Below are 461,373 nucleotides of genomic sequence, written 5' to 3'. Positions count from 1 at the left end.
CTTTTTCAAAAGCCGCAGAATTGTACCAACCAGCGGTACCCGGCTTACCTTCTGCCGCAGGTTTTTCAAAAAATACACCGATTGTAGCAGCTCCAGAACCAAACGCTGCAGAAATCCGGGATGCAATACCAAATCCTGTTGAAGCACCGATCACCAACACTTTCTTTGGACCATTCGCGATCTCACCCTTCGATTTCACGTATTCAATTTGATTTTTAATGTTTTGCGCAGCCCCTTGTGGATGCGAGGTTAAACAAATAAAACCTCTAGTTCTTGGTTGTATAATCATCTTGATGAATTTTCTTACTACTTGTTTTATTGATTAGGCAAAATAAGGAATTTTAAATGAGAAAATCGCCATAAAAATCAATTACTTTTTGTTTCATTTCCAATTAAACGCGCATTTGCTTACTTTCACTGTATTAAATTGACAGTACATTCTTTTTATTTATGCCATTCCAATTTACAATAAAAAACAATAAAAATACGGCACTTTTTTTAGGAATAGTTGCCGCATTATTTTTCGCCAGCACCTTCGTCTTAAACCGCGTTATGGCAGTTTCGGGTGGAAGCTGGCAATGGACAGCATCCTTACGTTTCATCTGGATGCTTCCCATCTTGTTTGTTATCGTATTCATTAGAGGTAATTTAGCGCCTCTCTTTGATGCCATCAAATCCAATCTGCCACAGTGGTTGCTATGGAGTACAATAGGTTTTGGTGTATTTTATGCCACCCTTACCTTTGGTGCTAGTTTTGGCCCTTCATGGTTGGTCGCCAGTACCTTTGAATTCACCATTATCGCAGGTATGTTTATCGGGCCCTTACTGGAAAAGAAAGAGAATCGAAGCGGAATTTCCAAAGCCTCACTCCTGTTCTCGATTATTATTTTTTTGGGAATTGTCCTCATGCAAATCTCAGAAGCACGTGCAAGCTCCATAAAATCCATGTTATTGGGAACCATCCCTGTATTGATCGGGGCCATTGCCTACCCTTTGGGAAACCGCAAGATGATGCAAATAGCGGAAAATAAATTGGATGCCTTCCAACGAACACTGGGCATGACATTATGCAGCATGCCCTTTTGGATTGTGCTCAGCATCTTTGGCTATATGGACAGTGGGCTCCCAGCCGAGAGTCAGTTGCTGCAGACCTTCATGGTTGCCATTTTTTCTGGAGTAATCGCCACCCTCCTATTCTTTACGGCAACAGATCTGGTTCGCACCGACCACAAAGCCCTCGCGGCGATTGAAGCAACGCAAGCCATGGAAGTAATCTTTACACTATTGGGCGAAATAATACTATTACAAGCTGCCTTTCCAAATAGTTATTCCTGTGTGGGAATTGCCCTCGTTGTCATTGGAATGATACTCCATAGTCGTGCAAATTAAGGTCCGAAAGCGTAAGATATCAATTTTCATCAGCCTGTAAGGTCTTGCTGATCTTGCTTAAATTAAGGCTATTGGCCATAGCTGAAAAAATTTCGTAGTAGGTTCCTTTCTGCATATAAAGTTCCTCATGTTGTCCCTGCTCAACAACATGGCCTTTCTCCATCACGACAATCGCATTTGAATCAATAATCTGGGAGATGCTGTGCGATACAATAATTACCGTACGATCTTTCTTGATCGCATCAAGGCTATTTTTAATCTGCTCCGTAGCAATGGCATCCAGATTCGCTGTGGGCTCATCCAGAAAAATAATAGGCGGATTTTTCAGAAACAACCGTGCAATCGCGATACGCTGTTGCTGTCCACCAGAAAGCAATTGCGCATCAGAATCGTAGCCTTTTGGCAACTCCATAATCTGTTGATGGATATAGGCTTTTTTAGCTGCTTCCACGATTTCTTCCCGTGAACTCCCCATCTTGCCATATTCAATATTTTCAAATATTGTCCCTTTAAAAATATGGTTACGCTGCAACACCATACCGATATGCTGCCGGAGGAATGCAGTATCATAATCTGCCAAATCTACACCATCCAATAAGATCTGCCCACCTGTCGGTTCATAGAATTTATCCAACAAGTTGATAATTGTACTTTTCCCCGCACCACTTAGTCCGACTAAAGCTGTAATTTCATTGGGTTTAATAGCAAAGCTGACATCTTTTAGTGCCTGTGTCCCATTGGGATACTCAAAGAAAACCTGACGCAATTCCAAATGACCGTGGATTTTCTCCGGCCGATACGTTCCTTTTGATTCAATCTGATCATCCGATTCCAGGATCTCAAAAAAAGACTCCGAATAGATCAGGGCATCGTTGACCTCATCATAAATGCGATGCAATTGGCGAATCGGTGCCGAGACGTTGTTGAACAGCATGATATGGAACATAATGGCTCCAATTGTAATTTGTCCAGATAGCACCAAATAGGCTGTCAATACAATAATGATAACGACTGCAATCTGTTCCACAAAATTCTTTATACTATCGTAAAAGAAGCTCGTCTTTCGAGTTTCCATTTGATTTTCGGTCATCTCAAATTGAATCTTCTCATGTCGTTTTGCTTCTTCGGGCTCCCGTACAAAAGATTTGATCACGAGTATTGATTCAATAAGACTAATAATTCGATTATTTTTAGACTCACGATAATTACGCATTTGTCGCCTAAATCCTGTCAGTTTTGAGGCTTGGGTCTGACTAATGTAAAGGTATAATGGAATGACTGCGACCCCCACCAGGCCTACATATACATTGGCATAGAACATACAGGCCAATGCGATGATTGCATTGGCAAATAAAGGCAAAATATCAATAAAGAAGTTTTGCACCAAACGTGTAAGTGAGCTGATTCCAGCATCTATACGGGTGGCTAACTTTCCACTTTCATTATCTGCAGAAGTATAAAAGGCAAGTTTATAAGTCAAAATACGGCTCACAATAGACTGTGAAAAATCACGTGCAATATAAATCCGGAGTTTTTCCCCATAGAATTTTTGACCAAACTGCACCAGCGCATAGATAATTTCCTTCAGCAACAATACCGCACTGATGATCCCGACGATATACAGCCCCTTAGACAATGGTTCCTTGGCCACCATCATTGCATTAATGGTATCTACTGTATACCGTAAAATAAATGCGTTAATTTGAGCAGCAAATGACCCTACCACGGTCAAAAGTAAAGTATAAACAATCAGCTTGCGATAAGGGCGGGCAAAGGGAACAATTTTTTTAAACAGCTGTGGAATAGTCATGGAGAAAGATCATAATAAGCATGGAACAAGTAAACAGTACGCTTTGTTTAAAAGTAAATAGAAAATCATATAAATCCTATACAGCAAAACTGAAATACTAAGGCAAAAAAAAGTCGTACCATAAACAATGATACGACTTCAATATACTGTGCTTTAAATGAGCTTATCCAAAAATCCGGTTCAGCACCTTAGCCAGACGTAGACCACCTTTGAGTAAACATTGCTCCATGGTATCTTTATTTTGATAAACGTAGGAATAAGACAGGTTGGCATTGTTGGCTACATCAGCATAAATCTTTTCCGCAAGCTGATTTGACTCATACAACCAATTGGACAATTCACCAGCGGCCAATTGTTCGTTTTCCCTTTTATCATTGACATCCAATACTGTTGCATATTCCGTATAACTATATTTCTCATTATCCACCAAATCGCTGTCCCAAACGCGGTGAATATTCGATTTTTTTCCAAACCAGCTTACTTCGATCTTATTTCCACCCTGATCTTCTGCACGGCTGACATGCATAGGTTGATGTGCATCCCCCAAGATATGAATCAAGAAATAAAGATTCTGTTTCTGTTGATCAAGCGAAATGTTTTTATCTGCAAAAGATTGCTCGATACGGATCGCTGTTTTGTATAAATTTTCATCGGCCGAATTTTCAAGTCCCAGTTGAAACTCGGCCCAAGGTAAATTTGAATTTAAATTTATAAAATGCGAATTACCTAATTTCTTAAATTCTGGGTTAGGATCCGACTTGATAAAGTCACCCCAATTTGCCCAATATGCCAACTTTTGCTGTCCAATGATTTTTCCAATATTCTTTTTTGCTTTCTTGTTCAAATGATGCTCAGCGATCTCAGCGACGACACGATGCCCAATGGTTCCCCAGGCAAATACCGATGAAAGTTGAAAACACAAAGCCACAGCCAGCAAACCCTTAATCATTTTTTTCATTGTTGTATTTATTTAATTGTAATTATTTAAAAATATCGAACGCATATTTCGCCGAAGACCAAAACTCGTCGAGTGCGATCATCCGTGGTTTAAAGAACGTGATCAGCTCCCCCCACTCCGTTTCCTTAAAAATACTATGGCCTTCCAGTGTCTTGTAGATCTGACAGATCGGCTTGCCATATTCGTCATAACCATCCATATCCCATTCCCATTCTTCTCCCAGAATATCATGAAGCAGATTTTTGTACTGCAGAAAATGCTCGGCCATCAACGCACGGATTCCGGCATCAGTATGTGACCAAGTTATCGCAATTTTGGCAGCTTTCTTGTCGGCATCCATTTTAAAATACAGCTGTTTGATCCCTGTTTTATAGTTAACCCAATTTACTTTTTCACCGTCAGCGGATGCATGCAGGGACATGAATTGCCCAAACTTGGTCCAGAACAGCTGTTTTAATTGTTTTACCTCTTCTCTAGAATACACAAATACAATTTTTAAGTCAACAAAATTAAGAAAATAGCTCAGTATGCCTAAACCTTATTGGTATTAAAATTGTTGTTTTATCAACAAACAAATTCAAAAGATGAATATAGACAAGAAAAAATCGCTCTTACTGCTGGCCGCTGTGGCTTTGGGAACTGTCGCATACAATGCATTAAAGCCGGTGATATCGCGCCCCGATGTAGTGGACCCTTTTGACTTAGATAAATACCTTGGAAAATGGTTTGAAATCGCTCGACTCGATTTCCGTTGGGAAAGAGGACTGAGTCAGGTTTCAGCAGAATACAGCAAAAATAAAAATGGAACGATCCGGGTAAACAACCAAGGCTATTCGGAGGAAAAAGAACAATGGAAACAATCCATCGGAAGAGCCAAATTTGTCAATGGCCCTCATGAAGGCGCATTGAAAGTCTCTTTCTTCGGTCCATTCTACAATGGCTATAATATTGTAAAAATAACCCCAGATTATAAATATGCACTCATATTTGGAGACAATCTCGATTACATGTGGATTTTGGGCAGAGATACAGCGATTCCAGAAAAGATCCGAAATGAGTTTCTAACCTATGCATTACAATGTGGATATGAAACCGGCAATCTGGTCTGGACAAAACATTAGTCGAAAATCGGTGCTAATACTTGATAATTGAGGGTGGGATCCTGCGCTAGAACATCAGCAATCTCCTGAAGATCCTGCTGGTCGATGGCATTTTTGATCCCAGCATTGTATAGATTCGCAAGAAATAGTGCGGCATCACGCTTTTCAGCTAACGCTAAAATAGAACTTCCAACATAGAAATTGAGAACAGATGTGGCATAATCGCCAAATATATTAAAACCAAAATCGCCATTTTTCTGTAAGGAATAGCGCATCATTTTCTCAAAATCCGAACGTAAAGTATCTTTTGTAGTATCTTTCATAGCATAAACTCAAATATTCCAGCCTATTCAACCTTTGGCAAAGGTGCAAAAAAAATCCCAAACAATGCTGTAAGGAAAAGCATTGTTTGGGATGATCAATTACTCCGATCAAGGGGCTTAAAGAGCCTCAGCGTGTTGAGAAACGTCCAGGCCAAGTTCTTCATCTGTTTCCTCCACACGTAAAGGAGAAATCAGATCCGTTACTTTTAATAGAACCAGCGAGCCCACAAAGGCGAAGAAAGATACTGCGAACAAGGCAACGGTATGCACAAAAAATAACTTCGTTTCACCAAAGAACAAGCCATTATCAACCACCAAAGGATTGACATTATGGTGGGCAAATACGCCAGTCAGCACCATCCCTACCATACCACCTACACCATGACAAGGAAATACATCCAAGGTGTCATCAATACTTGTTTTACTTCTCAGATAGACAACCAGATTGCTGATCAATGCAGCGACTAACCCGATGACCATGGCGTGTGGAATACTGACAAAGCCCGCTGCTGGTGTAATCGCAACCAAGCCCACGACAGCACCAATACATGCACCCATCGCTGATGGTTTTTTACCTCGGATAATATCGACAAATATCCATGCCATCGCTGCCATCGCCGAAGCCGTCGTTGTTGTTGCAAACGCATAGGCCGCTATTGTATTAGCCCCGCCAGCCGAACCGGCATTAAATCCAAACCAACCGAACCACAGTAAGGCTGTTCCCAGGATTACATAGCTTATACGGGCTGGATTGTGTGTCTGTGATTTACGGCCTTTTAAATAAATGGCTGCAGCCAACGCTGCCCAACCTGCCGACATGTGTACGACAGTACCACCGGCAAAATCAAGAACACCAAGTTTCGCCAAAATGCCTTCAGGATGCCAGGTCGCATGCGCCAATGGCATATAAATAAAAATACCGAATAAGATAATAAACAACATATAAGAGTTGAATCGGATACGCTCGGCAAATGCACCCGTAATAAGTGCAGGCGTAATAATCGCAAATTTCAGTTGAAACATCGCGAATAAAACCAATGGAATAGTTGGCAATGCACCCCAAGCGATATTTCCTAAGGTCCCCTTCATCATAAAGAATGTGCGCGGATCACCTATAATCCCACCGATATCTTCGCCAAAGGCTAAACTAAATCCGACGATCACCCAGAGGATTGTCATCAGACACATACAGATAAAACTCTGCATCATCGTTGAGATCACATTCTTTTTACTGACCATTCCGCCGTAAAAAAATGCCAGACCGGGCGTCATAATCAACACCAGCGCTGAGGAAGTCAATAACCAGGCCGTATCCCCTGTATCGAATTCCGCTTTGTCTAGTGCAGACAAATCTATAGATGGAAATACAAGTCCCAATACGCCCAAAAGTACCAGAACTAAAAGTGGAATAATTTTTTTCATTTGTTTAAACTGATTAGTCTTTATTAATACATCAATAAATTGTTATTTAAAATACAAAAACAAAACAAAAACCCATTTTTACTTATTGTTTTGACAAATATAAAGTGTTTTTATTGAAAAATTACTATCAAATATTATTTTTTGTAATATTTTTTCCATATTTTCACATCAACAAACACAAAAACAACAAAAACCTATAAAAAATCAATTAAAAATCAACCAAAAACCCAAAACAAATCAAACTTAAAACCTCTTAGACATGAAAAAAATCTTAACATTCATTATTTTTTCAATAATTTTCATCAAAACATCAAAATCACAAGAAGAAAACAAGGAAAAATCAGTAGAAATATCAGGATCAGTAGACACCTATTGGAAATATGACTTCCAAAACAAACCAAACATAAACACTTACTTTACTGAAGACAATAATTCAGTCTCCATTGGTATGGTTGATCTGGCCTTAAAGAAGAATTTTAAAAAAGCATCTTTTGTAGGAGAACTATCTTTTGGACCCCGCGGACAATATCGATCTATCGTAAATGGAGACGGCCAACCTGGAGACGACAAAAACAGCTTCCACATTCAAAATCTCTATGTAGGTTATAATCTAACAGACAAGCTCAATCTGACCGCCGGATTTATGGGAACATTTGTCGGATTTGAAGTCATCTCACCCACCTACAATTTTCATTACTCCACCTCTTATTTATTCGGCGCCGGTCCTTTTCAAGATGCCGGACTGAAAGCAACCTATAGTTTCTCAGACAAGTTTGCACTAATGGTCGGTATATTTAACGATTGGAATGTATACCAGGATCTAAATGGCGTATCGCACGTCGGTTCGCAATTAACTTACAGACCTAACGATAAAGGCAGCTTCTACCTCAACTTCCTAACAGGCTCCTCCGTTGGTGGTAAATCAAACTACAGCTCAGGCACGCTCGTGGATTTTGTGGGTAATTATGATTTCACACCCAAATTCTTCCTCGGCGTAAATGCTACACATTATAAGAGAAGAGCCGAAGGTGGTTATACCGGGATAGCACTCTACCCACGGGTTCACCTCTCCGAGCATTTTGGAATAGGATTACGTGAGGAGTTCTTCCAGACTCACAAAGAGGAAAGCAATGGCATCCCAAGTTCAAATATGCTAGCAACTACCTTGACAGCCGAATACAACTACCACGGCTTCAAATTCATTCCCGAAATTAGATTTGACAAAAGCAATACCGAAAAATTCATCAAGAATGACCTATCCCCAACAAAATCGGCCGGACAATTTTTGTTAGCATGTGTATATAGCTTCTAAATGAAGTATTATCCACACACTTCTTTACCTATAAATGCTTGCAAGAATGATTTCATATCCTCACGAAATCAATTAGATATCCATTAAATACAATCTCTGCAAATAGAAAAAGCGGATCTTTTGGATCCGCTTTTTTATCTCTCCTCTCTAGAATCTCAAGTCTAGAATATCACATCTCAAATCTCCCATCACCTCACACTAACCGCAACATGTCGGTCTAAAATCCGGTCCGTCTCCGGTGCATCTGCAGGGTATTTTGCAAATTGCGAGCCATAGCCCTCCGCTCCGGTCACCTGTTTAGACAATCCCGCCTTGTCCAGGTAATCCTTGACCGCATTTGCCCGATCCAACGATAATTTTTTATTATACTCTTCATTTCCGGTTTTATCTGTATATCCACCAATTTTCACATTGGCAGCAGGGAAAACTTTGAGAATCTCGGCCAGATTACTGAGCTGAGCCTGGCTTTCAGGTAATACTTTCGCAGTACCCGTTTCAAAATTCAGGTTATCAAAATCAAACCAAGTATTTTTCAATGAATCTTCTCCCAAAGATTTATAGTCGGATTTTAAAAATTGTACCAACCGATCTTCTATACCACTTTTAAATGCCCCCAGCTTCCCTCCATTCGGCAACATCACATCCAAATGCTCACGATCAATCTGACTGGCCGTACCATTTCCCATTGTATTACCCGAGTCCACCTGCCCCTGATTGACACTGGTATCTGTAACACCACCATTTTTATTACCACTACAGCCTTTTCCAAACAAAAACCAGAGCAATGCGATAACGATCAAAGCAATCAAAATTTTCCACCAGCCTCCGCCTGAGGAACCCGTTGATGCGGCGGCTGTTCTGGCTCCATCTGCTCTAGGCAATGCCAACGGCTCCTTATGTGCCTCCAACTCTGTAGCTGGATTAATGACTGTTGCTCCTGGATGACTTTCGATATGTTTAACTGGCTCTTCCACTGGAGGTTCTGGTATGACCTCTTCAGGCACGATCTCCTCAGGTTTTACTTCCTCAGGTACAGAAAAATGCCCACCATCAAATAATTTCCCAAAAGCGCCCAAACCTAATCCTGCAGGTATGGCGGCCGCAAAAGCTGTTTTATTATCCTGCAAAGTCTGATTTATCGTATTCGCATCCCATTGTTGACCTTTATTGGTCAAACTAGAAAATATAGCTGGCAGGGACAAGCCCATCAATTTTTGCACCGACTCAGCGCTAAATCCCAGATAACCAGCAACTGTACCCAATACGGTCTCTAGACCACCACCAAATATTGAAGTCAGTATATTGCTACCTCCGGATTCTCCCAGCAGCCCTTCAGCATCTTCACTAGCTTCCTGCCCGCCCAGAAGTTGATTCAGATCAAAATTCGAAAAACGCTGTTTCGCCTGCTCCAGAATTGTAGAAATCCCACCACCGCCTTCCGCCTGCTGACTCAATCCCAAAAACAAAGAGGGAACAACAACATTTAAGCCCTGTTTTACCTGTTCATTATCCTGGTTTAGACTTTGCCCGATCCGAGTAAGAACCTCATCATCAAAAAAGTCTTTCGCTGATTTTAAAAGCTGATTTTCCATAATCTTTGTTTATTAATTGTTTATATATAAAACATTAACAAGCAAAGTCTTAAATTGTTCACATCAAGCTATCCAACATCAAAACTCTCCGGACAGCCACTTTGGAATGACGAACTCTTCGGCCAGATGTGCCAACTGATAATCTTGCCAGTTGGCCTTATTGATCCATTGCACTTCTTCCAGTTCGGCCTGTGGTGGAAAATTAAATTTCATAGCGAGTTTGATCAAATAAATATGCCCTTCTACCAGGGTATTAGGCTCATTCACCGCCTGCGTCACATGCCGACCAATAAACTGCAATGTCCCAGGGTCTGTATCAAATTGCAACTCCTCCAGGAGTTCCCGAACCAAGGCTTCCGACTCGCTTTCTCCCGCAGCAATCTTACCTCCGGGCAATTGAAAATATTTTGATCCCTTTTTCCTAACCAACAACAGCTCCCCTTCAGGGTTCAGCATCATAGCCGAACAAATTACAATCCTATGCATACTTTTACTTGAAATTACAAAACTAACTTTTTGTCAATCATTTAAAAAATGTGTTTTATTCTTATATTTAAAGAACAAAACAATAATTTACATAATCCATATATGCATCAAGGATTAACATGTCTCGTATTTAGCCTATTATTTCTATCGTTGGGCTGCCAGCAGGAAAAGAAAAGTACAGCAGAAAAAGAGCAACCAATTAGACATCAAGACACTGTCACTGCCAAAAAACAGGAAGTAAAGCCTAAAGTAGTTACAGCAGCAGATATTATGATCAAAAAAGATCTGCTTTACAAAAAATACACACTTGAAGATACCTATCCCTATAAGGATACCACGCGTAGCTTTCAATGGGACAAAATAAAGGAACGTCTAGCTTATGTTGAAAATTTTCAGCAGACGCCCTCATTGTACGCCGTCCTTCAAAATTATCAAAATGAAAAAGGTGAAGCTCCTACGATTAAAGATTTCAAACGGGATTCTTACAAACGTGTGTCAGACAGTTTCAATGTCGAGCGTTATCAGGCAGCACCATTATATGACCCAACAACAGATAAACCGGTGCGTTATGGACGTGATGGTTGGCTGGTCCGTGTAAAGGGTTCAGACACTTTGGCGCGGGTACCTATTGCCGGTGTATCATTTGAGGGGGAATATACCGTCCCCAAGCGCTACCTGCGACTGATAAGCGATAGCGTACAATTTAATAGTATTAATGTTGTTGATGTCAAGAACCAAAATATCTGCACATTGGAAAAAGTGGGCAAAGAGTGGCTCGTGCGCAGCATGAACCCTGTTACCAGTGGCCGACACAAACCGCCGCATGCACAAGAAACACCCACCGGACTTTTTGTCGTCCAGGAACACAAATCAAAAATGTTCTATTTTGAAGATGGCACGCGAACCTATGGCGGATTTGCTCCCTATGCGACCCGGTTCACCGCTGGAGCATATATTCATGGTGTACCAGTCAATAATCCAAACGGTAGCATCATCGAATACAGTGAAAGTTTGGGCACAACCCCTAAGTCACATATGTGTGTCAGAAATGCGTCATCTCACGCTCAATTTGTCTATAAACGGTCAAAAGACCTTTCCTCCTTGGTCATTGTTATTGATTAACAATATTTAACATTCTGTAAATCAAATATGTATTAACTTTAATAATTATTTTTGTAAACATCTACACAGAAAAGGGAGGAGAATGGGAAATACGATTATGTTTCTTTTAATGGCACTTAATACAGCATTGTCATCAAAAGAAGAATTAAAAACAACAGATCAACAAACCAATACCCATCATATAAATGTAGAACGTCAACGGACAGCCGTTGATTCTTTATATGATGAAATGAATCTAGGCCCAGTATTAAAATACGAGGCATTTCGACAAGCAATGGAAGGTAGAAAAGAGCTTTCCATCCACAACAAAGATATTATGACAGTCATCGACTTTTCCATGGCATCCACGGAAAAAAGACTTGTTGTACTTGATCTGGAACACAAAAAGGTACTTTTTAACACCTTGGTATCACACGGAAAAAATAGTGGTGAAAATTATGCTACAAATTTTTCGAATCAGCAGGAGTCTTTAAAAAGCTCATTGGGATTTTTTGTTACCGAAAACACCTATAACGGTGAAAATGGCTACTCTTTGGTACTGGATGGCCTCGAAGAAGGTATAAATGACAATGCCAAAGCACGATATGTGGTGATGCATGGCGCAGATTACTGCAGCACAGGTACGATATCAAGCTTGGGAAGGTTAGGCAAAAGCTACGGATGCCCTGCGGTTCCCCGGGAATATGCTGGACCGATCATCAACACAATAAAGGATGGAACACTCCTCTTTATCTATGCGGACAATCCGGACTACCTTGCCAAAACGCACCTGATCCATCAACCAAATGTATTGATGGCGCAATTCAATCGAAAACAACGACTTGAAAACACGGATGAAGGTTAATATAAAGAAAATTTAAAATGTAAAAACGAAACCCGAGAATTGGCTATTTAAAATTAGATTCGAAAGGGTTACAAACAAAATTCATAAAAATGGGATGTCCAGATTATTACTGGACATCCCATTTTTATTATATTTTTAATGAACCAAAAGGCCACACATAAAATAGCTATGCCATACAGCCTAGGATTTATGCTTTTTCTTAAATTTTAACATCCAGTCATAGATTGCATCATCGTGGAATAAGCGTTCCACACTACCATGTGTCCCTCCTTTTATCACATTTAAGCTCACATCAGCTTCAGGGTCCACCTTTTTTATGGCTTTCATAATTTTTCTGGATTCTGAAATGGGTACGGCACGATCAGCTGTTCCATGATGTAGCCAAATTGGAACTTGCGTCAGGTTGGAGGCATATTGGCTCGATCCACCACCACAAATCGCCACTGCTGCAGCTATCCTCTCCGGATATTTTCCGGCAACATCCATGGTTCCATAACCGCCCATACTCATACCACATACGTAGATGCGATCAGGATCAGCATTGTAATGCGCGATAACATAATCAACGATCTCTATCACTTTATCCGGATCCCAGCCACCGCGGGATTGGGGAGCAACAATAATCCCGGGGACCTCCTGCCCTTTATTGATCGCATACAATACACCATAACGTTTTACCCGATCCAAATTCGTACCTGATAGACTTCTGCCATGCAGAAACACAAAGACAGGTTGTTTTTCCGAGGCTTCATCATCGGCATCAGCTTCTTTTAATAGAAAAGGATAAGCAGTCTCCCCTTTGATCGCTTCTATTTCCTGTGCATTTATCTTCATCAAAAAAAGAAAGAAAACACACAAAGACAGGTAAATTTTACGCATAAATTTATTTTATCTACGATTACTTAGCTTAATTTTGGAGGACTAAAAATACAATTAAACTATTTTTACCTACCGCATTTAACAACTTTTAACATTTTCAATACGTCAAACTAGACGCTTCAAACCTACGTTCCTACAAATTTGGTCTGATATGCAATTATAATTGCATATCAGACCAAATTTATCTTAGTTTGTACTATTACGTAAAAAAATAAGGGCTCATCATGAAAATACTGCATACTGCCGATTGGCATTTAGGGAAACGACTGGATAGCTTCTCTCGGATGGACGAACAGCTTTTGGTCATGGAGGAGATTATTCAGCTAGCAGACCAGCAAGAGGTCGACCTGGTTCTTATCGCAGGAGATCTTTTTGATACGTTCAATCCCGGTGTAGAGGCTATCGAGTTATTTTACAAAACGATCAAACGATTGGCAAAAAATGGTACCCGACCTGTTATCGCTATCGCTGGAAACCACGATTCACCCAATTTGATTGATGCACCAGACCCTTTAGCCCGGGCATCTGGCATTATTCTCATCGGTCACCCAAATGCAGTTGTAACGCCATTTACGGCCGAAGGTTTTTCGGTCCTACGCTCAGACAATGGTTTTATCGAGTTGAGCCTAGAAGGCTATAACTATCCGATCCGGATACTCCATACCGCCTATGCCAATGAAATTCGGCTTAAACAATATCTTGGTGAAGACAAAGAAGTTCAATTAAATAAAGCATTGGCCGAAAATTGGCAAAAATTAGCAGAGACCTACTGTGACGAAAAGGGTGTCAATATACTAACAGCACACCTTTATATGAATAAAATTGGATCCCCATTAATCGACGAGCCTGATGGGGAAAAGCCAATTAAAATTGGAAATGCTGATCTGATCTATTCAGAATCCATCCCGGCTCAGATTCAATACACGGCACTCGGCCATATTCATGGATTCAAAAATATCGGCTCTCCGGAAAAACCTGTTGTATACGCCTCATCTCCCCTTTGCTATAGTTTCGCCGAAGCTGGCCAGACCAAATACATAAGCATTGTCAATGCTCTACCCGGTGCACATGTCACATTTGATCGCATTGCACTCCAACAAGGAAAACCTTTAGTCCGAAAATCCTTTGACGATATCGACCAATGTATTACTTGGCTCTCCGAGCATCCAGAAACATTAGTGGAATTAACGCTCAAATCCGAAACCTTCCTCAAAGCCGAAGACCGTAAACTGATTTATCAGACACATCCGGGTATCGTCTATTTAATTCCGGTTGTGCAACACGACAAACAAAACCCATTTGATGCAAAAGAAATTAATCTGACCCAAGATATATCTGCACTTTTTCAGGATTATTTCAAATCCAAAAATGCCAATCAGGCACCCAATGACGATATCCTCAACCTTTTTCGCGAAATACTAAATTCTTAAGCCCATGATCCCTTTAAAGTTAACTGTAGAAGGTATATATTCCTATCAAGAACGTCAGACAATAGATTTCACAGCATTGACAGATGCCGGTCTTTTTGGAATATTTGGTGCTGTTGGATCTGGTAAGTCATCTATTTTAGAAGCAATCACCTATGCCCTATATGGTGAAACGGAACGGTTAAATGCGCGGGACAAACGCGCTTACAATATGATGAATCTGAAATCAAACCGTTCCTATATCGAATTGGATTTCATTAACTTCGAAAACCGCACATTCAAAGTAACAAGGGAATTTAAACGCAATTCCAAAAATTTTGAGGATGTCAAATCTCCCACGGTTGTATTATATGAAGAAATCAATGAACAATGGGTTCCATTGGAAAGTAGTAACACACAATTGATCATTGGATTAAGTTACGAGAATTTCAAAAGAACAATCATCATTCCCCAGGGGCAATTTAAGGAGTTCATTGAGCTGGGTGCAAAGGAACGAACTGATATGATGAAAGAAATCTTTCAGCTCCATCGTTTCGATTTGCAGGACAAAGTTGCTGCCCTTTATAAAAAAAATCAATCCGAACTGGATCAGCTCAATGGTCAGTTGATGGGATTCGAAGAGATCAGCAGCGAGCGTATCATCGCGACACGTGACAAGCTGAATGAAGAGCGAGAATCTTTCAGCAAGGCGCAGCATACAAACAAGCTACTTCAGGAGAAATTTCAGGCATTGAAAAATGTGAAAGAAGATTTCCTCGAATTGAGCAAAATGAAGACTCTATTTCAACAGCTGACTGATCAGCAAGCTGAAAAGGAAACTTTGCGCCAACGTATGATACGCTTTGAAGAAGCGCATACAAACTTTTTTCATATCCTCCAGACACAGGAGAAATTGAATCAGGAAAATACCCAGGAACAAAGCAAGTTACAGTTAGAGGAAGCAAAATCTGTAGAAATTCAACAAGCTACCCAACAGATATCACAGCAACTACAAAGGCTTAAACCACAGTATGAGCGATTGCCTGAACGAAGGATCAGTGAATTAGATCTCGAACTCATTCTACAGCTGATCAATTTTTCAACAGAGATAAAAGGTTTAAAAGAAAGCGCACAGAAAGGACGGGATTTTGTCCAGAAGGCTAAGGAGCAACAGGTGCACTGTAAAAACAACATTCAGGAAACCGAAACCCTACTCGTTCGACTAAAACAATCGAAACCGTCGGCAAATGAGCTGATGGAGCTGGGACAATGGTACATCAAACAGCAGGCCATCCAACAACAGGAGAGCGAACTCAACCATCAACTCCTGGAGCTAACAGTTGCCATAACCGATCTACAAGGTGATTTGCAAAGTAAAAACTTCGACCCTGCCGGGTTTGATTCAGCGTATACAGCAGAATTACAGGAACTTGAAACCCGACTCAATGTGCTAAACGACGAGAAAGCACATCTTCTATTGCAGCAGAAGCTCACGCAATTCGCGGAGAACCTAAGCGCGGGATCTCCCTGCCCCTTATGTGGAGCCCTGGAACACCCCGCTATCGCGGAAGGAATGGATATCACACAAGAGCTGACAGAAAACCAACGGGCGACAGTAGAAATCAATGCGCGCATAAAATCCAAGGTTGATCAAAAGTTCGAGATTGAAAAGCTCCTAATCCGTCTACAATCCCTACAAGTACAACAAAATGATCTCACAAGCAAGATCCAGGCAAGCAAATCTCAGAAGGCCACTCACCTACTTCAATTTACCTGGCCAGCGTACAGCAGCACGGATGAGTCAATTTATACACAAAAAAAACAGGAGCTTTCTAACATCGAAGCGCAGATCGTAGCTACAGAACAGATTGCTACGACCCATCAGACCACCTTGGCAGATATAGAGAGCAAGCTGGAAAGAGCGAATGTAAAATTAAGTGGTCTTGAGATTGAGGAAGCGCAAAAGCAAACCCAGATCAATCAAAATATAGGCCATCTAAAACACTTGAACTGGGCTGATTATCAATTCCGGGAGAAAGCTACAGTCGAAAACGAATATCATACATTAAAAGCCGAAAATCTTCATATAGAACAGGACTATAATACCTTGACAGATCGCTTAAACAAGCTAAACAGTCAATTTGCTGCACAAAATAGCCTGGTTCAATCCATTCAGGAACGGATTATCAACATAAAGTCTGAAATCCTACATATGGACACGACTATCGAACAACTCCTCCAGGCTTCTGTGTTCAAGGCGATAGATCAGGTAAAAGAGACATTAGCGGAGAATCTACCTGTACAGAAAATCCGCGCCGAACTGGAACAGTTTCAAATCCAATTTGAAACCCTGAAAGCACAGGTCCTGCAATTAGACAAAAAGTTAGCAGATAAAGTCTACGATGAGGCAGTCTTTATACAGGAAGAAGCTGCTTTGGACGAAAGCTCCCATCACCTTAAAATCCTGACCGAGAACGTTGCTAAATACGAACAGGAATTGAATCAGTTGGAGACGGCCTACGAAAAAAAGGAAACTTTACTGCAACAACAAGCACAATTAAACCTTCGTAATGATAATCTGAAACAGCTATTTAACCTATTTAAGGGGGCGGGGTTTGTCCAGTATGTTTCATCAATCTATCTGCGACAGCTTTGTGACCATGCCAATATCCGTTTTCACCGGATGACACGCAACCAGTTAAGTTTACAGATTAATGAAAACAATGAATTTGAAATCATTGACTATTTGAATGAAGGCAAAAGTCGGAGCGTAAAAACACTGTCCGGTGGTCAAGCATTTCAGGTGTCCCTGAGTCTTGCGCTGGCCCTAGCTGAAAGTGTACAGTCCAATACTAAAGCCGCTAAAAACTTCTTTTTTATCGATGAAGGCTTTGGCACACAGGATATGGCTTCTGTCAATATTGTCTTTGAAACCTTACTTGACCTACACAAAGAAAATCGAATAGTCGGTATTATCTCGCATGTTGAAGAATTGAAAGAACGGATTCCAATATCACTTTCCATTGAAAAGGATGAAGAACGTGGCAGTCAAATTTTCATTAATTAATTGTAAATCTCAAAGTAATTTTGTAGATTGGTTATAGCGACAGTAGCCAAAAAACGGTCGCTATAACCAAAAAATAAAAGATTATGGGCTTATTTTCAAATAACAGAAAAGGAAAAGGGTCTCATCCTTTTTTTCATAAACCGGCTAAATCGACAATTTATTTAGCGGCAGAAAACAACAATCAATCCGCCGAACATCGGACGACGTCATCTGTGCTTTTTGTCAAGCAATATGATATCATGGGCATCTTAAAGGAGATCTTAATGCCGCAGAACCAGAATTAGTTTTTGGCGAAAAATTTATATGATTCAGGATGCAAGGAAATTTCTTGCCCTACCCCTGCCATGACCTGTATCTGCTCAATGCTGTTACACTTAATCTATCGCTATTCTTGCAACTAAAACATTAATCTATCCTTATAGGCCCTACTCTCTCGCTTTACTGCCCTGAAAAAGAAATTAAAAAAATCATTGAAATTCTAAAAAAGTAAGTTTAATTTAACAATATAAAACATTTATAAAAAAATATTGTCATACGTAAAATAGAAATTAAAGCGGTACTTATTCCAGACACATGAAATACAAACAGATAAACAACAACTCCATTAACCAGATTATGCTTATCATCATTATTTTGCTGATATGCATTTTGATATTTACGAGTCTATTCTACTATCTTCCGGGCTTTTTGGGCGCTATAACATTATATGTCCTCTTCCGAAAAATCAATTTCAAATTGACAGAAGAGAAAAAATGGAACAAATCCGTTGCGAGTATATTGTTAATCCTGCTTACGATTATATTTCTAGTTGGACCATTGTATCTCTTGATCAACTATATGGTTCCGCAAGTGACTGATGCGATCAGCAATAAAAATGAGATTATGGAAAAATTTGATTCCGTTAAAACCTATTTCAAAGATAGCCCATATCTCAGCAACATCGATCTATCCGACACAGCATTGATGGGTGCTCTTCAACGGGCAGCCAAGTTTATCCCCAACATCCTAAATTCCGTAGCTGAGGTAGGCGTAAATGTTTTAGTCGCATTATTTGTACTTTACTTTATGTTGGTCAGTAGCAAAAAATTAGAACAGGGTATATACAACGCTATTCCATTTTCCGAAGCGAGTAAGGCTGAATTGTGGAAAGAATTTGATATGATGGTTAAATCAAATGCCATTGGTATTCCAATCCTCGCGATGTGCCAAGGTATTGTTGCGGGCTTAGGCTATTGGTTTTTCGGCTTGGAAAGCCCCATTTTCTTAGGTATTCTGACCGCTGTTGCCACCATAATCCCTATTTTAGGTACTATGGTCGTTTATCTTCCAGCAGCGGTATTTCTCTTAGCAAATGGACAATCCGGCAACGCGATAGGGCTAGCACTTTATGGTATCATTATCATTGGAAGTATTGATAATATTCTTCGCTTTACAATTTTGAAAAAACTTGGCGATGTCCATCCCTTAATAACCGTTTTTGGGGTATTATTGGGATTAAATCTCTTTGGTATGTTAGGATTGATATTTGGTCCACTTATTCTATCCTGTGTAGGAGTCTTACTCAAGGTTTATAGCAATGAATTTGGTCGTAGTACACCGGAAATTATACAATCTACGGCTTTGATAGAACCCAATAGCCCCAGCAACACCACAGATACAACGGAATAGCTTAAAATTGGAAAACATATTGCAGTGGAAAGCATCGAAGATGATAACCAGTAAACTGTCATAACTTGAGTTTGGACACTGCATAATCCCATTTTTTTTATAGTTTTGGTTCTTCAATGGCATCGTTGCGGAATGACCTATGTACAGTTCAAGCTGAATGGTATAAATGCATTCTGTTAGCGCGCCTGAAAAAGAATAACAAATCACTAAAACTGGTTTAAAATCAAAGGTAGTCTATGAACAAAAAAATAATCTTAGGAGTAACTGCTGTACTCACGGCAGGCATGCTTTATTCATGTAACAACAAGGGCAATCAAAAGACAGCTGGTACGGAAAATAGTACGGCAGAAAATCATGACCATGCGGGTCATGACCACGCCGGTCATGATCATGCGCAAGCTGCCCCTACCCAGTCTTCTGGTCCGGCTGCAATTCTTCCTAATTTCACTTTTTACCAACTTCGATCCGGCATACGTGTCAGCAATGAGAATCTAGCTAAGGATAAGAACACAGTCTTCATCTTATTTGATCCGGGATGTAGCCATTGTCAGCATGAAGCAACTGAACTCGAAAAAAATATTGATCGCATAAAAGACGTCAATATTTTCTATATTTCCATGAATGATCCAGCATTGGTATTAGGATTCTTTGATAGCTTCGCACCAAAGCTATCTAAATCTTCCAATGTGGAAGTCTTGATTGACAAAGATCAAACCTTTATCCAAAACATACATGTTCCTTCACAGTTCCCAGCAAATTATGTTTACGGTGCTGATGGAAAACTAAAAGCACATTGGGAAGGTGAGAAAAATATCAATGAGGCGATAAGCCAATTTCATAAATAAGCTGAAATGCTCAATATAGCGATAAACGGATTTGGACGTATCGGGAGAAATACATTACGTAATATTTTTCTTCGCGATGCTTTTGATCAATTGCAGGTGGTCGCCATCAATGATTTGGCTGATACCAAGACTTTGGCCCACTTATTCAAGTATGATTCGGTGCATGGCCCCTTCGCTGGCACGGTCACACACGATGAACATCATATTATCGTGAATGGCCATTCCATTTTGGTGACCAATGAAAGAGATCCGGCCCTACTCCCCTGGAAATCCTTGCATATTGATGTTGTTGTCGAATCTACGGGGCATTTTACGAACCGTGAAAAAGCAACACTTCATCTAACAGCAGGTGCGAAAAAAGTTATTATCTCAGCTCCGCCAACAGACAAGGATATTGCAACAGTCGTATTGGGGATCAACGATAATGCTGTCGATCTCTCGGCTTCGATCCTGTCTAATGCTTCCTGCACAACCAACAACGTCGCTCCCTTGGTCAAAATATTAGATGACAATTGGGGGATAAAAGACGGATATATCACTACGGTGCACTCCATGACAGGAGATCAAAACCTGCATGATGCACCACACAAAGATCTGCGACGGGCACGTGCCGCCTCTTCGGCGATCATACCGACAACGACAGGTGCCGCCAAAGCAATTACTAATGTCTTTCCACATCTACAGAATAAGTTGGGTGGAGCAGGTATACGTGTTCCTGTGCTGAATGGTTCGTTAACAGATTTTACCTGTACATTAGAAAAAGAAACAACAGTTGAAGAAATCAACAAAGCTTTTAAAGCTGCAGCGGAAAACGAATTAAAGCAGGTATTGTTTTACACAGAAGACCCAATCGTGTCTGTTGATATTATCAACAACCCCTATTCTTGTGTTTTCGATGCACAATTGACTTCGGTTGTGGGTGGATTAGTGAAAGTTGTGGGTTGGTATGACAATGAATTTGGTTATTCCAATCGTTTGGTGGACCTCCTGATTAAGATTGACCAGCTAGTTTAAGCTAAGCAGCTGAAAATAAAGAAAGCCCGTATCCTAAAAATACGGGCTTTTTCTTTCAAACTTTTACAGGCCTATTTGCAACGTATCAGCACTATAGACCAGGCACAGACAAAGTACGAGAAAAGCACCTTTCGCTTTGTCTAATATCAGTCAATAGCCACTACTCCACGCGTGATTATTTCGAGTGATCAGTACCCCTAGGTGTACCGTTTGTCACCTTGAGTACCCGTTGATTAAATGCCCTGTTGCTGGGATGATACTGTTACATTCGTACAATATCTGTGTAATATCTGTGCCGGAGTAAGGTAGTTGAAGGGACTTAAGCGGACTTGAAGGGAGTTGAGGCGACTTTACAGTTCCCGTTCTACCCCCAAGCCGAAAAGCGCAAAATCATATTTTACTGGATCATTGGGATCCAATAAACGAAGGTTGCCTGTTAACTCTTGTGCGGTCTTCCAGTTGACCTTTTCCAAGGTAATCAGTCCAAATTTTCGCGCGACACGTTCGACATGGACATCACAAGGGCAGATCAGGTCTTTTGGTGACAAGCGGCTCCAAATTCCAAAATCTACCCCTTTATTGTCCTTTCGGACCATCCAGCGTAAAAACATATTGATACGCTTGACAGTAGATTTTTGGGCCGGGCTACTGATATGTTTACGTGTCCGCTGCGGATAGTCCGGCAGCGAAAAGAAATAGGTTTTAAATGCATTCAGCGCCTGCTCCAAATCCACCTCTTTTACTGTTTCCTGCCCTACAAAAAAAGCATCTTCTAGAGACGGAAAGTGGCTATAGTGGTACCGAAAAAAAGCAACGAAATAAAGAATATCCGTATCATTGAATGTACGGTGCTTAAAACCAAGCAGGCTTTTGAGGTCCTGGTCGCTATGGTTCATGATATAATCATAAGGCACGCCGTCCATTCTTGCGATCAATTCATTACATTTATTGATAATGGTTTTACGTTGTCCCCAAGCCATTATAGACGCTAGGAACCCAGTAATCTCGATATCATTCTTCCTTGAAAATTGATGTGGAATGGATATGGGATCATTGGGAATAAAATTAGGTTGATTATATTCATCAACCTTTTTATCCAAAAAATCTTTTAAATTAAAATCTACTGCCATGGTCTTTGATTATCGTCCTGTCTGTAGTATACCTTTACAGATATTTGCGATCAATCCCGGACCTTCATATATAAATCCGGTATAGACCTGAATAAGACTGGCGCCGGCATCAAGTTTTTCAATAGCATCTTTGGCAGAATGAATACCACCAACACCAATAATCGGAAATGCTTTATTGGATTTTTCGCTGAGGTAGCGGATCACTTCGGTTGAACGCTTGGTTAACGGGCGTCCACTTACTCCTCCGGCCTCTTGTGTCAAATCCTGTTGGCTCTTTAAGCCTTCTCTTGAGATCGTAGTATTGGTCGCTATAACTCCTGCTATCTGTGTCTCCATAACGATCTCAACGATATCATCCAGTTGACTATCTGTTAAATCGGGTGCGATCTTAAGAAGAATTGGCTTGGGAGCTGCTTTTGCTTTATTCAGATCCTGTAGTGTGTTTAATATATTTTTTAACGGTTCCTTTTCCTGCAAATCCCTTAAGCCAGGTGTATTTGGCGAACTGACATTAACAACAAAGTAATCTACATAATCAAAGAGTGAATTGAAGCAATAAATATAGTCGTTTACCGCTTCTTCGTTTGGTGTCACTTTATTTTTTCCAATGTTACCACCAATCAGAAGCCCTTTTCGATCTTTTAGGTTCTTCAATCGGGTTGCAGCGACATCCGCCCCCTGATTATTGAACCCCATGCGGTTGATCAGCGCTTCATCTGGTACAAGACGAAACATACGTGGTTTATCATTCCCCGGTTGTGGTTTTGGAGTGACGGTTCCGATTTCAATAAAACCAAAACCTAAATTAGTCATGTCAGAGATATATTCGGCATTTTTATCAAAGCCTGCCGCCAGGCCTACAGGATTTTTAAATTTCAGTCCAAATACCTCACGTTCCAAGCGAGGATCTTCTACCGTAAAAATAGCATTCAATAATTGCTTGGCACCCCAAATTTTTGAGAAGACATTCAATCCGTTGGTCACTTTATGGTGAGCCATCTCCGGATTCATTGTAAAGAATATAGGTTTGACTAATTTATACATAATCGCAAAGTTAGTCAAACAAGAAGAAATATTCATTACTTTTGTACTTTTGCATTTGAAATGATATCAATAAATAATTTAACATTTGAAATAGGATCCCGAGCGTTGTATGATGAGGCAAACTGGCACATCAAACCAGGTGATAAAGTAGGTTTAATTGGCGCTAATGGAGCCGGAAAATCGACCTTATTGCGTTTGATCGTTGGACAATACGCCCCAACTTCGGGAACAATTTCCATGGCAAAAGATTTAAAGATCGGTTACCTAAACCAGGACTTATTATCTTACCATTCGGACAAGAGCATTCTATATGTCGCTATGGAAGCGTTCGAACGCCAAAATCAACTACATGCCGAAATCGAAGATTTACTTGCGAAATTAGAAACAGATTATTCGGACGATATTCTCAATAGACTAAGTGATAGACAACTGGAATTTGAAGCGCTGGATGGCTATAATCTTGAATTCAAAGCGCATGAAATCCTTGCGGGGCTAGGTTTTTCGGAAGAAGAACAAAAAAGGCCACTGGCTACATTCTCCGGGGGCTGGCGTATGCGTGTGATGCTTGCAAAAATTTTGTTGCAGACACCAGATATTCTATTATTGGATGAGCCGACCAACCACATGGACTTACCTTCCATCAAGTGGCTCGAAAACTATCTACAGGCATTTGATGGGGCTATTGTCATTGTATCACACGATAGGTACTTTCTGGACCGCATAATCAAAAAGACGGTGGAGTCGCGTAAAGGAAAATTAACACTTTATGCAGGTAACTACAGCTTTTACCTGGAAGAAAAGGAACTGAGAAACGAACTACAGGCCAACCAATTCAAAAATCAACAGGCTAAGATCAAACAGGAAGAACGACTTATCGAGCGTTTCCGCGCCAAAGCATCCAAAGCCAAAATGGCACAATCGCGGATTAAAGCTTTGGATAGAATGGAGAGAGTTGAAGATGTGGATGACGATAATCCAACGGTCAACTTTAGCTTTAAGTTTTCAAAACCTTCTGGCCGTCATGTGGTGACATTAGACAATATTTCTAAATCCTATCCGAACCTGGAGATATTACAAAACACTTCTGCGATTATTGAAAAAGGTGATAAGATCGCTTTGATCGGTGCAAACGGAAAAGGTAAGTCTACCCTACTGCGTATTGTCGCTGGCACAGATAATCAGTTTGAGGGAAAAGCAGAACATGGGCACAATGTGTCGCAAACGTTCTTTGCACAGCATCAGCTGGAGGCGCTCCATCTCGAGAACTCAATCTTGGCCGAACTACAGGCCTTTGCGCCAAAACATACAGAGACTGAATTACGTTCGATATTGGGTTGTTTCCTATTTACGGGCGATGATGCATTCAAGAAAATCAAAGTGTTGTCTGGAGGTGAAAAATCCCGTGTAGCCCTTGCTAAGGCCTTGACTGCGGACGCCAATTTCTTGGCGCTCGATGAGCCTACCAATCACTTGGATATGCAATCGGTCAATATTTTGATCCAGGCCCTACAACAATTCGAGGGAACATGTATTGTTGTATCCCACGACCGTTATTTCTTGGATCACGTGGCCAACAAAATTTGGTATATCGAGGACAAGGAGATCAAAGAATATCCGGGCACCTATCAGGAATATGAAGAATGGGCAGCTAAGCGTGTTGTAAAAACAGATGCGAAACCGGAGAAAAAAGTCAAAGAAGAGCCGAAGGTTAAAAAAGAGAAACAAGCGCCATCTGAAGACCGAACACGATTACTGAGCAAAAAGAATAAAGAGCTTGCTGCATTGGAGAAAAAAGTCGAAGAACAGGAAATATTGGTCAAAGATTTAGAATTGAAACTGGCTGATGAAGCAGTATATTCGGATGCGACTAAGTTACAGGAAACTACGCGTGCGTACAATTCAGCTAAGGCCCAATTAACCCAGTACCAAGAGCAATGGGAGCAATTGGCCGAGGAAATTATGGAATTGGAAAATGATTAATTTTTTTGGCTTAAAATCAGCTTTTTAAGCAAACAGCTACGATTTTAAGCCAAAAAAATTTGCAGGAATAGGATTAAAGCCCTATTTTTGCATCACTTCAAACAAGGAACGGTAGTTCGAAAAAGAAGTACGATTCCGTAGCTCAGCTGGTAGAGCAATACACTTTTAATGTATGGGTCCTGGGTTCGAATCCCAGCGGGATCACAAGAGAAAAGCCAATCGCAAGATTGGCTTTTTTTGTTGAACAGCATCAGGATTCGAAAGAAGAAGGGTTGGCCGGGTTCGATCCTATGGAGGCTCAGGAAGGCGCGCGGGAACCATGGGACTGACCCACAGCCTGATCCCCTTTTTTCTTTTTAAATCGTGCGTATACTAAAACGACCACCAACGTAACGATCAGCGCAAAACCAAAATCCTGCAAAAAATCCAATATGCGAAATGATATTGCATACCCTGTTTGTCCGGTAATGAGACTCATGCCATATATTTTTGAATAAAAGGTCTCAGGGAATCCAAACCTTATATCGTCGATGTCTTTATCATAAGAGGCCAGTACTCTTTGCTAAAGATATAATCTGCTGCATTGGGTTCAGGAACATTTTCCAGGAATAGGTCTAACATATCGTCGTCTTCCTGTTCCGTCTTACCTTGTGCACTGCTGATTTTTTCTACCAAATCAATCAATTCTTGTCTGCTTAGGTTTTTCATATAAAAATCTATTTAAAAGGTCAAAACTCCCATCCTATTTGTGCTGCCATTTGCTGAAAGGCGTTATCCTCCGCTTCGGTCAGAAAGACCGCGTACACCTTTTTTAAAGATCTTATGTCTTTCAATTTTATAAATTCCGAAAGCTCCATGCGTGTCGGTTCGGTAATCTTCAGCTCCTCCAGTTGTTTGAATTGCAATATGCTTTCCAGGTCGTCAAACTGTTTGACAGCTACCAGATGAAGCGATCTGAGCCTCAAGGGATCGTCCATTTTTGGCAGGTTGATTAATTTGCTGGTGTGTCCTATTTGCAAGGACTGCAAGCCTTTTAGTGAAGCAATAAAATCAAAGGAATCTATACCTTTAGCTTTACTTATTGTTAGCATTTTTAGCCGGGGAAAGATCGAGGCAAGAAGTTCAGGCCGCTTTAACGTATTCGTTATTATTAGTTCTTCCAAACCGTAATTTAAAGGCACCGCCTTAAGATCAAGCGCAGATACCCTTATGCGCCGCAGATGGGCGAGATCATTTACAAATGCAACCTGCTTTGCTCCTGACAACCCAAATTCCAATTCCAGCTCCTCTATCCCAGTCGCATTTTTTAACGGTCCTAAATCTATATCTTTTTTATAATTCCCATCCAGACGAAAGGAAACGAGCTTTGTCAAACCCTCCAATAAATTTAAATCTTGTAAGGCAACGGAACCAAAGGCAAGAATGGTTAAATGATTAATTTCGCCTAAAGTTCTTATGATCTCCAGATTACTGTATTTTCCTTCTTTTGCACTTGTCGCAGAATCAACGATTAATACAATTCGTATCTCACTGTTTGCCTGCAAGAGCTTTTTGATAGCCTGTAATTTTTCATTCTCGATAGACGCCTCTATGGAAATTACAGAAACTTTTACCGCTTGGACTCTAAGCAAGTCTTCAGTACTATAGCGTTCCGCTTTTATAACCATTGTTTCCAGGATAAAATATTATATTTTCATTCTAATGCCAATTCAGGAATGCGTTCTCAAAAGATAAGCCTTCAGTTTATAATTCCTCCCAAAAAGGCTATCCATCTGCATATGGATATATAAATTCCTCTTTTTTACAGCACCTATATTCTGCAAATTCAGTGCCACGGAGCCTGGTATTACGGCTGTCCTTTCTATTCGTGGCAAAACAAGTATAACTCATTAAAAAAATGATCTCATCGGCATTGTTTTAAATGCTACTTCGTTATAAAGTTCTTTTAAAAGTTGCTTCTTTCTTTTCCCAAGTGCAAAAAGCATCGCAACTTGAAATACAGCACGGAGTTTACTAGGCATAATAATTGCATAAAAACTAAAAAAACCAAACGACAATTATGAGCATTAAATTACAGACGAGCTTCAAAATCTGCCTCCTATTTCTATCTTACATTGTTGCTACTCCGGTTTTATCTCAGGTAAAAGTACCCGGCGTTATTGCTCCTGAGGAAAATATAAAAAGATTACCTTCCCGGTTAATCATAGACCCAATTATGATGGAGTATTTTGAGGCTCCCATAAATACAAAGCAAATAGAATCTAATGTCATAGAATACCTGCCGGGCAAAGTAATTAAGGACAATTATACCATTTCCGTCCTTGCCGATAAGGATTCGCATACCATAATTGAAATTTCTAAACCTGCTAACGGAAAAGGCAATAAGGCGAGTAAGAAAATATACCAATACAATGAACCAAAAAGATTATCGGGCCTGAAATATTATAAGGACAATAATGGGAACTGGGAACTGCAACAGGAAGACATTTACACTTACCCCGGCATGGGTGGGAACAGGGCCTTGCCAATGCGCAAAACTCAGAAGATAACCGGAAATGATACGATTGTAATATCGCAGCCACAAGAGGAAACCTATGTATATGATAGCCACATGAACCTGATTCAGTATACAACAGATGGACAAACCTATAAGAACCAATACAACGAACAGCACAACCTTGATTCAAGTAAAATAACTTCAAACGATGGCAAGTGGAAGCTTTTGGAGTATAAATATCACTATGAAAATGGCCTTTGGATTAAAAAGGAAGAATATGAAACCACCGCCAATCAGTCCCGCTTTCTAAAAAAGCGCATTGAACGAAAACTCACTTTTTAATATTAAGCTGGCCTGATCATTCAAATGGCATTGAAATAAAACTCCTTGCCCGCAATGTCTATTCATCAATATTTTCAAAAGCGCTTTTTAGAATCTGTCGATTTACCAATACTTGCTTATTTATCGGGTTGCAATTTGCCAGCATATTGCCCCATAATACTCCATATTTTTTCAAATCCTGTCATCATATTTTTATTGATTCCATTGAGCCCTTCCATTTCCGTATTGGCAATGAACAGCATGCCATAGCCTTTGGCAGGATTAAAGAACAAGAACGCAGTAACACCACCGTCACTACCGCTATGGCCAATGATGCCACTTTTTTTTATGGCATAAAATACGCCGATGTTTGGCTCTGCAGGGTTTAAATTTTCTGGCTTATAGGAATCTGAAAAAGCCGGCTGCAGCAGCTTGGCATAACTTTCAGGTTTAAGGATTTTCCCTTTCCCCTGCTGCCCGGCAATTACCTCTTTCAGAAAAAGACTGAGCTCATGACATGAAGTTGTAAGTCCACCATCGGGATAGGTTACGGAACTATATTTGGGATAGCTTTTTTTGTCACCTGTATATAAGGTGGATAGATTAGCCTGGTCTGCATTAGCAGTAGACCAGGTGGCATGTGTCATCTGTAGTGGAAGCAGAATATGCTTTTGGGTGTATTCCGCAAAGGGCATACCCGATTTGAGCTCAATCAGCCAGGCAGCTAAATCCGACCCGATATTTGAATATTCGTACCTTTTACCTGGTGCCTGCTTATTAAAGTTTTTATTGGAATAGTAAGAACCAGCAGTGCTTAAATAATCCTGTAGGAAAGCAGCCAAAGTAGTGTCTTTTCCTTCGGCGCCATATCCCTTCGATTTGAGCAGCCTGTAAATTGGATTATCCTCATTAACCGGTGTATTATACAGGTATGTCTTTTTGTATGTATCAGCATGATCAGTAATTCCGGAAGTATGTGTAACCAGATGTCTTAAAGTAAGTGATACTTCGGGAGTGTAAGGATGTTGTAATTTAAAAGGTAATATACTGTTGATCTCCGTATCAAGAGTAAACAAGCCCTGTTCTATGGCTTTCATCACCGACATTCCGATAAACAGCTTACTTACGGATGCAATAGGCTGTACGGTGGTGGTTGTATAAGGAGTTTTCTTTTCCAGGTCAGCGAAGCCAAAGGCATTTTCATATAAAATACTATCGCTGTTTACAATGGCAACACTGAAGCCCGGAAAGTCATTTTGTTTATATGCTGTAGTGAGCGCAACTGTCAGGGATTCTGCAGCCGTTTGCGCTTTAATTTGACTAGCGCAGAAGATAAACAACAAAAGGAGGACATTTCTAAAGACGCTTTGCACTTTGTTTGAGCACTCCGCTCCATTGTGAAAAATAATCTTTGCTGACATAATATGAAATTATAAAACAATGTACATATATTGATTTATATTTCAATGTATTATAATTATTTATCCAAAGAATTTTGCGTGGCAATTTTAGATTTCCATTGTAGCAATCACCCTACGCCTCTCCGATCAGGCTTTATCGGTATCCTTCCACATTTGATGATATCTTATAAAGGATTTATATTTTCAGTATATTTATCTTTGGGTTCGGTAAAATAATAATTCATGTATAACTCTTTAATCGAATATATCAATTCGCGGGTCTCCAGACCGTTGGCAGCAAATGAAATTAACATTCTCAAAAATAATTTTGTACCACATAAACTCAAAAAACGACAGATCTTTTTACAGGAAGGTGATGTAAGTAACCATATAGGATTTCTTGTCAAAGGCTCCATGAAAAAATACAGTACAGATACCAAAGGTACCGAACATATAATGAGCCTCTATATTGAAGGCTGGTGGGTCGTCGATCGCGAGAGTTTTGCAAAACTCACTCCTTCTTCCTTCAATATTGAGGCTTGTGAAGCTACTGATTTACTCATCTTAACAAAGAAAGCCGCAGAAGAAGTATTCTCCCTTCCTATAATGAGTGAACTCATACGCCAGTTGGATGAAAATTATTCTTTTGCCAGCCAAAAAAGAATCAATGCCGCCATAAGTATGACAGCTGAAGAACGATATAATATGCTTATTGATAACTATCCTGAATTTGTGCAGCGATTTCCACAACGCATGATTGCATCGTATTTAGGTATTACGCAAGAAACCATTAGCAGAATCCGTTCTAGAGCAGTCAAAAAATAATCAGGATTGATTTACCATAGGAATTACCTTTGTCCCGATTAATTCAATGGCTTTGAATATATCTTCTTTACTAAGTCCTGGATTGTCCATCTGAAACGTAAATCTTGATATACCACCCAATGCCTCACTATGTCGTAAAATCTTTTCGGCGACTTCTTCGGGATTACCAATAACGTACGCACCTGTGGGGTCGGCCTGGGCCTCAAACATTTCTCGTGTAGGAGTAGACCATCCTCTCTCTTTGCCGATCTTACCCATCATTTCCTGGTATCCTGGAAAGTAAATATTCTTCGCTTTCATTGTTGTATCCGCTACAAAGCCTAATGAATGTAGTCCTACGTTAAGTTTCTCCTTAGCATGTCCAGCTTTTTCTCCGGCCTCGTAATATAAGTCTATCAGCGGACGGAAACGGTGGGTTTCACCTCCAATAACGGCCACCATCAATGGAAGCCCCAATACTCCGGCGCGTATAAAAGATTGCGGAGTTCCTCCTACCCCTATCCAAACGGGCAGCTGTTCCTGCACTGGTCTTGGATAAATGGCTTGTTGCTTTAGCTCTGGGCGGAATTTCCCCTTCCAGGTTATAGTTTCATTATCACGGATTTCAAGAAGCAATTTAATCTTCTCTTCGAAAAGTGCATCATAATCTTGGGTATTGAACCCAAATAAAGGAAATGAATCAATAAATGACCCTCTTCCGGCTACAATCTCAGCCCGGCCTTTGGAAATAATATCCAATGTTGCATATTCCTGAAATACCCTAACAGGATCTGCCGCACTTAGTACGGTGACCGCACTCGTTAGGCGAATATGCTGAGTTCTAGCTGCCGCTGCCGCCAATATTACTGCTGGAGACTCATCCAAAAATTCTTTTCGATGATGCTCTCCCAGCCCAAAAACATGTAATCCGGCCTGATCCGCAAACGCTATCTTTGACAATAAAGCTTCCATAGCCATCATATTTTCCTCAGGACGCAACCCGTCATCATATGCGCCAGTGGCAATAAAACTATCTATTCCTATTTCCATGATTATTAATTTAGTCTTGTAGAATTTCCATTATTGAAAAGCTAACCAAATTTCTATTTTTTTGATGGTTCATAACGATGATCTATGTCAAAAAGAATGCCGACAAATCTTAAAAAAATCTTCTATCGCAGTAAAAGAGACATAGACTCATAATCCACATCCTATTCCTAGTTTAGCATTCAACTAAAACAATGACCTCAGGCGGCTTCGATTCCTATTGGATTAACCCGTAAAGTGTTTTTATAGTCTTGCTGCCTCCGTGTACACGAAGGGTCGTCAATTTGGGTAGTAGGGCGCAAAAGAAGATTTGACGGAACTCGATCCAATTATTTCATTTTTGTATATTTAGAAGTAATTTAAAAAGCAATCATCATTTGGAAAATATAATAAACCATTTTGAAAAGTATCTTCCTCTTAATGATGAGGAGCAGCAGGCTTTGATGAGTCGTGTTACGGAAAGGAAAATAAAACGCAGACAGTTCCTGTTGCAAGAAGGAGACGTATGTAAGTACTTTACTTATGTGCAAAGTGGCTGTTTTAAAATGTATGGTGTGGATGATAAGGGTGTGGAACACAATCTTGTTTTTGCAGCAGAAGATGACTGGATTTCAGATATTGGTAGCCTTCACAAGGAACTTCCTTCTAAATTGTTCATAGAAGCAATCGAACCGTCTATCGTATTACAAATATCTAAAGGAGATCTGTGGTACTTATACAGTAACCATCCAAAGTTTGACCGCAACTTCCGTGTCATCATGGAAGATAAATATATCGAACTTCAAAATCGATTATTGCAGGCATTTAGCTCCACCGCACTCGATAGGTATGATCGTTTCATTACCCAATATCCACATTTAGCCAATAGGTTACCTAATACCCAAATTGCCTCTTATCTAGGCGTAACCCCTGAATTTCTGAGTAAAATAAAGAATGACAGATTTAAAAAATAGCTTTACCCTTAAACTATATTAAGGGTATTTCTTAACTTATCTTATAAGCTTAGCTGAAATGTTTACCACAACTTTGTATTGTCAATAAAGGCAAATAACATTTAGAACATACAGCAATGAACACAACAAGTCAAAAAACAAAAGTCGCCATTATCGGTTTGGGAAACATTGGTAGAGCAATTGCCTATAATCTTGTAAAAGGCAACCATCCCGTTATTATTTCATCCCGCGAAATCAGTAAAGCGCAAAGTTTTGCTTCTGAGTTAGGCATTCTAGCAACAGCCGAAGAAACAGCTAAAGCAATAGAAGATGCCGATGTAATCATTCCTGCCATCTACTTTGACAAAATCAAGGATTTTTTAAGTCAATACGCATCAAAATTAAGAGGAAAAATAATTATTGATGTTTCCAATCCCATTGCTCCTGACGGTAATGGAGGTTTCAAAAAAATTATTGACAAAGACATCTCTGCCGGCCAAGTCTTGTTGGATCTGACCCCAAAAGAAGCACATTTTGTAAAAGCATTTGGTACATTGGGAGCTAGTTCTTTGTCAGAATCAGCGTTTACGGAGCCTAATAGAAAGGTCCTTTTCTATGCATCAGACAGCACAAACAGCAATCAACAAATAGAGGAACTTATTACCGATAGTGGTTTTGAACCATTACACATTGGTGGTATCAATCAGTCTATCCGTATCGAAGTATTCGGCGATCTACATGAATTTGGTGCATTGGGTAAAACCGTAACACTTGAAGAAGCCAAGAAGGCCCTCAACACACAAAATAGCTAAAACAGCTCCTTTATCCGCCTAAAAACGTTTCGTCACCGGTATCAATAACCGCTACATGAGAAAAGCTAATCTTACGATTAGCTTTTCTTTACGGGTAATTCACCCGCTTTCTTTTGCACGTTATAGTCAATGGGTGGTTCGCTGTGTAGAGCGATACTGCAACAGATCTATATACAGGATTATTTTAAACTACATTCCAATTTTTATTTACAGTTATCTGGGGATTGCTTTGCAGGGCTTCGTCTACTAAATTTAGTACTTTAAGAACATTTCCGCTCAAACGAAAATGATATGTTTCTTGTGCTGTTTGAATTTTCACTGTAGCATTATACCCTTTGTAATGTGTTTGTGATACATGAATGCTTATTATACTCTTGAAAGCAATGGTCGTTTGCTGCAGGTTTGTAAAAAAACGAACCGCATCTTCTTTTACAATATAAGGTGGCATAAATTTCTCATAAAAAGGAGCTTTGTCGTTGTTTTTTACTAGCTTTTCCATGTCTTTTTCAGAAAGTGTAATGATAAACTGCCGATAATTATCAGTATATCTTCTAATGAAAAGAATAGCTGGAATTACCAGTAAGAGCAAACAGACAAAAAATCCCAGGGCGTAAAGATAACTGTCGATTACCCTTGCATTATAACGATCTTCACCCAAAACTGCTCTGCCGTAAGATTCCGTTTCCATCATAGTTATACTAAAAAAAATAATAGGAAGTAGTATACCTACCGACAACATAATGCCGATAATTATCCAACTTCGCCGTTGTAGCTCGTTTATGAAAAAATTATTCATTGCCTTTTTTTATATTTCAACGTTTCATTATCCCCCAAGAGTAGTCTCTATTTGAATATTTACTATTTTTTTAACTAAGTGTCCAACCCAAAAATATCCATACGGGCTTCCTCCCGGCCTATCGACAATCAAATTCAGCTTAAATGTATGCTATTTATTATTACATATAATTAAAATTTAATATTCGAATGCCTCAGTTTACGATTCGCTTTAATGGAATATTTATTTGCACTGTTTACATCTATTTGAAGCCAACAATAAGAGTACCACAGAAATAGTTGAGAAAAAACGAGAAAACTGGTGATCATATTTTATAAAATCCATTTTATTTTATAAATTAAAAACCACCAAATAGCTAATTTGTAACAGAATAAATATTTTCATATGGATTTTTTATCACTTGAACCCTTTATCCCTTCTGGCAAGGATTTTCAAAAATCAAAGCTATTGTTCCAAGAGCTTGGTTTTTCAATAGTATGGGAAGATGACAATCTTATCGGTTTTCAAAATGGAAATTGCAAATTCATATTACAACAATATGATAATGAAACATTCGCTCAAAATTTAATGCTAGTGGTTAAGATTGAAAATATGAATAACTTTTGGAGCGATATAACCCAAAAAAAACTTTCAGAAAAGTTTGGCATCCCAGAGATTGGACAACCAAAAAAACAACCATATGGCATAGAGGTTAACATTATTGACATTGCTGGAGTTTGTTGGCATTTTATTGAAGAGCAAATTTAAAATAAAGAAGAAAGATCGACTCGAAAAGTAAAAAAGATCGGGCATAAGACAGATACGAGTTAAAGTTTCATTGAATTGCATAAGCCATTTTTTAGTAAAATGAAAGCGATTTTTATTAAATTTGAACTTATACGTTAACGATGATGTTGAGCCAGTCGGAAATATTAAAACATTTGGAATCCCTTCAGCAGCTGAATGATGAAGAACGCCTCGAATTGTCCAAAATATGCAAACCGTTATTTTTATCCAAGAAGACCAAACTTGTGGAAACGGATGATCGATTTGATTCCGTCTTTGTGCTGACAACGGGCTTGTTACGTTGGTATTTCTATTCGGATGACGGCACCGAAAATAATGTTTTTTTTTCCTCGGAAGCAGATCATGCCTTTATCGCCAGTATCCCTGAGTATTATGCTGACCAACGGGAAACAAAATATACCATCGAAGCGGTGGTGGATACCCAGTTATTACTATTTCCGAAAGAGCTATTTGAAGATTTGGCCTTTCAACATAAAGGGATTTTCCAGTTCTATGTCAAATCCTTAAAAATTATTATTGATACCTTACGCATCCGTACAGAGCAGCTATGCAGTGATTCTCCAAGTGCCCGCTATGAGGTTTTCCTAGAAAATCGATCGTACATCAGCAGAAACACAAATCGTAAGCATATCGCTAATTTCTTGGGCATTACACCAAATTCTTTATCCAGATTAACAGCCCGCATACAAAAAAAACGGCCACCAAAAAACTAACTTAAGAATACTTTTTTAGCCTGTATTCGTTCTAATTTTGCTTCGTCAAAAAAGCTGTAAAACAGCTATTTGTACAAATAGTATGATTTAAAACGAAAACAAAATGAACAAATTTATTGTAAGAATAGGTGTCTTAAGCTTATTCGCACTTTTAGAAATTAATGCGGCACATGCCCAATCTCAGGAAGCAGAAAAGGTTGGCCTGTACATCACCCAAGAAATGTCATTTTTAAATATGACAACAACGCAAGCCGAACAGGTTTATCAAATAAACCTTCAGGCAGCCAATGCTGTAGAAGACTTACGCCAAAATAGCAATGCTCAACAAATAGGCGCTGCGGAGAACATCGAAGGTTTTACAGGTATCCTAAAACAAAGAAACCTAGCTGTACAGGAAATTCTATCACCGGTACAATTTCAACTCTTTAAGGAAAACAAAATAATAAGAGCTGCTACTTTTAGAACTATTGTCATGGCTAAAATGTTGGATTTAACCCAAGATCAACTTGATCCGATTTTTGACATCAATCAAACAGTAGTAAAAAATGTAAGAGAAGACCTAGACACATACTTTTCTGCGGATAATAATAGCGGTAAAAAAAATGCACAACGTAGACTGCATAAAGCATTAAAGAAAACGGACAAAGCATTTGACAAAGCCCTAAGCCCGCAGCAAACTACGATTTACAATGAAAATGTTGATCTTTTGCGAAATGTACTTCGCGAAGAATATGGAACTAAAGACTCGTTTTAAATCATGTTTTCATGATGCTCGGCTTTATCTTAATTGATATTGCCGAGATTTTTATCACCAAATTTATTTTATCATGCAAAAATTATTCGCAACAATTTGCTTATTGCTGTTGTGCCACGTTTCGCATGCCGCTACTGGCGGTGCCGAAGACACGATCGCAGATATCGCATCATGGCTTATCATATTTATCTTACCTATCGCTGGAATTTTTCTGTTTTGGAAAGTACACATTTATCCCGAAAAAATAGCGGAGAAGAAAAATCATCCACAGCTAAGTGCCATAAAAAGTATGTGTTTACTTTCATTAATATTTGGCGGTCTTCTTTGGCCAGTTGCTTTGATATGGGCAAACTACGACTATAAAAAAGATAAAGTGCCGGCTCCGGATTTAGGCGAATCGGACTCCTCTTCAGGTGAAGAAAGCTTACCTATTGAAGAAAAGAAATAAATTCTATAAGAAATACAGAATCATCTAGAACAAAAAATTATGTTAGAATTACTAATAGGAATATATGCTGGTATTTGCTGGCTGCTCATCAAAAAACTAAAACTAATCCCTTGGAATTTCAATACACAAGTTGTTGTATACTCATTACCCATTTTTGAGTCTATTGCCCTGATATTGAGTCTCAACTATTTTTGCCCCATTACATCAGATGTAAAAGTAGGTAACCGCAGTGTCGATATTACAACTCAAACCTTAGGAAAGGTCAAAAAAGTATATGTAAAAACAAATCAGGAGGTAAAAAAAGGAGATACACTATTTACGATAGATCCGGTACCATACGAGCAAGAGATAAAATCGTTGGAGGCCCAGCTTAGCAATATGAAATCTACCGTTTCGTCCTATACTTCTGATATCGATGCTTCCCGCAAAAATATACTGAGTTTACAATCTCAGCTTGATTTGAGCAATAAAAGAATAAAGCAGTATCAGGAACTCGTAGCTGCTGGTGCTGCCAACAGATTCGACCTAGAACAAGCTGTCGCTACATCGCAGGATCTGCAATCGCGGATTAGTGCAGCTCAGGCACAAAAATCGTCGTTGGAAGCCAAATATCATTCAACTCATAATGGCGAAAATGCGTCTATTGCGGAACTAAGAGCTAAATTGGATCAGGCAAAATGGAATCTTTCCCAAACAGTAGTTTTAGCGCCTACCGATGGTCTGATTCCGAATGTACAGCTGAATGAAGGAGCCATGATGGCGCCTTTTAAATCTGCTTTTGTACTGATTCAAAAACAACAATCTATTATCGCCTTCTTCTCTCAAAATGAGTTGGAAACGGTAAAAAATGGTAATGAAGTAGAGCTTGCTTTAAAAACAGCTCCAGGGAAAGTGGTCAAAGCCAAATTGGAATACGTGGTTGATGCAACCAGTCAAGGTATTATGAACAATGCCGGTGGGATGCTTGGTGGTAATGCCACAACTTCAGGAATTCCTGAAACAGCGCGACAAGCGCCCGAAACGGACGGAAAGCTCATTGCAAAATTTGTATTGGACGAAAACGAGCAACCTTTAACGGTCGGTGCAAGAGGAACGGCTGTCATTTATTCCGACCATATCAAACCTTTGCATCTTATCCGGAAAGTAATGGTGCGTGTGAGCAGCAAAATCAATTACTTAATCCCAAAACTACATTAACATGATAAAGAAAATAAGTATGGGGGCTCTCCTCCTATTCAACTTGACTTCTTGTATCGGTTATAAAAATGCAACACCTGAGAAGATTGAAGAATTAAAAAACACAAGCGCGATAAAAGCGAATGTTGAAATATCTGATAAATGGATGCAGGAAAGAAGTGAAAATCAACCTGATTTTTCCTATGCGTGGATGAACGAACTACTCACTCCGGAACTGGAAGCATTAATCAAAGAAGGGCTTGCCCATAATGCGGATATCATCATCTCCAAAGAAAAACTGAATCAAGTTGAGTTAGCGATGGATATTGCCGGAAGTAGCCTTTATCCAAGTGTTAATGCATTAGCAAATACAGGTAACAATCTTGTCAGTGGAAGCCACATCGGAAAGTTGCAATTAAAAGCCAACTGGGAACTTGATCTCTGGGGAAAAAACAAATCTGCGGAAATGGCGAGTGTAAGCCAATACTTTTCGGCGACGTTTCAGCAAAAAATGTTGGAACAGTCTGTTGCGGGGATGATTGCTAAGGCATATTACCTGAATATTGCAGGCCAGTACCAAGAACAAAAAATCAGTGAGTATATTACGAAAACCGAAGACTTAAAAAGGATTTTAACTGTTCAGAATAAAGTTGGAACGGCAAACGTGCTCGATTTGTCCAATATAGAAAGCGAGTCTATTCTCCTAAGCTCTTACCTTGAGAAAATCAAAAATGCGAATTCGCAATCAAGAAGAAGTTTAGAAACGCTGTGTGGAAAGTACCCGGAGGGTTTGATAAAAGTCAGTGCGAAATTTTCGGCCTTACAACAGCATATCCCGACAAATTTTCCCCTAAATGTTTTGGAAAAGAGAGCCGATATTATGGCCCAGCAATTTCAAATAGAATCCAGTTTCTATGAAATTCGGGAAGCAAAAGCCGCACGACTACCTGCTATTAACATCAGTGCTGCTTTTGGCGCTGCGGAAACAAATGTTGAGGGGATCAGCAATCTGTTTTCCAATCCATTGATAAAAGTCGGTGGTGGCTTAACAACCCCTATTTTCAACGGTGGGAAACTAAAAAAGAACGTGGAAGTAAAAACCTCACAACAAAAACAAGCTGTTGAGCAGTATGCAAAATCAGTGCTATTAGCTTTCAACGAGGTGGAATCTGCCTTAGCAAATTTAGGTTCAATCGAGAAACAAGAGGTTTTCCAGCAACAGGCAATTTCTTCGTTGGAGAAAAATATAGATTTAACAAGAAAACAGATTAAAATCGGCAGCAGCAACAGTTTCACGCTACTCCAAAAACAAAGAGATCTGGTAAAAAGGGAAATGAACAATATCGATCTCCATCTCCAACAGCGCATTGAAAGGATCAACCTTTACATGGCACTGGGAGCAAATGGACTTGCTAATTTTTAGATACAACAGCGCATAAACAAAAAAAGCTAATCTTTTGATTGGCTTTTTTTGTTTAAATCATTGATTTAATAATTTTAATAACTTTTTTAATGATCTGCATCATTTAAGTCTGTTATCTCATGTTATCTTCGAGCTATTACTCCTCATTTGGCCGCTCACGTTTCAACGCTTTATGCTAAAAGATTAGTCACGTAAAAAATTTACTGTTTTGGGGTCTGTCCCTATTCGAGATTCCGGTATGTACCGTTGTTATAGTCATCATTTATCTGTTGTTTTTGACATTCTTCAGAAAGAAACCAGAATAGTTCTTTATTGAAGTTCATTTTAAGACAGCATATTTTTTAAAAAGGATATAGATGAATAGGAAAATAACGAAAGATCATTATTCTTATCTAATATTATTAATGAATCGTATGTGTAGTCATTTTTATTGTCTGTAACCATCGTTCCACTAATTTTTCCCAATCGGCAATAGGCAATTTTTCCCAATCAGGAATTTTTTGTGCCGATTCACGCAATCCAAATGCATGTCCACCCTCGGCATAAATATGATATTCTGTAGGAACCCCAGCCTTTTTTAAGGCTATATAATAGACTAATGAGTGTTGTATTGAATCTATGTTATCATTCCCGGCTTGTAATAAAAACATTGGCGGCGTATGACTATCAACAGGAAGCGTCCGGTTAAGTTCGTAAAGCCTACTCGTGTGAAAAGTCATGTGCCCAGGATACATGACAATTCCGAAATTTGGTTTACAACTTACCCGATCAATTTCATCCATTATGGCATAAGCACGTTCTCGATAATTCGTACTAACTTCGGCAACTAAATGTCCTCCAGCAGAGAATCCCATGACGCCAATTTTATTTGGGTCTATATGCCATTCTTTTGCTCGGGACCGTACCAATCCCACTGTCCGTTGCGCGTCTTGTAGCGCAAGAGGTTTGACCGGATCTTTTTCACAATCGCAATCTTTATCATAATGAGGACCCGAGGCAGGAACCCGATATTTCAAAAGTATGCCTGTTACACCTATTGACGCTAACCATTCACAGATCTCTGAACCTTCAAGGTTAATAGCGAGCTTATTATATCCCCCACCTGGAAATACAATCGCTGCCGCCCCTGTATTTTTCACTTTAGGTGGATAAATCGTTATCGTCGGGTTGGAAACATTTTTTACCATTCCATCATTGTAGGTTTCTGTCCCGGTTACAAGTCCAGCATCAGGAATATTATTCGACCAAATAGGTATCTGTGAAGGTGTAGATGAGAATTTGGAAGTATTTTCCTTCGGTCTTTGCTCCAATTGACCCTGATTTTGTTGTTTGTTATCACGACAAGAAATTAGGCAAATCCCCAATAATGACATGACAACTATTTGTCTACTTGATATTATGCCTTTCAATATTTTCATTTGCCACTTATCAGTATATTAAACTAATCATCAACCAGTTCGTATGGGATTGATCCAATTATTCACCTATTAAATTTAACAAAAAAAGATTAAAGCGGCGGTAGCAATAGTGTATTGAAAGAACCATTATTTTACAAGACCAAAACAATTATGGATGTCACAAAAACCGATAATTTTATACCTAAGCATATATTTTTTATATAATTTAGGGGCTTAACCCATTCGTACATGAAGAAAAATGAAATAACGTTATCTACCTTCCATAGTAAATATACTTTTGGAGCATCGCTAATTACCATATTCATTTTATTTCCGATTTCAATCATATTCATTAAAGCTATAGATATTAAATATACAGTAAATCAAACCCAGCTAATTATCGCAATACTGAGTTTAGTTTTTGGTTTTTTAATCGTTGTAATGAAAAGTACCATGCAAAAAATTTTATTCGTAAAATCTGAAGATCAATTTTATTTGAAAGATGAAAAAGGAAATGAAGTTCATTTGCCTGATAACACAACCTATAATATTTACAACTATAATTCGAGAAAAGCGTTTATGTTAAGAATCACAACACAAGCTGGCACAAAATATTTTTTGTCTCCTGATATGAACATGAAATCCGATATTGAAGATTTTTTTGCCAAGTTCCCGCAAAAACCGAACAGAAAGGACTTTTATATTAAGGCTTATCCTTACCTGATTTGTTGCGCTTATGTTATAATAAGTATTGTGCTCGTATTATTTATTTAATGATTGAACATTAGCATCATCTCGCAATCCAGGTTCAAAATAGACGCGAATACCGCTTGAGTACGTTACCCCTATTTCTTGTCGTGATATACATATTCAACAATGCTCTTCCATATCTTATTATTATAAGCATTCATCTTTGAGATGGTATCGGCATCGCTTACGAGAATAATTTGGGTATCAATACCATCCACGGGCTGAACACTTTTACCTTCCTCCGAAGACCGAAATTCTGCTAAATTGATTTTAGCTGTCAGGTCTTCCCAATCCTGAGAAACTGTTTTCTTATGATATTCTGAATTATTAGCCCGATTAGCCGCAACTGTTTGATGATAGTGCGTGGAGTCTTTATCGATAAACATACTGGAGTGAAATCCTAGCTGCCCTCCTGTATTGATGACTTCAATAGATTTTATTACAACATCTTTCATAACTCCAGGCGAATTTGAGGTCTTGTTCTTTGTTTCAGTGCAGCCGATCAAAAACAAGGATAAAATAACTAATTTATACATTCTTCAAAATTTAAACTTTTATACAAGGTCAAATTGTTTATGAATAAAGATAGGACATTTTATTTCCTGTCTAATTACAAACTTATATCTGCCAGCGATCAGTTACAATTCGTTGCATAAGGATCATTATTGTCTATTACGGTAAATACACATAATTAGAACCATAAATCATAATCAGATAATAAAGTCTTCTTATCAACTTTTTTACTGAGCTAACAATACTTATAAGAGATAAGATCTTTATCTGAACTGATGAGTATTCTTACTGTTAAAAGGGTTTCTGAAATAACGAAATCTGGTACTTGTCAAACAAGAAAATGAGACTAATCAGTGGGAATTTGATATGATTTAGCGGGATTCTGATCGGTTATTTTTCTAATTTCATCAACTTCATGAAATAGCAAGTTACTGACGATAATCGAACTTAAATCCTATATCCAACAAGCAATGAACCAAAGTCGTCTTTCTACAAAATCCCATTACCCTATCCTGGATGGATTGCGTGGTGTCGCGGCCATCATCGTTGTCACTTTCCACCTTACTGAACCTTTAGGAACCGGACATCTGGACATCCTAGTCAACCATGGTTATCTCGCCGTTGACTTTTTCTTTCTCTTGTCCGGATTTGTCATTGGCTATGCCTATGATGACCGTTGGCAGAAGATGAGTCTCGGTACCTTTTTTAAACGCCGAATCGAGCGGCTTCAGCCGATGGTCATATTAGGGATGACCCTTGGCGCTATTGGGTTCTACTTTACGGACTCGACTATCTGGCCACTTATTCATACGGTTCCCTTATGGAAAATGTTGCTGGTGATGCTTATTGGTTATACCATATTACCCATTCCGCTCTCTTTAGATATTCGTGGCTGGCAAGAAATGCATCCTCTTAATAGTGTGGGCTGGTCGCTATTCTTTGAATATATTGCCAATATCCTTTATGCGATCGGCATTCGAAAGCTGTCAAAAACCGCCCTCGCTATTTTGGTGCTGATCTCGGCCGTCGCTCTCGCCCATCTGGCCATTACAAGCCCCAATGGTGATGTCAGTGGTGGTTGGACACTCAATATGGAACAACTACGTATCGGCCTTACCCGGACCATGTATCCATTCTTTGCCGGTTTATTACTTTCTAGGGTAAGCAAACCTTCTCAAATAAAGTATGCCTTTTTGTACTGTAGCCTCTTGCTCGCCATTACCCTGTATATGCCTCGCATCGGTGGTGCCGAACATCTTTGGATGAATGGAGTTTACGAATCAATCTGTATAATCATTATTTTCCCACTTATTGTTTACCTGGGAACCAGTGGAACAATACAGACACAAAGAGAGTACAGTGTTTGTAAATTCCTTGGCGATATCTCCTATCCACTCTACCTCGTCCACTACCCAATTGTTTATTTTTACGTCGCCTGGATCAGTAATCATCAAGGGATGACCTTCGCTCAGGCCTGGCCGTATGCACTGATCATCTTAATTTCCAGTATATTATTAGCCTATATAAGTTTAAAATGGTATGATGAACCCATTCGCACATGGTTAAAAAATCGTAGATCTTCGAGGGCTCAGTAATCAAGATTCCAAACATAACTTCTAGTATAAAACGGAGGATATTTTTTAGAAAGATTTTAGTTGAAATTTTAATATTAAATTTAATAAACAATACAATATCAAAACTGGGAATACGTTTATGGCCTGTTTACTTTACCCTCCTATAAATAGGAGGATAAATTTCACGATTTATCTGTATTGTAATAATTGAAAATACTTAATACGTTTGTTAACGTGTTAAAATCAGTCTTTTTAAATCACTGAAAAGCATACAATTAAAACACCTCAGATGAAGAAACTGCTTTTCCAATTTATCTTAACAATACTACTGCTATCCCCAGTGTATGGCCAGGATACCAATGCTATAGATAGTTTAAGAAATGAATTTACGGCCGCAAAATCCGATACTGCCAAGCTATCGCTCTCCAATAAGCTTGCTCGGGAATATTTTATCCGGGGGGACAGCATTACAGCATTCAAATATGGATACACATCGCTCGCTCTTGCCCGAAAAACTAAGGTTCGACTTCATCAAGCAAAGGGCAACCAGATCATGGGTTATCTGCATACCATATTGATCCATATGGATAGCGCAAAATATTACAATAATCAGGTTATCCAAATCCTAAAAGATGCAAAATCCACGGAAGAAATACGGGTTGTTGCTTATGCCAAAAATAACCTGGCTGCTAACTACCAAGTCACTGGACAGCTCAAAAAAACGGCAGAACTTCTCATCGAAAATTTGCCAAGATTCGAAAAGATCAAAGACAATAAACTCTACCATGTCACTTTGGAAAATATCGCTGTCACATTTAACGAATTGGAGGATTTTGAGAAGGCTACATTTTATCTTAAAAAAACAATCGCGTTTCTAAAGAAAAATAATTTTGATGCCGAGCATAAAATTGGTACTTACCTTATAGGCGCGTTAATTACGTACGGACAAAATGATCTTGTGCTGATGAAAACCTACCTCGACCAAGTAAAGTATTACCTCGATGAGGTGGGCGTTACCTCATTATACTCAGGTCGATATTATGCCTATTTGACCTGGTACTACGTCAAAAAAAAGGATTTAAAAAAATCAAGGGAAGCACTCGCACAAGCAGAAAAGTCACTCAAGCATCTGGAGAGCCGCACCAATTATTATGATTTTTACAATTCACAATATGAGGTTGCCAAATTGGCCGGGAACCATCAGGCAGCTTTGAAAGCTTCGCATATTTTATATGAGATGGCAAGCGAAGATAACCGAGCTTCGATTGCGGCAAGACACGCAAAGGACATTGCCCTTCTGGCCAGCAAACTCGGTGATTATAAGACGGCGTATGCCTTTCAGCAACGATACTCCACTATTTCGGATAGCACGAAATTTGAAAATATGGAGGTGGAAATCCATGATCTAGAAATCAATTATCAAACTGCAGACAAAGAGAAACGTATTGCGCTATTGGAAAATGAACAACGGGAAGCTGCATTAAAAAGCAAAAATCAAGTGCTAATGAATCTGGTTTTGGGTATTGGCGCCCTTACCTTCTTATTGGTGATGTTATTTCTTTTTTATGTATTAAAGACAAATAAAAAGAATAATAAAAAACGTTTGGAGGAAATCGGTCGGGATCAAGAGCTTAAGATATCCCAGGCGTTACTAGAGGGTGAAGATCGTGAACGTATACGGATCGCGCGTGATTTACATGATGGTATCGGTGGAACATTGAGTGGAATAAAACTAAAACTTTCGGATCCAACCGCAGATAAAGAATTGATGGTCCAAAGGGCAAATGAGCAACTTGGCACCGCCATTGGGGAGCTCAGAAGAACCGCACGGGGAATGATGCCCGAAAGTCTACTGAAAAATGGGCTAGAAACAGCAGTACATAACCTATGTACAGATCTGATAAGCTCCGAGGTACAGATTGAATTTCAATCCAGTAGTTTGCCAGCTGATCTTTCCAGGAATAATACTGTTCATATCTACCGTATTGTGCAGGAATTATTGACCAATGCGATCAAGCACGGTAAGGCAAAAAATATTCTCGTGCAACTTATCCAGGAACAAGATACTATCTTGCTCACCGTTGATGACAATGGCAAGGGATTTGACACAGGAAAAATGTCAAACCTAACTGGTATAGGTCTTAAAAATATCCAAAATCGCGTTGACTTTCTCAAAGGGAACTTGTCAATTGATAGTACCCCAGGAAATGGTACCTCTGTAAATATTGAGATTTATGTATGATAGAGAATTGGTTATAGCTATACTGGATGATCACCCAATGGTATTGGATGGCATTCAAGAAATTATCAGGAGGAATATCACCAATGCAACAGTCATCGGTTTTCCGAGTATTATGCTATTTAACAACTTTATCAGAGTTAAGCCTGTGGATCTGCTTTTGGTAGACATGTTTCTTAGTGATGGACGTGGAATTGATGTCTGTAAGGAGGTTAAAGAAAAGTTCCCTGCTGTTCGTGTATTGGGAATGAGCAGTGCACTTGAGCGTAGTACGATCGTTGAACTTTTGCAACAAGGAGGATCGGGTTTTATTATTAAAAACACCGAAGCTACCGAGATCTTGGAGGCTATTGAAAAAGTGATGCGCGGAGAGATTGTCTTGAGTCCCGAAGCAGACAACTTGTTAAATAGATCTGTAGACAATCCAAGTCCATTACCTACCCTAACCAGACGTGAACGAGAGCTATTGCGCTACCTAGTTCAAGGAAAAACAATAGCCGAAATTGCTGCCATCTTACTTTTAAGCAACTCAACGATAGACACATATTGTAAATACCTGCTGCAGAAATTTAATGTGAGCAATACGCCGGAGTTGTTAACCCTCGTTTCCAGAGAAAACATATTGTAAAAAGTCTTAGAGATTATTATTACTATACTTTCCTATCTATTCGTTGTCGTATAATTTAAATCAAAAATTATAGTAATCTTTTTAACTCAATCTAGATTGACAAAGCTTATTGGATATTAAATCTAGCCTAACCATTATCCAGCCAATAGAAATTGAATCAATCATAAAATACCAAAAGGCTGACAAAGAACTTCCTGCAAGCAACCCAATAATTTTATAAAAAATTGAATGTAAATTAACAAATAACGGTTATCTTCATATAGCATACCTTGCTTTCCTTAATCCATTTCAGAAGTCATGGCATTAACGAGAGGAATTGGACTGTATTTGTTTGAAAGACATTACACTACATTACTAGGAGCTATCTTTTAGATGTTAACATATATTCGGCATAGGAAAATCCTAAGTTTAATGAAAGCAATATGATGAAAAAATCTGTATTAACCATTACATTAAACCCTTCGGTAGACAAAAGTACAAGTGTTCAAAACATTGTTCCCGAAAAGAAACTGCGCTGCGATACGCCAAAGTATGAAGCCGGTGGTGGCGGTATTAATGTAAGCCGTGCGCTCAAACGACTTGGTATATCCTCAAACGCACTTTTTACCTCTGGGGGAAAAACGGGCAATATGTTGGAAGTATTATTAAAACAAGAAGAACTCGATATTACACCAATCCTTATCAGCAGTGAAACAAGGGAAAACTTTATTGTGGTAGATACGACCACGAATCAACAATACCGATTTGGATTTCCGGGGGAAGCCTTTACAGCGGAAGAGAAGGAAAACATTTTGGCTATTGTTGACCAATTAAATCCAATACCTGATTTTGTTGTCATCAGTGGTAGCCTCCCAAACGGCGTTCCCGCGGACTTTATCGGATTACTTATCAATAAATATAAAGCTAAAGGAAGCAAAGTAGTCGTAGATACTTCCGGAGATGCACTTAAAGTTGCTTTGGAGGAAGGCGTATATTTACTGAAACCAAATGCAGGTGAATTGGCCGCTCTTGTTGGAAAAGAGGAACTTGCTAGCGCAGATCTGGATCATGCCGCCCAGCAAATAATTGCACAGGGCCAAGCTGTCCTTGTTGTCGTATCTCTGGGCGCTCAGGGAGCCGTATTGTATACCGCAGCAGAAAAAATTCAGCTAGTTCCACCACTTGTAAAAATACGTAGTACAGTTGGCGCTGGAGACAGTATGGTTGCAGGCATGGTATCCGTTCTGGCTAGAGAGGGCACAACCGAAGAACTACTTCGCATGGGAATAGCTTGCGGATCGGCAACCACCATGGCCGAGGGAACCGCCCTCTTTCAAAAGAAAGATGTGGACAGACTATATGACGAAGTCAGAAAGCAATAAGCGTCTAGATAAAATACACGCGATTTAATTTTTAGAATAGTTGTTCAGTTGTAATAAGCCTGTCTTCGGCAATTGGGGACATGCCACGCTATACGAAACTTTTTAACCTAATCTTTATTGTATTTATGCATATCAAAAACATTCAGAACCATAACCTTTTTGCATATCGAAGATTACGACGGGCGATCGGTTATTTGGGTATCTTTCTACCCTTTATCTTGGTTTTGTTGTCCCTATTTAAGTTTTTCGGCACCAGCATTCAACCATCCATCAGTCATTACTATTTTTCAAATCTGAGAGAAATTTTTACTGGCACTTTATGTGCAGTTGGATTATTTCTAATCTGCTATAAAGGCAATGGAAATAAAGTCATTTGGAAAAATGATAATCTCCTCACAAATCTTGCCGGATTTATGGCGATTGGTGTTGCATTTATACCCACCGATCCAATCGGTAGCAGCTGCACACAATGCACACTCGTTGCAGTTGGTTTAAAGGAACTGCACTACGGTTTTGCAGCCATACTTTTTCTAACGTTTGCATTCCTTTCCATCAATGTATTTACTATTGGCCAGGAACCAAACCAAGAGATTCCGGTTAGCATCATGAATGAAAATAATATCTACCGTTTTTGTGGCTATGGCATAATCGTTTGTATCGCTTTGATTCCCTTTAAGCTCTTTGGACATGCAACACTTGTCTTTGAGGCCATTGCGCTTTTTTTATTTGGCAGTTCATGGCTTATTAAGGGACGGGCTTTGGGTGATAAAGGTGCAATCGGCGAAAAATTATACCGTGAACATAATACCACAGAAACTGAAGATACAGGGGCTGGATAGGAAACAGTCTATTTATTTTAAAATAATTGTTATTTCAAATATAATTCAGCAATAAAAAAACCAGCTCCGACAACCAATAAAGGTAAAGCGATGGATAACAAGATAAGCGGCCAGGCGAAAACACGAAAGTAGGTATATAATTGCGCAGTAGCCGGGTCAGCTGGATCATAAATAATTGTTTCTGTTTCACCAACAGACCAACTTGGTGGATTACTCGCCTCGGCTAGTTCGTACTCATATTCATTCTGATCCATTGTACGGAAACGGAAAATTGGGGAATAAACCTCGCCATCAGATTCTATTGTCCGAAGTCTAGTAACCGTTGCTGTCGTCTTTTCCGCCTTTTTCAAGAATAAAAGGACATTTCTAAAAGTAAGAAATGCGAAAAAAAGCAGTACCAATCCAAGGCCGACCATTAGGTAATATTGCCACATATTCTTTCTATTAATGTCAAACATACAACGCCAAATAGCTAGGCTTTACAAACCATAAGTTACACTATACGAATATAGTATAAATTCCAATACTACTAACTAGTGTTTAAGAAGCTGCAGAAATCTATTTGAGCTCCATATGCATGTATATCATGAACCTTAGGTCTTGGGGTCATCTACCGGATCGGCCTCGACCCGCTTCTCCTCCTGCGTCAACGGAGCCGGAGGAATCTCACCACCGGCACGTTCGATTTCCTGGGTCTCCACATGTACGGCAAATTGAGCGGGTTCGATCGGAATCCCCATCACTGTTGCGTATTCTCTTGTGTAAATCGCTCCAAAATATAAGATAGCAGCAGTATAATACACCCAAAGTAAAATTAAGACAAATGATCCCGCAGCGCCATAGGTGTCCTGCGTCGCTGAATGTTCCAGATATATTCCGATCAGATAACGACCCAAAATAAACAAAACCGCTGTAAATAGCGCTCCTGCTCGAACTGTCCGCCATTGAATATTGACATCAGGAAGTACTTTAAAAATAATACTAAAGAGTAAGAATATAATACCAAATGATAGTGCAAAGTTGATCCCGTCAAGCAGCACCACTGTCATGTCTGGAAAATAACGTTGCAATTGTCCAGTAAGGGCCAAGATTACACCATTGATAATCAGCGTGACAACCAGTAAAAATCCCAGACCAATCACTAAGGAAGAGGACAACAAGCGATCCTGAATCAGCTTTAACCAGCCTTTCTTTGGCTTGGCCCGTACATGCCAGATTTTATTGATTGAATTTTGGATATCACCAAATACGCTGGTCGCTCCCAATATCAAAGTGATACTACTGATTAACAGTGCCATGTTGGATTTGCCCGAGAGTTCGAGATTTTGAATAACTTCCTGGATCTGTCTGGCGGCACTGTTCCCTACTAAGCCACGCAGTTCCATAAAGACCTTCCCTTCGATGGCATCTTCACCATAAAATATACCTGCCAGTGCAATTATTAAAACCAGTATTGGGCCAATCGAAAAAACAGTGTAGTATGATAATGAAGCACTATATTTCATTGAATCTTCATTCAAAAACCCGGCAACTGAGCTCTTCAAAATTCGCCAGTAGGTCTTTATCTTACTTCTACTTTTAGTCCTTATATCCATATTGATCATTCTTGTCAATAAGAATAAACCACCTTCCGGTAAAGAATGTTTTTGGATTTACAAAGAAACAGTGACAGCCTAGTGTGTTGTACCCCTATTATTCATGCGAATAGTCCCGAATAGTACCCTGAAAAACCAGCTGTTTGGTACCCGCGACTTTTAAGGTGAGATCCATATCCGAAGCGATCGCCTTCAACATTAAAATCGGAGTGACTTTTAAGGCATTCGGCCAATCCACAAGATGAATTGCGACATGTGAAAGACTATTGGTTTTCGTATATTTCGCCTGCATCTTGTCTATCGTTGAATCCGTCGATAATATACTAAATTGTCCATCATTTTGCTGAAACCACTGGTAAAACAGCTTATTGGGAAGAAATTTAGGTAAACGCTCATCCCCCCGAATACCAAACCTAACATTTGGCACTTTACTTTCATAGGCTGTTTTTTCCTCTACTGTTTCAAACTTGTCATTCACAGCATAATTAATAATGGTATCTGTCTGTACGACCTGATTTTTTAAAACTTCGATATCAACATAATTCCCATTCGCATGGACCATAATCGAATCTGCCGAAATCGGAAGATCAACAAGCATGTCTTTTAAAGCTGTCTTTAACCGTTCGTTTGGAAAATTGATCCAGCCTTTACTGATGTAATTTTCGGTTACCAACTCGCGTACGAGATATTCCTGTGGAAAATTCCAAGTATCAGATTGGAGTTCACCTGCGATCTCAATACAGCTACCTTTCAGGTCAAATTCAATAAAATTTTTGGAAGAAATATCGCTATAACGCAATGATTTGCGAGTTAGTTCGCTCGGATGATTGATGAAACTCTCAATAGAAACCCGCTCAGTATCCGACTGGATCAACTGGATCATTTCACTTTTCTTTTTATCGAGATTAAAACCCAGTCCCACCAACAAGGTATTACCCTTCCAAACAAATGCAATTTTATTTGTATCCTGATAAGCATAATTTACTCCCGGAGCAACATTGTTTTCAATGGAATCAACTGCAAGGCCCTCTTTTAAGAAGGTCAGGAATTGCTTTTCGTCTTTCAAATCAAAAAAAGCATAAAAGTTATTTGTCCTGTCTTCCAGAGAAAAAAGGAATACATTGGCTTTGATATCTATTCCATTGTCTTTTAGCTTAGTCAATTTTTTTGCAAAGTCCTGCCCTCCTTTCGGTGCAGTTTGCCATTTATCGAAAAATTGATTCAATAGGATATCATCCAGGGAAATTGTCAATAAAGCCTTACTCTTTTTATGGACCACAGACTTATACGACTGTTGTTGTCGAATGATATAAATTCCCCATCCTATTATCACTAATCCTATGATAATACCTAAAGTCCAAATTATTCCTTTTTTAATCATTGTCAGTTATATCAATTGGGTTGTCCAGTTCGGGTTGTTCATCCGGCACAATGCCATCGAGCAGTTGGCTTATCATAAACTGTAAGCCATTGTTTTCGTTTGCTGGCAGTTCAAGTTGCAAATCAGTTTCCAGTCTATCGCCCACAATTCCTTTAGAACTCAAGGTAAAATTACCATAATTATTCAATTCTGCTAGTGTAGATCGCCAGCTATTGCCCAATACGAGGTTCAGATCTTTTGCCAGTGCTGGTATTTTCTTTGTTTGGAAAGCCGCAGAAAATTTACTTCCTTTCATAAGCTTAGCAAAAGATTTATTGGGTTTGGTCGGATAGTTATCCTTGTGCAAAATTTTATTTAACTGTAGGCTATCGTTACTGATCATCACTAGATCTTCATTGAACATTAGGTATAAAGGAAAATCTTTGCCATTACCTTGTTTGATTTTATAGATCCCGCCTGCAAAACTTGCATCGGACTTTGACACCGCGACATCCAATGCCTTTTTGATAATTCTTTGATCTTCGGATGTAAACATCCAAATAAAAGACACCACTTTCTCTTCCTTTGTCTTATTAACTTCCTTTACGTCATAATTATCATCATAGTCGTAATCAACATAGTCGATCTTCAAATTAGTAATTCCATTGACAACGACCAAATTGTCCCCGGGCATTATTTTGGCAACAGCTTTTTCATCCAGTGCAATTTCAAGTCCAAGGGCCATCAGCTCAAGTACCTCATTCTCCTTTCCAAAATATTTTTTCAGGTTTTTTGTGAAAAATGCTGGTATTTCCTTTAGGTAAGCCTCGGAATTCACATTGACATTAAAATATCCCAATGTTTCCTCTGTCAAATACTTTGCGAACTTCGGATTAGGCTTCCTTGCATACAATTGTTTAGTCAGGTTCACTAAATCTTTGCCTAAGGTTACACCTGTTTTTAGCGTAATTTTATTTCCCTGTTGTGTCAGGTCAAAAAACATGTCCTTATAGTCATTTTCCAAAGAAAAACTGCTTGTATGATAATACGCATCTACCATGGAACGCACGGAACGAAGTCCGTCATAGAGACCTTCAACTTTGGATAGCCATACACGTGCAATATCCACATTCTTTAGAAAACGTGCCTGCTCTTGTGCAGGTATATTCGGATAGTTGCCGCTCAATAGCTGCTCCTGCTCACGCAGTAACCATTTTTCCAATAATATATTCTTGATAGAATCATTTCGTCTATTCACTTCCTCAAAAGCCGTATCAAGTGAATCGTAGTCGATATGATCTTCATAGACACTTGTATCAGCATCGGTTGCACTGGCATAGACTTGCAAAGGTTCCCCCTCCTCTTGCTGTACCTCAGCTTGCAATGTATCAAAATCAAATGCATCCCATTCCATCGTTGTAGAATCCATTAGTACAGAATCCGCACAGTCAGCTGCTGCTTCGGCCTCATCTGCAGCCGCAGTGGCAGCAGATACTGCTGCCGCGGCATAATCTATATTTTCGATGCCATACAATGCAGCAATAGAATCGTTGGCAAAATAGGTCGTGCCAACCTCTCCTTTTAAAACTCTAAACTCCTTCGCATTCCAAGCGAGCAATTGACCATCCGTGGTTCTAAATCGGCTATAACCGTTCAAGGCCGGAAGCGGAGTCCCCTGCATATTCAGCAACTTTTCAAAACGGCTGACAGCATTGATCGGGACAATCATCTCTCCATATAACAAGCTATCCCTATCATTTCTGTAGTATATAGCCATTCCCTTCGAATCAATTCCTGTCTGCTGGAAATCCTTTTGCAGGTCAATACTCTTCTTTTCAAAATATTTGAAAAAACCAACCCGATCCAGTAACTTATTCAATGTGGAAGCTTCTGCGTATTCCACGACTTTAGCCAGATTAATAGCCACTACTGTATTTGACCCATCGGGTATTTTGGTATCAAAGCCCTGCGCTTGCACCGAGCCAAAACCCAAAGACAACATAACGCCAAAACAATAGGGAAGCAATTTTCTTCCCCGACGGCCTAATAAACTAGCTGATATAACCATATACATTTGATACTTTCTCTTATTTATCTATAACATCAAAAGTATCAAATGCAATAGGCTATTCTCATCCCTGAATTCAGGTAATTCAGAAATTTCTACTAAGCTTCGCGTATCAAACCATATTCTATAGCGGATTTGACTGCCGCGGTCACACTTTTCGTCTGAAATTTTTCCATTAAGTTTTTACGATGGCTCTCCACGGTATGGGAACTAATAAACAGCGATTCGGCAATCTGATTGGTCGTCATTCCTTTGGCTACAAAGGTCAGTATCTCCTTTTCACGGCGTGTAAGTTTAGGAACTTGTTTCAATCCGGCATCTGTTTTCTTGTTGAGTATAACCTGGGTTTTCTCACAGATGTACCGCTTGCCCACTAAAACATCGGATATGGCGGTAATGATTTCATTGCCAGTGGCATTTTTTTGAAGATAAGCATCTGCACCCTCATTCAAAATACTATTGATAACCGCCAATTCATTATGCACACTAAAGGCTACTATTTTCAGCTCTTGATGTGCTTCTTTCAATCCCTTGACCAAATCAATTCCATTTGCATCGGGAAGATTGATATCCAATAACAATACAAGCGGTGCATCTGCTACAATGTTTTTAAATAGTTCTGCTGCACTTGCATACATACCCACAACTTCAAAATCTTCGTGGGAATTGATAATATTTTTTAATCCCTCCAACAACAGCGGGTGATCGTCTGTAATCGCTATTTTTATCATCTTAAATTATTAATTAAACAACAGGCATTTCAATTTCTATGGTAGTTCCTTCGCCAATGGCGGATATAACCTTCATGTCGCCATGTAGAAAAGAAAGTCTTGACTGTATATTGTGCATGCCTGCAGAATGTTGTAAATCTATCTTTTCGGTATCAAATCCCTTGCCATCATCTTCAATAGTAATATGTAAACGCTCATTATATACAGAAAGTTGTATAAAGATATTGCTTGCTGCAGCATGCTTCAAGGCATTGTTTACCAGTTCTTGGATTATTCTGTATAAGGAAATCTGATGTTCTACACTTAATTTTGATTCAAATTGGATAAATTCACATTCCACTTGACAATTCGATTGACTCATCCGTGTGGCATAATCCTTTAAGGCTTCCTCTAGACCATATTTGACAATTAGATCCGGCATCAGGTTATGTGCAAGTCGACGCAATTCGTCGACAGCATCATCCAGCAGTTCGATACTCCGTGTAATACCATCCTTAACTGAAGGCTGTTTGGTGGCGTCATCGCTGATCGAGGATAAGCCTAATTTTGTACTTGACAGCAATCCCCCTAAGCCATCGTGCAGGTCTCTAGCCAGACGTGTCCGCTCCTTCTCTTCCCCCGCCAACATCGCCGTCAGATTTTTAATGGCATGTTGCTGATTATTTTTTTCGATTTCAAGCCCGTGCAGGTGTTCCTTTTGCTTTAATGTTTTGGAACGTTGCCAGTAGGCATAAAATAATAAGATGACAGCGATTAAACAGCTAATAAATAACCAGATATAAATCGAATTCATACGTGACTTAAAGGCAATCTCCTGCTTGGAAACATCCAGTTCCTGTAATCGTTGTTCATTCTCCAAGCGGCTCAATTGTAAATCCTGTTCCTTTTTGTCACGCTCAAGCTGGAGCACTTTCAACTGTTGGGTACGGTTTAGTTCGTTCAATTTTAAATTTTCAACCAATTGATTCTGTCGGTCATTTAGTGCTTTCATCAGCTTGATCTGTTGTTCCTTTTTCTCCCCTTCTAAACGAAGACGCATTAATTTTTGGTTTTGTAGTTCCCGTTCATATTTTATTTCAAGTTGTTTGGTTTTATCCAATTTATCCGAATTGAATGCCTCCTCGAAAACATTGATATAACTTTTTTGATATTGAAATGCCTCTTCGTATTTTCCCTCTTCGACACTCACTTCAGCCAGTCTACTAAAAAGACTTAACCCCATCTGATAATCATAATGTGGCTCTCGCTGCAGGTTGTAAAGCGCTTGTTGCAGATACTTTTTCCCCTGATCCCGATGGCCACTTTTAAATGCCTCGTCAGCCAATACACCATAGGCTGGAACAGAGATGGCATATTGTCCTGTTTCCTGTGCAATTTCTAAAGCCTGTTGAGCAAATGAAATCGCCTTTTTAGCACCATTTTCAGGATAAAATTCATGATACAGATTGGCTAGATTCACGGAGACATAGGCCATATCTGTCGGGTTAATAAGATTTTTCTGATTAGTTTTTGCTATTCGGTAAGCTTCCAGATAATGTTCTTCGGCTTTCTTCAAAAGTTGCTGATCTGTTCGGTTTGACCGATATTCCTCCTCAAATAGGTAACCGGCTTGCATATAGGCATCAAATAAACTATTCGTATTCTGACCTGCTTTCGCTGTCTCCAATAAAAGGTTCGTGTACTTCTCCTGAAATTCATAATTCCGCTGATTGGCATAAATAGCCGTCAATTCTTTATATACCGCCAATTTACGGGCTATATTCGCATCTGTCTGGGGGGCTTTTTCCAAAAAAGAAATTGCTTTATGAAACTGGGAAACAGCCTGATCCTCCTTGTTCTGCCTTGTCATAATCCAGCCATCACAATAATGAATATATCCCTTGATACCATTATCATTGATTATGGGAAGAACAGATTTTGCATGTTCCAGGTAAAAGCGCGATTTCTCAAAAAGGCGATCGTTATAACTATTCATTGCTGCGATGCAATTTAAATAGGCATAGTATTGTTTGTCGGGGTAATTTTTGGCCAATTGAATATTATCATTGAGCAACTGACTTGCCAATGCTTTCTCATTGTTGAAATATAGGGCCTGCGCATATTTTCCGGTCAACAGAAACCGTTCCTTACTCCCTAACGGAAGATTATAGTATGATTTCTGTAGCTCCTGCAACTGATCTTGGGCATACAGCTGACAGCAAGAGAATAGAAAAACTAAGCATATAATAAAGGTTTTAAAAAAAACACGAATATACCTCATAAAGTCTATTAATTCCCATTAGTGGATTGGCCAAACTTAGATAAATTTAACCTTATAAACAATTATAATTACCGTCAAAATTAGCCTGATCGCTGTAGATGCGCTGTATTTGTACCAACTCAATAGCTGCAATTTCCTAAATATAATACCATTGAGGCGAAGTGAATAGCAAAAAGTGTAGCTTTGCATACAGTACTTCACTTGATCAGAAAAGAATCTGTAATGATAAAATATTTATACTTGTTTCTTGCTATTGCGGCAGAAATTTTCGCCACGACTTTCCTAAAGAAATCTGAGGGATTTACCTTATGGAAACCTACCTCCATCTGTATCATTGGTTACATTATCGCTTTTTATTTCCTGAGCATCACATTGAAATATCTTCCTGTCGGAATATCCTATGCAATCTGGTCGGGGGTTGGTATCGTTGCCATTACATTGATAGGGATGATTTTGTTTAAACAGATTCCTGATACACCAGCAGTAATCGGAATGATATTGATCGTCGCTGGGGTAATTATTATCAATGTCTTTTCAAAAATGGGCGCACATTAGCTGATCTAAAAACTAAATGTGTATTTTTGCAACTTACATAAACTAAAGGATACGTGTCGTTAGAGAAACTAAAACTAAGCAAAAGATTGACTGCTACGATGACCGAGCTCGGTTATTTGGCTCCAAAGGAAGTTCAGAGTAAATGTATTTCCAGAATTCTTGGCGGACAGGATGTTATTGCGATTGCTCCTGAAGGAGCGGGCAAGACCACTACTTATGTATTATCAACCTTGATGAAATTAAAATTCACGGATGATGAAGCACCTAAGTTTTTAATCTTGGCTCCCAATGAAGAACGCATCGACGAGATCGTTGAAAAATTTTACCAACTAAGCAAAAATAGAGATCTTCGAATTATTGGATTGCGTGCAGGAGGAAGTATGGAAGAAGAAATAGAAGAATTAGTTGCTGGAAAGGACATTGTAGTCGCGACACCGAACCGTGCACGGGCAATCTATCTCAAATTAGCCCTCAATCTAAACCGTATCCAAACGTTAATTATTGATGATGCAGAAGAAATCATCAAACAGGGCATGCAAAATCCTGTAAGAGAACTAGCAGAAAGTTGTGGTAAAGTACAGCACCTGGTCTTCAGTACTGTTGAACATCAGAAGCTGTATGACATGATTGATAAGCATCTAAATGAGGATTATGCTTTGATTGAAGTGGATGAATTAGAGAATGAAACTATTGACACTTTAGATCTTTTATTGTACCATCTTCCCAATTTCACCACAAAAATCAATCTACTGAATTACCTTCTACAAGATAAAGAGGTTTTTCAAAAAGTGATTGTTTTTGTAAATTCAAAGCTTACAGCACAAAAACTTGCCACTAGCCTATTTCAACAAGGGAAAGAGGAAATCGCTATTCTAAATCCACTATTTTATGATGATTTTGGCTTTGAAACAATAGCAGACTTTATAGAAAGTGAGCAAACTCGCGTTTTGATCATTGCTCGGGAAAACACCAATGCAGTTGATCTCGCAAATATTCCTTTTATTTTTCAATTTGAATTGCCAAATGAAAAAGAGGAATTTTTAAACCATTTAGTCAAAAATGACGAAAATGAGGACTCCGTGGTATTGACATTTACGACCGATCTGGAACTTCCGATGGTCAGAAAAATAGAACAGGCTGTGGGTAAACGAATGGATGTACTGGATCTTCCGGAGGATCTACAGATTTACAATCCCACAAGTGATAAAAAGAAAAAATCAACCAAGGAGGAACAAGAAGATAGTTCCCGTGGTGGGGCTTTTCACCAAAAGAAGGAAAGTAATTCGAAAACTTTCAATTATGGAGGTGGTGAAAAAGCAAAAATGACGATGAAATTGAAAAAGAAATAATAAAAAAAGGGAAGTTTAAACTTCCCTTTTTTTATTAAAATGTCTGCTTTTCATTGGTTCGTATTTTTTTATTAAGTCATCAATGAGCTCGTTACGCTCAGTTTATTGGCATAAAAAAGCTCCGACCGATTTTCAAAGCTTTTAGCTTTACTCCTTCTCCTTGGAAAGTATGAAGATTTTATTTCAGCACCTTTTTTAGCAACCTAATATACGCATTTGCGATATGTTCCATCCCCTGATCATTGGGGTGCGCATAATCTACCGTTGAGTTTAAGTCCAGCCCCAGTTCCCCACTTGACAGCATAAAAATCTGCCGAACCCCCTGTGACTGTAATTTCTCATAAGTCGCTTTCAATACACGGCTACTTTGTTGATATTCTTTATTTTTGTCTTCGTTAAACACGGTATTGATATTTCCAGAACTATGCTGTGTCAATATGATCGGTGTTGTCGGATGTTCCTTTCTTAAAAATGTAACCGCATTGACCAATAGCGAGTCCAATTGTTTTTCGCTAAGTGATTTAGTAATCGCAAGATTCGGAATACAATCCAAAATATAGCATGCTGCGTCCACCTGATTCATTATGTTTAGGATAGGCTGTTCAAGACGACCGTTACCCGAAAAACATAAATTCAACATCTCGTTATTAACAGCTCTGCCTACCTGACTTATCCAGGCAAGTCCCGGACGGCTAGTACATGCCCCCTGTCCTATAGAAGTGCCATAGACCACAATAGGTTTCAAGGTAGCGGTATGTGTATATGTTAACTTCGCATCAGCAGGCACACCAATCTTCAACCATTTAACCGTATTATACAAAGGCAAATACAAACGATAGTTAAAGCTACTATTCTTTCCTATATTCTTCCAAACATAAGAAATCGTGTCTGAAAAATCATAATTACCGTAAGCCCATTTCCAGGCTTTATTCGTTGTATCATAGGCATAAAGATCCAGTCCACTCACACCGGTAGTAGGCATATGAGGCATATTCAATCCGCCGGCAACTTGATATTGAACTGTAATTTCCGAAGCTGATGTCTGAAAATCAATATAGAGTCCAGCAGAATTTTGTCCCAGTTCCCAGACGGGTTTGCGCACCTGCTTTTCCAGCTCATCCGGCAGTCGACCAAAAGCTGTAAGCTTCTGATTGTCGAGCCGGCCTTCAACATGTTTATCGTCAAGAGGCGAAAACCAGGTATAATTTTGCTGTCCTTTGACAATCGAAAGCGAGAACAGCATCAGAGCCATGAGAGAAACTTTTGAAAACATACGATAGTTTAGATTTGAATTTGAATTGATTAAAAAAAGGAGCCTATTGGCTCCTTTCTATTACGATTTATTTATTATACTATAAAATAGCTTGTCTTACACGTACTAGTTTTTCCATCAACCCTTCAAGCAGATCGAGGTGCAACATATTTGCACCATCAGATTTTGCATTTGCCGGATCAGGATGGGTTTCGATAAATAGACCATCGGCCCCAACAGCAATCGCCGCTTTGGCAATTGTTTCGATCAGCGCAGGCTTTCCACCTGTTACTCCTGAATTCTGATTTGGCTGCTGAAGTGAATGTGTACAATCCATTATAGTTGGCACATTAAAGGAACGCATTTCAGGAATTCCTCTATAGTCAACGATCAGATCCTGGTAGCCAAATGTATTACCACGATCGGTCAAAAAGACCTTTTCATTACCAGACTCCACAATCTTGTCTACGGCAAACTTCATGGATCCCGCACTTAAAAACTGTCCTTTTTTTACGTTAACGACTTTATTTGTTTTTGCTGCAGCGACCAATAAATCCGTTTGTCTACATAAAAATGCCGGAATTTGAAGAACATCTACATAAGCTGCGGCCATTTCCGCTTCATGGCTTTCATGGATATCCGTTACCGTAGGAACGCCGAAGGTCTTCCCCACTTTCTCCAAAATTTTCAGCGCTTTTTCATCTCCTATACCCATAAAAGAATCCAAACGAGACCGGTTGGCCTTACGGTAAGAGCCTTTAAAAATATAAGGGATATTGAGTTTATCTGTAATAGTAACAATCTTTTCAGCAATCCGCAAAGCGATTTCTTCTCCCTCAATTGCACATGGCCCTGCCATTAAAAAGAAATTCTGCGAAGTTCCATTCTTTATTTCAGGAATGTATTTGTTGATCATATGAATTATATAAAAATTTTAATTACCCAATTCCGATAAAAACTTGATACGCATCAATTGAAGGTCTTCAAAACTATAATCGTCACCTCCTAATTCCTTAAGCGCATCATTGATCGAATCAGTTTCAGCTGTTTTAAAGTAATCGTACACTTCGTCCTGACGGTCTTCATCAATAATTTCGTCAATAAAATAATTGATATTTATCTTGGTCCCGGCATTAACGATTGTTTCAATTTCCTTCAGGATTTCCTCGTAGGTAATCCCCTTTGCTGCTGCAATATCGTCCAGTGCAAGCTTGCGGTCGATATTTTGGATGATCGCCACTTTCAACGCAGATTTATTTGCTGTACTTTTGATGACCAGGTCTACAGGTCGGTCTATTTCATTTTCCTCCACATAGTCCTTGATCAACGCGATAAAGGAAGCACCAAATTTAATCGCCTTACCATTCCCTACCCCTTGAATCTGTTTTAGCTCGTCGATATTGACCGGATAATGTGTACACATTTCCTCTAAGGAAGGATCTTGGAAGATCACAAATGGTGGCAAAGATTTACTCTTAGCGATCTTTTTACGCAGATCTTTGAGCATACCCAGTAAGGTCGTGTCGAGTGCACCAGTTCCATGACCAGCCTCGTCTCCAGCAGTGCTTTCGGCACTCTCGATAGGACGGTTTAAAACAAACTTTAACTGGTAAGGATTGTCTATATAATTCCGACCGATATCCGTTAATTTCAGCAAACCATAGTGATCAATATCCTTCTCAACGAAGTTGTCAAGTACGGCTTGACGTAACAGTGATTTCCAATAGATAGTACCTTTTTCTTTTCCTGAGCCAAATAGACGGTGCTCGTCATGTTTGTAGGAAGATACAGGTTGATTGTTCTGCCCGATCATCACGTTAATGACATGGTGATCGTCAAATTTCTCACCCTGCTCTTTAATAAAGCCCAATACATCTTTTAGGGATTCCTCGGCTTCAAAATATTCTTTTTCCGAACGGCAATTATCGCACATGTTACTACAGCCTTGTTCGTCAAAGTTTTCTCCAAAATAATGAAGAATCTGTTTACGACGACAAACAGCAGATTCGGAATAATCGATGACTTCTTTCAGTATCTGCGTACCGATCTCGCGTTCGGCCACAGGTTTATCTTTCATGAATTTTGTCAGTTTCTCAACATCTTTCTCCGAATAGAAAGCCAAACAATAACCATCGCCCCCATCACGGCCAGCACGTCCAGTTTCCTGGTAGTAGCCTTCCATAGATTTTGGAATATCATGGTGGATAACATAACGGACATCCGGTTTGTCAATCCCCATACCAAACGCGATTGTAGCGACAATCACTTCCACATCCTCCATCAAGAATTTATCTTGCGTATCAGCTCTTGTTTTAGCATCAAGGCCTGCGTGATATGGCAGTGCTTTAATACCGTTTAGGTTCAATACCTCGCTTATTTCTTCAACTTTCTTTCTGCTCAAGCAATAAACAATACCAGTTTTGCCCGGTTTTGTCTTGATAAAACGTACAATTTCTTTGACCACGTCTTTTTTAGGACGTACCTCATAGTATAAATTGCTCCGATTGAATGATGATTTAAATAGCACGGCATCATTCATCTGTAAGTTTTTACGGATATCAGATTGCACTTTTGGAGTCGCTGTTGCAGTCAACGCAATAATTGGAATATTAGCGCCTATCTCATTGATAACTTGACGTATTTTGCGGTATTCCGGTCTAAAATCATGTCCCCATTCTGAAATACAATGTGCTTCATCTACGGCAACAAAAGACACGGTAATCTGATGCAAGAACTCCACATTATCTTGCTTAGCAAGTGATTCTGGAGCTACATAGAGTAACTTGGTCTTTCCTGCAAGCACATCCTCCTTTACACGGGTGATTTCACTCTTGTTCAGTGAGGAGTTTAAAAAATGAGCGATACTGTCTTCGCCGCCGAACGCGCGAAGTTGATCTACTTGATTTTTCATTAAAGCAATCAACGGGGAAATTACAATTGCAGTTCCCTCACTCATGAGTGCTGGCAGTTGATAACAAATTGATTTCCCTCCCCCGGTTGGCATAATAACAAACGTATCCTTCTTTTGAAGAATGCTGGTTATAATAGCCTCTTGATCTCCTTTAAAAGTATCAAAACCAAAAAAATCCTGTAAATTGTCGAAAAGTGATTTTTCTATTTCCATTGCGCCTTGGGCAAAAATAAGATAGATAAATGAAGAAATAATCCTGAAAAATAATCTATTTTTGCAATCTATTCTAATACATAAAAGTAAGAGTATTTTTTGTGAAAAACAACTACGAAATAAAAAATATAGCTATTCAAGCTATTCAAGAAGAAGCCAAAGCAGTAGCTGCTCTGGCTCAATATATTGACGATGATTTTGTTACCGTTATAAATAAAATCCTGCATCTTCAGGGGCGGGTAATCGTCACAGGTATCGGAAAAAGTGCCATTATTGCACAAAAGATTGTTGCAACATTAAATTCGACAGGAACACCTTCTATCTTTATGCATGCAGCTGATGCCATCCATGGGGATCTGGGTATTATCCAACAGTATGATTTAATTATTGCCATATCCAAAAGCGGCAATACCCCAGAAATAAAGGTCTTGGTCCCATTTCTAAAACAGACGAAAAACACGTTGGTAGCTTTGGTTGGCAACACAGCGTCCTACCTGGCAAAAAATGCAGACTACATACTGAACACCACTGTTGAGAAAGAAGCTTGTCCAAATAATTTAGCGCCAACGTCAAGCACGACGGCACAATTAGCCATGGGCGATGCGCTAGCTGTTGTGCTACAGGAATGTCGTGATTTTACGGACCAGGATTTTGCGAAGTACCATCCCGGTGGTGCCCTGGGCAAAAAGCTCTACTTAAAAGTGGCAGACTTATCCGATCAAAATGGTAAACCTAGCGTACAACTGGATGCCAACGTCAGAGATATCATCATCACCATTACGCATTTCAGACTGGGCGCAGTAGCAGTCTTAAACGGAGCACAGATCCAGGGTATTATTACCGATGGCGATATCCGTCGCATGCTCGAAAGACATACTGACCTCGCAATGATCAGCGCAGCAGATATTATGGGCAAATCACCAAAGGTGATCGATAAAAATGAACTGGCGGCCAATGCGCTTCATATCATGCGGGAAAACAACATCACGCAGTTGTTAGTATCCGATCAAGGGAACTATGATGGGGTTATCCATATACAAGATCTGCTTAAAGAGGGTATAATCTAACTGTAATAAAGTTGTTAGATGTGTAATAAATTGACAATAAATATTACATTTGGCATATCAGTTGTACTAGTTTAATCACAAAGTAATATCTTAGAAGCATGAAAAAGTATATAACAATCTTAGCAGTGATCATTTCCTTTATCGGTTTTTCATCTATGCAAGCTGGACAAGGGGAATTTAAATTTGAAAAAGAAACACATGATTTCGGCAAGATTCCGGCCGGAACACCTGTATCATATAATTTTAAATTTTCAAACACAGGCAGTGAGCCTATTATTATTTCGAATGTAGTTCCTACTTGTGGTTGTTCGGTAGCCGAGTTTACTAAAACTCCAATCAAACCAGGAGAAACAGGAACAATCAAGGTAACATATAACGCCGCGGCAAAGGCGCCATTTACCAAAAGTTTTACGGTACAATCGAATACGAAAACACCTGTAAAGACACTTTATATTAAAGGGATTGTGGAATAAAAATCCAACAGATAAAACGAAAAAAGCCACATCCTGATGTGGCTTTTTTCGTTTTATTTTGGTTAGCTTTGCACAACTAATTTTAAAAAAACTATAATGCCAGTAATATCAGAAAAAGGGCTAAATATGCCTGCGTCACCCATCAGAAAACTGACGCCTTATGCTGATCAAGCAAAAAAAGAAGGTAAAAAAATATACCACTTAAATATCGGGCAACCAGATATCCAAACACCTGAAATTATGCTTAATGCTTTGAAAAATATTGATTTCAAAGTATGGGCTTATACACCTTCTGAAGGTACCGCCTCCTACCGAAAAAAATTAGCCGAGTATTATAATAAGCTAAATTACAATATTGAACCTACTGACATCCTGGTAACCAATGGTGGCTCAGAAGCGATTACAATTACAATGCAAGCCTGCTTAAATGAAGGTGAGGAAGTGATTATCCCAGAACCGTTTTATGCAAACTACAATGGTTTTGCCTGTTCTTCGGACATTGTGATCAAACCGATCATGTCTTATATTGAAAGTGGATTTGCATTACCTTCCATTGCTGAATTTGAGAAAGTAATTACCGAGAAAACCAAAGCAATCTGCATCTGTAATCCCAACAATCCGACAGGTTATCTTTATTCGAGAGAAGAGCTGGAAGCATTAAGGGAGCTTTGTCTGAAATATGATCTCTATCTGTTCTCTGATGAGGCTTATCGCGAATTCTGCTACGATGGCAGAGAGTTTATATCTCCAATGCACCTGGAAGGCCTCGAGAATAATGTTGTTATCTTTGATACGGTTTCAAAACGTTATTCAGCATGTGGTGCCCGTATAGGTTGTATTATCACCAAAAATAAAGAATTATATCAGACGGCATTGAAGTTTGCTCAGGCGCGTTTAAGTCCATCTTTGGAGGGACAAATTGCTGGCGAAGCTGCTGTGGATACACCGGATAGCTACTTTGAAGCAGTATCTAAAGAATATACGGCCAGAAGAGATGTATTGGTCAGCGGATTAAATGCAATTGATGGTGTATACTCTCCTAATCCCGGAGGTGCATTTTATGTAGTTGCTAAGTTACCGATCGATAACGCGGATAAATTCTGCCAATGGATATTGGAGGAGTTTTCCTACAATAACGAAACGGTCATGATGGCGCCAGCAACTGGCTTCTATAGTACTGAAGGTGCCGGAACAAATGAGGTCCGCCTAGCTTATGTACTGAATCAAAATGATCTTAAAAACGCATTGATCTGTTTGGAGAAAGCGCTAGAAGTATATCCCGGAAGAACGAATTAAAAAAAACAACGATTATACGTTATCAAAGCCGGCCCCAAAAAGGGGCTGGCTTTTTTGTGCCCCAATGATGTCATTAGGCCTATTTTTTTACCAATTTTAAAAAAAACAAAACAAACTTTCGAGCGACATTGTTCTTATTACAGTATAACTAAAGATATTGCATATGGATAAATTGAAGAAATTCCAATTGATGGAAAAAATAGCGAGAGAATTAGAAGATGTCAGAAATAGCCAACAGGCTGTTTTAGAAAAGATAGGCAAAATCGAAGTTGATAACATCGAACTCGGTGATAAGAATATTGAACAGACAATTCCCGAAATCTATCAACGTACAGCGGATAATTCAGACGCTATCAAAGCGCTTCTGGAATCTTTTCAAGAACAGACAGCAGAGTTTGGTGAGAAAAACAATGTAGACAAATTATTGGAGCAACAACAAATTAATAGTATAAAATAGTTGTCTTCAAAATACAAAAAATGCCGATTGAAAAATCGGCATTTTTTGTTATATCGCGTTTATGCTTGTATTCTTGAGGCTTTGACTTTCAGATATTCCTCCTCAACAAAATGTAGTTGCTGCTCTGGAGTCAAATTTGAGTTATCCAATACGATAGCATCTTCGGCTTGTCTCAGCGGACTCTCAGCACGGGTGCTATCAATACGATCCCGATTGGCAAGATTGTCAACAACCTCTTCGAGTGTGACATCCTCCCCTTTCTCCGTCAATTCCAGATATCTTCTGGCTGCCCTAACTTTCGGATCTGCGGTCATAAAGATTTTCAGATCGGCATCAGGGAAAACGGTGGTACCAATATCCCGCCCATCCATAATAATATTTCTCCGGCCACCCAATTTTTGTTGTTGCGCCACCATTGCGGTTCGTACCGCTTTAATTGCACTTACATCACTGACTTTATCAGAAATGTACATTTGACGGATTTCTTCCGAAATATCTTCATCATTGAGGTGGATCTCCGTTTTGACAGCATTCGGAATAAAGTCAATATGGATCTCATTTAATGCCTGATCAATCGCTTCCTGATCATCCAAAGCAATATTATGACGAATAAAATAAAGCGTTACCGCCCTATACATCGCGCCGCTGTCAATAAAGGCAAATTTCAGTTTTTTAGCTAAAGCTTTGGCAAGTGTACTCTTTCCACAAGAGGAAAAGCCATCTATGGCAATAATAAAATTGTGTCTTCCACTCATTATTCATTTCCTCCTATGATGACACCGGGCTTATTCACTAAAGGGACTTTAGTTAAATTACCATCCACGATGCTTTCTGGTAAAAAGATATATTTTTTATCGTAAATAATATTGTCAATATAAAAGCTCAACCAATACTCGTTGGTCAGCCCAAATACCTGCTCATCGATCGCTTCAACCCGATCAAAGGATTTGGGCTCTATATTTCCGATGAAATGCCGTAATGTTGTTGTGGTAACCTGTCTCCCATCCTTTTCACCATACCCTTTTGAACTAATCAGCACATTCTGTATCGCGATATTCTTATCGTTGATAACGTACACGGTCCAGTTTTTAGTCTCCACGGTCTCGCCCTCCAAAACCACGGCAATCATGATATCTTTTACTATATTTTCGGGAAAATCTGCTTTCATCCTTATTTAGACTTTGTCGTTTTCTTAGCTGGAGCCTTCTTTGCTGTTGCTTTTTTAGCAACTGTTTTCTTTTCGGCAGTTTTTGCTTTAACGGCTTTACCCTTCGGAGCATCCGCTTCGGCCCACTTCAACACATCTTCGTAGCTAATCTTTTCGATTTCCGTTCCTTTCGGAATTTTTAAATTCTGCTTGCCAAAACGAATAAATGGTCCCCAACGGCCTTGTTCAATCTGCGCATCCGGATTTTCATCGAATACACGGATCACTTTTTCAATATCTTTCTGACGTTTTTCCTGAATGATCTGAATACATTCCTCCTCGGTTACATCCAAAGGATCTACTCCTTTTGGCAAGGAATAGAAAGCCGAGTTATGACGGATATAAGGTCCGAATCGACCGATAGCAACTGTCATTTCCTTATCTTCAAATACACCAACTTTTTTTGGCAATTTGAATAACTCCATCGCATCTTCAAAGGTGATTGTTTCAATCATCTGTCCTTTGCGCAAAGATGCAAATCGAGGTTTTTCTTCGTCATCAGGGGAACCGATCTGAACCAAAGGTCCAAATTTTCCGATACGTACAGAGACGGGTTTACCCGAAACTGGATCTACACCTAGCTCACGCTCATTGTTGGCACGATCAGCATTCTCCAATGTATCTTCAACTTCAGAGTGAAAAGGCCCATAGAAATCGTGCAACATCTTTGTCCATTCGGTCAGTCCATGTGCAATATCGTCAAACTCTTTCTCGACATTCGCTGTAAAGTGAAAATCTACAATACCATTGAAATGCTCTACAAGGAAATCATTCACGACAATACCGATATCCGTTGGGAACATTTTCCCTTTTTCTGCTCCTGTTATTTCCGTCTTAGTGACAGCTTTCAATTCCGTGTTCTCAAGCGTCAACACACGATAGTCACGTGATCTCCCCTCTCTTTCTTCTTTCACAACATAGCCACGATTTTGGATCGTAGAGATTGTTGGTGCATAAGTAGAAGGTCGTCCGATACCCAGCTCCTCTAATTTCTTCACCAATGCGGCCTCAGTATAACGTGCCGGAGGTCTTGTAAAACGTTCCGTCGCAGACATACTTTTTAAGGTCAGTTGTAAACCAACTGTCAATGGCGGAAGGATTGCATTATCACTGTCCTCATCAAGGGTTGCCTCCTGATCATCGTCTACAGATTCCATATAGACTTTCAGAAAACCATCAAATTTCATCACCTCACCAGAAGCGTTTAGATCTTCGGTACGTGTGGAAATAGAAATTTTCGCTAGTGTCCGCTCAAATTCTGCTTCACTCATCTGGGAAGCAATTGCTCTCTTCCAGATCAGTTCATACAATCGCTTTTCAGCAGAATCGCCTTCAATGGTATGTTCAGAAAAATAAGTAGGACGTATAGCCTCGTGCGCTTCTTGTGCGCCCGAAGTTTTTGTTTTATATCTTCTTACTTTATGGTATTGGTTACCATATGCCGATTTAATTTCTTTTTCAGCTGCGTCTATCGCAGTATCACTCAAATTGACAGAGTCGGTACGCATATAGGTGATACGTCCGGACTCATATAAACGCTGGGCAACTTGCATTGTACGTGCCACAGAGAATCCAAGTTTTCTACTCGCCTCCTGTTGTAAAGTAGAAGTTGTAAATGGAGCTGCCGGTGAACGTTTCGATGGTTTTGTCTCCAGATTTTTAACGGAGAACAAAGCCGCCTTACAGTCCTCCAAAAATTGAGTAGCCTCAGCTTCTGTTGCAAATCGTTGGGGAAGCTCAGCTTTAAAACTATCTTTAACCTTGCCTGTATGAAAGAAAGCTACGATCTTAAACGCTGCCTCAGGTTCAAACTTGTTAATCTCACGCTCCCTGTCAACGATCAATCTCACGGCAACTGATTGTACACGACCCGCAGATAAAGATGGTTTCACCTTTTTCCATAAAACGGGTGACAACTCAAAGCCCACCAGTCGATCTAATACACGTCTCGCCTGTTGTGCGTTAACGAGGTTATAATCTATTTTACGGGGATTGTCGATAGCTTTTAGTATTGCTGGTTTCGTGATCTCATGAAACACAATACGTTTAGTACTTTCATCTTTCAGTCCCAATGTCTCAAATAAATGCCAAGAGATAGCTTCCCCCTCACGGTCCTCATCGGATGCGAGCCATACAGTTTCTGCTGCCTTAGCTAATTTTTTCAGCTCGCTTACGACTGCCTTTTTATCAGAGGGAACTTCGTACTTCTGTTCGAAATTATTCTCTGTATTAATTGCATCATCGGTTTTCACCAGGTCACGGATATGTCCATAACTTGACTTTACCAAAAAATCACTCCCTAAATATCCTTCTATCGTTTTTGCTTTCGCTGGAGACTCAACTATCAATAAATTTTTCGCCATCTAATTTGAGATTTGTGCAAATAAAGGGAATTCTAAAAGGAATGACAATAATTTCTTGCAAAAAAGACAAAAAAAATAGATTTCGCCTTAACATATAAGTGTATTGTCCTATTTTCAATCCCGCCGTAATCGTTCCGAAAAGGCTTTCTTCTTGTAAAGAATGATATTTAACAGACCTTTAAAACTTCGTTTTTCTTCACTTCAATAATATCTATAGTTCATTTTAGTTTGTTCTGTTTCGAAAACACATTCAAAAACAGGAAAAATCAAGGATCTGAAACCTTCAAAGTAAAAAAAGTAAAATAGGTTATGTATATTCGCCTATTCATAGCGGGGTAATTCTCCCTTATTTTGTTTAAATATAATAATTAATGAAAAGAAGTCTTCTTAGAATAGCCTTTTTTGGTCTGATATTATCATCTGTGTCTTGTTCAGTTATGAAAGATTCCGCAAAAACAACCAATAGCTTCCCTAAGCTCAGTTTAGAAGCACATCGTGGCGGACGTGGCCTGTACCCCGAAGAATCCATTGCAGCAATGAAAAATGCAATTGACCTGCCCCAAGTAACAACACTGGAAATGGATTGTCACATTACAAAAGATCGGAAAGTCGTTGTTTTCCACGACGATTATTTAAATCCCAAATTTGTGTTAAAACCAGATGGCACTGAGATTCCCGAAAAAGATAGATCATTGAAAATATATGCAATGAACTATAAAGAGCTGATCAAGTACGATATTGGTTCCAAATTTTATAAGGAGTTTCCAGAACAGAAAAAACAAGTTACACGTATTGCAAAACTAGCCGACCTCATCGATAGTACAGAAGCCTATTCCCTCCAAAAGAGAACTGCGCCTATGTTTTATAATATTGAGGTAAAAAGTAAAGAGGATAAAGACGGCATCTATCATCCCAGGGTAGAAGAATTCGTTGATTTACTGGTACAGGTTATCACAGAGAAAAAAATTGCAGCTCGTACCATCATTCAATCCTTTGATATCCGGGCAGTCAAGTATCTAAACAAAGCCTACCCACAATTAAAAGTTTCTTACCTTATTGATGGCAACTATACAAAAAATGCACAGGAGACAATCGCAGCATTAGGTTTTACTCCTTTCATCATTAGCCCACACTATAAGCTAGTGACCAGTGAATTTGTCAAACAATACCATAAAGCAAATGTTAAGGTAATTCCGTGGACAGTAAATAGTAAAACAGAGATTGCACAATTGAAGGCACTGAAAGTAGATGGAATTATCAGTGACTATCCCAATCTGTTTTAATCCTTGATTTCTTGACAATGAGCAAAGATCAGCTTGTTCAATTCCTGGTGATCTAAATCTGAAAGACCAAAATAAAGTAGCTAGCGCTGTGCACTACTCTATTTTGGTCTTACTTTTAAGGGCCTTATCAATATACTCCCTACCTTTTTGAACTAAAAACTCTGCACGGTGGTAGTCCCACAAATTACAGATGTTATAAGGGATGTTGACAACAACATCCGGACGATAGAGATCAATAATCATACGGCTCATTTTTCTGCGCATCACATAATAAGACGCTTGTAGAATATCCAGAGAATTTGAGGTTTTTGTATCCAATTTTTTAATAACAGAATACTGTTTATCCGGTTTTGATTCCAGATTGACCGCTATAATTAAATTTTCTTTTCGTGTGACATGGTTGATGGGTAATGGATTGAGGACACCGCCATCCACATAGACATGGGTATCCTCCTCTACTGCTGTAAAAACAGCCGGTATCGCGATAGAAGCCCGTATAGCGTCATACATACTTCCAAAATCGAGTACAACTTCTTTTTCATAATTCAGATCAGTGGCAACAGCCTTGAATAAAATAGGAAACGTTTCGATATTCGCATCGGGAATAACCGATTTCAAGGCATTGAAGACTTTGATTCCCTTCATCATTCCTAGACCCTTCCAGCTGAAATCCATCATATTGAAAACCGATTTCTTGGTTAGATTATGCATCCAGTCTTCCAGCACATCCATCTTTCCCTGGGCATAAATTCCGCCGACCAATGCGCCAATGGAACAACCCACAATTTCATCGATCTCAAAGCCCATTTCCTCTAGTTTGCGGATAATACCGATATGTACCAATCCTCTCGCTCCCCCGCCCCCGAGGACGAGTGTTACTTTACGATTTAAAAAATCTTTCTCTGACATATACTTAGACCTGCAATATAATGATGTTGACATTGACCCAACAATGTAATCCGATAATCACCGTTATTATATGTATTTTTGATTACAATATACGGAGTAAAATAAGAAATATGAAAATAGAAATTTGGTCGGACATCATTTGTCCATTTTGTTATATTGGTTTGACAAAGCTTGAGTCGGCCCTACAGGAAGTTGAGCAGGAAGTACAAGCAGAGATTACCTGGAAATCCTATCAGCTCAATCCAGAATTTCCCGAAGACGCTCCGGGAATGCCAACGTACGATTACCTTGTCCGTACAAAAGGGATGAGCATGGATGATGTCGTGGCAATGACGGCACAGCTCAGTGCGCAAGGTAAGGAACTTGGTATCGCATTAAACTTTGATAAAGCAATTGTCGTAAATACCAAAAAAGCACATCGTCTCCTTCATTTTGCGCAGACCCATCAAAAAGGAACTGCTTTGAAAAAATCATTATTCAAAGCCCATTTTACAGACGGTTTAGATGTCAACGATAATGCAACCCTTGTTGAACTAGCGAAACAAGTAGGCCTCCCAGTTCAAACGGTACAGGAACTTTTAGACTCCGACAACTATGCTTACGATGTCAGCCAGGACATTCAGGAAGGTGTCAACCTTGGCCTTCGTGGCGTACCATTTTTTGTCTTTGACCGGAAGTACGCAATTCCCGGTGCGCAACCCATGGAAGTTTTTCACAATACGATCAAAGAATGTTTGGCAAGCCAATCCGCCCCATTACAACAAAGAGGTGAAGAAGGCCCTTCTTGCGATCCTGAAACAGGAAAATGTGAGTAAAGAAAGAAAAAAGTTTTATTTTAATTTACTATTTTCGCAAGCTTATAACGACAAACAAATTTGGTATAAATGCAGTTAACCAAACTAGAAATAAAGGGATTTAAGAGTTTCGGAGACAAGATCACGATCAACTTCAATGACGGTGTTACCGCGATTGTTGGACCAAATGGATGTGGAAAATCCAATGTGGTGGACGCAATACGCTGGGTACTTGGTGAACAAAGTACAAAGATGCTACGTTCTGATAAAATGGAAAACATTATTTTTAACGGAACAAAGAACAGAAAACCAGCTAATCTTGCGGAAGTTTCCCTGACCTTCAATAATAACAATAATATCCTCCCAACAGAATTCTCTACTGTTACGGTAACACGTAAACTATTCCGAAATGGGGATAGTGAGTATCGTTTGAATGATGTAAAGTGCCGTTTAAAAGATATCACGGATTTATTTTTGGATACCGGAGTCGGTGCCGATAGTTATTCCATCATCGAGTTGAAAATGATCGATGAGATCATCAATAACAAAGACAATTCGCGTAGAAATCTTTTTGAGGAAGCATCCGGTATTTCAAAATATAAGGTGCGCAAAAAACAGACGCTAACAAAATTAAAAGATACGGAAGCCGACCTCAGCCGGGTAGACGATTTACTCTATGAGATCACAAAAAATCTTAAATCGCTAGAAAATCAAGCTAAGAAAGCCGAGAAATATACCCTCCTCAAGCAGGAATATCGCCAAAGCAGCATTGACCTCGCTTATTATAGAATTGCGGATTTCTCGACTGAGCTTGATCGACTTCAAACACAGGAGTCTAAAGTTCAAAAAGACGCCGCTAATTCCCAGCAATTGATTCTCAATGCGGAGACTGAACTACAATCACTGCGTCAGGTAAATTTAGAGCAGGAGAAGAACCTTTCTGTACAACAAAAATCCACACAGGAATTTGTCAACAAAATCCGTGGCTATGAGTCTGAAAAGAAGATCAAAAATGAGAAAGTAAAAAATCTTCAGGATAAAGAAAATCGATTAAATCTTGATGTCAATAGCGACAAGCAACAACTTAATCACGTCCTTTATACCATTAAAAGACTGAATGAGGAGCTATTTGATGAACAGAATAAACTTGATTCACTCAAAGACAACCTGGAATCCAATAAATCTGAGGTAGATGCCCTGAGGGGTCAACAACAATCTGCCAAGGGGAAATTGGATATCTTCAACAAAAGCAATGCTGAACTACAGGCTAAAATTTATAAACTTGAGAAGGATCTCGCCGTTTTTAATATCCAAAAAGAAGCCCTTCTTCAGGAAGCTGTCCGCAATAGTGTGGATACCGAATCGAAAGAAGCAGAATTACTGCAATTTAACAGTGCTGTGGCGGAATTGGAAGGTCGTGTCGAAGCGCAGCAGTTGCAGTATGATTCGGCCAATCAACTGGAGGAGGAACTGCAAACGCAGATCCTTCAATGCCAGACAAATTTAGAGGAGTTTAAAGCACAACTTGCGAAAGACCTTAGATTGGTCGATGCCAAACAGAATGAATATAATCTGACAAAATCCCTTATTGACAATTTAGAGGGTTTCCCAGATTCCATTCGATTCTTGAAGAAAAATGCAGGTTGGAAAAAACAGCCACCTCTCTTCTCCGATGTGTTATTTTGCCAGGAAGACTATCGTGTTGCGATTGAAAACTATTTGGAACCGATCATGAACCATTATGTTGTCGAGACGCAACAAGATGCCGTTCAGGCCATCCAGTTATTGAGCGACGCCGCAAAAGGCCGTGCCAATTTCTTTGTTCTGGATGCCATAGATACAGCCGTTAAACAGCCCCTTCCTCCACATGACAATCTCATGTCCGCCTTGGATGTGATCACTGTGGATGAAAAATATAAAGCGCTTTGTACCCTACTCCTTCAGCATGTATATATTTTAAAGCAGGAAGGCGAAAAGGAAATGGAGCAGAAGCTTCCCGAAGCAGGACAGGTTATCCTACAGAAGAATGGCCGTTACGCCAAACATCATCTGGGCCTTTCAGGCGGATCGGTTGGATTATTCGAAGGAAAACGTATCGGTAGAGCGAAAAACCTAGAGGTTCTCTCACAGGAAATTAAAGCGCTTAATCTGGAGATTGCAAAGCTTGAAGACAAAATAACGGCTGAAACAGCGCGTGTGGAGACTTTGCGTAGCAACTCACAAAAAGAACTTATTGATGAACTACGTTTTCAACTGAACAGGCTCAACAATGAGTTGATTACAGTAAAAACCAAACAGGAGCAATATCAAGCTTTCATCAACAATTCGCAAATACGGAAAAAAGATATCCAGGAAAAAATAGCGACTATCGAGTCGGATCTTACGGTTGCCGAACCTCAGCTTCAGGAATTACGTGTAGAAAAAGATCAAAGTGTAACTGAACTTTCCGAATTACAGGATCAATTCCATGAAATTTCAGAAATATTAAACGAAAAATCCATCTCCTATAATCAGGAAAATATCAGTTATCATCAACAACTGAATAAAGTCGCTAATATTAGCAAGGATCTCGAATTCAGAGAGAGCCAAAAAGATGATCATGAAATCCGTATCGAGCGAAATAGTATTGAACTCGTTGAAGTACAGGAAGCATTGCGAACTACGATTCCATTTGAGGACGAAGAAGATGCAGATCTTATTGCTATGTATGAGCAGAAGATTTCATTGGAAGACGGACTAAAAGAGCTAGAGGAAACGTATTATGCGGACAAGCAACAGATCAATAATCTGGAAGATTCACTGACTCAGCAACGCCGTTCAAAAGAACAGAGTGACTTTCTTGTCGGTGAGATTAAGGATAAGAAAACTGCCTTACAAATTGATCTCAATGCGCTAAAAGAACGCCTTTCGGTCGAATTTAATATCGAATTGAAAGATCTGATCGAACGTGAGGATGTACCGGAAATAGCCGAAGATCAGTCCAGTTTAGCGACAAAATGTAGCAAACTCAAAAAGCAGCTCGATGAGTTTGGCACAATCAATTTAATGGCCAAAGAGGCCTTTGATGAGATGAATGAGCGTTATGACTTTATCAATAAGGAAAAAGCAGATCTGATTGAAGCAAAAGGCTCATTAATGGCAACAATCAAGGAAATAGATGATACGGCGAAGGTGCAGTTTATGTTTACCTTCAATGCTGTACGGGACAATTTTGTTAAAGTATTCCGTTCGTTATTCAATGAAGAAGACAGCTGTGACCTGATTTTGACTGATCCAAGCAATCCATTGGATTCGGATATTGATATCATAGCTCAGCCAAAGGGAAAACGCCCATTGTCAATCAACCAGCTTTCAGGTGGTGAGAAAACCTTGACCTCAACGGCATTGTTATTTTCATTGTATCTGTCAAAGCCGGCACCTTTCTGTATTTTTGATGAGGTGGATGCTCCACTGGATGATACCAATATTGATAAATTCAACAATATCATTCGTGATTTTTCCAAAAACTCACAGTTTATTGTTGTATCCCACAATAAGAAAACAATCGCAAGTACAGATATTATCTATGGCGTGACCATGGTCGAACAAGGTGTATCGCGTGTAGTTGCAGTAGATTTAAGGGAAGTAGCTTAGCATTATTTTATTTAAAAGAATAGGAAAGCCCTGCAAGCAAATTGTAGGGCTTTTCTTATACCTAATCATATTCCCACCTTTAAATTAGACTTTTTGAGTAACCTGAATAAGTAAATATTAGGATAAATGAACTTTATTTTTTAATTTCTAGCCATTATCAACGATTAAATTATGAAATTATTAGCTGCGCTATTGACCTGCGCAATATTACAGTCCTGCCAGGTAAACAACCTAGGCAAAAAAGATAAACACACATTGTATATAAATACGGTGGTCCCAGCACATAAATTCTTAAAGATTTCAACAGAGAACGCGAGCACATTTTCTATCGATGCCGCCAATAAATCGAGTAATACGATAGCGTTAGCGACTGATACCAGTGAAATCATCATGAAAAAAGGCAAAAAATATTCCCTGAACATCGGTCAGAAAGGAAGCGTGTCCATCAAAAATCCATCCGGGCAGGAAGTTGGCGTAAAGCTAAAAGTCTATAATCACTCTTCGAAAATTATCCAACATATGGATAACCTATAAACGGATAATCTATAATAGGCCTGACTTTATATTTTTAATTATTAGGGGGCATTTATCCTTCACTAAAAAACCATTCTGATTAATCAAAAAGTAAAAAGCCCAGAGTGGGGAACTCTGAGCTTTCGTTAGCCATATATTAACCTATTTTATGAAAAGTATTTGAAATTAAAACGACACATATTTCAATTAATTATATGATTACCATTCCTTTAACATTTTTTAACATTTATACAATATACGATCCTACCCTATCGTATATTCATGTATAATTACGAGTCAAGGCTGTTCACCAGAGAGCTAATCGAATATCTGAAAACGATTCAACACAGTATATGATCTTACCTTATGGAATGTTCATAGCCAGTTCAAAGTCTTTACCTGGAGAACTAATTTGGATGCCTGAAAAACTTTGCTGCATAAAAACAAAAAAGCCCGAAGTTGAGAACTCCGGGCTAACCTAACCAATTATTAACCTAAATTTATGAAAAGTCCAATTCTTAATCAAAGCATCCTTTTGCATTGCTTTTCCTTATAACGTTGGCTTCTGGATCAATATTACATGTGCTGGTCTGATTTATTTCAATTTTGACATTTTTTAACAATTCAATAAGTAACTTTAGGTGAACGAACTTGAAAAACCAATTAATATGGCAGAATACGATTTAAAAGAGCTTGAAAAAATCCGTCAAAACAAAGATGTTCTTGACTATTTAGAGCAACATGGGATTTTGGAAATCAAAAAATTTAACGATGTCTATGACTATGAAAAAGAGCTCTATGATCTACAGGTTACCTTGCTCAAATTACAATATGATATCATTGAAAAAGGGAAACGTGTTGTCATTATATTCGAGGGAAGAGATGCCGCTGGAAAGGGAGGTACAATTGGTCGGGTGACCGAACATTTAAATCCCAAAAAGGTACGTGTTGTGGCATTACCGAAGCCAACTGTTGAGGAGAATGGTCAGTGGTACTTTCAACGGCATATCAAGCATCTACCCAATGCGGGTGAAATGGTCATCTTCGACCGTAGTTATTATAACCGTGCTGTGGTAGAGCCTGTATTTGATTTTTGTACAAAGGAGCAGCATGAATTATTCATGCAACAGGTACCGGAATTTGAAAAGCAATTGATTGATGATGGTATTATCCTAATTAAGCTGTTTCTGAGCATCAGTAAAGAAGAGCAGGCGGAGCGCTTAAAGGAGCGACAAGAAGATATTCTAAAACGCTGGAAGGTTGGGGTTTTGGATCAGCAGGCACAAGAAAAATGGGATGTTTATACGGGTTATATTGAAAAACTCTTTAAAACGACCGCCACCAAAAAGTCGCCTTGGTTTGAAATCGACAAAGACAATAAAAAGAAAGCCCGCTTAGCAGCTTTTCGAATAATTATCAATGTAATTGCCGGAAACGAACAGGAAAAATTGGATTCTTTTGTGAACAAACACAATTAAAATGCATCTATAACAAAGCCTTCAAAAAGACAATGTCTTTTTGAAGGCTTTGCTCGCTAATTAATGCGGTACTTTTAAACGAGTATTATCGTAGCGATCCGAGGACCAGCCATCTGTACCGACGCTGGCATTGAATGATCAAATTTTTCGAAATTTTCGATAAACAATTTTGCCAATCGTTTGGCTTGCATGTCATAGGCTTCATTATTGTTCCATAATCCCCTAGCATCCAGAATCTGTTCGGGAACATATTCGCCACAGCTGGTCGGATAATCCAATCCAAAAATCTCATGCTTATTAAATTGAGCCTCCAATAGTGATCCATCCATTGCAGCACGAATTAGCGCTCTTGTATAGTTTAGTTTAATACGACGTCCGATACCATAAGGCCCTGCAATCCAACCTGTATTAACCAACCATACTTTGATCTTGGGATTTTGCTCCAGTTTGGCCCGTAGTAACGCAGCATACTTCGCTGGGTGTAAAGGTAAGAATGCTTGCCCAAAACATGTTGAGAAGGCTGCAGTAGGTTCCTTCACCCCTACTTCGGTACCTGCTACTTTTGCGGTATAACCACTCACAAAATGATAGACTGCCTGATCTACTGTTAACAATGAAATCGGGGGCAATACACCAAAGGCATCCGCAGTCAGAAAGAAAATATTTTCAGGTGCATGACCTATTCCCGTCATCTCAGCGTTTTCCATGAAATCGATCGGATAGGAAACCCGCGTATTCTCCGTTTTACTGATATTGTCATAATCTGGCCGATCAAACTCATCTAGGACAACATTCTCAAGCAAGGAACCAAAACGGATAGCATGATAAATCTCTGGTTCTTTTTCTTCTGTAAGTCCTACGCATTTTGCATAACAACCACCTTCAAAGTTGAAAATCCCCTTCTCGCTCCAACCATGCTCGTCATCACCGATCAATTTCCTGTTTTTATCCGCCGATAATGTGGTCTTACCCGTTCCGGAAAGTCCGAAGAATAAGGCTGTTTTACCATCTTTGGAGGTATTCGCCGAACAGTGCATAGATAGTACATTATGTTCATGCGGTAAAATAAAATTCAAGATGGAAAAGATACTTTTCTTGATTTCACCTGTATATCCCGTCCCCGCAATCAACACCATTTTTTTTGTAAAATCAATGGCTACAAAATTTTCGTTACGAATACCGTAGTGTTGCGGATCCTCGATAAGTAATGTCGGCGCAGCTAGTATTGACCATTGCGGCTGAACATCGATATCACCCACAGATCTCAAAAACAAGTTGTTGGCAAAAATACTTTGATAAGCTGTTTCCGTGATAACACGAATGGATAATTGATATGCTGGGTCCGCCCCTGCCGCACAATCCCGAACGTAAATTGTTCTGTTACTCAAATGTGCAGCAACCTTTGAAAATAATGCATCAAAATTGGCCGGGGTCATCGGCTGATTGATTTCACCCCACCATACTGCATCCTTAGTCCAGGAATCCTCAACCAAAAAGCGGTCTTTGGGGGATCTTCCAGTAAATTTTCCTGTATCAGCGGCTAATGCTCCAGTGTCAGACAGTCTTCCTTCTTGATTCGCCAAAGCATGTTCGACCAACTCTGAAACAGGTAATTGATAAAATACATTTCCTGTATAATCAATTTTCAAATATTTCAAATCAGGCGCGTTTCCAATGTTACCCTTTTTCATATTTTTTGTTTGTTTTAAAATGTGCCCAAAGTTAAAGGCAAATTTCGCTAAAAACAAAACTTAATTATCTAAAAATCAGGCTTATTGTATAAAAAACACAAAACCAATAAGCTAACTATCAGTTACTTATAAAGGTAAAATAAATTAAACTTTTTAGCATATTTTTTTAGCACAATCCGTTCGTGTACCGTCCATATAATTTATATTTTTCGTAAATTGTTCCAAGCTTTACAAATATTAATAAGATGAAATTACATGCGATAGAAACAGGCTTCTTTAAATTGGACGGCGGTGCCATGTTTGGAGTGGTTCCCAAAAGTATCTGGAATAAAACAAATCCTGCTGATTCCAACAATATGTGCACATGGGGCAATCGTTTACTCCTCATTGAGGAAGGTAACAGATTAATGCTGGTGGACACAGGCCTTGGCGATAAACAAAACGAAAAGTTCTTCAGTTATTACTATTTGCACGGTGATGCGACATTAGATAAATCGCTTAAAGCTATTGGCTTTGACAGAAACGATATAACCGATGTTATCCTGACGCATTTGCATTTTGACCATTGTGGTGGTGCGATTATCCGTGAAGGGGAAAAATTATCTCCTGCTTTTAAAAATGCAGACTTTTGGAGCAATAGTGACCATTGGGCCTGGGCTACAGACCCCAATCCGAGAGAGAAAGCATCGTTTCTAAAAGAGAATATCCTTCCTATTCAAGAAAGCGGCCGATTGAAATTCGTTGAAGATAGCGAGGATCCATTTGGCAAGGACATCGGTATTCGTTATGCCAACGGTCACACCGAAGCGATGATGTTGCCACAGATTCAATATAAGGGAAAGACGGTGCTTTATATGGCAGATCTCTTGCCCTCTGTTGGTCATATCCCGATCCCTTATGTCATGGGTTATGATGTAAGACCGCTAATCACCATGGAAGAGCGCAACAGCTATTGGAATGAAATCGTCGAAAATGAATACATTCTCTTCTTTGAGCATGATCCGATTAATGAATGCTGTACCTTACAACATACGGAGAAAGGAATCCGCGTAAAAGACATCTTTAAATTAAGCGATATTTAGGAAGACATCGATTAGCTATAAAATGATCCTGTCCGCCGACTGACCTATCATAAGAAAGGGGATGTTTTGACATCCCCTTTCTTATGATAGTATAAATTGAAATCGTTAGAATCTAAAGCCCAAAGCCCAATAGTTTTCAAAAAACCAGATCTGTTGTGTTGCTTTGTCAACACCTCTTCTACCTGTTGTGCGAATATTGTACAAATCCGTCCAGCCTGTTTTAAAATTTCCCTGCAAGTAAAGTCCTTTATAAAAACGGTAGTGTAAGCCTACTTTTGCCGAAGCACCATATCCTGCGATATTCCAGAAGTGGTTACCACCTTCACCAAAAAGATGTACATCCGAACGCGGAATCAAAAGTCCTACATCAACACCAGACTCCATGGTGAGTACCTGTTGACCTTTACGGTTGTTGATGATATCATCGTATCGCTCCAACCCTACCGAGGCAAAATTGTAGCCATCTGTATGTTCAAAAGTTAACATTGCAGAATCCACGGTGATCATGTCACCCTTATATTGTCCCGCACGATTTCCGGTCGGTATGCCAGGCTTTGAGATTTCATCACCAATATAACCTGTGATCTTAACCTGTTGTGGAATATCCACAACATATTTCATATGATCCCAGCCTAAGGAAATGGAGTAATTGTCCTTGATATAATAACCGAAATGCAGATTAAATTGTGGAATAGTCAAACGACTGGGGTCAAAATAAGTCGATCCAAATTTCGTCGGGCGATCCCCCGCTTTTACATCATGGAGGATGAAATCATAATTTGGACCTGTAAAATGTATATCAGATTTTGCGTAAGAAGAAAAGTTATACCCCCAAAAAAAGAAAAACTTCCCTTTATTACTTTCTGTCCTTAAATTCCTTGGTTTAAAAATGCTTTTTCCTATTTCTGGATTTTCCTGTGCAAATAAACTCGAAACACTTAATGCAAGTGCTCCAATCGTCAAAAATATTTTTCTCATATCGGCGCTAAAAACGTTGGGCAAAAGTACCCTCATTCTATTTTATAACCAAATAAATTATATGGAAATTAGGAAAATATGACGAAGATCACAGAAATGTTTTCCAGCTAGGAGCTTGCATAAAAAAAGCTGCTTTCGAATGAAAGCAGCTTTTAACTAAATTTTTATGGAATCAATTTATTTCGCTTGATTCTTACGGATGATATTCAAAGCACCACCGGCTTTAAACCATTCGATCTGTTGTGCATTATAGGTGTGGTTTGCCAAGATCTCCTCTTGCGTTCCATCTGCATGGTGCAAGACAAGGGTCAATGGTTTACCAGGAGCAAACTCAGTCAAGCCTAGGATATCAATCGTATCATTTTCTTGAATTTTGTTATAGTCATCCTTATTCGCAAAAGTTAAGCCCAACATACCTTGTTTTTTCAGGTTCGTCTCGTGGATACGGGCAAAAGATTTAACCAATACTGCGCGGACACCCAAATGACGAGGTTCCATCGCAGCATGCTCACGGGAAGACCCTTCACCATAGTTCTCATCCCCTACCACAATTGACCCGATGTTATGTGCTTTATAGTCACGTTGCGTTGCCGGAACAGGACCATATTCACCTGTCAATTGATTCTTCACGTTATCGGTTTTCTCATTGAAAAAGTTAACCGCACCGATCAGCATATTATTGGAGATATTATCTAAGTGACCACGGTATTTCAACCAAGGACCAGCCATAGAAATATGGTCCGTCGTACATTTACCTTTTGCTTTGATCAATAATTTCAAACCTTTTAAGTCTGTACCTTCCCAAGCTGCAAAAGGTTCCAACAATTGGAGACGATCTGACGTCGGTGCTACATCGACAACGATAGCACTACCATCCGCTGCAGGAGCCTGATATCCCGGATCATCAACAGCAAATCCTTTTGTTGGTAATTCATCTCCCACAGGAGGATCCAACTTCACCTGCTCACCTTTATTGTTCGTTAATGTATCCGTAACAGGGTTAAAGCCCAAATCACCGGAAATTGCAATTGCAGCAACCAATTCTGGCGAAGCAACAAATGCATAGGTATTTGGATTCCCATCCGCGCGTTTTGCAAAGTTACGGTTGAACGAGTGAACAATCGTGTTCTTCTCTTGTTTGTCCGCACCCACACGATCCCACATACCGATACATGGACCACAAGCGTTGGTGAATATCGTTGCGTTAAGATCTTCGAATGTTTTTAATAATCCATCACGATCCGCTGTAAAACGAACCTGCTCAGAACCCGGGTTGATACCAAATTCAGCTTTGGTGATCAATCCTTTGTCAACAGCTTGTTTCGCAATAGAAGCGGCACGCGACAAATCCTCATACGAAGAGTTTGTACAAGATCCGATCAATCCCCACTCCACTTTCAATGGCCAGCCATTCTTATCAGCCTCTTCGCGCATGCGTGAAACTGGTGTATATAAATCTGGCGTAAATGGACCGTTCAAGGAAGGTTCCAGCTCCGAAAGATTAATTTCGATCAATTGATCAAAATATTGCTCCGGATTAGCATAAACTTCAGCATCGGCGGTCAAGTGTTGTTTGATGGTATTGGCCGCATCCGCAACTTCAGCACGACCTGTCGCACGAAGGTAACGCTCCATGGACTCATCGTAACCAAATGTTGAGGTCGTGGCACCAATTTCAGCACCCATATTACAGATTGTACCTTTACCTGTACAAGATAAGGACTCAGCACCTTCGCCAAAATATTCAACGATTGCACCAGTTCCTCCTTTTACAGTTAAGATACCAGCAACTTTTAGGATCACGTCTTTTGCAGCAGCCCAACCACTCAATTTACCAGTTAATTTAACACCGATCAATTTGGGGAATTTAAGCTCCCAAGGTAAACCCGCCATCACATCACAGGCATCAGCACCACCTACACCGATGGCAACCATACCTAGACCGCCGGCATTTACAGTATGCGAATCCGTACCGATCATCATACCACCTGGGAATGCATAGTTTTCCAATACAACCTGGTGGATAATACCTGCTCCCGGTTTCCAGAAACCTATACCATATTTATTTGAAACAGAGCTCAAGAAGTTAAATACTTCCGAACTTTCGTTTTTAGCACGAGCTAAATCTTTATCTGCACCTTCTTTCGCCTGGATCAAGTGATCACAGTGAACGGTAGAAGGAACTGCTACCTTTGGACGTCCAGCCTGCATAAATTGCAATAAAGCCATTTGTGCAGTTGCGTCTTGCATCGCTACACGATCAGGAGCAAAATCAACGTAAGAAACGCCGCGCTTGTAATCCTCTATCGCATTACTATCCCAAAGGTGGGCATATAAAATTTTCTCAGATAAAGTCAAAGGTTTGTTCACCACCTGACGAGCCGCAGCAATGCGCTCATCATAACGGCTGTACACCTTTTTAATCATATCTACATCAAAAGCCATATCTCTCTTATTTATGTTATTTAATTAAGTTACTGAAACCCTGATAGCTTTTTATTTTGTCGGAATAGGCGCAAATTTAGTTAAGTTAATGCCTTCGACAGCAGCTTTGTATTCTTCAATATTAGGAATACGGCCTAAAATAGCTGAAAGTACAACGACAGGTGTAGATGCCAATAAGGATTCTCCTTTTTTACCATCTCTATCCTCTACGACACGGCCTTGAAACAAACGTGTTGACGTCGCCATCACCGTATCACCTTTAGCAGCTTTCTCTTGGTTACCCATACAAAGGTTACAACCAGGACGCTCCAGGTACATGATATTTTCGTATTCTGTACGGGCAGTGCTTTTCGGCAATGCATCACTGAACTCAAATCCAGAGTATTTTTGCAAAAATTCCCAATCGCCTTCAGCCTTCAACTCATCAATGATATTATACGTCGGAGCTGCAACAACCAATGGTGCCTCAAAAGTAACAACACCTTTTTGCTGTTCGATATTCCGCAACATTTTCGAAACGATTTTCAAATCGTCCTTGTGCACCATACATGAACCTACGAAACCTAAATCTACCTTTTTGTTTCCACCATAGTAAGAAAGATCACGAATGGTGTCGTGTGTATAACGCTTAGAAACGTCTGCGTTATTTACATCTGGATCCGCAATCATTGGTTCTTCGATAAGATCCAAGTCAACGACAACCTCAGCATAGTATTTCGCATTGTTATCTGGTGTCAACGCTGGTTTAGCGCCAGATCTGATTTCTTCGATACGCTTGTTCGCTTTATCGATCAAACCTTGCAAAACGTTATTTTTATTTTCCATACCCTTATCAATCATGATTTGGATACGGTTTTTAGCGATTTCTAAAGATTCAATTAATGTATCATCCTGCGAAATACAGATGGATGCTTTTGCTTTCATCTCCGCTGTCCAGTCCGTAAAAGTAAAGGCCTGATCGGCAAGTAATGTACCGATATGAACCTCAATGATTCTACCTTGAAAAACGTTTTCTCCAGCGAATTGTTGCAACATCTGCGCTTGTGTGGCATGTACAACATCACGGAAATCCATGTGTTCCTTCATGCTACCTTTGAAAGTAACTTTTACAGATTCAGGAATCGGCATCGAAGCTTCACCTGTAGCCAATGCCAATGCAACAGTACCCGAGTCAGCTCCAAAAGCAACACCTTTAGACATACGAGTATGAGAGTCGCCACCAATGATGATTGCCCATTCGTCAATCGTAATATCATTTAATACTTTGTGGATCACATCTGTCATGGAGTGATAAACGCCTTTTGGATCGCGTGCTGTAATCAAACCAAAATCGTTCATAAATTTCATCAATTTTGGAATGTTCGCTTGCGCTTTCTTATCCCAAACAGATGCTGTATGACAACCTGATTGATAAGCACCGTCAACCGTAGGAGCAATTACTGTAGCAGCCATTGCTTCCAACTCCTGTGCAGTCATTAAACCTGTCGTATCTTGAGAACCGACAATATTCACTTTCACGCGAACATCGGAACTAGCATGCAATACTTTGCCTGGTGTTACACCTACCGCGTTTTTGTTGAAGATTTTTTCTACAGCAGTTAAGCCTTGACCTTCAATGGTGATTTCTTTCGAAGGAGCAAATACCGCAGGTGCTTGGATACCTAAAGTTTGTGCTGCGAAAGTTTGGATTTTTTTACCAAATACGATAGCATAAGAACCACCAGCTTTGATAAACTCCATTTTTTGTGGTGTCAATGCCTTTGAAATATCAATTAGCTCCTGCTCACCATTATATAATTTTTTTGTTTTTGTATTGATGGTTAATACAGTACCTGTAGCTACAGAATAAACCTCCTCTAAAATAGGCTCATTTTTATCATTGCGAACAACGTTTCCGTTTTCATCAACTTTCTTCACCCAGTTTTTAAGATCGATACCGATACCACCTGTAACATCTACTGTCGTCAAGAAAATTGGCGAAATGCCATTCGTACCACCTACAATTGGCGCGATGTTTACAAAAGGAACATAAGGACTAGCTTGTTTACCGGTCCATAAGGCCACATTATTTACACCTGACATCCGTGAGGATCCTACACCCATTGTACCTCTTTCGGCGATCAACATCACACTTTTACCTGGATGTTGTGCTTGTAGGTCCTGGATTTGTTGTTGTGCTTCTGGTGTAATCATACATTTACCGTGCAATTCACGATCAGAACGCGAGTGCGCCTGGTTACCTGGAGATAGTAAATCTGTAGAGATATCACCTTCACCTGCGATAAAAGTAACTACCTGAATTTCTTCAGTTACTTCAGGAAGTTTCGTGAAAAATTCAGCTTTTGCGTAGCTTTCCAAGATATCTTTTGCGATAGCATTGCCTTGTTCATAAGCGTCCTTCAAACGAGCAGTATCTGCATCATATAAGAAAACCTGTGTTTTAAGTACTTCCGCAGCTTGACTTGCGATCGCAGCATCAGCACCTAAAGCAAGATCCAATAATACGTTGATAGAAGGTCCACCCTTCATATGAGACAATAGCTCAAAAGCAAAATCAGGTGTAATTTCAGCAAGGACTGATTCACCCAGAATAATTTCTTTTAAGAACTGTGCTTTAACACCAGCTGCAGGGGTTGTGCCCGGCAAGGTATTATAGATAAACAATCTTAAAGATTCTGCTCTATTTTCATTGTTTAAATCTTTAATCTGAGCTATTACTTCACTTAGTAATTCTGCTCCGTCAATAGGCTTAGGATGTAATCCTTGGCCTTCTCGTTCTACAACCTCTTGTACGTAATCGTTGTAAATACTCATAGATATCAATCTTTCTATTTTAAGGGTAGTTCAGCAGATATACTCCTATCTTCCTACACTACCGTGTCTGTAATATAATTAAGCGAATATATAACGTCTGTAGCCTTCCTACATTAAATTATAAATTGCCCGTTCAGTTCGCATTTTTAAGTTGATTCATTTACCGTAAATCAACTATATTGACTAAATACAAAAATAGTGAAAATCCAACTTTAAACGCATGCATTCCATTTATTTAAATCAATTTGGAATTGTTCTAAACAGAACTTATGCAATCCAGCCATTTTTTTTTGAAACTATTTTTTTGCCTTATCCATCCAAAAAAAAAGAGGTGATTTATTTTACTAAATCACCTCTTCCTATCTTTATATATTTTCTATATTTATATCTATATCTTTCAGCGATTTAATGGTATCCAAAGGCGCAGCAGCATTGAATACAAAAGAACCTGCAACCAATACATCTGCACCAGCTTTTAACAGTTGAGCAGCGTTAGCAGTGGTAACTCCCCCATCAATTTCGATCAGCAATCCATCATTGACACCATTAGCCATTGCACGGAGTTCCTGCACTTTGGCATACGTATTTACAATAAACTTCTGCCCGCCAAATCCAGGATTGACAGACATCAGACACACAAGGTCCAGATCAGCCAAAACATCTTTCAAAAGCGCTACAGGTGTATGCGGGTTCAATGCAACCCCAGCTTTACAGCCTAACTCCTTGATAGCCGCTAATGTGCGGTGCAGATGTGTACAAGCCTCATAATGTACAGTAATTATTTCTGCTCCTGAATCCTTACATACCTGTAAATAACGATCAGGATCAACAATCATCAAATGTACATCCAATGGTTTGGTGGCATGTTTCGCAATAGCTTGCATAACGGGAAATCCAAACGAGATATTCGGCACAAAAACGCCGTCCATAATATCGATGTGAAACCAATCAGCCTCACTATTGTTTACCATGATGATATCATCGTATAATTTCGCGAAGTCTGCAGCAAGAACGGATGGTGCAATTAGATGTGATTTTGTTGACATGTTGTGTTTTTTCTGCAAAGATAACAAGTATTTTCCGTTCAACACAGCATTCCCCACATTTAACATGATTCAAATCGCATCCGGCAGAATCCACAAAAAATAAATTATAACTACATTTGTATATTAACTTTATATAAAAAACATCGTTCACTGTGGGAAGATTAAAAATAAAATATAAAAGAGAATTAAACACGACAGAAAATCTCATCCGAAAAATTGGACTAATATTGATCACCATCGTTCTGATCTGTATTTTTCTTCCCAAACAACCGCGATTCCGTTATGAATTCCAAAAAGGGAAAGTATGGAACCATGAAAATTTAATATCACCTTACAATTTTGCGATCCTGAAGACGCAGGAGGAGCTCAATGCGGACAAAAAAGGTATATTAAATACAATCCAGCCAATTTATAACGCCAATACGACAACGAGCAAAGAACAGATTGATCAGTTCAATACCGATTTGTCCGAAAAATGGCAAAGCAGCAAACTCGACACGACACACGAAAATATAAACGATTACCGCAGTGCCGGAAATGCAATATTAAATCACCTTTATGGAAAAGGGATACTCTCCTTGAATAACCGGTTTCAAAACCGTAACAACGAAAAATCACCGGCTTCAAAACATTATAATTTTACGTTAATACAAGATAAAGTTGCCTCACAAAAAAACACGGCTGATTGCTATACCATCGAGAGCTCCTATGGCTATATGGACGAATTAATGCCTAAGCTGACCAAAATAAAACAAAAAGGCTGGCTAGAGGAAACATTAAAAAACTATATCACGATTAATTATATTTATAACGACCAGCAGACCGAAGCATTGGAACAAAATGCCATCACCAATATATCCGCTACCCGAGGTGTTGTCCAAAAAGGTGAACTGATCGCTGAAAAAGAAAAGATTATATCCAATGAGACTTACCAAAAACTAGAGTCATTACGTAAGGTATACGAAGACGAGGGAAAAATAAGTGGAAATCAAAACTATGTAACCCTAGGGCAATTTCTCATTATATCCCTTGCTCTCTCCATACTCATGGTATTTCTGTTTCTTTTCCGTAAAGACATCTATTTCAACAACCGGTTATTGATGATTATCATGATCGTCATCATCGGTATGCTTGCTGTACTTTCCTGGGCTATCAAGATCAAAATACCTAATCTATACTATATTCCATTTTGTGCGGTCCCCATTATCATCCGTATCCTATTTGACACAAGGGTCGCACTGAATATCCATCTATTGATGGTTCTTTTGGCTGGACTATTTGTACCGAACAGTTTTGAGTTTGTATTTTTACAATTTATGGCGGGCATCGTCGCGATATACAGTATCAAGACATTGGTCAAGCGGGAACAGTTGTTCGTTTCATCAGCGATCATCCTCGGGACATACTGGGTCGCTTACATTGGATTAGTAGTCACAAGAAATGGCTCTATTGACACCATTTACTGGACAGATCTCCTTCCCTTCCTGGTTAGTGTCATGATCACTTTGCTCGCCTATCCGATGATCTATGCCTTCGAGAAACTTTTTGGCATTGTTTCTGATTTAACCTTGATGGAGCTTACCAATAGTAACTCCAAATTATTGCGGGAACTTTCCTTTAAAGCTCCGGGTACTTTTCAGCACTCCTTACAGGTAGCTAATCTGGCGGAGGCCGCAATTTATAAAATTGGAGGCAACCCCCTATTGGTTCGCGCCGGCGCCCTGTACCATGACATCGGTAAATTGACCAATCCGCAATTTTTCATTGAGAATCAAAAAACAGAGAAAAATCCACATGATGAACTCTCTCCGGAGCAAAGTGCACAGATCATCATCTCCCATGTCATCAAAGGTGTCGATGTCGCCAAGAAACATCAGCTTCCCGAGGTTATCCTTGACTTTATCCGAACACACCACGGTACCACCCGTGTGGACTATTTTTACAATTTATTTGTTAAAAACAATCCAGACAAACTCGTGGACGAATCTTTATTCACCTACCCCGGTCCCATCCCTTTCTCTAAAGAAACGGCAGTACTAATGATGGCCGACTCTGTTGAAGCTGCATCCAGAGCTTTAAAAGAACCCTCGGAGGAGTCCATAAATAATCTGGTTGATAAAATAATTGAGCACAAATTGATGCGCGGACAGTTCAACAATAGTAATATCACATTGAAAGATATCACCGAATCGGCCGTTATTTTCAAGGCTATGCTCAAAAGTATCTACCATGTTCGGGTGGATTATGATTTGAGTAAAAAAACAATGTAATTTTAATTGCTAAACAACAAATTGAAATTCAAATGCTTATTGTAACGTTACGTTTTTTTTGCATTTTTTTTGATATTTAGGCTTTGCAGATTCAAATAATTGCCTTATGTTTGCAATGTCAAAACACGGAAGGGTGCCTGAGTGGCCGAAAGGAACAGTTTGCTAAACTGTCGTACTGGAAACGGTACCGCGGGTTCGAATCCCGCCTCTTCCGCCAAGACTACAAAAAGCTCAACATTAGTTGAGCTTTTTTTTGTTTCTGCTGTAAGAAACAAATGATCCGCTAAACCTCCTCTTCCAGCAACCTTTTTACAGCACCTGATTCATGTTCAATCAGCGGTGCCAGTTCGGCTTTCGATAAGGATGAGATAGCGGGGATAAATACAACTTTAGGATAACCGATATATCGTTTGTAAAGAATTTGAGCCCTTTCAATATGAAAGTCAGACGTTATTATAATTAAGATGTCCGGGTTTTCCTCTACAATCAATTTCTTCGATAATTGAAAATCCGTTATGGTATTGGTCGAAGGAACACCTGCAGCGAAAACATGCTCAGGAATCCCTTTTTCGATAAGGAATTTTTGTGCATAAAAATAATGTGGTTTTTCCGTGGGATTAAAATGCGCTCCAAAACCTCCGGTGCATACAATCCGAAAACTACGATTTGCCTGATATAAATTGTAGGCACAATCCAGCCTGTCCTGAGCGATCTGAGATAAATTGCCCCTAGCATCGTTTGGAGCACCAAGCACTATAATTATATTATTCATACCAGTAATCTACAGAAATTACTTAATTTTTGCAATGCCTTACCAAATCTGACATCGCCTGTGCAGTGGGAGTACCCAAAGACTTAACAACTTTATTCTTTAGATTTAGGTGGAAAAAAGAACGACTTGGGATTCATCTTAAAATAAATCCATACCGCTTTCGCCATTTTCGTCAGCTCTTTAGAAGACAGGTTTCTCGAACGGAACGCCAGAACCAACGACAGCCCAAAGCTCACCAAAAAATTAAAAAGTCCGATAATTCCTATACCCAGAATTCCCCATATCCAGATATCTGTGGATAATTCCATCTGATGCCCAAAAAGACCAAGCGCCAAATTACCGCTTGCAAAAGTGATATGCCGAATATCCAAATTTAAACCGAGAAACATGCCTATGGAAGCTGTTGACCCCATAAAAACACCAAACCAAAGATTTGATACAATTCCGGCCCATTTCTTTTCATAAAAGGCGGCGATCTTATCGGTCTTTGTTTTTCCAAACAACTTCTTCAACCAGGGATGCTCCTGAATCCTATAGTAAACCGAATTATGTTTATCGCGATTTGAAATACTGCCGGCGATAATCCCCGACAGAAACAGAAATACACCAGCAATGGAAGCATGCAAGATGACAGGTGTCTTGGTGGGATTTAAATCATCGACCAAATGCAACCATTTGGCACTTGCAATATTCACACCTGTGAGTTGCTGTATCCCCCATACTAACAGCAGGCTGACGGGAAATGCCATAATCACGTTCCCTACAAAAGCGATAAACTGCGAGCGAAATAAACGTGCGAAAAATTGCGCAAAGACCCAATACCGGTGCCTGTCGACACCTTGATCTGCCGCCCCTTGTTCGATAGCGCTCACCAGCGATGAGGCCGTCATCGCCGGCTGCTTGGTCGCTAAGGTAGCTCCAAAAAGATAAATAACCGTGAAGCCAATCGCGTAATTCAGGCTATACAAAAATGCATATCCGAATTCACTCGTCCCGACTTTTCCCAATAATAATTTCACAATACACATCCCACCAACAATTACGCCCCCTCCACAGGCAGAGCGAAACATCTTCCAATATTCCTGATTGGTTGACGTAATATAATGTTCACCTGTCTGTGCGGTATGATGCGTAATTTCGTAAGCCAGCAATTGAGTACTCTGCCCTATTAATTTACGTATATTGCTTTTTCTCGAATTATAACCAATAACCGTTTTCGCCAGATGAATCGTCTTCTCTACTTTTTGGGATTCCATATCAATCACCAAAAAAGAGATCATCTCTTTGATACGCTCAAGTTGCTGACGGATCCGCAATAAGGACTGATTCACCTTAATAGAAATACCAAAACGGTGCGAATTACCAAATGCGGTTTCTATATAGGCCTCACATTGTCGATGAAGCACGAGCAACTGTTTATACGAAAGATCTTCTGAGTTGATGTATTTCCTCTCCGATTGCAAAATACGGTCATTTAACTCCGTAAACTCTCGCATAATTGCGATAAATGGGCTATCGAAATTCTGAAACTCTGGCACCATTTTATTGACGTCAGTTTCCATTGCCCGGCCAGTAATACGTTGTACCAACAGCTCGATCCCATACAAGATCTCAATCATTTCAAAACCCGTTTCATCATCATAAATGGAATAAAACTCACATAGCTGAAATAGTTCATACAATTGCTCGGCAGAAATAGTGGATATCCAATCCGCATCTTTGGGGGAGTAAAATACCTGATTCAGCAAATATTGTAAGGTTGATTTTGCTGGTTGATAAGGCAAATAACGTTCTGTTATCCGCTTCCTGAGCTCATAGATAAAATCTGCATAACTGATAATGCCCGTATCGGACACCAGTTGATCAAGATCTCTTTGCCTGAAAACCCGTTTAAGGTAGTAAATAAATTGATTCCTGCAATCCGCTGACTCCTGTAGAAAATCAAGAAAAAACTGGATATCAACCTGATAGAATAACTGAACTTTTTTTGGTCGAATTATCGCGACAATTAAAACCAAAAGTTCAATTTCTACATATTCGGGATTATCTAATTGATTCCTATAACGATCAAATAGCGCACTTACTTGCTGTTTTTGACCTTTTTTTTCTTTCATAAATTCCTATTATTCGCCTAAAATAGCATTTATTAGCTGTATAAACTTTCACGTCTTAAGATACCACATTTAAGACAAAATTGTTTTGAAAATCATAAAATCTATTTCCGCTGACCTGCTATCGTATAAGGCTTGCTAGGCGTTATATCACTGGCAAGAAAATACCTGAAACCAGTGATAAGCATGCCCCGAAATTCTTCTATTTTTGCAATAGTGAACAGGAGAAAAATGAAGACAATAAATTTTGCGATAGTATGTCTAGGTCTATTTCCCATGCTTCTAAAAGCACAGGACGGCATCACATTTGAAGATGATTTTAACTTATGGAACATCGAAAAAGGACAAACAGCCTCCGTTTTTGTTGAAAAGGCCTATATACGCTCCGGGCCGGGGCTCAACATGAAAGTGGTGGACTCACTGACACTTGGAGAAAATGTCACCATTGCCAGTGCTCCATTTAAAGGCAATACCATCAAAAATTTTTATGCTCCATGGTATCAGATCAGCTATCATAGCGATGGTCAGCTTAAACAGGGCTTCATCTGGTTAGGCTTATTGGCCCTCGGTAAACAGACCGACAAGGAGGGCCTCCAGTTTTTATTCGGATTTGAACGTTTCATCAAACAACAAAATGAGGAACAACAGGATCACTATTTAACCACAGTAAAATTATTGGATGCACAAGATTCATTAATCACCAGTCAATCTTACCCATTTGTATTCTCTGGTCAGCTGAGCTCGCAAAGTAAATTGCTGCCAGCTATGGGACTAAATAATGTAAAGCAAATCTTACGCATGGAATTTTTATCAGGTGCCTGCGCAGTTCCAACGGAGTATAATTACATGGCCTGGACTGGTCAGAAATTGATCAATCTCCCCAGTAGATACTCCGTTAGTGATGCCGGTGTCTTTTATTACGATGAAAAAATCCTATTCCCCTCCGAACACAAAAGAAACAACCAGTTGATCTATAAATACATCGAAGAAGGTGAAGCGAAAGATGATAGTACCCTAGACCCCGACTATCGCATTTCGAAAAGAGAAGAATATTTTCAATGGGATGGTGATAAGTTCGTAAAACTTACGCTACCGAAATAACTTTTCAATAAAATTTAACATATTAGTAAAAATAATAAAAGAAAGAAGCAAAGAATGGAAGAGAGAAATATATACGATTTATTCTACAGTGGACAACTAGATCTATTTATCATTGAAGGCGAAAATCAATTGAAGCAGAACGACCAGGATGTCCCACTTTGGACACATCTCGCTGTTGCCTATCACGATCAAGTATTCTACGATGGACACGAAGCTATTTTTGATATCATACAGGAGAAGATGATCCCCTACCTCCAAAAAGCACTACTAGTAGAGCCAGAAAATGAAACAACGCTCTATCACATGCTCAATTACGTCTTAGGCAACCAGGCAAGCTTGGGGCAGATCAATCGTCCGAGAAAACATATCAACGAGAACAACAAAGACCAATTTATAGGTTATGCAAAAAAGTTGATCGAAATACCTAAAATGGCTCCCTATGGCTACGGCTTCCTGGCAGATATTTATGAGAGTCTCCAGGATTATACCGCCCTATTAGCTTTATTGGATGAGGGGATCAGTTATTTCAATGAAACTTTTAAAGACGATCGCGAAGCTGCTGATCAAAATTTCTCCATATTCTGGATAAAAAAAATCTATCTTCTAGACCGTACTAAACAGGTTTTGGGGACAGCGCTAAGCGCTCTAATAGGAGAGCAATTTGATCGCTTTGTCAGCGGCAGTGAAATGCAATATGTGGATCTTGCCGAGATCGCTTATGAAAACAAAGAGATAGATCTGGCCCTAAAAGTATTATTAAAACTTATTAAAGGTGAAAATTCAGCTGCCCATATCCATGAAGAGCTGGTCAAATGGCATGGTCGCTTTGAAGAGCTTATCGCTGACGGTTATGAAAACCCTGAGGTATTCTATTACCAGCTTATCATTGAACGCAATTATTCCGAAGATATCGGGATACCGCTAGACTATTATTATCTACACGCACTAAAACTAATTGACGAATACCCTGAGATATACGCCGGCTATCATTTTGCAGCAGCATACCTTTATGACGATGGACAACATGAAGCGGCCTTACCTTACCTTCAACAATTGGGCGAAAGACAGTGGAATGCAACATCTTGGCGCCGTCTTGTTGAATGCACGTACTTAACAACAGGTGAAGTATATACACGGATTCCGACATTCGATGACTTACCACGCGATCTCTATAATGAAGCAATTAACTTATCTGACTTTGTTGATGCATTAGATACGCTTTCAGCTGAAGATACATTGGCTCTGAGACAGCTTTATCTTGCTGTTTATCGCCAAGCCTATGATGGCTTTGCGGCTTATTTCGAACAGGGAAAATATGAAAGTGATTATTTCGGTGGAAGCCACAATCGTGCAATGAATTGTAATAACCTGGCAATTGCATTAAAGAATGTGGATCTCCTCGAAGATAGTTATCAAATCGCAACTGAGGGGCTAAACTACTCAGATTTTGAAGAACTACATCAGACGCGAACAGACGCATTGTCGAAATTGGAGGATTATGAACGTTTAAAAGACGCCCTCATACTATATTTCGACACATACCAAGTCACTTTGAGCGACCTTGATGAAATGCGCGATGAGGTAATGGAAGAACAATCTGCTGAAGATGAATCAGACCTAGTGTTTCCAAGTTGCTATCAAATGTTTGTGTACCAGCTTGAAGTAAATTATCATCTGGGCATTTCTTCCGATATACAAAGGGAAGCACAATATCTTCTGGAGCACATATATCAGTTCTACATCAATCACCCTACGCTAAACGACTATCATTACAGGGATTTTGAGGCCGCTAAAAATGGTGTGGAAGGTATTATTTATGATATCCTTGAGCCTAACGATCGTGACCACCGTATCGACTATTATACGGATATGGCACAGCAATATCCGCATGAAGCACAACCACAATATATCCTTATGCAGCTATACAATGAGATATCTGACTATAGCGCCATTGTTGCTGCAGCACAAACCTACCTCAAAAATAAAAAGGAATTTATCATCGATGACTTTGATAAAGCAAAGACTTTATATCTGATTATCAAAGGGCATTACTTCCTCTCCGAATTTAGATCGGGCGCAGAAGTATTTCAACGTCATGATGCCTGGGTTGCCACAGTCATGGATCCCGAAGATTATGTACTTTGGTTAAAATTCGGAATCATGTTGCTTGCTGAACAGGAAAACCTAGCCGAAGTAAACCGCAATGTAATGGTCTTTAACGGCATCTATGCACAAAATGAATGGGGCTATGATGACGACTGTGAATCTGTAAAGTTGGCTGAAGCACTTGTTACTTACAAAACGGGAAACCTAAAAAAAGCACACAGTTTACTCAATGAAGTACTGGCTTATTCAGACCATAGTGCACTGGCAGACCAATATAAAAGAACTTGGAAGAAACCGGGTTTCTTATCAAACTTTAAGTTCTAGCGAGCTACTCGCCCAACTTAAATAATAATAGAAGCGTAGTAAAACATTTGATCTGTTTACTACGCTTCTATGTAATATACCCTCCGTTTAATACCTAAGATTCTTCTTCCATAACACACGCTTTCCATACTACAGCCACGAGCGCTACAAAGTCCGCACCTGGAATAGGAAACATCCATCTCGATGGTGGGTTTAATACTTATTCAAAAAAAGCTATATTTGAACTGTGGTGGTACTAAAATATCTAATCGGACTAATTCTTTTTCTTGGCTTATGGGCCAGGCCGACTGCAGTATTTCCCTGCCATCAAAGCAAGGCAAAAACCTGTCCTATAGACAGTCTAAATCATGCTAACAAAAAACAGGATTGCTGCCAAAAAGCGAAGAAGAAACCGCTATGTCAGCACCGCAAGCAATGTCGGGACTGTAGTTGTCATTGTGCTTCGGCGACAAGTATACTGGCTGTCTCTACCCTTCCCGTTCAGCTTCCAAAAATTTCCTTTTCAATCTTTAAAAAATTATATAGCGGTCTATTGTCCGTCTATCTTTCAGATGGTTATTTTTACCCTTGGGTTCCCCCTAAAATAGCCTAGGTAACACAGAGAAAACTTTTTTGAAAAAGTAAATCTCCTTATTAATTTAAAGAACCTGCCCTATCCCGATCAACAAAAACAGATCGCATTCCGCAGGGATCCATACACGTATTACAACATTTAGAACACATGAGACTTCTCAATAACATCATAACAGCCTGCCTTTTAGCCACCAGTATAAACAGCTATGCACAGGATAATACCATGACAACCCAAACAGTCAAAATCAGCGGCAATTGTGGGATGTGTAAAAAAACAATAGAAAAAGCCGCAAACTCCGTGGACTCCAAAGTAGATTGGAACGAGGATAACCAGACAGCAAAGGTCTCTTTTAATGCCGAAAAGACCTCCCTGGATGCTGTTTTGAAAAAGGTCGCATTGGCCGGTTATGACAATGAAAAATACCTGGCTCCGGCAACGACTTATGCTGACCTGCATGGCTGTTGTCAATACGATAGAACCTTAAGTGCCCCACCGGCCAATCCTGAAAATACTCCTGAAAGCAAAGAAGAAAGCACAGGATCGTCATCTGTCGCCAAGGCAGGTAACTTCCAGCCGATTTATGATCAGTATTTCCAATTGAAAGATGCACTGGTTGCCTCCGATCATAAGACTGTAGCAACAGGTGCAGCAAAACTTTCAAGTCTGCTGACGACGTTAAAATCAACTGACTTAACTTCTGCGGAGCAACAGGCGTGGAAAGCACAGGCAAATGCGATAACACAGCACACCAAGGCGCTCCAAGAGGCAAAAGATCTCGCAAAACAACGTGTGGCATTTGTATCGCTCTCCGAAGAGGTCTATAAGCTGGCAAAAAGTTCCAAGCCTGCACTTCCTGTTTATCAACAAAAATGCCCCATGTTTAACGGTGGCAAAGGAGCAACCTGGTTGAGCCTCAATAAGGACGTCAAAAATCCATACTATGGCGCCCAGATGCTAACTTGCGGAAGTACAATCCAAACGATACAATAAAAGAGACCAGCATCTCAAAGAGATCTGTTTCCATACCAAAAGGTTCGTCCGCAACGCAGACGAACCTTTTTTATGACATCTCCCATTTGGTCGCTCCATCTTGACAAAGAAATATAAATTACCAAGCGAAATCCTTAAAAACTGATTATTTCGAAGGATAAACCTTAAATTATCCCTTCATTTATAGATTCAAAATAGTATATTAGGAGGAGCATCAAGCTAACCAGACAAAAAATAATTAGGGAGAATAATAAAGATATCGAGATCAAATAAGTTGAGATTTAACCCATGGAAAAAGTAATCATTACAGGAGGAACAGGTGCTATTGGCCTTCATTTGACCAAATTACTGGTCGCCAACTTCTATGAAGTAATCATCTTCACACGGGATCCGAAGGCTTATCCTCCACAAGCTAACGTTCGATATGTTCATTGGAACCCAAAAAAACAAGTTATTGATATAAAGTCGATCCAGGAAGCGGATTATATCATCAATTTAGCTGGTGCCAACCTCAATGGATCACATTGGACCAAGGCTTATCAACAAGAAATTATATCCAGCCGGGTGGAAAGTGGACAACTGCTTTATCAGACGCTGAAACAAGTCCCAAACCAGATAAAAGCTGTTATATCAGCATCCGCAACTGGCTGGTATGGCGCCGATGACAGCTATCAGAAAAAACCCTTCGAAGAGGGAGATCCCCAGGGTGGTGATTTTTTATCCTGGGTCTGCAATCTTTGGGAAGACAGTGTAAAACCCATTGAAACCTTAGGAAAGAGGCTCGTTGTCTTCAGATTCGGTGTTGTGATCAGTAAAGACCAAGGATTATTGAAAGAACTCAACCAACTGTTAAGTTTTCGGTTCAACCCTATTCTGGGTTCAGGCAAACAGATGTTAAGTTGGATCCACATGGAAGATCTCAGCCGAATGCTACTATTTGCTATACAAAACAATGCTCTCGCCGGTGTATACAATGCCTGTTCCTCCGATCCGATGCCGCTTGGTCAATTCACCAAACGTATTGCAAGGCGGCGATACGGAATATTCTACATACCGTTTCCCGTCCCCGCATTCTTGATTAAGCTGTTTCTTGGAAAAAAAGGACAGGAGATGGTACTCAACGGTACATGGGTGAGTAATAAAAAGATACTTCAGGAAAAATTTCCCTTTAAGTACCCGACTTTGGACAATAATTGTATAGATAATTTACACATCGGTTAATTGTTAATTCGCGTTAATTTAAGCCCTTTTCGGGACAAAATCCGTATATTTGCGGCTTATGAAGATTTTTAGATATGGCGCAAAGGGCTCCGAAAAGGCGGGAGTCATTTTAAATGAAAAGAAATATGATGTTTCTGAAGGAAATTTTCAATATAACCGTGATTTCTTTGCAAATACGGCAAATTTGGAGAAACTTCAAGTATATGTAGAACAGAATCGTGAAAGTCTAAAAGAGATCGCTGCGGATGAACGTATCGGCACTCCATTGGAAGCTCCTTCCAAAATTCTTTGTGTTGGACTCAACTTCGACGATCACGTTAAAGAGACCAAATTGCAGCAAGCAGCAGAACCTATTGTTTTCATGAAATCTGTTTCGGCATTTAATGGTCCTTTCGATGGTATTACACTACCTAAAAACTCCGTGAAATCTGATTGGGAAACCGAACTTGCTATCGTTATAGGTAAGAAAGCTTCCTATGTTAGTGAAGAAGAGGCCTTGGATTATGTTTTTGGCTATGTACTACATAACGACGTAACTGAACGGGAGTTTCAGATCGAAAGAGGTGGTACCTGGGACAAAGGGAAAGGTTGCGATACATTCGCTCCTATTGGTCCGTTTATCGCTACAAAAGATGAAATCCAAGATGTCAATAATATGAGAATTTGGCTTAAATTAAATGGCGACCTGATGCAAGATGGCAACACAAGCGATTTTATCTATCGTGTTCCAAAGCTTATATCGTACTTAAGCCAGTTCATGTCCCTACTTCCAGGTGACATCATCTCAACAGGCTCACCAGCCGGTTCGGGCATGGGAAAATCCCCGCAACGCTTCCTGCGCGATGGCGATATTATTGAATACGGCATCGAAGGACTTGGATCTGGGAAACAAGTGATATCTGCTCACTCCCTATCCTAACATCCTGTCGATATAGGCCGATCTTTCCTGTCTTTATTTTTTGTCCGGAAAGATCGGTTCAATGGCTTTTTTTTCGTCATTTCATTGTAATTTATCAACCGCATTTGTGTACATTTATATCGACATCCACTTTGTTAACATAAATGCATAAATCCCTATAGGGTCAATGATTCAACTAAACAACATATCTAAATCATTCGAGGTTAAATCCAAACGAATAGATGCATTGAAGAGTCTCTCCCTATCCATTGCCAAGGGCGAAATATTTGGCGTGATAGGGGCTTCAGGTGCCGGTAAAAGCACACTGATTCGTTGTGTCAATCTGTTGGAAAGACCGGACACAGGTCAAGTCATTATTGAGAATGAGGATCTGATGTCGATGTCTTCCAAAGATTTAATGATGAAACGAAGAAATATCGGAATGATCTTCCAACATTTCAATCTCTTGTCATCCCTAACAGTCTCTGAGAACATATCTTTTCCATTGCAACTAGAAGGTAAATCAAAGGCATTTATCCGGCAAAAAGTTTCGGAGCTGCTAAGCCTGGTTGGGCTAGAAGATAAAGCAGAGAGTTATCCGGCAAACCTATCCGGAGGACAGAAACAACGGGTCGCTATAGCTCGTGCACTGGCAAATGACCCCCATATCCTACTCTGTGATGAGGCCACCAGTGCCCTGGATCCAGCAACGACAAAATCCATTCTCACCTTATTAAAAAAAATCAATAAGCAACTTGGACTGACAATCTTATTGATCACCCATGAAATGGATGTGATCAAAAGGATATGTGATCAAGTAGCAGTACTGGATCAGGGAATTTTAATTGAAAGCGGTTCTGTTGAAACCATTTTCGCAAACCCACAGCAGGAAACTACTAAAAACTTTATCCAATCTTCTTTACAGGTCGATATCCCCTTAGGTTTTCAGGAAAGGTTAAAAGACAATGGCAATCCACTTGTCGAGATTTACATGACCTCCAGTGAAGATTCTATTCCATTTATACAACAATTGGAACGCCAATATCAAGTCAAAACAAATATTATTACCGCACAGATCGATTACATTGGCGAAATGAAGTTTGGTGTTATATTAGCTGAATTGTCAGGTGATAACGACAACATAACAGCGAGTCTCTCCTATTTAAAAGAACAGCATCCGCAAACTAAAATATTAGGTTATGTCTGATCAAGTACTAGATTTACTATTATCAGGAACACTCGAAACATTAATGATGACTTTCCTGTCAGGTTTCTTTGGTTTTGTGATCGGACTTCCGCTTGGAATCTACCTATTCTTGACCAGAAAACATCAGCTGTTGGAAAACAAAACCATGCACCAGATTGTTTCCTTGCTAGTGAACGTGTTCAGATCTATTCCATTCATTATTCTCATTGTATGGATGATTCCATTTACACGTCAGCTCGTAGGAACATCCATCGGTATGTCAGCAGCATTGGTCCCTTTAAGCATTGGCGCAGCCCCTTTTATTGCACGATTGGTAGAAAACAGCTTATTGGAGATCCCCCATGGATTAATTGAAGCTGCCAGAGCCATGGGCGCGAGTACACAGCAGGTGATCTTTAAAGTGTTGCTTCCGGAGGCATTACCCTCACTGGTAAACAATGCGACGATAACGTTAATTACACTTGTAGGTTATTCAGCTATGGGTGGCGCTGTTGGGGCCGGCGGACTGGGACAGATTGGCTACCAATACGGCTATGTTGGTTATGACACCTTCATCATGAATGCTGTCCTTATTTTATTAATTTTAATTGTATTCCTGTTGCAATATACAGGCGACTACATATCGAAAAAAGTAAACCATCGTTAACATTAATTGTATCATATGAAAAAATTGAACTATGCATTTGCAATTCTAGCCTTTAGTCTGACGACTATTGTAGCTTGTAACAACAGGGAAAAGAAAGAAAACACCCTTAAAGTTGGTGTGGTGACGGGTCCTGAAAAGGAACTTGCGGAGACGGCTAAGAAAGTTGCAAAAGAAAAGTTCAATCTGGATGTGGAACTGGTTGCCTTCAATGATTACGTCGTTCCCAATGAGGCCCTGAATCAAGGTGATATTGATGTCAATGTATTCCAGCATCAACCCTATCTTCAGGAACAATCCAAACAACGTGGTTTCACCAAACTGACCATTGTCGGAAATACATTTGTATTCCCGATTGTCGCCTATTCCAAAAAGATCAAAACCATCACCGAACTTCAGCCCGGTGCGACTATCGCTATCCCAAATGACCCAACAAACGGTGGGCGTTCGCTATTACTTCTTCAGCGTGAGGGAATCATTGGTTTAAAGGAAAATGTTGGCATACAACCAAAAGTAACAGACATTGTAAGCAACCCAAAACAGGTTAAAATTATCGAAATGGAAGCCCCTCAGCTACCCCGCGTACTTGACGATCCTCAGGTTGTTGTTGCGATCATCAATAATAGCTTTGCCTCACAGGCCGGATTAGACCCCGAAAAACAAGGTTTATTTACAGAGGATAAAGAATCTCCTTATGTCAATTTAATTGTTGCTCGGGCAGATAACAAAAATGATGAAAAAGTACAGCAGTTTATACAATCTTATCAGTCACCTGAAGTAGAAGCAACAGCAAAGAAAGTATTTAAAAACGGTGCCATAAAAGGCTGGTAACCAAAAAAAGCATGATAGCAGTAACTCATTCATGCCCATGTGGCTCAGGTGCAACTTTTGGCAAATGTTGCCTACAAATTCACGGTATCCATGCCAAGGCAACTACAGCAGAAGCGCTTATGCGAGCTCGTTACAGCGCTTTTGTCGTGGGAAACATTGACTTTTTGTACAACACATTCCACCCTACAACAAGAAGATTCCAAAATAAGAATGCTATTGAGCAATCGGCTAAGGAAAATAAATGGATGCAGTTAAGTATCCTGAAAGCCACCTTTTCAACGGTGGAATTTGAAGCCCATTATCTGGATGCAACAATGGAAGTACAGATCCATCATGAAAAATCTACATTTAAACAGCAAGGTAACCTTTGGTATTATGTAGATGGCCGATAAATTTCTGGCTTCAATCCAAAAAAAAGCTGCTCCAATACCTAATGTATTGGAGCAGCTTTTTTTATAAGGTGATTGGCTTTATTAAACCAATTCTTCCGTATCTTCTCGGTAAGGTGCTTCTTCATCAAACTCACCCTCCCATTTGGCGACAACGACCGTTGCAAGACAGTTACCAACAACGTTAACAGAGGTACGCGCCATGTCCATCAATTCGTCAATACCCAAAATAGCGGCGATAACAAAGGTTGGCAGACCGAACTGATCAGCTGTTGCTATTAGGATAATTAATGAAGCACGGGGCACTGCTGCTACCCCCTTAGAGGTAATCATTAATGTGAAAGCAATCATGAGCTGTTGTCCAAACGTCAAGTGAATACCAGCTGCCTGCGCAACAAAAATTGCGGCCAATGATAAATAAAGAGATGTTCCATCCAGATTGAAACTATAACCAGTTGGAATAACAAATGAAACGATCTTACGCGGCACGCCAAATTTCTCCATTGCACTCATGGCTTTAGGTAAAGCAGCATCCGAACTTGTCGTTGCAAAAGCAATAGATACTGGCTCTTTAATAGCATTGATAAAACGTTTGACAGGAATCTTTAAATAAAGTGCAACAGGAAGCAACACCAACGTTAAAAAGCAAAACAACGCAAAATACAAGGTTGCCAACAGCATAAATAAGTTTTTCAAAATATCAACACCGAGATGTCCCACGGTGTATGCCATTGCTGCTCCCACCCCAACCGGAGCAAAATACATGATGATGTTCGTAAACTTAAACATCGTCTCAGACATACTTTCGGTAAAATCCACCAGTGGCTTCCGCTTCTTCTCATCGACCATCGCCAGGCCGATTCCGAACAACACCGAAAATACAACAATTTGTAATACCTGATTGTCAGCAACTGACTTTACGATATTCTCAGGAAAAAGATCACGGACGAATGCAGTGAATTTATAAACTGGATGTACATTATCCGGAAGGGATTTCAATACATGCTCGTCCATACTTTCTTTAGGCACTGGCAGCTCTTCATGTGGCATATGAGCAACGTCTACACCTACCCCTGCTTTAGTTAGGTTGATTGCACCTAAACCAATAAAAATAGCACAGGTAGTCGCACAGAAGAAATACAGCATAGACTTCCAGGCCATACGTCCTACTTGTTTCAAGTCAGAGTGGCCTGCGATACCATAGACAAGCGTTGCAAAAAGAATAGGTCCAACAATGGTCTTTACCAATTTGATGAAACCCTTGCTCAACGGTTGCAGGGAAATTGCCAGATTGGGAAAATCCAGTCCAACAAAAATGCCCAGGATCATACAGGTTAAAATCCATGTGGTCAAATTTTTCTTATAAAGCGCATTTACAACCAAAACGGTGGCAACTATCCAACGGACAGCCATTAGAAATTCATGCGAAAAGCCCACAACTTTAAATTCGTACAATACTGCAATGATACAAGCTAATGTAACTGTGATGAGGGTGATTAACCCTATTTTGGTTTTTAACATTTAAAAGATTTTAATGGTCAAAAGAACAAAAATAAAAAAATACTATGCTTTTGCAAATATTATTATTTAAATAGCCCAACTTTCGCAACAAAATACCGATTTTAACAAAAGCTATCGTGCAAAAAAAAAGCAGGATAATTTCTTACCCTGCTCTATATTTTAACGGAATGAAAAAATTATTCCGCGTGTAACCAAGCTTTTTTCGCTAATAACTCATCGTTAGACTCACGTACGTCTTCGTCATCCACACAACAATCTACCGGACAAACAGCAGCACATTGTGGTTCATCATGAAAACCTACACATTCTGTACATTTATCCGAAACAATATAATAAACTTCATTTGAGATCGCTTCCTGTGATTCATTCGCATCAAGCGTAACGCCATCACCAAAATCTATAACCCCATCCAAAGCAGTCCCATCTGAGAATTTCCAAGTTACACCAGCATCGTATATTGCATTATTTGGGCATTCCGGTTCGCAAGCACCACAGTTAATGCATTCGTCTGTAATTTTAATCGCCATTTATAACCTCACAATTATGATAAATAAACTATTTTTGCATTATCAATATGAAAACAAAGTCTGATTGAACAATAAGGCTAGTTGATTCACGTTGATTAATGTTAACAGCACAAATATAACACAAATTTGTGTATTCATCTTTTAAAAATTTAATATTTTGACAAAGCAACAACGAATAAATGCGTTTGTAAAACTGGGTGAACTGTTGAAAAAGCAGCCTGAAGATCTTACTCAGATCATCCAACTGGCGCAACATAAAAACCCTTGGTATACCGTAAAAAATGTCGAAAGTGCCCTTCAAGCGATTTCATCCAACTTAACAGAAGAGAAGCTCAATCATTGGCTATACAACTACCCGGATCTCGAATCTACTAAAACCGTAGGTTTGATTCTCGCTGGAAATATTCCGCTGGTCGGTTTTCATGATATCCTTTGTGTATTAATCAGCGGATTTAAAGCAAAAATTAAAGTATCCTCGGATGACGCCGGTTTAACAACTTATGTACTCAATAGTTTAAAACAAATCGAACCCGTTTTTGGAGCAGCTTTTGAAATTGTTGATAAGCTCAAAGACTTCGACTTGGTCATTGCCACTGGCTCAAACAATACAGCCCGTTATTTTGACTATTATTTTGGCACAAAACCCCACATTATCCGACGGAATAGAAATAGTGTTGCTGTCATTACAGGACAGGAATCCCCAGCACAAATGAAGGCCTTAGGTCACGATATCTTTGATTACTTTGGTCTTGGCTGCCGCTCAGTTTCCAAACTTTTTATTCCAAAAGATTATGCAGTAGCACATTTTTTTGAAGGAATAGCAGATTTTAAAGATGTATCCGAACACTATAAATACAATAATAATTACGACTATAATAAATCCATCTATCTGATCAATGGAGACAAGCATTTTGATAATGGGTTTCTGTTACTCAAACAGGATGAACGCATGGCCTCTCCACTATCCGTGGTTTATTACGAGGAATACAACCGTCTTGAAGATGTCGAAAACGAGCTGAATCAACAAGCTGAAAATATTCAGTGTGTTGTCTCCGAAGTCCAATTGAACATACAGTCACCAGTCTTTCATTTTGGTGAAAGCCAATGTCCGGCCCTGGATGATTATGCAGATGGCATAAATACGCTGGACTTTTTATTTGCAAACCAGTAAGCTTCCGTTAAATTCATAGTAAAGAAATTGCATTAAAAATACTAACTTTGAAATCATGTATATCATTAAAGTAAAAGGTGTCGCCAAAATTCCCGACTATGTTCAGCTGCGAGATGATGCCTTCACCTTGTTGGCATATTTTAGAGTAGATCGACCTGACAAATCCCTTGATAAGATCGGATTGGGAGAAAAGGCGGAATATATCATGCAATTGGTAAGAGAAATGCCTTTTGGTCAAATTAAAAAATTAGAGTTTTAACGCCCATGATTGAAAATAAAGTAATTACATTAAAGAACGTTGATATCTTTCAACAGAAACATTTAGTATTATCCAATGTCAATTTAAACATCGGGAAGGGAGAATTTCTCTACCTTATCGGACAGTCTGGCAGCGGAAAAAGTAGTTTATTAAAAATCATCTATGGCGATCTATATATCGGTAATGGTGAGGGAATGATCGCGGGGTTTGACCTCAAGAAACTTCACGAAAATGATGTTCCTTACTTACGCCGGAAATTAGGGATTGTTTTTCAGGACTTTCATTTGCTATCCGACAGAACGATCGAGAAGAACCTTGAGTTTGCGTTAAAGGCGACGGGCTGGAAAGATAAAAAAATGATTGATGGACGTATCTTGGACGTATTGGAAAAAGTTGGACTTCGTTCCAAATTAAAGAAAATGCCCCATGAGCTTTCCGGTGGTGAGCAACAGCGGATTGTAATTGCCCGTGCCCTACTGAATAACCCAGAGATTATCCTTGCGGATGAGCCTACCGGAAACTTGGATCCGGCCACATCCGAGGAAATTGTCCTATTGTTGCGCGATATCGCCAATTCTGGAACAGCAATTTTAATGGCTACCCACGATTATACAATTATTCGTAATATGCCTTCGCGTATTATCAAAACTGGAGACGGTATTCTACAGGATGATGTCAGCATCTAAACGAAAAACTGACAACTAAAAAGACATTTTTGCAAATTCCGACAAATTGTTAGGCTTTTTTAATAAAATCTGACAAGCTGTCGGAATTTTATTGTTTGGCAAAAACTTTGAGAAAAGAAGATATAGTAAATTTTTGAATCTATTTTAGCATTGAAGATATGAATGAGCAAGATAATTATTATGATGAGAGTCAAGATCAAGTAGAAACTAATTCTTCTGATCAACAAGAGCAGCCTTCGGATAATCAGGTAGAATTGTCTACTGAAGAGAAGTTGGCAGCAGAATTGGCAGAGGCGAAGGATAAATACATTCGTCTTTCTGCTGAATTTGACAATTATAGAAAACGTACAAGCAAAGAACGTGTTGAATTGATTCAATCAGCAGGAAAAGATGTGATCAGTAAATTATTACCTACGTTAGATGATTTTGACCGTGCATTAAATGCTATGGAAACAGCTGCAGACGTAGAATCCGTTAAAACAGGGATGGATATTGTCAACAACAAATTAAGACAGACCCTGTCTCAATTGGGATTAAAAGAAATGGAAACTGCTGGCCAGGCATTTGACCCTGAATTACAGGAAGCTATTACATCTATTCCAGCACCTACAGCAGATTTAAAAAACAAAGTAGTAGACGTAATCGAAAAGGGATACTATTTGGGTGACAAAGTGATTCGTCACGCTAAAGTAGTTATAGGTCAATAATATTAAGACGATGTCAAAAAGAGATTATTACGATATACTTGGTGTCGCGCGTTCAGCGGACGAGAAGGAGATTAAATCATCCTATCGCAAATTAGCGATTAAATATCACCCGGATAAAAACCCCGGTGATCATGAAGCGGAGGAAAAATTTAAGGAGGCTGCTGAGGCATACGATATCTTGAGCAATCCACAAAAACGTCAACGCTACGACCAATTTGGCCATGCTGGTAATTCAGCTAGTGGTGGCTACGGCGGCGGTGGTGGCATGAATATGGATGACATATTTAGCCAGTTTGGTGATATCTTTGGTGGTGGACACCCCTTCGAAAGTTTCTTCGGTGGCGGTGGCGGAGGTCAACGTGGTGGCCGCCGTGTAGCACGCGGAAGCAACTTGCGTATTAAAGTTAAATTAACTCTTGAAGAAATCGCTAAAGGTGTTGAGAAAAAAGTAAAGGTCAACAAACAAGTTTCCTGTCATAGCTGTGATGGCTCAGGAGCGAAAGACAAATCTTCTTTCCATACCTGTAAGACCTGTGGTGGATCAGGATCAGTACGCAGAGTAACAAATACCATCCTGGGCCAAATGCAAACCACCAGCACCTGCCCTACCTGTAATGGTGAAGGTGTTGAAATTACCGCAAAATGTACAACCTGTAGAGGTGAAGGATTAGAGCGTGGTGAAGAAACAATCGCAATCAATATCCCTGCCGGAGTAAGCGAAGGAATGCAACTCTCTATGAGCGGTAAAGGAAACGCTGCCCCACGAGGTGGTATCCCAGGGGATCTTATCATATTAATCGAGGAAGTACCACACGAAAGCTTAAAACGTGACGGCCTTAATGTGATCTATGATCTGTATATTAATTTTGTCGATGCTACATTAGGCACCAGCGTAGAAGTTCCGACAATTGATGGAAAAGCTAAAATAAAAATCGAACCTGGGACACAAGGTGGTAAAATATTACGTCTGAAAGGAAAAGGTATTCCTGAAGTCAATTCTTACCATAAAGGAGATCAGCTTGTCTACGTTAATATCTGGACACCAAAAGCTGTATCCAACGAAGAAAAAGAACTATTGAATAAACTCAAAGAATCACCAAACTTTAAACCACAACCTGGTAAAAGTGAAAAATCATTCTTTGAACGGATAAAAGAATATTTCGAATAAAAGTCGGATTAACCCGATGTCAAAAAGAGCCATTGATCGAACTGATCAATGGCTCTTTCTTTTGCTTTCTTACATCAAACTGACAAATAATAACAAAAAGTCAATACAATATATAAATTCAAAAAAAGAATGGCGTATCGATCAAAAAATAGCAAAATTTAAATAATTGAACCACTATCATTTACAAGTTTGACAAAATATCTAGACAATCCAGTGACAATAAAATAAAATAACTTTACGATATTTGACTAACAAATTAAAAAAGTCAGAAAGTAATTACTGACTTATTAGAACAAACTATTAAAATAAAAACACATGAAAAAAGTTTTACTTACATTAGCAGCCGTAGCTGGTTTGACAGTCGCTTCACAAGCACAGGAATTTGGTTTCAAAAAAACTGACTTCATTGTTGAAGGTAATCTTTCTGCAAATACTTCAAATGACAAAACGAACCACGTAAAAACAAACTCCTTTAACTTCAACCCTTCTGTTGGTTACTTCGTAACTGATAAGATCGCTGTAGGTTTAGATTTCAACGTTGGTAACAATAAAAAAACAACAAATGTTGATCAAACAAACGAAGCATATGTAAAAGCCAATAGCTTTGGAGTAGGTGCTTATGGACGTTACTACTTCCTTGAATTAGGCTCACGTTTCAAAACTTACGCTCAATTAGGTGCTGGTTATGCGCAAGCTGATGGAAAAATCAATGATGGTACAAATACAATTGATGTTCCTAAAACAAAAGGATTTGGTGCAAACGCTGGTTTGGGTATCAACTACTTTGTAACGCCTAAAATTGCGATCAACTTTGGTTTGACTGATTTATTGTCATTCAAAACTTCAAAACTTGACGTTGACGGAGCAAAATCATCTAACGAATTTAACGCAAACATCAATAGCTTCAATAACTTCTTTGATACCGCTAAATTTGGTTTGACATTCAAATTCTAGTCTGCGAAGCTAGAGAATTCAATAATGGAAAAGGCGATAAGATATCTTATCGCCTTTTCTCTTGTTTAAATATCGACTAAATATAACGCTTTACAATACGTAGTTTGTGTGAATATTTATTCAATTCCCGATTAAAGATCCCTTCATTATCCATTCGATCAATACGCACTTTAGCTGATGCATGAATAATAGTATCCCGATCCAACATAATACCTACATGTGTAATGCGTCCGTCCGCGTTGTCAAAATAAGCTAAATCTCCCATCTTAATTTCCGAAATAAAATCAACAGTCTCCCCGACTTCCGCCTGCTGGTATGCATCTCTTGGTAGGTTAATCCCAAAGCAACTATAAATCAATTGAGAAAAACCTGAGCAGTCTATTCCCCATTGAGAGCGTCCACCCCACAAATAGGGAGTATTCTTATAGCTCATGGCGAGTTCAGCAACCTCAGTCTCAAAATCAGACTTGGAAAAGGGATTCACATGGCCTTGGTAAGCCAGATCTAGCTCAGCTAAAGTAAACCTATTGGCCTCATTTAAATAAAGTTTTGTGCCGTGGCATAGATGAAGTTTATTCTCATCATTAAAAAGCAATCCGCCTTCCCTTCCGACCAAACTTGGCGTTCCATCAAAATAGTGCTCAATTTCTACTGGATCAGCTACTATAAACTGACCATTCTGGATCCAGCCCAGATAATCGGTTTCCAACATCCTTATCGCTGTCCAGTCAGTCTCAACGTTCAGAATTTCAAATAATTCCCCAAATAACACTTGGGAAACCATCTCACTTCGATGTGCCTGCTCCGAACGCAAAGGAACCAAAGCAAGTGTACAAATACCATATTTCATTGGCCAAACAAAACAAAACTGTCAAATCTATGATTATATATTATAAAAACGAAGATAAATTAATTATAGTAGATATGGAGAATACAAATTTAAAATTCAAAAGAATACTCGTTGCAGTCGATGATGCTCCATGTTCAGAGAAAGCCATTCTATATGCTAGAGAAATGGCTCAGGTATTAAGTGCTTCTGTCGCCCTTGTCACTGTTATCCCCCCGACCTCACCAACAAACTTCGGAGCGGATCCACTATTGGATCAGCAGCCCATTATCGTACCGGAAGTATCCGAAATGGAACAGGAAAATGCGCAAAAATATCTTGAAAAATTAAGCCGGGAATTTACCGGTTCAGGAGAAGTATATCTTTTCAATCGAATTGGATCAATCAAAGAAGAAATTCTTGCGGCTTCACATGAGTGGTCGGCAGATCTGATTATTATGGGATCTAATGGGAGAAGCGGATTTGATCATTTTATTTCGGGTTCTGTATCTGAATCCGTGATTCGCAAAGCAACCTGTCCAGTATTGGTCATACCAAGCAAATGTGATTAATGGTTATGCAATGATGAAATAGTCGGAGCTAAAATAAAGCGCCTATTCTTTTTCCAAGAATAGGCGCTTCTATATTTTTAGGCCAATTTGCTTATTTTTTGATCAACCGGGCAACAAACATGCTATCTGCTCTTTCTGTATAACCATCCAGACAACGCATACTTTCCAGTTCAAATCCCAAATTGTTTAAGATATAGTCAACAACATCCTCATTCTCTGCTTTAAATACAGAGCAGGTTATATAAACAAGCGGCTTACCTGCTTTCACATATCCCGCAACATGGCTAGCGATAGTTTTCTGCAATGCACTAAATTCCTCAATCTTAGCCGTTTCAAATTCCCGGATCATTTCCGGTGTACGTCCCCAGGTACCCGAGCCTGTACAAGGTGCATCTAATAATACCCCATCAAATTTCTCGTTCCCCAATATCGGATAAGGGTCTTTTGTCAGATCCAATATTTTCTTACGGTAATGTTTAATACCAGCATGATCAAATCGCTCATCCAGGTTACGAAGGATACTCATCCGAAGATCAGATACCAATAAATCAACAGAAGGGCATGCATCCATTAATAAAAGAGATTTACCCCCTGATGCAGCACATGCATCCCACCAGGATTCTCTGTCCTCGGGCTTCATAAATTCAAGCGTACGCTGTGAGGATAAATCCTGTACTTCAATCAGTCCCTCCAAGTTTGAAAAGCGTTGTAAAGAGGTGCCATTGACCAAAGAGATGGTCTGATCGCTCAATTCACTATAGGGAATCTGATTTTCGTCCAAAATCGCACGAACGATCTTATTCTTACCTCGTTTTACCCGAATATACAGATGAGGCTGAACCAGTTGGCTCTTCAAAAATAGCTTGATATCAATCTGAGGTGAGAAATAGGCTGTGAAAGGAAATAGGTCCTCCCTTTTTAGCAGTCCTTCTGATTCAAGAAAAGCAATCTTCTCATCTAAAGATAAGCCCAGCTTATCACCATAAGTAGGTTCAAGCAGATTGACCAAAAGGCTCTCGTTTTCACATAAAAACTCCGCAAGCACCAATCGTCTTTGCTGTGACAATTGAGAAGCTGCTAGCCCCAAGCGGAAATAGTTGTAGCACAGACGGGAAGTGGACCGACGATCCGAAGAGCCCATCTGTTTATTCACCTTAAAAAAAGTCGTTAAATACCGCGAAAATGGTTGATCTCCTTCGAAACTATCCATCGCTCGCTCAAAATTACGTATTTGTTGGTAAACACGTTTTTCACTGAATTCAGCCATTCAAAGATTATTTTCTTTCAAATTTCTTGTTGTGATAGACCATGATTCCCAAAGCCCTATTGGCATACCCCCACTTCGGATAGAATTCAAACCTATAATCGCTATTGAGTCCGGAGAATTTCTCCTGGGTCATATGGCTTACATAGTCAACACCGTATTTATGAAGCAGACGGCCAAAATAAACCGCGGCATCATAACCCTTATAAGAAAACTCAGAAGGATCTACTTTATACAGTGATTTGTAATTTGATACAAACTTTTTCGTATCACCATCGGAATCACTGGCTAAGCTCGAAGAAGTAACCGTCAAGCTATAAAAATCCATGTTTTCAAAATTTTCAAAAGAAAGTTTTGAAAGATTTGGATGACCATACAACTTGAATTGGTTGCCAGGATTCAAAAAACGCTCATCCATAGCATCCAACAATCCTTTTACCAAGTTCTTATTAGCGGTTCCGGATACAACATGATTTGTTCCTGTCAGCACCAGGCTATTATTGAGCTCATTTAGGCTCATAACCGTTTTTACTTTTGCCTGTGCATTCGCTTTTGTGACCTCGCTGGCAAAATTGACCAGGAATTGTTTGCTTTCATCGTCTCCGGCATCATAGATCAAAATCTGATCTCCATTATAATACTGATCGGCAACATATTTCGCCATTGTTTCGGAATGCGTCCGTATCGATGGCGTCATCGACACCAAGTTAGGGACACTAAATTCCGAAGCCATCGTAGCCGCCAATGGGGACACCTGGAGGACATTTTTATTCGCAAAGGTCTGTGCAAAACTTCTGATTTCCCGTGGGTAAACAGGACCTACAACAAGTGCAGCATCCTTTACCGTAGCTGCTGTTCCCAAAGACGCATTGTAAGCTACATTATCGCGCGAGTCGATGACCTGCAAATCAAACAGCATTCCATCCTTAGCGATCTTGTCTAGACCTGCTTGAAAACCTTGGTAAAAGTCCAATGCCAAAGCAGATCGCTCGACATCTTCAGTAGTCACCGCTCTAGCAATGCTATTTAGTTCAAACGGTAAAAGAAGTGCAATTTTATTGTTTTTAACCGAATGGCCATTTACATTTTGCACATCGCCTACTTTTACAGCAGGCTTATCTTTCTCACTGTTTGGTTTGGTGACAGCAGTTTGCTGTTCGCCCCGACTAGAAGAGGGCGAACGCAATACGGTGCTTTTTTTGGTTGTACAGCTGGCGAGGCATAATGCCACGAGTGCTGCAACCCATATTTTATTCCCACTCAATCGTAGCGGGTGGTTTTGAACTGATATCATATACAACTCTGTTTATTCCTTTCACATGGTTGATAATTTCATTTGAAATTTTTGCCAACAGGTCATATGGTAGATGTATCCAATCTGCAGTCATTCCATCAAGAGACCCTACAGCTCTTAAGCTCACAACATGCTCGTAAGTACGTTCGTCACCCATTACCCCTACCGAACGCACAGGTAAAAAGATTGTACCAGCTTGCCATACTTTATCATACCATCCTGATTCCTTCAAGTTACTGATAAAGATTGCATCTGCTTCCTGAACAATTCTTACTCTTTCGGCTGTAATATCACCTAAAATACGAATGGCCAAACCAGGACCTGGAAATGGATGTCTACCTAAAATCGCCTGATCTACCTCTAATGCCTTCCCAACTCTTCTGACTTCGTCTTTAAATAAAGTCTTTAATGGTTCAACAACTTTCAGTTTCATAAAATCCGGCAAACCGCCGACATTATGGTGTGATTTTATTGTTGCTGAAGGTCCTTTAACCGAAACTGATTCAATGATATCGGGATAGATTGTACCTTGTCCCAACCATTTCGCTTCGATTCCTTCTGGTAATTCTTTTTGAATTTCCTTCGCGGCTTCGTCAAACACATCAATAAAAGAATTACCAATGATCTTACGTTTTTCCTCAGGTTCAGAAACTCCTGCCAAACGACCATAAAACAGGTCTTTCGCATTAATTCCCTTAATATTTAAACCCATATTTTTGTAAGAATCCAATACCTGCTCATATTCATCTTTACGAAGTAAGCCATGATCCACAAAAATACAATGTAATTTCTGTCCGATTGCATGGTGTAACAATACTGCGGCAACAGTAGAATCTACACCTCCAGATAAAGCCATGATCACATGGTCATTGCCCAATTGCTCTTTCAGTGATGCTACGGTAGTCTCCACAAATGCATCTGGAGTCCAGTCCTGCGCACAACCACAGATACCAACAACGAAATTTTTCAACAAAATAGCACCATCTGTACTATGTGTTACCTCTGGGTGAAACTGTATACCAAAAGTACGTGTCCCTTTAACCTGGTATGCTGCAACACGCACTTTGTCTGTGCTTGCAATGATATCAAAATTTGCCGGTACCTCTTTGATCGTATCGCCATGCGACATCCATACCTGAGACTGCACAGGTACACCTGCCAATAATTCATTTTCACTATTGACAAATTGCAGATTTGCACGACCATACTCACGGATTTCAGATGGTAATACATCTCCGCCCGATTGTTGAGCAATGTATTGTGCACCATAACACACACCTAAAAGTGGAAAACGCTCCTGAATAGCGACAAAATCAATTTGAGGTGCATCCTCTTGTCGAACGGAAAAGGGACTTCCTGAGAATATAACACCTTTCACAGATTCGTCAAAATCTGGCAATTTATTAAACGGGTGTATCTCACAATACACATTTAGTTCTCTGACACGTCTTGCGATTAATTGCGTGTACTGAGACCCGAAGTCTAGAATGATAATTTTTTCTGGCATGCTGCAAAGGTAAGTATTACGAATGAATTATTAAATGTCAAATCAGGAAATAATACCTGCTTTTAACAGTTCAATTTCCATTTCTTTTTGTAGTTTTAGGGCCTCTTCACGTGCGCGTTCCGCAAAATCACGTCCTTTTGAAGCGTATATAATCCCTCTTGTGCTATTGACCAAGAGTCCACAGTCTTTATTCATACCATATTTGCACACATCTTTCAATGAACCACCCTGTGCACCGACTCCTGGTACCAATAGAAAATGTTCTGGAGCATGCTCACGAATTTTAATAAAGCCTTCCCCTCTCGTTGCACCGACCACATACATTAAATTGTCTGTACTGCCCCAGGTATTTACTTTATCGATGACTTGTTCAAATAACTGAAGACCTTCCTTGTTTTCAAAATTCTGAAAATCTAAACTTCCCTCATTAGAGGTCAATGCTAACACAATAGCCCATTTATCTTTGAACTCCAAAAATGGAGTAACTGAATCTTTTCCCATGTAAGGGGCGATGGTTATGCTATCGAATCCTAAACCGGAGTTTAACTCATCAAAAAAAGCCATGGCATAACGACCTGAGGTATTTCCGATATCACCACGTTTGGCATCAGCAATACTAAAACAATCTTTCGGTAATGCTGCCCAAGTTTTTTGAAGCGACTGCCATCCTTTTAATCCGTAACATTCATAAAAGGCAATATTGGGCTTATAAGCAACACATAGATCAGCTGTAGCATCGATAATTGCTTTATTGAAACTATAGATCGGATCCTCATCATCCAAAAGATGCTCAGGAATCTTAGTAAGGTCTGTGTCCAGTCCGACACATAAAAACGAACGTTTCTCTTTAATTTGATGAATAAGTTCTGCTCTGGTCATGCTAATGTATAGATCGTAATTATTTATTGATTAAATCTTGAATAAAGGTTGTCACATCGGGTGTAGAATAATCGGCCATACCTTCGTGTCGTGTAGCAAGGTTACCTTCCTTGTCCAAAATAACGGTACTTGGAATAGACTCTGAAAGCCATTCTTTGGGAATATCACTGTTCGGATAGCTAATCGGCAGGGTTAATTTCTCATTCTTGACAAAAGCAGCAGCCTTCTCTTTATCACCCTCGATCTCCACAATCAGAAATACAATATTCGGTTTGTCCTTAAATTTATCGTAAAGCACATTAATGGAAGGCATCTCAGCTCGGCATGGCCCACACCAGGTTGCCCAGAAGTTGATAAAAACCACCTTGCCTTTTAGGTATGCTACCTGAACGGTTTCGCCCAGATGGTTAACAAAAGAAACAGTGTTTCTGACAGGTTTTGCTACAGCATCAATCGGCTCGGTGACCTTTTTTGGTGCTTCCAATGTCGGTTTAAATAAACCAATTTTCATCAGCATCTGTTGAAAATAGCTCCTACTCGTTGGCCATATTAATAAACCAATAAGTACTACAAATACAACATTCCCGATTATCTTTTTTGTTTTCGGATTCATAAAGAATAATTACGGCAGGCTAAGCGTCAAATTTGTCCAACAATTTGAGCAAAGTCGCGAAGTCTTTCGGATAAGGTGCCTCGAACACCATCTTCTCTCCATTCAATTCAAACTCCACATGTTTGGCATGTAGGGCAAAACGTTTCATGATCGGTTGTTCTTCCTCGTCCTTGGATAAGGTATAGCCCCTTTTCTTTATTTGTGACAAATAAACAGGCTTCCCGCGGTACATGCTATCCCCTACGATGGCAGCGTGCTGCGTTGCCAGGTGGATACGGATCTGGTGCATACGTCCGGTGATCGGTTTACACTCCACTAAGGTGTAATTCTTATAGTATTTAAGCGAATTAAAGATAGTTTCGGCCGGTTTACCATTGGCGCGGTCAATAGAAACACTTTTGTTACCCTGATTCAAAATCGGCAAATCAACAACAAGGTCCTGGAAAGTGTGTGTACCACCAATGACCGCATGGTAGATCTTGTTGACTCTCCTCCTTTCGAATGCGATGGAAATCGAGCGATAAGTTTCCGGATTTTTCGCAATCAACAAAATACCAGAAGTCTCCTTATCCAAACGATGGCAGACTTGAGCGTCAGCATGATATTTCTTTGCCAAACGGAGAATGTTAATCTCTCCCCCCTCTCTTTCATCCAAAGAAGCAACAAAAGGTGGTTTATTTATAACAATCAAATTTTCATCCTCATGGATTATTAATTCTGAAAATTTGGGAAATTTAAATAGACGGGTTTCATTCTGTATCATTTTACAAAAATACAAAACACAAGGCAGAATATTGGCCAATGTATGATAAAAACCTTACTTTTGGGCATATAATATAAGTTAAGATGTCTGTAAACAAAGAAATAAAACGAGTAAGCACAGCGATGCTACAAGCAATGAAAGACCGTAAAGAGAAGATTTCTATGCTGACAAGCTATGATTACTCCATGGCCAAAATGGTGGATAGCGCTGGTGTGGATGTCATTCTGATCGGAGATTCTGCAGCCAATGTATTCGCTGGTTATGAAACTACCCTGCCAATTACCCTTGACAATATGATCTATCACGCAGCAGCAGTGACCCGGGGTACCGAGCGCGCCATGGTCTTAGCAGACTTACCTTTTGGCAGCTATCAAGGCTCAGCCAACGAGGCTTATAATGCTGCTGTTCGCATGATGAAAGAATCCGGTGCCCATGCCTTGAAATTAGAAGGTGGCCTGGAGATCATCGAAAATATCAGAAAAATTATTTCCGGCGGAATCCCTGTTTGTGGACATTTGGGCTTAACGCCACAATCCATTAATAAGTTTGGAAATTTTGGTGTACGTGCCAAAGAAGAACAAGAAGCCGCTAAACTTATTGAAGATGCCCTAGCTTTGCAAGAAGCAGGTTGTTTTGCCATTGTATTGGAGAAAATCCCAGCTGCTCTGGCAAAGACAGTAACCGAAAAATTGGCCATTCCAACCATTGGAATCGGTGCTGGCGCCGATTGTGATGGACAAGTGCTTGTGATCAATGACATGCTAGGCATGAATGCCGACTTTAAACCGAAGTTTATGCGGCATTTCGCCAATCTACATGAGCAGATCACTACGGCAGTAAGTAATTATGTAGCTGAAGTCAAGGCAGTGCAATATCCAAACTCTGAAGAACAATACTAAGTAAAGCGCTATGAGATTGTTGATCATAGGACTAATTCTCCTTGTCGCCTATCTGATGCTTCGAAAAAAGTTTAATTTTTTCGAAGCATCAGATACGAATTCCAAAAACTTAAAATCGGGTTTTCAATTGATAGAAGCACCAGCTGCTCTTATTCAATCCACCTTAAAGAAAACAATCTCCAATGTCATTATGGGCCTGGTGCTGATCCTCATCACGGTATTACTCTTTGTCAAAATTAAAATCGTGTTGCTTCTCCTCCCAATTGCCTTCTTTTTAATTGGATACCTCTTTCTTTTCAACAATCACTTCAGCAAGATCAAAAGCCAGCAGATCTGGTTTAACGCCAAAACAAATGAAGTTTTTGTTGAACAGCTTAAAGCAGAAAACTATGCTTTTAACATTTTCCAAGATGTACAAGCTGTGCAAAAGATCGAATCTGTTCAAACAACAAGAGGTTTGCTCTATGGCTATTATCGGATAAAACTAAAAGATCAACTCTTGGAAATCCCCTATTTGCTGGCTGAAAATAAACCAACCAACAAGCTGTTTTTTGATACCCTTACCCAAAACTTTAAAATTGAAACACAGAAAAGAATTTTCCCAATCATTTAACACTTAGTAGATTGCAAATACAAAAGAAAAATGGTACATTTAGGTTAATCAAGAATACATTGTTAAAACCAAAATATTTTATACTATGGGAAAAGGTGATATCAAAACCAGAAGAGGAAAAATATCAAATGGTTCTTTTGGAAAAAGAAGGCCACATTTATCGAAAGCTTCCATCAAGCCAAAAGTAGGTGCTGCAGCGCCAAAAGAAGTTGAACAGAAAGCAACTAAAACGAAAAAATAGTACGCATAAAGCTAGAACAGGTTTCTAGCTTTTTTTATAGTATGTAGTCACATTAGTGGATATACGGGCAAATTCATTGTTATCTTGCAGTCTGTATTGTAAAATCCTTTTGACAACCGGTATCATCATCAGAATAAACCTATCTTTATCCGTCAAATCAAAAAACCACATAAGGACTATACCGCATGAATAAAAAAACGACCCTCTACATCATTTTAGCCTGTGCTGTCATTGGAGGGGGATATTTCCTCTTAAATCCAAAAAAAGACAAGAAAGAAAGCGATAAATCTGCTGTTAAAAAGGATGCTCCTATCCCTGCACAGGCGATTATTGCAAAGTCATCTGTAGCGGATCGTTCCATCAATTTGTCTGGAAGTATTGATGCCGAAGAAAAAGTGGAGATCAGAAGCGAAGTCAGTGGTCGAATTACAAAAATCTACTTTTCTGAGGGGCAGCGGATCCAACAGGGACAGCCCTTGATCAAGATTGATGATATCGAGTTACAGGCGCAGCTTAAACAGGGGCAAACAACAAATCAGCTAAATGCCGAAAACGAGCGTCGCGCAAAACTTTTGCTCCAAAAGGGCGCGATCAGCCAGGAAGAATTTGATATCGCCAGTGCAGCACTTAAAACTTCACAGGCCCAGATCCAACTGATTCAGGCGCAGATTTCCAAAACAACCGTACGTGCACCATTTAGTGGGATGATTGGCTTAAGAAATATTTCCGTTGGTGCTATCGTCTCATCCAATACGTTGATCGCAAATTTGGTCAAGGACAATTCAGTTAAGATTACCTTCGCTATTCCGGAGAAATACAGCAACGTAATCAAACTAAACACTCCCATCGAATTTAGTGTTGCCAATGACCCTACTGTTATCAAAGCGAATATCTATGCGATAGAGCCTGAGGTATCGCTGAGTACGCGTACCTTAACTGTTCGTGCGCGGGCAGCAAACGAACAAGGACGCCTTCGCGTAGGCTCTTTTGTCAATGTCATCCTTCCGATCGAAGTGGAAAATGACGCCATTGCTATCCCAACAGAAGCGATCGTTCCAGTTCAAGACGGCAAAAAAGTCTTTATATTACAGAATGGGCTGGCTAAAGAAACCAAAGTTGAAACTGGCGCCCGCACCGATAAGGAGATTGTTATCCTATCGGGTATAAGTGCTGGAGATACTGTATTGACAACAGGTGTTCTCGCATTAAAAGATGGAGTGAAAGTTAAAGTATCATTAGCTAACTAACTGTACATGAATTTATCTGCCGTTTTTATTAAGCGCCCTGTGCTAACCATTGTCGTCAATATTACGATTATTCTATTCGGCTACATTGGCTTTAGCTTTCTGGGTGTGCGTGAATACCCTTCCATTGATCCGGCGATCGTATCGGTGCGCACCAACTATGCTGGTGCCAATCCTGATATTATCGAATCCCAGATCACCGAACCTTTAGAGAAAGCGATCAACTCCATCGATGGTATCCGCAACATATCATCCTCCAGCAATCAGGGATCCAGCAATATCACCATAGAGTTCGATTTAAAGAAAAATCTGGAAGAGGCCGCCAATGACGTCCGCGACAAGGTGTCCCAAGCAGTGAGAAGTTTGCCTCAAGATATCGATGCTCCTCCTGTTGTGTCAAAAGCCGATGCGGATTCCGACCCCATCATCACGCTCACCTTGCAAAGCGAAACGAGAGATAAACTTTCGTTGAGCGACTATGCCGAAAATGTTATCTCCGAAAGATTACAGACCATCCCCGGCGTCAGTAGCACCCAAATCTATGGTCAAAAACGATATGCCATGCGGCTATGGCTCAACCCCGACCGGATGGCGGCCTACGGCATTACCGCCTCCGATATCCGTACCGCACTAAATAACCAAAATGTTGAATTGCCTTCTGGTAAAATTGTGGGCAATACCACCGAATTAACTGTAAAAACAGTAGGAAATCTCTCCACACCGGAGCAATTTAACAATATCGTCCTAAAAGCAGATAGCACACGCTTGGTTAAGTTTATCGACATTGGCCGTGCCGAAATTGACGCCGAAAATCTAGAGACCAAAATGGTCAGTAATGGCAAACAACTGGTCGGCGTTGCCATTATTCCACAGCCAGGTACAAATTACCTTGATATAGCCGACAACTTTTACAAGATGCTCGATCAGATGAAAGAGGATATCCCACAGGATATCAGTATCAATATCGCATCCGACAACACCAAATTCATCAAAAAATCCGTTGTAGAGGTTGCTGAGACTTTACTGATTTCCATCATCCTGGTTACACTGATCATCTATTTCTTCTTTCGCGATTGGGGAATAGCCTTGCGACCTCTATTGGATATCCCGGTTTCATTGATCGCAACTTTTTTTATCATGTACATTTTTGGCTTTTCGATAAATGTACTTACCCTGCTTGCAATTGTATTAGCGACAGGGCTCGTAGTCGATGATGGGATTGTCGTTACCGAAAACATTTTTAAGAAAGTTGAGGAAGGCATGTCCCCTATCGAAGCTGCGCTAAAGGGCTCAAAGGAGATTTTCTTTGCTGTTATTTCCATTTCCATCACACTCGCTTCTGTTTTCTTACCTGTCATATTTTTGGAGGGATTCGTCGGGCGACTGTTTCGGGAATTCGGTGTGGTCATTGCCTCCGCGGTGCTGGTATCGGCCTTTGTTTCACTGACGTTGACACCTATGCTGAATGCTTACCTGATTAAGGGCGGAGGCCACAAAAAGACCCGCTTTTATGAATGGACTGAGCCGATGTTTGTGAAAATGAACAAAGGTTACGCCAATTCCCTGGATAAATTCATGAAATTCAAATGGATAAGCTTCCCGATCTTATTGATCTGTTTTGTCATCATTGCGGTGATTTTCTCTTCGATTAAAAAAGAAACAGCTCCTTATGACGACCGGAGTGCCATAATGGTCAATGTTACTGGCCCCGAGGGCGCAACCTATGAATACATGGATCGCTATATGCAGGAACTGGATAAACTGGTTTACGATTCGATTCCCGAAAATAAGATCAGTTTGAATATCACCTCTCCGGGTTTCGGGGCGAGTTCGGTCAACTCCGGACGTATTCGGATGACCCTGGTCGATCCTGAAGAACGCACAAGGTCACAAGATGACGTCGCGAAAGAGCTGACCAAATGGACAAAAAAATACGATGGTGTACGTGTCAATGTATCACAGACACCAACCATCTCGATGAACCGTCGAGGCGGCTTACCCGTTCAATATATTATCCAGGCACAAAATTTTGAAAAGCTTCAGGAAAAAATACCGGAATTCATGAATGAGGTGAATAATGATCCAACATTCTCAACAACAGATATCAATCTGAAGTTTAACAAACCCGAACTTCATGTTGAGATCGATCGCTTAAAAGCCTTGAGTATGGGTGTATCTGTGCTCGATGTATCCCAATCCCTTCAATTACTATTAAGTGGTCAGCGTTTTGCTTATTTTATGCGCGATGGCAAGCAATATCAGGTGATTGGACAGGTTGATAACAATAGACGGGCAACACCAACAGATCTGACCTCAATTTATGTTCGCAATAATATCGGACAACTCATACAACTCGATAACGTTGTCAATGTCAAAGAAGAAAGTAGTCCACCACAACTTTACCACAATAATCGGTATATGTCAGCGACAGTTTCTGCTGGCTTGGCTCCGGGCATGAGTATGAGTGACGGTATTGCAGCAATGGACCGTATCAAGGAGAAAGTATTGGATCAAAGTTTTACCACTGACCTCAGTGGCGAATCCCGCGATTTTGTCGAAAGTAGTTCCAATACCCTATTTGCTTTTGGATTGGCCCTACTGTTGATCTATTTGATATTAGCAGCTCAGTTTGAAAGCTTCCTAGATCCTTTTATCATCATCCTTACTGTCCCAATGGCCGTCGCCGGTGCACTGATCAGTCTATGGTTATTTGATCAGACTTGGAATATATTCAGCCAGATCGGAACCATCATGCTGATAGGTCTGGTGACGAAAAACGGGATCTTGATTGTTGAATTTGCCAACCAGATGCGGGAAGAAGGTATGGAAAAATTTGAAGCGATCATGCACTCGGCCGAATCACGCCTACGACCGATCTTAATGACCAGTCTGGCCATTGCGCTTGGCGCATTACCCATTGCGATGTCCCTGGGTGCAGCCTCTACGAGCCGTATTGGTATGGGGGTTGTCATTGTCGGTGGTACTATATTCTCGTTGATACTGACTTTGTTTATTATCCCTGCAATTTATTACATGTGGTCAAGACCAAAGAAACACAGACCTGAATTTGATAACATTAAAAGCTACGAATAGATCAGACATGAAGAGAAATGTAATCATAACACTGCTGCTTAGTTTCATCCTAATTCAAGCCCGTGCACAACAAATGTTGACGCTGGAGGAAGCGTTGACGACCACTTTGAGCAACAACTTTAATATCCTTTTGGCCAAAAATGACAACAAAATAGACATTGAAAACACAAGCCTCGGTAGTGCTGGCATGCTGCCAGCGGTTACAGGTAGTTTCAGTCGGAGCAACTCAATCCAAAACTCCCGTCAAGTAAGGGCTGATGGTCAGGTACAACAGATTTCCAATGCGAAAAACGACAATATGTCCTATGGTGTTAATCTTAACTGGACGGTTTTTGACGGGTTCGGTATGTTTGCCCGTCGTGATAGATTCAAAGAAATACAGCGTCAAGGTGAAGCCGAAATCAAATTTGAGGTAATCAGCCAATTGAGTGAAGTTATCGCGACCTATTACAGCTTAGTGCAACAAAAGCGTTTATTGAATGCTTTAGATACCACCATCACCCTGTCTCAATATCGCGTTACCCTAGCCGAGAACCGTTTGGAGATCGGGAAGGGATCCAAATTAGATTTACTGAATGCAAAAGTAGACCTAAATACCGATCAGACCAATTTACTACGCCAACGGGAAAGTTTTCAAAACACGAAGACCTACCTGAACCAGCTCATGACCCGTGATCTAGGCATAGATTTTCAAGTTGAAAACGAAATGAAATTGGATACCGACCTTAAACTGGGCGATCTGATCCAGATCGCCGATCAACAGAATCCGCAGGTACAGCTCGCCCTCATCAACAGACGGGTTGCCGAACTGAACCTAAAGTCTGTAAAAGCAGAACGTTATCCCAAAATAGGCCTGAATACAGGCTACAATTGGAATGAATCCCACTCCTCATTGGGTTTCTCCACCGAAAACAAAAATAAAGGTCTCAACTATGGCGTTACCGCTTCGCTGAATATCTTTAATGGATTTATTCAAAACAGAAATGAACGGATTGCCAAATTTCAGGTACAAAGCACCGAAATACAGATTCAACAACAAAAGCAAAGTATACAGGCACAAGTTAGAACCCTATTTCAAACCTATATCACCAACATCGAATTAGCGGACGTAGAGAAAAAGAATGAGGAGCTCGCCAAGGAAAATCTAAATATCACCATGGATAAATTTCGCATCGGCACAATCACGACACTCGAGGTTAGAACGGCGCAACTAAATTATATCAATGCCATGACACGGAGCTATACCGCACAATACGATGCAAAGGTTTCAGAAATACGTCTGAAAGAACTAACAGGCGAAACATATTAGTTTTCATCAATTATTTTGCTGCAAATGAGCAGCAGAACCAATCTGTTCACATTGTAAATTGGGCATTAAAAAAGCTCCTAAAAAATTTCAGGAGCTTTTTTTATCGGAAGTCGTTCTTATTAATAGTCAATTGCAATAATAGACCGAAGTGGGATCAATACGCCACTTTTGATCTGAATATATCTATCGGTTAATGACCACACTGTGGTTTCGATACGCTTTGGTCCGGAATCTGTTTGAAAGGCTATTTCAGTTTTGGATTTAAATTCATTTCCCAACCGAAGGGCCCCTTTCAATTTATCCATAAAACTTGCTGACTTATCTTCACTCGCAGGGATAAATTTAAATTGAGGAATTTCCTCTTTAGCTATTAGTTCTCCAACCATAATATTAGCATTTAATGTGTAAATTTAATGTTTCACGTTATACTAGATATAACGTGATAAAACCAATCTTATTTTATTATTTTATGCCATTGGCTTATTTAAATCTACCTAATCCGGTGATAATAATCAATTAAATAATTGAAAACTATCATTTATTTTACAATAAAAAAACGATTGGCGGTTTCCCTCTTTTTTCGTCGATTTATGCCCAAAAATAGCCCAACAGTTCATATTATCGGAATATCTTAAAATTATGTCATTTCATTTTGAATTTAAGGCACAAATCAGTCATATTGCCTAATTTTGCAAAAAACTAAACAACAGATGGAAAAATCAGTCTTTGAGAAAAACTGGGAAATTTATTTCACACAATGTTACTCCAATGGTCGTATCCGTTTCTCCGACTTGTCAAATATTCTTCAACTTACTGCGGGTGAACATGCGACCAATGTTGGTTTCGGTTTTAAAGAAATGGCCAAACACAACCAAACCTGGGTGCTCAGCCGAATGCGTATTGAAATCAACAGACTGCCTAAATGGATGGACATTGTCCAGGTAAGAACATGGATACAGGAACTGGAAGGTGCGCGCTCTACACGTAATTTTGAAATTTTGGTGAATGGACAGGTGTATGTTACGGCCACAAGCTATTGGGCGGTAATCAATACCGTAAAAAGAAGTTCCGAAGATCTAGCCATTTCGGCAGCAGGTTTTACAACTTACCCCGATCGCCCTGCGACACAACGACCTTTCTCAAAACTGGATATTTCTCAGCTTGTCAAAAATATAGATCAATATATCGTCAAGTTATCCGATCTTGATATTGTCAATCATGCCAATAATGTCAAATACCTGGATTGGTGTATGGATCGGCTCCCGATCGAACTCGTTCTGACCAATCAGATCAAGTCGTTGGAGATGAACTACCTCAGAGAACTCCGTTATAATGATACTGTGGACATTAATGGTGATTCAACGGATAAAGGCTATTTTATGACTGTGACAAAACAACAACGTATTCATTTTGCCCTGGAAGTAGAAACTAAATAACAATAAAAAAGGAGGCTTGTGCCTCCTTTTTTATTGTGCGCAGCGCATAATTACTATGCAAATGCCTTGTCTCCTTTTTTGTAAGGAAAGTTCCCATCATATTTTCCAGGAATTTTGACAAAACGTAATGCTTTTGTACAACCCAATTCTGAGTTAAAGAAACCTGTCAACGTCAATTGCTTAAACATAGTGAACCAGTGCGGTGGATCATTTTCTACATAATTATACAATTGATTTTGTTTTTCTTTGTTTTTCTCCAGGATGTCCTTTTGATCTTCAGCCTGTTTCTTATTAAACTCATTTGCTTCTTTATCCAAAGCTGCCGCTACAGCTGTGCGATCTGCAGCCGAAAGCTCAAGGAATGGTTTTCCTTTGACTTCTTTTGCTTTATTATCCAAGCTTGCAAGACCAGTTACAAATGCTTTCTGTTGCTTTTCAGTGTAACAGTCACGGACCATCACAGGAATAAAGCTTCCTACACCAGCTTCTTTAGCTCCAGGAGTAGCGGTTGCAGGTAAAATAGCCTCAGCTAAATCGCCCAACAAATCTGTCGTCTTTGCTTCAAATAAGCCTTCCACATCCTTTGTAGCCGAACGCGTACAGCCTTCCAAAAATAAATTGGCGCCGATAACGGTACCTCCTAAAATCAAGGCAACTCGTTGTAATGCTTCTCTTCTATTCATACTACTAAATATCTTAATTTTAGAAATTATATTTCATTTCCCAACCTTGTCTGTAATTACGTTTGACATATTGATTCACATGATCAAAGTTTGTCACACGCATATTGTCATTATCCCATAACAATTTTAGATTACGTCCTGGATATTTTCCATCCAAACGTAAATCCGCACCTCTGATCGCAAGGTTAGCCATCAACAAAGCTTCAGTCAATGGACCAGCAATTTCAAATGGTGAACTCACTTCTTTTTTACCATAACCAGCTTGACAAGCTTCCACCCATTGTGCATAGTGACCTGATTCCTGTCCCGGTACACGTGCATATTTCTGCGCAACTTGATCTTTTCTTGACGTTGGCAACAAACGTGCATTTTGACCGTATGTATCCGCAAGGATCTTACCTTTGGTACCGACTAACAAAATACCGTTACCACCATCACCGAAGATTTCATTTGGACCCAATTCATCCGGACGTGCAGGTTGAATACCACCGTCCATCCAATGCAATGTTACAGGACCACTTGTACGCGGTGTTTTAGGGAACGTCAATGTCGCGTGACTTGATGGAGGGCAGCTCTCAGGGAAATAACCACGTTTGAACTCATCCACATAAACAGAACCTACAGTTGCCTGTACATCTTGCACATAAGTCAGACCCAACGTACTGAAAGGAACTTCCAACAAGTGACAGCCCATATCACCCAATGCACCAGTACCGTAATCCCACCAGCCACGCCAGTTAAACGGCACCAATTTATCTACATACTCCTTGTGAGGAGCAGTTCCCAACCAAAGATCCCAATCCAATTCTTTTGGAATTTCAGCCTTACCAGTTGGCCATGCAATACCAGACGGCCATACTGGACGGTCAGTCCAGCAATATACCGTATGTACATCACCGATTAAACCAGCTTCATACCATTCACGGACAAAACGCGGTCCGTCATTGGATGCCCCTTGGTTTCCCATCTGGGTTACAACTTTATATTTCTTCGCTGCATGCGTCAGTGCTCTTGCTTCCCAGACATCATGAGTCAAAGGTTTCTGAACGTATACGTGCTTACCAAGTTGCATGGCAGCCAACGCCTGAATCGCATGTTGATGATCTGGAGTAGAAACAGAAACAGCTTCTATGCGTTTATGCTCTTTGTCCAACATCTCGCGATAATCTTTATAATACTTTGCTTTTGGGTAACGTTTCAAGGCACCTGCAGCACGACGATCATCCACGTCACATAAGAAAGCGAGATCCGCTTTACCTGAATCATGAAATGAGTTAATGTCGCTGAACCCTTTACCCCCTACACCAATACCAGCTATTTGTAACTTATCACTAGGAGCGATGAAACCATTTCCTCCTAATACATGACGAGGAACGATCATAAAAGCTGCCGCAGCGGTTGCCGCAGTCTTTAAGAAATCTCTTCTGCTCGACTTATTTGAGTTATTTTCCATTGTTATCAATCTTTAGCTATTAGATATTACCTTTTTTCAATTCACTAACCGCATAATCAACCGCACGTGCAGTAAGTGCCATATAAGTAAGTGAAGGGTTGACACAACCAGCAGAAGTCATACATGCACCGTCTGTAACAAATACATTCAATGCATCCCACACCTGGTTATTACCGTTCAATACCGATGTTTTAGGGTCGAGACCCATACGCGCTGTTCCCATCTCGTGGATACCTTGGCCAAGTCCATATACATTGTCATATGTATAGGTATCTTTTACACCAATGCTTTCCAGCATTTCCTTCATTTCATTTTGCATGTCAGCACGCATCTTCAATTCATTATCTTTGATTTCGGCATCAAATGATAATACAGGCAAACCCCATTTATCTTTTTTGCTTTTATCAAGCGTAATTTTATTTTCATGGTACGGTAAGGTTTCTCCGAAAGCTGTAAAGCCCACGTTCCAGTCACCTGGTTCACAGATAGCGTCTTTCCATGCACCACCAACTTCCATTTCTGCAACAGCACCAGACCAACGGCCCCGACCTGCAGCACCTTGATAGCCAAATCCACGAACGTAATCGCGTTTTTTCGTATCGCCATCAACGTTGACAAAACGTGGCACGTAAAGACCTGTTGGACGACGTCCAAAAACATAGCTATCCAAATACCCTTCCACATTACCACCGGCACCACAACGGAAGTGGTGATCCATTAGGTTGTGACCAAGCTCACCACTGCTACTTCCAAGACCACCTTCCCATACATCTGTAGCAGAGTTCATCAATACCCAAGTCGAATTTAGTGCCGAAGCGCACACAAAAATGACCTTCGCAAAAAACTCATAGGTTTTGTTTGTTTCAGCATCAACAATTTCAACACCCTTCGCCTTTTTCGTATTTTTATCGTAGATAATCTTTGTAACAATAGAAAACGGACGTAATGTTAGGTTGTTCGTTTTCTTCGCTGCTGGTAAAGTTGCCGATTGTGTACTGAAATAAGCACCAAAGTTACAACCCAACCAACATTGATTTTGATATTGACAGTTGACACGGCCCTCATGTGGCACAGTGATATTCGCTGTCCGTCCCATAATGAAATGACGCTTGCCACCGTATTGTTTTTTCAATCGTTCAGCCAAATCCTTCTCAACAATATTCATCGGCATTGGCGGCATATAATCACCGTCAGGAAGCGACGCAACCCCGTCTCTATTTCCAGAGATACCAGCAAATTTTTCCGCGTAGCTATACCAAGGTGCAATATCTTTATAACGGATCGGCCAATCTACCCCATGCCCATCCTTCAAGTTAGCCTCGAAATCTAGGTCACCAAGGCGATAAGATTGTCTACCCCACATTAACGATCTACCACCGACATGATACCCGCGGTACCAATCAAAACGCTTCACCTCTGTATAAGGGCTATCTTTCTCATTCGCCCAAAGATCAAGGTTCTTTTCGTTCAATGGATAATCTCTGCGCAATACTGGATAATCCTCAATCATTTGCTGAGTACGACCACCAGCATGAGGCCATTCCCATGGCATTTTGTTTGGCGCAGTATAATCCTTAATGTGTTCGATGTTACGACCACGCTCTAGCATAATTGTTTTCAGTCCTTTTTCTGTCAATTCTTTCGCAGCCCATCCACCACTTATCCCAGAACCGATTACAATCGCGTCATAAGTATTTGTTGCCATCTCTCTTCTAATTATTTGTTTTTAAATAGTTATTTTTTCTGTTTAGTGTGCAGCGTTGGCATTATCCACTTTCTCATCTTTAAAGAGCGCTAGAAAGATAAAAAACACCACTGCGGCAATAATTGCGGGAACGACCCAAGTATGATTCCAAAATGCAGCTAAATCTGTTGCTTTCAAATCCTTGTATTTGTCACCCACATAACTTGCAACCCAGAAGCCGATCAACTGACCAACACCGTATGTTGCCAATGTAATCAACCCCTGTGCTGCAGACTTGTATTTAATACCCGCTTTGCTATCTGTATAAATCTGTCCCGAAACAAAGAAAAAGTCATAACAGATTCCGTGTAATGCGATACCGATAAGCAACATGAACGAAAGTTCACCAGCATTACCATAAGCAAACAACAAATAACGGATCACCCATGCCAACATCCCTACCAAGATCGTCTTCTTGAATCCAAATTTTGTAAAGAAAATTGGAAGTGCCAATAAGAACAAAACCTCTGAAAACTGACCAATCGTCATCTTACCAGTTGGGTTTTCCAAACCAATTTCTGTCAGGAATAAGTTCGCGTTGGAGTAATAGAATGCTAAAGGAATACAGATTAGAACGGAGGATACAAAAAAGATCAAAAAGTTTTTGTCTTTCAGCAATTTAATGGCATCCAGACCAATGATTGATGCAAAAGACGGTTTTTCACCTTCATCCAGTTTAACCGGTGGTGTTTTTGGTAAAGCAAAGGAAAATACGCCCAATACCAAAGAAGCTACTCCTGACATTAAGAATGTATTTTTCAAAGCACCATCTGATGCGCCTGCGTCCCATTTGAAGATATAGCTAATTGCCAATCCCGCCGCAATCCAACCAATTGTTCCCCAGATACGTATAGCCGAAAACTGCTTTTCTGGATTTGTTAATTGGCGAAATGAAACCGAGCTTGCTAATGCTAATGTAGGCATATACAAAACCATATAAGCCAGTACATAAGGATAAAAAGTAGACATATCGGCCGCTCCATACATCTGATACATTAATACGGCACCGACCAAATGCAAAACACCTAAAATACGCTCGGCATTAAAATAACGATCGGCAATCATTCCTACAATAAAGGGAGCGATAATCGCACCCAATGACTGCGTCGAAAAGACATTGGCCATTTCGAAATCCGTTGCGTGCAGATTCTTACTCAAAAAAGTGCCTAATGTGACAAACCATCCCCCCCAAATAAAAAATTCAAGGAACATCATGAAGGATAGTTTAAATTTTATTGTTGATGAAATCATAAATAAATGGTGTTTTACAATACTACTAATTGGTTTTACCTGCTCAATTTAAGAAATTAAATCTAATTGTCAATAGTACACTATTAAAATATTACAAAAAGCTATCGACCTCACGGTAGGCCGTTACCAACCTGTCTTCACCCTCTTTACCGGGCTTAGAATTGCCATGTTCCATACCCATTATACCCCTATATCCTTTACTATGAATATGTTTGAATACGTTTTTATAATTGATCTCTCCTGTAGTTGGTTCTTTACGTCCCGGATTATCCCCAATTTGAATATAAGCAATTTCATCCCAACAACGGTTCATGTTAGCAATCAAATCCCCTTCTGTACGTTGCATATGGTAGATATCATACAATATCTTGCAGGAAGGACTATTGACAGCCTTACACATTGCATAGGTTTCATGCGTTTGCTGTAAAAATAATTCCGGTGTATCACTTAAAGTCTCCAGCACCATTACCAAACCATGTGGTTCGAAAATCTCTGCCCCTTTACGCATCGCCTCAAGGATATTGCTGAATTGATTTCCCCAAGGTAATCTCCGCTCATAAAATCCAGGTACGACTGTAAGCCATTTTGCATTACAACGCTTGGCCGCTTCGACAGACTTATGACAGGTTTCGACAAATTTATCTAAGAACTCTTTTTTACCTGTCGCTAAGGAAGGCATCCAGTTTTGACCACCATCAACGACAAATACGCCCATCGTCATTCCCAATTTTGCCAGTAGGTCCCCTACTTTCTTTTGCTCATCCAATGTACGGCCGAGGTAACCGTTATCTTCAATTCCGCGGAAACCCAAATCATGCATATAACGGATTTCGTCCAGGAAGTTGTCCCCTGCATGATTCTTGAACATCCCTTGATGTGGGGCATAATTTAGATTGAATGTCTTTCCTTTATCCATCATATTGGTTGCATTTTGGTTTGTTGAGGCAAATGTATGCCCAGATAATCCGGCTCCAGCGGCCAAAAGGCCACCTTTGATAAAATCAGATCTTTTCATTTTGTTTATAATTGATTAATTTTTAAATAATTTACCAAATCCATCTGAATAAATTGTCTGAATGGACTGATTTTTATTTTTATAAATGACAAAAACTTCCACATTCTTCAATTTCTTGGCCTTCGCGATAATTTCGGCAGGTTCCATTCCCATAAAGTAGTTGTCCAAAGCATCAGCATCCATCGCAGTTCTGGTATATACGGTAACACTTAATACACTGGTTGTATAAGGAAAACCTGTCACCGGATCGATATGATGTCCCAATTTTTTATCCTTATATTTAATAAATTTCTCAAAACTACCCGCTGTGGTTAGCGCACCGGTTTTGAGTTGGACAACCGCTGTCATGATATCCTCCTGCTTGCTTTCGTCGGGCTGGACAATCCCAATGGAAAAGCCTTTTTGTCCTGGTGGGGTTCCCGAAGTTCTGATTTCACCACCTACCTCCACCATGTAATTGGAAATTCCTTTATGTTCGAGGTAATCAGCCAGCACATCAACGGTATACCCTTGTGCGATACCATTGACATCAATCTTAACCCCCTGCTTTTTCTTGATTAGCTGCTTGCGATTGACTTTAAGATAATGCATACCTACAAATTGCTTGGCTGCATAAACTGTTGCCGAATCCGGAGCAACCTGGTTTTTTTTAACACCAAAGCCCCAAAGGTTGACCAATGGGGCAATAGTAATATCGAATTGGCCTTTAGATAGTTTGTTGTATCGGAATGAAGCCGCAATGACATGAGCCATATGCTTATCCATTTCAATCTGCATAACGCTATCTTGGTTAAACAAGGATATTTTTGAATCCTTGCGATAGATCGACATGGATAGATCGATAACTTTTAAGATGCTATCAATCTCCGACCGCCTAACAAGACTATCCGAAGCGAAATAAGTAACGTGAAATTGCGTGCCTTGTGCAGGGCCTTCCAGGCGAATCTTGCTTAACTCTTTTGAACCAGTTTGCGCCTGTAAACCAAGCGCCCCAATAATAAAAAAGAATATACAGCAGATTTCCCTATTTAGCCCCATCACTGCACTGCTATTAAATATAAAGGTTTGTATTTTGACCAGGGTTTGCTACAGCATAAAAACCCTCTGTATCAGGAAGTAACTTCGGTTTAGCATCCCAAGCCAGTACATCTGGTCCCAATTTGATCATTGATTTCAATGCTTCATCCCATTTGATAACCTTACCTGTATAACAAGCAATACGTCCGATGATACCCGTTAAGGTACTATAAGCGCCATATTCTGCGTTGTCAAACTTGTACTCACCTTTCGTGATCGCTTCAAAAAGTTCCCTGTGCTCTTGTTGATATGGATTTGGATTACCTTTCGCGTCATGGCGATAGATCTCTTTACCTTTCCAATCATACAATACAGCCTGTCCACCAGCCGAAAGATATACGCGGCCTTTTGTCGCCTGAAACTGCTCATCAACACGGTTTTGTATTCCTTCAAAATGTCGACATTGGCTATACACCACACTGTTATCTGCATAAGTCAGTTCAAGTGCAAAATTATCATAGATTTCACCGTATTCTTTACCAGTACGGTGTGCTCTACTTCCTGTACCTTGGATGGATACCGGATAAGAACCTTTCACCCAGTTGGCAATATCAATATTGTGTACATGTTGCTCAACGATATGATCACCGCACAGCCAGTTGAAATAATACCAGTTACGCATTTGATATTCCATTTCAGATTGCTCCGGTTTACGTGGGCGTACCCACACCCCGCCTGAATTCCAATACACCTGTCCTGAAGTAATATCACCGATTGCGCCATCGTGAATACGCTTGATCGCTTCACGATAGTTGGTCTGATAGCGACGTTGCAAACCTACGACAACATTCAACTTTTTACGCTTAGCTTCAGCCGCCGCACGTATAACTTGTTGCACACCTGGAATATCAACAGCAACAGGTTTCTCCATAAAAACATGTTTCCCCTGACGGATTGCTTCTTCAAAATGTGTTGGTCTAAACCCTGGAGGCGTTGCTAAAATAACAACATCAGCTAATTTAATCGCCTCTTTATAAGCGTCAAATCCTACAAATTTATGGTTATCGCTGACATCGATTTTATCTTGCCATTTCTCTTTAAGCGTATTATATGTACTATCTAAATTATCTTTAAATGCATCAGCCAATGCAACGACTTTGATGTTTGCTCCTGAGCTTAAGGCGTCAAATGTAGCACCGGTACCTCTACCTCCACAGCCTACTAAAGCGACTTTGATAACATCAGAACCAGCAGCATAGGCTCCGGATAAAGGCAGTGAGCTTAACATGGCACCGCCTGCAACCATGGCAGAAGTTTTAATAAAATCTCTTCTTTCTAGATTTTCCATAACAGTTTTATATTGATTATTTTATTTTTTAAAAATCTTTAATTGGTTTTTTATCATAATAAGCCATAATTTCCTCATGGCTAGGTGGATTCAATGGTCGTACTAATCGCATACCAACAAATGGTGCTTCGGGAAACCACCAATTACTTTTTGGAACCTGAGGGTCCAATTGTTTCCAAATTGGATCTGAGGCGCCCCGGGCTGCTGAACGGAGATCTGCAGCAGCATGATCGAACGCTCCACCACGGACAACATGTGGATACAAGGTTGTTGGAACGACAACAGGATTCGTTAACACCTTATCCTTACCTTCATTATAGCTATCGGCTTTGTATTGGTCATAAGTCCATTCCCCTACATTACCATAAATATCATAAAGACCCCAAGGGTTAGGTTTCTTCTCCCCTACAGCATGTGTTTTTTGCTCCGAATTATCTTTATACCAGGCATACTCTCCCAATTGAGCTTCTTTATCGCCAAAAAAATAGGCCGTCTTAGCACCGGCGCGTGCAGCATATTCCCATTCCGCCTCAGTTGGCAGACGATAGAATACACCTGTACGTACATACAACCATTTGCAAAATTGGATCGCATTATAGTGGGTCATCGCAAGTGCCGGATGCCCTTCTTTACCAAAACCAAAGGTCATATCAAGGTAGGGCTTCGTAGGTCTGGTTACGGCATCTATTTCCGATGCAACCTTACCATCCTTGCTTTTTGCGATTTCATAATCTTTGTACAGAAAAGGCTCAAACAAATCCCAGGTCACTTCATACTGCCCCATCCAGAATGGATCGAGTTTAACCTCATGTACTGGCTTTTCATCATCCTTCCCGCCAGTAACAGAGCCCATTTTGAAGCTTCCGCCCGGGATTGCCACCATTTTAAACGAAAGATTGGTTCCTTCAATGGTCTGCTCATAAGGATCAAACTTCTTTTGAGCATTAGCATGTACCCCGGCAAATAACAAAACAGGAATTAAGAATCTTTTTAACATATTTAGGTTTCTATTTAAAGACTAAAATATAAAATAAGGTGTATACTTTACACTTTGACATTATAACTTTTTTATTACAGTTTAATTATTAACAAAAGAAACCATTTGTAATAACGGTTTAGCAAGCAGACTTACACACTCCAAAGGGAGGTCTCGGTTAGTTAAAAAAATAGTTCCTTCCATAAAAAAGGTTTTCCATTCGAATGGAAAACCTTTTTTATCTCTTTACTGATCCGTATCCCTTATAGCAGGATTTTTCGGCTCACCGCCTTGTCTATGGTAATATATCCAGGATAGAATACCGATTGGCCAGCAATATTGATCGAAGGTTTAATTTTTAACGTAAATATTCCCTTTTTATTCTCATCGCTGGACATTAAAAAATTTTGCAGGTCCGAATTCACCAAAAGATCATAAATATTGGTTGCAATACGTACATTGGCCACAGTAGACTCACCAGGTTCAATTTGTAAGGATTGATTGACAATTCCTTCGACAAGCTGCTGACCGCCATATAGAATGATATATTGAAACTTATTGATTGATGCTTTCTTTAGTGTCGGATTATCTATTTTAAGACGAATTACGGCATCCAAAGGAATATCCTTTCGTAAGTAAGCCAAAGCCAGACTCGGTGCCGCCCCGAGGTCAATCTGATTATTTTTGATCAGACGCTGCAGCGATGTTCCCGCCAACCGAATACTGTCTACTGATTCCACATCAAACTTACATTTCGCCAAATTCTCGATCTGCGCTTTTTGTCTATTCACTCCGCATCCGGAAATAAATAAGCCCAAAAAGACCAAACATCCAAATAAAATTTTCTTGCTCATAGCTGCTATTTTCCTCCAAATTTATACAAAACTCCCAGTGTAAACAATGGGTAGCCGGCTTTTAAATACGTATTGCTTTTAAAACCGAAAACCATACCATTTGTGTACTGCAACTTCCACCCTTTTCCAAGCCCCATTCTGGTATAAAACACAGGCTCAATAAGCATATTATCTTCTTTCTCGACTGGAAGGCCATCAATTGCAAAGTTCTTCATACGCATATTGCTCAGTCTAATGATCGTACCGTAGTCAATATCATGTCTATTACCGAACAATTTCAGGGCATCCTTCTTTTCCGATGAAAAGTTCACCTGCACAAAGATCTTGTCAAAGTCCATGTCTTGCGTCTCCACAATTGCCTGCCCCATTGTTGACGACCTTTTATCAATTACACTTGTGGTCCCTAATCCATACCCACCATATACTTCAAATACCCGATTATTTTTTTTACCAAAACGTGTATAGTAACCTATCCCCGCTTCAGCCATTTTCTGCGCGTAGTCCTTGGTATTGGATCTATTGTCCACAAAGGATCCATTAGCAATCACAGCAACGTGATCCGTTACTGCAACCCCTAAATTTGCAGATACATTTGCCTTTGTATTAATATTTCCGGAAACATAAACCTCACCAGCTTCTGTAAACATAGGCGCCGAAGGCACATTGGGCATATAGATCGAACTACAGGAATATAATGAACAGGCAAACAATCCAGCACACAGACCATATCCAAACTTGTTGTATTTCATAAATCGGTATTTATCTTAAAAACACATATCCCTTATAAAAATTGTACCAAAGCGGTTACATTTAACAGAAAATAACAATTTACCTCATAAATAAAGACCCGTTTTTTTTCCTTATGAGAGCATCCACGAGTTTTCGAACCAGCAAACAACTCTGATCCAATCAGATGGAACATTCCTTGATTTCAGCCAGATCATCGAATCTGTTAAAAATAAAATTTGACAACAAAAAGTAATATACACAAAAAAAGGCATCAATTGCTTGATGCCTTCTTCAAATATTGTTGCAAACCTTATGCTTGTTCTGTAGGAACTACAGATACATAAGATTTATTGTTAGCTTTTTTACGGAAAACTACTTTACCGTCTACTAGAGCGAACAATGTGTGGTCTTTACCAATTCCAACATTTGTGTCAGGATTGTGTTGTGTACCGCGTTGGCGTACGATGATGTTACCAGCGATTGCTTGTTGACCACCGAAGATTTTGATACCTAAACGCTTGCTATGTGACTCACGGCCGTTCTTAGAACTACCCGCACCTTTTTTATGTGCCATTTCTTTATCTTAATTTAAGACTAATGTCTGATTAAAAATTCAATTATAACGTAATACCAGTGATCTGGATTTTAGAAAATTGTTGACGGTGACCGTTTTTCTTTTTGTAGCCTTTACGACGTTTTTTCTTGAAAACGATAACTTTATCGCCTTTTAAATGAGACAAAATTTTAGCCGAAACTTTTGCACCAGCAACGCTAGGTGTACCAATGGTAAATTTACCACCGTCTTCTGCTAACAATACATTGTCAAATTCAATACTAGCGCCTTCATCTCCTTGTAAACGGTGTACAAAAAGGAACTGGTCTTTTGCAACCTTAAATTGCTGTCCTGCTATATTTACTATTGCGTACATTGTTAATTAATTAAATGTGTTATTAAATGAAGGGCAAAAGTAATTAGTTTTTATCACAATTCAAAGACAAATCTACCTTTTTCCCTTCATTTTTACTCAGCCAGTGTGTATCTCCATCGGAAATAACAGACTAGCAAGCATTAATCCCTTACCAAACTAAAATTCTTTTTTCCGGTGCAACGTACATTTTAGCCGTAGGCTGCACATTAAATGCCTTATAAAATGCTTCCATATTATAGACAGGGCCATTTACACGGAACTGCTCCGGGCTATGTGGATCAACTTTCAAACGTAAACGCATGCGCTCATCGCTGCTTTTCACCCGCCATACCTGTGCAAAACTTAAAAAGAAACGCTGATCACCTGTAAAACCGTCAATCTTCTCGTTCCCCTGCCCTTGTTTGGTCAATTTAAATGCATCATAAGCAATGTTCAATCCACCAATGTCAGCCAGATTCTCACCAAGGGTTAATTCTCCATTGACATGTTGATTATCCAATAAGGTAAAGCTGCCGTACAATTTCGTTACTTGATTTGCACGTTCGGTGAACTGTTTGGCATCTACTGCTGTCCACCAATCATTCAAGTTACCAGCTTTATCATACTGCCTACCTTGGTCATCAAAACCATGTGTCATCTCATGACCGATCACAGCACCAATAGCACCATAGTTGATCGCATCATCCGCATTGGCGTCAAAGAATGGAAATTGTAGGATTCCCGCAGGGAATACAATCTCATTGTAGGGTGGATTATAATAAGCATTTACGGTCGGCGTTGTCATGAGCCACTCCTTCTTATCAACAGGCTTGCTTATTTTACCGACCATCTCCTTATAAGCATGCTTAGCCGAAGATTGCAGATTCGCATAATACGTATCTTTTGCAACTTCTACATCACTATAATCTTTCCATTTTTCCGGATAACCGATTTTCTTGACAAAAGCTTCCAATTTCTCGATTGCCTTTTTCTTGGTTTCTGGTGTCATCCAGTCTAATTTCTCAATTCTTGTCTTGTAGACTTTTTGCAAATTATCGACCAATTCCATCATGCGCTGTTTTGCTTCAGGTTTGAAATAGTCATCAACATAGAGTTTACCGACAATCTCACCCAGGTTTTCATCCGCTGAGCTTACCATCAACTTCCAACGTTCTTTTTGTTGCTTTTGTCCATTGAGCGTCTTGCCGAATAGTTCAAATTTTGCATCGCGAAAATCCTTACTCAACGCAGTCGCAGAAGCATTCGCCAAATCAGCTTTTAGTTTTGTTTTCCAAACATCTACAGGCTGCGATTTCAATAAATTGTTTAATGCTAAGTAGAACTTAGGTTGTTGTACTAAAATCGTATCAGTCTTCACCTCCAATCGCCCAAGAATATCTTTCCAATTCAAATTTGGGGTTTGTTTCTGGAAATCCTGAACGGCAAACTTATTGTAGTTTTTGATGGGATCCCGCAATTCAACAGGCGTTAAATGTGATTTCGCGATTTCGGTTTCCAGCTTTAGTACCTCTTCAGCAGATTTCTGAGCATTTGCTCCCTCGCCGATTAATCCAAACAATTTAACCAAATAGGCCACATAAGCTTCCCTGATCTTCTTGGCTTTATCATCCTGATCCAGATAGTAGCTCGCTTCGGGCAGATTCAAACCACCCTGAAAAAATTGAAGTGCATTTTTATTGCTGATCCGATCATCAGCAGCCACATAAAAACTAAAAAGATCACCATCGCCATCTTTAAATCCATCTGCCGCATAGGCGATCAGTTCATCGACAGTTTTCAATGCATTGATTTTCTGAATCGTTCCTTCTATCGGCTTGGCACCAAGTTTATCGATGGTTACGGTATCCATACCGCTCGCATAGAAATCACCGGCTTTCTGCTGATCTGATCCCTTCTTACTGTTGGACTGAGCGGCATTTTCCAATACTGTTTTTAAATTCTGCAAATTTTCATCCGCTAGAATATAAAATGAGCCCCAACCCGTTTCGGAAGCCGGTATCTGGGTATTTTTCATCCAAGCGCCATTCGCATATTGGAAGAAGTTGTCACCAGGATTGACTGTTGTGTCCATGCCAGAAACATCAAAAAAATTGGTTCTGACTTCTTGTGCACCCTCTTTGCTCTTATTGGACTGACATGACAGCATCATTAAGACGATCGAGAGCGTCCCCCATTTGACTTTTTGTATCATACTTTATTAGATTAAAGAATATAATTAAAGCTAAGCATATTTTGAAGCGCTTCAAAAATACAGCGTAATTATTTCAAAAGTTTTACTTCATACAGGTCTTTGCGTCGGTCTTTTTTGACTTTTACGGTACCATATTCATGTAGATCACGCAATGCATAAAGATCCACATCTGCGATCAGTACCATTTCCGCATTGGGTGTTGCTTCGGCTTTGATTGCATTGTTTGGAAATGCAAAATCTGAAGGTGTAAAGACGGCAGATTGCGAATATTGAATATCCATATTATTGACGCGTGGCAGGTTACCCACAGACCCCGCAATGGCCACATAACATTCGTTTTCGATGGCGCGGGCCTGTGCACAGGTTCTGACGCGAATATAACCGTTCTGTGTATCGGTCATAAAAGGTACAAATAGAATCTGCATTCCCTGATCGGCCAAAATGCGGCTCAATTCCGGAAATTCTACATCATAACAGATCAACAGACCGACTTTCCCACAGTCCGTATCAAATACCTTTACCTCACTTCCCCCCACCATGCCATAATATTTAAATTCATTTGGTGTGATATGAATTTTCTTAAATTCATCCAGCTTACCATTTCGATGACAGAGGTAAGAAACGTTATAGAGTTTCTTATTTTCCATCAGGGGCATAGATCCTGCAATAATATTCACGTTATAGGAAACCGCAAACTGCTGGATACGATCAATAATATCGGAAGTATGCTGCGCCAATCTTTCCATCGCCAATCGTTCGGGAAGGTCATTGTAAGGGCTCATTAGTGGTGTGTTAAAAAACTCTGGAAACATGATAAAATCCGTTCCATAATCACTAACGGTATCCACAAAGAATTCAATCTGGTCATAGAAAGCTTCAATATTATCGAATAAGCGCATCTGCCACTGCACCAGTCCCAGACGAATGGTCTGTTTTGTTGTCGAAATCGAACGGGTCTCCGATTCATAATAAATATTATTCCATTCTAGCAAGGTCGCAAACTCCATCGACTCAGCATCTTCTGGCAAATAATGTTTTAGGATCTTTTTGACATGAAAATCATTGGAAAGTTGAAATGTCAATGTCGGATCATATATTTCCTTGCGTTTTACCTTCTCAATATAAACCCTTGGACTCATTTTGTCCGCGTAATTATGATAATTGGGAATCCGACCACCAGCAACGATACATTTTAAGTTCATCTGCTCGCATAGCTCTTTCCGCGCATCATACAGACGACGTCCTAAACGCAATGCACGATGTTCTGGATGCACAAATACTTCGATACCATACAATGTATCACCGTCATCACTATGTTTGCTGAATTTACCATCATCAATAATATCATAATAACTATCGTAGATATTATTCTTTTTAGAATTGAGGATAATAGACAAAGCACAGGCAACGACTTGGCCATCTATCTCTACACACAATTGTCCCTCGGGAAATATTTCAATCAAATCCTGAATATTTTCCTTTGACCAGGTCTCCCCCACACCGTCATAAGCTTGCTCCATTGATTCCTTCAAACCAACATAATCTTTCTTTGTCAAGTTGCGCACTTGAATATCCATATAAATCTCCTTTTGAAATAAGTTTTTCTAAAAATAGCAAAAGTCGGGCCCAAGCCCAAACATCCGGGTAGTCTAATACCCACAAATGGAGACAAAAAAAGGCACCAATTGTTTTATTGGCGCCTTAATTATCGATAGATTATGCTATTGACTATGCTTGACCTTGAGGAGTTCCGAAAGGAAATGCTACTGTTGGATCACCACCTTGTTGCGGTTGTTCAGCAACACCCATATCCATTTTAATTGGACCGTTCAATGCTTCGAAACGATTCACGTTATCAACCAATGCACCTAACAAGCGTTTTGCGTGCTCTGGAGTCAAAACGATTCTTGATTTCACTTTTGCTTTTGGCACTCCTGGCATCACACGGATAAAGTCAACCACAAATTCTGTATTAGAGTGAGTGATAATCGCAAGATTTGAGTAGATTCCTTCTGCTACTTCTTCTGTCAACTCAATGCTCAATTCGTTTTGATTTTGGTTATTTTCCATAATAATTCTAAATGTAAGTTAATATAATCCTAAATTTTATTTTGTAAATGTTCTAAAGTCCTGTCCATCCTCGATATTCAACAATGTTTGATAGATCAAACGGATCACATTGTCAACATCTTCTTTATGCACCATCTCAACCGTTGTATGCATATAACGTAACGGCAAAGAAATCAACGCTGAAGGCACCCCGCCATTGCTGTAAGCAAAAGCATCTGTATCAGTTCCTGTGTAACGTGAACATGCCTGACGTTGGAATGGGATATTGTTCTCCTCAGCAACTTTAACCAACAGTTTATTCAAATTCACCTGAACTGCTGGAGCATAAGACAATACCGGACCTTTTCCGGAGAATAAATCTCCTTGCGTGATCTTGTTGATCATCGGTGTTTGGGTATCGTGTGTCACGTCTGTAACAATGGCAACATTCGGCTTTATGCGGTCTGCAATCATTTCTGCACCACGCAAACCAATCTCTTCCTGCACCGAATTTACGATATATAATCCAAATGGCAATTTCTTTTTATTCTCTTTTAGCAGACGCGCAACCTCGGCAATCATAAAGCCGCCGGCACGATTATCCAAGGCCCGTCCGATATAGTAACGATCGTTCAAGATTGAAAAAGTGTCTTCATAGGTAATCACACAACCCACATGTACACCCAAGGCTTCCACCTCTTCTTTGGTGCTGCATCCACAATCCAAAAAGATATTTTTTAGAGAAGGATTTTCTTCTTTCTCGCCCGAACGTGTATGAATGGCAGGCCAGCCAAATACCGCCTTAACGATTCCTTTTTCTGTATGAATGTTCACCCGCTTGGAAGGCGCAATCTGATGATCAGAACCACCATTACGCACCACGTAGATTAATCCATCTTTTGTAATGTAATTAACAAACCAGGAGATTTCATCAGCGTGCGCTTCGATCACTACTTTATAGTTTGCTTTTGGGTTGATAACACCAACTGCTGTACCATAGTTATCCACGAATGTTTCGTCCACATAAGGCTTCAGATAATCCAGCCATAAACGTTGACCTTCCCATTCAAAACCTGTGGGAGAAGCGTTGTTTATATATTTTTCAAAAAATGAAAGCGAATCTTTTGTTACGACCGCAGTCGTTTTCTGTTCTTTTTTCTTATTCTTTTCAGCCATCTTTTCCTTTTCTATTTACTTTCGTCAAAATATGAAAATTTCAATGAAATGCAAAAGTAAAAATGTTTTTTGGAATATTCCTTTTACATTTAACTTTGATTTTATTGAAAAATAAGATTAAACCTTATCTTTACCATGGTAATTTAAACAGACATAAAATATATGAATTCAATACTAAGTGCTATACATTGGAATATAGATCCCGAGATGTTCAACCTTGGCGCATTTGCCCTACGTTACTACGCATTATGTTGGCTGCTCGCTTTTTTTGTTTCCTATGTTATTATGTTGCGCATTTTCAAAAAGGAAGGCCGCACGCAAGAACAACTGGACCAACTTTCCATCTATATCTTCCTCGGCACGCTAATTGGCGCACGACTTGGTCATTGTCTGTTCTACGATTTTGACTATTATAAAGACCATATTCTAGAAATTTTCCTTCCTTTCAAATGGGATAAAAACGGATTCCAGGTCACAGGTTTTGCCGGATTAGCTTCTCATGGTGGGGCTATAGGTATCCTCACAGCACTTTACCTCTTCTGCCGCAAAACAAAAACAGACTTTTTATGGTTGGCAGATCGATTGGTTGTCGTCGTTCCTATTGCTGGTGCGCTGATCCGTATCGGAAATTTTTTCAATTCAGAAATGGTCGGCACCCCTACGGATTTACCTTGGGCAATCATTTTCGACCGTCATGACAACATCCCTCGCCATCCGGGTCAGCTCTATGAAGCCATCGCCTATATTATCATCTTTATTATTATCGGCTCCTTATTCAAGTCAAACCCGAATCGTCAAAAAGGAAAATTATTCGGCATTTTTATGGTCTTATTATTTGGTGCACGGATGGTATTGGAACATTTTAAAATTGATCAGGAAGATTTTGAACAAAGTATGCTACTGAATATGGGGCAACTACTGAGTATCCCTTTTATTTTGGTCGGTCTCTATTTTATCTTCCGCAAACCAAAAGCGTAAAACAGACTGCGATCAACTAGTATTCGCAAAACACATATTTAACAAGGCATCTTTTCTGAAAAAGATGCCTTTTTTTATAGTCATATTCGAAAGTTATGCATGCTCCGTCAAAGCTTCGGCTTCAGTTCTACATCCAATTCATAAACAAATTTTGTTGTTTTTAGTCCAAAACCTACAAAGATTACTATATTTAGGCTTCTTTTATTATCAAACATTTTTACAACGAGAAAACTTAAGCCTAAAATGAGTCTAGAAAAGTGTGCATCTGTCGAAGCGAACGAAAACATGCTTCAATACAATGGTAAATATGGTGAGTATGGCGGATCTTTTATCCCACCTGTTTTGGAAAGTCAGTTAAACAAGTTAGCCGAATTTTTCGATAGCCATGTACAGAAAGAAGAATTCCAAAAAGAATTTATTTCCATCCTTAAACACTATGTAGGACGCCCATCACCTTTGTATTTTGCAAAAAACCTAAGTGAATATGTTGGTTCCAGAATCTATCTAAAGCGGGAAGACCTAAACCATACGGGTTCACATAAAATAAACAATTGCATCGGTCAGATCTTATTGGCCAAACAAATGGGTGCTACCGAGATCATCGCTGAAACCGGTGCAGGACAACATGGTGTTGCAACCGCCACAGCAGCGGCATTATTAAATATCCCTTGTAAGGTATTTATGGGTGAGATTGATGCTGCCCGTCAGGCGCTGAACGTAAAACGGATGGAACTACTGGGTGCTCAAGTTGTTACGACAAATCTAGGAAGCCGTACGCTTAAAGACGCTGTTGACGCAGCCTTGATGTACTACGTAGAAAACCCTAGCTCCTATTACCTTTTGGGCTCACATGTCGGACCACATCCCTACCCAAAAATGGTTGGATATTTTCAGAGCGTTATCGGGAAAGAAGCCAGACAACAGATCCTTGAACAAGAAGGACGTCTTCCAGATAGTATCTTTGCATGTGTAGGCGGTGGATCAAATGCCATTGGATTATTTTCAGGTTTCCTAGAAGACCAGGAAGTTGAAATCAATGGTGGCGAAGGTGGTGGTTCAGGAACCTACCCTAAAACAGCCGCTACCCTATCTTTTGGCAAACCTACTGTATTCCAAGGTACATATTCCTATTGCCTGGTTGACGATGCGGGTAATCCAATTCCTTCTACTTCGGTTTCTGCGGGACTGGACTATCCGGGTATATCACCCCAACATGCAGCTTTAAAGGACAGCAATAGAGCAAACTATTACCCAGTAACAGATGATGAAGCAATTGCAGCTTATAAACTGCTTTCAAAATTAGAGGGAATTATTCCGGCAATCGAATCTTCGCATGCGGTCGCATTGGCTATTAAGCTTCTAAAAGATAAAAATAAACTCGCTATCGTCAATTTATCTGGACGTGGCGACAAGGATGTGGATCGTGAATTTTAACAACTGACCATTTCAAATAGCAATACAAAGTCTCTTATCTAGGGACTTTGTATCTTACATTGACGCGAATCAGACACCTGCCAAATACACAAAGCAACGATATATAAAATAACTGATCCTATGAAGCGAAATAAAAGTCGTAGCAACTGGCTAAAAGTAGGTATTACCTTATTCCTCCTATCCATTTTGGCGCTGACGGTCTACAACCTCTATCCTGAATCCCGTTTATCAAAAAATGCTGTAATCGACAGGCTTGTGGTGTATAAATCCAAACGGACCTTATTGGCTTACGCAAAGGGGAAATTACTCAAATCCTACCGTATTTCACTCGGTGGACAACCCGTAGGCGCAAAAGAAATTGAGGGTGATCTAAAAACTCCAGAAGGATCGTATTATATCAACGATAAGAATCAATACAGTGGCTACCATAAGAACTTAGGGGTATCCTATCCCAATGAAAAGGATATTGCCCATGCCAAAACTCTGGGTAAAACTGTTGGTGGTGATATCAAAATTCATGGACTGCGAAACGGAATGGGCTTCATTGGCAAGCTACAACGTAGTGTAGACTGGACTTTCGGCTGTATGGCATTGACCAACACGGAAATTGATGAGCTCTACCGCGCTGTTCCCATAGGCACCCCTATTGAGATTAATCCATAGTGCCACCGCTGTACACCTTATTCATCTAAAACTACGGCATCTCGATCATTCGGTTTTACTGCACCAAAACTCTACAACATATGCCCCAAATCTTACAACAGAATGTCCGATTAAATTGCGATTTTTGGGTTTAGATTTGTAACTTGTATTAAAAAAACTCGAATGAAACTCGCAATAAAGAATATGGTATGCAATAGGTGCATCATGGTTGTCGAAAACGAATTGGCCAAGCTTAATCTTCACATTAAACATATTTCTTTAGGGCAGGTCGAAATTGAAGAAACGTTGAACAGAGAACAGTCTGCTCAATTGGCCGAGAGCTTTTCCGCCCTTGGCTTTGAATTGATCGACGACAAGAGAACAGTACTTATTGAACAGGTCAAACATTTGGTGCTGGATCTAATCCGCAACCAAAACAACAACACCAATCTCAATTTATCGGAAATAATAAGTAATCAGATTTATCACGATTACAACTATATTTCGAATCTATTTTCGGATGTGGAAGGCATGACGATTGAGAAATATTTCATCAGCCAAAAAATCGAATATGTCAAGGAATTATTGGTCTATGATGAACTGACTTTAAGCGAAATAGCCTATCAACTGAATTACTCCAGTGTTGCTTATTTAAGCAATCAGTTCAAAAAAGTAACTGGACTGACACCAAGTCATTTTAAGCATATCAAGGAGAATAAACGGAAACCGTTAGACAAGATTCATGATGCTGGATAACTATCCTGCATACTTGTGCTGAATTGATCATATCACGATCTGGTACCTAAAGATAAAAAAGAAAAGGCTTCCGAGCGGAAGCCTTTCTTTTAAAATTGCCCTTTCAAATTAGCAACCCTTATTTTAAATATCTCTAGTTCTTTTTGCTGTTGATTGATAAAGGAGTTTTCTGTCAATTTCCCAACCACTATATCACGTTCTTCATCATTGGCATATACCATGTTCTTGAACGGATTTTTGTAATCTTTAGCGCGGGATTTATAGATCTGCTCGCCAATCCAGATTCGGTGTCCCAAAGCCTGATCCAACAAAGATACAATTTTATCTCTGGATATTTCCATACCTTCCAAAGTCAGAATTTCAATTAGGGACAATAAGGCATGCTTTCGCTTATCCAACGGATAGTACTTGCTACGCTCATGATAAAACTCATGAATATCGTCCCAGGAGTCTATCTTTTTGGACTTGATATCATCCAGAAAAACCTGCAATGCAGTACTTTCGATAAGCTGTCCACCGATATTTTCCCAGTTTGTCCGTCGTTCAGCAGCAAGGCTCTCCATGATATCATCGAGCGAGCGACCTTCCTCCAGTGCGTCCATCAGGTGCAAAACACCATAATACTTGATGAATGAACGATAAAGATGATAGGCCTCGCCAACTTTTTGAATCACTGTGGGTCGGCGGGAATTCTCTGCGCCGGATAAAACAATAGTCTTATCTTTTAGATCAATATTATTGGCAAGTAAGGCACGTCCAGCCACAATGCGCTCCTCCCGTGTCTTATGTTCTTCGTGTTGAAGGCTTTCCGATACCGCAAAAGCAAGTGTTTCCATTCCGGCAAACATTTCATTGACCGTATCAGGAGCCAACATATCGTACTCAAAATATTGGTTTTTAAAATGTCTATTGTCCCGTGCTTCATACTTATTGGCATTGCGTACCAAGGCGTACATATTATACATAAACCAATATCCTGGGATAAGTACAAGCCGATCGTGCTGTACATCGTTGCTTACCAGCGTAAAAGGCAATTGAATATCAAGCTCGTGTAAAAAGTCGCCCTTGACAATTAAACAGTAAGAGGCAAACCTCGAGTTGTGCTTGAGGCTCACACATAAGCCTGGCCAAAAACCACGCCCTGCAATAATCTCACCATCAGCTGCCCTGGAATTGTGGTTTGACCCAACTGTAGCCCCTGCAGCCATATTACTTTGCCCCATCACCAATGCCGCACATAGGAAAGAATTATTATGATGTTGTTCATGTGCCGGAAAAATGAGAGAATTGAGCACTTCACAACAGGATATCGTCGAATTATCACCCAGATAAGAATTGATCAACCGTGCGCCATATTTCAATTGCGAATAAGAGGCCAAAATAAAACGTACCGCTTTGACTCCATAGAATATACGGCAACCGTAGCCAATGATACCATTGACCAGCTCACAGCCCTCTCCAATTTGGGTATAGGATTCCTGTGAAGAGTTAACCGTCACGTTCTTCAGCTTATTCACCCCTTTGATGTAGGCATCGGTACCGATCTTAACATTCTTGATCGTAAACGTATTTTTGATAATGCAGCGATCACCGATCTGGCTATAATATCCACGTTGTGTACCAAATTTTTGGTCTGTCAGTTCTTCAAAACGATGCTGTAACTCCTGATCATGGCGATTTCGTGTCCACAGGTAGACATCTGCAGCCTGCATCCCATCAAAAGGATACACCGATCGTGCACCATTTTCATTGCATAGTTCCAATTGAATACGTTTACCCGATTCTTCGCCGTCCCGCAGAATTCCGTTACCAAATTTAGCGGTGCTACCGGTCTCCATCTCCTTAATTTGACTCAACAGCACTTCATTACCCACAATAAAATAGGATAAATACCCTATATGATGTACAGCTACATCATCACCAAAATCCGAACTGATAATGGTTGAATGATATAAACCGATGGGAAGCTGTAGATTGCGGTATTCCAAATAACTGGGGCTTAGATTTCCGATACGTACCAAACCATAAAATTTACACCCTTGGATTTGCTTTGGATCGAAGACTGCTGACACCTTTACCTTGGACCAGTCGCTCGACCAATTACCATTGGCTATTAGCTCCTGAACCTCATTTGCCGTAAGGTCACGGTAATCATTGCGTGGATTCTGCTGAAAACGCAGGGTATACTCATCCTGCCCTTCCTGGAGAAATTCATTTGGGATAAAATCATACCCCAAATGCTCCAAAGGTCTTTTCTTTAATACACTCATGCGCCTCCTTATTCTACTGTAACAGATTTGGCGAGATTACGAGGTTTGTCAACATCTAAGCCTAACTCCACACCGATATAATAAGACAATAACTGCAAAGGAACAACAGAAATTAAAGGAGCAATAATCTCATCTGCCTCTGGAATTTCCATAAAGTCATCCGAAAGCTCTTCGGAAACGGCATCACCTCTTGTAACTACAGAAATAATCTTCCCCTTCCTTGCTTTTATCTCCTGGATATTGGAGACAATCTTTTCATGATAAGCATCCTTCGTTGCGACGAAAACAACAGGCAAATGCTCATCGACCAAAGCAATAGGGCCATGTTTCATCTCTGCTGCAGGATAACCTTCGGCATGAATATAAGAGATCTCTTTTAGCTTTAGCGCACCTTCCAAGGCAACTGGGAAATTATACCCCCTACCAAGAAACAGGAAGTCCCGAGCGTCCTTATATTTTTTTGCAATTTGCTGGATCTTTTCGATCTGCGTATCCAATATCCACTCAACCTTTTCCGGAACAGCATGTAATTCTTCCGATAGTTTCAGAAAACGTTCTTCCGAAATCGTTCCTTTTAAGGCTGCTATTTTTAATGCGATCAGATTTAGCACAGTTAGCTGTGCTGTAAAAGCTTTGGTACTTGCCACACCGATTTCAGGGCCAGCATGTGTATAAGCTCCTGCGTCAGAAAGACGGGCGATGGAAGATCCCACAACATTGACCACACCAAGAATGATAGCGCCTTGTTTTTTCGCATTTTCCAGAGCCACTAACGTATCTGCAGTCTCACCACTTTGTGAGATGGCCAAAATTACATCTCCGGGATGAATCACAGGATTGCGATAGCGGAACTCCGAAGCATACTCCACCTCAACATTAATACGGCATAGTTCTTCAATGACATATTCGGCAATCAAGCCAGCATGCCAGCTCGTACCACAAGCAACAATGACAATCCGATTGGTGCTGCTGATTTCATTCGCGTACTTCTCAATTCCGCTCAGAATAATTTGCTTCGCTTGCAGATCCAGACGACCGCGCATTGAATCGTAGATAGTATGTGGCTGTTCGAAGATCTCCTTTAGCATAAAGTGATCGTAACCGCCTTTTTCAATAGCCGATAATTCCAGATCCAATTTTTGGATGTACGGTGTAATCCGTTCATTTCCCAAATTCTTGAGGATTAGTTCATCGGGTGTGATAATCGCGAGTTCATAGTCATTGATGTAAACAACTTCTTTGGTATAAGCTAACATAGGTGAAGCATCTGAACCCAAGAAATGCTCATTTTTACCTATTCCGATAACCAAGGGACTTCCCTTTCTAGCGGCAATAATCCGATCTGGATGACCAGCCTCCAATACAAGGATCACATAGGCACCCACCACCCTTTTTAGTGCAATCCGGATCGCTTCTTCTAGGGAGCATTCATTTTGAGATTGGATCTCCTCGATAAAGTTAACGAGTACTTCAGTATCCGTATCACTTTTGAACTGGTAACCTTTGCTAATTAATTCTGATTTTAGGGAAGCGTAGTTTTCGATGATGCCATTATGGATCATCGCAATACGTCCACTATTTGAGTAATGCGGATGAGCGTTGCGGTCAGAAGGTTCACCATGGGTGGCCCAACGTGTATGCCCTATTCCTGTTGTTGACTGGAGATCCTGACCGTAAACGAATTCTTCCAGATTCACTACTTTGCCGGTCTTTTTGTAAACATCAACCTGTTCACCTTTGTGCAGTGCCACTCCCGCACTGTCATATCCACGGTATTCTAATTTTTTCAATCCATCAATGACGATACTATACGCCTGACGGTAACCTGTGTATCCTACAATTCCACACATGCTTGTCTCAATTTTAAGTATATATATATTTTGTTAATGCGTCGCAATGTAGTAAAAAATATTTACGCAATCGATTGATTAACCTAAAATTAACACAAAAAGAAAGGAGGCCAATCACTTAGCCTCCTTTCTTTTGTAAAATTGATTTATTTTTAATGTTCTGCTACATCAACATGGTCATAATCCTCTACAATCAATGCCTCATAGTCAGTCTTTTTCTTTTTACCAAAGCGGTCAAAGATCGAATATACGACCGGTACGACAACAAGGGTCAAGAATAGAGACGACAGTAGACCACCAATGATAACGATTGCCAGACCTCTGTTCATATCCGCGCCATCACCCGTAGCAATAGCAATCGGAATCATACCAAATACCATGGCAATTGTCGTCATCAAGATTGGACGAAGACGGGCATGGTTAGCAGCGACCAGTGCGTCGTGTGTGCTATCACCAGCTTCTTTCCGGTGGTTCGCAAAATCGACTAACATGATCGCATTCTTGGCTACCAGACCAATCAGCATGATAATACCCAAGATGGTAAAGATATTCAATGTCTGATTACCCAATGCAAGGAACAACAAGGCACCAATAAAGGACAGTGGAATAGAGAACAATACCACAAAAGGCGTGATAAAGCTATCATATAGCGCCACCATAACAAGGTATACCAAGATAATTGACGCCAATAATGCAATTCCCAATGTACCGAAGCCTTCTGACTGATTTTCCATGTTACCACCCCAAATGAAGACAATTCCAGGTTTGCGTGGAAGTTTCTCAAATTGAGCCTGCCATTCCTGTGCTACGGTACCCATTGGTCTACCGATTGCCTGACCTTGGATAGATACCGCCGGCGATTTATCACGGCGCTCCAATAAGGTAGGTCCTGAACCATAAGAAACTGTTGCAAATTGTTCCAATGAAATTGAAGCACCTTTACTATTGATAAATTTCAGGTCACGCACGTTATCTATACTGGCACGACCGCTCTCCGTATAACGGATATTGATATCGTACTCATTATCACCCGCTCTATATTTATTATCTGTATTTCCAGAAAATGCAGTCTGCATTGTCATACCCACTGTGGATACGTTCAATCCCAAAGACGTCATCTTATCGCGGTCAATTTTCACATTGATCTCAGGGTTACCAGCTTCGGAAGTTAACTTCACTCCTGCTGCTCCTGGGATCTTACGCAATTGATCTGCCGCTTTCTCCGCAAATTCTTGTGCATCTTCCACCGAAGAACCGATGATGGTTAATTTCAACGGCGCCTGCTCTGCCCCCATGATACCAACATTCACGGTTTTAATCTTCGCACCAATCAGTTTGTTTTCCAATTCACGTTTTAAAGTCGCAGAATATACCTGAGAATTACCTTCGAAATTTTCTTTATCCAGAATAACGTGGATTTCGGATTTATAACGTGATCCTGTTGTCGAAGCCATACCATCCGAAGACTGTCCTACAGTAGTGATGATTTCCTTGACATCTGGCTTTGATTTAATATAAGCTTCGGCCTTTTGCGTCAATAAGTTGGTCTTCTCCAAAGAAGCATCTTTGTCCAATTCCAATTGGATGAAAAATTCCTTACGGTCTATTCCAGGGAAGAAGTCCGAACCGATATAACCTTTGACAACAAGCATAAAAGAAGCGACCAATAAGCCTACAGCAAGTCCCAGTGTTGCCAATTTATTCATCCGGCTTTTTAATGCCCAGACCAACAATCCGGATACCCAATGTGTAAAAGCTGTCAAACCACTTTCAAATCCATGGATTATACGTCCGAAGAAAGAAGTTTTGCTCAAATGCTCCAGCTTTCCGAAACGGGAATATAACCAGGGCACAACTGTAAAGGACACAAGCAGGGATAGCAAAGTGGAAATAATTACGGTCACACAAAATTGAGCAAGAATGTTTGCCACCAAACCGGTAGACATTGCAATCGGTAAAAACACCACCACGATTACTAAGGTAATCGCTGTTACGGTGAAACCGATCTCTGATGCTCCATCAAATGCGGCACGCACTTTATTTTTCCCCATCTCCATGTGACGGTGGATATTCTCGATAACAACGATCGCATCATCCACCAAAATACCTACAACCAGTGATAATCCCAATAAAGACATCAGGTTTAGGGTATACCCCATCAACAACAAACCAATAAATGTCGCGATCAGTGATAATGGAATCGCAACCATGGTAATCGCGGCATTACGCAAACTCTGTAAGAAGAACAACATGATAAATCCTACCAGGGCAATCGCGATCATCAAGTCATGGATTACGTTATTGGCAGCATTCAATGTAAAATCAGAAGAGTCATTTGCGACAAGAATCTTGATCTTATTGCTTGCATAATCTTTTTCTACCTGCCCAATTGTCTTTTTAACACCTTCGGATACAGCTACTGCATTGGCATCCGATTGTTTAAAGACCTGTAACAAGATGGTGTTCTGACGATCCAAACGGGCCACTTTTTCAATTTCTTTGATTCCGTCCTGCACATCAGCGATATCGCGTAAATAGATCTGTACACCTGCCGGTGTCGTAATCGGTAGATTACGCAATTCTTCGATTGAGGTCACTTTACCCGCCAAACGGATTGTTGTTCTGTTATCACGGGTACTTACGTTACCTGTTGGAAAATCAAGATTGGAGGAAGCAACAGTTTGTTGCACCTGCGCGATTGTTAAACCATAACCTTCAATTTTCTTAGGGTCTACAGAAATCTGAATTTCACGTTCCTCACCACCGATCATATCCACTTTGGCTACCCCGTTGATCCGGGCAAAAACTGGCTGGATCTTATTGTCTAATAAGTCATACAATTCTTTTTCCGATAAGTTTGATGTTACGGCTAAGCTCATGATAGCAACATCATCCAATGAGAATTTGGATAACGATGGTGTTTTCACATCATCCGGCAAATCATTAACAACGGCATTGATTTTCCGTTGAGCATCCGTCAGCAGGAAGTTGACATCCGCACCATTATTTAAGGTAATCATCACAATGGATACACCCTCGAGGGAAGTCGACTCTACTTTCTTAATACTCTCCAGCGAGGAAATCGCATCCTCAATTTTTTTGGTCACTGAGCTTTCCACCTCAGAAGGCGATGCCCCCGGATAGACAGTCTGCACCGTGATTACGTTGATCTCAAATTTAGGGACTAACTCGTACCCCAATTGAGTATAGGAAAACAGCCCGCCTAATGTCAGTATTATAAATAATACGATAATTATACTGGGACGTTTTATCGATATTTCGGTAATTTTCATTAGAATTATTTGTTTTTAATGGTAATGAAACCACGACTTCATTTGCTACTGTTTTTCAGTATACATTATTTAATAATTTCAACAGGGCTCTGATCAAACAAGTTGATTTGACCCGAAACAATCACTTGATCGCCATTTTGCAAGCCACCCAAGATTTCAATGTGATCGCCAAAGTTTCTTCCGGATTTCACATTGGTTTCGATTGCTTTACCATTTTTAAGAACGAATATTTTATTATCACTCACGCTACCAACGAATGCATTGCGAGGCACGATCAGTGTATTACCGACAACCCCTTCCCCAAACATTGCTGTCCCATACATACCGGCACGCAATTGGTTCGATGAGTTATTGACTTCAATTTCTACCGGAAAATTCAAACTTCCGTCTGATTTAGGAGCAATAAATGTCACCTTACCTGTGAATCTTTGGTCTGCATATACACTTGCTGACACATCAACAGACTGGCCTACTCGTAACGTAGCCACATTTTTCTCATCAACATTGACACGTAATTTTAAACTACCAACATTTACGATATCAAAAGCCGCTGTTCCTGGGCTGACATAAGCTCCTGGTTCAATTTTACGTGAATTGACTACTCCAGCGACAGATGTCTTGATAGTCACATCACCAGCATTCAGTTTAGCTGAACGCAGGCTGTTTTTGGCACTTTCCAATTTCAACCTTACTTCATCTACTTTTTGTTGTGTGACACCACCTGTTGAAAAAGCATTTTCATGACGTTTCATATCGGCCAATGCATTATCATAAGATGCCTGCGCATTTGCGACATTCACATTTAGCTTATCGCCTTCTATAATTGCCAATGTCTGACCAACACTCACATGTGCGCCCTCATCAACCAATACACGGACAACACGTCCTGCAGTTTCCGCACCGACTGTCACCTCCTGTTTAGGTTCGAACGTTCCGTTAGCGGTGTAACGTAAGTCCATTGAGCTCACTTTCGCAGTATCAATACGGACCGCGATCGCCGCATTTGTCTTAGCAACTTCTGCTGTTTCGGCTTCATTTTTCTTTTTATTTTTGTTCAGCACAAAAAATATACCTGCCAACCCGGCAGCAATAATCAATAAGGTAATAATTCCGCGTTTCATATAGTTGTAGTCAATTATTCTTTAATTAATGATTTCAGTTCACCATTTGCCTTTATAATCTGTACTTCGGCAACCTTATAGTTCAATAAGCTGGTATTTAAGTTGTTTTCAGCATCTGCCAAAGCTTTCTCGGCATCCAATAGCTCAGTCAGGGTCGCAAGACCGTTATTAAAATTGTTTTGTGTATCACTTAAAACATCCTTCGCAAGTACCACATTACGACGGTTGTTATCAATATTCAATAAACTGATCTTAACCTGCGATCTGGCATTCTCTTTTGCCAAATTCAGTCCAAGCTTTGTGTCTTCCAAATCTACCTCGGCTTGTCTAATCTGAATATCTGCCTGATTGATTTTCGCTTTAGTAGTCCCGCCTGTAAAAATTGGAACAGAAAGGTTTAAACCAATGCTCGATGTTTTAGGCCAGTTGAAATTGCTACCAATCGGAAAACCTTTACCAAAACCGTTAAAACCAAAATCACCACCTAAAGACAACTTTGGATAAAGATCTGCAACTTTAGATTTTTTATTGAGTTGATACAATTCGATTTGCTTTTTAGCCAATTGTACCTCTGAGCGATTTTCAACATTGGCAGTTTCCGCCGTTAGCGCGGGGTTCAGTTCGAATGTTTCTTTTGACAACTCAATATCCTCTTCAATTGGCTTTCCGATTGCGAATTTCAAGGCATTCTCTTTAATCTGTACTGAATTTAATGATTGTTGCCGTTGTGCTTCCAGATTATTTACATTAACAACCAGACGATCCAGATCAATTCGCTTCGCCAATCCTGCATTCACCATTCCCTCAGTTACATTCTTTGTTTTTGTTGTACTTTCAAGATTATTCTCGATTGTTTGTAATTTCAGATGTTCCTGATAAATTTCATAATATGCATTTGCTACTTTTTCGATCACCTGTTCATCAGTCAATTGTGCATTTATCTGATAAAACTCTTTGGTTGTTTTTGCGGCTTTCAAACCCGTAAATATCGATTGGTTAAATAGTTGCTGATTGAGCGAAACCATCGCAGTGGAATTCCAAGGTTGCCCCATCTTGATGGTTTGCGTCTGCCCACCTGCTTCCAATACCATTTCCGGAATCAAAACATTATATTTTAAGGATCCGTTTGCTGTAATTTGTGGCAATGCACTACCTCTAACCTCATCAATCTGATATTGTGAGTTTTCGAGATCCAATTTAGCTTTTTTAGCTTCCTTTTTATTCTGCAAAGCAAATTTGATCGCATCACTTAGGCTTAATTGCTGCTGTGCATGACTTTGGAAAACCATCGTACCTAATAAAAGGCTGGCTAGTATTCTGATTGTTTTCATTCCTAATTTATTTGTCCTAATTTTATATCTACTTTTTATTTATACCATTAAAAAACAGCTTAGTAGCTAGTTTTTGTTTCTGTAACACTTCATCAAAACGATCCTGATTTGGTATTCCAGAGATGATATCAGAAATATTGCACATCAAGGATAAGCTCTTCATCAGTTCCACATAGATTTCCGCTGTTTCATAGAGATGCTCTTCATTGAGTTCTCCCTTCTCGGCACCGACCTTGAATATCTCATAAAGCGCCTGTACGTCGCGATTGTGGAGACACTGAAAAAACTCTTGCATCGAAAGTCCTTTAATCCATTCCAGGTTCTCGTTCATATGCAATATATAATACTTGCGTACAAAAGCATCCCGTAATTCCAAAATCTTCATGATCAGATCGTAGGTTGTACCTTTATGCACAGCTACCAACTTCTCTTCCTCTTCCCTGTACTCATCTGTCAAACGTATAATAACATCCCGTATAAGCGCATTCTTCTCCGAGTAATAATAATATAAATTCGCTTTGGTGATTTTTATATCCTCCGCAATCTCATTCATTGTTGTCTTACTAAAACCATAATGCATAAAGCGTCTTATAGCTGCATCAATGATCTGGTCCTTTCTATCTTCCATTCTTCAAAAAACTCCTTTCTACTTTCTGACTTTTATCAGAAATTGTTCAAAAATATAAAAAGTAACTTCTCGTACAAAATATATTTTGAAATCGCTATTAATTTGATATTTAGTTGACAACAAAAAAAGGCAAACTTTGGAAGTTTGCCTTTTCTTAATAACTCAGATTTTATTAAAACGCTACAGTATTCTGGAAATGTTTGAGGAATTTTCTTTTGTCCAGTTTATACAACCTTGCAGCCCGATAAGCGACACCTGTCTGTACTTCATCCAACTCCTTTAGGAAGCCATAATTCTGCATTTTCTTTCGAAAATTACGTTTATCCAATGTTTTATTCAATATGCCTTCATACACCAATTGCAATTGGGTCAGGGTAAATTTTTCAGGTAACAATTCAAAAGCGATCGGTTTGTAGGCCAAACGACGCTGCAATCTTTCCAAACATAAATCCAAAATCTGCTTATGGTCAAATGCCAATTCTGGAACATTTCTAACAGGAAACCATTTCGCCTGCTTCATGTAGTTTGTAACAGGCTTTGTTTTCAGTTTTGTACTATCAAGCTGGACCAGGGCATAGTAAGCCACTGTCAGAATACGTCCTTTTGGGTGCCGTTTCAAGCCCGCAAAAGAATGCAATTGATCCATAAATACATCCTTCAAACCTGTATTTTCATACAAAATTCTCTTTACGGCATCTTCCATCTCTTCGTCATTATCCACGAAGAAGCCTGGCAATGCCCACCAATCCTTAAAAGGATATTCATTTCTTTCAGCCAAAAGAACCTTTAATTCTCCTTCATGAAAGCCTAATATGACGCAGTCTACGGTAAAATTACTATACAAAACTTCTAAATTTATTTATGTGCAATATACTGAGCTAAATTTATTGGCTACTAATCATCGGGTTACCTGTAACAATTATACGCTTCCTAAACGTGATGCGCAAAAAAATAATGAAAAATTTATTCAAAGTGTAGAATATACACTATAAAAATCTTATATTCGTAGAACCTAAAATATAGAGTGTGATAAAAGAAATAAAAAAAATAGGCGTATTAACATCTGGCGGTGACGCCCCCGGCATGAATGCTTGCATTCGTGCAGTTGTCCGTACAGCGCTTCACAAAGGCCTTCAGGTCACTGGAATTTACCAGGGCTATCAGGGTTTGATTGACGCAAATTTCAAAGAAATGGACACCCGCTCTGTGAGTAATATCATACAGCGTGGCGGTACAATACTAAAAACAGCACGTTGTCTTGAGTTTAAAACAACTGAAGGGCGAAAAATCGCATACGACAATTTAAAAGCAGCAGAAATAGATGCGTTGGTGGTGATTGGTGGTGACGGGACTTTTACTGGTGCAAATTTTTTCTCCAAAGAATTCGAGATTCCTATTGTAGGAATCCCCGGAACGATTGACAACGACCTTTACGGATCTGACTATACCATTGGCTATGATACAGCTAACAATACTGTTATCGAGGCCATTGACAAAATCAGAGATACAGCGGCATCACATGAGCGCCTCTTCTTTGTTGAGGTAATGGGTAGAGATTCCGGATGTATCGCATTAAACGCAGGAATTGCAGGTGGTGCTGAAGCCATTTTGCTTCCAGAAAAAGAGACGGCTATTGATGATTTAATCAACCACCTGGAAGATGGAGCCATCAAAAAGAAATCTTCATCCATTGTTATTGTTGCCGAGGGCGATCAAAACGGGGGTGCCTATTATGTCGCAAAAAAAGTAAAGGAAAAATTTGATCATTACGACACGAAAGTTAGTATATTAGGGCATTTACAACGCGGTGGATCTCCAACGAGTTTTGACCGCGTGTTGGCTAGTCGATTGGGCTTTGCTGCCGTTAATGAAATTTTAGCAGGCAATACACGGATCACCGTTGGTCTCCGTGGCAATGAAATCAAAACTACTCCGATCGAAGAAGCAATCAGCAATAAGGAAATTAAACTTAGCCCTGATCTATTGGAAATGGCTGAGATTTTATAATATCAAATAAAGCAGACTATGATAGCAGTAGTATACAGTGGATCTCGATTCTCAGACTGGCGGCTGGCTGACAAAGGCCGGATAACCACCGGATTTCGCATGACTGGCATCAACCCCTATCTTCAGGATGAACGATCCATACTACAGCATTTAAATAGAAACACCAATTTGATCAATAATGCTGAAAAAATTAAACGTATTTATTTTTTCGGTGCTGGTTCTTCATCAAAAGAACGTAAAGATAAGATCAAAAATGTTTTCGAGCGCTTTTTCGTCAATGCCCGTGTCAAAGTAGACCATGATGTCATCGCTTCGGCTATTTCAACTTTTGGAGATGAAAAAGGGATTGTAGGTATTATCGGAAGTGGATCGAATGCCGCTTATTATACCGGAAAGAAAATCATTGAGAACAATTATGGTCTAGGCTATATCCTCGCAGATGAAGGCGCTACCAACTGGAACAGTCAGCAATTGCTGAAACATTATATGACAGATACCCTTCCTGTTGATTTGAAGGATAAATTGGAAAAAGAATTCACATTGGACAAGAAAAGTATTTTGGAGAAGGTATATATTGCACCACAACCAACCAACTTTTTAAATTCATTTACCGATTTTGTACTTGAAAATAAGGAACATTTATTTATCAACCAATTGATCAAAAACGGGCTACGTACTTTTATTAAAACTTATATTAAGCCATTAATGAAAGAGTATCCTGACAGTGACGTCAATTTTACCGGTTCGGTAGCTTTCAATTATGAAAACATCCTGCGAGAGGTGGCAACAGAAGAATTTAATATCAGTATTGGCACCGTGGTCAAGGAGCCGATACATAATTTAATTAAATATTATATCAATAAAAATTAAGAATATGAAAATTGGAATTAACGGATTTGGCCGTATTGGTCGTTTAGCATTCAGAGCTGCTATCAATCGTCCAGAAATTGAAATTGTTGGTATCAATGACTTAGTTGAGCCGGATTATATGGCTTATATGTTGAAATACGATTCAACACACGGTAAATTTGACGGTACTGTTGAAGTTAAAGACGGCAACTTGATCGTGAATGGCAAAACAATCCGTGTAACTGCTGAAAAAGATCCAGCAAACTTGAAATGGAATGAAGTAGGTGCTGAAGTAATCATCGAATCTACAGGTTTCTTCCTGACTCAAGAGTTGGCTCAAAAACACATTGATGCAGGTGCGAAAAAAGTTGTTATGTCAGCTCCAGCAAAAGATGACACACCTACATTCGTAATGGGTGTAAACCACAAAGAATTAAAAGCAGATCAACATATCGTTTCAAATGCATCTTGTACAACAAACTGTTTAGCTCCTATCGCTAAAGTATTGAATGATAAATTCGGTATCGTTGAAGGTTTGATGACTACTGTACACGCAGTAACAGCTACTCAAAAAACTGTGGATGGTCCTTCAGTGAAAGACTGGAGAGGTGGCCGTGGTGCTTACCAAAACATCATCCCTTCTTCTACAGGTGCAGCTAAAGCTGTAGGTTTGGTTCTTCCTGAATTGAAAGGTAAATTGACAGGTATGTCTTTACGTGTTCCTACTGCTGACGTTTCAGTTGTTGACTTAACAGTACGTTTAAATAAAGGTGCTTCTTACGAAGAGATCAAAACTGCCATGAAAGAAGCTTCTGAAGGCGAATTGAAAGGTATTTTGGGTTACACAGAGGATGAGGTTGTTTCTTCAGACTTCTTGGGTGACGCACGTACATCAATCTTTGATGCTAAAGCTGGAATTTCTTTGAATGATAACTTTGTTAAAGTTGTATCTTGGTATGACAACGAGTGGGGTTATTCAAACAAAATCGTTGATTTAGTATTAGAAGTTGGTAAATTATCTTAATAAGATCCACCTAGACAATATTAAAGGAGCTGTATCAAATAGGTACAGCTCTTTTTTTGTGCATTTGATCCCGAATTGCAAGCGCAAATCCTTATGATGAGACAGTCCTTAGTTTGATTATACCGAATCATTTCCATTTTCTATCACTTTGCGAAGAGCTTCCCATTACCCAATACGGAGCAAGCCTATGTAAAATCGCGGCATTGTTATTAGCAAGACCGTGCAAACGACAGCATAAGGAATTCTCTTCCGCGCTGATCAGAAATTCATCGTTACGGAGCAAGAATACATCCAGATACCAAGAGAAACACTCAGATACGTAAACGAATACCTGCTGTAGCGAATAAATCTCTTCGACCACGCAAGTGTTTGCATGGATAAACTACAGGTACAATCCTATTACGAAGTGAATACATTGACTCCCGATCGGTTACCATCATCCGGCGAACAATATTCTTCGGCATTCCATGAAGTTGCCTTGACAGCGCTCACGAACACAAGAGCCATCGACACCATATCATGAACCACGCATGAAAACAATTCCACAGTTGACACATACGCTTCAGGCGAGCGGATAAATTAATCTATCGCCCAAGTGTTCATATCATACACGAAAAGGATCAGCTGAGACGAGCAAGCAACCTCTTCACTGACTCAAGAGATCTAATCAATACTGGAGATAACAACACGACGGTCAAAGCGTTCACTTGGGCAAAGAAAGTGATATAATCAGCGAAGCAAGAGATTTCTTGGAAAGAATACAGGACATCTTCCTTAGCCCAAGAAAGCTCTGCTCAGCAGCAAGTGAAATCAGGCAGCTCCCATTGGTCTTCGATCAGGTTCGATCGATTCTCCGCGGCGTCTATTTTCGCCTGAATGAATCCCGTATATCGCTTTTTAAATATACTGTTGAGCTTACTGTTCTACCATAGTCTGGTGTAAGCATTGCAGCGAACCTAGCGTGCTAGATAAGCGTCCTTGATGGTCACCGACATATTCGACTCCCTTGTTGATGTAGATCGATAACTCGTCATATTTGACGATAACATTAACCGAGTGATTTAACAGCCAGATTCTCATGATTTTTGGTTCCATTCTGCGCTCTACATTCATTCCAAACAGCTTTCCAGATTTAACGGTGAATTGCGTTCAGGGTTTTTAATTAGGAGAAAGCCCCTTTATTTTTTCCACTTAGGAATCAGCAGGTTGGCGTTTAAACGCAAAAAAAAGCACTTTTGCCTTTTGTATTTCAAATAATCCCTCTATATTTGCAGCATCAATAAGGCAAACAGCTAAATTGAAAAGGTGCCATAGCTCAGTTGGTAGAGCAAAGGACTGAAAATCCTTGTGTCGCTGGTTCGAATCCAGCTGGCACCACCGAAAGAAACAGAACGCGATGTTCTGGAATACTTTGAAAAATAATTCCAATGCGAAAATAGCTCAGCTGGTAGAGCACAACCTTGCCAAGGTTGGGGTCGCGAGTTCGAATCTCGTTTTTCGCTCACCTGCCTAGGTGGTGGAACTGGTAGACACGCAGGACTTAAAATCCTGTTCCCGTTAAGGGAGTGCGGGTTCGATTCCCGCCCTAGGTACAAGAAAGCTCATCAGTCGATGGGCTTTTCTTGTTTTATATGCTTTAAATTTCATTATCTGAACTTACCCGTGCCCTATAAAGCTCAATCTTTTGATAAATCTTGTTAAAAAACATTTTCTTATCCCGTGTGCCCGCTGTATTCAATAACCTGGAATTTTTAAGCTGATGCTGATAAAAGTTTGTCGCATGCTGACAGCTATCTGTATCATTTGTGATAAAGTAGCCCAGCATCGTATGGGGCACAAATAGTGCCTTTCGGTCCTTGTTTCCAACCAAAACATTATTGTTTAAGATCAATAGTTCATGATAATATAGTTGATACTGCTCGTTATTCGGAATGCATTTTTTTTCCAGTGAAAAGACCAGCTCCTTTATCTGGTCACAGAGGATCTTCCCATTGTCAGCGGTCAATAGACCCGCTTGGGAAAAATACATAATCTGCTGCAGCGTACTATTGATTGTTGTATCATTCCAGATCTCTTTTACCCTGATGGACGAATAATAATCGTTCAGCTTTTGCCCCCGGTTATCCATCGGTGTTTTTGACAAAAACGACTCAAAAGATACCTCCAACTCATCCGGGCTCAATAAATTGAGCCAAACATAGCGTTTAAAACGAGATAATAATCCTGTATTTATCGTATAGAAGATCGGTATATCCTTAGCCGAATAATACAGGAACGTCTCTAGGTTGGGTTTAAATTCTGTTAAAGACTTAAAGGAATTCTCAAGGTAATTTGACAGGTCATTGAATGACTGGATTTCCGTTGTCCTTTTCACTAAAACATGATCACTATGCTGAAACATCTTATCCAAAGAAAGTGAAAAGTGATTCGCGAGTTGTACCGTCTCCTCTATTGAAAATTTGCTCTTCATCGAAATCCGCCGATGCGCCGCATCATAGCTAATATCAAGAGCGCTTGCTATAGCCTCAATGATAGACTTTGTTGCATCTATTTTTCGTTGTATTTCCTGGATCAGCTTTTCTTGATACATAGGCTTATTGGTTTTGCGATTATCACAAAAATAAAAATATTTTTTATTGTTTACCACAATTTAGAATGCGATTATCACAATAACTTTGTTAAACAAAACAAATAGTCATTTTATTAAAAGCTGAATATGAAAACATTATTAAAAATACCTGCGCGAGCAGTTGATCAAACGGAAAACTTATGCGCTTTACCCCTTTCGTCGGAAATTAGCACCGAAGGAACGAAAACACTACGAAGCTATCTAAGCGAAAAAACGAACAAGCAATTTCCTACATTGACCGATACCAACATCGACCTATCGCTATTAAATGGAAATATTGAGAACTTCATTGGTATGAGTCAAGTTCCGACAGGGATTATTGGTCCATTAAAAGTCCACGGAACCGCAGCCAACGGTGCATACTATGTCCCATTGGCCACCAGTGAGGGGGCATTGGTCGCATCTTATCATCGTGGAGCGAGGGCATGCTTGCTAGCAGGGGGAGTTACTTCGATCTGCCTAAAAGAAGGTGTCCAACGAAGTCCGGTATTCAAATTCGAAAATTTAAATGATTTAAGCCTTTTTGTGTCGTGGTTCCTTGCTGAGAAAGACATTCTTCAGGATATCGTTAAGAAAACAAGTCGCTTTGCAAAATTAACGGACACAAGAATCCAAATCGAAGGCAATCATCTGACTATATCATTTGAATACTTCACCGCAGATGCGGCCGGACAAAATATGGTCACCATCTGTACAGATGCCATCTGTCGGTTTATGGTCGACCTCTGTCCGGTCAAGCCTACACACTGGTTTATTGAAGGGAACAGTTCCGGCGACAAAAAAGCAACAGCATATTCCTTCAACAACGTTAGAGGTAAGAAAGTAACGGCAGAAATAGAACTATCAGCCAGCATTGTATCGGAAGTACTCAAAACATCATCCGAACTGATGGATAGATATTGGCGCAGCTCCACCATGGGGATCATCCAAAGCGCTGCTATAGGTGCACATGGTCATTATGCCAATGGGCTGGCCGCACTATTTTTAGCTACTGGCCAGGATGTTGCCTGTGTAGCCGAAGCTGCAACAGGTATCACAAGAATGGAATTAAATAAAGATGGTTCACTATACGCCAGCGTCACCTTGCCAAACCTGATCATAGGGACTGTCGGTGGTGGCACAAACCTCCCTACTCAAAAAGAATGTTTGGAGATCATGGACTGTTACGGAGAAGGAAATTCAATAAAATATGCCGAGATAGCCGCGGCTCTCGTACTTACCGGGGAACTATCTATTGCTGCGGCTTTGTCAGCAGGTCAATTTACACAGGCACATCAAAAATTCGGAAGAAAAAAATCGGTATAAAATGGAAACGAAAAAAGAAAATAGATGGAATGTGCCAAATGCACTTTCTATCTACCGCATACTTGCATTACCTTTTATTAGCTATGCCATATTAACGGAAAACAGGAATCTCTTTATAGTATTATTGTCTATAAACCTTATAACGGATATCCTCGACGGATTAATCGCTAGACTATTTAAACTTCAAACAGAATTTGGCGCTAAACTGGATTCGGTCGCGGACATAGGGACATACCTGATGGCCTTTATGGGAATGATAACACTGGAAAAAGCTTTCGTAGCAGCATATAAAATCGAATTTATCCTCCTTATTGTCTTATGGATTGCTCCCCAAGTATATGCCCTTATCCGATTTCAACGGTTCCCCAGCTTTCATTTATGGTCTTATAAGATAACTGGTTACTTACAGGGCATATTTATCTTTAGCTACTTCGTATTCGGATTTCATACAATCTACTTTCACTTGATGTTAATCGTGAGTTGCCTGGCTTATCTGGAGGAATTATTTCTAGTGATTACCCTACCAAAGCTGCAATCCAATTTGAAGAGCATATTCCTTATCCAACAACAAAAAGGAGGTTGATCATGTATTTGTTTATTGCGAACATATTGCTATTATTTTTTGGAATAGGTGCTTTAGTGACACTGTATCTCAATAAGGACAGTCAAGCTGATCGAGCCAAAGAGCGTTGGCTAAAACTGGGAGTGTATTTTCTGGTGCTGGTCCTGGTATTTTCGTCCATTTATTTTGAACAAATAAAACTCCTGGCTATTTGCATAGGAATCGTCGGCCTTTATGAAATTTTTAAAGCCCAATCATTTTCCAGACAAACAGTTCCTTTCTGCCATTTTGTTTTATTCATTTACCTCAGTATCCTATTTGCATTCGTTAAGTTCAGCAATCAGATACCAACAGATCATATATGTTTTGTCTACTTTATAGTTGTCACCTTTGATGGGTTTAGCCAACTTAGTGGTCAATTATTGGGAAAACGAAAACTGATCCCCAAGATTAGTCCCAATAAAACTTTTGAGGGTTTGATTGGTGGTATGATATTGGCAATATCGGCCAGTCTTTTCCTTTTTCATTATATCCATCCTTCAATCGGATCAACAGTAGGGACAGCAGTATTCATCTGTATTTCCGCACTTGTTGGAGATCTCTTGGCTTCCTGGTACAAGCGCAGATGTCAAATTAAGGACTACAGCCGATTAATCCCGGGACATGGTGGAATATTGGATCGCTTCGACAGCTTTATGTTCTCCGGAGCAATGTATTGGTTAGTTTATTTATAGCAACGTAAATACCCTAATCTTAAAATAATTGATAAACAAATAATTTATACAGATGAAAAGCGAATTATCAAATATGCTCCTATTGGCAATGATCTTTTTGCTGCTATTTGCCCTTTCTGAAATATTATACCATTGCTTTAAGATTAGAGTTGAATTCACGAGAAAACTCGTGCATATGGGCACGGGCATTATTTCACTGTTATTCCCTATTTTACTTATAAGTCATTGGTCCGTATTGTTGCTTTGTGGATTATTTGCCGTGATTTTGGTCTTATCCCTAAAATTTAATTTATTGCGATCTATACATGCGATTGACCGGAAATCCGCAGGTAGCCTTGCCTATCCTGCCGCAGTGTATCTTTGCTTTCTGACTCAGGCCTATCTGGATGATCGATATATTTTCTATTATCTACCTTTAGCTACCTTAGCTATCTGCGATCCCATGGCCGCATTATCTGGCAAAAAATGGCCATTGGGCTCCTATATGATCCTTGGCGCAAAAAAGACTATGTTAGGATCTATTGTTTTCTTTATCAGTGCAGTTATTGTGGCTTTTTTGATCTGGAAATACACGCATGATTCGAATCTCGGCTTTCAGGAACTTACTATCATAGCTGCGATTGCACTCATGGCTACACTCGCTGAAGCAATGAGCAAAGATGGCTATGATAATCTAACCATCCCCATAAGTACAATCGTAAGCTTGTATATTCTTCTTCCTTAAGCCCCTTTTTCTTCGTATCAAAAGCGTACCATATTCGCTAACAGCCAGATCAGAAGCCTACTTCAAGCAGACTAATACCGGATATTGAGCAGGAATTGTTTGGTCAACATCTGATCAACATCGATACCCAACTTGGTCCGCACCGCCAGTAATCCGAATAAGGTCCGAAGACAATACGAAGAAATGCTCAACAAATGATAATAGTTTATAGATTTCTTCAATTATTCAAAAAGACTGCTAACCAGACCAATTATTTCAATTCCAAATCCATTCGATGTCTCCCTGCCTCCAATTGGATTACTTTGCCATCGCGAATATTTGCTGGTGGATAAAACGTAGCCGTGGCATTTGGCGGGATCTCTACCTGATATTCGACCTTGTTTCCGCTTACCTTCCAATTGGATACAATGTTTCCATAAGGCGAATTGTAAGTAATAGAAGACTCCTTGAGTTCCTTTGGGAAAATAGGCTTTAATAATACATGTTTGAAACCAGCCTGTATTGGATCTGGCAGGATACCGCCAATGGATTTAAAAAACCAGCCACCGATCTCACCAAACATCATGTGATTATCAGAGATATCTCTGGTTGCTTTCAGATCCCAGTTTTCCAGCAATGTGGTCGCCCCATTGACGATCCACCATCCCCAAGAGGGGTAGGTGTCCTGTACCGCAACTTTATAAGCTGTCTCACCATAGCCGTTATCTTTGAGGGCATTCAGAAGTGCTTTTGCCCCCAATACGCCAACATCTAAGTGAAAATTGGTCTCTTCTACCCTGCTATTTAAATTGGCTGCAACTTTGGCTTTCATCTCTTCTGGCACTACGCCCCAATATAAGGGCACACTCAACTCTGTCTGTGTTCCAGTGCTATAGATCCCTTTTGAACGATCCAAAAACTTCGCATTGATGGCATCTTTGATCTTCCTGCCCAGCATTTCGTATTTCTGCTGATCAGCTGTTTTTCCAAACATTTTTGCTGCGGATGCCAAAATTGTCGCGTCGACGTAAAAGTACACCGATGAGGTAAGCTCAAGATTAGATTGCGATTTGACCGGCACCCAATCTCCACGACCGAAGGTTGTTAAGCCATTGGGACTGATTCCATCCACGTAATCCACATACCGTTTGATATTTTCATAACATTCAGCTAGCAAGCTGGCATCGCCGTAAAACAAATAAGTTTGCCAAGGAATAATGGCAATGGTACTTGTCCAGTCCAAGCCATTTGCTGTACCATAGCCCCAGCCTCCTGTTGGTATGATATCAGGCAACACACCATTTTCCTGCTGTTCGTCCCGATGGTCTGCCATCCACTTCTCATAGACAGTGATGCCGTCAAAATTATAATAGGCTGTTTCGATTGCGAGATGACCATCGCCAGTCCAGCCATTTTTCTCCCGTTGCGGACAATCCGTGGGATAACCCATCAAGTTGGACAGGTAGGCATTATTGGTTGCCGCCCATAAACCGTTTATTAAGGGGGATGAAGTTTTCAGCTGGCCAATTGGACCTACATCACTATGCATGAAATAAGCCGTAATAGCGGATTCATCCAATACAATCGGCTCGCTGCTGCTTACTTCGACATAGCGAAAGCCTTTATAACCAAATTTCGCCATAAATTCGTCCTCTCTTCTGCCACTCAGCGTCAAGATATCGGTCTGAAAGGGCTCCAGGTCTTTATTCCCACGATAATATACATCAATATTGGACAAATCTAAGCGTCCATTTTCCTGTAATCGTTCACCATGCTTGATTTTGATCACCGTCCCCGCCTTACCACTAACCTTTATCTTTGTCACCCCGGCCATATTCTGTCCCATGTCAAAGACGTAGGTTTTCTCATCCATCTTTTTCATCGATTTCGGCGAATAGGATCGAACCAGGCGTATGGGTACCATCTGCTGCGAGACAATATGTGTAGAGGGTGGGTTCCGATACTGAATGGCATGCCACTGTGAATCGTCAAACTGTGGAGTATCCCATCCCGGCATCTCCAGACGGGCATCATAATGCTCGCCAGTGTAGATATTATTATAACGGATAGGTCCCGCCGCCGTCTTCCATTGTTGATCTGTAATTAGCGTTTCTTCACTACCATCCTGATAGACAATACGCAGGTTCAAACAAAATGTGGGACGATTACGCCAAGGGGCTTTGTCAAAATTCCATACCGCCAATGGTTGGTGATTATACCAGCCATTCCCCAAAACTACGGCAACTGCATTGTTTCCCTGCTGGATCTGACGGGTCACATCTTCCACCACATATAGTGTACGTCTATCAAATCGGGTATACATCGGATCCAGACGATGGTCACCTATTTTTTTGCCGTTTATAGAAAGTTCGTAAAGTCCCGCCACAGCAATATAGGCGCGGGCAGACTTAATCGGTTTGGTCGTTTTAAATGCTCTTCTGAAATACGGTGCTTCCTGCTCGTGAATATCCTGATTATCACTGATCCATTTTCCCTTCCAGTTCTCCATCCCCATCATACCGGTCTCAAATGAGGCGATGGAAGATGTACTTTCATTACTATTTTTGTCCCAGACAAGAACTTTCCAATAGTACTTTGTCTGCTGTTTCAAGCTAGTGCCACTATATTGAATCAACATAACCGAGCTCAGTTGCTTTCCGCTATTCCAGATGTTAGCTTTATTTTTCACCAATGCTATTGAATCCGTGTCTACCAAGATTTGATAAGCAGATTGCTTCGCCCCCTGTCGTTTATCGGCCAGTCGCCAACTTAAACGGGGATTTGATTTATCCACACCCAATGGATTCACAAGATGCTCACAGCGTAGTTCAATTGGCAGACATTCTTTTTGTTTTTGTGCATACAGTATTGTGCTTACACACAGTATCGTCATCAGTAAAATTTTTCGCATGTTTAGTTTATACTTCGTTCAACTTTTTATATTTCCTATCATAGCATTTAGGTCATATTCTAGGTGACAATGCGCGCATTCAACAGGAATACAAAAGTGTTAAATTGTTTTAGTTGATTTAAAAACGAATATATCAATTATTATCAAAATAATTAAACTGTACTGTCCTGCTACCTCGTTGCTGAAAATTAACAGCAATATTTTGGATTATTCATCAAAATAATCCTATATTAGTCTCGACTTTAGGGGTGTCTGCATATGCGGACTGAGATTTTACCCTTATAACCTGATCCAGATCATACTGGCGTAGGGAAAAGTAAGCTATCTTCTAGATACATTACTGTATCTTGTTGTAGCCATTCCTAAAGTTTTACCAAAAAAATAAAAGGAATGGAACTTACAATCAATCATCAAATCCGATTTTTCGACCCTGCTCCGAGCTCTCTAGCCGAACTTTTACAGACGGAACTATCCGGTAAAACCCAAGGTATTGCCGTGGCCCTCAACAACTGCGTTGTTCCCAAAGACAACTGGACCGCAACAGTTTTACAACCCAATGATCATATCCTACTCATAACTGCTACACAAGGCGGATAATATCGTATGGAGCATATTCAATTCAATATACCTAATTCCCCATTAACATGACATCAGAAAAAATCACACAAACCCCCTTTCCAAATTCAACCAAAGTCTTTGTTCCCGGTACACTCTTCCCTATTCAGGTGGCCATGCGTCAGATTTCATTGAGTCCGACCAAATTGAGCAATGGACAGATCGAAGTCAACCCGCCCATCAGCATTTATGACACTTCTGGCCCATATACAGATGGAACACAAGATATTGACATCCGTAAAGGACTTCCCCGTCTTCGTGATCAGTGGATCCTTGACCGCGAGGATGTCATACAACTTGAAGGCATCAGTTCGCAATATGGTCAAAAACGTCTGGCAGATACCACATTGGACGAACTTCGGTTTGCTTACAGCCATAAACCTAAAGTTGCTGCGCCAGGTAAAAATGTGACGCAATTACATTATGCAAGAAAGGGTATCATTACACCAGAGATGGAGTATGTTGCCATTCGTGAAAATCAACGGATAGAGCAGCTTGCTGATAGCACACCAGGCATGGATCATCAGCATCCGGGCGAAAATTTCGGTGCCAGAACTGTCGGAAAATATATTACGCCAGAGTTTGTGCGTGAGGAGATCGCTGCTGGTAGAGCAATTATCCCCAATAATATTAATCATCCGGAAAGTGAACCGATGATTATCGGTCGCAATTTTTTGGTAAAGATCAATGCCAATATCGGTAATAGTGCCGTGAGTTCAAGTATTGAAGAAGAGGTTGAAAAAGCTGTTTGGGCCTGCCGCTGGGGTGCTGACACGATCATGGACCTTTCTACAGGCAAAAATATCCACGAAACCCGCGAATGGATTATCCGCAACTCACCTGTTCCAATAGGTACAGTTCCGATCTATCAAGCGCTGGAAAAGGTCAAAGGTGTTGCCGAAGATCTCACCTGGGAAATATTTCGGGATACACTGATCGAGCAGGCCGAACAGGGTGTGTCATACTTCACAATACATGCAGGGGTTCTCTTGCGTTATATCCATTTAACAGCACAGCGGGTGACCGGAATCGTATCAAGAGGTGGATCCATTATGGCTAAATGGTGTCTTTTTCATCATCAGGAAAACTTCCTCTATATCCATTTTGAAGAAATCTGTCAGATCATGAAACAGTATGATGTTGCTTTTTCTCTGGGTGACGGTCTACGTCCTGGTGCAATTGCAGATGCCAATGACGCCGCACAATTTGCAGAGCTGGAAACTTTAGGTGAGTTAACCAAGATCGCCTGGCAGCATGACGTACAGGTAATGATCGAGGGACCTGGTCACGTTCCGATGCAGCTTATCAAAGAAAACATGGAAAAACAACTGGAATGTTGCGATGAAGCGCCATTTTATACCCTTGGTCCTCTGACAACCGATATCGCGCCAGGTTATGATCACATTACTTCCGCTATTGGTGCCGCAATGATCGGTTGGTATGGCTGTGCTATGCTCTGTTATGTGACACCAAAAGAACACCTCGGACTGCCCAATAAAAAAGATGTGAAAGATGGTGTCATCACCTACAAATTAGCTGCGCATGCCGCAGACCTAGCCAAGGGACATCCTGGGGCACAGTACCGCGACAACGCCTTGAGTAAGGCGAGATTTGAATTCCGATGGGAAGACCAGTTCAACTTATCATTGGATCCCGACACTGCCCGGGAATATCATGACGAAACTTTACCTGCAGACGCTGCCAAAGTAGCGCATTTCTGTTCGATGTGTGGCCCAAAATTCTGTTCCATGAAAATTACGCAGGAAATCAGGGATAGCGCAGCACAGGGTATGCTTGAAAAATCGCAGGAATTCATCGCCCAAGGAAAGGAAATCTATTTATGATCATTGCGTTGACAGCTGAGGAGGAATTCGCTTCAGAATTTCAGACCATACATGCACTGTTTGAACAGGGACTTGATCTTTTGCACTTGCGAAAATATCATTTTACAGATGAACAAATGCAGCGTTATGTAGCATCAATAGATGCAACATATCACGATAGACTGGTCCTTCATTCCCATCCGCAGCTGTCAAATGCACTTCATATTAACAGAATTCATTTTAATGAACATCATCGGCGAAGCGGCTTTTTTGACCAGCAGCTGACCAACTGTATCTGCTCGACTTCGGTCCATCATATCAATCAGTTCAATACGCTGGACAAATGCTGGAATTATGCCTTTTTAAGCCCATTATTTCCGAGCATTTCCAAAGCAGGTTATGGGCATCACGATGCTGTCCTGGATCAATTACAGTCACGCACCAATTTTGATGTTCATTTAATCGGTCTGGGTGGGATAAAAGCTGAAAACTGTCTGCTTTCAATAAAGGCTGGAGCAGATGGAATAGCTTTACTTGGCGCTTTATGGCAAGCCCCCGACCCTATTCAACATTTTATTACATGTAAACAACAACTATGCTCGAAAGACTACAGTATATCTCGCAGGGACTGACACTGGCAGAACAGAAGAACAACATCCTAAAGGCATTGGATGCAGGCGCCACCTGGATACAAATCCGGTGGAAACAAGCTGATGAGCAGGATTTCCTTCGGCTTGCACAGGAGATAAAACAGGTATGCGAACAATTCGCAGCCAAATGCATCATCAATGACCACGTGAAGCTTGCCAAGGAACTGGATGTTGATGGTGTACATCTCGGACTAACGGATTGTGGTATCGCCGATGCGCGTCTGCTATTGGGGTCAAAAAAAATTATTGGCGGTACAGCAAATAGCCTGGAAGATGTGCTAGGTCGAATAGCAGAACAATGTGACTACATCGGACTCGGCCCCTATAAACATACCCATACAAAACAAAAGCTCAGTCCGTTATTAGGCTTAGCGGGATATGAAAATATCATAAACCAAATTAGGCAGCAGGGACTCCCGTCTGTTCCGATTTTCGCCATCGGTGGGATCAGCAGTCTCGAAGACATTCAAAATCTGCTACAGACAGGAGTTTATGGTATAGCTTTATCTGGACTGGTGACCCAGACACCAAACATTATTTCATCCATCAAAAATCTCCTACCATGCATAAATTACAAATAGCCGATCGCAGCTTTGAATCCAGATTATTTATGGGGACGGGCAAATTTGGCAATCTAAATGAAATGAGTGCGGCCATTCAGGCTTCTGGTTCGCAGCTGGTTACTGTTGCACTCAAGCGGATTGACCAGCTTGCTGCACATGACGAATTAATCGCTGCAATTGATCTAACGACAATAGATTTGCTTCCCAATACTTCGGGAGCAAGAACGGCGGAGGAAGCCGTTTTGGCAGCCCAACTTGCCCGAGAGGCTCTTGAAACAAACTGGGTTAAACTGGAAATCCATCCTGATCCACGCTACCTGTTACCTGACCCGATTGAAACATTACGGGCAACAGAAGCATTGGCAAAATTGGGTTTTGTTGTCATGCCCTATATCCATGCAGATCCCGTGCTCTGCAAACGACTGGAAAATGCGGGCACTGCTGTTGTCATGCCCTTGGGTGCTCCCATTGGTAGTAACAAAGGGCTCCGTACATTGGACTTCCTGGAGATCATTATCGAAGAAAGCAATGTGCCTGTAGTTGTTGATGCTGGAATCGGCGCCCCTTCCGACGCAGCTAAGGCTATGGAAATCGGTGCTGATGCCGTATTGGTCAATACCGCAATTGCCGTTTCCAATAATCCGCTGTACATGGCAGAAGCCTTTAAAGAAGCCGTCATTGCAGGACGTAAGGCTTATGAAGCTGGTTTGGGCCCTATCAATTCCCGAGCGGTTAGCTCAAGTCCGTTAACCTCATTTTTATTCGATTGATATAGAGCCATGAACGATTTTAAAGAGATACTTGACCAATACAGCTGGGAAGAAATCCAAACAAAGATCTATGGAGCCTCCGATCAAGATGTGCATCGTGCATTAAACCGGGTGAATTTGACACTCAACGATTTCATGGCACTTATTTCTCCCGCTGCAACACCTTATCTGGAACAAATGGCACTCAAAGCGCAACAGATCACGCAACGACGATTTGGCAAGACCATCCAGCTTTATGCGCCACTGTATCTCAGCAATGAATGTCAGAATATCTGTACCTACTGTGGGTTTAGCATGGACAATAAGATTAGACGGAAAACACTGAACAACACAGAATTATTACTGGAAGCAATGGCACTCAAATCCATGGGTGTCAACCATGTATTGCTGGTCAGTGGGGAAGCAAACAAAACGGTGGAAATCAATTATTTCTTAAATGCAATTGAACTACTGAAGCCACATTTCTCCCAAATATCGATCGAAGTCCAACCCTTGGAACAGGAAGAATATCAATTATTACAGACTGCGGGAGTATATGCTATTTTAGTCTACCAAGAAACTTATCATCGGGAAGTATATAAGAAATACCACCCGAAAGGGAAGAAATCCAATTTCGACTATCGTCTTGACACTCCCGACCGCATCGGGCAGGCGGGCATTCATAAAATTGGATTGGGGGTATTACTTGGGTTGGAGGACTGGCGCGTAGACAGCTTCTTTACAGCTGCCCATATCGCTTATTTGCAAAAACAGTATTGGCAAACCCGGTATTCTATTTCCTTTCCAAGGCTGCGACCGGCCGAAGGCTCTGTAGCCCCTAATTTCCACCTCTCGGACAGGCACCTGCTGCAATTGATCTGTGCTTACCGCTTATGGAACGAAAATCTGGAGATTTCCATTTCCACCCGGGAAAATGAAAGCTTTAGGGATCATATCATTCCTATCGGAGTGACAACAATGAGTGCAGCCTCCAAAACAAACCCCGGGGGCTATGTTGTAGATCCACAGGCCTTAGAGCAATTTGAGGTCAGCGACGAACGGGATATGGAAACCATAAAAAATCAAATCCGAAAAATGGGATATGATCCCGTGATGAAAGATTGGGAAAGTAATTACTCAGGATTAGTACGTTAGGCAGATGGAAGAGGATCATATTTTCGAACGGTATAGCCGACAGATTTTTATAGAGGAAATCGGTGTTGTGGGGCAACGAAAAATCATGAATTCCAAAGTGCTCATTGTGGGTGCTGGCGGATTGGGAAGTCCTGTACTACAATATCTAGCAGCCGCTGGTATTGGTCAGCTTGGCTTAGTTGACTTCGACCAGGTAGAATTACATAATTTAAATAGGCAAGTGATCCATAGTGAAAAGCAGCTACATGTCAGCAAAACAAAAAGTGCAGCCGATTACATTGAGCAACATAATAGTACCATTGACTTTCAACCGATGCAGCTAAAGCTCGAGGCTGGCAATGCAACAGAAGTCTTAGCACCCTATGACATCATTGTGGATTGCTGCGACAACTTTAAGACGCGTTATCTACTCAATGAAACCTGCGTAAGGCTCAACAAGCCATTGGTATATGGAAGTATCTATGGCTTCGAGGGGCAATTGGCCGTATTTAATTATGAAGGAAGCAAGCACCTCTTGGATCTGTTCCCAACAGCTCCCCCTCCTGAACAGGTACCCAATTGTGATAAGAACGGCGTATTGGGTCCACTACCAGGGATAATAGGGAGCATGATGGCTATGCAGGTGCTTAAAATGGCTGCTGGCTTGCAGGTAGACTGTAATCAATTGACTATTGTAGATACATTGCATTGGCGTTTCAGTAAATTGTGTTTTTAGCCACAGGGAACGAATCGAAAAAGCCTTGCTTGCCAGTGGCAGGGCTTTACGTCCTACTCCTATTTATTTAAAATTTTTGCAATCAAATCCAAGCCGATCTCCATTTCTGCTTCGATAGCTGTAAAGGCTTTTGACAGATCGGTATCGAAGGAAATACTGGTTTCCAGCTCTTTTGTTAGTTGAGCCAGCTTAAGCAGTCCAGCAGTTGATGAAGTGCCCTTCAATTTATGCAATAGCTCCTTGATACGCTTCAGATCGTTTTCCTTTTTTGCATCTGCAATCTGCGCCCTCGACGCTGTAATTTCTTTGATGACCAAGTCGAGGAAAAAGGATAAAAATGCGGGATCATCACCAGCCTGATCATGCAGACGCTGCAGGTCCAAATGCGTTGCCAAATCCGAAGCCTGGGTCTCCGATTGGCCAGAAGCATCCATAGATAACATAGCTTCCTGCAAGGCATTAAATAAATCCTGTTGGCGAATAGGTTTAGCTAAAAAGTCAGACATCCCCGCATCTAAACAGCGTTCTTTTTCACCCGAAACATTACCAGCAGTAATACCAATAATAGGAATATTTTGATATCGTTTCATCTGACGGATTTGTTTCGTCGCTTCGATACCGTCAACTTCTGGCATCTGCACATCCATCAGAATAAGATCAAAATTTTCTTCCTCACATGTCCGGATTGCCTCGGCTCCATTAGCCACCTCTGTCAAAATTGCGTCCGGCATAATACTGGCCATCATTCTTAAATTCAATGCCATGTTGACTGCATTATCATCCGCCAACAAAACCTGAATTCCTTTACCGTAGACAACGGTAGATAGGGAAAGATTCGCTTTTGCTTGCCCTGCCTCTTCCTTATTTTGTTGGATAGCCCTGCGCAAGGTTTGATACAGTTCATCCGATTTAATCGGCTTCAGTAGGCAAAACGAGCGTTCTTCCTGTCTAAACGCTGAAATTACTTCGTGCTCCTCAGAAGATGTATGTAATACAATCAACGGAATTCCCTCTCCCTGTTGCCGAAAGAGTTCCTTTATCTTTTCAATGGTTTCAAGCCCGGATAAAATAGGCATATGATAATCCATCAAGATCACATCGAAGCGCTCCCCTTTCATCAGCAATTGCAATGCCTCCATACCATTTTCTGCCAATACAGATTCTACCTGTTTATAAGCTAGCATGTGTTGCAGAATAATACGATTGTTGGCATTATCATCCACCACAAGCACCCTATTTAAGGGTAAATCGGCATCTTGGTTTTCCATTTCTTCACAGGGAACTTCAATATCAAAGTAGAACGTGGATCCTTCTCCCAGCTGGCTGCTCAAATTCAGTTTGCTTCCCATATACTTTAATAAATTATTGGAAATGGTCAATCCAAGCCCAGTGCCGCCATATCGCTTGCTGACAGAACTGTCCTCCTGCGTAAAAGCATCAAAAATACGTTGCTGTTTTTCCTCAGGAATTCCGATTCCGGTATCGCGCACTTCAAAACGTAGGCTTAACTTATCGCTATGAGGATAAAGCTTACTTATTTTAAACTCAATCTCCCCTTTTTCGGTAAACTTAACCGCGTTGCCCAATAAATTAATAAGGACTTGTTTAATACGTGCTTCGTCAACCCATATAAAAGCAGGCAATCCTTGCTCGATATTTAAAAGCAATTCGACTTCTTTTCGCTGAGCTTGGTATAATACAACATTGATCACCTGGTTCGCGATATCGTATACATTATATTTATCAACAAACAGCTCCAGTTTTCCAGACTCAATCTTCGAAAAATCCAGGATGTCGTTGATGATATTTAATAAACTGTTCCCAGATTCATTAATATAGCCCAAATATTGCATTTGCGTATCATTCAGCGGAGTTTTCAATAATAAATCTGAGAACCCGATCACACCATTTAATGGTGTCCGGATTTCGTGACTCATGTTGGCTAAGAACTCCGACTTGGCTTTGCTTGCCAAATCCGCCATTTTTTTTGCATGTTTTAATTCCTCATTTATTTGGACAGATTCCGTGATATTTTGCGTAAAAATAATAATCCCACCGATGCTGCCATCGGTTAGATGCCATGGCCGTACTTCCCAGTTGAAGTGCTGCGGCTCGGCTATTCCACCGACCTGAATAACCTCATCTATATTCTTATAGGGGATTCCATCCAATGCATCCTGATAGATTTTTTTCCGCTGATCCGGAATATCCGGAAAAAGTTCAAACAGATTCTTATTAAGTAATTGACTTTCATCTTTATGAAAGTCTTCAATCCATTGATTGCTCAGCGATACATAATTAAAATCTCGGTCAAACATCGCCACCGACGCAGGCACATAATTTACAAAGGCACGCAACATGGATTCTTTACGTTCCAATTCCAGATACAGGGATTTACTCTTATCAATATCCTGGATAATACCAAATACCCGTTTACAGACATCATTCTCAAATTCTGGAATTCCTTTTACCCTGACCCAGATTGTTTCTCCATTCTGTTTCAAAAGGCGTAATTCTGTATCATAAGGCTTTCTGCTACGGATCGATTCTTCGAATATGTGTCGTAGCGCTACTTGGCTTTCGGGCTCATAAAAACCAATGGCATGTTCAAAATCCGGTGTAAAATTTGGATCAACACCGTGAATCAATTTTGTTGAGTCGGACCAATAAACTTTATTTTCTGCGAGGTTTACCTCCCATCCGCCGACTTGAGCGACAGCACTGGTCTGCTCGAGGATCTGTTTGGTATGTAGCAGATCGTTCTCCAGACGCATGCGATCGGTCATATTCAATGCTGTACTGACCACATAGGGTTTGCCCTCTTCATCCACTTCGACCATATTATGATAAAGCCAGGAAATATGTTCACCTTCCTTTGTCTGTAGAACCATCATGGCTGAATCCTCTTTATTTAGCGTGATGCGTTTTAGGTATTCCTCCACCAATCCAACATGATGTGGTGGAACCAATTTCTTTAGGTTAAGCGATTTGACTTCCTGCTGTTCATATTTCAGCGCCGCCCGTCCTTTTTCATTGACAGCCAAAATATTTCCCTCCATATCATGCATGCTCATCAAGCCAATTGCATTTTCAAAAAAGTTACGGAAACGACGCTCTGAATTTTCTAGCTTCAATTTTTCCTGCCTTTCTTTTGTGACATTACCACCAAAAGCTAGAATTTCATGATTGATCGCATCATATTTAAAATGCCATTCAATTATGACCTTACTACCATCCGCTACCGTTGTCGATGATGTGGATTGAATCCCATAATCTGCATCCACGATCTGTTTTAAATCGGAGGCCAATGTATTTGTATCATTTTGCAATAAACTAAGCAGGGACTTCCCCATACTATCTGATCTTGAGATCCCTAATACGCTGGTAAAGGCAGGGTTTACATCTTTGATCTGACAACTTTCATCTAATACACAAATGACATTATTTGTCAATTGGAAGATTTCAGAGAAATACCCAGCCTGTCGCTTTCTTTTCTTTCCAAGAAGAATCTTAGTCACTCCTTTTCCCAACTCTTCCAATAAATGGCGTTGCTTATCAGAAAGTGACTTGGGTTGAAAATCTATCACACAAATGGTTCCCAACACATCGCCATCCTCATCCATCAGTGGTACTCCCGCATAAAAACGAATATTACCCTCCCGAATCAATGGATTAGCGGATGAACGCAGATCTTCAAAGGTATCCTCAATGACAAGCAGCTCCTTACTTAGAATCGTATATTGGCAAACCGTGTTTTTTCTTTCGACCGTATCCAGTTCCATACCTACACAACTTTGTATGCGTTGCGTTTGCTCCTCCATCATGGCAATCAATGCGGCGGGACAATCAGTAATCAGACAAGCCGCCTGCGCAAATACATCCAATTCAGGGTCTTTCCCTAGCCCCATTAACTCATAGGAATTTAATTTCTCAATCCTTCGCCGTTCATTTTCAGGGAAATTCTGGTTTGCCATATACTGCTGTTCGTTATTTCTGGTTTATTATGCCTGTGAAGTTAATAAAAACATTGTTTAACACATAACCAATAAGGAAATATCATTGAATTACGCTATCTTAAACTACAATGATCATCCTAAATTGTTGGCTTAGTTCACAGAAAATCTGCTAAAAACAACAGTAAACTACCATTAAAAATTCTTAATAATTAATTTTCTAAAAATATCAATCCATCCCCCCTGTCTTACTATTTTTTCCTCCTATATGAACTTCAGATAGAAAGACAAGACCTGTATAAAGACAAGAGGCCTACTATTTCTAGTAGACCTCTTTTATTCAAAAAATGATATTCTTAAAAAAGTTTCTCAATACTTTGCTCAGCATATCCCGCGCTTGCCGTCATTCCTTTACCACCTATACCGGTGCGCACATGGATACGTGGACTGATATCAACTTCAAGAATATGATCTTTATGCTGTGAATAGAAGCCCGACCAAGAGGAAGCAATCCAATCTTTCTGCATCGGAATAATACGGTTGGCTTCGGCAATCATGAGTTCATTGATATAGGTATCAACCGCAAAACCCAATTCATCCAATCGATTGCCAGCCGCATATTCATGGGAATCTCCAACAATAATACTACCATCTGTAGCCTGTTTAAATAAAATATGTATTCCATATTTCCGCAATTCATTATAATGCTCAGGTACAGGAATAGCACCAAATGATGGACAGTATTCTTCAAAACTTTCGTAACGACGAATCGTCAATCCCGTCAGGATATTTCCTGGCAACTGAATATGCTGCAAAGGTTTGGTACGCATCATTTGCAGTTTACTGATTTCTAAACCACTATCATCAAACAAAGAGCGGTACAGGATCTTAAATTCGTAACCATTACAAATAATGATTTTCGCCCCTTCGAATACATCCAGGCTGCTTGTTGTTAAACGTGCCAGTGCATTGCCATCTTCACAAGCGATGACAGTTGTGTCATATTTCAGTGTATACTTTTCAAATTTTGCTTGCATAAAAATATGCAGCTGACGAATCATTGTTTCGGGCTCGGCACTCAGTTCCTGCTCAAAAACAATAGCCTCTTTGACGTAATCAGCATTCAGGGCAGGATATTTTGCCAGAATTTGCTCTTGCGACCAGAGCGCATGAGCATATCCTTTCGTTTGATAGTGTGCTGAAAGTTCATGAATAACCTGTACCTCGTCGGCATCAGAAGCGATATAAATACTGCCATTATTCCGGATGGATATATCCATTTCCTGTTGAATGGATTGGTATATTTCCAATCCCCTTACACCATAATCAAACCATTCCCCCGCCATTCCTGATGGAACAACCTGACCAAAGTTGCGCACTGTAGATCCTACAGGAAAATTATCTTTTTCAAGCTGGAGTACACGCAATCCTTTTTTCAATGCGTGATACGCATGAAAAGTTCCTAAAATACCACCTCCAACAACAATTAAATCGTATGTATTTGTTTTCATTCTTTAAAAATATTAGCGTTAACTTATTTGTACTTCGCCACTGGATGCTTGCCAGGGTTGAACCAATTCATCACCTTTCTTCGTTTTCATCTGCTCTTTCTTGCGAACGAAATAAACGAGCGAAAAGATCGCCAGAATAGCGCCTATAATGGAAGCAAGATAGACCAACTGGATAAAATAGGTTCCCCAGGTGACTGAGTTTGGCAAAAATTCTTTATTCATTAAAATCAAAAAGCTTCCTAAATAACCAACGGAATCAGCCATATACATGACAAACCCGATATTACTTTTCATGCGATAGGTTGCGATCATCCGTTCAAAAAAGATGGCATTATAAGGAATATAGGCCATGTAAAGTCCCAAACCGACCAATAACATCCAACTGAGACCTCCGATCCAGTGCATGGTAAATAAGTAGGTGGAAATCCCCGCCGTAAGAAAACCCAAAATAATCATATAATGAATCAGTTTAAATGCTTTCAGATTATCTTTTACCTTAATCAGGCAGCCTATTAAAATTAAGACAATTAATGCTATCGTTCCATCAACTTTCGCAAAAATTCCGGCCCCTTTCAGATGCAACATTTGCCAGATTTCTATCTCGAAATTATCCCTTACATCACGTAAGATCGTCAACATCGTATAGATAATAATGGTCAAAATAATGCCCGGCATAAATACCTTAAAAAAATGTTTGCGCATCGTTGCATCCATTGCCACACGTTCGGTCCGCAAACGTTTATCTTGTGCTGTTGGTCCCGGCGCATTTTCTAGGATCCAGACACATAGCACAAAGGGTAAGAAAAAAAGCATTCCTGTCAAAAAAGGCATCCAAAACTCATCAACCTGAAATGTAGCCATTAACCAACGACCGACTGTCTTGATAAAACCGGAGGCAAAAATTAGACTCACAGACATCACTACCCCCATGATTTCTGTATATCGACGTCCTTCGAGGTAACTGAACACCAAGCCCCAGACCATTCCCAACGGAAAACCATTGATAAAAAGAAAAATGACATTCCATGGTTTAGGCACAAGCGCAAAAGCCAACAAACCGGCCCATGAAATACAGATCAATGCGATCAGGTAACGCCCTCTATGACGCTGCTTGCTTTCAGAGATAAATTTAATTCCGTAGAATTTTGAAACCAAATAACCCAACATCTGAATAATAACCATACAGACTTTATAATCTATACCTAAAATAGATTCATTGGCAAAAGCCGAAGCGGTAAATGATTTCCGGAATGAATACATACTTGTATAACATAAAAATGCTGTAATAGCCAGTAGAATGGCCACCGAACGCTCATCTAATCCCGCTATACGTCTTTTTATTCGCTGGTTCAAATCCATGATTTAGAATTGTTGACGGACCTCATTGTCCGCAATCAAAAGTAAATTCTGGAAATTAACACAACACTAAACTTTTGTTAAGTATTTATAAACAAATATAAATAATCAAACCGATATTTTGGGGGCATAAAATAAAAGCATCATTGAAATAGTCAATGATGCTTTTATGATGCTCCGATGGAATACTGTTAGCGTTTGTTCTCAAAAAAGTAAACAATTAGCATAAGGGCTTTTTCCTTTCCTACATTGCGTGGTGTATGCGACAATCGTCCATTAAAGAAAATAGAATCACCTTCTTCCAGTCTAATCGTTTGGTCCTGGAATACATATTCCACCTGTCCACTGATGATATATTTATATTCATAAGCTTCTGTTTCCACCATTGGGCGCTGCGCATCGGGAAGCAATTCAAGAAGCACAATATCCATGGTAGAGCTATCCATTGCGGAGGTATAGATACGTTTATAGTTAAATCCAACAGCATGCTCTTTTTCAAAGGCTGTATAGCTATCTTTTTTTCGAACAACTACTGGCCCCGCATCGAGGTCGGAATTAAAGTCTTTGAAGAATTCATTCAGGTCGACATCCAGCGCATTAATAATATTAATCAACACCAGCAATGAAGGTATTGTACGATTATTCTCAATCTGTGATATCAGCCCCTTACTTACGCCAGCTTTATCAGCCACTTCCTGTATCGTTATCCCCTTCTCCTTGCGGATTTCCTTTATTTTATAACTTATCTTAAATATTGTATTATCTTCCATAATTGGGGTCAAAAATAAACATTATTTTCCCGGTCGGTATGTTAAGTTTTTGTCACTTAATTGGTCCATTTGTTACCATCGAATCTCTACACCATATTAAATCGTGCACAGGTTATGTATTATAGGTGGTAACCACAGCCAGCTTATTGATAAACCTTAACCCAGTCCACCCGCATTTCGACAGGTAATTGTTTCTGGTCTACTTTTCCTACCCAGCTACCGCCAAGCTGTTGGTCTATCAATAGGTAAAAAGGTTGATCATAAGGCCACTGGGATGCATCAACACCGCTTATTCGTGGATAAGTGAATGTATCCTCGCCATTGAGCTGAAATACAATTCGATCTGGATACCAACTGATGCCATAGACATTATACGCTCCAGCATTGACTTTTGCTGTCCCCGAATGCTTGGGATTATCCTTTTGTCCCAAATTCAAGGTGTAATGCGAATGGGTTGTCTGATAAATAATATCATCAAAATTGAGGTGTTCCATGATATCAATTTCACCATTTCGAGGGTATTGACCATATTTATCCAACTCCGCCAGCATCCACATTGCCGGCCAGGCTCCTTGAGCACTCCCTAACTTCGCTCTTATTTCAATACGCCCATATTGAAAGGCAAATTTCCCCTTACTCCATATTCCTCCGGTCAGGAAGGGTCTTTCGTCCTTCTTCCGATCCGTGTTATTGATACCTTTCAGAATCAATTCCCCTTTCTCCCAACCGAAACAGGCATCATCCAAACTCATGTGTCGGTTCCAGTCTGCTCCGCCAGCAGGAATCCGGGTCCACTTGGTTGTATCCAACTTGGGTGAATTAAAATTATCTTCCCATATGAGTTTCCATTTCTTCGTTTCTCGTCCCGGATTCTGTAGGTATACCTGTGGATTTTCCTTTGGATTGTGATGAACACTACAAGCTGATATAAGGATATAAAACAGGCCTGCGCCTAAGATTAGCTTCATTTAGATTAATTATTTTCTATAGTCAATACAAAACTACCCAATTTATTGATAGCGTATTAAATATAAGGCCTTTTTTAAAAAGGAACTAACATTAATATAAAAAACAGTCTTAATTAAAACATCGGATGCTCATTTGCAGATTGTTTTGGCACATCTTGCTGTGCATCCCAATGTTCAACAATCTTTCCATTTTCCAACCGGAAAATATCTATTGTGGAGGTGAGGCTCCCATCAGGGTTTTTATTCTTAATATGGATAAATACAAGGTCACCATCTGAGGCAATACGTTGCACATCTACCTTGGTTTTCGGCTGCCCTTCAAACCACTTTGCAGCTGCGGCTTTAAATGCGGCTGCGCCATCTGCTACTTCAGGATTATGCTGGATATATTCCGGCGCAATATATTTGTCCACTGCCGACAGATCCTTGTCACCGAACATCTGTTGATAAAAGTCCAATACGATCCGCTTATTCTCTTTATTAATGTCTAGCTGGGTCTGATCCTTTTCCCCGGACTTATCATGCTGACTTTTTTGTTGGCATCCGGTAAATAAGAGACATATTAGTGCCGCCAGTATAGTAAAATTCATGTTTTTTTTCATTTTTTTCAAACCGCTATTTTGTGCAAAAAGAACTTATCAACCACGCTCCTCTCTTTTAAGAGATAATAAGTAAACAACATTTAGCCGCCGTATTTTGTTTTAGACAATAACCTTCATGAACTATTCAAAATAAAAAAGATGGCATGATAATTGAAAATGTTCCGATAGTATAATATTCAGAAATATACATTTCATAAATTTAGGTTAATAATTGGTTAGGTTAAAAACACCTGAAGTCCCCAACTTCAGGTGTTTTTTGTTTAAAGACCTCCCCTTTTTAAAAGTTACCAACAAACTAAAACAAAAAGTTCATTTCCTGTTTTTATTAATCTAGTTCAATGATTTTTTTTTCTTAGCTGCCGTAATTTTACATCAGTTAAGAAAATAAAAAACAACAACCATGGACAATAACATATTAGGACTGCATCATATTACAGCGATAGCTGATAACGCAAAACGGAATCTCGATTTTTACACCGGAGTACTAGGGCTTCGCCTGGTAAAGAAAACCGTCAATTTTGACGACCCAGGCACCTATCATTTTTACTTCGGTAATGAGCAGGGAGATCCGGGCACTATACTTACTTTTTTCCCTTGGGAAGGTATTGGCAAAGGTAGACAGGGAGCCGGTATGGCCACTCATATCGGTTACGCTGTTCCTGAAGGAAGTCTGGACTTCTGGAAAAATAGGCTAAAAGAACATCATGTGGCTTTTCAGGAAGACGAAATTTTTGGTGAGAAATTGATTTCATTCACAGATCCTGACGGATTACAAATCCAATTTATTGAGCCTTCGACCAAGGATAATAGAAGCGTATGGACCACAGCGGAAATAAAGGACGAAAACGCATTAAAGGGTTTTCATAATATTACACTTTCTCTGAAGGAAGCTGATCCCACATTACGGGTTTTGACAGATATCTTGGGCTACGCTGTACAGGGACAAGAAAACGGACGTTATAGATTGTCTACTGACAGTATCGGGACCGCTAATATTGTGGACATTCTTGCAGACCCCAATTTGTCTTTTGGCCGCAATGCCGCTGGCACCAATCATCATGTTGCCTTTCGTGTAAAAGATGATAATATCCTGATGGAATACCGCGAAAAAGTACTTTCGGCAGGTCTGGATATTACACCGAAGATTAATCGGGACTACTTTTTCTCCCTTTACTTCCGTGAACCAGGTGGTGTTTTGTTTGAGATCGCAACAGACAATCCCGGATTTACCATAGACGAACCTTTGGAAAGTCTAGGGACAGACCTCAAGCTGCCAAAACAATACGAGAACCATCGGTCAGAGATCGAAGCATCACTACCAAAAATAGATTAGCATCAACGTAAGTAATATTAAATACAGTAAAACTATGGAAAGAACAGAAATTGTACTGGATAAGAATCAGCGTGGCGAACTTCAATTGTTCTCCGATGAAACAAAAGCTGGCTTAATGAGCATAGCCATTATCGATGGAAAACTGGTTGTTTACCACACAGAAGTTGACGAAGCCTTTGAAGGCAGAGGATTCGCAAAAATACTGTTGGAAAAACTGGTCTCTTATGCTCGGGAAAATACCATGAAGATTGTCCCACTATGTCCTTATGTAAATGCGCAATTCCATCGTCATCCCGACATATATGACGATGTATGGTTTAAGAAAACAGTATAGGAAAAACTATAATGAGTCACTCAAGTAATATTAAAACAGCTGGACACAGTTTAGAAAATACAGAAAAAGCACTGATCATGATTCATGGCCGTGGCGGAAATGCAACGGATATCCTGAGCATGTCTGCTTATCTGAATGTGGGGGATTATGCACTACTTGCACCGCAGGCCGACAATTACACCTGGTATCCACATTCATTTATGGCGCCTGAGCAAAGTAATGAACCTTGGTTAAGTTCGGCAATTCAAGTCATTGAAAATACGGTACAACTTGTTTTGGATAAGGGGATCAAGACTGAAAACATCTATTTCTTCGGATTCTCGCAAGGGGCTTGCCTTACGCTTGAATTTCTGGCACAACATGCCAAGCGTTACGGTGGCGCTGTTGCCATTATTGGCGGACTTATTGGCGAAGAGATAGATTTAAGTAAGTATAGCGGAGATTTTATGCAAACCCCGATATTTATCGGTACAAGTGATCCCGATTTTCATGTTCCGCTGGAACGTGTCAATGCGACGGTGAAAATTTTGGAAGCACAAAATGCAGACGTTAAACTAGCCGTGTATCCAAATTTCGGTCATTCCATTAATCAGGAAGAGATTACGATTGCCAACGAGTTTATCTTTCATTAGGCCTCCGCAAAAGCCGCACAACCAACAGTAGGCCATCAGTCAGCCCTTTGACGGAAAAGCGATGTATACGCTGACTTTGAGCTGCGTTAATTTCAACGGCTCAAAGTCAGCATATTTTTTAAAAGCCATCAGATACCAATTGGTTGCGGTCTCGATAGCAGGTCATGTCAGCAGCCATCAAACCTTAGGGTACTTATAGCCATTATGATATACTGATGCTAAGTATTTATTTGCCTTTTCGTCATTAAAACGTTGTTTTTCTTTATTCCAGTAGAGCTTCTGCCCAGTTCTATAGGCAATATTCCCCATCTGCGAAAAAATAGCAATATGCGCACCGGCTTCAAGCGGGGCATGCAACAGCTGTGGATTTTTTTGTCGAATAGCATCTACGAAGTTTGCCATATGCTTCTCCAGTCCATTGTCAACGGATGGTCGCAATGCAACGGCCTCCATCCTTCCCTTCTCGGGTATGACTTCCCAGCCGTTACGGTTTAAGACCAAGGTTCCATTATTTCCAATAAAGGCAACACCATGGTTACGGTTGTAAGGTCCTAAATCTATTCCTTTGGCATGTTCCCACTGGATATTGAAGTTGTCAAACTCGTAGACCGCAGTCATGGTATCCGGTGTTTCCCCAGCATCATCCGGGAAGGCAAATTTTCCACCCGAAGCCATAACGGATTTCGGATCGGAGACTTTCATGCCCAACAAAGCATAATCGAGCATATGTACGCCCCAGTCTGTCATCAGACCGCCTGCATAATCCCAAAACCACCTGAAATTAAAATGAAAATGATTGATATTAAAAGGTCTTTTTGTGGCCGGACCCAACCAATCCATGTAATGTACCCCCACAGGAATAGGTGCATCTGGTTGAATAGGAATACTATTTTTCCAGCCCAGATACGACCAAGCCTTGACCAAACGTATTTTCCCGAGCTTACCTGAATGTACAAAATCAATGGCATCTGTAAAATGCTGTTGACTCCGCTGCCATTGCCCTACCTGAACAACAGCATTACTTTTCTTTGCTGCCGCCAGCATCAGCTGACATTCCTGAATAGAATTCCCGATCGGTTTTTCGATATAAACGTGCTTTCCCGCCTTCACGGCATCGATCATCTGTAGACAATGCCAATGATCAGGCGTTCCGATAATCACGGCATCCACATCCGAACTGCTCAACATCTTTTTATAGTCAACATAGCTGGCCACCTTGATATCTCTTTCCTGAAGTTCTTTCACCCTTTTGTTCAAGATACTTTCATCAACATCACAAAGTGCGGTACAGATGACCCCTTGTTGCTTTAATAAAGCATTCAGGTCAGACCAGCCCATCCCATTTACCCCGATCACCCCCACTCGAATTGGCTGTTCAAACAAACTGGATGCCTGGCTTTTGCCTATGAATGATGCTGCGGCTAAAATACTGGAAGTACGGATAAAGTCTTTTCTATTCATCATTATATTGGTTTATATGCTCTTGGTTTAAGTTCCTGATGAAAATACAAAATTCAATTTATGCCCTTACCAAAATCATTGTAAAATATATATCGACATTAAGACCAATCAAGATAATCATCTTAGCGGAGGATCTGTCACTCGTTCATGTTTCCATTGATTCCTGGGGATATGTATCCGGATTCATCTGTTACAGAGCCATATTAAAGACACTTCACTAACTGACTTTCAACACAATAGAAAAACACGCCCTACACCCCTTGAAGGTTGATTATCATTAAATAAATGTTAAGAAAGAAAAAAAACTTTGTTATTTCAACGAAAAATAAAAGATTAATCATTTATTATCCCTACCTTGCAGGACTTAATTAAAAATAATGAATACAGGTAAAATTAAATTTTTCAATGAAACTAAAGGTTTTGGTTTTATTACACCAGAGGATGGTAGCGCAGACGTTTTCGTACACGTTTCTGCTCTTAAGAACCAAGTATCTGAAGGCGACGTTGTAACTTATGATGTAGAAAGAACTCCAAAAGGAATCAACGCTACAAACGTAAAATTGGCGTAATCCAAAAAATACACTTTCTTGTTAATGGGGTAATTCATAATGATTTATCCCATTTCTTTTTCGTATTCTTCCCTTGTTATTTTCAATACACTTATTCATATTCAGGCGACACAACAATGCCCTTAATCGATCATTGAATAGGATTGAAACAACATAAAGGGTTTTAGTTTAAGCTTATTTTCCTAGTTATATTTTAATGGAATTCAAACAACTCAATTTAATTTCTCCTCTTCTCCAAGCAATCTCAGAAACAGGATATACAACCCCTACTGCAATCCAACAAAAAGCTATCCCCGTTATATTAAGCGGTCAGGATCTTATTGGATGCGCACAAACGGGCACCGGAAAGACGGCAGCCTTTGCTTTACCTTTGCTACAGCGTTTGTCTGAGCACAATGCACATGGCAAAACGATGCCTATCCGCGCCTTAATCCTCACACCAACACGTGAACTTGCAATACAGATCGGTGAGAATATCAATTTATATCGCAAACATCTTAAACTAAATTATTGCACCATTTTTGGCGGCGTCAATCAAGACAGACAAGTCAAAGAAATAAAAAAAGGTGTGGATATTTTAGTCGCTACACCGGGTCGTCTATTGGACCTGATGAATCAGAAATTGGTTTTTTTGGATAAAATTGAAGTCTTGATCCTTGATGAGGCTGACAATATGCTCGACATGGGCTTTATCCACGATATCAAAAAAATCTTGGCGAAAGTACCGGAGAAAAGACAGACCCTGTTTTTCTCAGCAACAATGCCGCCCAATATCCGAAAATTTGCGCATGGTATACTCCACAAACCTGTTGAAGTAGACGTAACTCCTGTGAGTTCAACTGCTGAAAAAGTAAATCAATCGGTTTATTTTATAGAGAAAAAAGAGAAAATAAAACTACTCACAAACCTGCTTAAGCAATTTAAGCAAGACCGTACGATTGTATTTTCCCGTACAAAACATGGGGCAGATAAAATTGTCAAATTATTGGCAAAGAATGGCCTTCGTGCTGCAGCAATTCACGGTAATAAATCACAAAATGCACGACAAAAGGCATTGGGTGAATTTAAAGAAAACCGTCTGAAAATTCTAATCGCTACCGATATCGCCGCACGCGGAATAGATATTGAACAGTTACCTATGGTCATCAATTACGACCTACCAAATGTCCCAGAAACCTATGTACACCGCATTGGTCGGACAGGTAGAGCGGGTTTAGAAGGTAATGCCATCTCCTTCTGTGATGTCGAAGAAAGACCTTATTTAAGCGATATTGAAAAATTGATCGGATTAAAAATCAAAGTGAATAAGGTAGGAAAATAACTTCCAGCCCTATTATATACAAAACGCGCCGCAACTAAATAGTTGCGGCGCGTTTTGTATAATCCCTTATTTTTTTCGGTCTGCAAGCAGCAAAGTGGATGGTGTAAGATGGAGCCAATCCATCTTTTTATTGACAATTTTATGCCAGCAAGGCAAACTAATGAGCATCAGATCTTGTTGCGTCCACAAGTCAACATCAAGATTCTTCTCCTCCAAGATCGTCAAATGATTGGGCACAAGTTGCTCCAGATGTCTTAATTTCTCCCGAAAGCTTTCATATGTACGTAAGATTTGATCAAAATCCCAGACCATCACCTGCGCATCCGAATGGTGAATTAATCGCTGTATGAGTGCGCATAGGAATTCATCGTTTTTCAATAGTATCGGGACAATAACACGGCGGGCCTTGACAAAGTTTTTGTCAATCAAAATTCCCACCATCGCATTGACTTTGGCATTGATCTGTTGATTTCTGTCAAAGGTAGCAAATGGTGATTCGGCGTTTGTGACCGTATGAAACAATTTCTCCGGATTGATAATCCGTGAGGTGAAATCCAAAAAGCGTCCCAACAGACTACCTTCATAGATGGATTCACTGACACCCAACAACAGCAGATCCTGACTTTGCTCATTTGAGGTCTGCACAATTTCACTGTCAATGTCACTGGAAATTTTGAAAATCGTCCGAATAGGTTGTTCCAAATCCTGTGCAACCTGCTTTATTTCCCGAAAACTATCCTGCTCCTGTGTTTCTACTTCATAGTGATGGAGTTCATTGGACGGTTCGATATGCAATGCGGTAATTTCCGCCGTATTTTTTGATTTTAATGTAAGCGCATGTGCGAGATGAAGCAATGAAATCCCGGTATTGCTTTTGGCAAATGATAGGAGGATTTTAAATTTCGATTTATTCTGGATTTCCTCCTGCAAAGAACGTTTCTTGGGGCGGTATAGATAATTGATCAAGTCCAACGAAGGACCGGTCATAAAAGTGGTGATCAATGCCATCACAACCATCATAGAGAATAACTCAGCACTTAATACACCGAGATCGTAACCGATGTTCAATACAATCAGTTCCATCAGTCCTCTGGTATTCATCAATGCACCTATGCTCAAACTATCCTTCCAGCTTTGTCCGACAAAGCGGGCGGCCAATGCGCTACCGGCAAACTTCCCGATTACGGCAACCAAAATAATCACAATGGTGATCATCCATAGTTGTGGATCATTCAATAAACCGATCTGTGTACGCAACCCTGTGTACACGAAAAATAACGGTAATAACAATAAGGTGGATACATCTTCGATTTTTTCGATAAATGCTGTACGGAAACGACTGCTTTCGGGCATAATTGCTCCGGCCATAAAAGCACCAAACAACGCATGTATACCGATTACTTCGGTTGCGTAAGCAGACAATAAAAGGACAATAAAAAATATCGCAACAACAGGTTTATTCAGACCTTCACGCGTCCCCTTCACTTCCCCTACGCGCATCAGAAAGGGCCGTACAATCTTGATCATCAGCAGCACATAAGCAATAGCAAGCGCGATCGTATACAAAGCACTTGCAAAATCGCCGGCCTTCACGATCGCAATCACCACAGCCAAAATACACCAGGCTGTAATATCATCGGCAGCAGCGCAGGTAATAACCATCGACCCAAGTTTACTTTTCTGCAGTCCGCGCTCCTGTACGATCCTTGCCAGGACCGGAAAAGCAGTAATGCTCATCGAAATACCGATAAACAAACTATAGGACAAAAACTCCACGTTCGCCGGTGGATGGTACATGTATAAAAAGTAGGCTAAAGAAATTCCCAATGTAAATGGTATAACGATACTCGCATGAGAAATCACTACAGCATCGTGCGCCTTATTTCGCAGCACATTGAGATCAAGTTCCATTCCAATGATAAACATAAACAGGATTAAGCCAATCTGGCTCAGAAACTGTAGGTTGCTCAGGGATTCAACGGGAAACAGCGTATGGGAGAATTCAGGGAAATAAAGCCCCAATAAGGAAGGGCCCAATATAATACCGGCAAGCATTTCACCGATCACAACGGGTTGCTTAATCTTGATACATATCCACCCCATTACCCGGGCAGCAATAATGATCGTCACAATCTGTGCGAGCAATATAGCCAATGGATGTTGAAGGCTATGTAATAAGGTCGATTTAAAATCCTGCCAAGCACCCTGGCTTATCTTTTCACCACGGAGCATCTCCTGGCTTTGCAATTGCGCTCCCAAATGGATAACCCAGTACATCACCACGAGCAGCGTACCAATTAAGGTCACATAAAAAATCGTATTCTTGTATTTCTTCATCTTTTGAGCTTTAAATAATATCAGGTGATAACAGCATATAAAAGTCTATCCCAAAGTCGTCAATGCATCACTTTTGGGAAGATAACTACAACAAAAATAGAATTCTACATGAGTTTTAAACCTTACCGGGCGGGAAGAACAGGAAAATATGTAATGAACTACTCGAATTTTGTAATCAAGCGAATTTTTCGAGGAATGATTTTTTATAAGACTCTCCCAAGCTAAAAACAATAGCTGCATCCTGCTCATCGACCAGACTGCTGGTGATCACATCAGCTGAAAAGAATTTCACAATTTTCAGTGCTATAATTTCCTTTTTGTTGATACGGATAAAATCCTGTTCCGGCAACAGCGTGAGTAACCTATCGAAGCTAATATTTTTTAGTAAAATGGTAGAACCATCCCCCAGGAATACAGTTTTGTCGCGACTATCTACTTCCGCAATCTGGACATAGCTGATCTGACTGAAGTAAAGGATTGCCTTCCCCTTATTGGTATTGAATTGAGCAAAGGGAGAAGACTCAGCTGACCGGCTATTGATGACCTGTTCTACTTTCAATACCGCTTGCTGTAGACGTGACAGCGATATTGGCTTACGCATGTAATCCACCGCATTGATATCAAAAGCATCGCTGGCATACTGTTTATAGGCAGTGGAGAAAACGATGGGATAGTCTTCCAATTCCTTAGCGACATCAAAGCCATTAAACTGAGGCATTTCAATATCCAAAATACAGAAATCAAAGTTTAAACTTTTATACTCTTTAAGTAAAACGGCTGGATCATTAAATGCTTTAACCACCTCCAGACCCGGAATTTGTTCACAGAGCATCTTCAAAAACCGCAAACTCGGCAGCTCATCATCCAGTAAAATGCATTTCAGCGTTTTTTCAATTCTCATACAATCGGATCTGAAGGTAAGCGTTATAGACATCATTTTCTACAAAGCGCTTTAATTCATGCCTATCTGGATAATATAGCATCAGCCGCTCCTCCAACGTCTTACTGCCTATTCCTCCTTTGGCTTTATACAAGGGTGAGCGCTTCGATATTTTATTGCTGACGGTCAATTCCAGCAGACCATTGCGAAAGCTAAGTACAATTGAAATAAAGGAGTCAGGATGGTGAAAATCCGCATGCTTAAATGCATTTTCGATGAGGTCTACAGTCATCAATGGCACCAGTGATGGGCGTTCCAATAATGATTCGTTCAATTCATCAATATCAAATTTAACCCGCATGTCAAACAAGGGGCTCAACTTAACCTTATTGACTTCAATTAAATTACGGGCAAACTCGATCTCCGCTTTTGGAGATACCAGCTCCTCTTCACTTTCATATAATACATAATCCAATACCATAGCCAGTTTATCCATTGTATAGTAGGTTTGATAAGCGTGCGAAAGGATACCATTGAGCGAATTTTTCAGCAAATGTGGGTTTAATCGATTGCGATGCACATGATCCATTTGCTCATTATCCATCCGTTTAAAAAGTTCCTGATGCCGTCGCTCTTCCACCCTGAGCTTTTTGTATTTCCGTATTAATAATACATACAAAATCAACAGGGCAACGACTGCTACAAGTAGCAATATGATAATTATATTGGAAAGTTCAGTAGTCATGATTCCGCTCAAACTTAATTAAAATTTTATTAGCAACGAAAAATGAAACAGGATCTAAGTGATCCTCGTTCTATTAGCTGCGGGCTTCTTTCACGCAAGTTCTACTTAAATATGTTAAGAAGATTTCTTTATAGAAAGCCCAGTCAAATCCCACTTTCAGGCGACAATACCGCTTAACACACAGGACAAAAAATGCTATTTATTAACTATAAAATTTGCAGGTATTGATTACAAAAATTAACAGTTTCATTACAATTTAGTCACTTTAAACTATTAATTTCAGATTATTCTTCTTATATTGAGAGTATTGTAATTAGCCGATCAAATGATTGTCTACGCTATTTTGGTTAAACCTGCCTGATTTGTTCTAATCGGGCCTAATATGAAACACGATGGAAAAGCTCATTTTCGAAACTAATGCACAACATCCCAGTCTTGTAGACAAGATCAAACAAGCTGTTGAAAAATTAAATGGTATCCATGAATGGAAAATAGATCTGGATTCTATTTACAACCTGTTAACCATTGAAGGCATCCGACTCAATCCGACCGAGATAGAGTCTGAACTTGCACTTCATGGCGTTGAGGCAAGTCGCCTTTATGAGGAATAACCTCAATCAATGTTCTGGCACATTGTCATCAACCAAACAATAGACTTCGTCCAGATAAGTACTTACTTTTAGATAAATACTTATCTGGACAAAGCATTATAGTTTTTTTATAATCATTCCCGAAGCACCACCACCACCGTTGCAAATTGCAGCAAGTCCGATTGTCCCGCCTTCCTGTTGTAAAATGCTCGTCAAGGTGACGACTATTCTCGCTCCGGAACAACCCAATGGATGACCGAGCGAAACTGCCCCCCCATAGATATTCACCTTACGCATTGGAATATCCAGAATTTTAGCGTTCGCAAGTGCTACAACAGAGAAAGCTTCATTAAATTCAAAATAGTCAATATCATCTTTCGTTAGTCCAGCCTTTTTCAAGACCTTTTCCGTTACTATAGCGGGACTTGTCGTAAACCATTCTGGCGCTTGTTCTGCATCAGCATAGGCTATGATTTCAGCCAATGGTTGTAACCCCAGTTCCTTCACTTTCTCAGCACTCATTAATAATACCGCAGCCGCCCCATCGCTTAATGTGGATGCATTTGCGGCCGTTACTGTTCCATCTTTCTTGAAAGCAGGTTTTAATTCGGGAATCTTATCAAAATTGACCTGGGAAAACTCCTCATCTCTAGAGATTATCTGTTCACCCTTACGCCCTTGGATAGCGACGGGACTGACCTCTTTGATGAATTTATTCTTCTGCCAAGCCTCCAGGCTCCGCTTATAGGAATTAATCGCATACTCATCCTGTTCGGCCCGGCCGATAGCATATTTCTCGGCACATAATTCAGCAAAATTGCCCATTGGTTCATTTGAATAGGCATCACTTAAACCGTCCCGTTGCAAGCCATCGACGAAACTCTGGCCTCCGAACTTGGCACCCCAACGCATTGTATTCGCATAATACGGGACTTTACTCATGTTTTCCATACCTCCGGCAATAACCACATCGGCATCCCCCAACAAAATAGATTGTGCGGCAAAAGCGATGGCTTTCATTCCACTGGCACAGACCTTATTTATAGTAGTCGCTGTTACCTGATCAGGTAAGCCGGCAAGCCTTGCAACCTGACGGGCGGGAGCTTGACCCACATCAGCCTGCAGAACGCTACCGATAAGAATTTCATCTACTTGATCTGCAGCAATCCCAGTCTCATCCAATACAGCACGGACAGCATGAGCGCCCAGCGCTGTCGCCGCAACCGATGATAATCCACCTCCAAAACTTCCTATTGGCGTACGCTTTGCCGCAACGATAAATACACTTTTTGACATGTTATTCTGTTTATAATTGTTTTTTCTTGAATTCAATAGACTTGCTACCCGATTCACCTGAGGATTCATCAGCCAAAACTGGTATCATTCCTTTCCTAAAGATAAAAAATATAACACAAACAAGCGAACCCTCTTATTTTATTTTTTAGGCCAAAACAAAATAAATAGAAAAAAAATAGAGCAAAAAGTTCCCTACATAATCTATTTGACAAAAAATAAACAATAAATATTTGCAGAAAAGCCAACGCTTTTCGCTAAATTCGGTTAGACATTCCGCGCTGTTTAACGAGGGCGATGTTAAGCCAAGATAAAGCAAAAGACAAATCGTTTTCAGTCCGCAATCATGTAACTGAAACCAATAACCAAAAGTAAAATAAACAATTATGCAGGCAAGCAAACTTACAGCTGAACATCAGATTTTTCGCGAAACCATTCGAGCATTTATTCACAAAGAAATCATCCCGCATGTAGATCAATGGGAACAACAGGGTGAAATAGATCGAAGTATTTGGAAGAAAATGGGTGACATGGGTTTTATGGGACTCAACTACCCAGAAGAGTATGGTGGCCTGGACCTGGATTTTTACTATTCGATGATTTTGTGCGAAGAACTATCCTATTGTTTTTCGGGAGGATTCACGATATCTGCTCTGGTCACCCAATACATGTCAGCTCCTTACCTATTAAAATATGCATCTGAGGAGCTCAAGCAACATTACCTCAGACCGGTGATCGCCGGTGATATGGTGAGTGCTGTTGCTATCACCGAACCTGGGGCGGGGTCTGATGTCAAACAGATCAAAACAACTGCCCTCCGATCGGGCGACCACTACATTGTCAATGGCTCCAAAACGTTTATCACCAATGGCTACTACGGCGACTTTTTTATTACTGCGGTTAAAACCGATCCCGAAAAAGGAACAAAAGGCATCAGCCTGTTACTGATAGAAAGACATGCCGAAGGTGTTTCGGCAAATAAAATCAACAAATTAGGCTGGCATGCCTCGGATACAGCCGAATTGGGTTTCGATCAGGTCAAAGTCCCTGTTTCCAATCTGATTGGAAATGAAGGAGATGGTTTTCTTTATTTAATGGCCGGATTGCAATTGGAACGTTTGACCGCCGCCATACATAGTCTGGCTACAGCGGATTCCGCATTACAGTACACCCTGGAATATATTGGTCAGCGGGAGGCATTCGGTAAAAAGATCCAGGAGTTTCAGACCATTCGTCACCGCATTGCCCAGATGGCTGCCGATATCGCAACTACAAGGGCTTTTGTCTATCAGTGCTGCGATCTCCAAAATCAAGATGAATATGCTGTTCAGGATTGTTCCATAGCCAAACTGCAAGCCAGCGAGCTTGCCGTACAGGTCGTGAGCCAATGTCTTCAGTTATTTGGGGGCTACGGATTCACCGAAGATTACAAAATCGCCCGCCTATATCGGGATGTGCGGGTCGGGACAATCATTGGTGGAACATCCGAGATTATGCTGGAAATCATTGCCAAGATGACGATTGACAAGGTCAATTATCAATCGAACAAACCCAGCCTAACGTAAACATTTTCAACACAAAAAGCAGTTCAGCATAATGAATTATCAGGTACACCCATTTTTTCATATCGAACAGGACAATCAACATATTGTCACCATAAAACCATTGGCAGACACAGCAACCGAGGAGTTAACAATTCTTGATCGTATACAGGAGTTTGTCGACCTGGTGGCTCGTCTACTAAATGAAAAAGAAGTCCGCGGATTGATCTATACCTGTCCGCTAAATAACAAGCAGAGCGATTACATCCGATTATTTGATCAGGTTTCCAATGGTCAACTTGATCCCGAGAGCATACAGAAAACCACATGGAAGGCATTGCAATGGAAGACCTTGGGCAAACCTATTGTATCGATCTTGGATAGCAACTGCACAGGCATCGGTTTAGCAACAATGCTATGGTCAGACTACCGTATTGCAGGTCCACCGATAAAACTGGGCTTCCCAGAGAGTAAATTCGGCCTATTTACCGGCTTTGCGACGACCATTACCTTAGCTCAACTTGTAGGTTCTACTGCGGCGTTGAACCTGTTGACCCAAGCGAAACTGATCTCAAACAAAGAGGCTCTTGAACTGGGTTTAGTGAATGACATAACAACAGATATCGAGCAGAGCCTAGTGCTGGCAAAGAACTGGATTCTTGAAAATTCAAGAACCAGCATTTCCACCCCCAGCCCAGCAGCAGTCTCCGCTGAACTGGAAGAAGCTTGCGCTGCTGTTTTAAAGAAAACAAGAGGATTGTTACCTGGCACCAATGCTGTTGTACAGTTAATAAAAACAAGCCAATCGCTGTCTTTAACAGAAGCTGTGGAGGCCGAAGCAAAGCTATATCATAAGGTATTAAGTGCCCCTGAACCGCTCCACATGGTCAGGACACTGTATGAAGGCATTCTACAGGCACAACATCGTGACCGTATCAAATCACTCGGCAACTATGCGATCAAAAAAATAGGAATCCTGGGTGCAGGTATGATGGGATCCGGCATCGCCTATGAAGCCGCCAGAGCGGGCATTTCCGTTGTTTTAAAAGATGTGAACAGGACTCAGGCGGAGCAGGGAAAAGCTTATTCTGCCAAACTTTGTGATAAATTACTTGCACAGGGCCAGATAAACAGCTTACAACAACAGACGCTTTTAGCCAATATTCAACCCAGTGACCAAGTTGCGGATCTTGTCGATGCTGACCTTATTATTGAAGCGGTATTTGAAGACCTGGAGTTAAAAGCTGAAGTAACCCGACAAAGCCTTCCTTATCTTGCCGAAAATGGTTTTTTCGCATCCAATACAACGTCATTGCCCATTACAACTTTGGCTGCTGCAACGGATCGGCCAGAACGTTTTATCGGCATGCATTTCTTCTCCCCTGTGGATCGTATGCCATTGGTCGAAATTATCTGTGGTACACAAACCGATCAGATAACATTACAAAAAGCGATTGCAATCGCTTTGCGCCTCGGTAAGATTCCCATTGTCGTACATGACGGCCCCGGATTCTTTACATCCCGTATTTTCTTCAATTACCTACTGGAGGCGATCACCATGTTGCTGGAAGGTATTCCGGCAAGTCAGATTGAAGACGAAGCCATACAGGCCGGATTTGCTGTTGGTCCATTAGCGGTACTCGACGAAATTTCATTGGAATTGATGCTGCACGTCTACGATCAGTTTCCAACATTACATAACAGTCAGCGACGTGCGTATGCACATTTAAGCAAAATGATTAAAAATGGCAGAAAAGGTAGAAAATCCGGCCATGGATTCTATGATTATGATGCAGCTTCCAGAACGAAAACAGTCTGGCAGAACCCCGCACTACCTACATCAGGAGAATCCCATTCCTCTGGAATAATACAAAAAAGACTTCTTCATGTCATGGCCCTTGATAGTTACCGTTGTCTCGAAGAAGGTGTATTGGAACAACCCATTGATGGTGATATCGGCTCTATCCTCGGTGTAGGCTATGCAGCACATACCGGTGGTGTATTTGGACATATCGACCTTACGAGCCTTCCTGTCTTTGTACAGGAATGCCAGTCATTTCTACACTTGGGTGAACAATGGGAAGTCCCCCGTTCGTTAATAGAACGTGCTGACAGGAATTTTAAATTTTATACAGGTTTTGATTCAAATTGGCAAGGAAAGAAATCCTAAATTGAAACAGTTATAAGTTCACCAGGAAACAAGTGTGTAACAGACAGCGTTCTCGAATAACAAGGAAACAATTCCTAAATTGAGCGGAAGCGCTTTGGCGCGAACGTCGGAGATCAAATAAGTGGTTTGTATTTGGCTAAAAATCGTTCAATTAAATAAGATCTCTAAGAAAGTCATTGATCGATAGTTTGCCTGCTATCGATCAATGACATTTTTATTTAGCGGGCAAGGAGATCCATCAGTTCGGATACATCCAGGTCAATGAAGGTATCGTAATCCAAAGTTACTTCAAGCAATTGTTTTTGCTGTTTTTCAGAAAATACACGGGCAAGATTCGTTTTATACTTTTCGATCAATTTAGGAATCCCCTCCTGCCGACGTCTCGGATGTCCAATCGGATATTCCACCACCAGCTCCGGCAATACAGTTCCATCCTTTAATACCACCGTCAGGGCATTTGAGATCGCCCGTTTTTGTGGATCATGATAATCAATTGTAAACTGAGGATCTTCAACACAGAAAATTTTGTCCCGCAGCGCATCAATACGTGGATCCAATGCAATATGGTTTTCGTAATCCTCCGCGGTCAAACGCCCAAAGATTAACGGTACGGCAACCATATATTGGATACAGTGATCCCGATCGGCCGGATTATGCAACGGCCCCTTCTTGTCTATGATTCGGATTGCGGCCTCATGTGTACGAATGGTAACACGTTCAATATCATCACTGCTTTTCCCAAAATCCTTTAACTGCTGGTACAATTGCATTGCCGCTTCGGCAGCGGTCTGTGCGTGAAATTCAGCAGGGAAAGAAATCTTAAATAGAATATTCTCCATCACATAAGAGCCATAATCGCGCTGAAATTTAAATGGGTTGCCTTTAAATGAAACGTCATAGAAACCCCATACTGGTGCTGTTAACACCGATGGATACCCCATTTCACCCGTTTTTGCAATTAAAGCAAGGCGTACCGCACGCGAAGTTGCATCTCCGGCAGCCCAAGATTTACGACTGCCTGTGTTGGGCGCATGGCGATACGTACGCAAAGCCTGTCCGTCGACAAAGGCCAATGAAACCGCATTGAGCAATTCGTCCCGACTAAGGCCCAAAAGCTTACCGACAACGGCTGTAGAAGCAACCTTTACCAAAATTACGTGATCTAATCCCACTTTATTAAAGGAATTTTCAAGTGCTAATACGCCTTGAACCTCATGTGCCATAATCATCGCTTCAAGCACCTGCTTTGCCTTTAGGGATTTCTCCCCCTTCGCAATCTGTGTTCTGCTCAGCCAGTCCGCAGTAGCCAGAATACCTCCAAGATTGTCCGACGGATGTCCCCACTCCGCAGCCAGCCATGTATCGTTAAAATCCAACCAGCGAATGACCGTACCAATATTGAATGCCGCTTGTATGGGATCCAGTTGATAATTCGTTCCGGGTACCTTTGCGCCATTGGGAACAATCGTACCGGGCACAACAGGCCCCAGTAATTTGGTACAGGCCGGATAGGTCAGCGCTTCCAACCCACAGCCTATGGTATCCATAAAACAGTAAAAAGCTGTATTCCATGCAACTTTACTTTCGATCTTGTAATTTAACACGTAATCCACAATAGCCACCAGAACCTGATCTGGCTGTGGTCTTTCATTTGATATCGTTGAACTCATTATTTTATTTCTTATAAGGCTGTTGTTCTTTTCAATTTATTTTTTCAGAAAGCATCTGCATCAATGATCAGAAAAAACACCGTGCTGTTCCTTCAATGTGAGATGCAAAAGATTTCTTTCCGTTTTTTTTACACGATACACTTTATCACACTATCTCGCGGAGATGGGCACGAAAGGTCGGTCGTCGGGACCGACATAATTTGCACTTGGCCGAATGATTTTTCCATCTTGACGTTGTTCAAAGACATGGGCAGACCAGCCTGTGATACGCGAAAGCACAAACAGCGGGGTGAACATTTCGGTCGGAATCCCCATCAGGTGATAAGAAACGGCCGAATACCAATCTAAATTGGGGAACATCCGTTTTTCTTCCCACATCACTTTTTCCAAACGTTCGGCAATCAGGTAAAGCGTCATATCACCAGCCTCTTCTGATAATTCCTTGGCGACCTGTTTAATCACCTGATTCCTTGGATCCGAGATGGTATAGACAGGATGTCCGAAACCGATAATCACTTCTTTATTTTCCAGCCGTTTTCGAATATCGGCTTCCGCTTCATCAGCATTGGCGTAGCGGCTCTGAATCTCAAAAGCGACTTCATTGGCGCCCCCATGTTTGGGACCACGTAATGCACCAATTGCACCCGTGATGCAAGAGTACATATCAGATCCCGTCCCCGCAATCACCCTCGCAGTGAAGGTGGAAGCATTAAACTCATGCTCAGCGTATAAATTAAGCGAAATCTGCATCGCCCGAATCCAGGATTCGGAAGGCGCTTTCCCGTGTAACAGATGCAGAAAATGCCCGCCCAGGGTGCTGTCATCAGTTTCGACCTGAATTTCGCGCCCATTTTGACTAAAATGATACCAATAGAGTAAAGCCGAGGCCATGGAGGCCATCAAGCGATTGGCGATATCTCTAGCTCCTGCCAAAGCATGATTTTCTTTTTCCGGATTCACACTTCCAAAAAAGGACACATAAGTGCGTAAGACATCCATCGCATGGGCAGTAGACGGCAACTGTTTCAGCACCTGCTGTACCGTGATGGGCAGCCCCCGCTGGCTCAGCAACTGGCTTTGATAGGACGTTAGTTGTGCCTGTGTAGGTAGGTTGCCATAAATCAATAGATAGGCGACTTCTTCAAAGGAGGCCTGATGCGCCAGATCTAAAATATCATAGCCTCGATAATGGAGGTCATTACCACTTTTTCCAACAGTACTCAAGGCTGTATTTCCGGCAGGAACACCAGAAAGTGCTACGCTTTTTTTTGGTTTAAAACCAGTGTCGTTTGTCTCTTTCATCGGAATATATTATTTATTGGCGTGTATTTTAAACCATAAAGTACGCGCCTGCATTCGGTTTGAGATTCTTATGATTTAGTATTGAACAATTGGTCCAGGCGATCTTCGTAAGCATAGTAATCTATGCTCCGATACAACTCATCGCGTGTCTGCATGCGATCGATGACAGCCGCCTGACCACCATCTTTCCGTATATGCTGATACACATCAGTTGCGGCCTTATTGGCTGCGCGGAACGCAGATAAGGGGTAAAGCACAATGGACACATCTGCATGACGAAGTTCATCAAGATTAAACAAAGGTGTCTGCCCAAACTCCGTAATGTTGGCAAGTATTGGCAGCCCAGTTATTCTACTGAACTGCATGTATTGATCCAGGTTATGTACAGCTTCTGCAAAAATAAAATCAGCACCAGCTTCTTTGTAGGCGACAGCACGTTCTAGAGCCCGATCAAGTCCCTCTGACGCCAGCGCATCGGTACGTGCGCCAATAACAAAATGAGGATCTGTCCGGGCATCCACAGCAGCTTTCAGGCGATCGACCATTTCATCTTTTGAAACCAGCTCTTTTCCCGGGCGGTGGCCACAGCGCTTGGCGCCCACCTGATCTTCCATATGTACGGCGGCAGCCCCGGCTTTAATTAAGCTTTTTATGGTACGTGCAACATTAAAGGCCGAAGGGCCAAAACCAGTGTCAATATCGACCATCAAAGGAAGCTTGCAGACATTCGTAATGCGCTCCACGTCAATTAATACATCTTGAAGCGTTGTGATACCCAAATCAGGTATACCGAGCGATCCCGCAGCAACACCGCCCCCAGAGAGGTAGATGGCTTTAAAACCAGCTTGTTCAGCCAAAAGTGCATGGTTTGCATTGATGGCTCCAACAACCTGTAAGGGCTTTTCTTGCTTAATTGCTTCCCGAAAAAGGAAGCCTGGAGAATCTATCATATCATTGAAATTTGAAATTCCACAGTCCATAGGTTCTGTAGGACAAAATCCTTCCAGGTGCGCCATGAACAGTATCTAAGTTTATTTTAGTTTGAACAATATATAATTCGATCGTTCATCCTAAAGATACTAATTATCACGGCATTTCAACAAATTATTTTCTACATTTCAAGCTTTTAACAGAAGAAAATATGGAAATAAACAGTTTCAAAACCTAGCAGAACAAGCATGCTATATAATTTTAAAACAGCATCTAAGATATTTGGTTGCAATTCGTGATTCAGACTAACACTAATGATCAACCAATAGTTTACTGACCATTCGACAAGCTGCTTATGCTAAATTACATTGGGCTTCAGATTTCAAAAATCAGAAAAGCCCTGATCAGTGTGATCAGGGCTTTTCAGTTCGATTTAGGTTAAAAGAAAAACGACATTTTTCAATAACCTTTAAATACACTTCTCGTTTCCTTACGGCAACACTTATTCTTTTCCATTATCTTTTGCCCACCATAAGCGTTTTCCCCAATTGTAATCCACTGTCCCTGTAGCGGCAGCTTTGACGTTATCCGCATTATATAAATATTCATTATTCGGATAAGGTAAACGCCATGGTTGGTCAGTATGTTTTTTCTGAAGTTTAGAAGGATAGTTTGTCGTTGGAATTCCTGTTCGTCTATATAAACTCCACGCTTCATAGTTTTCTTTAAATAAGGCTACCCACATATCCCAATAAACGCGTTCCTTGGTTCCATTAAACTTACCTGCTCCGGCAAGATAGGTGGTAATGGCTGACGTCTCAATTTTATTGTCTTGCATAGATAATGTCACCGCTTTTTCGTAGGCATCTTTTGCTGTTATTCCCACGTTATATCCAGATAAAGCTGCTTCTGCCAACATGTAATAAGTTTCACAGGCTCGATAAAATGGTGTAGCTCCCGCAGGGTCATTGACATAATGCTCACCAATCCAGGAAATGGAAGTAAACGGATTCGGATTATTTTCGGAACCATTTATAAAGCCGATATACTTACCGGCATTATTTTTTCGCGCTATCGACGCTATTCTCGGATCTTTCGTTGTATTCAAATGATCAATGAAAATATCAAACATCCCCCAGTTATTGAGACGATTGCCATATATTCCAGATTCATACCAAGGTTCCATATAAGGCAAAGTACCTGGATAAACCATGCGACAATTTTCAGCATTTGTTTCAATAACTGGATATTTCAGTTTATTTCCAGCGATTTCCTCAATAGTAGATTTTGCCAAAGCTGGAGCAACCGCAGAAATACGTGTGGCCATACGCAAACGAAGTGAATTACAGAACTTTTGCCAGTTCAACATCTGAGCCTTTAGAGCTGCAGCTCCAGTCTCTTTTGATCCGTATATAATATCATATTCTCCAAGTTCGTCTGTGCCAATCCCGGCAGCAAGTTCATCTGCCAATGCTTTAAGATCTGCCAATACCGCAGGGAAAATATCTTCCTGTTTGTCATATTTGGCTTTCAAAACCGAACCATCTTCGGGTCTTCCTTTAAAAGCCTCCGAATAGGGAATATCACCCCAGCCATCCAACAGATAAGACCACATATAATTGTTCCATATCCGTGCGACAATCCGAATGTTTTTAAAACCTGCTGCCTTATCGTCTGTTTTTTTCAACAAATCGTTCATTTGCGTGATATTGTAATAACAGGCTGCCCAACGATTTCCGTAAGTATTATCTGTTGGAATCAATCCACTTAAGTTATCTGGATATTGAATTTTGACAATATAGCCCGCAAAGGTGCCATAACCATCCACATCCCCACCAAATTGCTCACCTGCATTTCGTAGTACATTGACCAGCATATTTTGTGGTGGGACATCTTTCAACGCATCGGGATCCGTATTAATTTCCTCAAAATTTTTGGTACATCCTGAGACCAAAAGCATTGCTAAAAGGGGCGTATATTTTAGTTTTTTAATAAAAGTGTTCATAACCATAAATTTGTTTTTGTTGGATTTTAAATTTCAAACTTTTGTATGGATTAAAATGTAAAACCAAGTTTAAGACCTATACTTCTTGAATTAGGGACAGAAGCTTGCTCAAAGCCTACGCCACGCGAATCACTTGACACCCCTCCACTCTCTGGATCCAAGCGCATAGTATTGGATTTATGTACCCAAAGCAGCGCCAAATTGGTTCCAGTGATAGAGACATTCGCACGTTTGATTCCTTTTATTCTACTATAAAGAGCTTTTGGTAAATTATAAGAAATATAAGCCTCTCTCAATTTCAAAAACGAACCATCAAAAACATACATTTCGGCAACACCTCCCAATTCATACCAACTCTGTGCACTGGTTTCAATTGTATTTTCAACCCAATTATCCCCTACCTTCATAGCGAATCGCTCATTTTTCATCACATCTTTACCCGCAACAATAGCGCGTTCACGAATGCCATCGGCGGCAGTAATTTCTGCAATCCCGGTTGTGTATCCGTGCGACATTGTTTGTGACCAAATATCACCTCCTTTTCTGAAATCAAGCATAAAGCCAAATCTGAAATCTTTTATGGTAAAATCATTTCGCATGGAAGCTAGAAAATCAGGCACAACATTTCCGAGCACTTGAGCACTAAGAGGCTTATCTATCAACCCATTAGCCGCCACTTTTATCGCCCCTTTCATTGGTCCATCTTCTACTCGATCATAACCTGGGCCGACTAATGTACCCCAGGGTTGCCCTATTGAGGCCATATTGGAAATACCCCATGTCCAGCCTAATCGAAGATCGTTCAAATCCAATTGCGGATAGAGTTCAACCACCTTATTTTTATCCTTTGAGAAATTGACCGTTGTTGTCCAATTTAGCCCATTTTCATTTCTGAGGATATCACCCCTCAATTGGATTTCTACGCCCTTACTTCTTATTTCTCCAGCATTCAAGAAGATGTTACTAAATCCTACAACATTGGAGGTTGGCACAGAAAGCAATTGATTCTTATTTATTTTTTGGTAATAGGTCAGATCCAAGTGAAGACGATCTTTAAACATACCCAACTCCGTTCCGATTTCGTAGGATGTAATTGCCTCCGGCTCCAGGCCTTCAATGGCATAGGTCATACTTTTATACATTTGCGACAAATTATTATAAGCATCTGTCTGTGCATAATAATAATTTCCATTCGAATAAGGAGTTGTTCCATTACCGACTCCTACCACATTAAATCGTAATTTCCAAAAGTTTAGGTAATCACTTTTTAGTCCTTCAAAAGTCGTCGTTGGAAGCCAACTTAAACTTGCTGATGGATAAAAGAAAGATTTCTTCAAGGTGGAAGACCAATCATTACGCGCCGTTAAATCCAAATACAATTGATCTTTCCAGCCTAGATTAGCTTGGGCGTATATCGAATTGGAACGACCTTTTGCATGATCCATCACAGTATAGGCATCGCCAATCTTATTAGCAATAGTATATATACCCAACACATTTAATCCTTTAGCACCAAGGGTATTTGTTTCAAACTGATAATCCCGGTAATTTGCACCTACAATCCCCGATAAACTAAGATCACCAAATTGCTTGTTGAAATTTGCAATAAAATCTGCATTAAAATCAGAATTACTATTTTTTATCTCATTGAATTTACCATCTTTATTATCATAGTTATAATAGGTAGTTTCAAACATATGTGTATTATAGTAATCCAATCCGACCCTACCTTCAAATTTCAAGAAATCAAAGGGTTGATAAAACAATGATGTCTTTCCAAAAATACGATTCATTTTAAGCGCATTCAGAGATTCGTGCATTGTATAAAACGGATTCATATGATAAGCTGAATTCCAATTGTAGTAGGTATAATTACCCTGTGCGTCACGCTGATCCCAGTTCTTTTTCAGATCCTGCATGTCCACTTGTCGACCAAACCAGATTAAGCCATTCATCGGGTTAGCAGAATCATAACCTTGGGTTACTAAATTATTACTTTCTGTACGCGTAAAGTTGGCCATGATATCATAGGAAACTTTATCGCTGATCTTATAATCATTATTGAGTTGCGCGGTATACTTCTTCTGATCTGTATTAGGTACCGTTCCTCTCTGATCCCTAAATGATATTGAGGCCCGTGTCGAAGAACGATCACTCTTAGAAAGTAGTGACAGGTTGTGGTTTTGAGAGAAACCCGTTTGGAAGAATTCTTTGACATTATTTTTATGGGAATTCCATGGTGTAGCTTGACGCACACCATTCACAACAGGACTATTGAATTGGGGAATTAATAATCCCATATCCATTCGAGGCCCCCATGACTCATCAATTCCATCGTTAACACCATTAGATCCAGTTCCATCAACATAACTAAATGAATTTTTTAAAACATAATCTTGGTACGAAAGACCACCACCATTGGTTTTATAGCTATATTCATCACCTCTAGATCCTTGACCATATAAATTCTGGTATTTTGGCAAATTAGCGGCTCTATCAATAGAAAAATTTCCGTCATACGATATCTGCACACCATTTTCGGCCCGTTTACCAGATTTGGTCGTGATCATAATAACACCAGTACCAGCACGCATACCGTAAAGTGCGGCTGCACCACCTTTCAGAACGTTGATGCTTTCAATATCATCTGGATTAATATCATTGAGTCCAGAACCGTAGTCAACGCCAGAATAGGTGTTATCACCGCTGCGTTGCGCATTATTTGTCACAGGAATACCGTCAATGACGACTAGTGGCTGTTGATCTTTTTGCAAGGAGGTATTACCGCGGATAGAGATCCGCGCTGAAGAACCTATAGCACCACCAAATTGATTTACCTGAACACCGGCCACTTTGCCCGCCAATGCACCTGTAAGACTATGTTGTCCCGCATCAGTTAATTCCTTTGCTTTTACTTCCTGCGTCGCATAACCCAGGGATTTCTTTTCCCGTGTAATCCCAAGGGCAGTTACCACAACCTCTTCCAAATTTTCCGTCATGGATTCTAGCGTGACATTGACAACAGTTTGATTATTGATCTGTACTTGTTTGGGCTTATAGCCGATTGCGCTGATATTTAAGACCGTTCCGTTTGTGTAGGACAGCGAAAAACCGCCATCAGCACCTGTCTGTGTTCCCGGTCCGTCCTTAATAGATACGGATACGCCCGGAATAGGTTTGCCATCCTGATCCACTATCTTTCCTTTGACTGCTGTTTGAGCGTAGAGCGCAGAACATACTAGTATATTGGATGCTAGTATCGCAATACTTCTTTTGTTCATAAGTTTAGTTAGTTTTAAAATGTTTTTACGACAACCAATTTATATAAATATCAAAGCAGAATACAGGAGTATATTAACCAGTATTGCCCACATCTTAACACTAAATGTTAAATTATTTCCTTTATACTAGTCAAATAAAACATTAGGTTAACCCCATAAGCATCAAATTATCCTTTATTGTAGACTTTATAGTGGGCCAGCATCACTAACTCGGGTAAAAAATTAAGCCCTGATCACGGATGATCAGGGCTTAAACAGATTGTTTACCGATACAAAGAAATTCAGATAGCCACCTCTAGCCTATGGAGAAATGATTACCGTTCTTTAAATTTAGATCCAAAGAAAATGCGTTTCGAATTGCCTCTTTCAATAGCAATCTGCTCTTTCCAGCGCTGATTTTCCGCTGCAACTTTTTGTAATCGTTCAAGTACCATCAACTGTTCCTCTAAACGCAAAACAGCAATTTCTCTATTTTGCAATTGGGAACGGGTATCCATTACCTGCACCATCAATCCTGTGGGAAGATGGGTCGCGCGAACAGCCGAGCTCACTTTATTCACATGCTGCCCGCCAGCACCACTACTCCGCATTGTTTTGAACTGCACATCTTTTAGATTCATTTGCGTCGCACTTTTTGCCGGATACCAATCCTTCACCTCCACAAACCAATTTTTACGCCGATGGTTGGGCCGAAAAGGACTTTGACTAATCCAGCAGATTGTACCTATCCAACGGTCCCTGAACACGGCGATTTCTCTACTGCTCAATTTTAACACAATTGAGCTTGGCAGCCCGTCCATTTTCTCCACTTCCACTGTCTCGATCTTCACCCCATATTGATCCGCCTCTGCCAGTATTCTTTCCAAAACCAGTTGAACGGCTAAATTACACTCCTTAGGACCTCGTCCGGAGCTGATTAAAATATACTTTTCCATCCCGTCTTATTTATCCATACGAACAATCTTCGGACTGAATGTCCCAAGTACATTAACCAACTCATTTTGCAAGCCCATCACGCGATGGATATCTTTATAGGCATGCGGAGCTTCATCCAGCGCCCCGCCAATTAACTCCACACCATGCTGTTCCAATTCTTTGAGCATGGCACTTTTGGTGAGGCTACTTTTACAGGCTGACCGGGACATCACACGTCCAGCACCATGCGAAGCCGATTGAATGCTCAATGGATTCCCCCGCCCCTCAACAATAAAACCCGGTGCGGTCATAGACCCCGGAATAATTCCCAATACTCCCTCTCCTGCCGGTGTTGCTCCTTTGCGATGCACAACACATTCCTTTCCATCGACCATTTCCCGCCATGCAAAATTATGGTGATTCTCAATGGTCAACACAGGCCGTTCACCCAATGCTTTTGCCAAACGCCTATGGATATCCTCATGGCAGGCCCGAGCATAATCACCGGCGAGATTCATTGCTAGCCAATACTCCTGACCTTCCTGCGTATCCAGATCCAACCAGGCTAAATGTTGTACAGGGCGTGGCAAAGGGCATTGCTTTGCGGCTAAATTTGTATACTGTTTAGCGATATTGGCTCCCAAGCCACGGGATCCGCTGTGCGATAGTACTGCTAGATAAGACCCCGGTCTAATTCCCCATTCCGGAGCAACCTGATGCAATTCAACCACACCGAATTCGACAAAGTGATTTCCACCACCCGAAGTCCCGAGCTGCCTGTAAGCCTTGTCCAACAGTGATTTCAACAAAGGGATATCTTTAAATTCCGATCTGCTAAAAATAGCATGATCTTGTTTCTCACGATGTGTATCGTACATACCGAATTGAGTATTCTCCTTCAGTATATTGCGCAACTGAAATTCTCGTCCTTTGAAATAACTCGCGGGTAGGTCAAAGATAGACAGACTCATTCGACAGCCAATATCCACACCTACTCCATAAGGTATCACGGCATTATCCGTTGCCAGTACTCCGCCAATAGGCAAACCATAGCCCATGTGCGCGTCTGGCATCAATGCTCCTTTGTATGCGATAGGCAGCTTCAAGGCCTCATACAGCTGTCTTTTGGCCTGCTCATCAATTTCATTTTCACCAAAGATGGTAAAAGGCGCCATTTGCTTATTGAGCTGTTGCTGGCGAGCCTCAACCGGTTGAATCAAACCTTCAGCGAGCTTGGCCCAAACAGCATCTTCTCTAAATTTTTCAGGCGCTTCAAGCACCTTCTTTGCTTCCAAAAGGATGTTTTCTTTCTTTTCCCCTCTTCGGTAGCGTGTGATTAGCCCTAAGGCTACGTTCATTATATTATTCTGTGGAAAACCGATTTTAATAAGGTCTTTCCCCGATAATTTACTTCCCATATTCTTTTTAAAAAAACTTAATATACTGTCTTATCCATCTCAGGGATAGACCATTTAAATATTCGGGTTTTCTTTTTCTTGAATAGCTATTTGCCAGCTGCCAGCGCTTTGCGTTCTGTATAATGAACAAAACGGTTACGCACCAACGTCATTGATGCACATAATGGCCAGTAGGTATAATACCATCGACCGGTCAAAATATGACATGTACAAGCTGGCTAAACAGAAAATAGAAGGCAATAAAAAACCCGAATGATCTTCGGGCTTTTTTTCATGTCGTAACGAGTACGTTATATGTGAAGAAAAGCACGAAGAATGCTTTCAGCAAATCCATTTGCTGCAAAAGCGCTTTTTGTTTTAATCTTGGAGACCAACATAGTTCTTCGTCTTTAAATTGTTTAAAAAATTAATATCGGCAGCAAAGGTAAATAAGTTTCGTTCACTTTTCCAAATTTTACAAAATTTAATTTGCATTAAAAGGTAATGGATCCTTTAAAAAGAAAGTATATTCCATCATTTGTCCATCTCTTTCGATCTTAAATCGAATTTCTTTACCTTCCTCCGATTTGAAAAGTGTGTGAATAGTTTCTAAGGAATAGGAAGAAGCCGAACGCCCATTGATTTTCAACACCTTATCATCCGGTTTTAATCCAGCAATTGCTGCTGGAGAACCTGCCCGAACGGTTGCAATTTTATACATGTTTTTCAGGACAAAACGATACTGTACACTGTTGTCCATACGGACCTCTGTCCCACCATCTTTCTTCAAATAAACAGGTACCTCCTCTTTCTCATATTTTATGCCATCATGTATAATTTCGAGACCACTCATATTTAGGTAATAGAATTTATCAAAGTTTCTATTTTTTTGGAGATAAACTACATTATTGGGATAATCTAAAATAACCTTAAACCTGCGCAAAAGTTCGTTTCCGACAGAACCTATTCGCTCATTCACAAAAGTTGCATGTTGTGTAGAGCTCAATTCTGGATAGGCCACCAAAGGATAATTCATCTTAAATGGTCCCAGCTCCAAGGATTTTATCCGATTTCTTTTCCCATAGATTTCGCCATTGAATCCCTGACCGATGTAATCATCAATAAAAGGAGGTTTGATTGCAAAATCATTTAATTTGGACGGGATCAGCATCAACGCATCACTATTACCCATATCAATCAATACACGGCCTTCAATATCTGCGGAATCCTGATTAAAAGCAACGGAGATATACGGCCTGCTATTTAAAATATCGAGCGGGAGACGTTGCATCTTTGCGAGCCCTTTGGGATACTCACCTTTTTGATAGACGGTAATCCGGTGTTTCAAAAAATCCATCTCAACAACGTGATCACTAAAAAAACGGCTTCCCATGATACCATTTACCTCCACCCCGATACGGGTAGAAATATCAATATGTGCATTCCTAAGGATATAGATGGGCTGATCCAGATCCTCATATACATTAGCAACGCTAACCTTATTATTGACAGATAGATAACCATCCAAGCCCTCATCCTTGCCCAAGCCCTGAAACTTATTAACAAAGACTGCACTATCAATCGATTTCAGGGTTTCTCCGAATATCATGGTCTCCTTGACCCCTGTATCCAGCAAGAAATTCATCATATACCCATTTACCTGTACAGGAATAATAACCAGATTATGAACAAATAAAAACGGGAATCTAACCTTCTTTTTTTCCTTCAAAACAAAGCGGTCTTGCCCCAAGGCAAAAAAGGAACAGAATAACGCAAAAGATAAAAATACTGCTTTCATCCAAGTTTATATTTGGTATTTCCAATTTAAACAAGAATTCTCATAATAAAAAAGGTTTATACAAAAAAAGACTGTATATATCTTTTCATCAACTTTACGAGCATTTATTCGAACATTCTTATCACTTTGCTTGGAATAACATACCACTTGCTTTGCCATGTCTTTGCCGTTTGAAGGCTATTTTATTGCTATTATACCAAAGAAACAGCAAACAAACAGCAAAGCAGTCTCAAGGAAGGTCCCTAGAAAGTACAAAGAAGTCTCGAAGAACTAGCCTGGAAATGGCAATAAATAAGCAGACAAATAGCACTAAAACACTAAAGGATAAGCAAAGAAAAAGGTCCTATTTTCCGTTAAGATTTGTGATGATTTTTCCATCATAAACATACACGCCATCTAGCGATCCAAACCAAATATGGTGTTTATCATCTTCTGAAATCCCAAAGATCATCGGTTTATTTGCGATTTCAGTTACCGTTGGATACCCATTCGACAAGGATTTCTCTGCATAACGGGAAAGCACCCAGCTTTTCTTATCAGCACTTTCTGAGCTCGTCAAAATATTACCTCCTTTGTCTTCGTAGATATATCCAACAAAATTCTTAGTAAAATTGGTAAATGTGCGACCATCATAACGCCAAAGACCATCATGACCACCCAACCAAATATTGCCCTTTCTATCCTTGATTATTGATCTGACATTTGCAAATGGTTTTCCGTCTTTATTGGTTACAACCGTAAATGTCTTTCCATCATAAATGCAAGCATATCCCCTGGTACCGAACCAAAGTTTTCCTGACTTATCTTCAATAATGGCATTCACATCATTGTGCATTGGATGATTTTCTGGAAGCTGCTGTTGGTAAACCGATATATGAACAGAATCAGTCGTAGTAGGAACTGTCCCTTTATTCATTTTAAAATTTTGAAAAGATTTCCCATCGTAGCGACTTACCCCATTGTCGGAGCCAAACCAAATATGACCGAACCTATCTTCATAAATAGTCGTTACCCGGTCACTGGCAAGCCCATCCTTACTTGTAAAATTCCGCAAGGATTTTCCATCGTAATGGTAAACACCTGAACTGATAGAAGCAAACCAAAAGTTCCCCTTTTTATCCTCCAAAACAGAAAAAAAACGTGCTGAACTCACTTTATTCGTTACATTGGCAAACGATTTTCCGTCGTATCGAAAGACACCCTCCCATGAGGCCATCCAAATATTCCCCTTTCGATCTTGTTTGATTGTACGTACGATACTATTTGGCCTATGCGAAGAGGAAATATTATTGGCTTCAAATGGTATACGGTCTACTTCAGATTGGATATTGCCAATTTGTTCAGTTGTTTTTTTGTGCTGTGCGTTACAATTACTAGCGACAAATAGCGAGAACAACGTGTATATGAGTATGTATTTCATGATTTTTTTTTAATGAACAAAAACACCTTTAGAGCTATCTGCTCTTTTATTATTATAATTTATTTTTCAATAGGTATATTATCAACCCGTATATTAGTAATAAGTCAAAGTGAAGCTAGGTCGGTGCTTTCGAAAACAATTCACTTTTCTTAATATTGAGCTGATATACGACAGTACACGTATCGTTTTTCTGCCGAGTCAATAGGTGGAAATTAAGTATTCCCAACAGCCAGATCAGCGCGAGAAATAAGACAGCTTTTTTAGTTTTCATCTTGTATCAAAGTTGATACGGCTAAATTACTTTGGTATTTTTCAGTCCCGGGAATTTGGATTGTAAATAAAAATGTAAACTTTGTAAATAAATCGTAAATAGCATGTTATATAGAAAAAAACTATTCAAAGTGAGAAGTAAATATGTATATGGATCCCTGTTGCTCCTGTCTATTTGTATCGTCTTTGGTTCTTTTAGCATCAACAGTTCCGACGAATTTGATTTCGCAAAAAGGGAAGTTTTGCTTCGTAGAATTGGACACGAATTACTCTTACAGACTGGTGATAGTACGTCAAGGGTGCTCCCCATAGAGAAGGTTGCGGAAAATGAATATCAGATCAGGTTTGAGCATGACCTCAGTTTTCAGCCGGATTCTTTGGTGAATACGACCCGACGTCTATTAGCAAAAGACCCCTTCGCTGTCGATTATATTGTTCGTGTTCTAAAATGCGGCACGTCCAATATAGCCTACAGCTATTCTATATCCAAAAATAAAAAAGATGATATTATCGCATGTATAGGAAGAGTACAACCTAGTGCCTGTTACATGATCAATATTAAATTCAAACAGACAGGAATACATACAACAAAAAACAGCTATTTGCTGGGTAGTCTCCCGATCTTAGCTATTGTTGGATTTATTTTTTTGAGATCTGTAAAGTCGCGAAAAAGCACAGCTAAAGACCAGTCTGCCCCAGTGTTCACCCTGGGATCAGTGTTGTTCTACGCAAAAGAACGACAACTGATTATCCATGACAGAACGATAGACCTGACTGGGACTGAAGCCCGTCTGCTACTCATTTTTGCGTCATCACCAAACGAAACTATCATGAGAAGCCGCTTGCAAAAAGAGATCTGGGAGGATGAAGGTGTTATTGTAGGGCGCAGTCTGGATATGTTTATATCAAAACTGAGAAAAAAATTGGAGCCTGACCCGAAGATCAATATTGCTGTTATACGTGGTAAAGGCTATAAGCTTGAAATTAGCGCTTAAGAAGAGGCCCGCATGAATATGACCTGCTCCTAAAATGCAAGATAAGGGCTTCCTAAAATTGTACCCTACTGTAAATTGAACGAACACAAGATTTGTTAAGTTCACAGCTGTTGGATCTACCTCTCTCGATCTATGCCCCTGATAAAATACATAAAAAAAATCCCTCTCTACTTACGTAAAGAGGGATTTTGTACCCGGAGCCGGAGTCGAACCGGCACGGTTTCCCACTGGTGTTTGAGACCAGCGCGTCTACCAATTCCGCCATCCGGGCATATCCGTTTGGGATGATGCAAAAGTAGGTTTTTTATTGAAAAAGAGAAAACTTTTTAAATAAATTTCCACTCAAATTCAATAGTGCACTGAAATACAGCCAAATAATTTTTCGTTAATTACTCAAAAAACTTGCTCTAACCGTTATATTCGCTGTTTTCTTACGTGAAGTTGTATTAAAAGCTCCTCCCGAAGAGTATTCTTCGTTATCATTTTGACCAGTTATCTGAAAAATTCCCAGATCGGCTTTCACCAGACTTCCTAATCCCGCATTCGATTCCTTGGCAATATTGTCGGCACGTTGGTGCGCATTTTTCGACGCTTGGGAGATCAGTTCTAGTTTCAGATCCTCCAGTTTTGAGTAATAATAATTTGGAGTACTCGAACTCAGCTCTATTCCTTTCGAGATCAGTGTTGATATCTCCCTTGAAGCGTTGTCCACCTTATTAAGATCTCTAGATTCCACACTTACTGTCTGTGACAGGGTATAACCCGAAAATGTATTATAACCGTTTCCCTTTCCGTCGGTATGGTATTCAAAATCTTTAGCGATATTCACGGCCTCAAAACGAATTTCATCTACCTTAATCCCCTGTTGCACTAAAAAGTCGCGTACGAGATCACGATCTGTTGCCAATTGTGCCGAAGCTGCACTTAATTCAAAGTTCTTCCTACTGAATGTTGCGTTCCATTTGACCAGATCAGATTCAAAATCTTTCTTTGCATTGCCGTTGACGGTAATTGTTTGTGTGGATTTATATTTATACCGATATGCATTGCCCAAGATCCATGCAGTAAGCAACACGGCGACGCTCACGATAACAGAAACAATAATAGATGATGATTTCATAATCAGTTTTTTATATTTACGTAACAATGAATATACCAAAAAATCAACGATTTTTTATTTTTTATAGATAAATTGCAGCAAAAGAATTTAAACATGAATAAGAAAAATATCTGTATCCCATTCTGTTTTCTCGCGACCTTAGCTGTGCACGCACAAAAGAAACCAGTGGACCATACGGTATATGATAGCTGGCAAAGCATATCATCTCCCTATATCAGTAAATCCGGTAAATTTGTACTCTTTCAGGTTGCTCCACAAGAAGGAGATAGCCAACTGTTCCTGAAAACAAAAGAAAACAAAGAATTGATCCAGATTCCGCGAGGCTATAATGGAAAACTGACCGATACAGAAAACCATTTGATCAGCTTAATCAAAGCACCCTTTGCCGTAACACGTGAGGCAAAAATCAAAAAGAAAAAAACGGAGGATTTACCTAAAGACTCCCTGGCAATCTATAATTTAACCAGCTCTTCGCTTGTTAAATTTGCACAGGTGAAATCCTATAAGGTTGCAGAACAAAACAACAATTTTGTTTCCTTCCTATTTGATAAACAAGCGGACGAAAAAGCAAGCTCATCTAAAAATCCGGCAGACACTACTCAAAACAAGAAAAATAGTAGCGACAAAAAGAAGAAAACCATTGCTACATTAGCTTTGTATGATCTTAATTCTGGCGATTCAGTCCAATTCGCCTTAGTAGATCAATATGAGTGGAACAAAAATGGAACAAAACTTGTCTTTTCAAAGAAAACCGACGCAAAAGACAGCCTTTCTAAGGAATCCGGAGTCTATTTATATGATATAGCAACCAAAAATCTAAAAAAAATATCAACAGGCAAAGGTGAATACAAAAATTTCAGTTTTGATGAAACGGACAATCAACTGGCTTACTTAGGTGACCTTTCCAAGGAAAAAGCTCTGGTTAAAAACTATAACCTCTATTACTATACCAATGGTATCGATACCGCACAGTACTTAGCGACGAAAAATAGCTCAGGTATTCCCAAAAACTGGGCAGTCAGCGGAGATGGAAATATCCGGTTCAGCAAAAATGGTGAAAAGCTTTTCTTTGGTATCGCACCTATCCCCCGTGTCAAAGACACGACATTAGTTGATTTTGAACATGCCAAAGTCGATGTGTGGGGCTGGCAGGATGACTACTTACAACCCATGCAGCTGGTCAACCTAAAAAAAGATCTTTCCAAAAATTTCTTAGCGGTTACCTACCCCAAAAGCAATCGTACAGTTATCCCACTGACAGATGAGACCTTCAATTCCACTACGCTTACAGCGGATGGAAACGCAGCGTATGTATTGGCGCGTACAGATTTTGGCAAACGGATCGAAAGCCAATGGAAAGGTGGCACAAAAGAAGATATCTACCTGGTCTCAACAAGAACCGGTCAACGGGAATTAATTCTTTCCAACTTCTCGGGAAATGTGGCCCTGAGTCCAGATGCAAAATATGTCGTTTATTTCGACGAAGAGAAAGGGACATGGAATTCTTATCAGATTAGCTCTAAAAGGAAGGTCGTATTAAACGAAGGCATCCCGGCATCCTTTGCAGATGAGGAGAATGATATGCCTACCGCAGCACAGGGATATGGTATGGCGGCATGGAGCGCTGATTACAAAGGCGTATACCTCAACTCACGTTATGACATCTGGTATTTTAACCTGGATGGATCCAATAAATCCATTCTCACCAACGGTTATGGCGCTGCTTCCCAAACGACATTCCGTTACCTCCCTTTACGACGTGATGAAGACCGTGATCAGCCATTGACGCTAGACTACAAAAAGGGAGGCTTCCTGACATCATTTGACAATAAAACCAAAGAATCTGGTTTTTATCAATTCAAAGGGCAGCATAATGATCCCAAAAGCCTTTTTGTTGAACCAAAAACATTTCGAAATGTAAATGCTTCTGCTGATCAACAAACGATTCTTTATAGTAAGGAAGATTATAGCAATTCACCCAACGTTTATATCAATAGTATCAAATTCAAAGATGAACTGCAACTTTCCGATATTAACAAACAACAAGCAAACTATAACTGGGGCACTGCCGAGCTTGTGCATTGGACCACACCAGCAGGCCATCAGGCAGAAGGTATTCTTTACAAACCTGAAAATTTTGACCCTGCAAAAAAATACCCGATCATTGCTTATTTCTATGAGAAACTATCGGATGGTCTTTATACCTACCAACCACCTGCTCCTACCCCTTCGCGACTAAATATCCCTTATTTCGTAAGCAACGAGTATTTGGTATTTGCACCAAATATCAGTTATGAAACCGGGCACCCTGGAAAGTCTGCAGAGGAATATATCAATTCAGGAATGCGTTATTTAGCACAAAACTCCTGGGTAGACAGCACCAAAATGGGCATTCAGGGACAAAGCTGGGGTGGCTATCAAGTAGCTCACCTGATCACACGCACCAATATGTATGCTGCAGCATGGACCGGGGCACCAGTAGTCAATATGACTTCCGCTTATGGAGGAATACGTTGGCAGTCGGGCATGTCACGTCAATTCCAGTACGAACATACACAAAGCCGAATCGGAAAAACCCTATGGGAAGCACCCGAACTCTATCTGGAGAATTCGCCCCTGTTTCATATGAACAAGGTAAATACACCTGTTGTTATTATGGCCAACGATAATGATGGTGCTGTGCCATGGTACCAAGGTATCGAAATGTTTACAGCATTGCGTCGGTTAAACAAACCGGTCTGGATGTTGAACTATAATGGCGATGAACATAATTTGATTCAACGACAAAACAGAAAAGATATACAGATTCGCGAACAGCAGTTCTTCGATCACTACCTAAAAGGAGCTCCTGCGGCAAATTGGTTAAAGAAAGGAGTACCGGCCACCTTAAAAGGAATAGACTGGGGACTTGATTACAACTAAAAACACTCAAAATAGGTCGATTTATCCAAATCGACCTATTTTTTTTGACCAAAAACCAGTTTCAAAGACACATTTTGTAAAAAAAATCAAAAAAAATTTCAGTTTTCCGCAAAAACACAATATTTTTGAAAAACAAAATCAACAAAACTGTAATTTAATTATAAAATACAAATGTCGAACCTAAGATTCAAAGCAGTAGAGGCAGCGGGCTCACGCCAGATTGCACAATTTGAAAAAGTTGAAACTAAAAAAGCAACTGACATCTACGGAAAGAACGTTTTTTCCGTAAACAAAATGAAAGACTACCTTCCTAAAAACTCATACAAGGAGTTAGTTGCATCCATTGAAGAGGGACAGATTATTTCAAGAGATTTAGCTGAGCACATTTCGCAAGCGATGAAAACTTGGGCCCTGAATCATGGCGTTTCCCACTACACACACTGGTTTCAACCTTTGACAGGTTCGACAGCTGAAAAACACGATGCATTTTTTGAGCCTGATGAAAATGGCGAAGCAATCGAAAAATTCACTGCAGATGCTTTAGTTCAACAAGAGCCAGATGCTTCATCTTTCCCTAATGGTGGTATCCGTAATACATTCGAAGCAAGAGGATACACGGCATGGGATCCATCTTCGCCAGCATTTATCTACGAAACTGGTGCTGGTAAAACACTTTGTATCCCTACTGTATTTGTTTCCTATACTGGTGAATCATTAGATTATAAAGCACCTTTATTAAAAGCAATCAATGCTGTTGATAAAGCAGCAACTGAAGTTGCACAATACTTTGATAAATCAATCACGAAAGTAAATGCTTCTCTTGGTATCGAGCAAGAGTATTTTTTAGTTGACCTTTCTTTATATAACGCACGCCCTGACCTTCAATTGACTGGACGTACTTTATTCGGCCACATGTCTGCTAAAGGACAACAATTGGAAGACCATTATTTCGGTGCGATTCCTGAGCGTGTATTGGCGTATATGGTTGATTTGGAAAATGAAGCGTTAAAATTGGGTATTCCATTAAAAACGCGTCACAATGAGGTGGCACCATCACAGTTTGAGTGTGCCCCCATGTACGAAGAGATCAACTTGGCTATTGACCACAATCAATTGTTGATGAATGTGATGGAACAAGTTGCTTTGAGACATAATTTCAAAGTATTGTTACATGAAAAACCATATTCTGGTGTAAACGGTTCTGGAAAACACAACAACTGGTCTTTGATTACCAATACTGGTGTTAATCTATTATCTCCAGGCAAAACACCTAAAAATAACCTGATGTTCTTGACATTCTTTGTCAATACCATCAAAGCTGTATTTGAGAATGCGGATTTAATGCGTGCATCTATTGCAAGTGCAAGCAACGACCACCGTTTGGGTGCAAACGAAGCGCCACCAGCAATTATCTCGATCTTCTTAGGTTCTCAATTAGACGAATTATTGGAAGAAGTAGAATCAGCTCGTGTAGCCAAGAAAGTTAAAGCTGAAGCAAACTTGTGGCACGGTATCCCTAAAGTTCCAGAATTGAAATTGGATAACACGGACCGTAACCGTACTTCACCTTTCGCATTTACAGGTAATAAGTTCGAGTTCCGCGCTGTAGGTTCTTCAGCAAACTCAGCGCTACCAATGACAGTACTAAATGCCATCGTTGCTGCACAATTAAACGAGTTCAAAATAGAAGTAGACAAACAGATCAAAAAAGGCACGAAAAAAGATCTTGCGATCTTAAATGTTGTGCGTAAATACATCAAAGATTCAAAAGCAATCCGTTTTGAAGGAAATGGATACAGCGAAGAATGGGAAAAAGAAGCGGAAGCACGCGGTCTTTCTAACATCAAATCTACTCCTAAAGCACTAGACGTCTACGTAAAAGAAGAGTCATTGGCTTTGTTTGAAGCAATGGGCATCTACACAAGACGTGAATCAGAAGCACGCCATGAGATCTTGTTAGAAAACTTCTACAAGAAACTTCAAATCGAGGCTCGTGTTATCGAAGAGATGGTCAATAACCAAATTGCGCCAGCATGTTTCATCTATCAAAACGAATTGATCGAAAATGTGAAAGGCCTGAAAGACTTAGGTCTGGCTCAAGCAGCATTTAGCTCACAATTGAATTTCGTAGAACGTATCTCGACACATGTAAACACGATCTTGGAACAAGCTGAAGCTATGCGTCAAGAGCGTAAAAAAGCAAACCAGATCGAAGATATACGTGAGCGGTCAATCGCTTATGATGAATCTGTAAAACCATATTTTGATGTGATCCGTTACCATGTCAACAAATTGGAAAAAATCGTTGACGATAAAAAATGGCCTCTTCCAAAATTGAGAGAGATCTTATTCTTAAGCTAATATCGCTTAAATATAAAAACAAGAAGAGCATTCCATCTGGAATGCTCTTCTTGTTTTTATATTGCCAGTTGAGCTAAACAAATACCCGACCAAGCTGCTATTTTTTCAAGCGGTTATCCTCATCATTATCTCCGGCCCGTTTATTCACCGACTTAATATTGACGTTTCCAAAACGATAAGAAAGAGACAAGCGCACCACTCTACTATCGTGTCCGTTGCGAATGCGATAATACCCATTTTCCTGCGAACTGGATAATCTCCGTTGTCCTCTTGTATTCAACATATCATTTACGGCTAGCTTCACATTCAGCTTTTTATCAAGAAATGTTTTCCCTACTCCGAGATCAATCCCATAGTACGATTGAAAACTGAAAACGCCATAGACAGCCGGAGAGAAATAATTGGCAGTCAGCTCCACATTGGTTGTCTCGCCGATACGGATATCATGATTGGAACTCACCTGAAAAGATAGCTTTTCCAACTGACGCTGAGCCCCCGAGCGCTCGTCAAAATTATATTTACTATAAAACGCAGTCAAGTTGTTGGAAGTAGTCCACCATTTAAGCACTTTAACCGGTATATTGATATTCATATTATAATAGTCGAAATAGGTCAGGTTCCGGTCAGTCTGTGCAATGGCCTTGGTTTCTGAATTGCTCTCTATTACCTGCGTGATCGCATCAGTGGTTCTCTTATAGCCAAGACTCAACAAATAACGTTCCTTAAAGGTATAATTCAGCTCATAGGAGTTGGTATATTGTGGATTTAAATAGGGATTACCGTATTGATAGGTATATTGATCCAAGTAGTAGATAAAAGGGTTCAACGCACCATAATCCGGACGGTCTATCCTTCGGCTATAGCTTAGACCAAGTTTATGATTATCATTGATCTGCTGTTGTATAAATACCGTTGGAAAGAAATCCGTATAATTACGTTTTGTCTGCTGTCCTAAGGTGACTGAATTGCCCAATGAGCTGGTATTTTCAACACGGAGTCCGGCTTGCACAGAAAACTTTCCAAAGGATTTATTCAGCGTAAAATATGCCGCTGCAATGTTTTCGTTATACAAAAACTGATTGCTCTGCTTTTCGTTTCGCACAAATTCCCCAGCCGTGTTTTGATCCTCGTAGATCAAAATATTATCCGTTTTCACACGACTATATTTCAGCCCCGCTTCGAGTTTTGTTGTTTTGTCAAAGGGATGGACAAAATCTGTTTTGAAAACTAAAATTTTGGTATTGGACAACATATCATTTCGAAAAATCTTTGGCAGTTTAAATTCCGTCCAATTGGGATCTAAGAAACGGTTTTTCACGGTGCTGTTATCGTTATTTTTTGAATACGAAAAATCTGCATTCGCTGTCAGTTCAGTCCCCAATGTATCGAATGTCTTTTTGTAATTGAGGTTGTAAGCCAGGTAGTGATAGGTGAAATCCGAAAAGTTGCTTCCCTGTACGACTGAATCCAATTTTCCTTTTTCCGAAGCGATTAAATTATCTCCCTGCCGTGTAGAATTACCACTGCTCACATTACCATTGACGACAAAGCCAAGCACTTCTTGTTTGCCAAGGTTAAAATCTGCAGCAAATTTAAAGTTATGTCCGCGATAACGAAATTTTGAATAAGAATCCGAATTGAAATAGGTTGTTCCTACTGAATCCCTGACAGAACGATCGATCGTTAAATCATTAAATCCCAAACTATTCTGGTAATTATAGGAAGCAAACAGATTTACCCAATTGTTGCGATGGTTGACCAGGAAACCGCCATCACCTTTTGTATATTTTCCCTGTCCAAGATTGAAGTTCAAGCTAACATTACTGCCGAATTGTGTATTTTTTTTGGTTTTGATATTGATAATACCAGCGTTTCCAGCGGCGTCATATTTCGCAGGCGGATTGGTGAGGACCTCAATCGAGGCGATTGAATTTGAAGCCGTATTTTCCAACAGTCTGGAAACTTCATCTGCAGAGAGATAAGTAGGCTTTCCATCGATCATAATAATTACATTACTTTTACCGCGCAGGTTGATTTTTTTATTATCCAAAGTCACACCGGGAACTTTTTGCAGAAGTTCCAACGCGTTGTTTCCTGTTGCCAATACACTATTCTCTACATTGAGGACAATCTTGTCAATTTGACTTTCAATTAGGGGTTTCTTGCCAACAACCTGAGCCTCGCCCAAAACTCGTGTTTCCGTTTGTAGGCGAATGGTATCCAAAGACATGATCGCCCCTGTCTTCAATGTAATTTCGGTAGAGCGGTAAGTTGTATAACCTACTGCTGAAACTTGCATCATATACTTTCCGCTGGGTACCTCCACGAACTCAATACCTCCATTCTCTTTCGACAACGTCCCTTTCAACGGAATATCCCCCGGACTCCGCAACAGTGAGATACTGGCGGCACCAAGCGGTCCATCATCTGAGCCAACAACAACAGCGTGTAACTTTCCCCCTCCAGATTGTGCAGAAACAGTCCCCCAAGCAGAGACAAGGATTATAATAATGGACAGTAGCAACGATTTATTTTTCTGTGGTTTCATCATGCAAATCTTTATATCATCAATTAGGCAGCAATACGCATTTATATATATTGATGACAACAAACCTCGGATTTTCATTACACGCTGACCAGCGAAAATAGATAGATAACCAAAAACAGTCGGTAGAAAGCCAAATAACCTCGGTAAACCAACATTTCATCCATGCAATGAGATGGCTTACTATAATTCTTCCAAAAAAGGCTGTTCCATCTCCAAGCATGGCCAATCGGCACCGCTAATGAGTGTGCGTAAAAAAAAGCACTTCAAACAGCACTTGTTTCAAAATAAAAATTCACAAAAACAATCATATTCAAAATAAATAAAATGTATATATAAAATATTAAGCATAATATTCGTATTTTTGCAACGAAAATTAGTAAACTGATTGATGGGCATCGTGTCATTAAAGAAAAGATTCAACCGTATTTATAGCCGAGTTATTCGATTTATCCGAGGCGAGCACAGTGGTGACGCTTTGCGAAATGTATCCATCAGTATTCTACCGAGTTTAGCAATCTATTTATTAGGGGTTCCGGCGAGCACCGCTATTGGAATTGGTGTAGGATCTTTGTTGACGACCTTGACTGACCCTCCCGGTAACCGCAAGGATAAACTATCCTCCGCATTGCTGTGCATTCCGACATTCTTTGTTGCCTCGTTTCTTACAGCTTACTTATTCCCCTTGCACTGGCCCTTGGTTATTCTCCTTGGTTTAGCCGGATTTACCTTTACCTTGTATGGCCTGTTTGGTCCGCGATATGCCGCTATCGGCAACATGACTCTGATCTTAATGAGTTTTGTCATCGGCCTGGCACCAAAACATCCCTTGGCGATCGGCCTGCAAATCACTACAGGAGCAGCGATTTATTATTTATTCAGCTTGCTACAGGCTTATATAAGACCCTACCGCTCCTTGAAACATGCGATGGCAAATGGCTTTCAGGGTTTATCTCAATTCTTGCTGATCCGTGCCCAGTCCTATGACCCCAGCATTCCACTGGACATCACCTATAGTCGCGTGGGCAAAATTCACGGTCAGATCAGTGAGCAGCAGGAACAGATCCGTTCATTGTTGTTCCGCGAAAAAAAAATTATTGGTCATCAATGGCCCAAAAGTAATTATTGGCTCAGTCAGGTTTATGGTCTGATTGATCTGCATGAACTCATCATTGCACTCGACCATGACTACGATGCAATCCGCAAGAATCTTGCAGATACGGGTAGCCTTCCTGTGATCCGCCGTGCAATAAAATTATTGGCATTAGAAATTGATAGCTTTTCACAGCCACATATAAGATTCCGATATGCGCAGCAATTGTATTACAATACAATTAAACTGAACGAACTCTTGACTGAGCTTAAAAACATTCAGCAACAACAAACTGGTCCAGCCGGCCCTATCCTACAGTCTATTATTACCAATATGGAGTCTATTCTTGAGGTGCTGAGTCGGATTCAGGTTGCTTTTTATCAGAATCAGGAAATTCAGGACAAAATAGATACAGCGGAATATCAACAATTTATCAATCGCCCCCTGGGCAGTCTGGGTGAGATCAAAAACAAACTTCACCTTAAAAATCCACTATTTCGTTTTGCGCTGCGTATGGCCCTACTTTTTGGTGTTGGCGCATTGATCGGCATTTTGTTTCTGGACTTTAAATATACCTATTGGATTTTGCTGACCATCGCTATCGTAGCAAGACCAGCATTTTCGATGACCAAAACCCGCAACATCGAACGGATTGTAGGGACATTTTCAGGCATTTTGATCGGCATCTCCTGCTTAGCATTCTTCGAGAGCCTCCCCTTTTTACTGAGCCTATCGGCAATCGGTCTTTTTGGCTTCTTTCTATTTAACCGATCCAATTATATGATCAGTGTTATTTTTATTACATTGGGCGTTGTCATTGCGCTAAACCTATTTGAAGGCAATATCAATCTTATTTTGGGTAGTCGCATGGCTTTTACATTGGTGGGTGCATTTCTGACCATCGCAGGATACTTCTTGATTCCAGTACGCCAAAGCTCAAGCTTAGTGCATTTGGCAAAGGAGGTTGCAAGTTACAACCAACATTACTTCCAGATTATCAACCAACGGCTATCGGACAATCTACAGAGCTCCTTTGACATCCGGTTAGCGCGTAAAAAGGCGCAAACAGCGATGGCCCTATTTTCGGACTCCATCAACCAAATGAAGAAAGAACCTGAGCACAAATGGATAGATTGGTCCCATATCCACCATTTTCAGGCACTCTCCTATCGCGTCAATTCGCATCTGGTCGGGCTTTCCATTTCCATCAGTAAAAAGAATCCGGAAGTCCAGCACAACGACATCTATGTCAGAATAGATGAGTTAAAACCGTTATTGACAGATTTGGATCAAATAGCGGAGCATATCTCCCTTAGTAAAAAATAAGGTGCAATTCCTCCCTTAAAAAGTAAATAACCTTGTGATTTTCAACTCAGCCTATATTTCTGTAGGTTATTGGGAACATCTGTTTACAAAATAGTTTTAATTAAAAAATTGTTTTTCTTTTGCATTAATAGAAAAGAAGTTTATATTTGCAGTGTCTTCAGATGAAGATTTCTAATCAACACCTTCCTTAATCAGCAGGTCTTGATTTATAAAGAAGTGGCGAGAGACTGGCTCTATGACCCACTGGCAACCTTCAATTTGGTTGAAAAGGTGCCAAATCCTGTCCAAAGCAATATCGTTTTGGAGCATATAAATGAAATAAGACAATGATTATTACATTACAGAAAACCATCAACAATTTAGGTTCATTTCAGACGAACCAACTAACAGGTAAAGGAGCAACACATAGCATTGCCATGTCTATGCGAATGCGCATGCATATGCACCTCCCAACTTGTTAAGCATCATTTTCCTTTTTCCCGGATAACGATATTAACAGACCTTTTCAGCAGGTGTGTATGCTTCCTTTTTTCCTTGTTAACATTTTTTTGAACCCTTAAAATCTGATATATTATGTCTTCCAACAAAAATCTAAAATTCGAAACGCTACAAGTTCACGCTGGCCAAGTGGCAGATCCAACCACTGGATCCAGAGCGGTACCTATATACCAAACATCTTCATTTGTATTTGAGAATGCTGAACATGGAGCCAATCTATTTGCGCTGAAACAATTTGGCAATATCTATACACGGATAATGAATCCTACGACGGATGTTTTTGAACAACGTATTGCGGCGTTGGAAGGCGGAGTTGCGGCATTAGCTGTTGCTTCGGGTCAAGCAGCACAATTTATCGCCTTAAACAATATCCTTGAAAACGGGGATAACTTTGTGGCAGGTTCTAATCTATACGGTGGTACATTTAACCAGTTTAAAGTTGCTTTCAAACGCTTGGGTATCGAAGCCCGTTTTGCGACCGATGCCGAAGCAGATAAAATTGAAGCGCTTATTGACGATAAAACCAAAGCAATCTATGTGGAGACTATCGGCAATCCTAGTTTCAACATTCCTGACTTTGAAAAAATTGCTGCTGTTGCTAAAAAATATGATTTACCTTTAATTGTTGACAATACATTCGGTGCCGGAGGTTATCTGTTCAAACCATTGGAGTATGGCGCACATGTTGTCGTTGAATCTGCAACGAAATGGATTGGCGGTCATGGCACAAGTATCGGTGGTGTCATCGTTGATGGCGGAAATTACAATTGGGGCAATGGAAAATACCCACAATTCTCCGAACCATCCGAGGGCTATCACGGCTTGGTATTCTCTGAAGTATTTGGTGAAAAAGGACCTTTTGGCAATATTCAATTTGCTATCCGCGCCCGTGTTGAAGGTCTACGTGATTTTGGTCCAGCACTTTCTCCATTCAATTCATTCTTGTTATTACAAGGGCTTGAAACACTGTCATTGCGCGTGCAACGCCATGTAGACAACACCTTGGAGGTTGCCAAATGGCTTGAAGCCCATCCACAGGTAGAGAAGGTAAATTATCCAGGATTAAAAAGTTCACCGAGTTTTGCCAATGCGCAAAAATATCTTAAAAACGGTTATGGTGCTGTCCTTTCCTTCCAATTGAAAGGTGATGCTGCTCAAAAAGCAAATGCTTTTATCGACAGCCTAGAGCTCATCAGCCATTTGGCCAACGTAGGTGATACCAAATCATTGATCATCCACCCTGCTGCAACGACGCACCAACAGTTAAGTGATGCGGATCAGGCAAATGCAGGTGTATTTCCGGGGTTATTGCGCCTTTCTGTAGGGATCGAACATATTGATGATATCAAAGCCGATCTACAACAAGCATTCGATAAGATCAAATAATCAGGTACATCCATAAATTTAAGCGTAATGAGCAGGCATATTTATCAACATCCCGAGCCCTTTGTATTTGAAAACGGGAAAGAACTTGTCGATTTACAGATCAGCTACGAGGTATTTGGTGAACTCAATGCTGATCGCAGTAACGTGATTTGGGTCTGTCATGCCCTGACGGCAAATGCGAATGTATTGGACTGGTGGCCGGGGCTATTTGGTGCAAACGATCTATTTAATCCGAATGATTACTATATCGTATGTGCCAATGTAATTGGATCCGCCTATGGTAGCAGCAATCCCCTATCCATCAATCCGGCAACAGGTCAGTCTTATTACCTATCCTTTCCGGAGTTTACGGTAAAAGATTTGGTCAATGCCCATCAGTTGCTCGCAGCTCATCTGGATATCAATCAATTTGAGGTTCTAATTGGTGGCTCGCTAGGTGGGCAACAGGCCCTGGAGTGGGCTGCTTCCAACACGATCGCAATCAATCAACTCATTGTTGTCGGCACCAATGCGGTACATTCCCCCTGGGGAATTGCTTTTAATGAAAGTCAGCGTTTAGCAATTACAGCAGACCGTACCTTTTATGCCAACCATCCCGATGGAGGTAAAAAAGGGCTTAAAGTCGCCCGCTCGATTGCGCTGCTATCCTATCGCAATTATATCACCTATGACCATACACAACGGGATGAGGACGACAGTATAGTGAATGGATACAAAGCCGCTTCATATCAAAATTATCAAGGCGAAAAACTTGTTAAACGCTACAATGCGTATAGTTATTTCTACCTGACAAAGGCGATGGACAGTCACAATTTAGCCCGTGGAAGGTCTTCTTTGGAAGCAGCATTGAACGGAATCAGCTGTCCGACACTGGTATTGGCTGTCAATACGGATGTATTGTTCCCCCCAGCCGAACAGCGATTTATAGCGCAGCATATTCCAAATGCAACCTATCAGGAGATCGAGTCAAGCTATGGCCATGATGGATTTTTGATAGAGACAAAAAAACTGACGGCTATTATCCATAATTTTTTAAAGAATAAGAAAGCGTATATCAACGAATTAGTCTAAGAGAAGTAAACAATTATATAAGAGAATTTAAGAAGAGATATGAGTAATAAATTAACGATAGGGATGTTTGGGTTTGGCGTGGTAGGCCAAGGTCTCTACGACATTATCAAAACCAAAAACCTGAATCTGGAAATCAAGAAATTCGTCATCAAAAATGCGGACAAAAAACGTACGCTACCAGCCGATCTGTTTTCAACAGATGCTGAGACAATCCTTGCGGATCCAGAAATCAACACTGTTGTCGAACTGATCGATGATGCCGAAGCTGCTTACAAACTGACTGTACGCGCATTGAAATCAGGCAAAAATGTGGTATCTGCAAATAAAAAGATGATTGCCAGTCACCTCGAAGAGTTGGTAGATATTCAACATGAATATGGCACCAGCTTACTTTATGAAGGCGCTGTCTGTGGAAGTATTCCTATTATCCGTAACTTGGAAGAATACTATGACAACGAGCTTTTGCATTCGGTCAGTGGTATATTCAACGGATCTTCCAACTACATTCTTTCGAAAGTCTTTAATGAAAACCAACAGTATGCAGATGCGCTAAAAAAAGCACAGGAACTGGGTTTTGCGGAAACAGATCCTACCCTTGATGTTGGCGGATATGACCCTAAATTTAAAGTCTGTATCGTCGCTTCACATGCTTATGGTATCTATGTCAAACCAAATGATGTCTTCAACATCGGTATTGACAAATTAGGTCAACAGGATATTCGCTTCGCAAAGGAAAAGAACTTAAAAATCAAGTTGATCCCTACAGCCAAAGAGATCGATGGCAATAAAGTCGTGCTTTATGTACTTCCTCGTTTGGTAGGTAAGGAAAGCATGTTGTACAATGTAGAAAATGAAAATAACGGTGTATTGGTTAAAGCTGCTTTTGCGGATGAGCAATTCTTCTATGGCAAAGGTGCGGGTGGTCACCCTACTGGCTCGGCAGTATTGTCGGATATTGCCGCATTACGCTACGGTTACCGTTATGAATATAAAAAGCATTTAGAATCCAGTGCCTTAAACTATAGCCAAGATTATCTGCTTAAGGTCTATTTAAGATACACTGACGATCAACTGATTGAAAAATTAAATTTCAGTGAGATCACCGAAAGATATTACGCAGCAGATTTCAAATATGTTATTGGCCATATTAATCTTCAACAAATTGCGGCTCACAAGGCGGATTTGGACCAAGAGGGCAATTTCATTGCTGAGATCGCGTAGGCAATCAACAAACCAACCTACCTTCAAGGGGTGTTCCAAAAAAATTGGACACCCCTATTTTTTTAAAATGCTTATTTTTTATTGATTCGTATTTTTCATTAAGGAATCAATAAGCGCTGCGTTCAGTTTATTGATCAGAAGGAACCTTCAGTCGATTTTCAGAGCTATTGGTATTTGTGAAAGCCTGAAGGTTTTATTTTATATATTCCTTGAAGTCATTTTCTTAAATTCTTCGATCCCGGGCAGTTTAGCTTTTACTTTTTAGTACCTATTGCTATTAATTACCAACTACTGCTATAAACAAACTTTAGTTTGTATTGGCGTTGCTTTTTAAATGCACGGTCATTACCCCTCCTTTCACCAATTGTTCAAAAGGAAGCTGCCAACCGGTCCAAGGCTTATTATTCAATCGAATCTGACCAACATAAAAACTATCCGGATCCGTCTTTTTAACCTGAATCGTAAATTTGTTTTTTCGCAAAGTTTTGGGCAATTGTATCGTAACTTTATCAAACAGAGGTGCTCCTATCTGAAAGGCAGGATTTTCAGTTGTTAAGCTTCTCACATCGAATAAACCGATACCTGACAGTACGTACCAAGCACCCAATTGGCCTTGATCTTCATCCTGTCCATAGCCATAACCGTGTATAGGATCGGTACCATAAAATTCGTTTGAAATAGCCCGTACCCATTTTTGACTGAGGTCGGGTCTTCCTGAAAAATAGAACAACCAAGAGATATGTAAGTTGGGCTGATTCCCATGGTTATATAAGCTTTCAATTCCGGCGAAGGCATCGATGTGGGTTCCACCACCAAAAACGTTCTTTTGTGACACTGTAAATATACTGTCCAAGCGCTGATTGAATAGCTCCTTTCCGACGAGCTTAACCAATTCCTGCGGAACGTGTGGCACATAAAACGTATACTGCCAGGCATTTCCTTCCTGAAAACCACGCCAAGGTTGATAAGGATTAAAATTTGGAATAAATTTCCCCAAACTGTCTTTTGGCCGCATGAATTTAGTCGATGGATCGTATAATCCTTTCCAGGCAGCTGAAAGTTCATGAAGTTTTCGGTAGTCTGCATCACGGCCGAGTGATTTTGCATATTGCGCTGCAGCAGCTGCCGAAAATGCATATTCCAATGTATGGGAAGCACCGAAAGGTGATCCAGTGGTCAATAATTCGGGACTACCGGTATTGTCCTGGATATAGGGTGAATAACCTTTATCGACAAATACCCCAACATCGAGTTTACCAGCTCCCGGAATCCGTCCGCGCGATTCAAGTTCATTTTTTCGTACAGCTTCATAGGCAAAATTCGTGTCGTAATTCCGGATTCCAACGTTATAGGCTGCAGCAATCGCCAATCCCGTAAAGTTAGTCCCCACACCGGAGACATATTTACTATTGGCAATACCATCACCCAGCCAACCCGCATCGCGGTATACCAAGAGTTGGCTCTGTACCCAATCGTTGTAATAATCAGGATAGGCAATCGACCAGAGTTGTGTCAGGTTCCAAAATGCTCCCCAGATCGCATCTGTATTATAGTGTTGATGTATAGGTTTTCCTTGCGCATTTAAAGCGATCTGGCCGACTGAACCATCATTTTTGGGATAGGCCCCATTGATATCACTGGCAAGTCCTCGTCCAAGCAGGGCATGGTATAGTCCTGTATAAAATTTTACGCGGTCCGCTTCTTTACCACCTTCCACCAATATCCTTCCCAGTTCGTTATTCCATGTCTTGAGCGCTTCCATCTTCGCTTGATCAAATGTCAGCTCCTTGGCCTCTTGCTGCAAGTTTAATCGCGCATTATCCACAGAAGTATAGGACAAGCCTGTCTTGATTGTAATGGATTCATCGGACTGTGTATCGAACCGAAGAAATACCCCAGCGCCCTTCCCCTGTATCGTTTTCTTTTCTTTAAAAATCACCGAATCTTTAAATGTACCATAGGATTTTGGCAACTTGCTGAGCTCCGCAAAGAAATACATCTTTACAGTGGCTCCCTGCTGGTATTTCTGCACATAGACCGGATTAGTGACCACATAACCCCATACAGACTGCTTATCATAATTTACCTCCGCATCCACCACTGGACCGCTTTCTCCCATGACATGTCCAATATCAAATATAATATTAGCGGCATCTGTTTTTGGGAAGGTATAACGATGGAAGCCGACTCTTTTGGTTGCAGTCAGTTCCGCCAGAACCGCATAGTCCTTCAATTTCACCCTGTAATAGCCTGAGGTGGCAAATTCGTCCTTCTTATCAAATGATGACCGGTAACCGCTTTGTGGCTGGTCTAGTTTACCCGGAACAGTTTTGAGCTGTCCTACTGAAGGTGCAAAGGTAATCCCGCCCACCTGAAATTCGTGAAAATTCGCGAAGCCTTCGATCGAGTTGTGTCTATCATCATAGCCCACCGCCTCCCAACCGGACTTATTACCATAACTTCCATCGGTACTTGGTGCCAATTTTGCCATCCCAAAGGGGACTGCAGCAGGTGTGTAAAAAAAATACCGACTATGAACGGATCCAATATTCGGTTTTACAAGTGTAGTTAAATCAGTCTGCTGCTGTCCCTGCGCACAGTTCACACAGAAGAGTATGCAAAAAAAATAAAATATGAGTCGCTTTGCCATTGTTGTCAATTAGGTTCAAAAACAAACTTACAAAAAATAAACTATGTATAAACATGAAGGTAAAGTTTATTAAAAAAAGTAGGTAACGGCTAGCGCTAAAAAACACCATCTGATTGTAAAAATTTAAATACCATCCCAATTACATCCTATAAAAAGCTTAAAACGATGGTTATTTTTATATTTTTGTTTGTACATACATAATAATCAATAACCAAGAAGTTTTAATTCAGCAAGGCCGATCCAAAATCAGTGATCATCACTCTTATTTAACAATATAATACGTAAAGGCTACTGAAATGCCTCAACAATTCAACCAATAACAATAGTTCTCATGAAAAGAAAACTGACATTTTTTAGTCTTACATTTATTCTATTCGGAAGCAGCCTGCCCGCTCAACAAAAAGCAGCATCAAAAGGGACAGAACTTAAGCTCGCACAAACCATTTTAGCCGATCAAAAGTTAAAATATGTAGACAGTTTAGCCCGACAGGTCATCAAAGAAGGATTTAATGCCGGAAGTGGTTATTCGCAGATCTGGGCACGGGATCTCAATACTTTTATTGAAACTGCATTAGAGGAAAGATCGCCTGCCGATGTTCGTGGCGCGATTCTCCTATTTTTCCAAATGCAACAGCCTAATGGTGAGATGGTGGACGGCTATGTGCTCAAGAAAGATTTCACCTGGCATGACGATACCCCCTATTATTCTAATAATGCACCCGATCATGTTGGATTTAAAAATACAGTCGAGACTGACCAGGAGAGCTCTCTGATTCAGTTACTGGGCAAATACATACAGAAAACCAAGGACTACAGTATTCTTGACGAATCCGTCGGTGGGCTTTCCGTCAAAGAACGTATACAGCTTATGCTGGACTACCTCAAACGAGAACGGTACAATACAAAATATCACCTGCTATGGGGGGCAATGACTGCAGATTGGGGGGATGTACAGCCGCATGACGATTTTGGCTGCGATTGGAACGAACTTTCAAATGAGGCCATAGACATATATGACAATGCCATGCTCATCATTGCCCTACAGCAATTGATTGAAATACAACCCAATGCTGCGAATACCGCTGACTGGAAGGCCTTTAAAAAAGAGCTTGAAACAAACAGCAGACGCTATCTCTGGGATCAAAAAAGGCAAAAATTTATTCCCCATATCTATCCAAAGTCATCTCCCCTCCCTAAAGGGTTCGATGAAAATAAGATTCATTACCATGGCGGAACAGCAATTGCGATTGAAGCGGGTCTGCTCAAACGGAGCGAAATAGCAACTGTCAATAAGCAGATGCTCGAAAATGTACGTCTCTCAGGGATGCCAAGTATTGGTCTTACGCTTTACCCGACCTACCCCGTTGGATTTTTCAAAGGTTGGATGGCTGAGCCTTATCACTATCAAAACGGTGGGGACTGGACCTGGTTTGGCGGAAGAATGATTCAGCAGCTTATCCAACATGGTTTCTATCAGGAAGCCTACGATGAACTACAGCCAATGATTGATCGTGTGGTCAAGAATAAAGGTTTTTATGAATGGTACGGGAAAAATGACGTCCCAAGTGGATCCGGAAAATTCAAGGGCTCGGCGGGTGTATTGAGCAAAGCTATCGCAATGATCAACCAATGGGCATCGGAAACGGCTACTCAACAGCAATAATGCTATAAATGAAATGATCCACTAGCTTACCGCTACTGGATCATTTCATGTTTTAATAATCTCTTCGGCTTTCAACCGTATAAGTAAAGCTCTCTGCACGATAGAAACCCAGATTATATTCAATTGGCTTTCCAGACTGATCGAAAACAAATCGCTTCCGTGACAAAATAGGATCCCCGATATTAATTTCGAGTTTATCTGCGATAAATTTATTTGCCGCAATGGCGTCAATTTCCTCTTGCGAAAGATCAGCTACCACATGATAATCGGCTTCCAATATTTCATACAAAGGACGTTTAAAATCTTCGTCGCCCGTCAAACCGATACGTGGATGGAAATAGGATATGAAATAGACGAATGGATCATCTTTCTTACCCCGCAATCGCTCCAATTTCAACAGCTTTTGATCCTCATCAACAGCAAAAAATTTTGTAATGGCTTTATCAGGCACTACCCAACTCACATGAAGTTCAAAATTCTTGACCTCGATCCCACGATTTTTCATCTCTTGCGAAAAGCTCAGCCAATTTTTGGATTTCGAACTGAATTTTGAACTGGCAACCTTAGTGCCGATCCCCTTCTTTCTGATCAATAGCTCTTCATACACCAGCTTATTAATCGCCAGACGCAACGTGGAGCGGGAAATAGCCAAGCGCTTAGCCAGCTCTATTTCATTGGGCAACATCTTCCCCTCAATATATTCCGGCTGTTTTATCAACTCCCGCAATAGATTTTCTGCTTGTATATGCAGCGGAACTGGACTTTTGTGATCTATTTTTAAATTCATTACATAATATTGCTTAGGCTAAAATAAGATTTTTTGCATAATTAAAAAAATAGATATATGTTTGTATGTATATACATATAAAACTTATAAACCAGATATGTCTAAGAATTTTATCATTATTTTATGCATCGTTTCACTGGGGGGACTACTTTTCGGGTTCGATATGGCTGTTATAGCCGGAGCTTTGCCATTGGTCAAGCAGTTTTTCGGACTGTCACCAGCACAGGAAGGTGTTTTTGTTAGTTCAGCACTGATCGGTTGCATTATAGGTGTATTTTTTACAGGATCTTTTACAGACAAATATGGTCGTAAACAGGCCTTCATTGTTGCGTCTTTACTTTTCTTATTATCTGCGATCGGCTGTGGATTCAGTCCCAACTATACTTTATTGATTCTGAGCAGGGGTATCGGAGGACTAGGTGTAGGCATCGCTTCTATCGTTGTGCCACTTTATCTTGCCGAAATATCACCCAGTAAATTCAGAGGCAGATCGGTTACCTGTTATCAACTGGCAATCACCTTTGGTATTCTGATCGCTTATATTAGTAATTACTTTATTCTCCAACTGCATTCATTGCCACAGACAGAACTTTGGCGCGGTATGTTTCTAGTTGGTGCAATCCCTGCTATCCTACTCTGCTTGGGCGTTTATTTTATTCCCGAAAGTCCACGTTGGCTTGCAAAAAATGGGCGCAGTGAAGAGGTTGCTGTCATTAGCGCTAAACTTGGTCTGACAGATCTACATGATTCGCCAAGTCCAGCAAAAGGAAATATCCGCGATTTGTTTTCACCTATTTACCGTAGAGCTTTTCTCCTGGGATTATTCTTACCCTTGTTTTCTCAACTCAGTGGGATCAATGCGATCGTCTATTACGGGCCTAGTATCCTCCTTGAATCGGGTATCTCTTTAGCTAATTCCTATCATGCACAATTGTTTTTCGGCGCTGCAAATGTCTTATTTACCTGCTTTGCTATCTGGAAGGTAGACAATTGGGGAAGAAGACCCTTATATATATTAGGTACATTGGGTGCGACCATCAGTTTGATCGCGACAGGCTATCTTTTCAGTCTGGAACAGACAAACAATGTTGCTTTGATTGTTTCCATCCTCTCATTCTTGTTTTTCTTTGCTTTTTCTATCGGTCCATTGAAATTTGTGGTGGCAGCCGAAATATTTCCCAATGCCATACGGGCGCGCGCAATGGGGATAAGCATTATGGTTATGTGGATTTCCGATGCTATCGTTGGACAGCTGACTCCGATTTTGCTTGCATCATGGGGTGCCCATTATACCTTTTGGTTATTCGCTTTCTTCTGCGCAATAGCTTTTATCGTTGTATTGGGCTATCTGCCTGAAACAAAAGGAAAACCTTTGGAAGATATCGAAAAATATTGGATTGAAAAATCAAAGAAAAATCCCAGCGATCAAAACGCATAGTATCATTTTAAAAACATCATATCAATTCAGTCAATTTTTAAATACGCAATAAATAACATCTTATGTATTCCAATACTCAAACGACATCTTTTCAATACGACATCTTACCTACATTTCCAGTTCAGGGCAAATTGTCAAACTCATATCATGAGTTGGTCGATCACCTGATCGAACATGATATACACTGCATAGATGGATTTGTCGGCGTAAATTGGGAAATACCAGTGGCACAGATTCAGCAGGAATTTGTTAAACGGGGATTAACGGTACGGTTTGTTTCTATGGAAACAGCATTCTTACCTGAATCAAGCATTCAGGAGAAGGTTGCCCCCTATCTGGGAGGCAATGATCCATTATTCGGAAAAAAAGTACCCCTCCAACTGGCAGCATACTTTGATACCGTAAAGTTGGCCGCTTTTGAGGAAATCCTAAATAATACAGCTGCCAATGAATATGTCATTTTTTACGGTCCGGGAGCAGCACTTCTGGATAACTCCAGTAAAGTGATGTACATCGATCTGCCCAAAAATGTGCTTATCCAACGGATGCGTGCCGGGCAGGCCTGGAATTTGGCTTGTGCTAAGCAAACGAATCAAAAAGAACTTTACAAACGTTACTATTTTGTCGACTGGGAGCTCCTCAACCGACACAAGCGGACAATCTTATCCCGGGTGGAGATCCTGGCCGATCAGTTATCCCTGGAAAATCTACCCTGGATTTCAGGAAACGATTTAAAAGAAACCTTACATGCCATGTCCGAAAACTATTTTCGGGTAAGACCGACATTTGAACCTGGAGTCTGGGGCGGACAATGGATGAAGGAACATTTAACGGGCATCGATCAGCAGGCAAAAAACTATGCTTGGTCTTTTGAGATGATCGTCCCCGAAAATGGTATATTACTTGAAAGCAATGGACAGGTGCTCGAAATTTCATTTGACCAACTGATGTTTCAGGAGAGTTCAAATATATTGGGCACAGCACAGCCACGTTTTGATGTTGAGTTCCCAATCCGGTTCAACTTTCTTGACACTTTTGATGGCGACAATCTTTCGATTCAGTGCCACCCTAGCCCAAGTTATGCCAAAACTGAATTTGGGGAAAATTTCACCCAGGACGAATCCTATTACATCGTTGACAGAAAAGGAGATGCTCAGGTCTATCTGGGATTCCAGGAGGATATTGATGCCGACCAATTCCGTACTGTGCTTGAGCAGAGCTTCCATACGGGTGAGCCCATTGCGATTGACAAGTACGTCCAAAAATTTGACTCACAAAAGCATCAGTTGTATCTGATTCCACATGGTACTGTACACTCTTCAGGTACAAATAACCTTGTGCTGGAAATCAGTGCGACCCCTTATAACTACACCTTTAAGATGTACGACTGGGTACGTCCAGATTTAGATGGTAAACCACGTCCATTGAATATTGACAGAGCTTTCTCCAACCTCAACTTTAACCGGAAAGGTGACGTTGTAAAAAACACACTCCTGTCACAACCTCAGATTGATGTACTCGATACACAGTCGATAAAAGTACATTTACCGACGCATGAAGATCATTTCTATGATGTTTTCAGGTACGAATTTGAAGATGAAGTGCGCATTGAAACAAAGGGGCAATGCCATATTATGATGCTCGTTGAGGGGGAAGCCGTAGAACTGACGACTGCCAATGGAATGAAAAGAATCTTCCATTATGCAGAGACATTTGCCGTTCCCGCGGCTGCGAAATCCTATTCACTCCGTAATCTGGGAGCTAGCCAAGCGAAGGTCATACAGTCTTTTGTCAAAGACTCTAAATGTTAATTTAAGTATACTAACGATAAAAAACAGCATCATGAGAAATTTATATTTCGCGCTATCTACTTCATTGTTAATCTTATCCTGCAATGGCGGGGGGAATAAATCTACAGGCAGCAACACAGCGCAGCGTGCTCCCCAAGATAGTAGCTTCCAGCTCGTTAAAGATATGGCGACCAATGTTATCAAAGCTGGGTTCAACGCCGGGGACGGCTATAGTGAGGTGTGGATCAGGGATTACAATACCTTTATTACCTTGGCTACCAAAGTGCATCCCCATGATCAGATCAAAGATCAGTTGGGCATATTTTTCAAACTACAGGGTGCCGATGGCAATATCGCTGATGGTTTTGTCAAAAAATCCAGCTTAAAGAATGGCGTTTCTGACTATTATACAATCACGAATCCCCTGGCAGCGGAATATGCGGGGCATAAAAACACGGTTGAAACCGATCAGGAAACATCCCTCATCCAGGCGGTACACAAATATATCATCGCAACCAAAGACAGCTCCTTTTTGGCACAGAAAATCGGCGAAACGAGTGTAAAAGATCGCATGGAACAGGCTTTGCAATTCCTAATGGATAAACGCTACAATAGTACCTACGGATTATTATGGGGAGCCACAACGGTCGATTGGGGCGATGTACAACCCGAACATGATTGGGGCGTACATTTAGATGAAAGCTCACATATTGCACTGGACATTTACGATAACGCTATGTTCTTAATTGCACTGGACAATTACATTGATCTTTTCCCTGAGAAAAAGGAAAAATGGGGCAAGGTTCGGGAGATGATCGCAAGCAATACGATGAAACATCTTTGGGATGATAAAAATCAAAAATTCATTCCACATATTTATATTAAAGGTTCGCCATTTCCGAAAGATTTTGATGAAAACCAGATCTATTACCATGGTGGAACTGCGATTGCCATTGAGGCGAACCTCCTCAGCAAAGAGCAGATCAAAACATCTCTGGACAAGATGATCAAAAATGTAAAAGATGCAGGTGCTGCCACCATTGGTTTAACTGTATACCCGACCTACCCAGCGGGTTTCTTCAAAAACAAAGGCATGTATCCTTATGGTTACCAAAATGGTGGAGACTGGACCTGGTTTGGAGGAAGAATGATCCAACAATTGGTTAAAAATGGTTTCCAACAGGAAGCCTACGAGCAGATCAAGCCCATGTTAACACGTGTTATTAAAAATAAAGGCTTCTACGAATGGTATACCAAAGACAATAAACCTGAAGGTTCGGGAACTTTCAGAGGCGAGGCTGGTGTACTTTACGATGCGATCAGTCTATTGGAAAATACCGGGAAATAACCTGCAGTATTTATACACGACAAATAAAAATAGGGTGTCCGAAAAAATCGGACACCCTATTTGTTTATTCAATTTTGTTCACATTCCCTACAGTCTCTTTCCAAATATTCTATAAACGCTATCATCCTCCAATCGCTTCTTTCAAATATCCACAAGTCAGGTTTCCAATACCCTTTCAGTATTGTTTCAGTAGAGACTAAGTATTGCTTCAATATAGACTAAGTATCTATTCGGTCGTATTATCGTCAATGGATAAAACTACTTGGTCTGTACTTTATCATCGCTAGAACCTGACTGTATCCGTAGCGATAAATGGCAATCGGTAATTACCTGTGTCGATGCGAACCTTACCATGTAATGCTTTTAAGGCAGTACTGTCCTGGCCGCCCGTTTGGTAGATATATACATTTTTCAGATTAGGAATATCCTTCAAATTCGACAAACCCTTTGCAGTTACTTTTGTTCCCACCAGATTGAGATAGATCAACTTTTGCAGTCCTTTCAATTGTGACAAACCACTATCGGAGACTTTTGTGTTCTCGAGATGCAAACGCGAGATGACAGGCATGGATTTTATCGTCGAAAATGCCTGATCTGTAATGGCGGTATGTCCAAGTTTCAGCTGAACAATATTCTCTTTAATGGCCAACAGATCTTGCAGATCCTTATCATTAAACTGTGGGTAGTTGATGGCATTGACCAGCACGAGATTATTTTCTTTAGCCACAGGAATGATTTTAATACCTTTTGCCTGCCAGGCATCGACTTTATCCTTTGGTAAATCGGGTGCTTTGGGATAATCTGCATACAATACCGGGGAAGCTTCCTGCTCCCCTGTTTCTAGCTTTTTCAATATTGCTGCTATTTCTTTGGTCTGTGTGAGTTGATTCACTTTTTTATCGAAGTTGGCTCCTTGATCAATCCACCAGGCGATCAATTTGATCTGGTCAGGACTGATTGGAGTACGTCCTTTTGGTGGCATTCTTTTTTTGTGCCCTTCCGGTAAGATCAATCGTGCATACAGCTCACTTTCTTTGGACTTGCTATCGACCAGTACTTTACCATTCTCACCTCCTTTTAGCAGGCTTTCCTTTGTATGTAAGGCCAATCCTCCCTCCTGTTTACGATCACCATGACAGCTTTGACAACGCTGCTTGAGTATAGGCTGTATAATACCGTCATATACAGCGGCCTCTTGTACATTCTCAACGATTAATACCTCTTCGCTGCTCTCCTTCACGCCAAAAGTCTTTTTCATTGCTTGCGGCATCGCCTCAATAAAGTAACCCTTGCCATGTGTCAAAGTGCCACCGTAGTGTCCTGTGATTCCCAGCAATACGACCAGGATCAAAAATAACCAAAAGCGAAACCTAATGATTTTTTTTGACCATTGCAACGTTTCACTTTTTTCACGATAGAGCACATAGAGTAGTATGCTGCATCCCGCCACCACAATGCCCAACCATTGGTGGTAATTGAGCACCTGTATTTCATAACCACCATTGCGCGAAAGCAGAAATCCTGAGATCGCAGCAAATACAGCTGCTATACTACCTAATAACAAGGATAACCTAATCGCAGGCCGGTATGGATTTTCCTTCTTGAATAGCTCCAAAAATACCATCACAAATGCGATCAATAAAATTCCGATGGGTAAATGCACTAAGATGGGATGAAACCGTCCCAAAAAGGCCATCAATTCTTCAAGGAAAACCATCATTCTTTATACCTGTCTTTGAGTAAGTTCAACATATATACATTTACCGACCATTGGTCAGCTACGGGTTGCTGCGTAAAAGGTAGTGTTGGCAGATAGCCCGCCGGACCAAACTCTGTGGTGATGGTCAACACCTTAGCTCCATTTTGTTTATGCTGCTTAACGATCTCATCCCACCAGGCCAAATGTTGATCTACGGTATTTTTCCATTCTGGTGCCGCAGGATCATTGACCTGTGGTCCTTCAGGGTGTCCGATCCGGGCATGGATATGTTCTGTCCGGGCAAGCGCCAAAGCTACCGCTTCTTGCTGGTCACCGAGCAGGGACTCATGTACATTGCACCAATGTGAAATATCCAGAGCAAGCCTTAAGGAAGGAATCTTTGCTAAGTAATCTTTGGTCAGATGCGCCGCAAAACTGAATCTACCACGATGCGTTTCATGGTATACCGGAACATGCTGTTTTTCCATGACGACCTGCCCAATGTCGATCAATTGTTTATTTTGTTCAAAGGAATAGTATTCCTTACCTGTATGGCAGTTGATATAATCAGGTTTCATACCTGCAGCTTCTTCCAGATTACGTTTAAAGCTTTCACGGTACTGTTCATAGGAAGCTCCAGAACCTCCGGAAAGCAAGCCTAAGCTCAGACCATATTTTTGTAGGGCATCAATCATTTCCTTCCGTTCTTTCAGATCTCCGGGTAGCCAGGCTTCGACACCATGATAACCTGCTTTCTTAACACGTTCACAGAACCGATCCCAGGAATCGGCATTTCCCCAATTGGTACAATAATATTTGATATGTAGTTTCTCTTGCTTCTGAGCCAAAACCGTAAAAAAATTGGCCAACAGAAGTATTAGTAATAGGAATCGTTTCATTATTTAAATAATCGCTTGTATAAGTTCACCTTCCACATCCGTCAAACGGAATGGTCGGCCCTGAAATTCATAAGTAAATTTTTCGTGGTCAAAGCCAAGGAGATGGAGCATGGTTGCATGGACATCGTGTACGGAAGCCCTTCCTTCAACACCTGCAAAACCGATATCATCCGTTTGTCCATAACTAATGCCATTGCGCACTCCGCCGCCCGCCATCCAAATGGTATAGGCATCCGTATGATGGTCTCTACCCAGAAATGGCATATCACTATTATCCCGGTTCTCCTGCATTGGTGTGCGTCCAAACTCGCCGCCCCAGACCACCAATGTATCTTCGAGTAGACCACGTTGCTTCAGATCCAAAATCAATGCCGTCATCGGACGATCGATCTCCCGACATTTATTTCGAAATCCAAGGTCTATCGAGTCCGATGCATTTGTGCCATGGCTATCCCAGCCCCAATCAAATAACTGTACAAAACGTACCCCCTGCTCCACGAGCTTACGGGCCAAAAGACAGTTATTTGCAAAAGACTCCTTTCCCGGTTCGGTACCATATAACTCATGGATATAAGCTGGTTCATTATTGATATTCATCACCTCAGGTACTGCAACCTGCATTTTATAGGCCATTTCATATTGTGCAATCCGGGACAGTGTCTCTGGATCATTAAAGGTGTCATACTCTGTTTTATTCACATTATTGATCGCATCAATAAGATTTCGCTTCATGTCCCGGTCCATTCCTTCAGGGTCAGCAATATACAGAACGGGATCTCCTTTCGAACGACATTGAACCCCTTGATAAACAGACGGTAGAAAACCACTTCCCCAGACACTCTTTCCCGCATCCGGTGTTTTACCACCAGAAGTCAACACCACAAAGCCTGGTAAATTGCTGTTTTCAGAGCCTAGACCATAGGTCACCCATGAACCGATACTCGGACGGCCCAGACGGGCACTCCCGGTATGCATAAACAGCTGTGCCGGTCCATGATTAAACTGATCGGTATGAACAGCTTTCAAAAAACTAACATCATCAACTACCTTACTGAAATGTGGTAAATGATCAGATACCCAAGCGCCACTTTGACCATATTGCTTGAAGGTAGCCTGTGGTCCCAACATTTTAGGCACCCCTCGAATAAAAGCGAACTTCTTACCTGCCAAAAGTGATTGTGGACAGGGTTGATTATGCAGTTTCTGCAGTGCAGGCTTATAATCAAAGAGCTCAAGCTGTGAAGGGGCTCCCGCCATATGTAAATAGATTACACTTTTGGCCTTGCCAGGGAAATGTGGTGATTTAGGGATCAATGGATTTAGGGCATTGAGATCCAGGCTCCCTTTGGATTTAGATGAATCCCATCCACCGCAACCAGCCAAAAGACCTCCAAGTGCGATGCCACCAATACCAGCGACACAATCTTTTAGGAAATGTCTTCTTGTCACAGCCTTCAATTCAGATTGCTGTGCCTCTTCAATTAGTTTATTCAGATCTTTCATTCAAGTAAATCTTTTGTAACAGCATCATTCTATCAAGAACCTACTATTATCTTAGTTTATCTATTATTTTAAGCTTCCGTCAATCTCACTCACTCATATCAATTATCCTGGAGTCTATTCCTTATGATTTCGTCAAAAATTCATCTAAATTCAATAAGGCATTTGCCACCAACATGTAAGCGGCTTTGGATGACAGTTTTTTGCTATTGTCCTTTGCCAAATCACCGCCCAGGTATTTCGCTGCCGAAGCTGGTGTTTTGTTAAATTCGGCAAGCGCTTTTTGGTAGAGCAGTTCGAGATCAGCAATCTTCTTGGGATCAGCCTCCCGGAGCATCGCCCTTCGATAGCCTGCACCGATACTATTTTTTGTATTTCCTTTGCCTTCCCGCTCCATGATCTCGCCCAAATGTTTTGCAGCTTCGAGATATACCGGATCATTGAGCGTCGCCAAAGCCTGCAATGGTGTATTTGTCCGTATACGATCAACCAGACAGACCTCCCTACTGGATGCATCAAAGGAAACAAAGGATGGATAAGGACTGGTACGTTTTAGGAAGGTATAGACACCGCGTCTAAACTGATCTTCGCCCTCACTTTTCACCCAGGACTCACCACTATACACCGTCATCCATACACCATCCGGTTGATAAGGCATGACACTCGGTCCATACATTTTATTGCTTAACAACCCACTGACCGCCAAAGCCTGATCGCGGATCTGCTCTGCGGAAAGCCGGAATCGTGGTCCCCTTGCCAGATAATAATTTTGTGGATCTTTTTGTACATTGTCACTATTTAACGTTGACGACTGCCTATAGGTACCCGATAGAACGATCTCACGAACCAATTTTTTCATGCTCCATTTTTTTCCGTTCATAAGATCTAGGGCCAGATAATCCAATAATTCACGATGAATCGGTGGGGTACTCTGTGTACCCATATCACCCAAAGGTTCAACCAATCCCCTACCAAAGAGCTGTGCCCAGACACGGTTAACCAAAGTGCGGGCAGTCAATGGATTTTCTTTACTAACAATCCATTGTGCGAAGCCCATACGATTTCGAGGGGCTCCTTTTGGAAAATCATTCAGAGACTCCGGAACCATAGGTTGTACTTCCGCGCCTAGAGACAAACGATTTCCCCGGATAAATACATTGGTTTTCCGCTGCATATCTTTCGGATTTTCAATCATAACAGGCACACCTTCGGGCTGTAGATTGACGAGCTGCAAAAAGGTACGTTGCAGATGCTGATTTTCCATTGGTTTCCCGACAGGAAAATCTTCGCGAAAAGCAAACCATTCAATCATACATATTGGCTGACCGGCTGCAACTGCTGCGTTTTTAAAGACCAGGTAGAGATCATGTACACCTGTAGTCGGTACGATCGCTGCTTGAATAACCTGTCTCCCTGAAGTTTTCGGTAAATCTACATTGGTTAACAGGGGACCATGAGGGCTATTGAGATGCACCTCCATTTTCCCTCCCACCGCATCGGTCCAGAAGTTCATGAAAAGTTGTTTTTTGCCATCCAATGTAATTGCTTTCAAACGAGCCGATCCACTATTGCGTACACCAAGCCATTTAGTATCATACAATGCCCCATCCACAATCTGATCACTATAATGCGCATGAATCTTAGGTTCAAGCGTATGCAGAAACAGGTCTGCTGATTTCACCTCGTTTACATTTCCGTTTGCTGCCAGCCAATGCTTAATGCTATCGATACGTTTTTCATCCTGTGCAGCGTAAAAACGTAACTTCGGATGATCCCCCTGTGTATCTTCATCCCTTGTATTATTGAAAAATGCCAGCGATTTATAGTATTCTTCAAATTTAAACGGGTCATAGGTGTGGCTATGGCATTGTACGCACTCAAATGTTGTACTCAACCATACTTGATAACTGGTATTTAAACGGTCCAGGACGGCCGCCATCCGAAACTCTTCACTATCAGTCCCCCCCTCGTCGTTATTCATCGTATTGCGGTGAAAAGCAGTTGCGATGAGCTGATCTTTGGTCGGTTGTGGCAAAAGATCTCCTGCGAGCTGCTCAACGGTAAATTCGTCGTAAGGCATATCGCTATTTAAAGCTTTGATCACCCAGTCCCGATAAGGCCAAATACTACGGGATCCATCTTTTTCATAACCTTTGGTATCTGCATACCGCGCCATATCCAACCACCAACTGGCCCATTTCTCACCATACTTGGAGGAAGCTAATAAACTATCAACTCTACGGGAATATGCATCGTCGCTCTCATCTTCGATAAAAGCACGGGTTTCGGCCAAGGTGGGTGGTATACCGATGAGATCCAGATAAAGTCTTCGTAATAAAGTGGCTCGGTCGGCTTCATCGGCAAATGCCAAATCTTTGGACTTTAATTTATCCTGAACAAAATAGTCAATGTCATTATTCACCCCTTTGGGTTTTATTCCAAATAGTCCTGCAAACGAAAAGGTTTTGGGTACTTCAACGTCTTTAGGTAATGTGTAGGCCCAATGTTCACCCCACTTCGCACCTTGATCAATCCATTTTTTTAGGATATCAATCTCATCATCATTCAGTTTGGGTGCATTGTAAGGCATACGTAATTCGGGATCATCCGACAGCAATCTTTTCATAAACTCGCTATGTTCCGCGTCCCCCGGAATAATTGCCGATTTGCCAGACTCAGCTTTGGCAAAAGCTTCATTTTCGAAAAGAAAACTAAGCCCTCCATTTTTCTTCACGCCACCATGACAGGTAATACAATGTTTATTTAATATCGGTTTGACATCTGCACTAAAATCTATTGTTTCTTCTTTGCGAAATGTAAATATTGCAATGCAGGCGACAACTACGGCCAATGATGCTAACACCATTAATTTTCTATTCATAGCAATAAGGTCTCTTCTATATTAATCAGTTATTAGGTTTATTTATAATTCTTTTGTCGCTATGCCAGTATCAGTTAATGGGATAGTTACAAGTAAATCAACATCAGAATGGATATTTATTTATGGTTATAAAAATAGAGAAGAACAATGGGATATACTAGAACTAGATTAACAGAAATATAATCTATATTACCCTCACAGGGGCCAATCTTTGTTTTTACCCCCATTCGTGCCATACGGTTCCCATCAGCACCCTATAACAATTTGGTTACGATATCGTAGTCAGCATTGCTTTTTATATTTTTAATCTGGTGCTAAACTGACATTCTTTCTATCTTACGATCTATTTATCTTGTCTTTCTAAACGGCAACTGATAGGGCTGGCTATTGTTAAGGGATCAAGGCTTGGAAGCATGCAATTTGCTGTTGGATATAATTAAGTAAAAAGTAAGATACAAAAGACGGAAAATGAGATACAACAAAGGTAAAATAGGCTATAAAAATGCCTAAATAGTGTCAGCCTTTGATCGTGGCGACTACTAAATTTGTAAAACCATATCCACATAAATTATGAAATACAGCTTTCTTATAGTACTATTTTTCGCAGCGCGTCTGGTTATCGCGCAGCCATCTCCTGCTTATAATCTCAATTTTACGGATCTTGCAACACGATGGGATGAGGCTATCCCTTTAGGTAATGGTCAGCTGGGTGCATTGATCTGGAAAAAGGAAAATACCATACGGCTGTCCCTGGACCGTGCTGATCTTTGGGATGAACGCAAGGCATTTGAGATAGAAAAACATGATTTTAAATGGGTAGAGCAGCAATTGAAAAACAACAGCTACCAAGCGGCCCAACAATGGGGCGATTCACCCTATGACCGTTCTCCCTATCCCACCAAACTTCCTGCGGCGGCGATGACCTTTAACTTAGCTAAATTTGGAAAGGTCGTATCCAATGTACTGGATATACAAACTGCTGTACATACACTGAAATTTGACGACGGAAAAATACTTACCTCTTTTGTCCATGCGACCAGTCCAATGGGTTATTTTGAAATCACAGCGAAGAACATTGGCGACCTTAGCCCAGAGCTTATTCCACACCAATATGAAAATAATATAAATGCAGACGAGCAAAAAAGTGTTGTCGATGGTCAAAGTTTAGCCCGGCTGGGCTACAAACAAGGGACTATTGTTAAAACGGGGAATGCGCAGGTATTACATCAGGAAACGTATGATCATCACTTTTTTGAGGTCATGTTATGCTGGGAAAAAGTCTCATCGACCAAATTGATCGGTTATTGGACAATCAGTAATGATGAAAAGGTCAAGAAACAACCGCTATCACTCGAACAATTTGAAAAAGCAAAGCGAAGCCATCTTGCATGGTGGACAAGCTATTGGTCTAAATCTAACATTTCCATTCCTGAAAAAGATCTCGAAAAACAATACTATCTGGAGCTTTATAAATTGGGGGCCACAGCACGCCAAGGAGCTCCGGCAATAACCTTGCAGGCTGTTTGGACAGCAGATAATGGTGGGCTACCACCCTGGAAAGGCGATTTCCACAATGATCTCAATACCCAACTGAGTTATTGGCCGGCTTATACAGCCAACCGAATGAATGAAGCACAAAGTTATACGGATTGGTTATGGAAAATCAGACCGAAAAACCTTGCCTACACCCAACAATATTTTGGTGTTGACGGACTGAATATCCCAGGTGTACTGACCTTGAACGGCTACCCTATGGGAGGTTGGATTCAATACTCCCTTTCCCCTACCGTCAGTGCCTGGACGGCCCAACATTTTTATTGGCAATGGAAATACAGTATGGATCCCACTTTCTTAAAAGAACAGGCTTATCCTTATATTATAGAAGCAGCGACCTATCTAAAAAATATTACCTATCTCAAGGATGGGAAACGCTATCTACCCCTGAGTAGCAGTCCAGAATATAATGATAACAGTACTGCTGCCTGGTTTAATAGTTGGACCAATTTTGATCTCAGCCTGGCACATTACTTATTCGCTATAGCGGCCGAGGTCAGTACAGCGAACGGGAAAGCCGAAGCAGCAAAAGAATGGACAAGATATGGCGCCGAATTGCCCCATTTTGCCTTAGATGAAACTGGTCTCCGCGTTGCAGAGGATCTGAGCATGAAGCATTCACATCGGCATATGTCACCCTATATGGCTATTTATCCCTTAGGAATACTTGACATTAATAATACGCAGGACAAATCGTTAATTGAAAAATCGCTGTCACATTTAGAACAATTGGGTACCCGGGCCTGGGTTGGATATTCGTTCTCCTGGATGGCCTGTCTCCATGCGCGGGCAAAGCAAAGTAGACAAGCTGTAAGCAACCTACAGAAATTTGCACATAACTTTTGTTCCATAAATTCATTTCACCTCAACGGCGACCAAAACGGTGGTCAATATTCTGATTTTACTTATCGCCCTTTTACATTGGAGGGAAATTTTGCTTTTGCACAAGGAGTTCATGAATTGTTAATTCAGAGCAAAAATGATTACATCGAAGTTTTTCCGGCCACTCCTGAGGAATGGAAAGATGTATCCTTTAAAAACCTGAGAACAGCGGGCGGATTTATTGTCAGCGCTAAAAAGAACAACAACAAGATCACGTTATTAAAAGTAACCGCTAGCCAAGATGCTATCTTCCGCATTTTTGAAAATACAGATCTTCAAGATATTTCAACTAAAAAGCGGCTTTCAAAAGATAAGAATTTGCAATATATTAAACTGAAAAAAGGTCAAACAGTTCAGCTAAGTAGCATCTAATAAAATCCGTATTATCAATTCGTTATGATCAACCGAAAAAAATTCATCCAGCTAGGAGGTCTAGGCATAGGCGGTCTCTTTGTCAATAAGAGCCTTGCCAGTGCGCCTATAACCTCGACAAAAAGCACTGTACTCAAAACTGACAAAGTTAAATTTGGGGTTATCGCAGATCTCCATCATGATCTCATGCACGACGGTGCGCGTCGGGCCAAACTTTTTATTGACGCGATGAAGCGTGAAAATCCCGACTTTATTATTTCCTTAGGTGACTTTTGTTTCCCAAAAGCCGAAAATAAAGAATTAATGGATATCTGGAGTGATTTTACAGGAGAAAGGCACTTTGTCATCGGCAATCATGATACTGATGGCGGATTCACAAAAAAACAAGTAACCGATTTCTGGAATAGTCCTGCTCCATATTATTCGTTTGACAAACAGGGATTTCATTTTGTTATCCTGGATGGTAATGAAAAAAGCCAAACCAAGAAAATTGAAGGTTACCCCCGCAGTATCAGTCAGCAGCAATTGGAATGGTTAAAAAAAGATATCCACGGCACCAAAGACAAAGTGATCATTTTTTGCCATCAAGGATTGGACAATGACGATGGTGGATTGGAAAATGGTATGGCAGTAAGGTATCTGTTAGAGCAGCTGAATAGCGAAGCCGGATTCAATAAGATTTTACTTGTCCTGACCGGCCACCACCATCTCAACTATCATAATGAGATCAATGGGATCCACTATGTACAAATCAATAGCGCCTCTTATTACTGGGCCGGTGATACATTTGATAGCAAAGCATTTGATGGAGAGTTCTACAAAAAGCATAACATTCTAAGACGGACATTGGTCTATCAAGAGCCTATCTGGGCGACGGTTAGCATAGATCATAAAAAAAATATCCATATCCAGGGAGCTGAAACCACAATGGCCGGAATACCCTTGTCTCAGGTGGGTATAGATATCCATAAAGATGTATATCCCATCAGTTCAAAGATCGATAACAGGCACTTGCAGTACTAAACGCAGTCTATGGCTTAATTTTATAGGGACAATCAATAAAATGGCCAAAGTAGATCCGAAAAGATCTCTTTGGCCATTATTAATTTTATAATTCTGTAATTTATTGAACAATAGTTGTGATAAAATCAACAACACTCTTTTAGGGTAGTTGAATCAAAAACTCGTCTTTCGGCAATCTAAATTTCTTCAATTTCAACAACCAATCCTCCTCACCCAGGCGGTAACCTAGCGGTAGCAAAACAACACTCTTTAACCCTCTTTTATCCAAGCCTAGTAATTTATCCAATTCACCGTTAGAAAATCCTTCCATTGGTGTGGCATCTACTTTCAATTCTGCAGCTTGTGCAATGGCCATTCCAAAAGAAATATAGGCTTGTTTAGCAGCATGTGCCGCTTGCTGTTCTTCAGTAAGCGCAGCAAACATCTCTTTCAACCTGTTTTTGTATTCATCAGTTGTATCCAACGGTAGACCTCTATGATTGTTCATATGATCAAAAGTTGCATCAATGCGTTCGTCGGTGTATTTATCCCATGCCGCAAAAACCAGGAGATGTGAGCTTTCCGCAATAATTTGCTGCCCCCAAGCAACAGGTACAATCTGCTCTTTCAATTGTTGATCCGTAATCAGCACAACACGAAACGGCTGCAAACCAGATGAACTCGGTGCCATACGGGCTGCTTCGATAATTTTGTCTACGTCATTCTGATCAACTTTCTTTGTTGAATCGTATTTTTTGGTCGCATAACGCCATTCAAGTGTTTCTAATAATGCCATTTTGTTTTATTTATTTACTGTCTATTTTATTTTTCAACACCCTAATATTAGGTTATTATCTATTATAAATTTGATAAAAAAAATTAAATCTGGAAATAGTGTGTGAACGATTGTCCATATTTTTAATTTTTATATTACATGATAAATATAGTAAATATTTAAATGTTCAAACATAGAAAAGAATTTAATCCTCAAATCGTGTTTGGATTCTAGTGAAGTTGATCTTTCACACATTTCTGATGATTAGCGGCCCGTTATACTAACGCCTTTTTTTCGCAAAAGGATTAAAAGAAAGTCCGACGTTCAGGTAAAAAGATGGATCTGCAGAAGCTTCCCAAACATAATTATTTTGACGTTCACTTTTTTCAAATATTCGTGACCTAGGAATGGTCTTCATACCTGATTTGACTGTTGCTATAAATGATCTTCCCAAATTATGCTCGTAGGTCAATCCTGAGTTGATCTCTAGCTGACTTAAAGTGTACACCTTATCCGATCCTAAAAAATCATAGAGATAGAATGTTGTTGTGTTGAGGTCTGCCCCTAAGGAAAGACGCCCATTCCGCAACATCGTTTTCCGTACAAAAGCGCCTTTTGGTAATAGCACATCTACCATCCATCCATCGCGATATTGCTGCTTATAGGTAAACGTGGGGACAAGGGGAATAATTGCTCCTGGGTCAACGAATCCAAGCAGGCCGATTGTCATTTGTACATCCCGCGTTGCTTTTAGTACCCATGTACCGGTCAACATTCCACGCAGCCGTTCAATCCCCTTATCGCTTCCATCTGTCATGATGCTGGCGGAGTAAATAACCGTTTTTCCAAATAGTTTTGAGAAGTAAGAGAAATTAAGTGATTCATAATGGTAATGGAAATCCTGTGTACGCATTTTTAAAGGTTGTGTACTTAAATCGAATTCTTGTAGATTCAATGCGGTATACTGATATCCAAGGCTAGTACCCAAAGCCCAGTTACGCCGGTTTAAAAAATTGACATTTAAACTCCCCCCAGCCTGATGGAATGATTCCACCTTACCTTGGGTGCTGGCAGCCCCCTTAGCGTTAGATGAATATTTGTAGCCGCCATTATATTCATAACTTAGATTCAGTACTCTCGCTGCGGGAAATTTGTCAGCAACAATGGCCTGTACTTTTTGGGGAATACTGTCTTTTGTCTGTGCGGAAGCACTGCATATCAGGGCAAAGCTCCCAAACAACACGAAACTCTTTTTCATTTGGATATTTGTTTTTGTCTATCTATTCTTTTTCAATTAAATACTACGCGAAAACTGCTCTTTTGGAAATCCGAGCTGAGCTTTAGCTTGTTACAAGAATAGATCAATTGGGTACGCCCATTTATTTTTTTATACAAAAGGGTCAATATTTTATACAAAAACAAACGCTGTTAAAACGGCTTTTACCGGGCCAAGCTATTGCATTTACTTTAGTATAAAAAAAAGAGGTGTTCGTATAAAAGAAAGCCATTTTGAAACAAAAAAAATTACTTTTGCTGAATTAGGGTCAGTAATCCAGATCAATATGCAAGACTGCAACAATCGTATTATTTTACGCTACTTAACGGAAAAGAAATTCAGGCTTTTACGACATGGCCTGTTTTTGGTTGGTCTACTTATTCTTTTTGCCAATGCCAATACAAATAACCAATTTCTGGGTAACTATAAAACCTACTTTTCTTTGGCACTTTGGACGGTTTTCGTGGCCATGTTTTATATCAATATGTATGTATTGATCCCGCAGTATTTTTTCAAGGGAAAATATGAGATCTATACCATCTTGCTTATTCTGCTGGTGACAGCGAGCCTACTCGTGGTCATGCAGATTGCGATATATATTTTTAGTATCCATGTCCCGACGATCGAAAGGCAACGAACCAATACCATGGGTTTTGTCAGCGGTTTATTTATCTGTATTCCCATTATCCTGACCACCACCACTTTTAAGCTCTTTAAGCGTTGGATAGAGGACAATAAACGAATTTCAGATCTAAAAAACCTGGCGTTGACAACGGAGTTAAATGCGTTAAAGAATCAGATTCAGCCACATTTTTTGTTTAACATGCTCAACAATGTGAAGGCATTAATTCGGAAAGACCCCAGTATGGCCACCGAGGTTATTATCAAACTTTCCGATTTTTTGCGCTATCAGCTCTATGAAAACGATACAGATAAAACGCTTTTAAAATCCGAAATAAACTTTATTTTCAATTTTCTAAAACTTGAGGAAATACGTCGGGATAACTTGAGAACGTCATTGTCCTGCACATCGGAATTAGAAAGGCAAAGTATTTTTCTGCCGCCACATCTTTTTACTGCCTTTATCGAGAACGCGATCAAACATAGCGTGAACTTACGTGACGAGCATACGTTTATTGCTATTCATTTTACGCAGACAGATGAACAACTTTGTTTCGAATGTGAAAATTCGATCGATCCAGAACTTTCGAATACCCGTTCTAAGTATGGTGGACTGGGATTAGTCAATGCCAAACGACGGCTGGATTTGCTGTATGGTGATAATTACGAACTTACAATATCAAAAAATGACCTGCTGTATCAGGTGAAATTAAAAATTCCATTATGAATTGTATCATTGTAGATGATGAACCCTTAGCAAGGGAAGAAATGAGAAATCTGGTCGAAGAAATTTCAGCTATAGAAATTATGGGCGAGTTTTCCAATGCCCTATCTGCTATGGAATACCTCGCGACCAAATCTGTGGATCTCATTTTTCTGGATATCGAGATGCCTACGGTCAATGGATTGGATTTTGCGCAATCCTTACCTAAAGATGTACTGGTGATACTGACAACAGCCTATACACAATATGCGTTGAGGGGTTTTGAGTTGGATGCACTCGACTACCTCCTTAAACCTATCAAAAAAGATCGCTTGGCCAAGGCAATTGATAAAGCGCTGACCTATAAAAATCTGCTCAATTTAAAGGAAAATCAAAGCACCTTTGAAGATGCGAATGAAGATGCTGTATTTATCAAATCGGATCGAAAATACTACAAGATCTTATTTGACGATATTCGATTTATTGAGGCACTCAAAGATTATGTCGTTATTTACACGCGCACCAATAAACTTATTACAGCAATGAATCTAAAAACAATGCATCAAAAACTACCCGCCCGTTTATTTGTTCGGGTTAGCAAATCGTATTTGATCAATTTGTCTTTTATTGATTCTTTTGACAACCATACGATATACATTGACAAGTTCGAAATCCCGATTGGCGAGATTTATCGCGAGCAGTTTTTTAAGCAATATACAGGTGGGCTATTGTAAGATCCTCTGTACTGTGCTTTGAATAGGATTAGGCCAGTACAAAGCGGTCTAGAAAATCTACCTTTATATCGTGCTTGTGCAGCAAAGCTGTCAGTAGATCGACGGAACATTCTTCTGTTTCTACCCGAAATATAGCGTCTTCGTCATCCAGATCCAAGGTCGCCGACTGTATCTGTGGCAGGTGGAGCTTTAACAACTGCATCAGGAACGTCTTCTTCTCTTTTGTTCGCACAGAGCTTTTAAAAATTAATATCTGCTTTGCTTTCATTTTGTAAATTTAAAATTGTATCCACCTTCTTCTCGGTTTATATTTATCCGGGATTTTCACAAATCTATTATTTCAGGCTTTCACTGGCTGGGATTTTATACGAAAGCAGACGTTTATTATACCAAAACTCCCAAAGGTCTGAGCCGGATCGCCCACCTACTTTTCTTTATCGGATTATCTATTTTTTTTAAGACCTTTGTATATCTTTAATTGAACAAGCAAATACAAAAAGCAGGATGTCTATTACCAACGAGAACGAATTGACCGGAATGCAAAAAGCGAGTGCGGCAGTTGCCCAGACGCTTAAAGCGATGTGCGACTATGCTAAGGTGGGCATGTCAACCAAAGAATTGGATGAGTACGGGGCGAAGATATTAGAACAATTTGGTGCAAAGTCAGCACCAGCGCTGACCTATAACTTTCCGGGTTGGACCTGTATCAGTGTAGATAACGAGTTTTGCCACGGCGTTCCGTCTGCTGATCGCTTATTACAGGAGGGAGAACTTATCAATATCGATGTATCAGCGGAACTAGATGGTTTTTGGGCTGATAATGGGGCTTCTTTTGTGGTCGGTGAGGATATTCATCATCATCAAAAATTGGTGGACGCTTCAAAGGAAATACTTCAAAAAACGATAAAAAATATACGTGGTGGTGTTAAAATTGCGGACATTGGCCAACTGATGGAAACGGAAGCAAAAAAGAGAGGCTATAAAGTGATCAAGAATCTCGGTGGTCATGGTATCGGACGCAGTTTACACGAAGATCCAGATGAACTACTCAATTATAGGAACAAATTTGATCAAAGGCGGTTTAGAAAAAATTCAATTGTTGCGATCGAAACCTTTATCTCGACAACATCTACCTATGCAACGGAATTAAATGATGGCTGGACGATGGTCGGTGACAAAGGTGGATACATGGCGCAACATGAACATACCATCATGATTACCGATGGTGCCCCAATTATTTTAACGGCAGAAAATGGTATTTTCTGTTAGGAAATTATACCCGAAGAGCTATTGCCTTTTACTGTCTCAGACGATACCTCTTCGGGATAAATTACCTTTATAGGGAACTCTTTTTACACTGGTCTCTCCATAAAATCTAAAAGACTTATCTTCAACTGTTTTTGCTCCATCAAACGAAGAATCAATTCATCCACCTTTTTTGTCGATTTGACCACCATGGTAAATAACTTATCATCGAGATCAAAGGAGATGGATATCACTGTCGGAACGAGCAAAAAAATATATGTTTCCAGTTCTTTCCTGCGTAGTAGCACCCCTCTTCCTACTGCAAATAATTGTATATAACGCATCATAATTATTCAATATAAATCCTACCTTGATTACCTAGCTATTCCTAATTTTACCCCATAGCATTCAACAGCAATGCGATAAGATGAATGTCCTACATGACAAAACAGCTGATTCAATCCCTCCAAGTGCTGCATGATGATCACTTTTTGCTTTCTTTTTTCAAGTATTAGTGCCAGATGATCTGCAAAATCCAGATCATCATCAATAAGTATAAACCGATCGGCGCTAAGCGCGGCAGCCATCTGTTCAATTTTCTCGCTGCTGTGACTTGGATTGATCAGAATCAGCATGTTTGTTGTTTTCATTTCGAGTATTAAGATCGTGAGATTAGAGCCATCCGCCTCCCAAGGCACGGTAAAGGGATGTTATGGCATTAATTTTTTGTGCTTTCACTGTCGCCTGATCCAATTCGGCCTGCAGCCTATTGGTCTGCGCGACGATCACTTCCAGATAAGTTGCCTCATTAAATTTATAAAGCAGCATTGCATTTTGAACGAGCTTGCCCGAACGCTCTACCTGCAAGTTGGATGTCTCCAGCTGTTCCCCCAGTTTATCAATCTGAATCAGTGCATCAGACACTTCACCAACGGCTTTTAACATGGTCTGTTTGAAATTCAATTCCATTTGGTCCTTTGCAATTTTTGACTGCTCCAAACGTGTCTTTAATTGTCTGCCGTTCAGAATGGGCTGTACAATTGTCCCGGTTGCAGCGGCAAACAGTGACCCTGGTAGATTGAACCAATTATTTGCTTTAAATGCATTTAACCCTCCCTGTGCAGTGATATTTAAATTAGGATACATACTAGCCCGTGCGACATGTATTGTCGCCAAGCTCCGCCGGATATCCAATTCGCTGCTGCGCAGATCTGGCCGATAGCTCAACAGGTTTGCAGGGACACCCAGCGAGAGATTTGCAGATGACTCCACCTGATCCAATCGCATGGTCCTTTTTACTGGCCCCGGCACTTCTCCAACCAAAATGCTCAAAGCATTTTCCTGCACCTGAATCCCCGCCTCTAAGGCTGGAATCCGTTTGGCAATCTGATCCCGTGTCACTTCCTGCTGTTGTACCGACAAGATATTTGCCAACCCTAACTCGACCTGTTTATTAAGGATAAATAGGGTGCTATCCGCAAAGGCTAAATTGCGCTGTGATATTTCCAGCTGTCGGTCCAACAGCAGCAGGTTGTAGTAGCCTTGAACAACCTCAGCGACCAAACGTGTTTTGATCGCGCGGACAGCTTCCTGAGTTTTGAGAAGATCTACCAAACTCTCCTGCTTTTGCCCATTTAATTTACCCCAAATATCAGCCTCCCAGGAAATCTGAATTGAGGAGGTATAATCCATCGTATATTTTTGACCCATAAATTGACTGGCCATCATACCATTCATACTGTTGCCCGAAGGGCGGTTAATTCCCACATTGGCAAGATTCGCATTTACAAGTGGCACATTCAGCCACTTGGATTGCTTATACCCTTCTGAAGCAAATTCAATCTGCTTTAGGGCGACTTTCAAATCATTATTTTTCTTCAATGCGCTATCCAGTAACGCAATAAGCATCTCATCTTTAAAAAAATCACGATAGGAGATCTTCGCGATACTACTATCAGCTTCATGTTCGTCTTGATTTCGGAAATGATCAATCGGTTTCATTTCCGTTCCGGTATAGTGTGGTACACGGCAGGCATTCGCCCCTATTACCGTTACCAGAAAGACTACACTATACCAGCAATTTCTTTTTATCTGTTTCATTTTATCTGATCATTAATTAGTAGTCCCATTCACTTTCATCCAACTCGCGTCCATTCAATCTTTCGTGGAAATACTGGAATACCACAAAGAGCACAGGTGTAAGGAATATCCCCAATACCGTCCCCACCAGCATGCCGAAAATAGCGGCATAACCAATGGAATGGTTCCCCATTGCCGAAGGTCCCACCACAAAAACGAGTGGCACGATCCCTGTAATAAAAGCCAATGAGGTCATTAAAATAGGTCTTAGTCGTGCTTTCGCACCTTCCACTGCAGCTGCAATCAAACTTTTCCCCGCTTTTCGGCGCTGACTCGAAAACTCCACAATCAATATCCCGTTTTTTGCCAATAGCCCAATGAGCATCACCATCGCGATCTGCACATAGATATTGTTTGCTATACCTGCCATACCAATGCCCATAAATACGCCGGAAAGTCCCACCGGAATGGACAGCAATACGGAGAATGGTAATATGTAGCTTTCATATTGAGCAGATAACAAGAAGTAAACAAATACAATACAGAGCACAAAAATGACCGTCGTTTGCGACGTCGCCATACTTTCTTCACGACTCATGCCCTTATAATCGAAGGTATACCCTGGTGGAAGCAGTTGTTTGGCCACCTCCTGTATGGCTGACATGGCTTGCCCGGTACTATATCCCGGAGCCGGCATTACAGTAAGATTTGACGCATTGAATAAGTTGAACCGCTCTACAACCTCGGGTCCGGTAACCGGTTGAACCCGTACCAAGGTACTGATCGGAATCATTTCTTGTCGGCTATTTTTCACAAAAACCCCCTGTAAGGACTGTTCGTTGGTTCTTGTTTCCGCTGTTGCCTGAACCAGTACGCGATAATATTTGCCAAAACGATTGAAGTCCGAAGCCTGTATACTACCATAATATCCCTGCATAACGCCGAGTACATCACTAACAGCTACGCCAAGCTGTGCTGCCTTCGCTTCATCTACGACGACCTCATATTGGGGTAGGAAACATCAAATGTGGTAAAGGCCATCGCAATCTCCGGTCGTTGCATCAAAGCGCCCATCATGCCATAAGATATATTGCCTAGCTTCTGCAATTCCGCATTCGTTCGGTCTTGTAGAACCAATTCCATTCCACTCGAATTACCAAAACCATCTACTGTAGGTGTATTTAAAACTAGAAAATTGGCCCGCTTATCTTGTCCTAGTATCCCCTGTAGTTCGCCCATAACGGCCCCGAGATTACTCACTTTGCCCCTTTCTTTTTCAGCTTTCAGGCGAATAAAGAACGTACCGGCAGCAGATGACATTGCTCCAGTGAACAGGCTTAACCCATTCACAGAGATTACTTCACGAACAGCAGGATGAGCCATCAACTTGTTTTCAGTATCTGACATCAACACTGTTGTCCTATCTTTTGATGTTCCAGCGGCCAAATTGGCGGTCACAATGATAAATGACTGATCCTCATCAGGGATAAAGCCCTTTGGTGTATTCATCGTGTACCAGGCAAACAATCCGCCAAACACAGCCAAAAGCGAAAATGCGATCCCCTTGCGTTTGATCATCATTAAAATTGCCTTTCCATAGCGAAAAGTAAGTTTATCAAAAGCGGCATTAAATCCGGTGAAAAAGCGTTCCTTGAATGTAGCCTTATGATTTTCGTCGGAATGGGCTGCATGAGATTTCAAAAGAATCGCACACAAAGCCGGGCTAAGTGTTAGGGCATTCACCGCTGAGATGACAATTGCGATAGCCAATGTCAGTGCAAATTGTTGATAAAATAAACCTGTAGAACCGTCCATAAATGCGACCGGTACAAACACAGCTGACATCACCAAGGTAATCGAAACGATAGCACCCGAAATTTCCCCCATCGCTGACATCGTCGCCGCTTTGGCATTTAGTTTCCGTCGTTCCATTTTGGCGTGTACGGCCTCTACAACAACAATGGCGTCATCCACGACTATACCAATCGCGAGGACAAGGGCGAAAAGCGTCAATATATTGATTGAAAACCCAAATATTTTCATGAAGAAAAATGTCCCTACAATTGATACGGGTACAGCGATGGCCGGAATTAAGGTAGAACGGAAATCTTGTAAAAAGATAAAGACGACGATAAATACCAAAATAAAGGCTTCAATCAGGGTTTTGATAACCTGATCAATTGACTGATCCAGCGATTCCTTGGTTGCATAAGGTATCTTATATTCCATGGTTCCCGGGAAAGACTTTTCCAATTCTTCCATTCGCTTTTGCAATGCAATTTGCACCTCATTGGCATTCGATCCGCTCATCTGAAAAATAGCCATGGTCACCGCAGGTTTCTTGTTATAGTTGGATGCCACGGTATAGCTATAAGCTGCAAATTCAACCTTGGCAACATCTTTCAGACGTAATACCGAACCATCATTCTGGGCCCTGATAACAATATTTTCGTATTGCTGCGGTTCGGTGAATTTTCCTTTATAACGCATCACATATTCCTTTACTTCGGTGCTCTGTTCACCGAACCGGCCAGGTGCGGCTTCCAGGTTTTGGGACTGGATGGCACGTGATACATCACCTGGTGTAAGGTTGTATGTATTGAGCTTGCTAGGATCCAACCATACACGCATGGCGTAATCCTTATTGCCATATACCATCGCATCCCCTACTCCTTTAATACGCTTAAGTTCGGGTACCACGTTGATCTTGCTATAGTTTTCCAGGAAAAGGTCATCCATTGTACCATCTTTGCTGGTTAGGGTGACCATCGCGATCATACTATTTTGACGTTTTAAGGTCGTGATCCCGCTTTGAATAACTTCTGCAGGCAACTGATTGGTAACCTGAGCTACACGGTTCTGGACATTGATGGCGGCCTGATCCGGATCTGTTCCCAACTTGAAGATTACAGTAATATTTAATGTACCATCATTACTGGCTGTCGACGAAATATAATCCATATTTTCGACGCCATTGATGGCATTTTCTATGGGTGGCGCGACAGACCGTGCAATTGTTTCGGCATTTGCACCGGGATATACAGCGGTCACCATAACGGTCGGTGGTGCAATATCCGGAAATTTGGTAATAGGCAAGCTGAGCATACCGACCACACCAAGAATGACCAATAAGACAGAAATCACGGTGGCCAATACTGGTCGTTTAATTATTTTTTTTAACATGAATTGCTATTTTATTTTTTGTTTTGAGTTTGCTTTTGCGCGACAACCGGCATTCCAGGTTGTAGGCGTTCGAATCCTTGAGCGATATAACGGTCACCCTGTTTTAATCCTTCGCGAATAATAAAATTATCTTCAGATTTCCCAGAAATAGCTACAGGTATCTGTACGACTTTATTTTCCTTATCGACAGCATAGGCAAAGACCTTGTCTTGGTAGGACACTGTCGATGCAATAGGTAATAAGGGCATTTCTTTCAATTGTTGATACATCACAATTTTCCCTGTGTTGCCGCTGCGTAGCTCTGCGCGAGGGTTATCAAATTTTGCACGTAAAGTAATAGAGCCCGTATTTTTATTGAACTGACCTTCAACGGCATCTATTCTCCCTTTGGTATGATACTCTTGTCCATCCGAAAGTAACAGTGCAACGGGTGCTGCATTTTTCAACTTCTCTGCAACCGTATTACCTGTATGCTCGCGCTGAAATCGTACAAAATCGTTCTCACTCAAGCTAAAATAAGCATACACTTGATGGTTATCAGAAACGACTGTAATGGCATCTTGATTTGAGGCAGACAGCAAACTTCCCAAGCGGTAGTTGAAGCGTCCGATATACCCATTCACGGGTGACTTGATGACTGAAAAATCCAGATTGATCTGTGCCGAAGCGATAGCAGATTTCGCTTGCGCCACAGATGCTTTTGCGGCTGCATAACTTGCTTGAGCTTCCTGCATCTGAATATCCGAAACGATACGATTTTTGGTCAGCTCAGTTTTTCGATCCAGCTCAATTTTGGCGGTCAATAAATTCGATTCGGCAACAGACAAGGCTGCCCTTGCATTGGTTAACTGCTCCTGAAAGATCCGATCTTCAATTTTAAATAGTGCCTGCCCGGCACGGACGTAGTCACCTTCATCCACAAATATCTTTTGGAGATAACCGGTCACCTGTGGTCGTATTTCTATATTGGACACGCCTTCTATGGCACTTGCATACTCATTTCGGATCGTTGCATCGCCTGTTGTTACAGTGCCAAAAAGAACCTCTGCAGGCCCCTGCTGATATCCGCCATCCTGTTGTTTACCTGTACAACTAGATAACAATACCAACGCAATAAACAAGTTCGTGGCGCGCTTTTTAACGACGTTTTGCTTCATAATGGATTTTGCTTTTATTTTTATGTGTAGCAAAAGTCCAAAAAAACCGATGTCTCAATTCGGCTCAAAGACGCCAAAATTTGTTCAAAAGACGCCAAAAGCGTATAAACCGGGTACCAAAAACAAAGGTGCTTTTCCTATCTATAACAGGAAAAGCACCTTCATCTGACCAAGAATTGAAATGATAAAAATGACCTAGAAAAGGTCATCCATTTTGTAGTCACTGGGATTTCTTTCGGTATGTTTTTTGAAGAACTTGCTGAAGACGGTCTGATCTGAAAAGTTCAGCAAGCAGGCCACCTGGCCAACGTTATTCGCAGAATTCTTTAATAGGATCTTTGCTTCAATAAGTAGGATCTGGTTGATAATCTCTTTGGGTGTACGCAACATCGCTTTCTTTACTACCTTCGTGAGATATTTTCTACTGACAAATAGGCGATCGGCGTAAAACTGAACATCGTGATGTTCGGCATAATATTCCCGTACGAGCGCAAAAAAAGCGCTTGTAATCTCTTCTTCACGGGAAGAAAAACTGGCCTGCTGCCGAAAATTTTTGGAATAATTTTCGATATCATACATCAACAAGGAAAAGTAATGCCAGATCATCTCATTACTATAATAGACCGGATGCTTAAAATCGTTGAGATAAGCAAGTTCCTTTATATAAAATGCCAATCGTTTGTAGAGGTGTTGCTCGCCACGAATAATATAAGAGGGGTTATTGGAAAAGTTCTTTAGCATATCATTTGAGCGATAATTAAAGCCGGCATCTGATAGCATATCTATGGAAAAGAAAATTTGCTTTTGCTTGATATCCGCGGAAAAGTAAATGATTTTGAACACCTCCTGTGGGACACAAAAAAGAATGTCACCTTTTTGAAGCTCATACTCAAAGTCCCCCACCCGATAATAGGAAATACCCTCCTCTGCCAACAGCACTCCAAAAAAAGAAGCACGATAATGGCAATTGCGCTGTATTTGCATATTGTCACTTGTAGACTCTAGCACCATGTATTCCTTGCTACGCTGTGGAAACAGCAGTTCGCGCGTCATATCCTCCATTTTTAGCGAAATGACGTACTCCTTTTTTTTCATTATATTGAGTTGACCTAAAAATAACTTCTATTGAAGCAATCAAAAATAGTCGATTTAAAAGTGCAAAAAATCATATCACAGTCCTGATTTGGAATTTGACAAAAAAGAAATAAAAGATTTGTTCAATCGCATCGCGCCCAACAAGCGCTGCTTTCAGCATCTTTCAGAAGTATACCAGATGCTAAATTGAAGACTATAAAAAATATAAGGGGCCTCTCTTGACGAGAAAACCCCCAAATAATATATTTTAATATGGCTATTCAATCTTTCCTATATCAATCAAATAGTTCCTTTTTTAAGGACAAGAAATGTAATGTACCTTTTAATAAGTATTCAAGTGGGATGAATATCAATATTTAAGTTTTGCCTATTTGATTATGATCGTAAAGGTAGATTATTTCTCTAATTAAAAAAGTGACGGAAATCACATTTTGCATAAATTTTGTAATTATTTTAAAAAATATTTTTATCCGAACTGTTAAATGAATGATAAGGAATCCAATTGCTCGATTATGTTGATGCAGGATTGTACATATAGCACTATATTTAGCTTTAAGATTAGTACTTTTGACTGATAAAGTATACTGCTATTGAGAACGATAAAATTCCATAAAGGCGAATGTGGCGTTGAATTTCTATTAAACGTACTAAATCAACAGGAAACGGACTATACCCATCGCGAGACCTATCATAAAGATTTTTTTGAAATTTTATTTTTCAAAAAGGCTAAGGGATGTTTACGATTGGGGCAAGAAGTCATCGAATTAACGGACAACAACATTATCTTTATTTCTGCCTTTCAGAAACATACTTGGGAACTGGGCCCAACCCATCTGGAATTCACCACATTGATTTTTCAGGAAGATTTTCTCAATGAGTTTTTCGCAGATAAGCTTTTTACCTATCGACTGCTCTATTTCTATCAGTTGCACCATACAGTAAAAATAGCTGCAGATGATATACATCTATCTAAATTTTATAGACTGCTTGCGGAAATAAAATCGGAGCTTGTTCAGACAGAGGCAGACAGTGCACATATTATACGCTCTTTGCTCTATTATTTGCTACAGACCTTGAATCGAAAATATGCCCGGTTGAATGGACTTTCTTTGCAAAAGCCTGAGAATAATTTTGCTTATCAGTTCAGGATGTTGCTCGAACAGCATATTCAACAGAAACAACGGATCAACGAATATACGGCATTGATGGGCATCAGTCGCATCACACTGAATCATGCCGTTAAAGCACAATTCAATACCACAGCAACACAATTGCTCAAACAGCGATTATTATTTGAAGTGCAGGAATTACTGATACATTCAGGCAAATCTATCAGTGAAATTGCTTTTGAACTGAATTTTTCCGAGCCTAATCACCTGATGCGTTTTTTTAAGGCGCAGACGGGTAAGACCATCAGTGCATTTATCCAGGAATTACGGTAAAAGGTCTATTACGGGCTGTCCCTAGCCTTTTACCCACAGTAATTACAAAAAAACTGACAGTGTATAGCAATGTTGCCATACACTGTCAGCTTAAAATTCCAATGCTATACCGCTCCAGTTTTAGAACAGCTAGTTTTGTGCGAGATAGGTTTCTGTCGTCTGAATCTGCGCATAGAAGAATTCCAATGCTGCAAGAAAGGCATGGTGTACATCGTCAGCTTTGACCATAACACCGTTGATTTCCAGGTCACGTGTGGCACAGGCATCCCCTATTATTGTACATGGGAAGCCAAAATCAACCGCAGCCCGCGTCGTTGCATCAATGCACATGTGCGTCATCATGCCAACAACAACGAGTTCAGTAATTTGATTGGCTTTCAGATAATCAAAAAGTTCGGTTTCCCTAAAACTATTTGGAAAGTGTTTTTGGATCACTTTCTCTCCCACCAGTGGTCTCACGTTTGGATGGATATCAGCAGCAACCGTACCCGCTATAAAAAATGGCATTTTCGTAGGATCGGGAGAAATATGCTGAATATGGATAATCGGTGCTTTTCTTTCTCTAAAATGGCCGATTATTTTTCCGGCATTTACGCTTGCGGCAATAGGGTTTACAAGTTCCATTCCGCCATTTTCAAAATATTCATTTTGAATGTCTATGACAATTAACGCTGTAGTATTCATGTGTTATCTATTATTATGTTTTCGTTACTACAAAATTAGCTTGTCAACCACGGAGGTCACTACCAAATAGATCGTCGACACTACCATTTTGATAAGAAGGGATGTTTTAGCTATCTTAGCCATCGATAATGGGACCTAGAAGGTCACATCAATTCGTTTAAAGGAGAGAAATATCGTGAAAGAATTACTACACAGCAAAATATACGGCGCAGAAAACGGTGGGACACCGCTTGTTGTTCTGCATGGCCTTTTTGGTATGGCGGACAACTGGGGATCTTTTGGCCGTAGCTTTGGAGAAAAAAGACAGATACATTTACTTGACCTGCGCAATCATGGTCGAAGTTTTCACAGTGACGGCATGTCGGTTGAGGAGATGGTCGAGGATCTAGGTGCTTATATCGCTTCGATCGGAGCAGAAAAAGTCTTATTATTGGGTCATTCTCTCGGCGGTAAAGTTGCCATGCAATTTGCCATTGAACATCCGGAACAGGTTGAAAAACTGATTATTGCGGATATAGCTCCCAAGGCTTATCCACCACATCATGAAGATATCTTCAATGCGCTTTGTGCGGTTGATATCAATAGTATGGACAACAGAAAAGATGTACAGACAAAACTCGAAATCTACCTTGATGATCCTGGAGTAATTCAATTTTTGTTAAAAAACGTCTATATTAAAGAAGACCGCAAGTTGGGCTGGCGTTTCAACCTGGATGTTCTACAGCGGAAATATGCAGATTTCATTACAATAGGTGTAAAAGCTGGAATTTATACTGGCCCTACCCTTTTTTTAGCAGGCGAAAAATCGCGCTACATTCTTCCTGAAGATAAAGTCAAAATCAAGGAGCAATTCCCAGATGTCAGCTTTGAAACAATACCAAATGCGGGACACTGGGTACAGGCTGAAAACCCACAGGCATTCGACGCCTTTGTTGCTGCTTTTTTGGATCAATAAAAAATCTACTATTAGATAGATCAATCCCACCTCAGCCGATCAGGTATGATGGGATTGATTTATCATCATCCTTCGCTTACTTCAATGCTGCTGCATAAGTTTTTAGCGCACGTTCTCTGGCGATCGGATGTGCTATAATAGGTTCAGGATAATCTGTTGTCCCAAGTTCGGGAATCCATTGTCTACTATATTCTTGTTTTTTATCAAATTTTTCGGCCTGAATAATCGGGTTAAACACCCTAAAATATGGGGCGGCATCGCAACCACTTCCTGCTGCCCATTGCCAATTCCCATTATTCGCAGATAAATCATAATCGTTGAGCTTTTGCGCAAAATAGGCCTCTCCCCATCGCCAATCAATCAATAAATGCTTGCATAGAAAACTAGCAGCAACCATACGTACACGATTATGCATATAACCGGTACTGTTCAATTGCCGCATACCCGCATCGACCAAAGGGTAGCCTGTTTTTCCTTGACACCAGCGTTCAAAATCCGTTTCATCGTTGCGCCACTGGATATCGTCGTATTTCTTTTTAAAGGATTCGTTGACCACATTCGGAAAATGAAATAAGATCTGCATAAAAAACTCCCGCCAGATCAATTCAGACAGCCAGACCTCATTATGCTGTTTTGCAAAAGCCACACAGCGACGAATACTACTTGTTCCAAAACGAAGCGCAATACCCAAGTTGGTCGTCCCCTCTAAGGCAGGATAATCACGATACCTATCGTAGGTATCAATAATAGCTGCATTCAGTCGTGGTGGTTCGAAAGTCAAATCGGTCTTTTTAAACCCTATTTTTTCCAAGGGAATTATCGGCGCGTACGTCTGCTGAAAAAAATGCCCTTCTATTTGATCAATGGATTGATAATCTTCCGCCGTTAATTTCTCCCGCCATCTTTTTGCATAAGGTGTATAAACAGTGTAGGGTGTACCATCATTTTTCAATAGCTCATGTTTATCAAAAATAACCTGATCTTTTACAGCATTAAATGGAATTCCAGCAGCATTGAAAAATTCAACGATCGTCCGATCCCGTCGGATCGCTTTAGGTTCGTAATCGCTATTACAATAGACTTCCTGAATATCGTATTGCTCATGCAATGTTTTAAAAATTGCCAATGGACTACCATGAAAGGTCGTTAAAGTAGCCCCATATTCCTTTAGTTTTTTATTTATTCCACCAAGAGCCTGGTGGATATAATCTACACGTCGGTCAAACTTATCTTCCAATCGGCCTAAAATATCTTCATCGAATATAAATATCGGCAACACAGGAAACCCCTTCCCCAATGCCTGAGATAACCCTACATTGTCTTCCAAACGAAGGTCCCGGCGGAACCAAAACACCACAACTTTACTTTTCTCCATAAAAATAGAGGTAACTCGATCAACTTCTGCCGAGCCCCACCTGTTTAATTTGATAACAAAGAAATAAATCCTCCAAAAAAACGCTGATTGATCGAACAAAGCTAAGCCTATACTAGACTGAAAGCATGTTCTCTTGGTTTAGCTTTGTCCGAACTGATTTTAATTATTTTTTAAACTATCCATATCGATAACAAAACGATATTTCACATCGCTCTTTAACAATCTGTCGTAAGCCTGATTGATATCCTGCATACGTATTAATTCTATATCTGAAGTGATATTATGCTTTCCGCAGAAATCCAGCATTTCTTGCGTTTCGGCAATACCACCGATCATCGATCCGGAGAAACTTTTACGTGTAGGGATTAAGCTAAATGGAGCTACCGGCAGTGGATGTTCAGGAGCACCGACAAGTGTCAGTGAGCCGTCGCGTTTCAATAGGCTCAAGTAGGCGTTGATATCGTGTTGCGCGGAGACACAATCCAAAATAAAATGCAAAGTACCCGCATTTTTTTTCATCTGTTCCTGGTCGGTAGACAAAATGACTTCATCCGCACCCAGGCGTTTGGCATCTTCTACTTTACTTGCAGAAGTTGTGATCACGACGACATGCGCCCCCATTGCTTTGGCTATTTTCACGCCCATATGTCCCAAACCACCAATGCCCACGATGCCTACTTTTTGTCCGGGACCAACCTTCCAATGCCGTAATGGCGAATATGTTGTGATACCTGCACAAAGTAGAGGCGCAGTCGCTGCTAAATCCAAGTTTTCGGGAATATGCAAGACAAAATCCTGATCCACCACGACACGCTCCGAATATCCGCCAAAGGTCTGTTTGTCCAAATGCTTATCATGGCCATTGTATGTTTGAATATTTCCATTCTCGCAATATTGCTCCAATCCCTCTTTACAACTCTCGCATTCACGACAACTGTCAACCATGCAGCCAACACCGGCAAGATCGCCGACTTTAAATTTCGACACATCGGATCCTACTTTTGTAATCCGTCCCACGATCTCATGACCGGGAACATTGGGGTAAATTGTTCCGCCCCATTCATTACGTGCCGTATGTAAGTCAGAGTGACAAACGCCACAGTATAGAATATCAATTTCTACATCTTTTGCCGTGACCGCACGACGTTGTACCTCCAGTTGTTTTAAGTCCGCCGTCGGAGCTTCGGTTCCGAAAGCTTTTATTGAAAATGTACTCATATTAAAATAAATGATCTATGATGAATTGTTTCGTTAAAAATAACCCTTGGTAATCAAAAAAGTTTAGTTTAGAACAGCAATGTTTGAAAAATAATCTGATTAGTCTCAGTATCAGCACACAATATATCGGAGTTTCAATACTACTTTTGAAAATACAGCAGAAGCTCCCGCCGATAAGTCGATCCAATCGGCAATTTCTCCCCAGAATCTAACTCGGCCGAACCGCCTGAAATTTTACTGACACGCTCCAGTGAGACAATATGTGATTTATGTATTCGCATAAAAAGATCTTTGTCCAACTTTTGTTCCATTTCAGCTGTCGTTAGTGAACTCACAAAGGATCCCGATGTGGTGAAAATCTTAACATAATTGCCCCAGCTTTGGATATATATGATGTCTTTACACATAATCCGCACAAAATCACCATCCACTTTAACGACTACAGAGGAGGTTGCTGCAGTGGCAAGCACGACAGGATGATCCAATACCGTAGGTTTGACCGATGGATATCTGGAGAAAACGTTGTCAATCGCTGACATAAACCGCCTGATGTCAAAAGGTTTCACCAGGTAATCAACCACTCTATATTCGTAACTTTCCAAAGCATATTCTTTATATGCTGTTGTTAAAATTACCATAGGCGGATTAGACAGCGCTCTTAACATCTCCAAGCCATTCAATCCGGGCATATTGATATCCAAAAAAATAAGATCAACTTCATGATCATACATATAATCCATTGCTTCAACGGGATGATAGAATGAAGCTTTAAGATCCAATTTTTTGATATCCTTGATGTAATGATGAAGGACTAGATGCGCCCCTTCTTCGTCGTCAACCACAATGCACCTCAAACGCTCATTCATATGCTGAAGATTTTAAATTTAATGTTAAAAAAGTATGGTAATCATGCGCTATTTCAACACACTGCAACTTATATCGTGTCGGATAAAGCAAAGCTAAACGTTGGCGGGTATTCGTTAGTCCGAGACCTGTGGAATTATTTTTCAGTAGTTTATCTGCCAACGAATTTTTGATATCCACTGTCAATGAACCATCGTTAAAAGTAATAAAGATATCCACATGCCATCTCCTTTCGTTTGTAAGGCTATGTTTAAAGGCATTTTCAATCAATGTGATCAAAAGTAATGGTGCAATCCGATAGCGATTCAATTCATCGTCCTCCCCTGCTACCACATACCTTATCGCACAGCGTTTGCCAATACGTTCCTTCTCCATAGCAACGTAATTAGCGATAAAAGCAACTTCCTCCTTTAGGCTTATCGTATCTCTATTGGCATTTTCCAACTGATATCGCATCAATTCCGATAGTTTCAAGATCAGTTCAGGTGTACGGAATGGCTCAGTTAAGCTCACGCCATAAAGGTTGTTGAACATGTTAAAGAAAAAATGGGGATTTAGCTGTGCATGTAAATATTTCACATTGATCTCACTTAACATCAGCTGTGCTTCATTTCTTTTCTCAACCTCATTGGCATATTGGCGTAAGAGGAAAAAAGAGAGCATTGTAAATGTACTTATCACACATAGCATAATTTGGTAGGCAAAATCTTGGAATACGGATATCTCCCCTCTTTCATAATAGGCGGTATCTATCCAGAAATAATTAACCACAACCAAGAGTGCTGCTCCAGTTAAAGTTGAAAAAACAGCACCGATCACATAGATAAAATACTTTTTCTTCATGAAGAATGAGAAAAAGAAATGACGGTGCAACTGTGCCTGCATATATAATAGGCTAAAAAATACCAAGCCTTTGATAAAATCGATAATGGTATCTATTTTCATCCATTCATGGAGCATCGTCAGCAAAAACATGGCGGTAAACAGTATAAACTCCTGTAAATACCGCTTTGAATACCACCGACCTTTGTTTGTCATGAGACGTTCTTCCATATCCTGAAGTAAAATTCAACTATTTATAGATAATATGCAAAAAATCATGATGAACTGAGTTCATCATGATTTTTTATCAGTTCCGCTTCCATATCATGATATAGGATTTCTTTCCAAAAGGTTCCATAAGGGACTGCTGCTCGATGCGAAACCCACAATCTTCAAAAAAAGGAACCAGCGGGTCAGTTTGCAGCAATTCGATCCAGCATGCGTTGTAAAAGTTCGTAACCGATTGACATTTCTTCCATAGGCACTCCCTTATCGCCTGATTATCATATTGATCTCGAATGTAAAAGTCGGCATAATGGATCACTTTAACACCCTTTAATAGCTCAGGAACAGGCGATTGCTTCATCATAGCATAGCCTACAGGTTCAGCGTCTACAAAAATGCTGATCAGCTGTGTACTCAGATTGTTGAGTTCGTCTGCCGCTCTTTGATTACTCAATTGTATATCAAGATAATTTTTAAGGTCTTTTGAGTCGACCTGGTTGTCATACATACGATGGATCTGTTCCTTTTTCAATAGGAACAACAGTTTCAATCCCTCCTCTGACGCAATGGTAAATTTCGTTTGTAAATTCATATCACATTATTAAAACACAAATTTACAGGCTTCGGCCCAGGGATTCTCGGTTCAGATCATGAAGGATAGATCAGTACAGTTCCTTTTTAAGGAGATCTCCAATGTTTGCTATCGTTTCAAGATGTATGTCTGCAATACGTTGGGAGAAAACAGTTCTAAAGCAATGATCATATGCATTTGTAAAGGAAAAAATTGCCCCCGGTGCAAAGTAAGCGCCAGATTTATCACAGTTATCATAGAACATTTGCATATCGATGGTTGCCGGTAATCTGGTCCATAAACTATATCCTCCAGCGGGTGTATAGGTATGACTCTCTGCGGGAAAACAGCGATTGATTTGCTCTACCAACTGTAATGCCTGCTTTTTTAGTTGCTGCCGAAATATTCGGAGATGCCTATCGTAACTCGATGTATTCAACAATTTTGTGATGAGCTCCTGATTAAGCGGTGAGACTGATCTCCCAAGCGAAAATTTCAATCGCTCAGCTTTTCCAAAAAATTTTCCAGGAGCTAACCAACCTAAACGGATTCCAGGGGCAATGGTTTTCGCGAATGACGAAAAAGTAAGCACAAGACCTTCGTTATCGAGATTCCGAATAGTTGTAGGTCGGGAATGGCTGAAATAGAGATCCCCATAAATATCGTTTTCAATAATTGGGATATGATGAAAATGAGCAATTTCATATACCGTATGCTTCGTCTCCCCCGACATTAAAATTCCTGTCGGATTATGAAAATTTGGCGTCACAACGATCGCCTTAACATTATTTTTACGACAGGCATTTTTAAGGTATTCTGTATCTAAGCCACCCTCTCCACGAACGGGAATTTCGATGGTTCTCAAACGTAGACTGGCAATGACCTCCAGCATAGAAAAAACACAGGGGCTCTCTATGGCCACAATATCATTGGGTTCGGTAGTTATGGCTAAGGCAATATAGAAAGCCTGCAATGCACCGTCAGTAATCAGTAGTTCATCCATGCTGATGGCTGCCCCATGTTGTGCCGAACGTCGTGCAATCAGTTCTCTTAGCTCATCACTCCCATTACTGGGATAATACCGCAATAGTGCTGCTGATTTTTCGCGAATGATCTGTTGCATGGTTCGTAGTACCAATTTCTGTGGTACAAACAGATCTGATGGTGTTGCAGCATTAAAAAAAGCAGTCTCAGCGTGTTGTTTTCGATAAGAGGTTAGACTCATGTTATCTCTGAATACGGCATTTCGGGGAATGGGATTTAACGTCTTTAACGTTTCATCATTTACGTTTTTTGTCCTCACAGCGACGTGATAACCGCAACGGGGGAAGCTCGTCGCTAGTCCTTTAAACATGAGATCATCGTATCCACTCTGGACTGAGCTCGTACTTAAACCATATTCTTCTTTTACCTGCCGAATAGAAGGTAACCTGTCACCTGCTTTTAATATTCCGTTTTTGATGTTTTCCTCGATTTTGGAAGTGAACACCTCATATTTATACTTCTTCATCCGCCGAATCGAAAACTAGGACATGTGAATTTATGCGTTATAACAATGCGTTGAACCGGATGGTCGCAGATCTTCAGTCTACATCTTCCACCTGGACAAACTGCATGTTAATTCCCCGTTGCTGACAAATATTCAAAATTGAAAATTCTAAACGGCTATTAATTTTAACAACAAGTAAAAACTGCCGGTCATCCAACAATAAATCAATATTCTTGATCTCTGGAAAACTCTGATATAGGAAATGATAGAGCTCACTTGCCTTCCATTTCAATTTGCGCGATAGGGAGTAAACAACTTTATACATAATAGATTTATTTCAATATCTTAACAGTAATTTGGTTTAACTGGTCAATCAAAATTCCTTTGTCCTTCAATTCATTAAAATTGCGAGCCAATCGAACTTCTTTATTCGTATTTTCCAATGCAAGCGCCAATTCATCCAGTCGTTCGATTTCCTGATGCACCAATAGATAACAATCAAACTCCGAATTCAACAACCCAGTAGACTCCGGTCGTATATTCTCATCCGTTTCAACCAACACGAGCACATATTTTGGCGCAGTTAACGTCCTTCGTACCCTTCCTATTTTTGCATTTAATATCATGTTATTTTGTATTTTCGTTAGACATTCCAATTGTCACATCAACAAACACCTATTCAAATAGACATATTTTGTATTTATGTCGAAACCTATCGCTAAAAAAACGAGCAAATGCTCATCTATTTACTAGGGCCTAAAAGCGTCTAAAAACAGCTTATTTTAACCCCTTTACACATATACTAGTCAACCAGGCAAGCCTTGCCTCAAAGTCAGGAAACCGATCAAATAGCAATACTTCCTGCTCAAAACAACGCGATGTCGTTACCAACATCTCTGAGAGAAAGAGAATATCCTTTTCTTCAAGAAACTGGATTTCCCCTTTGGCAATAGCGATCCCGATCATATCACGGATCAATTCAATTTCATCATCCAACATATGACGTGTCTTGGAGACCATCAATGCCGGATCGGATTTCATATCCTCAAAAGCCAAGTGAAAACGTTTAGTAATCAAATTGATCTGACGCAATTTAGCCCTTAGAAAACCGACCAAATTATCCTCTAGAGAAGCTTCCCGGCTATAACTTTCTTTGGCTATTGTAAACACCTGCTGACATAAATATTCGGCTATTGCGTCAAAAACGTCCATCTTGCTCGTAAAATAGTAGTACAGTGTACTACGTCCCTTACCACAGGCTTTAGAAATATCCTGCATTGAAACCCGCGTAAAACCATAAGTTTCAAACACTTTCATCGACGAAAGAATAATTTCTTCCCTAATATTTTCCTGTTGCATTGTCATTACTAGACAAACATACAAAAAATGTCGAAAATTCAAATCATCATTCTGCTTTTGAACATATTTTATTATTTTTACTGTTATGATATCGGATACATTCCCAATTTTAACAACAGAACGTCTTTATTTACGTCAAATCCAAGATTCGGATGCTCCTGCTCTATTTTCTTATTTTTCAAAAGATGAGGTAACATTATATTTCGATTTACCAACATTCCAGCATCTGGACGAGGCTTATGAGCTTGTAAAAACCTGGCAGAAAAATTTTCTGGAAAAAGAGGCTGTCCGTTGGGCGATTTGTTTAAAGGACAGTCCGGATCAGCTCATTGGTTCTTGTGGTTTTCATAATTTTTCCACCGAGCATTTTCGTGCAGAGATCGGCTATGAACTTCATCCTGACTTCTGGCAACAGGGCATGATGACAGAAGCTATTTCCGCTATTATTTCTTTTGGTTTCGACAGCTATAAACTCAATCGCATCGAGGCTTTTATTGACCCTGACAACTTAGCTTCCCGTAGGTTGCTGGAAAAAATGGATCTTGTTTCCGAGGGAATTCTCCATGACTATTTCTTTGAGAAGGGGCGTTTCGTAGATGGTGAAATATTTGCCTTGCTTAAAAAGAACTATAGCCAGCCTACTTCCTTTCGCCAGATCGTATAATCCATATCCTGCTGATCCAAAGTCGCCAGCTGGTCTAAATCATACACGGTATCAAGTTTCATCTGTGAAAGCTCGGGTAGATTCATCCGCAAACGCTGTTTATTAAGGTTCTCTTTGTCCTCAACCGGATAGATTCTACCATCAGCGGTCAGCTGTGTTCCAAAACGCTGTGGTTGGCTCTTAAAATAATGTATTCTATCGTATAAATAAGCTATATGGGCAGGGTTGATATCTTCTTTTTCATTGATCATCAGTTGATAGCAGTGTAGCATGAAATCGGGTTCTGAGATGGCATGCTGCACAATTAACCATGTCGCCTCACTGGCCTTTGCTCCTACTTTTGAAATACCGGGATAACCTATCTCGGCAATTATTTCGCGTAATCGCTTCGCATTATCACGGTGAACGGCCTCCATTGCGGGATGATAGCCCTTTTGAAGTTCCCCCTTCTCGGCCAGTTCGTTCCGTAATAGGAGATCATCGTCTGCTAATCGGACCAGTTCGTTTGCTAACTTTTTGTATAATATCATACCGATTGTCTCTTAATATACTCACAACGAGATGTTATTGTTTGGTCAAATGCCAAGAAAATCCACATTTGTCATGCGAGCACCTGTTTTATAGCAGTTTTATCATTTCAACTTGATTGATGCCATTGACCAATCCCTGTTTTTCCAAAAATAATTTCACATCTTCCGCTTTCGCATCAACGTTGTTGAAACTTATTTTTTCCGCAGGCATTTCTTCTTTAAGGGTCTGAAAAAGCTGCGTTCCAATTCCTTTCCGCCGATATTCGGATGCCACAGCGACTTGGTATATCCGCTTGTTTCCAGGATTAAAAAGAATATAGCCCACAAGTTTGTCGTCGATATATGCTCCTAATGCACTAGGTTGCAAACGATCCATACTCTGTGCCGCGCTTTGCCAACTTGGTAAAATATCCCAAAACGATTGAAATTCCCGCCAGGAGAAATTAGACAGCGACTGGATTCTCACCACATCGCTCACCCTAGCCGGCTGAATAACACCACTAAAACATAGCAATTGTCTATTGATCGAAAAACCACTTTTCTCATAGGCACGGATGGCCGCTCCGTTATTTTCTATTGCTTCCAAAACAACCTGCCTGACCTTGTTCTCGTTAAAAAAAGGGATTAGATAATGATACATTTTCCCCACTAACCCATGCCCCCGGAATTCAGGCAGTACACCCGTGCCACCATTGTAGACCACAAGTTGACGATCTATTTCCCGCAGACCATGTATCATAAATGCGACAAGTTTGTTCTCCTTAAACACAGCAACAGACCAAGTTAACTGAATATCTTCCGTTCTGATTTTCTGTCGCAATTGCTCTATATCGAGTTGAAATGGAACAATATAATCCTTAAAAGCTCCATTAATAGTTTGCAGCAGCTGAGGAATATCTGATTGCGTTAATTGTCGTATTTTCATTGAGCTATCATTTGTTTATTACCAAAAAACAAAACAGTTTGGCGTACAGACAGAATCCAGACAAAAGGACTGTTCTGGACAAGGCGATTTATTAGATTTATACCTGAGATTTAAGAACTGTCCCGATATCCTTACAATATGCTTCCAGTGTCGCAATCAATTTAGCGACATGTATTCCATCACAGACAGCATGATGCACCTGAATTGCTATAGGCATTAAGATTTCATCAGCTTGTTGCTGATATTTTCCAATGGTAAAGGAAGGTGCAAAATAATCTGTAAAGTCGGCAATATGAAGGTTAAAACTATCAAAATTGATCCATGGGATTGCTGAAATATTAAAATGATTCTCCGGGGGTGTCTCCGGAAAAAAACGTAAATCGTCGGCATGTCTTTCGGCAACACGATTGTAATTGTCCATAAACGCTGCAAAATCTTCATCGTATACAGTCGATAGCGCCGAAAAAGTTTCCGTTTCCGGATGCAGCACAGTATATATCGGATTTACATAATCCCAAACAATGAGCTCTCCTTCCTTCATGGCCATCTTAAAAGCGTCATGATTGTTTACGGCCCTTGTAATCAGGTAAATCATGACAGGATAAAATTTATAGCTATTTTCCTTTATAAAAGGAAGCAGGTTAGTGATATTAATTTTTGTCGTGAGGCTAAAGCCGCATTTCATCTGGCTACGATAGACTGAAAAGTGCTCCTTTCGGTTCCAGTCCGCTAAATTTATCTTCTTATAATTTGATCCTATTTTTCCCATTTTATTCCACTAATTATTTAATTTATACCAATTGGCCCATCCTGAAAATCACCAATTCCTATCGAGATCTTCTTTCCAGTCAAAAGGCAGTAATTCCTTTAAGGATTTGAATACTCCATTTTTCACTTCCACGATTGCATCAAGATTAGTCTTGGCAAGCTGGCTTATCAATTCTCTACAACGCCCACAGGGGGGAACGGCATTTCCCGCAGCATCCACAGCAACAAATGCCCTGACTTGAGATTCATGGTGTTTCAGCATTTCAGCAACAGCGCTATGCTCGGCGCAAAAGCCCATGGAGCAAGCCGTATCAATGCTGATTCCAGTATAAATATTGCCGGCCACTGTTTCTATAGCAGCTGCCACACCAGCATATTCAACAAAGTCATTTAATGTTTTTGTACCAGCAAGCCCACTTGCTATTTCTTTTAATTTGTTTGTCATATCTTCCTCCGATCCGATTCTAGGTATGCGATAAGGTCGCCACTTTCATGCGCTCTTCTTCAAAAAACGACAATAGCTCTTGCGTAACAAATAATTGCAGATCGTCTTCTTTCCATATTCGCCATTCGAGACCTTCAGTATGCTTCGGTGTAAATCCAAAAACAACCTCTGTAAACGAAAAATCAGCAAAAGCATTGATCACTGCATTCAGATCAACTTCATTCGTGGAAAACAGTTCTATCATATACAAAATATTATTTTCCACTTGTGCCACGACAGCACAGTTCCATTCCTCAATATAATAAATTGATTCTTTAAATCCCATTGCGGGATAAGCATAGCAATAGAAAAGGGCTAAACCCTTACTTTTAGTTTGAAATTGTGTATTAGAAACAGCCTGTTCCACCAAGTTTTCAACTAGCTTCAGATCCTCGGCATTGTCGAGGTTCAACTTACGTTTGGTCAATACTGTGGTCATATTCGTATTTTTAACGGTTTTAAATGCTGTATATTCCGGGACTGGGAGAAAGTCAAATTTTGGATAAAAATCCAATACCTCATTATTTGCAAATAAAAACATACCTTTAGTTTGATGCACAAAATCCCTACTAATCCGTCGTAACAGAAAACTACTCAAGCCTTGACGCTGATAATTTTCATCGGTCATTACTGTTCCTAGTTGAATTAATTTTTTTCCTTCTTGTTCAAACAGACTTACCGTGGTGTGTGCTACTATTTTATCCTCATCAAATAGAGAATACAAGATGCATTTATCATCCCAAAAACCAGATTGATAATAATTTTCAAAATCAAACTCCCAAAAATGCTGTGTCATTCGATTAAATTCCAACCGTAAGGCTTCATTGTCCTGATAACCAATGTACAGCCTATAGTTTTTATCCTTAATCAGTATATTTTCCGTGATCATTGGGTGCTCTCCTTGTACCATGCTAAAGCGATTTTTTCCTGTGCTTTTAAAAATAGATCTTTCCCCATATTATAATCATTTCCATCCTTCCAATCGAGCTGAGTTAATTTTTCCTTGAGCTCCTGATAGCTTTCCCGGATCATTGGATGTGCGATTAGATAGTCGCGAAATGCGAGGTGTCTTGTCCAATCGGACGAACCTTTTACAAACGCATGCAAATGTGCGATACGAAGGTCATGATCATGCAAGATTGCTGGTATATCATCCCCCATTTTTACGACATCTGGAACAGCAATTTTATAGATAGGTTCTTTCAATAATATAAAAAATCGGCGTTCTGGCCAGTTCTGATTATATTTTTCATAATAAACAATATTCGGTAGTTTCAATAAACCCGGTAACCAGTCTAGATCAGTTTCGTTCTCCACCCCGATCTGTATATCAATGATTGGTTTCGCTGAAAGACCTTCCACCGCAGTACTGCCGATATGATCAATTTGAGGATTTAAGGGTTTCAACAGGAATTGAAGCTCTAGTTTAATGGACTCAAATTGTTTTTTCCATTTTGGATCATGGGGTTCAAAAGGTAATATCATTTAAATAATTGTTTAAAATTCAACATATAGTTTGTTTTATACTAGCCTAATCTATCAAGTTTTTCAGAATGGACAGTGGCTGCTCTGATAGATTGGCTTTACTCCGTAATTACCAATACGTTGAAGCCGATAAAAACAGTAAAACTTTGGAGGCAAAATTACAGCTTTTCGATTTGCAATAAGCATCCATTTTTTTGCCTAATGTGTGCATATTATAAGATTTTACACGTTACAACTTCTTTTTAAAGCGTAAGCTACATCATCACTGATATGGAACACAGCGCCTGTTGTCGCTATGTAGATGTTTCTCTACAGGAAAAACTTCATTCATCAAACAATACTTCTTAAACAAAAAGTTCCATTTAATTTTGCGTCAGAAAAGCATTTGCCATAATCGTTATCATATTACTGACACATAAAAAAATACACAGCTTTTACTTAAATATTTTTGGATAAGGGTATAGCTAAAAGCTTGGTATATAACACATAAAATTTCATTAAAATAAAGAAATCCATTACATAAAATATCTAATTACATGAATTTAAAGTCTTATCGTAATCTGAAAAATATACTAATGCTAACGTGCATTGTACTAACGGGCTCAAGCCTCTACTCTTGTAAAAAGAGTGGTGAAACTACAGATTTAACAGGAGAAACAGTGGTTAAGATCAATCTACAGGGTGTTGAAGCCTATACGGAGGACGAGAGTAACGCTGTTGGTCAAAAGCAGGGATCTACAAAAGCGTCTCTAGCGTCAAACAATACATCAGATGTACAGGAAATGACGGTTCCTTTTGGTAACGGATGCTCCATTGATGTTGTTTTGACAAACAGCTCGGCGGCGGCTGTTAAAAAAGGATTAGTTGCTGCATCGAGCCCAAAAGTTGCAGCTGCACAAGTAACAGAAAAACCACTAGACAAAGATATCAAGTATAAAGTTGTTGTTTATGACAACCAAGGTACTTATGTTACTGAAAAGATCTACAGTTATGGCGGTGAATCAACTGCTGCTGGTATCGCTCTCGACGCAGGGAAAACTTATACCTTCATTGCTTATTCCATCAATAGTACAAGCACAGTACCCAATATCAATAACCAGAACAAACTGTCTTCAGCTAGTTTAGACAATATCAGCGGAGATTTAATGTTTTTTACGGGCAACTTGAAATTGAATACAGGTGTAAACAACTTAAATGTTGTGTTAAAACACCGCTTCAGTCAGATCATCACGACCTTGACAATGGATCCGAACATGACTGGTGCAATCACCAAACTTGAAAATGCAGTCTTCAAACCAAGCCATTCTACAGCGAACTTCAAACTATCGGATGAGGCTCTAACTTACAATGGACTGAACAATGCGGGTGTATTGGCACAATTTCCAAGTTTAGGTACAGGCTTACGTACAGTAGTTAGTTCTCCTTCCCTATTGATCCACCCAGGAACTAGCACTGGAACACTTAACTTAGGAACGCTGACGATCGATGGTGAAACGAAGTCAAATGTTAGTATCCCAAATGTAAAGATCAATCCAGGACAGAAATATGACCTGAAACTTAATTTCAAAACCTGTACACAGAACGTGACAAGTGATGGACTAAACTGGAGTTATCCCGAAACAACTTCTGGTGGCGTAAAAGGAATTAGGAAAGATGGTGTATTCTATGCGAATGGTAAAACGATTGAACGCAGCTTCACCGCACCGGTAGCAGATTATGGTTTTGTATTTGATATTACCGAATTGGACAACGCTTTCAATATGGAGGTAAATGGTGTCAAATTGGCGAAACAAGAAATTCAATTCCAGAATGCAGGCGCATCTTCAACGCAAAATATCCAGTTTGCTGATGGAAGCAAATATGAGGGAACCGACGTTGAATCAAATAGACGAGTTGGCAGCATCTATGGGCTAAAAGGTACAGCAACCAAACCATTGATTAAACTTGTGATCAGCAGAACTGGCCAGGTGACCATGTTCGGTAGCAAGACTTCCGGTGGGGAGTTGTATCCCCTTGTTTTAACCAATGGTAATGCATTCAATACTTTCCCATGGAATGGTACACAAAGTAATGCTGTAAAAGTTACCCAACTTGTTGATGGTACAACCGTGATTAAAGGTACAGGTGCCGGCAAGAAGAAAATACCTTGTAATTAATTATCTGGGTATACATTATAAATACAGCTCGATAGCAAATTTATTACCTCTCTACGATAACAATCATCGTACGATCTGTCAGTAATCGTTTCGAGACTGCATCATAACAAAGCCAGCAAAAAACTTAAATGTTTTTGCTGGCTTTGTTGTTTTTCTTTAGACCTCTTTCCCCAAGATCTTGGTCAGATGACTGACATCTGTCAATCCAAACTCTTCGGCAATTTCTTTTAAAATCATTCTTCCGGCGGCTATGCGTTGCCGAATAAGTGTATTCCGATATTGATGGATATAAGTCCTTATTGTCATACCAACCTGACGTTTGAAATAGGTGCCCAAATAATCAGCAGCAATATTGAAATGAGGAGCCATTACCTGAGATCTCAACAGATTTGGTGTATATATGTTTTTATGAATATAACAAAACATCGCCTGTAGATCGCGACTTCTAGGACCATCCATCTGTAATTCGGGCATATTTCTCGCCAGCAGCATTGAAATGCTGAGCAGCTGATGCCATATTAAATCCTGATTCGCAAAGATATCGTGTTTTAGGGACGCAATCACATTAAACAGCAGACGAACAGTCTGTAGATCAGCTGCAAGAAGTGGGAATCCATGCTGATGAGTTTCCCTGCTTTTTATTAAATACTCCAATTGACGGGTTAAATTACCCGATTCGGCTGTAGTCCGATAGATGTAAGCATCTGTAAATTTTAAATAAATAAAATGCGTCTCCTGCTTGATATCAAAATAGTGATACTCTTCTGGTCCGATAAAGAAAACAGCATCACTTTGATAAGGTACGGCATAGCCATTGATCACATGAGTTCCCTCCCCACTCAAAATAAAGATAAGTTCGTAGTGATTGTGATTATGCTCTGGATGTGTCCAAGCGCTGGATTTAAATTCCGAGATCAGGATAGGTTCAAATTGTCGATAGCGTTCCATTTCAGAAATTTACAAAATTATAGCCGATTTTTACCTCTCTTGGATTCAAAGCAACGCTAATTTTGTTAAAAAGCAATTCATATGGAAACTATAAAAAATACGGCATTGATTGTGGGCGCCAATGGTGTTATCAGCACAAATCTTATTGAACATCTTAGCAGTCTGGGCAACTGGGATATTATCGGGCTGTCCCGTCGTGGCGGGACCGATCATGACCATGTTCATTATGTTGCTGTAGATTTACTGGATTTAACAGACACGGTCAACAAACTAAGTGATTTAACCACTGTAACGCATATCTTTTATGCAGCTTATCAGGACAAGGACAGTTGGGCCGCATTAGTCGAACCTAATTTGAGGATGTTGGTCAATGTAATAACAGCTATTGAGCCCGTAGCCAAATCCCTGCAACATGTTAGTCTTATGCAGGGTTATAAGGTTTATGGCGCCCACCTCGGCCCATTTAAAACACCGGCCAAAGAATCTGATGCTGGTCATATGCCTCCTGAATTTAATACCAGCCAGCTACAATACCTTCAACAGCAACAAATTGGCAAACAGTGGACCTGGTCTGCTATCCGGCCATCGGTTGTGGGCGGAACGACACCTGGAAACCCGATGAACCTTGCACTACTGATCGCTGTATACGCTACTATTTCCAAGAAATTAAATATTCCACTTCGTTTTCCGGGCAAGATTGGTGCATACGACACCTTACTCGAGATGACAGATGCTACTTTATTGGCAAAGGCAACTATATGGGCGGCAACAGAACCTCGAGCGGCCAACCAGGCTTTTAATATTAACAATGGAGATTTATTTCGCTGGAAAGATCTCTGGCCCAAAATTGCAAAATATTTTAACATGGAAGTCGACACGCCCCTACCTCTAAACCTACAAACTATGATGTCCAATAAAGAAAATATATGGGAAGACATACAGAAGCAACAGGGATTGAATTATAATTATCAGGAAGTCTCCGCCTGGGCATTCGGCGACTTTGTCTTCTCCTGGAATTACGACTTTTTTGCAGATGGTAGCAAAGCAAGAAGATTCGGGTTCCATGAGTACATTGATACCGAACAGATGTTTTTTCGGTTATTCGATGAAATGCGGAACAAACAGATCATTCCTTAAAGATAAACCCGTTTCATGGTAGCAATAAAGGCTACGATGAAACGGGAAACCAAGTCGCGCATTTCAAACAGCCAGATGTCCGAAATATTAAAATGAAAAATTAATTTGTCTGGTTACGGACAACTGTAGATTTACATTCGTGACTGTATAGTCTTTTTTTGCCTCAAAAAAGTTCATTTTATTATTGATCATCATTCCATAGGTGAAAGACCAATCCTTCTTGGTATAACTGGCCACTGTCCTGGCCAATACAGTTGGGTATACTTTAAAACGAAAGTTCCTGAAATTTTCGACATCGTTTCCAATGTTAAAACCAATCGTTGTATATGCCGTGATGAGCCAATGCTGCCCCAGAGCCCAGGAATGTACATACCCTCCTTGTGCTCCGACTTGAAGATTGTCGATATTTTGCACAAAATTACCGTCAAACCCTTCAAAATCCCGCAGTTGATGCCAATACACATTGGCTCCTAGCAGGAAGCTCCCTGCACTCTGAAGCTGTCGCTCGCTTCGTTCAAAGGCTGCTTTTAATGAAAATCGTGTGTGATTGAACACATAGGTCTGTTCGAGTCCCATCTGATTGATTTTCATCGCCGGAAAAAGCTTAGTATCCTTTCCATCCATGGCAAAGAATCCCTTATAACGCTGAAAATAGATATCTGTCACAAATTTTCGACCATAGCGATGTACCTGAAAGTCTGTCGAACTCGTTTTACCGTATGTCTTGTCTTTTAATGAAACAATCTTTGTGCCCACAAGAAAATTAATCATTGTATTCCGGATTCCCAATCCCACTCCGATTTTCAAGGGGTTATTCGGTTCAAAAGTTTTGTCTTCAGTGGTCATATTGACCGCACTTGTAGAGAGATAACTCGTTATCCAAGATGCATTGGGATAGGTATAAATAAATGTTGTGTCTATCTCCTGCCCCTTCGTGTAAAGGCAGTATAAACTTAGGATAAAGAGCAGCAATAAATTCCTGCGCATCAGTAATGGGCATAAAGTTTTCAATAGTACAATCTGTATGAATCTATCCCGTGAATATACAGCTTATCTCGTAAAAACAATGAGCTCCTGAGTAGGCCTCATCACAGTCTTTATTTCCAATAAAGAAATCCCATGAAACTAGAAAACAAAACAAACTAAAAATCAGTTAGATAAGTAATTTAAAATATTTATTTTTGAATTATTGCAACCTAAATTTCACTTATGGGTCTTATTTGTCCGTGAACACAGAAACAGCTATACAACGTCAAGCAGACCGGGAACTAGTCTCTCAGATCCTCCAACGGGATCCGCATGCATTCCGCAAGCTTATCGTTGATCATGAGAAGCTCGTCGCGCATTTGGTTTACAAAATGATCCCAGTCGCTGCAGAACGTAGGGACATTATACAGGATGTCTATATTAAAGTTCTCAATAATCTAAGACAATTTCGTTTTCAGAGCAAATTGTCGACCTGGATCGGACAGATTACATATAATACCTGCTTGCATTATCTGCAGAAAAAACGTCCTATCCTCATGGAAAGTTTTTTTGAAAATGCTGATTCGTCTTATACAGATTATAAAATGGTACAAGCGGCCAGCAACGAAACAGAAAATAGGCTTTTTGCGCGCGAACTTAGCCAGACAATAGCACAGGCTGTGGCACAGCTCTCCGCATTATATCAAACGCTGATCGGATTACATTACCAACAGGAATTGAGTCTACAGGAGATTTCTGAAATCACACAATTACCGGAGGGTACCATAAAGTCTTATTTGTTTCGTGCACGCAAGCAATTAAAAGATATTCTACTCAAATCACAAAAAAGAGAGGAACTATGAACAGTACACATTTAACAGAAGAACAATTGCAGGCTCTTGCTGATTCCCCTAACGATACAACAAGATTGGAAATGGATCATATTTCCACCTGTGCAGCATGCAGAATCAAATTTGAAAACTATCAGTTGATCAACTTGACTATCCAAGAATTGCCCATGGCCAGCTTTGATCCTGATCTACCCGATTATATTGTCGGTATGCTAATTCCCCAAAGGGCTCCAATTCATTGGGCAGCCCTCCTTGCGGCAAGCTTAGGTGGTCTATTGGTTACAGTTGCTGCTGTTATCTACGGGAAACAATTTATCACGTTATTTATTCAGCTTCCCGATATTTTACGTTATTTCTTTGCCCTCCTACCGCTTTCTTTAATCAGCGTACAGACCGTACTATCCCTCATCCGATATCGACAAAAAATGAACACAATCATAAAAAAAACAGATTCTTTGCAACCTAAATTGGATTGGTAGGTCTGATATACTATAAAATCAATTGTATGAAACGCATTTTGAACTTAACATTGGTACTGCTTGCAGTCAACATTATGCCGACGATGGCTGCACAACAAGCTGCTTCAGTGATTGCAGATAAGGAAGTTGTTTTTTTCTCGCTCAACGCGATTGCTGTTTTGCTGTCCATCTGGATCGCTTCCTCTTTTTTGCTCAAGCTTATCAAGCTATTCCTAAACGATCGTTTACGTAGAACCCTGATTGAAAGGAATGCACCTTTGGAGATCGTTATCGAGATCCTTCCGAAAGAAAACAATCTTGTAGAACAAGCCTTAAGCTGGTGCTGTGTATTATTTGCCGGCTCAGTCGGACTCACGCTATGCTATTTTACACAACCTCTTGGCTTTCACTCAGCCATTATCCTGAGTATAAGCTTAGCATTCGGTTTGCTCGTCTATTATTTCATCCGTAAACATAAAAATCAATCATGAAAACAAATTACACCCTTATCGCAATAGTTATACTATGTATTGGCTTATTCGTATCTGGTAAAAAGCTATTTGATCAATTTGCTGTAAATCATTCTGAAACAACTGTTATCTACACCGAAGATGGCTCACTCTGTACTTTAACGGCGAGCTTTCCAAAAGCACAATCGGCTTCAATTGGCCAATATATTAAATCCTGGAGCGAAAAAGAGGGTAAAACTTTGGTTTTGTCGGGAGATACGGCGGTATTATCATCCGTCAATGGCCCCCATTACAAGCTCTATATGGATGAAACGAACCTATCAGTCACTGCAAATCGCGATCAGCTTAACAAGGCTTCTTATGCCGTAGTAAAAAACGATTACAAGTTGATTACAGATTTTATTACAAAGGGAATTGAACCGCGTAATTAAAAAATAAAACAGATGAAAATAACAGCACAGCTTCTCGCCCTTAGTTTGAGTTTTGCCGTGTTTATGGTCTCCAAAACTCAAGGCCAACAAAATCTACCTGTGATTCAGGCCAGCAAACCCATGGTTAGTATCCGTGATGGAAAGCTATTAGCTAAGGATGTATGGAAATTAACCCCAACAACGGCACCCGATATTTATTATACACAGGTGCCGAGAGTAGAACGTAAGATCACATTTATTACCGATAAGGATTCCATTTCTTTTACGACTACTTATGGTAAAACCTATGATTTTATCATATTACTGAATGAACGGGATCGTATTCTAACGCGTATATCGGCCAATTATGAGCAACTATTAAATCCGACTGTACAATCTAAGCCAGCGATACACTCGTCGGATACCATTCCCTTTTTTATGAAAAATAGTCGTCTTTATTTTAAGGGAAGCCTCAATGGTTATAAAAACTTGACGATCATGTTTGATCTGGGAGCGGGTATCACCTGCCTCAGTGAGCAATCTCCTGCAAAAACGGCTGTCAAATTTGATGGTCACATCAGTGTCCAGAATACGGATGGAACAAACAATGAGCCCAGTGCCAGTATCAATAGTTTGGAAATTGGTGGATTACGCTGGGATAAAGTTCCGTTGGTACAAATTCGAAATCTAGCGGATGGTGAAGATATGATCATCGGAAATTCACTGTTCCGGGACAAGATTATCGAAGTTGATTACGAGAAAAAGATTATGATCCTAAGCGATCAGATAAACAAAGATCTACAGGGCTATCATGTTCACGATGTTGACTATTTCCAACATCGCCCCCGATTTGAAGTCAATATTAAAGTCGGAGAACAGGATTATCCCTTCCATTTTCTATTTGATACCGGTCGGGATGGCAGTATGCTTATTGGGGACGATTTTACAAATCGTTATGGTCTTTGGAACAAATATCACTCGTTATTTTCTTTTGGCAGAAAAAAGATCATTGTTATTCCGGAGCTCAAAATCGGGAACCAGGTATTTAAAAACATTGTAACCAATGCCAATAATCCCGATTATCCGAATGCCAAGCAAAGCCTATTGGGCAATAAAATATTAAATCAATTTAATTTTATCCTAGATAACCACAGCGGCAAAATATATCTGAAAGCAAACAAATACCAAAACGACAACTACAGCGCATACAATGAGTTTAAGCTGGTAAGGACGTTAATTGTAATTTTGATCATCGGACTGCTGATCTTTATAGGCGATCGTATCCGAAAGTCATATCTTCGAAAACAATCCTCATTATAAACTCTATTTTCACGCTGCCTACATTTCAGGGAACCTATCTCCTACCAGATTAAGCAAAATATTAAATTCCAGATATGCTTTCAGATTGGCCAAAACAAGTGTAAATCCTTCAGTACTATCACGCACCTCAGCGATAAGCTTTTCGGGCGTATCATGTTCGATTTCATTGGTCACGGATACAAAGGTTCCCCCTTCTATCGCCCGAAATTCCCATTCGACAATTGAAGGCCTGTCATAATTGCCCCAGTTGAAAATAATTTTTCGGTTCTCTATGATCTCCAGCACCTCAACATTGACCTTATGGTTATACATCTCCCATTCCCATTCAATAATCTTCCCCTTTTCTAGTTTTCCCGAACTCTTGGTAAACCAGATTTTAGTTGTAATCGCAGGGTCTACCATCGCCTGAAACACTTCAGCGACATCTTTCCGAATAAACATTTCTGCTTTTGCAAAATTCTTCTTCATCGTTTTTATCTAAATACCAATAAATTAACTGTTTTTTTTATTCAGAAACTTAATCAAAGTTTGATCAGTTTCAGGATACGGTATCCTTATTTAAAAATAGTAATTTCCTGATAAACAAAAGATTTTTAATCAACAACCATCAATATCTCAGACCTTGGTACTACTTAACTTGATAATCAATAAACGAAAAAAGCCAAGAATCCTACACAGAGGACTTCTCAACTTTATCTACCAAATTACTTTAGCTCTACAATCATTGAAAGTTAATCCAATTTGTAAGGTACTCGTTGATTGTTGGAGTAACGAAAATCTCATCATAATTAGCTCCTCCAGTCTCTTCAGCAGGCATTATCGTACATATTATTCTTTCACCCGGAAGGAAAAGCATGAAGTCTGGATTAAAAAAATAAAAACTACCATAATTACCAAATCCTAAATTTACTTTTTTCATCGAATTGTTACTGACAAATGCAGGTTCATTGGTTCCTTTTTTTACTAAGTCAAATGTATAATAATCTGACTCAGCAAGTGGAGGTAGTTCCATTGTTACAAAAGATTGATTTGCGGGAGTTGTAAATCGCAATTCAGGGCTTGGTTTTTTGACATCAGTCGTGTTCAAATTCCGAATATAAGCGACTAAATCCACATCGCCACCAATAAACTTAGTTTCGATAGTATTTACATTTGTTAGCAACTTAAAGGTCACAGACATCCCTTTTGGGTTTTTCAAAGCCGGGATAGTCAGATTCTCGACTAGGTCATTCCCCTCAAGATAAAATTTTAGTATTTTATTCGTATCAGCCGCTGTTATTATTTTTGTCAGCAAAATCTCTTTTTCGCCTTTTTTCCTTACTGTAAGCGATCGTTTTTGCTCTTTATTAACGGGTATCGTGAGCGTCTCCAAAGTCGATCCTTCATATGGATTTTTATGGATGATCTGGTTATCCAGATAGAAATCCAGGCCACTGTTTTTGGCCAAAATTTCCAATTTATACTTTATTCCCGAATCATATATTTTTCCATTATCATAAAAAATCCCAAATGGCTGTTTAAAGTTTTCAGCATTTATATTATAACTTTTCAATATGGCTGTTTTCCCTTTCTGGCGAACAGATATATTTTCACCACCTTTTGCAATATTCAATTTAAATGGATTAGGCATTGTATTGAATTCTCCTCTTGTGCTATCAACGACGGTTTCATCATAAATGATTTCCAAGGGAATAGAGCTGGAGCCGCTGAAAGTTATTTCGACAATCTTTGGCGTACTAGTATCAAACAACTCTCCTTTTTGACAAGATGGTAATAGAGGTGCAGTAACTATCAACAAACTCATTAATTTAAATATGGATCTTTTCATATTTTTCATATAAGAACCTAGGTTGACTTATTGGCCAACCTAGGTCTTGTTATACATTTTTTTTAAGCAATGCTTAGTAATTAAATTTTACCCAAGGATAAGCTAAACCGTGTACGAATCCACTTTCATTATAGAACGGTTGCGTCGAAATGCTGAACGTCGGAGCAGTAGTACCTACTGGAGCAACAGTGTTTGTACCAAGGTCTGTGTAACCAGCAGTAGCAGCCAATGTAAATCCAAATAAGGATGATCCTTGAACAGAAGTCAATGAAGGAGTCGCATCGCTATTAATATGCAAACCTGTTTTATATCCTGTAATTTTTGAGTTTACCAATGCTAACTCAGCACCGCGGCGTACCAGTACACCAGATTTAAATCCAGGAGCTGTTATACCTGTTTCATTTTTGGTTCCTACAATACGAACATTATTAAAAGTAGGTTTGGTTTTAGGTAATGCAGTGAATGCGGTTGGATGATTATCAATTTCAGCACCATTTGAATCGCTATTGGTACCACTAGCACTATGTGTAGAAACTTTGTTAGCAAAAGCAATTGAATTTGAAATAGTTCCTTGATACCCCAAATCAAAATCAAACTGGTCATCATCATTTGAGAAAGCAACTAAATCCGATCCATTTACACGACCACCGAAGAATTCAAATCCATCATCTAGTCCCCATGCTACCTCAATTTTGTTCAAGACAGTACCTGACCCTACACCACCAAGGGTTAATCCATTCACTTCAATATTCTCAGCTAATTTATACCCAGCATATTCTATACGTACATTTTTGATTGTACCACTGCTTTCTGTATTGTTAGTAGCACTACTGCTACCATAATAGTATTTTGCCTCGTCAGCTAAACCCTCAATTAATCTTGTTCCAGCAGCGTCGTTAATCTGCGCATTACCTAGAACAATTAGACCTCCAAAATCGCCAGGTTTACCAACAGTCGCATTATCGCCATCCAATAAGTTACGGCTTGTAAATACGATTGGGTTGGTATCTGTACCCTGCGCATTTATCTTCGCTCCTTTAGCAATGACCAATACACCATTTTGTGCACCTGGTGTATTAACAGCTGCTTTAATATATGTTCCAGCTGGGATGGTTAGTGTAGCACCGTTGGTAACAGTAACCACTCCTTTGATTTCATACACATTACTTGCAGACCAAGTAACATTGCTAGTAATATCTGCCGAAATAGTTACAACTGGCAGTGAAGATTGGCTGTAATCTGCTGCTGAAGTACCACGATTATCGAAAGAATCATTTTGTAAAGCGTTATCTTTATTACATGCTGTTAATGAAGTAGAAGCGATTGCTAGAATAGCTAAAGTTTTATTTAGAGTTTTCATTTTTCTATTGATTTGTGTTAAAAAATTATTAATTTGCGGCCAGATAAATGGCAAGTCGACTTGTTTAGTGCCCTAGGCATTCTGCAAGATTTGTTGGTTTTCTTTTTAGGAAGCACATGACTTGTATATGCATTCAAGCGAGAGGTCCGTTTCAGCAAAGCCTTTCGCTTTTTTATTAAAGTCTTCCACTTTATCCTCCTTTCTTTTTTTATTTATCATTGTTAGAATTTATACGTTATTGTTGTTCCGAAGGTTCTTCCAAAGCGCTGTCTGTAGGTATAGAGATCTCCTTCTTCATAATTATCTGTAAATCCAGGTTTAAGCCTTTCAGCATTGCTGAAATCCAGAGAACCATCTTGATGGTCCGGATTTTTTTCATAACTCCCCCTATTAGTATAGAATGCTGATACAGAATTCAATATATTCCCCCCATTGATTCTAATTTCAAGACGTGAATTCAAAAATTTATAGCTCACTTGTGCGTCCAATTGCTCTCTAGGTTGCTCATATTCTGTATCTCGTGGCAACCCGGTAACGAAATATGTTTTCCGACCTGATTTATTATAGGCTAAATTCATCCCAAACCTTTCACCTTGATATTGTATCCCTGCATTCAACAAGTATGGAGTCTGGCCATATAGTGCCCTCTTCTGACGCATCGGAGCCATAATAGTTTTACCTGTAATGGAATCTATGTTATTCGTCATCGCTAACCCTTCAACCTTGGATTGTTGATAAGTAAGATTACCATAGACGCTAAAATTTCGTAAAATAGGTGTATCATGGATAAAGCTTAGGTTTTTTCGTACCTCTAATTCTAATCCAAATACTTTAGCCCAATTAGAATTATTTAACGTATATCTAAAGCCGAAGTCTAAAGTTGGACTCGCTATAAGTTCAGCCGGCTTATCAAAGTATTTATAGTACCCGCCTACCGAGATAATTTCGCCCAATCCTGGAAACCATTCCGTTTTAACATCTATGCTATTAACACGCGTACTGGTAATCCCGCCACTTCCTACTAAACCATCATAATAAGCGCTATAACTAAAAAACTGGCTATTGTCCATCATCTCAGGTCGAACAACCGTACTGGAATAAGCAACACGTACATTGATCGTATTTGTCGGACTATAGGTCAGGTTTGCAGAGGGTAGCCATTGCCAAGTCTTCTCTTTGGGCAGATCAAATGTTCCATATTCATTTTCTTTTAGTGAATTGCTTGGATTATTGATTTCCCTATAACGGTAATACTCGGCCCTTAATCCCCAAACTAACCGCCATTGGTCATTGATCTTGTTGTCAAACATAAAGTACCCTGCATGATTCAAACTCTTTCCAGCATAAAAATTATTTCCCCAACCATCCAACAGCAATAGGAAACCATCAGATCTTACGTTTTCCGGTTTAAGCCAGTCTCCAATGGGCAGATACTTCAATGATTTATCAAAGGCGGTCGAATTGACGACTAAAGGAAGTATTTTCCAATCAAACTGCGATTTTCTTTGGATACCAAAATATCCAACTTTAAGGCTATTTTTATCCGAAAATGATAGGTCAAACGGAATAGTTGAAGCAACATTCCAAGAATAATGTGTTTCATTATTCCTATAATAATGTTTGGAAATTGGTGTAAATCGCGCTTCAGACAATTGGCTATAATCGTAAAGAAAGAACGTATCCCTTCCTATGATTTCAGGGGATTGCGTTGTAATCCCAAGATCTTTCTGTTTACGGTCTATCCCTGTACGCGCTACATTCCATTCCAATTTAATTTTTTCAAACTGATGCTGCCCAGTCAGCTGATTCTGCAATAAAGTCGTAAAAGTAGGATCATCTGCCTCTCGAATTCGATTAGGCATATCGTTAAAATTATTGTCGGCCTCGATCCCTTTTAATCTCGTAAATGAATTATTATATAAATGTGTATAAGTATTACGCGAACTGAAACGATGTTTTCCTATCTGCAACCCCATATTGAGTACACCACCCAGTGTAGTATTAAATTCATATGAATTACCTGAAGCAGCGATAGCTGTATTAGTATTCCAATTACCACGTGCAATCTTTTCGATTTTGGTTATGTTTTGGTTATTACGATAACTTAATGCACCTGTCAATCCAAATTTATTTAGCCCAGATGTATCCAAATTTAATAATCGTCCGATCGTAAATTGATAATTTTGAGACGGCAGTGCTTGATAATTATGGACGGTAAAATTATCGTTTTTAAACCGTAATGTTTGATCGATAATCTCGCCTATCGGAGACTCATTTGACATCGTCTTCAAATTTGATGGAAAATCTCGTCGTCCATCATCAAAACCAAAATAATCGTATTTACCACGTTTACGGCTTAAAAAATCTTTCCCGGTAGACTGATCGTTAACAGACATTCCTGCTCCAAAAGTCATAAAGTTTTCGGTCGGAATATCTTTTGTATTAATCTGAATAAGTCCACCACCAAAACTCGTATTCATATCAGGAGTTATCGATTTCACAACAATGATGTTATCTACAATTGCATTTGGAATCATATCAAAAGAAAAACTTCGTCTTTGAGCCTCGGTACTCGGTAATACGGTACCGTCAAGTGCAGCAGCGTTATAGCGCTCGCCAATACCACGGACAATCACAAATTTATTGTCCATTGTGTTAACACCAGAAATACGCTTCAAGCTCTCACCGGCATTACGATCGGGTGTCAGTGCCATCTGTTCTGCCGAAATACCATTGCTAATCTCGGAAGCATTCTTTTGTCGCGCCAATAGTCCTGAGATGCTGGCTTTTTTAAAGGAAGATGTTACAATCACCTGGCTTAGCGTATTTGCGCTTGCTTTCATGGCGATATTTAAGCTGGTACTCTTCCCATCAACGATTTTAATATCTGTAACCCGCTGACTTTCGTAAGAAATATAGGTGATATCAATGGTATATGTTCCCCCTTTTAATTCGATATTAAAATTCCCTTTGCTATCCGTCATGACAGACTTACCCACTCCCTGTACGATAACCGTGGCTCCGACCAATGGGTCGCCGCTCCCGTCAACAATAGTTCCTATCATTCGTCCGGGGCTTACCGGAGGTGGTAGTTTAAAGAGAACAACGGTATTGTTTCCGGCTGTTTTAAAACCAACGTTACTACTGGCCAAAAGCTGTTTTAATGCAGTTTCCACCGTGTAGTTTTGTGCAGGTAAACTCACTTTGGTCTGCCCGGAAAATATACTTCCATCGTAATTGATCTGCAGGCCAGAAGCCGTCTGCAAATCTCGTAAGGCATTGGTAATGGGTACTGAATTAAAGCTTAGGCTCATTTTTTTCTGAAGTCCCTGTGCATAAACACCATTGAAAACCACAGGAATAAAAAACTGTAATATACCGAAGACTGCCAATAAGATGACCTGCTTCCAAGATTTTGAAAATTTTCTTTTGTTTTGAGAATATATGCTTATATTCATGGAATTCAACGATTTTTTAGTTATTCAATTGATTAGAAATTTGTTTCTCGAACCGTTCTGTTGGTCCAGAGCGGTTCTATTTTCTTTTTTGTTTCTCGTTCGTTGTTATAGCGTTATCCGCTCTTTATGCTATGATTATATCATGGGCATTCCTTCCTCCATAAGGTGATTGAATTTTCGTCATTGATCCGATAGCTAAGTTTACCTCCGCTCATCATTGCTAACTGCTCCATAATCTTCCCGATGGGTTGGTTGTCAAAACTGGCGTTAATACGATAATTATCAAATTTGCACGAGCCCTTGATATCAAAATGAATGCTGTAATAGCGGCTTAATTTCTTTGTTATTTCTCCAAGGTTGGCATTTCGAAAGCTCAGACGGTTTTCTATCCAACTATTAAATGATGCGGGATCCTGACCTTTTTCGACAACGAAATCCATCGTCTGCTGCTCATAAGTCAGGCGCATTCCTGCGGTCAGATCCGCCAGTTTTTTTAATTGGTTTCCCCCATTACTGCTTACACGTACCTTTCCACTGCGCACTGAGATCATCTGATTTTTATCTTTTGGATAAGCATAAATATTAAAGGAGGTACCCAACACTTGTGTGTTCACTTGTCCGGTATGTACAATAAATGGACTGCTGGTATCTCTTTTAACCTCAAAAAAAGCTTCTCCGGTCAATATAACTTCTCGCTTCTGTCCTTTCACAAATTGGTCTGGCCAACGTAAAGTGCTTCCCCCAGCCAGATAAATAATACTACTGTCGCTTAATCTAATCTTTACTTTTTGTCCATCAGGAGTCGTTTTACTCGACCATGCTATGCTTGTGGTTTGCATAGCTTTTTCAGGTTTTTGAAAATAAAACCAACTCGAAACAACTGAAAAGACTAATATTACTGCCGCCGCGTAATACCATTGCTGTACTATCCTGACTGGCTTTCTTTTATTATCTTTTGGAATTTCTTGCAAGATCTCAGCAAACGCGGCCTCCGTCTCAACGGTCTCCTCCCGATAGGCAGGTTCGCCTTCCCACAGATCAGCCATCATCTCTGCGAAGAGCTCCATATGCTCTTCGTCCTGATCTGTCTCCAAATAGTGCAACAGGATCTTTTTCTCCGCCGGGCTTGCCTGCCCTTGTCGGAAACGTTCCATGATGCTTTTGATGTATCCTTTATCTTGCACTTCTTTTTGCTTATTTATCTATAGAAAGACTGGCAAGGGAGGAACAGCTACTCGAAAGAAAAAAAAATATAAATAATTGATTTTAAGAAAAATTGGCACTTAGATCAAGGCCAAAACCAAGCACAAGATACAGCCAAATGCTTCTGGGTAGCTATTATGATAATAGGCTCGAATCTGGCGCATGGATTTTTTGATGTGATTGCTCACCGTATTGGTAGAAATCTGTAGTTGATCAGCGATTTCCTGATGACTCAATCCCTCTTCCCGACTCAGTCGATACACCTTCTGTGCCTGTTGCGGTAGGGCCTCAATCGAACGTGTTAATACCGCATAGCATTCTTGATAGTCGATATATTGTGCGGTAGAATCCTGGTGTTGCTCGACTCTGCTTTGCGTTTCGAGAAAACTATCGTAGCGCAACTTTCTTTTCCAAGTATCGAGCATACTGTACCGTACCATGACAAATAAAAGGCTCTCAATATTTTTGCTGGCATCTATTTTTTCGCGATTTTCCCAGAGCTTGACAAATACCTCCTGCGTCAGCTCTTTCGCACCTTCTTGAGAACGTAAAAACTTGTAAGAAAAGCCAATTACTTTACTACGCATACGAAAATACAGTTCCTGAAATGCGGCCGTATCTCCCTGACGTAATTTGTCCAATAACTGTTCGTTTGTTTCAATTGCTTTCCTTTTCATAACAAGTATATTGATGGTAATGACCCAAAGCTAAACAGCACCTATTAACCCACAGTTAACACCAGTTTAAGTATGTGTTATATAGTTGTTAATATATAAGCTGTTAGTTGTTTATTTGTAGGATCTCTTGATACGTTTGCTCTCGTTTGCTATCTGTCAGTATCCGCAGCGGACTTACCGAAGACTGTTTGCTTGCTCCCCGTTTGTTTAGGCTCTTGCTTCCTCCAATAAGTGCAATAGCGCGTTGAATCAAGGGATCATCAAGAGAAGGCAGAACTTTTAATGGTAAGGCTTCGAGTTCGTTGACATGATATTGTGGCACTATTCCCGTAGCATAATCTCCCGATCCTAATGCATTGGACAACTTGTAAATAATGGGATGTATTTCCCAAGCAATGGTTTTTGTTGGCCGCATATCTTTAATTACAAATGAGGCCTCATCTTTTCCTCTGGTCTTCTCTCCTATCGTGATGACATGCGCATAAGGTTTGAGGTTATTGATCAATATCTCAGCAGCTGATGCTGTTGTGGGGCTCGTTAAAATGTAAACTTCTTTTAATTTCAGACCGCTTTCTAACATCTGGTTGTAGTGTAATGTACCATCACCTGAAGCACTTTGACCGATACTTTCTGTTTTTCGCCCGCCATTCTTATTACCTGTGTAGGTGATAAAAGCTGTATTAAAAGGTAATCCGCTGATTAATCCGGCAATACCTGCAGCCTCCGCAACCTGACCTCCAGGGTTATAGCGAAGGTCCACCAAAAGAGCGTCTATCTGTTCATTTTTAAAAACGGTAAAATCCGACATAGCAGACTGTGCTATACCACGGCTAAAATCATTGATATAGAGGTAACCAATTGTCTTGGCATTCAAGTGGAAAATCTCCCGTAATATCGGCTGTTCCAGCAACATACCCCGGCTTAAATCCACAGTTTGAATATCCCTCAGGGAATTATTTTCCAAAGCTGCTAAAGTCAGTTGCCCCTTGTCTCCTGTTAACAGGTCATTTTGAAGAACAACGGCATTTGCGGTCGTCAACTGCTGGCCATTGATCCTACTGATGTAATCTCCTCGTTTCAATCCATTTCGGGAAGCGGGTGAATCATTATAGACATATTTGATAACGCCAAAGACGAGCTTACCATCGGCACTGCTCAAGGTACTATAATCGAATCCAAATTGACTCCGATTGGATTTTGGAAAGCTGCTGGGATCCGCCGGATCCACCATATAAGAAAAGCGGTCATTCGCATGTAACAAAGACCTGAAAAACAGTTGTGGTTCCTGATCCATGTTGATCTTTTTAGGGAGAGATTCATTCCACAAATAATAGCGGCGAAGGCTATCCAATATCCAGCTGTTGACATAGGAATTGGAACCCACAGGATAGCTTGGTGGATCCTTCTTGCAACCCAAAAGTTGAGCGACAAAAACGAAAATAATCAAATTCAGTATGTAATAGACTCGTTTCATGACATTCACGCTAAACGCTCGTTTGACCACTAAGGCACAACAACTTAGACATCTAACATCAACTTATCATTATGACTATATTAAGTTTTAAATGATACTAAATTTTCTTAGTAAGCATTTGTACCATCAAAACCCTTCCTTCTGCCTCAGAGTTATTTTCGATCTAAAGGAGTGTATCCCGCTCTTGATCAAAAGGCGATCTGCTTCTTCTTAAATTTTACAAAACTGGCTGTTCAAATCGCATTAGACCTATGCAGCTCCCATTCAGCATCTTGTCTAAATAGTTTTATTATTTCCGGATATAAATTATACCCACATGCAGACCATGGCACTGGCGGATTAGATTTTGTTTTATTGTTATTTTATACTTACTTTGAGAAGGTTTTTGTGGGATACCTATTGTAAACAGAATTAAACTATGAATTTCTCCGCCTGTTCGGATCAGCAAATTTTTGAATCAGTTTGTCAAGGTGAGGAACGGGCGCTACAACACCTGATGCATCGCTTTTGGCAACCACTGTTCAAAACAGCGTCTGTCACAATGCAGGATCCCGAAGTATGTCAGGAACTTGTCCAAAACGTATTTATCAATATATGGCGAAACAGGGAGAAAATAAATCTTAAATATTCCATCAAAACCTATCTATTTGGCTGCATTCGTTACGAAGTGTTCCGAAACATCAAAAAGAAAATGGATTATGTCGAATTGAAAGATTTAGATGAGGACTATGTTGATTCCTTCAACCCATTGTTAAAATTGGAGTACAGCGAACTGCTGGATTATCTGGATCAAATGATCAACCAGCTTCCTGACAAATGTAAGGAGATCTTTTACCTCAGCAGAATGGAGCAGCTAAGCCATAAGGAGATTGCTGAGAAGCTGAATATTTCCGTAAAAACAGTAGAAAACCAAATTTCTATTGCGTTGAAACGATTAAAACAAGGTATGCAGAATATGCACATCTTTTTTCAGATTTTCTTTTTCTAACAATAGACTGAAAAACAATCAATTACATCGAATACAATCTAATAAAAGACTCTTTTATATTTTCTTTTTTAAAAAAAATGCAATTCCTTTTGGGGGCTAATTGAAAAAATGAACTCTATAAGAACGAATCAATTATAGATTTCATGAAAAAACCTGAAATTATAGACTTAATCAAGAAAATTTTGCGCAAGCAATCCTCCGAAGATGAACTGTGTGAAGTAGACGACAGGCTCTTGGATGCATATCATGATGCTACTTGGGACGAAGATAAATTCGGCCCTGCAGAAAATATAGAAACACAGATTAAGCGCAACGTAGAACAACTTATTCAGACAGAAGCGGGCAATACAAAAAAAATAAGCATTTTCCGTCGTTACCTCCCCTATGCCGCCTCTTTGTTATTGGCTGTTTCCAGCATTGCCGGATATTATTTTTTTAAAGGTCGAAATGCAGACTTACAAGTTATAAATCAGCGGGCATACCTGAATCCGGGTGCAGAAAAAGCCTCTTTGAAAAATTCAGATGGCAGCAGCCTGGATCTGCAGCAACAGCAGGTTGGAGACACTGTTCCTTTTGGAAAGCTGTTGTTCAAAATTGACCAGGAAGGCATTATTAGTTATCAGGCAAAGACCGAGAACAAAAATATGGAATCTCAACTTGTCACCTTAGCAACCCCGAAAGGTGGTAAATATCAGATCAATTTAGAAGATGGCACCAAAGTATGGCTCAACGCCGAGAGTAGCCTGATTTTCCCTGAGCATTTTGCTGCTGACCGTCGTCTCGTTCAGGTCAAGGGAGAAGCTTACTTCGAAGTCGCTGAATCAAAATACAAACCTTTTATTGTAGAAGGTAATGGATTTGGAGTCCGGGTACTGGGTACCAAATTTAATGTATCCGACAGGGATAACCTCCATGTTGCAAAAGTCGCCCTGCTCCAGGGGTCAGTAAGTTTAACCTCAAAAGCTGGCCAGACGATGCTCAAACCTGGCGAGCGTGCAAAGATATCTGCCTCAGGTGTTCAAATAGATCAATTTGATGCTGAATCCGAAATCGCCTGGAAGAATAACTATTTTATTTACAAAGATGAAAATATCAAAACTATTATGGCGGATGTGGCGCAATGGTACGACGCCGAAGTGATATTCGAGGGAAAGGACTGGGATGATGTAAACCTCAAAATGAAAGTCTCCCGAAGAGAGAATATTGAAGAGATCTTATCACTTCTCGAACTAACAAAATCAATCAAATTTAAAATTGTGGAAAGGAGGATCTACGTCACAAAAAGATAAATCGAAAACTTAAGCCGGGATGCTGTCACATCCCGGCTACGAATAGAGTTTAAAAATTTTCTGTCAAAAATTAATTAACCTTTTAATTCTTAACAAAATTATGAAAATAATACCGGGAAAAGAACAGCATATGTTCTTAATTAAGACCCTATTGATTATGAAGTTCTATCTACTGCTCGCATTTTTTGGCGTTGTTCAGGCTAAAACTCCGGTTTATAGCCAAAAAATGAACCTACATTTTAAAAATAGTAAGGTCGATCTTGTTCTAGCAGAAATCAGCAAACAGGCACAGCTTGACCTGCTTTACGATTCAAAGCTGATCAAGAAAGCAAGCCCTGTCACGCTTAATCTGGAGAATGCCACGTTAAATGAAGCGCTGACAGCCCTGTTTCGAAATCAGGCACTTGAGTTTGAGGTCATCAAAAAGACGTTAATAATTCGTCCAAAAGAATCGACGGGGGCAGCTCGTACCGCGGAGGTTACCGAAAATCAAAAAGCCATCAATGGTTCGGTTAAAGATCAACAGGGAAACCCGCTCGCCGGCGTAACTGTACGTGTAAAAAATACCCAGATCACAACGACAACCGACGGCAAGGGAAATTTTACCATCGCCCCACCATCCGGATCCGGTCAGGTGATCTTGACATTTACATACGTAGGCTATGAAAGCACTGAACGACCAGCAGATAACAAGGACCATTTAAATATCACCTTAGCATTGGCCAATAATAATCTGGATGATGTTGTTGTTGTAGGTTATGGTACACAGAAAAAAATCAATGTCACGGGTGCTGTAAGTTCGGTAAATATGGCCGATATGCGTACACCGGTTCCCAATTTATCAAATGCTTTAGCAGGTAAAGTCGCCGGTATTATCTCCGTGCAGTCCAGTGGTGAACCTGGTTATGACAATTCAAATTTTACAATCCGTGGAATCGGGACCTACGCCGGTAATTCGTCTCCACTAATTATTATCGACGGTGTGCAACGTGATGATGTCAATGGTGGTTTCGGTGGATCTTTCAATAATATTGATCCCGAAGATATTTCCAGTATTTCCCTATTGAAAGATGCTTCATCCACGGCAATGTATGGAGCTAAGGGCGCCAATGGTGTTTTGATTATTACCACCAAAAGAGGTGTTGCCGGTAAACCAAAGATTTCCTTTAAGGCAGAGACCGGCTTCTCAGGTTTTACAAAAACGCCACAAATGCTGGATGGCGTAAAATATATGGAACTACAGAATGAAGCAAGAACAAATATGGGCTCGACCCCAACCTATTCTGATGAGTTGATCCAAAAAACAAAAAGTGGGCTGGATCCCTATATGTACCCAAATGTAAACTGGATTGATGAAGTCTATAAGAAGAATTCCATGCTCACCAATGCCAACATCAATATTACCGGTGGTGGTGAATCGATGAAATACTATATTTCGGGATCGTACTATAATCAGACAGGCCCTTATAAGGTCCGTAACTTAAACAATTACAACCCTAATCTCGATTTCAAACGCTATGATTTCCGAAGTAATGTGGATGTCAATTTATCAAAAAACACCTCCGTTCAGCTCAACTTAACGGGTATGTTGGTTAACTCCCGCTACCCCGGTATCGGTGCCGGTGATTTGTGGTATTTGGCCTATGCGACGACGCCTGTTGCCTATCCGATTCAATATCCGGACGGTAAATGGGCCGGACCACTGAGTGGTGGCGGTGCAAACCCATTAAATGAAGTACAAAACAATGGTTATTCCAGCGAATTTAAACCCATTGTGCAGTCCGTATTGACCATTAATCAAAAATTAGACGCAATCACACAAGGATTATCTGCCTATGCCCGGTTCTCATTTGACAGTTATGGTGAATTCAACAACCGTCGCTCAGGAAAAAATGATTTATGGCAGGCGACAGGCAGAACACCTGAAGGGGAACTCATTTTTAACCAAAGCAGGGTAGGTCAGCAATTTTTGGACTATAGTAAAGAATCTTTTGGCCAACGCGTTATGTATCTTGAAGGTAATTTAAATTATGACCGTACTTTCAATGATCACAAAATCGGTGGGATGTTTCTCTATAATATGCGTAACCGTTTGGTCAGTTTGGCCGGTGACGTTGTTGGATCCATCCCCTATCGCAATCAAAGTCTCGCCGGAAGGGTTAACTACGGATTTCGTGATAAATATCTTGTAGAAGTTAACGCGGGCTATACGGGATCTGAAAATTTCGAGAAGGGACAGAAATTTGGCTTATTTCCTTCCGCTTCGGCTGGCTGGGTGATTTCCAATGAAGAATTTTTTGAACCTTTGAAAAAGACATTTAGTTTATTAAAAATCAGGGGATCCTATGGTGTTGTCGGTAACGATAACATTGGTAATAATCGTGATCGTTTTCCCTACTTAACTCAAATCGGCGATGGTGGCTCTACAGGTTTTGGTCTCAATGGAAGTTGGGTCGGCGGAAAAACCGAAAGGGTAATGGGTGTCGAAAATCTCACCTGGGAAAAATCTTATAAAACTGGGATTGGTCTTGAAATCGGATTATGGAACAAGCTTAACCTGATCTTTGATGGTTTTGCCGAGCGTCGAAAAAATATTCTTATTGGTAGGGAATCCATTTCTTCTATCGCCGGTTACAATAGCTTGGCTGTCTACGCCAATATAGGTGAGATGGACAATAAGGGTATGGATGCCAGTATTGAATACAACGATAAATTTGGGGATGTTGGGCTCCGCCTTTTTGGTAACGTCACCTATAGCCGCAATAAAATAGTATTTGCGGATGAACCCGTCAGACGCTACGGCTATCAGTCCAAGACAGGAACACGCTTTGGTGAGTACCAAGGGCATATTGCCTTGGGCTACTTTACGAGCAAAGAAGAGATAGAATCCGCCCCTCAGCAAAAGTTTAGCCCAGTATCTCCAGGAGATATCCGTTACAAAAACTTAAATGCCGAGGACGATAATATAATTGACCCTTATGACAGAACCTACCTTGGAAAATCTTGGTTTCCTTCATGGTTATATGGTGCCGGTTTTTCTGTTTCGTATAAAAACTTTGACCTTTCCCTATTCTTTCAAGGGGTTGCTGACGTAGGTATCATGGCCAATGGAAGTGAAATTCCTGGAAAAGGAATGGGCGTCAATGGTGTCGGAGTCCTCCCTTTTTCGGGTCTGGGAATCTATCCCAACAATACCATGTCCATTGTTGAAGACCGTTGGACCGCAGAAAATCCACGTCAGGATGCTTACTACCCACGTCTAACAATGGCCAGTGGCAGTGACAACAATTACATCAACAGTACACACTGGCTAAAAGATGGAGCTTATATACGGATGAAACAGGCTTCTTTGGGCTATACTATTAAAGCAAAAGGATTGGACAAACTCGGTTTCACTTCACTTTATGTGTATTCATCGGGCCAAAACCTCCTGACGTTTAGCAAATTCAAACTCTGGGATCCCGAATTGGGAAGCAACGGCGCCAAATATCCATTAAATCGTATGATCACCTTCGGCGTTCGGGCACAGTTTTAATCTAAATCTATACAATAACCATGAAACAGATATCACCAAAATATATTGCATCAGGTCTATTAGCGCTAGCCTTATGCCAAAATATGCAAAGCTGTAATTATTTGGACAAAAAACCGGATAACCTCCTCACTTCAGACATGGTTTGGGAGACCCGGGCCAATGCAGAATCTTACTTAAACCAGATATATAGTTATATCGAAACACCGGTAGACGATTTTACGACCCTTGGTGCCAGCGATGAAAGCTCATGTAATATACCTGTTGTGAACGTTCGGCAAATGGCTGTCGGGAACTGGAATGCACAAAGCATGTACTGGCAGCATTATTGGAATAACCCATACACCGCCATTAGGCAGTCATTTATTTTTGAGGAAAACATCGACAAAGTTCCTGAAGGCGCATTGAGCACAGAACTCAAAGTACAATACAAAGCCGAAGCAAGATTTTTGCGGGGCTGGTACTATTGGAAATTGCTACGTCAATATGGCCCAGCGGTATTGTTGAAAGGGACATTGGGTTTGAACGAAGATTTCAATAAATATCCCCGCAATTCATTTCAGGAATGCGTCGATTACATCAATAGCATGATGGATCTTGCCGCAGCAGACCTTCCTGTGGTATGGTCCGCCTCGTCCAATTATGGTCGTCCAAGTAAAGGAACCTGTTTGGCCATAAAATCACAGGTGGCGCTATGGGCTGCAAGTCCCTTATGGAATGGGAATCCACGATTTGCAAATTTCAAAAACAAGGATGGTAAGGCCCTCGCCCCGTTGCAGAACGATGCCAATAAATGGCAATTGGCTGCTGATGCTGCAAAATCTGTTATTGACTTAAATGCCTATAAGCTCTTTACCAATCTGGATGAAGGAGATTCAAAATTCGATCCTTACCTGTCTTTCCGTAACCTCTTTTTAACCAACTGGAATAGTGAGATTATTTTTTCCACGCACAAAGCGGACACCTGGCAGTGGGGACATGAGAAACGAAGTGCACCTGAACCCGGTGGGATTGCTATGATGAATGCCACACAAAATGTTGTGGATGCCCACCTGATGCGCAATGGCAAGACAATTGATGATCCCAGCTCTGGTTATCGGGAGGATGGTTTCGTAGCAACAGATGATCCAGCCGACTGGGGCAAGAGCCGCGATGGCGTCAATAGAGGTTACATCGCTGGCAATTCAAATATGTATGTAAACCGGGAAGCGCGATTTTACGTCAATATTCTCTATAATGGTAAGCCTATCCTACCCGCACCGACAGCCGATGACCGCAACTTCTTTTCGTCGGACGGCAACAAGGATGGACGCGGAAGAGCTGAGTTTTATTATTCGGGAAAAGCCGGTTTGGTCCAGAATTCAAATAGTGCCGATAAAACAGGATACCTTGCACAAAAAAATGTCAGTCCAGCCACTAATATTCGCCAGGATCGTCCCGCATATCGTCCGTATATTCATATCCGTTTGGCCGAAATCTATTTAAATTATGCCGAATCGCTAAATGAAGTTAATCCGAGCCATCCTGATATTCTGACCTATCTGAACCTGATACGTCAACGGGCCGGTTTACCTAAATTGGAAACAGTATATCCGCAGGTGGTAGGCAATAAAGACGAACAACGTAAATGGATTCTCCGCGAGCGACAAATTGAGTTGGCTTTTGAAGGCGACCGTTATTTCACCCTCATTCGTCGACTGATGATGGGAAACCCAGCCTCCCGAGCAATATACCGGATGAGTATCGCTTCAAACGATAACAATCAAGGATTTTTTTATCAGGACTTCTATAAGAGAAACTTATTGCAAAACAGATACTGGGACGATAAAATGTATCTATTTCCTATTTTACAGGATGATATCGACAAGAACTCGGCGCTTGTTCAAAATCCAGGCTGGTAATTAAGGTTTGAATTTTAACTTTTACTATTTATGAAATTAATATATAAAAGGAATTTAGTTTTCCCTCTCCTCTCCTTTGTGATATTGGCGGGAATATTTTCATGTAAGAAAGATCATATGGGTGCGACACATGATCCCAATGCAGCCATTGTTGTCACGGATTTCCTTCCAAAGCAAGGTGTCTATGGAACAGAAGTTCTGATCAATGGTGAGAACTTTACAACGGACACAGCTGCGATTTCCGTTAAGCTCAATGGCATCCCATTAAAGATTATAGCATCAAACGGTACCCAGATCATGGCCATAATCCCTAAAAGAGCTGGTAGCGGACCTATTGAAGTCGCTATCGCGGGAAAAACAGGGACATCCAAAGAGAGCTACAGCTATATCTACAAAAGAACGGTCAGTATCTTGGCAGGCAACGGGGCAGCAGGCTTCCTCAACGGAAAAGGTGCTGATGCGAAGTTCAATTTTGGTGGTGAGTCCTGGTATCGCAGTGGCGGTATTGCTGTAGATGATGCGTTAAATGTCTATGTCACTGACCCTGGCAACCACTGTATCCGTAAAATCGATCCTGCCGGAAACGTCAGTACTTTAGCAGGATCCCCGAGTAATGCCGGTATGGCGGACGGAAAAGGTGGTGAAGCACGCTTCAGTATCCCCTATGGATTGACCATCGATGAACAGGGGAACTTATACTCTGTTGATCCGGGAAACTGGGATATCCGCAAGATAACACCCGATGGGACGGCAAAGGTTGTCGCCTTCACAGCGAAAGAACCCTGGTTTATTGCTTATGACCGAGTGTCAAAAAAGCTATACTATAATTCTGTGACCTCCCCTGCTCCTATTTATCAGTTAAATACAGATGGTACAGCGGTAACGACCGTCATCGATGGATTGAATTTTCCAGCAGGTATGGCCTGCGGTCCAGATGGCAGTCTATACATCTGTCTACATGGCGACAACCAAATCAGAAAATATGACCCCAAAACATGGAAGCCTACCATTATTGTCGGTTCCGGTAAATATGGTTATAAAAATGGTGTTAGTACGGCGGCTGAATTTGCACTCCCTTGGGGTATTGCGGCTGACAGCCAAAACAATGTGTATGTTGCCGGAAATGGTACTGCCGGTGGCGATAGTGGTTCCCCCGATCAGAGCGTTCGTTTTGTGGATGGCAAAACATTCCAGGTAAGTACATTTGCGGGATCTAACATCGCAGGTTTTAGAAATGCCGTCGGCGAGGCTGCATCATTTAACGTACCTGAAGGTGTTACCGTAGACAAAAATGGTACAGTCTACGTTATCGACAAGAAAAATAATAGTGTCCGAAAGATCATATCTGAATAACCTAGGGGGTGTCCGAAATAGAACGATCGGACACCCCTCTTTTTCTTGATTTTTGTTTGTATCCCCGACAACATGTCTTCAATTCATGCATCCTCAGAAGTATCGCTTTTACGCCTTCGACAGCTTCTTCAAATTTCAAATGACTTTATATGATTTTTAAGCATCTATTTTCGTTGAGCTACGCACTATTGCAAGGTTTGCTATTGTGCGCGGCATGCAGTCATGCTGATCATCTCGAACCTATTCAGACCGACTCAACCCCTCAAAAAAGCAGATATGTTTCGGTCACAGGTAATGACCAGAACAAGGGTACCGAGAGCAAACCCTTTCGTACTATCGCTCGCGCTTTAGATGCAATATCACCGGGCGACACCATTTTTGTGCGTGAAGGTGCCTACCATGAGAAACTATTGATTTCAAAATCGGGAAGTTCAGCGAAACTCATTACGATAAAGCCTTATCCCAATGAAGCTGTGGCTATTGATGGCGAAGGACTATCCATTTCGGGCACAGAAGCATTGGTAACGATCAGAAATGCCCGATTTATTCAGTTTGACGGTTTCGAAATCCGAAATTTTAAGACACAGGCCAAAGGCAATGAGGTGAATAGGATTATTATTGATCAGGGTTCTAAAAACATTACCATACGAAATAATAGGGTCCATCATATTGAGAACAATGCCAGCCCACAGGATGGCAGAAGTGGACATGGTATTCTGGTCATCGGCAATACCGCCGATGCCTTACAGGATATTATTGTGGAGGATAATACGATCCATGACTGCAATACCGGTTATTCCGAAAATCTCACTATCAATGGATATGTTGATGGCTTTATTATCAGACGGAACAAGGTATACAATGGCGAAAATATTGGCATTGTTGCAGCCGGAGGATATGCCGCCAATGCTACAGCAAACCTGAACTATGTACGTAATGGACTGATCAGTCAAAACGAAGTTTATGATATTGATGGTAGAACTGGTCCTATCCCTGCATTTGCCCAGCATAACGGGGCCATTGGGATTTACATCGATGGAGCCCGAGATATCATTGTTGAAAGAAACAGTGTCTATCGCTGTGGACGCGGAATCGGCCTAGTCAGTGAAACCGATAATTTTCCTACACGTGACTGTATTGTCAGAAATAACGAGGTCTATAACAATTCACTCGCGGGGATCAGCTTGGGTGGCTACCTAAATTACACCGGTGGTGGTACGTTGAAGTGTTATGTTGTGAATAATACCCTATTTCACAACAATATCGACAAAGGATATTTTGATGAAATTGAAGGTGAAATACGACTTGTTGAGAACTGTACAAACAACATCATCCAAAATAATATTATTGCTGCCAAGCCCAATAGCGTATTTATTCATAAATATACCAATACAGGTAAATCCAATGCGATTGACTACAATTTATACTTCAGTACCGGAGAAGATCAGTGGATATGGAATGGGAAAGTCATCCGGGATCAACAAACCTGGAAATCAACCCTTATTGGCGATACGCATGCGATCTTTGGACAGGATCCCGGGTTTATATCAACGACACAAGCAAATTTTGGATTAAGGGATTTATCTCCTACCCTTGACAAAGGGAATTTTATTAGTCAAGCAATCAATGGTGAATTGGACTTGAGTGGACAGACGAGATCAGAAGCAAATCGCATTGCGATTGGAGCATTTCAAAAATAGTTTAAAAAGAAAATAGGCCAGTCGACACGAACTTGTCAAATGGCCTATTCTGCACTTAATTCGAATTATTTCCCTTTGATTTTAAAAATCGCTGGGTCAGATATTTTCGCACAGGGATATCGTATAATTTTAAACAGCCATAAGCGAGCACAATACTACCAATGACGACCGCTGCAGCACCGGGCAACGATTGCTCAAAGCTGAGGTTTTCATTTTTCACCCAAGCGTAATATAAATAGATAAAAGGATAGTGCACCATATACAAAGGGTAAGAGATATCTCCCAAGAATTTAGATAGTTTGTTTGTAAAACTGCTCCCTTTTCCGGAAGCCCCCAGAACAACTAGCAGTGGAAAAACCAGCACACAGCACAGCGTATCATAGAGTCCATTCATCCAGAGGTTTTCAGCCCCCCCGATACGAGGAATCGCCAAAAGTGAAACAAGGATAATACTACAGATCCAAAATGCACCTTTAATCCGAAAAGGTTTAAATACGCGCGATAAAAACAGTCCGGCTGTAAAGGAGAATAAAAGACGTAGGGATCCCGCTGTAAATTCTGTTCCGGTCAGTGAAAACCCTGCACAAATATCGCCCAAAGGACCCCAGATTGCAAATATGGCTAATCCACAGCCTGCAGCGACAACAAGTCCACCAAGTGCTTTTGTTGAAAATTTACGGATGATCAAAACATAAAGGATATTACCGATATATTCAAAAAACAAGGACCAACTCGGACCATTGAGCGGGAACATCTCACCCAAGCCTCTTACTTCATGTCCGGGGAGAGCAGGGATCAACAATGCATTTAATACCGTCGCTAGCAATAAAGCCGAAACAGTCACCTTGGATACATCCCAGACCGAACAACCCTGAAAATAGAATAGGACAGCACCAATGATTGCCCCCATAATAACCATGGGATGTAGCCGTATAATCCGGCGTTTGATAAAATCCATCGTCGTCATCGTTCCCCAACGATCATCATACGCATAACCGACGACAAATCCAGATAACATAAAGAAAAAATCGACCGCGAGGTAACCGTGGTTAATACGTTGATCCAGATGGCTGGTTGCAAAGGCTTCGAAAATGTGAAAACATACTACTGTGATGGCTGCAACACCGCGTAAACCATCAAGCACGTTATAATGCGGCTTGGTATCAGCATAAGCGGAGGTAGAAACTGTTGTATCGGGCATAGAAAGAGTAAGATTAGTTTGATTGATTTCCTAAAAACAAAGACGTAAATATAAACAAATTTCAAAAACTGTTCTATGTCTGCCATTCAAACTAATTTTTTCTTATTTGACAAGGGGAATATAGTCTCTCAAATAGACCTGCTCCTTCCGCATATCCTGAATATATTCCTTACTAAAAATTTCCAAAAGTATTTCTGAGATAGCTGTCGTGGTGGGCTTGTCTTCTTCGGATTCACCAAAGGAGAAAATCTCCTCCTCCGTCCGATCTTTCTTCGTTAAGAAATAATAAAAATCTGGACTTTCCCAGCCTTTTATCCCTGAACCAGCTTCTTCTGCTATGTTGAGGGATCTATATGTTTTTTGTAGAAAATCCTGAAGACTCTGGTAATCGGTTTTATTTTTTGATGTTTTGCTCGCATATAAATAAGCGAATTTACCATCCTTATTTTCCGCCATCGCTAACGCAGGAAAAGCGACACCATTCAACATGGCCAAGGTATCTTTGTCTTCGTTGTAAGACACCGTGGTATACCGGTAACCATAATATTTTTTCGGTTTTAGCTTCTTGGTCTCCCATCCGGAGGTAGACTCCAGGTAAAAGGGTGTCGGCAAACTTCCTTCACTATCAAAAATCGCGATTGTATCTTTCTTAAACATGGCTGCCTCAAAAGCCTCTTTTAACGCTTTCTTATCCATCTCTTTCACGTCAGAAGCTAACATGGATTCCGTTTTTTTTATTTTCGGCGCATAAAAGGTTGAAACATCAAAGCTAGGATCTAATTTGTCCAAGAATACAACCGCTGGATCCTGAGATTGACAAGAATATAACAGTGTCGATAAAAGCAGTAAAGAAAGAATACTTTTATGTGTAGAACTAAATAGCTTCATGGAAAATTGCTCAAAATTATCTTTTCATTTTTTATCTTAAAACAGCGGTAAAAGATATCCAAATATACAGCGTATGGAGCGATATTAACACGAATATTTACAATCCGCATAAACTCATTTTAAAAACGTCATTTATTATTCCAGGGAAGGGGTGCATTTTGTAGAAAGTAAAAAATAGATCTTAGTTCATTTAGGATACAACGGCTATTCATTATATTTGAGAAAATATGAACCACAGCCCTTTATGTCAATCGTTTACGACAGTATACTAAATCATATCAGTGAACACAGTATCTTATCAGAGGAAGAAAAAGAACGCTTTTGCGCAGCATTGACCTACAAAAAAATACGCCGTCGGCAATATTTACTACAAGAGGGAACGATCTGCACACGGGAGTGTTTTGTGATCAAAGGCGCCCTGCGGCAATATGAGGTTAGCCCGACCGGCCGCGAGAATACCGTGCAATTTGCTTTTGAGAACTGGTGGATTTCAGATTGGTATAGTACCTTACAAACTCAGCCTTCGGTTTACAATATCGATGCATTGGAAGATACGGAAGTATTCTTAATAGAAAAATGCAAGCTGGAAGAACTGTTTATTGAAATCCCAGCTTTAGAAAGCTATTTTCGGAAAATATTTCTAAAAGCATTCGTTTCCCTCCAGAAAAGAATACTATTTCAGCAGAAAACAGCTGAGGAAAGGTATCTTGAGTTTATGAAATGTTATCAATGGTTTGAACAACGTATCTCCCAGCAACATATCGCCTCTTTTCTTGGTATTACAAGGGAGTCGTTGAGTAGACTCAAAGGACAACAGTATAAAAACAGCTAAATCTGTGATAAATCGCACAGATTTTATTTATCAAATAGCACAGGTTAACACGTTAATTTCCAATTAAATTTGTTCATCATAAACCATAGTAAGATGAACAAAAAGATTAAACAATGGATTCTGTCAACAGATAATAGCTGGACAGCCTTTATTTTGCGGTTAACATTGGGGCTAGTACTATTTCCACATGCAGCCCAAAAATTATTTGGTTGGTTTGACGGCCCCGGATTGCAAGGAGAAATCGCGTACATGACCAGTCATGTCAATCTCCCGATGTTCTTAGCCGTTAGTGCAATTGCGGTTGAATGCCTCGGAACGTTTTTTATCCTATTGGGCTTTTTGACCAGACTCACCAGCATTGCTATTTCTTTCCTGTTTATTGGTATGATTGTGGTCGATCATGCCGCACATGGTTTTTTTATGAACTGGTTCGGAAAAATGCCGGCTGGTACTGAGGGTTTTGAATACCATTTGTTGGTCCTGGGGATCTGTCTCGCACTCATCCTACAAGGTGGTGGCAGATATGCGCTGGATAAATTATGGGGCTCAAAGTCCTAAAACAGTCGTGATCGATACTAAATTTGCTTAAATTTGCGTCTTATTTAGACACCCACAAAAGCGATATTTTTGCGGTAAAGCCTGTCGGTGTTTTTAATCAAGAGATATGAATTTAGACGCTATCAGTTCGCTATTGATCGACCATTTCAAAGAGATTGTGCCACTCACTGAAGCGGATATACTGTCCATTCTCCCAAAATTGGAAGTAAAAGTTGTAAAACGGAAAGAGTTTGTTCTTCAGGAGGGGCAGATTTCCAAACACATGCGATTCATTGTAAAAGGAAGTCTATATGCTTATTATATGGAGGAGAATGGCAAAGAACATATTGTGCAACTCGGGATAGAACAGTGGTGGATCAATGATCTATATAGCTACCTGAGTGAATTACCATCTCGCCTATATATCCGTGCAAATGAGGATACCACACTCATACAGATCAGCAAACGCAATCTGGAAATATTGTATAAAGAAGTCCCTGCCCTATCCGAGTTTTGGCGATTGAAAATTCAGCATGCCTATGTAAATTTACAGGAGCGTACTTTCGAAAATGTACGCTCTGATGCGTATACCAAATACCGCAAATTTATCTCGGACTATCCTACAATTGAACAACGGTTTCCGCAATATATGATTGCCTCTTATCTTGGGATTACGGTCGAATACCTAAGTTATTTGAGAAAAAAACACCTGTCACGTCTTTCTTAAGATTTCTTAATTTTTATCCCCTCCGCCTTGTCTAGTTTTGCTCGTAATTCAAACGAGAGAACATGAAGACAATAGCTATTACACTTGCACTTTCTACCTTGGTTGCTGTGGCGACACATGCTCAGCAACTATCCTATACACCTGAGGTCGTCCTGGGACATCGTTCATACTTCTATATGCATCAGGTCAGTTACAAGATCAGTGACAAAATAAAAATCAACAATCTATCGCTTTTTGATACAGGATATACAACCGATAAAGAAAACATCTTTTTTATCAGAAATACGGCTTCCTATACGATTAGTAAACGATTCACATTGAATGCAGCTTTTGGAATGAAAAATCCCGGAGCTTTCTTTAGCGCGTTTGTACAATATCGCGTGAGCAAACCTACCCAGTCTTTTTCTTACGCTATAGGCACTACCTATCAAAAAGGATTTACGCTCGAACAGTCCTTATCATTTGAGTATACCCCCTATTTAACAGCACAGAAACAGGCCTATTTCAGTGTACTTGCTATCGGTAATGTAAATACCAAAATGTACCAGCGTGGACTTCAATTTATACGGCTGGGCTTAAAACAGGACAAGCTTATGTACGGACTGGCATCCAACTTTGACCAATTTAATAACAGTAAAAAAACACTGGAAAATTTTGGCGCTTTTGTAAAACACAACTTTTAAAAATAATATAATGAAAAAAAATCTTGATTTAGGCATTTTAATCAGTAGAGTAGCTATTGGCGGTCCCATGTTGGTGTACGGGATCAATAAGTTGATCCATGGCATCGGGTTCATTAAGGACATCATCGTCAGCATCGGACTTCCCTCCTTTTTTGCAAATGGCGTATTTGTGGGCGAAATCATTGCACCGATTATGATTATCCTTGGTCTACGCATACGTTTGGCGGGTGTAGTATTCGCTATTAACTGTCTTACGGCGATTTGTCTCGCCCAAAGTGGTAATATCTTTAAATTGAATGAATTTGGGGGTTGGGCGGCAGAGCTTTTGGTTATCTACATGCTGATTGGACTAAGTTTTCTATTTATGGGGGCAGGTAAATATGCCATTTCGACAAGTAATAGATGGGATTAATCGCAGTGCATTAATTCGAAAACAGAAATGGGCTGTCCAAAAGATTTCGGACAGCCCATTTTCTTTCATTTTATTCGTTTCCCCTCTTACATACATTCACTACTCAGGGGGTTGTTTTTACTCTTCGGATTGCTTCTTTTCCGTTTATATCCTTATTGTTTGGTTCCTTCGAGTGTCGACACACTCTTTGCTGGAATAGTTAAGCTATATACCCCATTTGCAGTTGGCGCAACCATACCGGCAAGTCCCCAATGACCTGTACTGGTCGCTGTAGTCTGATAATTGGATAATTGTCCCCCTACAAAGCCTGACAGATTGATATCCAACGGGACACTACTGCTACCTGTATTTGTCACGACCATGGCAAATTTACCTGTTTGTGGATCTTTATACGCGGATATCAGTAATCCGTTGGCATTTTGTACCGCCACATTGATACGCTTGTAATTGGCTTTAATAAATCTGGAATAATGCCCCATCACATCATATGCCTTGGTAAATTCCAACGAACCATCACTTCGTGTACAGATCAACGCCTCGTTATTTTGGAATGCAAGCATCCCGAGCCAGAAGACATAAGCACTGGCATCACAATCTGCCAGCAATTTGTGCATATTAACGGCAAGCTTCAATCCACCTTCAATTCCGGCATCGTAGTTTCCACCATCGTCCGATGCTTCGGTTACCCACATGGGTTTGCCGCCAGTGGAAAATGTCCACTTTGATGGGCTTTGGTTGAAACCTCTTTTTCCGCCGATCAACTCTGTAATTTCAACATAACCATGTCCTGCCAGAATATCGACATTACTCCTGTCCATTCCAGATAGGAAAGTATTGGCTGTTCCCCAAGCCGCATTTTCAGAAGCGATGATTTTGGTACTTTGTAAACCTTCTTCATTTAAGGCTGGTCTGAGGTTGTTAGTGACAAACTCACCAAGTTTATTCGAAGCCCAATAAGATGCATCCCAATCCGAAAACACATTTTCAGGTTCGTTCGTTGGCGATATGGCATTAATTGTGATCCCTTCATTTTGATAGGCTTTAGCGAAACCAGCCAGATAGCGGGCAAATAGCGTCGATGAGGTATTCAGATTAAGTCCATTAAACCATTTACCACTGATACTATTGGGATTCGTCTTCATATAAAGCGGCGGTGTCCAGGTACTCGCGATAATAACGGGAACCTGAAATCTTTCCTTCGCCTTTTTTAGAATCCACAGCTGTCCCAGATGCTCGCGCGCATCTGCCGAGAGTGCCTGATAAGCCGGACTACTCACTGCGACATCGATATCAACCCCTGCAGGCTTAATGGTCACCACCCTATTCTGTTGATTGAAAGGATAGGTATGTAATACCTTGCCGCGCAATATATTCAACTTCAAACCCGAATTACCCCAAAGATAGTCCAAAATACTATCTCTCTTCGGAGATTCAAAGAAAGGAACAATACGCCCCCCGAAGGCACCAAAACCGTCTATTTTTTGACGTTCCTGGTTCCATTCCACAACAGCATTTGTCGTTACTGCGGCAGCCTGCGCATTTAACTGATTCAAACGATTCACCGCATCATCTTCATTCGTCGATAATACCTGCTTTTGACAACCCGTCAACCATAGGGATGCCATTAATCCAAAACAAGAGATGGATTTAAAAACAAATTGATTTCTGTTCATAAATTTCTATTTTATTAATTTGTAATAACAGTTATATCTCTAAATACGACTTGCGGTAAAATTGTTTTGTCAAATTTCAAACAAAGTATTTATTTTTTGAAAAATTAACAATCCTTGCAATCGCTTAACAATAAGCTATCATCATATTAACATTCAATAAAAATGAACGATTTTATACAAGACTTTGAAGTGCTCATAGCTACTTTCCCGACCGAACTATCGGCCATTGATACCATAGCATTTAGTGCGAAGCCAGTTCCAGAAAAATGGAGCAAGAAGGAAATTTTAGGGCACCTGATCGATAGCGCCATGACAAACTACCTCCGGTTTATCAGAGCACAATCTGAAGAAAACCCACAGATCTTTTACACACAGGATGACTTTTGTGAAAATGCAAATTATCAGCAGTCAGAAACTAAACAACTGCTGGATCTATGGTTAGCACTCAACAAGCAACTTCTATTTCTATTCAAGACTTTGATAACTAAAGGCCTGACAATGCGAAAATGTAATGATCTAACACTTGCCTTTTTGATGGAAGATTATGTAGCCCACCTCAATCATCATCGTCATCAGATACTTACCTAATCGTAAAATAGTTAAAATGTCTAGTCCAAATAATTAGATTATTTTTCAGACTAGACAAAATACAGTTTACTTTTTACTCCACCAATGATAATAGTTGTGAAGTCCATCGTATTCAAAACCGCAACGTGGGTATAGCGTATTGCCAATGTCATTTGTTTTTTCTGTTTCGAGCATTAACCCGCAGGCACCGGTTTCGGTACACCATTGTTTGCTCTGATCGATCAGTGCAACTGAAAGTCCCTTACCACGATAATCTTGGTGAACAAACAGATCGCTCAGCAACCATTGCATTTCTAATTTAGTGTAATGAAACAATTTATACAATTGTACAAATCCCACTGCTTTACCGTCAGCCAGGGCTAGAAAAACAATTGATTCGTCCTTCAGAAATCGCTCTTTTAAAAACATCTTCCCTTTTTCCAGATCAGATTCCTGACGGTAAAAAATTCGATAACGGTTAAACAATTCTGCGGTTTCGTTCAAGTCTTCAAGACTGGCTCTTTTAATTTGATAATTCATTTTAGTAAATATTTTGATTTATACAGGCAAAAATATTCGTAAAAAGAATCCGCATTATCATCCAGATTTGAGATGCTGGATAGTCCAGTCATTAGACTTCCTCAAATTGGCCCTTGTATCTATTTCTATAATCTATGGGTGTTAACCCTGTTATTTTCTTGAATAAACTGCGGAATGTTTTTAAGTCATTATAGCCGATACTATAGGTAACATCAGCTATATTTGCATTCCCCATTTCCAATGCTTTTTTTGCTACCTCTATCTTTGTCCGCTGTATATATTCTATCGGATTCAATCGGGTTGCATTCTTAAATCTTCGAATAAAATTTCGTTTGCTCATATTGACATGATCAGCGATCTGTTCGACCGAAATGTCAGCTTTAATTTTCTCTTCGATATAGCTTTGCGCCCGATGGATATCTTGATCATCGTGAAGACGTTGCCCCGAGAAAACTGAAAATATATTCTGTGAGGTACGACCATAATCCAATGCATAGAACTTACTGAGTTCGATGGCGATTTCCTTGCTACAATTTTTTTCTATAAAATAGAGCATTGCATTTAATGCCGAAAAACCACCCCCACCTGTAATAATTGCTTTGGAATGAGTGACCACATGATCTGGTTTAAAAAGGATGTTGGGATATCGACCTGCCAGATCCGTTATAGCGTCCCAATGTGAGGTTGCTGGCATTCCATCCAACAATCCGCTTTCTGCCAAAAAATAGGCTCCGGTGCACAGACTGATCACTTCCGCTTTGCGCTCATATTTATCTCTGATCCAACCGATCAACTCCAAGTTGTCATCTAAAAATGATTCAATCTGCCCAGCGGCTATATTCATGGGGGGAATTATAACCACATCCGTTCGAGCGACCTCCGCCAGTATTCTTGTACAATAAAATTGAATCGGGAGAATGGACTGCACTGTTTTTGTACCGACCCCAATTAATTCAATCTCAAATGGCATCGGCATCCCCCTTTTTAAAGCAGCTTCATTTGCGCCCATGAGTAATGCGACCGTAGTTGATACGGCCGTAGATAATACATTGTTATAGATAATGACTGATATATGTTTCATCTGTAAATATTTATGTACACCTCTATTTTCTCTTAAATGTACGCATAATTCTGGCACGAAAACCACCCTCAAATGTCATTTTTACGTGGTAATGGTCGGCTATATCTGCGCTAACTTTACAAAAAAAAACAAGATGAAAACAATATTCAACAACACAGAAAGAGCAGAACTGATCGAAAGGATCGAGCTCCTTACCCCCAATAACACAGCACAATGGGGAAAAATGAATGTATATCAAATGATCAAACATTGCACAATCTGGAATGATTGGGTGCTTGGTCGGAATAAACATCATTACAAGCAAGAATTTCTTGGGAAGATATTTGGAAAAATGGCCCTAAAAGGCATGATAAAAGACGATAAGCCGCTGAAAAAAAATGTGCCTGCGGGAATTTTCGCTGTCAAGGACAATATGGGGCAGGTTGATGCCGCCCAGAAAAAAAATTGGATGGAGCAAATTGAATCCTATGGTCACTATTCAAATCCAGATTTCATCCATGATTTTTTCGGAAAAATGGAAACGGAACAAATTGGCATTTTTGTGTATAAACATATGGATCATCACTTGCGGCAATTCGGTGTATGATCGAATATAAAATCTTTTCAGACGAATTGTAAATGTAAGACGTATCGACTGTTGCGCACTGTTATATTTACGAAATAGTCTGTCGTTTTACATTACTATTGATCAATGAATAGGTTGATTATGTGAAGTAAAAAATAGATCTTCATTTATAAGGAGCTTATGGTTAATGAGGTACAGTCTGAAAAGATTTATTATCATCCGAACTGGAAAAGAATCACGATCGCTGTTATTTTAGTGTTCATTGGAACAGGAACATTATGGGTAGACATTGCTCCTTTTTTGGGATCTATACCATGGCTACCATTAAAGCTGACATGCATCCTGATTGGGCTCTGGATGCTAAAGAACAGCAAAAAAGCCGTTCGAGCGAAAACAGATACAAAGGGGTTTTATTTCAAAAGAATGCCCGCAAGACATGCGTTCAAAAAAGCCATTGCTGACCTCGATTTTTTGGTGTTTGTTCCATTCGTACAAATTGTAAATATCCGGATAACTGCAACTATCTGGGAAGGGACAAGACTCGAATTAGAAACTACACAGGGAAAAGAGATACTCACGATGTTAAACGTGTTGAGTAGAAAAGAGAAACAGCAGATCTATCAAACTATCAAAGGATTCGGAATAGCGAATGCGGTCAAGGCCCAGGAGGAAAAGAGGAAAATTGATTACATTAAAAAACCTGCTGCAGATTAGTTCCCTTTTAACTGAAGTTGTCCGATAATAGCTGATCTACATCTTCCCTAATTTCTTCAGGCAACATCAAGTAAACCGATGTTTTTAGATTCTTTCTACTAGCCTCTCCTTCTATAAAAATATTCCTAAATCCTTCATTGAGCCATTTTCCGTCTTCTTCCAAATAAGCTTTATATTTATTGTCCAAAATCTCAATAATTTTTTTGCTCTCGTTCATGTGTTCCGTCATTTGTCTTATTGTAAACTGCATCTAAAAATATTCGACAGGGGAACATCAACATTGGTGCCACTACTGTCCCGAATCTTCAAAAGAGGATTGGAAACAGAAAATTTTAAGATTTCTTAACATCTTCAGCGATTTGCTTTCTTACATATTATTGTCGATTTTTGTTGTGTACATTTAAGTTATCTGTATAGTCAGATGAACGGAGTTTGTTCTCGGTTATTTATACAGTTTTTTTATAAATCGTTTGATATGATATTGATTGCAGTACTACTTCCATGGTTATCCTTCTTTTTAAGAGGTAAAATATTCAGTGGAATTATTTGTTTAATCCTCCAAATTACTATTTTGGGCTGGTTGCCTGCAGCAATATGGGCCGTTGCTTCACGTGTTGATGGCAAAAATCAACAACGCATACGAAGTTTGGAACCTAGTATGCGCCGTTAACTGTCTCATCTGCTGTACTAAAATCGCTTCAACCCGACGAATAGGACTTGAATAGGAAGATGCTATTCGACCTCAAGGAATTTTTGAATCTGGAGGATCGTAAAATCAATTAATCCTTTATCTATTTGTCCATCAAAATCTTTCATCATATAATTACCATGATTGGCGGGCAGAACCATAAGCCGTGCATTGGGAATTTGCTGTTGCATTTGTGCCAAATGCTGCCCTTTGACCACGTCCTGATCTCCTCCGATCAGAAATACCGGGCAAGCTAAGTTTTCTAAGGTACCCGGTTCAAAATCCTGGAAATTTATCATGCGCTGGCTATCCTTTTCATACATATTTTTAAACTTTTCGGGATCCGAATTCAATTTCAAAAAATTTTCTTTCAAATAAGGCGGCATAACCTCAATCGTAGAAGCTGACATGCTATCAAAGAAGCCATCTAACAAACCCTCTCTTTTGGTGTTACCCGAAGCAGCAATCAATTTGTTTACCCTATCCGGGAAAAGAGAAGCGAGTTTCAAAATGGTCGTTGCGCCATTACTGAAACCTAAAAATGAGGCTTTATCGATCGCGAGGTAATCCAACACCGCGATAATATCCCTTGCATCCTGTTCAAATGTTTCCGGAACGACCCTATGCTCCGATCGACCATGATTTTGCATATCCAGCAAGATCAATTGATAGCGATCTTTCAATCGTATAACGGTCTCCTCAAAATCAAAAAGACCTGAGGAGCCACCGCCGTGGATAAGCACAAGTGGCTTTCCAGCTCCATATATTTCATAGTATAGCTTTATCCCGTTAGCGGCTGCATAACCTGAGTGATTGTTCAACATGCTCATTATTTAATTTAATTAGTTTCGCCTATTTAGATCTAGATTTATCTGCTTTCTACAAATTTTTTAAAGTTGATCAGAACAGCGTCGGTAAAATTTTGCTGAAGATCCAGTGGCGTCACCGCGTCTGGTTCAAACGTCTCCCTTATAATCGTATTATTATCGATAGCCTGAAATTCAACAATACAGTTTCTTCCGCCACTGGTACTTTCAATATATTCTAATGGGATAATACGATCATATACCCCACGATAATCAAAGCCTTCATGATCAGCCCGTCGTTCCATTCGAAAATTAAATTGCCCACCTTCCCTAAAATCGTTCTCTACTTCTGGACAATGCCAATCATCGAATGGAATATTCCATTGTTTTATGGACGCTGATCCGATCCAGTGTTCCCAGACATCTTCGAGCGGTTTCTCCACCAAAACAACTGAAACAAGGTTTTTTTTCCCTGAGTTTACGTCTTCCATATGTTATATTTTTAGATTAAATACGATCCGTTTATTCATTTCTACCGCCTATTGAATATATATTTCAAATAACTGCCTTCGTCCAGCATAAAGCCAGCGAGCAATATTAGCTGCAATACAATATTAATAAACAGCGTATTAAATTAACTTGCCCTATGGCAATATTTACGGTTCACTTAATTTTCTTCAAACAAAGGGATCGATTTGACAAGTATGGTATATTTATTGCACTGCAGAACAAAACATATAAAAAACCGATTAAAATGAAAAAAATAGCATTTTTAGCACTATGTGTTATCCTACTTGCAGGATGTAATAATGCACAGCAACCAAAGTCTGCTGAGAAAACCGACAGTCTGGCCAAAGAAGAAACACCATCTATCGGCGGAGATAAGGATGAACATGGATGTCTTGTTGGTGCAGGTCAAACTTGGAGTGAAGTTAAGCAGGGATGTATTCAGGTCTTTAATGTAGGAACACGTTTGAATCCTGTTGATGTTAAGGAAGGCGATGCTATCATCAGTGCATTTGTTGTCGCTAATGACGATAAATCCAAAATGGAATTATTTTTGCCAGACGACAATAAAACAACGATTATTTTGGATAAAACTGAAAACAATACGTACCAAAAGGATACCTATAAATATGATGCTGATAAATCGGATTTATATGTAAATGGTGCAGTAAAATATAAAGGTGAAGTTAAAAAATAACATCCCTGAAACTTTATAGGACGTATAAGGTAATGCCAATGTTTATCACATTGGCATTTTTTTCATGCGCTCGCTGCACTCGGCTTATTGGTCAGAAAGGTCCCTCAATCGATTTTCACAGCTAGCTATTCAATTTCGAAGACTGCCTGTATCTCTACAGATGAATTTACAGGTAAAGATGAAGCTCCAAAAGTCGCCCGGGCATGTTTCCCTTTTTCGCCAAAGACGGTAACAGCAAGATTGGATGCCACGTTCATCAGGTCGGCATGTTTACTATAATCGTCTTTCGTATTGAAAATTCCTGTTAACTGTACACAGCGTTTGACCCGGTTTAGCTCTCCACCGACCGCCTCATTAAGAACAGAGAGTACATTAAGCATTGTTATTTCGGTCGCTTCCTTCACCTCCTGCTCACTTACACCGGCCCCTAATTTTCCGGGTTTAAATATTTTACCATCCTTGAGTGCCACCTGATTGATAAAGACTAAATTTCCGGAACGGACATAAGGTTGATAATTCCCCGCCGGTTGGGGCACTTTTGGAAGTACAATATTGTTTTCCCGTAACCGATTATGGATTGCCAGCGCATCCGGATGAGCTGAGCTACTTTTTTTATCAAAAGCCTTATTTTCCCTTGTACCCGCTAGCGCTAGGGCAACCTTCGCAAGGTTCATTCCCTGCAGCTCGGCCAGATAGCGCTCACTTTTGCTTGGTCTTTCGGTAGCTGTCAATGAAGCGAGACTTGTTGTCCCCAAGACTGTATTTCCCTGTGGAATGGATTTATCTATTTTGTCATTCCCCATAATACCGGTAGGAACCAGAATCATCCCATGTACCGCCAGGCTATTCCAGAATGACTGCAATGCCAATTCCTTTCCTGCACCACTACCTGCTGACATAAACACTGTAGCAGGGATGCCCTCCAAAGCGTGCTGAGACCATAGCTCTAATGTTTTGGAAAGGAACTCGCTCATTGCTGTACTTATATTACCAAAATAAACAGGTGATCCAAATGCAATCCCATCATAATTAGGCAGTTCTTCTACTGTTGCCACAGCAAGACTACTCAGCTTTGGATCAGATGATGGTTTCACCAGTTTAACCACAGCCTGTACCTTGCCATTGTGTTCAATACCTTTTGCAACTTCCTTGGCTAATTCATACGTTCCGCCTTTATCGGAATGAATAAGAACCAAGACCTGTGTTTTATGAGCCTGTGCCATGACAACATTGGTCAGCACAGCTAACATTACTCCAATAAGGGAGGCATATAATTTTTTCATCTTAAATCACTTGTTAAATCTGACACAAAATTAGAGATGCTTCCTTTATATATTTTGCCAAAAATTACACTCAAAACGACAACTAGAAATAGCGTATAAAGCAATTGGGAGTATATAAATTTTCTATATCTTTAAACTAATATATTTTTTTTTAAAATGATCGAAACTAATGCTTGTTTTCAGGTTGCAATAGAGAAAGCCTCTCACTTTAATTATAGCTTCTGTTTCCATAATCTGTCGCTGGTGGAAAAAATTAAAATCACCGCGGTTACAAAGGATATTGAACAGATAAAAATTGAGATTACTTCTGAAATCGGATTGTTCAGCCCCTACACATTTTATATAGACAGGTTTTTGGAAGGAACACCAGTGACAGTGGAAAATTTAGCTTTCGACTACAATATTCCATTTATCCGGAATCTGGTAGAAAAAGATTTGGATACGCTTACCTGTACGATTTATTCTAAAAATGAAATCTTATATCAGCAAAAATTCACCGTAAACGTGTTACCGATGGATTATTTTGGCGGATTAAGTAAATACCCCGAGTTATTGGCTTCTTATGTTTTGCCCAATCACGATATCATCTATACGATTAAAGCAGAGGCGGTCAAAATTCTTGAGAAAAACAGGTTAACGCCAGCGTTTTTGGGCTATCAATCCGATAGCAAGGATCGTGTCCTGCAGGAAGTAATGGCCCTATATCAGGCTATTCTAAATATCAATATTACATACAGCGCCATGCCTGCAAGTTTTGAAACTGAAGGTCAGCGTATTCGTCTGGTTGATCAGATCTGGGAAACGAAGTTTGGAAACTGTATCGATATCTCGCTACTATTTGCAGCCTGTCTGGAAGCAATCGATCTGAATCCAATTCTTATTGTCACCCGAGGGCATGCATTTATAGGCGTTTGGCTCAGCGACCAGCGACTAGAAGCTGTTGTCAATTATGATCAAGCCGCTATTTCAAAACGGATCGCGCATGGAATTGATGATATCGCTTTGATCGAGTCTACGCATTTATGCCGAGGAAATGCCTATACCATGCGGGAAGCAATGAACATCGCCGAAACACAGCTATTACATGCCAACAACTTTATTTTATCCCTCGATATCAAACATGCCCGTTCGCATGGGATCCTTCCCTTACCTTTTACTGGAAAGGACGAGCTGAACAACGCAGCATTAAAGAATACCACTGGATCAGCCAAAAAACAGGCTATCGATTATTTTAATATCGATGACAACAAACTGGATCTCGTTCTCAGTGAAGTCAAAGATCTAACAAAACAAAAAATCTGGGAACGAAAGCTGCTCGACCTTTCACTCAGAAATAACCTGTTGAACCTCCGGTTCACTAAAAGTATGTTGCAAATAGTGGATCTGAAAACAGATCTCTTGGAAGATCATCTATCAAACGGAAAATCACTCACCATACATCCCAACAACAGTCAAGAGGTTTTACGTCGTTACAATCTTTATTTAGAACCCTTGCATTCTTCCGAGCCATTATTCAAGCTTGCTGACGACGAATTCAGATATAATCGCCTGCTGACACTTTATCATCAGGATGATCTGGATAATATCTTAACACACCTGTACCGTAATGCGAAATTGGCCGAAGAGGAAAATGGAAAGAGCACCTTGTATCTGGGAGTCGGTTTATTGAAGTGGTTTGAACCCAAAACCAATCAACAGCCTAGACTTGCCCCCATCCTATTGATTCCTGTTGAATTATCACGCAGATCTGTCAACACCAAGTTTACACTCCGAAGCCGTGAAGAGGAGGCCATGATCAATATTACATTGTTGGAATATCTCAAACAGGAATTTAAGCTTAACCTCAATGCACTGGAAGTGCTACCAATGGATGAATCGGGAGTTGACGTACAAAAAGTATTCGCCATTCTAAGAAAGTCTATTTTAAACCTGGAAGGATGGGATATTCAGGAACAGGTTGTCCTTGGAAACTTCTCTTTTAACAAGCTTATTCTGTGGCAAGACCTAACCAAATATGCAGAAGAAATTAAAAAAAGCACCATTGTAAAGAGCTTGATTGACGGGCGGCTTTCGGATCTATTGGATATCACCGGTGATTCGGAAAATCTGGAGCAGCTCCCCTCTTCCTTGTTAACATTACCCATTCCAACAGACAATTCCCAGCTTGAAGCTGTACGTCACTCCAATGCAAATAAGAGCTTTGTATTACATGGCCCTCCCGGTACCGGTAAATCCCAAACCATCACCAATATTATCGCAAATGCACTAGCGAATGACAAAAAAGTACTTTTTGTCGCTGCTAAAAAGGCTGCTTTGGATGTGGTACATCGCCGTTTGGAAAAAATTGGTTTAGGCTCCTTCTGTTTAGAGTTACATTCAAATAAATCTAAAAAATCAGATGTCCTACGGCAATTGGAACAGAGCCTGGAAACACCCAAGTATCAAAGTCATATCGATTTTCAGGAAGAAGCGCAACGTATTGATCAGCGCAAAGCAGCATTAAGTCAATATGTTGACTCCTTACATCAACCCTTTGCAGTGGGCTGGAGCCTGTATGATTCCGTTTCCTATTTGGACAGTCATCATATCGAAATCAACACGGACTGGTTGCTATCCCTGCAACTGGAACATATTGACAAAAAGACCTGGAATAATTGGCAGGACTGGGCAATCCCCTTCGGAGAGTTAACGCATAAATTACCAGCGATTGACAAGCACCCATTGCACTTGATCCATTTGAAAGATCAGAACTTTGCTCACAAAAATAATATCGAGAAATCTATCGAAGATTATATACAGGCAGACGCTGAGGCAACAAAAGCCCTCTCGGATCTGCAATTGAATCTCACGAAGAATTGGATCGAAAACAAGACCTCGCTATATTCACTTCTCGAAAAGATCACCCACTTTTCGGCGCATCAGACCATCGTAAATGTCTACTTTGATGTTCGTCAAAAGAATTTACTTGATCATTGGGTTGAACTGCAAAGCCAAAAGCAGACATTAGAAAATGTGCTTGTTACAGATTTTGGCAACAGAATATTTACGACAGACTGGAATCTGATTGAATCCACCTGGAATCAGTCAAAACATTCCTGGTTTCTGCCCAAATGGTTGAAACAACGTAAAGTAAAAAAATTCTTAAATGGTTTTGCTACAAACAAAATTACTTCCGAACAGCAGGTTGATCAGTTCTTTTATCAGAAAAATTCCTTCGATCTGGTCTCAAAGAATTTGGCGGAACCGCAATTCTATCCGATAAACGAGGCGACGAGTTATTATCTCATAGGCAATACCTATAATTTAGCTACGCTGCAACAGCATCAGCAAGAACTGCGGGCATTCAATGAACTGGCGCAACAGCTCAAATTTGAAAACTTTCAATCTTGGTTAAACTATATACTCGCACATACAGATCTAAAGTTGAGAATACCTGTCCTTATTTTAACGCTCCAACATTACGCAGATAAGCATCAGGCCATTTCGGCATTTTTAGTTCATATTCCAAAAGTCGAAGTTTTAAACCAAATAAAACAAGATTTAGATCAACTTGAAGACTGGATCCGATACAATTATTATAAGGATCAGGGCATAAAGCTGGGACTATCCTGGTTGATTGATCTACTTGAATCGAACAAAATCAATAAAGATGCACTGAGCATGGATATGGAAAGTGTATTGCATCTCAATTACTTTGTAAATTCTTTGGATCAGTCCAGCATTTTAAATGGTTTTGATGCAGCTGTATATGAAGCACAGATTTTACAATACAAAACACTTCATCAAGAGTTTACCCGATTGGTACGGGAGCAATTGGTTTTGGAGCTCAGCAACAAAATCCCCAATCTCTCCCAGGAAGCAGTTCATAGTTCGGAAATTGGAATCTTACAACGTGCGATCCGAAATCGAGGTCGTGGAGTCAGTATCCGTCGTTTATTTGATCAGGTCTCGACGTTACTTCCGCGACTCAAGCCCTGCATGCTGATGAGTCCGATTTCGGTTGCCCAATATTTTGATGTAAATACCGATCATTTCGATCTGGTTATTTTCGATGAAGCATCGCAGCTACCGACATCAGAAGCAATCAGCGCCCTCGCCCGGGCTAAACAGGCCATTATTGTGGGGGATCCAAAGCAAATGCCACCAACGAGCTTCTTTGCCAGCAACAAAATTGATGAAGATCATCTGGAATTAGAAGATCTGGAAAGCATCCTGGATGATTCCCTCGCCTTGTCCATTCCATCGAAATACCTATTGCGTCATTATCGCAGTAAACATGAAAGTCTTATTTCTTTCAGTAACTCCAATTTTTATGAGAACAAATTATTGACATTTCCTTCCCATGACGATCAGGATAAGAAAGTAAGTTTTCAATTTATCGATGGTCATTACGACAAAGGGAAAACCCGAACAAATCTAAAGGAAGCTGAGGCAGTGATCCAATATATAAAACAGCATTTGGAACATCGTCCCCATCGTTCATTGGGTGTGGTCACTTTTAGTCAAACCCAGCAGAATTTAATTGAAGATTTGTTGCAGTCATTATTCTCAGCGCATCCCGACTTAGAAGAAACGGCACTACAGGGTGATGAGCCTATTTTTATTAAAAATTTAGAAAATGTCCAGGGCGACGAACGTGATTTTATTCTATTTTCCATCGGCTACGGCCCAGACGAAGATGGCAAGGTTTCGATGAATTTCGGTCCTTTGAATCGTGATGGTGGCTGGCGCAGACTCAATGTCGCTGTAACCCGGGCCCGATACGAAATGCGTGTTTTCTCCTCGCTAAAGGGAGATCAGATTGATTTAAACCGTACCAGTTCGGCCGGTGTGGAGGGACTAAAAGCCTTTTTAAACTTCGCTGAAAGAGGCGTATTGCAGACAGCTGAAGCGGTAGCCCATGATCAGGAAAAATATACGCTCATCCAATCGATCGCGAAATATTTAGACCGACAGGGTATAAAAGTGAAAACAAATATCGGTACTTCGGGCTATCGCGTTGATATTGGTATTGTGGATCCGATGCATGCTCATCAGTATATTTTGGGGATATTGGTTGACGGGAAAAACTATTTCAACACACAGACAACCAATGACAGGGAACTGCTGATTCCGAATGTGCTGCAATCACTGGGCTGGAATATTTACCGCATCTGGACCTTAGACTGGATAAAAAACAGAGATAAAATACTGAATGACATTAAAGCGGAAATTCAACGCATCGTAAACGATACAACGGCAAAAGAGCCTATCATCATCGATGCTTCCCAAGCACAATCGAAAACCACCCTTTCAGTGCTATCCGATGATGCCATTGTTTCATCTAAAATGAAACCTTATGTAAGTGCCAAAGTCAATCCAATGACAACAGCAAGTCCAGAATTAATTTATGATGTGACCTATCGAACGATATTGAGCGATCAGATCCTGAAGATCATCCGCACGGAGTCTCCAATCAGTCAAAACCATCTCTTTCGCAAGGTGCTACGTTTATGGAACACCACAAGAGCCACATCAAAACTTGTCCAGTATCTAACTGAACTAACGAGAAAATTGCCCGGAGTAAAAGAGGAGCTTTCCCATCAAATTTTTTATTGGGATCAGGAACAATCGGCCACAGCGCTGACATATTACCGCGACAATAACCTCGAAAAAAGAGCGATCGAAGATATTGCACCTGAGGAAATAGAGATCGCACTTATCGAGGTCATGAACAACAGTCTCAGTCTATTAAGAGAGGATCTTGTACGCGCCACAGCCAGAGTCTTTGCCTTTTCTAAGACCGGCGCTCAAATTGATAGCATTATCAATACTTCAATTGATAAACTACTCCAACAGGGCTATTGGAAATCAATAAATGGGAGAATTGTTTTGATATAGATCAGGTTTAATAGCCTGATCTATACAGTTGATTGATGTAAGCGGTATAAATTCCGATGGGAATCTTGCCAGTCACCGTTCCACGCAGCGATTCGGGGCAGGCTGTCAAGATACTGTCCAATGAGAAAACAAATATATTCTCCACTGCATTTTGGAGTCTCCGCTCCCCTTTTTCGTGCATGTATTCCATTAGATGCAGTGCTTTACCCAACTCATCCTCGCGTCCCTGCTCGATCATCTTTTCGATATACGATGTAAGGATGCGGATTGTTGTGATTGGATTGCCAGCATTTTCTGGCCGCGAAATTTCTGTTTGCGCCAATGGTATCACCGAAACAATGATTTCCTGAGCTTGCTTTATATTCATCATATATTCACTTTAAGCGGTTTAAACATTATTGTTATACAATAGCTTTTTATAAATCCGATATCAAATATCATCGGCTGTAATCCGAATTTTGGCTTGCAATCGATTTTGGCTTACAATCGTTTATACAAGCCCACCGTATGATTACATTAGTTATTTTCATAGGAATAGTATTCACCAGGTTTGTTTTTCTCTTAGTCATTCCTACCTTCTGGAAGAATAAGCTGTTGTATCGAATGCGGCAAACGGGACTCGAGGTGACTCCATTCAATCGTGTTACATGCTTTTTTAAATCTGGAGATGGTCTTTGGTAGTAATCCGTTTATTACAATCTGGAGTTCTGAAGTTCCGCGCTCAAGTACATAAGCCACGACCTGCATTACCCATTCAAAACGGCGCCAATCTTTGGCATAAATGACATCCTCAGCAAACTGAGATATGACATTGACAATATTTTTGTAGTCCTTTTTAAGTTCGGTTTTCCTTAGTCTAAGATTCAGCTCCGGGATTACAGCGGCAACAAAATCCACCGTCTGTCCCTCATCCATTTTTTTTCTTGCTTCCATTACATTGTTTTTATGAATACCGATTATTCATTGTTATTGGCATAAGCCAAACAACATTCCAAAACAAAAAACAAGAAATAACAAGCTGAAATAGAGTTATATAAATTTATTTCATAAAGTTTTTAATAAGAAAAATGATATCAAAATGAAAAGGTTATTCTCAAATTGGGATAAATCGATCTCCTTTACATTGTCCAAAGACTCCATTTCGATTTTATTGCGGCTGGGTTTATTTGCGCTATTTTCTTATAAAATTTAACAAAATCTTTATTCCATAGGGTATAGTTGTGCGTAAACTTAAATACTATTTTTTGATTGTCAGCCCCATTAATAATGACTTGCCAAATCCTATAATTCTTTATTAAACGAAACTTGTCTTTCACTCTAGACATCAAAAAAACCGTCTAAATATGTAATGCAGTAATTAATTAGCAGCACAAAATTATCAAATTTAATCCAATATGCAGATTTTTATGGACGACAGGGAAATAAGATGGGCCGAAGGTTTTATTTTACTACTGAATTAACTATTTTAGGTACTGTAAAATCAAAATCGATGGACTATTTAAATAAGATAAGGAAGTTATTTGCTTTAGAACAGGATGGTATTGACGGATATAGCGAACTAGAGATCCAGAAACTTGAAGAAAAAATAAATATCGTTTTTCCTAAAACTTTACGGACATATTATCAGACTTTGGGCGCAAATAATAACATCAATTATTGCTATAATCGATTACTTAGCCCAGAAGATGATGTAGAGCTATTGGATGGTCATCTACCCATCTATGAAGAGAATCAGGCTGTAGTCACCTGGGGAGTCAAAACGACAGATCTATCTTTGGATAATCCGCCAGTGTATGCAAATTACGATACCGCATACGATTCCGACTGGGAGCTAGAAAAAGCGCATGTTTCAGACTTTTTGCTGATGATGGCAATCTGTAATGGTACTTTTGGAGGTTTACGCTATTATGCCAATTGTCTTCATACGATTCCATCCACTATGGTGGCTGCTGTGGAATCTGGTTGGGAATTAATTCCGGAATTGAGTGTTGATAACCAAAAAATATTTACCCGCGATTATACGGATGTTGTTAGCCTTTCTTTTGATGGCAACGGAGTATGTCAAGGGGCATTTGTCGGAACAATGGATCCGCAACTCTTTGACAATATACTCGAAGTACTTGATGTTGATTGGTCTTACATTTCATTTGAAGACGAAGATGAAGATTAAAGCAGCTATGTATAAATTTTTAGCGGAGAAATCCGGCTATTTAAATGAAAATCATTGTTAAAAAGTATGACTATAGAAGAAAAGAATGCCATAAAAGAGGTGAATATCAAACAAATTGAGGCCAAAAATTACCGCTTTACAGCTTGGTTACCTGTTTTAGAGGATCCGAATACCAGAAACATTGATGCAGTAAGAGGGAGAATGTCTGTCATGAATGCGTTGATCAATATATCCTTTGAAGCTCCGGTAGAAATTATCAGGAACTGGATCGACCATCATGGCCTGACCAAACATTTATCGAAATGGGAACAGGAAATTCTACAAAAGGATAACGATGCACTTTCAGACCGTGAACTTAATTCATTAAGATGGTACCTTGAGGGTCTCTGGGCATTGATGTGGGCAACTGAATTAGTCGATAATCTCGATGAAACCGCATGGTGTGGCGACCATATGGCCTCCTTGTTACCAAACCTCGAACGCAATGAAAATAATGAAAAAATTGATCGTCTGTCGTCGTTAAAAAGTGGAAATGAAATTTACACCATGCTTGATTTTTATTACCGCTTACATTGGTACTGTGTCGATGAGAGACTAAAGGGAAAACAAGCATTGATCAATGAAGGACTCGTCTATGAGCGCCGAAAAGCATTGGAATGGCTGATCAACAAAGATTCAGATTGGGATGATATCGAGATGGGAACATAAAAAATCACTCAATGCTTGTCATTGAGTGATTGATAAGCAGCATAATATGCCGCTATTTTTATAATAAACAACAGTATGATACGTATTTCCGTTTCTTGCGATAAAAAGACTAACTTCCAAAACTAATATAATACAAGGGTGTATCGCCGGAGTGATTCTCAACACGATCAAGCCCTTCAAAGAATATGTGATCCCCCAGTTCCTTGCCTATCAATTGTTTCTCCATTTGATACAATAGGTCCAATGCGGTAAAATTCTTCCCATTGGAAGCTTGGATTCGGGCGCATATTTCTACTTGAAAATATCCATCCTCTCCATTATCCTCATCAAAAGCCTCTTCTTCATCATCCATTAGTACCTCATTGGGATTCAAATCTTCCATTCCCTTGATCCAACACATATAACAAAGCTCAATTTCGGGCGCATCGACCACAATTTCATTGGCATCCCACTGCGCCCGATCGCCTAAAATATCACGCTGATACTCCGCAACATCGGCATCAAACTCCTGGGAGCTATGATACGACTTGGCCTGAAATGTCCAGGCAATAGCTGACAGCACAGCATCTTGGACTGGTTGCGTGTTCCAATCAATATTATTCCAAGGACTGCCTACCTTCTCCCTTAAATAGCCAACATATCTTTTCAAATAAGATTTCCCGATTTTATTGTTCAGCCCAACATAATGTTCTCCCTCCAAAAATTTTTCGGAGAATGTGTGCCAATCTTTAAAGTGTAATCTTGCGTAGGAAGAAAGCTTTTTCAAAATGTCCAAAGCGGCTGATTTTGGCAGATACCCTACATCAGCTGCAGCAGTCGTGATATGACTACTAACAGTAATGACAAGCGCATCCACACCAGGTTTGCTGATGTCCCAGCTTCCACTATCGATTTGATCTTCCCGACCTTCCAAAACGGTTCCCCCTGTCTTAATTCCGAGCAAGTTAAAATATGCCGCTAATATTTGCAGGCAGCTTTCGGTATCTTCGATAGCGAAGTCTCTTTTCAATAGCTTCACCAGTTCGTCGCGATACTCCGCCTGTTTGGGATAAGTTCCGAACTGATATAGATGAGCCGGATAAGTTCCATCATCACCAGCACTACCAAATACGGTAAACCAATCGCCAAAGACGATAACACGGAATGCCGCTCCCAATGCTGTACCAAATTGTTCTTCATAAGGAATATTATTCAGCATATCCTTACTGTTAATTTGCTGATTTTTTGCTTTATCCAATTCCGCTTCCTGTGCGAGTTCCTCTTTCGCTTCCCTTACGCCCTCCTTTGCTGCACTCAATAATTCTTTGAAAAATTTAAACATAATTTTAAAATATTATTTTTAGCTAATGATTCTTATTTACATTTTATCGCACCCCCAAAAGGCTTCATGCAGTGAGTTTAACTACTCATGATCACCTTTATGGGCTTAAGATTTCAATTTACTGCCGTAAATCTGAAAATAAATATTTACTTTTTATTCAGAAATCCATATTAGTCTGGAGCCCGACCATATTTGTGGCCGAAGACTCCATATTTGAAGGAAGATAACAGGAGTAATTTTCATTATTACGAGAGCTCCATTCATTAAAGCAACATCAGACATGACTGTATTCAAAGATCTAATTACACCTGCCGTTTTTAAGAAAACGCTTACATTCAAGCGGAATGAACTGATTAAAAGCAGCGGAACTATAGACTCAAAAATATACTTCATAAAAAAAGGCAGCCTTAAAATTTCCATCCTCCAACAAGATGCCGAACAGATTATCCGACTAGGTTATACTGGAGATCTTATTGTAGCCATGGACTCCTTCTTTGATGGTTGCCATTCAGATTTTGTTATTCAAGCCATCAAGAAAACTGAAGTATTAGTCGCGGAAAAAGAAGATTTTATGCATTTCGTCTACGACAGTCCTGAGAACACTTCACTTTACATCAACATATTAGAGGGATTGGTGAAGCAACAGCTTGACAGAGAACAGGATCTATTGCAGGACTCCCCTAAAATCCGATATGAATGTGTTTTTAATAGAAACCCCACCTTGTTCCAAATTATTCCCAATAAACATATTGCCAACTATTTGAGGATGACACCTGAAACTTTTTCACGGATCAGTAAATCTTGAGTTCAATCAATTTTTTTGCCCTTTTTTTTCGTGTATTTTATTAAAAAAACGAAAATGAAATATAAATCTTTAGCATTACTTGAACAGCTCAGTACACAGACAAAGGAACATATGGCTTTTGTTGAATCGTTGAAAACGCTGTCGTTAGATGATCTCAATAAACTTCCCCATAAAGGTTCATGGAATACCTTAGAGTGCATCACACATCTCAATCTTTATGGAAACTTCTATCTGCCTGAAATTTCAAGAAGAATGGCGGCTAGTCAATCGAAAGCAGCAAGCTATTTCAACAGTGGCCTTTTAGGAAACTATTTCGCAAAAAGTATACTTCCAAAAGATCGACCCAACAAAATGAAGACATTCCAGGAGATGGATCCTATATATAAGCAATTGGACAAAAATGTGCTTGCTGTCTTTTTGGAACAACAGGAGAAATTCCTTCAATTACTTGAGCAGGCAAAATCAAAAGATCTCGGCAAAATCCGAACAAATATTTCCATCAATAAATGGATAAAAATCCGTCTCGGAGATACCTTCCGTTTTCTGGTTAACCACAATATCAGACATATCGTACAGGTAAAAAATATCCTTTCAAGCTGCTCCATTATTGATCAGACCAGTCAGGTTTTACCAGCTGTCAATCACCCATAATAGCTTCAACTTGTTTTATTAAGAAATAGAAATGCATGCCATAAAAGGCCTCAAAGGCTATATTTAAACTCCTCAGGAAGAGACTATTAACAACACTTCAACTATGTGAATAATTTGAAAATATCCAGCACCGCTGCAAGTATATTTAGTAGCTGTTTCATGAAAGAAAAAGCACAATTATCGAGCCATTAGGATGATCGTGGTGAAAAGAGCTCGGTTACTCTTTCCAATGGACGGCCGATAACCGCTTTACCGTCTTTAATAACGATAGGCCGTTCTATCAATATGGGATTTTGCAGCATCACCTCAACCCATTCCTCATCTGTCAATTGAAGATGTTGAAATTTTTCGAGGAATAGAGCTTCATTCTTTCGAATAAGCGCTAGTGGTTTAAGTCCGAGTTGTGACAATATTTCAATGAGCTCTGCTTTACTGGGTACTTCTTCAAGATACTCTTGCACCTGTAGATCTACAGTATGCTCTTGCAAAAAATCCAGCGCTGCGCAACTCTTGCTGCATTGTTTATTATGGTATATTTTAATCATAGTAGCTTGTTGTTGGGTCTTATTTCTTTTCAGAAAAAAGGTGTTATTTGCGTAGTTTATCTATTACTTCTTTTCGGTGCAAATCTCCCCAGTCAATGAGGTTCTCAATCAAAGGTTTTAGGCTCATACCGTGGTCCGTGATTGCATATTCCATTTCAATCGAATAGGTTGATTTTTTATGCCGGCTGACAAGTAAATGTCCTTCGAGAACCTTAAGTTCTTTGGATAACATCCGGTCTGTAATCGGAGCGATAAAATTCGCAAGATCGCTAAAACGCTTCGGCCCTGTTAATAAGGCTGCGATGATCTGCAGTTTCCATTTTCCCTGTAAACATTCCAAAGCATCCTGAATCTTCAGGAAAGTACTTGGAGACTGAAAGGGGCAATAATGATCGTTATCTACTTTCTTAGCCATACTGGTACACTATACTCCGTGATAGTAGATGTGTTGATCTACTGAATGATTCTCTAGCTTTACAATAATATAAAAAAAAGATAAATGGCAAACAATAAAATTGAAACTGTACTTGTATTGGGTGGTAACGGAAAGAGTGGCCGTCGGGTAGTAGAAAAATTACGAGTCAAAGGAGTTGAAGTTCTTGTTACAACCAGGGAATTGGAAAAAGCGTCCAAGCATTCGCGGTATTTTATTTGGGAGAATGATCGTAATTGGGCTGAAGTATTACAAGGCGTGGATGCACTATTTATTGTGCATCCGGATACATCTATGCCTGAAGCGTTACAACAAATCCGCGTACTTTCCGAACATGCATACAAAGCTAATATTAAAAAGATTGTATTGCTATCAGGTCGAGGCCAAGACTCTGTGGTTGCTTGCGAGAATGTGATCCAACATTCTGGTCTTCGCTGGACTATTGTTCGTTCGGCCTGGTTCAATCAGAATTTTACCGAGGGACATTTCGCTCATGGTATAAAGACAGGAGAAGTTGTTTTTATGGAAGGACAGGCCGGCGAGCCATTTGTTGATCTTGACGACCTTGCGGACGTCGTTGTCGCATCGTTATTAGAGCCTATCCACGATAATCAAATTTATGAAGTGACCGGTGATATACTCTACACTTTTCGAGATGCTGTAGCAATCATTTCAAAAAAGATCGGCAGCCCTATTACCTACCGTGAATTGGATAAACAAAGTTATTTGGAACTGTTACTGCAACATGGTCTACCCCCAGCAGTTGCTCAGCATCTTGTATTCGCATTTTCGGAGATTCTCGATGGAAGAAATCAATCCTTAGGTGACGGCATTGACCGTGTGCTTAAAAGATCACCTAAATCTTTTGCCTCTTTTGTCGACGAAGCTTTTTAAAAGGATTAAAGCGCTATTAATGAAGACTAGAAAACAGTTCTTATCTTCATTTTTTCCTTCGGGAGATGCAAGATTCTCCGAAGGGAATTTGGTTTTCTCTTAAGGGAACGCAGCATTCTCCTGGGAGAATGCTGCGTTCCCTTAGGGGATTTTGGTTTTCTCCGAAATTCACCCTCGATAAACCAATGATACAAATCATGCGATTAAAAACAATAAACCCACTTTTCACAGAAAAACAGCTTGTAATTCAATAAATCACAGGGGTAAAATTGTTTATATAGGCGGACTAGTCTCTTATTTATCTGAGAGACACGGAAGTTATCAGCAATTCCCCTGATAAAATTGAACTGTAAATGACCGTGGTTTGTAAAACGAATTTTATAATTTAGTAGTATGAACTCAGCTGAAAGTGTAACAGATTTCTACAAAAGACAACCGGGCTTTGCGAACGTAGACTTACCGCTTAATAATACGGGTATTGGGCACTTCAATGTGTTTAGCCGAGAATCCTGTACGGTGGTCTCCCCTTATAACCGTCGTGATTTTTATAAAACTTCATTGATTATAGGTCGGGGTAAATTGTATTATGCTGATAAATGGATACAGATCGATCGACCTGCTATGTTATTTGCCAATCCGGTAGTACCTTACGCCTGGGAACCGGAGTCTACGACACAATCTGGATGGTATTGTGTCTTTACGGAAGAATTTATTCAACATAGTGAACGCATAGAGAGTTTAAAGGATTCTCCCCTTTTTAAAATTGGAAGCAACCCAATTTATTTTCCAAATACAGAACAACTGGATGAAATTTCAACAATTTTCAAAAAAATGTTGTCTGAGATGAATTCAGATTATGCACATAAAGACGATGTCTTGCGCAGCTACCTGCATCTATTGATCCATGAGACAATGAAGTCAAGCCCTGCTCAGGAGTTTGGGGCATATACCAACGCATCTACCCGTGTATCGAGTCTATTTTTGGAACTCCTGGAACGTCAATTCCCAGTAAACACATTGGATACTGGTTTGCAACTGAAAAGTCCGGGGGATTATGCTCATGCCCTTTCGGTGCATATCAATCACCTGAACCGTTCTGTCAAAGAAACAACAGGTAAAACCACAAGTGCACATATCGCCAGCCGCATTGCGCAGGAAGCGCGGGCATTGCTACTGCATACCAATTGGAATATCGCCGATATCGCTTATAAATTAGGCTTTGAATACCCTTCTTATTTCACAAACTTTTTAAAAAAACATACTGGAATGTCACCAAACCAATTACGGATGACGACTGTTTGAATAATATAATTATCTGTTTGATTGTCTTAAGTAAGACACAGGATACCTTCACTACTTTTGTATTGAACAAAATATAACAGTTATGAAATATAGAAATCTCGGAACAACAAACGAACAGTTATCTGCTATTGGATTAGGTTGCATGGGAATGAGTTTTGCCTATGGACCTACAGACGAAAAAGAGAGTATTGCTACACTTGAAAGGGCATTGGACCTTGGTGTAAACTTCTGGGATACAGCGGACATGTACGGCAATGGTGCCAACGAAGAATTGATCTCAAAAGTTCTGGTTCCCAATCGTGATAAGGTATTTATTGCAACAAAATTTGGCTTTCGTTTCAAAGATGAACAGGCGGGACCAAGCGGCACCGCAAACACCTATTTTGACGGATCACCTGCCTGGATAAAAATTGCTGTAGAAAATAGTCTCAGAAGACTTCGCATCGATACCATAGATCTGTATTATGCACATCGGGTGGACCCGAATATCCCGATCGAAGATACTGTAGGCGCTATGGCGGAACTGGTCAAAGAAGGAAAAGTAAGATATCTTGGATTGAGTGAGGCATCGCCGGCTTCGATCATCAAAGCCAATGCAGTTCATCCCATTGCGGCACTGCAAAGTGAATATTCTCTGCTAACACGTGATGTAGAAAAAGAAATACTACAGACTGTACGTAATTTGGGTATCAGTTTAATCCCTTATTCACCACTTGCCAGAGGTTTATTTTCCAATACCTTAAATTTAGATAGTCTGGCAGCAGACGATTTCAGAAGGACACTTCCCCGCAATCAAGGAGAACATGCGGAAAATAACGCTCGTTTGATTGCTGAATTTGCGCTCTTAGCTCAAGATAAACAATGTTCGCCAATACAATTGGCGCTGGCTTGGGTGCTCGCTCAGGGGAATGACATCATTCCAATTCCAGGTACGAAAAAAAGAAAGTATCTAGAAGAAAATGCAGGTGCAATCGAAGTACAATTGTCGGATTCGGATCTAAACACCATCGAAGAAATACTTCGAAAATACCCGAATGTGGGTGCTCGTTATAGCGATGGCGCAATGGCATTGGTCAACAATTAATAGATACATCAATCTGCTCCCACAACTGAGACAGAACTATACTGCTGAAAATGGGGTGCAGCATTTTTTGCGCATCATTTCGAAAACCTTGCTGTTGCCTATTGATCCAACAGCAAGGTTTGCTTTTATTTAGAAACTAACAGTTAGCGCCATAACAGCTGTTGTGCTATTTTTTACCAAACTATTATTCCGATTTAGGAAAATTGCTTCTTTATTGGTCAGATTACGTATTTCTGTCCGCCAAAGTACATTGGGGAGAATTGCATAATCAGCATTGAGCGAGTAGCCAAATGTTTGGAACCCATTTTTTGCGTCGGTAGAGATAATGACTCCCTTTTTATCCTGATAGTATTCACCTCGAGCAGTAAGGCTGAATTTATCGGACCCTGTATAACGTGCAATTAATACCGGGGTATACCAGACATTGTATTTGCTGCTCCCTTTTTCCTTTTGCTCTGCACCGATGTCAAAACCTACCGTGAATCCGACCTGTTTATTTAACTGATAAATAGCATATAAGTTATGAAAATAGCGCATCTGTCTGACACTATCCGCTTTATCACTGCCGATAAAAGATCCACTATTGATCGTTAAATTATCGGTCGGCTTATATACAAGCTGATGTCCGAAGGCAGGCAAACTATTGCCATCGACACGCTGTATACGTTGCCAACCGTTTAATACAAGTCCGCTAAGAAATAATTTTCCAGATGCAGAGGTGTAAGATATTTTTGCGCCGGTTTCAAAATAGGGCGAATTATCGGCAAAAAGGCTCCTTGTCACTGTCCAATTGTCCTTTCCAATGGCACTTTCAAAACCTAAGTGGGAAGAGAAAATACCGGCATCAATCCATAAATTATGCTTCTTTGAGATGCGTACACCGGCATTGGCTTCATAGATATTCTTCAATACTCCTGGCTCCGCCGCATAGTTGGCATTCATGTAGGTACCTGTTGCCAAGGTTACATTGGCTCGCGTGTTCTCCGTATTATAGGTAGCTTTTAGCAAGGCCAGATTAATATTCACTTCATTGTTCCTGTTATGGCTGTAAACAAAACCCGGACGTGTATTTCCAAGAGGGTTATTGAAATCCCGCATATAATAAGCTTCCACATATCCGTTGAATGAAAGCGGGTTATTTTTTGTTGTGTCTTCCTGTGCAAATATTGATGTTGTTGACCCAAGTACGAGGGAGGTCAACAGGGTTAATTTCTTCATTTATTTAATTTTTGATTGTCATTTATTCTATTCGTATAGCTACGCTTTGGCATTTATTTTTCCATCATTGTCATTCTGCTATCATCTAGATTCGTTTTATTCCGGCTAAAGACTGCAGCCCATTATATACTCGACATAATGGCTACTCCGACTATATCCTGTCGCCAAAGGCTGATATCGCGATTGTTTTTTCAAAATTTAACCGAGATACAGCTGATAGATCATTGTAAGGATCAAGATGATCATTACAACCTTCGCTATGCGATCCATAGACAATTTCCGGGGCTGCTGCTCCTGATTTTCTTTTAAATCTTTCATGGCTAACGTTAACTTAAGTGTTGTTCAACTTTGTATTTTCTTAATTTTTCTCAAAGGAATCCATCAGATTTTAAAGAATAACTAAAAGCAAAGTATTCCAGTTATTATCAGTACTAGTGTTTTCACTTTGGTGTGGATTATTAAAGATTCGTGAACTATTATTTTCATTCTTGGAGATGTCATATCATCCGCGGTCGGTATATCAGCTTCAATGTGGGCGGGCTCTGCGCCGATTCTTTTATTTTTCTAATCATCTTCATTTTTATATACGTTGTCCCTATATGCCAAACAATATTCCACAGTTTTCACAAACAACGTAAAACACTAAAAGACAATAGATTTAAAAAGAAAAGACTAAAATCAAAATAGCTAGATCCTATCAGAATGACAGGGTTATTTTATCAAAATGAGAATTGAACCCTGAGATAAACTATCGAAAAATAAAAACAAAAAACATGAATAATCTGTAAATTAGGCAATCAAGAATAGGGAGTGAACTTAACCCGCAACAATTAGATGCAAGAAAATAAATACGACGATCCACAGTTTTTCGAAGAATATAGCAAAATGTATCGGTCACAGAAAGGCTTATTGGGAGCTGGCGAATGGCATGAATTTCAAAAGCTCTTACCAAACCTGAAGGACAATGCTGTGCTCGATTTAGGCTGCGGATATGGTTGGCATTGTCGATATGTGATTGAAAATGGCGCAAAATCTGTTATTGGCGTAGATCTATCCGAAAAAATGTTGGAGAAGGCCAACGAGATCAATAAACTGGCAGGAATCGAATATCAACGAAATGCAATTGAAGAGCTTACTTTCAGATCCGGACAATTTAATCTGGTGATCAGTTCTTTGGCATTTCATTACATAAAAGACTTTGATGCACTCTGTCGGAATATTTACAATTGGCTCCAACCTGGAGGGCAATTTTTATTCTCGATAGAGCATCCTGTTTTTACCGCGCAGGGCAACCAAGATTGGATCTACAACAAAGATGGAGACAAACTCTATTGGCCTGTAGACAACTATTTTCTCATGGGGGCCAGAGAGACAACATTTTTGGGTAATACGGTTCTAAAGTACCATAGAACAATTACTTCTTATCTCAGTAGCATTCTACAAAGTGGATTTAAAATAAACGCTTGTGTTGAGCCTGAACCCTGTACAGAAATGCTCGAAAATTTTCCAGCAATGGGCGATGAATTGAGAAGGCCGATGATGTTGATTATTTCCGCTGAAAAGTAGTTCGCTACATCGGCTTCCTCTGTAACAAATTTGCATAAGAGCCTGTATTTATAATGGAAAGCAAACATTAAAATTTATTTTAGTGTATCAGGTTCCTAAAAACATTCATGTACAACAAACTTTAAACAATGATAAACTTAAACCTATTCAAAAAAATTGCAGTGGCTGCCTGTATCAGCTGTCTATTTTATTCGTGTAATAAGGAGGCGAGCGCTCCAAATACATTGACTGAGGAAGAACAAAAAGAAGGCTGGCAGCTCTTATTTGACGGCACTACCCTGAACAATTGGCATACCTACAACAATGAGAAAAAAGCACCGACAGCCTGGTTGGTGCGGAATGGTACAATCTATTGCGATCCAAATAACGAAAGTCAAAAATATGATCTTGTGTCCAACACTGACTATAAGAATTATGAGTTTAAATTTGAATGGAAACTGGAAAAGGAAGGCAACAGTGGCGTTTTCGTCAATGTACAGGAACAGCCGGATATCAATGCGACTTATCACTCAGGCCCTGAATATCAATTGCTCGCAGATTCGCACCCTGACTTTGACAAACCATTAAAACGTGCTGGATGTCTCTATACGTTTTTACCACAACAAAATTTTGTCAGCACCAAAGCTAAAGATGATTGGAACCAATCAAGCATTGTACAAAAAGACGGTAAAATAACCTTCTACCTGAATGGTACAGTCACAGCTGAAATGGATTTCAATTCGCAAAAATGGAAGGATCTGGTAAAACATAGTACTTTCAAAGATTTTCCGGAATTCGGTCAACATGTTAGTGGCAAGCTCGCTCTTCAAGACTGGTCAAGAGGTGTATCCTTTAGAAATCTAAAGATAAAACAATTATAATCACCCCTGCATATAGCCTCAAAAGTCCTTCGTTCATACAAAAACGAAGGACTTTTGAATTTTCAAACAATTCCGGAATTATCCGCTTTATATATAAAAACTGACCTCTAAGTAAATGAACACAAGCAAATCATTAATTAACCTATTACTTTTCTTTGCAATTGTCTCTCCTGTAGTCGCACAGACAAAAATTGAAAGTGACCAATCGATTTCCCAGGTAGAATCAGGATTAATGCCAGCAATACGATTTGACGAGTGAGCTGTTAGACAATACCCTGTCTACTATGTACAGCAATATGATACTTATAGATTTTATCTTCTTCATTGACATTTGATTACAGCAATATTCAGCAACGCACATATATTTCAGAATTAAAATTCAAAAACACAAAAACAAAAGAAATAAAATATTTATTAAACATTAATGTAGCGAATTAAATTCCAAACACGTTAAGAATAAGAGAGTCACCAAAATCGTGGCTTCTACATATATTAAATGAAAAAAATGATCATGATTTGCCTTATTGCACTCTCGCAATTAAAAGGCTACGGACAGGAAATCCCGCAAAGAAAATCTGAAATCAGAGTTGGCTATGGGCTTGTACCTGTCCAAGAAATCGGAACACTATTGGGAGATTGGATTACAATGGGAATCGTGGGCAGAAGAGTGGAAAGTACCGAGGGTACCGGTGCTATTTCCGCAGGATACTCGCTCAATTTAACACAACGATTTTCAGTGGGAATCGACGGTTTTTATGGAAAAAATACAGTCCGTTACAAGGATGATCTTGGAGATTCCAAATGGAGCACTTATGGTGGACTGGTAAACGCAAAATATCTGTATCTGGATAGGGGCAAATTGAACTTATACGGTAAGGGTGCTGTTGGATATGCCCAATACCACAACCGTCAAAAAGAGAACTCCGACAACTTTGGCGCACTATCCTACCAAGCTTCACCATTCGGTATTCGTTATGGTAATAAAATTGGTGTATACGGTGAATTTGGTTTCGGATATCTGGGTATCGCCAATGTTGGTGTATCTTTCAAATTATAATATTTCATACTATAAATTAGTATAGTTTTTCAAACATTTAAATAAAAATTACTATGATCAAATCTATCATATCATTACTATCTATTGCGCTTATAAGCAGCAGTTGTTCAACAATCCAACATAAAGAAAAAATGGATTCAACTAAAAACAGTATATCGGTAAAACTTCAGAATTCCAATCCTGTTACCATCAAAAATCCTTCTGGTAAAATTACCCTCTATGCTGTGGCTGCAAACATTGCTGATGTACCAGCAACGATAATAGCTGAAAAAAGCTTTAAACAAAGTGAATTACCATTTGAGATCAAATTGGATCTTCCAAAAGATCATTACAAATTAATCAAACCGGCAGTTAACGAAACTGATCCCATAAAATATTACGTCGCTTTGGAATGGGATTCCAATGGTGACGGTACAGTGGGTAAAGGAGATGTGATGATTGACTTTAACAAGAAATTTCCAACCGTATCTCTTGGAAATAATAATGAGGTATTTGTCTTACAGGCAGATTAGTACTTTTTACAGCTTTCCAAAAGTATTTTCTTAAAAATACTTTTGGAAAGTACCATTATAGACGGCTCTATTGCCCGTCAGCACCATCATCGCAAATCGATGCGGGCATCTATCCAAAAGTACGCCCTGTTTTTGCGAAATAAATCATCGGGTAATTGATGGTTATAAATCAGTTCTTCCAGTGTATTAAAATTGTAACGCAATACCTCATCATTCTTAAACTGGATCGGACGTAAAATCGCGTCTTCATCATCAATAAAAATATCAGATTCGAAAAGATTAATTTGATTTGTTGTGACCCAAGCTATAGCGGCTACTTTATCCATTTTTATCAAAGCCTTGGACGCTTCTTGATATTGTTTCATTTCCCAAGGGAGATCTTCGGGATAATGGGAGGCTACATAGTCCTGATATATTTTTATATCCCCTACTCGCAGACATTCGTTGCGAATCAACAGCCTTGTTGTATCGCGGGCAAAGCTCACATAGTCGGGATGCATAAACAAGCCGTACCGTTTACTATACAATGCTATCTTATCTGCCAATTCTTGCCTCATAATTTATGTACGCAACAAAAATCATCCCAACATCCTCTTTTATAGCAGGTTTTAGATTAAATCATTGATTTTTTAGGTAAAAAAATAGGATTTATTCAAATTCAAGCAGTATATAGGAAATATAAAGAGTTAGTTTTTCTAGTAAAAAAAGGATTCTGATATCACTCCTATTTATTTGCAAAGCGATATCAAAATCCCTGATTATTATTAAAATATTTTTAAGCCTACAATACCAGCCACAATTAAGGTCGCCGACAAAAGTCTAAAGACATTGGCTGAATCGCCGAAGAAGAATATCCCGACCAGCAATGTACCAACGGCACCTAAACCAGTCCAAACCGCATAGGCTGTACCGATTGGGATAGCCTTTTGCGCATAAAACAATAGTGCTCCACTGATAGTCATCGAGACAACAGCCAATATAATCCAACCAAATTTATTGCCATCTGGCTGTTGGGCCATCTTCAATCCTAAAGGCCAACCAATTTCAAAAATACCAGCGATAATTAATGCAATCCAATTCATTTTCAATTATTTAAATGATCCGTTACAAAAGTAGTGACTTGATTGGCTGCATTTTTTGATCTATATCAAAATCGTTCGTTAGCGTCTGATCCGGCTCAATGTCTCCTGCGTAATTCCCAAATAGGATGCAATGTGACCAAGATTGACTCGATTTAGCAAGTTTGGCTGCAACTTGATCAGCGATTGGTAGCGTTCTATAGCAGATTCGGTGTGCAATGAGATAATACGTTCCTCCAAGACAATGCATACTTCTTCCGCAATTTTTCTTCCGATAAGGTTTAACTCCGGATATTCACGATAGAGTTCATTCAGATCATCCACAGCAATTGCATAGACCTCCGAATCTTCAAGAAACTGAATATTCTCAAAGGAAGGTTTTTCTGTATATACAGGTAATATCGATCCAAAAATTTGATTTTCTTCACCAAACCAGCTGTTGAGTTCCCGCCCATTTTTAAAGAAATAGGCCCGAATCAGACCTTTACTTAGTACAAAATAACTGGATACATGCTGCCCCTCTTTTAGAAAATGTTCTCCCTTACGCTTCGAAAAATAGTTGATCCTTTGTTCGATCTCCTTTTCGGCCGCTTCATTAAGATGCCCATATCTTCTGAGCTGCTGGATTAATGGATTCATGACTTATTATAAACTAGTGGATCTGAAGATACAAAACTCTCAAAAAAACGGTGAAGGATATGATAAAAAAGTCCGGTGTAATGTATCTTTGTTGAAACGGCCAACCTGTCAATAAAAATTAATCCGTTTGGAAAAAAGCAGTACAAAAATCTATCAGTATGCAAGAACTCAACCAGTTTTATTTAAGCCAGGAAGAACCCAATAAGAGCTGCCTGTTGGCACTAAAGCATATTATTCTTCAGCAGGATACAGAAATCAGGGAAACGGTAAAATATGGGATGCCTTGTTTTTGCTATAAGAACAAAGCATTTTGTTACCTGTGGACTGACAAAAAAACAAAACATCCTTATCTGCTGATGGTAGAAGGAAAATATCTGGATTATCCTGAGCTCGAAACCGGAACACGTTCACGGATGAAGATATTTCCTGTCAATCCAAATGAGGATCTTCCACTGGAGACCATTAGAACTATTTTAAATGCAGCGATCAACCTATATCGCGATGGAAAAATCGGCCTTTAGCACCGTCCTCCGAAATATTTAAATAATACTTACTTAACCTAAAATCAATAATACAGCACTACCTTTACCGCGGTTTAAAAAATCACCTAGTCATTTAAACAGCTACTAAACAAATGAGAAAACATTTGATTACCAGCATTTTGCTAAGCACAATTGGTACATCGATTACCTATGCGCAAAATGAAACTACCTCTGCCCTAAACGGAACAGTCAGAGAGGGAAACACGCCAATCAAAGGTGCAACAATTGAAGCTATCCATTTACCATCTGGGACAAAATACACGACTTCATCACGAAACGATGGCCGTTATAACCTTCCGAATATGCGTATCGGTGGTCCTTATCAAATCACTGTAACTTATTTAGGTCATACTCCAAATGTCAAGCAAGTAGAAAAACTGGCATTGGGACAAAGTTCAACACTTGATATTCAGATGATCGCCAATGATCGGCTTTTGGAAGAAGTCGTTGTCGTGGGCACAAGGCAGGGAAAGGTCTTCAATTCAGGACGAACTGGAGCTTCGCAGAATATCTCACGTACAGCAATACAGAATCTACCAACACTCAACCGGAGTTTTACAGATTTCGTCAAGCTGACACCTCAATTTTCAATGCAATATGGCAATCCTTCGTTTGCAGGAAGAAGCAATCTCGCGAACAACTTCACCATTGATGGCGCATTGTTTAACAATGCTTTCGGTCTACAGGGGACAATTGGAAGCCAGACAAACTCGCAACCGATCAACATGGATGCCTTTGAAGAGATCTCTGTTAATATCGCTCCCTACGATGTGAGACAGAATGGCTTCACAGGCGCTGCAATTAATGCTGTCACCCGAAGTGGTACAAATGAGATACAGGGTTCATTAAACTACTATTTCAGAAATCAGGATCTGGTCAATAAGTATAATTCAGCCGGTCTGAAAGCTCCCGTCAATAATTTTAACCTCAAAGGATATGGGTTTACAGTCGGCGGCCCAATTATTAAAAATAAGCTTTTCTTTTTTGCCAGTGGGGAAATTGAGCGAAGGGTGGATCCCGGAACAAACTTTATCGCTTCACGCGGAGGCAACACCGGTCCGAATGTATCAACCGTCTCTGCCGAAAAACTAGATGATCTAGCAACCTATCTCAAATCTATCGGATACAACCCAGGTTCTTATCAGGATTATCCTTTGGATACACGCAGTGACAAGTTTTCGATCAAATTAGATTACAACATCGACTCCAAAAATACGCTGAGTGCCAAATACTTTTATTTCCGCTCCTATCGGGATATCCTACCGTCAAATAGCGGCGCACCAAAAAATAATAGACAACCCTCAAATATCAGTCTACCATTCAGTTCAGCGGGTTACGGTATCAACAATAACATGGATAATGTGAATCTGGAATTGCGTACGCGTATCAGTAGTAAATATTCCAATTCCCTAACCGTAGGCTATAATGTGATGGATGACTACCGAGAATCTAAGGGCGGCCAGCCATTCCCTTTGGTAGATATTATGAATCCGGATGGAAGTAGCATGACTGCTTTTGGCTATGAACCCTTTACGGCATTTAACAGTCTAAAAACAAAAGTTTTTCAAGCGACCAACAACTTCAATATATATGCTGGCAAGCATGAAATTACACTAGGCGCTAACTTTGAAAATTATAGAACAAGAAATGGTTTTGCACCAAACTATTATGGAGCTTATACTTTTGCCAGTCTTGATGATTTTTATAATTCAGCTAAAAACAATGTTTCAAATGCAACCAAATACCAAGTACAGTATTCTGTATTGGCTGATGGGTCTTTCCCCTATGCAGAGGTTTCAGCCAATATGTTTGGTCTGTATGTGCAGGATGCCTTTGCTGTAAACAATCATTTTAAACTCACCGCTGGACTACGTGCTGATTACACACACATATCATCACCTAGTGATCTGAAAAATGATAATGTCAGCAAATTGACCTTTGATCAGGGCGAAAAAATTGATGTTTCAAAATACCCTAAGGGAACTATTCTATGGTCACCCCGCATTGGATTTAACTGGAAGGTCAATGGAACCAATCAAACTCAAATACGTGGGGGTTCAGGGATCTTTACCGGTCGTCTGCCATTGGTATGGATCTCCAACCAAGCTGGCAACAATGGTGTTATGTTTGGATCTGAAACAATAGACAAGCCAACCAATCGTCCTTTCACGCCGGATGTGGATGCCTATCGCAATGTAAACCACCAGACTGCGGCAAACAATTCTAGTTATAACCTTGCTGTTACGGCCAATAACTTCAAATTTATGCAGCTATGGCGTACAAATCTTGCCGTAGACCAAAAATTGCCTGGCGGAGTCATCGGTACATTTGAAGCAATGTATTCCAAGGATATCAATTCTGTTTATTTCCGGAATGTCAATCTAAATACAACAGATGGCACAGCTTTAACCGGTGCTGATAACCGTATGCGTTATACGACACCACGTATATATGGTGCTGCGAAACCTACTCCTGAAAATCCAAATATTTCGGATGCGATCGTCATGTCCAATACTTCAAAAGGATATAGCTATACGCTGACAGGAACATTATCCAAAGAATTTAAAGGTGGATTTTTTGCTAATATCGGTTATACCTATACTGATTCAAGATCCGTTAACGACGGCGGTTCTATCGCACAATCGATGTGGCGGGATCGGTATGTATCCGGGAACCCGAATAATGCGGACCTCTCCTATTCAACTTACCTGGTAAAAAACAGATTTATTGCCAACTTCTCTTACCGGAAAGAGTATTTTGATCATTTGGGAACGACATTCTCCTTATTTTATCAATTGCAGGATGGCCCACGCTATTCTTATACTTATGGAGGCGACCTAAATAATGATGGTCTGTCTGGTAACGATTTGATTTATATTCCAAACAATAAGGCGGAAATTGCATTGGTAGGTGACAATGACAAAGATATGCGTACGCCAGATCAACTGTGGTCACAATTGAATGGCTATATCAATCAGGACAGCTACCTGAATGCACACCGGGGTCAATACGCGAAACGCAACGCCTTGGTCGGAAAAATGATTGGTACGCTTGATATCCGTGTTGCTCAGGATGTATTCTTAAATGCGGGTGGAAAAAAACATCAATTACAGCTTACATTCGACGTATTCAATTTTGGAAATATGATCAATAAAAGTTGGGGTGTGGCACAATTTGCCAATAAGGCGAATGGTATCCTAAATTATAAAGGACTCAATGCGGAAGGCCAACCAACTTTTTCTTTCCCTTATTTAGATGCGACGAATCAGATTCCATTGACCAGTACATTTTCAAATAGTGTTGACGAAACATCGCGTTGGAGAATTCAACTTGGCGTCCGTTATCGCTTCAATCAATAAGTAAAAAATAATGTAAATTTGACCCATCCTTGTTTAAGGATGGGTTTTTAGTTTAATATGGTATGAAAAAAATATTACTTTCTTTTGTTGCACTCTTTGTATATATTTCCTCCCAGGCGCAACATTTCGACTTAATCCCTTTAGGTATATATGGTGGTGAGCAAGAGGATAATCTATCAGCCTACCTGGTTGGGGCTCCAAAGGACACCGCATTTCTCTGTCTTGATGCCGGTACAATAAATACCGGGATACGAAAAGCCATTCAGCTAAAAAGTCTCCATGGAACAGAAGAAACGATACTACACAATCAAATAAAAGGGTATTTTATTTCTCATGGTCATTTAGATCATCTATCGGGTCTGATTATCAATTCTCCGGCAGATAGCAAAAAGAATATTTTTGCCCTTGCTCCTGTACTTCAAATTTTGCAAAACCATTATTTTATAAACGATACCTGGATTAATTTTGCTGATCAGGGTCAAAAACCAATTCTTGGAAAATATCATTACAGTGAATTGCAAGAAGGAATAGAACTTGCGGCACAAAATACACCTTTCTTCCTGACGGCATACGAATTAAGCCATGTAAATCCATATAAAAGCAGCGCTGTGCTGGTGCGCCATCATGATCATTATCTGCTTTATCTCGGAGATACAGGTGCTGACCGGGTTGAAAAGGCTGACCAACTTGACAATCTTTGGAAAAATATTGCGCCATTGATCAAAAAAGGTCAATTAAACACGATATTAATTGAGGTGTCTTTTCCCAATAGTCAAGCCGAAAACCTGCTGTTCGGTCACCTTACCCCTAATCTGTTATTGGAGGAGTTAAACAAACTAAAAGATAAGATCGGGCAAAATGATTTAAAAGGATTAAACATCGTGGTCACCCACCGAAAACCAACAAGAGATAATCCAGAAATCATAAAAAAAGAGCTCTTAAAAAACAATCCTTTAAAAGTAAATTATATTTTTCCTGAGCAAGGAAAAAAGATTAGTCTACCTTAACCATATCCGGTAACAAGATGTCCCAAAAGTGCGATTCCGCTGAAATTGAATTGCTGAAAGAAGACGATTGAGGTTACGAACAAAATTAAAGAACAATAGGGATGACCGAGTTTTTTGGCCGTCCCTATTGCTATTAAAAGAACTATATTGCCTGAATAATATCCGCCATATTCAAACGTGATTTAGCTGTTATGCTAGGTTGATTTGAATCCTCCACATTTCGATAGCCTATGGCGACGGCAAATAAGCTATGGTATTGCTCTAGCCCCAAGATTTGATCATAACGATCATTTTCAATTCCCTCCATTGGTGTTGCATCAATATTATTTGACGCACAGGCCGCAAGAAAAAATCCCAAAGAAAGATACACCTGCTGTTTCATCCAGGATTGCACATGTTGTTCTCCCTGTGATTTTAAAAAACGATGGTAATAATTTATCGATCCCTCGGGAAGGGTGCTGTTGATCTGCTCCTCGAATCGTTGCACATCGTTAAGAGCACTAAAGACGACCAGATGACTTGCCTCATTAATTTTCTCTGCATTCCAATAAGATGCTTCCGCTAATTTTGTTTTTGTCTCTCCATCTGAAATAAAGAAAAACTTCCAGGGTTGGCTATTGATCGATGATGGACTCAGGCGAAGTATTTCTTTTAGCTCAGCAATCTTGTCCGCTGAAATTCTTTCTGTTGAATTATACTTTTTTGTTGTATAACGTTGTTTTGCTGTTTCTATAAATGCCATAACATACAATTTTAAATTAACTATATTTTTTATAGTTGCAAACTTAAATATAGTGTTATATATTTGCAATAACGGTCAAAGTTGATAGTAACAGATGTATTTGATAGACAACAAACAATATCCATGCAGTACTAGCCTGACAATGAAATATATAGGCGGAAAATGGAAAGCAGTTATCCTCATTCATTTAATTGAAAAAAAACGTTATAATGAGCTGAGAAAAGAATGTCCAATGATTACTGAACGTACATTGAGCCTACAGCTGAAAGAGCTGGAAGCAGACGGCTTGGTCACTCGGACAGTACACACGGACAAAGCGCCATTAAAGGTTGATTATGAACTTACGGAATTTGGCAGGACACTTATCCCTCTATTGGAATCTATTGCACTATGGGGCAGGGAAACGGCAAGTAGAACCGGAGCCGTTCAACAAGCTAAATAGAATCCAGGTCGTGGCTATGCTTATCAGTAACCTATGAATAAACATCTCCTTAAGATCAACAGCATTATTGAACAGCTCGACGGGGACACCCTCAGTGCACTTGAGGCTGTCTCAAAAATAAAAACCTATAAAAAGGGTGATTTTCTGCTCTATCAGGGTGAGGTCTGCCGATATAGCTTTTGGATCGAATCCGGTATCGTAAGAAAATTTTATCTGAATGAGAACAAAGAGCTAACGACTGAACTGCTCTTTGAGAATGACCTCGCTGTTGCGTTTAGCAGTTATGTAACCCAACAGCCCAGCCAAGAATTTATACAAGCGGTCACAGATGTTAGGGTATCATCAATTGATAACAGCTCTTTCCAGCGTATAAAAGGTCAATTTTCGGCTTTAATGGAGCTCGATCTCCTGATGACCGAGTATTACACCATGTGGCTGGAAAAAAGACTTTTTGATTTTCATACACTTGACGCTTCCACGCGTTATTCACAGCTCCTGAGAGATCAACCCAATATGATACAACAGGTTCCCCTTACCTATATCGCATCTTACCTGGGCATTTCATTAGAAACCTTAAGCAGAATCCGCGCAAAAATCAAATATTGATTATTTGACTTAAGTCAAATGCCATGTTAACACATCTTTCAAAATTTGCATGACATTTTGAAAGCAATTATCATGGCAGAAAAAACGAGATTTATAGGATTTGACTTACTAAGAGCATATGCAATCTTTGGGATGTATATTGTGAATTTTAACTTGGTGTTCGGAGACCACAACGATACCGGTTGGCAGGGACAATTCCTCTCCCTCTTTAGCGGCAACTCAAGCACTATATTTGTTATGTTAGCAGGTATGGGATTAACCCTGATGACAAAAAAACAGGCATTTGGCACCGCTGAAGAGCAGCTAAATCAGAAATATATTGTGCTTAAACGGGCCGGATTTTTATTTGTTTTGGGATTATTACTCGCTATCTGGTGGCCAGCGGATATTCTACATTTTTACGGGTTTTATATGTTCATTGCCTCCTTTTTCCTTTTCCTCGATAAAAAACAATATATCTACGGCGCAATTATTTTTGCCCTCGTCTTCCACCTGCTACTTCTTTGGATTCCCTATGAAACAGGTTGGAATTTTGATACACTGGAATATAAAGATATGTGGACTTTAGCTGGTTTTATACGAAACTCTTTCTATAATGGCTGGAATGCTGTTTTCCCTTGGATGAGTTATTTTATTACCGGAATGTACTTGGCAAAACTAGACTGGACGGATTTAAGTATACAGAGGAAAACATTTGGTATCGGACTAGTCATGTACTTATTGATCCAACTATTGCAAGGTATTCCCAAAAATCTGATGACTCCTGAGATTGATTTTTTTCTGAATGCAGATTATCTCCCCCCTTTTCTACCCTTTTTAATCAGTACAATCGGCTTTGGATTAATGTTAATTGCTTCATTTATGTATATCAGCAAATTTATTTCACATCACAAATTTGCAAACGATTTGGCCAAAACGGGACAAATGACATTGACACATTATATTTCCCATCTAACAATCGGATTAGTTTTCTTCTCATGTATAATAAATCAGGGATATTTTACCGAGATCAACCCATCCAAGTCACTATCCCCAATACTCATATTTATTATTTCGCTGCTCTATTTCGCATGCAGTTACTATTTCAGTAAACTTTGGGCCAAAAGATTTAAACATGGTCCGTTCGAACTTCTGCTGAGAAAAATGTCTGCTTAAGTTGGGCTAAGCACAATGGCTCTTAAAAAGTTCTTCATTCGGAAGCGTTCATCCCAGATCTCTTCCGAATGAAATTAAGATTAAATTTGTCGTGGCTACGATCTTGCAAGTTTATATTAGAAGTTTTCTTCAACTAATTCTTTATTGACCATTGCTCCCGCTAAATTGCCCGCTGCTACAGCATTGGAAACGGACCGCATCATACTCGTATTATCGCCACATGCAAAAACCCCTTTAATAGTTGTTTTCTGAAAATTGTCAACGACAATATGCCCTTGTTCAGTCAAGTCACAGCCCAACTCAACAGGAATACTTGAATGCTGCCTAAAAGGGATTGCTGCATATACGGCATCAAATGCTATTGCTTTGTTGTCCTTGAAAATCACTTTTTCCACCCAGCCATTCTTGTGCTGGATTTTACTAACCGGTTCATCTATGACAGTTACACCGTGTTTCTTCAATTTTGCAGCCTGTTCCACACTGAAATTTGCTTCTCCAGAAGTCAGTATTGTCAGATCGGTGGAGAGATTATTGACTAAAGATGCCAAATGTAAAGCCCGATCACCGTTAGCCATAATTGCTGTTTTCTTGCCTTTGAATTCATATCCATGGCAGTATGGACAATGGATAACTGAAATCCCCCAACAGGCCGAAAAACCCTGGATACCCGGCATGATATCTTCTACCCCAGTCGCAAAAATCAACTTTTTTGCGCTAAATAGTTCACCATTTTCAGTATTGATTTCAAAGCCATTGCTTGTTTTCTTTCCACTTACAGCAAGTCCTTTATGGAATTTTACTGTTGGATAATTTAATACCTGCTCTTTCGCTTTTTTAGCAATAACCGATGGTTTTTCACCATCATGAGTTATAAAATTATGCGAATGCGGTGTCTGTCTATTACATGGTAGACCACTATCAATAACAAGCACCTGACGTAGTGATCGGCCCAGTGCCATTGCTGCCGAAAGTCCGGCATAACTTCCTCCAATAATGATGACATCAAAATTTTTATCGTCTTTCATCTTTACAAATTTGATTTTAAATGCTGATGATAATAGCAGATTTATGGACCTGTAAATAAGGTTTTCATCTCCCGAACCTATTCATTCCAGTAGGTGAATTAAATAAATCAGGCTAGTTTCATCTATGATTGTCTTGTTTATTCTATTTTTTACAAATGATCAAATAAAAAGGATAATTCTCTTCTACTTCCTTGATTTCAATCAATCCATATTTTTCGAACTCTGACCGAATAGACTCCAAGTCATAAAAGAACATGCGAACACCTCCAAACATTTCAAAACGATCTGTGCCTATGGCTGTCCCCTGCCTATAAATACTTGCCTGTTTTGACACAGTCGTAAAGATCATGTAACCATCTTCGGATAGCTGCTCATAACAGTCACGTATAAATTTCGCCCGCTCCTCAGTTCCCAGAAGATGGATGAGTGCGTAACAAAATATACCACCATATTTTTTGGTATCGAATGGCATATCTACGACCGAACCATGATGTATGATTGTCTGACTTCCAACATATTTTCGGGCGATTTCAATTGCTGTATTGGACAACTCAATTCCGGTAACAGCTATTCCATGATCAAGAAATACATGACCATTTCGCCCATAGCCAAAGCCCGGAATAAGGATTTCCTTGATATTTTCTGCTATAAAGAGATCTTTCGCTAGGTGCGCTGAATGAGCAGGACTCCCTCCCCACATCTCCCCCTTTTCTATAAAATTACGTTCCCAAAACTCCATATCTGTAGGTTTTTACATTAAGTATACGGTCTATTTTTGATTGAATTCTGCTTCCGATAGACTCTTTAATTTCAATAATGATAGAACGAAGGTAAGTTATTTTATTATTGCAACTATGTAGCAACATTATTAAATGCAATTAAATTGCAAATAAATTACATTTAAAGACCGCTATTCACATAATGGTTATTTATCAGTATTGAAAAAGACAGTGTGCCGACGATATCTTTGCCTTTAGACAAAAGAAATACACCTCTTGCTAAAAAGAATAGAATGAAAAAAATAAAGACACTTTTTGCGGCTTCATTGCTTCCTTTCTTCGCCACACAGGCCGCCGCACAACAATTGGACAAAATGACCTGGTTTAACGAACCTACGGAATGGGCAGTCAGTAACAACTCCCTTTCCATGTTTGTCACACCCAAGAGCGACTACTGGCGAATATCACATTATGGATTTACCGTAGATGATGCACCCTTTTTCTACACGGAGAGAGGGGGTGAATTTGAAGTGAAGGTCAAAATTTCGGCCAAGTATAAAAATCGTTTTGATCAAGCAGGTATCATGCTGCGTATAGATCATGAAAATTATATAAAAGCGGGAATAGAATTTGTCGATGGCAAGTACAACCTGAGTACTGTCGTCACGCATCGAACCAGCGACTGGAGCATGGTACCAATAGATAAAGAAATCCCTTTTATATGGATAAAAGCAATTCGAAGATTAGATGCTGTAGAATTCTTTTATTCTTTTGATGACAAGGAATATGTGATGATGAGAAATGCCTGGTTACAAGATAATCATCCTGTCATGGTTGGTTTGATGGGTGCATCCCCGGATGGTGATGGCTTCCAGGCTAAGTTTGAACACTTTGGGATCAAACATCTTCCAGACCAGCGTAGAACCAAATGGCTAAAAGAAAATAATTCCAATTGAGCAGCTTAGTCAGGTCTGTCAAAAGCTAGTCTTTTGACAGACTTCTTACTATAGCGAAGTATCATCTTGATTATACATTTTATTGTATATACTGATCGCTTCATGCGAGTTGCGCACCCGCAGTTTTTGCAGAATATTCTGTCGGTGTCGATTGACGGTATTAACGCTCAAAGCTAGCTTCTCGGCAATATCTTTACTGCTCATACCTGCTCTAATACACCGTAAAACCTCTTTCTCCCGAACACTCATGACATCCTTCATCTCCTCTTTGTCAAGCGGAAAAACTTCTCCGCTGACCTGATTAAAAATATAGTTTTTCTGACTTTTACGATCTTCTCGATCCGGCATTAATGTATAGCAGCATAATGCCAATTGCGGAAATTCTTGACCGGGGGTATCCAAATAGATAATCTGATGCGACATCAACATAATTTGTCCATCTTTTCCTTCTACACGGAGTACACTATTTGCCTGATATCGAAAACGCTCTTTCGGTTCGGTTTTCTTGACCAGTTCAAGAAACTGCAGTTCAAGTGAATGTTTTACAGCTAGATCTTCAGGGTGTACACGCTCTAAGAGAAAATCCTCCCATATACTGTTGATCTCCAATTTTCTTTTGGCTGAACTCAAATGTAAACGTTCAGCAATCTCGCCCATAAAGGTAAAACTCCAATTGGCTGTCAGATCACTCAATACCACAATACCGTTATGAATGTCGGCATATGTTTTAGCATATTGCTTATAGTATCTCAAGACAGATAGGTCTACACTTGTATTTCGCAGTCCTTTACCAGCAAGATTTTTATTTAGTGTCTTTTTTAAATCCGATCCCATAGTTAAATATTCTCAAGTTCATGGACATCCCCGGACCATTTTTCATTTATATACAACATGAACGGACTTTTCGCTACGCTCTTGTTAGGCAAACATTTACGCTTAAAAAGAAAGACCGATCCGAATATAAGGCAAAGTCGCCTCTTTGCTAAAACCCAGCACTCCTTGAATCGTAAGAAGCTCTCCCGGCATAAAATAAATTCCACCACCATAGCCCATATGCCATGTATCTGAACTTTCCGCTGTCATCCAAACTCGCCCAACATCGTAAAAACCAATCGCTCCTACCGTTCCTGGAACAAGATAGGATGAATAACTGAACAGTTTCAATCGCATGTCAAAATTATTATATACAGCTGTTTTCCCTGTAAAGCGTCTTGAATTATATCCACGCAGACTCATCTCACCCCCGATCTGTGCGTGCTGATAAAAATATGGATCTCCCCAAACAGCATCTACCCCCGTCCTATTCGCAAATGTGATGTAGTCATTGGCAATTGTTTTATAAAAACTCATCGCATGATGTAGCTTTGTATATTTCCGTGTCTCGCCGCCAATCTCAGCATTCCACCCTACTCTAGTATAGATATGTATACCTGATTTTGGATTTGCAGCGTTATCACGTGTATCATAATCTATTCCTCCAGTAATTCCTGTAAAAAAATTGCTCCCATAAATAGGTTCAGAAGGAAACTTAGCATTAAACTCCTCAAAGTATTTTCCAATATTATTAGCCTCTTTACTGTTGTAATACTCAGAAGATGAACCATAAAATAATTTCAGTTTAGGATCTAGATACTTTTCCAGAAAAATGTCGCCACTTACAATATCAAATCTATTTCGATAGTAAGAAATACTCTTTGAATCCGATTTTTCAAACAAGGTGTTGTTTCCATAGCCAAAAAAATTGCTCAGATTTCTAGGGCCAAGTGATGAAAGGTGAATAGAAAGATCCTGATCTGCAATCAGTTTCTTAAAGTGACCTTTGTAATCAAACATAAATGATTCGCGTCCTGTTAAATAACTGGCCATAAATTGGTGCCGATAAGCATAGGGTTTCTTTCTAAACCCTTGATTTTCTATTAGGTATCCTAGCCCAAAAATCAGACCGCGGTCAACACCATAATCCAGATTGACCACAACTCCTTTACGATCGTATACAAAATTATCGTACTCAAATTGGTGAATAGCAGTATCAGCACTCAATTTTAGTCGCACATTTTTATCAACCTGAATGTCGGAAGCCTGTTGATTTTTGGAATCATAAATATAAACCTGATGTCCATTGTCAAATTTATCAGAAGTACGATATAGATCTTCACCTCTTCCACCTATTAAACGAAGTTTGATAGGAGATCGGCCAGATCCATGGATTTTATATTCATCCGAGCCTGAAATCCCATAGATTCTGATTTCCTCGGTTTGACTAGGTAAAAAAGTACGTTTTATAAGCTTTCGACCCTCAGTACCATCCTTTTTCTTATTGTGTATATTGACCGATACAGAACCGTCTTTATTGTAATCGATATCAACGAATTCAGATTTGGTAGATAAGGGTAAATCAACAACACGTGCAAGAAAACGGTAATAGGTTAACCCACTCTCCATGAGATCGTCCCTTCTGGATCGAATATTTGTTTCCAGTTCATTCGCGCTTAATTTTACGATAGTATCAGGCATAGTAAGCATAGCCTGATGAATCAGCGAATCGGTAAGTGTTTTCTGAACAAATTTTATTTCATCGATCCATTCGTCTTCTGTGAGATGGGTAAGAAAAAAATGGTCAAAATGACGTGCGTTAAAATTCCAATGAGCCACATTACGTATATGTGGGCTAAATGGTTGTAAGTGGGCTTTTAACCATTGATAGGAAAGTAAAGTCGGAAACAGACCTGAGGTTTTATAATAAACCTTATCCCGATCACGCGGTACAGGGGTATAAATCTTCTTGCCCTTCTCTTTTTCGGGATCCCATCGCCAATTATCTTGGTGACGGTCCCAATCCCCTAATGTAAAATCGAGTAATCGTGACCGTAAAGTTAGTTTTTGATCAATCTGTGTATCATTATCTTCCAGTACCTTTCGGATAACTTTTGCACTATTATCTGTTTTTTGATCTTCAAAGGGTGTACGTGCCTCAAACATATAAGGCCTATTTTTAAAGACCTCGCGATACTCGCCAAATCCAGGATCATCACCGACAAAAACGAGTTCTGGAGAAGCATGTGGAATACCTAAGGCTTTATTAAATGGCGGAACAGTCAAAGCACCAAATGGATGATGTATCGATATTTGATCCTGAACGATATCTTTTGCAAATGTTTTTCGAAGACTTTCCGGAAGACTGCGTTCCGGATATTTCTGTATAGACCTGAGCACCCATTCTCTACCAGTAGGATCGGCCATCCGAAGTGATTGGGTCTGCATCCCCCCGCCCAGTTTTATGATATGAAGTCCCCCTTTTTCTGTTTGAAGATCCATAACACGCATTTTTACAGGCGTATTATATAATTTACGGTAGCTATCGCCCAACCAGAAACGATGAACCAAGCCCACTCGGTCATATTCAGGTGCAATAACAGATGTAATACTGTCAACTTGTTGGCCCTGCGAATTTAACGCACAACAGCAAGCGATTAAAGTAAGGATTCTTCTCATTTTATCTAAGTCGGTCTTCGGGAGAATCAACATTCAAATTAATAGCGTATGCAGATTCTCTTTCCGCATTAAGCAATAGATCAATAGTCACCTATCCTAAATAATCAAAGTAGTAACTGTCTATCCAGGCTAAAGTTCATATTTTAAAGCATGGAATCAAAAACTTTCTGTTCCTTTTTTAGTTTAAACCTTATATTTTCAAAAATTGATAGATTTCGATCATCATGACATTGTGATATTTCACGTAAATAACGTCAATCATTCAATTTTGACCAGTGTACAGCTTGCGACACAAACAACCATTATTTAGTTGGCTACCGCTTCGAAGAAGATAGGTGGAAACCTATTGAAAAGTACATGCGTTAAATATTCATAAGATATTGTATTTTTATTTATAACAACAATCGTCTTTATGCGTATGTTTCCAAAGTTTCCCAGGGCAACTTGGCTCATTTTTTTAGTTTTAACAGTAATCATAACTATCCTATTTTCGAGATTTGACAGTCCCTCGGATGGTAACGATGCGATGGGTTTCCCCTTTCCCTTTTATCGGTACCTGGGAGGAAAGCGTTACCCAGAACCACCGGACAGAACATATTTCAACGGCATATATCTTCTTCTGAACCTTATTATCTATTTCGGAATCTCTTATGCATTCACTTATTTTATAAAAAAGTTCAGAAATAAAAGAGCGAACACGAAGTAGACGATCTATTTGTGAAACCTGTTACTTTTAACGCCTTAAATTTTAATTACAAGAATTGCTATCACCATGAAAAAAAACACGCAGATAACCAACCTAAGTATAGAATCCGCTGGTTTACCTAAAGATCCAAAACTGGTCATTGCTGAATATATATGGAACGGCTTTGACGCAAAAGCGACCAAAGTCGATATTGCAATTGATAATAACGAGCTCGGTTATATAAACAGTATTAGCATCAGCGATAATGGAGAGGGTATCGTTTTCGATACACTACCCTATTCCTTTGGTAATTTTCTCGATTCAGTAAAGAAAAATAGTATCAAGCGAAGTTCCTATACAAGAGGAAAGAAAGGAAAAGGTAGATTTTCTTTTTCATTGTTTGCGACAAGAGCGATCTGGAATACCATTGTAAAAGAAGAAGGAGTTTTAAAAACATACCGCATCCAGATCGATAGGGACAGCAAAGAACAATATGACGTTAGCGAAAGTACCCTGGTAGAAAATCAACAGACAGGTACCCGAGTAAGATTGGAGGGCGTTTTCGGGCTAAATTCATCCCATTTAGAATCCCAAGAATTTATAGATTTCATGGCGCAGGAATTTGGCTGGTTTCTTTACCTTAACCGCGATTTAGGCTATACCATACGAATTAATGGAACGCCGTTGAAATATGATCATCTGATTCAAGAAACGGATCTTCTATCTTGGACTTTATATAGTCCTGAAGGTGATTCCTCCTATACTTTTCAGGTCAATTACATTCGTTGGAACCAACAGATTGGAGACCGCTATTACTATTATTTGCGCAATAGCGAAAAAAGAGAAGTGGCAAAAGTTCTCAGTAGCTTTAACAATAATGCAATAGATTTCCATCACTCGGTCTATGTAACATCCAATTTTTTTGACGCTTTTGAACAGGAAGATATCAGCGTCTCTACAGACATAAATCTCTTTACGGGCAAAGAAAAACAAGTTGTTTACCGTAATTTGCTTACTGAATTGCGCGATTTTCTGGATCGTAAGCAGAAAAAATACGTTCGTGAAAACGCTGTTGCTGTCAAGCTCGCTGAATTGGAAAAGAAAGGATTTCTACCCAATTACGGCCAAACAGAAAAAGACAGGAAAAGAAAAGAAACATTGCTCGCATTGGTTCAGGAAATCTATATCATAGATCCGCGCATCTTCTTTGGAGTCAAAACCGACCTGATCCGTACCTATTTAGGTTTCCTGGATCTCCTACTACAAACAGAGAAAAGTACAGAGATCCTACCCATACTAGAAAAGGCAATTCCATTGTCTGACAAAGAGAGGATCCGAATAAAACAGATACTAATACTTCCCGATAATCTCGATAAAGGAGCCGTTTAAGCGCATTTGAGAGGTATTTTTATTTAATGACTTTTATATGTCATTAAATAAAATAAAAAGTTTGAATTTTGCTTAACACTGTTAAATCATTTATGCATTAAAGCATGGGTAGTAAAGAACGCATACAACGTATCAAAGATGAGAATAGAACTAATATTCTCGACGCCGCTCTTCAAATCGTGAAAGAAGAGGGATGGCAGGCATTGAGCATGCGTAAAATTGCGGATATCATTGAATATACCGCACCCATGATTTATGAGTATTTCGCAAATAAAGATGCAATTTTAAATGAACTCGCCAACCAGGGTTATCTCTTACTTGCCAAAAAAGTCAGACAAGCCAAATCAACTCAAACCGACCTGGAGAAACAATTGGAAGCGATGTGGTTCAGTTATTGGGATTTTGCATTCGAAGAGCGCGAATTGTACCAACTCATGTTTGGCGTTGGAACAGCCTGCTGTGGATTTGAAAAGACTTATAAGTGTGCGGAATCTCATGGTAGAATGATCAGTGACGTGATTCGTGAGATCATGAAGGATAAAAATCCATCGGAAGATTTGATCTGTAGAAAATATTTTACATACTGGTCAATTATACATGGGCTAATATCAATCAACTTGGTTAACCAGGGTAATGGTGAAAATACCAACCAAGAGGTTCTAAAAGATGCGATCTACGGTATCACCCGCTCGCTTACTGACTAAATTTTTTTACACCAGAAAATACATCGTTAAAAAATCTAACACCGTTAAATACACCACAACTTCAATTTTTAATATCACATGAAAACAAATGTATCACCAAGTCTTAAGAAGATTTACATTCCAGCACTTAACAGTGTTAAACGAATTAATATCGTAAAGACCGCATATGTGCTTAGTGCAATCTTTTTATACAGCTGTTCCACAGGAACCAGCAAACCTATTGATCCTCCTCCTGTTAGCCTACCTGTTGTTGCCATCGAAAATGGTAACGAGACAATCTATCAGGAATATCCAGCAACAATAGAAGCCTCGGCGAATATCGAGATCAGACCTCAGGTTGAGGGGATTTTGGAACAGATCTTTGTCGATGAGGGTGCGAAAGTCAGTAAAGGACAGGCTCTTTTTAAAATTAATGACCGGCCATACCAAGAGCAACTGAATCAGGCCAAAGCCAATTTATTAGCTGCGAAAGCTGCGTTGGAAAACGCCGAACTGGAAGTTGAGAAAAAAACAAAATTAGTCAATACCAAAGTATTGACTGACTTTCAGTTAAAGACAGCGATCAGTGCACGTAATGCTGCTAAAGCGAATGTTCAATTGGCAGTATCTGCTGTAGAAACGGCTAAAATCAATGTTGGTTATACGCTGATCCGTGCTTCGGCGGAAGGGTATATCGGAAGGCTACAACGAAAACAAGGAAGTTTAGTGGGGCCAGCAGATCCACAACCTTTAACTGCATTGTCAAATGTCAGAGATCTTCACGTCTATTTCTCATTGGGAGAAAATGACTTTATTGCTTTCAAAAATAATACAGAAGGCAGTAATCTTCAACAAAAATTGAACAACCTCCCTCCGATCAGTTTAGTACTTTCCGATCAGACAATCTATGATCAAAAAGGAAAAATAGATATGGTGGATGGTCAATTTGACAAAAATACAGGCGCAATTACCTTACGTGCGACATTCAGTAATCCTGAAGGGGTTTTACGTAATGGAAATACGGGCCGTGTCAGACTCCAAAAGAAATATGATCAGGCTTTATTGGTGCCACAACTTGCTACACTTGAAATGCAGGACAAGATCTTTGTGTATACTGTCGGAAAAGAAAATAAAGTTGTACAGCAGCCCATCACCGTCATCGGAAAAAGTGGCGCAAACTATCTCGTAAGCAAGGGAATCAGTGCCGGAGATCGCATTGTTTACAAGGGTATTGATTTACTTCAAGATGGTCAAAAAATAACACCACAACCTTTATCAAAAGACAGCATCAATTAATATTATAAACAACAGACTTATGCTTAAGAAATTTATAGAAAGGCCAGTACTTGCCACCGTAATTTCCATATTACTTGTGATATTGGGCGTGATCGGTATCCTAAAGCTGCCCTTACAGCAGTTTCCAGATATTGCCCCACCAGCAGTACAGGTAACAGCATTATATCCCGGCGCAAATGCCGAAACGGTACTTCGTGCCGTAGCCCCCTCTTTGGAGGAATCCATCAATGGTGTCGAAAACATGAGCTATATGAGCTCTACCGCGAGTAACGATGGATCATTGATGATTACAGTATATTTTAAGCTGGGTACTGATCCTGATCAGGCTGCTGTAAATGTGCAGAATCGCGTGGCGCAGGCCACCAGCCAACTCCCTGCCGAGGTGGTTCAGGCGGGAATTACAACTGCCAAACAACAAAATAGCTTGATCATGGTATTGGATCTATATACTGAAGACGAAGGTAAATATGATCAAACTTTTATCACCAACTATGCACAGATCAATATTATTCCGGAACTTAAACGTATCCCTGGTGTAGGACAAGCATTGGCTTTCGGTGGTAGTAAAGATTATTCCATGCGCGTATGGCTTAATCCAAATCAAATGGCCGCCTACAAATTAACTCCGGAGGAGGTTATGGGGGCAATTCAAGATAAAAACGTCGAAGCTGCTCCAGGAAAATTTGGAGAAAGCAGCCGTGAAGCTTTTGAATTTGTCATCAAATATAAAGGTAAGCTTAACCAGCCAAGCGATTACGAAAATATCATCATCCGATCAAATACCGATGGTTCCGTCTTAAAGCTTAAAGATGTGGCCCGGGTTGAATTGGGATCGTACACCTATGCAAGTCATACGCGTATTGATGGTAAAGCAGGACTCAATATCGGGGTAATGCAATTAGCAGGATCCAATGCCAATGAAATCCAGATTGCTATTCAGGAATTTATGGAGAAAGCTTCCTTAAGCTTTCCAAAGGGTGTAAAATATCTTGTTTTATATAATACCAAGGATGCGCTTGATCAGTCTATTGACCAAGTTAAACATACCTTGATCGAAGCTTTTATTCTGGTCTTTTTAGTTGTTTTTCTATTTCTTCAAGATTTTAGATCAACACTGATACCGGCCATTGCTGTGCCTGTGGCGATTGTGGGAACATTTTTCTTTATGCAGCTTTTTGGCTTTTCCATCAATCTATTAACATTATTTGCGCTTGTACTGGCAATCGGTATCGTTGTGGATGACGCGATCGTGGTGGTCGAGGCCGTACACTCCAAAATGGAGCATAATAACCTCCCGCCCAAATTAGCAACGACCTCCGCCATGAGTGAGATCACGGGAGCCATTATCTCCATTACCCTTGTCATGTCTGCGGTCTTCCTCCCTATTGGTTTTATGGAAGGTTCGACGGGAGTTTTCTATCGACAGTTTGCCTTTACACTGGCCATAGCAATTGTAATTTCAGCGATCAATGCCTTGACTTTAAGTCCAGCCCTCTGTGCATTATTTTTAAAACCTACGCACCATAACAACGACGAGACTAAGAAACTTAATTTCAAAGAACGTTTCTTCGCAGGATTCAACGTTGGTTTTGATCGCTTGACCAAAAACTATTTAGGCAGCTTACGTTTTCTGATCCGTTACAAATGGGTAGCTTTTGCAGGTTTAGGTATCACCTTGTTGCTGACAGTTTTTATGATCCGTCGCACACCTACAGGATTTATCCCTTCCGAAGACCAAGGTTTTATAGCAGTATCATTATCTATGCCTGCGGGTGCCTCTTTGGATCGTACTTCGGGTGCATTGGCAGAAGCTGAAAAACAACTTCAACATGCTGACTTCACCAAGACACTAAACGTTTTGGCAGGTTTTAATATTTTAACGCAATCAACCAGTCCATCGGCTGGTGTAGCATTTATTTTGCTGAAACCACATAAAGAACGTGGCGGTATCAAAGACATCAATGCTATTATGGCTGATGTGAACCAACGCTTAGCAAATATCAAAGGCGCCAACTTCTTCGTGTTTACCTTTCCGACAGTCCCTGGATTTAGTAACGTCGATGGTCTCGATATGGTTCTTCAAGATAGAACAGGTGGACAACTTAGTAAATTCAGTACAATAGGTCAAGGTTTTATTGGTGAGCTCATGAAGCGTCCCGAAATTATGATGGCCTTCACAACCTTCAAAGCCGATTATCCGCAGTACGAACTACAAGTTGATGATATTAAAGCCGAACAACTTGGTGTAAGCACCAAAAGTATCTTACAGACTATGCAAGCCTACTTTGGTAGTGCACAAGCGTCAGATTTTAATCGATTCGGAAAGTACTATCGTGTTATGGTCCAAGCGGATGCAAAAGATCGTAGCGAACCAACTTCTATGGACGGAATCTTTGTTAAAAACAGATTGGGCGACATGGTACCTATCAATACATTGGTTAAACTGGAGCGTGTCTATGGCCCCGAAACGGCTTCACGTTACAATCTATTCAATTCGATCGGAATAAATGCAATCCCAAAACCTGGCTATAGCTCAGGGGATGCAATCCGTGCCGTGGAAGAAGTGGCCAAACAGCATTTGCCAACTGGATTCACCTATGAATTTTCAGGTATGACAAAAGAAGAAATTGTCTCCGGAGGTCAGTCTACACTTATTTTTATCCTTTGTTTGATCTTCGTTTACTTCCTTCTCGCGGCACAATATGAGAGTTACATTATCCCATTAGCCGTTATACTCTCTATTCCCACAGGTATATTTGGCGTTTTTGCAGCAATTAGCCTCACCGATACTGCCAATAATATTTACGTTCAGGTAGCGTTGGTCATGTTGATCGGATTACTGGCGAAGAACGCTATTTTAATTGTCGAATTTGCCATTCAAGGTCGAAAACAGGGGCTTTCGATACCAAGCGCTGCGCTTAAAGCTGCACGCTTACGTCTGAGACCTATTATCATGACATCTTTGGCTTTCATTGTAGGTATGATTCCTATGATGACTGCAGTGGGTCCCTCGGCACAAGGTAATCACTCGATCAGTATTGCAGCGGCAGGAGGAATGCTTAGTGGGGTTGTATTAGGGCTTTTTATTATTCCTATCCTCTTCATCGTATTCCAGTTTATACAAGAGAAAGTAAGCGGTACGCCAAAAGAAAAACAACTGGAGAATGAGCATATTTCTTTGGAAATCCCAGTGCATACAAATAATTAGTAAACAATGACAACATCGAAATATATGAATAGAAAAGTAAAGCTACTGACGGTTTTCATCTTATCTTTTGTCGCGTGGTCTTGTAAAACAGATAAACTGGTTAGCAATAAACATCTTGCACCAAATCTGCCTGAGCAATACCGTGATCAGGGAAAAGCAACACAAGAAAACAATATCGGTTCTATTCCATGGCGTGATTTCTTTAAAGATCCTGTTTTACAAAGCTTGATCGACAGTGCAATCCAGCATAATCTGGATATGCAATTGGCACTGAAAAATATAGAGTCGTCTCAACTGAACTTGAAGCAGGCAAAAGCGGGCTATCTTCCCGCAGCACAGTTGCAGATCAGAGGAAATAGTACCAACCCTTCTAATAATAGCATGAACGGATTGAGCTTGAATCAATTTTTAAAACAGCATCACGTTGAAGACTATACAGCATCCATTGGTTTATCCTGGGAGGCTGATCTATGGGGGAAAATCAAGAACCAAAATGCGGCAGCATTGGCTTCTTACCTGCAAACTGAAGAAGCAAAAAAAGTTATACAAACCCAATTGATTGCCCAAGTGGCGCAAGGTTATTATCAACTTTTGATGCTTTATCAATTACGGGATATCGCACAGCAAAATTTACAGCTGAGCGATACCACGCTCCGTATTGTCAAGCAACAATATGAAGTTGGTGATATTACATTACTTGCTTTGGAACAAGTCGATGCGCAACGTCTATCCGCTGCTGCGCTTATCCCTGATTTCGAACAACAGATCCATCTTCAGGAGAATGCGATCCAAATTCTCAGTGGTAAACTCCCAGCGGAAATCAAAACACAGGAACAATTGGTTAACGTTCGTTTTCCTGAAGATCTTTCAACAGGAATACCAGCAGATTTATTAAGCCATCGTCCTGATGTTAAACAGGCAGAGCTTGCTGTCACTGCTTCTCAGGCCTATCAAAAATCTGCTAAAGCAAGAATGTATCCTTCGCTGGTCATTAGTGCTGAGGCAGGTGTCAACGCATTTAAAGCAAGTAATTGGTTTAATCTGCCTGCATCTTTATTTGGTGCAATCACAGGTAGTATTACACAACCTATTTTTCAGCGTAGAGAGCTGAAAACGCAATATGAGCTTGCCCGCATAGAACAAGAGAAGAATGTTATGATTTTCAAACAAAAAGTTATTTCAGCTGCCGGAGAAGTTTCCGATGCCCTGATTTCAATCCAAAAATTGAAGGAAAAACAACAGATTACTTTGGATAGAACGACTCGTTTAAAAGAGGCTACAAAACATGCCAACCTTCTCTTTGAAACTGGTATGGCAACTTATCTAGAAGTAATCACCGCACAAAGCAATATATTGCAAAGTGAACTTGAGCTGGCTCAAGTGAAGAAGGCAGAACTTTCGGCTGTAGTAGATCTGTATCGCTCCTTAGGTGGTGGATGGAGCAATAACTAATTTTAAAGATTTGCAATTTTTCTAATTTTATATCACATATCTGGGAGACAGGGGACCGCGAGGGTCTCCTGTCTTATTTTATAGCAACAACCTTAAACAATGATCACTCCCCGCTCATTGGACTACTCCTACTCCTACTCCTACTCCTACTCCTACTCCTACTAAGCCTCCTACTAAGCCTCCTTTAAGTATCAAAACAATAAAGTAGGGTCCCTTTTTAGAAGTTCTTCCCTGTCATTAAAGTCATCGTTATAAATCCTTCAAACCTTGGAATAAAAAGGACAAATTCAACAGTTATAATGCAATTACTTTTGTGAAACAATAAATTTAATGATTATGAAAGATTTAAAAAAGATTGCATTGGTATGTTATATTACCATTTGTACATTACTGATCGCGAGCTGCAGTAAGGATGATGAAGTTACACCAGAGCCTCAGCTTACACCCAGCGAGGTATTGGCTAGTACCGCTTGGGAAACAACAAGCGCCAAAAATAACAAAGGTGAAAATGTGGTATTGACAGATGCCAATGTCTCAAATTTTGTAGGTTTTGCCTACTTCAAATCCGATGGTACCTTTACCATGTTCAATCTTGATGACTCTCCCAAAATGCGTGGAGACTGGTCTGTTCCAGCAGATGGTAAAACACGGACTATCGTTGCTAAAAATGCAGCAGGAGAAACACTATTCACACGTGTAGTTGATATAACGGTATTAACAAAAAAGGAATTTACCTACCGGATCTATCCAAACAACGACAATAAAACAGTTTATTTCGATATTATCCATACACCAACTACTCACAAAGAGCCGAAATAATCAATAGGGAATATTTGATTACATAGGGGCATAATACCTCTTAAACCATAAGGATTGACAAAATGAAACTTTGTCAATCCTTATTTTTTTCAGTGAAACGCTCAACACTTTTTTAGGTTATTTCAATATCAATCGAGAAAATTGTTAAAATATTCAATATCGTGATAACCGAAAACTCACATATTGAGATTATAGACAATGTCCACATACATTTTCATTTACAGGCGAAATAATCCTGACACAATTTAAATGAAATAGCGTTGCCATAAAATTCATTAATTTTGATGGTAGTCAGTTTAAGAAAATAATGGATGAAATACCTTTATTTTAATTGTAAAACCGAAGGGAATTCTTTATATTATATATTAAGGACAGGGATCAGAAGATTTAAGCAATAAACGACTGGGTTATACCAAAGTGATATTTCAGCTTGCTCTTTGTACGTTTCAGAATAAATTTGTGACCCAATCCTTAAACGAATTGCGAAATTTGTATTGATTTAATAGCTATATACAAGTAAAACGAATGCAAGATAAGACTATCTATAAAAATGAGAAAAATCTAATCAGTACAAATAAGAAAAGGTTATTATTTACCCTACTGTCTTTTTTTCTCATCTATCTTGTTGCCTATATTATAGACCCATTTTCTAGTTGCTGGAATGGCTATTTTCAGCGAAATATGTTTGAAATATTGGGAGAATGGACCTTTACCATTATTTACAGTTTCCTTATTTCAGAGTTCAGTATTATTGTCCACAATAGATTGGATCGTATCCTAACATGGAAAGACAATCCGACAGAAAGGCTTCTGATTGAAACCGTGATTAACCTTATTGTGGTTCTTCTTATCAATTTATTACTGGTTTACATTATTTCCCGTTATTATTATGAGCTACAAAACCTCACCATTGCAACATCCTTAGAAGAAAAAAGAGGCGCCATACAAAATATCTCCATCAGTGTTATGATCGCTTTAATGATTATGGGGATTAACATTGGTATTCATCTGATCAACAACTGGAAGAATGAATCTATACGCGCCGCCAAACTGGGGCAAGTTATTCTAGAAACAGAACTTCAATCACTGAAGCTACAGATTGACCCGCATTTCGTTTTCAACAATTTGAGCGTATTATCCGAAATAATTTTAGAGGATCAGCAACTTGGCTATGAATATGCTGAAAATTTCTCCAAAATATACCGTTACCTATTGGTGAATTCAAAAAAAGATGTTATTTCTCTTGAAGAGGAACTCAATTTCTTAGATTCCTATATTTTCTTAATAAAAAATAGATTTGGAGAAGGAGTTCATTTTGAAATAAATGTAGATCCTGCAAAATCCAATTATCAACTACCACCACTCACCTTACAGCTTTTGGTTGAAAATGCACTAAAGCATAATCAAACCAATAAAAAACGATCGTTAAAAATTAAGGTATACACCAATGCACATAACCAATTAGTTGTCGAAAATATTTTGATACCAATAGAGAATGTATCAGAGTCATCGGGAATAGGTATTTCGAATATCATTAAAAGATATGATCTACTGTCAAATCTGCAACCAAAGATCTTGAACAATGGGAAGACATTCAAAGTTAATCTACCACTTATAGAACAAAACTCATGAGTATAACCAACGTATTAATTATTGAAGATGAAAAACTTAATGCTGATCGTCTAAAACGACTATTGAAGGAAATAAAGCCATCAATACAGATACTGGATGTCCTGGATAATATTGCCGACAGCATCACTTGGTTTCAAAGTAATGAATCTCCGGATTTGGTCATGATGGATATCCGTCTTTCTGATGGTCTAAGTTTCGAGATCCTGGAAAGTATTAAAATTGACTGCCCCATTATCTTTACGACAGCCTTTGATGAATATGCCGTCAGAGCCTTTAAATTCAACAGTATAGACTATCTCCTAAAACCTGTAGAAAAAAAAGAATTAGAAAACGCATTGGTCAAATTAGACGGCCTACAACTTCAACAGATGAGTCAGGCTCCGATCCAAGGCCTATTGGATTTTATCTATCCCAAAGATTTCAGAACCCGGTTTCTCCTACCCTACAAAGACGGTTATAAAACAATACTGGTTGAAGACATTCAATATTTTTACTCAGAGTTTAAGTTAACACATGCCAAGCTGAAATGTGGTACCGTCGAAATTGTACCGCAAACCTTAGAAGAGCTGGAGCAACAATTAAATCCCAAAGTTTTTTTTCGTGCCAATCGACAATTTATAGTACATATAGATGCAATCAAGAGATTACATAACCATTTTAATGGTAAACTTAAAATCGAAATCAAACATAGCGAAGATGTCGAAATCCTTGTCAGTCGGGAAAAAGCCCAGCTCCTAAAAAACTGGTTGGACTATTAGTATACAGTAGTTCTTATCTCGAAATTTTTGGGCACAATCAACGAAGTGCAGTCAGGTGTTTAGGTAGCGTCTTTCTAAGGAAAACGACAAAAAAGACCTGTTTTGATTAAATAATATCAAAATTCAGCGCATTATAGCTACGTTTCAGTAAGCAATTGTTACGTCTCGGTAGATTTCCTTATTATATCCCTTAAAAGAATTCTTTCTTTTGCTTTAAATAAAATGATAAAATGGCACTAAGAACGATGACTTTAAAACCTATCCTTACACTTATTACAGCAGCTACACTATTATCGTCCTGTGGAGGCAGCCAAGAACAACCGCAAGAGCAGGCAGTTACTGTTGACTTTATCGAATTATCCCCCGCACAAGCGGAGACGGAAAAAAAATACCCCGGTACTTTGGAGGGCGCCGTCAATGTTGATGTAAAAGCTCAGGTAACAGGTTACTTGGAGCAAATCTATGTGAAAGAAGGGGATTATGTCACAAAAGGCCAAGCCCTTTTCAAAATAAAAGGCGATGTATACAATGAACAGGTAAATAATAGCAGAGCAGCCTATCAAGCGGCATTATCTGCGGAACAAAATGCGAAACTGGAAATTGAAAAAATCAAGCCACTCGTAGAAGGTAAAGTGTATACCGACCTTCAGCTTAAAACTGCAGAAGCGAACTACGCTGCGGCAAAAGCACAGGTTGCCCAAGCACAAGCCGCTTTAGGTTCCTCGCAGATCAATGCAAGATTTACATTAATCAATGCACCCGTAAGTGGCTACATTGGACGGATTCCCAATCGTATTGGAAATCTGATCACTGCAGCAGACGCAATGCCATTAACAACATTGTCTGAAATCAATACCGTAAACGTTTATTTTTCGTTGAGCGAGGCTGATTTTATCAGCTTTATGAAGGATCATAATACGAAATCAAGCAATCAACAAGCAACATTGATTCTCGCTGACGGTACAGTCTATAATCACCCTGGAAAAGTAGAAATGGCCAGTGGTAATATCGATAGGACGACCGCTAGTATGACACTAAAGGCAATTTTTACCAACCCAGACAAAATACTTCGTTCTGGCGGTTCAGCCAAAGTTGTCTTAAAAAAGGCTCATGATAATGTATTGTTAGTCCCTATGGCAGCTGTTAAAGACATTCAGGATCGCTATTTTGTCTATGTTATTGGAGACAAAAACAAAATTGCCATGAAGCAGATCGAAATTGCCGGAAATACGGCCAATGAGTATCTACTCAAATCAGGCCTGACAGCGGGCGAAAAAATTGTAATGAATAGAATTGATATGCTTAATGACGGAATGCAGGTTCAACCTACTAAAAAATAAAAGCCTGTATTAGATTTATCTAAAATTAAAATAAAATGCTGAAGAAATTTATTGACAGGCCAGTTTTGGCTACTGTTATATCTATCATATTTGTCATACTCGGGATAATTGGTCTTTTAAGGCTACCGCAGACACGGTTTCCCGATATCGCTCCACCTACAGTCCAAGTTACGGGAAGTTACCCCGGTGGTAATAGTGAGACCGTATTAAGGTCAGTTGTTACACCGCTGGAGGAGCAAATCAATGGCGTTGAGGACATGGAATACATTACCTCAACAGCAAGTAACGATGGTACATTCTCTGTACGTATTGTCTTTAAGGCTGGTGTAAATCCAGATCAAGCAGCTGTAAACGTGCAGAACAGGGTGCAGCAGGCAACACCGATCCTGCCACAGGAAGTTGTGCGAATGGGATTGACGACCTCCAAGCAGCAGAATAGTATGATCATGATTTTTAATATCTATACTGTAGATAACAAAAAATATGACGAACTATTCCTACAGAACTATGTGAATATCAACCTGATTCCACAAATCAAACGTGTTCCCGGTGTAGGTCAGGCTATGGTATTTGGTTCGAAAGATTACTCTATGCGCGTTTGGTTGAATCCTCAGAAAATGGCGAGTTATGGTCTTGTACCCCAAGAAGTCATCGCTGCCATTTCCAAGCAAAGTCTGGAGTCCGCACCCGGAAAACTAGGTGAAGAATCAAAGGCACCATTGGAATATGTGATTCGATATAAAGGGAAAAAGAATCTTCCAGAACAGTATGAAAACATTATTGTTAAAAATAATAATGTTCAGATCGTCAGGTTGAAAGATGTTGCCCGTATAGAATTCGGCTCGATAAGTTATAATGGTAATTCGCAAAACAATGGTTTAAATACCGTTACTATTGGTATTTTCCAGACTTCTGGTTCCAATGCCAACGAAATTGAAATCGGTATCGATAAACAGATCGAAATAGCGCAACGCTCATTTCCTCCTGGAATCAAGATATTTAAACTGATCAGTACCAAAGAGCGTCTGGATGAGAGTACCGCTCAAGTCCGTTCAACATTAATTGAAGCGTTCATTTTGGTCTTTTTGGTTGTTTTCTTATTCTTGCAGGATATCCGATCGACCATTATTCCGGCGATCGCAGTACCAGTAGCCATCGTAGGTACATTCTTTTTCTTACTGGTGTTTGGGTTTACCATCAATATATTAACCCTTTTCGCCTTGGTATTGGCCATCGGTATTGTGGTCGACGATGCCATTGTCGTCGTCGAAGCTGTCCATGGCAAGATGGAAACATCAACCATGACCGGTAACGAGGCCACACACAGTGCCATGAGTGAAATAACCGGTGCGGTTATCTCGATTACATTGGTCATGTGTGCAGTATTTATTCCTATCGGTTTTATGACCGGTTCATCGGGAATGTTTTACAAACAATTTGCCTATACACTGGTTATCGCCATTGTGATTTCAGCAATCAATGCATTGACGTTGACACCAGCTCTTTGTGCCTTGTTACTGAAAAACACACATGCCGAAAATCATGATGGGCAAACTCAAAAAACGGGATTCTCACAACGCTTTTTCAAAGCCTTTAATGCTGGTTTTGAAAACATGACAAATAGATACGTTGGCTCGCTAAAATTTCTTGTTAAGAAAAAATGGTTAGCAGCGTTATTAATTATCGCTACAATAGGCGCTGCAGGATATCTCATGACAAGTACGTCAAAAAGCTTTGTCCCTATGGAAGATGATAACTTTGTCGTGTACAGTTTGGAGATGCCTCCGGGTACCGGTCTCGATCGGACAACAAAAGCTGTAGGAAAAATAGAGAAACTATTGGCTGACTTACCTTCTATTGAAAGCCACACGAGTATCACTGGTTTCAATATGATTGGTAACAACTCCAGTGCAGCCTATGCAACAGGATTCATCCGTTTAAAGGATAAGAAAAAACGTGGCGAAATGAATGATATTGATCAGATTCATCAGGTGATTTCTCAAAAGCTAACTACTGTTAAAGAAGGTAATGCAATGGCTTTCCGCTCCCCTCCTGTTGATGGTTATGGTATGATGAACGGTGCCGAACTTGTACTACAAGACAGAGCCGGAAAATCTCCGGTAGAGCTTAAAGCAATGTCCGATTCTGTTATCGCGAAGATTATGCAACAACCAGGTGTACAATTTGCCTACACCATGTTTAGAGCGGATTATCCACAAATGGAATTGGAAGTTGACGAAGATAAAGCGGCTCAGCTTGGTGTAGATGTCAGTGAAATGCTTTCGTCTGTTCAGACGTATTTTGCAGGCGACCAGTCATTGAATTTCAATCGTTTTGGTAAGTTCTACCGTATCGCTGTAAAAGCGGACGGAATTTTTAGAACGGATAAGGACGCATTCAATGAAATATTTGTCAAGAACAACAAAGGGGAAATGCTACCGGTAAATACATTGGTAACACTCCGCAAAGTTTATGGACCAGAGTCCGTGACACGCTACAACTTGTACAACTCGCTTACCATTAACGTCGTTAGTAATCCAGGTATCAGTAATGGTGCTATTATGGAAACACTGGAGAAAAATGTGCTGAACAAATTACCAGGAGACTATAGTTACGAATGGACAGGACTTAGTTTGGAAGAAAAATCTTCTGGCAATCAGACGATGATCATTTTGACATTGAGCTTATTGTTCGTCTACTTCTTACTTTCCGCGCAGTATGAGAGCTACCTGTTGCCACTGGCGGTGCTGTTATCGATCCCGACAGGGATTATAGGATCGTTCTTGGGAACACGTGCTATCGGTCTGGACAATAATATATACGTTCAAGTCGGATTGATCATGTTGATTGGTCTTTTGGCGAAGAATGCTATCCTGATCGTTGAGTTTGCGTTGCAGCGTAGACGGGCGGGTTCTTCACTCATTGATTCTGCCCTGGAAGGTGCCAAAGCACGTCTTCGCCCAATTTTAATGACTTCATTAGCCTTTATAGCGGGTATGATCCCGCTGATGTTTGCTACTGGAGGAACAGCAACAGGTAATCACTCTATCAGTACTGGAGCAGCAATGGGTATGTTAAGCGGGGTGATCCTTGGTGTGATCGTTATACCGTTATTGTATCTGGTGTTTCAATATTTACAGGAGAAGGTTTCAAGAAAAAAACTTGTGGACAAGACAAACGATTAAAATGAAAAAATTTCATCACTATATTACTATTTTAGCAGGTGCTTCCCTACTTCTCGCTTCGTGCAGTGTGGGCAAAAAATATACACGTCAAGACATGGAGTTACCGGACAATTTCAGAAATAACGAAATTGTCCTGACCTCAGATACACTGGCATTATCGTGGCGGAAGTTTGTGAAAGATCCTAATTTGACTGCGCTTATTGAAAAAGCACTGATCAAAAACACTGACGTTAGTGTAGCACTTTTGAGTATGCAACAGTTGGAACTCTCCTATAAACAATCAAAAAAGGGCCTTTTACCAACACTTGATCTAAACGTAGGAGCAAATAGAACCTGGTTATCTACCAATTCCCTGAATGGATCGCTCAGCGATCAATTTATTGGGACACCTTATATGGATGACTATAACGCTACACTCCGACTTTCTTGGGAGGTAGACATCTGGGGAAAGGCAAAGATGCAGAAAGAAGAAGCATTAGCAAATTTCTTTGGACAGAAGGAGAATTTATCGGCGTTGAAAACCCGCATTATAGTTCAGGTTATCCAATCTTACTACAATCTGATCGCATTGGACGAACAGTTAAAGATTGCACAAAAAAATGTACAACTTAGTGACAGTACATTGAGTATGATACTTCTGCAATACAATTCCTCGCTCGTGAGCTCATTAGCTGTAGAACAGGCCGAAGCACAAAAGAAAACTGCCGAATTGCTGATTCCACTGGCAGACCAGAATATCGCTATTGAAGAAAATGCCATAAGTATACTATGTGGTGGTTTCCCTGATAAAATTCAGCGTTCGGAAGGTCTTGATGCAACTGTTGTCGGTGGGACATTGGCAACGGGAGTTCCAGCCGAACTGCTTAGCCGGAGACCTGATGTCAAAGCGGCCGAGTATGCCGTTGTTGCAGCTAACAGTAGAATAGGATTGGCCAAAGCAGCTATGTATCCTTCGATAAGTTTGACTCCTTCGATTGGAACAAACTCTTTTCAATTCAATCGCTGGTTTGATCTACCGGGGTCCATTGTGAAAACAATAGCAGGAAATATCACCCAACCGATCTTTCAAAAAGGTGCGTTGAAGACAAACTATGAGATTTCGATAATCGAACGGGAAAAATTGGCGGTACAGTTTAAACAGTCTGTTATGCTCGCAGTTTCGGAAGTATCGGATGCTTTAGCAAAAATAAAGCATAGCGACCGGAGACTTCAGCTGATTGAAGCTAAATCCAACTCATTGGCCAAAGCGACTTCAGACGCTGCCCTGTTGTACAAAAGTGGCATGGCAAATTATTTGGAAGTCATTACTGCGCAAAACAACGCTTTACAAAATGATCTCGAACAGATTAGCATTAAACGGGAAAAACTTAATGCCGTGGTGGATCTATACCGTGCATTGGGAGGAGGAAACGACACCGAGTAATAAATTATCGCGTATACTGACCTTGGTTCGCTCAATTTTTGAGCATATTCAGGATCATAATAGTTTAATTAAGAGGGCTAACGATAGTTTAGCCCTTTTTTATGCGCTTTTAGTCATCATATAAAATACAATTCCCTTTAATTAATACTGATATTCTCACAATTATTAGAATCAAACCACTGGATTTTATTATCTTCGGATAAGAAATAGAATGTTATGAACAGAACAAGCTGTCTTCCTCCTCCAATCGCTTAATATTTTAATAAATATTAATAAAGCATGGCACCGAATAATCGGCTGATTCCCCATGTTTTATATTCTCAATCAAATTTTATAACAATAGTATCTGTCTTTTCAAAGATAGATCTGGAAGACAACATTTTATGAAACATTCATATTTCATACTACATCTCGCTGTGGTATGTTTGGGCATATCTGGAGTATTGGGCAAAGTCATCAGTCTCAATGAAGGTATGCTAACCTGGTATCGTGTATTTTTTTCGGCAATTTTCCTTTTTCTTATTTCAAAATGGTCAAAAGCAACCAATGAAATCAGCTTGCGTGAAAAATTAGCGATTGCAAAAAATGGCCTATTGATTACCGCCTCCTGGCTACTTTTCTATGCCAGTATCAAATACTCCAATATTTCAATCGGGGTAGTTTGTTACTGTATGGCAAGTTTCTTTACTGCAATCTTTGCTCCTATCATTAACAAAACGAGATTTAAAAGTTCAGAGTTTTTTCTGAGTGGACTAACGCTTTGTGGTATAGCTTTAATATTTCATTTTGATACAGCACATCAATTGGGTATTATTTTCGGGATCATTTCACCGGCCTTTGCTTCGCTTTATGCAATTTATAATGAACGCCTGGTCAAGCGACACAGCAGTATAGTCATCAACTATTATCAAATGATTGGAGGAAGTGTCGGACTTGGGTTAATCCTCCCCTGTTATCTTTATTATTATCCGATATCATCTTTTATCCCCAATACAATGGATCTCATTTACCTGCTAATTTTGTCGCTGTGTTGTACCGTTGCTGTATACCTTGCTTTCACAGAAATCTTAAAGAAAATTTCTGCTTTTACGCTCAATTTAAGTCTCAATCTAGAACCTGTATACGCCATCCTGATTGCATTTTTATTCTTCAATGAATCCAAAGAGCTCAATCTTTCATTTTACATCGGGCTTTCCCTGGTTATGCTTTCTGTACTTATACAGGCGCTCATCAGTAGAAAAAAGGAAAAATCAGAAAATTAATACATAAAAAAAAGGCTTTTGAGTAATATGGTATGGTTGATATCGGATTAAACGATGTCAATTCAAACAAAGAAGCCTAAATTTTGTTCGGAGAAAATCCTATATTTACATAACATCCGACATCCACTTGATGTCGGAAATTCTGGTAGATTCCTTCAATAAATGACAATATCAATTAAACAATATCATGAGCAATTCTTCTTCAGACAATAAACTTGTCCATGAACAAATTCAATACCTTGAATTTATATCTAGCGATCTTGAGAGAGCTAAAAAATTCTATTCAGCAAGTTTCGGCTGGAACTTTACGGATTACGGCCCTGAGTATACAGCCTTTGATGGCAAATATGTGGATGGAGGATTTACCGTCGGTACACCGGTAAACGGTAGCATTTTGGTTGTCCTTTATTCGAATGATTTGCTGTCCACACGTGATAAAGTCGTCCGTGCGGGTGGCACCATCGTTAAAGATATCTTTAGCTTTCCTGGTGGTAAACGGTTTCAATTCAAAGACCTCGATGGTTATGAATTGGCCGTATGGGCAACAGAATAACTCCTATCATATATAGAATGGGCCCTATCGAAGCGAACATTGGGTAAAAACAGAAAAGAGCTTAATTTATCATTAAGCTCTTTTCTGTTTTTGGTAATTTTTATTTTTGTTCTTATTGAAACGTCTTCGATTTTGTGGATTGCTGCTTTTCTTCGCCGGATTATATTCAGGGCCAGCTTCAAAGCCTTCCGGTAAAACGATTTGTTCTACGGGATAACCGATCAGGTTTTCGATCTGAGAAAAGCGTTGCTGATCTTTATCATTCACAAAAGTAATCGCTGTACCCGTTGTCGCTGCACGTGCAGTACGTCCGATACGGTGTACATAATCTTCGGGATCTGGTGGGACATCGTAGTTTACGACCAGACTGATACCTACGATATCGATACCACGTGAGATAACATCTGTCCCCACAAGTACCCTAACCTGACGTGATCTAAATCTACTCATGATATCCTCACGTTTAGCTTGCTCAAGATCTGAGTGAAAGCCTTCGGCATCTATACCCTGCTTTTGAAGTTCTTGCGCCAGTAATTTAACTGTAGTTTTTTGCGAGGCAAAGATGATAACAGAAACATAATTAACGTCCTGCAAGATGATCTTCAAAAGATCCATTTTTTGTTTATCATATACCAGATATGCGCGCTGATCTATACCCTCTGAAGGTTTTGAAATGGCGATATTGACCTCAACAGGTTGATAGAGGATTTTTCTCGCAAAATTTCTGATCTTGAGGGGCATAGTCGCTGAAAAAAGCAACATTTGCTTTTTCTTAGGTAAGTAACTGACGATACGCAATATATCATCTTGAAAGCCCATATCCAGCATGCTATCTGCTTCATCCAGTACGAAATGTGTCAGATGGGTTAAATCGACTTTCATCGACGTAAGATGACTGATCAATCGGCCGGGGGTAGCAACAATAATATTAACCCCTTCCCGAATAGCTCGTTTCTGTTGTTCGTAGCCCATTCCATCTCCACCTCCATATATGGAGATAGATGTCGCCCCTGTGTAATAAGACATGCCCATGATCTGTTGATCTATTTGCAGTGCCAATTCCCTTGTCGGGACCAGGATTATCGCGCGAATAGACTCCTTTGCGTCTCTCGCAACAGCATCTAAAATTGGCAACATATATGCTGCCGTTTTACCGGTACCTGTTTGCGCACAGGCAATCATATCGTTCCCCTTCTTAATGATGGGGATTGTCTGTTCCTGAATAGGCGTCGCCTCTTCAAACATCATGCTTTCTAAGCCCTCTTCCAATTCCGGAACAAAACCAAATTCAGTAAATCTCAAATTTTATTATTTTATTAAATATGCGCTAAGTTACTAAAACTAATCTATATATGATGTCAGCATTTGTTACGCTAGGAGTTACATAGAAAATATGTCCTCAGAACTCCCCCACCGAATCTTCGTTATTTTAACCTAAGTTACTTTTGGAAGTATCAGCCAACCTCAACAATGTATATCCTAATATACCTGCACAAAGAGAAGCAATGAGTACAGCAAATTTAGCTTCCTCAATCAAAAAGGCATCGTCAAAGGACAAGATAGATATGAAGATAGACATGGTAAAACCAATACCTCCCAATAAACCAACGCCGAATATCTGCGGCCAACTTGCACCTTCTGGAAGTTGCGCTATTTTCATTTTTTTAGCAATAAAACAAATCACAAATATACCAATTGATTTTCCTGCAATCAATCCCGCAATAATACCCAACCCCAATTTGGACGTTAAACCGCCAACCATTTCAGCATGAATTGGAATTAATGTATTTGCGAAAGCAAACAAAGGAATGATTATAAAATTTACAGGCTTGGTCAGTAGATGCTCCAGTTTTTCCAATGGCGATTCTTTTTCATCTAGCGTTGTAGGTAGCGTCATGGCAACCAAAACTCCGGCTATAGTTGCATGAATGCCCGAATGGTGGATAAAATACCAAATAAATACTCCGGGAATAAGGTAGGCCCATAGGGCTTTTACACCAAGTTTATTTAGAATGATCAGAAAAGCAAATATCCCCAGCGCAATAAATAGATAGGTCGCATGAATTCCACTACTATAGAACAACGCAATGACTAAGATCGCAAGCAAATCATCCACAATTGCCAAAGCTGCTAAAAAGATCTTGAGGCTTGCCGGAACTTTATTTCCCAAAAGTGTGATAACGGCAAGCGCAAATGCGATATCCGTAGCCATTGGTATCCCCCATCCGTGTGCGGTGTCGCCCGCATCTTTATTGATCACAAAATAGATTGCTGCAGGCAGGAGAGCTCCCCCTATTGCTGCCAGAATAGGAAGAACAGCCTTACTTGCTGAAGATAATTCTCCTTCAACAATTTCTCTTTTGATTTCTAATCCGACTAATAGGAAGAAAATAGCCATCAGCCCATCGTTGATCCATAAGAGCCATGAATATTTTAAATGGATATTATCCGTTTCAAATCCCACCTCCCGAAGAAGAAAGTCCATCACCGATCCATATAGCGATGTATTTGCTACAATGAGTGCCAAGATAACACAGGAAAACAGAATAATCCCACCAGCAAAGCTAGATTTCAAAAATTCTCTGAAGACAGTTAAATTAATAAGTTTTGACATGACAATAATATCTTTAAACGCTTAAAAGGTTTACAATATACAACTTTACGACCATTAATCCGCCTTCGGAGCGGCATTACCTGAATATATCCCATTAGTACACCAAAAAAAACTTCTTTTTCACCGCACCGCTCGAAATCCAATATTTTAACAACAACTTTACCAATTATAGTGGTAATTTGACTTTAAACACCCTTCTCAAAACACATATATTACGCAAAACCAACAGCTTACATTGCAAAGCATAGAAAACCACATTTAGATATTGTCATTTTTGTAAAATTAATTTGTCTTTATTGCAAAAAATAGTTAGCTTGCTACTATAGTTAATAAACCGTTTATTATGTGCAAGAAGTGGATTTTCATGGTGCTTCTTTTCGTAGCAAATTTTACATATGCGCAGACGACAGAGGATACAACCCAACATCAACAACAATCAGGCTCCCATTACATCATTTTAGGGATCATAGCAATTATTGTCATCGTTTTTATATTATACAGGAGGCAAAAGAGGAAATTTAATGAATAAGGGAGATCAATTGATCTCCCTTATTGTTTCTCCCTGAATTTCTATCGAAATAAATTTATCCCCTTGTTTACCCACATCATTCTTAGTGTTTAATCGGCTCATTTGTCTGTGCCAAACGTTGCGATCCTGTATTCGCTGGACAAGCAATATCATCTGTCGCGTCATAAACCAACTTTTTACCTTTCAATTTCGTGATCAGTTCCTCCGGTACATACACCTGTACTTTGGTTACGGAGTAACCGCTTGGAAAATAACGTACGTAGTAGCCATCGGGATGCAGTGTCCAGATTCCACTCGGAACATCCGTACGAGGTTCGGCCATACCTGCCATAATTGCGTACTTTTCAAACTCAGCATAAGAATAGTTGCCTGAAGAAACCAGCTGTCTGATATTATTTTCTGCTTCAAATATAGCTTGCACAGCTGGAGGCATCTGGTCTTTAGCCTTTTGCACCACATCAAACGGCAATATGCCTAGCGCTCCGCCTTCTAGCAATAATAATTGCTCCGGTGTCAATAACCTCAATGCTGTTTCCTTGACCTCCCCGGAATAATCTATAAATTTAGTTTTAGCAATAATTGTCCATAATAACATCTGTATTGATGATTGTTCAACTTCCGGATGTTTTTCTGCGCTTTTCAAGATGGCGATGACAACCTCCCGCTTTTTCCCTAATGTAGGCGCATACATATAGCCATCCCCCTTAGAAGGTGCGTAAGTCCCTGCTTTTAGGCAATAGCTTTTGTTGGTCATTTCAAAATGTCCCGCCACAAGCAAATAGCCGTCCTGGCCATTTTTCTGCAAATTTTCCAATGGCTTATAAGTAGCCGTATTTTGAAAATCAGGCATCTGTTCGCCTTTCCGATTTACATCCTCAAAACTTGTGCTTATCGCTTCAGGTTCCTTTAAAAGCTTGTCTAGTCCTAACGCTTTACTCCCTTTCGAAGCAACTGCTTTGCTTGCTTTGTCAAGCAATCCCCCAAATTGAGCATAGGCCCCCTGCAAATTCAGCAAAAATGCAACAACGAGCACCAAAGCATACGTAATGCTATTTCTTTTCATAATTGATTTCATTTCAACACCATTGCCACAAAAAAGAAGCCAATTTATCAGCAAAATTCCAATTCATAATTTATTAATCTGGTGTACATCTTTTTCAACGATATACGATCATCTGAACTGTCTCAAATTGTTATATTTCATATTTTTCGTCCGTTCATGAATCGCTTGGAAAGCGATATTTCTCGCGATCCATTATTAGGGTTATTCGGTAAGAAATTGATGTTTGCAAATAGTTAAAAAATACAAGATTAAAACGTATCTTTGCAGCATGATTAACGTGTCAAATCTCTCCCTTCGTTATGGTAAACGTGTACTATTCGAAGATGTCAATTTAAAATTTACACCTGGCAACTGTTACGGCATTATTGGTGCCAATGGAGCTGGTAAATCTACTTTCTTAAAAATTATTTCTGGCGAAGTTGATCCCTCTACAGGTTCGGTGGCATTCACGCCTGGCGAACGTATGTCTGTATTGAGTCAGGATCACTATGCTTTCGATGAATATACAGTGTTGGAAACTGTCATGATGGGTAACCAAGAGCTTTACAAAATCATGAAAGAGAAAGACGCTATTTACATGAAAGAGGATTTCTCTGATGCAGATGGTGAGCGTGCTGGTGAACTCGAAAGTCTTTTTGCAGAAATGGACGGATGGAATGCTGAATCCAATGCAGCTACTCTATTGAGCAGCTTAGGCATTAAAGAAGAGCTTCACTATAAGTTAGTCTCTGAAATTGATGGTAATCAAAAAGTACGTGTCTTATTGGCACAGGCACTATTCGGTAATCCAGATATCTTGATTCTCGATGAGCCTACCAATGACTTGGACATCAATACAATTGCATGGTTAGAAGACTTTTTGGCTACTTATGAAGCAATTGTACTCGTTGTATCCCACGACCGTCACTTCTTGGATGCTGTGTGTACACACACTGTTGATATCGACTTTGGTAAAATGACCATCTATACAGGTAACTACTCGTTCTGGTATGAATCTTCCCAATTGGCGTTAAAACAACGGTCTGATCAAAACAAAAAGATGGAAGACAAGGTTAAGGAACTTCAGGAATTTATCCGTCGTTTCTCTGCCAATGCATCCAAATCAAAACAAGCAACTTCCCGTAAGAAAGCTTTGGATAAAATCAATATTGATGAGATCAAACCTTCCAACCGTAAATATCCTGCGATCATGTTCAATACCATGAACCGTGAACCGGGTGACCAAACATTACATGTAGAAGGTTTGAGCAAAACGGTCAATGGTGAGGTATTCTTCAAGGATATCACATTTATGATTAATAAAGGTGATAAAATTGCGGTGTTGGGCCCTAATTCCCTAATCACAACAGCCTTTTACGATATTATCACAGGTAGAGACACTGACTTCGGTGGTGAATTCAAATGGGGTATTACCATCACTCCTGCCGATATGCCAATTGAAAACGCGGCGTTTTTTGAAGGCAAAAACGACAATTTGGTCGATTGGTTAAGAGACTATACAACAAACCCTGAAGCGGATGAGCAGTTCCTACGTGGATTCTTAGGAAAAATGTTGTTCTCCGGTGAAGAAGTAATGAAAAAAGTTTCTGTCCTTTCTGGGGGTGAAAAAATGCGTTGTATGTTTTCAAGAATGATGTTACAGGGAGCTAACTTCTTGGTTTTTGACGAACCGACCAACCACTTGGATCTAGAATCAATTACAGCATTAAACAATGGTCTGTCAGACTTTAAAGGATCAATGTTATTCACATCCCGTGACCACGAGCTGACTGAGACTGTTGCAAACAGAATCATTGAATTGACGCCAAAAGGAATCATCGACAAGTTAATGACGTATGATGAGTACATCAACAGCGATGTTGTAAAAGCACAACGCGCAGAGATGTATAAATAAGATAATTTATCCCAATTTTATAAAGGCTCCATAATTTATTTTATGGGGCTTTTTATTTATACGTGCCCCCTGTTTGGACAGTCCAAAAGGTCAAAACACAAAAAAGCACTGAAGGGGACTCAGTGCTAATCGCGATTGATATGAAAGAATTGAGAAAGTTTATTGAACTGAGGGTTTTATCAGATGCCACCCCAATTGTAGCGATACCGCACAATGGTCAGAGAGATCCTGTCCCGCCCTATTTTGAAAAAGTTTCTTCTGGACCTGATAGTTCTTTGCTTCAAATACCATTTGATCATTATTACGATAATAGATTTTATCAATGCCCTCACAGTCATCTGTCAACTCCAATGCGGCCATGGCAACAAAGTTTTGCTTGCTCTGAGGTATCTTACCACTATTTTTCAAATTCACCCATGCATCTACCAAGCCTAATTCTCCCTGAAAGGAAACAATATTATCCAATGCGTACGCATAATGAGCATTAAAATCTCCCATGATTAACAAAGGTTGTCCTGCGGAATTCTTTTGAATATAGTTTTTCAATTGATTCAAGTTTTTCTGACGTGCTATTGCCGCATCGGGATCATCCTGAGCTGTTGCATGTACATTGTAAACATCAATAAAAACCTCTTTTGCCAATTGAATACGTGCATAGGAAAAACCTTTGGGAGTCAAACAATCCGCTCCATTGCACGCGTCCCAACTTACCCGCTCAAAGTCTTGGATCGGATATTTCGACAACGTACTCAATCCATCACCAAAAGGTATACCGCCCATATTTTCCGTTCGATAACTATGTCTATTCTTGCTGTACAAAAATTTATTGTAGTTGAAATCCTCCTGCACATTCACAATATCAAAAGGATTTACCAGCTCGCCTATGGAAGTAATACTCGGAGCCCTTTCCGTTACAGCGCTTGAAATTAACTCTGGAAGACCGGCAATATTATAAGTTAATAAATTAAGCTTTCCCTCGCTGACATCAGGCATATCGACATACACCATGTTCATTGGTCTAACTTGTTTAGGTTTCAATTTGAATCCCAACATGATGCCTGCAGAAGCACAAACAGATAAAATAAGAACTTTACGAAGACCTTTAAGTCTAGTTTTCCTTTCGAACAATAAATCTAACAACATGGACTGAATAATTTGTTCATTCCAAAAGTAAAGCCCCAAGATTAGCTTAACTATATTCTTAAATTAATTTTATTTATAAAAATTATTTACAAATTATTAATAACAAACAATTTATAAACACTTTAATGATAAAAGATTAATATCAAAATAGCTTTTGAGTTATCCTTTTCGAATATTTTTATGAAACCCCTAATTAGAATAAAATGAGAAAGGTAGCCTTCTTTACAGAAATACTCGTTGAGGATTTCGACGGTGCATCTCGCACAATGTTTCAGCTGATAAACCGTATTGATCAACAGAATTTTAAGTATTTCTTTATTTATGGTGGTGGCCCCACACAATTCCGGGACTTTCATTCGTACAAAGTACCTACATTTAAAATACCAGTCAATGATGATTATTGTCTGGCTATTCCGCAGCTCATCAAAAAAAAGCTCGAACTGGCTTTGGATGAATTCGCACCGGACATCATTCATATCGCTACCCCATCTCTTCTCGGTTTTTTTGCGTTAAATTATGCCAAACGTAGAAATATACCCGTATTAACGATCTACCACACACATTTTATATCCTATATAGCCTACTATTTCAAAAATATCCTCCCTCTGGTCAAACCCACCGAACAATGGATGAAACGGGCGATGAACAATTTTTATAACAAATGTGATATTGTCTATGTTCCCACCAAATCTATCCTAACCGAGCTCCAACAGATTGGGCTTGAACAGGACGGTTTAAAACTCTGGCAAAGGGGCATTGATACGCAATTATTTACACCTCAAAAAAAGAACAGCAGTTATATTCAACAACTGACCAAAAATGACCAACCAACGGTATTATTCGTTAGTCGGATCGTTTGGGAAAAAAATATCAAAACGCTAATCGATATCTATCAGCAGATACAAGCCCAAAAACTGGACTACAATTTTATAGTTGTCGGTGAAGGAACGGCTAAAGTAACAGCAATGCAAGAAATGCCTAATGCTATTTTTCTGGGAAAAAAGACACATCAGGAACTTGCGGTACTGTATGCTTCAGCAGATGTATTTGTTTTTCCTTCAGTTTCAGAAACCTATGGCAACGTTGTAGTCGAAGCATTGGCATCGGGCCTTCCATGTGTGATCGCTGATGGTGGCGGTTCCGCATCGCTTATTCAACATGGGGTAACCGGATTTAAATGTCAGCCTGAAAATGCAGCTGGGTATGTCTATTATTTAAAGAAAATTCTCTCTGACAACGTGCTAAGAAAAAATCTGCTTACAGCCGGTCTTTCATATGCAGGCCAATTAGATTGGACACGACTATCCCAACAGTACTTTGATGACATTGAATTACTTGCCGAAAAAACGCAAGACGCAGACCTCGCATGGGCAAATTAATAACATCCCGTCAATTGATCAAAGCTGTCTTTTTACTTTTGATCTTGACATCTATGGTAATTTTTGTAATCCACAGCGATCTTTCGGCGTTAAAAAAAGAGCTGTCAACGATTGGCTACCGTTTTATTTTTATCGTATTTACGACTTTAGTTGCCTATCTTTTTGGAACGCTAGCCTGGTGGGTTTGCCTGGGCCCTTCAAAAAAAAAGATCAATATTTTCGAACTTTTTGCCGTACGTCAAATTGGCGAAACTGTTGGGCTCTTTAATCCCACCAGTATTATTGCTGGCGATTTATTGAAAGCCGAGCTGATAACCCGCTATGACATCCCTTTACAGCAGGGACTCAGCTCTGTCGCCATCTCACGCATTACAGCCATACTTTCCCAGTTGAGCATTTTCTTACTGGCCATGATCTGGCTGATGCTTTCGCCCTTAAAAAACGAGGTGATGCAGTATACGGGATACACTATCTATGTCGTATGCGTAGTCTTGTTGCTATTCGTAGTCTTAATATTCTACTGGCTAGTTTCCACCAAAACACCACCTAAAAATACCCATGCTGATACTTCATTTGTATCGAAAGCAAAAAATCAGCTCCAGAAATTACTTTGGGATATGAAAGACTTCTATCAACAACAAAATAAAGTATTTTGGTCCTCCTACCTGCTGTTTGCGATACATTGGCTAATTGGTAGCCTGGAATTCTACCTGATCTTAAAATTTCTGGCTGTCGATGTCAGGGTTATTCACGGATTAATTTTAGACATGAGCGTCATCCTATTTAAGAGTGCAGGTGCATTTATTCCCGGTCAACTGGGCGTTGAAGAAATATCCAACAAACTACTGCTTAGCATGATCGGAATTTCAGGTGGAAGTATCTGGTTGAGTGTCTCTCTCCTGCGTCGCGGCCGCCAGGTATTCTGGACAGCTATTGGCGCTATATTTTATCTATGCATCAAAAGAAAAACTGTACATGTTACCATCTGAAATAGAAATTTTGTTTATCAGCCATAAATATCCACCTGCGGTTGGGGGGATGGAAAAACAGAGCTTTGAGCTTATTAATAACGCTGCGCTCTATCTCAAAGTACATACAATCGTTTATGACAACAAAGAGTCCATTTTGACGTTCTTCTTTCGCCTAAATCAACGTATCCTATCCAAAATTAAAGACAATCCGGGTATTCGGCTTCTTCATTTTAACGATGGATTAATTGCTGCTTTAGCATCTTTTCACAAGGGCTACGATCATTTAAAAAAAGTTGTCACCCTTCATGGCCTTGATATTGTTTTTCCATTTCCTTATTTCCAACATAAAGTAATCCCCCGTTTCAATACATTTGATCAGGTTATTACCGTCAGTCAGGCCACCGCCGAAGCCGCTCAATCGCGTGGCATTGATTCGTCAAGGATCTCAGTTATCCCAAATGGAGTAGATCCCCTGTCCTCGATATCAGTGCAAGAAGAGGATAAGTTCCCGCCTTATTTTATCACATTGGGAAGGCCTGTAAAGCGCAAAGGGTTCTCGTGGCTGATGCAGCAAGTCATTCCCGCCCTTCAAGGCAACTTCAAGCTCCTGATGGTAGGGCCATTTGATCAAAGACCAACCTTAAAAGAGCGTCTGCTCAATCTTTTACCAGCTAAACTCTACCATCTGTCCACCTTATTCTTGGGGCATCCAAGCGATCAACAAGAAATGCGCAGGTTATTGAAAGCCTATCCCGAAAAAATCCAGCATCTGGGGAAAGTTCCCTTCGTCCAATTAAAACATCTTCTTGCAAATGCGCAGGCTTTCCTCATGCCCAATATCCACGTGCCGGGAGATATGGAAGGTTTCGGTCTGGTTTGTCTTGAAGCATCTTCAGCGGGCACTGTTGTTGTAGCCTCCGAATTGGAAGGAATCACGAGTGCAATTACACATAACCACAACGGTCTTTTGCTCAACAGTCAGGATACTGATGCCTGGATCGGACAATTGCAATCCATTTTGGATAATCCCGACCATTATCAAAATCTTGGACAGCAATTTAAAAACAATACCAGTTCAGATTTTAGCTGGGATATCATGGCCAGAAGTTATTGTCATACCTTCGTCGAACTCTGCCAAAAACCGCAACCAGACCATAAACTTAGCTCTTTCACAAATGAAGAATCCGTTCGTAGTAATGTTTTATTGGCTTAAAGAAGAGCAACTGAATTATGGTGGTTACTGAGAGGACAAGCTGTGCCGGAAAAGAAAGTAATTGCTATAAATAGCAACAACAAAAAAAGACGTAACATTTCGAGCGGAAAGACCCATTTCTCATGCTCCAACAATCCACCGATACAGATGACACTGCACAGAATAAAAAGACCACCAACAAGCAATTGTACAGTATTTTGATAATTACCATAAAGCAAAAAGAAAAACAGAAGTCCCATGGTTAGCAACGTTCTTGCTAGCCAATTATCAGGGTGTAGCGAGCCCATTGATGCCTTATTTAAAAAATAAGAATTAATAAAAACAGGTATTTCCACAAAAAAGCCCTCAAAAAAACTTTTCTGAGGGCTTATCAAATTATATAAATTCGAGAATAACGTATTCCTTACGATCGCTAGTGCACACTTGACATATCCACTTGGGTTTTGCCCTGTTTGATCATCAGTACAAAAGGTACACAGATTAAAAATACAACACCCAAATACAGGAATACATCCATATACGACAATACCGTAGCCTGTTTCATGACAGTCATGTCCAGTATCTGGTGAGCTTTGGCCAACGCCTCATTTGGGGCAAAGCCTTTCGCCTGAAAACTCATTTGCAACTGTTGCACACGTTGCTGTACCTCAAACTTACTGGGATCCAGGTTAGCAACCAGGTCAACACGATGCTTTTGAGAGTCACGTGCAATAAATGTTGTGATCAACGCAATACCAAATGAACCACCAAGCTGACGCATCATACCAGTAAATGCCGCTCCCTCTCCAATGGATCTTCCATGTAGCGTAGATAACGACAATGTCATTACTGGTACAAATAATAAGCCCAGACCTACTCCACGAAGGATAAGTGGCCAAAACATATGTTCAGATCCCGTGTCATTTGTCATCAGGCTGTACATCCAGAAACAAAAGCCAAAGAAGATGCTCAAACCAACCGCAACCATATATTTCTGCGGAACACCATTCTGGATCATTTTACCAATAAAAGGCATCATGATTCCGGTCATGATTGAACTTGGTAACAATAGCAAACCTGCGTCTGTTGCGGTCCATCCCAATATGGATTGTGTATAGATCGGAATAATAAAAGTCGATCCAAATAAACCAAATCCAAGGATAAAACTCATCACAACACCTACCTGTAGGTTTTTATCACGCAATACCCTCAGATTAACAATAGGTTTGTCATATACCAGCTCGCGCCAGATGAAGAACAGCAATCCGAATACAGATAAAATAGACAATCCTAAAATTAATGGATCATCAAACCAATCGTCCTGTTGACCATGTTCTAATACAAACTGGAGTGAACCGATAAACATAATCAAAAAGATCATACCGAACCAATCCACCTCTTTTGCCGATTGTTTCTGGCTATATTTAGGACTACGTACAAAGGACATTGTCAGCAAAGTGGCAATGATTCCCAATGGCACATTGATATAAAAAATATAAGGCCATGAGAAATTGTCTATGATATAACCACCCAGTGGTGGACCCAAGGTTGGTCCAATGATAACTCCCATACCGTAAATCGCTTGTGCCATACTCCTTTTCTCTTTGGGGTAGCTTTCGGTGATAATGGTCTGTGCAGTCACCAATAAGGCTCCCCCACCCATCCCTTGTAGAAAGCGAAATGCCACAAGCTCCCAGATATTGGTCGCGTTACCACACAAAAATGAAGATATTGTAAATATGACAATTGACGCTGCAAAGTAATTACGTCTTCCAAACTGTTGGGACAACCAACTGGTCATTGGAATAACGATTACGTTTGCAATGGCATAAGCCGTAATAACCCAAGCCACGTCTGTCAATGTTGCCCCCAACGAACCTTTCATATCGTTTAGGGCCACATTCACGATCGTAGTATCCACGATTTCCAGCAAAGCACAGAGCACAGCCGTAATCGTGATGACTACGCGTCGAAAACCATATTCAACCAGACTATCTTGTTGATTTAAATTTTCCATAGTTATTGAACATGCACATCTACGTCAGCATTCATGCCCGGTCTGAGCAAAGCCACATTTTCAGCTTTATTATCTTTTGACAATTTGATTTTTACCGGCAGACGTTGTACCGTCTTCACAAAGTTACCTGTCGCATTATCCGGAGGCAATAAGGAGAAACGTGAACCTGTAGCTGGAGAAAATGAATTGACTTCGCCTTCAAATTCGATATTTGGATAAGCATCCACTTTAATACCCACCTTTTGGCCCGGTTTCATTTTTTGTAATTGTGTCTCTTTAAAATTCGCCACCACCCAAGTTTCAATATTATCAACAATGTAAAATAAAGACTGACCTGGGTTGATCATCTGCCCAGGTTGGACTTTGATATTGGATACCTGACCATCTACCGAAGCCAATACTGCGGTATAAGACAAGTTCAATTTCGCAGCTTCCAACTGTGCTTTTGCTCTTTTTATATTTGCCTCAGCGACAGAAGTTTGCTTCGAAGCTACTGTAGTCTTACTCACGATTGCATTGCGTTGAGAAGCACTGGCATTACGTTGTTGTTGCAGGATTTCGACTTGTTTATCCGCTTCCAACTTGGTCGTCAAAGCCTGCTCATATTGCTGTTTTGTAATCGACTGATTGTTATATAGATTTTGATAACGAATGTAATCGTTATTCGCCTGTTTCGCACGGATACGTGCTGCATCAATGCTGCCCGAATTTGACTGTATTGTTGCGTCAGAAATCGCTACATTGGCAGATGATGCTGAAACGTCCGCTTTTGATACATCAAAGCTGCTCTCCGCAGCAGCCAATGCTGCAGCCGCTTCATCTACTCGAACTTGATAATCTTGGCTTTCGATTGTGAACAAGGTATCCCCCTTCTTCACCAAATCGTTGTCTTTGACATAAACCTTGGAAATAAATCCACCAACCCGAGGAATGATCGGACTCATATTTTTTTCAACCTGCGCATCGTCCGTGGTCTCATGAGATTGACCATGCAAGTATTTATAACCACCATAAGCCCCGCCTAAGATGACCAAAGCGGCTAGAATAATTGTGAATTTTTTATTTGTACCCTTTTTTTCAGGTGCGTTTTCAACTGTATTTTCCATGTCTAGATTAATTGCTATTTAATGTTTAACGACCCATTTGCCAATTGCAGGTCATAGTATTTTTCAATTGTGTTTGCTTTGCTTATCGCTAGATTTATTTTGCTCTGAAGCTGTTGTACATCTGCGGTCAATAAATCGTCCGTATCCGCAATACCATTATCATATTTATCCTTTGTGATGCGATAATTTTCAACGGCCTGATCTACTGCCTGGTGGTACACCACATCCTGTTTTTGGGCCAACATATAGTTTTCATTTGCCTGTTGCACCTGAACCTTTACCCGATCGTTGAGCAGTTCCAGATTCTCATCAATTTCCTTGATCCGATTTTTGACGACATTGACCTCTCTTTTGTTCTTATACAAAGAACCAATATCATAAGATACCCCAACACCTACCATTGCCGCGTTGGTTACTGTAACGACCTTCTGTAGACCAAAAGCATTGTAACCTGCCGTTGCCGAAACCATTGGCAATGTCGAAGACTTCGTCACTTTCAATTGATCTTCGGCAACCTTACGTTGAGAAGCCAACGATTTTAGATCCGAACGCTCAGTTTTTGCAGTTTCATAAGAAGCTTTCAATCCGAGGTCAATTCCAGTTACCTCAGCCAGATTAATCTGATCCAACTGCGTATCCTCCGCAATTTTTAGCAAATTGGCCAATTGATAATTTAGCACCTTAATGTTCTTCTGCGCTTCCTGGAGCGATACCTGATAATTAGACAGCTGCAATTCCGCTTTAAGCAGATCGTTTCTTGCAATCAGTCCATTATCCAACATCGCTTTAAAGTCTGAAACACGTTGCTCAGATTGCTTAATATTTTCAGCGATCAACAAATTGGTTTGCTGCGCTTTATATAAATTCAGATAAAGTGCTATCGCACGTGAAGCCAATTGTTCTTTACTTGCTACAGCGTTCCATTGTTCGGCTTGTAGCACATCTTTTGCTATCGCTATTCCCCCTTTAATCCTACCCCCGGTATAAATAGGCATGCTGACAGATGCCTGCCCCAACCACAGCTGATTTGCTGCGATATCCGGAGCCGAGCCACCCTCACCAAGTGCCAACTTCAGATTCACATTAGGTGTAGTCATCGCCATGTATTGCCCGCTCAATTTTGCATCAGGAAGCTGTTTCGATTTGGCACTCTCGACCTCTAGCTGTCTTCCCAATATTTTGGTATCGGCAGTTTTCGCTTCCACACTTTGGTTTGCAGCCATGTGAATTATTTCTTCCAAGCTCAGGTGTTTGTTGTCTTGTGCCAGCAAACCCAGAGGACTCAAAAGCAATAAAGCACTTAAATTGGCCAACTTATTTTTCATATGTCAATAAAGCTTTAATTGTTTTCTGTATAAATTCTGTTAATGTTGTTTCAATATATTGACCATAGCCTTCATCATCGGCTATACCCAGTTGATCCTGTAAAAAGACCTGGTTCATCTGAAAATTCATAAAAGTCCCCATCATCATCGAATGAATCAAAATAGGATCATTGCCCGCTTTAAACACCCCTTCTGCAATGCCACTGTTAATGATGGAAGTGATGACCTCCAGATTATGTATCTTTAATTTTTTAAAAGCATCAGATGTCAACATCCGTTGTTTTAAGGTGCTTTCTATTGCAATAACACGGTAGAGTTTCCGATGAGAGTTCATCGATTTGACATACCGATCAACCATCACATCTACTTTGTCGAGTGTATTTCCCACCAAAGAAAGCTCATCCACATTAATCATAAAATCTGGAACACGCCACTCAAAAAAGGTCTCTAGCAATTTGTCTTTCGATCCAAAATAATAGTTGATCATGGCCACATTGACATTGGCCTCCTGTGCAATGTCCCGCACTGAAGCTCCATCAAACCCTTTTGTTGCAAAAAGTCGCTCCGCGGCAAGGAGGATATCTATTTGCTTCTCGTTAAATTCCATTTAAAACCCAATCTTTTTATAGATAATTATACCCACTGTTTTGAAGGATAAAATCATCATTTGTTAAATGCGGAGCAAAGTTAAACAAACGTTTAATTTAAACAAATGTTTAATTATTAAATTTATGTAAAAAAATACACCAAAATCTGGATACAGACGGCCGAAAAAATGTTTAATAAGCTACATTACAGCATATTACACCTTTAAAAAAATAACACCCATTTATTGCTATTTCAAATAGAATACAGATCGTATGAAAGAAAAAGGGTACACAAAAGATAGAATAGAGTCAATCATAGCTTAGAAAAGGGGTTAGAAAAAGATTATCGGAACTGCACAAAAGGGACTACCTTACTATATAAAAGTTTCACCCTCTTATAAAATGAAAGCGGGTTATCCGAATTATCGGAAAACATGCTCTGTCAATAAGCTGCTGGAAAGACCATTACTGAATTTATGGTTTGTTTATATATCGCTATTGGGTGAAGCGACAGAAAAATATTACTATAAAAAGTACAAGTTCGATCCCCAGCCGCCTATAATGTTCGGGCAAACAGTATATAGGCGACTGATAAGGATAAGACTAATGGTTGTATAAAAACTTCTTCTCACTGGGCCTAAAATACCAGGACACAGCAATAAGGACCAGATAAAGTAGTGCTGGCGCTATGAGGCCAACAGAATCCCCTACAACAATGTGTGAATATAAAGCACCAGTCACTGTGAAGAAAATACCCGCATAAGCCCATTCTTTCAATAGGGGGCTCTTTGGAGATAGTAGTGCTACGACTGCTAATATTTTCCAGATTCCCAGTAGTGGGAGGATATAATCCGGATAACCCAGATGGCCTACATTTTGCCCCCCTCCTGCTCCCTCAGTTTTTATCCCAAAGATTTGTATAATGGCGGTAGATACCAGCCCCAAGGACAACCATACGGTTGCAATCCAATAAATTATTTTATCCCTCTTTTTCATTATTATTTTGTTTTAGTTTACGATTGGCTATCTGTTGTGATCCCCTAGAAAATTAGCAAGGCTTAAACACGTAGCTACTTGACTACAAATATACATGTAGTTATTTAACTATAAAATATTTTTTGTTTTTTTTACGATTGATGCAGATTCGAATAGTTTTTATTTTCGATGCCAATTCAGCTCTGAAAAAAGATTGGAACAACAATTGTATGCAGTTGAGTCAATATTAAACTTTAAAAGCATGCCATTAAAAGCTTATTTTTTTATCCTGTTCATGGGCCTATCTCTGCTTTCGGTAGCTCAACCCAGACACATACGATTAGTAGATGCTCTTTCAGCCGAAAATTTCGCAAAACATTTTAATACAGATACGGTACAACTAAGCCGAATAAACACAAGCAAAACTCCTGCAGGTGTTTTTGTTGCTTACAGAAAAGCTGATACCCTTAATTTCAACCATAAATTTTATAAGAGTTCTGAAGCCTCGGATTACACCAGAGTCGGGTTGGCATTTTACGCGAGAAAAGGAAATGACTATCAGCTGTCCTTCATGAATGACAACGCCTTCTTTTGCGCATCATGTAATAATATGAGCCATTATGATGTAAATGCTAGCAACGATACAGTAAGAATCTCTATTTCATGGGGACCAAACGCCCATGGTCAAAGTGAAAGCTATCGCTTTGTCTATCGGCCAGTCCCAAAACGTTGGCAATTAGCCCAAATTAATCGATCAGGCTCAAGTGATATAGGAGAAAGTCGCAAAGAGTACAGGACTTATACTAAAAACACAAAGGTATACTTGGATGACTATTACGCCGAGGGGCTTCCTTATGATTCTACAGTGATCAGCAATCAGGCCATTAGTCTTACTTACCAACCGGGCAATTATGCAGCTTTGCTCCGATCATTCAAAGAAATACCTAAAAACAGTCTATTTTTGCTCCCTAAAGTTTTTAACGAAGCTACAGCTAAGTATTTTATGGAAGCAGGTCTGGACGAGGGGCAGCCTGACAATGCAAATCCTATTCATGCCAAAAATGTCCTTGCGGCCAATGAAATCGGCTATTTTTTGGAGCAGACGAATCAACTGGACGTGGCCCAAGTTTTTTTAGATAAAGTAATTGAGCGTTTTCCCGAGCGTGAGGTTGCCTATTTAAACCGTGGTGATGTATTTTTCAAAAGAGGGCAATCTTCGTACAAAGAAGCAAAAAAAGATTACCAAACCTATCTCTCGCTAATGAATAAACGCGGTTTGCAGGCAAAAATTCCACAAAGATTAGTGACATTTTTGAACACACAATAGTCTTTAGCAACTTGCTATTAGCTAATTTAAGATCCGATAGACCATTTCTTTTAGGATCTCCTCGCTATTGAAATTGCTAGGTACGTTGACGCCCTTTGATTTCAGATCCGTCTCTTTGAGTACGTTCAGTACATCAAAAGTTTTCCGACGGTTGTAATTTCGGGCCGCCAATTCGTATTCTTTTAGAAAAAACGGATGCACCCCCAATTCTTTTGCAGCAACGGATTTATCAATGAGATAATGGTATTTTAGTATTTTGGTAAAATAAGTAGCTACCTGTCCGACCACCATTACCAGCGGGTTATTCTTGGGATTTGCCACAAAATAATCCACGATCTGATAAGCTTTCAAGGCATTACGTTTTGCCAAAGCTGTATTGAGCTCAAATACATTGAAATCTTTTGAAATACCGATGTTACGTTCGACATCATCCATACTGATCTCCTGACTCTTGGGTACATTGAGCATCAGTTTATCCAGTTCATTGGATACTTTCGCCAGATCATTCCCGAGATAATCCGCGATCAGTGCTGCCGCCTGGGGATGGATGCGCCAGCCTGCATCCTTTAGATAGCCGCCGATCCAAGGGGCTACTTTATCATCATATAATTTAGCAGCATCGATAACCAATCCTGCTTTTTCAAACACCTTATAAATCTTCTTCCGCTTATCGAATTTGCCGTGTTTATAGCAAAAAACCAAGATGGTTGTTGGCGTCAGATGTTCAAGGTATTTGGTCAACATCTCCTCCGTATCCGATTTCCACTTCAGTTCCTGCGCTTCCTTTATAATAATCACTTGATGATCGCTCATCATCGGGTATCGTTTTGCCGCATTCACCACTGTAGAAATATCAATATCCTTCCCGTAAAAAATAGATTGATCAAAGCCTTTTTGAGCATCATTCAGCACTGTAGATTCCAGTGCGTCCGCGATGGTATCAATAAAATAGCTTTCCTCCCCCTGCAGTAGGTAGACAGGCTTAAAGGATCTGTTCTTTATATCGGATAAGATCGGATTTATATTCATATAGGCGAAATTACGATTTTACAATCAAATCCATAGCAGTCCAGCAATTAGAATTCGACTTATTATCCAATCTATTTCAACAAAAAAGATCTAACCGACTGATTAAAAGAAGTAATTTTAAAAGCTAAAAAAACCAATGGAGAGAATCGTTTGATGTACTTTTTTTGCTAAAATTTTAGTATATTTGTGTATGTTTTCACCGACACCACTCAATTTGCCACCATTCAAAGCCAAAATATCCAAAAAGAATAATGCGGTTTATATTTTTGATGAGTTGCGAAAAAAAGAACTGGTATTGACACCGGAGGAATGGGTCAGACAACATTGGATAAACTATTTGGCATTGATCAAGAATTATCCAAAGTCGCTGATGAATATTGAGGGTGGATTGAAACTAAACAGTCTCCAGCGACGGAGTGATTTACTGATTTATAATAGTGCGGGGCATAAGGTTGTTTTGGCCGAATTCAAAGCACCGCATATCAAGATCACACAAAAAGTATTCGAACAGATCGCCAATTACAATTCTGTGCATCGGATTCCATACTTACTGGTGAGCAATGGCATAAATCATTATTATTGCAAAGTTGACTTTGAGAACGAATCGTATCAATTTTTAGAAGACCTTCCTGACTATAACGAAATCGGTTAAGGACTTCTATTTGAAACGGATAAAGCACAAGCCCTATTATAAAACGCCTTTCTTTGCTGAAAGAGGCCGTATCGAAAAAATGTAAAGTGGATGTAAAACATCTTTTCAATTTATTTGATTTTTAAAATATAGTTTTATATTAGTCCTACAGAATAGAAAAAATAAAAAGATGAATATAGATAAAAACGAATTCAGAAAATATGCAGTAAAGCATCACCGTATTGGAAGTCAACATGTTGACAGTTTTATTGCCCGCACAGAGACTAGCATTCCAACAAATCTTACACCTTACATCGTTGAGGAGCGTCAATTGAACGTTGCACAGATGGACGTGTTTTCACGTTTGATGATGGATCGCATTATATTCTTGGGAAGCGGTATCGATGACCAAGTAGCAAATATTATCCAGGCACAATTGTTGTTTTTACAGTCCACTGATGCACAGCGTGATATACAGATTTACATCAATTCCCCAGGAGGAAGTGTTTATGCAGGTTTGGGTATCTATGATACGATGCAATATATTACACCGGACGTTGCGACCATCTGTACAGGAATAGCAGCATCTATGGGTGCAGTTCTGCTTGTAGCAGGAGCAAAAGGCAAGCGTGCTGCATTACGTCACTCACGTGTGATGATTCACCAACCATCTGGCGGTGCTCAAGGGGTAGCAGCAGATATGGAAATCAACTTGCGTGAAATGATGAAATTAAAAGAAGAATTATATACCATTATTTCAGAACACTCCGGACAAACCTATGAGTGGGTAGAAAAATCTTCCGATCGTGACTACTGGATGAAAGCCAATGAGGCCAAAGAATTTGGTATGATTGACGAGATTTTACTTCCTAAGAAGGAGATTATTAAATAAAGATGGCGAAGAATAACGATAGAGACATTCATTGTTCGTTTTGTGGAATAAGCAAAAATGAAGCTCAGATGCTCATTGCTGGAAATGGAGCACACATCTGTGACAGATGTATCCAACAGGCAGGGGAAATCTTGGCAGAAGAATTAAAACAACGGAAAAGCAAGACATTACAGACTGCGTTAAAATTAATACGCCCCCAAGAGATCAAAACTCACTTGGATCAATATGTAATTGGTCAGGACGATGCAAAAAAAGTAATTTCAGTAGCCGTTTATAATCACTATAAACGTTTGAATCAAAAAGTGGATAAAGATGAAATTGAAATCGAAAAATCCAATTTGATTATCGTGGGTGAGACGGGTACCGGAAAGACATTATTGGCAAAGACTGTTGCCAAAATATTGAACGTCCCTTTCTGTATCGTTGATGCTACGGTATTAACTGAGGCAGGTTATGTCGGAGAAGATGTAGAAAGTATTTTAACACGCCTGCTTCAAGCTGCCGATTATGACGTTGCTTCAGCAGAACGTGGTATCATCTATATCGATGAGATTGACAAAATCGCACGTAAGAGCGACAATCCCTCCATCACGAGGGATGTCTCTGGTGAAGGTGTGCAACAGGCGCTATTAAAGATTTTAGAAGGTACAGTTGTCAACGTACCACCTCAAGGTGGCCGTAAACATCCAGACCAGAAAATGATCGCTGTCAATACCAGCAACATCCTATTTATCTGTGGTGGTGCATTCGACGGAATCCAAAAGAAAATTGCGAACCGTCTACGCACACAAACAGTAGGTTATAAGATGAATGAAGACGAAGAGGAAATCGACTTGAACAATCTATACAAGTATATTACACCTCAAGATCTCAAAAACTTTGGATTGATTCCAGAGTTAATCGGACGTCTTCCGGTCTTGACTTACTTAAATCCACTGGATAAAGAAACCTTGTTGAGTATTTTGACAGAGCCAAAAAATGCTTTGGTAAAACAGTACAAAAAATTATTTGAGTATGAAAGCGTTGAATTGAAATTTGACCCCGAAGTATACACATTTATTGTAGATAAAGCTGACGAATTTAAACTTGGAGCCAGAGGCTTACGCAGTATATGCGAAGCAATTATGCTGGACGCCATGTTTGAAATGCCGTCAACGAAAGAGCAAACGGGACAGAAAAGTTTGGAAATCACCTTGGATTATGCGAAGAAAAAATTCGAAAAATCCGATCTGAAAAAGCTTAAAGTCGCTTAAAAAAAATCCCGTTCGCTGAACGGGATTTTTTTTTACCCCTGCATTTAAACTGTTTCACTTTGCTACTGGCTCACCTCATGAATGCTTTCCAACAATGCATTGTTGAAAGATTTTAACGGATAAAAGCGCCTAAAACAAGGTAAAACATAATAAAAAAAAGAATTAAAAATCTTATATTACAATAATAACATAGCCATAACGGAATGTTGACAGACAGATAAGAGATTAGTGAAATTAAAATTTAATGACTATGACAAAGAAAACTACAAAAAATACTGTAAATAGCCCGATAACACCTGGTTTAAAAACCAAAGAAGAAATCGTGAACAACTGGCTTCCACGTTATACCGGAAGACCTTTGGAAGAGTTTGGGGAGTATATCCTATTGACAAATTTTTCAAAATATATTCATCTATTTTCGGAAATGCATGACAATGCCCCTATCTACGGAGAAGACAAACCTATGCAATCCGTGACCGCTGGCGGTATTACCATTATCAATTTTGGAATGGGTAGCCCGATGGCCGCAACGATAATGGATCTGCTATCCGCCATTTCCCCTAAGGCCGTGCTATTTTTAGGCAAAACCGGAGGAATCAAGAAAAAGATTCCTGTAGGAGAATTGATCCTCCCTATCGCTGCTATCCGTGGCGAAGGAACATCGAATGATTACTTTCCACCTGAGGTACCGTCATTACCCGCATTTGCTATGCAAAAAGCGATCTCCACAACAATCCGTGACCATCAACGAGATTATTGGACAGGGACGGTCTACACCACCAATAGAAGGGTATGGGAGCATGACAAAGCATTCAAAAAGTATCTGAAATCGATTCGGGCCATGTGTGTCGATATGGAAACAGCGACAATATTCAGTGTTGGTTTTGCGAACAAGATTCCGACAGGTGCTTTGCTGTTGGTTTCTGACCAACCAATGGTCCCTGAAGGAGTCAAAACATCCGTAAGTGATGTTACCGTTACAGCGAAATACGTAGAAGCACATATCAGTATCGGTATTGATGCCCTAAAACAACTTATCAATAACGGATTAACTGTAAAACACCTTAAATTTTAAGGGGTTGATACAATAAGGAACCCAATAGTGGAGTTCACTTAAAAAATTAAACAAAGTTAAAATCAACTATAAAAAGATGAGCCTGATAAAAATTGGGCTCATTCCAACTACTCACAACCTGTCTATTTTGTCCAGCTATGGTGTGCTAATAAACCAAGGATACCGATCAACCAATACCTACTGAAAACTAGGCATTTAAAACTAATACATAGAATACTTGATTATTAATTGAGTGATTATTAACTATAAATTGAAACGTTAACAAATGTTAATTTACACAATAATTAAACTATTTGGCGTTATATCTTGTAATAGTAACATTACAATAGCACATATATCAAAAATTTAATCAAGTATTGTGAAGAAAAAAACATTATCTATTTTCAGCGTATCCTTATTGATTTGTTCAGTCTTAGCCACCCAGGTAAGTTGTTCTTCAAGCTCTTCCAAAGAAAATAATACCAATGAAAAACCTGTAGCCCTGCCCGTTTATACAGTTGTAAAATCTGATGCCACCACGATCAAGGACTATCTAGGTACCATTGAGGGAAAAGTGAATGTGGAGGTCCGTCCCCAGGTTGAGGGCTTACTGCAAGAAATCTATGTCGATGAAGGTTCTTTTGTACAAAAAGGACAAAAATTGTTCAAAGTAGATCCTTCTACCTATCAAGAAAATTTAAACAACATGGTCGCTACTGAACAGGTTGCGCGGGCCAAACTTAAAAATGCGCAATTAGAAGTGGACCGTTTGAAACCATTGGTTCAAAATGACGTCATTTCAGATGTAAAGTTGGCATCAGCCAAATCTGACTATCAAGTAGCAAAGGCAACCCTAGATCAGGCCAGTGCCGCCGTACGTTCTGCGCAGATCAGTAAAGACTTTACGATCATTACAGCACCTGTAAGCGGATATATCGGTCGTATTCCCAAACGTATTGGGAATTTAGTATCCAAGGGTGACAAAGAGCCCCTCACCTACCTATCCGATATACAGGAAGTCTATGTTTATTTCTCCATGAATGAATCCGACTTCCTCTACTTCTCAAAAGCACAGGCGAAAAAAGACAGCATTGAAGGCAAGAAATACAACCAGAATCAAAAACTGGTATTTCCTCTGGTAACGCTGGTTCTCGCCGACGGCGAAGAATATGCGAAAAAAGGGATTGTCGATGCTGTCAATGGACAGATCAACAGAACCACAGGGGCAATTTCTCTACGTGCAACCTTCCAAAACAAAGACAATATTTTACGTTCGGGAAGTAGTGGCACACTAAAAATTGCGGAAGTAAAAAAAGATGTCCTACAGATCCCACAGATTGCCATCAATGAATTACAGGATAAAACTTTTGTCTATATATTGGATCAAAACAATAAAGCACAACGCCGCAATATTCAGCTTTCAGGCAAAAGCAAAGGCAATTATATCGTAGACTCAGGTCTCAAGGAAAACGACCGTGTCATTACCAGTGGATTTGACAAACTAACCGATGGTTCTGCCGTCGCCCCTATTCCACAGAAATAATTATCGCACATTTTTACATAGCTGTGGTAACCTATTTTCAGGTATGTCCGAGCTATGTCTAAAATTCTATTATATGTTAAAAACCTTTATAAATAGACCTGTTCTAGCCACGGTCATTTCTATTATTTTAGTCATATTGGGCTTGGTGGGATTAAAGCTGCTCCCTGTATCCCGATTTCCCGAAATTGCACCACCGAGTGTCCTTGTATCACTGAGTTACCCCGGTGCCAATGCTGAGACGGTAGCAAAAAGTGTTTTATTGCCTATTGAAGAGGCTATTAATGGTGTGGAAGATATGACCTATATCAAATCGTCTGCGTCCAACTCCGGTTCGGGTAGTGTGTCCGTCTATTTTAAGACGGGAACAAATCCGGACATTGCTTCGGTCAATGTGCAGACCCGTATCTCCAAAGCGATCAGCTCTATTCCTCCTGAAGTAAACGAAGCTGGCATTACCGTCATGCCACGCCAGACCGGGGTTATCATGACCATCAATCTTTACTCGGATCATCAAGATAAGGCCTACGATGAAACCTTTTTACAGGCCTACGCACAGATCAATCTTATGCGTCCTTTATTACGTGTAGACGGAGTAGCACAAGTGTCGCGGCTCGGAGCAAGAGATTATGCCATGCGGCTTTGGTTGAATCCAGAAAAGTTGGCCCTTTATAATCTGGTTCCCCAGGACATTATGAATGCCATCAAAGATCAGAACTTTGAGATAGCGCCGGGTAAATTTGGTGAAACTTCCGATGAGGCATTTGAAACGGTTATTCGGCACAAAGGACGCTTTACCACCCCTGAAGAATTTCAGGGTATCGTCATCAAGACAAACAATGATGGTTCGGTGCTATACCTCAAAGATGTTGCACGCGTAGAGTTTGGTGCAACAAATCTCAGTAGTGACAATAAGGTCAATGGTCATCCCGGACTGACACTCAATCTGACCCAAACCAGCGGCTCCAACGCCCATGATATTGATATCGCTGTCCGGAAAGTACTCGAAGAACAGGCCAAGACATTCCCAAAGGGATTGCATTATGAAGTGACTTATTCCGTACGTGACCAAATTGATGAATCCATCAGCCAGGTTGAACACACACTTTTCGAAGCATTTATTTTGGTCTTTATTATTGTTTTCATCTTCTTACAGGACTTTAGATCGACCTTAATTCCCGCGATCGCTATACCTGTTTCATTGATTGGTACCTTCTTTTTTCTCCAGCTCTTTGGATTCTCACTCAATGTATTGACCATGTTTGCCCTGGTATTGGCCATCGGTATTGTTGTCGATGATGCCATTGTTGTTGTAGAGGCCATCCATGAGAAGATGCATAGTACGGGATTAAAAGCTAAAGCTGCTACATTGTCGACCATGTCAGAGATTACTGGTGCAATCCTCTCCATTACCATGGTCATGGCAGCAGTATTTTTGCCTGTTGGTTTTATGGAGGGTCCAGCGGGTATCTTCTACCGGCAATTTGCCTATACCCTAGCGACAGCGATCCTAATTTCAGCGCTAAATGCCTTGACATTGAGTCCTGCCCTATGTGCATTATTGCTCAAAGCGCCCAAGCCTCAACAGGAAGAAGAAGCCAAATCAAGAATCGGTCAGTTTAAGGATCGTTTCTTTAAAGCATTCAATACTTCTTTTGATCGTCTGACTGCCCGATACGTATCTATTGTACAGTTATTGATCAATCATAAAAAAATAGCCTGGATAGGCCTGGTATTGATTACTGCAATCGGAGTCATTTTAATGATTAAAACGCCCAAGAGTTTTATCCCAACTGAAGATGACGGTTTTATCACCTATAACATAGCGCTCCCTCCAGGAGCTTCGTTAAGCCGCACGACAGAAGTACTCTATCGTGCCGACAGTATATTAAAAAAAAGAAAAGATATCGAGGGTATGACAACAGTTTCTGGTTTCAATGCACTGGATGGTAGTTCGAGTCCAGCCTTTGCGGCAGGCTATATTACACTTAAACCACATGCCAAACGCAAGCACATCAAAAACATTAACGCCTTTATGGATACGATCAGGAATGACCTCGCACAAATAAATGAGGCTACATTTACGGTATTTCCTAGGCCAACAGTACAGGGATTTGGTGATTTTGCCGGTATAGAGATGGTTCTTCAAGATCGTATGGGTGGTGACGTAAGGGACTTTAATACCATTGCAGATACCTTTATCAGCCAGCTGAATACCCGTCCGGAAATCCGTAGTGCTTACACCAGTTTTAAATCCAATTTCCCCCAATACGAGGTCAACATTGATGCTGTCAAAGCAAAATCACTCGGTGTTGAGATCAAAGATTTAATGTCCACCATACGCTCCTATTTTGCACGGGTGCAAGCCAGTGACTTTAATCGTTTTGGCCGTCAGTACCGCGTGTATGTACAGTCTGATTTTGATTTCCGCAAAGATCCAGCATCTTTCAATTCGATTTTCGTACGGAACAACAAAGGCGAGATGGTTCCCATCAATACCATTCTGACATTAGAAAAAACTGTCGGCCCCGAAACCATTACCCGTTACAATCTATACAATGCAATTTCGGTCAACATCACACCAGCAGAAGGCTATAGTACCGATGACGCCATGCAGGCCATCCAAAAGCTAGCCGACGAAAAACTACCCGGAAACTATGGCTTTGAATGGACGGGTATGAGCTATGAAGAAAGTCAATCTGGATCCCAGACTATTCTGATTTTCGTTCTGAGTATCTTATTTGTATACTTTTTACTTTCCGCACAGTACGAAAGCTATATCCTGCCCTGGGCAGTTTTACTATCCATTCCTGTTGGTCTGATCGGCGTTTTTTCGGTCATCAACCTTGTCGGTCTTCAGAACAACATCTATGTCCAGGTTGGATTGATCATGTTGATCGGTCTACTAGCTAAAAATGCGATCCTCATAGTCGAATTTGCCGTACAGGAACGTAAAAATGGAAAAACTATCGTGGAAGCTGCCATCAGCGGTTCAAAGCTACGATTAAGGCCAATCTTAATGACCAGTCTTGCCTTCGTTGCCGGCCTAGTTCCACTGATGTGGACTGTTGGCCCATCGGCTATAGGCAATCACTCCATCAGCTTCAGTGCAGCAGGTGGCATGCTATTGGGAGTTGCCTTTGGCATCTTTATTATTCCAGTACTCTTTGTTGTCTTCAAAGGTCTGGATGAAAAACTACAGGATAAACTAGCTAAAGAAGAAGAATGAAGAACATAAAAAAATATATTTCAGCACTATTTATGGCTACGGGATTACTGATGTTGATGAACGCTTGTAAAGTTGGCAAAGATTATGTTCAGCCCAAACTAAAACTCCCGGGTACCTTCCGTGGTGACACCTTAGCTTATTTTGGCGACACCTCCAGCATGGGATTGATTCATTGGAAATCGTTTTTTCATGATCCTACCCTTAAGCTACTGATCGATTCAGCACTGACCAATAATTTTGAAATGAAAACAGCGCTGCTCAACTTACAGATATCCAGCAGGGTAATGGCTCAAAATAAGTCAAATTATCTACCGAGTGTCAGTGCCACCATAGCGAATGGAAACCGTACCTGGCGATCGAAAGATTTTTCAAGTGGACCATTGGCAAAATATTATGAGCACAAAGGTGAAAAAGCGCCAGAAAATATGTTTGTTTACCAATCTCAATTTGGATCTGACATCAGTTTTAGCTGGGAAATAGATATCTGGAAAAAAATTAGTAGCAAACAGGAACAGCTATTGGCGGAATACCTGGACACACAGGAAGCCAAAAATGCCATTCAGACCAATATTATCACGTCTGTCGCCAAAGGTTATTTCAATCTGTTGATGTTAGATGCAAAAATTGAAGTCGCCAAACGTAATGTTCAACTGAACGATAGCACATTACGTATGATTAAGCTCCAATACAAAGCGGGTGAGATTACCGCACTTGCCATTCAACAGACAGAATCGCAGCGTTTATTGGCAGCCTCACTTGTCCCAGAATTGGAAAAACAGATTACTATCCAAGAGAATGCATTGCAGACATTAACAGGAAGGCTCCCGGACAGTATCAAACGAGGCACTTCATACGAACATCTGTTTGCAGAAAGTAAGGACATATCGCTTGGTTCGCCCATTGAAATCATACGCAATCGACCAGATATCCGTTCCTCCGAGTTTCAATTAATGGCGGCCAATGCCAATGCGAATATACAGCAGGCTATGCGCTACCCTTCGCTCAATATAGGCGGTGTACTAGGCGTAAATTCCATGCTTCCCCGAAACTGGTTCAACATACCAGGTGCACTATTAGGTGGCATCACCGGTAATCTGACCACCCCTATTTTCAAAAACAAAACATTAAAAACACAATATGAAGTTGCAAAACTTGAACGGGATAAGGCCGAAATTCAGCTTCAACAGCGGGTCGTCGAAGCAGTTGCCGAAGTCTCCAACGCTGTAGTTACAGTAGACAAACAGCGGGAACAGCTCGAGCTTGCAAGAAAAAGGGTGGATAACGCGCATCTTGCGGTAAAAAATGCAAACCTACTCTTCAAAAGTGGCTATGCGACATATTTAGAAGTTATCACCGCACAAAGCAATGCCCTGGATAGCGACCTGGATCTGGTCGAGCTACGTCAACAGCATCTGGATGGATTTGTGGATCTCTACCGTTCTTTAGGTGGCGGTTGGAGATAATGAATTAAAAACGCTATTTTTGTCTTATGACACCAGAAGAATTACAACAATATTTTCAATCTAGGGAATTACCCAAATCACTGGAAATACAACAAGATATGCAAGTGTTTGATGTAGAAAGATTTATTAGCACAAGTTTTATCCATGTTGGGTTATGGAAAAAGGATCTGAGCAAATGCCCGGCATGGGTCAGGCTTTTAAAATTTAAGGAAGCACTGGAAAATAACGAAAAAGCCTAACAAATTGTTAGGCTTTTTTTATGCTTTTAGCTAAAGCTGTTGTAACAATGCGGACATATCTTCCTTCGCGAAGATCTGCTCCACCCCTCCGGCCAACATTTCAATCCGTTCGCTTTCATCACTACTCGAGGTCAGACCAAATATACGAATGGAAGGAAACTTCTCCCTAACAATCTTTGCGGTTTCGATACCGTTCAAAATCGGCATGTGCAGATCCAATATGCACACCTCAGGTAGCGCTTTATTATGTTCAATCAAATAGTCGATAAGGTCTCTACCATTAGAGGCGCAATAAACTAATTCCAACGAATGGGATTGGGCCATGGCCTTCATCATAACATGATGGATCATCGCATCATCTGCGTAGACAATCTTACATTTACTTTTGGTATCCATTCGAAAAAGAGATCATTCAACTAATTAATACAATAAAATTCTATAAATATGTAATAAAAATAAAAAATCTAGAAATAAGTTAATAAGAATTATGTTACTATGCAAATCTTATTTCAAAAAAGCGCATCATAACACAACCATTAAATTCAATTTAGATCGAATAATAAGAACATCATTAGGTAGCAATAAATTCATTTAGACAACACATCTAAAACATTAGGAGTAATCGAGAGAGCTAATATAACGATACGATATTGTTAAAAGTCATCCTCTATAATTTCAGCCACTCGTCCTACTTGACCATCTGTCAGCCTTACTTTGATTCCTCTTGAATGATAAGATGAGGATGTCAGTAAATCTTTGACAATGCCCTCTGTAAGATTCCCCGTGCGCTGGTCTTTTTTCAGAATGATATTAACCAACATTCCAGGCTTTACATCCGCTCTATTTCTTCCGTCCATGGTCAAATGTAAGAAATAAAAAAGGAGTTTTCCAAAAGAAAACTCCCCTATTTTTTGTTGAATTATTTATTTTTTATCATCTCATATAGCCGTTGAAACCATTAACATCAAGATTTTGATCTATATTTTTTATTTTCAACAAGATACATAAGTAATTTTTTATTGTTGTGTATTCCGAACGCTGAAAACCTGTACTGTATCCATCCTATTAGAAGAAATACATAGGGACATCTGGGCGATAAATTATTTGAACAACTTAAAAATATCATTTCCGAATATAAACACCATCAGACCCAAAAGGATAAAGAATCCGACCATTTGTGCTTTTTCGAGAAATTTTTCACTCAGTGGTTTGCCTTGAATCATCTCGATCAGTAAGAATACAACGTGACCGCCATCCAGTGCCGGAATAGGCAACAAATTCATAAATGCAAGCGCCATTGAAAGCATACCAACCAAAGACCAGAACCGAATCCAATCCACTTCAGTACCGAATAATGTCGCAATACCGATAGGTCCAGAAAGCGCTTTATCAGCACGTACCTCCCCTTTGAAGATTTTACCGAATCCTTTCGCATTATCTGTGATTACCGTAAATGCTTTTTTAGCACCGATCGGAAAAGCTTCCATAAGCGTATAATTCGTTGTAAATGACTTGATTGAATTATCATGATTGACACTGATACCTAACATTGCATCTGCAGGTACGTTTCCTTTTAGGGAAACCTCCGCTCCCGAACGGATTACTTTAATGACAACAGGTTTATTGATATTTGCTTTAACTAACGTTCTGAATTGATCAAAGAAAGGCACTGGAGTATCGTTTAGGGCGACAATACTATCGCCTTTGGTAAAACCCATCTTGCTTGCCACTGATCCTGGGGCCACTTGTGCGATACTTGTTGTTTTAAAACGAGGTTCAATAAACTTCTCTCCTTTTTTATCGGACAAGGTATTCAATAAATCCGCTGGAACCTTGATTTCTGTTGTCCCGCCATCACGTTCTACCGTAAGGGATACACCGCCCATCAATACTTTAGAACCAAGCAGCTCGGAGTAGTTTTCAACGCGGTGTCCATCTATTGCAATCACTTTATCACCGGCTTTAAGACCGATAGATTCACCAATGGATCCCGGTACGATACCGTTTACCATTTGATCCATCTTGACATCTGTATTACCCATTTTAAAGGTCAACATCCAAAAGACAACAATACCAACGACGATATTAACGATAATACCACCCAACATCACGATCAGACGCTGCCATGCCGGTTTTGAGCGAAACTCCCAAGGTTGTGGCTCGCCCTTCAATTGTTCAGTATCCATCGACTCATCGATCATACCGGCAATCTTCACATAGCCACCCAAAGGCAACCAGCCGATACCATACTCACAGCCTTTATAGTTGAATTTAAATAATTTCACTCCCCATGCATCAAAGAACAAATAGAATTTTTCCACTTTAATTCCAAATGCACGTGCTGCTAAAAAATGTCCTAACTCATGTAGAACAATTAAAATTGACAAGCCTAAAATCACTTGTCCGACCATAATTAAAACACCCATGTATGCTTTCTATATTTAATCTTTGATTATTTCTTTTGTTATTAACCTTGCTAACCGATCCGTTTCCAGATAGTCCTCCAGTGTCGGATTGGCGATAAATTCCACTTTTTCCAATGTATTTTCGATGACGTCGCTCATTTCCAGGAAGCCGATTTTATCGGCAAGGAAAGCAGCCACCACAACTTCATTTGCTGCGTTCAATATACAAGATTTATTTCCACCGGCGCGAAGTGTTTCGTAGGCCAGGGCCAAGTTTCGAAAAGTTTCCATATCCGCTTTTTCAAAATGAAGCGTCGGATAGTCCATAAAATTGAAGCGTTCAAAATTATTTTCAAAACGGGCGGGATAAGTCAATGCGTATTGAATAGGCAATTTCATATCCGGAACACCCATTTGTGCTTTCATAGATCCATCTTTAAATTGAACCAGGGAGTGCACGATCGACTGTGGGTGTACGATGACATCCACCTGATCGATAGCTAGATCAAAGAGCCATTTGGCTTCGATCACCTCCAGTCCCTTGTTCATCAAAGAAGCCGAATCTATCGTAATTTTGGCACCCATAGACCAATTGGGATGTTTTAGGGCCTGTGCTTTCGTTACCTGCAGCAACTCGTCCCGCTTTCTTCCACGAAAAGGACCTCCAGATGCCGTCACATAAATTTTTTCAATGGGGTTTTGCTCCTCACCGACCAGACATTGAAAGATTGCCGAATGTTCAGAATCTACAGGCAACATATTTACACCGTATTCTTTGACCAAGGCCATAATCAATTCCCCGGCAACAACAAGAGTTTCCTTATTCGCCAGGGCAATATCTTTTCTGGATTGAATAGCCATTACCGTAGGTTTTAAACCAGCGGAACCCACGATTGCATTTAAGACAATACCGATTTCGGCATATTGTACCACTTCAATCAAGCCCTCTTCACCATATAATACCGTCGTATCCTGAAACGCTAAGGCTTCTTTAACTTTTTTATATTGGGTTGGATCGGTCACAACGACCGATTTTGGTTTAAACTCCAACGCTTGTTTGATCAATAGTTCAGCATTGCTACCGCAAGTCAGAACAACTGCTTCAAACTTATCCGGAAAGGCTCTAATAACATCCAAGGCTTGTGTACCGACACTACCCGTTGCCCCTAAAATGGCAATTCCTTTTTTACTCAAAACCTTCTCTCTTTATTAAAATATATTATTCAAAATCTTCGGGTCCTCTCCACCGTGATAGTCCGACATCATTTCCCGGTACGCAACCGAAACAACAATACTGGCCAAAGGTACCACTAAGAACGAGCTCACAAGGTTCAAAATAATAAAAATTATGTAATATTCTAAATAATTAAAATACATCTGCAGTAATTGAAAAAAAGCAAATACTGCCAAGATTAATAATAATTTGAAAACATTGCCTTTGGTTAACGCAAAGCTAAAGCGTAGTGATTTAAAGGTTCCCGCATGTTTATCAATAATAAAGAAAGGGTAAAATGCGATGCGAATAATCAAAATAAATGTCAGTATTGCTGCGACAAAAACAACAAAGACAGTAAACTTACTCATGATTTCTGCCCGATTTTCGCCATTTTCAAATAAATACAAAAATGGAAGAGATACAGCTCCTAATATCATCAATAAGGCAATAGACAGTACCATGATACTCAACATGGCGCCAAAAAAATAAGCTATTTCTTTTGAACTTGGTATACAATGGATCAATTTCTTATCCTGGTTGCCATCGATCAGATTGAGGATGTATTTAAACAAAGTAAGGTTCAGCCCAAAATACATGATCATAAAAAAGAAGGCCATAAAACCACTGAGTACCACATTAAAATCACTGATCGTCGTTGCCAGGAAATTGGATAAACCAGAGGTTACAAACAGTAAAAAACATAGGCCAGCAACAGAAAAATAATGCTTTTTCAATAGTTCCCACGACCTATTAAAAACCTCATTTACGGCAAAAGTACTTTCCTTTAGGAATTGAATCATTTTTTCTTTGAATAAACTTTTACAAAGATGCCATTATTTTTAATTTTCAACAATTTACACCCACATAAAATTGACATTTTTTAAGTTTTTTAACATCATATTCGATCCAACTATTTTTTCAGGGCATCTATCACCCCAGCTTTATTTCGATGCTGACAAAAATCCACTTCAAATGTGTTAAAAAAAAACGTGCGATGGTCTAAACATTCAATTCATTTTCTGGGATTTTTGCTATTTTAGAACATCCGGACAAAGTCATTTACCGTTTCAGCGAGAGATGCGATTGATCGGAAAAATACGGTTTCGCGGAACGACCAAACAGCCAAAAATAAGTTAAAGCAAAATCACTATAAGACACAACCAACAGGTATGGAAACAGAGGATGCCTATCGACACATGGAATTTGAAGAATTTCAGCTTTTAAAAACACCCCAGGAGCTTCATAAATTAGCGACACAATGTTTTTTCTACATCCAACAATGGATCGTTGAGAGCCCATTTTGTAGTGAGGCTACTGCACTGATGCTTTTCTGGAATAACTATCCTTTTGAAGCTATTCGTCGAAGCTGGAAAACAAGAAAAGGAACTGACGAGAACTTCGACATTATAAAAACGGTTATAAACAATTCTGAAAAAGGGTTTTATCTCAAAACAGACATCAGTTACGATCCCACTGAACAAATTGCACAAGCTCCAAAAATACCAGCGGTTGTTTTGCAAGCAAGCCAGGGAGAGGAACCCTATATTTATTTAGAAGAAACGGAAGTTCATAGCTGGTTTGGAGAACATCTGATCAATCAAATCAGGCGGAGTGATAGTACCATTGAATTGTACAACATTGCCGTCTTATTGAAACATCGCGAATTCGACGTATATCAAACTGTAATCGAACATAAATACTGTGATAAAGCAATTGCTCTTATGGTCTATTGGCTGCTTGAAAGGTATTCGACCTTGGCATTATATGCTGAAGATTGGCCGGAAATAAGGCCTATTTTGGAAAATATTATTGATAAGCTCGAACGAAATGAATATCCTGAGATTTTAAATTATAATCCAGTCAAAGAAGTAAATCCCATCAAATGGGAGATTCCGGAACACTTATTTAACAAGATCAACTAACTACACAAAAAAACACGCGATTTAACTGAACCGCGTGTTTTTTCTGTAATCATACCCAACAATCTACTTAAACTCTTTTGGGAGAGGTTTCTCCAATAGATATTGATAGTAGAAACGTGCACGCTCATTAAAGTCATATTTACTTTTTGAACGGTCAAATCCATGACGGCTGCCCGGATAGATCATCAATTCAAAAGGTACACTTCTATCTGTTAATTTATCAACCAGTTGCGTTGTATTCTGCAGATGAACATTATCATCCATATCGCCATGCATAATGCGCAGTACGCCCTTATAATTGTTTGCATAGTTCAATACCGACCCCGCTTTATAACCTTCAGGATTATCTTGAGGCGTATCCATCCAACGTTCGGTATAATGGGTATCGTACAAGTCCCAAGACGTTACCGGCGCACCAGCAATACCAAAGTCAAATACATCAGCAGCTTTAGTCATCGCCAGACAAGTCATATAACCACCGTAGCTATGGCCTGTGATCAATACTTTGTTTTTAGCTACCCAAGACTGAGATTTCAACCATTTTACGATCGTAGAATAATCGATAATTTCCCAATGTCCCAGATTACGGTGCATGTAAGCTACGCCCTGTTTACCGAAGTGACCAGAAGCCCTGTGATCCGCTGAAACCTGGATAACACCTTCATTCGCCCAATACTGATTGCCCGTACCTTTCCAGGTATCCTTCACAGTACCCGCATCTGGACCACCATAGATACTGAAAACAACAGGATAAGTTTTCGATTTGTCAAAATCCGTAGGATAAGTGATCGTCAGAGGTAAATCAAATAGACCGTCATCCGATTTAATATGTAAGTACTCCGTTTTACCGTAGGTGTACGAACTAAAGTCCGCAGCTTTGCTATCCGCCAATTGACGTACCACTTTACCCTGATTATCCACTAAAGCAAAACGGTCCGGTGTGCTCACATTAGAATATCGGGTGATAAAATACTTGCCATCAGGCGATACGTTGACATCATGTGAATACTCACCAAAGGTCAAACGTTTCAGATTTTTACCCGAGTAATCCACACGGTACAGATCAAAACGAGCCGAATTTTCTTTACGTGCAGTAAAATAAAGCACCTTATTTTTCTCGTCTATCCGTTTGATTTCAGTCACCTGCCAATCGCCTGATGTAATCGGGTTCACTAATGTGCCATCCAACTTATATAGATAATAGTGCGCCCAACCAGTTTTATCCGATTTTAAGATGTAATATTTATTGTCAGCAAGGTAAGTAATACGCTCGTCATGATCCAGGTTGATCCAAGAAGCTTGGCGTTCATCATAAATCTCTTTTTTCGAACCAGTATTTGGATCCACCTGATAAAATTTCAGGTTATTCTGATCCCTGTTCATCCATTGCACCATGAAATTTTTACTATCGAAAGCCCAATAAGGCTGTCCGAAATACTGATCATCTTTTTCATTGAAATCCGCCCAGGTTACCTGTCCGCCGTTCAGCTGAACGATACCCACTTTCACCTCAGGATTAGGATCCCCTGCTTTCGGATAACGTGTTTCCTCTAGATAACCATGTTGTCCTTTGGATGAATATATCGGAAACATAGGCACTTTGGTATCATCAAAACGCATAAAAGCGATCTTCTTGCTATCCGGAGACCACCAAAAAGCCTTATAATTTGTAGGACGTCCCAAAATTTCCTCATAATAAACCCATGAAGACCAACCGTTGTAAATCACATCGGTACCATCATTTGTATACTGTGCCTCTTTCCCCGTAGCTACCTCTAAACTATACAAATTGCTTTTACGTGTGAAAGCAACATATTGACCGTCTGGCGATAAAGTTGGGTTCTGTTCCGCAACGTCAGGTGAATTGGTCAATTTCTTTGCAGTACCTGAGCCATTTTTGATAAAAATATCATTTTTCTCTACATAGACTACCGTCCCCTCTTTGGCAGGAATTGTATAGATACTTCTCTTCCCCGATTTGACGTTGACCTGATAGAGCTGGCTATCGTTGACGTCATTTTCCAGATAAGCGGCTCCATCCGCCCAGCCCGGATATTGATTTGTGCGCACGGTTAAAGACTGTTTCTGTCCCCAGGATTGCGCAAAATCCAATTTCTTCTGTGCAAAAGTCAGATCATGCACAAAAAACACAATAGATGCACCTAAGAGCACTCTTGATACTGTATTCATTAATTCTTGGATATGTTTATTAATTATTTCAGCTAAGATAAAGAATTGTGGTAAATAACGACGATTTTACCTGTAACAAGCTTATTCAGCTCCATGTACAGGTGATGGCTATCCCCTCTTACCGATAATTCTCAAAAAGAGCGAGTTGGACACCCTCTTTTGGAAAATCTGACTCATCAACAAAATTAGAGATCGAAATCCCCAGCAGCCGCACCTTATTTGCTAAGGTAATCTTACTCAGCAAACTATGGGCTGTCGCATAGATTTTCTCTTCAGAGTCGAAACTTGTATCCAGCGTCAGGCTTCGCGTCAGCTGCACAAAATCAGCATACTTTAGTTTCAAGGTTAGTGTCCTGCCCGATATTTCTTTTTTGCCGATGCGTCCCCAAAGTTGTATGCTCAGTCTTTGCAGTATGGCGTTCAGTTCTTCAAAAGTTTCGATATCAGCCTCAAAAGTATCCTCTATTCCGACAGATTTACTGCTTCGGTTGGGTGTGACGGGCCGATCGTCTATCCCGCGGACAATACGGTAAAAAAAATGCCCGGTCTTACCAAACCAACGTACCAGATCGTCTTCGCGCTGTTTTTTGAGATCCATCCCCGTAAATAAACCCAGCTCGTGCATTTTCTTGGCGGTCACCTTACCTACACCAAAGAATTTCTCTACCGGTAAGGATTCCATAAATTTCAGAATCTTTGAAGGCCCTATAAATGTCAGGCCATTAGGTTTATCCATATCGGAGGCAATCTTGGCGACAAATTTATTGACTGAAACTCCGGCGGAGACAGTCAGATTAAGCTCTTCTTTGATGGCAGATTTGATCGCTTTGGCGATATCAATGGCCGAACCAATTCCCTGCTTATCCATCGTTACATCCAAAAAAGCCTCATCAAGCGACAACGGTTCAATTAAATCCGTATACCGCTGAAAGATTTCCCTGATCTGATACGAAACCTGCTTATATACCTCAAACCGTGGTCGGGTAAATATGATCTCCGGACAGAGCTGCAGTGCTTTGCGGGAACTCATGGCAGACTTAACACCAAATTTCCGTGCTTCATAGCTGGCCGTAGCCACTACCCCCCGCCCGTCAGGCGAACCACCCACAGCAATAGCCTTCCCCCGATATTCCGGAAAATCCCGCTGCTCCACGGACGCATAGAAAGCATCCATATCCAGGTGGATAATTTTACGATATGTTTGGGGCGAATCCATTACCCAAATTTACAAAAATTAGCAATAATCACTATAAATCGCAACAAAATACTAACATAATTAGTTTATCAAACCAATTCTCAGGCAGTTAATTTCTGAATCAGCCCCAGCCGGTATTAGTGCCGGTACTTTTTCACCCCTTAGAGGCAGATCATGCTCTCCCCGCTGACCGCTCCCTCCATGCTGCCCCTGCTCCCCTTTGCGCTGATACTTTTCAAACCGTCATAATTGGCCGAGTTCTTGTGTATGATGGACATGGACAGCTTTGCGCCAAAACATATTTGAATAAAATGAAAAGAAAATAATACAACAAAAACTAGCGAAAAAATTATGGAAAATTTACCGGAACAAAAAAAGACCAAGTCTGGATTTAAGAAATTTTTATTTATCCTGCTCCTCTTTTTGTTAGTAGGCTTCGGATCCTATGGTTACTGGAAATACTATTACGTATTTGGTGAAGGGGTGAAATCTGGCTACTTAAATTTTGCCGTCAAAAAAGGCAATATATTTAAGACCTATGAGGGAAAGCTGATTCAGGAAGGATTTGGTAGTGTCAAGACTGGCGGAATTGCCAGCAACCAATTCGAATTTTCTATTGAAGATGATTCTATATTTCGCCAGCTTGAGCTCAATAGCGGTAAATATTTTGATCTTCAATACAAAGAATATCATGGGGTATTGCCTTGGCGTGGCAATACGGTATACGTTGTTGACAAGATTATCAATATGAAATAATAAAGGAGGGTATACCCTCCTTTATGCTGAAAGCACATCTCTTACCATTAACCTGTCGCCAAAATAACTCTTGAGTATTGTCCCGTCGCCATGCAATGTCCATACCTCTTTCGGGTCAACCATCTTAATATAATGGAGAATATCATTCCAGTCCACATGATCCGAAATATACAATTCGATATCATTCTGCGCCTGTAATCGCTTCCATCCAGAAGCAAAGGCCCGCAATACTTTTGTCGCCCTAAAATAACTATTGAAAGTCATGGGCGGTACCAGATAAACCTTATTCTGCTCCCCCTGCTTCATCTCTCTACGGTTGTAAGGTTCATAAGTCATTTTTTTAAGTCCATGTTCATCATACAGACGATGGTAAGGCAATATTCCACTATGTACCAGCACCCTTCTTTCTGGACAGTACCTATTGATCAGATCTGTGATCCGTTGCGCCTTCCCTAGTACATAAGTTCCCAATAGAATATTGCTCGCATGCCCCTCCAGTTTCTTGATCTCTTGAATGGGATCCGGATGGATAACTTCAGGATTTGCGAAAGTACTTTCGGTGATCAATACATCAGCCTGCTGCACTTCGATAAGTTCACAGGTCTCATCAGCCTGCAATTTGTAGTCGCCGGTATACAAATAGCGTACACCCTGATATTCCATTAAGATCTGCGCCGATCCCAATATATGGCCAGCCGCTAAAAAGGTAATTTCCACCGGACCGATTTTAAAAGTGCCGTTGAACAATTTGACCTGATAGGAATCCTTACGGTTCTGCTTATAGCGATAGCTCATAAACAATGCCGTTCCATTAGTACAATAGACATAATCATGTCCTGAACTGGCGTGGTCGCCATGGGCATGAGACACCACATTATGTGCTACGGGGCTACCCGCGTCGATAAAAAAGTCGCCATAACGGCAATAATACCCTTCCGGTTTTCTGACCAGAAAGTCAGACAATATGATAGACATATATTTATTTTAGAAATTTTTGATGCAATGTCCACACTTGCGGTAGTAGTGGAGTGATTCCATCGTTAACGATGACGAAGTCGGCAAGCTGCCGTTTTTCCTCGTCAGACAATTGTTTGTTAATACGTTCCTGTACCTGTTGTTCAGTTGCACCATCCCGCTCGATGACACGTTGTATACGAATATCCATTGGCGCAGTAACCAATATGGTATAATCCAACTCTTTGTATGAACCACTTTCAAAAAGCAGCGCAGCTTCTTTGAGTGAATAACGTGTAGTCTGCCGCTCAGCCCAATCTTTAGCTTCCTGGATGACAATCGGGTGTACAATACTGTTTAAGAGTTCAAGTTTATCCTTATCCGAAAAGACCATGTTGGCGAGGAAGGCCCGATCCAGCAGCCCATCCTTGTAAGTTGCCTCACCAAACTGCGCAATAAGCTTTTCCTTGATCCGTATATCGGTATTCATCAACCTTTTGGCTTCTTCATCTGCATTATAGACCGGAATACCGAGGGCTTCAAAAAGCCTACAGATAAAAGTCTTGCCGGAACCTATTCCGCCTGTTATTCCTATTTTCAGCCCCATTTTTATTCCCTATTTTCGTACAAAGAAGTCCACATTCTGTGGCACAACACTGATAATCTTACAATAATCCGGCACCTTGGTCAGCAGGATCGGTAGATATTGCACCTCATTTTTCTCCCAATCGGCCAGATCCACCACAGCCTCAAAATCACGGGATGTATAATTATTATAATCCTTGACCGACATCAGCACCGTGATCACCACTTTACTTGGATTGGGCCTCACGGAACTATAGCGCTGGCCATTTTCAACTTTTACGGGCAGTTCAATGACTTTCTCCGTCAGCTCCCCTACCGGCATCAGCACCTCCACAGATGTGGGATATACATTGATATTTCCCTTTTGATTTCGGGTAAGATTTGCCACAGTGCGCACATCAGTCTCCACCTCTTTCCCACGTACGGTATCTGTTTCCCAATATTCTATCGTCGAAACATCCTCATAGGGCCCAGTAATCGTCACGTATGCAGGCGTAACCTTCGTATCAGCGATAACACCATAGCCCCTTTTAAACAAGATATTGGACAAAGGTTTTACAGGAACCTTTCGCTGTGTTTGTTTTGAAAAATCAAAAAACAAGGTATCCGGGCTCACCGACACCACACGTTGTTCATGCGGAAACTGGCGGTTGATAAATCCCAGCTGGTTGGAAAATACAATCCAATCTTTTGTTTTCAGCGAGCTGAGATCTACCTGTACTTTGGGTGTTTCCAATGCAGCTTTCGAAAACAGGAATTGCCATCCCGTCATCTCGAGCTTTACTTTGACTGTATCCGATTGTTGTGGGTGAAAAGCCCGTTTTTCGGGCAGGTTGACGTATTCTATCGCAGCCTTGACAGACACGGTATATTGGTTGGAAATCGAAAACAACAACCAAGCCAGCAACGAAATTGCAACACAACGCACAAAGATGTTGATCTTGCGTCGTTGGGTCTTATTTAATCGAACTGCATTTGCCATGTTACAAACTTAATCAATTTGCGTAAAAATCAGTTCTTGGTGGGATAAAAACTTGGTTAAACAAGAAGTGAGTGTTAATCCTTTTGATTTATAAATTTTACATAATCGTTCCCCCTCATTTTCCTATTTTATTATACTTAGGTCTGCTTTATGAATTAAAGGCATACTAAAAATACCGGATACCTATTAGTTACTAGCCTAACATGCTGTTGTAAAAAAAATTAAATAAAGATCCTTTTTACAACAAAAAATCCGCTACACTTTTTCGATCTATCTTTCGTATTTCGAATGGATCATGGGTAAGAACAAAAAAATTGCCAACTTGGTCAAACCCCAAAAAATCCCCATCTTCAAGTTCCTTTAAATGATAATAATCTTTTCCATTAATATTCGATATATAAATATCTCCAATATTGATTGATTTTAGTTCCTTCTTTGTTAAAAATCTTTTCACAATCGAGCTTCCTTCATCACCCCAGAATTTTTTTCGGGCCTGTGAAATATCAATTTTTTGGCAATTAAATTGAAATGAGCCAACTTGTAAATTTGTCGAGTATCCGATAAATATATTATCGGAGAAATATAATACAACTTCTACATCACGCATTTTACATAAATCTTCAATTATTAGTCCCTCAACTTTAAAATTTTCTATCAATTCATTTTCAAATTCTTTATAAAATGGACCTGAATATTTACAATTAATCAAATTGGGTATATCGGAGCGATTAATACCCACCTCATCTATGAAATCAAGTTGTTCAATATAATGCGCATACCCATCCCCCAATAGACCAAACACCTGTTGTAAAGTCGTTTTTTCCCAACTTTCTAATTTCCTATGCTTTTTTCTAAAAATATTGAACATAATGTATTCTACCACTACAAAGTACTATTACACTTCCCTGTTTAAATTGAGATCTCCCAAATTGTTTTCAACTTCCCAGCCAGCGTTAAATCTATTCTCAAATCCTTCGCTCATATTTCCCAATAAATTAGTCCCCTTCGTGACAATGTTATTTTTAAACACCACTAGTGCATTAAATTCACAGTCAAAGAAATTAAAAAAGTCAGTAAAAATATTATGATCAAAAATTAGTGGGACATCGTTATGTCCTCCCATTTGATAGTTAATATAACCTTTAACAATAGAATATCTTATGGTCAAACCTTTTACAAACCAACAGGAATGTATATTAAATTGTTCTATAATGCAATTTTCTATTACAATTTCCGTGGCTAATTCAAAACATCCAATAAGATCAATGCATTTTATAGTACAATTACTCAGTTTTATGAAATCATCCTGAGAAAAATACATTTTATCTATTAATTCTATGCGCTGGTTCTCTACTTCCATAATATCTCCCCAAACTCTATAACTCCTCCATTCTCAATTCTAATCTATACTCCTAAACACATATTTACGGACAAAATTTCAAAATCTAAAAAAAATAATTATAACTTTTAAACGCCTAGGAAAAAAGGGATAGACAACCAACCGCTGAAAAAAATAGTTTTTCAGTGAATAGTATCATTTACGGTCCATACCCAAGCGGATACTATTTCATGTGTATGCTAAGAACACAAAAATTATCTTCCTATTTCAAGCGTTACTTTGCCGCCTATCTATTTTTTTGTCTGATCAGATACATCTAACTGAGTAGTATTTATGGAATCTCATTGTATCTGTAATCCTATAAGTATGAAAAGAATTATTTTATTCATTGTCTTTCTACTTTCAGGTAGCGTATTCGCACAATCTACACTGTCAACTAATCAATTGCTCTCCAATGCGCTGCAAAATGACCGTATTCGAGGAAAATATCTGCAATTGATATTTGAGAAAGACACCAATAACAATATATGCTTCGACACAATAAATATGCAGAGCAAATATATTCTACCCAAGATAGCGTCTATTTTAAAAAACGACAGTTCCTTCAATATAGGCAAATATGATTTGAAAATATATTGGGACTTATACTCAAGTGAAGTCTATACCCACATAGAAAAAGTAAAAATATACGAAGGATTTCCTAATTTCGATGAGTATGATGCCAGGCCAGTAAAGGGATTTAAAAATTTCATAAATCAGATTTTATCGGATTTTAAACGAAATAATTTTGATCTTTATCGGTACACATCCTATACCAACCCGATTGAAATATTCGTTGATAAGAATGGTCATCATAGCTTTTTAGGCCCCCAGCAAATCATCGCCCATTTAGACAGTGCTAAATTCATACCTTGGAGAGCTGCTTTATTTAATGGCAGACCTAGAAATAGTATTTTCTCTTTCAGATTGACTAATAGTCATCCTTTAGTAACCGATATTGAAGTGCCCGAAACAGATCAAATATCCAAAGTATTTGTCTTGGACGAAATGTATAAAGGTGAAAAGGTAAGATTTCGATCGGATACAGAGACAATTCCAACAGGTAGAGTAGTCATTTCATTTGTGCTTGACCTATCAATTGATCGATTAGTAAATCCTATTATTCATCGGGATAATGGGAATGATGCTGCCGATTTTATTGATTTTATCCAAACTTATATACCTTCCAAATACAGTCTCTATACCTCTTTTTTTCCTCGTCCAGATCGTTATTATTTTTATATAGCCCCGCCAATGGATAAATAGCTACAGTATATTGTTCCCAAATTGACTTTAATCGGTTCTATAAACTAAATTTATCCTTACCGTTTGATTGTTCGATATTTTTCCAAAAGTTCAATATCCACTTAACGTCCCCAACCACTCCATAGCCTTTTTCTCTTTATCAGCTAGGATTTTGAGTATTTCCGAAGCTTGTTCTATATACTCAATCCGAGCGGTCCCACCGATTTGATAAAATAAGTCTGAAACGGATTTCCATAACAAAGCTATTTCCACAAATTCCTGATATGCTTCACGAAGTTGCTCAATCCGGAGCAAGTCATAACTTTCCTTTAGGAAATCGCGATATAAATTTCGGAACAATGCACCGCCAGTGCCGGCTTTTTCCATCAGATTGGCAGCCATTTTAAATTCGGTGGCTACATCCTTACTCCTATTAAACCATTTTATGAGCTCCTGGCTCGTCTTCAAAATTCCCTTGTAAGAAATATTTGTGATGGGCGGATTCAGGTATTCGTTTGCATTGTTAACAATAGCAGTAATGACGGACTTTTTTAAGTCAAAGTCTTCATTCGTTCGCTGTATTGTGTAGTATAAATTATTCGATGCCATTGGCCCCTTCTCAGCTCTCGCCAAAGCCAGACTTTCGAGCGAGGTTTTGACTTTTCCACCCTGTTGTCTGGTATCGATCAAAAAAGCATTTTGATTGTCATAACCGTAAATCGCAGCATAATGACCAGCGAAATGGAACGGATTAGTGAAATACTCAAGGTAGTAGGCATCAAGTTTGAGCCCAACGATTTGCCCCCCATCCAAAAACTGTTTGACCTGTTGCCAGGCCTTGGTTTTCGAGGTAGTCTCCCTTACAGACAGCTCAAGGTTGAGGTTTTTACAAAGATTCTTTGTCAACAGATCAGTCTTGATGCGTCCACCCAAAAAAGGGAAATCCATTGTTTTCATATTCCAATAGATAAAACTAAGCCCCTCCCCAACTCCAAAAAGCATGGGTTCGGAAAGTTCAATTCCAAGTTGCCGCAGTAAAGTTCCAGTGGCTGTAGTTTCACAATGTTGTCCGTCAAACAGTTTTAGATTGCTCATAATGTATTCTTTTGCTTAAAATTAGCCCTCTGAACTGACATCATTATGTCAACAGGTAGTTATAGATTAGAAAATACCATCAATACAGCAGGGTTAGTCAATACCTTCAGCCTTTTGTCCCGAGTGCCAATATTTATCTTCATAATTGACTACATAAACCTTTAATTTATAGAAAATTTCTTTAAATATTAAAATTTACCATTTACCTTCTTTTAGCATTTCAGCCTTGTTTTTTTCCCTAATTTAATAAAACGAACCAGTTATACTTAAAAATAGATGCTGATTACAAATAGCATAAATCTACATGACCACAGTCCTCCTGCAGAATATCAAACGATACCAAAAGGATTGTGTTTTAATTTTCTGACTGACGAGAAACCGATCCGACAAAACGAAAATCAATACATTGCCAGCAAAAAGATAGGTGTACAGACTTTTTTGGAAATAAAGGGAACCTTTGAAAGGGATTGGAATTTCGATCTCAGCAATAGCAGGACAACATTTTGGTTTGCTTTCCAGTTCTTAGGCTCTTTATCGCTCAAAAACATTGACCATTCGACACTAGATCAGCAACAATATCGCGGCTATTTTAATACCGAAAAAGAGGTCACTTGCCAATTGAAAGGCGGTAAGGCATGGATGGTCTTTATCGGAATAGAAATCGAAGCCCCAACTATCATAGCGCAGGAATGGAATACCTTACAAATAGATCCGTCGATCTCTACTCAGGTCTTTCCAGCACAAAGGATCGGCTATCGGATCAAAAAAGTATTGGAACTGATCGAAAAAATTAAATACTCAGTCTATTCGATGAATACTAGGCTCCAATTTTATACAACCAGCCTACTTGAAATCTACCACGGTGATCTACTTGAACAATAAAAATCCAAGCAGCAGGACGATATCTCCCTACTACATCGCGCTAAAGCTTATATCCTCGGACATTATATGGATGAGGAAATCAATATTCAAACTATTGCAATTGCACTTTTGACCAGCGAGCGTACTCTATATCGTATATTTAAAGATAAAAACCTTACAGTAAACTCAGCCATTCAAACCATCCGGATCTATAAAGGACGTGAAATGCTCCGAACAACAGATTTATCTGTAGATATGGTCGCCTTTAACTTGCAATTCTCTACCGCCAAATATTTTATCAAAACTTATGTTCGTTACTTTGGTCATACACCCGCCATCGAGCGGAAACTACATCCACCACTATCCAAAATAGAAAACAAAGAGGATGATGATTAGAGAAACTATCTTTTCCCTTACGGGGAAGCCAGTTTCTCCCAGGGGATTTCCAAAACTTCTTAAGAGAATTTACTTTTCCCTTAAGAGGATGCCGATTTCGCCTAGGGGATTACCAAAACTTCCGAAGAGGATTTGCTTTTCTCTTTAGGTGACGTTAGTTTCTCCCAGGTGATCGCAAAAACTTCTTAGGAAAATTCACCTTTCTCCTAGGGGAATGCCGATTTCCCCTAGGGAATTATCAAAACTTCCCAAAAGGATATTCTTTTCCCTTTAGGTGACGCTAGTTTCTCCCAGGTGATCGCAAAAACTTCTTAGGAAAATTTACCTTTCTCCTAGGGAGACGACAACTTCCCCCAGGGGATTACAAAAACTTCTTAAGGAATTTTACTTTTCCCTTAAGTTCCACTTTCAATTATTATAATCTCGAATATGCTCCCTATTGGATTTAATCACACTTTTTGCAAATAGTATCATTATAAAACGATAGATATTAGGGGTAAAATTCCGCCAAAAAGTTTTTCATATCGCCCTGAATTTTGGCGGAATTTTACCCCCTCCACGTCCTCCTCGCTGTCGTATGTTTGTATCGTTGCTAGCAATTAAATATTTTTCAAACTTTTAAATTTTAAAATCATGAGTCAATTAACAATTAATGACAAAGATCAAACAGATGTTCAGTTAATGCAGACTGCTGAACAAATTGCCACTAAAATGGCAAAGGAAACGACATTATTCCCGACACCGGTTCCGACCTTAGCAGCATTAGATGCTGCACTCACCGCGTTCCGGAACTCGGCCACCGAAGCGGCTTACAGAGATACAAGAGCGATTATGATCCGCAAGCAAAAAAGACAGGATCTGGTCTATATCCTCAAAGAGCTTGGCAAATACGTGGATACTATCGCCAACAACGATGATACCATTGTACTTGCCGCGGGATTCAACCTGAGAAAGGCTAATAGCTCCTATAGCGGTTCGGTGCCCAAGGCGCAGCGTCCGATCGCCGAGCCTGATCAGGTCGGTAGCGGACGTATTAACCTAAAGACCGAAGCCTGGCCAGGTGCACGGATGTATCAGTTCCAGTACAGGGTCAAGGGAAGTGAAGCTGCATGGGCCTCACAGCTGAGTACAAAAAGTACTTGTATCCTTAATGGACTTGAGACGTTCAAGGAGTACGAGTTCAGGGTGTCCTATCTAGGGATTGATCCAGCGCCAAACTACAGTGATACCACAAGCAGCTTCGTGCTGTAATCCTCATCGCATTCTAGCGTTCAGCTTCCGCCACCAACAGAAAGAATAATCTATTGTGGCGGAAGCAAATTGTCTTGGATAAGAATGAATTTCCGTCTCTCCTACCTGATTACTGGCAGAATAGAAAAACAGCCAGCCAACAGGATGGAGATGACGGTTATCCTACACATAGGATGCAAAACATAAAATACTACAATTATGAAAGAAGTTGTCAAAGACCATCCATTGCGGCCAATTATTCTCCGCTTTGATCGGGATAAACCCCAACTGGAGTTCGAAACTAAAGGTTTGTCGGCACATTACCTGATGCATGACCTCACTTGGGAGGCGCAACAAAAACTAAAAAAACTCAACGAGCAACTGGGAGAAATTGATGTTAAAATCGCCGAACTGGAATACTACCTATTACCCATTGAGCAGGATCTGGATATATTGGAGGTATTTCTCAAAATCAAAGGTCCTTCTGTTCTCCCCCTAAACAACTATGATGAGGAGATAGAGATTAACATAGACGTCAGCGAACTTTTTAGCAGTATTACTGATCACAACCAACAATTGAGAGATCTTCATAGTGAAGTATCTACTGCCTATGCAGCCTATGAACAACATTATGATATGATCTATGAAATAGAAAGCTGGATCGACGAACAATTGTGGAAAGATGTCCATCAGATCTACGTCAATTATCTCGATGCAAAGGTGGATATTGTTTCCTTAGACCGAGATCAGGAAGAGTTTCGTGAGGTGCTCTCCGATGTCTTTGATTACCAGGATAGGTATTACGGTTATTTCGATCTTATTATCTCCGTGTTCAACACATTTCAGAAACGATGCGAGGAATCTTACCAAAGGGCCGAAATCGTCAACAAGGGGCTAAATAATTTACAACATAATAATTCTGAGTAGTTTACTATTTTTACATCTAAAAATACATTTTAAAAAGTAGAAACGATTCAAACGGCCCATAATAGATGATTATTTCAATCACGGTAGCTAATTTTTTATCGTGATTGATTTTCTGTGAGCAATGTCCTTCATCACCCATTCCATTTCTTTATCCTTTTTTAAAACATAATCATCAAAATTATAATCTATCCTTATGTCAGGTATAAGACCATGCCCCTTTCTAGCAGAGGAACCTGGAAAAGCTACCGAAAGTAGTCCATGCCTGAGCGTGAGTTTAGTATTAGGAAGTAAAATTTGATGAAAAAATATAGCAGTCATTCGTTTTCCCCCGCCTCCGGTTTCATTTCCGACCAGTGTGACATTCTTTAGTTGACTTAAAAAAACAGGAAGCACACTCGCCGCTGAGAAAGATGCTCCATTTGCCAGCACATAGATATTACCTTTAAAACCAAAGCTATCCGCAGGCATAATTGGATCATCAATACTAGCATAAGCATCCTTCATAGTTTTATCTACAGCAAGCATACTATCCAGTAAAAAAACATTTTTATTCTTTTCCAATTGCATCAACACTGTCGGTTTATCAATTAAATATGATAGTAATTTCTTTACTCTATTTAAACTTCCACCATTATTATTTCGAACATCAATTATCAAATCTTCGATATGCTGTCTCTGTGCTTCTCGAAAAAGATCGTGATAGAACCTGTCACCATCTGCATTTGCAAATCGTCCAATAGTCAAAATTAGCGGATCATTTTGACTATTTATAAGCCAATTATCGTCAAAAGAGACAATAGGATTATCATTATAAAAAACAAAATTTCCGGGAAAGTCTGACCTATATTTCCTTGTTAATGAAACCATTTTAATAATTCCATCTTGTTTTAGGGCTATTTTCACCGTATCCCCCCAATTAAATATTGTTCTGCATGCCTCATTAAAAAGCCCGTTATTAAGATGCTGATATTTGAATGTGGTATTATATCCATCGGAGGCTAAAAAATGGCTTAATAAAGTTTTTATAATATTCTTAACTGGTATATCGTCGATGAATAAGATCTCGGCTCCTATTTTTACAGTCGTATCACAAGAATAATTTCTATATATAAAAAGTCTATCATTTATCACCTTGGGCTGCAATTGCCTTATCGGCAACATATATTCAATGTTGTATGGAGAGAGATCACTTTCGTTAATCGAATCCAAAAAACCAATTTGCTGCTGAAGTTCAATGTGTCCGTCACCAATCGAGCCTATCACATTCATCAATTGTGACCTAAATTGCATGCTTGTCTGAGGATGGTCCAGTGTATTAATCAGACTGTCAAATTTTTCATCCAATTGATTCTTGTCTATATAATAATATAGACTTGGATGATTTGCTTCCAACACCTGTTTAAGATAATAAACGTCCGCCTTCAAATCATCTATTGAATGTTCTTTTTTCAGGAGTGAATGCAAAGAATTTAGCTGCTCAAGTCTCGATATTTTCTGTCCGCTCGAAAGCATAGAATAACATATAAATATGAAGCAAAGAATATATTTTATGGCAATCTGGAATAAATGCCTTATACACTGACCATAAGTAAGTATCTTCACTCCAATAACTGATATGTTATTAGTATCATGGACTCTCATATGATATCATCCGATTAAATTGATTTTCAATCCCTTCATATAATTATTAGGTTTATTAAAAATACGATTGATCTTTCAAATTGCCCCTAAATAGTTCAAATTACTTTTGAAAAAGTAATTTGAACTATTTAGGGGCAACTTACCTTTGCAGATGATCGAAAAAGATCATTTATAGAAGATCTATGAACGAGTTGTACAGAAAAGATAAAATATTTAATAGCCTACATACACCTTTTTTCCTCTAAACCAACAAAGCCAATCTCTTTTGGAGACTGGCTTTGCTATTTTTTCGATAATGACGCTTATGAAGCGCTTTTCTCAGTTGCGTTTGCAGCTTTTGAAGCATCTAAAGCAATAGCAGACTTGTCAAAACGAATTCTTACGCCTGAACCTACATCTACCAAGAAAGTAGTGTCAGATACCTCTACGATGCGTCCGTGGATGCCCGCAGTAGTAACAACTTTAGAGTTTACACCCAATTCTTCAATATATTTCTTATGGTCTTTTTGCTTCTTCATCTGTGGTCTGATCATGAAGAAATAAAATACGACAATGATCAAAACCATTGGTAAAAAACTCATCATGCTACTCCCACCTGCTGCTTGTAATAATACTGTATTCATCTGTTATTATATCGTTTAATAATGTGTTATTTTGGTAATACTTCGCCCTTTAGCTGAACAGTCGTCATACCGTTGGAAGCATTCGATTGGATCGTGATGATCTTTTGCTGCTTACCGACCTGTCCCTCACTCTTGAAAGTCACATGGATATCCGATGTTCCTCCCGCTAAAATTGGGCTTTTTGAAAACTCAGGCTGTGTACAGCCACAAGAAGCAGTCACTTTGGACAAAATAACCGGCGCATCACCCGTATTCTTCAATACGAATGTGTGCTTCACTTCTGCACCTTCTCTGACCTGGCCAAAATCGAAAGCCGACTCTGCAAATTCTATCTTACCCAATTGTGCCGCAGCTTTAGAAAGACTGTCTGTTGCTACTGCCTCAGTTCCTGTCTTAGCAGCTTCTTCTTTTCCTTTTTGAGAATTTCCGCAAGAAAAGAAAAGCACTGATGCCAAGGCTAAAACTGAATATTTACTAAAGTTCTTCATTTGTTGATTGATCTTTAATCCCTTAAACCACGACCTGCCTTCTGGATTCTTCCCTGTTGGTTCAAGTCGCTTAATATTTTATCTAAGATACCATTAATAAATGTATTACTTTTCAATGTACTGAATACCTTAGAAATTTCAATATACTCATTTATTGTCACTTTCACAGGAATAGATGGAAAATTCACCAATTCGCATATTGCCATGCGCATCAATAAGGTATCCATCAACGCAATACGATCTGATTCCCAATTCTTTGTCTTATCAGAGATCAGTTTCTGATACTCATTTGTATTGCGGATTGTCTTACCCAACAAGGCAATGACATAATCGCTATCATCATTCCAGTTTTGCGTGATTTCAGCAAGCTTGTTTTTACGCGGATCTTCTGAACTGAAGTTCTTAAAAGTTTTCGCGATCAATGCTTGCAACACTTCTTTATCTACAGGCCAGTTGATAAATTTCTCCTCAAAAACCTGCTCGATAACTGGTGATTTCAAAATGATCTTTTTAAAGATATGTTTGATGATATCTTTTTCTGTACCGATTGAACGATCTTCTTGCTGTAAATACTCCAAATAAGCTTCAGAATCTTTCAACTGCAAAAACACTGTACGCACGATCTCCGGATCAAAGCTCCATGAAATCTTATATTTTTTGACTCCTTCGGCATATTGCGGATTTTGTCTTAATGACTCAATAAAAGTATTTGTACTTAACTTGGTCGTTAGAGACAAGTCTTTTTCAGTTGGCAAAAACTTGTTGGCTCTGCCCTCTGCGTCTATCAATACATAATCGGATACCTCATCCAATAGATTCAGTGTCCAGATATACATCTCGTAGACCTCATCCACATTTTTTAATAGTGCTTTCTCAAATGTTTTGATGTCTTTGTCTTCTGTAAGACTGTACGCGTAAAGCGTTTGCACTACTTTTACCCTCAGGTGTCTCCTGTTTAACATAGTAATTTTAAAGAACGATTTTTTATAAACTAATAAATAAGAACGATTTTGGAAAGAAGACTATCTTTTGATTTTTTTAATATCTTGGATACGCTTCTCCGCGATGCGATTGGCCGCTTCAAAAGTAGAGATATTCTCTTCTTTTGATTTTTTCAACACGTCTCTGGTCGCATTATATATGTTTTTGATCACAAACTCCGTGTGATCTACTCCATAATTCTGAATTTCTGAATAACAGCTAATCAATGCACCTGCATTGATCAAGTAATCCGGTGCATACAAAATACCTCTTTCGTGAAGAATAGTGCTTGTCGCTACCTCATCTTTCAATTGGTTGTTTGCTGAACCTGCAATGATTTTACATTGCATTTTTTGCGCCGACTCGGGATTTACTGTACCGCCCAATGCACAAGGTGAATAGACATCAAACTCATGATCGAATACCTCATTGTATGGGATTGGCTCTGCTTTGTATTTAGCCGCCACCTTAAGCATTTTCTCTTCTGTAATGTCACTCACGTAAACACGTGCATTTTCTTCACGCAACATAGCGATCAATCGCTCACCAACGCTACCTACTCCGTGTACAATAACTTTTTTGCCTGCTACACTCTCCGATCCATATAGCTCTTTCAAGCAGGCTTTAATGCCGAAATAAACACCTTGGGCTGCAAAAATTGAAGTATCTCCAACGCCACTGCCGTGAATTGCTTTTGGCAAACCGGCAACATGATCTGTCTCGGTATAAATATATTCTAGATCACGCTGGGTGGTACCTACATCCAAAGAAGCAATGAAATTACCATTCAATCCTTCGATAAACTGGCCCAAACGGCGCAATAAAACCTCAGATTTGTCCAAACGACTGTTACCAATAATAACAGCACTTCCGCCACCCAAATTCAATCCAGTGATTGCCGATTTATAGGTGATGGCCTTGGATAAACGTAAAGCATCCTCAATAGCTTCTTCTGTAGTTTCGTATGGCAACATACGAACCCCTCCTATTGCCGGACCCAATGTGGTATCATGGATCGCAACAATAGCTTTTAAGCCCACTAATTCATCATTACAGAAAAATAAGTTTTGATGGCCAGACTGGCTCATCAATTCAAAAATAGAATTTTGAGATGTTGACATAAAATGTACTACTCTAATTTGTTTTAATTTTTTAAGGTACTTGATGCAAAAGTAGGAAAATTATTCGTTGTGCATAATATCTTTTTTTATCCAAGACTTAACATTTGATTTCCCAATGACAGTAATTTCATCGAAATATAAAGCAGAGTTGACGAATTAGTCCTATTTTTGTACCCATAATATGAAGGATCTCGCCTACTTAAATAAGTACTTTTATAAATACCGTTGGAAACTGGTTCCAGGGGTGATTTTTGTCATCATTTCCAATTACTTTGGGGTGCTCCCTGCTAAAGTAATCCGGGAAGCGTTTGACCTGGTACAGGAAAATATTTATCTCTACCGCCTATTCGACGGATTTGATAGACAGGAGCTTATTTATAAGGTGTTTGGCACAAGTCTGCTATTCTTTGGTTTTGTCGTCCTCTTGCTCTCACTCCTACGCGGTATTTTCCTGTTCTTTATGCGGCAGACCATTATTCTGTGTTCCCGTTATATCGAGTATGATCTTAAAAATGAGATTTACAACCACTATCAAGAGCTGAATTTCGGGTTTTTCCGCAAAAATAATACGGGTGACCTGATGAGCCGTGCAACGGAGGATGTCAACCAGGTACGTAATTACCTGGGGCCAGCCATTATGTATGCAATCAATACTGTGGTACTGTCCATTATGGTCATTTATGCTATGTATAGTGTGAATGGAAGACTGGCGACCTATGCATTAGCGCCTATCCCAGTCCTATCTATCATCATCCTTTTTGTCAATAAAATCATCAATAAGCGCAGCTTAAAAATCCAAAAACAGCTGGCAAACCTCTCCTCCTTTGTTCAGGAAACCTTCGCCGGAATCCGTGTCATCAAGACTTATACCCGGGAGCAGAATAAAATGCAGGATTTTGAAAAGGAAAGTACAGTCTACCGCAACACAGCACTGGATCTGGTTAAGGTACAGGCAGTTTTCTTTCCGCTTATCTTATTGCTGATCGGTCTCAGTACCGTCATCACCATCTATATCGGTGGTATTGAAGTCGCCAAGGGAACGGTCACAGCCGGAAACATCGCTGAATTTATTATCTATGTCAATCAATTGACCTTTCCGGCCATGTCTTTAGCATGGGTGACCTCGCTGGTACAACGTGCCGCGGCATCACAAAAACGGATCAATGAGTTCCTTGAAACCCAATCACCGATTGCCAATGGGAAAATAGATAAAGAAATTGCAGGTGAAATCAAGGTAGAAAATATCTCGTTCACCTATCCCGAAACAGGTATTCAGGCCATTAAAAACATATCATTCCAGGTGCCTATTGGAAAAACACTGGCTATCATTGGAAAAACCGGTTCTGGCAAATCTACTTTGGCCAACCTATTACTGCGAATGTACGATATAGATCAGGGTAATATCCAATACGATGGTATTCCATTAAAGGATCTCAACTTCAAAAATCTACGTCAACAAATTGGTTTTGTCCCACAGGATGTATTCTTATTTTCGGATACGATTGCCAATAACATTGGTTTCGGACTGGATCATTTCACACAGGAACAGATCGAACAAGCCGCTAAAGACGCTGCTGTATATGATAATATTATCGCTTTTGAAGATGGTTTTGACACTGCTGTCGGAGAGCGTGGTATCACACTATCGGGTGGTCAAAAACAACGTGTATCCATTGCCAGAGCATTGGTAAAAGAGCCCAATATATTGATCTTTGACGATTGCTTATCTGCTGTTGATACTAAAACCGAAGAAACCATCTTACGTTCATTAAGCCGCATCATGAAGGGCAAAACCTGTATTTTCATTGCTCATCGGATTTCAACCATCAAAAATGCGGACCATATTCTTGTCATGGATCAAGGTCAGATTGTCGAGCAGGGCACTCACCTTGAGTTAATGGAGAAAAGAGGTGAATATTTTGAACTTCACGAAAAACAATTACTGGAAAGCGTCGAAGGATAGTCACTGCTGCCCTAAATAATGGCAGTAAATACTGCACAAAATTAAATATCCCTGAATTCAGCTAAAGAAAACAGGGATTTTCTCTTTTACATTTGCCTTATACATTTACATCACAATTTATCGTATAAGTATCATGGAGAGAAACTCAGTGCAGAGCACATCATCAAACGACGGCAAAACAGTTGCTATTATTTCCTATTTAACCCTCATCGGCCTGATCGCTGCCATCATCATGAACAATAAGGAAAAGACTTCTTTAGGTCAGTTCCACATCAGACAGAGTATCGGCATTACCGTCACAGGAATTGCATTGGGCTTGTTGCGCTTTATCCCGGGTATTGGTGGAATAATCATGAGTGTTGTTGGTATAATCTTACTGATCGCTCTTATATTGGGTTTAATTGCGGCATTCTCGGGCGAGAAAAAAGCCCTTCCTTTTATTGGTGAAAAATATCAGCAATGGTTTGATATGATTTAATCAGACCTTATTTAGCCCCTACTTTAGAAAAAAGGCTGTTCAAAAAAACTAGAATGAACCCCAAAAGTACGATAAGTACTTTTGAAGGCCAGTTCAGCGTTTGAGCAGCCTTTTTTATTACTTCGCTAGAATTAATTTATATCTCCTGCTGTCTGTACCGTTTTTTCTTCTTTGAAAAAAACAGCAAACAGCAGCAGACAGAAAAATGAAATTCCAGCCGGTATAAACCATAGGTATTCCCAGAATTGATCTGCATAGGCCACTTTGAGGTAATCTGAAACCCCACCGGCAACCCAGAATCCGATCAACATCCCCACACCATACATCGCAATTGTAATCAATCCCTGCGCCGAAGCTTTATATTTCTCTCCTGCAATCCGATCGGTATAGATCTGTCCGACGACAAACATAAAATCATAACAGATTCCATGTAGAACGATACCTAAGATAAGCAGAAAGGCCTTTTCCTGTCCATCCCCAAAAGCAAAGAACAGGTATCGCAATGCCCATGCGGCAATACCCAATAAAATCATTTTCTTATACCCTAAACGTCTAAAGAAAAATGGAATCAACAGCAAACAGATAGCTTCTGAAAACTGCCCCAACGCCATTTTCGCAGTAGGATTGGGCATACCGACATTGACCAAAAATGGATTGGCATTCTGATAATAGAATGAAATGGGAATACAAATCACAATGGCCGTAACAAAAAAGATCAAGAAACTCTTTTGTTTTAACAGTCCCAGGGCATCTAAACCAATGGCTTTTCCAAAATCAAATTTTTCATCTTTAACCCGTATCTGCGGTGGAGTTTTGGGAAGAAATAGGCTAAACAATGCCAAAAGCAGGGAACAGACCGCTCCCAAAATAAAGGTATTGTGCAGGGTTCCCTGACTTATTGCCTCTGGACTATCCCAACGGAACAAGTAGCTGATCACAAGCCCCGAACAGATCCAACCGATTGTCCCCCATACCCTTACCCCCGGAAAATACTTTTTGGCATCTGCGATATGGCGGAAAGCAATACCGTTGGAAAGGGAAACGGATGACATATAAGCCATGAAATACACAAAGACATAGGGGTAAAAATGGCTGGCATCAGGTGCCTGGGACATCCCATAAAGCAAAGCCGCACCCAATAGATGCAAAACAGAGAGCACCCGCTCCGCATTAAAATAACGGTCTGCGACAAAGCCAACAAAAAAAGGAGCAAATACAGCACCTAGAGACTGCGTAGAAAATATATTGGCAACCTCCATTCCTGATGCATTCAGGGACTTGATCAGGTAGGTGCCTAAGGTGACAAACCAAGCTCCTTTGATAAAATACTCCAAAAACATCATCAAGGATAATTGGAGGCGTAAAGTAAACGTCATAGTGGTTTAGAATTGTTTCTGTTTACGAATATATCATTTATTTAGAGGACATACCCACCGCGAAAGCAGCCTTACATGTAACGATCTGCTTACCATAAGCTGATTTTATCTGCCCTAAATACTTAACCTTGAAGTGACTTTCTAGAGGACTCCCAACCTCTAAAGGTCTAAATCTGTGTTTTCAACGATCATGACCTTAATCATCAACTTTGAAGATAACTATAGTATGCTAAGCATCTCAATAAAACCATAGATATCATGAACTGCTATTACCCAAGGAGGACTTTCTGCTATTCTGGTAAGACTTTCCGTTATTCCGGTAAGGCATCCCGCATAAAATTCAACCAGTTCTGGCTGGCGATTTTTTCAAGATCAGCGCTGCTGTACCCGCGTCGTTTCAATATCCCAAAAACCTTTTGGATATCGGCAATGGTCTCCAGATCGTAAGGACATTGTTCCCGACCAAAGGCTCCATCCAGATCGCTCCCTACCCCAACATGATTGACATTGCCCGCCAATTGACAGATATGGTCGATATTATCGACCATGATTTCCATCGAACAATTGGTAGATTTGGGATCAGATATACCACGTACCCAGTTGGGCACCATCATCCAGGCATCTAAAGCAACGCCGATAACGGCTCCCTTGCCCACCAGAATCTTGATCATCTCATCGCTAAACTGCCGGTTGTGATCCACAAACTTCCGACAATTGTTGTGGCTGGCCCAGATTGCCCCATTGTATCGGCCCACCGCATCCCAAAAAGCATCGTCATTAAGATGTGTTGCATCCAGGATCATCCCCAATCGTTCCATTTCCTGCAATAACTGTACACCTTGCGCATTCAGTTTACCGGAGGAATCGGTTCCATTGGCATATCTCCCCGGCCCATAATGTGCCGGGCCGATCGCCCGCAAACCGTGATTGTAGGCAACTTCCACATGACTGATATCCACCAGAGAATCGGCACCTTCCAAACTCAGCAGGTAACCGATGGGCTTCTTGGAATGATCAGTTCCCTGGGACCATAATGCACGATGTCGATCCAAATCGCTCTTTGTTTTAATCATTTTCATGTGTCCGTCAGCCTCCATGGCCTTGTACCAGGCCAATTGCCCCTGTGTCTGCGCCCAGGCCTGCTCTGCCGAGTACCAACCCGGCAAAGTACTGTCCGGACGGACAAATCGTGCAATCTGCGTGGCTACAACGATACCGATATTTCCTTTGCGTAGCTCCTCAAAAGTAACAGTAGCTTTTGCCCGGTCGGGCTTATCTTCCATCCCCTGCTCCCTTCGGTTCAATTCCTGAATGGGTAGCCGGAGATCTCTATTCCACTCCATAGCATTCATGCTCAAGTCTAAGTGAGCATCAACCACAAAAGGCATTTCAAATTCGTACATATCAATAATTTATCTTTTTACCTCGTGCAAGCACCTTCCAGACCTGATCCACAACGGCATTGTTGACGACCTGCAATTCGTCGTAACAGGCAACTGTAGGACAGATATGCCGCGGCACACAATACAGTTCATCACCTATCTTAAAGTCGGCACTGTCCCTGACTTCAACGACCAGATGTTCTTCGCTCTGCATTTTGATCTCACCGATCCGCTGGTCAAAAAATTTGACACGGGGCTGCGGCGATTCGCTGGCAACAGACTTGTAGCCAAGATCCAAGCAGAGATGCCTGTGATCTACAATGGAAACAACACGTGTCAGCAACACAGCGGCAACTAAAAAGTCCTGTTCGGCATAATTTTCGGCGTAACCAAAATCCCAAAACACAAATGTACCCGGACTGCATTCTACATCACTGCGCTCGGCATGAAACGGAAAACTGGGCGATCCACCGATCACCTTCGTTAATGGAGTGGTCGTGGAAACCTGCGCCATGACATAAGCCATTTCAAGTACACTGTAAGCCTTTTGACTTTGTTGCTCACGTACTTTGTAATCTTTATCGTGGATATGGCCATCGTAGCCGTGCACACCGACCAGTTGAATTCCATCCAATAGCTGAATATCTAACACAAGGCGCTCTATCTGTGCAATAGAAGCTCCGGTACGCCCCATACCGACGTTTACATCGATATAAACTGCGATAGGTCGCCCTTTTTGCACTCCGCATGCTGATAGCTGTAATGCAGAATCGGCATTATCGACCAGACAGGCATAATGTGTATCGGGGAATGCTTCAATCAGCTGCAGCAAACGATCAATCTTGGGTCCCACAGGTTGATAAGCCAACAGCACATCCTTTGCCCCTGCTATACCCAGCAATTCGGCTTCAGCGATGGTTGCACATTTGAATTTGCTGATCCCGCGCTCCAGCATCAGCTGACAGACCTCCTTGCATTTATTGGTTTTGACATGTGGACGTAAACGATCCACACGGCCGTCCACAAACTTCAGTGCACGGTCTATATTCCGAACGATACGATCTGGATACACCAGCAGTGCCGGTGTATCTACCTGATCGACATTTTGTACCCGATACCAAGTTTCCATGATCAGTTCGTTAATATAACTCGAATAGCGCTTCGATTTCGACAGGGATATTATCAGGTAAAGAGCCGAAACCAACTGCACTCCGTGTGCCGATTCCATTTTCTTCACCCCAAACCGCAGCAAACAACTCACTACAGCCATTGATTACCCCAGGATGGTACAAGAAATCGGAGGTACAGTTGACCATACCCAATACCTTAATAACACGCTTAATTTTATTTAATGAACCCAAATTGGTTGTGATCGTCGATAGCATCGTCAAGCCTACCTGTCTGGCCGCAAGTTTCCCTTCCTCGGGACTGATATCGCTACCAATCCGTCCTATAATCAGGGAAGCATCATCCTGTACCGGCCCATGTCCAGAAAGATAAAGATACTTTCCATCAATAACGTATGGTTTATAGACACCTTTAGGTGCTGGTGCTGGTGGTAATGTCAAACCTAATTTCTCAAATTGTTCATCTGCGTTGTACATCGTGAATGATTTTAAAGTTTAAAAATATAATAGCTAATATAAAATTATTTGCAATAGCAAAACAGCAACAAGTCCGACGATGGAAACAATTGCTTCCATAATCGACCAGGAGAATAAGGTATCCTTGACGCTCAGGCCAAAATACTCCTTAAACAACCAGAAGCCTGCATCGTTGACATGGGAAAACATGAGACTTCCCGCCCCGATTGCCAATACCATCAGATTGGGATCAACCTTACCCGCTGTAACAATGGGTAATAAAACTCCCGCAGCGGTCAATGCAGCAACTGTTGCTGACCCCACACAACCTCTAATGACCGCAGTAATTAACCAGGCTAACAACAAAGGTGAAATAGGAAGTTGCTGTAAGGTATTGGCCAACAAAAGGCTCACACCACTATCCTCCATAACCTGCTTGAAAACTCCAGATCCGGCAATAATCAATAAGATCATCGCAATATCCTTGACTGCTGACTCATAGATCGACATAACTTTGACCATCGAACGGCCAAGTTTCAATCCCAATAAGTAGGTGGCCACAACGATCGCAATGACCATGACCACTGTTGTGCTGCCGATAAATTTCAACCAGCGCTGTACGTTGGCATCATCGGTATGGTATATATAAGGTATAAGGGTAAATAAGATAATCAATAGGACGGGTAACAAGGCAACGACCAAACTGGTACCAACCGTAGGCTGCTTGTACTCCTGTTGATCGACTGTTTTTTCCTGCCGGAAGATTGATTCTTGACTCGGGAGCATATTCCGTAGTGATCGGCCAAAAATAGGACCACCTAATATGATAGCGGGAATGGCAATCAGAATACCATATATCAGGGTCAGTCCCATATCCGCATGAAAAAGTGCGACCAGCGCAACTGGTGATGGATGGGGAGGAATAAATCCATGGGTGACCGATAATGCGGCCAGCATGGGCAGTCCAATATATACGGCCGGAAGCTTGTATCGATAAGAAATCGAAAAAATCAGCGGTACCAACAGCACGAAACCAATCCCGTAGAACAACGGAATGCCCACAACAAAACCGGTCAGCATCAGGCCCCACTGCAGGTATTTCTCCCCCATCAGTCGAACCATCTGCACAGCGATGATTTCAGCAGCACCACTTTCGGCAACAATCTTGCCCAACATGGCGCCCAGCACAATAATCAGGGTCAGGCTTCCCATAACCCCTGCAATACCTTTTTCAATGGTACCGACCAATTGATCCGGCGCAATACCCAAACACAGTCCGCTGAGAATAGAAACGAATAAAAAAGAAAGAAACGCATTAATCTTAAAATAAGTAATGCATAGGATGAGCAAACAAATGCTGATTACAATGAGGATTATGGTCATTATATCAATATTAGGTCCACCCCTCAATAGAGAGGTTTAATAAAATTTTGGTCTAGTAAATCATTTTTTCATCCTGAAAATACAATTATTTTTCGTTTTCTGCAAGGAAAGTGAAAAATAATTGAAAATATCGCCATATACGACTATAACGACAGCCGCTGTTTTTTTAAAGCATCGAATGTTGGAACTACTTACCTACTTGGGGCCATGAAAAAACGAGGGTGATTTTTTTTAAATGCGTAGGACAAAATATAAAGTTGGCTCCTAATATTTAAAAGGCAGGCTCGTAAAAGACAGACCCGCGAAAAAAAATGGAGCTCTATTGAATTAATAAGAAAACGGGATGGGTACGACCTGAATCTGCGGGGTTTGGGAAATCCTCGCAGCGATAAAGAAAAAGGGCGACCTAAGAGAAAGCATCCCAAGAAAAAGGCTGTCCAAATTATTGAACCGTACCCACAGATTTAGTTTAAAACCTTTGTAGTACAGTTCAACTTTTCAAACAGCCCTTTGTATATTGATACGATGATCTAAGTTGCTAGTGCAGCAAAAGAGAACAGCAACTTACTTACGCGGAATCTCTTTTAGAATTTCGAGCACAAAACTCCAATATTTCTGAACAGAAGATATCGAAGCGCGTTCTGCCGGTGAGTGCGCCCCTAATATCGTTGGACCAAAGGAAATCATATCCATACTGGGATAATTGGTTCCCAATATACCACATTCCAATCCAGCGTGACAGGCCACAACTTCTGGGGCCTCCCCGTGTTGTTTTGTATAAATGGATTTAAGCACCTCTAAAATTTCAGAATTTGGATTGGGTGCCCATCCCGGATAATTTCCGGAGAATGCCACATCAAAACCGCCTAATTCAAAGGCTGCCTGTAATGAATAGGCTAGATCAAACTTGGACGTTTCAACCGAAGACCGGGTCAAACATTTGATTGCAATCTGCTCCGCTCCGACCTCAACTTTAGCGATATTATTGGAAGTTTCAACAAGATCCTCGAAATCTGCACTCACCCGATATACACCATTCAACGCCGCATAAACGCAATTAATTAAATTCTCCTGTACACGGACAGGAACAACTGTCGTCCATACTGCATCCGTTGGTTCCACCAAGATTTCCATAACCGGTTCAGTCGTCGCAAACTCGATTTTGATAGCCTGAGCCAATTGTGTTAAAGCCTCAACAAAAGCTGCCGATTTATCTTTGCTAACAACAACCTTGGCTACACTCTCCCTTGGGATTGCATTACGAAGGCTTCCACCCAATAACGATGCAATACGTAAGCCATAGCGTTCATTTGCCTTGAACAGTAGACGGTTCATCACCTTATTCGCATTTGCAAAGCCCTTATGGATATCCATACCTGAATGTCCGCCATGCAACCCTTTTACTGTAAGTTCAAAAGATACGGTATCTGAAGGACAGGCTTCTGCGATATAGGATTGCGTTGCCGTAACATCAATACCACCCGCACAACCGATGTCTATCTCATTGTCATTTTCAGTATCAAGGTTCAATAGGATCTCGCCTGACAACACACCACCTTTTAATCCCAAAGCCCCGGTCATTCCAGTCTCTTCATCAATGGTAAACAAAGCTTCAATCGCTGGATGAACAATTGTTGTCGACTCTAAAATAGACATGATCGTAGCTACACCCAGCCCATTATCTGCCCCCAAAGTAGTTCCTTCGGCTTTTACCCAGTCACCATCGACATACATTTTGATCCCTTCATTATCGAAATCAAAAACAGTATCGTTATTCTTTTGGTGAACCATATCCAAGTGCGATTGCAACACCACAGTTTTGCGATCTTCCATTCCTGCACTTGCTGGTTTCTTGATCAGCACATTACCTATTTCGTCTACACTGGTTGCTAAGCCCAGGTTTTTTCCGAAATCTACCATAAATGCAATCACACGCTCTTCTTTTTTCGAAGCCCGTGGAACAGCATTTAAAGCAGCAAAATTTTTCCAAATTGCTTTTGGTTCTAATTTATCTAAACTATTTTCCGCCATATCTAAAAATTTGTACCCGCCAAAGTTACTCCATTTTTACAATATATCCCCCTTTATCGGAAGCTTATAAAAACAAAATCCCTTCGCTGATCGTTCTTATAAGAGTGTAAACTTGAAAAATACTGACATGCACAAACCCGTAAAAGTAGAGCGAAAAGACATTTATTTCAAACCGGATAAGAAAAGGGTACTGGCAAGGTTCTTCTCTCTCGGTGAGGAGCGTACCATCAAGGTCATCAAACGTGCACTGGATCTGACCGAATCCGAGCGTAAAGAGGTTTTTGGCCAGGTTCTTCGGAGCTACACAAAAAGACATCGTAGTATTATCAATATTTTCGAACGTAATTTTGAGCGCGTGAGTTACTTACTGGAAAAAATTCCTTTTCCAAAGGAAAAACTCAGTCAATTGGACAAACTGCTGATCGGCTCTTACTTTACGATGGAATATTCCATTGAGTCGGCGGCCCTTTTTAACCCCTCCATCGTAGAACATCCGGATCAGACCGAGCTCTTTAAGGGTGAAAAACGGGTGATACTCAGTTTTCGGGCCACAGGTGAAGGCCATGTATCCTCGATTGTATTTCGGGCCGGAACACTTGATCTGGACAATAATATTCACATAGATTACATCGGTAATTTGTTGGATAAACCTATTCAGGTCAAAAACCACCGTTACCATAAAGAATCTTTCTTAAAGAAGATGAACGAGCTTCATGCCGAACCTACTGAAGTCAAGACGAAACTTGAGCAGAAATTAACAGCAACATTTACTTATGAAGAACTCAAACGTTATATTGACGAGGTCAGGCAGGACAGTGAGGAAAATCTAGAAAACATCACTTTTCTGCAGCAGGCACTCTGGTTGGCCTCATCGCATTATGAAATGACCTTTTCGCTGGACACCTCCATTTCCGAACGTGTGATCTTCCCGATTGCTGACACCGAAAAAAGAGGAATCGAAGACGCCCGCTTCGTGCAGTTCAAAGATGAAAAGGGCGAAAGTGTCTACTATGCCACCTATACGGCCTACGACGGTTTTAGTATCCTCCCCAAGCTTTTGACCACGAAGGATTTCTATCACTTTAAAGTGAAACCGATCTATGGCGAGATCGCCAATAAAGGCGCAGCGCTCTTTCCCCGAAAAATCAATGGACGATACGCGATGCTCTGTCGGATAGACGGTGAAAACAACTATATTGCTTATTCACATAACATTAATATCTGGCAAGAAACCGCCATACGTATCCAACAACCGGAATATGCGTATGAATTTGTGCAGATAGGCAATTGTGGATCACCAATAGAGACCCAATATGGCTGGCTGATTTTGACCCATGCTGTCGGACCGATGCGAGAGTATGTCCTCGGCGCTGCCCTGCTGGATCTGGACAACCCACATGTAGAAATAGGCCGCCTGCACAGCCCTTTGATGACTCCCAATGACGAAGAGCGGGAAGGCTATGTACCGAATGTTATTTATTCCTGTGGCGCACTGGTTCATAACGAACAGCTTATTTTGCCCTACGCGATGTCCGACTATGCATCGACGTATGCAACCATCAATCTGGAAGAACTCCTACTCGCTATTTTGAATCCTGAGCGCTATCAATAAAGGCGCGGTAAACCACGATATAAGCGAGGTAAAAACAGAGTGTACTTTCAGCCCCTTGATTTCGGTTGATTCCATAGGATTCAAGGCCATCACAACATCCCTTGGTCTCCTCATCATACAGGCCTAGTTTTAAGTCATTCTCACCTAAAAACCAGCGAAAGGATGCAATCATACGGGCAAAATATACTTTTTTGTTGGTGAGTCTAAAGGCCTCACGGTACATAAATACCATTGCCGTGACATCGAGGGGCTGCTGGCCAAATTTGCTGATATGCTTACCCTGTTTTGCCCATTCCTGATTCCCGACCAAAGAAAGACCTCCGTTCTGAACGGTAATACCCTCCAGGAATGTAAGGGTCAGCAAGCCTAATTGCTTCACAGCCTCATCATTTAGAAATGGATAGGCCGTCAATAAGGCATAGGGCAAAATGGCATTGTCATAAGCCAGTACCGGTTCAAACCATTGCCAACTGTCGTCCGAGCTTGCCTCATATTCTTTGATCAACTTTCCGATCAGCTCCCGCATTAGTTCGACCATACCTTCGTCATTCGACTGATGATGCAAGTACTCTGCAATTCCGAGTATGGTATAGGCAATAGCACGGTTGGACCGCAGCTGCTTAAAATGGGGTACGGACCTGAAAAACAACTCATGCCCCAACTGATAATAACTTGTCAATTTCGTTTCGCGAAGGAGTACACCCAAAGCCCAGACTGTTCGACCAAAAGAATCTTCAGAACCCACTTCATCCAGAAAATTATGCTGAAAACTCATGAAATTATGAAACAATCCGTCTTCGCGCTGATGATAATAGATATAACTCAAATAAGTGGAGATACGACGATCATGACGTTTGTCAGCAAAGTCAGGCTGAGCCAATAGCGTCACCAGTAGGGCCCGCGCATTATCGTCCAGGCAATAACCTTCCTTATAATTAGGCAGTGAGTAGGTCGCATGTTGCAGTATGCCGACCTGGTTGGTCAGACGATCAATATGCTTCCAGCTGAATTTGGGCATTTCATCTTTGGAAAATGTCACGTTTTCCTTAAAGCCATCAAGCGAAGGAACTACTTTATCCAAAAGTCGGGAATAGCGGAGCCCGATATTTCGCCAGGTCATTTCTTTACCAAAGACCCGGGCATTGTCCCGCAGCGTCATGCGATATTCCTGATTGCTAAATAGTGCTGCCAAGGTCGTTGCCATTAATGCTGGATTCTTAAATTCGACCAGTACACCCCGACCATCAGCCAATAACTCCTTGGCATGCCAATATGGAGTAGATACCACTGCTGCTCCTGCTCCAATGGCATACGATAATGTGCCACTGGTGATCTGGGCTTCATTGACGTAGGGCGTGACATACACATCACAGGCAGATAGATAGGTCACTAGATCGGACTGGCTCACAAAAGAATTGACAAATTGGACATGATCTTCCAAATGGTATGCATCGACCATGCTCTTTAGGTATTCACGGTATTCTTCACCGGAATGGGCAAGCACATTGGGGTGTGTCTTGCCAACGATCAAATAAATAAGATCGGGTTCGTTTTTAACGACCGTAGCAAGTGACTCGATAACTGTTTCGATTCCTTTATTGCGCCCTATAAACCCGAAAGTCAGTAAAATCTTTTTCCCGGAAAATCCCTTTTTCTCTTTTGCTTCCTCCTGACTAAGATGAAATTCGGGCACACCATGATGGATGAGCCTAACTTTTGCCGTATTGACCCGATAGACAGATTTCAACAGTGTAATTGCATAATTACTCATGACAACAACAATCGAAGCCCGTTTGACTATTTCAATTAAAATTGCTTTTTCATCTACATTTGGTTTTTCCAGGATGGTATGTAAATTGACCAGCAAAGGAATATGAAGTGCATTAATAAGCGAAAGAATATACATACCGCTATTTCCGCCGAAAATACCATATTCGTGTTCCAGGATAACGCAATCGTAACCATTGTTGTTGATGTAGTCTGCAGCCGCGATGTAAGAAAGCTGCTGCTGTTGATCTATGGTGAAAACCACCTCTCCAGGATAAGCATAGTCGCGGTCCGCAACGGCAATAACGTGCTGGATCAAATCCTGGTTGTGTAAGGCCACAGCATGTAACAGATCCGAGGTGAAGGTGGCAATCCCACATTCTTTGGGCAGGTAAGTACTGATATAAGCGATTTTCATTGAAATGATTGTTTTGAATAAAAGCCTTTTGTGAGGGTAATAGCATTCGTGTGTTCCATTATCTAAATGCTTTTCAACAGCAAATTGTTTGTAAAGAGTATGTTATTTAATCCGGAAGGAGTAAATTTCGCGGATAAATAGCTTCCTTAAATTTTATACGCCCATGTGGAGCCTGAAAAACTTCCTGTATATTTGCGCCAGATCAAAATATTGACTGAATGAAATCACCCAAGGAGAAAATGATTGCGGGCATCCCTTATATTGATACGGATGGACAGCTATTTAAGGAAAGACAATATGCAAAGGAAGAGCTCAAACGTTTCAATGACTCCGAACCGAAACAGATCAAATTCAGAAAACAGATTATCCAAAAGCTATTTAAAGCGACCGGTACCCGTTTCTTTTTGGAACCACCATTCCGTTGCGATTACGGTTACAATATTTCAATAGGTGAAAACTTTTACAGCAATTACAACTGTACCATTTTGGATGGGGCTCCGGTGACAATCGGTGAAAACGTATTGTTTGGTCCGAATGTCAGCCTTTTCACCGCCGGTCATCCGATTTATTTTGAAACAAGAAATCAAGGCTGGGAATTTTCGGCCCCTATTGTCATAGAAGATAATGTATGGATCGGTGGTCAGGTCGTTGTTAACCCCGGTGTCCGTATCGGCAGAAATGCAGTGATCGGATCGGGTTCGGTGGTGACCAAAGATATACCGGCAGATGTCGTTGCCGCTGGAAATCCATGTCGTGTCATCCGGTCGATTACAGCCGCAGACCGTATTGATTATACAAGTATTTAGACGGCATAAAGATATCGTTTACTAGCAAACCAAGGTCATCATGTACCTGATGATCGTTGTTTTTAGATACTTCGCCACGCGTAGCGGACATGATTTGCATTATTCTCAACATCTCGCTGTAGACAATACGAGCTTGAGGGCAATCGGTCCGGCTTACCTGATTCTTTCATCATGACAAATCCATTTCGTATCCAAAAATGATGCTGCTCCGAAGTCGCCCGAACAAAAAGACTACGACCTTCAACTGTTTTAACAAATTGGAGTGCATAACGAAGTAGCGCGCTACCTGCCCCCTGTTTTCTAAAATCGGGGTGAACGGCAAAATAAAGAATCTCATAATCCCCTTCCGAGCACAGTAAGGTAAGTATACCAACAACCTCGTCACCACTATAAGCTGCGAAATGAGCCGCTTCAAAATCCCCATCAAGCATGACCTCCGACAGTTGCCCTTTGGCACTGAACACCTCCTTTCGGAGCTTCCAGGTGCGAGCCGCAAATACCTGCTCGATATACCAATCTGTCATCACTGTATTTCGAGTTCTAAAAATGCCGCTGGAAGGTAACGAATAATGTCTGAAGGCAATAAGGAATAAACGCCAATCGAAGTTACCGCAATATCAGCTGCCCTTCCGTGAACGTATACTCCCATAATCAGTGCTTCCCGGGAGGAATAGCCCTGACCGATCAAAGCGGTCAATATCCCTGTCAAAATATCTCCGCTGCCACCCGTCGCCATTCCTACATTGCCGGTGCTATTGAAATAAATTACTCCCTCAGGTGTAACCATGGCACTGTTGGCCCCTTTGATCAAAACGTACAACTGGTATTGTGCTGCAAAGGCCTTCACCTTATCCATCTTTTCAAAGTCATTCTGCCAAGTCCCCACTAATCGACTTAATTCTTTGGGATGTGGAGTCAATATACTTTGTTTCGGAACGAACTGCCATAGTTCGGATTGTTGCGCCAAAATATTCAATGCGTCAGCGTCTAATACCAAAGGGGTATCAAGACTCTGCGTAATAAACACCTTAAAAGCATCAATCGTAGGTTGGGCTGTCCCCATACCAATGCCGATACCGATGGATTGAAAGCTATGCACATCAGGAAACTGTGTGATCAGCTCGTCGTCGGGGTCAGTAATTACCATCGCTTCGGGGACGGCAGTCTGAATACTTGTATAGCCACAGGATGGTATATAAGCAGAAGCCAAACCACAGCCCGCACGCAAAGCAGCCTTTAAGGCCAATTGCACAGCGCCTATCTTGCCCTTACTCCCTCCGACGATCAGACTATGCCCGAAGGTTCCTTTGTGATCAAATTTATTTCGTTTCCGATAGAACGACCCGAGCAAAGCTGAATCGACATAGTGAAAAGCGGTATCAGCCTGGTCAAAAGCCGTTGGGCTCAGCCCAATATCCAATACGCGAAATGCTTTGACCCTAAATCTATTCTCAGGCATTAACAGCCCCAATTTAGGGGACTGAAACGTATACACCAGATCTGCCTCCACCACTATTGAATCCCTGGGTGTAGTTTCGTCACTTAAAAGACCTGAAGGCATATCTATCGCATAGCGTGGTCCATCACAATAATTGATGGCTGCAATGAGATTCCGCCAGTCTTCATTCAGCGGGTATTTCAATCCGTAACCAAACAGACAATCCAACACAATTGCCCCTCCTGGAATATGAACCTGACTTTCAGTACTGATTTTTTGGATAAGATGAGCAGGCAACCGGTTTTGGTTTGCTAAGTTATCCGCTGAATAATCCGGCGTATCAATTAAATAAATGCTGACCTCAGCTTGCTGTTGGGCCAGGAGCCTGGCCAGCACCAGTCCATCGCCACCATTATTACCTTTACCACAAAAAATACAAAAAGAGTGCTGCTCCAAGCTTGGATGCTGCTGCTTGATTGCTTCAAAAACAGCGGTCGCTGCCCGCTCCATCAAGTCAAGGCTACTGATCCCCTCATCTTGCATTGTTTGTCTATCCACCCAGCTCATCTGGGCTGCCGAAAGTATTTTCATGTTTATCTTCCTTTTTTGCGAATCATGTCCTACTCGACTATGAAAACAGATTCTCCCGTTCTAAATTACTTAGAAAATGGGGTACCACCAAGATCTAGTCCCTATTCGCTGACCGTTACCTCCCGCACTCCCCCAGTTCGCTTCAATGTACCCCAGGTATTCAATTCACCTTTAATAGCCTTTCTGACCGATTTGAATAGCACAAAATACATCAGTTGTCGCCAGAAAAAACGCTGTGGAAACAGGTAGATCAAATTTTTCATTTTCTCACCTTCCATCCGAAAAGCAATCCCGGCAAAGAAAATATCCACGAATACAAATAAAAAGTAATAAAACATGACCTGACCAAAACCATTATGCAGGGAGAACAAACCGGCGAGCCCTGTCCAGCTGATTCCATTGACTTCACTTAGCGAAAACAGGCCACTGATCAAGGAAAACAGCATAAATAGATCTGCCAATGGCGCAAATAAGGGCAGGATAATCTGAAAAATCAAGATATTGGGCATACCAACCATACCAAAATATCCGTATCGGGGGTTTAACAAGGTATTCTTATTTTTCCAGAAACTTTGCAGCACGCCAAAACTCCAGCGGAAGCGTTGCTTGAAAAGCATTTTTACAGTATCCGGAGCTTCGGTGAATGCAACCGCTTCTGCCGAGTTTCGTACGGTATAACCGGCCTTCAGTATACGCATGGTCAGATCACAGTCTTCGGCCAATGTATCTGTTGTAAACCCACCGACTTCCAAAATGACGGATCGCCGAAAAGCGCCGATTGCACCGGGAACGACCGAAATCATATTGAGCAGATCAAAAGCCCTTCTATCCATATTCTGCGAAGTGATATATTCGATAGCTTGCCAATGCGTTAACATATTGTGTACATTACCGACTTTCACACTACCGGCAACAGCAGCAACCTGATCTTTATTGAAATACTTCATCAACATCCGCAAAGCGTCAGTCTTCAACTGCGTATCTGCATCTATACAGAGTACAAAAGCCGCATCGGACTGTTGGATGCCATAATTCAGCGCCGAGGCTTTACCGCCGTTGGGTTTTGTAAACAACCTGACCTTTGGATGGTCGCCATAGACCTTACTCACAATTTCGAAGGTTTTATCTTTGGATCCGTCATCAACAAAAATCAGTTCATAGGCTGGGTAATCGAGATGAAGCAGGCTTTTGATTGTCGCCAAAACGGTCACCTCCTCATTATAGGCTGGGATAATAATACTGACCTTTTCCTGTGGATCCGATATCAATTCCAATTGTTCCTTCCTATTTTTTCTTTTTTGTCGTATGGCCAGATAGGCAATCATGACTGTACGGAAGATCGCCAATACAATCGCTAGTGAGAAAATCAGGTTAAGAAAGATATTTCCGTAAAACAATGTTCCTAAAAAAAGTCGATTGGATGATCCGCTGAACCCCGAATCCGATGCATTTTGCACGGGCGGCATTAGCTCATCGCGTTTCTTACCCATAAGGTCTCCGATCGTCGCAAATTTATAACCATGTGCTTTGAAATAATGAATAATACGGGGTAGTGCCTCAATAGTAGCCTCCCGATTACCGCCAGCATCATGCAGCAGGATAATATTACCATTATCACGTTGTTTTACAACTTCATTATAAATTTCATCCGCAGTACGACCGGGAAGCCAGTCATTGGGATCAATATACTCACCGACATTAATGTAGTTTTCCTTTCGGCTCTGGGCGACCGGAAGAATTTCAGCGACAGTCTGCGGTTCTGCATCAGCATTAAACGGTGCACGAAACAGAATCGTGCTATGCCCGGTAATACATTCAATGATCTTCCGAGTTGCATTTAACTCAAATTTTACCCGATTGGGACCTATTGTTGACATATCGGGATGGAAAAAAGTATGATTCCCAAGCTCATGCCCCTGCTGATATTCTTTACGTACCAGATCCATATTTTTTTCGGCCATAACCCCCACAAGAAAAAATGCTGCCGGAACATGCTCTCTTTTTAAAATATCCAAAACCTCGGGTGTATATGTAGGATCAGGGCCATCATCAAAAGTCAATACGACGGTGTTGTCCCTTTCGCCAAAACGCTTAATCACATAATTACTCGGCGTCTTGACATATTGTTGATCCTCGATCAAACCATTAGCCGGATTGTATGCAAATTTTACCAATCCGGGCTCGGGACTATTCACCAAATCCAGAATCTCACCATCACCGATATATTGTATCCCCCCGACCTTGATTTTGCTTATTTTTTCAAAATCAAAAGGCTCCTTGGCCAAATGATCATGATCCAAAGATCTCGAGATAAAGGACCATAAACGAGCATCTTCACTTCCCAACCGCCAAAGTGCTATACCCGCCAATCCCCAATCGTCGGCTTTGCGGATCAGATTGAAGTAGGTGGCAGCATCCGTGAAATAGACATCATGGCGCATGCCGGTGCCATCCCTGTAACTAAAATTAAGATTCGCTGACTCCCGATCGAACCGAATGTTTGCATTGTAATTATGTGCCAGGATAACCGCATTGTCATAGGTCAGCGTCTTGCCCACTTTTCCAGCTGGCCAATCGTATCCATAACAGGCCAACGCCAAAATCACTTTATCTGCATCCACCTTACTGCACAGCTCATCCAGGTTCTTTTCGACCCAAGCCTGGTGGGAAATCGCACCGGCATTACTTTCGATGGAATGCTGATCATAGGCCATTAAAATGATGTAATCATTGTATTTTTGTAGCGAAATGGGATCATAATCATCATTTTCGGGTGAAATATCCTGTGAAACCAGTAAACCTTCGCTATGAAAAACCTGATAGATTCGCGCCATAAAATCGTTTAAAGGTTTACGGTCATCCAGTTGAAGGTTTTCAAAATCGATATTGATGCCTGAAAAACCATTCCGCTTTATTTTGATTAAAATATCATCAATAAAACGTTGCTGTTTTGCTGGATCTGAAAGTATTGTCCGTACAGTCTGTCCATCAAAGTCATTGCCGCTGAAATTGGAAATTTGGGCAATTGCCTTCCGTTTATATTGATGGATCACATTCAGAGCAGCGGTATCGGCTTTATCGACAATGGTATCCTGACCGGGCACCGTAAAAAAGGACTCCATGGCAACCATATCCAGATGTCCTATGTTTCGCCTGAGGTCTGACAAAGATTGCTGACGAACTTCATTGGACCAAGAACTCACATAAAAGCCCATGTTAATCCTATTTTTATTGCCAAGATGCTTCATATGTTTCAGCTCCCGGTCGCGTTTAATCTTTTCAAGTTCCGATCTGACGACCGTAAACTCCTTAAACTGTTTCGAGTTTTTCAACTTTGCGGTAGATTTTGCCGTCAAAGGTGCATTTGTATTGATTGTTGGGAATGGAGGCACCTGGATCTTGCCCAGGGTATAGACAACGCATACGATGGCTACGATCATTCCGATAATCAGTGCCCTGCTCATCCATGAAAAAGCGTACCAACGCTTTTTGCTCGACGTCTGAAAAATCTGTTTTTCTGACATAAAATATTGCGATTAACTTCGGCTAAGCTACATCAGAAAATGATCCAAAACACTCATCTACAGCTTAAAAATTTCTTAATTTTACGGAACTCCCCAACCTGGACACTCTGCCGAATTTTGACTATCTTAGTAAGATCGGTAACACTGACTTAAAAACTCTGATATGACAACAACATACCTGCTATTATCCATCCTATCCTTACAAGCTCTTATCGGCTGCGGACAGTCTAATTCAGCAGTATCCCAACCGAAATCCAAAGACCTAACTGTGGAGACCAGCGATCCTGACGGGAGACAGTTTATTGATCCAAAGGGAATGACTGTCAAATCAAGAATCTTATTGCCTGCAGGTTTTGAAAGACTCAGCTACACGTCAAAAGATTTCGGTAGTTTTCTCGAAAACCTTCCATTATACCCCATTGATCATGAGGTACGTTATTATAACGGAAAAATTAAGCCCCGAAACAACATCTATAATAGCGTTATAAAACTCGATATCGGCAAACGCGACCTGCACCAATGTGCCGACGCAGTCATGCGATTACGGGCAGATTACCTCTACCAGCAAAAGAGATATCAGGATATAAAATTCAATTTTCTCTCCGATGGAAAACCACGTACCTATACAGATTATGCGAAAGGAGACTATTCGTATCCAAAATATTGGAAGTATATGGAGTATATTTTTGCCTATGCCAACACGGCTTCTTTACATGATGAGCTTCCTAATGTAAAATCGGCGACAACTGTCAAAATCGGCGACACTTTCGTACAGAAAGGCTCCCCCATTGGCCATGCGATTATCGTCGTTGATCTTGCAAAAAATAAGGAAGGCAAAACAATTGTATTACTTGCCCAAAGCTATATGCCTGCGCAGGAAATACAGCTATTGAACAATTGGAACAATGCAGCGTTAAGCCCTTGGTACGATATTGACAAAGATGTGATCAATACCCCAGAATGGACTTTTTATGCCCGTAACCTGAAAACCTGGAAATAGTGTCATCATCCTGAAAATTCTTTCAGCACTTCTTGAACAATAAAACCGGATTACAGTCTACGTAGTTATACGAGTTTGTGAGCAAATTAAATAAAAGATATTTTTGTCTTTTATTTAATTTTACTATTTTTGCTTACGATAGTCATTTGCAAATGTACCCTATCAAGGAGTATTAACAGCCTCTAAAAGAGGTAAAATCACATTTCATTCCTTTTTTTAATAAAATAAAAGACAAAAAGGTATTTAAATATTTCATTATGATTACCGAAACACAGAAAGATCTAATCAAAGGCACTATACCCGTTTTGAAGGAGCATGGTGTTGCGCTAACCAGTCATTTTTACAAACGCATGTTTACGCACAGTCCTGAGCTCAAGCATATATTCAATATGGGGAATCAGCAAAATGCGAAACAGCAAACAGCATTGGCCACTGCTGTATTGGCTTATGCGGAGCATATTGACAATCCCAGTGTACTACTATCCGCTGTCAAACACATCGGACAAAAACACAGTAGTCCAATATTCGTCCTGAACATTATCAGATTGTTGGCAAGCACTTATTGGCTTCCATCGAGGAGGTATTGGGCGATGCTGCTACAGATGAACTCATCGAAGCATGGAAAGTTGCCTACTTTCAATTGGCCGACCTGATGATCGGTATCGAAAAAGAAATGTACGACCAAATGATCCAAAACGAAGGTGGCTGGACAGGCTGGAAACCTTTTAACATCGTTAAAATCGTTTCGGAGACTGCGGAAATCCAGTCAATTTACTTAGCACCTACTGATGGCGGTCAACTTCCAAAACATACTGCCGGTCAATATGTAAGTGTACGAGTATATCTACCTGAGCTTCACCTTTACCAGCCGCGGCAATACAGCCTATCCGACGCCAGTAACGGTCAGTACCTTCGTATTTCTGTTAAAAAAGAAACTCCCCTGGGAAAACCGGAAGGCATGGTCAGTAACTACTTACATCAATACTTTCAGGAGGGAAAACAGCTGGAATTGACAGCACCTACGGGCTCCTTTAACCTGATTGAGAATGAGCATCCGCATGTGTTTATCAGTGGCGGAGTCGGCCAGACTCCGTTGATGGCCATGCTGGAACAACTTATCAGGGCAAAGGGACAAAATGCAGTGACATGGATTCATGGCTGTAGAAATAGCGATTTACACGCATTTAAAGACAGACTCAGGACACTTGAGGCACAACATGAGCATATCAGATGCTTCTCGTTTTACGATGAAGTCCAGGAAGGCAACAGCGGTAATCTCCCGGGCTGGGTAGATCTGGCTAAAATCGACTCGGATCATCTGCCACAAAAAGCCAATTACTACTTGTGCGGCCCCTCGGGTTTTATAGAAAAACACTTTCAGTATCTGATCGGCCAGGGTATCCAAACTGAACATATTCATTTTGAAGAGTTTGGACCAGCATCCCTACAGCTCAACTAGGCAGCAGTGATAGCCATCCGTAAATTTTCCATGGATTGCGGATGGCTATTCTTGATTTTGTACCTTTGTGGAAAAGCAAGAATAGATTATGGGTATTTTTTCCAAAACATGCGAATATGGTCTTCGCGCAGTTTTTTTTATTGCACAGAGTTCACAAGAAAACAAACGCGTCGGCATAAAAGAAATCGCCGAAAATATCCATTCTCCTGAGGCCTTTCTCGGAAAAATCCTGCAAAATTTAAGTCGTGCCGGTATTATTCGTTCCATGAAAGGACCTGGTGGCGGATTCTATCTGGATGCATCCGATATGTCTACCCCTTTGTCAGATGTGGTTAAAGCAATTGATGGGGAGAACCTTTTTGTGGGCTGTGGAATGGGGCTGGAGTTCTGCTCCGAACAATATCCCTGTCCGCTACATCATGAGTTTAAAAGTATTCGCAATAGCCTATCGGAGATGCTTCAAAAAACGACTGTTGGCCAGTTCAATGATGACCTCATAAAAGGAAAAATCCTACTGACAAAATCCAAAATTACGCCAGACCAGGACAACTAAAGCGCCACTCAAAAGTGGACGACATAGGTCCAAAATAACATATTTTTCACCCCATTTTGGATGCCTTCCCAGGATTCCAATTGTCGCTGCAGTCTTTAACGCCCTATCTTTATTGAGATTTCTTATCATAAATAAAAGAAACAAATAAACTTCATAATTATATTGATATAAAGCAATTTAAACAAACCAAAAACACCAACAAACCAGTATTCAATCTCTTTTTGATCTTATAGCTATAACAGCAGGTACTGAAGCCGCCTCTCCCTAAAAAGAACAGCTATAAAGAATTCCCTCACACCATTACCTACCTTCCAATACCGTCTGCATTAAATAGCTGTAAACGATACGTTAATCAAGAATAAGTCCGTGGATGAGTAGGTCCATTTGCGAAAAAATGCTAAAATTGCAGCGTTCAAAAGCGCATTTCTTATGGGTTAAAACCACATAGACCATGCGCATCATTGGTCAAAATTGTCTTCTACCAGAGTTTTCACTCCTTGACACCAAATTCATAAAACTAAATCATATTATCATTTAAAATAGAATACTTTACAAACGTTACATAAATAAAAAAATAACTTATAAAACACAGTAAAAACTACGGTTTTCAAGTAAAAAAAGGTATGGATAAAATTCTATCCACACCTTTTTCTTCAATACAACAACCTTCCCTACATCGAGTCCATCTAAAAATATCATCTTTCAAATGCTGTATATTTCTACTACACTTTGCTTGCTTGCTTGCTTGCTTGCTTGCTTGCTTGCTTGCTTGCTTGCTTGCTTGCTTGCTTGCTTGCTTGCTTGCTTGCTTGCTTGCTTGCTTGCTTG

394 protein-coding genes, 6 tRNA genes, 1 pseudogene and 2 riboswitches (1 of these 403 only partly in view) are annotated in these 461,373 nt (G+C 40.2%); of the genes and pseudogenes, 199 read left to right on the top strand and 202 right to left on the bottom strand.

Annotated elements, in window-relative coordinates:
- Positions 1-289: the 5' portion of an enoyl-ACP reductase FabV gene (gene fabV / locus M2408_RS02005; protein ID WP_259178800.1), read on the bottom strand. It extends 914 nt beyond the left edge of the window; the window shows 289 of its 1,203 coding nt (coding positions 1-289); its start codon is at positions 287-289; the stop codon falls past the left edge of the window.
- Positions 290-450: 161 nt separating this feature from the next.
- Between fabV and M2408_RS02000 the strand changes: the two genes are divergently transcribed.
- On the top strand, positions 451-1,389 hold the full coding sequence (locus M2408_RS02000; RefSeq protein ID WP_259178799.1) for a multidrug resistance efflux transporter family protein: 939 nt from the start codon (positions 451-453) through the stop codon (positions 1,387-1,389).
- A gap of 19 nt (positions 1,390-1,408) precedes the next feature.
- Here the strand turns inward: M2408_RS02000 and M2408_RS01995 are convergent, their stop codons facing one another.
- From M2408_RS01995 to M2408_RS01985, 3 genes are all read right to left on the bottom strand, one after another.
- Positions 1,409-3,199, bottom strand: a complete 1,791-nt coding sequence (locus M2408_RS01995; RefSeq protein ID WP_259178797.1) for an ABC transporter ATP-binding protein — start codon at positions 3,197-3,199, stop codon at positions 1,409-1,411.
- Positions 3,200-3,362: 163 nt separating this feature from the next.
- Complete coding sequence (locus tag M2408_RS01990; protein WP_259178796.1) at positions 3,363-4,157, bottom strand: S1/P1 nuclease; 795 nt, start codon at positions 4,155-4,157, stop codon at positions 3,363-3,365.
- A 22-nt stretch (positions 4,158-4,179) separates the two neighbouring features.
- Positions 4,180-4,641 carry a DUF4268 domain-containing protein gene (locus M2408_RS01985; protein ID WP_259178794.1) on the bottom strand — a complete coding sequence of 154 codons (462 nt, stop codon included), beginning with the start codon at positions 4,639-4,641 and terminating at the stop codon, positions 4,180-4,182.
- A 100-nt stretch (positions 4,642-4,741) separates the two neighbouring features.
- Here M2408_RS01985 and M2408_RS01980 point away from each other — a divergent pair, with 100 nt between their 5' ends.
- Entirely contained in the window at positions 4,742-5,278 is a 537-nt protein-coding gene (locus tag M2408_RS01980; protein ID WP_244211682.1) for a lipocalin family protein, read from the top strand.
- Here the strand turns inward: M2408_RS01980 and M2408_RS01975 are convergent.
- On the bottom strand, positions 5,275-5,580 hold the full coding sequence (locus M2408_RS01975; RefSeq protein WP_257090014.1) for a hypothetical protein: 306 nt from the start codon (positions 5,578-5,580) through the stop codon (positions 5,275-5,277). The genes M2408_RS01980 and M2408_RS01975 overlap by 4 nt on opposite strands.
- Before the next feature lie 117 nt (positions 5,581-5,697).
- On the bottom strand, positions 5,698-7,002 hold the full coding sequence (locus tag M2408_RS01970; protein ID WP_259178791.1) for an ammonium transporter: 1,305 nt from the start codon (positions 7,000-7,002) through the stop codon (positions 5,698-5,700).
- Positions 7,003-7,261: 259 nt separating this feature from the next.
- Here M2408_RS01970 and M2408_RS01965 point away from each other — a divergent pair, with 259 nt between their 5' ends.
- Positions 7,262-8,314, top strand: a complete 1,053-nt coding sequence (locus M2408_RS01965) for an outer membrane beta-barrel protein (protein ID WP_120257970.1) — start codon at positions 7,262-7,264, stop codon at positions 8,312-8,314.
- Positions 8,315-8,502: 188 nt separating this feature from the next.
- Here M2408_RS01965 and M2408_RS01960 read toward each other — a convergent pair whose 3' ends face one another.
- Together M2408_RS01960 and M2408_RS01955 are read right to left on the bottom strand one after the other, a co-directional pair.
- Complete coding sequence (locus M2408_RS01960; protein WP_259178790.1) at positions 8,503-9,906, bottom strand: OmpA family protein; 1,404 nt, start codon at positions 9,904-9,906, stop codon at positions 8,503-8,505.
- Positions 9,907-9,984: 78 nt separating this feature from the next.
- Positions 9,985-10,392, bottom strand: coding sequence for an NUDIX domain-containing protein (locus M2408_RS01955; RefSeq protein ID WP_259178789.1), 408 nt, complete (start codon positions 10,390-10,392; stop codon positions 9,985-9,987).
- A gap of 102 nt (positions 10,393-10,494) precedes the next feature.
- Here M2408_RS01955 and M2408_RS01950 point away from each other — a divergent pair, with 102 nt between their 5' ends.
- Both M2408_RS01950 and M2408_RS01945 read left to right on the top strand, forming a co-directional pair.
- A complete protein-coding gene (locus M2408_RS01950; RefSeq protein ID WP_259178788.1) occupies positions 10,495-11,514 on the top strand; it encodes a L,D-transpeptidase in 1,020 nt (339 codons plus the stop codon).
- Between the two features lie 82 nt (positions 11,515-11,596).
- A complete protein-coding gene (locus tag M2408_RS01945; RefSeq protein ID WP_259178786.1) occupies positions 11,597-12,358 on the top strand; it encodes a murein L,D-transpeptidase catalytic domain family protein in 762 nt (253 codons plus the stop codon).
- A 180-nt stretch (positions 12,359-12,538) separates the two neighbouring features.
- On the opposite strand, the gene M2408_RS01940 is transcribed toward M2408_RS01945, so the two are convergent.
- Positions 12,539-13,237, bottom strand: coding sequence for a prolyl oligopeptidase family serine peptidase (locus M2408_RS01940; protein WP_259178785.1), 699 nt, complete (start codon positions 13,235-13,237; stop codon positions 12,539-12,541).
- 224 nt (positions 13,238-13,461) lie between these two features.
- Between M2408_RS01940 and M2408_RS01935 the strand changes: the two genes are divergently transcribed.
- The 6 genes from M2408_RS01935 to gap (M2408_RS01910) all read left to right on the top strand — a co-directional run bounded on the left by M2408_RS01935 (position 13,462) and on the right by gap (M2408_RS01910) (position 21,237).
- On the top strand, positions 13,462-14,667 hold the full coding sequence (locus M2408_RS01935; RefSeq protein WP_259178781.1) for an exonuclease subunit SbcD: 1,206 nt from the start codon (positions 13,462-13,464) through the stop codon (positions 14,665-14,667).
- A 4-nt stretch (positions 14,668-14,671) separates the two neighbouring features.
- Positions 14,672-17,710 (top strand): SMC family ATPase, encoded by a 3,039-nt coding sequence (locus tag M2408_RS01930; protein ID WP_259178779.1) that lies wholly within the window; start codon positions 14,672-14,674, stop codon positions 17,708-17,710.
- A gap of 83 nt (positions 17,711-17,793) precedes the next feature.
- Positions 17,794-17,994 (top strand): hypothetical protein, encoded by a 201-nt coding sequence (locus M2408_RS01925; RefSeq protein WP_259178778.1) that lies wholly within the window; start codon positions 17,794-17,796, stop codon positions 17,992-17,994.
- Between the two features lie 289 nt (positions 17,995-18,283).
- A complete protein-coding gene (locus M2408_RS01920) occupies positions 18,284-19,378 on the top strand; it encodes an AI-2E family transporter (RefSeq protein ID WP_259178776.1) in 1,095 nt (364 codons plus the stop codon).
- A 236-nt stretch (positions 19,379-19,614) separates the two neighbouring features.
- A complete protein-coding gene (locus M2408_RS01915) occupies positions 19,615-20,223 on the top strand; it encodes a redoxin domain-containing protein (protein ID WP_259178774.1) in 609 nt (202 codons plus the stop codon).
- A 6-nt stretch (positions 20,224-20,229) separates the two neighbouring features.
- Positions 20,230-21,237: a type I glyceraldehyde-3-phosphate dehydrogenase gene (gene gap, locus M2408_RS01910; protein WP_120257979.1), complete on the top strand. Its 1,008-nt coding sequence runs from the start codon at positions 20,230-20,232 to the stop codon at positions 21,235-21,237.
- A gap of 350 nt (positions 21,238-21,587) precedes the next feature.
- Here the strand turns inward: gap (M2408_RS01910) and M2408_RS01905 are convergent, their stop codons facing one another.
- Both M2408_RS01905 and M2408_RS01900 read right to left on the bottom strand, forming a co-directional pair.
- Positions 21,588-22,367 (bottom strand): TIGR02757 family protein, encoded by a 780-nt coding sequence (locus M2408_RS01905; protein WP_259178768.1) that lies wholly within the window; start codon positions 22,365-22,367, stop codon positions 21,588-21,590.
- A 9-nt stretch (positions 22,368-22,376) separates the two neighbouring features.
- On the bottom strand, positions 22,377-23,411 hold the full coding sequence (locus M2408_RS01900) for a quinone-dependent dihydroorotate dehydrogenase (protein WP_259178767.1): 1,035 nt from the start codon (positions 23,409-23,411) through the stop codon (positions 22,377-22,379).
- A 60-nt stretch (positions 23,412-23,471) separates the two neighbouring features.
- Between M2408_RS01900 and M2408_RS01895 the strand changes: the two genes are divergently transcribed.
- Positions 23,472-25,391: an ABC-F family ATP-binding cassette domain-containing protein gene (locus M2408_RS01895; protein WP_259178765.1), complete on the top strand. Its 1,920-nt coding sequence runs from the start codon at positions 23,472-23,474 to the stop codon at positions 25,389-25,391.
- Positions 25,392-25,522: 131 nt separating this feature from the next.
- A tRNA-Lys gene (locus M2408_RS01890) sits at positions 25,523-25,595 on the top strand.
- Positions 25,596-25,689: 94 nt separating this feature from the next.
- On the opposite strand, the gene M2408_RS01885 is transcribed toward M2408_RS01890, so the two are convergent.
- Genes M2408_RS01885 through M2408_RS01875 form a run of 3 tightly spaced genes read right to left on the bottom strand, consistent with a single transcriptional unit; the run spans position 25,690 to position 27,058 of the window.
- Positions 25,690-25,869, bottom strand: coding sequence for a hypothetical protein (locus tag M2408_RS01885; protein WP_259178764.1), 180 nt, complete (start codon positions 25,867-25,869; stop codon positions 25,690-25,692).
- Between the two features lie 41 nt (positions 25,870-25,910).
- Positions 25,911-26,099: a hypothetical protein gene (locus tag M2408_RS01880; protein ID WP_259178763.1), complete on the bottom strand. Its 189-nt coding sequence runs from the start codon at positions 26,097-26,099 to the stop codon at positions 25,911-25,913.
- 20 nt (positions 26,100-26,119) lie between these two features.
- Entirely contained in the window at positions 26,120-27,058 is a 939-nt protein-coding gene (locus M2408_RS01875; protein WP_259178761.1) for a hypothetical protein, read from the bottom strand.
- A gap of 392 nt (positions 27,059-27,450) precedes the next feature.
- Here M2408_RS01875 and M2408_RS01870 point away from each other — a divergent pair, with 392 nt between their 5' ends.
- Positions 27,451-28,230, top strand: coding sequence for a hypothetical protein (locus tag M2408_RS01870; RefSeq protein ID WP_259178758.1), 780 nt, complete (start codon positions 27,451-27,453; stop codon positions 28,228-28,230).
- A 116-nt stretch (positions 28,231-28,346) separates the two neighbouring features.
- Here the strand turns inward: M2408_RS01870 and M2408_RS01865 are convergent, their stop codons facing one another.
- Positions 28,347-29,630 carry a serine hydrolase gene (locus tag M2408_RS01865; RefSeq protein ID WP_259178756.1) on the bottom strand — a complete coding sequence of 428 codons (1,284 nt, stop codon included), beginning with the start codon at positions 29,628-29,630 and terminating at the stop codon, positions 28,347-28,349.
- A 222-nt stretch (positions 29,631-29,852) separates the two neighbouring features.
- Between M2408_RS01865 and M2408_RS01860 the strand changes: the two genes are divergently transcribed.
- Complete coding sequence (locus tag M2408_RS01860; RefSeq protein ID WP_259178754.1) at positions 29,853-30,434, top strand: Crp/Fnr family transcriptional regulator; 582 nt, start codon at positions 29,853-29,855, stop codon at positions 30,432-30,434.
- Here M2408_RS01860 and M2408_RS01855 read toward each other — a convergent pair whose 3' ends face one another.
- Positions 30,435-31,463 (bottom strand): LLM class flavin-dependent oxidoreductase, encoded by a 1,029-nt coding sequence (locus M2408_RS01855; protein ID WP_259178752.1) that lies wholly within the window; start codon positions 31,461-31,463, stop codon positions 30,435-30,437.
- Positions 31,464-31,837: 374 nt separating this feature from the next.
- On the opposite strand from M2408_RS01855, the gene M2408_RS01850 reads away from it, so the two are divergent.
- Together M2408_RS01850 and M2408_RS01845 are read left to right on the top strand one after the other, a co-directional pair.
- A complete protein-coding gene (locus M2408_RS01850) occupies positions 31,838-32,413 on the top strand; it encodes a Crp/Fnr family transcriptional regulator (RefSeq protein WP_259178750.1) in 576 nt (191 codons plus the stop codon).
- Between the two features lie 116 nt (positions 32,414-32,529).
- Positions 32,530-33,204, top strand: a complete 675-nt coding sequence (locus tag M2408_RS01845) for an NADPH-dependent F420 reductase (RefSeq protein WP_259178748.1) — start codon at positions 32,530-32,532, stop codon at positions 33,202-33,204.
- A gap of 184 nt (positions 33,205-33,388) precedes the next feature.
- Here M2408_RS01845 and M2408_RS01840 read toward each other — a convergent pair whose 3' ends face one another.
- Positions 33,389-33,895 (bottom strand): hypothetical protein, encoded by a 507-nt coding sequence (locus M2408_RS01840; RefSeq protein ID WP_259178746.1) that lies wholly within the window; start codon positions 33,893-33,895, stop codon positions 33,389-33,391.
- Positions 33,896-34,384: 489 nt separating this feature from the next.
- Here M2408_RS01840 and M2408_RS01835 point away from each other — a divergent pair, with 489 nt between their 5' ends.
- The 6 genes from M2408_RS01835 to M2408_RS01810 all read left to right on the top strand — a co-directional run bounded on the left by M2408_RS01835 (position 34,385) and on the right by M2408_RS01810 (position 39,300).
- On the top strand, positions 34,385-34,747 hold the full coding sequence (locus M2408_RS01835) for a hypothetical protein (protein ID WP_259178745.1): 363 nt from the start codon (positions 34,385-34,387) through the stop codon (positions 34,745-34,747).
- A gap of 140 nt (positions 34,748-34,887) precedes the next feature.
- Positions 34,888-35,499 carry a Crp/Fnr family transcriptional regulator gene (locus tag M2408_RS01830; RefSeq protein ID WP_259178742.1) on the top strand — a complete coding sequence of 204 codons (612 nt, stop codon included), beginning with the start codon at positions 34,888-34,890 and terminating at the stop codon, positions 35,497-35,499.
- Between the two features lie 103 nt (positions 35,500-35,602).
- A complete protein-coding gene (locus M2408_RS01825) occupies positions 35,603-36,253 on the top strand; it encodes a hypothetical protein (RefSeq protein WP_259178741.1) in 651 nt (216 codons plus the stop codon).
- Positions 36,254-36,326: 73 nt separating this feature from the next.
- Positions 36,327-36,701: a DUF3302 domain-containing protein gene (locus M2408_RS01820; protein ID WP_259178739.1), complete on the top strand. Its 375-nt coding sequence runs from the start codon at positions 36,327-36,329 to the stop codon at positions 36,699-36,701.
- Between the two features lie 39 nt (positions 36,702-36,740).
- Entirely contained in the window at positions 36,741-37,898 is a 1,158-nt protein-coding gene (locus tag M2408_RS01815; RefSeq protein ID WP_259178737.1) for an HlyD family secretion protein, read from the top strand.
- Position 37,899: 1 nt separating this feature from the next.
- Entirely contained in the window at positions 37,900-39,300 is a 1,401-nt protein-coding gene (locus tag M2408_RS01810; protein WP_259178736.1) for a TolC family protein, read from the top strand.
- A gap of 401 nt (positions 39,301-39,701) precedes the next feature.
- Here the strand turns inward: M2408_RS01810 and M2408_RS01805 are convergent, their stop codons facing one another.
- Positions 39,702-40,673 carry an alpha/beta hydrolase gene (locus M2408_RS01805; protein WP_259178734.1) on the bottom strand — a complete coding sequence of 324 codons (972 nt, stop codon included), beginning with the start codon at positions 40,671-40,673 and terminating at the stop codon, positions 39,702-39,704.
- 273 nt (positions 40,674-40,946) lie between these two features.
- Here M2408_RS01805 and M2408_RS01800 point away from each other — a divergent pair, with 273 nt between their 5' ends.
- The gene (locus M2408_RS01800) at positions 40,947-41,471 is read left to right on the top strand and encodes a hypothetical protein (RefSeq protein WP_259178732.1); all 525 of its coding nucleotides are present in this window, start codon (positions 40,947-40,949) and stop codon (positions 41,469-41,471) included.
- 71 nt (positions 41,472-41,542) lie between these two features.
- Here M2408_RS01800 and M2408_RS01795 read toward each other — a convergent pair whose 3' ends face one another.
- Entirely contained in the window at positions 41,543-41,983 is a 441-nt protein-coding gene (locus M2408_RS01795; RefSeq protein ID WP_259178731.1) for a hypothetical protein, read from the bottom strand.
- Positions 41,984-42,430: 447 nt separating this feature from the next.
- Between M2408_RS01795 and M2408_RS01790 the strand changes: the two genes are divergently transcribed.
- The 5 genes from M2408_RS01790 (at position 42,431) to M2408_RS01770 (ending at position 48,601) form a co-directional block, all read left to right on the top strand.
- Complete coding sequence (locus tag M2408_RS01790; protein WP_259178730.1) at positions 42,431-43,555, top strand: acyltransferase; 1,125 nt, start codon at positions 42,431-42,433, stop codon at positions 43,553-43,555.
- A 268-nt stretch (positions 43,556-43,823) separates the two neighbouring features.
- Complete coding sequence (locus M2408_RS01785; protein ID WP_259178727.1) at positions 43,824-45,776, top strand: sensor histidine kinase; 1,953 nt, start codon at positions 43,824-43,826, stop codon at positions 45,774-45,776.
- Positions 45,769-46,401: a response regulator transcription factor gene (locus M2408_RS01780; protein ID WP_259178725.1), complete on the top strand. Its 633-nt coding sequence runs from the start codon at positions 45,769-45,771 to the stop codon at positions 46,399-46,401. Before M2408_RS01785 ends, M2408_RS01780 begins: the two co-directional genes overlap by 8 nt.
- Before the next feature lie 422 nt (positions 46,402-46,823).
- Positions 46,824-47,762 carry a 1-phosphofructokinase family hexose kinase gene (locus tag M2408_RS01775; protein WP_259178723.1) on the top strand — a complete coding sequence of 313 codons (939 nt, stop codon included), beginning with the start codon at positions 46,824-46,826 and terminating at the stop codon, positions 47,760-47,762.
- 125 nt (positions 47,763-47,887) lie between these two features.
- The gene (locus M2408_RS01770; RefSeq protein WP_259178722.1) at positions 47,888-48,601 is read left to right on the top strand and encodes a hypothetical protein; all 714 of its coding nucleotides are present in this window, start codon (positions 47,888-47,890) and stop codon (positions 48,599-48,601) included.
- Between the two features lie 29 nt (positions 48,602-48,630).
- Here the strand turns inward: M2408_RS01770 and M2408_RS01765 are convergent, their stop codons facing one another.
- The 6 genes from M2408_RS01765 to M2408_RS01740 form a co-directional block, all read right to left on the bottom strand.
- Positions 48,631-49,035 carry a DUF3592 domain-containing protein gene (locus tag M2408_RS01765; protein ID WP_259178721.1) on the bottom strand — a complete coding sequence of 135 codons (405 nt, stop codon included), beginning with the start codon at positions 49,033-49,035 and terminating at the stop codon, positions 48,631-48,633.
- 159 nt (positions 49,036-49,194) lie between these two features.
- Positions 49,195-50,196 carry a YihY/virulence factor BrkB family protein gene (locus tag M2408_RS01760; RefSeq protein ID WP_259178720.1) on the bottom strand — a complete coding sequence of 334 codons (1,002 nt, stop codon included), beginning with the start codon at positions 50,194-50,196 and terminating at the stop codon, positions 49,195-49,197.
- A gap of 97 nt (positions 50,197-50,293) precedes the next feature.
- Complete coding sequence (locus M2408_RS01755) at positions 50,294-51,577, bottom strand: hypothetical protein (RefSeq protein ID WP_259178718.1); 1,284 nt, start codon at positions 51,575-51,577, stop codon at positions 50,294-50,296.
- Positions 51,570-53,624, bottom strand: a complete 2,055-nt coding sequence (locus M2408_RS01750; RefSeq protein ID WP_259178716.1) for a hypothetical protein — start codon at positions 53,622-53,624, stop codon at positions 51,570-51,572. The genes M2408_RS01755 and M2408_RS01750 overlap by 8 nt, the downstream gene beginning before the upstream one ends.
- 98 nt (positions 53,625-53,722) lie before the next feature.
- The gene (locus M2408_RS01745) at positions 53,723-54,355 is read right to left on the bottom strand and encodes a response regulator transcription factor (RefSeq protein ID WP_259178714.1); all 633 of its coding nucleotides are present in this window, start codon (positions 54,353-54,355) and stop codon (positions 53,723-53,725) included.
- Positions 54,356-54,368: 13 nt separating this feature from the next.
- Positions 54,369-56,615 carry a sensor histidine kinase gene (locus tag M2408_RS01740; RefSeq protein WP_259178711.1) on the bottom strand — a complete coding sequence of 749 codons (2,247 nt, stop codon included), beginning with the start codon at positions 56,613-56,615 and terminating at the stop codon, positions 54,369-54,371.
- 222 nt (positions 56,616-56,837) lie between these two features.
- Between M2408_RS01740 and M2408_RS01735 the strand changes: the two genes are divergently transcribed.
- Both M2408_RS01735 and M2408_RS01730 read left to right on the top strand, forming a co-directional pair.
- Positions 56,838-57,170 (top strand): multidrug efflux SMR transporter, encoded by a 333-nt coding sequence (locus M2408_RS01735; protein ID WP_259178709.1) that lies wholly within the window; start codon positions 56,838-56,840, stop codon positions 57,168-57,170.
- A gap of 53 nt (positions 57,171-57,223) precedes the next feature.
- Positions 57,224-58,519 carry a DEAD/DEAH box helicase gene (locus tag M2408_RS01730; RefSeq protein ID WP_259178707.1) on the top strand — a complete coding sequence of 432 codons (1,296 nt, stop codon included), beginning with the start codon at positions 57,224-57,226 and terminating at the stop codon, positions 58,517-58,519.
- A 178-nt stretch (positions 58,520-58,697) separates the two neighbouring features.
- Here M2408_RS01730 and M2408_RS01725 read toward each other — a convergent pair whose 3' ends face one another.
- From M2408_RS01725 to recQ, 3 genes are all read right to left on the bottom strand, one after another.
- Positions 58,698-59,792, bottom strand: a complete 1,095-nt coding sequence (locus M2408_RS01725; protein ID WP_259178705.1) for an SGNH/GDSL hydrolase family protein — start codon at positions 59,790-59,792, stop codon at positions 58,698-58,700.
- 79 nt (positions 59,793-59,871) lie between these two features.
- The gene (kdsA, locus tag M2408_RS01720; protein ID WP_259178704.1) at positions 59,872-60,687 is read right to left on the bottom strand and encodes a 3-deoxy-8-phosphooctulonate synthase; all 816 of its coding nucleotides are present in this window, start codon (positions 60,685-60,687) and stop codon (positions 59,872-59,874) included.
- Between the two features lie 18 nt (positions 60,688-60,705).
- On the bottom strand, positions 60,706-62,895 hold the full coding sequence (gene recQ / locus M2408_RS01715) for a DNA helicase RecQ (RefSeq protein WP_120258022.1): 2,190 nt from the start codon (positions 62,893-62,895) through the stop codon (positions 60,706-60,708).
- 101 nt (positions 62,896-62,996) lie between these two features.
- Between recQ and M2408_RS01710 the strand changes: the two genes are divergently transcribed.
- From M2408_RS01710 to M2408_RS01695, 4 genes are all read left to right on the top strand, one after another.
- Positions 62,997-63,962 carry an SIS domain-containing protein gene (locus tag M2408_RS01710; protein WP_259178703.1) on the top strand — a complete coding sequence of 322 codons (966 nt, stop codon included), beginning with the start codon at positions 62,997-62,999 and terminating at the stop codon, positions 63,960-63,962.
- 98 nt (positions 63,963-64,060) lie between these two features.
- Positions 64,061-64,435, top strand: a complete 375-nt coding sequence (locus M2408_RS01705) for a DUF1573 domain-containing protein (protein ID WP_077434338.1) — start codon at positions 64,061-64,063, stop codon at positions 64,433-64,435.
- A gap of 96 nt (positions 64,436-64,531) precedes the next feature.
- Complete coding sequence (locus M2408_RS01700; protein ID WP_259178699.1) at positions 64,532-65,731, top strand: pyridoxal phosphate-dependent aminotransferase; 1,200 nt, start codon at positions 64,532-64,534, stop codon at positions 65,729-65,731.
- Positions 65,732-65,894: 163 nt separating this feature from the next.
- The gene (locus M2408_RS01695) at positions 65,895-66,188 is read left to right on the top strand and encodes a hypothetical protein (RefSeq protein WP_259178697.1); all 294 of its coding nucleotides are present in this window, start codon (positions 65,895-65,897) and stop codon (positions 66,186-66,188) included.
- 59 nt (positions 66,189-66,247) lie between these two features.
- Here M2408_RS01695 and cmk read toward each other — a convergent pair whose 3' ends face one another.
- From cmk to topA, 3 genes are read right to left on the bottom strand one after another with little or no spacing between them, the layout of a single operon-like run.
- Complete coding sequence (gene cmk / locus M2408_RS01690; RefSeq protein ID WP_259178695.1) at positions 66,248-66,943, bottom strand: (d)CMP kinase; 696 nt, start codon at positions 66,941-66,943, stop codon at positions 66,248-66,250.
- Positions 66,943-67,356 carry a hypothetical protein gene (locus M2408_RS01685; protein ID WP_259178692.1) on the bottom strand — a complete coding sequence of 138 codons (414 nt, stop codon included), beginning with the start codon at positions 67,354-67,356 and terminating at the stop codon, positions 66,943-66,945. Before M2408_RS01685 ends, cmk begins: the two co-directional genes overlap by 1 nt.
- A 2-nt stretch (positions 67,357-67,358) precedes the next feature.
- Entirely contained in the window at positions 67,359-69,758 is a 2,400-nt protein-coding gene (topA, locus tag M2408_RS01680) for a type I DNA topoisomerase (RefSeq protein ID WP_259178691.1), read from the bottom strand.
- Between the two features lie 437 nt (positions 69,759-70,195).
- Here topA and M2408_RS01675 point away from each other — a divergent pair, with 437 nt between their 5' ends.
- On the top strand, positions 70,196-71,041 hold the full coding sequence (locus M2408_RS01675) for a glycerophosphodiester phosphodiesterase family protein (RefSeq protein ID WP_259178689.1): 846 nt from the start codon (positions 70,196-70,198) through the stop codon (positions 71,039-71,041).
- A 93-nt stretch (positions 71,042-71,134) separates the two neighbouring features.
- On the opposite strand, the gene M2408_RS01670 is transcribed toward M2408_RS01675, so the two are convergent.
- On the bottom strand, positions 71,135-71,950 hold the full coding sequence (locus M2408_RS01670) for a patatin-like phospholipase family protein (protein ID WP_167457200.1): 816 nt from the start codon (positions 71,948-71,950) through the stop codon (positions 71,135-71,137).
- A 110-nt stretch (positions 71,951-72,060) separates the two neighbouring features.
- On the opposite strand from M2408_RS01670, the gene M2408_RS01665 reads away from it, so the two are divergent.
- From M2408_RS01665 to ppk2, 4 genes are all read left to right on the top strand, one after another.
- Positions 72,061-72,765 carry a DsbA family oxidoreductase gene (locus M2408_RS01665; RefSeq protein WP_259178686.1) on the top strand — a complete coding sequence of 235 codons (705 nt, stop codon included), beginning with the start codon at positions 72,061-72,063 and terminating at the stop codon, positions 72,763-72,765.
- Between the two features lie 69 nt (positions 72,766-72,834).
- Positions 72,835-76,377, top strand: coding sequence for a chromosome segregation protein SMC (gene smc, locus M2408_RS01660; protein WP_259178685.1), 3,543 nt, complete (start codon positions 72,835-72,837; stop codon positions 76,375-76,377).
- Positions 76,378-76,548: 171 nt separating this feature from the next.
- Positions 76,549-76,911: a hypothetical protein gene (locus tag M2408_RS01655; RefSeq protein ID WP_259178684.1), complete on the top strand. Its 363-nt coding sequence runs from the start codon at positions 76,549-76,551 to the stop codon at positions 76,909-76,911.
- Positions 76,912-77,558: 647 nt separating this feature from the next.
- Positions 77,559-78,368, top strand: coding sequence for a polyphosphate kinase 2 (gene ppk2, locus M2408_RS01650; RefSeq protein ID WP_259178681.1), 810 nt, complete (start codon positions 77,559-77,561; stop codon positions 78,366-78,368).
- A 74-nt stretch (positions 78,369-78,442) separates the two neighbouring features.
- Here the strand turns inward: ppk2 and pckA are convergent, their stop codons facing one another.
- On the bottom strand, positions 78,443-80,059 hold the full coding sequence (gene pckA / locus M2408_RS01645) for a phosphoenolpyruvate carboxykinase (ATP) (protein ID WP_259178679.1): 1,617 nt from the start codon (positions 80,057-80,059) through the stop codon (positions 78,443-78,445).
- 245 nt (positions 80,060-80,304) lie between these two features.
- On the opposite strand from pckA, the gene M2408_RS01640 reads away from it, so the two are divergent.
- Positions 80,305-81,141, top strand: coding sequence for an MBL fold metallo-hydrolase (locus M2408_RS01640; protein ID WP_259178678.1), 837 nt, complete (start codon positions 80,305-80,307; stop codon positions 81,139-81,141).
- Between the two features lie 105 nt (positions 81,142-81,246).
- On the opposite strand, the gene M2408_RS01635 is transcribed toward M2408_RS01640, so the two are convergent.
- From M2408_RS01635 to rpe, 4 genes are all read right to left on the bottom strand, one after another.
- A complete protein-coding gene (locus M2408_RS01635) occupies positions 81,247-82,119 on the bottom strand; it encodes a hypothetical protein (protein ID WP_259178677.1) in 873 nt (290 codons plus the stop codon).
- 177 nt (positions 82,120-82,296) lie between these two features.
- The gene (locus tag M2408_RS01630; RefSeq protein WP_259178676.1) at positions 82,297-84,564 is read right to left on the bottom strand and encodes an aconitate hydratase; all 2,268 of its coding nucleotides are present in this window, start codon (positions 84,562-84,564) and stop codon (positions 82,297-82,299) included.
- 51 nt (positions 84,565-84,615) lie between these two features.
- Entirely contained in the window at positions 84,616-87,378 is a 2,763-nt protein-coding gene (locus M2408_RS01625; RefSeq protein ID WP_259178675.1) for a bifunctional aconitate hydratase 2/2-methylisocitrate dehydratase, read from the bottom strand.
- Between the two features lie 365 nt (positions 87,379-87,743).
- Positions 87,744-88,424 (bottom strand): ribulose-phosphate 3-epimerase, encoded by a 681-nt coding sequence (gene rpe, locus M2408_RS01620; protein ID WP_259178674.1) that lies wholly within the window; start codon positions 88,422-88,424, stop codon positions 87,744-87,746.
- Between the two features lie 152 nt (positions 88,425-88,576).
- Between rpe and M2408_RS01615 the strand changes: the two genes are divergently transcribed.
- Together M2408_RS01615 and M2408_RS01610 are read left to right on the top strand one after the other, a co-directional pair.
- Positions 88,577-90,694 carry an HD family phosphohydrolase gene (locus tag M2408_RS01615; RefSeq protein WP_259178673.1) on the top strand — a complete coding sequence of 706 codons (2,118 nt, stop codon included), beginning with the start codon at positions 88,577-88,579 and terminating at the stop codon, positions 90,692-90,694.
- Between the two features lie 127 nt (positions 90,695-90,821).
- Positions 90,822-90,911: transfer RNA gene (locus M2408_RS01610), tRNA-Ser, on the top strand.
- 66 nt (positions 90,912-90,977) lie between these two features.
- Here the strand turns inward: M2408_RS01610 and M2408_RS01605 are convergent.
- Positions 90,978-91,466: a YdcF family protein gene (locus tag M2408_RS01605; RefSeq protein WP_259178672.1), complete on the bottom strand. Its 489-nt coding sequence runs from the start codon at positions 91,464-91,466 to the stop codon at positions 90,978-90,980.
- A 92-nt stretch (positions 91,467-91,558) separates the two neighbouring features.
- On the bottom strand, positions 91,559-93,580 hold the full coding sequence (locus tag M2408_RS01600) for a site-specific recombinase (RefSeq protein WP_259178670.1): 2,022 nt from the start codon (positions 93,578-93,580) through the stop codon (positions 91,559-91,561).
- A gap of 228 nt (positions 93,581-93,808) precedes the next feature.
- Here M2408_RS01600 and M2408_RS01595 point away from each other — a divergent pair, with 228 nt between their 5' ends.
- The 9 genes from M2408_RS01595 to M2408_RS01555 all read left to right on the top strand — a co-directional run bounded on the left by M2408_RS01595 (position 93,809) and on the right by M2408_RS01555 (position 103,864).
- Positions 93,809-94,678: a hypothetical protein gene (locus M2408_RS01595; RefSeq protein WP_259178669.1), complete on the top strand. Its 870-nt coding sequence runs from the start codon at positions 93,809-93,811 to the stop codon at positions 94,676-94,678.
- 54 nt (positions 94,679-94,732) lie between these two features.
- On the top strand, positions 94,733-97,108 hold the full coding sequence (locus tag M2408_RS01590; protein ID WP_259178668.1) for a hypothetical protein: 2,376 nt from the start codon (positions 94,733-94,735) through the stop codon (positions 97,106-97,108).
- Positions 97,109-97,829: 721 nt separating this feature from the next.
- The gene (locus tag M2408_RS01585; RefSeq protein ID WP_259178667.1) at positions 97,830-98,672 is read left to right on the top strand and encodes a DUF3347 domain-containing protein; all 843 of its coding nucleotides are present in this window, start codon (positions 97,830-97,832) and stop codon (positions 98,670-98,672) included.
- A gap of 288 nt (positions 98,673-98,960) precedes the next feature.
- Complete coding sequence (locus tag M2408_RS01580) at positions 98,961-99,893, top strand: TIGR01777 family oxidoreductase (protein ID WP_259178666.1); 933 nt, start codon at positions 98,961-98,963, stop codon at positions 99,891-99,893.
- Between the two features lie 58 nt (positions 99,894-99,951).
- Entirely contained in the window at positions 99,952-100,812 is an 861-nt protein-coding gene (locus M2408_RS01575) for a fumarylacetoacetate hydrolase family protein (protein WP_259178664.1), read from the top strand.
- 166 nt (positions 100,813-100,978) lie between these two features.
- A complete protein-coding gene (locus M2408_RS01570; RefSeq protein ID WP_259178663.1) occupies positions 100,979-101,998 on the top strand; it encodes a methionine ABC transporter ATP-binding protein in 1,020 nt (339 codons plus the stop codon).
- Positions 101,991-102,644 carry a methionine ABC transporter permease MetI gene (gene metI / locus M2408_RS01565; RefSeq protein ID WP_259178661.1) on the top strand — a complete coding sequence of 218 codons (654 nt, stop codon included), beginning with the start codon at positions 101,991-101,993 and terminating at the stop codon, positions 102,642-102,644. Before M2408_RS01570 ends, metI begins: the two co-directional genes overlap by 8 nt.
- Before the next feature lie 15 nt (positions 102,645-102,659).
- Positions 102,660-103,472 (top strand): methionine ABC transporter substrate-binding lipoprotein MetQ, encoded by an 813-nt coding sequence (gene metQ, locus M2408_RS01560; RefSeq protein WP_120259248.1) that lies wholly within the window; start codon positions 102,660-102,662, stop codon positions 103,470-103,472.
- A gap of 11 nt (positions 103,473-103,483) precedes the next feature.
- Positions 103,484-103,864, top strand: coding sequence for a YchJ family protein (locus M2408_RS01555; RefSeq protein ID WP_259178659.1), 381 nt, complete (start codon positions 103,484-103,486; stop codon positions 103,862-103,864).
- Between the two features lie 81 nt (positions 103,865-103,945).
- Here M2408_RS01555 and M2408_RS01550 read toward each other — a convergent pair whose 3' ends face one another.
- The gene (locus tag M2408_RS01550; protein ID WP_120258056.1) at positions 103,946-105,382 is read right to left on the bottom strand and encodes a dicarboxylate/amino acid:cation symporter; all 1,437 of its coding nucleotides are present in this window, start codon (positions 105,380-105,382) and stop codon (positions 103,946-103,948) included.
- Between the two features lie 176 nt (positions 105,383-105,558).
- Complete coding sequence (locus tag M2408_RS01545) at positions 105,559-105,909, bottom strand: 4Fe-4S dicluster domain-containing protein (protein ID WP_046672889.1); 351 nt, start codon at positions 105,907-105,909, stop codon at positions 105,559-105,561.
- Between the two features lie 157 nt (positions 105,910-106,066).
- Between M2408_RS01545 and M2408_RS01540 the strand changes: the two genes are divergently transcribed.
- The 6 genes from M2408_RS01540 (at position 106,067) to M2408_RS01515 (ending at position 110,854) form a co-directional block, all read left to right on the top strand.
- Positions 106,067-107,080 carry an acyl-CoA reductase gene (locus tag M2408_RS01540; RefSeq protein ID WP_259178657.1) on the top strand — a complete coding sequence of 338 codons (1,014 nt, stop codon included), beginning with the start codon at positions 106,067-106,069 and terminating at the stop codon, positions 107,078-107,080.
- A 55-nt stretch (positions 107,081-107,135) separates the two neighbouring features.
- A complete protein-coding gene (locus tag M2408_RS01535) occupies positions 107,136-107,339 on the top strand; it encodes a hypothetical protein (RefSeq protein WP_046672891.1) in 204 nt (67 codons plus the stop codon).
- Between the two features lie 5 nt (positions 107,340-107,344).
- Positions 107,345-108,025 (top strand): cell division ATP-binding protein FtsE, encoded by a 681-nt coding sequence (locus M2408_RS01530; RefSeq protein WP_120258059.1) that lies wholly within the window; start codon positions 107,345-107,347, stop codon positions 108,023-108,025.
- Positions 108,026-108,183: 158 nt separating this feature from the next.
- Complete coding sequence (locus M2408_RS01525; protein ID WP_259178654.1) at positions 108,184-108,732, top strand: nucleotide exchange factor GrpE; 549 nt, start codon at positions 108,184-108,186, stop codon at positions 108,730-108,732.
- A 10-nt stretch (positions 108,733-108,742) separates the two neighbouring features.
- Positions 108,743-109,900, top strand: coding sequence for a molecular chaperone DnaJ (gene dnaJ / locus M2408_RS01520; RefSeq protein ID WP_120258061.1), 1,158 nt, complete (start codon positions 108,743-108,745; stop codon positions 109,898-109,900).
- 315 nt (positions 109,901-110,215) lie between these two features.
- Positions 110,216-110,854, top strand: a complete 639-nt coding sequence (locus tag M2408_RS01515; RefSeq protein ID WP_259178650.1) for a porin family protein — start codon at positions 110,216-110,218, stop codon at positions 110,852-110,854.
- Positions 110,855-110,930: 76 nt separating this feature from the next.
- Here the strand turns inward: M2408_RS01515 and M2408_RS01510 are convergent, their stop codons facing one another.
- On the bottom strand, positions 110,931-111,704 hold the full coding sequence (locus M2408_RS01510; protein ID WP_259178648.1) for a C40 family peptidase: 774 nt from the start codon (positions 111,702-111,704) through the stop codon (positions 110,931-110,933).
- Positions 111,705-111,778: 74 nt separating this feature from the next.
- Here M2408_RS01510 and M2408_RS01505 point away from each other — a divergent pair, with 74 nt between their 5' ends.
- The gene (locus M2408_RS01505; protein ID WP_259178647.1) at positions 111,779-112,252 is read left to right on the top strand and encodes a universal stress protein; all 474 of its coding nucleotides are present in this window, start codon (positions 111,779-111,781) and stop codon (positions 112,250-112,252) included.
- A gap of 91 nt (positions 112,253-112,343) precedes the next feature.
- Here M2408_RS01505 and M2408_RS01500 read toward each other — a convergent pair whose 3' ends face one another.
- The 6 genes from M2408_RS01500 to M2408_RS01475 are packed head-to-tail and all read right to left on the bottom strand — an operon-like array spanning position 112,344 to position 118,572.
- Positions 112,344-113,519, bottom strand: a complete 1,176-nt coding sequence (locus tag M2408_RS01500) for an RsmB/NOP family class I SAM-dependent RNA methyltransferase (RefSeq protein WP_259178646.1) — start codon at positions 113,517-113,519, stop codon at positions 112,344-112,346.
- A gap of 7 nt (positions 113,520-113,526) precedes the next feature.
- Positions 113,527-114,810, bottom strand: a complete 1,284-nt coding sequence (locus tag M2408_RS01495; protein ID WP_259178645.1) for an ABC transporter substrate-binding protein — start codon at positions 114,808-114,810, stop codon at positions 113,527-113,529.
- The gene (gene guaA / locus M2408_RS01490) at positions 114,767-116,317 is read right to left on the bottom strand and encodes a glutamine-hydrolyzing GMP synthase (RefSeq protein ID WP_120258067.1); all 1,551 of its coding nucleotides are present in this window, start codon (positions 116,315-116,317) and stop codon (positions 114,767-114,769) included. The genes M2408_RS01495 and guaA overlap by 44 nt, the downstream gene beginning before the upstream one ends.
- A 42-nt stretch (positions 116,318-116,359) precedes the next feature.
- Positions 116,360-117,196 (bottom strand): orotidine-5'-phosphate decarboxylase, encoded by an 837-nt coding sequence (gene pyrF, locus M2408_RS01485; RefSeq protein WP_259178643.1) that lies wholly within the window; start codon positions 117,194-117,196, stop codon positions 116,360-116,362.
- Positions 117,197-117,215: 19 nt separating this feature from the next.
- Positions 117,216-117,809 (bottom strand): TlpA disulfide reductase family protein, encoded by a 594-nt coding sequence (locus M2408_RS01480; RefSeq protein WP_259178641.1) that lies wholly within the window; start codon positions 117,807-117,809, stop codon positions 117,216-117,218.
- A 19-nt stretch (positions 117,810-117,828) separates the two neighbouring features.
- Positions 117,829-118,572 (bottom strand): RluA family pseudouridine synthase, encoded by a 744-nt coding sequence (locus M2408_RS01475; RefSeq protein ID WP_259178639.1) that lies wholly within the window; start codon positions 118,570-118,572, stop codon positions 117,829-117,831.
- An 83-nt stretch (positions 118,573-118,655) separates the two neighbouring features.
- Here M2408_RS01475 and panB point away from each other — a divergent pair, with 83 nt between their 5' ends.
- The 6 genes from panB to M2408_RS01445 all read left to right on the top strand — a co-directional run bounded on the left by panB (position 118,656) and on the right by M2408_RS01445 (position 125,971).
- Positions 118,656-119,471: a 3-methyl-2-oxobutanoate hydroxymethyltransferase gene (gene panB, locus M2408_RS01470; RefSeq protein WP_259178638.1), complete on the top strand. Its 816-nt coding sequence runs from the start codon at positions 118,656-118,658 to the stop codon at positions 119,469-119,471.
- A gap of 10 nt (positions 119,472-119,481) precedes the next feature.
- The gene (locus tag M2408_RS01465) at positions 119,482-120,084 is read left to right on the top strand and encodes a hypothetical protein (protein ID WP_259178636.1); all 603 of its coding nucleotides are present in this window, start codon (positions 119,482-119,484) and stop codon (positions 120,082-120,084) included.
- Positions 120,085-120,169: 85 nt separating this feature from the next.
- The gene (locus M2408_RS01460; RefSeq protein ID WP_259178635.1) at positions 120,170-120,325 is read left to right on the top strand and encodes a 30S ribosomal protein THX; all 156 of its coding nucleotides are present in this window, start codon (positions 120,170-120,172) and stop codon (positions 120,323-120,325) included.
- 185 nt (positions 120,326-120,510) lie between these two features.
- A complete protein-coding gene (locus tag M2408_RS01455) occupies positions 120,511-121,572 on the top strand; it encodes an efflux RND transporter periplasmic adaptor subunit (protein WP_259178634.1) in 1,062 nt (353 codons plus the stop codon).
- 6 nt (positions 121,573-121,578) lie between these two features.
- A complete protein-coding gene (locus M2408_RS01450; protein WP_259178633.1) occupies positions 121,579-124,662 on the top strand; it encodes an efflux RND transporter permease subunit in 3,084 nt (1,027 codons plus the stop codon).
- A gap of 7 nt (positions 124,663-124,669) precedes the next feature.
- On the top strand, positions 124,670-125,971 hold the full coding sequence (locus M2408_RS01445) for a TolC family protein (RefSeq protein WP_259178631.1): 1,302 nt from the start codon (positions 124,670-124,672) through the stop codon (positions 125,969-125,971).
- 119 nt (positions 125,972-126,090) lie between these two features.
- Here the strand turns inward: M2408_RS01445 and M2408_RS01440 are convergent, their stop codons facing one another.
- Entirely contained in the window at positions 126,091-126,357 is a 267-nt protein-coding gene (locus M2408_RS01440) for a hypothetical protein (RefSeq protein ID WP_175991998.1), read from the bottom strand.
- Between the two features lie 324 nt (positions 126,358-126,681).
- On the opposite strand from M2408_RS01440, the gene M2408_RS01435 reads away from it, so the two are divergent.
- Positions 126,682-127,407: an acyl-[acyl-carrier-protein] thioesterase gene (locus M2408_RS01435; RefSeq protein ID WP_259178626.1), complete on the top strand. Its 726-nt coding sequence runs from the start codon at positions 126,682-126,684 to the stop codon at positions 127,405-127,407.
- A gap of 53 nt (positions 127,408-127,460) precedes the next feature.
- Here the strand turns inward: M2408_RS01435 and M2408_RS01430 are convergent, their stop codons facing one another.
- From M2408_RS01430 to M2408_RS01355, 16 genes are all read right to left on the bottom strand, one after another.
- A complete protein-coding gene (locus M2408_RS01430) occupies positions 127,461-128,090 on the bottom strand; it encodes a gluconate 2-dehydrogenase subunit 3 family protein (RefSeq protein WP_120258078.1) in 630 nt (209 codons plus the stop codon).
- Between the two features lie 19 nt (positions 128,091-128,109).
- The gene (locus M2408_RS01425; RefSeq protein WP_259178624.1) at positions 128,110-129,543 is read right to left on the bottom strand and encodes a Gfo/Idh/MocA family protein; all 1,434 of its coding nucleotides are present in this window, start codon (positions 129,541-129,543) and stop codon (positions 128,110-128,112) included.
- Positions 129,544-129,562: 19 nt separating this feature from the next.
- Complete coding sequence (locus M2408_RS01420) at positions 129,563-131,248, bottom strand: GMC oxidoreductase (RefSeq protein WP_259178623.1); 1,686 nt, start codon at positions 131,246-131,248, stop codon at positions 129,563-129,565.
- 42 nt (positions 131,249-131,290) lie between these two features.
- Positions 131,291-132,535, bottom strand: a complete 1,245-nt coding sequence (locus tag M2408_RS01415) for an MFS transporter (protein WP_259179407.1) — start codon at positions 132,533-132,535, stop codon at positions 131,291-131,293.
- Positions 132,536-132,629: 94 nt separating this feature from the next.
- A complete protein-coding gene (locus M2408_RS01410; RefSeq protein ID WP_259178620.1) occupies positions 132,630-133,553 on the bottom strand; it encodes a hydroxypyruvate isomerase family protein in 924 nt (307 codons plus the stop codon).
- 15 nt (positions 133,554-133,568) lie between these two features.
- The gene (locus tag M2408_RS01405; protein WP_259178619.1) at positions 133,569-134,591 is read right to left on the bottom strand and encodes an FAD:protein FMN transferase; all 1,023 of its coding nucleotides are present in this window, start codon (positions 134,589-134,591) and stop codon (positions 133,569-133,571) included.
- 13 nt (positions 134,592-134,604) lie between these two features.
- Positions 134,605-135,918: a Gfo/Idh/MocA family oxidoreductase gene (locus M2408_RS01400; protein WP_259178618.1), complete on the bottom strand. Its 1,314-nt coding sequence runs from the start codon at positions 135,916-135,918 to the stop codon at positions 134,605-134,607.
- A 28-nt stretch (positions 135,919-135,946) separates the two neighbouring features.
- Positions 135,947-136,915: a formylglycine-generating enzyme family protein gene (locus M2408_RS01395; RefSeq protein ID WP_259178617.1), complete on the bottom strand. Its 969-nt coding sequence runs from the start codon at positions 136,913-136,915 to the stop codon at positions 135,947-135,949.
- Positions 136,916-137,157: 242 nt separating this feature from the next.
- Positions 137,158-137,748, bottom strand: coding sequence for a hypothetical protein (locus M2408_RS01390; RefSeq protein ID WP_120258085.1), 591 nt, complete (start codon positions 137,746-137,748; stop codon positions 137,158-137,160).
- 5 nt (positions 137,749-137,753) lie between these two features.
- Positions 137,754-138,497: a hypothetical protein gene (locus tag M2408_RS01385; protein WP_259178615.1), complete on the bottom strand. Its 744-nt coding sequence runs from the start codon at positions 138,495-138,497 to the stop codon at positions 137,754-137,756.
- A 290-nt stretch (positions 138,498-138,787) separates the two neighbouring features.
- Positions 138,788-139,051 (bottom strand): 50S ribosomal protein L27, encoded by a 264-nt coding sequence (rpmA, locus tag M2408_RS01380; protein WP_046672918.1) that lies wholly within the window; start codon positions 139,049-139,051, stop codon positions 138,788-138,790.
- Positions 139,052-139,094: 43 nt separating this feature from the next.
- On the bottom strand, positions 139,095-139,406 hold the full coding sequence (rplU, locus tag M2408_RS01375) for a 50S ribosomal protein L21 (protein WP_028068281.1): 312 nt from the start codon (positions 139,404-139,406) through the stop codon (positions 139,095-139,097).
- Positions 139,407-139,554: 148 nt separating this feature from the next.
- Complete coding sequence (locus M2408_RS01370) at positions 139,555-141,597, bottom strand: M13 family metallopeptidase (RefSeq protein WP_259178599.1); 2,043 nt, start codon at positions 141,595-141,597, stop codon at positions 139,555-139,557.
- 68 nt (positions 141,598-141,665) lie between these two features.
- Positions 141,666-143,174 carry a carbon-nitrogen hydrolase family protein gene (locus M2408_RS01365; RefSeq protein ID WP_259178597.1) on the bottom strand — a complete coding sequence of 503 codons (1,509 nt, stop codon included), beginning with the start codon at positions 143,172-143,174 and terminating at the stop codon, positions 141,666-141,668.
- Positions 143,175-143,325: 151 nt separating this feature from the next.
- Positions 143,326-143,667, bottom strand: a complete 342-nt coding sequence (locus tag M2408_RS01360; RefSeq protein WP_120258089.1) for a DUF3467 domain-containing protein — start codon at positions 143,665-143,667, stop codon at positions 143,326-143,328.
- Positions 143,668-143,703: 36 nt separating this feature from the next.
- Positions 143,704-144,822: a M42 family metallopeptidase gene (locus tag M2408_RS01355; protein WP_259178595.1), complete on the bottom strand. Its 1,119-nt coding sequence runs from the start codon at positions 144,820-144,822 to the stop codon at positions 143,704-143,706.
- A gap of 162 nt (positions 144,823-144,984) precedes the next feature.
- Between M2408_RS01355 and lgt the strand changes: the two genes are divergently transcribed.
- The 4 genes from lgt to M2408_RS01335 all read left to right on the top strand — a co-directional run bounded on the left by lgt (position 144,985) and on the right by M2408_RS01335 (position 148,632).
- The gene (lgt, locus tag M2408_RS01350; RefSeq protein WP_120258091.1) at positions 144,985-145,800 is read left to right on the top strand and encodes a prolipoprotein diacylglyceryl transferase; all 816 of its coding nucleotides are present in this window, start codon (positions 144,985-144,987) and stop codon (positions 145,798-145,800) included.
- 243 nt (positions 145,801-146,043) lie between these two features.
- Positions 146,044-147,234: a tryptophan synthase subunit beta gene (gene trpB / locus M2408_RS01345; RefSeq protein ID WP_259178591.1), complete on the top strand. Its 1,191-nt coding sequence runs from the start codon at positions 146,044-146,046 to the stop codon at positions 147,232-147,234.
- A 120-nt stretch (positions 147,235-147,354) separates the two neighbouring features.
- On the top strand, positions 147,355-147,897 hold the full coding sequence (locus M2408_RS01340) for a murein L,D-transpeptidase family protein (protein WP_259178590.1): 543 nt from the start codon (positions 147,355-147,357) through the stop codon (positions 147,895-147,897).
- A 162-nt stretch (positions 147,898-148,059) separates the two neighbouring features.
- Complete coding sequence (locus tag M2408_RS01335) at positions 148,060-148,632, top strand: helix-turn-helix domain-containing protein (protein WP_259178589.1); 573 nt, start codon at positions 148,060-148,062, stop codon at positions 148,630-148,632.
- A gap of 89 nt (positions 148,633-148,721) precedes the next feature.
- On the opposite strand, the gene M2408_RS01330 is transcribed toward M2408_RS01335, so the two are convergent.
- The 7 genes from M2408_RS01330 to M2408_RS01300 all read right to left on the bottom strand — a co-directional run bounded on the left by M2408_RS01330 (position 148,722) and on the right by M2408_RS01300 (position 159,969).
- Positions 148,722-150,902, bottom strand: a complete 2,181-nt coding sequence (locus M2408_RS01330; protein WP_259178587.1) for a DUF4954 family protein — start codon at positions 150,900-150,902, stop codon at positions 148,722-148,724.
- Positions 150,903-150,910: 8 nt separating this feature from the next.
- Positions 150,911-152,752, bottom strand: coding sequence for a glutamine--fructose-6-phosphate transaminase (isomerizing) (gene glmS, locus M2408_RS01325; protein ID WP_259178586.1), 1,842 nt, complete (start codon positions 152,750-152,752; stop codon positions 150,911-150,913).
- 152 nt (positions 152,753-152,904) lie between these two features.
- Positions 152,905-156,045 (bottom strand): efflux RND transporter permease subunit, encoded by a 3,141-nt coding sequence (locus M2408_RS01320; protein ID WP_259178585.1) that lies wholly within the window; start codon positions 156,043-156,045, stop codon positions 152,905-152,907.
- 65 nt (positions 156,046-156,110) lie between these two features.
- Positions 156,111-157,166 carry an efflux RND transporter periplasmic adaptor subunit gene (locus M2408_RS01315; protein ID WP_259178584.1) on the bottom strand — a complete coding sequence of 352 codons (1,056 nt, stop codon included), beginning with the start codon at positions 157,164-157,166 and terminating at the stop codon, positions 156,111-156,113.
- 14 nt (positions 157,167-157,180) lie between these two features.
- A complete protein-coding gene (locus M2408_RS01310; RefSeq protein WP_259178582.1) occupies positions 157,181-158,497 on the bottom strand; it encodes a TolC family protein in 1,317 nt (438 codons plus the stop codon).
- Positions 158,498-158,525: 28 nt separating this feature from the next.
- On the bottom strand, positions 158,526-159,125 hold the full coding sequence (locus tag M2408_RS01305) for a TetR/AcrR family transcriptional regulator (RefSeq protein ID WP_259178580.1): 600 nt from the start codon (positions 159,123-159,125) through the stop codon (positions 158,526-158,528).
- Positions 159,126-159,297: 172 nt separating this feature from the next.
- Positions 159,298-159,969 (bottom strand): NrtR DNA-binding winged helix domain-containing protein, encoded by a 672-nt coding sequence (locus M2408_RS01300; RefSeq protein ID WP_120258099.1) that lies wholly within the window; start codon positions 159,967-159,969, stop codon positions 159,298-159,300.
- Positions 159,970-160,154: 185 nt separating this feature from the next.
- Between M2408_RS01300 and pfkA the strand changes: the two genes are divergently transcribed.
- From pfkA to M2408_RS01280, 4 genes are all read left to right on the top strand, one after another.
- Positions 160,155-161,132: a 6-phosphofructokinase gene (pfkA, locus tag M2408_RS01295; RefSeq protein ID WP_404479129.1), complete on the top strand. Its 978-nt coding sequence runs from the start codon at positions 160,155-160,157 to the stop codon at positions 161,130-161,132.
- An 18-nt stretch (positions 161,133-161,150) separates the two neighbouring features.
- Complete coding sequence (locus tag M2408_RS01290; protein WP_259178578.1) at positions 161,151-162,002, top strand: hypothetical protein; 852 nt, start codon at positions 161,151-161,153, stop codon at positions 162,000-162,002.
- A 4-nt stretch (positions 162,003-162,006) separates the two neighbouring features.
- On the top strand, positions 162,007-163,005 hold the full coding sequence (gene gap / locus M2408_RS01285) for a type I glyceraldehyde-3-phosphate dehydrogenase (RefSeq protein WP_223579598.1): 999 nt from the start codon (positions 162,007-162,009) through the stop codon (positions 163,003-163,005).
- A 373-nt stretch (positions 163,006-163,378) separates the two neighbouring features.
- Positions 163,379-163,528 (top strand): hypothetical protein, encoded by a 150-nt coding sequence (locus M2408_RS01280; protein WP_259178577.1) that lies wholly within the window; start codon positions 163,379-163,381, stop codon positions 163,526-163,528.
- Between the two features lie 392 nt (positions 163,529-163,920).
- Here the strand turns inward: M2408_RS01280 and M2408_RS01275 are convergent, their stop codons facing one another.
- Positions 163,921-164,085, bottom strand: a complete 165-nt coding sequence (locus tag M2408_RS01275) for a hypothetical protein (RefSeq protein WP_259178576.1) — start codon at positions 164,083-164,085, stop codon at positions 163,921-163,923.
- 224 nt (positions 164,086-164,309) lie between these two features.
- On the opposite strand from M2408_RS01275, the gene M2408_RS01270 reads away from it, so the two are divergent.
- The 3 genes from M2408_RS01270 (at position 164,310) to M2408_RS01260 (ending at position 164,597) form a co-directional block, all read left to right on the top strand.
- Positions 164,310-164,382: transfer RNA gene (locus M2408_RS01270), tRNA-Phe, on the top strand.
- A 52-nt stretch (positions 164,383-164,434) separates the two neighbouring features.
- A tRNA-Gly gene (locus M2408_RS01265) sits at positions 164,435-164,507 on the top strand.
- Positions 164,508-164,512: 5 nt separating this feature from the next.
- Positions 164,513-164,597 (top strand) — tRNA-Leu (locus M2408_RS01260).
- A 44-nt stretch (positions 164,598-164,641) separates the two neighbouring features.
- On the opposite strand, the gene M2408_RS01255 is transcribed toward M2408_RS01260, so the two are convergent.
- Entirely contained in the window at positions 164,642-165,595 is a 954-nt protein-coding gene (locus tag M2408_RS01255) for a hypothetical protein (RefSeq protein ID WP_259178574.1), read from the bottom strand.
- 126 nt (positions 165,596-165,721) lie between these two features.
- Here M2408_RS01255 and M2408_RS01250 point away from each other — a divergent pair, with 126 nt between their 5' ends.
- From M2408_RS01250 to M2408_RS01235, 4 genes are read left to right on the top strand one after another with little or no spacing between them, the layout of a single operon-like run.
- Positions 165,722-166,939: a hydroxymethylglutaryl-CoA reductase gene (locus M2408_RS01250; RefSeq protein ID WP_259178572.1), complete on the top strand. Its 1,218-nt coding sequence runs from the start codon at positions 165,722-165,724 to the stop codon at positions 166,937-166,939.
- A 1-nt stretch (position 166,940) separates the two neighbouring features.
- Positions 166,941-167,522 (top strand): CDP-alcohol phosphatidyltransferase family protein, encoded by a 582-nt coding sequence (locus M2408_RS01245; protein WP_259178571.1) that lies wholly within the window; start codon positions 166,941-166,943, stop codon positions 167,520-167,522.
- Between the two features lie 2 nt (positions 167,523-167,524).
- Complete coding sequence (locus M2408_RS01240) at positions 167,525-168,235, top strand: phosphatidate cytidylyltransferase (RefSeq protein ID WP_259178568.1); 711 nt, start codon at positions 167,525-167,527, stop codon at positions 168,233-168,235.
- A 52-nt stretch (positions 168,236-168,287) separates the two neighbouring features.
- Positions 168,288-168,959, top strand: a complete 672-nt coding sequence (locus M2408_RS01235) for a phosphatidate cytidylyltransferase (RefSeq protein WP_259178567.1) — start codon at positions 168,288-168,290, stop codon at positions 168,957-168,959.
- Positions 168,960-169,209: 250 nt separating this feature from the next.
- Here the strand turns inward: M2408_RS01235 and M2408_RS01230 are convergent, their stop codons facing one another.
- Entirely contained in the window at positions 169,210-171,849 is a 2,640-nt protein-coding gene (locus M2408_RS01230) for an alpha-L-rhamnosidase (protein WP_259178564.1), read from the bottom strand.
- 234 nt (positions 171,850-172,083) lie between these two features.
- Positions 172,084-172,179: riboswitch (TPP riboswitch) on the top strand.
- A gap of 60 nt (positions 172,180-172,239) precedes the next feature.
- Here M2408_RS01230 and thiS point away from each other — a divergent pair.
- Genes thiS through M2408_RS01195 form a run of 7 tightly spaced genes read left to right on the top strand, consistent with a single transcriptional unit; the run spans position 172,240 to position 178,119 of the window.
- Positions 172,240-172,446, top strand: a complete 207-nt coding sequence (thiS, locus tag M2408_RS01225) for a sulfur carrier protein ThiS (protein WP_259178563.1) — start codon at positions 172,240-172,242, stop codon at positions 172,444-172,446.
- Positions 172,447-172,493: 47 nt separating this feature from the next.
- Positions 172,494-174,308: a phosphomethylpyrimidine synthase ThiC gene (gene thiC, locus M2408_RS01220; RefSeq protein WP_259178561.1), complete on the top strand. Its 1,815-nt coding sequence runs from the start codon at positions 172,494-172,496 to the stop codon at positions 174,306-174,308.
- A complete protein-coding gene (locus M2408_RS01215; RefSeq protein ID WP_259178560.1) occupies positions 174,305-174,919 on the top strand; it encodes a thiamine phosphate synthase in 615 nt (204 codons plus the stop codon). The genes thiC and M2408_RS01215 overlap by 4 nt, the downstream gene beginning before the upstream one ends.
- Complete coding sequence (thiE, locus tag M2408_RS01210; protein ID WP_259178559.1) at positions 174,883-175,518, top strand: thiamine phosphate synthase; 636 nt, start codon at positions 174,883-174,885, stop codon at positions 175,516-175,518. The genes M2408_RS01215 and thiE overlap by 37 nt, the downstream gene beginning before the upstream one ends.
- On the top strand, positions 175,500-176,270 hold the full coding sequence (locus M2408_RS01205; RefSeq protein WP_259178555.1) for a thiazole synthase: 771 nt from the start codon (positions 175,500-175,502) through the stop codon (positions 176,268-176,270). Before thiE ends, M2408_RS01205 begins: the two co-directional genes overlap by 19 nt.
- Before the next feature lie 9 nt (positions 176,271-176,279).
- Positions 176,280-177,404, top strand: a complete 1,125-nt coding sequence (thiH, locus tag M2408_RS01200; protein ID WP_259178553.1) for a 2-iminoacetate synthase ThiH — start codon at positions 176,280-176,282, stop codon at positions 177,402-177,404.
- A gap of 4 nt (positions 177,405-177,408) precedes the next feature.
- Complete coding sequence (locus tag M2408_RS01195) at positions 177,409-178,119, top strand: HesA/MoeB/ThiF family protein (RefSeq protein ID WP_259178552.1); 711 nt, start codon at positions 177,409-177,411, stop codon at positions 178,117-178,119.
- Between the two features lie 59 nt (positions 178,120-178,178).
- Here M2408_RS01195 and M2408_RS01190 read toward each other — a convergent pair whose 3' ends face one another.
- From M2408_RS01190 to M2408_RS01165, 6 genes are all read right to left on the bottom strand, one after another.
- The gene (locus M2408_RS01190; protein ID WP_259178550.1) at positions 178,179-182,093 is read right to left on the bottom strand and encodes a response regulator; all 3,915 of its coding nucleotides are present in this window, start codon (positions 182,091-182,093) and stop codon (positions 178,179-178,181) included.
- Positions 182,094-182,428: 335 nt separating this feature from the next.
- A complete protein-coding gene (locus tag M2408_RS01185; protein ID WP_259178547.1) occupies positions 182,429-183,583 on the bottom strand; it encodes a TIGR03364 family FAD-dependent oxidoreductase in 1,155 nt (384 codons plus the stop codon).
- A gap of 18 nt (positions 183,584-183,601) precedes the next feature.
- Complete coding sequence (locus tag M2408_RS01180; protein ID WP_259178544.1) at positions 183,602-184,942, bottom strand: DUF5690 family protein; 1,341 nt, start codon at positions 184,940-184,942, stop codon at positions 183,602-183,604.
- A gap of 188 nt (positions 184,943-185,130) precedes the next feature.
- On the bottom strand, positions 185,131-185,709 hold the full coding sequence (locus M2408_RS01175; RefSeq protein WP_259178541.1) for a helix-turn-helix domain-containing protein: 579 nt from the start codon (positions 185,707-185,709) through the stop codon (positions 185,131-185,133).
- 143 nt (positions 185,710-185,852) lie between these two features.
- Positions 185,853-186,677, bottom strand: a complete 825-nt coding sequence (locus tag M2408_RS01170) for a glycoside hydrolase family 16 protein (RefSeq protein WP_259178538.1) — start codon at positions 186,675-186,677, stop codon at positions 185,853-185,855.
- A 113-nt stretch (positions 186,678-186,790) separates the two neighbouring features.
- On the bottom strand, positions 186,791-187,267 hold the full coding sequence (locus M2408_RS01165) for an ester cyclase (RefSeq protein ID WP_223579513.1): 477 nt from the start codon (positions 187,265-187,267) through the stop codon (positions 186,791-186,793).
- Between the two features lie 412 nt (positions 187,268-187,679).
- Between M2408_RS01165 and M2408_RS01160 the strand changes: the two genes are divergently transcribed.
- From M2408_RS01160 to M2408_RS01150, 3 genes are read left to right on the top strand one after another with little or no spacing between them, the layout of a single operon-like run.
- The gene (locus M2408_RS01160; RefSeq protein ID WP_259178533.1) at positions 187,680-188,612 is read left to right on the top strand and encodes a ring-cleaving dioxygenase; all 933 of its coding nucleotides are present in this window, start codon (positions 187,680-187,682) and stop codon (positions 188,610-188,612) included.
- Between the two features lie 34 nt (positions 188,613-188,646).
- Positions 188,647-188,946 (top strand): GNAT family N-acetyltransferase, encoded by a 300-nt coding sequence (locus M2408_RS01155; RefSeq protein WP_120258127.1) that lies wholly within the window; start codon positions 188,647-188,649, stop codon positions 188,944-188,946.
- Positions 188,947-188,957: 11 nt separating this feature from the next.
- A complete protein-coding gene (locus tag M2408_RS01150) occupies positions 188,958-189,578 on the top strand; it encodes an alpha/beta hydrolase (RefSeq protein ID WP_259178530.1) in 621 nt (206 codons plus the stop codon).
- Between the two features lie 177 nt (positions 189,579-189,755).
- Here the strand turns inward: M2408_RS01150 and M2408_RS01145 are convergent, their stop codons facing one another.
- The gene (locus M2408_RS01145) at positions 189,756-191,042 is read right to left on the bottom strand and encodes a Gfo/Idh/MocA family protein (protein WP_259178527.1); all 1,287 of its coding nucleotides are present in this window, start codon (positions 191,040-191,042) and stop codon (positions 189,756-189,758) included.
- A 374-nt stretch (positions 191,043-191,416) separates the two neighbouring features.
- Here M2408_RS01145 and M2408_RS01140 point away from each other — a divergent pair, with 374 nt between their 5' ends.
- Together M2408_RS01140 and M2408_RS01135 are read left to right on the top strand one after the other, a co-directional pair.
- Entirely contained in the window at positions 191,417-191,608 is a 192-nt protein-coding gene (locus M2408_RS01140; protein WP_077434921.1) for a cold-shock protein, read from the top strand.
- A 196-nt stretch (positions 191,609-191,804) separates the two neighbouring features.
- Positions 191,805-192,929, top strand: a complete 1,125-nt coding sequence (locus M2408_RS01135) for a DEAD/DEAH box helicase (RefSeq protein ID WP_259178522.1) — start codon at positions 191,805-191,807, stop codon at positions 192,927-192,929.
- Positions 192,930-192,995: 66 nt separating this feature from the next.
- Here the strand turns inward: M2408_RS01135 and M2408_RS01130 are convergent, their stop codons facing one another.
- From M2408_RS01130 to M2408_RS01120, 3 genes are all read right to left on the bottom strand, one after another.
- Complete coding sequence (locus M2408_RS01130) at positions 192,996-195,266, bottom strand: cation:proton antiporter (RefSeq protein ID WP_259178521.1); 2,271 nt, start codon at positions 195,264-195,266, stop codon at positions 192,996-192,998.
- A gap of 175 nt (positions 195,267-195,441) precedes the next feature.
- Positions 195,442-196,167 (bottom strand): LytTR family DNA-binding domain-containing protein, encoded by a 726-nt coding sequence (locus tag M2408_RS01125; protein WP_259178518.1) that lies wholly within the window; start codon positions 196,165-196,167, stop codon positions 195,442-195,444.
- The gene (locus tag M2408_RS01120; protein WP_259178515.1) at positions 196,157-196,891 is read right to left on the bottom strand and encodes a histidine kinase; all 735 of its coding nucleotides are present in this window, start codon (positions 196,889-196,891) and stop codon (positions 196,157-196,159) included. The genes M2408_RS01125 and M2408_RS01120 overlap by 11 nt, the downstream gene beginning before the upstream one ends.
- A gap of 392 nt (positions 196,892-197,283) precedes the next feature.
- Between M2408_RS01120 and M2408_RS01115 the strand changes: the two genes are divergently transcribed.
- Complete coding sequence (locus M2408_RS01115; RefSeq protein WP_046672939.1) at positions 197,284-197,502, top strand: hypothetical protein; 219 nt, start codon at positions 197,284-197,286, stop codon at positions 197,500-197,502.
- A gap of 96 nt (positions 197,503-197,598) precedes the next feature.
- On the opposite strand, the gene M2408_RS01110 is transcribed toward M2408_RS01115, so the two are convergent.
- Positions 197,599-198,777 (bottom strand): thiolase family protein, encoded by a 1,179-nt coding sequence (locus M2408_RS01110; RefSeq protein ID WP_259178506.1) that lies wholly within the window; start codon positions 198,775-198,777, stop codon positions 197,599-197,601.
- 383 nt (positions 198,778-199,160) lie between these two features.
- Here M2408_RS01110 and M2408_RS01105 point away from each other — a divergent pair, with 383 nt between their 5' ends.
- Together M2408_RS01105 and M2408_RS01100 are read left to right on the top strand one after the other, a co-directional pair.
- The gene (locus tag M2408_RS01105) at positions 199,161-200,339 is read left to right on the top strand and encodes an acyl-CoA dehydrogenase family protein (protein ID WP_259178504.1); all 1,179 of its coding nucleotides are present in this window, start codon (positions 199,161-199,163) and stop codon (positions 200,337-200,339) included.
- A gap of 31 nt (positions 200,340-200,370) precedes the next feature.
- Positions 200,371-202,485, top strand: coding sequence for a 3-hydroxyacyl-CoA dehydrogenase NAD-binding domain-containing protein (locus tag M2408_RS01100; protein WP_259178502.1), 2,115 nt, complete (start codon positions 200,371-200,373; stop codon positions 202,483-202,485).
- 218 nt (positions 202,486-202,703) lie between these two features.
- Here M2408_RS01100 and M2408_RS01095 read toward each other — a convergent pair whose 3' ends face one another.
- From M2408_RS01095 to M2408_RS01050, 10 genes are all read right to left on the bottom strand, one after another.
- Complete coding sequence (locus M2408_RS01095; protein ID WP_259178500.1) at positions 202,704-204,155, bottom strand: bifunctional 2-methylcitrate dehydratase/aconitate hydratase; 1,452 nt, start codon at positions 204,153-204,155, stop codon at positions 202,704-202,706.
- A 150-nt stretch (positions 204,156-204,305) separates the two neighbouring features.
- Positions 204,306-205,457 carry a 2-methylcitrate synthase gene (gene prpC / locus M2408_RS01090; protein ID WP_120258137.1) on the bottom strand — a complete coding sequence of 384 codons (1,152 nt, stop codon included), beginning with the start codon at positions 205,455-205,457 and terminating at the stop codon, positions 204,306-204,308.
- Between the two features lie 68 nt (positions 205,458-205,525).
- Positions 205,526-206,473: a methylisocitrate lyase gene (prpB, locus tag M2408_RS01085; protein ID WP_259178496.1), complete on the bottom strand. Its 948-nt coding sequence runs from the start codon at positions 206,471-206,473 to the stop codon at positions 205,526-205,528.
- Positions 206,474-206,889: 416 nt separating this feature from the next.
- A complete protein-coding gene (locus M2408_RS01080) occupies positions 206,890-208,392 on the bottom strand; it encodes a SusD/RagB family nutrient-binding outer membrane lipoprotein (RefSeq protein WP_259178495.1) in 1,503 nt (500 codons plus the stop codon).
- Positions 208,393-208,442: 50 nt separating this feature from the next.
- Positions 208,443-211,673, bottom strand: a complete 3,231-nt coding sequence (locus M2408_RS01075; protein ID WP_259178493.1) for a SusC/RagA family TonB-linked outer membrane protein — start codon at positions 211,671-211,673, stop codon at positions 208,443-208,445.
- A gap of 314 nt (positions 211,674-211,987) precedes the next feature.
- Positions 211,988-212,608: a peptide chain release factor H gene (gene prfH / locus M2408_RS01070; RefSeq protein ID WP_259178490.1), complete on the bottom strand. Its 621-nt coding sequence runs from the start codon at positions 212,606-212,608 to the stop codon at positions 211,988-211,990.
- Between the two features lie 6 nt (positions 212,609-212,614).
- Entirely contained in the window at positions 212,615-214,006 is a 1,392-nt protein-coding gene (locus M2408_RS01065; protein ID WP_259178488.1) for an RtcB family protein, read from the bottom strand.
- 463 nt (positions 214,007-214,469) lie between these two features.
- On the bottom strand, positions 214,470-215,783 hold the full coding sequence (locus tag M2408_RS01060) for a PDZ domain-containing protein (protein ID WP_259178486.1): 1,314 nt from the start codon (positions 215,781-215,783) through the stop codon (positions 214,470-214,472).
- 343 nt (positions 215,784-216,126) lie between these two features.
- Positions 216,127-217,203, bottom strand: a complete 1,077-nt coding sequence (locus M2408_RS01055; protein WP_259178484.1) for a two-component regulator propeller domain-containing protein — start codon at positions 217,201-217,203, stop codon at positions 216,127-216,129.
- Positions 217,204-217,318: 115 nt separating this feature from the next.
- Entirely contained in the window at positions 217,319-217,474 is a 156-nt protein-coding gene (locus tag M2408_RS01050) for a hypothetical protein (protein WP_259178479.1), read from the bottom strand.
- Positions 217,475-217,604: 130 nt separating this feature from the next.
- Between M2408_RS01050 and M2408_RS01045 the strand changes: the two genes are divergently transcribed.
- Entirely contained in the window at positions 217,605-218,468 is an 864-nt protein-coding gene (locus M2408_RS01045) for a winged helix-turn-helix domain-containing protein (protein ID WP_259178478.1), read from the top strand.
- A gap of 191 nt (positions 218,469-218,659) precedes the next feature.
- Here M2408_RS01045 and M2408_RS01040 read toward each other — a convergent pair.
- Positions 218,660-218,739: transfer RNA gene (locus tag M2408_RS01040), tRNA-Leu, on the bottom strand.
- 114 nt (positions 218,740-218,853) lie between these two features.
- Positions 218,854-219,588, bottom strand: coding sequence for an SIMPL domain-containing protein (locus tag M2408_RS01035; RefSeq protein ID WP_120258145.1), 735 nt, complete (start codon positions 219,586-219,588; stop codon positions 218,854-218,856).
- A gap of 93 nt (positions 219,589-219,681) precedes the next feature.
- Here M2408_RS01035 and M2408_RS01030 point away from each other — a divergent pair, with 93 nt between their 5' ends.
- The gene (locus M2408_RS01030; protein ID WP_259178475.1) at positions 219,682-222,510 is read left to right on the top strand and encodes a prolyl oligopeptidase family serine peptidase; all 2,829 of its coding nucleotides are present in this window, start codon (positions 219,682-219,684) and stop codon (positions 222,508-222,510) included.
- Positions 222,511-222,681: 171 nt separating this feature from the next.
- Complete coding sequence (locus M2408_RS01025; RefSeq protein ID WP_120258147.1) at positions 222,682-224,871, top strand: glutamine synthetase III; 2,190 nt, start codon at positions 222,682-222,684, stop codon at positions 224,869-224,871.
- Between the two features lie 97 nt (positions 224,872-224,968).
- On the opposite strand, the gene M2408_RS01020 is transcribed toward M2408_RS01025, so the two are convergent.
- Positions 224,969-227,422, bottom strand: a complete 2,454-nt coding sequence (locus tag M2408_RS01020) for a TonB-dependent receptor (protein WP_259178472.1) — start codon at positions 227,420-227,422, stop codon at positions 224,969-224,971.
- A 394-nt stretch (positions 227,423-227,816) separates the two neighbouring features.
- Between M2408_RS01020 and M2408_RS01015 the strand changes: the two genes are divergently transcribed.
- From M2408_RS01015 to M2408_RS00995, 5 genes are all read left to right on the top strand, one after another.
- Entirely contained in the window at positions 227,817-229,835 is a 2,019-nt protein-coding gene (locus M2408_RS01015; protein ID WP_259178470.1) for an FUSC family membrane protein, read from the top strand.
- A 203-nt stretch (positions 229,836-230,038) separates the two neighbouring features.
- A riboswitch (SAM riboswitch) is annotated at positions 230,039-230,151 on the top strand.
- A 10-nt stretch (positions 230,152-230,161) separates the two neighbouring features.
- Entirely contained in the window at positions 230,162-230,296 is a 135-nt protein-coding gene (locus tag M2408_RS01010; protein WP_257089796.1) for a hypothetical protein, read from the top strand.
- A gap of 112 nt (positions 230,297-230,408) precedes the next feature.
- Complete coding sequence (locus M2408_RS01005) at positions 230,409-231,719, top strand: O-acetylhomoserine aminocarboxypropyltransferase/cysteine synthase family protein (RefSeq protein WP_077434955.1); 1,311 nt, start codon at positions 230,409-230,411, stop codon at positions 231,717-231,719.
- A gap of 27 nt (positions 231,720-231,746) precedes the next feature.
- On the top strand, positions 231,747-232,790 hold the full coding sequence (metX, locus tag M2408_RS01000) for a homoserine O-acetyltransferase (protein ID WP_259178461.1): 1,044 nt from the start codon (positions 231,747-231,749) through the stop codon (positions 232,788-232,790).
- Positions 232,791-232,829: 39 nt separating this feature from the next.
- Positions 232,830-234,011, top strand: a complete 1,182-nt coding sequence (locus M2408_RS00995) for a homoserine dehydrogenase (RefSeq protein WP_259178459.1) — start codon at positions 232,830-232,832, stop codon at positions 234,009-234,011.
- A 307-nt stretch (positions 234,012-234,318) separates the two neighbouring features.
- On the opposite strand, the gene M2408_RS00990 is transcribed toward M2408_RS00995, so the two are convergent.
- The gene (locus tag M2408_RS00990; protein ID WP_259178457.1) at positions 234,319-236,661 is read right to left on the bottom strand and encodes a GH92 family glycosyl hydrolase; all 2,343 of its coding nucleotides are present in this window, start codon (positions 236,659-236,661) and stop codon (positions 234,319-234,321) included.
- A gap of 331 nt (positions 236,662-236,992) precedes the next feature.
- Here M2408_RS00990 and M2408_RS00985 point away from each other — a divergent pair, with 331 nt between their 5' ends.
- Positions 236,993-238,324: a hypothetical protein gene (locus M2408_RS00985; protein WP_259178456.1), complete on the top strand. Its 1,332-nt coding sequence runs from the start codon at positions 236,993-236,995 to the stop codon at positions 238,322-238,324.
- Positions 238,325-238,376: 52 nt separating this feature from the next.
- Here M2408_RS00985 and M2408_RS00980 read toward each other — a convergent pair whose 3' ends face one another.
- Positions 238,377-239,111 carry a GntR family transcriptional regulator gene (locus M2408_RS00980; protein WP_120258154.1) on the bottom strand — a complete coding sequence of 245 codons (735 nt, stop codon included), beginning with the start codon at positions 239,109-239,111 and terminating at the stop codon, positions 238,377-238,379.
- A 97-nt stretch (positions 239,112-239,208) separates the two neighbouring features.
- Here M2408_RS00980 and M2408_RS00975 point away from each other — a divergent pair, with 97 nt between their 5' ends.
- From M2408_RS00975 to M2408_RS00965, 3 genes are all read left to right on the top strand, one after another.
- A complete protein-coding gene (locus M2408_RS00975) occupies positions 239,209-240,549 on the top strand; it encodes a sugar porter family MFS transporter (RefSeq protein WP_120258155.1) in 1,341 nt (446 codons plus the stop codon).
- Between the two features lie 62 nt (positions 240,550-240,611).
- Positions 240,612-242,360, top strand: coding sequence for a class I mannose-6-phosphate isomerase (locus tag M2408_RS00970; RefSeq protein WP_259178449.1), 1,749 nt, complete (start codon positions 240,612-240,614; stop codon positions 242,358-242,360).
- A 31-nt stretch (positions 242,361-242,391) separates the two neighbouring features.
- Positions 242,392-243,687, top strand: a complete 1,296-nt coding sequence (locus M2408_RS00965; RefSeq protein ID WP_259178448.1) for an amylo-alpha-1,6-glucosidase — start codon at positions 242,392-242,394, stop codon at positions 243,685-243,687.
- Between the two features lie 283 nt (positions 243,688-243,970).
- Here the strand turns inward: M2408_RS00965 and M2408_RS00960 are convergent, their stop codons facing one another.
- The 4 genes from M2408_RS00960 to M2408_RS00945 all read right to left on the bottom strand — a co-directional run bounded on the left by M2408_RS00960 (position 243,971) and on the right by M2408_RS00945 (position 250,666).
- Complete coding sequence (locus tag M2408_RS00960; RefSeq protein ID WP_259178446.1) at positions 243,971-245,407, bottom strand: c-type cytochrome domain-containing protein; 1,437 nt, start codon at positions 245,405-245,407, stop codon at positions 243,971-243,973.
- Complete coding sequence (locus M2408_RS00955) at positions 245,404-246,285, bottom strand: sugar phosphate isomerase/epimerase (RefSeq protein ID WP_259178445.1); 882 nt, start codon at positions 246,283-246,285, stop codon at positions 245,404-245,406. Before M2408_RS00955 ends, M2408_RS00960 begins: the two co-directional genes overlap by 4 nt.
- 3 nt (positions 246,286-246,288) lie before the next feature.
- A complete protein-coding gene (locus M2408_RS00950; protein ID WP_259178443.1) occupies positions 246,289-247,788 on the bottom strand; it encodes a DUF1501 domain-containing protein in 1,500 nt (499 codons plus the stop codon).
- Between the two features lie 121 nt (positions 247,789-247,909).
- Positions 247,910-250,666, bottom strand: a complete 2,757-nt coding sequence (locus tag M2408_RS00945) for a DUF1553 domain-containing protein (RefSeq protein WP_259178442.1) — start codon at positions 250,664-250,666, stop codon at positions 247,910-247,912.
- A gap of 570 nt (positions 250,667-251,236) precedes the next feature.
- Between M2408_RS00945 and M2408_RS00940 the strand changes: the two genes are divergently transcribed.
- Together M2408_RS00940 and M2408_RS00935 are read left to right on the top strand one after the other, a co-directional pair.
- The gene (locus M2408_RS00940) at positions 251,237-253,474 is read left to right on the top strand and encodes a glycoside hydrolase family 95 protein (protein WP_259178441.1); all 2,238 of its coding nucleotides are present in this window, start codon (positions 251,237-251,239) and stop codon (positions 253,472-253,474) included.
- Between the two features lie 24 nt (positions 253,475-253,498).
- Positions 253,499-254,497 (top strand): metallophosphoesterase, encoded by a 999-nt coding sequence (locus M2408_RS00935; RefSeq protein ID WP_259178439.1) that lies wholly within the window; start codon positions 253,499-253,501, stop codon positions 254,495-254,497.
- 139 nt (positions 254,498-254,636) lie between these two features.
- On the opposite strand, the gene M2408_RS00930 is transcribed toward M2408_RS00935, so the two are convergent.
- Together M2408_RS00930 and M2408_RS00925 are read right to left on the bottom strand one after the other, a co-directional pair.
- Positions 254,637-255,272, bottom strand: coding sequence for a nitroreductase family protein (locus M2408_RS00930; RefSeq protein ID WP_120258164.1), 636 nt, complete (start codon positions 255,270-255,272; stop codon positions 254,637-254,639).
- A 259-nt stretch (positions 255,273-255,531) separates the two neighbouring features.
- Positions 255,532-256,509 (bottom strand): DUF6268 family outer membrane beta-barrel protein, encoded by a 978-nt coding sequence (locus M2408_RS00925; RefSeq protein ID WP_259178436.1) that lies wholly within the window; start codon positions 256,507-256,509, stop codon positions 255,532-255,534.
- Between the two features lie 304 nt (positions 256,510-256,813).
- On the opposite strand from M2408_RS00925, the gene M2408_RS00920 reads away from it, so the two are divergent.
- Positions 256,814-257,875: a sensor histidine kinase gene (locus M2408_RS00920; protein ID WP_259178434.1), complete on the top strand. Its 1,062-nt coding sequence runs from the start codon at positions 256,814-256,816 to the stop codon at positions 257,873-257,875.
- On the top strand, positions 257,872-258,585 hold the full coding sequence (locus M2408_RS00915) for a LytTR family DNA-binding domain-containing protein (protein ID WP_259178431.1): 714 nt from the start codon (positions 257,872-257,874) through the stop codon (positions 258,583-258,585). Before M2408_RS00920 ends, M2408_RS00915 begins: the two co-directional genes overlap by 4 nt.
- Before the next feature lie 28 nt (positions 258,586-258,613).
- Here M2408_RS00915 and M2408_RS00910 read toward each other — a convergent pair whose 3' ends face one another.
- Positions 258,614-258,853, bottom strand: a complete 240-nt coding sequence (locus tag M2408_RS00910; RefSeq protein WP_223579384.1) for a hypothetical protein — start codon at positions 258,851-258,853, stop codon at positions 258,614-258,616.
- 236 nt (positions 258,854-259,089) lie between these two features.
- Here M2408_RS00910 and map point away from each other — a divergent pair, with 236 nt between their 5' ends.
- Positions 259,090-259,854, top strand: a complete 765-nt coding sequence (gene map / locus M2408_RS00905) for a type I methionyl aminopeptidase (RefSeq protein ID WP_223579381.1) — start codon at positions 259,090-259,092, stop codon at positions 259,852-259,854.
- Between the two features lie 83 nt (positions 259,855-259,937).
- Here map and M2408_RS00900 read toward each other — a convergent pair whose 3' ends face one another.
- From M2408_RS00900 to M2408_RS00875, 6 genes and pseudogenes are all read right to left on the bottom strand, one after another.
- Entirely contained in the window at positions 259,938-260,177 is a 240-nt protein-coding gene (locus M2408_RS00900; RefSeq protein WP_259178429.1) for a hypothetical protein, read from the bottom strand.
- Positions 260,178-260,204: 27 nt separating this feature from the next.
- A complete protein-coding gene (locus tag M2408_RS00895; protein ID WP_259178428.1) occupies positions 260,205-260,480 on the bottom strand; it encodes a hypothetical protein in 276 nt (91 codons plus the stop codon).
- 22 nt (positions 260,481-260,502) lie between these two features.
- A complete protein-coding gene (locus M2408_RS00890; RefSeq protein ID WP_259178427.1) occupies positions 260,503-261,930 on the bottom strand; it encodes a TolC family protein in 1,428 nt (475 codons plus the stop codon).
- 16 nt (positions 261,931-261,946) lie between these two features.
- Positions 261,947-265,092 (bottom strand): annotated as a pseudogene (locus M2408_RS00885) (efflux RND transporter permease subunit).
- Positions 265,093-265,103: 11 nt separating this feature from the next.
- A complete protein-coding gene (locus M2408_RS00880) occupies positions 265,104-266,249 on the bottom strand; it encodes an efflux RND transporter periplasmic adaptor subunit (protein ID WP_259178426.1) in 1,146 nt (381 codons plus the stop codon).
- A gap of 195 nt (positions 266,250-266,444) precedes the next feature.
- The gene (locus M2408_RS00875) at positions 266,445-267,344 is read right to left on the bottom strand and encodes a helix-turn-helix transcriptional regulator (protein WP_223579355.1); all 900 of its coding nucleotides are present in this window, start codon (positions 267,342-267,344) and stop codon (positions 266,445-266,447) included.
- 590 nt (positions 267,345-267,934) lie between these two features.
- On the opposite strand from M2408_RS00875, the gene M2408_RS00870 reads away from it, so the two are divergent.
- Entirely contained in the window at positions 267,935-268,786 is an 852-nt protein-coding gene (locus M2408_RS00870) for an AraC family transcriptional regulator (protein ID WP_259178422.1), read from the top strand.
- 129 nt (positions 268,787-268,915) lie between these two features.
- Here M2408_RS00870 and M2408_RS00865 read toward each other — a convergent pair whose 3' ends face one another.
- Complete coding sequence (locus M2408_RS00865) at positions 268,916-269,470, bottom strand: cysteine hydrolase family protein (protein WP_259178421.1); 555 nt, start codon at positions 269,468-269,470, stop codon at positions 268,916-268,918.
- A 175-nt stretch (positions 269,471-269,645) separates the two neighbouring features.
- Here M2408_RS00865 and M2408_RS00860 point away from each other — a divergent pair, with 175 nt between their 5' ends.
- Entirely contained in the window at positions 269,646-270,425 is a 780-nt protein-coding gene (locus M2408_RS00860) for an alpha/beta fold hydrolase (RefSeq protein ID WP_259178420.1), read from the top strand.
- Between the two features lie 76 nt (positions 270,426-270,501).
- On the opposite strand, the gene M2408_RS00855 is transcribed toward M2408_RS00860, so the two are convergent.
- The 9 genes from M2408_RS00855 to M2408_RS00815 all read right to left on the bottom strand — a co-directional run bounded on the left by M2408_RS00855 (position 270,502) and on the right by M2408_RS00815 (position 278,348).
- The gene (locus tag M2408_RS00855) at positions 270,502-271,800 is read right to left on the bottom strand and encodes a deoxyribodipyrimidine photo-lyase (RefSeq protein ID WP_259178419.1); all 1,299 of its coding nucleotides are present in this window, start codon (positions 271,798-271,800) and stop codon (positions 270,502-270,504) included.
- 159 nt (positions 271,801-271,959) lie between these two features.
- Complete coding sequence (locus M2408_RS00850) at positions 271,960-273,018, bottom strand: NAD(P)-dependent alcohol dehydrogenase (protein ID WP_259178417.1); 1,059 nt, start codon at positions 273,016-273,018, stop codon at positions 271,960-271,962.
- 140 nt (positions 273,019-273,158) lie between these two features.
- Entirely contained in the window at positions 273,159-273,884 is a 726-nt protein-coding gene (locus M2408_RS00845) for a LytTR family DNA-binding domain-containing protein (protein ID WP_259178416.1), read from the bottom strand.
- Positions 273,877-274,935, bottom strand: a complete 1,059-nt coding sequence (locus tag M2408_RS00840; protein ID WP_259178414.1) for a sensor histidine kinase — start codon at positions 274,933-274,935, stop codon at positions 273,877-273,879. Before M2408_RS00840 ends, M2408_RS00845 begins: the two co-directional genes overlap by 8 nt.
- 76 nt (positions 274,936-275,011) lie before the next feature.
- A complete protein-coding gene (locus M2408_RS00835) occupies positions 275,012-275,521 on the bottom strand; it encodes a GNAT family N-acetyltransferase (protein ID WP_259178413.1) in 510 nt (169 codons plus the stop codon).
- Between the two features lie 70 nt (positions 275,522-275,591).
- Positions 275,592-277,010: a PLP-dependent aminotransferase family protein gene (locus M2408_RS00830; RefSeq protein ID WP_259178412.1), complete on the bottom strand. Its 1,419-nt coding sequence runs from the start codon at positions 277,008-277,010 to the stop codon at positions 275,592-275,594.
- A gap of 73 nt (positions 277,011-277,083) precedes the next feature.
- Complete coding sequence (locus M2408_RS00825) at positions 277,084-277,314, bottom strand: hypothetical protein (RefSeq protein WP_259178409.1); 231 nt, start codon at positions 277,312-277,314, stop codon at positions 277,084-277,086.
- 7 nt (positions 277,315-277,321) lie between these two features.
- Positions 277,322-277,615, bottom strand: coding sequence for a hypothetical protein (locus tag M2408_RS00820; protein WP_259178407.1), 294 nt, complete (start codon positions 277,613-277,615; stop codon positions 277,322-277,324).
- 151 nt (positions 277,616-277,766) lie between these two features.
- Positions 277,767-278,348: a TetR/AcrR family transcriptional regulator gene (locus tag M2408_RS00815; protein ID WP_259178405.1), complete on the bottom strand. Its 582-nt coding sequence runs from the start codon at positions 278,346-278,348 to the stop codon at positions 277,767-277,769.
- A gap of 85 nt (positions 278,349-278,433) precedes the next feature.
- Here M2408_RS00815 and M2408_RS00810 point away from each other — a divergent pair, with 85 nt between their 5' ends.
- Positions 278,434-279,012: a GNAT family N-acetyltransferase gene (locus M2408_RS00810; protein ID WP_259178403.1), complete on the top strand. Its 579-nt coding sequence runs from the start codon at positions 278,434-278,436 to the stop codon at positions 279,010-279,012.
- Here the strand turns inward: M2408_RS00810 and M2408_RS00805 are convergent.
- The 6 genes from M2408_RS00805 to M2408_RS00780 all read right to left on the bottom strand — a co-directional run bounded on the left by M2408_RS00805 (position 278,976) and on the right by M2408_RS00780 (position 283,204).
- Entirely contained in the window at positions 278,976-279,542 is a 567-nt protein-coding gene (locus M2408_RS00805) for a DUF6624 domain-containing protein (protein ID WP_259178401.1), read from the bottom strand. The two genes, M2408_RS00810 and M2408_RS00805, sit on opposite strands and share 37 nt — an antisense overlap.
- A gap of 88 nt (positions 279,543-279,630) precedes the next feature.
- Positions 279,631-280,467: a GNAT family N-acetyltransferase gene (locus M2408_RS00800; RefSeq protein ID WP_259178398.1), complete on the bottom strand. Its 837-nt coding sequence runs from the start codon at positions 280,465-280,467 to the stop codon at positions 279,631-279,633.
- Positions 280,468-280,564: 97 nt separating this feature from the next.
- Entirely contained in the window at positions 280,565-281,236 is a 672-nt protein-coding gene (catA, locus tag M2408_RS00795) for a type A chloramphenicol O-acetyltransferase (RefSeq protein ID WP_259178396.1), read from the bottom strand.
- 48 nt (positions 281,237-281,284) lie between these two features.
- Entirely contained in the window at positions 281,285-281,680 is a 396-nt protein-coding gene (locus M2408_RS00790) for a cytidine deaminase (protein WP_259178395.1), read from the bottom strand.
- 19 nt (positions 281,681-281,699) lie between these two features.
- Positions 281,700-282,629, bottom strand: a complete 930-nt coding sequence (locus tag M2408_RS00785; protein ID WP_259178393.1) for a GNAT family N-acetyltransferase — start codon at positions 282,627-282,629, stop codon at positions 281,700-281,702.
- Positions 282,605-283,204 (bottom strand): GrpB family protein, encoded by a 600-nt coding sequence (locus tag M2408_RS00780; RefSeq protein WP_259178391.1) that lies wholly within the window; start codon positions 283,202-283,204, stop codon positions 282,605-282,607. The genes M2408_RS00785 and M2408_RS00780 overlap by 25 nt, the downstream gene beginning before the upstream one ends.
- Positions 283,205-283,779: 575 nt before the next feature.
- On the opposite strand from M2408_RS00780, the gene M2408_RS00775 reads away from it, so the two are divergent.
- Positions 283,780-285,360, top strand: coding sequence for a fimbrillin family protein (locus tag M2408_RS00775; protein ID WP_259178389.1), 1,581 nt, complete (start codon positions 283,780-283,782; stop codon positions 285,358-285,360).
- A 156-nt stretch (positions 285,361-285,516) separates the two neighbouring features.
- Here the strand turns inward: M2408_RS00775 and M2408_RS00770 are convergent, their stop codons facing one another.
- Positions 285,517-286,308, bottom strand: a complete 792-nt coding sequence (locus M2408_RS00770) for an AraC family transcriptional regulator (protein ID WP_259178388.1) — start codon at positions 286,306-286,308, stop codon at positions 285,517-285,519.
- A gap of 81 nt (positions 286,309-286,389) precedes the next feature.
- Between M2408_RS00770 and M2408_RS00765 the strand changes: the two genes are divergently transcribed.
- Positions 286,390-287,445: an SDR family oxidoreductase gene (locus M2408_RS00765; RefSeq protein ID WP_259178386.1), complete on the top strand. Its 1,056-nt coding sequence runs from the start codon at positions 286,390-286,392 to the stop codon at positions 287,443-287,445.
- Positions 287,446-287,532: 87 nt separating this feature from the next.
- Here M2408_RS00765 and M2408_RS00760 read toward each other — a convergent pair whose 3' ends face one another.
- Complete coding sequence (locus tag M2408_RS00760; protein ID WP_259178382.1) at positions 287,533-288,432, bottom strand: DUF4421 domain-containing protein; 900 nt, start codon at positions 288,430-288,432, stop codon at positions 287,533-287,535.
- Positions 288,433-288,671: 239 nt separating this feature from the next.
- On the opposite strand from M2408_RS00760, the gene M2408_RS00755 reads away from it, so the two are divergent.
- The 5 genes from M2408_RS00755 to M2408_RS00735 are packed head-to-tail and all read left to right on the top strand — an operon-like array spanning position 288,672 to position 291,920.
- A complete protein-coding gene (locus M2408_RS00755; RefSeq protein ID WP_259178380.1) occupies positions 288,672-289,274 on the top strand; it encodes an RNA polymerase sigma factor in 603 nt (200 codons plus the stop codon).
- Complete coding sequence (locus M2408_RS00750) at positions 289,271-289,741, top strand: hypothetical protein (RefSeq protein WP_259178379.1); 471 nt, start codon at positions 289,271-289,273, stop codon at positions 289,739-289,741. Before M2408_RS00755 ends, M2408_RS00750 begins: the two co-directional genes overlap by 4 nt.
- A 26-nt stretch (positions 289,742-289,767) precedes the next feature.
- Positions 289,768-290,211, top strand: coding sequence for a hypothetical protein (locus M2408_RS00745; protein WP_259178378.1), 444 nt, complete (start codon positions 289,768-289,770; stop codon positions 290,209-290,211).
- The gene (locus tag M2408_RS00740; RefSeq protein ID WP_259178377.1) at positions 290,208-290,621 is read left to right on the top strand and encodes a hypothetical protein; all 414 of its coding nucleotides are present in this window, start codon (positions 290,208-290,210) and stop codon (positions 290,619-290,621) included. Before M2408_RS00745 ends, M2408_RS00740 begins: the two co-directional genes overlap by 4 nt.
- Positions 290,622-290,633: 12 nt before the next feature.
- Entirely contained in the window at positions 290,634-291,920 is a 1,287-nt protein-coding gene (locus M2408_RS00735) for a retroviral-like aspartic protease family protein (protein ID WP_259178374.1), read from the top strand.
- 18 nt (positions 291,921-291,938) lie between these two features.
- Here the strand turns inward: M2408_RS00735 and M2408_RS00730 are convergent, their stop codons facing one another.
- The 7 genes from M2408_RS00730 to M2408_RS00700 all read right to left on the bottom strand — a co-directional run bounded on the left by M2408_RS00730 (position 291,939) and on the right by M2408_RS00700 (position 301,920).
- Entirely contained in the window at positions 291,939-292,388 is a 450-nt protein-coding gene (locus M2408_RS00730; protein WP_259178372.1) for an SRPBCC family protein, read from the bottom strand.
- Positions 292,389-292,641: 253 nt separating this feature from the next.
- Positions 292,642-293,757 (bottom strand): hypothetical protein, encoded by a 1,116-nt coding sequence (locus tag M2408_RS00725; RefSeq protein WP_259178371.1) that lies wholly within the window; start codon positions 293,755-293,757, stop codon positions 292,642-292,644.
- Positions 293,758-293,821: 64 nt separating this feature from the next.
- The gene (locus tag M2408_RS00720) at positions 293,822-295,108 is read right to left on the bottom strand and encodes a hypothetical protein (RefSeq protein ID WP_259178370.1); all 1,287 of its coding nucleotides are present in this window, start codon (positions 295,106-295,108) and stop codon (positions 293,822-293,824) included.
- A gap of 221 nt (positions 295,109-295,329) precedes the next feature.
- Positions 295,330-298,566, bottom strand: a complete 3,237-nt coding sequence (locus tag M2408_RS00715; RefSeq protein WP_259178368.1) for a TonB-dependent receptor — start codon at positions 298,564-298,566, stop codon at positions 295,330-295,332.
- Positions 298,567-298,706: 140 nt separating this feature from the next.
- A complete protein-coding gene (locus M2408_RS00710) occupies positions 298,707-299,750 on the bottom strand; it encodes a FecR family protein (protein WP_259178366.1) in 1,044 nt (347 codons plus the stop codon).
- 99 nt (positions 299,751-299,849) lie between these two features.
- Entirely contained in the window at positions 299,850-300,446 is a 597-nt protein-coding gene (locus M2408_RS00705) for an RNA polymerase sigma-70 factor (RefSeq protein ID WP_259178364.1), read from the bottom strand.
- Between the two features lie 103 nt (positions 300,447-300,549).
- Complete coding sequence (locus tag M2408_RS00700) at positions 300,550-301,920, bottom strand: S41 family peptidase (protein ID WP_259178363.1); 1,371 nt, start codon at positions 301,918-301,920, stop codon at positions 300,550-300,552.
- Between the two features lie 418 nt (positions 301,921-302,338).
- Here M2408_RS00700 and M2408_RS00695 point away from each other — a divergent pair, with 418 nt between their 5' ends.
- The 6 genes from M2408_RS00695 (at position 302,339) to M2408_RS00670 (ending at position 312,683) form a co-directional block, all read left to right on the top strand.
- The gene (locus M2408_RS00695; RefSeq protein WP_259178362.1) at positions 302,339-302,908 is read left to right on the top strand and encodes an RNA polymerase sigma factor; all 570 of its coding nucleotides are present in this window, start codon (positions 302,339-302,341) and stop codon (positions 302,906-302,908) included.
- Between the two features lie 143 nt (positions 302,909-303,051).
- Positions 303,052-304,197: a FecR family protein gene (locus M2408_RS00690; RefSeq protein WP_259178359.1), complete on the top strand. Its 1,146-nt coding sequence runs from the start codon at positions 303,052-303,054 to the stop codon at positions 304,195-304,197.
- 100 nt (positions 304,198-304,297) lie between these two features.
- Positions 304,298-307,732 (top strand): TonB-dependent receptor, encoded by a 3,435-nt coding sequence (locus M2408_RS00685; RefSeq protein ID WP_259178357.1) that lies wholly within the window; start codon positions 304,298-304,300, stop codon positions 307,730-307,732.
- A 20-nt stretch (positions 307,733-307,752) separates the two neighbouring features.
- Complete coding sequence (locus tag M2408_RS00680) at positions 307,753-309,630, top strand: RagB/SusD family nutrient uptake outer membrane protein (protein ID WP_259178356.1); 1,878 nt, start codon at positions 307,753-307,755, stop codon at positions 309,628-309,630.
- Between the two features lie 30 nt (positions 309,631-309,660).
- Complete coding sequence (locus tag M2408_RS00675) at positions 309,661-310,983, top strand: IPT/TIG domain-containing protein (RefSeq protein ID WP_259178355.1); 1,323 nt, start codon at positions 309,661-309,663, stop codon at positions 310,981-310,983.
- Between the two features lie 149 nt (positions 310,984-311,132).
- A complete protein-coding gene (locus M2408_RS00670; RefSeq protein ID WP_259178354.1) occupies positions 311,133-312,683 on the top strand; it encodes a DUF1565 domain-containing protein in 1,551 nt (516 codons plus the stop codon).
- 55 nt (positions 312,684-312,738) lie between these two features.
- Here M2408_RS00670 and M2408_RS00665 read toward each other — a convergent pair whose 3' ends face one another.
- Positions 312,739-313,884, bottom strand: coding sequence for an acyltransferase (locus M2408_RS00665; protein ID WP_259178353.1), 1,146 nt, complete (start codon positions 313,882-313,884; stop codon positions 312,739-312,741).
- Positions 313,885-313,986: 102 nt separating this feature from the next.
- Complete coding sequence (locus M2408_RS00660; RefSeq protein ID WP_259178351.1) at positions 313,987-314,604, bottom strand: hypothetical protein; 618 nt, start codon at positions 314,602-314,604, stop codon at positions 313,987-313,989.
- Positions 314,605-315,016: 412 nt separating this feature from the next.
- Here M2408_RS00660 and M2408_RS00655 point away from each other — a divergent pair, with 412 nt between their 5' ends.
- The 5 genes from M2408_RS00655 (at position 315,017) to M2408_RS00635 (ending at position 317,963) form a co-directional block, all read left to right on the top strand.
- On the top strand, positions 315,017-315,604 hold the full coding sequence (locus M2408_RS00655; protein ID WP_259178349.1) for a Crp/Fnr family transcriptional regulator: 588 nt from the start codon (positions 315,017-315,019) through the stop codon (positions 315,602-315,604).
- 93 nt (positions 315,605-315,697) lie between these two features.
- Complete coding sequence (locus M2408_RS00650; protein WP_259178346.1) at positions 315,698-316,162, top strand: DoxX family protein; 465 nt, start codon at positions 315,698-315,700, stop codon at positions 316,160-316,162.
- A gap of 106 nt (positions 316,163-316,268) precedes the next feature.
- Positions 316,269-316,868, top strand: a complete 600-nt coding sequence (locus tag M2408_RS00645; RefSeq protein WP_259178344.1) for a Crp/Fnr family transcriptional regulator — start codon at positions 316,269-316,271, stop codon at positions 316,866-316,868.
- A gap of 62 nt (positions 316,869-316,930) precedes the next feature.
- On the top strand, positions 316,931-317,551 hold the full coding sequence (locus M2408_RS00640; RefSeq protein WP_259178343.1) for a hypothetical protein: 621 nt from the start codon (positions 316,931-316,933) through the stop codon (positions 317,549-317,551).
- Between the two features lie 10 nt (positions 317,552-317,561).
- The gene (locus tag M2408_RS00635; protein WP_259178339.1) at positions 317,562-317,963 is read left to right on the top strand and encodes a DoxX family protein; all 402 of its coding nucleotides are present in this window, start codon (positions 317,562-317,564) and stop codon (positions 317,961-317,963) included.
- Positions 317,964-318,115: 152 nt separating this feature from the next.
- Here M2408_RS00635 and M2408_RS00630 read toward each other — a convergent pair whose 3' ends face one another.
- Positions 318,116-319,636 carry a glycoside hydrolase gene (locus tag M2408_RS00630; RefSeq protein ID WP_259178336.1) on the bottom strand — a complete coding sequence of 507 codons (1,521 nt, stop codon included), beginning with the start codon at positions 319,634-319,636 and terminating at the stop codon, positions 318,116-318,118.
- A gap of 162 nt (positions 319,637-319,798) precedes the next feature.
- Between M2408_RS00630 and M2408_RS00625 the strand changes: the two genes are divergently transcribed.
- A complete protein-coding gene (locus tag M2408_RS00625) occupies positions 319,799-320,224 on the top strand; it encodes a DinB family protein (protein WP_259178334.1) in 426 nt (141 codons plus the stop codon).
- A gap of 66 nt (positions 320,225-320,290) precedes the next feature.
- Here M2408_RS00625 and M2408_RS00620 read toward each other — a convergent pair whose 3' ends face one another.
- Both M2408_RS00620 and M2408_RS00615 read right to left on the bottom strand, forming a co-directional pair.
- Positions 320,291-320,743: a GNAT family N-acetyltransferase gene (locus tag M2408_RS00620; protein WP_259178332.1), complete on the bottom strand. Its 453-nt coding sequence runs from the start codon at positions 320,741-320,743 to the stop codon at positions 320,291-320,293.
- 91 nt (positions 320,744-320,834) lie between these two features.
- On the bottom strand, positions 320,835-321,824 hold the full coding sequence (locus M2408_RS00615; protein ID WP_259178330.1) for a GlxA family transcriptional regulator: 990 nt from the start codon (positions 321,822-321,824) through the stop codon (positions 320,835-320,837).
- A gap of 133 nt (positions 321,825-321,957) precedes the next feature.
- On the opposite strand from M2408_RS00615, the gene M2408_RS00610 reads away from it, so the two are divergent.
- Positions 321,958-322,410 (top strand): DUF1569 domain-containing protein, encoded by a 453-nt coding sequence (locus M2408_RS00610; RefSeq protein WP_259178327.1) that lies wholly within the window; start codon positions 321,958-321,960, stop codon positions 322,408-322,410.
- Positions 322,411-322,569: 159 nt separating this feature from the next.
- Positions 322,570-323,103 carry a hypothetical protein gene (locus M2408_RS00605; protein WP_259178325.1) on the top strand — a complete coding sequence of 178 codons (534 nt, stop codon included), beginning with the start codon at positions 322,570-322,572 and terminating at the stop codon, positions 323,101-323,103.
- 7 nt (positions 323,104-323,110) lie between these two features.
- Here the strand turns inward: M2408_RS00605 and M2408_RS00600 are convergent, their stop codons facing one another.
- Positions 323,111-323,320 (bottom strand): hypothetical protein, encoded by a 210-nt coding sequence (locus M2408_RS00600; protein WP_259178324.1) that lies wholly within the window; start codon positions 323,318-323,320, stop codon positions 323,111-323,113.
- Between the two features lie 258 nt (positions 323,321-323,578).
- On the opposite strand from M2408_RS00600, the gene M2408_RS00595 reads away from it, so the two are divergent.
- Positions 323,579-323,773 (top strand): YqaE/Pmp3 family membrane protein, encoded by a 195-nt coding sequence (locus M2408_RS00595; protein ID WP_259178322.1) that lies wholly within the window; start codon positions 323,579-323,581, stop codon positions 323,771-323,773.
- A gap of 62 nt (positions 323,774-323,835) precedes the next feature.
- Here the strand turns inward: M2408_RS00595 and M2408_RS00590 are convergent, their stop codons facing one another.
- The gene (locus M2408_RS00590; RefSeq protein ID WP_259178320.1) at positions 323,836-324,615 is read right to left on the bottom strand and encodes an alpha/beta fold hydrolase; all 780 of its coding nucleotides are present in this window, start codon (positions 324,613-324,615) and stop codon (positions 323,836-323,838) included.
- A 44-nt stretch (positions 324,616-324,659) separates the two neighbouring features.
- Positions 324,660-325,088: an SRPBCC domain-containing protein gene (locus M2408_RS00585; protein ID WP_259178318.1), complete on the bottom strand. Its 429-nt coding sequence runs from the start codon at positions 325,086-325,088 to the stop codon at positions 324,660-324,662.
- A 263-nt stretch (positions 325,089-325,351) separates the two neighbouring features.
- Here M2408_RS00585 and M2408_RS00580 point away from each other — a divergent pair, with 263 nt between their 5' ends.
- Entirely contained in the window at positions 325,352-325,801 is a 450-nt protein-coding gene (locus tag M2408_RS00580) for a hypothetical protein (RefSeq protein WP_259178316.1), read from the top strand.
- Between the two features lie 125 nt (positions 325,802-325,926).
- Here M2408_RS00580 and M2408_RS00575 read toward each other — a convergent pair whose 3' ends face one another.
- Positions 325,927-327,084 carry an Atu1372/SO_1960 family protein gene (locus M2408_RS00575; RefSeq protein ID WP_259178313.1) on the bottom strand — a complete coding sequence of 386 codons (1,158 nt, stop codon included), beginning with the start codon at positions 327,082-327,084 and terminating at the stop codon, positions 325,927-325,929.
- A gap of 243 nt (positions 327,085-327,327) precedes the next feature.
- Between M2408_RS00575 and M2408_RS00570 the strand changes: the two genes are divergently transcribed.
- Entirely contained in the window at positions 327,328-332,964 is a 5,637-nt protein-coding gene (locus tag M2408_RS00570) for a DUF3320 domain-containing protein (protein WP_259178311.1), read from the top strand.
- Positions 332,965-332,971: 7 nt separating this feature from the next.
- Here M2408_RS00570 and M2408_RS00565 read toward each other — a convergent pair whose 3' ends face one another.
- Entirely contained in the window at positions 332,972-333,334 is a 363-nt protein-coding gene (locus M2408_RS00565) for a hypothetical protein (protein ID WP_259178310.1), read from the bottom strand.
- A gap of 191 nt (positions 333,335-333,525) precedes the next feature.
- Positions 333,526-333,897, bottom strand: coding sequence for a hypothetical protein (locus tag M2408_RS00560; protein ID WP_259178308.1), 372 nt, complete (start codon positions 333,895-333,897; stop codon positions 333,526-333,528).
- 556 nt (positions 333,898-334,453) lie between these two features.
- Between M2408_RS00560 and M2408_RS00555 the strand changes: the two genes are divergently transcribed.
- Together M2408_RS00555 and M2408_RS00550 are read left to right on the top strand one after the other, a co-directional pair.
- The gene (locus M2408_RS00555; RefSeq protein WP_259178305.1) at positions 334,454-335,134 is read left to right on the top strand and encodes an SMI1/KNR4 family protein; all 681 of its coding nucleotides are present in this window, start codon (positions 334,454-334,456) and stop codon (positions 335,132-335,134) included.
- A 66-nt stretch (positions 335,135-335,200) separates the two neighbouring features.
- The gene (locus M2408_RS00550) at positions 335,201-335,842 is read left to right on the top strand and encodes a DUF4272 domain-containing protein (protein ID WP_259178302.1); all 642 of its coding nucleotides are present in this window, start codon (positions 335,201-335,203) and stop codon (positions 335,840-335,842) included.
- A 109-nt stretch (positions 335,843-335,951) separates the two neighbouring features.
- Here M2408_RS00550 and M2408_RS00545 read toward each other — a convergent pair whose 3' ends face one another.
- The gene (locus M2408_RS00545) at positions 335,952-337,163 is read right to left on the bottom strand and encodes a DUF1266 domain-containing protein (RefSeq protein WP_259178301.1); all 1,212 of its coding nucleotides are present in this window, start codon (positions 337,161-337,163) and stop codon (positions 335,952-335,954) included.
- A gap of 280 nt (positions 337,164-337,443) precedes the next feature.
- On the opposite strand from M2408_RS00545, the gene M2408_RS00540 reads away from it, so the two are divergent.
- Both M2408_RS00540 and M2408_RS00535 read left to right on the top strand, forming a co-directional pair.
- Positions 337,444-337,968, top strand: coding sequence for a Crp/Fnr family transcriptional regulator (locus M2408_RS00540; RefSeq protein ID WP_259178298.1), 525 nt, complete (start codon positions 337,444-337,446; stop codon positions 337,966-337,968).
- Between the two features lie 54 nt (positions 337,969-338,022).
- A complete protein-coding gene (locus M2408_RS00535; protein ID WP_259178296.1) occupies positions 338,023-338,619 on the top strand; it encodes a DinB family protein in 597 nt (198 codons plus the stop codon).
- Positions 338,620-338,807: 188 nt separating this feature from the next.
- Here the strand turns inward: M2408_RS00535 and arsC are convergent, their stop codons facing one another.
- Entirely contained in the window at positions 338,808-339,164 is a 357-nt protein-coding gene (arsC, locus tag M2408_RS00530) for an arsenate reductase (glutaredoxin) (protein WP_259178295.1), read from the bottom strand.
- A gap of 43 nt (positions 339,165-339,207) precedes the next feature.
- Entirely contained in the window at positions 339,208-339,579 is a 372-nt protein-coding gene (locus tag M2408_RS00525; protein ID WP_259178294.1) for a helix-turn-helix domain-containing protein, read from the bottom strand.
- A gap of 84 nt (positions 339,580-339,663) precedes the next feature.
- On the opposite strand from M2408_RS00525, the gene M2408_RS00520 reads away from it, so the two are divergent.
- The 3 genes from M2408_RS00520 to M2408_RS00510 all read left to right on the top strand — a co-directional run bounded on the left by M2408_RS00520 (position 339,664) and on the right by M2408_RS00510 (position 342,877).
- A complete protein-coding gene (locus M2408_RS00520; protein WP_259178293.1) occupies positions 339,664-340,491 on the top strand; it encodes an NAD(P)H-binding protein in 828 nt (275 codons plus the stop codon).
- 393 nt (positions 340,492-340,884) lie between these two features.
- Entirely contained in the window at positions 340,885-341,793 is a 909-nt protein-coding gene (locus tag M2408_RS00515; RefSeq protein ID WP_259178292.1) for an AraC family transcriptional regulator, read from the top strand.
- An 82-nt stretch (positions 341,794-341,875) separates the two neighbouring features.
- Positions 341,876-342,877: an aldo/keto reductase gene (locus tag M2408_RS00510; RefSeq protein ID WP_120258239.1), complete on the top strand. Its 1,002-nt coding sequence runs from the start codon at positions 341,876-341,878 to the stop codon at positions 342,875-342,877.
- Positions 342,878-343,006: 129 nt separating this feature from the next.
- Here M2408_RS00510 and M2408_RS00505 read toward each other — a convergent pair whose 3' ends face one another.
- Entirely contained in the window at positions 343,007-344,095 is a 1,089-nt protein-coding gene (locus tag M2408_RS00505) for a porin (RefSeq protein WP_259178291.1), read from the bottom strand.
- Positions 344,096-344,929: 834 nt separating this feature from the next.
- Between M2408_RS00505 and M2408_RS00500 the strand changes: the two genes are divergently transcribed.
- The 4 genes from M2408_RS00500 (at position 344,930) to M2408_RS00485 (ending at position 348,090) form a co-directional block, all read left to right on the top strand.
- Complete coding sequence (locus M2408_RS00500; RefSeq protein ID WP_259178288.1) at positions 344,930-345,661, top strand: class I SAM-dependent methyltransferase; 732 nt, start codon at positions 344,930-344,932, stop codon at positions 345,659-345,661.
- A gap of 128 nt (positions 345,662-345,789) precedes the next feature.
- Positions 345,790-346,521 (top strand): DUF1080 domain-containing protein, encoded by a 732-nt coding sequence (locus tag M2408_RS00495; RefSeq protein WP_259178285.1) that lies wholly within the window; start codon positions 345,790-345,792, stop codon positions 346,519-346,521.
- A 496-nt stretch (positions 346,522-347,017) separates the two neighbouring features.
- On the top strand, positions 347,018-347,578 hold the full coding sequence (locus M2408_RS00490; protein ID WP_259178283.1) for a porin family protein: 561 nt from the start codon (positions 347,018-347,020) through the stop codon (positions 347,576-347,578).
- Positions 347,579-347,709: 131 nt separating this feature from the next.
- Positions 347,710-348,090 (top strand): hypothetical protein, encoded by a 381-nt coding sequence (locus tag M2408_RS00485; RefSeq protein ID WP_259178281.1) that lies wholly within the window; start codon positions 347,710-347,712, stop codon positions 348,088-348,090.
- Positions 348,091-348,176: 86 nt separating this feature from the next.
- Here M2408_RS00485 and M2408_RS00480 read toward each other — a convergent pair whose 3' ends face one another.
- The 3 genes from M2408_RS00480 to M2408_RS00470 form a co-directional block, all read right to left on the bottom strand.
- Complete coding sequence (locus tag M2408_RS00480; protein ID WP_120258246.1) at positions 348,177-348,647, bottom strand: hypothetical protein; 471 nt, start codon at positions 348,645-348,647, stop codon at positions 348,177-348,179.
- A gap of 207 nt (positions 348,648-348,854) precedes the next feature.
- Positions 348,855-349,172, bottom strand: coding sequence for a multidrug efflux SMR transporter (locus M2408_RS00475; RefSeq protein ID WP_120258247.1), 318 nt, complete (start codon positions 349,170-349,172; stop codon positions 348,855-348,857).
- A 78-nt stretch (positions 349,173-349,250) separates the two neighbouring features.
- Positions 349,251-349,808: a Crp/Fnr family transcriptional regulator gene (locus M2408_RS00470; protein WP_259178277.1), complete on the bottom strand. Its 558-nt coding sequence runs from the start codon at positions 349,806-349,808 to the stop codon at positions 349,251-349,253.
- A 158-nt stretch (positions 349,809-349,966) separates the two neighbouring features.
- Here M2408_RS00470 and M2408_RS00465 point away from each other — a divergent pair, with 158 nt between their 5' ends.
- The 3 genes from M2408_RS00465 to M2408_RS00455 all read left to right on the top strand — a co-directional run bounded on the left by M2408_RS00465 (position 349,967) and on the right by M2408_RS00455 (position 354,716).
- Entirely contained in the window at positions 349,967-350,329 is a 363-nt protein-coding gene (locus M2408_RS00465) for a DUF1801 domain-containing protein (protein WP_259178276.1), read from the top strand.
- A 113-nt stretch (positions 350,330-350,442) separates the two neighbouring features.
- On the top strand, positions 350,443-353,709 hold the full coding sequence (locus M2408_RS00460) for a carboxypeptidase regulatory-like domain-containing protein (protein WP_259178274.1): 3,267 nt from the start codon (positions 350,443-350,445) through the stop codon (positions 353,707-353,709).
- Positions 353,710-353,771: 62 nt separating this feature from the next.
- Positions 353,772-354,716, top strand: a complete 945-nt coding sequence (locus tag M2408_RS00455) for an MBL fold metallo-hydrolase (protein ID WP_259178272.1) — start codon at positions 353,772-353,774, stop codon at positions 354,714-354,716.
- 142 nt (positions 354,717-354,858) lie between these two features.
- On the opposite strand, the gene M2408_RS00450 is transcribed toward M2408_RS00455, so the two are convergent.
- Positions 354,859-355,458 (bottom strand): nitroreductase family protein, encoded by a 600-nt coding sequence (locus M2408_RS00450; RefSeq protein ID WP_259178271.1) that lies wholly within the window; start codon positions 355,456-355,458, stop codon positions 354,859-354,861.
- 142 nt (positions 355,459-355,600) lie between these two features.
- Here M2408_RS00450 and M2408_RS00445 point away from each other — a divergent pair, with 142 nt between their 5' ends.
- The 3 genes from M2408_RS00445 (at position 355,601) to M2408_RS00435 (ending at position 357,661) form a co-directional block, all read left to right on the top strand.
- Positions 355,601-355,900 (top strand): helix-turn-helix domain-containing protein, encoded by a 300-nt coding sequence (locus tag M2408_RS00445; RefSeq protein WP_208642458.1) that lies wholly within the window; start codon positions 355,601-355,603, stop codon positions 355,898-355,900.
- 33 nt (positions 355,901-355,933) lie between these two features.
- Entirely contained in the window at positions 355,934-356,506 is a 573-nt protein-coding gene (locus tag M2408_RS00440; protein ID WP_259178262.1) for a Crp/Fnr family transcriptional regulator, read from the top strand.
- 72 nt (positions 356,507-356,578) lie between these two features.
- On the top strand, positions 356,579-357,661 hold the full coding sequence (locus M2408_RS00435; protein WP_259178260.1) for a DUF418 domain-containing protein: 1,083 nt from the start codon (positions 356,579-356,581) through the stop codon (positions 357,659-357,661).
- A gap of 116 nt (positions 357,662-357,777) precedes the next feature.
- Here the strand turns inward: M2408_RS00435 and M2408_RS00430 are convergent, their stop codons facing one another.
- Positions 357,778-358,686: an NAD(P)/FAD-dependent oxidoreductase gene (locus M2408_RS00430; protein WP_259178259.1), complete on the bottom strand. Its 909-nt coding sequence runs from the start codon at positions 358,684-358,686 to the stop codon at positions 357,778-357,780.
- Positions 358,687-358,828: 142 nt separating this feature from the next.
- Positions 358,829-359,425 carry a bifunctional 2-polyprenyl-6-hydroxyphenol methylase/3-demethylubiquinol 3-O-methyltransferase UbiG gene (locus M2408_RS00425; protein WP_259178257.1) on the bottom strand — a complete coding sequence of 199 codons (597 nt, stop codon included), beginning with the start codon at positions 359,423-359,425 and terminating at the stop codon, positions 358,829-358,831.
- 273 nt (positions 359,426-359,698) lie between these two features.
- Here M2408_RS00425 and M2408_RS00420 point away from each other — a divergent pair, with 273 nt between their 5' ends.
- Entirely contained in the window at positions 359,699-360,361 is a 663-nt protein-coding gene (locus tag M2408_RS00420) for a DUF1349 domain-containing protein (protein WP_259178256.1), read from the top strand.
- Positions 360,362-360,409: 48 nt separating this feature from the next.
- On the opposite strand, the gene M2408_RS00415 is transcribed toward M2408_RS00420, so the two are convergent.
- On the bottom strand, positions 360,410-361,195 hold the full coding sequence (locus tag M2408_RS00415) for a response regulator transcription factor (RefSeq protein ID WP_259178255.1): 786 nt from the start codon (positions 361,193-361,195) through the stop codon (positions 360,410-360,412).
- A 102-nt stretch (positions 361,196-361,297) separates the two neighbouring features.
- Complete coding sequence (locus M2408_RS00410; protein ID WP_259178254.1) at positions 361,298-363,853, bottom strand: BamA/TamA family outer membrane protein; 2,556 nt, start codon at positions 363,851-363,853, stop codon at positions 361,298-361,300.
- Positions 363,854-364,625: 772 nt separating this feature from the next.
- Between M2408_RS00410 and M2408_RS00405 the strand changes: the two genes are divergently transcribed.
- The 13 genes from M2408_RS00405 to M2408_RS00345 all read left to right on the top strand — a co-directional run bounded on the left by M2408_RS00405 (position 364,626) and on the right by M2408_RS00345 (position 383,538).
- Entirely contained in the window at positions 364,626-365,927 is a 1,302-nt protein-coding gene (locus M2408_RS00405; RefSeq protein ID WP_259178252.1) for an ATP-binding protein, read from the top strand.
- A 104-nt stretch (positions 365,928-366,031) separates the two neighbouring features.
- Positions 366,032-366,631, top strand: coding sequence for a TetR/AcrR family transcriptional regulator (locus M2408_RS00400; protein WP_120258266.1), 600 nt, complete (start codon positions 366,032-366,034; stop codon positions 366,629-366,631).
- 78 nt (positions 366,632-366,709) lie between these two features.
- On the top strand, positions 366,710-367,906 hold the full coding sequence (locus M2408_RS00395; protein ID WP_259178250.1) for an efflux RND transporter periplasmic adaptor subunit: 1,197 nt from the start codon (positions 366,710-366,712) through the stop codon (positions 367,904-367,906).
- 19 nt (positions 367,907-367,925) lie between these two features.
- On the top strand, positions 367,926-371,114 hold the full coding sequence (locus M2408_RS00390) for an efflux RND transporter permease subunit (protein WP_259178248.1): 3,189 nt from the start codon (positions 367,926-367,928) through the stop codon (positions 371,112-371,114).
- A 24-nt stretch (positions 371,115-371,138) separates the two neighbouring features.
- A complete protein-coding gene (locus M2408_RS00385) occupies positions 371,139-372,566 on the top strand; it encodes an efflux transporter outer membrane subunit (RefSeq protein ID WP_259178246.1) in 1,428 nt (475 codons plus the stop codon).
- 336 nt (positions 372,567-372,902) lie between these two features.
- Positions 372,903-373,385 carry a DUF4822 domain-containing protein gene (locus M2408_RS00380; RefSeq protein ID WP_259178245.1) on the top strand — a complete coding sequence of 161 codons (483 nt, stop codon included), beginning with the start codon at positions 372,903-372,905 and terminating at the stop codon, positions 373,383-373,385.
- Between the two features lie 525 nt (positions 373,386-373,910).
- Complete coding sequence (locus tag M2408_RS00375) at positions 373,911-375,017, top strand: sensor histidine kinase (protein ID WP_259178243.1); 1,107 nt, start codon at positions 373,911-373,913, stop codon at positions 375,015-375,017.
- Positions 375,014-375,775 carry a LytTR family DNA-binding domain-containing protein gene (locus M2408_RS00370; protein WP_120258271.1) on the top strand — a complete coding sequence of 254 codons (762 nt, stop codon included), beginning with the start codon at positions 375,014-375,016 and terminating at the stop codon, positions 375,773-375,775. Before M2408_RS00375 ends, M2408_RS00370 begins: the two co-directional genes overlap by 4 nt.
- A 230-nt stretch (positions 375,776-376,005) precedes the next feature.
- A complete protein-coding gene (locus M2408_RS00365; RefSeq protein ID WP_259178242.1) occupies positions 376,006-377,115 on the top strand; it encodes an efflux RND transporter periplasmic adaptor subunit in 1,110 nt (369 codons plus the stop codon).
- Positions 377,116-377,150: 35 nt separating this feature from the next.
- Positions 377,151-380,300 carry an efflux RND transporter permease subunit gene (locus tag M2408_RS00360; RefSeq protein ID WP_259178240.1) on the top strand — a complete coding sequence of 1,050 codons (3,150 nt, stop codon included), beginning with the start codon at positions 377,151-377,153 and terminating at the stop codon, positions 380,298-380,300.
- Between the two features lies 1 nt (position 380,301).
- Positions 380,302-381,723: an efflux transporter outer membrane subunit gene (locus M2408_RS00355; RefSeq protein WP_259178238.1), complete on the top strand. Its 1,422-nt coding sequence runs from the start codon at positions 380,302-380,304 to the stop codon at positions 381,721-381,723.
- Positions 381,724-382,106: 383 nt separating this feature from the next.
- Complete coding sequence (locus tag M2408_RS00350; RefSeq protein WP_259178237.1) at positions 382,107-382,985, top strand: DMT family transporter; 879 nt, start codon at positions 382,107-382,109, stop codon at positions 382,983-382,985.
- A 187-nt stretch (positions 382,986-383,172) separates the two neighbouring features.
- Positions 383,173-383,538, top strand: coding sequence for a VOC family protein (locus M2408_RS00345; protein ID WP_259178236.1), 366 nt, complete (start codon positions 383,173-383,175; stop codon positions 383,536-383,538).
- Positions 383,539-383,610: 72 nt separating this feature from the next.
- On the opposite strand, the gene M2408_RS00340 is transcribed toward M2408_RS00345, so the two are convergent.
- The 3 genes from M2408_RS00340 to M2408_RS00330 form a co-directional block, all read right to left on the bottom strand.
- On the bottom strand, positions 383,611-384,840 hold the full coding sequence (locus M2408_RS00340; RefSeq protein ID WP_259178235.1) for a DEAD/DEAH box helicase: 1,230 nt from the start codon (positions 384,838-384,840) through the stop codon (positions 383,611-383,613).
- A 127-nt stretch (positions 384,841-384,967) separates the two neighbouring features.
- On the bottom strand, positions 384,968-386,152 hold the full coding sequence (gene nhaA, locus M2408_RS00335) for a Na+/H+ antiporter NhaA (RefSeq protein WP_259178232.1): 1,185 nt from the start codon (positions 386,150-386,152) through the stop codon (positions 384,968-384,970).
- Between the two features lie 611 nt (positions 386,153-386,763).
- Positions 386,764-387,744: a hypothetical protein gene (locus M2408_RS00330; protein ID WP_259178230.1), complete on the bottom strand. Its 981-nt coding sequence runs from the start codon at positions 387,742-387,744 to the stop codon at positions 386,764-386,766.
- A gap of 268 nt (positions 387,745-388,012) precedes the next feature.
- Here M2408_RS00330 and M2408_RS00325 point away from each other — a divergent pair, with 268 nt between their 5' ends.
- Positions 388,013-389,638: an ABC-F family ATP-binding cassette domain-containing protein gene (locus M2408_RS00325; RefSeq protein ID WP_259178228.1), complete on the top strand. Its 1,626-nt coding sequence runs from the start codon at positions 388,013-388,015 to the stop codon at positions 389,636-389,638.
- Positions 389,639-389,797: 159 nt separating this feature from the next.
- Here the strand turns inward: M2408_RS00325 and M2408_RS00320 are convergent, their stop codons facing one another.
- Positions 389,798-390,652, bottom strand: a complete 855-nt coding sequence (locus M2408_RS00320; RefSeq protein ID WP_259178226.1) for an endonuclease/exonuclease/phosphatase family protein — start codon at positions 390,650-390,652, stop codon at positions 389,798-389,800.
- 332 nt (positions 390,653-390,984) lie between these two features.
- Between M2408_RS00320 and M2408_RS00315 the strand changes: the two genes are divergently transcribed.
- The 3 genes from M2408_RS00315 to M2408_RS00305 are packed head-to-tail and all read left to right on the top strand — an operon-like array spanning position 390,985 to position 394,344.
- Positions 390,985-392,160, top strand: coding sequence for a glycosyltransferase family 1 protein (locus tag M2408_RS00315; RefSeq protein ID WP_259178225.1), 1,176 nt, complete (start codon positions 390,985-390,987; stop codon positions 392,158-392,160).
- Complete coding sequence (locus M2408_RS00310; RefSeq protein WP_259178223.1) at positions 392,148-393,149, top strand: lysylphosphatidylglycerol synthase transmembrane domain-containing protein; 1,002 nt, start codon at positions 392,148-392,150, stop codon at positions 393,147-393,149. Before M2408_RS00315 ends, M2408_RS00310 begins: the two co-directional genes overlap by 13 nt.
- Positions 393,136-394,344: a glycosyltransferase family 4 protein gene (locus M2408_RS00305; RefSeq protein WP_259178222.1), complete on the top strand. Its 1,209-nt coding sequence runs from the start codon at positions 393,136-393,138 to the stop codon at positions 394,342-394,344. Before M2408_RS00310 ends, M2408_RS00305 begins: the two co-directional genes overlap by 14 nt.
- On the opposite strand, the gene M2408_RS00300 is transcribed toward M2408_RS00305, so the two are convergent.
- The 6 genes from M2408_RS00300 to M2408_RS00275 form a co-directional block, all read right to left on the bottom strand.
- Positions 394,341-394,631 carry a hypothetical protein gene (locus M2408_RS00300; protein WP_259178220.1) on the bottom strand — a complete coding sequence of 97 codons (291 nt, stop codon included), beginning with the start codon at positions 394,629-394,631 and terminating at the stop codon, positions 394,341-394,343. The genes M2408_RS00305 and M2408_RS00300 overlap by 4 nt on opposite strands.
- A gap of 125 nt (positions 394,632-394,756) precedes the next feature.
- Positions 394,757-396,340: an MDR family MFS transporter gene (locus tag M2408_RS00295; protein WP_259178219.1), complete on the bottom strand. Its 1,584-nt coding sequence runs from the start codon at positions 396,338-396,340 to the stop codon at positions 394,757-394,759.
- Between the two features lie 2 nt (positions 396,341-396,342).
- Positions 396,343-397,446 (bottom strand): HlyD family secretion protein, encoded by a 1,104-nt coding sequence (locus tag M2408_RS00290; RefSeq protein WP_259178218.1) that lies wholly within the window; start codon positions 397,444-397,446, stop codon positions 396,343-396,345.
- A gap of 14 nt (positions 397,447-397,460) precedes the next feature.
- Positions 397,461-398,771 (bottom strand): TolC family protein, encoded by a 1,311-nt coding sequence (locus M2408_RS00285; RefSeq protein WP_259178216.1) that lies wholly within the window; start codon positions 398,769-398,771, stop codon positions 397,461-397,463.
- Positions 398,761-399,378 carry a TetR/AcrR family transcriptional regulator gene (locus tag M2408_RS00280; RefSeq protein WP_259178214.1) on the bottom strand — a complete coding sequence of 206 codons (618 nt, stop codon included), beginning with the start codon at positions 399,376-399,378 and terminating at the stop codon, positions 398,761-398,763. The genes M2408_RS00285 and M2408_RS00280 overlap by 11 nt, the downstream gene beginning before the upstream one ends.
- A 583-nt stretch (positions 399,379-399,961) precedes the next feature.
- Complete coding sequence (locus M2408_RS00275) at positions 399,962-400,354, bottom strand: DoxX family protein (RefSeq protein WP_259178211.1); 393 nt, start codon at positions 400,352-400,354, stop codon at positions 399,962-399,964.
- A gap of 241 nt (positions 400,355-400,595) precedes the next feature.
- Between M2408_RS00275 and M2408_RS00270 the strand changes: the two genes are divergently transcribed.
- Positions 400,596-401,660: a M48 family metallopeptidase gene (locus M2408_RS00270; RefSeq protein ID WP_259178209.1), complete on the top strand. Its 1,065-nt coding sequence runs from the start codon at positions 400,596-400,598 to the stop codon at positions 401,658-401,660.
- Between the two features lie 21 nt (positions 401,661-401,681).
- Here the strand turns inward: M2408_RS00270 and holA are convergent, their stop codons facing one another.
- Positions 401,682-402,689: a DNA polymerase III subunit delta gene (gene holA / locus M2408_RS00265; protein ID WP_259178206.1), complete on the bottom strand. Its 1,008-nt coding sequence runs from the start codon at positions 402,687-402,689 to the stop codon at positions 401,682-401,684.
- A 190-nt stretch (positions 402,690-402,879) separates the two neighbouring features.
- Here holA and M2408_RS00260 point away from each other — a divergent pair, with 190 nt between their 5' ends.
- From M2408_RS00260 to M2408_RS00225, 8 genes are all read left to right on the top strand, one after another.
- Positions 402,880-403,341: a type I restriction enzyme HsdR N-terminal domain-containing protein gene (locus M2408_RS00260; RefSeq protein WP_259178205.1), complete on the top strand. Its 462-nt coding sequence runs from the start codon at positions 402,880-402,882 to the stop codon at positions 403,339-403,341.
- A 169-nt stretch (positions 403,342-403,510) separates the two neighbouring features.
- Positions 403,511-404,212, top strand: a complete 702-nt coding sequence (gene clpP, locus M2408_RS00255; RefSeq protein ID WP_259178204.1) for an ATP-dependent Clp endopeptidase proteolytic subunit ClpP — start codon at positions 403,511-403,513, stop codon at positions 404,210-404,212.
- 2 nt (positions 404,213-404,214) lie between these two features.
- A complete protein-coding gene (gene clpX / locus M2408_RS00250; protein ID WP_259178203.1) occupies positions 404,215-405,465 on the top strand; it encodes an ATP-dependent Clp protease ATP-binding subunit ClpX in 1,251 nt (416 codons plus the stop codon).
- Positions 405,466-405,715: 250 nt separating this feature from the next.
- Positions 405,716-406,540 (top strand): AMP nucleosidase, encoded by an 825-nt coding sequence (locus M2408_RS00245; RefSeq protein ID WP_120258294.1) that lies wholly within the window; start codon positions 405,716-405,718, stop codon positions 406,538-406,540.
- Positions 406,541-406,898: 358 nt separating this feature from the next.
- Positions 406,899-408,062 (top strand): efflux RND transporter periplasmic adaptor subunit, encoded by a 1,164-nt coding sequence (locus M2408_RS00240; RefSeq protein WP_259178200.1) that lies wholly within the window; start codon positions 406,899-406,901, stop codon positions 408,060-408,062.
- A gap of 73 nt (positions 408,063-408,135) precedes the next feature.
- On the top strand, positions 408,136-411,288 hold the full coding sequence (locus tag M2408_RS00235; protein WP_259178198.1) for an efflux RND transporter permease subunit: 3,153 nt from the start codon (positions 408,136-408,138) through the stop codon (positions 411,286-411,288).
- On the top strand, positions 411,285-412,751 hold the full coding sequence (locus tag M2408_RS00230) for an efflux transporter outer membrane subunit (protein ID WP_259178196.1): 1,467 nt from the start codon (positions 411,285-411,287) through the stop codon (positions 412,749-412,751). Before M2408_RS00235 ends, M2408_RS00230 begins: the two co-directional genes overlap by 4 nt.
- A gap of 26 nt (positions 412,752-412,777) precedes the next feature.
- Positions 412,778-412,990, top strand: a complete 213-nt coding sequence (locus tag M2408_RS00225) for a DUF6965 family protein (RefSeq protein ID WP_120258298.1) — start codon at positions 412,778-412,780, stop codon at positions 412,988-412,990.
- Between the two features lie 30 nt (positions 412,991-413,020).
- On the opposite strand, the gene M2408_RS00220 is transcribed toward M2408_RS00225, so the two are convergent.
- The 5 genes from M2408_RS00220 to M2408_RS00200 all read right to left on the bottom strand — a co-directional run bounded on the left by M2408_RS00220 (position 413,021) and on the right by M2408_RS00200 (position 417,411).
- Complete coding sequence (locus M2408_RS00220; protein ID WP_120258299.1) at positions 413,021-413,386, bottom strand: response regulator transcription factor; 366 nt, start codon at positions 413,384-413,386, stop codon at positions 413,021-413,023.
- A 257-nt stretch (positions 413,387-413,643) separates the two neighbouring features.
- The gene (locus M2408_RS00215; RefSeq protein ID WP_046674525.1) at positions 413,644-413,847 is read right to left on the bottom strand and encodes a YwbE family protein; all 204 of its coding nucleotides are present in this window, start codon (positions 413,845-413,847) and stop codon (positions 413,644-413,646) included.
- A gap of 243 nt (positions 413,848-414,090) precedes the next feature.
- A complete protein-coding gene (rseP, locus tag M2408_RS00210) occupies positions 414,091-415,416 on the bottom strand; it encodes an RIP metalloprotease RseP (protein WP_259178179.1) in 1,326 nt (441 codons plus the stop codon).
- Between the two features lie 15 nt (positions 415,417-415,431).
- Positions 415,432-416,589, bottom strand: a complete 1,158-nt coding sequence (locus tag M2408_RS00205; RefSeq protein ID WP_259178177.1) for a 1-deoxy-D-xylulose-5-phosphate reductoisomerase — start codon at positions 416,587-416,589, stop codon at positions 415,432-415,434.
- A gap of 15 nt (positions 416,590-416,604) precedes the next feature.
- Positions 416,605-417,411: a beta-carotene 15,15'-monooxygenase gene (locus M2408_RS00200; protein ID WP_259178175.1), complete on the bottom strand. Its 807-nt coding sequence runs from the start codon at positions 417,409-417,411 to the stop codon at positions 416,605-416,607.
- Positions 417,412-417,780: 369 nt separating this feature from the next.
- Between M2408_RS00200 and M2408_RS00195 the strand changes: the two genes are divergently transcribed.
- Positions 417,781-418,533: a DUF4274 domain-containing protein gene (locus tag M2408_RS00195; protein ID WP_259178173.1), complete on the top strand. Its 753-nt coding sequence runs from the start codon at positions 417,781-417,783 to the stop codon at positions 418,531-418,533.
- A gap of 63 nt (positions 418,534-418,596) precedes the next feature.
- Here M2408_RS00195 and M2408_RS00190 read toward each other — a convergent pair whose 3' ends face one another.
- Positions 418,597-420,723 (bottom strand): S9 family peptidase, encoded by a 2,127-nt coding sequence (locus M2408_RS00190; protein ID WP_259178170.1) that lies wholly within the window; start codon positions 420,721-420,723, stop codon positions 418,597-418,599.
- Between the two features lie 118 nt (positions 420,724-420,841).
- Positions 420,842-421,939, bottom strand: a complete 1,098-nt coding sequence (gene dinB / locus M2408_RS00185; protein ID WP_259178169.1) for a DNA polymerase IV — start codon at positions 421,937-421,939, stop codon at positions 420,842-420,844.
- Positions 421,940-422,269: 330 nt separating this feature from the next.
- Between dinB and M2408_RS00180 the strand changes: the two genes are divergently transcribed.
- Entirely contained in the window at positions 422,270-422,674 is a 405-nt protein-coding gene (locus tag M2408_RS00180; protein ID WP_121121613.1) for a hypothetical protein, read from the top strand.
- A gap of 21 nt (positions 422,675-422,695) precedes the next feature.
- On the opposite strand, the gene M2408_RS00175 is transcribed toward M2408_RS00180, so the two are convergent.
- The 5 genes from M2408_RS00175 to M2408_RS00155 form a co-directional block, all read right to left on the bottom strand.
- Entirely contained in the window at positions 422,696-423,649 is a 954-nt protein-coding gene (locus M2408_RS00175) for an MBL fold metallo-hydrolase (protein WP_259178164.1), read from the bottom strand.
- A gap of 4 nt (positions 423,650-423,653) precedes the next feature.
- Complete coding sequence (coaE, locus tag M2408_RS00170; RefSeq protein WP_259178162.1) at positions 423,654-424,235, bottom strand: dephospho-CoA kinase; 582 nt, start codon at positions 424,233-424,235, stop codon at positions 423,654-423,656.
- A gap of 9 nt (positions 424,236-424,244) precedes the next feature.
- Complete coding sequence (locus M2408_RS00165; RefSeq protein WP_120258309.1) at positions 424,245-425,195, bottom strand: hypothetical protein; 951 nt, start codon at positions 425,193-425,195, stop codon at positions 424,245-424,247.
- A gap of 238 nt (positions 425,196-425,433) precedes the next feature.
- A complete protein-coding gene (locus M2408_RS00160; protein WP_259178160.1) occupies positions 425,434-426,063 on the bottom strand; it encodes a hypothetical protein in 630 nt (209 codons plus the stop codon).
- A gap of 27 nt (positions 426,064-426,090) precedes the next feature.
- Positions 426,091-426,555 (bottom strand): hypothetical protein, encoded by a 465-nt coding sequence (locus M2408_RS00155; RefSeq protein WP_259178159.1) that lies wholly within the window; start codon positions 426,553-426,555, stop codon positions 426,091-426,093.
- A gap of 345 nt (positions 426,556-426,900) precedes the next feature.
- Here M2408_RS00155 and M2408_RS00150 point away from each other — a divergent pair, with 345 nt between their 5' ends.
- Entirely contained in the window at positions 426,901-427,839 is a 939-nt protein-coding gene (locus M2408_RS00150; RefSeq protein WP_259178158.1) for a hypothetical protein, read from the top strand.
- A gap of 90 nt (positions 427,840-427,929) precedes the next feature.
- Here the strand turns inward: M2408_RS00150 and M2408_RS00145 are convergent, their stop codons facing one another.
- Positions 427,930-428,913 (bottom strand): BtrH N-terminal domain-containing protein, encoded by a 984-nt coding sequence (locus M2408_RS00145; RefSeq protein ID WP_259178157.1) that lies wholly within the window; start codon positions 428,911-428,913, stop codon positions 427,930-427,932.
- A 276-nt stretch (positions 428,914-429,189) separates the two neighbouring features.
- On the opposite strand from M2408_RS00145, the gene M2408_RS00140 reads away from it, so the two are divergent.
- From M2408_RS00140 to M2408_RS00125, 4 genes are all read left to right on the top strand, one after another.
- Positions 429,190-429,795: a hypothetical protein gene (locus tag M2408_RS00140; protein ID WP_259178156.1), complete on the top strand. Its 606-nt coding sequence runs from the start codon at positions 429,190-429,192 to the stop codon at positions 429,793-429,795.
- A gap of 66 nt (positions 429,796-429,861) precedes the next feature.
- The gene (locus M2408_RS00135; protein ID WP_259178148.1) at positions 429,862-430,170 is read left to right on the top strand and encodes a helix-turn-helix transcriptional regulator; all 309 of its coding nucleotides are present in this window, start codon (positions 429,862-429,864) and stop codon (positions 430,168-430,170) included.
- Positions 430,171-430,803: 633 nt separating this feature from the next.
- A complete protein-coding gene (locus M2408_RS00130) occupies positions 430,804-431,421 on the top strand; it encodes a fibronectin type III domain-containing protein (protein WP_259178147.1) in 618 nt (205 codons plus the stop codon).
- 198 nt (positions 431,422-431,619) lie between these two features.
- Complete coding sequence (locus tag M2408_RS00125) at positions 431,620-432,327, top strand: hypothetical protein (RefSeq protein WP_259178146.1); 708 nt, start codon at positions 431,620-431,622, stop codon at positions 432,325-432,327.
- Positions 432,328-432,414: 87 nt separating this feature from the next.
- On the opposite strand, the gene M2408_RS00120 is transcribed toward M2408_RS00125, so the two are convergent.
- The 5 genes from M2408_RS00120 to M2408_RS00100 form a co-directional block, all read right to left on the bottom strand.
- On the bottom strand, positions 432,415-433,839 hold the full coding sequence (locus M2408_RS00120; RefSeq protein WP_259178144.1) for a S41 family peptidase: 1,425 nt from the start codon (positions 433,837-433,839) through the stop codon (positions 432,415-432,417).
- Between the two features lie 431 nt (positions 433,840-434,270).
- On the bottom strand, positions 434,271-434,591 hold the full coding sequence (gene yajC / locus M2408_RS00115; RefSeq protein ID WP_120258318.1) for a preprotein translocase subunit YajC: 321 nt from the start codon (positions 434,589-434,591) through the stop codon (positions 434,271-434,273).
- Between the two features lie 26 nt (positions 434,592-434,617).
- A complete protein-coding gene (locus M2408_RS00110) occupies positions 434,618-435,079 on the bottom strand; it encodes a DUF1573 domain-containing protein (RefSeq protein WP_259178142.1) in 462 nt (153 codons plus the stop codon).
- 14 nt (positions 435,080-435,093) lie between these two features.
- Entirely contained in the window at positions 435,094-436,041 is a 948-nt protein-coding gene (gene nusB / locus M2408_RS00105; protein ID WP_108632211.1) for a transcription antitermination factor NusB, read from the bottom strand.
- Between the two features lie 60 nt (positions 436,042-436,101).
- The gene (locus M2408_RS00100; RefSeq protein ID WP_120258321.1) at positions 436,102-437,181 is read right to left on the bottom strand and encodes a Glu/Leu/Phe/Val dehydrogenase; all 1,080 of its coding nucleotides are present in this window, start codon (positions 437,179-437,181) and stop codon (positions 436,102-436,104) included.
- Between the two features lie 181 nt (positions 437,182-437,362).
- Between M2408_RS00100 and M2408_RS00095 the strand changes: the two genes are divergently transcribed.
- Together M2408_RS00095 and M2408_RS00090 are read left to right on the top strand one after the other, a co-directional pair.
- Positions 437,363-439,144: an ABC transporter ATP-binding protein gene (locus M2408_RS00095; protein ID WP_259178133.1), complete on the top strand. Its 1,782-nt coding sequence runs from the start codon at positions 437,363-437,365 to the stop codon at positions 439,142-439,144.
- A 133-nt stretch (positions 439,145-439,277) separates the two neighbouring features.
- The gene (locus M2408_RS00090) at positions 439,278-439,622 is read left to right on the top strand and encodes a hypothetical protein (RefSeq protein WP_259178131.1); all 345 of its coding nucleotides are present in this window, start codon (positions 439,278-439,280) and stop codon (positions 439,620-439,622) included.
- A gap of 131 nt (positions 439,623-439,753) precedes the next feature.
- Here the strand turns inward: M2408_RS00090 and M2408_RS00085 are convergent, their stop codons facing one another.
- From M2408_RS00085 to M2408_RS00060, 6 genes are all read right to left on the bottom strand, one after another.
- A complete protein-coding gene (locus tag M2408_RS00085) occupies positions 439,754-440,998 on the bottom strand; it encodes an MFS transporter (protein ID WP_259178130.1) in 1,245 nt (414 codons plus the stop codon).
- Between the two features lie 311 nt (positions 440,999-441,309).
- Positions 441,310-442,401, bottom strand: a complete 1,092-nt coding sequence (locus M2408_RS00080; protein ID WP_259178129.1) for a dipeptidase — start codon at positions 442,399-442,401, stop codon at positions 441,310-441,312.
- A 1-nt stretch (position 442,402) separates the two neighbouring features.
- Positions 442,403-443,509, bottom strand: a complete 1,107-nt coding sequence (locus M2408_RS00075; RefSeq protein ID WP_259178126.1) for a D-TA family PLP-dependent enzyme — start codon at positions 443,507-443,509, stop codon at positions 442,403-442,405.
- Between the two features lie 10 nt (positions 443,510-443,519).
- Positions 443,520-443,984, bottom strand: coding sequence for a RidA family protein (locus M2408_RS00070; RefSeq protein ID WP_259178124.1), 465 nt, complete (start codon positions 443,982-443,984; stop codon positions 443,520-443,522).
- A gap of 33 nt (positions 443,985-444,017) precedes the next feature.
- On the bottom strand, positions 444,018-445,346 hold the full coding sequence (locus tag M2408_RS00065; protein WP_259178123.1) for a GntP family permease: 1,329 nt from the start codon (positions 445,344-445,346) through the stop codon (positions 444,018-444,020).
- A gap of 564 nt (positions 445,347-445,910) precedes the next feature.
- Entirely contained in the window at positions 445,911-447,377 is a 1,467-nt protein-coding gene (locus M2408_RS00060) for an aminoacyl-histidine dipeptidase (RefSeq protein WP_259178122.1), read from the bottom strand.
- A 127-nt stretch (positions 447,378-447,504) separates the two neighbouring features.
- Here M2408_RS00060 and M2408_RS00055 point away from each other — a divergent pair, with 127 nt between their 5' ends.
- On the top strand, positions 447,505-448,989 hold the full coding sequence (locus tag M2408_RS00055) for a glycoside hydrolase family 130 protein (protein ID WP_259178121.1): 1,485 nt from the start codon (positions 447,505-447,507) through the stop codon (positions 448,987-448,989).
- Here M2408_RS00055 and M2408_RS00050 read toward each other — a convergent pair.
- The gene (locus tag M2408_RS00050; protein ID WP_259178120.1) at positions 448,961-451,174 is read right to left on the bottom strand and encodes a glycosyltransferase family 4 protein; all 2,214 of its coding nucleotides are present in this window, start codon (positions 451,172-451,174) and stop codon (positions 448,961-448,963) included. The two genes, M2408_RS00055 and M2408_RS00050, sit on opposite strands and share 29 nt — an antisense overlap.
- Before the next feature lie 218 nt (positions 451,175-451,392).
- Here M2408_RS00050 and M2408_RS00045 point away from each other — a divergent pair, with 218 nt between their 5' ends.
- Entirely contained in the window at positions 451,393-451,980 is a 588-nt protein-coding gene (locus M2408_RS00045; protein WP_259178119.1) for a sugar O-acetyltransferase, read from the top strand.
- A gap of 62 nt (positions 451,981-452,042) precedes the next feature.
- Here the strand turns inward: M2408_RS00045 and M2408_RS00040 are convergent, their stop codons facing one another.
- The 3 genes from M2408_RS00040 to M2408_RS00030 form a co-directional block, all read right to left on the bottom strand.
- Positions 452,043-452,504: a GNAT family N-acetyltransferase gene (locus tag M2408_RS00040; protein WP_259178116.1), complete on the bottom strand. Its 462-nt coding sequence runs from the start codon at positions 452,502-452,504 to the stop codon at positions 452,043-452,045.
- On the bottom strand, positions 452,504-454,009 hold the full coding sequence (locus M2408_RS00035; RefSeq protein WP_259178114.1) for an NAD(P)H-hydrate dehydratase: 1,506 nt from the start codon (positions 454,007-454,009) through the stop codon (positions 452,504-452,506). The genes M2408_RS00040 and M2408_RS00035 overlap by 1 nt, the downstream gene beginning before the upstream one ends.
- A gap of 101 nt (positions 454,010-454,110) precedes the next feature.
- On the bottom strand, positions 454,111-457,533 hold the full coding sequence (locus tag M2408_RS00030) for a glycosyltransferase (protein WP_259178112.1): 3,423 nt from the start codon (positions 457,531-457,533) through the stop codon (positions 454,111-454,113).
- A gap of 163 nt (positions 457,534-457,696) precedes the next feature.
- Here M2408_RS00030 and M2408_RS00025 point away from each other — a divergent pair, with 163 nt between their 5' ends.
- The 4 genes from M2408_RS00025 to M2408_RS00010 all read left to right on the top strand — a co-directional run bounded on the left by M2408_RS00025 (position 457,697) and on the right by M2408_RS00010 (position 460,545).
- Complete coding sequence (locus M2408_RS00025) at positions 457,697-458,533, top strand: DUF4846 domain-containing protein (RefSeq protein WP_259178110.1); 837 nt, start codon at positions 457,697-457,699, stop codon at positions 458,531-458,533.
- Between the two features lie 257 nt (positions 458,534-458,790).
- Positions 458,791-459,186 carry a globin domain-containing protein gene (locus M2408_RS00020; protein WP_259178108.1) on the top strand — a complete coding sequence of 132 codons (396 nt, stop codon included), beginning with the start codon at positions 458,791-458,793 and terminating at the stop codon, positions 459,184-459,186.
- Positions 459,096-459,992, top strand: coding sequence for an FAD-binding oxidoreductase (locus M2408_RS00015; protein WP_259178106.1), 897 nt, complete (start codon positions 459,096-459,098; stop codon positions 459,990-459,992). Before M2408_RS00020 ends, M2408_RS00015 begins: the two co-directional genes overlap by 91 nt.
- Positions 459,993-460,080: 88 nt before the next feature.
- Positions 460,081-460,545, top strand: a complete 465-nt coding sequence (locus M2408_RS00010) for an Rrf2 family transcriptional regulator (protein ID WP_259178104.1) — start codon at positions 460,081-460,083, stop codon at positions 460,543-460,545.
- Between the two features lie 607 nt (positions 460,546-461,152).
- On the opposite strand, the gene M2408_RS00005 is transcribed toward M2408_RS00010, so the two are convergent.
- Positions 461,153-461,373: hypothetical protein (locus M2408_RS00005; RefSeq protein WP_259178103.1), on the bottom strand; the 221-nt coding region annotated here is incomplete at its 5' end.

It is taken from the genome of Sphingobacterium sp. BIGb0165 (assembly GCF_024810095.1).
Taxonomy (GTDB): Bacteria; Bacteroidota; Bacteroidia; order Sphingobacteriales; family Sphingobacteriaceae; genus Sphingobacterium; species Sphingobacterium detergens.
Note: the sequence above shows the minus strand (reverse complement) of the source record. Positions and strands in the feature narration are given on the sequence as shown.

What these genes read in the sequence shown, in the direction of transcription:
- M2408_RS01160 (WP_259178533.1), top strand. Translation starts at nt 187,680, where the DNA reads ATGGACAATAACATATTAGGACTGCATCATATTACAGCGATAGCTGAT.
- M2408_RS01190 (WP_259178550.1), bottom strand. Translation starts at nt 182,093, where the DNA reads ATGGCAAACCAGAATTTCCCTGAAAATGAACGGCGAAGGATTGAGAAA.
- M2408_RS01505 (WP_259178647.1), top strand. Translation starts at nt 111,779, where the DNA reads ATGGAGAATACAAATTTAAAATTCAAAAGAATACTCGTTGCAGTCGAT.
- M2408_RS01140 (WP_077434921.1), top strand. Translation starts at nt 191,417, where the DNA reads ATGAATACAGGTAAAATTAAATTTTTCAATGAAACTAAAGGTTTTGGT.
- M2408_RS00995 (WP_259178459.1), top strand. Translation starts at nt 232,830, where the DNA reads ATGAGTAATAAATTAACGATAGGGATGTTTGGGTTTGGCGTGGTAGGC.
- M2408_RS01370 (WP_259178599.1), bottom strand. Translation starts at nt 141,597, where the DNA reads ATGATACAAAAAGTCAAATGGGGGACGCTCTCGATCGTCTTAATGATG.
- M2408_RS00355 (WP_259178238.1), top strand. Translation starts at nt 380,302, where the DNA reads ATGAAAAAATTTCATCACTATATTACTATTTTAGCAGGTGCTTCCCTA.
- M2408_RS00300 (WP_259178220.1), bottom strand. Translation starts at nt 394,631, where the DNA reads ATGGGCTCGCTACACCCTGATAATTGGCTAGCAAGAACGTTGCTAACC.
- M2408_RS00220 (WP_120258299.1), bottom strand. Translation starts at nt 413,386, where the DNA reads ATGGATACCAAAAGTAAATGTAAGATTGTCTACGCAGATGATGCGATG.
- M2408_RS01915 (WP_259178774.1), top strand. Translation starts at nt 19,615, where the DNA reads ATGAACAAAAAAATAATCTTAGGAGTAACTGCTGTACTCACGGCAGGC.
- M2408_RS00920 (WP_259178434.1), top strand. Translation starts at nt 256,814, where the DNA reads ATGCAAGACTGCAACAATCGTATTATTTTACGCTACTTAACGGAAAAG.
- M2408_RS00605 (WP_259178325.1), top strand. Translation starts at nt 322,570, where the DNA reads ATGGTTAATGAGGTACAGTCTGAAAAGATTTATTATCATCCGAACTGG.
- M2408_RS00735 (WP_259178374.1), top strand. Translation starts at nt 290,634, where the DNA reads ATGAAAATAACAGCACAGCTTCTCGCCCTTAGTTTGAGTTTTGCCGTG.
- M2408_RS01460 (WP_259178635.1), top strand. Translation starts at nt 120,170, where the DNA reads ATGGGAAAAGGTGATATCAAAACCAGAAGAGGAAAAATATCAAATGGT.
- gap (WP_223579598.1), top strand. Translation starts at nt 162,007, where the DNA reads ATGAAAATTGGAATTAACGGATTTGGCCGTATTGGTCGTTTAGCATTC.
- M2408_RS01365 (WP_259178597.1), bottom strand. Translation starts at nt 143,174, where the DNA reads ATGGATATTCAAGTGCGCAACTTGACAAAGAAAGATTATGTTGGTTTG.
- M2408_RS01860 (WP_259178754.1), top strand. Translation starts at nt 29,853, where the DNA reads ATGTATAACTCTTTAATCGAATATATCAATTCGCGGGTCTCCAGACCG.
- guaA (WP_120258067.1), bottom strand. Translation starts at nt 116,317, where the DNA reads ATGCCAGAAAAAATTATCATTCTAGACTTCGGGTCTCAGTACACGCAA.
- M2408_RS01960 (WP_259178790.1), bottom strand. Translation starts at nt 9,906, where the DNA reads ATGGAAAATCAGCTTTTAAAATCAGCGAAAGACTTTTTTGATGATGAG.
- M2408_RS01935 (WP_259178781.1), top strand. Translation starts at nt 13,462, where the DNA reads ATGAAAATACTGCATACTGCCGATTGGCATTTAGGGAAACGACTGGAT.
- M2408_RS01155 (WP_120258127.1), top strand. Translation starts at nt 188,647, where the DNA reads ATGGAAAGAACAGAAATTGTACTGGATAAGAATCAGCGTGGCGAACTT.
- M2408_RS01010 (WP_257089796.1), top strand. Translation starts at nt 230,162, where the DNA reads ATGATTATTACATTACAGAAAACCATCAACAATTTAGGTTCATTTCAG.
- M2408_RS00120 (WP_259178144.1), bottom strand. Translation starts at nt 433,839, where the DNA reads ATGCTTTCGAGCGGACAGAAAATATCGAGACTTGAGCAGCTAAATTCT.
- M2408_RS00990 (WP_259178457.1), bottom strand. Translation starts at nt 236,661, where the DNA reads ATGGCAAAGCGACTCATATTTTATTTTTTTTGCATACTCTTCTGTGTG.
- M2408_RS01385 (WP_259178615.1), bottom strand. Translation starts at nt 138,497, where the DNA reads ATGAAATACAACAAGTTTGGATATGGTCTGTGTGCTGGATTGTTTGCC.
- M2408_RS01185 (WP_259178547.1), bottom strand. Translation starts at nt 183,583, where the DNA reads ATGAAAACAAATACATACGATTTAATTGTTGTTGGAGGTGGTATTTTA.
- M2408_RS01785 (WP_259178727.1), top strand. Translation starts at nt 43,824, where the DNA reads ATGAAGAAACTGCTTTTCCAATTTATCTTAACAATACTACTGCTATCC.
- rpmA (WP_046672918.1), bottom strand. Translation starts at nt 139,051, where the DNA reads ATGGCACATAAAAAAGGTGCGGGTAGTTCTAAGAACGGCCGTGAGTCA.
- M2408_RS01895 (WP_259178765.1), top strand. Translation starts at nt 23,472, where the DNA reads ATGATATCAATAAATAATTTAACATTTGAAATAGGATCCCGAGCGTTG.
- M2408_RS01635 (WP_259178677.1), bottom strand. Translation starts at nt 82,119, where the DNA reads ATGAGAAAAATATTTTTGACGATTGGAGCACTTGCATTAAGTGTTTCG.
- M2408_RS00525 (WP_259178294.1), bottom strand. Translation starts at nt 339,579, where the DNA reads ATGGCTAAGAAAGTAGATAACGATCATTATTGCCCCTTTCAGTCTCCA.
- M2408_RS01810 (WP_259178736.1), top strand. Translation starts at nt 37,900, where the DNA reads ATGATAAAGAAAATAAGTATGGGGGCTCTCCTCCTATTCAACTTGACT.
- M2408_RS00840 (WP_259178414.1), bottom strand. Translation starts at nt 274,935, where the DNA reads ATGGAAGAACGTCTCATGACAAACAAAGGTCGGTGGTATTCAAAGCGG.
- M2408_RS00245 (WP_120258294.1), top strand. Translation starts at nt 405,716, where the DNA reads ATGACAAAGAAAACTACAAAAAATACTGTAAATAGCCCGATAACACCT.
- panB (WP_259178638.1), top strand. Translation starts at nt 118,656, where the DNA reads ATGTCTGTAAACAAAGAAATAAAACGAGTAAGCACAGCGATGCTACAA.
- M2408_RS00080 (WP_259178129.1), bottom strand. Translation starts at nt 442,401, where the DNA reads ATGTACGAATTTGAAATGCCTTTTGTGGTTGATGCTCACTTAGACTTG.
- M2408_RS00425 (WP_259178257.1), bottom strand. Translation starts at nt 359,425, where the DNA reads ATGGAGTTTTGGGAACGTAATTTTATAGAAAAGGGGGAGATGTGGGGA.
- M2408_RS00195 (WP_259178173.1), top strand. Translation starts at nt 417,781, where the DNA reads ATGGAAACAGAGGATGCCTATCGACACATGGAATTTGAAGAATTTCAG.
- M2408_RS00565 (WP_259178310.1), bottom strand. Translation starts at nt 333,334, where the DNA reads ATGATGAATATAAAGCAAGCTCAGGAAATCATTGTTTCGGTGATACCA.
- M2408_RS00440 (WP_259178262.1), top strand. Translation starts at nt 355,934, where the DNA reads ATGAATAAACATCTCCTTAAGATCAACAGCATTATTGAACAGCTCGAC.
- M2408_RS01595 (WP_259178669.1), top strand. Translation starts at nt 93,809, where the DNA reads ATGAAGACAATAAATTTTGCGATAGTATGTCTAGGTCTATTTCCCATG.
- M2408_RS00745 (WP_259178378.1), top strand. Translation starts at nt 289,768, where the DNA reads ATGAAACGCATTTTGAACTTAACATTGGTACTGCTTGCAGTCAACATT.
- M2408_RS01570 (WP_259178663.1), top strand. Translation starts at nt 100,979, where the DNA reads ATGATTCAACTAAACAACATATCTAAATCATTCGAGGTTAAATCCAAA.
- M2408_RS01125 (WP_259178518.1), bottom strand. Translation starts at nt 196,167, where the DNA reads ATGAGAATTGAAAAAACGCTGAAATGCATTTTACTGGATGATGAGCTG.
- M2408_RS00435 (WP_259178260.1), top strand. Translation starts at nt 356,579, where the DNA reads ATGGCAGAAAAAACGAGATTTATAGGATTTGACTTACTAAGAGCATAT.
- M2408_RS00615 (WP_259178330.1), bottom strand. Translation starts at nt 321,824, where the DNA reads ATGAAACATATATCAGTCATTATCTATAACAATGTATTATCTACGGCC.
- M2408_RS00675 (WP_259178355.1), top strand. Translation starts at nt 309,661, where the DNA reads ATGAAATTAATATATAAAAGGAATTTAGTTTTCCCTCTCCTCTCCTTT.
- M2408_RS01535 (WP_046672891.1), top strand. Translation starts at nt 107,136, where the DNA reads ATGTATATCATTAAAGTAAAAGGTGTCGCCAAAATTCCCGACTATGTT.
- M2408_RS00095 (WP_259178133.1), top strand. Translation starts at nt 437,363, where the DNA reads ATGAAGGATCTCGCCTACTTAAATAAGTACTTTTATAAATACCGTTGG.
- M2408_RS01695 (WP_259178697.1), top strand. Translation starts at nt 65,895, where the DNA reads ATGGATAAATTGAAGAAATTCCAATTGATGGAAAAAATAGCGAGAGAA.
- M2408_RS00310 (WP_259178223.1), top strand. Translation starts at nt 392,148, where the DNA reads ATGGGCAAATTAATAACATCCCGTCAATTGATCAAAGCTGTCTTTTTA.
- M2408_RS00045 (WP_259178119.1), top strand. Translation starts at nt 451,393, where the DNA reads ATGAAATCACCCAAGGAGAAAATGATTGCGGGCATCCCTTATATTGAT.
- M2408_RS01840 (WP_259178746.1), bottom strand. Translation starts at nt 33,895, where the DNA reads ATGATGGAAACGGAATCTTACGGCAGAGCAGTTTTGGGTGAAGATCGT.
- M2408_RS01510 (WP_259178648.1), bottom strand. Translation starts at nt 111,704, where the DNA reads ATGAAATATGGTATTTGTACACTTGCTTTGGTTCCTTTGCGTTCGGAG.
- M2408_RS01735 (WP_259178709.1), top strand. Translation starts at nt 56,838, where the DNA reads ATGATAAAATATTTATACTTGTTTCTTGCTATTGCGGCAGAAATTTTC.
- M2408_RS00025 (WP_259178110.1), top strand. Translation starts at nt 457,697, where the DNA reads ATGACAACAACATACCTGCTATTATCCATCCTATCCTTACAAGCTCTT.
- M2408_RS00065 (WP_259178123.1), bottom strand. Translation starts at nt 445,346, where the DNA reads ATGACCATAATCCTCATTGTAATCAGCATTTGTTTGCTCATCCTATGC.
- M2408_RS00110 (WP_259178142.1), bottom strand. Translation starts at nt 435,079, where the DNA reads ATGAAGAACTTTAGTAAATATTCAGTTTTAGCCTTGGCATCAGTGCTT.
- M2408_RS00835 (WP_259178413.1), bottom strand. Translation starts at nt 275,521, where the DNA reads ATGAATTTACAAACGAAATTTACCATTGCGTCAGAGGAGGGATTGAAA.
- M2408_RS01150 (WP_259178530.1), top strand. Translation starts at nt 188,958, where the DNA reads ATGAGTCACTCAAGTAATATTAAAACAGCTGGACACAGTTTAGAAAAT.
- M2408_RS01440 (WP_175991998.1), bottom strand. Translation starts at nt 126,357, where the DNA reads ATGGTTGGAGAACTAATAGCTAAAGAGGAAATTCCTCAATTTAAATTT.
- M2408_RS01685 (WP_259178692.1), bottom strand. Translation starts at nt 67,356, where the DNA reads ATGAAAGCAGATTTTCCCGAAAATATAGTAAAAGATATCATGATTGCC.
- trpB (WP_259178591.1), top strand. Translation starts at nt 146,044, where the DNA reads ATGAGTCTAGAAAAGTGTGCATCTGTCGAAGCGAACGAAAACATGCTT.
- M2408_RS01020 (WP_259178472.1), bottom strand. Translation starts at nt 227,422, where the DNA reads ATGATGAAACCACAGAAAAATAAATCGTTGCTACTGTCCATTATTATA.
- metQ (WP_120259248.1), top strand. Translation starts at nt 102,660, where the DNA reads ATGAAAAAATTGAACTATGCATTTGCAATTCTAGCCTTTAGTCTGACG.
- topA (WP_259178691.1), bottom strand. Translation starts at nt 69,758, where the DNA reads ATGGCGAAAAATTTATTGATAGTTGAGTCTCCAGCGAAAGCAAAAACG.
- M2408_RS00060 (WP_259178122.1), bottom strand. Translation starts at nt 447,377, where the DNA reads ATGGCGGAAAATAGTTTAGATAAATTAGAACCAAAAGCAATTTGGAAA.
- M2408_RS00930 (WP_120258164.1), bottom strand. Translation starts at nt 255,272, where the DNA reads ATGGCATTATTAGAAACACTTGAATGGCGTTATGCGACCAAAAAATAC.
- M2408_RS00640 (WP_259178343.1), top strand. Translation starts at nt 316,931, where the DNA reads ATGAAGACAATAGCTATTACACTTGCACTTTCTACCTTGGTTGCTGTG.
- holA (WP_259178206.1), bottom strand. Translation starts at nt 402,689, where the DNA reads ATGAATATAAATCCGATCTTATCCGATATAAAGAACAGATCCTTTAAG.
- M2408_RS00020 (WP_259178108.1), top strand. Translation starts at nt 458,791, where the DNA reads ATGATTACCGAAACACAGAAAGATCTAATCAAAGGCACTATACCCGTT.
- M2408_RS00960 (WP_259178446.1), bottom strand. Translation starts at nt 245,407, where the DNA reads ATGATGGTTTTCCTTGAAGAATTGATGGCCTTTTTGGGACGGTTTCAT.
- metI (WP_259178661.1), top strand. Translation starts at nt 101,991, where the DNA reads ATGTCTGATCAAGTACTAGATTTACTATTATCAGGAACACTCGAAACA.
- M2408_RS01100 (WP_259178502.1), top strand. Translation starts at nt 200,371, where the DNA reads ATGAATTATCAGGTACACCCATTTTTTCATATCGAACAGGACAATCAA.
- M2408_RS00750 (WP_259178379.1), top strand. Translation starts at nt 289,271, where the DNA reads ATGAACAGTACACATTTAACAGAAGAACAATTGCAGGCTCTTGCTGAT.
- M2408_RS01110 (WP_259178506.1), bottom strand. Translation starts at nt 198,777, where the DNA reads ATGTCAAAAAGTGTATTTATCGTTGCGGCAAAGCGTACGCCAATAGGA.
- M2408_RS00715 (WP_259178368.1), bottom strand. Translation starts at nt 298,566, where the DNA reads ATGAATATAAGCATATATTCTCAAAACAAAAGAAAATTTTCAAAATCT.
- M2408_RS00125 (WP_259178146.1), top strand. Translation starts at nt 431,620, where the DNA reads ATGAAAGAAGTTGTCAAAGACCATCCATTGCGGCCAATTATTCTCCGC.
- M2408_RS01655 (WP_259178684.1), top strand. Translation starts at nt 76,549, where the DNA reads ATGAAATTATTAGCTGCGCTATTGACCTGCGCAATATTACAGTCCTGC.
- M2408_RS00775 (WP_259178389.1), top strand. Translation starts at nt 283,780, where the DNA reads ATGCTAACGTGCATTGTACTAACGGGCTCAAGCCTCTACTCTTGTAAA.
- M2408_RS01760 (WP_259178720.1), bottom strand. Translation starts at nt 50,196, where the DNA reads ATGGATATAAGGACTAAAAGTAGAAGTAAGATAAAGACCTACTGGCGA.
- M2408_RS00075 (WP_259178126.1), bottom strand. Translation starts at nt 443,509, where the DNA reads ATGGAAACTTGGTATCGGGTACAAAATGTCGATCAGGTAGATACACCG.
- smc (WP_259178685.1), top strand. Translation starts at nt 72,835, where the DNA reads ATGCAGTTAACCAAACTAGAAATAAAGGGATTTAAGAGTTTCGGAGAC.
- M2408_RS01530 (WP_120258059.1), top strand. Translation starts at nt 107,345, where the DNA reads ATGATTGAAAATAAAGTAATTACATTAAAGAACGTTGATATCTTTCAA.
- M2408_RS01360 (WP_120258089.1), bottom strand. Translation starts at nt 143,667, where the DNA reads ATGGAAAATAACCAAAATCAAAACGAATTGAGCATTGAGTTGACAGAA.
- M2408_RS00040 (WP_259178116.1), bottom strand. Translation starts at nt 452,504, where the DNA reads ATGACAGATTGGTATATCGAGCAGGTATTTGCGGCTCGCACCTGGAAG.
- M2408_RS01585 (WP_259178667.1), top strand. Translation starts at nt 97,830, where the DNA reads ATGAGACTTCTCAATAACATCATAACAGCCTGCCTTTTAGCCACCAGT.
- M2408_RS01640 (WP_259178678.1), top strand. Translation starts at nt 80,305, where the DNA reads ATGAAATTACATGCGATAGAAACAGGCTTCTTTAAATTGGACGGCGGT.
- M2408_RS00475 (WP_120258247.1), bottom strand. Translation starts at nt 349,172, where the DNA reads ATGAATTGGATTGCATTAATTATCGCTGGTATTTTTGAAATTGGTTGG.
- M2408_RS01665 (WP_259178686.1), top strand. Translation starts at nt 72,061, where the DNA reads ATGAAAATAGAAATTTGGTCGGACATCATTTGTCCATTTTGTTATATT.
- M2408_RS00770 (WP_259178388.1), bottom strand. Translation starts at nt 286,308, where the DNA reads ATGGAACGCTATCGACAATTTGAACCTATCCTGATCTCGGAATTTAAA.
- M2408_RS00725 (WP_259178371.1), bottom strand. Translation starts at nt 293,757, where the DNA reads ATGAAAAATATGAAAAGATCCATATTTAAATTAATGAGTTTGTTGATA.
- M2408_RS00965 (WP_259178448.1), top strand. Translation starts at nt 242,392, where the DNA reads ATGAGAAATTTATATTTCGCGCTATCTACTTCATTGTTAATCTTATCC.
- M2408_RS01950 (WP_259178788.1), top strand. Translation starts at nt 10,495, where the DNA reads ATGCATCAAGGATTAACATGTCTCGTATTTAGCCTATTATTTCTATCG.
- M2408_RS01115 (WP_046672939.1), top strand. Translation starts at nt 197,284, where the DNA reads ATGGAAAAGCTCATTTTCGAAACTAATGCACAACATCCCAGTCTTGTA.
- M2408_RS01445 (WP_259178631.1), top strand. Translation starts at nt 124,670, where the DNA reads ATGAAGAGAAATGTAATCATAACACTGCTGCTTAGTTTCATCCTAATT.
- M2408_RS00380 (WP_259178245.1), top strand. Translation starts at nt 372,903, where the DNA reads ATGAAAGATTTAAAAAAGATTGCATTGGTATGTTATATTACCATTTGT.
- M2408_RS00470 (WP_259178277.1), bottom strand. Translation starts at nt 349,808, where the DNA reads ATGAATCCATTAATCCAGCAGCTCAGAAGATATGGGCATCTTAATGAA.
- M2408_RS01235 (WP_259178567.1), top strand. Translation starts at nt 168,288, where the DNA reads ATGAAAAGCGAATTATCAAATATGCTCCTATTGGCAATGATCTTTTTG.
- M2408_RS01060 (WP_259178486.1), bottom strand. Translation starts at nt 215,783, where the DNA reads ATGAAAGCAGTATTTTTATCTTTTGCGTTATTCTGTTCCTTTTTTGCC.
- M2408_RS01390 (WP_120258085.1), bottom strand. Translation starts at nt 137,748, where the DNA reads ATGAGCAAGAAAATTTTATTTGGATGTTTGGTCTTTTTGGGCTTATTT.
- M2408_RS00160 (WP_259178160.1), bottom strand. Translation starts at nt 426,063, where the DNA reads ATGTTCAATATTTTTAGAAAAAAGCATAGGAAATTAGAAAGTTGGGAA.
- M2408_RS01430 (WP_120258078.1), bottom strand. Translation starts at nt 128,090, where the DNA reads ATGAATAGAAGAGAAGCATTACAACGAGTTGCCTTGATTTTAGGAGGT.
- M2408_RS00665 (WP_259178353.1), bottom strand. Translation starts at nt 313,884, where the DNA reads ATGCCCGATACAACAGTTTCTACCTCCGCTTATGCTGATACCAAGCCG.
- M2408_RS00055 (WP_259178121.1), top strand. Translation starts at nt 447,505, where the DNA reads ATGCACAAACCCGTAAAAGTAGAGCGAAAAGACATTTATTTCAAACCG.
- M2408_RS00365 (WP_259178242.1), top strand. Translation starts at nt 376,006, where the DNA reads ATGGCACTAAGAACGATGACTTTAAAACCTATCCTTACACTTATTACA.
- M2408_RS01290 (WP_259178578.1), top strand. Translation starts at nt 161,151, where the DNA reads ATGATAGCAGTAGTATACAGTGGATCTCGATTCTCAGACTGGCGGCTG.
- M2408_RS01500 (WP_259178646.1), bottom strand. Translation starts at nt 113,519, where the DNA reads ATGGCTGAATTCAGTGAAAAACGTGTTTACCAACAAATACGTAATTTT.
- M2408_RS01825 (WP_259178741.1), top strand. Translation starts at nt 35,603, where the DNA reads ATGAACAAATTTATTGTAAGAATAGGTGTCTTAAGCTTATTCGCACTT.
- M2408_RS01625 (WP_259178675.1), bottom strand. Translation starts at nt 87,378, where the DNA reads ATGAGTATTTACAACGATTACGTACAAGAGGTTGTAGAACGAGAAGGC.
- clpX (WP_259178203.1), top strand. Translation starts at nt 404,215, where the DNA reads ATGGCGAAGAATAACGATAGAGACATTCATTGTTCGTTTTGTGGAATA.
- M2408_RS01845 (WP_259178748.1), top strand. Translation starts at nt 32,530, where the DNA reads ATGAACACAACAAGTCAAAAAACAAAAGTCGCCATTATCGGTTTGGGA.
- M2408_RS01195 (WP_259178552.1), top strand. Translation starts at nt 177,409, where the DNA reads ATGGAAGAGGATCATATTTTCGAACGGTATAGCCGACAGATTTTTATA.
- M2408_RS00485 (WP_259178281.1), top strand. Translation starts at nt 347,710, where the DNA reads ATGGATTCAACTAAAAACAGTATATCGGTAAAACTTCAGAATTCCAAT.
- M2408_RS00925 (WP_259178436.1), bottom strand. Translation starts at nt 256,509, where the DNA reads ATGAAAAAGAGTTTCGTGTTGTTTGGGAGCTTTGCCCTGATATGCAGT.
- M2408_RS00880 (WP_259178426.1), bottom strand. Translation starts at nt 266,249, where the DNA reads ATGAAGCAAAACGTCGTTAAAAAGCGCGCCACGAACTTGTTTATTGCG.
- M2408_RS00480 (WP_120258246.1), bottom strand. Translation starts at nt 348,647, where the DNA reads ATGAGGCAAGAATTGGCAGATAAGATAGCATTGTATAGTAAACGGTAC.
- M2408_RS00910 (WP_223579384.1), bottom strand. Translation starts at nt 258,853, where the DNA reads ATGAAAGCAAAGCAGATATTAATTTTTAAAAGCTCTGTGCGAACAAAA.
- M2408_RS00090 (WP_259178131.1), top strand. Translation starts at nt 439,278, where the DNA reads ATGGAGAGAAACTCAGTGCAGAGCACATCATCAAACGACGGCAAAACA.
- M2408_RS01545 (WP_046672889.1), bottom strand. Translation starts at nt 105,909, where the DNA reads ATGGCGATTAAAATTACAGACGAATGCATTAACTGTGGTGCTTGCGAA.
- M2408_RS00035 (WP_259178114.1), bottom strand. Translation starts at nt 454,009, where the DNA reads ATGAAAATACTTTCGGCAGCCCAGATGAGCTGGGTGGATAGACAAACA.
- M2408_RS01515 (WP_259178650.1), top strand. Translation starts at nt 110,216, where the DNA reads ATGAAAAAAGTTTTACTTACATTAGCAGCCGTAGCTGGTTTGACAGTC.
- M2408_RS01450 (WP_259178633.1), top strand. Translation starts at nt 121,579, where the DNA reads ATGAATTTATCTGCCGTTTTTATTAAGCGCCCTGTGCTAACCATTGTC.
- M2408_RS01820 (WP_259178739.1), top strand. Translation starts at nt 36,327, where the DNA reads ATGCAAAAATTATTCGCAACAATTTGCTTATTGCTGTTGTGCCACGTT.
- M2408_RS01920 (WP_259178776.1), top strand. Translation starts at nt 18,284, where the DNA reads ATGAAATACAAACAGATAAACAACAACTCCATTAACCAGATTATGCTT.
- rpe (WP_259178674.1), bottom strand. Translation starts at nt 88,424, where the DNA reads ATGTCAACAAAATCACATCTAATTGCACCATCCGTTCTTGCTGCAGAC.
- M2408_RS00660 (WP_259178351.1), bottom strand. Translation starts at nt 314,604, where the DNA reads ATGTTAGCTTCTGACGTGAAAGAGATGGATAAGAAAGCGTTAAAAGAG.
- M2408_RS01970 (WP_259178791.1), bottom strand. Translation starts at nt 7,002, where the DNA reads ATGAAAAAAATTATTCCACTTTTAGTTCTGGTACTTTTGGGCGTATTG.
- M2408_RS00620 (WP_259178332.1), bottom strand. Translation starts at nt 320,743, where the DNA reads ATGAATTATCAAATTAAAAGAGCCAGTCTTGAAGACTTGAACGAAACC.
- M2408_RS00610 (WP_259178327.1), top strand. Translation starts at nt 321,958, where the DNA reads ATGAAAACAATATTCAACAACACAGAAAGAGCAGAACTGATCGAAAGG.
- M2408_RS01180 (WP_259178544.1), bottom strand. Translation starts at nt 184,942, where the DNA reads ATGGATTTGAACCAGCGAATAAAAAGACGTATAGCGGGATTAGATGAG.
- M2408_RS00825 (WP_259178409.1), bottom strand. Translation starts at nt 277,314, where the DNA reads ATGTATAAAGTTGTTTACTCCCTATCGCGCAAATTGAAATGGAAGGCA.
- M2408_RS01605 (WP_259178672.1), bottom strand. Translation starts at nt 91,466, where the DNA reads ATGAATAATATAATTATAGTGCTTGGTGCTCCAAACGATGCTAGGGGC.
- M2408_RS00890 (WP_259178427.1), bottom strand. Translation starts at nt 261,930, where the DNA reads ATGAAACAGATAAAAAGAAATTGCTGGTATAGTGTAGTCTTTCTGGTA.
- M2408_RS00415 (WP_259178255.1), bottom strand. Translation starts at nt 361,195, where the DNA reads ATGGGATCGGATTTAAAAAAGACACTAAATAAAAATCTTGCTGGTAAA.
- M2408_RS00845 (WP_259178416.1), bottom strand. Translation starts at nt 273,884, where the DNA reads ATGAATGAGCGTTTGAGGTGCATTGTGGTTGACGACGAAGAAGGGGCG.
- nhaA (WP_259178232.1), bottom strand. Translation starts at nt 386,152, where the DNA reads ATGTCAAAACTTATTAATTTAACTGTCTTCAGAGAATTTTTGAAATCT.
- M2408_RS00915 (WP_259178431.1), top strand. Translation starts at nt 257,872, where the DNA reads ATGAATTGTATCATTGTAGATGATGAACCCTTAGCAAGGGAAGAAATG.
- M2408_RS01550 (WP_120258056.1), bottom strand. Translation starts at nt 105,382, where the DNA reads ATGTTAAAAACCAAAATAGGGTTAATCACCCTCATCACAGTTACATTA.
- M2408_RS00235 (WP_259178198.1), top strand. Translation starts at nt 408,136, where the DNA reads ATGTTAAAAACCTTTATAAATAGACCTGTTCTAGCCACGGTCATTTCT.
- M2408_RS00945 (WP_259178442.1), bottom strand. Translation starts at nt 250,666, where the DNA reads ATGAATAGAAAATTAATGGTGTTAGCATCATTGGCCGTAGTTGTCGCC.
- M2408_RS01900 (WP_259178767.1), bottom strand. Translation starts at nt 23,411, where the DNA reads ATGTATAAATTAGTCAAACCTATATTCTTTACAATGAATCCGGAGATG.
- nusB (WP_108632211.1), bottom strand. Translation starts at nt 436,041, where the DNA reads ATGTTAAACAGGAGACACCTGAGGGTAAAAGTAGTGCAAACGCTTTAC.
- M2408_RS01205 (WP_259178555.1), top strand. Translation starts at nt 175,500, where the DNA reads ATGCATAAATTACAAATAGCCGATCGCAGCTTTGAATCCAGATTATTT.
- M2408_RS00420 (WP_259178256.1), top strand. Translation starts at nt 359,699, where the DNA reads ATGAAAAAAATAAAGACACTTTTTGCGGCTTCATTGCTTCCTTTCTTC.
- M2408_RS01145 (WP_259178527.1), bottom strand. Translation starts at nt 191,042, where the DNA reads ATGATGAATAGAAAAGACTTTATCCGTACTTCCAGTATTTTAGCCGCA.
- M2408_RS00405 (WP_259178252.1), top strand. Translation starts at nt 364,626, where the DNA reads ATGAAAAAAAACACGCAGATAACCAACCTAAGTATAGAATCCGCTGGT.
- M2408_RS00225 (WP_120258298.1), top strand. Translation starts at nt 412,778, where the DNA reads ATGACACCAGAAGAATTACAACAATATTTTCAATCTAGGGAATTACCC.
- M2408_RS01580 (WP_259178666.1), top strand. Translation starts at nt 98,961, where the DNA reads ATGGAAAAAGTAATCATTACAGGAGGAACAGGTGCTATTGGCCTTCAT.
- M2408_RS00635 (WP_259178339.1), top strand. Translation starts at nt 317,562, where the DNA reads ATGAAAAAAAATCTTGATTTAGGCATTTTAATCAGTAGAGTAGCTATT.
- M2408_RS01025 (WP_120258147.1), top strand. Translation starts at nt 222,682, where the DNA reads ATGTCGAACCTAAGATTCAAAGCAGTAGAGGCAGCGGGCTCACGCCAG.
- M2408_RS01755 (WP_259178718.1), bottom strand. Translation starts at nt 51,577, where the DNA reads ATGATTAAAAAAGGAATAATTTGGACTTTAGGTATTATCATAGGATTA.
- M2408_RS00345 (WP_259178236.1), top strand. Translation starts at nt 383,173, where the DNA reads ATGAGCAATTCTTCTTCAGACAATAAACTTGTCCATGAACAAATTCAA.
- M2408_RS01885 (WP_259178764.1), bottom strand. Translation starts at nt 25,869, where the DNA reads ATGAGTCTCATTACCGGACAAACAGGGTATGCAATATCATTTCGCATA.
- coaE (WP_259178162.1), bottom strand. Translation starts at nt 424,235, where the DNA reads ATGGGGCTGAAAATAGGAATAACAGGCGGAATAGGTTCCGGCAAGACT.
- M2408_RS01815 (WP_259178737.1), top strand. Translation starts at nt 36,741, where the DNA reads ATGTTAGAATTACTAATAGGAATATATGCTGGTATTTGCTGGCTGCTC.
- M2408_RS00935 (WP_259178439.1), top strand. Translation starts at nt 253,499, where the DNA reads ATGATCAACCGAAAAAAATTCATCCAGCTAGGAGGTCTAGGCATAGGC.
- M2408_RS00070 (WP_259178124.1), bottom strand. Translation starts at nt 443,984, where the DNA reads ATGTACAACGCAGATGAACAATTTGAGAAATTAGGTTTGACATTACCA.
- ppk2 (WP_259178681.1), top strand. Translation starts at nt 77,559, where the DNA reads ATGGCAGAATACGATTTAAAAGAGCTTGAAAAAATCCGTCAAAACAAA.
- M2408_RS01315 (WP_259178584.1), bottom strand. Translation starts at nt 157,166, where the DNA reads ATGAAACGCGGAATTATTACCTTATTGATTATTGCTGCCGGGTTGGCA.
- M2408_RS00580 (WP_259178316.1), top strand. Translation starts at nt 325,352, where the DNA reads ATGAAAAAAATAGCATTTTTAGCACTATGTGTTATCCTACTTGCAGGA.
- M2408_RS00465 (WP_259178276.1), top strand. Translation starts at nt 349,967, where the DNA reads ATGCAAGAACTCAACCAGTTTTATTTAAGCCAGGAAGAACCCAATAAG.
- M2408_RS01600 (WP_259178670.1), bottom strand. Translation starts at nt 93,580, where the DNA reads ATGAAAGAAAAAAAAGGTCAAAAACAGCAAGTAAGTGCGCTATTTGAT.
- M2408_RS01030 (WP_259178475.1), top strand. Translation starts at nt 219,682, where the DNA reads ATGAATAAGAAAAATATCTGTATCCCATTCTGTTTTCTCGCGACCTTA.
- M2408_RS00260 (WP_259178205.1), top strand. Translation starts at nt 402,880, where the DNA reads ATGTTTTCACCGACACCACTCAATTTGCCACCATTCAAAGCCAAAATA.
- M2408_RS01590 (WP_259178668.1), top strand. Translation starts at nt 94,733, where the DNA reads ATGGAAGAGAGAAATATATACGATTTATTCTACAGTGGACAACTAGAT.
- kdsA (WP_259178704.1), bottom strand. Translation starts at nt 60,687, where the DNA reads ATGATCAACAAATACATTCCTGAAATAAAGAATGGAACTTCGCAGAAT.
- M2408_RS00445 (WP_208642458.1), top strand. Translation starts at nt 355,601, where the DNA reads ATGAAATATATAGGCGGAAAATGGAAAGCAGTTATCCTCATTCATTTA.
- M2408_RS00375 (WP_259178243.1), top strand. Translation starts at nt 373,911, where the DNA reads ATGCAAGATAAGACTATCTATAAAAATGAGAAAAATCTAATCAGTACA.
- M2408_RS00985 (WP_259178456.1), top strand. Translation starts at nt 236,993, where the DNA reads ATGAAAAGAAAACTGACATTTTTTAGTCTTACATTTATTCTATTCGGA.
- M2408_RS00895 (WP_259178428.1), bottom strand. Translation starts at nt 260,480, where the DNA reads ATGAAAACAACAAACATGCTGATTCTGATCAATCCAAGTCACAGCAGC.
- M2408_RS01105 (WP_259178504.1), top strand. Translation starts at nt 199,161, where the DNA reads ATGCAGGCAAGCAAACTTACAGCTGAACATCAGATTTTTCGCGAAACC.
- M2408_RS01305 (WP_259178580.1), bottom strand. Translation starts at nt 159,125, where the DNA reads ATGGAAGATAGAAAGGACCAGATCATTGATGCAGCTATAAGACGCTTT.
- M2408_RS00650 (WP_259178346.1), top strand. Translation starts at nt 315,698, where the DNA reads ATGAACAAAAAGATTAAACAATGGATTCTGTCAACAGATAATAGCTGG.
- rplU (WP_028068281.1), bottom strand. Translation starts at nt 139,406, where the DNA reads ATGTACGCAATAGTAAATATAGCAGGACAGCAATTTAAGGTTGCAAAA.
- M2408_RS01990 (WP_259178796.1), bottom strand. Translation starts at nt 4,157, where the DNA reads ATGAAAAAAATGATTAAGGGTTTGCTGGCTGTGGCTTTGTGTTTTCAA.
- M2408_RS01255 (WP_259178574.1), bottom strand. Translation starts at nt 165,595, where the DNA reads ATGTATCAAGAAAAGCTGATCCAGGAAATACAACGAAAAATAGATGCA.
- M2408_RS01465 (WP_259178636.1), top strand. Translation starts at nt 119,482, where the DNA reads ATGAGATTGTTGATCATAGGACTAATTCTCCTTGTCGCCTATCTGATG.
- M2408_RS01005 (WP_077434955.1), top strand. Translation starts at nt 230,409, where the DNA reads ATGTCTTCCAACAAAAATCTAAAATTCGAAACGCTACAAGTTCACGCT.
- M2408_RS01795 (WP_259178731.1), bottom strand. Translation starts at nt 41,983, where the DNA reads ATGTATAAATTAGTTATTTTATCCTTGTTTTTGATCGGCTGCACTGAA.
- M2408_RS00560 (WP_259178308.1), bottom strand. Translation starts at nt 333,897, where the DNA reads ATGGAAGCAAGAAAAAAAATGGATGAGGGACAGACGGTGGATTTTGTT.
- M2408_RS00520 (WP_259178293.1), top strand. Translation starts at nt 339,664, where the DNA reads ATGGCAAACAATAAAATTGAAACTGTACTTGTATTGGGTGGTAACGGA.
- M2408_RS00730 (WP_259178372.1), bottom strand. Translation starts at nt 292,388, where the DNA reads ATGAAGAAGAATTTTGCAAAAGCAGAAATGTTTATTCGGAAAGATGTC.
- M2408_RS01765 (WP_259178721.1), bottom strand. Translation starts at nt 49,035, where the DNA reads ATGTGGCAATATTACCTAATGGTCGGCCTTGGATTGGTACTGCTTTTT.
- M2408_RS00500 (WP_259178288.1), top strand. Translation starts at nt 344,930, where the DNA reads ATGCAAGAAAATAAATACGACGATCCACAGTTTTTCGAAGAATATAGC.
- M2408_RS00630 (WP_259178336.1), bottom strand. Translation starts at nt 319,636, where the DNA reads ATGAACAGAAATCAATTTGTTTTTAAATCCATCTCTTGTTTTGGATTA.
- M2408_RS00370 (WP_120258271.1), top strand. Translation starts at nt 375,014, where the DNA reads ATGAGTATAACCAACGTATTAATTATTGAAGATGAAAAACTTAATGCT.
- M2408_RS00595 (WP_259178322.1), top strand. Translation starts at nt 323,579, where the DNA reads ATGATATTGATTGCAGTACTACTTCCATGGTTATCCTTCTTTTTAAGA.
- M2408_RS00130 (WP_259178147.1), top strand. Translation starts at nt 430,804, where the DNA reads ATGAGTCAATTAACAATTAATGACAAAGATCAAACAGATGTTCAGTTA.
- M2408_RS01725 (WP_259178705.1), bottom strand. Translation starts at nt 59,792, where the DNA reads ATGTTTTCAAAAGTTTCTCTCATGGCTCTGATGCTGTTCTCGCTTTCG.
- M2408_RS00865 (WP_259178421.1), bottom strand. Translation starts at nt 269,470, where the DNA reads ATGAATACTACAGCGTTAATTGTCATAGACATTCAAAATGAATATTTT.
- M2408_RS00600 (WP_259178324.1), bottom strand. Translation starts at nt 323,320, where the DNA reads ATGAACGAGAGCAAAAAAATTATTGAGATTTTGGACAATAAATATAAA.
- M2408_RS01750 (WP_259178716.1), bottom strand. Translation starts at nt 53,624, where the DNA reads ATGGTTATATCAGCTAGTTTATTAGGCCGTCGGGGAAGAAAATTGCTT.
- M2408_RS00410 (WP_259178254.1), bottom strand. Translation starts at nt 363,853, where the DNA reads ATGAGAAGAATCCTTACTTTAATCGCTTGCTGTTGTGCGTTAAATTCG.
- M2408_RS00490 (WP_259178283.1), top strand. Translation starts at nt 347,018, where the DNA reads ATGAAAAAAATGATCATGATTTGCCTTATTGCACTCTCGCAATTAAAA.
- M2408_RS01925 (WP_259178778.1), top strand. Translation starts at nt 17,794, where the DNA reads ATGGGCTTATTTTCAAATAACAGAAAAGGAAAAGGGTCTCATCCTTTT.
- M2408_RS00940 (WP_259178441.1), top strand. Translation starts at nt 251,237, where the DNA reads ATGAAATACAGCTTTCTTATAGTACTATTTTTCGCAGCGCGTCTGGTT.
- M2408_RS00030 (WP_259178112.1), bottom strand. Translation starts at nt 457,533, where the DNA reads ATGTCAGAAAAACAGATTTTTCAGACGTCGAGCAAAAAGCGTTGGTAC.
- M2408_RS02000 (WP_259178799.1), top strand. Translation starts at nt 451, where the DNA reads ATGCCATTCCAATTTACAATAAAAAACAATAAAAATACGGCACTTTTT.
- M2408_RS01955 (WP_259178789.1), bottom strand. Translation starts at nt 10,392, where the DNA reads ATGCATAGGATTGTAATTTGTTCGGCTATGATGCTGAACCCTGAAGGG.
- M2408_RS00575 (WP_259178313.1), bottom strand. Translation starts at nt 327,084, where the DNA reads ATGAAAAAATTATATGCCTCCCTTATTGGAGTAATGTTAGCTGTGCTG.
- M2408_RS01130 (WP_259178521.1), bottom strand. Translation starts at nt 195,266, where the DNA reads ATGAAGAAATACAAGAATACGATTTTTTATGTGACCTTAATTGGTACG.
- thiC (WP_259178561.1), top strand. Translation starts at nt 172,494, where the DNA reads ATGACATCAGAAAAAATCACACAAACCCCCTTTCCAAATTCAACCAAA.
- M2408_RS01770 (WP_259178722.1), top strand. Translation starts at nt 47,888, where the DNA reads ATGCATATCAAAAACATTCAGAACCATAACCTTTTTGCATATCGAAGA.
- pckA (WP_259178679.1), bottom strand. Translation starts at nt 80,059, where the DNA reads ATGAAAAAGGGTAACATTGGAAACGCGCCTGATTTGAAATATTTGAAA.
- M2408_RS00285 (WP_259178216.1), bottom strand. Translation starts at nt 398,771, where the DNA reads ATGAAAAATAAGTTGGCCAATTTAAGTGCTTTATTGCTTTTGAGTCCT.
- M2408_RS00270 (WP_259178209.1), top strand. Translation starts at nt 400,596, where the DNA reads ATGCCATTAAAAGCTTATTTTTTTATCCTGTTCATGGGCCTATCTCTG.
- M2408_RS01055 (WP_259178484.1), bottom strand. Translation starts at nt 217,203, where the DNA reads ATGAAATACATACTCATATACACGTTGTTCTCGCTATTTGTCGCTAGT.
- M2408_RS00705 (WP_259178364.1), bottom strand. Translation starts at nt 300,446, where the DNA reads ATGAAAAGGAAAGCAATTGAAACAAACGAACAGTTATTGGACAAATTA.
- rseP (WP_259178179.1), bottom strand. Translation starts at nt 415,416, where the DNA reads ATGGGTGTTTTAATTATGGTCGGACAAGTGATTTTAGGCTTGTCAATT.
- M2408_RS01410 (WP_259178620.1), bottom strand. Translation starts at nt 133,553, where the DNA reads ATGAAAAGATCTGATTTTATCAAAGGTGGCCTTTTGGCCGCTGGAGCC.
- M2408_RS00315 (WP_259178225.1), top strand. Translation starts at nt 390,985, where the DNA reads ATGAGAAAGGTAGCCTTCTTTACAGAAATACTCGTTGAGGATTTCGAC.
- M2408_RS00550 (WP_259178302.1), top strand. Translation starts at nt 335,201, where the DNA reads ATGACTATAGAAGAAAAGAATGCCATAAAAGAGGTGAATATCAAACAA.
- M2408_RS00460 (WP_259178274.1), top strand. Translation starts at nt 350,443, where the DNA reads ATGAGAAAACATTTGATTACCAGCATTTTGCTAAGCACAATTGGTACA.
- M2408_RS00390 (WP_259178248.1), top strand. Translation starts at nt 367,926, where the DNA reads ATGCTTAAGAAATTTATAGAAAGGCCAGTACTTGCCACCGTAATTTCC.
- M2408_RS00765 (WP_259178386.1), top strand. Translation starts at nt 286,390, where the DNA reads ATGGAAACTATAAAAAATACGGCATTGATTGTGGGCGCCAATGGTGTT.
- M2408_RS01170 (WP_259178538.1), bottom strand. Translation starts at nt 186,677, where the DNA reads ATGAAGCTAATCTTAGGCGCAGGCCTGTTTTATATCCTTATATCAGCT.
- M2408_RS01995 (WP_259178797.1), bottom strand. Translation starts at nt 3,199, where the DNA reads ATGACTATTCCACAGCTGTTTAAAAAAATTGTTCCCTTTGCCCGCCCT.
- M2408_RS01870 (WP_259178758.1), top strand. Translation starts at nt 27,451, where the DNA reads ATGAGCATTAAATTACAGACGAGCTTCAAAATCTGCCTCCTATTTCTA.
- M2408_RS00400 (WP_120258266.1), top strand. Translation starts at nt 366,032, where the DNA reads ATGGGTAGTAAAGAACGCATACAACGTATCAAAGATGAGAATAGAACT.
- M2408_RS00330 (WP_259178230.1), bottom strand. Translation starts at nt 387,744, where the DNA reads ATGAAAAGAAATAGCATTACGTATGCTTTGGTGCTCGTTGTTGCATTT.
- M2408_RS00700 (WP_259178363.1), bottom strand. Translation starts at nt 301,920, where the DNA reads ATGAAACGAGTCTATTACATACTGAATTTGATTATTTTCGTTTTTGTC.
- M2408_RS01335 (WP_259178589.1), top strand. Translation starts at nt 148,060, where the DNA reads ATGAAACTCGCAATAAAGAATATGGTATGCAATAGGTGCATCATGGTT.
- M2408_RS00685 (WP_259178357.1), top strand. Translation starts at nt 304,298, where the DNA reads ATGAAAATAATACCGGGAAAAGAACAGCATATGTTCTTAATTAAGACC.
- yajC (WP_120258318.1), bottom strand. Translation starts at nt 434,591, where the DNA reads ATGAATACAGTATTATTACAAGCAGCAGGTGGGAGTAGCATGATGAGT.
- M2408_RS01865 (WP_259178756.1), bottom strand. Translation starts at nt 29,630, where the DNA reads ATGTCAGCAAAGATTATTTTTCACAATGGAGCGGAGTGCTCAAACAAA.
- M2408_RS00670 (WP_259178354.1), top strand. Translation starts at nt 311,133, where the DNA reads ATGATTTTTAAGCATCTATTTTCGTTGAGCTACGCACTATTGCAAGGT.
- metX (WP_259178461.1), top strand. Translation starts at nt 231,747, where the DNA reads ATGAGCAGGCATATTTATCAACATCCCGAGCCCTTTGTATTTGAAAAC.
- dnaJ (WP_120258061.1), top strand. Translation starts at nt 108,743, where the DNA reads ATGTCAAAAAGAGATTATTACGATATACTTGGTGTCGCGCGTTCAGCG.
- M2408_RS01425 (WP_259178624.1), bottom strand. Translation starts at nt 129,543, where the DNA reads ATGGAAAATAACTCAAATAAGTCGAGCAGAAGAGATTTCTTAAAGACT.
- M2408_RS00050 (WP_259178120.1), bottom strand. Translation starts at nt 451,174, where the DNA reads ATGAAAATCGCTTATATCAGTACTTACCTGCCCAAAGAATGTGGGATT.
- M2408_RS00875 (WP_223579355.1), bottom strand. Translation starts at nt 267,344, where the DNA reads ATGAAAAAAAAGGAGTACGTCATTTCGCTAAAAATGGAGGATATGACG.
- M2408_RS00275 (WP_259178211.1), bottom strand. Translation starts at nt 400,354, where the DNA reads ATGAAAAAGAGGGATAAAATAATTTATTGGATTGCAACCGTATGGTTG.
- thiS (WP_259178563.1), top strand. Translation starts at nt 172,240, where the DNA reads ATGGAACTTACAATCAATCATCAAATCCGATTTTTCGACCCTGCTCCG.
- M2408_RS00690 (WP_259178359.1), top strand. Translation starts at nt 303,052, where the DNA reads ATGAAAAAACCTGAAATTATAGACTTAATCAAGAAAATTTTGCGCAAG.
- prfH (WP_259178490.1), bottom strand. Translation starts at nt 212,608, where the DNA reads ATGGAAAAGTATATTTTAATCAGCTCCGGACGAGGTCCTAAGGAGTGT.
- M2408_RS00555 (WP_259178305.1), top strand. Translation starts at nt 334,454, where the DNA reads ATGGACTATTTAAATAAGATAAGGAAGTTATTTGCTTTAGAACAGGAT.
- M2408_RS01975 (WP_257090014.1), bottom strand. Translation starts at nt 5,580, where the DNA reads ATGAAAGATACTACAAAAGATACTTTACGTTCGGATTTTGAGAAAATG.
- dinB (WP_259178169.1), bottom strand. Translation starts at nt 421,939, where the DNA reads ATGGATTCGCCCCAAACATATCGTAAAATTATCCACCTGGATATGGAT.
- M2408_RS01940 (WP_259178785.1), bottom strand. Translation starts at nt 13,237, where the DNA reads ATGCGTAAAATTTACCTGTCTTTGTGTGTTTTCTTTCTTTTTTTGATG.
- M2408_RS01215 (WP_259178560.1), top strand. Translation starts at nt 174,305, where the DNA reads ATGATCATTGCGTTGACAGCTGAGGAGGAATTCGCTTCAGAATTTCAG.
- M2408_RS01120 (WP_259178515.1), bottom strand. Translation starts at nt 196,891, where the DNA reads ATGACTACTGAACTTTCCAATATAATTATCATATTGCTACTTGTAGCA.
- clpP (WP_259178204.1), top strand. Translation starts at nt 403,511, where the DNA reads ATGAATATAGATAAAAACGAATTCAGAAAATATGCAGTAAAGCATCAC.
- M2408_RS00455 (WP_259178272.1), top strand. Translation starts at nt 353,772, where the DNA reads ATGAAAAAAATATTACTTTCTTTTGTTGCACTCTTTGTATATATTTCC.
- M2408_RS00780 (WP_259178391.1), bottom strand. Translation starts at nt 283,204, where the DNA reads ATGATATTACCTTTTGAACCCCATGATCCAAAATGGAAAAAACAATTT.
- M2408_RS01035 (WP_120258145.1), bottom strand. Translation starts at nt 219,588, where the DNA reads ATGAAATCATCATCTATTATTGTTTCTGTTATCGTGAGCGTCGCCGTG.
- M2408_RS01775 (WP_259178723.1), top strand. Translation starts at nt 46,824, where the DNA reads ATGATGAAAAAATCTGTATTAACCATTACATTAAACCCTTCGGTAGAC.
- M2408_RS01405 (WP_259178619.1), bottom strand. Translation starts at nt 134,591, where the DNA reads ATGGGGCTAAATAGGGAAATCTGCTGTATATTCTTTTTTATTATTGGG.
- M2408_RS01050 (WP_259178479.1), bottom strand. Translation starts at nt 217,474, where the DNA reads ATGAAAACTAAAAAAGCTGTCTTATTTCTCGCGCTGATCTGGCTGTTG.
- M2408_RS00695 (WP_259178362.1), top strand. Translation starts at nt 302,339, where the DNA reads ATGAATTTCTCCGCCTGTTCGGATCAGCAAATTTTTGAATCAGTTTGT.
- M2408_RS00540 (WP_259178298.1), top strand. Translation starts at nt 337,444, where the DNA reads ATGACTGTATTCAAAGATCTAATTACACCTGCCGTTTTTAAGAAAACG.
- M2408_RS01830 (WP_259178742.1), top strand. Translation starts at nt 34,888, where the DNA reads ATGATGTTGAGCCAGTCGGAAATATTAAAACATTTGGAATCCCTTCAG.
- M2408_RS01740 (WP_259178711.1), bottom strand. Translation starts at nt 56,615, where the DNA reads ATGAGGTATATTCGTGTTTTTTTTAAAACCTTTATTATATGCTTAGTT.
- M2408_RS00970 (WP_259178449.1), top strand. Translation starts at nt 240,612, where the DNA reads ATGTATTCCAATACTCAAACGACATCTTTTCAATACGACATCTTACCT.
- M2408_RS01250 (WP_259178572.1), top strand. Translation starts at nt 165,722, where the DNA reads ATGAAAACATTATTAAAAATACCTGCGCGAGCAGTTGATCAAACGGAA.
- thiH (WP_259178553.1), top strand. Translation starts at nt 176,280, where the DNA reads ATGAACGATTTTAAAGAGATACTTGACCAATACAGCTGGGAAGAAATC.
- M2408_RS01065 (WP_259178488.1), bottom strand. Translation starts at nt 214,006, where the DNA reads ATGGGAAGTAAATTATCGGGGAAAGACCTTATTAAAATCGGTTTTCCA.
- M2408_RS00950 (WP_259178443.1), bottom strand. Translation starts at nt 247,788, where the DNA reads ATGAAAGATCTGAATAAACTAATTGAAGAGGCACAGCAATCTGAATTG.
- M2408_RS00505 (WP_259178291.1), bottom strand. Translation starts at nt 344,095, where the DNA reads ATGAAGAAATTAACCCTGTTGACCTCCCTCGTACTTGGGTCAACAACA.
- M2408_RS01930 (WP_259178779.1), top strand. Translation starts at nt 14,672, where the DNA reads ATGATCCCTTTAAAGTTAACTGTAGAAGGTATATATTCCTATCAAGAA.
- M2408_RS01240 (WP_259178568.1), top strand. Translation starts at nt 167,525, where the DNA reads ATGTATTTGTTTATTGCGAACATATTGCTATTATTTTTTGGAATAGGT.
- M2408_RS01945 (WP_259178786.1), top strand. Translation starts at nt 11,597, where the DNA reads ATGGGAAATACGATTATGTTTCTTTTAATGGCACTTAATACAGCATTG.
- M2408_RS00855 (WP_259178419.1), bottom strand. Translation starts at nt 271,800, where the DNA reads ATGGAGAAAAGTAAAGTTGTGGTGTTTTGGTTCCGCCGGGACCTTCGT.
- M2408_RS00305 (WP_259178222.1), top strand. Translation starts at nt 393,136, where the DNA reads ATGTTACCATCTGAAATAGAAATTTTGTTTATCAGCCATAAATATCCA.
- M2408_RS01475 (WP_259178639.1), bottom strand. Translation starts at nt 118,572, where the DNA reads ATGATACAGAATGAAACCCGTCTATTTAAATTTCCCAAATTTTCAGAA.
- M2408_RS00175 (WP_259178164.1), bottom strand. Translation starts at nt 423,649, where the DNA reads ATGTCTATCATATTGTCTGACTTTCTGGTCAGAAAACCGGAAGGGTAT.
- M2408_RS01965 (WP_120257970.1), top strand. Translation starts at nt 7,262, where the DNA reads ATGAAAAAAATCTTAACATTCATTATTTTTTCAATAATTTTCATCAAA.
- M2408_RS01355 (WP_259178595.1), bottom strand. Translation starts at nt 144,822, where the DNA reads ATGGCTGAAAAGAATAAGAAAAAAGAACAGAAAACGACTGCGGTCGTA.
- M2408_RS00100 (WP_120258321.1), bottom strand. Translation starts at nt 437,181, where the DNA reads ATGTCAACATCTCAAAATTCTATTTTTGAATTGATGAGCCAGTCTGGC.
- M2408_RS00590 (WP_259178320.1), bottom strand. Translation starts at nt 324,615, where the DNA reads ATGTTGAACAATCACTCAGGTTATGCAGCCGCTAACGGGATAAAGCTA.
- glmS (WP_259178586.1), bottom strand. Translation starts at nt 152,752, where the DNA reads ATGTGTGGAATTGTAGGATACACAGGTTACCGTCAGGCGTATAGTATC.
- M2408_RS00510 (WP_120258239.1), top strand. Translation starts at nt 341,876, where the DNA reads ATGAAATATAGAAATCTCGGAACAACAAACGAACAGTTATCTGCTATT.
- M2408_RS00955 (WP_259178445.1), bottom strand. Translation starts at nt 246,285, where the DNA reads ATGAAACGATTCCTATTACTAATACTTCTGTTGGCCAATTTTTTTACG.
- M2408_RS01095 (WP_259178500.1), bottom strand. Translation starts at nt 204,155, where the DNA reads ATGAGTTCAACGATATCAAATGAAAGACCACAGCCAGATCAGGTTCTG.
- M2408_RS00585 (WP_259178318.1), bottom strand. Translation starts at nt 325,088, where the DNA reads ATGGAAGACGTAAACTCAGGGAAAAAAAACCTTGTTTCAGTTGTTTTG.
- M2408_RS01495 (WP_259178645.1), bottom strand. Translation starts at nt 114,810, where the DNA reads ATGATATCAGTTCAAAACCACCCGCTACGATTGAGTGGGAATAAAATA.
- lgt (WP_120258091.1), top strand. Translation starts at nt 144,985, where the DNA reads ATGAATTCAATACTAAGTGCTATACATTGGAATATAGATCCCGAGATG.
- cmk (WP_259178695.1), bottom strand. Translation starts at nt 66,943, where the DNA reads ATGAGTGGAAGACACAATTTTATTATTGCCATAGATGGCTTTTCCTCT.
- M2408_RS00200 (WP_259178175.1), bottom strand. Translation starts at nt 417,411, where the DNA reads ATGATTCAATTCCTAAAGGAAAGTACTTTTGCCGTAAATGAGGTTTTT.
- M2408_RS01310 (WP_259178582.1), bottom strand. Translation starts at nt 158,497, where the DNA reads ATGAAAACAATCAGAATACTAGCCAGCCTTTTATTAGGTACGATGGTT.
- M2408_RS00360 (WP_259178240.1), top strand. Translation starts at nt 377,151, where the DNA reads ATGCTGAAGAAATTTATTGACAGGCCAGTTTTGGCTACTGTTATATCT.
- M2408_RS01835 (WP_259178745.1), top strand. Translation starts at nt 34,385, where the DNA reads ATGGATTTTTTATCACTTGAACCCTTTATCCCTTCTGGCAAGGATTTT.
- M2408_RS00545 (WP_259178301.1), bottom strand. Translation starts at nt 337,163, where the DNA reads ATGTTTAAATTTTTCAAAGAATTATTGAGTGCAGCAAAGGAGGGCGTA.
- M2408_RS00215 (WP_046674525.1), bottom strand. Translation starts at nt 413,847, where the DNA reads ATGGACGGAAGAAATAGAGCGGATGTAAAGCCTGGAATGTTGGTTAAT.
- M2408_RS00430 (WP_259178259.1), bottom strand. Translation starts at nt 358,686, where the DNA reads ATGAAAGACGATAAAAATTTTGATGTCATCATTATTGGAGGAAGTTAT.
- M2408_RS00760 (WP_259178382.1), bottom strand. Translation starts at nt 288,432, where the DNA reads ATGCGCAGGAATTTATTGCTGCTCTTTATCCTAAGTTTATACTGCCTT.
- M2408_RS00720 (WP_259178370.1), bottom strand. Translation starts at nt 295,108, where the DNA reads ATGAAAACTCTAAATAAAACTTTAGCTATTCTAGCAATCGCTTCTACT.
- M2408_RS01555 (WP_259178659.1), top strand. Translation starts at nt 103,484, where the DNA reads ATGATAGCAGTAACTCATTCATGCCCATGTGGCTCAGGTGCAACTTTT.
- catA (WP_259178396.1), bottom strand. Translation starts at nt 281,236, where the DNA reads ATGGGAAAAATAGGATCAAATTATAAGAAGATAAATTTAGCGGACTGG.
- M2408_RS01700 (WP_259178699.1), top strand. Translation starts at nt 64,532, where the DNA reads ATGCCAGTAATATCAGAAAAAGGGCTAAATATGCCTGCGTCACCCATC.
- M2408_RS00785 (WP_259178393.1), bottom strand. Translation starts at nt 282,629, where the DNA reads ATGGTACAAGGAGAGCACCCAATGATCACGGAAAATATACTGATTAAG.
- M2408_RS00625 (WP_259178334.1), top strand. Translation starts at nt 319,799, where the DNA reads ATGAACGATTTTATACAAGACTTTGAAGTGCTCATAGCTACTTTCCCG.
- M2408_RS01880 (WP_259178763.1), bottom strand. Translation starts at nt 26,099, where the DNA reads ATGAAAAACCTAAGCAGACAAGAATTGATTGATTTGGTAGAAAAAATC.
- M2408_RS00140 (WP_259178156.1), top strand. Translation starts at nt 429,190, where the DNA reads ATGCTGATTACAAATAGCATAAATCTACATGACCACAGTCCTCCTGCA.
- M2408_RS01745 (WP_259178714.1), bottom strand. Translation starts at nt 54,355, where the DNA reads ATGATAAAAATAGCGATTACAGACGATCACCCGCTGTTGTTGGAGGGA.
- M2408_RS01075 (WP_259178493.1), bottom strand. Translation starts at nt 211,673, where the DNA reads ATGAACAAAAGAAGTATTGCGATACTAGCATCCAATATACTAGTATGT.
- M2408_RS00165 (WP_120258309.1), bottom strand. Translation starts at nt 425,195, where the DNA reads ATGGCAAATGCAGTTCGATTAAATAAGACCCAACGACGCAAGATCAAC.
- M2408_RS00190 (WP_259178170.1), bottom strand. Translation starts at nt 420,723, where the DNA reads ATGAATACAGTATCAAGAGTGCTCTTAGGTGCATCTATTGTGTTTTTT.
- M2408_RS00830 (WP_259178412.1), bottom strand. Translation starts at nt 277,010, where the DNA reads ATGAAGAAGTATAAATATGAGGTGTTCACTTCCAAAATCGAGGAAAAC.
- M2408_RS00280 (WP_259178214.1), bottom strand. Translation starts at nt 399,378, where the DNA reads ATGGAATTTAACGAGAAGCAAATAGATATCCTCCTTGCCGCGGAGCGA.
- M2408_RS01780 (WP_259178725.1), top strand. Translation starts at nt 45,769, where the DNA reads ATGTATGATAGAGAATTGGTTATAGCTATACTGGATGATCACCCAATG.
- M2408_RS00810 (WP_259178403.1), top strand. Translation starts at nt 278,434, where the DNA reads ATGATATCGGATACATTCCCAATTTTAACAACAGAACGTCTTTATTTA.
- M2408_RS00645 (WP_259178344.1), top strand. Translation starts at nt 316,269, where the DNA reads ATGAATTTAGACGCTATCAGTTCGCTATTGATCGACCATTTCAAAGAG.
- M2408_RS01525 (WP_259178654.1), top strand. Translation starts at nt 108,184, where the DNA reads ATGAATGAGCAAGATAATTATTATGATGAGAGTCAAGATCAAGTAGAA.
- M2408_RS00320 (WP_259178226.1), bottom strand. Translation starts at nt 390,652, where the DNA reads ATGAACATGGTGTATGTCGATATGCCTGATGTCAGCGAGGGAAAGCTT.
- M2408_RS01400 (WP_259178618.1), bottom strand. Translation starts at nt 135,918, where the DNA reads ATGGAAAATCTAGAAAGAAGAGATTTTATTAAAACTTCTGCCATGGTT.
- M2408_RS01455 (WP_259178634.1), top strand. Translation starts at nt 120,511, where the DNA reads ATGAATAAAAAAACGACCCTCTACATCATTTTAGCCTGTGCTGTCATT.
- M2408_RS00655 (WP_259178349.1), top strand. Translation starts at nt 315,017, where the DNA reads ATGTCAATCGTTTACGACAGTATACTAAATCATATCAGTGAACACAGT.
- thiE (WP_259178559.1), top strand. Translation starts at nt 174,883, where the DNA reads ATGCTCGAAAGACTACAGTATATCTCGCAGGGACTGACACTGGCAGAA.
- M2408_RS01705 (WP_077434338.1), top strand. Translation starts at nt 64,061, where the DNA reads ATGAAAAAGTATATAACAATCTTAGCAGTGATCATTTCCTTTATCGGT.
- M2408_RS01980 (WP_244211682.1), top strand. Translation starts at nt 4,742, where the DNA reads ATGAATATAGACAAGAAAAAATCGCTCTTACTGCTGGCCGCTGTGGCT.
- M2408_RS01340 (WP_259178590.1), top strand. Translation starts at nt 147,355, where the DNA reads ATGAAGCGAAATAAAAGTCGTAGCAACTGGCTAAAAGTAGGTATTACC.
- M2408_RS00515 (WP_259178292.1), top strand. Translation starts at nt 340,885, where the DNA reads ATGAACTCAGCTGAAAGTGTAACAGATTTCTACAAAAGACAACCGGGC.
- M2408_RS01630 (WP_259178676.1), bottom strand. Translation starts at nt 84,564, where the DNA reads ATGGCTTTTGATGTAGATATGATTAAAAAGGTGTACAGCCGTTATGAT.
- M2408_RS01230 (WP_259178564.1), bottom strand. Translation starts at nt 171,849, where the DNA reads ATGCGAAAAATTTTACTGATGACGATACTGTGTGTAAGCACAATACTG.
- M2408_RS00085 (WP_259178130.1), bottom strand. Translation starts at nt 440,998, where the DNA reads ATGACGTTTACTTTACGCCTCCAATTATCCTTGATGATGTTTTTGGAG.
- M2408_RS00290 (WP_259178218.1), bottom strand. Translation starts at nt 397,446, where the DNA reads ATGGAAAATACAGTTGAAAACGCACCTGAAAAAAAGGGTACAAATAAA.
- M2408_RS00820 (WP_259178407.1), bottom strand. Translation starts at nt 277,615, where the DNA reads ATGATATTAAATGCAAAAATAGGAAGGGTACGAAGGACGTTAACTGCG.
- M2408_RS01280 (WP_259178577.1), top strand. Translation starts at nt 163,379, where the DNA reads ATGGATAAACTACAGGTACAATCCTATTACGAAGTGAATACATTGACT.
- M2408_RS00135 (WP_259178148.1), top strand. Translation starts at nt 429,862, where the DNA reads ATGGATGAGGAAATCAATATTCAAACTATTGCAATTGCACTTTTGACC.
- M2408_RS00180 (WP_121121613.1), top strand. Translation starts at nt 422,270, where the DNA reads ATGGAAAATTTACCGGAACAAAAAAAGACCAAGTCTGGATTTAAGAAA.
- M2408_RS01395 (WP_259178617.1), bottom strand. Translation starts at nt 136,915, where the DNA reads ATGTTAAAAAGATTCTTAATTCCTGTTTTGTTATTTGCCGGGGTACAT.
- M2408_RS00740 (WP_259178377.1), top strand. Translation starts at nt 290,208, where the DNA reads ATGAAAACAAATTACACCCTTATCGCAATAGTTATACTATGTATTGGC.
- M2408_RS01275 (WP_259178576.1), bottom strand. Translation starts at nt 164,085, where the DNA reads ATGAGAATCTGGCTGTTAAATCACTCGGTTAATGTTATCGTCAAATAT.
- M2408_RS01165 (WP_223579513.1), bottom strand. Translation starts at nt 187,267, where the DNA reads ATGAATTTTACTATACTGGCGGCACTAATATGTCTCTTATTTACCGGA.
- M2408_RS00150 (WP_259178158.1), top strand. Translation starts at nt 426,901, where the DNA reads ATGAAAAGAATTATTTTATTCATTGTCTTTCTACTTTCAGGTAGCGTA.
- M2408_RS01800 (WP_259178732.1), top strand. Translation starts at nt 40,947, where the DNA reads ATGAAGAAAAATGAAATAACGTTATCTACCTTCCATAGTAAATATACT.
- M2408_RS01905 (WP_259178768.1), bottom strand. Translation starts at nt 22,367, where the DNA reads ATGGCAGTAGATTTTAATTTAAAAGATTTTTTGGATAAAAAGGTTGAT.
- M2408_RS00980 (WP_120258154.1), bottom strand. Translation starts at nt 239,111, where the DNA reads ATGAATTTAAAAATAGATCACAAAAGTCCAGTTCCGCTGCATATACAA.
- recQ (WP_120258022.1), bottom strand. Translation starts at nt 62,895, where the DNA reads ATGGAAATAGAAAAATCACTTTTCGACAATTTACAGGATTTTTTTGGT.
- M2408_RS00680 (WP_259178356.1), top strand. Translation starts at nt 307,753, where the DNA reads ATGAAACAGATATCACCAAAATATATTGCATCAGGTCTATTAGCGCTA.
- M2408_RS01875 (WP_259178761.1), bottom strand. Translation starts at nt 27,058, where the DNA reads ATGGTTATAAAAGCGGAACGCTATAGTACTGAAGACTTGCTTAGAGTC.
- M2408_RS01575 (WP_259178664.1), top strand. Translation starts at nt 99,952, where the DNA reads ATGAAGATTTTTAGATATGGCGCAAAGGGCTCCGAAAAGGCGGGAGTC.
- arsC (WP_259178295.1), bottom strand. Translation starts at nt 339,164, where the DNA reads ATGATTAAAATATACCATAATAAACAATGCAGCAAGAGTTGCGCAGCG.
- M2408_RS01670 (WP_167457200.1), bottom strand. Translation starts at nt 71,950, where the DNA reads ATGTCAGAGAAAGATTTTTTAAATCGTAAAGTAACACTCGTCCTCGGG.
- M2408_RS01245 (WP_259178571.1), top strand. Translation starts at nt 166,941, where the DNA reads ATGGAAACGAAAAAAGAAAATAGATGGAATGTGCCAAATGCACTTTCT.
- M2408_RS01080 (WP_259178495.1), bottom strand. Translation starts at nt 208,392, where the DNA reads ATGAACACTTTTATTAAAAAACTAAAATATACGCCCCTTTTAGCAATG.
- M2408_RS00230 (WP_259178196.1), top strand. Translation starts at nt 411,285, where the DNA reads ATGAAGAACATAAAAAAATATATTTCAGCACTATTTATGGCTACGGGA.
- M2408_RS00450 (WP_259178271.1), bottom strand. Translation starts at nt 355,458, where the DNA reads ATGGCATTTATAGAAACAGCAAAACAACGTTATACAACAAAAAAGTAT.
- M2408_RS01805 (WP_259178734.1), bottom strand. Translation starts at nt 40,673, where the DNA reads ATGTCATTATTGGGGATTTGCCTAATTTCTTGTCGTGATAACAAACAA.
- M2408_RS00535 (WP_259178296.1), top strand. Translation starts at nt 338,023, where the DNA reads ATGAAATATAAATCTTTAGCATTACTTGAACAGCTCAGTACACAGACA.
- M2408_RS00900 (WP_259178429.1), bottom strand. Translation starts at nt 260,177, where the DNA reads ATGATGCGTTATATACAATTATTTGCAGTAGGAAGAGGGGTGCTACTA.
- M2408_RS01790 (WP_259178730.1), top strand. Translation starts at nt 42,431, where the DNA reads ATGAACCAAAGTCGTCTTTCTACAAAATCCCATTACCCTATCCTGGAT.
- M2408_RS00395 (WP_259178250.1), top strand. Translation starts at nt 366,710, where the DNA reads ATGAAAACAAATGTATCACCAAGTCTTAAGAAGATTTACATTCCAGCA.
- M2408_RS00800 (WP_259178398.1), bottom strand. Translation starts at nt 280,467, where the DNA reads ATGAAAATACGACAATTAACGCAATCAGATATTCCTCAGCTGCTGCAA.
- M2408_RS00385 (WP_259178246.1), top strand. Translation starts at nt 371,139, where the DNA reads ATGAATAGAAAAGTAAAGCTACTGACGGTTTTCATCTTATCTTTTGTC.
- M2408_RS00145 (WP_259178157.1), bottom strand. Translation starts at nt 428,913, where the DNA reads ATGAGCAATCTAAAACTGTTTGACGGACAACATTGTGAAACTACAGCC.
- M2408_RS01330 (WP_259178587.1), bottom strand. Translation starts at nt 150,902, where the DNA reads ATGAGTGTATTAAAGAAAAGACCTTTGGAGCATTTGGGGTATGATTTT.
- M2408_RS00495 (WP_259178285.1), top strand. Translation starts at nt 345,790, where the DNA reads ATGATAAACTTAAACCTATTCAAAAAAATTGCAGTGGCTGCCTGTATC.
- M2408_RS00325 (WP_259178228.1), top strand. Translation starts at nt 388,013, where the DNA reads ATGATTAACGTGTCAAATCTCTCCCTTCGTTATGGTAAACGTGTACTA.
- pyrF (WP_259178643.1), bottom strand. Translation starts at nt 117,196, where the DNA reads ATGACCAGAGCAGAACTTATTCATCAAATTAAAGAGAAACGTTCGTTT.
- prpC (WP_120258137.1), bottom strand. Translation starts at nt 205,457, where the DNA reads ATGAAAGAGACAAACGACACTGGTTTTAAACCAAAAAAAAGCGTAGCA.
- M2408_RS01435 (WP_259178626.1), top strand. Translation starts at nt 126,682, where the DNA reads ATGGAAAAATCAGTCTTTGAGAAAAACTGGGAAATTTATTTCACACAA.
- M2408_RS00790 (WP_259178395.1), bottom strand. Translation starts at nt 281,680, where the DNA reads ATGACAAACAAATTAAAAGAAATAGCAAGTGGGCTTGCTGGTACAAAA.
- M2408_RS00975 (WP_120258155.1), top strand. Translation starts at nt 239,209, where the DNA reads ATGTCTAAGAATTTTATCATTATTTTATGCATCGTTTCACTGGGGGGA.
- M2408_RS00295 (WP_259178219.1), bottom strand. Translation starts at nt 396,340, where the DNA reads ATGGAAAATTTAAATCAACAAGATAGTCTGGTTGAATATGGTTTTCGA.
- map (WP_223579381.1), top strand. Translation starts at nt 259,090, where the DNA reads ATGTCTATTACCAACGAGAACGAATTGACCGGAATGCAAAAAGCGAGT.
- M2408_RS01420 (WP_259178623.1), bottom strand. Translation starts at nt 131,248, where the DNA reads ATGGCAACAAATACTTATGACGCGATTGTAATCGGTTCTGGGATAAGT.
- M2408_RS01675 (WP_259178689.1), top strand. Translation starts at nt 70,196, where the DNA reads ATGAAAGATTCCGCAAAAACAACCAATAGCTTCCCTAAGCTCAGTTTA.
- M2408_RS00010 (WP_259178104.1), top strand. Translation starts at nt 460,081, where the DNA reads ATGGGTATTTTTTCCAAAACATGCGAATATGGTCTTCGCGCAGTTTTT.
- M2408_RS00805 (WP_259178401.1), bottom strand. Translation starts at nt 279,542, where the DNA reads ATGATATTATACAAAAAGTTAGCAAACGAACTGGTCCGATTAGCAGAC.
- M2408_RS00815 (WP_259178405.1), bottom strand. Translation starts at nt 278,348, where the DNA reads ATGCAACAGGAAAATATTAGGGAAGAAATTATTCTTTCGTCGATGAAA.
- M2408_RS01135 (WP_259178522.1), top strand. Translation starts at nt 191,805, where the DNA reads ATGGAATTCAAACAACTCAATTTAATTTCTCCTCTTCTCCAAGCAATC.
- M2408_RS01855 (WP_259178752.1), bottom strand. Translation starts at nt 31,463, where the DNA reads ATGGAAATAGGAATAGATAGTTTTATTGCCACTGGCGCATATGATGAC.
- M2408_RS00155 (WP_259178159.1), bottom strand. Translation starts at nt 426,555, where the DNA reads ATGGAAGTAGAGAACCAGCGCATAGAATTAATAGATAAAATGTATTTT.
- M2408_RS01175 (WP_259178541.1), bottom strand. Translation starts at nt 185,709, where the DNA reads ATGGAAGATAATACAATATTTAAGATAAGTTATAAAATAAAGGAAATC.
- M2408_RS01320 (WP_259178585.1), bottom strand. Translation starts at nt 156,045, where the DNA reads ATGAAAATTACCGAAATATCGATAAAACGTCCCAGTATAATTATCGTA.
- M2408_RS00350 (WP_259178237.1), top strand. Translation starts at nt 382,107, where the DNA reads ATGAAACATTCATATTTCATACTACATCTCGCTGTGGTATGTTTGGGC.
- M2408_RS01480 (WP_259178641.1), bottom strand. Translation starts at nt 117,809, where the DNA reads ATGAATCCGAAAACAAAAAAGATAATCGGGAATGTTGTATTTGTAGTA.
- gap (WP_120257979.1), top strand. Translation starts at nt 20,230, where the DNA reads ATGCTCAATATAGCGATAAACGGATTTGGACGTATCGGGAGAAATACA.
- prpB (WP_259178496.1), bottom strand. Translation starts at nt 206,473, where the DNA reads ATGGCGCACCTGGAAGGATTTTGTCCTACAGAACCTATGGACTGTGGA.
- M2408_RS00850 (WP_259178417.1), bottom strand. Translation starts at nt 273,018, where the DNA reads ATGAGTACATTTTCAATAAAAGCTTTCGGAACCGAAGCTCCGACGGCG.